The following is a 388,556-nucleotide window of genomic DNA, read 5'->3' on the forward strand; positions in this document are numbered from 1 at the left end:
TGCGAGCGTGGTGAGTGACGTTGCCGTCCGAATCGAAACGAGCGCCCACACAAATTGTCTGATCGATTTGTTAAAGAGCGTCGAACTGAAGCGCTAAACCGTGCCCCGTTCAAGTGGATGCGTATTCTACGCAATCCGGTGTGGAAGTCAATCGCTTTTTTGCTTTCGTTAACGTTTCCGTTAGCTCAACAACACCGCGCTTTACCTCCGAAAATCAACGGCTTAACAAATCCGCTAACTTCCCACTGCTGAGGACCTGCCCCAGCGGTGGAGGCGTACTATATAGGCTCCACTGGCCTTACGCAATAGCATATTTCAAATTTAAGACAATCGACTCATTCAGATCAGTTTGGGCACCAATGCTGATAGCAAAACCAGCACTACCAAAGGGATGGCAACGTAGCGCGTAATATGCAGCCACAACCAAAATCCCGATGTCCCCACTCCCAGCGCACCCGCCGCCTTCTCAGGGTCGAGCACGTTGGCCGCGAACCAGGCAATCATCAGCCCGCCAAGCGGTAGGAATATGTCCGGCGGCACACTGGTAACCAGATCGAAGAACGTCATCCCGGCAATCGGTCGCACATTCGCCAACGTCGAAAAGGACAGCGCCGGCAGCAGCCCTGCCGCCCATACACACAGCCCAACGATAAGCGCTGCCACAGGCCGCGAGAGTCTTCCGGTGCTGATTGACGCCACCATCGGCTCGGCAAGGTTAATGGAGGAGGTCCAGGTCGCGAACAGCAGCAGCAAGAAGAAGGCACCCAATAGAGGGATGCCAAACGGCATTGCTGAAAAGGCGATGGGCAACGCTACAAACATAAGACCCGGCCCGCTGGTGGGGTCGAGATGATGCGAGAACACCACCGAGAAAATTGCCACTCCTGACAGCACCGCAACGAGCACATCCAGTACCGCCACAATAACCACCGCCTTCACCAGACTTTGGTCTTCCGGCATGTAAGCGCCGTAGGCCATTAACGCGCAGGCACCAATAGCCAGTGTGAAGAAGGCATGCCCCAGCGCGTTAACCACCACTAGCGGCGTTAGCTCCTCAAATTTGGGCGAGAACAGCCACTTCAGTGCCTCACCAAATCCCGGCGTGGTCGCTGCATAGATCACCAGTACGACAAGCAAAAGATAGAGCAGCGGCATCAGCCAATTGTTTAATCGCTCTAGCCCCGACGAGACACCCTTTGCTACTACCGCCATTGTTAGCAGCATGAACAGCGAGTGATTCAATACCACTAGCCAGGGATTCGCCAAAAAGACATCAAGCGCGTGGCTGATGTTCTCCGCTGATGCACCCGCGAATTTGCCCTGCACGGTACTCGACAGATATTCAATCGACCATCCCGACACCACCGAATAGAACGACAGCACTAGAAAAACCGTTAGTAGCCCAAAGCCTGCTACCCACGACCATTTCGCAGAACGCCCGCGTTCCTGTGCCAAAGCCGCCAATGCCTGAATGGGAGGGCGTCGACCAGCCCGCCCAATCATGATCTCGGCAATCATCACGGGGAGCCCCATAGCAAGCACAAAAAAGACATAAAGAAGGAAGAATAGCGCGCCGCCGTTCTCGCCAGCGACATAAGGAAAACGCCAGATATTGCCAAGACCAACGGCAGCGCCCGTTACCGCTAGAATAAAGGCACGCCGGGAACTCCAGCGATCAACCACTTCTTTCATGACGTATCCTTGGACATTTGTATACTTATATAGGCGGTGCACAATTTATCAGAGCCTCGCGCGAAACGCTGTAGTAGCGGCGCAATGCGATTGAAAGCAACGCCACTCAGCCCCATGTAATCCTTAACAGCCACATTCACATAAGGAACAGCAATGTCCGGCAATCCTTTGCTCGAACGCCATGAGCTACCGCCTTTTAACGCGATCAAGCCAGAACACATTGAGCCCGCCATCTCACAATTGATCGATGCGCACAAAAAAGCGGTGGATGAGATTGTCGCGAGCGGGCAGATCAGTTGGAATGCGCTAGTCAAGCCGCTGGAAGATGCCGGTGAACAGCTTGCCCAGGCATGGTCGCCTGTTTCTCATCTGAATTCAGTGGCCAACTCGCCCGAATTGCGCGAAGCATATCAAGCCTGCCTTCCCAAGCTGTCTGAATTCAGCACCTGGATGGGCCAGCATGAAGGGCTCTTTAACGCGTACAAGGCGCTTCGAGATAGCGACGAATTTGCCACTCTCGATGAGGCACAGCGCAAGTCGATCGACAACACCCTGCGCGATTTCCGCCTGGCTGGCGTGGATCTGCCCGACGCAGACAAAAAGCGCTACGGGGCTATCCAAACGCGCTTGTCAGAGCTCTCCAATAACTTCGCCAATAACGTGCTGGACGCCACTCAGGCGTGGCATCTCGATATCGAAGAAAGCCAGTTGGCAGGGCTGCCCGAAAGCGCGCGTGACATTCTGCGCGCTAATGCAGAAGCCAAAGGCGCAGATGGCTATCGCGTCACGCTCGACTTTCCTAGCTTACTACCGGTACTCACCTACGCCGACGACCGTGAGCTGCGCCAACAAGTGCAGGAAGCGTTTGTTACGCGCGCCTCCGACAAGGGCCCTAACGCTGGCGAGTTCGACAACTCTGAGGTGATGGCAGAAATCGTCACACTTCGCCAGGAGTTGGCCCAGTTGCTCGGTTTCGCTACTTACGCCGACCTGTCGCTCGCGACCAAAATGGCTGATTCTCCGCAGCAGGTACTTCACTTCCTGAATGACCTTGCCAAGCGCGCCAAACCGCAGGCGGAGCGTGAATACGCCGAGCTGGCGCACTACGCCAAAGATACGCTGGGCATCGATACACTGGAAAGCTGGGATTCGACCTACGCCGCTGAAAAGCTGCGCGAGGATCGCTACGCGATTTCGCAAGAACAATTGCGCCCTTATTTCCCTGCACCCAAGGCCATCGAAGGTCTGTTCAAGGTGGTCAACCGCCTCTATGGCGTCGAATTTACCGAGCGCACCGACGTGGCTATCTGGAATGACGACGTTCGTTATTTCGAAATCCGCGATAACGGTGAGCTGATTGCCGGCTTCTATCTCGACCTGTACGCCCGCGAGGGTAAACGCGGCGGTGCCTGGATGGATGTTTGCCGAACTCGCCTGCGCCGCGTCGATGGCACTCTGCAGCATCCGGTAGCGTACCTGACCTGCAACTTCACTCGTCCGGTAGGCAACAAGCCCGCGCTGTTAACTCATTCGGAAGTTACCACGCTCTTCCACGAGTTTGGCCATGGCCTGCATCATATGCTGACGCGCCAGGAAGTGGCGGAAATTTCCGGCATTAACGGTGTCGCGTGGGACGCCGTGGAGCTGCCCAGCCAGTTCATGGAAAATTTCTGCTGGGAGCGCGAAGGGCTTGATTTAATCACTTCCCACGTGGATACCGGAGAGACACTACCGGACGATCTATATCAAAAACTGCTGGCTGCTCGTAACTTCGAATCTGCCATGCAGATGGTAAGACAGCTCGAATTCTCGCTGTTCGATTTCCGTTTGCATCACGAACTCAAGCAGCCCGACAGCGCCGCTATCCAGAAGATGCTCGATAACGTGCGCGACGACGTATCGGTTGCCCCGCAAACGTCGTATAACCGCTTCCAGCATGGTTTTGCGCATATTTTCGCGGGTGGCTATGCTGCCGGATATTACAGCTACAAGTGGGCAGAAGTGCTGTCTGCCGATGCCTATTCGGCCTTCGAAGAAGCCGGCGTTTTCGATCAGGGAACCGGTCAACGTTTCAGAAGCGAAATACTGGAACGCGGCGGCTCCCGCGACGCCAAAGAGCTGTTCGAGGCTTTCCGCGGCCGCGAGCCCAGCATTGATCCGCTGCTTCGCCATTCAGGCATCGACAGCGCCGCCTAACCAAACAGCAAAAAGGCCCGCTTTGCGCGGGCCTTCGCTTTTGACAACGCAGGACAATGTCATGACCGTCAAGAAACGCTTCATTGCCGGTGCCGTATGCCCGCGCTGTTCCACCATGGACACGCTCAAAGCATGGGAGCAAAACGGCATTCGCTATAGAGAGTGTGTAGATTGCGACTTCTTCGAGCAGCTACCGCTGGAGCAGCAAAACGTGGGAGAGCTGGAAACACGCGTGAACAAGCCAGCCGCGGAGCCGGAGAACGATATTCAGACCGTTAAGATTCTCGATCCAGGCAGCATCACTCGCCACTAGCCCCGCCCGACGCCATCAGCGCCCGATCGCCTCAAGTATCTTCAAGGTAGGTTCGGCTTGATTAAGCGTATAGAAATGCAGCGCGGGCGCACCACCCTCGACCAAACGCTCGCACAAACGCGCCACCACCTCGTGCCCGAAAGCGCGCACGCTTTGCTCATCGTCGGCGTAAGCTTCCAACTGCTTCTCGATCCAGCGGGGAATACCCGCGCCGCATACTGAAGAAAAGCGCAGCAAGCTCTCCACCTTGGTAATCGGCATGATGCCTGGAATGATCGGCTGATCGACGCCCAGTGCCTGCGCGCGCTCTGCGAAATGGAAATAGGCTTCCGCATCGAAAAAATACTGGGTAACGGCCCGGTTGGCCCCTGCCTTCATTTTGTTGGCAAAGAACTGAAGATCGGATTCAAACCCTTTCGCCTGTGGATGCATTTCAGGGTAAGCCCCAACCACAAGATCGAAGTAATCACCGTGCCGCTCGCGAATCAGCTCGATCAACTGGTTGGCATAGCGCAGTTCGCCCACCCCCATCTGGCCTGACGGCATATCGCCACGCAGCGCGACAATGCGTTTGATTCCTTGCTCTTTATAGCGATCCAGCAATGCGTATATTTCGTCTCGCTCGCTCGATATGCAGGAAAGATGTGGCGCCGTGTCGATACCGGACTCACGTAGCGAAAGCACGGTTTCCAATGTGCGATCACGCGTTGATCCACCCGCGCCAAACGTTACAGAAAAGAACTCGGGCTGCTTGGCCGCCAATGCATCGCGCACCCCTTTTAACTTGTCGCGCCCTGCATCAGTACGCGGAGGGAAGAATTCGAAGCTAACATTGATGGACGATGACATGACAAAACCCGTTTGATTCAAAAACACGCGCGCGACCGGAAGGCGATAGTGCTGACATCCCGCCGCCGCGTCATACATAAAAGCCAATGGGAGCTGGACGAAACCGGCCACTTGGCGTGCCGAACAACCACAGCCCCCACTCGATCAATACCCCGCAGCAAACCCGATTTATGCAGTGCGGACTGAACGCATTAAGGCGCCAGCGTTACTTTGCTGGTCTGCCCCTTGCCTACGCCCACTTCTTGCTGAATAACCTGCTTACCACGTGAGTACGAATCACCTTCGCTAACGTCCTTGTGGGCAGTGGTAATCAGGTAGTAGCTACCCGCTGCGAGACCGTTAAATTCGAATTTACCAGCATCATTCCCAAGGGTACGCAGCGTGTACTTCTGCGCACGCGGATCAGCCGGAGAAATCTTGCGATTTTGCTGCAGCGCTTCATACGCCTGACGAGAGTAGCTGGTGACAGGCACCGCTAAAATTTCCGGACCGGTCATGGCGTAGCGTTTGCCATCACGCGTGGAAAATACTTGCCCCACAATGCTGGAAGAGCCGGAGCGCGCCAGCTTCTGATACTCATCCGCCGGAAAAGGAATACGCTGCACAGGTCCGGTAGGTGCCGGCTTCTCTGAAGATACGGTGCCTGCTGAGTCGTCGTCTGAGTGAAATACCGAGGAAACACTCTGACACCCAGCCAGCGCTGCCAGTGCAGCGCTCAGCAGAATCATGCGAACGATGTTTTTCATCATTGGTAACGTCCCTGTCGACCACAATCGGAAATACTGCTGCAAGCATACCCGAGCACAGAGATAAATTGTGCCTGAATTTTTACACGCGGTGTCGGAACGGCAGAAGTACTGCGGGCGGGATAAGCGAAACAGGGGAATAAAAAAAGATCGCCACTCTGGAGAAAGCGACGATCTTAATGCCAATGGCTCGCTCTACGGCGAGCACTTAACTTCTTACGCCTCATCAAGCGAAGAATTCTGTCGACAATCTTATCACTCTAGAGGGCTATGTGCCAAATATACACGCGCAAAAAAGCCCCCTCCGAAGGTCGGAGAGGGTAAAGACCGTGACTAGCTTGATGAGGAGATGTCTTCGATTGACTACTGCCACTCGAGGACAATGTGATGCTTGGCGACATCACAGGAGCAATACTACAGCCCCCTAAATGAAAAAACAACACTAATGATAAAAATTCTCATTAAATTGGCATGATGCTGTAGATTACCGACTCACAACCCGTGCCACGCCCACCCAGCAGGCGCATACAGCTCGCTAACGGGTGTTCAGTTCAGCCCACCAATCTGCGTAAGTGCTATTGCGAGGATGCTTGCCCGTCTCATCCTCGGCTCCATCGTCCCACCACACCGGGCCGCGCTCGCCCAAGGCTATTTTGGCCTCATTCACAGCATCGCGCGCACGCTTTAACGCCGCTGCATCTTCACTCTGCTTCGCTTCTTTAACCGCACGCCGCGCCCGCATCAACTCATTCACTCTCTGCTGACGCGTTGATTCAGCGAGACGCGGATCAGTTTTCCGCCACAGTTTATCCTTGGCGACAAAATAGCGGCCATCGGGCGTGGTGGGATAGGACGGTGGTGTCATCGTCGAGGGGGTCTCCAAGTAAAGTGCTTGAGGGAAAGTATAAACAGAGCAGATAGCAGTGGATAAATCATTCCTCGCCACTTCTTAAAAACAAAAAAACCGCCCCATGTGGGGCGGCATAAAGACCGTGACTAGCTTGATGAGGAGATGTCTTCAAAAGGCCGGAGCCAGCTGAGGACAAATGTGATGCTTGGCGAACATCACAGGAACGATATTAGAGGCTTCTAAAGGACAATGCAACTCTAATGATAAAAATTATCATCTAAATATCTCATACTTAAGTATGAAAACAGCTTCCGCTCGATAGCAGCGCGTTCACCTTCGATCACAAAAAATGCCGACACCATTATCAATGGCGTCGGCAGCTTATTGTTGCAGCAAACCTGAGGATCAGGCGTTAAGCAGCGCTTCGATCTTGGCCGGGGGAACAAAGCCTGGCAGACGGCCGGCTTCTTCTCCATTCTTGAACAGCAGCAACGTGGGGGTTTGGCGCAGGCGGTGGGAGAAAAAGAACTCCTCGCCAATGTTCTCAAGCTTTACCTTTGCTAGCGTAACCCCTTCGGCGGCAGCGCTATTGCTTACCTTGTCCAACGATACCTCGAGCATTTTGCAGCCGGGGCAGTCATCCTTGAAGAAGTCGACCAGCAGCGTGGGATAATCCTTCAGCGCCTGGGCAAACGCCTCAGCTGATGTGATCTCGACAGTGTTCATTACTCGCGGCGCTCCTTGCAGCCAGCCAGGACGCGATGCGTCCATTCGATTATCGCGTCACGATCGCGCTGACCGTGCGGCATCTGTTCTATTTTAAGCGGTGGGTACGGTGTTGCGAAGAAGTTAGCCATGCGCACTACCGCTCCGCAGTAGTACTCGGGCCCCCACTGAGTCTCACCGGTGCCGAACACAGCGGTATGGCGGGGTTTGCCTACCTGCTGGTATAGCTCAGCAATAAATTCCTTCATTTCAGGCGGCGTACGCCCATAGTTGTGCGACCACGAGCCCAGCATGTAAAGGTCGAACGCGGATTCCTCAAAGGGCTCGGGAACAACATCCTGAAGCGACTCGATGGTCACAAACACCGGCGTTACTACATGACCAGCGCCCTCGGCCTCATGTTGTATCAGCGTTGCTACCTCGCGGGTGTTGCCGCTTAGAGAGTCAAACGCCAGCAGGATTTTCATCACTGTCTCCCCTACCCAAGGGAATTGGAGTTCCCGCCAACATACTCAGGCGAGAACTACCAACGCTAGCCAATCACCGCCTTGCTGGTGCCGATAGGCGAAGCATTACGCTCGCGGGCACGCCTGATATTAAAGATCGTCGAAACCGTTGTCCGAATTGGTTTTCTTATAGCTTGAGTTACGCATTTCGAAGAAGTCGGTTTTAGTTTCGGTAAAGTTATCGGCGTAGGCCTTGATCCACGGCATTACGTTCTCGTTGCTCTGGCTATATATCTTCTCGATGCCCAGCATGCCTGCCATTTTATTGGCGCGATACTTAACGTAATTGATCATCTCGTCGACATCGATGCCTTCGATGCCATCAAGCACTTCTGCCGACCAGGTGGTTTCCAGCTCGATCGCATGCTGGAACGCCTTGTGGGTGTACTCGGTGATTTCCTCACCCTGCAGGGACTGGTTCTCGCCGATAATGGCGCGGATCAGCTCACTAATGAACTTGGAGTGCGCCAACTCATCACGATTGATGAAGCTGATGATTTTACCGGTACCTGTCATGCGGTTTTGGCGAACCAGGTTGTAGAAGTACGCAAAACCTGAATAGAAGTTAATGCCTTCGAGAATCGACGACTGGATCAGCGACTTGACCAGATTAATCGGCGTTTTATCGAGCATGAAGTCGTTGTACGACTCCATGATGGGCTCGTTACGCTTGATAATGGTGGGATGAGTACGCGCCAGTTCGAACACGCGATTCTGGTTCTGTAAATCAGTAATGGAAGCAAGCACATACGAGTAGCTCTCGTTGTGAATTACCTCTTGCTGACCGATGATTGCCGCATTGGCGTGCGCTGCAGGATCGGTGATGTACTCCGCCACGTTATAGATGAAGCGCGTTTGCGGCGAATCCAGCGTCGCGAGCAAGCCAATAATCGAATCGTAGGCATTTTTCTCACGCGCCGACAGCTCGCCATACTGCTTGGCATCCCCTTTCATATCGACTTCGTCGGGAATCCAGTAGTTGGTCGATAGCTCTTTGTAGGCTCGGTAGAACGAAGGATACGGAATATCGTTCCAGTTGAGCACGCCGCTCGCCTTGCCATTGATGATACCCGTGGCGCGATTGGGATTGAGCGGTTCGAGAATCTTGATGCGGTCGAGCTGCGAGCTAGCGTTTTCAGTGGTCATGAAGCAATGGTCCGTTTGGTGCAACACAGTGCTAGCGCGATGCAGACACTGTAGAGATGATGTCGTCAAAAACGAATGAGAGCGGTCGTCCGCTACGGCGCTAGGGTGACTGGCTAATCGCTGGAGCAGCGAAGGTCGCGCAAATCGCCTGATGCGCCCCTAAACCAGCTCGAGCATCAGGCAGAAAAACTGCGCCGCCGAGCAAGGCAAAGCGCAGTCAGGAGCCTGAACAGTGCGCGGCCCAACGAGTTGACCGCGCCTTATCTCTGCTCCGTTAGCTGGAGCACCACTCGCATTCTTCGATATCCATATCGTTGGAACGCACGTAGTAGGTAGTTTTCAATCCTTCCTTCCATGCCGTCATATGCAGATCGAGCAGCGTGCTGGCGCGAATGCTGCTGGGCACGTAGAAGTTGAAGCTGATCGACTGGTCAACGTGGCGCTGACGGCGGCCGTTCTGGCGCACGCTAGCGAACTGGTCGATCTTGTATGCACCCTGCTCGTAGAAGGAGTAGGTATCTACCGACAGATCAGGCGCCACTACCGGACGGCGATAGTCTTTCTTCTCTTCGTAATAGAAGACGCTATAAATCGGATCGATCGATGCTGTAGAGCCGGCAATCTGAGCGGTACTCATGTTCGGCGCTACCGCGAGCAGGTAGGCGTTACGCACGCCAAATTCAGCAACGTTGGCGGCCAGCGCTTGCCATTCGCTGTTATCGTAATGGCGACGCTCGAAGTATTCGCCGGTGTGCCAGTCGCTGCCCTTGAATACCTTGTAGGTGCCCTTCTCTTTGGCCAGCTCCATGCTCGCCTTGATCGCCAGGTAGTTAATGCGCTCGTAGAGCTTGTCGCAATATTCTTCGGCTTCCGGCGAATTCCAGGTAATGCCCTTGAGTGCCAGCAGGTGATGCCAACCGAAGGTGCCCAAGCCAATAGCGCGGTACTTGCGATTGGTAATGGTGGCCTGCGGTACTGGCAGCGAGTTGAGATCAATAACGTTATCGAGCATACGCACTTCGATATTGATCAAGCGTTCCAGCACATCCTCATCCATCAGATCTTCCGGCTCTGCCGTGACCGCACGGCCCAGATTGATGGAAGAAAGGTTGCACACCACAAAGTCGCCCGCTTGCTTGGACGTGACGATCTGGTCACCGCTAATCACTTCTTGGATCAGTCGCGTGGGACTCATGTTCTGCAGAATTTCGGTGCACAGGTTGCTGGAATACACCATGCCTTCATGCTTGTTCGGGTTCATGCGATTAACTTCATCGCGGTAGAACATGAAGGGATTTCCGGTTTCCAACTGGCTGATCATGATGCGCTTGAAGATGTCGATTGCCTTGACGATCTTGCGGCTGATGCGCTCGTCGGCCACCACTTCTTCGTACTTCTGGCGGAAACTGCCTTCGCCGCGTTTCTCGTCGAAGAAGTCCTGCAGATACCAGCCCTTCTTCTCCTTCACTTCGTGCGGATCGAACAGATACCAATCACCACGGCTTTCCACTTTCTCCATGAAGAGATCGGGCAAGCACACGGAGATGAAGACGTCGTGCGCACGCAGGCGCTGGTCGCCATTGTTCAGGCGCAGATCGAGGAAGGCTTCGATATCGCGATGCCATACGTCGAGGTAGACCGCGATGGCGCCTTTACGCTGGCCAAGCTGATCGACGCTTACTGCGGTATTGTTCAGCTGTTTGACCCATGGCACGACACCACCGCTGGAATTCGGCACGCCGCGAATAGAGGAACCCGAGCTGCGCACGTAGCCCAGATAGGCGCCTACGCCGCCGCCGTGTTTGGATACACGCGCAACGTCAGTGTTGCTGTCGTAGATGCCTTGCAGGCTGTCGTCCACAGTATCGATGAAGCAGCTGGAAAGCTGACCGCCGATTTTACCTGCGTTGGCCAATGTAGGCGTCGCAACGGTCATATAAAGATTAGACAGCGCCCAATAGGCTTCCTTGACCAGCAGCATACGCTTGTCGCGCGGCTTTTCGTCCTGCATCAGATACAGCGCGATGGTCAGCCAGCGCTCCTGCGGCAGCTCATACACGTTACGCGTGTGATCGGTAGCCAGATAGCGTGTTGCCAGCAGATAGAGGCCGTTGTAAGCGAACAGTTTGTCGCGATCGGGCTCGATCATTTTACCCGCTTCGACCAGTTCATCCTTCGAGTAGTTACGCAGAATGTCACCGGAATAGATACCGCGCTCGCCAAGGCTCTCCTGCAGGCCAACGTAGGAGCCGTACTTATCATCGTCGTTGTAGAAACGATTCTTGCTCGCCTTCTTGTACAGGCGATTCAGATAAAGACGCGCTGCAAACTTCTCCCACTCGGGGGTCGCTACATCGGTGCGCGACTCGGCTTCACGAATGAGATGACCAACCATATCTTCAGCGGCGATCTGCTCCTTGCGCTCGATAAAGCCAAACACCTTGCTTTTATAGTCGGCGATATCAAGGTCGGGGAATTCGCTATGCACGCGATCAAGGTAGCGCTCGAGACGAGCACGCTCGTAGGGCATTTGCCGCTTGCCACCATCTTTCACCACTACCGTGGAGGAAGTGGCGCTGGTTGTTTGCTGTTCAACGGTAGTCGATGTCATGGCTCGGGTCCTATAGATCGGATGCTGGCTAAGCGGATTGCGGCGTCGCACCAGAGAAGTAGTAGAGAGACTGTGTAGCATGCGTCGACGTGTAAAAAAGAAACGCTAAAAACGCCAAATTTCGGCTTGACAAACAACGTCGACGGCGCTCTTGTCTTTATCGCTCATCTACCAGATATAGTAATCAAATCTACTCGCAGTCACAATATATGGTAAAGCCTGTTGGTGAGTGTCCGCGAATTGTAACAATCCACAGCACGATTCATTGCCGCTTCCCCTAACCCCAGTAACGACGCGCTATCGAACGCAGACACCCCAAAACTCACGATAATACCCACCTCTTATTCCAGCCTTTAAAACACCTAATCCACAGTGTTATCCACAGATTGAATTGATTAATAGCATTGCGGCCAGACTGAACAAATGAGTCATTGGTAAAGCGACGAGACGGTGCTAGCGCGAGCACCGAGCACCGAGCACCGAGCACCGAGCACCGAGCACCGAGCACCGAGCACCGAGCACCGAGCACCGAGCACCGAGCACCGAGCACCGAGCACCGAGCACCGAGCACCGAGCGCAAAAAGCAAAACCCCGGCACATGGCCGGGGTCTTGATGATAGAGACGCGAAGTTCAACGCCGCAGGCGACTACTCGAGATTTTCGACACGTGCATGGCGCTGCGAGTAGGCGAAATAGAACAACAGCCCTACCGCCATCCAAGCGATAAATGCGATCCAGGTCATCCATGCCAGGCTAAAGGCCAGAATCAGGCAGATCACCACCGACAGCGGCCCCAATACAAACGGCATGGGCATCGAGAACGAACGCTTAAGATCGGGGCGTCGTAAACGCAGTACCGGCACCGCGACGGACATCAGAATAAAGGCCATCAGCGTGCCCATATTGATCAGTTCCGCCAGTGTGCCGAGAGGTACTACGCCGGCAATCAACGCTGCCAGAATACCCAGCCCCCACGTCGAAGCTACCGGAATCTGGCGATCGTTGACCTTCGACAACAAAGGCGGCAACAAGCCATCTCGCGACATCGCGAATACCAACCGAGTCAGCCCGTAGGTCATCACCAGAATAACGGTGAGCATGCCGAGAATGGCCGCGATATTCACCAGATAGAACAGCCAATTAACGCCGGTGCGAGAGATAACCAGCGCGATGGGATCGTCCACGCCCACAAACTGGGCAAACGGCACAATACCTGTCGAGACCAGCGCTACCGACGCATAAAGCGCCGCGCAAATAGCCAGGGAGCCCAGCAGCCCAACAGGCAAACTGCGCTGGGGATCGCTGACTTCTTCAGCGGAAGAAGACACCGCATCGAACCCGATGAAGGCGAAAAACGCCAGCGCAGCGCCACTCACGATGCCCGATACACCGAACGGCATGAAAGGCGTCAGGTTTTCAGGCTTCACGTACCAAATGCCGACAATAACCACCATCAGCACCACGGCAACCTTGATCAACACCAATAAATTGTTGAAGCGCTTGGATTCACGGATACCGAGTGAAAGGATGGTCGTGATTACCAGCATCACGATACAGGCTGGCAGGTTGAACAGCGTTTGAGCCCCACTGGCGCTAGCGCCCGGCGCAGCGGAAAGCACGGTAGGCAGGTGTATCCCCAAGCCGCCTAGCAACGACTGAAAATAGCCCGACCAGCCTACCGACACCGCCGCCGCAGCGAGCCCGTATTCGGCGATCAAACTCCAGCCCACCACCCACGCTGCAATTTCACCCAACGTGGCGTAGCTGTATGTGTAACCGGAACCTGCGACCGGAATCATTGAGGCGAATTCAGAATAGCAGAGCGCAGCCAGGGCGCAGGCCGCAGCGGCGAGCAGGAAGGAGAGCGCTAACGCCGGCCCGGCACGTTCAGCCCCCAGCCCGGTAACAACAAAAATACCGGTACCCACCATTGCCCCCAAACCGAGCAGCACCAAATCAGTGGTGGTTAACACCTTTTTTAGCTGTGAGCCCTTTGTGGCATTGGGGCCTACCATTGTTTCTATTCTTTTTCGGCGTAATAAGTTCATTGGTGTTCCACGCTCGATTCCCGCGTTCCTAGATCGATTAACCGTATCTTGCTTGCATGACAACGGCCGGCTGTTACTGCGCGGCAATTGGCCTGCAGAAAAACACCATCACAGGGATGGCAAAAAGTCGCCATGGAGGATTACTCTGTAACTACTGCGGCAAGCTCCGCGCTTGCTGTTCGATATTTTATCCACAACATGCTTCGGCGCCAGCTTACCACTGGAGCAATTCCACTGTCGCTTGTTGTGCTGAAATATCGCCGTTCATTAGTCGCTAGATCATAAACTTAAGTCTCTTAGCCCGTTACGCCGCACAACAAAGCGTATGATAAATACAGCGGTAACAAAGGCTATTGCTCGGTACTATTCCATTGCGCAATCAGGCACATGAAGCTCAGGCGGCCTCGACCCATCGTCGCTGTTAACGCCATTCTATTAGCACCGCTTTACTACACCGCATTCACCGTCGTGAAACTATACTGATGCCGGCTCGCTAGCATCAGTGTTAAGCGTCCAACCAAAAAATAAGGATGTGTTAATGACCCCTTGGTTACAGGACCCTACCCCCCTGGGAAGCTTGTGGATGTCGGTAATTGTCGCCGTCATTCCGATGGTTTTCTTTCTGTTGGCACTGGCGGTATTTCGAGTGAGAGGTTACGTAGCCGCGCTCTCGACGCTAGTTATTTCGCTGGGCATTGCGATCGTCGTTTACCACATGCCGGTCGCCTCTGCCGCGGCAACGGCTATTTACGGCGCACTTTATGGGCTTTGGCCGATCGTCTGGATCATTATCGCGGCCGTCTTCTTGTATCAGCTGTCGGTAAAAAGCGGCCAGTTTGATATCGCTCGCCAATCGATACAGTCGATTACGCCAGATCCCCGCTTGCAGGTGCTGCTTATCGCCTTCAGCTTCGGTGCCTTCCTCGAGGGGGCGGCAGGTTTCGGCGCGCCCGTAGCGATTACCGCGGCCTTGCTGGTCGGACTGGGGTTCCCTCCCGTACAAGCGGCGGTACTGTGTCTGATTGCCAACATGGCACCGGCGACCTACGGCGCGCTGGGCATCGAAATTGCGGTAGGTGCACAAGTGAGCGGCCTTGATGCCTTCGACATTGGCGCCAACACAGGCCGCCAGTTCATCTTCTTTAGCCTGCTGATGCCATTCTGGCTCGTCGCGGTGATGGATGGCTGGAAAGGCATTCGCGAAACCTGGGACAGCTGCCTGGTCAGCGGCATCAGTTTCACGGCGACCATGTTCCTGGTGTCGAACTTCATAGGGCCCGAACTACCCGACATCGTTGCCGCACTGGTCAGCCTGATCGCACTGGCACTTTACCTGCGCCTTAAAGGTGCAGCATCGCGCGCCAAACAGCACGAGCAAGCGCAGGATACTACTAGCAACGACCTCTCGGCGGGCAAGATGCTAAACGCCTGGGCGCCCTTCATCGTACTGACCCTGATGGTGTCGATCTGGACGACGAGCTCCTTCAAGGCACTGTTCAGCGGCGACGGGCCACTCTCCGGGCTGGTATGGAATATTCCGGTGCCGTGGGTTGATCATATGATTCTGGCGGAATCATCGGGTCATCGGGAGGCCATGTCAGCAGTGTTCAAGTTCGATCCGATCAATTCCACCGGCACGGCCATTTTCCTGGCGGCGCTGATCACGATTGTGCTGCATCGCATCTCACTGGCGCTGGCGTGGAAAACCTTCCGTGAAACGATGCACGAGCTGCGCTGGACCATCGTTACCATCAGCGCTGTGCTCTCGTTCGCCTTCGTCACCAATTACTCGGGCGGCTCAACCACGCTGGCATTGGCCCTGGTCGCCACCGGCGCTGCATTCCCGTTCTTCTCCCCTGTACTAGGCTGGCTGGGCGTCTTCCTGACCGGATCGGTCACCTCGTCCAATGCGCTATTCTCGAGCCTGCAAGCCAACACCGCCTCGCAGCTCCACCTATCGCAAAACCTGATGGTGGCGGCCAACGGTACCGGAGGCATGGCGGCCAAAATGATTTCACCGCAGAATATCGCGGTAGCTGCGGCCGCTACGGGGATGGCCGGGAAAGAATCGGACCTTATGCGTAAGACACTGCTGCACAGCGTGGTGTTGCTGATTCTGGTAGGACTGGTAACGGCCGGTTTTGCTTATCTGGTCCCCGAATGGGTAATCGGCAAGTAGATAAACCGCATAGCTCAAACGCAAATGGCCCCGTTCATAGGAACGGGGCCATTTTTATGCCACTGAAACGTGGTGGTATCAGATACCCGCGCTTTTGCGCAGCGCTTCAGCCTTGTCCACTTTCTCCCATGGGAAGGCAGTGAAGGTTTCCGACTGACGCTTGCCTTGGGTATCGGTCCACTCGTAAGTGTGCTCGAAAGGCTCACGACCGAAGTGGCCATAGGCAGCGGTCAATTGGTACATCGGGTGGAGCAGATCAAGCATTTTGGTAATCGCGAAGGGACGCAGATCGAAATGCTCGCGCACCAGCTCGATAATGCGCGCGTCGGACACCTTACCGGTGCCGAAGGTGTTGATGGAAACCGAGGTAGGCTCGGCCACACCGATAGCGTAGGAGACCTGGATTTCACAGCGATCAGCAAGTCCTGCCGCCACCAGGTTTTTCGCCACGTAGCGACCTGCGTAGGCAGCGCTGCGGTCAACCTTGGACGGATCCTTGCCCGAGAATGCCCCGCCACCATGGCGCGCCATACCGCCGTAGGTATCGACGATAATCTTGCGGCCCGTCAGGCCTGCATCGCCTACCGGCCCGCCGATCACGAACTTGCCGGTCGGGTTGATGTGGAAGCGGGTGTTTTCGGTAATCCATTCTGCCGGAAGAACATCACGAATAATCAGTTCTTCTACCGCTTTCTTCAGTTCGTCTAATGAAACGCTTTCGTCGTGCTGAGTAGAGAGCACTACCGCATCGACCGCGTTTGGCTTGCCATCTTCACCATAGCTGAACGTTACCTGACTTTTTGCATCGGGACGCAACCAGTTCAGCGTGCCGTTCTTGCGCAGCTCGGACTGACGCTGCACTAACCGGTGGGCGTAGTACACGGGCGCCGGCATGAAGGTTTCGGTTTCGTTCGTGGCATAGCCGAACATCAACCCCTGATCGCCTGCCCCCTGATCTTCAGGCTTGGCGCGATCAACGCCTTGAGCAATATCCACACTCTGCTTGCCAATCATGTTGAGCACGCCGCACGTGTCGCCATCAAAGCCGACCTGAGACGAGGTATAGCCGATATTGGTAATGACTTTACGTACCAGCTCCTCAAGATCGACCCAAGCGTTGGTGGTAATCTCGCCTGCTACAATAGCAACACCTGTTTTAACGAGGGTCTCACACGCCACACGCGCTTGCTTGTCGCGTGCAATCAACGCATCCAGTACGGCATCGGAAATCTGATCGGCAATTTTGTCCGGGTGTCCCTCAGACACAGATTCAGACGTAAACAGAGAATACTCACTCATTAAATTCTTCGCCCTTATGTGGTTGTTAGCTAGATGATGCGGGGTGCACACGACACGCGCTTAAGCACTCGCCAGCGCCGAGCGCTGTGGAGCAAGCAGCCTAACGATGGCAAGAGGAACAAAGATGATCCAGAGAACCCACTGACAAGCTGCGCTCAATATAGACGGCTATTTGCCATCATCAATACGCACTCTAACATCATTGATAGTGGCGCCAGAGTCTACACCTAGCGCCAAAATGTGCCTAGCACGCGAACGGAATGAGGTTATTCGCCGACGTTTATGGCGCTATTAATAAGCGCACCCGGCATGCACCTGTGAATTTGCAACGGTTTACCCTTTTCGCACCTAACTGTTGAAAAGTGCGGTATAGGGACGCATCAAAGAGAAAGACATTTACTACGTGGTTGCGAAACCGGGTCGGTAGAACACAAAGAATAAAAGTGACGATGGCGTGAAAATCGCCTTCGGAGCTACACAGTCGCAGCATTCACCTCTATTCTAGTGAAACTCTATCGACTCTGCGGTGCCGCGGGCCATAGCGCCGGTGAACACCTCATGAATGCGCCCTGACACCAAAGGCCCATGGTAACCTGCGACAAAATTGCGTAAGTTTACTAACTAACCCGATCATTGGTGCGGAGCCACAATCTTCACTCACTGTGAACATCAGGAGTTTGTAAGTCATGCCATCACATCGTCAGCTAGCCAACGCGGTTCGCGCTCTCTCCATGGATGCCGTTCAGAAGGCCAATTCAGGTCACCCCGGTATGCCGATGGGAATGGCCGACATCGCCGAAGTGCTGTGGAACAACCACCTCAAGCACAACCCCGGCAATCCTCACTGGGCTGACCGCGACCGCTTTATTCTTTCCAACGGTCACGGCTCCATGCTGCATTATTCGCTGCTGCATCTGACTGGCTATGACCTGTCCATCGACGATCTCAAGCAGTTCCGTCAGACCGGCTCGAAAACTCCGGGCCATCCCGAATATGGTTACACCGACGGCATCGAAACCACCACAGGTCCGCTTGGACAAGGCCTGGGCAACGCCGTAGGTATGGCAATTGCCGAGCGCACGCTGGCAGCACAGTTCAACCGTGATGGCCACGACATCGTTAACCATCACATCTACACCTTCGCAGGTGATGGCTGCCTGATGGAAGGCGTAAGCCATGAAGTGTGCTCTCTGGCGGGCACCCTCGGTCTCGGCAACCTGACCGTTTTCTACGATGACAACGGCATCTCGATCGATGGCGAGGTCGCTGGCTGGTTCACCGACGATACCGCTGAGCGTTTCAAAGCGTACAACTGGCACGTGATTGGTCCTATCGATGGTCACGATGCTGAAGCCATTGACGCCGCTATCGTTGAATCGAAGAAAGTGACCGACAAACCCACGCTGATTATCTGCAAAACCGTGATCGGCTTTGGCTCGCCCAACAAGGCAGGCAAGGAAGAGAGCCACGGTGCTGCGCTGGGTGAAGACGAAGTGGCGCTGGCGCGTAAAGAGCTGGGCTGGGACTACCCCGCGTTCGAAATTCCCAAGGAATACTACGACGCATGGGACGCCAAAGAGAAAGGCGCCAAGCTCGAGAAAGAATACGACGAGAAGTTCGCCGCTTACGCCAAAGCGCACCCGGATCTGGCGGAAGAGTTCAAGCGTCGTGCTAACAAACAGCTGCCGAAAGACTTCGACGGCGCCGCGCTGATCAAGCAGTTCCAGGAAAAAGGCGAGAAAGTTGCGTCACGTAAGGCATCGCAAAACGTGCTCAACGAACTCGGCCCGGTACTGCCCGAATTCCTCGGTGGCTCTGCTGACCTTGCACCGTCCAACCTGACCTTCTGGAACGGCGCCAAAGCCATTACCAAGGACGACTTCTCTGGCGGCTACCTGCACTACGGCGTGCGTGAATTCGGTATGGGCGCCATTGCCAACGGTATCGCCGTACATGGCGGCTTCATTCCTTACGACGCCACCTTCCTGGTATTCGTCGAGTACATGTTCAACGCAGTGCGCATGTCCGCGCTGATGCACACGCAGATGGTGCATGTGTTTACGCACGACTCCATCGGTCTTGGCGAAGACGGCCCGACCCACCAGCCGATCGAGCAGCTCGAAGCCATGCGTGCGATTCCGAATCTGTACACCTGGCGCCCGGCCGACGGCGTTGAAACCGCTGCTGCATGGGTCGACGCTCTGCACCGCAACGATGCGCCTACCGCGCTGGCGTTGTCTCGTCAGGGGCTGGCAGTTCAGCCGCGCAACGACGAGCAGCTCGCCAACATTCGTCGCGGCGGCTACGTACTGCGCGACAGCGAAGGCACTCCGGAGCTGATTCTGATTGCGACCGGCTCGGAAGTAGGCCTGGCCGTCGACGCTGCCAAGGAACTGGAAGGCAAGGGCCGCAAGGTACGCGTTGTCTCCATGCCGTCTACCAACGTGTTCGACGACCAGGACGATGCCTACAAGGAATCGGTACTGCCGAAAAAAGTTCGCGCACGCGTTGCCGTAGAAGCAGCCTCCGTTAGCGGCTGGTACAAGTACGTTGGCCTCGACGGCAAGGTACTCGGCATGAACGGCTACGGCGAATCCGGTAAGGCTGAGGAGTTGTTCAAGCACTTCGGCTTCACCGTCGAGAACCTGGTCAAGATTTCCGAAAACCTGATCGGTTAATTGCGCGATCCGCGTGACTGATTAAATTCCGCCCCGCTGGTCGTGCACCAACGGGGCGGACGTATTTCTGGCCTCTACCGCAGAGCGCCTTGGGCAGAAACGAAAGCACTTCAGGAGCATGAATATGGCAGTGCGTAAATTGAGCGATATTGATCTCGCCGGAAAACGCGTTCTTATTCGCGAAGACCTTAACGTGCCAATCAAGGACGGCAAGGTCGCGTCGGACGCTCGCATTCGGGCAAGTCTCGACACTATCAAACAGGCAAGTCAGGCAGGCGCTAAAGTGCTGCTGCTTAGCCACTTGGGCCGCCCTACTGAAGGCGAATTTGAGCAGCAGTACAGCCTCGCCCCGGTTGCCGAGCGCCTTAGCGAGTTGCTGGGCCAGCCGGTACGGTTGGTACAGGATTACCTCGATAAAGCGCCAGAAGTCAGCGATGGCGAAGTCGTGCTGCTGGAAAACGTGCGCTTCAACAAGGGCGAGAAGAAAGACGAAGAAGCTCTGGCAAACGCCTACGCCAGCCTTTGTGACGTCTTCGTAATGGATGCCTTTGGCACCGCTCACCGTGCACAAGCGTCCACCCACGGCGTGGCGCGTTTTGCGCCCGTAGCGGTAGCAGGCCCGCTGTTGGCTTCCGAGCTTGGCGCATTGCATAAAGCGCTGGCCGAACCTAAACGCCCGATGCTCGCCATCGTGGGCGGTTCCAAGGTCTCGACCAAGCTGGAAGTGCTCAATGCGCTGTCGGATAAATGCGACAAGCTGATTGTAGGCGGCGGCATTGCCAACACCTTCATCGCAGCCGCCGGCTATTCGGTAGGCAAATCACTCTATGAAGCCGATCTGGTCGACTCCGCCAAGGCACTGATGGAAAAGGTAGATGTGCCTATTCCTGAAGATGTCGTTGTCGCCAAGGAGTTTTCTGAAAGTGCCGAAGCAACGGTCAAGCCTGTCGATCAGGTAGCAGACGACGAGATGATCCTCGATGTAGGCCCCAAAACAGCCGCTACCTTTGCCGCCAGTCTTAAAGACGCCGGCACGATTCTGTGGAACGGCCCAGTGGGCGTCTTCGAAATCGATCAGTTTGCCAACGGCACCAAGGCGCTATCGGAAGCGATTGCAGCCAGCGCGGGCTTCTCGATCGCAGGCGGAGGCGATACGCTCGCCGCCATCGACAAGTACGGCATCGCCGACCAAGTGTCCTATATCTCTACCGGCGGCGGCGCCTTCCTGGAATACGTGGAAGGCAAAACGCTACCGGCAGTCGCTGCACTCGAAGCGAAAGCCGACTAAATCGCGCGCTAACGCGTGCCAACGAACAGGGCGCTCCATTAGGAGCGCCCTGTTTTTGTGTTGAGAGCTTAATTTTTGCCACTGCGGCTGAACGGCGTATCCAGCTTTCTGCAGTTGCCATGCACCGTCGAAGAATCGCTGCTTTCTTAAGTTTTAGTTGTATTCATTCGCCATTCGAAATTTAATGCAAATGATAACTATAGTCATTTCAAGAGAACCCTATGGATACGCTTAACTCTGTCCTCCTGAAAAGTTGGCAGCGACACACCGTGCTTTTGCTCTTTACGCTCCCAGTGACAAACGCTTACGCCCAGCAGTCTCCTACCTCGACAAGCGGTGACGGTAGCACAAGATTACAAACCGTGATCGTGGAAGGCGCCGCCAACAACTACCAGAACAGCCACTATGTCGCTGGAGATACCCAGGTCGCGACAGGACTTCCGCTGAGTGCCAAGGAAACCCCGCAATCGGTCACGGTGATTACGCGCCAGCAGATGGACGACCAGAAAATGGAGAATCTGGATGACGTGCTCAATAACGTCACCGGAATCAGCTCGCAATCGATGGATAACGGCGGTCGCACGACGTTTCGCGCACGCGGCTTCGATATCAACAATTTCAAGATCGATGGACTGCAATTCGATGGCGTCAGCGGACTGAGCGGTACCGGCAACTCACTGAACATGGATCTTTACGATCACGTCGCGGTAGTACGGGGAGCCAATGGCCTGATGGGCGGCACCGGCGATCCTTCAGCGACAGTCACCATGGAGCGCAAGCGTCCTGGCTATAAACCCGCGCTAGATATCAAAGCCACTGGCGGCAGTTGGGGCAAGCGGCGAGTAATGCTCGATGGCAGTACGCCGTTGACCAGCGATAACCGCATCCGCGCGAGAACCGTGCTTAGCTATGAAAATTCGCGCACATTCCGCGAAAATGAGCGCATCAAGCGCTTTGGCGGATTGTTCAATATCGAAGCCGACCCCACCGATTCGACCCGCGTGAACATCGGTATTCAGCATGAACAGCTGCGCCACAACGGCGCGAGTTGGGGCAGCAACGTGCCGATCTGGTTCGCTGACGGCAGCAAAACCTATCTGCCACGAAAAACGAATCCTGCCGCCGATTGGAGCGCCCTTCACCAGCGCACGACCACGCTATTTTTCAATATCGATCAGGATTTGGGCAGTGAATGGAATCTCCACACTTCTTTCGCTCAGACTCATTCGCGCAACTTCAACAATTTGGGCGTAGCCAAAGTCAATAACGTGAAAGGCGGCTTCGGCGGCTTCTGGAATCCTGACGGCAGCGGTGCCGTGTTAAACGCTCTGCATTCCGAATCAAAAGCACGCCGTACAGCACTGGATGTCAACGTTGGCGGCCCCTTCACCCTGTTTGGCCATAGTCACGACCTGATTTTCGGCGCCAATGGCTACCGCGACGTCAATACCGATTACAGCTTCGGTCCTAAATATGGCAACTGCGGGATCGGCGACTTCACTCCATGGAACCCGAACGGCTGCCAATACCGTGCCGACAGTATTCCGGCGGCACCTTGGGACAAATGGCACGCAGGGGGCTATCCCAACTTCAATGCTCACCGCACCGATGCGCGCGATGTTACGCATACCGAAAACTACGGTGTTTACGTGGCGGGCCGTTTTACCCTGATCGATCCGCTCAAGCTGATTCTCGGAGCGCGTCTGAGCACTTACCGTACTTACAAGGACAGCTACGATCTTGATAACGCCAGAACGCGCGGCGATCGCACCACCTACCACGGCGAATTTACGCCTTACGCAGGTCTTGTGTTCGATATCGATGAGCACAACACGCTTTACGCTAGCTATACCGATGTCTTCAATCCGCAGAGCTCAGGAACCGAAGATGCGAACGGCACGCTGCTAGCGCCAGAGAAAGGCAAAAGCTACGAAGCAGGTTGGAAGACCAGCTTCCTGAATGATCGAGTGAATACCGAGCTGGCGTTCTTCAAAAACGAGAAGAGCAACGTTGCAGAAGACACGGGCGTGCCAAACGCTACCACCGGTCGTGATATCTATCGCACCGTCGATGGAGTGACATCGAAAGGCATTGATGCTGAAATCAGCGGTGAGATTACGCCCGACTGGCATCTGTTTGCAGGCTACACCTACCTGACCACCAGCGGGCTGGACTACCGCCAGGACCCGCACCACATGTTCAAGTCGTTCACCACGTACCGGCTACCCGGTGCGCTCGACCGCTTGACGGTAGGGGGTGGCGTTATGCTGCAAACCTCTCGCGAATGGTCGACCAACCCGGGCCGTCCCGATGGCAAAGGCGGCTACGATAAACACAACCTGAAAACCGGCAGCTATACCCTGGTCAACCTGATGGCGCGCTACGATATTACGGATCGCCTGACGGCTACCGTGAATATCGATAACCTAACCGATCGCCGCTATTACCAGCAGTACGGTTTTTACGACGGCATGCTGTTTGGCGCGCCACGTTCGGTAACCGCATCACTCGACTATCGCTTCTTCTGACAGCGTTCCGCGTATTAGTGGTGGTCGCCCTTCATGGCGGCCACCATCTGAGCGGTGTTGTAGCGCATCATCGAGAGATAGTCGGCAGCGGGGCCCTTAGCGGAAGAGAGCGATTCTACATAAAGCTCTCCGCTGGGCTTGGCACCGGTAGCGGCGGCTATCTGGGTCACCAAGCGAGGATCATTGGCGTTCTCGAAGAAGTAGGCGCTAATGTGTTCACGCTTTATCTGGCTGATAAGCGCTGCCACATCGCGTGCCGACGCTTCGGAAGACGTAGAAAGGCCTTGCGGCGACAGGAAATTAACGCCATAAGCATGGCCGTAATACCCCAGCGCATCGTGCGAGGTCAGCACCTTGCGCTGCGCCTTGGGAACACTCTTGATAGCGCTACGAATATCACTGTCGAGCTGATCCAACTGGCGGCGGTAGCGCGTGGCATTGGCTTTGTAGGTCTCTGCGCCGGCCGGATCTTTCTTCTCCAGCGCTTGCTCAATGTTGTTTACCCACAGCTTCACGTTCGACACGTTGTTCCACACATGAGGATCGGTGCCGCCATGGCGATGCTGATCATCGTCTTCTTCCGCAGCCTTGATCGGCTTGATACCTTCCGACACGGTGATGGCGTGCGACTTGTAGCCCGAGGCCGTCACTAGCCTATCGAGCCAGCCTTCTAGACCAAAGCCGCTAAGAAACACCAGATCAGCGTTATTCAGACGACCGGCATCACGTGGCGTAGGTTCGAACTCGTGAGGATCACCGTCGGCGGGTACCAGCGAGCTGACTTTTACGCGGTCACCGCCCACCTGCTTGACGACATCGCCCAATACCGAAAACGACGCGACAACGTTGAGCGGCGCTGCGTTAGCAGAGCCAATACTCGCCACCAGCGCCGCGCCCGCCACTACCAGGGAAAGAAAGAAGTTTCTCATCACCGTGATCATCACTCATGTAAAGCTTGGATTAAGAATGTTATGAAATAACATTCTTATTGAAGACGCAAGCCCGCGCTGGTAATAATCGCCCTACCGATGATGACGCCCCAACAGTCCACCCGGAGCGATTACCAGCGATACCAGGTAGAAAACGCCTGCCGACAGTACGATAGCAGGACCAGAGGCGATGCCGGCATTGAACGACACCACCAGCCCGATAAGGGAAGCAGCACAGCCGACCAGCACCGACAGCAGCAGCATGCTGCCCAGCGCCGATGTCCATAGCCGGGCCACCAGTGCGGGCAACATCATCATGCCTACCGCCATCAGGGTACCAAGCGACTGGAAGCCTGCGATCAGGTTAAGCACGACCAGCAATAAGAACACATGATGTGCCCAGCCACCGCGGCCTTTAACGGCGCGCAGGAACTCTGGATCGAAGCATTCCATCACCAACGGCCGATAGATGACCGCCAGCATCAGCAGCGTTATCGAGCTGATGCCCGCAATTAGATAAAGCGTGGGGGCATCGATGGCCAGGATGGTGCCGAACAGCACATGCAGCAGGTCGATGCTTGAGCCGCGCAGCGATACGATCATTACCCCGCCGGCCAGCGATATAAGATAAAAGCCGGCGAAGGAGGCATCTTCACGCAAGCGGCTGCGACGGCTGGTAAAACCGGCCAGCATGGCTACCAGCAGCCCCGCCACCAGGCCACCGATGCCCATCGCCCACAGCGATAGCCCCGCAATCAGATAACCAATTGCCGCACCCGGCAGTACCGCGTGGCTAAGCGCGTCCCCCATCAGGCTCATGCGCCGCAGCAGCAGCAGCACGCCCACCGGCCCTGCGCTGATGCTGAGGGCAAACCCCGCGATCAGCGCGCGCCGCATAAAACCGAAATCGGTGAAGGGCATCCACAGCGTTTGGTCGAGCCAATCAATCACAAGCGGTTTCCTTCACTCTGTCCAATGCCACCGCTCATACCCAGCGCTTGCTGGAGGTGCTCGGTGCTGAGCACTTGCTCACTGCTACCCCAGGCGATCTGGCGCCCCGCCAGCAGCAGCGTGGCGGGGAAATGGCGCATTACCTGATTGATATCGTGTAGCACTGCGACAATGGTGCGGCCCTGCTGATGCCACTCACACACCAGCGCCAGCAAATCACGAGTTGTTGCAGCATCAACACCGGCGAAAGGCTCATCGAGCAGCACCATGTCGGCATCTTGCAGCAGCAGACGAGCAAACAGCACCCGCTGAAACTGCCCCGTGGACAATGCGCCAATCGAGCGCTTGCTGATATCGTCGAAGCCTACCCGATGGAGCGCGTCGGCCACCTGACGCCGCCACTCGCGCTGCTTGAGAGCACCAAAGCCGCCCACGCGCTGCCAGGCGCCCATGGCCACCACTTCGCCCACGCTGACGGGAAAAGAGTGATCAATGGCTGCTTGCTGTGGCAAATAGGCGATATCCAGATCATGCGGTGTGCGCACGATGCTACCTTGAGCGCTGGGCAGCAGGCCCATCATGCTTTTGAGCAGGGTCGATTTACCCGCGCCGTTAGCACCCATTATCGCCGTCATGCTGCCGCGTTCGAAGCTGCCGTGAATGCCGCTCAGCACTGCCCGCCCACCGCGCTTCACGGTGAGATTATCGAGCGTTACCAATGCCTCACTCATGGCAGTTGCACCGCCCAGTAAACGGCTAGCCATAGCGGTAAACACAGCACGATAGCCGCCAGAGAACGCGCCACTACCGACAGCGTAAGCACTGAAATGGGCTTGCCGCTGGGCGCTGTGCGGCGCTGCCGCTGCGAATGTTGAGAGTCAGAGGTCATAAAAGACAACGTTATACTATATCTGTAAATAATCGTTCGGCGGGGCTATTGGTTACCGTTACCGCCACCGCTAATGCTGTTACTTCCGGCTAGCCCGCCCCATGCTCGACCCAAAAGGCCACAGCCCTTGGCCGCGCGGGACGCACTATTCCGCGCTATGGTAGCAAGAACTGCTGCGTATCGCGCAAGACAACGGCTAAGCGTGCTCACCTACAGGGGCCGTGCGCACCTCGGCCAGCCGTGACAGCCACACTGCGAGCTCACTGCCTGCTTCTGGATGCCGCCATCAATTTCCACGCAACGCCCAGCAGCACCAGCCAGCCAATGCCCGCATAAAGCGCTATGCGCGTATCAGCGGAATAACCAATCAGCACAATGGCCAGTACCATAAACAGCAGTGCGAAGATCGAACTGGCCGGATACAGGAACAACGGAAATGCCAGCTGCTTGCGTTCATCGGCACTCAGGCGACGCCGCATCGACATGTGAGCCACCAGAATGGCCATCCACACCCATAGTGTCGCGAAGGTAGCCAAAGAAGCGATCACTTCGAATACGCGGTCAGGAATCAGGTAATTCAGCAGCACGCCGACCAGTAGCGCGAATGCCATCGCGACCACCGTGACCCAGGGTATTCCCGCGGAAGAAATCGATTGAAACGAACGCGGTGCCTGCCGCTGACGGCTCAGATCGTACATCATGCGACCGGCACCGAAGACATCACTGTTGATTGCCGACAGCGACGCGCTAATCACAATCACGTTGAAAGCGATGGCCGCCCAGCCAATTCCCAGATGCTCAAACATGCCCACAAAGGGGCTGCCGCCCGAGCCTATCTGCTGCCACGGTTGCACCGACATCAGCACAAACAGCGTGCCCACGTAGAAGATCAGGATTCTGAACGGGACCGAATTGATCGCCTTGGGCAACGCCTTGCGCGGATTGTCGGTTTCTCCCGCGGTAATCCCGATCACCTCGATGCCGCCAAATGAGAACATCGCAAGCGGCAGCGCTAGCAGCACGCCTTCCCAACCAAAGGGTAAAAGCCCGCCATGCTGCCACAAATTGGAAATACCGGTGGGCACGCCGTCGGCCGTTCCCACGCCCCACACAATGACTGCACACCCCGCCGCTATCATGGCAATAATGGCCGCCACCTTGAGCGCCGATAGCCACACTTCCAGTTCGCCGAACACTCGAACACTGAGCAGGTTGAGCGCGGCGATGAAGAACACCACCGAGAGCACCCACACCCAGCGCGCCACCTCGGGAAACCAACTGCTCATGTAAAAACCGAAGGCGGTCACATCGGCAATGGCGACGATTACCATCTCGAAACAGTAGGTCCACCCCGTTACAAAACCGGCGAAGGGCCCCAGATAATCGCTGGCGTAGCGCCCGAACGACCCGGCAACCGGATGGTGCACGGCCATTTCCCCAAGTGCACGCATCACCACGAACACCGCTGCTCCGGCCACCATATAGGCAAGCAGTACCGCAGGGCCGGCCAGCCTGATGGCGTCAGAGGAGCCATAGAAAAGCCCGGTGCCAATGGCTGAGCCTAACGCCATGAAGCGAATGTGGCGCACTTTCAAGTGGCGTTTTAGTGATTCGTTTTGCGACATGGGGATTCCACTGCAATAGCGCGACGACAAAGCGAGTGATCCCTCCGCAACCTTTCAAGGCTTCAGAGTGACCTCAGAAAAACCTGCGCATACTACCAAACCCTGCCGCAGCTCACCACGGCACCGCCGCAAGGGCGATCATTTAGCAGGCAGAACTACGCGATCCCCCGCTCCAATTCGATGCTCGGCGAAATAGCCGCCGGCCATCTCAAGCGCCGCGACATAGGGCACATCAGGGCGAAAAATCGGGCACTCTTGCGCCTTCGAGGCTCGACATGGCGGCATTGTGAAGGTACGAGTGATCACACCGTGACGGTCTATGAACGCAATATCCAAGGGGATCAGCGTGCGATACATCCAGTAGCCGTTGCCCGCAGGCTGCTCGTGGCCGAGATAGCTAAACAGCATGCCATGAGCATCGGCAAGCTTGCTGCGATTCATCAATCCCAGCTCGCGCTGTTCCGGCGTCTCAGCGATTTCTGCGGTTACCTTCTGCGTCCCCTGTGCGGTGATAATCTTGACAGGTGCAGTGGTAGCGGCATAGGACGCTCCCGCCAGCAATGGACATAGCAGCACGGCCTTCAATGCGCGTTGCAGTCCAACCGTGATAAGCGCGCCCATCATGCTTTTTCCCTTCATGCTTCTCTCCTTCCACCGCCAAACGAGATACAGCCGCCTCTCGCCATCACCAGCAGTGAATTTTTATTGAGTGCAATGCACGGCTCACGGCTCACGGCTCACGGCTCACGGCTCACGGCTCACGGCTCACGGCTCACGGCTCACGGCTCACGGCTCACGGCTCACGGCTCACGGCTCACGGCTCACGCAGGCAGTGTACGCTAGCGCCCGTCGTCAAATACGCATATTTTCGATAAGCAAAAAATTCCCCCGGCACCATACACTGCCGAGGGAATCGCGAGTGCGCAGGACGTCGCGCTGGTGGCTTATTCCTTGAAACCAATGCCTTCGAAAATCGTTTCTTCGATCGGGCGACGATCGCTGGGCGCTTCCTTGGCTTGCAGCCCTTCGGGTAGCTCCGCCTTATCGCCGCGCTTGCCCACGGCAATGACCGCTTCCACCGAGTAGGTTTCCGGCACCTTGAGAGTGGCCGCGATTTTTTCCTTATTGATGCCGGTCATGCCGTGCGTTACCCACCCCAGCTTTTTTGCCTGAAGGGCAAGACTCGCCCAAGCGGCGCCGGTGTCGAAGGCATAGCTTGGAAACTCGACTTCCGCCTGCGAAGTGATGGTGATTTTTTTGGCCAGTACCACAATCAGCGCCGACGCATTTTTTGCCCAGCTCTGGTTAAACTCAATCAAAAAATCGAGGTAGGTGTTAAAGCTCTCGCTACCCTTCTTGGCATAAGAGAATCGCCACGGCTGAACGTTGAAAGCGGAAGGTGCCCAACGCGCTGCTTCGAACAGCGTGAACAACGTCTGGTCGTCGATGGCTTCGCCAGTAAGCGAGCGCGGTGACCAGCGATTTACAAATAGCGCATCGGCGGGATACTGCGGATGACGTTCCGACATAGCGTTGCCTCGTTAGATGGTGCGAAGAAAATGCGTCACGGCATCGACAATAGGCTTCGGGCATTCAGCCCAAGGCGCGTACTGCACAGCGCCAGCGACAGTTAAACCACTTAAACATGGAGTACCGTCACGCACAAAGTAAAGACTGTTCTGCTACTGTTTTTATTCCATTACCGCCACTGATATGCTCATCGGCATACATTTAGCAGGTAACTCAGATGTCATCGTTAAAGGATCAGTTGCAGGGCCACTTCGGGTCGCGCCCTGTGTACTCCACCGAGCAAGGCGATCTGCGCGAAAACGAAGCGGATCAGCAGCGTCAGGCGCAGGATCAGCAGCGACTTGCTGAACTCGACGGCATCGTGCGCATCCGTCGTGAAACCTCTGGCCGCAAAGGTAAGGGTGTTACCACCATCGAAGGCGTGCCGCTTGCCGAAGAAGAACTTAAATCGCTCGCGGCAACGCTTAAGAAACGCTGCGGCAGCGGCGGTTCGCTGAAAGGATACATTATTGAAATCCAGGGCGATCATCGTGACACCGCTAAGGCGCTGCTTGAAGCACAAGGTTTCAAGGTAAAACTGGCAGGCGGCTGAGTAGTAGCCCTGTCAGACCGCCCTCGGCGCCCCCTCTTTTGATATTCGAATGGACATTGCTATGCACCCGATGATTCGCCCCGCTCACTTCCGCACGCTACTGCTCGCTGGCACGCTAGGCTTACTGAGCGGATGCTCCTGGATGCCCTTCACGGGTGGTCCCGACTGGCAAACCCTCAATGGTACGGTGGGGCTATCCGACTCATCCAAGGTACAGCAGGGCCAGATTCATTTGTCGCTGGTCGATCAGGATGACGGCGGCAGCCGCGTCGCGGTGACCCAACAGCGCGTTACCGGTACCTGGCCTGAACACTTCGAGCTGATGTACGACCACAACGGCATCGACACCAGCCACCATTACGCACTTAAAGGCAGCCTCGTAATTGATGGCAAGCTTCGCTATGTAGAGCGTGAAGCTGTTCCTGCGCTCACCCAAGGCGCGCCTGAAAGCGCCGTCCAACTGGTGCTAATACCCCGCTAGCAGAAAACCCCAGCGTCTCCGATATCGGAGACGCTGGGGTTTTTCATTCACATAGAGAGCCTTCTGGCGCTGGCCGATCTTCCCCGGCTGCCAATAGCACCGATATCAACCTCGCCGGGTCGAGATTAGTATGCTATTCAGCGTGCCGCTTACGCGTGGCAGCTATTCAGAACCTGCATCTCACAAGCTCACATTTTGCCCGCAGCGACCGTTACCCGCCTTGCCGAAGCTATTGCTGGCGGGGAAGTTGTCCAACTGGTTGCCATTGATACCGATGCGCAGCTCAGTCAGACGGTCATCGCGATCGCACATCAGCATCAGCGCTTTGCTGCTGGTGTGAAAGGTGGAACCAAAGGTAGAAAGGATGTCCTGACGCGCCACCTGCTGACCACGGTGATCGGCAAGCCATTGGCCGAAGCGGCTGTCGTTCACCGCATCGAAGAGCTTGATCGCGTGGCCAAAATATTGGTCAGCAGAGATATTGAAACACGCCCCATGCTTCGCATATTCATGACGATCAAGACAGCTCTGCTCACCGGGCATTGCTTTCGCCAATGCTGAGGAAGTGCTGCGTTGCAGCTCGGGCTTGGAGAATGAGCAGAAGCTGCCGCTATGCTGATGATCGACAGCGAAGCAGCCCTCACTGTTCCAGGTATGACGATTAACCCCACGCTGCGCCAACTCCTTCGGCACACCGGGCCAAAAGCCGTGCAATGCGAGCGTAGTGCTGCTGTGACGGCACTCGGGGCGCTGCTTGCGGCTATCGCAAAAACCCGGCTGCCAGCTGATGGCCAGCGTGAAGTCGTTGACCGCCGCAAAATCCAAAGGCGTGTCTCCACCCGCCGATGAAGACTCTGCCTGCTGCTTACCACCGCCGTGATGAGAGGACGGCGAAGAGTGCTCACCGTACTGGTTCCACAGCGTCCATACTATCAATACCAACACCCACACTACCGCCAGGGCGATTTTCTTCGTGTGCTTCTTGTTCATCTTGCTGTCCTATCAGTGCAAAATAACGCTCTAATGAGCCTGTGCGAATGCGCTTTTCATATAATCAATGAGCGCCATTACAGTTGCAGCCGCGTCGCCCCTTTGCGACATTGCCTAGACATGGCAGCCATGCTTAGGCGTAAATTGACCATGACAACGCGAAACTGCGGCGCAACGACCGCACAGATGCTTGCCATACTTCAGCGTCTTGTTTTCAAGGAATCTGGCGACCGTGTCCGATACACACTCTTCTTCGTATGACGCCGTGACGGATCACTCCGATGCGCCGCAAGAGCCTCAGCAAAGCACGTCGAGCCCTTACCGCCGAGCGTCCATCGCCTTTTTCTTCGCGCTGTCGGGGCTAGCGATGTCGAACTGGGCCGTGCGCTTGCCCGATATCCGCCGCACCCTGGCGATCAACGATGCACAAATTGGCCTGCTACTGCTGTGTCCAGTGGTAGGCTCACTGGGACTGACGCTGCTATCCAGCTATCTGATTGGTGCCTTCGGCAGCCGCCGTACTACGCGTATTGGCGCCTATCTGATTGTGTTGTCGCTGGTGCTGATTGGCTGGTCGCCCAACCCGTACACGCTGGGCGGTGCGCTGCTAGTGTTTGGGGCAGGCATGGGGCTAATGAACATCTCGATGAACGATCAGGCCTCGAGTCTTGAGCGCCGCTACCGGCGGTCGATTATGTCATCGTTTCACGGCATCTTCAGCCTTGGCGGCATGATCGGCTCACTCAGCGGCGGCGCGCTGGCCAGTATTGGGCTGATTCCCGCCTACCACCTCACCATCATCGCGGCGCTGCTGTTTGTGGGAATCCTGGTCAGCAAACGACTGCTGATCAAACCGCAACCACGCCAGCAAAGCGCTAAAGGCCCGCTGTTCGTGATTCCTAAAGGGCGGCTGTGGCTAGTCGGCGGCATTGCGGCTGCGACGGTGTTTGTTGAAGGCTCGATGGCCGATTGGTCATCGCTGTTCCTGACAGAAGCGGGCTCCTCTACCGGCTTTGCGGCATTGGGACTAGCGGTATTTACCGGCTCGATGGCGGTGGGCCGCCTCTTAGGTGACAAGTGGATCGATGCCGCTGGGCCACGGCTGGCGCTACAGGTGGGCGGCGCGCTTGGTATTATCGGGCTCGCCATTGCAGTGATATTCGCCACCCCGATTACGTCGTTGGTTGGCTTCGTGCTGGCAGGACTAGGTATGGCGTCACTGTTCCCCTGCTTGATTGGCCTGGCAGGCAAAACACCCGATATGGAGCCCTCTCAGGCTATCTCGTCAGTCGCCATGATGGGCTACGTCAGCATGATGGGCGGCCCGCCGATGCTCGGCTTTCTCTCCCACGCGGTGGGCTTGCGGCTGGCCTTCGTTGCGCTGCTGCTGTCGTCCATCGTGATTGTGGCTCTGGCGAGCCCCGCTGCGCGAAGCAATGCGCCCAAGTAACAACGGCAGATAACATTGCTCGCGCGGCGGCGTCTTAATTGCCTTTGCCAGCCTGCCCGCTGTTTAGCTAGCGGGGCAGGTATCGCCGTAAATCAGCGTTCCTGCCAGCACGACTCGCCGCCGGGTATCCTTGCCTAGCACCATATTGGCGGCAATTTCGCCCTTGGCACGGCTATCCTGATACACGGTGGTCAAGCAAGGAAAGCGCCCCTGCCCTTCACTGGTGCCGTCAAAGCCAACCAACCGCAGTTGCTCGGGAACCGTAACGCCCATGCGCTCAGCCAAACGCAGGGCTTCAAGGGCCAAGGAATCACTCATGCACAGCAACAAGCGCGGCTGATGTTGATCGATGCACTGCGCTAGCTGAGAAGGAATTCGGTCACGAGTACGTACACTGACATCGATGATCGGCACTTGCTGCGGAGAAAAACCAGCTTCGCCAAGCGCCTTATGCATGGCGTTCAGGCGGCGGAACTGCTGTAACTCTGGACCTTCCTGGCAGCGATGCAGGTTGAACGAGAGAATGAGGGGTGAAAATTCGCGCGGGGTATTGGCCAACGCCCAGCGCGTGATAGCGTAGGTCGTCGAATAATCATCGATCATCACGCTGGGCAGCTCACCGAATTCGACTTCGACGGAGACCGCGGGAATATCACGCTGCCTGAAGTTTTCGGCGACGCCTATATCGCGTGCCAAGCCGGTGATAATGACGCCGTCTACCGCGGGATAGCGGCCGCCCTCTGACAGCGATGCTTCTGGCAGCAGCACCATGCGATAGCCGTAGCGATCCAGCACGCCGCCCACTCCAGCGAGAAAACGGTTGGCCACCGGATCGTCGAAGCAAAAACGCAGCGACTCAGGAAGCACCACGCCAATCACATTGGTCTTGCCAGTGCGCAGACTGCGGGCGGTTTCATCGGGCCCGGCGTAACCAAGAGCAGCGGCCTGATCGAGAATGCGCTCGCGCAGCGAGGCCGACAACTGATCGGGACGATTGAACGCATTCGATATGGTCGTTACGGAAACATTCAGCCGCGCGGCTAAATCATTAAGCGTCAGCTTGTTCCGATAGGGCATGAAACCTTCCCTTATCCTTCGAAAAATTACCGCACATGCAGTGCAAACTGCGAGGCATCGACGGCGTGCGCGCTACAAAGTGGCGGCTCTGTTAAGCGCATGGTGAGTCTTCCATCAATGCAGCTGCAGAAACCCGGCTACTCGGTCGCTGCTAGCTAACCTGAACGATTCGTACCGCCATTCAGCTCAGCATAGTGACATTATTACGCAACTTGAGCAGCACAAAAAAGGCACTGCGCTGCAATTATGCCCACCGTATGGACGCGATTCAGCGACACCAAAACGCATCACCGCAAAAAGTTCGTTGCCCGCTTTACGATGCCGCCACGGTTTTCCTCAGCGCGCCCGCCTGTATGGAAAGAGCGATTACAGCGGAAATAGTTCACTTTGCGGGCACGATTTCGCGGACACAAGAAAGCCGCTGGTGACTACCAGCGGCTAGAGAGAACGGCCATCGCTTGCTTTCTACGCGACCAAGCGCTCAATCAGGCAAGCTTCAAGAGCCAGTCCAATTCGAGATCGGTAATCTCACGTTCGAAGCGGTTCAGCTCATCTTCCTTGCACAGGCGATAGCTTTCGATGAACGACTCGCCGAGGTACTGCGCAAGCGCCGAGCTTTGCGCCAATCGCGCCAATGCGTCGCCCTCCCTGATAGGCAGCGGAATTCCGGGGCTATCGAGGCCATTACCTTCAATAGGGGCAGGCAAGGGCAAAGCGTTATCCAGCCCATACAGCACCGACGCCACCAACGCCGCTACCACCAGATAAGGGTTGGCATCAGCTCCAGCAACGCGATGCTCGATGCGGTAATCGCGCTGCCCACTGCGAGGAATACGCAGTGCTACGGTGCGGTTGTTATACCCCCAACTCGCCTGCGTTGAGACATACATGCCCGGCTGGAAGCGACGGTAGGAGTTTACGTTAGGCGCGAACAGTGCCATCGAATCCGGCATTAACGCCAACATACCGGACAGCGCCTGCTCCATTACGCGAGTATTCTCGAGATCGTCATCACTCAAAACATTATTGCCGGCATCATCCACTAGACTGATATGGATATGCATGCCGTTACCCGCATGCTCGCTGTACGGCTTGGCCATGAAGGTAGCCTGTAGTCCATGTCGCTCGGCTACCTGACGAATCAGACGCTTGAGCATTAGCGCGTCGTCGCAGGCTTTCAATATGTTCTGGGAATGGTGCAGATTAATCTCGAACTGACCGGGTGAGGCTTCAGCGACGGCTCCTTCAGCCGCAAGCCCTTGCTCGGCGGCCAATCGATCAATCTCTTCGAGCACGCAGGAAAACTCGTCGAGGTTGTCGAGCGAATATACCTGCGCCTGCTCACTGCGTTCGTGCGTGGTAGGAGAACAGGGCGGCTGCAGCTCGCCATCGTCGGAACGCTGCCGGTCTAGCAGATAGAATTCAAGCTCAACGGCCACCACTGGGTGTAGTCCGCGATCCTTCAGTTGCTGCCATACGTTCGCCAGCACATTGCGTGGCTCGTGACGATGGGCTGAGCCGTCTTCTTCGAGCATGGTCAATAACAGCTGCGCGTTGTGATCGGGATCCGTGGCGACCGGCACCAGCGTGCCCAGTACCGGTTTACACAGCAGATCAGGTTCACCGGCATCGAGGCCGAGTCCAGTTTTCTCGACCACATTGCCCAGCAGGTCCATGGCAAAGATTGACGAAGGTAAATAACAGCCATCGACCAGTTTCTTGACCGCATCCACCGGTAGTCGCTTACCGCGAAAAATGCCGTTTAGATCGGCGAGCAATAGATCAACATGAACGGTGTCGGGGTGAAGCTCTAGATAGCGAGCCACTTCTTGCGCGAAACCGGCTGCCGGCTCAGGCGCTTGCTGTTCGTTCGAAACGCTATCAGGAACGCTGACCACTGGTGAACTCGATGGCATGGCAACTCTCACTCTCGTTGTTTTTTGGAAAAAATAACTTCCAATTGACTTCAGCATAGAGCGCATGGAGAGTTTCACACAAGAGCAAATTCGACTAATGTACGCCAAAAGGCGGATTTCGACGCAACTGAATGGACGATATTTGTTCCATCTTCACGTCGTTTGCTCTTTATCCGACAGCCCTCCTCATCATCACTTATCGTTCCCGCGTTACGTGTTCTCTATCACCTCATTAAGGCTTAAGCATCTTCTTCTTTGGAATAAATGTACAAATAGCCACCCTCGTGTAGGATGAAGCCTCTAACAACTACAAATAATTTGGCGTACTCGCCTCCCTCCTTTCCCGCATATAGAGATAGCTGTTTATGGCAACAAAACGCATAAAGGCACCAGGACTTGCCTGGCAAATTCTGATTGGTTTGATTCTGGGCATTGTGCTCGGAGCGCTGCTGCATAATCACCCTGAAACCCGTGACTGGGCAGTGGGTTCCATTTTGCAGCCCGCCGGCGATATTTTCATTCGCTTGATTAAAATGATCGTGGTGCCGATTGTTATTTCATCGCTTATTGTCGGTATTGCCGGCATGGGCGACGCCAAGAAGCTGGGAAGAATAGGTCTACGCACCATTCTCTACTTCGAAGTCATTACCACCATCGCCATCGTGATAGGTCTATTGCTGGCCAATCTCTTCCACCCCGGTTCGGGCATCGATATGTCGTCGCTATCGACGGTGGATATCTCGAGCTACACGGAAACCACCAAGGAAGTCGAACAGGGACACGGCTTTGCCGACACGCTGTTGAGCCTGATTCCTACCAACGTGGTGGCCGCGCTCGCCAATGGTGACATGATCGCCATTATCTTCTTCTCAGTGCTGTTCGGGCTGGGGCTGGCCGGTCTGCCCAATGAGCTGCGCGATCCATTCCTGACCATCATGCGCGGCACTTCCGAAGCGATGTTCCGTGTTACCAACATGATCATGCGCTATGCACCGATTGGGGTGTTCGCGCTGATTGCCGTCACGGTCGCCAACTTCGGCTTCTCATCGCTGATACCGCTGATCAAACTGGTGGCGCTGGTGTACGCAGCCATTCTGTTTTTCGCGCTGGTGATACTGGGTGGTATTGCACGCGTGTGCGGCATCAACATCTTTACCTTGATTCGCATCCTAAAGGACGAGCTGCTGTTGGCCTACTCCACGTCCAGTTCGGAAACCGTACTGCCGCGAATCATGAAGAAAATGGAAGACTTTGGTGCGCCCAAGGCGATTACCAGCTTCGTTATTCCGACCGGCTATTCGTTCAACCTGGATGGCTCGACGCTCTATCAAAGCATCGCGGCAATCTTCCTGGCGCAGCTTTATGGGATTGATCTCAGCATTGGTCAGCAGATTACGCTGGTAGTCACGCTGATGGTAACGTCGAAGGGTATTGCAGGGGTACCGGGGGTATCCTTTGTGGTACTGCTGGCAACGCTGGGTAGCGTAGGGATACCGCTCGAAGGACTTGCGTTTATCGCCGGTGTCGACCGCATCATGGATATGGCACGCACCGCGCTGAACGTAGTCGGCAATGCGCTTGCTGCAATTGTTATCGCCAAATGGGACGGTAGCTACGATGCCAACAAGGGCGAGCACTACTTCGAAACTCGCGCTGAAGAGAAGGTCGCACGACGCGAACGACGAGAAGCACGTCGCGAGCATCGCCGCACTCACGACTAACCCGTGCACGGCGGTGTCAGCATAAGTAACGGCTGGCACTGCCTGAACGGCCTTGGTTAACCACTAAAAAGCGCTTTCCGAGCCCTACGCCGGAAAGCGCTTTTTGCTGCACGACCGTACCAACGAGCGACGCCTGACAGCACGACATGCCCTTGCGAGCCCCTTCCGCCTTGAGAGAGGCCGCAACGATACGACGGCCAAACACACGAGTCGCGTTAATCGCCGCGTAGACGCCCGCCCATTTCCTGCGCTAAATCGACCGCATAGTGATCGGTCATACCGCCAATGAAATCGAGCATGCGACGATAGCTGGCGTAGAGATCCCACGACGGCTCAGGCGTGTTCTCACCGATCAACATCAGCACGCGCTGGTGCTTGTAGTTGGTGGTGCCTGTGGAATGAAGTTCGTATGCCGCACCAATAAAGGCTTCGAGCAACGTACCCAGAGTGGTGTAGGCACCGATTTCCAGCTTTGCCTTGCGCGCATTCTTGAAGATGCGCTCACGCGCCATCTGTTTGGCACGCGCGACCCCCGCGCGCAGATGCTCCTGACAATAGCGCAGTAAATCACCGCTCAAGGTGCCCTCAAGCAGCTGCTGCTCATTGCTGACAAAGGCGTCGACGACCTCGATAACGGCTCGATCCATCGCCACCCCACGCATCATCGCCATGCGCCGGCGCCGCGATACGCCTTCGGCCTTCATGCGTGCCAGATCGGTGAAGAACTCATCCTGCGCCGACAGTCCAGCAATCTGGCCCAAGACCTCGGCCACCTCGTCAAAGCTCAGGATATCCATCTCGACGCCATCCTCGAGATCGAGCAGCGCATAGCAGATGTCATCGGCGGCCTCGACGAGATAGGCCAGAGGATGTCGGCTCCAGGCCGATACTTCGGACGACTGACGTGTGAGTCCTACCTTTTCAGCCACCTGGGCCAACAGCTCGCGCTCCGACTGATACGCGCCGAACTTACCGCCTTCCAGCGCGTGCTCTACTGTCCATGGATACTTGAGCAGCGCCCCAAGCGTTGCGGCAGTCAACCGCATGCCACCGCTAAACTGGTTGTATTCGATTTGGGTAACGACACGAAAGCCCTGAGCGTTACCTTCATAGGTGAGCAAATCTTCCATTTGCGCGTCGCTGAGCCCGTTAAAGAGCTCAGGTGTTCGCTCGCGTGCTGCGCGGAACCAATCGCGGATGGCGTATTCGCCGGCATGCCCAAACGGTGGATTACCGATGTCGTGGGCCAGACACGCGGCCTGAACGATCACCCCCAAATCGGCCGGCGTTATGTGCTCAGGCATGTTGGCGCTCAAGCGCTCAGCGACCATCATCCCCAGCGACCGTCCTACGCAGCCCACTTCGAGAGAATGACTCAAACGGGTGTGGATATGATCGTTTTCGGCAAGCGGGTGCACCTGGGTTTTTCTGCCCAGACGCCGGAACGAGCCAGCAAAGATGATGCGATCATGGTCTTTATGGAAAGGGCTGCGGCCCACTTCATCGACCGCTCCCTTACGGCGATCTGATAAGCGAGTGGGTGCTAGCAGGCGGGACCATTGCATCTGACTCATGGGTGGCTCCACAGCGGCAGCAACGGCTGCCAGATTTGGGTAATCGAAACGCGCCTAGTGTAGCGGCCTAGAGGCGCAACGTCCTAAGCTGAAGCTGGCCGAGGCGCATCACGACAGCAGAACGTTATTCTTGCTCTTGCTGCTCTTGCTGTTCCTGCAGTTTTTCAACGCGACTATGACGCTGGCGCTGACGGTAGCCGTAGGTTGCGTTACGCACGGCTTCTTCACTTTCTAGCCCAGCACCCAACGCACCTGCAAAGGTAGCCACCGAGGTGGCTAGCCACGCCAGTAGCATGAAGTTGGACCACCCCACTGGCTCGCTGAGGGTTTCGGCCATGAAACCGGCCGGCACAAACACCACCACCGCCGCCAAAAACAGGCAGTAGAGAATAACGAAGTAGATGCACACGCCAACGCTTAGCGATAGCACCGTGGTCGCGTTATACAGCCGCGTGGTCACCTTGCCATGGGTGTATTGCTGAGGCTCCCACAGGCCGTGATCGATAATTAGCCAGCCCACCATGGAGCCAATTGCTGCCAGCATCAGCACGATAAAGCGGGCCAGCGAATACTCGTTGCTGAGAATCCACAGCGTGGTAAAAATCAGCCCGTAGGCACCGGTACCGAACGCTACCGCAAAAATATGGCGAAACGCGGGCATCATCGACCAAGGCCGGTTAGCACGCACCATTCCACCCAACAAACGCGCGTAGCCGCGCCACGCCGACGTGAATAGAAAACGTACGTCAACGCCCTCGCTACCATGGGTACAGGTAACACGCTTGAGCGGCACCAGCGTCTCGGCCAGGCGCGAGCCCAGCAGCGAGCGCGAATCATTGTTGCGCAACCCATGCTCGCGGCGCACGGACTCACGCTCCTTCATACGCTGCTGCTGCTGATCGCGATCTTCGCTACCCGCTCCCCAGTGCATTTCGCTCACCAAATGCAAAATGGCCTCGCGCATGCGACTACGCAGCGGCGAGATGCCTAGCGTTGGCTGTGAGATAACCGCAACACCGCGCTGATCACTGGCTTCCGCAACCGCAATACAACCGTCGCGAAACAGCGGTAGATCGGTAATGCAGACCACATAGTCCCAATGCTCGCGCTGGCGAATACTGGCTGCCTTATCAATCACTTCAGAGGTGGCTCCGCCTGCGCCCACCAGCGGATCGGTGACCAGATCGACCTGCCACTCGGCGCTGCTATCGACGTGCCAATGCAGTAGGTTGCGCAACTCGTCGATACACTCTCGAGCCACCTTTTCGGGCAGCTCAGGTGCTGGAATCAGCCCGACATGCAAGCACTTCGAGGAATCAGCGCTCGGCTGATTGGATGAATCTGACATGGCTAGTGCTCGCTCCCGAATGACTGACCAGATTTCTACAGAGCGCCGCACACTGCAACACTGCACACCGATGAGCGTTGACGACCATCACTTTCAGGCAGGACGATGGCGGCGCATGGCCACCATGTTGAAGAGCACGCCGAGTGACATCAATACGCACGAAAGAATGAACACCGCCTGCATGCTTAAATGTCCGCCTATGTAGCCACCGGCCAATGGGCCCAGCACCTGACCGATATACAGCACCGATACCGAGGCCCCGAGCACGCTGCCCGCCATGGAGGCCGGCACATGGCGGCGAATCATCGATGACAGGCACGGCAGCAGCCCGCCCAATGCGAGCCCCATCAAGAAGCGTAGCACTATCAGTTGCCAGGCAGCGGTCACAAAGGCTTGCGGAAGCATCAGGAAGGCACCGGCGGCAAGGCAGAACACGATCGTCCACCACGGACCAACGCTTGATCTGTCAGCAAAGCGCCCCAGCCAAATAGCCGAGAACACACCGCCACACGCAGTGGCCGCCATCACAATACCGGACGTGGGAAGAACCGCTTCAGGCTCGACAAAGTGGCCTACGTAAAGTGCCACGATAGGCTCAATCGACATGTTGGCGACCATCATCAAAAAGCCGCTCACCAACATGGCCGCCAACAACCAGCGATGCTCGATTCGCCGCCACCCGCCCTTATTGGCCGCCTGATCGCGGCGTCGCTCGTTAATACCATCGCGATCTTCCTGCATGCCAAACAGCGTGGTCAGGAAGGTGATGAAGATAAGCCCCGCGGCAACCATAAAGGTACCGCGAATCCCGATGACTGACGGCAAGAACCCGCCCACCAAGGGGCCAACCAGGTTACCGGTCAAAATGCCCGCGCTTAGCAGCCCCAGCGCCCAGCCAGTGCGGTTTTCAGGCGTTTGTGTGGCTACCAGCGTGTTGGCGCCAGAGGAGTAGCCGCCCGCCAGACCGACCAGCAATCGTAGCGCGACCAGCTCCCACACATTGTGCGCAAAACCCATCATTGCCATGACGATGGTCATGCCGAGGCTGGCACGCACCAGCATCAGTTTGCGCCCAAAACGATCCGACAGCCGCCCCCATAGCGGCGCTACCAGTGCAGCGGAGAGGAAGGTGGCGCCGTAAGCGATACCCGACCACTGACTGATCAGTGCTCTATCGCTGATCCCCAGCTCCTTGATATATGCGGGCAACAGCGGGATCAACAGCGTCATCGCGATGATGGAAGTGAAAGCACCGAACACGCTAATCGTGAGATTGCGCTTCCAGTAAATGAAAGAAGAAGGTGCGGCAACTGCAGCAGAAGACATTCGTCAAATTTCGTAGTTACGGTTAAATAATTACTCGAACCTTAAAGCACTGAACCAGCCGCGTACAGCATCAATATCATTAGCAGGTTCACGGGGCAGTAAGTCGCGCACATAGCGCTACCCTGGCTGTCAATCAAACAGCACTGGAAGCGCGATCCAATATAGCCGAAGTAAGCGCGTTACGAGGATTCGTACCGCATTTCTATGACGCCATTAAGACATACAAAAAAGCCCACCAATAAGGTGGGCGAATCAGGGATCATGCAAGGGAACAGGGAAGATTGCCTTCCCACTTAGTGAGACGCTTGCGCTTGGCTTGAGTTCCCGAAGAAGCCAAAATTTATTCAACGTCGGCAAATTCAGGCAGCAATACCTTCAGCTTGCGCGTTAGCGTGTTCCTTCCCCACCCCAACAGCTCCGCGGCATCGCCCTTGCGACCGCCGGTATGCTTCAGTGCCGTTTCGATCAAAATGCGCTCGAAATCCGGCGTTGCTTCGCCGAGCAACTGCGTGTGGCCCGCACTTAGCGCGCGATCGGCCCAGGCACGGAAGGCACCACGCCAATCGTCAGCCGGCACCTCTGCTCGCTCGCTCGGGGTGGTTTGGCGCAGCTCTGGCGGTAAATCAGCAATCAGCACCTCACGTCCGGAAGCCATTACCGTTAACCATCGACAGGTGTTTTCCAACTGCCTTACGTTGCCCGGCCACGGCAGCGACGACAAATGCTGCTCTGCTTCCGGCGTCAGCACTTTGGGCTCGGCAGCAAGCTCGTCTGCTGCTGCCGCCAGAAAGTGCCGAGTTAGCCGCGGAATATCCTCGCGCCGCTCGGCCAAGCGCGGCAAGCGCACGCGAATCACGTTGAGGCGATGAAACAGATCCTCGCGGAAACGGCCGTCCTCGACCAGCTTCTCCAGATCCTGATGGGTGGCGGCAATAATGCGCACGTCGGTTTTGACCGGCGTATGACCACCAACACGATAAAATTCACCGTCCGACAGCACCCTCAACAGCCGCGTTTGGGTATCAGCCGGCATATCGCCTATTTCATCAAGAAACAGCGTGCCACCATCCGCCTGCTCGAAGCGTCCGCGCCGCTGCGCGCTGGCACCGGTAAACGCGCCCTTTTCATGACCAAACAGCTCGGATTCCATCAGCTCTTTCGGAATAGCCGCCATGTTCAGCGCGATAAAAGGGCCTCGCTCACGCGGGCTGTGCTGATGCAGTGCGCGCGCCACGCGCTCCTTGCCGGTGCCCGATTCACCGTTGATCATCACCGTAATGTTGGAGTGCGAGAGTCGGCCAATCGCGCGAAAGACCTCCTGCATCGCAGGCGCTTCGCCAATAATCTCGGTAGAGATGCCTTCCGGCTGCTGTGCAGGCACGTTGCTCTCGCGCACATGCGCTACGGCACGCTGAACCAGCGATAGCGCTTCATCGACGTCGAAGGGCTTGGGCAAATACTCAAAGGCACCGCCCTGATAGGAAGCGACAGCACTGTCCAAATCGGAATGAGCCGTCATTACGATAACTGCCACGCTGCTGACCTGCTGGCGCACGCGTTCCATCAGCGTCAGACCGTCCATGCCCGGCATGCGAATATCAGTCACCAACACATCAGGCGGCTGTCGATCGATGGCCTCTAACGCATCATCAGCGCGTTCGAAGCTGTGCACGACAAAATCAGGCTGCGCCAGAGTGCGTTCTAGTACCCAGCGAATCGCTCGGTCGTCGTCGACGATATATATGTGTGCTACATCGCTCATGATGCCTCCTGACCTCACTTCTTAAATGCCATTCGCCCGCTCCAGTGAGGCTGCTGGCAGCCAATATGGCGTTACGGGTTATCGCCAGCGGTAGTGGTAATACGGCGTTGGGAAAGTGCCCAAGGCACCACCAACCTGAACTCGGTGCGTCCGGGACGGCTGTCGCATTCGATCAAGCCCTGGTGCTGATGCAAAATCGACTGGGCAATTGAAAGCCCTAGCCCTGAACCAGAGGCGCGCCCCGAAATCATTGGATAAAACAGTGACTCGCGCAGTTGCACGGGAATGCCTGGGCCGTTATCAATAATGCTGATCTCGCACATCTGCCGATGACGTTCAGCGCCAGGGTTGAAGCGACGCCCTGCCCGCGTTTTGAAGGTCAGGCAAGGCGATTCGGTGTTGCTTTCGGTCATCGCCTGCACCGCATTGCGTGCGACGTTCAGCACGGCCTGAATCAGCTGAGCGCTGTCACCGGCCACATCTGGCAGGCTGGGATCGTAATCATGCACCACGCGCACGCTGTCGGTTTCAGCGCGCAGCAGCCGCTCAACGCGCCCCAACACTTCATGAATATTGACCGCCTCGTGGCGCGGCAAGGTATTTGGCCCTAGCATCCGGTCGACCAGATCACGCAAGCGGTCGGCTTCTTCAACAATAATGTGCGTGAACTCGGTCAATTCAGGATCAGGCAAATCGCGCTCCAATAGCTGCGCTGCTCCGCGAATGCCCCCCAGCGGATTCTTGATTTCGTGCGCGAGCCCCCGCGTTAGCACTTTGATCATTTCCTGACGCGCCAACAGCGCTTCTTCGCGCGCGATACGCAGCAGCAGGTCAATCGGATCGAGCTCGATCAACAGCTCATGGCTCGACAGTGGCGTGGCGGTGTAATCGACGGTAATCTCATCACCCGACGCCAACGTTAGCGCTGCCTCACGCTGCGTGAAGGGGTGCTGATCATCAATCGCCTTGCGCAACACTTTGCCTACCTGCCCGTCGTGGCCTGTCAGGCACTCAAGTCGAGTGTTTACCACGCGAGCAAAGCTCAGCCCGGTTAGCGCTTCAGCCGCCGGATTCATCCAACGCACACGCAGCTCTTCGTCCAGCAGCACCACCGCCGTGGTGAGATGCTCGAGCAAGCGGGGGAAGAAACCTTCTACCATGCGGATATCCAAAACGCTGAAGTCATATCTATCCTCTGCAAAAAGCGCGCCAATCTGCGCCGCTAGCGATCATGGCCCCGTGGGTGTGCACGACACGCACTGGCCGAGCCCGCCAATGCACCAAAAGAGTGCATCCCAACTATAGTCTTCTCATATAAAAGAACAAACCCCGCCAGCCAAACGAGGGCGACGGGGTTTATTTGACAACGTTTAACGGCCACGACCGACGGAAAAACTGCCCTCCGCCGGCGCTTGCCACGTTAAATGCTGTAGTAAAGCTCGTACTCGACCGGGCTCGGCACCATGCGCACCGCTGCCACTTCTTCCTCTTTCAAGGCGATGTAGGCATCGATCATGGAATCGGTGAATACTTCACCAGCGGTCAGGAACGCACGGTCAGCATTGAGCGCTTCGAGTGCTTCCTCGAGACTTGCTGCAACGGTCGGGACCTGGCTCGCTTCTTCGGGCGGCAGATCGTAGAGGTTTTTGTCCAGCGCATCGCCGGGATGGATCTTGTTCTTGATACCGTCGATGCCCGCCATCAGCAGTGCCGAGAAGGCCAGATAAGGGTTAGCGGTCGGATCAGGGAAGCGTGTTTCGACACGTTTTGCTTTCGGGCTGGACGTGTACGGAATACGCAGTGAAGCCGAACGGTTGCGGGCGCTGTACGCCAGCATGACCGGCGCTTCGAAACCAGGCACCAGACGCTTGTAGGAGTTGGTCGAGGCGTTGGTGAAAGCATTCAGCGCGCGCGCATGCTTGATAACGCCGCCGATGTAGTAAAGCGCCGTTTCAGACAGGCCAGCGTACTCGTCACCGGCAAACATGTTGTTGCCGTCTTTCCAGAACGACTGGTGCACGTGCATGCCCGAACCGTTATCGCCCGCCATTGGCTTAGGCATAAAGGTGGCGGTTTTGCCGAAGGCATGCGCTACGTTGTGAATAACGTATTTCATCGACTGCACTTCGTCGGCTTTTTTCACCAGCGTATTGAACGCTACGCCGATTTCGCACTGACCAGCGTTGGCTACTTCGTGGTGATGTACTTCGACGCGCTGACCGATTGCTTCGAGTGTGTTGGCCATGGTGGCGCGCAGGTCGTGAAGCGAATCAACCGGCGGCACGGGGAAATAACCGCCTTTGACACGCGGACGGTGCCCCATGTTGCCGCCTTCGAAGTTGCCGTCGGTTTCCCAGGCGCCTTCTTCAGAAGAGACCTTGAACGACACTTCGTTCATCGAGTTTTTGAAATGTACCTGGTCGAATACGAAGAACTCGGGCTCGGGACCAAAGAAGGCGGTGTCGCCCAGCCCGGTCTGCTGCAAATAGGCTTCGGCGCGTTTAGCGATGGAGCGCGGGTCGCGCTCGTAGCCCTGCATGGTAGCCGGCTCGATGATATCGCAGCGCAGTACCAGCGTGGCGTCTTCAGTGAAGGGATCGAGGTAGGCGGTGCCATCTTCAGGCAGCAGAATCATGTCGGATTCATTAATGCCCTTCCAGCCAGCGATGGAAGAACCATCGAACATCTGGCCATTTTCAAAGAACTCTTCGTCTACGTCGCGAGCAGGAATGGATACATGCTGCTCCTTGCCCTTGGTATCGGTGAAGCGCAGGTCAACCCACTTGACGTCATGTTCTTCAATCAGGGCAAGCGTCTTATCTGACATTTTTCTCTCCAAAAGCACAGCCACAGGAATTAAGCGGACTGCCACAGCATGGCACAGTGTCCTCAACTACCCAATATGATGCATGGAGCGTGCCAAAATGATGCGAAGCCGCCGCACAGAAATATAACCTTCTGATTCTCGTCCATTATCAATGGTCGAACGGCAGATGCCATACAGTGAAAGCTTTCCATTTGATCAATTCATGCTCAATTAAGATGCCTGAGGCTACTCTTTTCTGCACCAACATGAATCATTGCACCCAAATGGCGCGCATCGTGGTTCGGCGAAACGTCTTTCATCATCGCGCAATATTAGCCGCCGACAATCGCCTTTATGCCGAGCACTTTTGCTCAGAGTCTAGGCGCTGGCGCTGCTTGCGGGTACAATGCCCGGCCTGATACCCATCGCGCATTTTTCGCGTGCCGTTTTTTGAAAGCGGTGCCGTTAACAAGGCCAGTGGAATGCGCGGTCACCTGCCTCAAGTCCCGGCGCTACCTTAAGCACGCACCCTGTCGCGCCGCTACCGCCTTGCTGCCAGGAAAACACTCAGCTTGTGCAGGCAGGCGACAAGCAGACTACGGACCTTTATTTAATGACAGAGCAAACGCTTGATCCGCGGATCGCACATATCCGCAACATCGCTATTATCGCGCACGTTGACCACGGCAAAACGACCCTGGTCGATAAACTCCTGCAGCAGTCCGGCACCCTTGACCGTCGTAACGAAGGTCAGGAGCGCATCATGGACTCCAACGATCAGGAACGTGAGCGCGGTATTACCATTCTTGCGAAAAACACGGCGATTCGCTGGAACGAATACCACATCAACATCATCGACACTCCTGGGCACGCCGACTTCGGTGGCGAGGTAGAGCGCGTGATGTCGATGGTCGATTCGGTGCTGCTGCTGGTCGACGCGGTTGACGGCCCGATGCCGCAAACCCGCTTCGTTACCCAGAAAGCCTTCGATCTGGGCCTCAAGCCGATTGTGGTAGTCAACAAGGTTGACCGTCCCGGCGCTCGTCCCGACTGGGTTATCGATCAGATTTTCGATCTGTTCGACAACCTGGGCGCCAGCGATGAACAGCTCGACTTCCCGATCATCTATGCGTCTGCCCTGAACGGCATCGCCGGCCCCGAGCCCGACAATCTCGGCGACGACATGAGCTACATGTTCCAGTCGATCGTCGACATTGTTGAGCCGCCCAAGGTGCAGATCGACGAGCCCTTCCAGATGCAAATCTCGGCGCTCGACTACAACAGCTATGTTGGCGTTATCGGCGTGGGCCGTATCAAGCGCGGCGCAGTGCGCACCGGCCAGCAGGTTACCGTGGTTGACCGTGACGGCAACGAACGTCGCGGCAAGATCGGTCAGGTAATGACCTATCTCGGTCTTGAACGCGTGCAGGCTGAAGAGGCTACCGCTGGCGACATCATCTCGATTACCGGTATCGACAATCTGGCGATTTCCGACACCCTGTGTGATCCCTCCGCGGTCGAGAAGCTGCCAACGCTGACGATTGACCAGCCAACCATCTCAATGACCTTCCAGGTCAACGACTCGCCCTTCTCTGGTCGTGAAGGCAAGTACGTTACCAGCCGCAACATCAAGGATCGTCTCGACGAAGAGCTGATCCACAACGTGGCGCTGCGTGTTGAGCAAGGCGACACTGCCGAGAAATTCCGCGTCTCAGGCCGTGGTGAGCTGCACCTATCGGTACTGATCGAGTCGATGCGTCGCGAGGGCTACGAGTTGGCGGTGGGTCGCCCCGAAGTGATCATCCGCGAGATCGACGGCGAACAGCAGGAGCCCTACGAAGAAGTCATCATCGACTGCGAAGAAGAGCACCAGGGCGCCATCATGGAAGAGCTGGGCTATCGCAAGGGCGAAATGACCAACATGCTTCCCGACGGCAAAGGCCGTATCCGTCTGGACTTCCTGATTCCTGCGCGCGGTTTGATCGGCTTCCGCGGTCAGTTCCTGACCATGACATCGGGTACCGGTATTCTGACCAGCCGTTTCGACCACTATGGTCCGCTGCGTCCTGAAGCCACCATCAAGCGTCGTAACGGCGTATTGGTGTCGATGGCGACTGGTAAAGCGCTGGCCTACGCACTTTACACGCTGCAGGACCGCGGCAAACTGCTGGTCGATCACGGCACCGAAGTGTATGAAGGTATGCTGATCGGTATTAACAACCGTGCAGAAGACATGGTGGTTAACCCCACCAAGGCGAAAAAGCTCGATAACATGCGTTCCGCTGGTGCTGACGAAGCGCTGGTACTGACACCGCCGGTACGCTTTACCCTCGAACAGGCCATCGAATTCCTCGATGACGACGAGCTGGTAGAAGTAACGCCCGAGCACATTCGTTTGCGCAAGAAGTACCTGACCGAAAACGAGCGTAAGCGCGCCCGCTCCGGTCGCAACTAAGCGCAATAGCTGGCCTGGTGAACACCACTGTTCGCCATCGACGCCCCGCAGGATGGATAGCCTCCGCCTGCGGGGCGTTTTCGTGGATGGCCGTCCGCGCATGAATAGCGGTATCCCCCTTACGGATGCTTGGATTCACGGCAAGCCACGATGCCCTCAGCATGGCAGTGGCATTGCCGAGTTTGCTTACTCAGTGCGCACACCGGGCCATCGCGTCAGCCCACGATGATTGGCTGGGGTGGCAACGCTGAGAAGCACTGCCGCTTCGGCCCGCAGGCGTGCACGCCAATTCACCGCAGTGCGGTGCACCGCTACCAATGCCCTGTGGGACAAACGGAAGAGGGTCAGGGGAAGGACGTTACCGGAGATCAGAGCCTTCCCTCAGGAAGGCCGGTGTGTTGGAGAGACTAACGTACTACTGAAAATTACCCTCTTTTACATCCTGAGAGCGCTGCTGGGTTGGCTGTTCGTTCACGGGCGTACTGCTGGAGTGAAAGATAAAGAAGCCAATCACCCCGACAATGACAATGGCTGCAACCAGATAAATAATCTTGTGTGGCCCCATGATCATTCCTTTTCAGACGGCTGTAAGAAGTACATATCCAGTGTAGCGCGTAATTCGCGTTCCCCCAGCATGGGCCCGTGCACTACGCCTCGCTACTCGCCATTGGTCGGAGTGCTGCCGCTATAGCGCCACGTTCGCCAGCGCCTGCTCAAGATCCTGAAGCAAATCGTCGGTGTCTTCGATACCGCACGAATAGCGAATGAGCCCTTCAGCTATACCTGCCGCAGCACGCTCCTCGACGCTCAGTTCGACGTGGCTGGTGGTTTTGGGCGGCCCCGCCAAAGTACCGACAGATCCCAGGCTGGCTGCCTTGTGAGCAAGCTTGAGCGACTCAAGTACAGTCACGGCTGCATCGAAGCCACCTTTCACTGCGAAACTGAGCATGCCGCCGTAGCCATCCATTTGCTGCCTGGCAATAGCGTGATTCGGATGGTCCGCCAAACCAGGATAAAATACCGCTTCTATCTTGGAGTGGCTTGCCAGATATGCGGCCACCGCTTGACCATTTTCATTATGGCGAGCGATGCGCAGTGCCAACGTTTTCATGCCCCGCATAATCATATAGGCAGACTGCGGATGCAGTGCAGCCCCGGTAATTTCCCGATAGTGGTAAATACGATCGATCAAATCAGCGTTACCTACAGCGAGCCCCCCCATCACATCCGAGTGGCCATTAAGATATTTGGTAGCGCTATAGACGACCAGATCGGCCCCTAGCGATAGTGGACGCTGGTTGATCGGAGTCGCGAAAGTATTATCAACAATGACCGTGGCCTGATGGGCATGTGCTGTGTTGGCGAGACGCTCGATATCGACAACTTTCAGCGTTGGGTTGGTCGGTGATTCGAGATAAAGAAGGTCACATCCCTTCACCACCTCTGCCTCTATTGCATCGAAATCGGTGGTGTCACACAGTGCTACTTCTACACCAATACGTGGTAGAAACTCGATAAACATACGATTCGAGCCACCGTAAGTATCCTTGATCGCTACCACGCGTTGTCCGGGTGTCAGCAATGCGAACAGGCTGTTACTGATCGCCGCCATTCCGGTCGAGAAACTGGTTGCCTTTTCACCGCCATCGAGCTGCCGAATCTTCTCTTCCAGCACCGCCACCGTGGGATTGGTATTTCGCGAATAGATGTGGCCCTGGCGCTTCCCCAGCGCGGTTTCGAACCATTGGTGCATATCCTCGTAGCCAAACGCCACTGAATTGTAGATGGGGGCCGTAATGGCGCCTTCGGAGAAAAACCCGTCTTCGCCCGCCCAAATCATGCTGGTGGATTTTCCGCTCTGTGCCATGTGCCCACTCCCTTCATTGATATTGTGATCTCCATCTTAGGGGGGCAGAAGCTTACAAGTGTTTTCGCTGTTGCCGTGACGAGCACTGTTTTTTTCTGAAAAAGCGTCAAATATCGACATTTTTTCTGTGGTGCGCCAAAGGCACTGGTCAGCGTGAATTTTATAAACTTATTATCAATTGCGTAGCCGCCGATTAGCGAATCACCGGTGGCTCTGATGGAACAACAAGATCGCGTCGCCTCGAGCCAGCTGTGGAAGAGCTCCAGGAAGCGCAACAATCAATGCCGTCAGCAATAAGCAGGTCAACTATGAGCAAGCGAGTGCTTCCGTTTTCGCATGCGGAATATCAGCAGCGTCTCGCCAAAGTGCGTGAATCAATGACCACGCTTGGCCTCGATCACCTACTGGTGACAGATCCGTCCAATATGGCGTGGCTCACCGGATACGATGGCTGGTCCTTTTACGTGCACCAAGGCGTTATTCTTTCCTTACACAACGATCCGATATGGTTTGGGCGCCACCAGGATGCCCAAGGGGCTCTGCGCACTTGCTGGATGTCGGCTAAGCGCATCAAAAGCTACCCGGAAACCTTGGTGCAAAACCCGCTCCATCACCCAATGGAGCATGTGGCAACGCGTATTTTCCCAAAGTACGGAATAACGCAGGGGCGGCTGGGCGTCGAGATGGATAACTACTATTTCTCGGCCAAGGCGTACACAGAAATCGCACGTCACGCCAAGGGAATCCAGCTGATCGACGCGACCGGTCTGGTCAACTGGTGCCGGGCCATAAAGTCACCGCAGGAAATCGCCTATATGCGGGTCGCTGCGGGCATTGTAGAACGTGCCCATCACCGGATCTTCGAGCTGATAGAGCCCGGAATGCCCAAAAGCCACCTGGTCGCTGATATCTATCGTACGATCATCGAAGGCTGGACCGATGATGACGGTCGCCAGTATGGCGGCGATTACCCCGCTATCGTACCGCTACTGCCCACCGGTACTGATGCGGCCGCCCCTCACCTTACCTGGGATGACAGCCCATTGGAGGCCAATCAGGGCACGTTCTTTGAAATTGCCGGCTGCTACCGCCGCTACCATGCACCGCTTTCTCGCACCATCTTCCTTGGCCGCCCTCCTGAACATTTCCAACGCGGAGAGGCGGCGCTGATCGAAGGACTTGAAAAAGGTCTCGAACAAGCCAAACCCGGCAACCGCTGCGGTGATATCGCTGCCGCGCTGGACAGCGTGATGTTGCAACATGGCATCGATCGCGGCGGAGCACGCTGCGGTTACCCCATCGGGATCAGCTACCCCCCTGACTGGGGCGAGCGCACCATGAGCTTGAGAGCATCGGACGACACGCTACTCGAGCCAGGCATGACCTTCCATTTTATGCCCGGCCTATGGCTAGACAATTGGGGGCTCGAGATGACTGAAACCATCCTTATTACCGAGTCTGGCGTAGAGACGCTTTGCCAGCTCCCCCGCAAGCTTTTTACCAAATGCTGATGCGGAACAGGAGCATGACCATGACAAGCACTTCCTGGCCGCGTCCCAGCTCGATTACTGCCACCGTTGATTTCAGTGCCGAAGGTATTCAGCACGGCTTTCTGAAGTTACCGGTATCGGTGGATGAATCAGCGTGGGGCGCGCTGATGATTCCAATCACTGTGGTCGCCCGTGGAGAAGGGCCTACTGCACTGCTGACCGCAGGCATTCACGGTGATGAATACGAAGGAATTACCGCGCTGCATAAACTGGCCAACGCTCTCCAACCTGAACAAGTAGAGGGACGCGTCATCATTGTTCCGATGGCCAATCTCCCTGCTGCCATGGCAGGACAGCGCACGTCACCTATCGACAAGGGCAATCTCAACCGCTCATTTCCGGGCAACCCCGATGGCAGCGTCACCGAACAGATTGCCGATTACATCAATCGTGTGCTGATTCCCAAATGTGACTATGCCCTCGACTGCCACTCAGGTGGGAAAACGCTCGATATTCTCCCTTTTGCGGCGTTTCACGGGCTTGATAACGAGCTTCAGGAGCGCGCTTGTTTGGCTGCCGCGCTGAATTTTTCGGCACCCTACGTACTGAAGATGGTGGAGTTGGATGCCACTCGACTTTACGACAGCGCGGTCGAGCGTCAGGGCAAGATCTTCGTTACCACCGAACTAGGCGGCGGCGGAACATCAACACCCCTAAGTGTCGGAATTACTGAGCGCGGGATAACCAACTTCCTGATTCATTGCGGCATCCTGGAGGGCGAGCCATTGGCCTCTGCGCAGCCCCCCATCTGTCTCGAAATGCCTTCCTCCGATTGCTACGTGCAAAGCGAGCACAGCGGCTTGCTTGAATTGACCGTGGCATTGGGAGACCACGTTAACGCAGGGCAAGTCACCGCACGTATCTACGATATGACCCGCACCGGTGCCGAACCGGTTGAGTACCGAGCCCGCAGTGCGGGCATTGTTATGGCACGCCGGTTTCCGGCTCAGGTTGGCATGGGTGATACCATAGTAGTTATCGCCAATGAGGTAGCCAGCCTGGAAAGAGCATGAAACTGGATAACTACGACCTGAAAATTTTACAGATTCTGAGCCGCAATGGCCGCATTACAAAGTCAAAACTGGCCGAGCAAATCAATCTTTCCGTTAGCCCGTGCTGGGAGCGCGTCAAGCGGCTCGAACAAGCCGGCATCATCGAAGGCTACGGGGCGCGCATCAACCGCGCCGCTCAGGAAAAACGACTATCGGTATGGGTACAGATAGAACTCTCGCAACACAAGACAGAAAGCTTTTCGCGCTTCGAGCAGGCCATGGCGGATTGCGCAGAGGTGAGCGAATGCCACGCCGTAGGCGGTGGCCTCGATTACCTGGTCAGGGTCGATACTCTTAGTATCGAGCGCTATCAACAACTTATCGACACGTGGCTGGATGCCAATCTGGCCATTGCTCGCTACTACACCTATGTGGTCACAAAATCGATCAAACAGGCCACTCCACCGCTTCCCTGATATTTTGGCATGGACTGCCTGCCGGGGAAGCTAACCATAATGCCAGCCCGGCAAGGTGATTCACCCATGTCCAGCACCTCCTCTCTTCACGATATATTTCTAGCCGCTCGCCATATCAAGGATCTGGCGTTGCGCACACCATTGGTGCCCTCTATATCGCTTTCGCGCCGCTTCGACGCCGAGGTGCTGCTAAAGCTTGAGAACCTTCAGCCCACCGGAGCCTTCAAACTCCGCGGGGTGCTTAACTGGATGACGGCTCACGCGCAAACAACGCTGGAAAAAGGCGTGACCACCGCATCCACCGGCAATCATGGTCGAGCAGTGGCATGGGCTGCGCAGAGGATGGGCACCCACGCGACCATTTGCCTCTCTTCTCTGGTGCCACCTAACAAGGTCGCAGCCATTGAGAACATGGGCGCCAAGGTAAAAATATGTGGCCATTCTCAAGACGATGCCTTCATTGAAGCCCAGCGGCTTGCCCATGATGACGGCATGCAGCTTATTCCACCGTTTGATGACCCCTACGTGATTGCAGGTCAAGGCACCATTGGCCTAGAGCTAATGGAAGATGCCCCTGACCTCGATCACGTGTTCATCGGTTTATCCGGCGGTGGCCTGCTGGGCGGCATTGGATCTGCAATCAAGGCGATCAATCCACATTGTCGGATTACCGGCGTTTCGCCACTGGAAGGTGCCGCCATGATTGCAAGCCTGGAGGCAGGGCGACCGGTTGAAGTGACCGAAGGTGCAACGCTGGCAGACTCCTTGGGAGGCGGCATTGGGATGGATAACCGCCATACCCTACGGCTGGTTCACAGCGTCATGGATGATTACTGTCAAGTATCGGAGAACGCCATCGGCAGTGCCATGTTGGCGCTTTTCAAGGATGACAAAATGCTTGTGGAAGGTGCCGCCGCCGTAGGTGCTGCGGCGTTGGAGGAACATGCCTTCGATATCCAGGGCAAGCGGGTGGCCTTGGTCATTTCAGGCAACAATGTCGATCCCGCCGTTATCACAAGGCTTTATGCAGCCACCAATCACTGACGTGCCACCCGCCACATAGCGCGCGGGAGAAGCGTTAAGACCTGCATCGGAACATATAAAGAATATGTGAACAGTGCCACGCACTATATCTCCCATACAGACAACGCCTGACCATGGAGTACAACGTTCATGCAGCTTTACCATCGCAGCGCCATCGCGAATGCAGTATCTCTCGATCATGCAGCACTGGAAGCCGTGGAAGAGGGTTTCGCGGCCCTTGGACGAGGAAACGTCATTCAGCCTCCCATTCTGTCGTTGGAGATCGCAGCATCCAATGGTGAAGTGGATATCAAGACTGCTTGCATCAAGGGGGCTGCCTCTTTCGCGATCAAGATCAGCAGCGGATTCTTTGATAATCCGGCCAAAGGGCTACCAAGTGGCAATGGGCTAATGCTGGTGCTTTCTACCGAAACGGGCGAGGTCGAGGCGATTCTCGCCGACGAGGGATACCTTACCGAGATTCGCACTGCGTTGGCGGGCGCGATTGCATCGCGCTGCCTGGCGCGCAGCGATAGTCACCGAGTAACGCTGCTAGGTGCTGGTCGTCAGGCCGAACTACAGCTGGAAGCATTGCGCCTGGTACGCCCGATCGACCAGGTCGCTATATGGGCCAGAGCTTACGATAAAGCGCAGCACTTCGCCCACCACTTAAGCAAACGCTTTGGGATTCAGGCCAAGGCCCACGAAGATATCGCTACTGCCTGTGTGGACGCTGACGTCATTGTTACCGCAACTCCATCGCGGCAGCCCTTGCTGTACAGAGATTTTCTGCCACGCGGCGTGCATGTCACGGCAATGGGTTCGGATAGCTCTTTCAAAAAAGAGCTTGATGCAGATGTTCTACACCATGCTGATTGCGTGGTCATCGACAGCCTTAGCCAAAGTACCAGTAGCGGAGAACTGAGAGGAATCACTCAACCGCGACTCCAGCACCCGCCCATTGAGCTTGGCAGCATTGTTAACGGTAGTGAAACAGGCAGACACGCTGCCGCAGATATTACCGTATGCGATTTGACGGGCACCGGTGTGCAAGACACCGCCATCGCCTTGTTTGCTCTAAAACGTCTATCGCACTCGCCACTCGACTCTCCGGTGCTGTGAAAGTACGGATCGTTCCAAAGCCCTTTCCTCAACAACAATAAATCGAGGTACAGCAATGAATGCTTCTTCCACCGTTGGGCAGCAGCCCAACGCTGATGATCGCGAACTGCGACTAAGCGATATCAAGGTCGTCGAGCCAGCGATACTCAAAAGAGCCGTAGGCGCTGCCTCTCTGGGCAATGCCATGGAGTGGTTCGATTTTGGTATCTATAGCTATCTCGCGGTAACCCTTGGCAAGGTATTTTTCCCGGATAGCAGCAGTTCGGCCCAGTTGCTCGCCACCTTTGCAGCCTTCGCGGTGGCATTCATCATGCGTCCACTGGGCGGGCTGTTCTTTGGCCCACTGGGGGATCATGTCGGACGGCAGAGAGTACTGGCGGCCACCATGATACTGATGGCTATTAGTACCTTCTGTATTGGCCTGATTCCGAGTTACGCCACTATCGGCGTCTGGTCACCAGTACTTTTATTGGTCGCGCGCATGGTGCAAGGCTTCTCGACCGGGGGAGAATATGGAGGTGCTGCCACGTTTATTGCGGAGTATTCTCCTGACCGCAAACGAGGCTTGATGGGAAGCTGGTTGGAGTTTGGCACTTTGGGCGGATTCGTGCTGGCCGCGGTCATTGTGACAAGCTTCACGCTCGTGCTAACAGACGAGCAAATGCTGGCCTGGGGGTGGCGCATACCCTTCTTTATTGCAGGACCGCTTGGCATCATAGGGCTGTACCTTCGCATGCGGCTTGAGGATACGCCGGCATTCAAGCATCACCAACAGCAGCATGCCAACGAGCCTTTACGCCGCGAATTCAAGAGCATGATAAGCGGCTCCTGGAAGGCAGGGATAATCTGCATCGGGCTAGTATTTGCGCTTAACGTTAGCGATTACATCATTCTTTCTTATCTTCCCAGCTATCTCAGTGCTGAACTTGGTTATAACGCCAACCAAAGTCTGGTGCTGATTCTGATCGTTATGCTGATCATGATGGCAGTGCAGCCGTTGGTAGGTACGCTAAGCGATAGAGTGGGTCGGCGGCCGATTATTCTGGTTGGCTGCAGCGGTTTTGTTATCGCTGCGGTCCCGTGTTTCATGTTGATTCAAATGAACAATATGGCAGCAACCTTTGCTGGCATCCTGGTGTTGGGGCTTTTGCTTAACTGTTTTCTGGGCACCATGCCTTCAGCGCTTCCTGCGCTTTTTCCTACCCGTATTCGCTACGGTGCCTTGGCTATTTGTTACAACATTTCCACTAGCCTGTTCGGCGGTACTGCGCCGCTGTTAACTACCTGGCTGACACAAACAACACACAATCTTTATATGCCAGCCTTTTATCTGTCACTGGCGGCTGCCGTATGTGGTGTAACGGTGATGTATACCCTGGAAAGCGCCCGCAGACCGCTGCAAGGCTCTACACCCACCGCGTCCAGCGCTGAAGAGGCTGAAGAACTCCTGCGTGAGCATAGCGATATGGCTGGAAGTATTCGCTAGCGAACAGCACTTTTTCCCAACGTCCTGTTTATCGGTGCCAGTAAAGACAAAAAACCGGTAAACGCTATTACACGCTTACCGGTCAACCTTCCCTACGAGTTGAGCTTAACGCTCTTCGACAGGCGGGAAAGTTTTGGGACGGTAGCCATCGTTGGGATCATAAGTGTGCGGGGGCAGAACAAAGTCACCTCCGCCAACTACCACGGTTTGGCCGCCGTACCCAGCAGCAGCATTAGGAGTGGACGAAAGCGGCGCTGCTTCGTACTCGCTGGCACCACCTGCAACTGCTTTCAGTTCTACTTGAGTAAGTTCTTTCATGTGCGAAACCTCGAAATGTTCTATGACACCATCAGGTTTTAAGTGAGTGCATACCGTTGCCCGTTGGCAATTGTGCTTATCGAGCCAAGGCAGCCACTAGGAATATATATCATTCACCGGGGGGCTCAACGAACAGCGGCGGCATTTCAGTAATTTCAGAATTTCGAATAGTTAACTTATATTAGTTATTAAAAAACAACAATTTATTGGAGAGATAACGATATTCGTAAAAAATCTGGAACTCTCCGCGAGATAGTTCGTACATTAATGCTCGAAATATCGTGCCCGAATGCGCTGCCGTACCTGCATACGTTACGAATTTATTCGCAGTGATATTTTTGTCACACTAGAAGTGCATCATTGCGGCGTTATCATGAACGCCAGCACGAAAACGCGCATGCCACTCACGCTAAGCACTTGCTCCGATAAAAAAACGCTAGGTTTTACGCACACTCTATGGATGTACTACACACAATCGCTTTGGCTATTATCCAGGGCCTGACCGAATTTCTGCCGGTCTCTTCTTCAGCGCACCTTATTCTTCCCTCTCGCCTAATGGGCTGGCCCGATCAAGGCATCGCGTTCGACGTGGCCGTGCATATAGGCACCTTATTGGCGGTGTTATTGTTCTTCTACCGCGATATTGCCGCTATTACGGTTGGCTGGTGTCGGCGCATCGCAGGAGGCGCACCGAGCAGCGAAAGCCACCTAGGGTGGGCTATTATCATCGCTACGTTGCCTATTATGGTGGTTGGAGAGCCCTGGTCACACTGGGTGGAACCACATCTGCGCTCTACTCTGGTGATTGCCGCCAGCACTATCGTGTTTGGTCTGGTGCTGTGGTGGGCTGATCGTCGCGATACTCGACAGCGCACTATGGTGGACATGAACTGGAAGTCGGCCCTCACCATTGGTTTGGCTCAAATACTCGCGTTGATTCCCGGCACCTCACGCTCGGGAATTACGTTGAGTGCTGGCCTAATGCTGAATTTCTCGCGCGACGCCGCCGCACGTTTCTCGTTTCTGCTATCGGTGCCCACCATTCTCGCCGCCGCACTCCTAAAAGGCACCGAAATGGCGAGCGAAGGCGGACAGCATGATTGGAATGCCATGTTGCTGGGAGCGCTGGTTTCCTTCGTGGCCGGCCTTCTCTGCATCAAGGCGTTCATGGCCCTTATTCAGCGGGTGGGAATGCTGCCCTTCGTGATTTATCGATTGCTGTTGGGGGCGCTGCTACTGATATTCAGCGGCGCGGCGCTTGCCTTCGGCTAACCACCTTGTCGAGATGGTCAAAACACTCTTGCGAATTCCTGCATAGACTCTCAGCACTACCGCACCCATAGTAAATGCATCCACTGGCCAAGCCTTCGCTACGCCGCTTGGCCATCCTTCATTTACTAGGAGAAATACTCATGGCAAAAGTGCTGGTTCTCTATTACTCAATGTATGGTCATATCGAAACGATGGCCAACGCGGTCGCGGAAGGAGCACGCAAGGTTGCAGGCACCGACGTTACCGTTAAACGTATTCCCGAAACCATGGCAGCCGATGCGTTCGCAGCGGCAGGCGGCAAAACCGAGCAAGCTGCACCGGTCGCTACGCCAGAAGAACTCGCTGAGTACGATGCGATTATCCTTGGCACGCCTACTCGCTTCGGTGGTATGTCGGGGCAGGTCCGCACCTTCCTCGATCAGACCGGCGGCCTGTGGGCAAAAGGCGCGCTGCGCGGCAAACTGGCTAGCGTCTTCACCTCTACCGGCACGGGCGGCGGGCAAGAGCAGACCATCACCTCGACCTGGACCAGCCTTGCCCACCACGGCATGGTGATTGTGCCGATCGGCTATGGTCAGCCATCGCAGTTCGATATTTCCAAGGTCAAGGGCGGCACGCCTTATGGTGCCAGCACCATCGCCGGCGGTGACGGCAGCCTTCAGCCCGCTGATGAAGATCTAGCGCTAGCGCGTTTCCAAGGCGAATACGTTGCCGGATTTGCCGCCAAGCTAGCGTAACTAATCTTTCGTATGATGAAAGAACCAAGCCCACCTTAACGGTGGGCTTTTTCATGTCAGGGAAGAGGTGGAATAGGTGGGCATGTGCCTGATATCCCGCTAGGATGCACGGTTAGTCATCGGTCCTCGGCGCAACACCGAGCCGATATCCCTTGTTTGGAGTTTTCCATGACGGTTGTCTCTCCCACCCACGATCAGTCAGTGGCCGATCAGATGCTCGCTGCACGCCGATGCCGTAATGCGCTGTTCATACTGTTCTCTTGCACAGGCTTGGCGGTGGCCTCTTGGGTGACTCGCACCCCTGCCGTACGCGACCAGTTAAGCGTCTCGCTTTCGCAAATGGGCATGCTGATGGTGGGCATCTCAAGCGGCGCCATTTGTGGATTGCTTAGCGCGAATTTCCTTATCGCACGTATGTCGACGCGATGGGTCGCTGGCGGTGGTGTCGGATTACTCGCCATTGGTATGGGGGTAGTAGGGCTTGGCACTTGGAGTCAATCGCTAAGCGTTACCACCATTGGGCTCTTCATGATGGGCTTTGGCATGGGAGCGCCAGAAATCGCCATCAATATTGAAGGCGCCGCTGCCGAGCGCACCCTGGCAACACCAGTGCTGCCCATGCTGCATGGTTTTTTCAGCGCAGGTACCCTCTTCGGCGGTGTGATAGGCATTGGCCTTGCCGCCATCAACTTCCCCCCTGCTGCGCATTTCATACTAACGGCCATCATCATGTTGCTGGCCATCATCAAGGCCATTCCGGCGCTGCCGCTGAATTACGGCGAACGCCACACCACCACCGACACCAGCGAGCACGGTTCGCAAGCCGCGCAGGTGTGGAAAGACCCGCGCCTGTGGCTGATCGGCATTGTGTGTCTCGCCATGGCAATGGCAGAAGGCTCCGCCAACGATTGGTTGCCGCTGTTGATGGTCGATGGACACGGCGTCGATGCCGCCATGAGCTCGCTGATTTTCACCGGATTTGCCGCGGGTATGACGCTTGGGAGGTTTGTCGGCAATGGCATCGTCGCGCGCAGCGGGCGTGGCAAGGTAATTTTCTTCAGCGCGCTGTCTTGCGCCTTCGGCATCGGCCTAGCGGTGTTCTCCGATAGTAGCCTGTGGGCCGGACTCTCCGTCATTTTCTGGGGACTCGGCGCTTCACTTGGCTTCCCGCTCACTATCTCGGCCGCAGGTGATTCAGGCGCACATGCCGATAAAAGGGTGAGTTTTGTCGCATTGGTGGGCTATTTGGCCTTTCTGGCCGGGCCGCCACTACTCGGCTTTGTCGGTGAGAATCACGGGTTGCGCGATGCGCTGATGATCGTGCTTGCGCTACTGATTATCGCGGCGGTGCTGTCCCCTGCTACCCGCAAATTATCATCGTCTTCTTCATAATCGCTGGACGCACAACGCAAAACGCCCGATGCAGCCATTGACTACATCGGGCGATTTAGCGTGGCTAAACGTAGGCTTGGCAATCGCCTACGCATGCATTAGCCGCTATTTCTTATCAAGCGCTACCAGGCGCAGGTAAGACTTCTTCTCTTCCCAACCCTGTGGGAATAATTTTTCCGCATCTTCGTTGCTCACTGACGGCGCGATAATGACACGTTCGCCCGGCGTCCAATCGACCGGCGTAGTGACTTTTTCCTTATCGGTGAGCTGCAGACTATCGAGGACGCGCAGAATTTCCTTGAAATTGCGTCCAGCGCTGGGCGGGTAAGTGATGGATGCGCGAATTTTCTTGTTCGGATCAATGAAAAATACCGAGCGCACAGTCGCAGTGGCATCAGCGTTCGGATGAATTAGATCGTACAGTTCGGAAACTTTACGGTCAGCGTCAGCCAGCAGCGGGAAGTTAAGATTAGTGCCCGAAATGTCCTTGATGTCAGCGTCCCATTTTTCGTGATCGCTAAGCCCGTCTACTGACAACCCAATCGGCTTGGTGTTGCGCTTGTCCCATTCAGGCTTGAGATGGGCAACCTGCCCTAGTTCGGTGGAGCAAACCGGCGTGAAGTCAGCCGGGTGAGAAAACAGAATCGCCCAGCTATCGCCGATCCAGTCGTGGAAATGGATCTCGCCTTCGGTGCTTTGTTGGGTAAAGTCGGGTGCGGTGTCGCCCAATTGCAGTGACATACTGTTTGCTCCTGATTGCGGTGATAACCCGTGGCATGACAGCAATCTTCGATACTTGCTGCGACCACTGTCTACTCAATAGCGTTGGTCTTCATCATGCGACTTTCAAGAGCAACTGCCAAACAACCAGATTGCCTAAGATAAGAACGCGAGCGCCTAATTCGGCATCGCTTGCGAGAACCGCTGCCTGAAACCCCCTATCAGCCAGTGTCGAGGCCCAAAACGAGCCAAGGGCCCGACAGAAAACTGTCGAGCCCTTGCAGATAGCACTGTGGCGGTGATGTTAGTAACGCACTACCGCCCGCTTGCTATCAGGGACCAATACCGTATCGCCTTCATTCAAGAGAATGCGCGCATCATCGCGATCTTCTTGCGTATCGACGCCGATCACCTGCGCGATGGAGCTTTTGTCACCGTCGCGGTCAACAACGCGCATACGCACGTTAGTGCCGTGGTAGCGAGCGGTGATAATACACCCAGTTTTAGGCTGCTTTCGCGCCGGGCGACGAGCGGCTGACAAGCCAATCGCTGCCGCTTTGGCGGGACTGTCCCAGTCGATTTTGAGCGCATCCATCAAGCTTGATCCCCCGCTGTGCGAGCACGGTTTGTAGTTGAGAACTTGCCACGCTAACGCGCGATTTATCTTTAACTAAAGTTTAGGAACGCGAAGATACTCCTGGCGTTGATCACCTTCTATGCTTAAGTGCCCCGCTATGCCACATTCGCATAGGCTAGTCATTTTGGTTATAGCCCAATATTTTCAACGCCGCTACGCCCTTAAATTTCGTGCTGCAGGCGCTTGCTGAGCAAATCGGTGACGCAATCGCCCGCCCCAAACGCCTACTGGCCCACTGTTGAGCAACGTATGCCACTGTGCACCGAACCTAAACCTTCGAGAAGAGGGCAGCGTACACAGCGCTCGACTACGCTAAAGGCCGTGCCTTCTTCTAGAACACGTTCTACAAAAAAAACGGCACATTGCATAATATTAGCAAGCTATGAATACTTGCTAGAGCCCACCTCATACCACTCAATGCAGCCAAGGAACCCGCATGCGCCCAATCCGACTTCCGCTTTGTCTACTTTTCGTATGGGTACTGCTTGCCGGATGTGCTGGCCACTCAACGCTGGAAACCGACGACACGCCGATTACCAAGGGACTCAGTTCGCAGCGCGTGCAGATTCTTACCGTGGCAAAGAAAAATCTTGGCGTTGGCTATAAATGGGGCGGCAATACACCGTCGGAAGGTCTCGATTGCAGCGGACTCGCCGCGCTGGCCTACCATGCGGCAGGCTACACGCTGCCGCGTACGTCAAACGATCAGTTCCATCATATGCCGCAGGTCAGCAAGGCTCGGCCCGGCGACCTGATGTTCTTCGGCTCAGGCTCACACGCCAATCACGTCGGTATCTACATGGGTAACAACAAAATGATTCACGCACCGGGCAGTGGGCGCCGAGTGCAGGTGACCAACGTGACCTACGGCTACTGGCAGGACCACTATTTAGGCACTGGCTCACTCGCGCCCTAACGCTCTCGAGTGCATCTCGCAGGGCGGCCCAGCCTGTCAGTGGCCGCCTTGGGGGCTCGAATGCCATGCAGCCTGCCTGAAGGGACGATCCCTTAACTAACAGCCTATCGCGCCGCACTATCGGATAGTCGCGCCATCAAGCGCTATGCCTCACGCCCACCTACTTCCATCATAAGCAATCTAGTAAAGCAGCAGCATATCCCTGTGCAGGCTCTCCCATTCATGGGCAAGATTGTCTACAATGTCGGGCGAAAATATTCATGTGCCGGTTTTTATGCACAAGCCGACCTCATTGCATCATTAGGATAGGATTTGACCATGACTCAGAAGATTGCAGTAATTCGTGGCGACGGTATCGGCCCCGAAATTATGGATGCCACTCTCGAAGTACTCGACGCACTGGGCGCAGGACTTGAGTACGATTTCGTCGAAGCCGGTACCACTGCACTGGAGTCTCAGGGCGATCTTCTCCCCCAGGCAACCCTCGATAAGATCAAAGAACACGGCATTGCGCTGAAAAGCCCGCTCACTACGCCGGTTGGCAAAGGTTTTTCGTCCATTAACGTACAGCTGCGTCGCCACTTTGACCTGTACGCTAACGTTCGCCCTGCCATCAGCTTCCCTAATACGCAGTCGCGCTATCAGAATATCGATCTGATTACGGTGCGTGAAAATACCGAAGGGGCTTACCGCGCAGAAGGACAAACGCGCGATGACAACGAAGCACGCTCTGAAATTGTTGTTACCCGCAAAGGCTGTGAGCGTATCGCGCGCTATGCGTTCGAACTGGCACGCAAGCTGGGCCGTAAGAAGGTCACGATTGTTCACAAAGCCAATATCATCAAAAGCGCTTCAGGTCTGTTCCTGGACATTGCCCAGGAAGTGGGCAAGGAATATCCCGAGATCGAAGCCAACACCATGATCGTCGACAATGCCTGCATGCAGTTGGTAATGCGTCCTGAGCAGTTCGACGTGATCGTCACCACCAACCTGTTCGGCGACATTCTCTCTGATCTGTGTGCGGGTCTAGTGGGCGGTCTGGGGCTGGCACCCGGTGCCAATATCGGTGAAAACGCCGCCATCTTCGAGGCCGTTCACGGCTCGGCACCCGACATTGCAGGTAAAGGCCTGGCCAACCCTTGCGCACTGCTGCTGGCAGCCGCACAAATGCTCGACCACTTGAAGAAAACCGACGAAGCCGAGCGTCTACGTAAGGCAATCATCGATACGCTGACCGCCAAGGATAGCCTGACCGCTGATTTGGGTGGCGAAGGCAACACCAAAAGCTTCACCCAAGCGATTGTGTCACGCGTTAAGGGCTAACAGCTCCCGCGTTACGCGTAAAGGCGTCATCAAAAGCCCCTCTACCGAGGGGCTTTTTTTATCCCACCTGAATGGTCACATCGCGCTTGATATGACGCGCACGTGCGCAAGGGAGCGTTCGAACGGGAAGATGAGGCTAGGGCAAGACGCCCGTTTTTATCATTATTTCAAACAGTTAACTTCGTCCTAACACGTGCTGCCTAGGAAGGATTCGGATAAGTGGCACCCATCGCTGGCGTTACGGTAAATAAACGTTGACTTGCGACAAGGAACAGCACAGAGTAGCCGCATAGTTCTCAAGTCATTTGTTCTTCGTGTCGGTGAATCCCTCGACCCCAAGTGCACATTCCTTGTTTGCTAACACAGAACTTGGTTTGTCACCCGGTTTTAAATCAAAAACGCACATGCGTATCGAGGTATTTCAAATGGCAACTGGCACAGTTAAGTGGTTCAACGATCAGAAAGGCTTTGGTTTCATCACTCCTGACAACGGCGGCGATGATCTCTTTGCTCACTTCTCCGAAATCAAATCTGAAGGCTTCAAATCCCTTCAGGACGGTCAGAAAGTAACCTTCGACGTTACTCAAGGCCGCAAAGGCGAACAGGCATCCAACATCGTTGCTGCCTAATCGCTGCTGATCAGAGCCACCTGCTCTGATTAACAAAAAGCCGGGCTGACAGCAATGTCAGCCCGGCTTTTTTGTGCCCGATTCATCTTCACAGAAGCTCTGGTAATCACTCTTTAGTGCAGACCTGCCTACTGAGCGCTGGCGGCCCTATCATTCCCCCGCGATGGCCGACATCCATCGGGCCGAAGCACGCCTGCCCCCTCCGCCATTGCGGTGATTAGGCGCACATCCAGAGGGATTTTCCGAATGCGGTTATCACCATTGCCTCACAGCGGTGTAGCAACGCGACAACAATCTTCAGCGCCAATTTTCTTCAGATAGCCAACGATTGCACATCAAGCGGCACCTGGGTCTTCTCCTTGGTACCGCCAAAGGCAAGCCTAACGCTGTCGATAGCGCGCGACACAATGTTTTCCTGCTCAACCGGCTCGGCAGCAAACAAAGGCCCATGTGAAATCGTATGATCGCCCAGCGTTACCCGATATTCGCCGATTTCATCGCCCGCGTTCAGCGGAGCCATAAGCGGCGACTTATTGGCCACCAGCGCTGCTTTCAGGCTGTTGACCGGCACATCGTTGGGCATCGAGAGCACGATATCCTGATTCGGCGTAACGCCTACGTTGCTGCTGGCACCTTTCCACAGCGGGAATTCGCCCATCGGCACACCAGCACTGCCCAAGTGAACGTCGTAGAAATTGTTGTAGCCGTAATCAAGCAAGGTACTGGCGTCGGTAAAGCGCTGTTGGTGGTTGGCGGCGCCCAGCACAATGGCGTAAAGGCGGCGCTCGTTACCGCGTCCATCGGGGCGGTGCTCGGACGCAATAACGCAGCTACCGGCAGCATGGGTATAGCCCGTTTTCATGCCGTCGATTGCCGGGTTGGTTCTCACCAAACGGTTGGTGGCATAGCCATGGAAGGGGCCAAAACGGAAGTCAGGCAACGACGACAGCTTGAAATAACCGGGGTACTCCTGCGCCACTTGCTGAGCGAGCTTCGCTAGATCACGAGCCGTGGAGTAGTGGCCTGATTGGGTGAGACCATCGACATTCTCGAAGTGCGTGTTGGTCATGCCGAGACTGGCGGCGGTATCGTTCATTTGTTGTACGAAACCATCGAGGCTACCCGCCTCTGCAACAGCGAGTGACATCGCGGCATCGTTGGCAGAGACGATAATAAGCCCGCGCATCAGCGTATCTACTGACACCTGAGTGCCCGGCCGCACAAACATGCGTGACGTGTCAGACCCAAGTTGGCTCACTTCATCGGGAATCGTTACCTGATCGTCCCAATGCAGCTTTCCTGATTCCAGCGCGCGGTAGACCACCAGCGTCGTCATCAGTTTGGTCAATGATGCAATGGCACGCTGATCGTCGGCATTGTGTTCCGCCAGCACCTGTCCCGATTCACCATCGACCAACATCCATGCTGGCGAGGCGACGCCCTGAGGCGCAGGCAGCGCTTGGGCAGTGATGGCATGAGCGCTGATAACGGCCACTGACACCAGTGCCACAGCACCTTTACAGCGAACACCAGCAGCGCGAAACAGACGAGACAACACAGATACAACGGCGGGCAGCATGTAGCGATCCAACGACTTAATTATTAGTTAAAAGGCCCGCTATTCTAGCGCGAGCCTGGCGCCCGCTTCGAGTAAAGAATCGGCAATGATAGGCAGGGAAGAGAAAAACCACTAAAACCTGAACTTCCGCTCTTTTTCTTCCTCTTTCATGATGGTGGCGAGCGCTTCCTTGGAGATATAGCCCTGCGACAACGCATGGCGTGCCATGGTCGCGGTATCCTCCGCCAGCACTAGCGTGCTGCCCGCTTCGGACACTTCTTTGGCGAGTTGTTTGATCGACTCATCGCGCTCGCTATCGTTGCTGACGGCACGGATGTAAACGGCCTTCACGCGGGTGGGGTTCTCGCGCACGATGGTGGTGTACACCTCGGGATCGCGCTGACCGCTATCGCCGATCATGATGAATGGAAGGTCGTCGTACAGCGCCAGCATCCGGCGAATAACGATGCGCTTATGGTCCTTCGAGCGGCGGGGGAAGGGGCGAGTCAGCGACATGCCCCATTCACGCAGAAACAGAACCGGACCTGCGGGAATGCGGTTAATGCGGAAAAACTCTTCAAGCATCTCATAGATGCTCCAGGGCGCGCGGGAAACGTATAGCAGTGGCCGCTCGCTGTCGCCTTCATCACCGCGGTAAAGCGCCTGATAAAAAGCCGCCACCCCGGGAAAGGCCGCGCGTCGGTCGGCCTTCTCAAGGAACAGCCGGTACAGCATGAACGCTTTGTTAGCCACCCCGGTGTGCATCACGGTGTCATCGATGTCGCTGATAACCGCGAAATCGACGTTGGGGGGCGGTACATATACCTCGGTGGTGGCCTTGATAACGTCACCGAAGTCGTCCATCAATCGCAGTTCGGCTTCGTACCAGATACGGCCAGGCTCAAGCGCATCGTCCACCGACACGGTGGCATGAAAGTAGCCATCATCGTCGGTACTGACAATGGTGTGAGAGTCATTGAAGCGCACGCCGACATTAACGCCGCCCATCCCCTTGCGCAGCAGACGTCTCAAGCAATCGACAACATCACGCCACACGCTGCCGGGAGCAACGCTCGCGCCGAAACCGTGCTGGTAAAAGACGCGCCCCATGATGAACACTTCGCGGCTCGAGCCTACCCCACGGTAGGGGTTAATGACGAGACCGCCACGTCCATTGTCGCCGCGCATTGGACGGGCAAAAACGGCCAGACAGCGACGTAACGCGTGGAAGGGATTCTTGCCTCGACGACCCATCAAGGACCTCAAGTGGAATTAACGATACAACGCAAGCGCTTCGATGGATGAGTACATCACCTTCAACAACGGCGCTCTGCGTTTCCATAACCCTGCGATTGATACCATTGTAGAAGGCGTTCGCAGCCTTCTACAGTGCAGCCAATGGTAATTGACCTTTACGTACAGCAATAAAACCTGACAGGAATGCGAAATATTCTCTTGTCATTCGCACGAGGTCAACTCACTCGTGTCACTTAATCACGCATCCTTACGCTGCTAAATCCCGAGATATTCCAGGGTTTTTACGATAATTTGCTCGGTCGGGTGCTGTGAATCGATCACAACACCTGGCTCATCGTCTTCCAGGGGCTCCAGCGTTGCCAACTGAGAATCGAGCAGCGACGCGGGCATATAGTGGTTTTCGCGATGCTCCATGCGCGCTTCCAGCACCTCGCGATCGGCATGCAGCAGCACAAAGCGCACGTCGGCGTCGGCTTCTTCCAACAATACTCGATAGCTTTTCTTGAGCGCCGAACAGGTTAATACCACGCTAGTGCCTGCCTGGCTCTGTTGCGAAATCCAGTCGCGAATATCGCGCAACCACGGCCAGCGATCATCGTCGTTGAGCGCGATGCCCTGAGACATCTTGTCTACGTTGGCCTTGGGATGAAATTCGTCTGCTTCAGCGAACGGCCAGCCCATCTTCTCGGCAAATGCCTCAGCGGCGGTAGATTTGCCGGACCCTGACACTCCCATAAATACCAACGCATACGGCTGGGACATCGTCGAACTCTCCATGATGAGGTAGCGGGCAATCGCAGCGCCCTGATAAACAGCGCGCGAGAGTAGCATTCAGCATGAGGCAGCTACATGCCAAAAGTGCCCAATCAGTTAGTGCTAGCACCCTACCATTATCCCGCCGCAATCGCTTTAGCCAGAGTACGCATAATCACAGCGCATGCACATTCGCTGCTGCTGAAGCGCAAAAACGACGGTATGCTGAAGCTAATTCGCTTTCACGAGATCATCGTCAGCGCTGATCATCCCTTGTTTTCAGCTTTTGGAGTGCCCATGACCTGCCACGCCTCTTCGTCTATCGAGCAACGACTCGCGGCCTTGCGCGAACAACTCAAGGCACACCAGCTTGATGCGTGGATAGCGCTCTCCTCAGACCCTCACATGTCGGAATACCTGCCCGAGCATTTCTCGCAGCGCACTTGGCTGTCCGGGTTCGATGGCTCAGCCGGCACCTTGGTCGTTCTGGCCGATGATGCCACGCTGTGGGCCGACAGCCGCTACTGGGTACAGGCTGACAAGCAGCTCGCGGGCAGCGGCATTCGCCTGGAGAAATTCATTCCAAGCAAGGGCCGCGACCATCTGGCATGGCTGGTAACACAACTTCCTGAAGGCGCACGTGTTGGCATTGATGGCGCTGTGGTATCCGTGGCCGCAGCGCAGCAGTTGGCAGAAGCACTTGCCGCCAAGCAGATTGAGCTGGTGACTGAGCTTGATCCTGTGGCCGCCATCTGGGCTGATCGCCCTGCGCTGCCCAATGCGCCTATTTATGCGCATGCCGCTGAATACGCAGGCAAAACACGCGCCGAGCGGCTTGCCACGCTGCGTGAATCGCTGGCTGCCCGCGATGCCGATTGGCAACTGCTTTCCAGCGTCGACGATATCGCCTGGCTGCTCACCCTGCGCGGCAGCGATGTTGAGTACAACCCGGTGTTTCTTGCCCATGCGTTGATCGGGCCCGACACCGCCCAGCTGTTTGTCGATCGCCGCAAGATCGACGCCACATTGGCCGCCGAACTTGAGCAGGACGGCATCACGCTGAGCGACTACGACAGCGTGGTAGAGGCGCTTGGCTCGCTGCCGACCGACGCGGCAATTTCCCTCGACCCAGCCAAACTCAGCCTGAAGCTTTACCAAGCATTACCCGAGCAGGCCGAGATCGTCGCAGGCATCAGCCCCACTACGCTGGCCAAAGCCATTAAAAGCGACGACGATTTGCGCCACGTCCGTCATGCGATGGAAGAAGATGGCGCAGCGCTGTGCGAATTTCTATGCTGGCTCGATCACGCTCAAGCCAATGGCGAATCCTTCTCAGAGCTCACCGTCGATGAACGCCTGTCAGCGCGTCGTGCGGCGCGCCACAATTTCGTCTCGCTGAGCTTTCCTACCATCGCCGGCTTCAACGCCAACGGCGCTCTGCCTCACTACCGCGCTACGCCGCAGGAATATTCACAGATTAGCGGCGATGGCCTGCTGCTGATTGATTCCGGCGCTCAATACCTCGACGGCACCACCGACATTACCCGCGTGATCGCCATCGGCACACCGAGCGACGCTCAGAAACGCGATTACACGCGTGTGCTTAAAGCGACCATTGCGCTCTCGCGGGCCAGCTTTCCCGAAGGCGTTTCATCGGGGGCGATTGATGCCATCGCGCGTGCACCGCTGTGGGCGGCAGGCATCGACTTCGGCCATGGCACCGGCCATGGCGTGGGTTACTTCATGAACGTCCACGAAGGCCCCCAGGTAATCGCTTACAGCGCACCTCCCACCCCCGAACGGGCGATGCGCAGCGGCATGATCACCTCCATCGAGCCCGGCGTTTATCGTCCCCATCAATGGGGCGTGCGGATCGAAAACCTGGTCGCCAATCGCCCTCTGGAAAGCGCGGATGGCGAGTTCGGCGAATTCCTCACCTTCGAAACGCTAACGCTATGCCCCATCGACACGCGCCCCATCGAACCATCACTGCTGAATGCAGAAGAGATCGAATGGCTTAACCGTTACCATGCAGAAGTCAGAGAACGCTTGGCACCCAAGCTGGAAGGCAAGGTCAGCGAGTGGCTCGAACGGGTTACCCAACCGTTAAGTCACTAACGCGACGCGATTGAGCGCGGCTGCCAACGCGCGTCTGCCGTGCGGTTACGCTTCGCCAGCTTATCGCGATGCTATCTTTCGCGCGCTGACCATGCTGAAATAGCCGCCGTTTCTACTCTCACCACAGGATCTTGCAATGACTGCTCCTACACCTTCGCAGCTCGCTTCGGTCGGTTTCGCCGCGCTCGCTATTGGCAAAGCCTTCGAAGCACTCGAACAAGCAGGCTTTCCGCTCGACAGCGATCAGCAAGCGCGCCTCTCACAGGCAGTGGGAACATGGCTACGTAATCAACTGGGCGATGCTGAAGTCGATGCGGCCAAGCAGGCACTAGGAGAGACACTGGGTGGCGAAGACGCTGATGATGACGAGATCGGCGCGGCGATTACCGCGGCCGGAAGCAGCGTGGCGATCATTTTCAGTACTCTGGACGACGCGCCCACCGAGGCGTTCGATGCCGCCAGCGAGGCGCTACACCATGCGCTGGTGGACGCCTACGGCGAGGAAAGTATTGCGGCACTGCAAGTCAATCAGCCGTCTGAGTAGCAGCTTCGCGCTTAAACAGCGGAATGTAGGGCATTGGCTTAGCCCGACAGCCAAATGGCGCCGCGAGTAGCGCACATTGCTGAAGGCCTCAGCACCGCAAAACGATGAGCGCGACGCCCATCGTGGTGATGCATCTGGCGGGTTCAGCCCCCGCAACGGGAAGCGCCCCCAACCGGAAATGGTTGGGGGCGCTCTTTGTTAGTGCTCAACGCTGACCGTGAGGCGAATACGGTTAGATGATGGGAGAAGCCTCAACCCTTCGGACAGCGTGGAAACACTCTACGTCAACGCCGCTAGCGCGTTGACGCACGTAGGATTACGCGACGTGGTTGTGCAGCGATGCCGTCATGCGGTGGCATACTGCCTCCGCTTCTTCACGGGTTGGGTAGCATCCCAACGACGTATCGGCAGCACTGGAGCGCTCGACCACGCACCAGCCGTCAATTCGGGTGGGTTCAGCTTCGACGTAATGGGGAACAACACAATAACCAATGACCATAACATCACCTCTGACTTAAATAAGAATAACTAACATTACAGCGTCTGCTGCTCACACCAGCAGTACAACTCTACTTTAGTCCCAAAAATCCTAAACACTACCCCAAAATTTAACTAAATCGTCATTTCTTGGTAGTTAAAAAGTAACCGGATGTGAGCTAGCGAGCGTTTTTGCAGCTTTTTCCATCATTCCTGCCCAACGTTGCCAATTTCCCTCTCGATAGCAGATGCCCCACTCCACCGACGCTGGAACTCTGTCGGCCCAGCCAAAATCCGCTACCCAAGCGCAGGCGAACACCTTCCTACCATCGTCGCAGATACCAATGTTGTGTGTATATTGCACTTGATGTGCATTATATGTATATCATTCATTATCAGCGGGAGAGCAGGATGTCTCAACCACTTCAGGGTTCCGAAGTGCTGGAACGGGCGTTGTCCAAAGTGCGCTGGCGGATTCTGCCGCTTATTGCGCTGCTCTATTTCATTGCCTATCTCGACCGAAGCAATGTTTCATTCGCCAAAGAGCAGATGAGCGCTGATCTCAATCTGTCAGCGACAGTATTTGGTTTAGGGGCGGGCTTTTTCTTTATTGGCTACACGCTGTTTGAGATTCCCAGCAATGCGGGCATGTACCGTTTCGGCGCCCGCAAATGGATTGCGCGGATATTGATTCCTTGGGGATTTCTCGCCATGGCAATGGCAATCATTACCGGAACCAAATCGTTTTACGCCGTGCGTTTTTTATTGGGTGTGGCAGAAGCGGGCTTCTTCCCGGCGGTTATCTTCTACTTCACGCTATGGTTTCCGGTGCGGCAGCGCGCCGCTATTCTGGGCATCTTCGTACTCGCTCAGCCCATTGCCAATATGCTCGGTGCGCCGCTGAGCGGACTGATTCTTGGCATGCACGGCATTGCCGGGCTGGACGGCTGGCAATGGCTTTACCTGATTGAGGGGCTGCCCGCCGTTATTCTGGGCTTCCTTGCTCCGGTGCTGCTGACCGATCGGCCTGCCGAAGCGACATGGCTCTCTGAGGAAGAGAAATACACCTTGCAGCGCGCCATCGATCAGGACAACGCAGCAATTACGCGCTCGGGCGACAAAACCTTTTTGCAAACGCTAACCGATCGTCGCGCACTCGTCTATTCGTTGCTGAATTTTGGCATGGTGATGGGGATTTACGGGCTTGGCTTCTGGCTGCCTTCAGTAGTGAGCGAAATGGGCCACTATAGTGATCTTACCCTTGGGTTGATCGTAGCTATGCCTTACCTGGCCGCCTCCTGCTTCATTATCTGGTGGAGCCGCCGTGCCGACCGAACCGGCAAGCGCGCGTTACACGTTGCGATGAGTTTGTTTCTGGCAGCGTTCGGCTTGCTTGGCGCCGGCTACACGCTCAGCCTGACGCCGATACTGGCGCTGATTCTGCTGTCGCTGGCGGCGGTAGGCATCTTCACGGCCATCGGCCCGATGCTCTCCATGCCTGCCAGTCTGTTTAGCGGCGCCGCTGCCGCTGCCAGCATCGGGGTCGTGAATGCCATCGGCAATATTGGCGGCTTCGTGTCACCCTTTGCGGTTGGCTATCTCACCGATATCACCGGCTCTACCCGCGCAGGCCTTTGGTTTCTCGCGGCTGCGCTCGCACTTACCGGACTCGTTACGCTGCTTTACGCTGGCCGAAGGCCAGAAGGCAATACGTCACTCGCCACCAGGTCCCATTAGAAAGGAGATTACCCATGTCGAATCAGGACTTGAACGGAAAAATTGCAGTTGTCACAGGGGGAGCCGTAGGCATTGGCGCCGCTATTGCCCAATCGCTGGCAGCGCGTGGAGCGCGCATTGTCTTCACCTATCATAGTCATGCGCCTTCCCAGCAAGCACTGGATGCACTGCGCACACCTGATCAACAGGAGGCCATCGCGTATTCCATTGACCTGACCTCGGAGAGCGCCGTCGAAGAATTTGGCAGCGAGATCGAGCGTGAGGTAGGCAAGGTGGATATTCTGGTCCACAACGCAGGCGGGCTTGTTGAGCGGTCGCGCATTGAAGAGATGCCTTATACGCTGTTCCGCCACGTGCAAACGCTGAATGTCGACAGCGTGTTCCTGCTGAGCAAGCGGCTTATCCCGCTGATGCCCGAAGAAGGACGCATCGTCATTGTGGCCTCGCTGGCAGGCCGCTCTGGCGGGCACCCTGGGGCCACCGCCTATGCTACCGCCAAGGCTGCGCTGTTCGGTTTCACGCGAGGGCTCTCGAAGGAAGTGGCCGACCGCAGGATTACCGTTAATGCGGTCGCTCCCGGGTTTATCGAAGCGACGCCCTTCCACGACACCTTCACCACGGAAGCCTCCAAACAGCACACCATCACCACCATTCCCCTCGGGCGTGCCGGCGTGCCTGACGACGTTGCTTCGGCGGTCAGCTGGCTAGCCTCGCCAGGCGCGTCCTTCGTTACCGGTACGATTATCGATATCAACGGCGGGCAGCATTTCAGCTAATGTTAACGACACCGATTATTCATCCTCAGGTGCTTTCCGCGCTGGCGTCGGCGGGCCATAAGTCGCTGGTGGTCATTGCGGATGCTCATTTCGCCGCCGCCACCGCTATCGCAGACCACGCGGTAGTGGTGCACGCCGCGCTGCAACCGGGCCAACCGCTGGTACCAGAGGTCGTCGAGCTGGTAGCCAACACCATCATGATCGAAGGGCTAACCACCATGCAGCCTTCCGAGCCTGCGCTGGGTGCGGTGGCGCAGCAGGTGGCGGATAAACTTCCCGAAGGTATTGAGCAAACGGCCGTGACGCGCGCGGAATTTACCGCGCTCACGCGCTCGGCCGATGTCGCTTTATGCATTGTAACCGGGGATACACGCAGGTTTGCGAATGCTATTCTGAGGGTCGGCGTAACACCTTCCTGACCCGCTTTCTGGCCTTAACACACCTATGAGTTCCACCGTATCCCGCGCAATCCAAATCCTTGAGCTTTGCAGTGCGCTCCCCAGAACGGCAGCAGATATCGCGGCCGATCTGGGCGTTCACCGCACCACGATCCTAAGAACCTTGCTAACACTCCAGGACGCCGGAATGGTGCGTCAGACATCGCCCGGCGTGTTCGGCGCGGGCTTTCGGCTGGCGGCGCTGGCTCGCTCGGCAATGGAGAACTTCGATCTACGTGCCATTGCGCACCCTTCTCTTGCGGCCCTTAGCGCAAAACTGGGGCTGACCGTGCAGTTTGCGGTGCCCAATCGAGATCGGATTACCTACGTCGACAAGATCGAACCGGCGAACTCGATTGTGCTGAATACCATTATTGGCGGCGACGTGGTGATTAACACGGCAGGCGTCGCTAAAGCGATTCTGGCGTTTTCGCCTGAACGCGAGAAAGCCATGATCCTTGAGCGCGCCACCTTCGAGCGCTATACCGAACGCACTATTACCAACATGACTGCTTTCGATCAGGCGTTGGAAGAAGTACGCCAGCAAGGCTGGGCTTACGATGATGGCGAATACGATGCGCTGTCGAACTGCATTGCCGCACCGGTGCGTGATCACAGCCAACGGGTAGTGGGAGCGGTGTCGATTACCTCGTTTCGCTCGCAAGCAGATATCGCAGCGCTTAAACAACATCTGCCCGCATTGATTGCTACCACTACGACCATCAGCAACGATCTAGGATGGAAGCCGGCGTCGGCGTAATCTGCCCATAGCCGCGAGCGGCTGGGCTCTCTTTGGCCGGCACTGCTGAAGCTGGGCTGGGCTGGGCTGGGCTGGGCTGGGCTGGGCTGGGCTGGGCTGGGCTGGGCTGGGCTGGGCTGGGCTGGGCTGGGCTGGGCTGGGCCAGCATAGCCCCCGAAGGACGGTGGTCAATCCTTCGAGGGATTACTAAACAAGATGCCCATCACCGCAGACTGCCAGCGGCATGAGGCTAAGCGTGCCATCTTAGGTTAGCCGCTGGGCAGTAACGATCAGGCACGAAAGGCTTGCTGCTGTTCAGCGCACAGCGCCTCGTTACTGAATACGGATGGGGCACTCGAACACTTGCTCGGGCGCCTTCTGCTGGGCGTCAGCGTCGTGGTAAACAAGACGCAGCGTGCCTGTACTGGCGCCATCGGCGGTGAAACGCCAGTCAAACACCAGCGGCTGATCGGTGTGATCGTCTTCACTGGCATTCTCCGCGCGCGGCGGGCTTAGCAGCCGCAAACCATCGGGCCGATCATCGAGCTGCCAGGTCAGCTTGCTATCAGGGTCGGCTGGCAAGCGCACCGCGACACGCTGGTCGCGCTTCAGCGTTAGCGGCGCACAAGCGCTGGTATCTGCAGCATTAATGGTGACATCGACCTCTTGCGTAAACGCAGAGGGATCAGGCGTTCCCGCGCCATTGGCCTGATTGGCCAGGTTCGGGCTAGCGAATGCCGGCCGCGGCGCGTCACCTACCGTCGCACTATCGCCGCCACCCAATATGGAGCAACCGGATAGCCATATGGCGCCACCAGCGATCGCCGCGAGTTTTACAATGCTACGCTGATGGTGTCTTTGATCTATCGCCACAACCCTTATCCTATCGTCGACGTGTTCGTTCACCTAACCACTGTGATATGAGAACCGAAGGGTAAGCGACGATAGCGGAATCGTCGAGATTAATATTTTTTTAGTATCAGAAAGGCAAATTTGAAAAGTTTTAAATATGGGTCCATGCTAATAGGACCTTAATACTTATTTCAGATCCAGCGGAGCATTCATCGTGAGTACACAGCAGGCATCCGCCTCGAAATTGTCAAACGAGGCTCGTCAGCAATTAATCGAACGGCTCGGCAGCATTGTCGGCAAAAAGCACACACTTAGCGACGAACGCAGCACCAGTCGCTTTCGCAAAGGGTTTCGCTTCGGCGATGGCCCCGCGCTAGCAGTTGTGCAGCCTGCCTCGCTGGTAGAGCAATGGCGGGTGCTGCAAGCGTGTGAAGAAGCCGATGTGATCGTCATCATGCAGGCTGCCAATACCGGATTGACCGGCGGCTCGACCCCAGACGGCGATGATTACGATCGCGATATCGTGATTATCAGCACCTTGCGGATGGATCGTATTCATTTGATTCATGACGGCAAACAAGTGGTGTGCCTGCCCGGTGCAACGCTTTATAACCTTGAGAAAGCACTCAGCCCTCTGGGCCGCGAGCCCCATTCCGTGATTGGCTCTTCGTGTATTGGCGCCTCGGTATTTGGCGGCGTTTCCAATAACTCCGGCGGCGCGCTGGTAAGACGTGGCCCAGCCTATACCGAGTTCGCGATTTACGCGCAGCGCGATAGCGAAGGCAAGCTACGGCTGGTTAACCACCTAGGCATCTCGCTGGGTGACGATCCCGAAGATATTCTCACTCGCCTGGAAAACGGCGACTTCAGCGAAAGCGATATCTCCGACGACGGTGCCGCTTCTGACCACCATTATCAGGAGCATGTTCGCCACGTCGACGCTGACACGCCCGCGCGCTTTAATGCTGACCCAGAGCGTTTGCATGAAGCCTCAGGCAACGCCGGTAAACTGGCGCTGTTTGCGGTGCGTTTGGACACTTTCGAAGCGGTATCCTCGAAGGTGTTCTATGTCGGTACCAACAATATCGACAAGCTAACGCAGCTGCGTCGCGAATTGCTGGCGGAAGGACGCGAACTGCCGATCGCGGGCGAGTACATGCATCGCGAGTGCTTCGATGTTGCCGATGTTTATGGCAAGGATACCTTCGTGATGATCGAGAAGTTCGGCACCGACAAAATGCCGCAAATCTTCGCGATCAAAGGCAGCGTTGATGCTTTCTTCTCACGCTTCAACATCCACGGCTTCACTGATCGCGTTAGCCAGTGGATGTCGCACCTGTTCCCCGATCATCTGCCAAAACGCATGCGTGAATACCGCGACAAATACGAGCATCACCTGATGCTGCGTGTGGCGAGTGATCAATTCGAGGCAACCGGTTCGCTGCTGAAAGAGCTGTTTACCGACGGTGATGGCGATTACTTCGAATGCACCGAAGATGAGGGCAACAAGGCCTTCCTGCATCGCTTTGCTGCTGCGGGTGCAGCCATTCGCTATCGCACCGTGCACAAGCAAACTGCCGAAGGCATGGTGGCGCTCGATGTCGCACTGCGTCGTAACGATACCGACTGGTTCGAGCATCTGCCCAAAGAGATCGACGACAAGCTAGAGAAAAAGCTCTATTACGGCCACTTCCTGTGCCACGTGATGCACCAGGACTACGTAATCAAGAAAGGCCACGACTGCATGGACGTCGAGCACGCGATGTGGAAAGGCTTGGACGCGCGCGGTGCCGAGTACCCCGCCGAGCACAACGTAGGGCATCTGTACCACGCCAAACCGGCCCTCTCCGAGCACTATCAGCAGCTTGATCCATGCAACTGCTTTAACCCTGGCATCGGTCAAACCTCGAAGCTGAAATATTGGGGCAAACAGCAGGCGCAGGCCAGCAACCCACAAGCCTGAACGACTTAAGGCAAGTATTGCTCCACAACAAAGCGGCGCCGCAGTAATCTGCGACGCCGCTTTTTTAGAGGTATGGAGCTCGGTCGGTTTAGAAGCCTTGAGCCTTCAATATTTGGTCAACCGACTGCTGCGCTGGCCGCTTATAGAAGCTTAATAGCGCGCGAATGTCGTTAGCGAACATGCCATCGACGCCCAACTGCTGGAAGCGCTTGAAGTCGACCGGCTTGTCTATGGTGTAGGGATGAATCAGCAGGCCGCGCTGGTGCGCTGCTTCATTCATCCACGGCTGCGTCATGTCCATGTAGCTCCACTCACCGCCGTCGGCAAGGCGCGTAGCGGGGCCTACGCCCTCAGCGCCGTGCGCTTTGGCAAAATCGAGCCACTGATAGTAGTCATCGCGTGAACGCACTGTCGACTTGGCATAATAGGAAGCGTCGCTCTCGCCTTCGGCACGCGGTGCTTGCTTCGCTGCGGGAATATAGCCATCACCGATCCACAGCAACAGGATCTTGGGAACATCAGGCATCTCGTGGTTCAGCTTGACCAGACTGTCGCGCTCAAAGGTTTCAAGAATCACTCGCCCGCGCGTGCTGGCAACATTCACGTCGCCATCGCCTTTAGCGCCCTTGCTTAACCAGCCCCGCTCGGCAAGCTTGTCGCGCAAATCCTTCTCGATGCCCGGGAACAGCTTCGGCTCTTTCGTTTCAAGATAAAGCCCCGGCTTGTTTTTGCCGCCTTCAGCAATCGAAATCAGCTCGTCGAGGGTGACAATCTTCAGCCCTTTGAAGGACGAACGCGCACGCTCGGGATGCGCCTTGTTGAACCAGCTGCCGACATCAAGGCTTTTCAATTCCGCAAGCGTGAAATCGCTGACCGGCGCATCAGCGCGATCAGGAAAGCGCTCGGCAACGTTGGTGGTGCGTTTCAGATTGGTGTCGTGAAGGGCAATTAACACGCCGTCCTTGGTGCGCTGCAGGTCAGCTTCCAAATAATCAGCGCCCTCTTCGCGGGCCAGAATAAAGGCCGCGCGGGTCTCCTCCGGTGCGTTCCACGAATCACCACGGTGGGCGATAGCGGCAGGATCGGGAATGCCATAGTGCGCCGCCAGCGATTTCGCGGGCTGCTCGGCAGCCGATACATTCAGCGAGGCAATACCTGCTAAAAGCGTGAGTGCCCATGCCGCTGCGTGTTTTCCCACCATGTTACCCCCTTCGATGTGAGTCGTTTCACAAAGGGTAGCCATTTATTGGCCGGCTTCATAGGTAGCTGGCTTAAGCTAACGTAGCGGTCTTGCCTGGGCTGCTGCCAAAATAGTGCTTGTACTCGCGGGAAAACTGCGAGGTCGAATGATAGCCTACCGCCAGCGCTGCCTGAGCGACCTGCTGATCTCCACCCATCAGCATGGCGCGCGCTTTAAGCAGCCTTAATCGCTTCAAATACTGCAACGGCGATTGCTGGGTGGTGCGCTTGAAGTGATGATGGAAGTGCGACACGCTCATGCTGGCTGAACGCGCCAACTGCTCGATGGTGATCGCTTCCTTGAAGTGCTCGTGCATAAACTGCAGCGCTTCCGCGATGCGCAAATAATGTCCCTGATCGGTGATCAAACGCCGTAACGACTCTCCCTGAGGCCCGCATAGCGCTGCAAATACCACCTCACGCAGCCGCCCACTGCCCAACGCGCGGCTTTTGACGGGATCGCTGAAGCACTCGGCCAACCGCAGCAGCGCTTCGCCAAAGCTATCGTCGATCGGCACCGCCGCCATCGGCGTGGGGAGTTCACCCTTGCCGCGCTGTTCGCTCGGCAATTGCGCCACTAGCTCTCCCAACATCAGGCGATTCAGCGTGATGCTGATACCCAGCAGCGGTTCCTCCGCCGATGCCACCGTCTCGCATTCAAACGGCAGCGGCATGGCCTGCACCAGATAGTGACCAGCGCCATAGTAAATCTCACGATCTCCCAGATACCCCAGCTTGCCGCCCTGCACCACCACCTTCAGGCCCGCTTCGTATATCAACGGCTCGCGTGGGCGATGGCAACCGCTGAACATCAGCTCTACCCCGGGAACGCCGGTAGCAGAAAATCCTTCCGGCAAATTCAACGGGCGCAAACGCTCAACTAGCGCTCGGGCGTAGTGGTTTGGAGGTTGGTCGGCGTCTGAAGACGTTGAAGGAACCGAACATGTACGCGGCAAGATCGACATAAAGGCAGCGATATCCAGATAAACGGAGAAAGGCGCCAGGCTAGTGCGCCGGACTTTAGTTATAAAATAACATTGTGCATGAAATCTGCGAAATTTTAACGCTGAAATCGGGAATTTCACAGGATTAGGCAACTATCACACAGAATCCGCGTGGCAATCTGCTACTCGCTCCTGCACACTGAATATCGTTATGCCGGCATCGTGAATGGGCCGGCTTCCCTATTTGGTCAAGGAGACTCAGAGATGGCTAATACTCAAGGCTATGCAGCACAGTCCGCGACGTCACCGTTGGAGCACTTCGCGTTTGATCGTCGCCAGCCGCGCCCCGATGATGTTTCGATCGAGATTCTTTACTGCGGCGTATGTCACTCGGATCTTCACTTTGCGCGCAACGATTGGGGCAATGGCACTTGGCCAGTCGTGCCGGGTCACGAGATCATCGGTCGCGTGACAGCGGTGGGCCCTGAGGTCAGCAAATTCAAGGAAGGCCAAATCGTTGGCGTGGGCTGCATGGTGGATTCGTGCGAGCATTGCAGTGCCTGTGAAAGCGGCCTCGAGCAGTATTGCCTTGAAGGCATGACGCCCACCTACGGCGGCCCTGACCGCGTCGATGGCACCATTACTCAGGGTGGCTACTCCACGCAGGTAGTGGTTAAAGAGCGCTTCGTGGTGAATGTGCCCGACAGCCTCGACTTCACTACCTCTGCGCCGGTGCTTTGCGCAGGTATCACGACCTATTCGCCGCTGAAGCACTACGGCGTCAAGGAAGGCCACAAGGTCGGCGTTATCGGCATGGGCGGCCTTGGTCATATGGGCGTGAAGCTGGCGCTGGCAATGGGCGCTGAAGTCACGCTGTTCACCCGCTCCGAGAACAAGATCGAAGAAGCAAAACGCCATGGCGTGCACCACGTGGTGGTATCGACTGACGATAGCCAAATGGAAAGCTACGCCGGCTACTTTGACTACTTGCTCGATACCGTGCCGGTGCAACATGACCTCAACCCTTACCTACAACTGCTTAAGTTCGACGGTATCCACATTCTGGTCGGCCTGATCGAGCCTATCGAGCCGCCGCTGAACGCTGCTAACCTTGTAACTAGCCGTAAGGTCGTGGCAGGCTCGCTGATCGGCGGTATGCCTGAAACGCAGGAAGTGCTCGACTTCTGCGCCGAGCACAACATCGGCTGCGACGTAGAAGTGATTACCATCGATCAGATCAACGAAGCATGGGAGCGCATGCAAAAAGGCGACGTGAAATATCGCTTCGTGATCGACATGAAGAAGTCGTTCCCTGACGTCGCCTAACTACCACGCGACTCAGACTGAACGTGAAAGGGCTGCCATATGGCAGCCCTTTTTGCGTTTGAGCGACTTTCAGCCTATGTCTAGTAATAGGCTCAGCTGCTAGTGTCTGAGTGGCGTTTGTTCATTATCGAAAACTTCCCGCGCAGGAGAACACGCTATGAAACGTTATCTGATGCTCGCCTCTTTGATGGCGGCCACCGGAATCTCTACCGCCTTCGCCGCCGAGGATATCAAGGCGCCGTTGCTCGATGAGCACAATGCCAATATTGGTCAGGTAACGGTGAGCGCAATACCCAGCGGGGTTATTTTGCGGGTGGAAGCACAGCACCTGACGCCGGGCTGGCACGGCATGCATTTCCATGAACAGGCAGAATGCAAAGGGCCTGACTTCAAAAGCTCCGGTGCCCACGTACATACCGCCGATAAGGTGGTGCACGGCGTACGCAACGCCAAGGCCAACGATAGCGGCGATTTGCCCAATCTGTACGCACACAAGGACGGCAGCGCGACCGTGGAAGTGTTCTCGCCGCTGGTTAGCCTAACGCCAGGCAAGAACTCACGGCCTGCACTGTTGGATAGCGATGGCTCGGCGCTGGTCATTCACGCTCAGCCGGACGACTATCAAAGCCAGCCGATCGGCGGCTCTGGCGATCGCGTTGCCTGCGCCTCGCTAGCGAGTAACGAAGGGAAATAGCGCTGGTACCGCGCGCTTAATTAAACAGCGCGCCATCGCTGCTGGCAGAGTCCTAGTCCAGCGCCAGGCTTTGCTGGCAGGCTTCAAGGGCCAGCAGCCTGCGTTTCACGTCGATACCTCCCGCAAACCCGGTCAAGCTGCCGTCGCTGCCGATTACTCGATGGCAGGGCACGATAATCGGCAACGGATTGCGTCCGTTGGCTGCACCCACCGCTCGCACCGATTTGGGTGAGTGGATGTGCGCCGCGAGCTGTCCGTAGCTGCGCGTTTCGCCGTAGGGAATGTCGCTCAGCGCTTGCCAAACGCGATGCTGGAACTCAGTGCCCTCGGCAGCAAGCGGCACACTGAACGTAACGCGCTCGCCGTTGAAATAGCGCTGCAGCTCATCGCTGGCCTGCGCCAGCACAGGATGCTGAAACGTGACGTCGGCGTGCCATTCCGCGCCTACCTCGCGCGGCTTCCGCGCGGTGGCAAACTGAATCATTGTCAGCCCACGTTCGCTGGCCGCCAGCAGTAGCTTTCCTATCGGGCTGTCCAGATAGCCGTAGTGCATCGCCTTCCTTCCCTGTGGGTCCGATATAAACACTCCTCACCGCATTCCAGCGCCCTACAGCCCTTCCGGAAACAGCACATCGGTAAAGCCAAACGAGCGGAAATCGGTAATACGGGAGGGGTACAGGCGCCCGATCAGATGGTCGAATTCATGCTGAACGATGCGCGCGTGGAAGTCTTCTGCCGATTCGTCGATAGGCTGACCATCCGGATCGATGCCCTGATAATGAATCCGCTTATAGCGCTCCACCTGCCCACGCAGGCCAGGAATCGACAGACACCCTTCCCAACCGGCTTCACGCACGTTATCCAGCGGCGTCACAATCGGGTTCAGCAGCGCCCTCGGCGCCACCGGAGCACGCCCCGGATAGCGCGGGCTGGCCTCAAAACCGAAAACCATCAACTGCAGGTTTTCACCGATTTGCGGTGCCGCCAGCCCGACTCCCTTGGCATCGCGCATGGTCTCAAACATGTCCGCTACTAAACGCTTTAGCTCGGGGCTGCCGATCATGTCGTCGGGCACCGGTTCGGCCACTTTCAGAAGCCGCTCATCCCCCATTCGCACGATGTCGCGAAGCATGGCGTTACTCCTCTAGCGCTGTCGCAGGTAGTCACTGGCTTAGAGCGACTTGAGTACTTCCAGCATATCCTGATCGCCGCTCAAAAAGTCGAGCTCTTTACCAATACTTTGGTCAATATGAAGCGCAGCAACAGCGGCGACCGCCACATCCCGACGCGGAATACTCTTGCCTTCACGCTCCTCGGGATAACCCACCGAAATGCGCTGTGTGGATTCGTCGTCGCTCAGTGAGCCCGGCCGCAAAATGGTATAATCGAGGCCGCTTTGCTTCAGCCATTCGTCTGCGTAGTGCTTCGCCACGTAGTACGGCTTGAGCGCATCGCTCCAGCGCTCGCGCTTGTCGGCACCCAGCGCGCTGACCATAACGAAGCGCTTGATACCCAACTGCTGCGCGGCCTGCATGCTTTTCACCGCACCATCCAGATCAATCAGCAAGGTTTTATCATCACCGGTGCTGCCACCCGAGCCTGCCGAGAAGATGACCGCATCGGCGCCCTGCATTGCGACCGCGATATCTTCCAGCGGCGCTTCCAAATCGACTAACCGTGTGTCGACGTCCTGCTGGCGATATTCATCGGCCTGCTGGGTATGACGCACCTGCGCGATGGGCGTGTCTGGCGACGCCTGGAGTGCCTTCACAATATGCTTGCCGACGTGACCACCGGCACCGATTACCAATACCTTCATGTCGATCTCCTGTTGGTTTGTTGCTTGCTGGAGTAACTTGCACGCTAATTGCAGCGCATCCCGAGAGGCAATTCGTTATGATGAGACAACGTATTGCCCTTCAGTTGTGGACCTTTTGCATGCCCTTCGACGCTACTGCTATCAAGCGCCTTTCGACGCTGCGCCGCGCGGCCCTCATCGAGGGCACAACGCTGTTGCTACTGCTGTTTATCGCGGTGCCACTCAAGCATCTGGCCGGAATGCCTCAGGCGGTGTCGATTATGGGCCCGATTCATGGCATCGCGTTCATTTTCTATATCGTACAGCTGCTGCGCTCGCGTGCGATGCTGCGCATCGATGGCGCGCAACTGGCCAAATTGATCGTTGCGGCGTTCATCCCTTTCGGCGCACTGTACGCCGCACAGGTTTTTCGCGGTAAGGAAGAAGCCTCTACCCATTGACTGTGGTGGTGACGACCCGATTAAACAAGCGTGTTTGCTTATTCTTGAGTTTTTATCGCTAGGAGAGCTACGTGAGCGACAGAAAGATTACTTCTTGGCTGACCGATATGGACGGCGTGCTGATTCGTGAAGACAAGGCGATTCCCGGCGCAGCCGAGCTGATCAAGCAATGGCAAGATACCGACACGCCATTCCTGGTGCTGACCAATAACTCCACCTATACCCCTCGCGATCTTAGCGCCCGCTTGCAGCATATGGGGCTGAAAATTCCGGAAGAGCGTATTTGGACGTCGGCGCTGGCGACCGCTACCTTCCTTGCCGATCAAAAGCCCAGCGCCACGGCCTATGTGGTGGGTGAAGCCGGCCTGACCACGGCGATTCACGAAGCCGGGCTGATCATGACGGAAACCAACCCCGACTATGTGGTGCTGGGCGAAACGCGCTCGTATTCTTTCGAGGCGATTGCCAAGGCGGTGCGGCTTATCAACAACGGCGCGCGTTTTATCGCCACCAATCCCGATGCCACCTCTCCCACGCTAGACGGTCCGCTACCCGCTACTGGAGCTGTGGCGGCGCTTATCAGCAAAGCGACCAACCGTTCACCCTATATTGTCGGCAAACCCAACCCGATGATGTTTCGCTCAGCGCTCAACAAACTGGGCGTGCACTCCGACGATACCGGCATGATCGGTGACCGCATGGACACCGACGTGATCTCGGGTATGGAAGCAGGGCTGCATACCGTACTGGTGCTAAGCGGCATTTCGGATACGCAGGAGATCGAACGCTATCCCTTCCGCCCCAAAGAGGTGATCGATTCGGTGGCCGATCTGGTGGAAACCGCCACCGATGCTCCCAAGGCCAGCTCCGCCAAAACCAGCGCGGCCAAGAAAAAGGGATAGATGCGCAGCGCGCTTGGGCCGCCTCCGGCGGCGCTGGCGCACGGCATTTCCTTCCGATAACACATAAAAAGCCGCGACAACCCGATATCAGGTTGCCGCGGCTTTTTATTTCACACGCTCGCGAATAGCGTTAGAGGCGAGTAATTACTTCTTCCGCAGGCAGGCGTGATTTCGCCACGCCATGGTTGAAGTCTTCGTCGCTATGATAGCCCACGGTAAGCAGCACCAGCGACGCCAGACCTTTGTCGGCCAGACCAAATTCAGCATCTACGCTGTGCGTATCGAGCCCTTCAATGGGCGTGGAATCGAGCTTCAGCGCCGCCGCAGTGTACATGGCGCCGCCCAGCGCGAGATACAGCTGACGCGCGCTCCACTCGGGCACATCGCCTGCATCACGGTGGAGGCCAGTGAAGAACTTGCGGACTTTGTCTACACCGGCTTTGGCCTCAGCTGTCGGAAGCCGGCCAGCCGCTTCTTCCAAATCGGTGATGTGCTCAAGATAGTCGTCGGAGAGCGACTGACGCGCGCAAAAAATAATCGTAAACGACGAATCCAGAATCTTCGGCTTATTGAACGCGAAGTCCTCACCGATCGCCGTTGCCAGACGCTGCTTGGCCTCTTCGCTTTCTACCACCACAAAGTGCCACGGCTGCGAGTTAACCGACGATGGCGCAAGACGAGTGGCCTCAATCAACTGCTCTGCCAGTGCGCTCGGCACCTGCTTGGTTTTATCGTACACCTTGGCGGTGTAGCGCGATTGGATGCTCTCCAAAATGCTCATGGGGAAACCTTGATAATTAAAAATTGGGAATGATCCCATGGTACTCGTGTATTCCTAACAATTCACCTCTCGGTCAACCACACCAACGCCGCTTTCCCTTGTAAAGGCAGCAAGTGCGGCGGTTACACGATAGCTAAAGGCTTTTTATCACTCCGATTGGTTAAATCCATGGCGAAAGGGCGATGTGCTCTTCGCACACCGCCCTTGAGTGACCACATGGCATTGCAACCGCTACTTCAGAAGCTCAATGGATAGCACTGGAGAGGGAATAAGCGCGCTATCGGAAAAGGTAATCCTGACCGGGTTTTTTATCTCCTTGGCCAAGTCGGCCAGAGCAAGCATGTTCTTTCCAATCTCTCCATGGCAGTCCCAACTTCCCACATGGCTACCACTGCCCTCTTCATCGCCTGCAACGGTAAGCAAGCACCGCTCACCGTTGCCCTTCATTGAGGTGGTGACGATATAACCTTCTGCATCGTACTGTGCGGCCTGTGCTAACGGCACCGAAACAATCAGCGAGGCAGCTACCAAGCAAAACCACCCATGGTTGAGGAGACGCTGAACACTCGCTCGAAATATCTCAGTACGAGCCATCAGCACCTTACCCGAACTCATTTTCCAACCTCAATCGCATAAACGGGACGGTACTCTGCGCCGTTTCCTTCCATCAGTATAGAAACAGGAGACATCAGCACCTTGGCTGTTTTGGCTAACGACAGCATATTGGATCCCGCCAGACTACCGCAGTCCCAGATGCCACCCTGGATAGGAGCACCCGTGGGCGTTTTCGCCACCTGAAGGAAACAGTGATTGCCAACATTATTGGCTTTCACCGTCACAATGAAGCCTTTCTGCGTGTATTCACCCGCATAGGCCATACCCGAGGCCATCATCAACGACATCACCGATAGCATGAACCAACGAACCATGATTTTCTCCTTACGTACGCTCGTGAGTTTGCAGCTGGTAAACAGCTACGCAGCAGCGCTTGCCGCACTGCTTACGCTGCTATTAACGGCGGGCAAGGAAGGAAATTTAGGCTTGGGTAAACTGGTTGTCGCTATAACGGTGCGATAACCGCCGAAAAGCCCGCGGTACACCGAGAAGTACATGACAGACGGTTTCTGGCTTAAGCAACAGTACAAATCGCTATCGCTGCGTCTGACGCTCGTTCCTACTAGCGTGGCGGCTTGTTGGTACCTTTGGGTTTGTCAGCGTTCTTCTTCATGTGGATGGGGCGGTATTTCTTATTAAAGACGACGCCGCCGATACGCCACCCATCCCGGCAGGTAACGCTTCCCCAAAAGCGTTTTAGCGACTCAACCTGTACGCCGATGATGCCTTTACTGTTATCGATATCGACCATCTTATCGCCGGTAACGCCGGTGGAGTGGACCGGCTCATTAAAGAGCGCGGTACCGAAAATAACGTCCCAGATGGCAAATACCTGACCGAAATTGCAGTTGTGCAGATTGGGCCGCTCGGGCACGAAGTTCATGTGATGCAGGCGATGGAATTCGGGGCTGACAAAAATTCGTCCGAAAATCGGCCCGAACCCGACACGCACGTTGGCATGGGAGAAATTCTCCACCAACTCTCCCAGCAGCATTAGCCACGCAAACTCTTCACCTGACACACCCCAGAAAATACCGACGCCGGCCAAAATGAACGATTGCCCCATGCCGTCCAGATAATTGGTGCGGTCGTTGGTCCAACAATTCATTTGCCGCTGACTATGGTGGAAGCTGTGCATCGCCCACCACCAGGGAATGACGTGCTGAGTGCGGTGCATCCAGTAATACACCAGGTCGTAGGTGAGATAGTAAAGAATGAAGAACACCCACGGATGCGCATTCAGCCACGGGAACTGCGATCGCATGCTCCAGGCTGCATCGTCTGTCGCGCTAGGCGACATATCGACAGCCGCCGATGCCCCGCTCAGGTAGTTGATGGTCGGCGTCATAATGAGGAAAGCAAACAGCGGAAACAGCCCCACTAACATCAGCCACGTTAGATGGAAGTCGATCCGCGCGTAGCGGCGATCTTCCCACTTCTCTGCCGGAAACAGGTTTTCCAACGGGCGAAATAGACAGGCGATAATCAGCAGTTGCAGCACACCCACCATCAGCGTGGCAGCAATATCCTGGGGCGGATCGGTGTACTGCGTCACGTGTAAAAAGTTGAGCACCGGCAGCACCGCATGCTGCCCCAGCCACTCAGCCCCTTGCCCCCACAGCGACGATATCTCCGATAGCATGGGCCCGACCTCCTACTGAAACAAACGCCCCAATATGATAGATGAGGCCAATAGGAACAATCGGATCACACTTAAGATAGCCTGCTAATTATTTGCACGTTTTTCGAGTTGCGAGTGTCGAGGGGCGGGCGATAGCGGCAAGCAGATGGAGAGGCATGGAGTTAGGAAGAAAATGGCGCGCCTGACGGGATTCGAACCCATGACCCCTGCCTTCGGAGGGCAGTACTCTATCCAGCTGAGCTACAGGCGCGTTGCGGTGGGAGCTATTGGCGGTAAGGCTGCGAGAACAGCGACCAATAAACTGCGCCGTATCCTACGTGGTGCGAGGTCGGCTGTCCAGAGCGGCGGCCGCTGCTGAGGGCGAATAGCTTATCCACAAGGGGATGCAGCAGGCGATGCAGTGTGGGTGTGGATAACCTAATCGAAGGGCTTACTATCCCAGCAGCGAACGTAGTCCGGCGATGGCGCTAGTGCCGCGCTGATGTTTTTTCTCGGGATCTTCCTTATCGGCGCGCCCTTCCCATTCGAGAATATCCTGCGGCAGTTCGTCGAGGAAGCGACTGGGCGCGCATTCCATCATTTCGCCAAACGCCTTGCGCTGTTTGGCAAGCGTAAGCGTCAGGGTGCGCCGTGCGCGGGTGATGCCAACATAGGCAAGTCGACGTTCCTCTTCGACGGTGCCCACTTCGATCGAGTTGCGGTGCGGCAGCAGGTCTTCTTCCAGGCCCATGATATAGACGTGCGGATATTCGAGCCCCTTGGAAGCGTGCAGCGTTAGCAGCTGTACACGGTCGGTGTCGTCTTCTTCGGCCTGCTGGTCAAGGATATCGCGCAGCACCAAACGTGAGATCGCCGACTCAACATCGTCGGTTTCGCCTTCTTCGTCCGCGCCAAGTTCGTCGTCCTGATGGCGCTGTACCGACTTCTCGAGCTGATCAATCAACGTCCAGATATTCTTCATGCGCTTTTCAGCGACGATGGGCGCGCTGGCGTTCTGGTGCAGCCAGGCTTCGTAATCCATCTCTTCAAACATCTGACGAATGGCGCTTAGCGCGTTGCCTTGGTCCATGCGCTTGCGCACGCCTTCGATGAAGCGACAGAACCATTCCAGCCGCTTTAGCGCTTTCTCCGACAGCACTTCGTTTAGCCCTAGCTCTCCACTGGCGGCAAACAGGCTGACTTCGCGCTGGGCGGCGTAATTGGCGAGCTTTTCGATGGTACTCGGGCCAATTTCGCGGCGTGGCACGTTCACAATACGCAGGAAGGCGTTGTCGTCGGCGGGATTAATCAACAGCCGCAGATAGGCCATTGCGTCCTTGATTTCGTTACGCGAGAAGAACGAAGTACCGCCCGAAAGCTTGTACGGAATCTGGTAGTGCTGAAGCTTCAGCTCCAGCAGCCTCGCCTGAAAGTTACCGCGATACAGCACCGCGAAGTCGCGCCATTTAGCGTTCAACTTGATACGACGAGTCAGAATCTCACTGGCCACCCGCTCGGTTTCGGCTTCTTCATTGCGACACATCAGCACGCGAATCGCCTCACCTTCGCCCATTTGCGACCACAGCGTCTTTTCGTAGACGTGTGGGTTGTTGGCGATCAAGGTGTTGGCCGCGTTAAGAATCAGTGCCGTAGAGCGGTAGTTCTGTTCCAGCTTGATCACGTTAAGGCGTGGAAAATCCTCGCCCAGCTGCACCAGATTCTCGGGCCGCGCACCGCGCCATGCGTATATCGACTGGTCGTCGTCGCCCACTACGGTGAAGGTCTGGCGGTCGCCCATCAGAAGCCGCACCAGACGATACTGGCTCGAGTTAGTGTCCTGATACTCATCGACCAGCATGTAATGAATGCGCTTCTGCCAGCGCGCCAGTGCTTCAGGATCGGACTCGAATAGCGTCGCCGGTAGATAGATCAGATCGTCGAAATCGACAGCGTTATACGCTTTCAGGTGCCGCACATAGGCGTCGTACACATGCGCAGCGAACTCCTGATCCTTGGTGTCGGCAAAAGAAGCGGCCTGTCCCGGCGAGACCAGATCGTTCTTCCAGGTCGAAATCAGGTTTTGTACCTGCTGAATCTGGTCCTTGTCGACCTGAGCATCCTTGTGCATCAGATCACGCAGCAACGCGCGCGCATCCTCGGGATCGAACAGTGAGAAGCCTGAGCGGTATCCCAGCTGTTTCAGCTCGGCGCGAATGATATTCAGCCCCAGCGTGTGGAAGGTCGACACCGTGAGCCCGTGGCCCGACTTGCCTGGCAACATGCTGCTCACACGCTCTTTCATCTCGCGTGCGGCTTTGTTGGTGAAGGTAACCGCCGCGATGCGTCTCGCGCTCATGCCGCACTCAAGCACCAGATAAGCAATCTTGGTGGTAATAACGCTGGTTTTACCAGAGCCTGCGCCTGCCAGCACCAAACAGGGCCCATCGATATAGCGCACGGCTTCCTGCTGACGCGGGTTAAGCTTGGCAACGCGATTTCTGATCTGCGCGGTGATCTCGTCACTCATTGATTACTCCGCCTCCAACGCCGCGTTGTCAGGTAGCCAAGCACCGTCGAAGCCCAGCTGTCGCCACGCCTCATAGACCATCACCGCACAAGCGTTCGAAAGATTAAGACTGCGGCTATTTTCGCGCATTGGAATTCTCAGCCGCTGCTCGGCAGGCAAGGACTCGATGATGGAAGCAGGCAGACCACGGCTTTCAGGGCCGAACATCAGCGCATCTCCGGCCTGATAGTCAGGCGCATGGTGATAGGTGCGGCCTTTGGTGGTAATGGCGAACACGCGTTTGGGCGCGACCTGCTGCATAAACGCCGCATAACTTGGGTGCACCTGCATATCGGCCCATTCATGGTAGTCAAGCCCGGCCCTGCGCAAGCGGCGATCATCCAATGCAAAGCCCAGCGGCTCGATCAGATGCAATCTGAACCCGGTGTTGGCACACAAACGAATAATGTTACCGGTATTGGGCGCGATTTCCGGTTCGAACAGCACGATATCAAGCATGAGCTTACTGGCCGCGAATGAAGTGAGAAGACAGCTCGACATGATACCTGATCGCCGGAGTTGGGTCAGGCGCCGCCCACCTGACAGGTATCCGATTCGAATATCAGCCCCAAACATAAACGGCGCCCGAAGGCGCCGTCTGAAGTGCAGCAGGGGCAGCCGTTAGAAGCCGACGCTTACACCAACCATGGGGCCGCTGAAGATTTCGTGATTACCTTCACCGCTGAATTTACTTTTCTGTACGCGGTAACCCACATAGCCGTAGGTACGGGCCATCAGCGTGACACGCGCTTGAGCCGAAGCGCCCCAACTGCTGGACAGGTTGCCGTGAGTCAGACCGTCAGGCGTGTAGCTACCCTCGGCACCCACTGACACCAGCGGAATAGGCGTCTTGGTGAATCCGGCAACCACCAGACCTACACCGCCACCGCCGCCGTAATCGGTGTCCTGATATTGGTAACGCACTCCGGCGCTAACGTCAGCAATCGGCGTCCACCACGGGTGAACCATCAGACCTGCGGAATAAAGATTCGCGTCAGAATCGTGGTAATCGGAATGCTGATAACCAAACTCAGAGCTAATCATCGGTGCCAGGTTCTGAGTGGCGCTAATCCCTTGGGTGTCCTTGCCGCCGTTAGCGGCCACGCTAAAGGCTGAAGCCTGATGCGCACCGAACAGCAAACCCGCTGACGCCAATGCGATGGTAGTAATACGTGTGAACATTGTGTTGCTCTTTATGCAAAACGGGAGGCGCAGCTATCGACCACGCTCGAAAAATTGAGGCCGCGGATGGCTAAGCCTCATCGGAAACAGTGTTTTGTTAAACGAATACTAAGCGCTTCGCGGGCATTGGCTCAAGGACAAATCGACCTTAAACGCCGTAGCGATCGCGGTAAGCGCGGATATCAGGCGCGTACTGGTCGAGGTCCGAATGACTCGCGGTTTCGAGGAAATCGAGAATGCTGTCGAGGCCAATAATCGGTATGACCGGGATGCCAAATTCGTCTTCTACCGCCTGAATAGCGCTGAAAGAGTGCTCGTCTCCCGCCCGCTCCTGACGGTCAAGGGCAACCACGACACCTGCGGGTGTTGCCCCCTGGGCGCGAATTAGCTCAATTGATTCGCGAATTGCCGTACCAGCCGTAATAACATCGTCTATGATCAAGACACGGCCTTGAAGCGCGGCACCTACAATCGAGCCCCCTTCGCCGTGATCTTTCGCTTCCTTGCGATTAAACGCATACGAAACGCTATGGTCAAAATGATCGGACAACGCCACCGCTGTGGCCGCAGCAAGAGGAATACCTTTGTAGGCGGGACCAAACAATACATCAAATTCTGGCGCTGAACGTTCTATTGACTCAGCGTACGACCGCCCCAACGTAGCAAGCGCTTTACCGCTCTGGAACTGCCCCGCGTTGAAGAAATACGGACTCACTCGGCCCGATTTCAACGTGAAGCTACCAAACGAGAGAACGCGCTCGGCAATCGCAAACTCGATGAAGTGACGTTGGTAATCGTACATGGCGGGTGTCCCTGACATGCGCCGAACTTAAGCGAGTAAGTAGAGACGCTGTTAACTAAAAAGTAGAAATCTCGGGTATCATACACGCGCGGAAATTAAGGGACCATGTATGAAGATAGCCACCATCAACGTCAATGGCATCAAGAACGCGGTAGAACGCGGTTTCCTGGACTGGCTGCGTCAGCAGGACGCCGATGTCGTTTGCGTGCAGAACCTCAAGGTTAAAAGCTTCGAATTGAGCGATGACATCCTCTATCCGGAAGGATTCGAAGGCTATTTCCTCGATGCCGAGCAGGACGGCATGTCGGGCGTTGGCATTTACTGCCGCCATATCCCCAAGGCCATCATGTACGGGCTGGGGTTTGAGCAGTGCGACCACGAAGGACGTTTTTTGCAAGCTGACTACGATAAATTCAGCGTTGCTTCCTTTCTGATGCCAGAAGATCCTGAAGCGAAGCTAAAGTTCATTACGCATTACAGCGACTACCTGAACAAGCTGCGACGAAAGCGCCGTGAGTACATCATCTGCGGTACCTGGCAAATTGCTCACAAGACCATTGATGTTCGTCACTGGGCTGAGTATCAAATTGCGCCCGGCTTTCGCGCAGAGGAACGCGCCTTTATGGATCAGGTATTCGGTCCGCTAGGGTTCATCGATACCTTCCGCGAAATCGATCGCGAGGCCGAGCGTTACACTTGGTGGCCGCGACTCGATCAAGAAGTGCCGCGTAACCGACAGGACGGCTGGCGACTCGATTATCAGGTGGTAGGCCCTAACCTGCAGCGCAACATCGTTAATGCCTGGATCGACACTGACGCCACCTTCTCCGAGCATGCACCGCTGATTGTCGAATACGATATCGAGATCTAGCCAACTCGCTTACTTCCCCTCCGCGCAAAACCACTCGCCACGCTGCTTACGCTCGACACCGGGCACACAGCGCAGCGAGTGTTTTTTATTGGCGGGAAATCTGTTCGCCCCATTCGCGACCAAATGCCGCTACACGCTCCCAGTCGGTGTAGTCGATCTCCTTGGAAGGATCGGTTTCTCCGCCGGTCATTTTCATGATCAGTTGAATCATCAGACGATCAAACAAGCGATAGCGCGGATAACGCAACGCCCCTGCGACCACTTCACAATGCCCCGGCTGCCAAGGGGTCGCTTCGAGGAACTTGTGCGTGTAGGCATTGGTCGTCGGCGAGCGCTTTTCTTCCTTGCGCGCCGTCAGATTGACCGCGACGAAAGCAGATACCTTGCGGTTCAGCTGCTCTGCATAGGTGGATGCGTAACGTGCAACCGACGGCTTGAACTTGCCGTAGCGAATCGATGCACCGATCAGCACCGCCGCATAGTGTTCAGGAGAAGGCGGCTCGCCGCTATTGATATCGACAACATCGGCATCGATGCCCTTCGAAGCAAGCGACTCGGCAATGACCTCGACAATACGCTGAGTATGGCCATCGGTGGTGCTGTACAACAACAGCGCTTTAGCTGGCGACGTCATGCAATCCCTCCCTACCAGTAACAACTATCAAATCAGGCCCAGCGCTTTGCGCTGCTGCTCGAATAGCGTAGCGCCTGCGCCTTCAGCCAGATCTAGCATGGCGTTCAGTTCAGTGCGGGAAAACGGTGCCTTCTCGGCCGTTCCCTGAACTTCGATAAGGCCGCCTTCGTCGGTCATCACCACGTTGAGATCGGTATCCGCGTTGGAGTCCTCGGCATAATCGAGATCAACCACTGGCGTGCCCTTGTATACGCCCACCGATACCGACGACACCAGCCAACGCAGCGGGTCAGATTTGATCTTCTTGTTACGCTGGAGGTAATGCAGCGCATCGACCAGAGCCACGCAGCCGCCGGTAATGGCAGCAGTACGAGTACCACCATCGGCCTGGATAACGTCGCAATCGATGGTGATGGTGAACTCGCCCAGCTTCTTGAGATCAACCGCTGCGCGCAGCGAACGACCAATCAAGCGCTGAATTTCCACCGTACGACCGCTCTGCTTGCCCCGTGCGGCCTCGCGTCCACCGCGAGTGTTGGTGGCACGCGGCAGCATGCCGTATTCGGCGGTAATCCAGCCTTGCCCTTTGCCCCGCAGCCAGCGCGGCACGCCTTCTTCGACACTGGCGTTGCACAGTACCTTGGTATTGCCGAACTCAACCAGCACGGAACCTTCAGCATGCATGGTGTATTCGCGGGTGATACGCACTTCGCGAGGCGCATTCGCCTCTCTTCCACTGGGACGCAGCATAGAAACTCTTGACTCATTGGATAGGGAAACCGGCGTCGGCGCCGGAGGATGGCCCTATTCTAACCTGAATGGCGAGATGGGCCGAATCGACTTTCAATACTCCTCAGTGCTCGCCTGCTGGTGCACGATCGCCATAGAGTGATCGCCTTTTGCGGGAAAAGCGATTGCCCGCATGTTTCGGCGCTTTTAGGTACCATAAGAAATCGTGTGGAGCGGGCTTTATGAAGCACTCGCTTACCTCAGCCAAGCTCGAACGGCATGGCCGCCATCGAACAGCGCCTGCCAGCGACGCCATGCGTCATCCTTGGGCGACGCCAACCACCGGCGTCGCCGCACTTGATAACCAATATCCATCAGCCGCAGGGGAGATCAATAAATGCGCAGCATGACCGGCTTTTCTCGCGAAGATGCCAGCGCCGACTGGGGCCGCCTCGAACTGGAGCTGCGCACCGTCAATCAGCGCCATCTCGATCTGAATTTCCAGCTCGCGGCACCGCTGCGTTCGCTCGAGCCCGCTTTCCGTGAACAGCTGCGCGGCCGCATTCAGCGTGGCAAGGTGGATATCACGCTGCGCTATTTTCCCGAGCAGCAAGAAGGCGCCTTGCGCCTGGACAGCGATCGGCTTGAGCATTTGCAGCGAGCTATGGAAGAAGTTGAGCAGCGCATTGTTGGCATTGCACAGCCCACCACACTGGATGTGCTGCAATGGCCGGGCGTTATTGCTTCCAGCGCCGCTAATGCGCAAGCGCTAGAAGAAGGCGCTGTAGCACTGTTCCAACAAGGGCTTGAAGCACTCGAACAGGCCCGCGAGCGCGAAGGCGCACGCTTGGCAGATATCATCCGGGAACGCCTCGGCGCTATCGAGCAGGAAGTCGCGGCCATTCGAGCATTGCTGCCTTCAATTATCGAACGCCAACGCCAGCTATTGGTAGAGCGAGCCAACGCCGCATCACTGGACCTCGATGAACATCGGCTGGGCGCAGAGGTAGCCATGCTGGTACAGCGCGCCGACGTCGCCGAAGAGCTCGACCGCCTAACCAGCCACGTTAGCGAAATTCGTCACCAGCTTGGCAGCCAGCAACCCGTAGGGCGTCGTCTCGATTTTCTAGTGCAGGAACTGAACCGCGAAGCCAACACCCTCGCCTCGAAATCAGTGGTCAAGGAAACCACCCACCGCGCCGTCGAGCTGAAGGTGCTGATCGAGCAGATCAGAGAGCAAGTGCAGAATGTGGAGTGAGGTGGAATATCAGTGCACACCGCTTCCGGCACGCGCGTATTGCCATCACCCAAACCTTGCCGGGCTGAAGTGAGGGGCCCAATCGGGAGATTTGCCATCGACCATTAGCTCCATCAGCAGCTGCGCGGCGGCGGGGCCGCCGGTAAAGCCTTGGTGGGCGTGACCGAAGTGAAACCACAGTCCTTTGTGACGCGGTGCGGCGCCAATTACTGGCAGCATATCGGGCAAGCAAGGACGATGGCCGATCCAGGGGGAGCTTTCGACGCGTTCCCCCAGTTCGAAGAATTCGCGTGCGGCCTGCTCGGCGCGGGAGATTTGGCGCAGATCGGCGGGCGCGTCGAATTGCGTAATCTCTGCTCCCGTGCATACCCGCAACCCTTGATTCATGGGCGACATAAAGGTGGCGTTGTCGACATCGAGCATCGCGTTGTTCGGGCCGCTTGATGATGTGAAGTGGCGGTGATAACCGCGCTTTCTCAGCAACGGAATGCGGTAGCCAAAACGCTCTGTCAGCTCGCTTGACCAAGGCCCCAGCGCTACCACAACGCGTTCGGCCTCAACGCGCCCCTGCTCGGTCATCACTGACCAGCCACCGTCTTCGGTAGCGGCAAGACTCATGGCATCGCCATAGGCCATGCCGCCGCCGCGCTGTTTGAATAGCTCGCCGTAGGCACTAGTAAGCGCGCCTGGGCTTTGGCAGGTCCATACATTGCTGAACCATAATCCGCCCGCCAGCGACACGTTGAGCGCCGGCTCCTTCTCGTGTACCTGAGCATCGCTAAGCTCAACAACCGGCACGTCCCAACCTTGCTTGAGGCGCTCGGCCGTTTTCATGTGACTTTCCAAGGTACTGGCTTGGCGGAAAGCGGCGATGTAGCCACTGCGGCGGATCAGATGTTCTGCGTCGGCAGCTTTAGCGAGTGGCGCATGGTGCTTTTCGGCCTTCGCAGTGAAGCGCGCATACCACTGACTGATGGCAGCGTGTCGAGCTGGCGCGGAGTTCTTCCAATAGCCCCATAACGCATGGCGATTCTCGATCACCGCCCGGGGGTGCCAGTTGATCATGTTGTGCTGCTTGGTAGCGGCTTTTAGCAGGAACCCCACGGAACGCGGAAATGCAGTGGGCTCGCAGGCTTCCGTTTGGATGGCGCCCGCATTGCCATAACTGGTTTCGCGGCCAATCCCCTTACGGTCTACCAGCAGCACATCGTCACCGCGCTGCTGCAGTGCCAGAGCGGTTGATACACCTACCATGCCTGCCCCAAGCACTATCGAAGTCGCCATGCCTGCCATGCCTCTTATTGTGATTAATGATTACCTAATGCCGAAACGCTGCGCCATCCGATGATCATTGCACCGACCAATGAACGACTGCAACCGCTCGAGACAACCGGTCGCCATCGGACACCGGCTGCCCTCAGCGTGTGACACGCTTTTCCCCCTGCCCATCAGCGAGATGCCGAGCGCTAAAAGAATCGAAGGTGAAGAGGAACATCCACGGGATGTGCGCATTGTTGGATCATCACTGGTAAGTGACATCTATTGTCGCCGTCGCATTAAAGCGCCCCGGCCTGGGTTTATCGGAAAGCCATTTCAGGCCCGCACGAAACGGAGTGCGCATCGTTGAGCCGTCGATCGTGCCCAGCGTAACAGGCTGATTCATCAGGATGGGCGTCGCTGAATCTCCCGGGGTTATAACGATGCCGAAACCACTATCGCTGGTAGGCATGATAACGCTTTCGTCAATGACCGGATTACCGCTTGAGAAGCTTGCCACCAGCGCTTTGCCGGCACATTGCCGGCCGGTTTCCTCGGACTCGAGTGATGTATTCACGGTAAACCCGACAACTTTCTCCACCTGACCTACCTGTGGGTCACGCGGAATCGCCAGCCTTCCAAAGTCGACGGTATTGCCACGATTGGCCTCCACATAAACTCGCGGATTACAGGTAGTAAAGCGAATATTGTTTAGCCCCCCGAGAAATTCAGAGAAATTGGCATTAGGCTCCATGTTAATTCCCAGCGGGCCATCGATCTGGAACACATCATACGTGCCAGAGGATGGCAAACGCCCGCTGGGGGGTGGCGGGTTACCTGTGGCGTTTATCGAAATGCTATAGGTAAGGGTAAAGGTTTGCGGTTTAGCGCAACGCTTCTCACGCTTGAACACAAGCAGGAACGACTCCTCTTGGGTTGGGCCGATGCAGTACGAGGTTGAGGTGGGACGCCTAGTACCCCTGGCGACCCAATCTTCCCGTCGAGTAAGAGGGTCGTAATCCATCCCCTGAGCATGCACCACCACTTCGATGGAATTGGGCAGCGTTTTCAGCTCACCGCGGGGATCCCAGTACATAAAGGCGTCCTCGGGATCACCACGCTCTTCAGTGTCATAGCACGTCAACGTGGCCGAATACTCTGGAGAGCGCCACAGTTCCGTGCCAGGCGCTACATTGACGGGAACGACAATCTCGCGATCGATCATGGTGGTATGCCGTGTATTACCGCCATAGCCCCCCTCATAGCACTGCATTGCCCAACCCGATGCCGACCACAGTGACACCATCAGCATTAACCACCATCGAGCGACTGCAACGAATTTATTCATGTCTTATCTCACTATCGGCCTGACATTGAACAGCCAGACGGTCGTATCCCAATGACGACTCACTGTCCGGCGATAGCCCGACAACCCGCAGCTCACACTGCTGATGGTTGGCCTCACCCCAGCGCACCGTTAACCGTTGCCCTTCTTCGATACCTGTCACAAACGCCTGCCCATCAGGGCCGACAATGCCTTGCTCGCGACCATCCATCGCATATACAGCCGCACCCAACGGCAACGGAGTACCGTCAGCAAGATGCCCATCGATCAACACGCTGCGCCCTGCATGGGTGTCGAAGTAGGCGCGGACAACGGCTCCGCGGGTTGGCACCACCTCAGTTGACGTGTTGGTCACTTCGAGATTGGCGCCGATATCCTCGGCTTTCAGCGCCACGCGACTGCGTCGGTAAGGTGCACTACCGCTAACCAGCGCATATCCGCTGCGGTTTACCGTGATGCCTTGCTGATTCTCAATGCCCACACCCTGCGCCTCTTTCGCATCCACTAGCACCATGGTGGTTTGCAAGGCTTGCCCAAGCGTTACGCCGCCACTATGAACAACCGCCCCGCCCGACACACCAAGCGACGTTTGGCGATAGTGATTGCCATACGTGTAGCCCGCGTTGGCGCTTCCCACAGCCCCCTGATAGCTGCCGCTAACGGCAGCACTATTACCGCCGCCGCCGTTATGACCGGCACTAGCGTTATAGCTGAGTCGGTTGTCAGAAAGCGCTGAGCCGCTTAAGCCCGACTGAATCGAGTTGCCACTGATATTGGAGTGACTGGCATAAGCGTTCGCATACATGGGCGAACTGCTGGACGAACCAAGCGGCAGCGAGATGCTCATTCCAATCGTGCGCTCGCTCGAGGTGAAGCGACCGGTCGAATATTGGTAATACAGGCTGTAGTTATATGCGGCAGCGCGACCGTTATATCCCACCTGCCACGAACGCTGGCTGTGTCCACCGTGCCAGTAGCTTTGGGCATTCCAATTGGCATACAGCTGATCGCTGTTCCACACCTGCTGGGTAAGCGACATCTGCCACTGCGAGCGCTTGTTATAGAAACTACCGCTTTGGGCGTAGCGGCGCCGTTGGTCGGACCAATCGGGTACGCCAATCAATCCCTGGGCCTGATTGTCATCGTATTCGTACTGATAGTGCCCCTGCTGCCACTGCGCGCGCTCAGCCGCCGCATCGGCAAAATCGTAATAGCGCGATGTCGAGTACCGATAGCCCAGCAAGCGGAACTCGGATCCCCAGCTATTAAGAGACTTCGAATATAGAAACCGTGAGCTGATACCTGACGCCTGATCTCCGGCGGCGATATCGGTTATAGCCCCCGTCACATCGAGCGACACAGCGCCCCATTGCCCCAAACCTTTTCCTATGCCAACGCTGGCAGCGCGATAGTGCTCCGCGATCAGCAGCCCCGCGTAGGGCGTTGTATCGTTGGAAAGTCCACGGCTGGCGGTAAGCTGCAGGAACGAGGGATGATAATCATCGAGCGACCCGCCATTACGAAATTCCCCGGCCGTTAGTTGATAGCGCCAAATTCCATCGCGCAGCATGTTGGGCACCGCCGAGTACGCCTGCGTAAAGCTGTGTACTGAGCCGTCAGCTTCGATCACGTTAACCAGCAGATCACCGCTCAGGCTGCTAGGCGATAGATCGTTGATTTCGAACGGGCCGGGCGCCACATTGATGGAATAAATCACCAGGTTATTTTGCGTAACTTCTACTCTCGCGTTAGTAGACGCCACGCCGCGAATCACCGGCGAATATTGCTGCATGCTAAATGCCAACTGCTCGTCATCACTGGATAGCTGCACACCGCGAAAGCGAATACTGTCGAACACATCATTGCGACTGTAGGCGTCGCCCAGCTGCAGCCTTGACCGCCAACCGATCACGTCACGCTCAAGACTGTTGCCCAATGTCTGCCAGTGCGATCCATTGCCGGTATAGCGTCTTGCAACAGCACGATTGCGATAACGCCATGCGCCCAGGTTAAAACCACTGTTCAGCCCCAAATAGTAGTAATCCTGATGCGGCAGGCCGTCGTATTCATTACGCGTTGCCGTGAGGCTGTAATCGAGTACGCCTGCCGTTACGCCTTCGTCCCACAACCAGTGGGGTACAGCACCACGAGGCAAACGGTCCAGGTGGATCTGCGGTACTGATAAATCCACGCGCTGCTGCGTTACGTCGAAAGAGGTACGTGCATCGGGCAACAGGGTTTCCAATGCCGCGCATTCCGGCTCCTGCGGCGTTTCATTTGGAAGGCGAATGCCCAGCTCACGCAGCCGCGATGGCGTCAAACAGGGAACGACTTCCTCAGCGGCATTGCGGACGAACGTAATTCCTGCGCGCTCGACTTCTTCACCATTCAGATAAAGGCTGAAGGGATAGGTGCCGGGCAAGATATCGTCGCCGTGCTGCACTGCCTCGAGGGCTGATTGTCCGGAGCCCGCGCGCAAAAAGGAGGCGTTGAATTTTTCTTCGGCCTGCACTGGCAACGACGGAAATATGGCGCTCCCCCCCAACAAGCCGAGCGCAAGCCAGCGTGCACGCGACCTGAGGTCAGTGCGCGCAATACTCGATTGCTTCATTGGAGACGATCCTAAAGAGGAGCGGCTAACACCCCGTCAAGATGGGAATAGCCGCCATAATCATTGACGTAATCGACACCAAAGGGATGTGCAAAATCGCTATCGACAACACCACCCTCGAGCACCTTGACCGTGGCGCCAGGTGCGACCATATCGTTGCTCAGCGCGCTTACCGTCGCGCCGTGTCCCGGCTTCAGGGCAGCGAACGTGATATGCAATGCTGAGGGGTTATGCACAACGAGTGCATGCCCCTGGCGATGCCATTCGAGCGAGTGCGCCGCCTTGTCGAGATCAGTCGCGATACCGGCAGGGCGATAAAAAAGCTTGATACGCGAGCGAATCGCGATTTGAAGTACATTTTCCTGATCAGACGCTGGCGGGATTTCCTGCACATTGATCCACAGCAGCGACTCTTTATCGCTGGGCAGCCCGCTGCCCGAATAAATGAAGCGGAGCGAAGACGAGCGCCCCGGTGTTAACTTCATTAACGGCGGCGTTACCACGATCGGCAATTGCTTCGGCATTTGCGTTTGATCGCCGGTGTCGAGCCAGCTTTGCACCATGTAGGGACGGGTTGCGTCGTTCTTGAGGCCCAGCGTAGCGGCCTTCATGCTGCCGTCGTACACCACGCGAGTAGCTTGTAACTGAATAGCGCCGTAAGCGGCACCGGTGATTGCCCATCCCGCAATGAGTGCCAGCCCAATGGCGATACAATGTTTGATATAACGCATGAATATGCCCCCGTAACTGGAATGCCGGAGCCGCAGCTCCGGCAGCGGCGCTTATCGATACTCGATAGCGAATGTCGCATCGGCGTCAGCACGACCAGCGCTAACTTCATCCTGATAGGACTTGTAGCGCGCCTTAACATCGACAGAGGCGTTACCGTTTTCATCGACCTGCACCAGCGCGGGGTCGCTGATTTCCTGAGCGATCGGGAATACCGAGTTACTCAAATCGAGCAGCTCAATGCCCACGCCTTCTGCACCACCTGATTTGAGCGCAAGAAGATCAGGGCGACCTGCTGGGCTGCTGCCATCAAAGCGGATGGTGTAGCTGCCTTCGTCACAGTTTGAGAGATTGATCTTGAACGCCTTGAAGGCGCTCACTGAGCCCGTTTTTGAGAACTGGCTAGTGGGCCAGCGCCCCATATCGACGGTTTGATCCCGAGAGTCAGTGGAAACGTTACACGCCGATTCCACCAGTTCACCGGTGAAATGGACGATGCCGGCCGCAGCCATGGCCTGGGGGGCAGCAACAAGTGCGCCCAACAGCACTGCCACACTAGAGAGTGTAAATTTTTTCATGAGCTTACCCTGCAAATAATCAATATTTAATGACGCCATTACTAACGAATTACGCGCACGAAGTTCTAACGCGTGAGCGCTATTTGCGAATGGACGGGTTTGGTCATGCCGCTGTTTCTGCTACGCGTATCAGATTCGCCAAGAATAATGCGCGGTTAATAATTAATAAGCAGAAGCATCTATTGGTCGATCGTGACGCTATCGAGCATTCATTCAAATAAAAACAATGGCAGGACAGATATGAAACTTCCCATGTGATGGGGGAGCCCAATACCGAATGGGGCGCGCCATATTGGGAAGCGGCGCGGAGTATACTGCCCCGTCTGCGGGGCAACTATAGCCTGAGAGGAAAGTATATATTTCCTTGCAAGAAAGAATTTTAGCGTGATAGATAACATCGATTAAACATCACAGGGTATTGAGGAAAAGTGGTTAAACTATGCAAGAACCTTTCAATACTCTTAAACGTTTAATATGAAATAAGGCGGAATCGTTATCAATACGTAACGCTGCATAATCGTCGTTTTTTAAATCTTCAGAATAAATTAATCAAATAAGCTCTCTTTTGCTACTTTTTTGCTTGCCGCGCCTGCGCGAAACAGCCAAAGACACCCGTCGCGTACTTATGCGATACTTGCCGCTTGCTAATCCAAGGGTTGGAGTCATGACCTCACCAGTTGATCGCGGCACACTTTTTATCGTTTCAGCGCCCTCCGGTGCTGGCAAAACCAGTCTTATCAAAGCGCTGCTTGAACGCGTCGAGGGAATTGGCGTGTCCGTTTCCCACACCACCCGCGCGATGCGCCCGGGTGAGCAGCATGGCGTTAACTACTATTTTGTTGACCACGATGAATTCAACGCGATGGTGGGCGAACAAGCCTTCTTCGAGCACGCCCAGGTATTCGACAACCTGTACGGCACGTCCAAAGCAGAAGTAGAGCGTCGGCTGGCGCTAGGCGAAGACGTCATCCTTGAAATCGATTGGCAGGGGGCACAGCAGGTGCGAGCGCTTGAGCCCGATGCTCGCTCTATCTTCATTCTGCCGCCCAGCCGCACCGCATTGGCCGAGCGCCTTAGCCGTCGCGGACAAGATTCCGACGACATTATTGCCGGCCGCATGCGCGAAGCCGTTAGCGAGATGTCGCACTACGACGAGTACGATTACGTGATCGTTAATGGAGAGTTTGACGATGCCCTTGATCAGTTGGCGGCGATCATCAGCGCCGAGCGTAGTGTGTTAGCACGAGCGCAGGCGCGCTATCAGGATACGCTGGCAGCACTCTTGCCAGCAGCAAGCGAGGCGGAGTAAACTCCTTGCCCTTTTTCTTCCAGCGAAGAATCGCTTAAAGTAGGGGCAATCAAGGCCGCAGGCTTCATTCGGCCAAACGCTGGCCCTGCTGCTTTTATCTATTCACACCACAACAGGTGATAATTATGGCGCGCGTTACCGTCGAAGACTGCCTCGAAAATGTCGATAATCGCTTTCAGCTGGTGTTGATCGCGAGCCGTCGCTCACGCCAACTGGCCCGCGGCTCTCGCACTCCCGAGCTCGCGTGGGAAAACGACAAGTCCACCGTTATGGCACTGCGCGAAATCGCGGCGGGTCAGGTAGACAAGTCGATTCTGGATGAGCCCGTGGAAGCACCCGCACCGCGCATTCGCCCAGAGCCACAGCCCGAATTTGATGTGTGATCAATTAATCGACTCACTCTACAGCGCTTGGGGGTTTTCGCTCGAGCGCTCGGTCAGCCTACTGCATGTTCGCAATTGATGATCTTGCTGATCGCCTCGACGGATATCTTTCCAAGGATGAAATCCGTCAAGTAAGGCGCGCCTATTATTACGCCGAGCAGGCCCACGATGGCCAGCGTCGGCGCTCGGGCGAGCCTTACGTTACCCACCCCCTCGCCGTCGCCAATATTCTTGCCAATATGCACATGGACCCGCAGAGCCTGATGGCGGCCATGCTGCACGACGTTATTGAAGACACCGCGGTTACCCGTGAAGCGCTCGAAGAGCAATTCGGCGCGGAGGTGGCCAACCTGGTCGATGGTGTCTCGAAGCTTGCCAAGATAGCCTACGAAGACAAGGCGGTGGCGCAGGCGGATAACCTGCAAAAGATGGTGCTGGCAATGTCGCGCGATATCCGTGTGATCATCGTCAAGCTTGCCGACCGCCTGCACAATATGCGAACGCTGGGCTCGCTGCGCCCCGACAAGAAGCGCCGCATTGCTCGAGAAACCCTCGATATATACGCCCGCATTGCGAATCGATTGGGTATCAATACCATTCGTGTCGAGCTTGAGGATTTGGCCTTTCAAGCCATTCATCCCATGCGCGCAGAGCGTATTCGTTCCGCCGTGGCCCACGCGCGCGGTAATCGCCGCTCACTGGTGCGCCAAATCCAGAACCGTCTGCAGGAAACGCTCGATAACGCGGACCTGCCCGGTACGCTGACAGGCCGGCAAAAGCATTTGCTGTCGATCTACCGCAAAATGCGTGACCAGCACAAATCGTTCAATGATTTGATGGACGTGTTTGGCTTCCGCATCATTACTGACCGTGTCGACGACTGCTATCGCATTCTGGGCAAGGTGCATCAGTTGTATAAGCCGGTGCCGGGACGCTTCAAGGACTACATAGCGATCCCCAAATCGAACGGCTATCAAAGCCTTCATACCACGCTATTTGGCGTCGATGGCTATCCCATCGAGGTGCAGATACGCACCCGTGCCATGGAGGCAATGGCCAACAATGGCATCGCCGCTCATTGGCTTTACAAGGCCGGGCATACCGATCAGAGCATCGTCTCTGGCAGTCACAAGCGTGCGCGCGAGTGGGTGCAGGGGCTGCTGGAGATGCAGCGTCAGGCCGGCAGTTCGCTCGAATTTTTCGAACACGTCAAAAACGACCTGTTCCCCGACGATATCTACGTGTTCACGCCCAAAGGTGAAATCATGGAGCTGCCGCGCAATGCGACAGCGGTCGATTTTGCCTACGCCGTGCATACCGATATCGGCAATAGCTGTATTGCCTGCCGCGTTAATCGACACCTCGCCTCGCTGTCGATGCCGTTAAGTAGCGGTCAAACCGTCGAGATCATCACGGCTCCGGGCGCTACCCCCAACCGCAATTGGCTGAGTTTTGTCGGTACGGCCAAGGCCCGTTCTGCTATTCGCCACTTCCTCAAGCACCAGCAGCATAGCGACTGCGTAGGCCTTGGTCGGCGCTTGCTCAACAAGTCGCTGGGCGTATTTGATAGCTCCATTGACCAGCTTGCGCCCGGGGTGATGGAAGCGCTGCTGCACGATGAGAACCTCGAAACCACCGACGATCTATTTCATGCGATCGGCGCAGGTGCCAAAACGGCCTATAGCATTGCCAGACGCCTGATTCGAACCGATAGCGGCGGTGATCTTGCACCGCTGCCCAAGCTTCAGCCGCTCACTATCGATATGGGCAACAACAGCATCAGCTTTGCCCGCTGCTGCTTCCCGCTGCCAGGCGATAGCATTGTTGGCCACCTGACCCACGGCGATGGCGTGGTGATCCACCGCGGCGAATGTGCCAACGCGATTGGCCTGCTGGCGAAGGGTGAGCAGAGCGTCGATATCGACTGGCCCGACGATCTAAGTGTTTCGCTGCCCTCTTCGCTGCGCCTTGAAATCAAAACCGGCGCGCGGCTGATTGCTCAAATTGCAGCCTTGCTCGACGACGCGGGCGCTGACATTGAGCGCATCGACACCGAAGAAAACGACAGCCACCTGACCATTATCACTCTGGTGATCGACGTTCGGGATCGTGTGCATCTGGCACGCATCATGAAACGCATGCGCAACTTGTCTCAGCTTGAAAGCATGCGTCGCGTTATCGCAGGCTGAATATTCTCTCGCACCCCTCGCGGGCGGGCTGAACACCTTATCTCCCATCGCTTTTCGGCAGAAGCCGAGCGTCCACAACGCTCTGTCGATGCCCTGCCGACCAATCGCGATGAAGCTAAAGACACTCTTCACCAAATGTGGTGAAATCAGTGCTTAAACAATCGACGTTATTCAGGATCCCCTATGAGCAATCGCGCTGTCATCCAAACCGACGATGCACCTGCGGCCATTGGCCCATACTCACAAGCGGTTAAAGCAGGTAACACCATCTACCTGTCGGGCCAGATTCCGCTCGACCCTGCCACCATGGAACTGGTAGAGGGAGACGTTGAAGCTCAGGCACGTCAGGTATTCACCAATTTGGACACGGTCTGCAAAGCCGCCGGCGGTTCTTTGGGTGAGATCGTGAAGCTCAACATCTACATGACCGACCTTGGCAATTTTGCGAAGGTAAACAAGGTGATGGAAGAATTCTTCTCGGCGCCCTTCCCCGCGCGCGCTGCGGTAGGCATTTCAGCGCTACCGAAAGGCGCGCAGGTAGAAGCCGAAGGCGTGCTAGTGATCGGCGACTGATTATTGCCCACGCAATACGTTTCAAGCTGACCACGCCCTTTACAGGCCCGCCTGACAAGAGCCCCCGCGAAAACGCACTTTCGCGGGGGCTCATTGCTTGCTGACGTATTGCTGCTGACTCACGTGGCCGCAACCATCGCATTTTCCCGAAAATATCGGAGAAGAATCAGATTACGGCTTTTATCTTCATTTAAGATTTTCCAGCACGTCAGCATAGCCTTCCCGAAAGCTGGGATAACGAAAACGGTAGCCCTGTGCTTTCAGCCGTGCATTCGAACAACGCTTGTTAGAGCGCCGCCGCGCAGATGCATCGAGTTGTTGGGAAGGCGTTACGTCAAGGCGCTGGGCGAGCCACGTCATCACCTCGTAAAGCGTGGCCGGCTCGTCGTCGGAAGCAAGATAGATATCATCCACGGCATCGCCTTGCTGGTACCGTTCGATCAGGAAGGCCAGCACACCGGCAGCATCGTCGCGATGGATGCGATTAGTGAAGACCGCCGGGTTCTGTGGCACCGTATAGCCATCGCGCGCCTGGTTGATTAACCGCTCACGCCCCGGCCCATAGATACCGGAAAGCCGCACCACCGAGCCAGGCAAGGGGCTGTTTATCAGCCGCTGCTCGGCCTGACACATGATCTGACCGGAAAATCGGTCAGGCGTAGTGGGACTGCTTTCATCGACCACTTCGCCGCTCGACTGGGCGTAAACAGACGTCGATGATACGAACAATACCTGCCTTGGCGGCTGAGGGCGCTGTTCGAATTCACTTAAAATATTATCTAAACCTTGCGAATATGCGCTTTGATAGGCGCTTTCTTCGAATTTATCTGCACTGATAGCGTATACTAGGACGTCGGCATCGGGCAGCGCAGACACTGACGCGTTATCGCCAACGTCGAGTTGTATCGCTTCGAAGGAAGCAGGCACACTGCGGGAATCACGGCGCGCTCCGATAACGCGATAGCCTTGTGCTTGCAATTGCAAGCCTAGTGCGCTGCCAATATCACCGCAGCCGACAATCAGGATGGTGCGAGACGCCATTGGGTTCTCCCTGGCAAACAGAATGACAACAGACGCTTTTAGCCACAGAGTGTGAACCATGCACAGGCGTCTTGCATACTGTTCTCGGCACGGGATATCGCTTTGCTACGTTGGCCCCAACCGATCCTTACGTGAGGATGGCATTTGAGGGGTCGGTACCGCGCGGCAGCAATCAAAGGAAGAGAAGATGACGTTAACCGAGCTTCGCTACATCGTAACGCTTTCCCAAGAACGCCATTTTGGCCGCGCTGCCGAACGTTGTTTTGTCTCCCAGCCCACGCTTTCTGTCGCCGTGAAGAAGCTGGAGGAAGAGCTGGGTATCGCACTGTTCGAGCGCAGTAAATCTACCGTGCAAGTCACTCCAATGGGGGCGCGTATTATCGCCCAGGCCTCGCGGGTGCTCGAACAGGCCAACGTTATCAAGGAACTTGCCAACGAAGGCAAGGATCAGCTCTCCAGCCCGCTGCGCGTAGGTGCCATCTACACCATCGGCCCTTATCTTTTCCCGCACTTGGTCCCAGCGCTAACCGATTCAGCACCACAGATGCCGCTGTATATCGAAGAAAACTTCACCGGAGAGCTGCGCCGCAAACTTCGCTCCGGCGAACTCGACGTTATTATTGTTGCGCTGCCCTTTACCGAGCCGGACGTGCTAACCAAGGTGATTTACGAAGAGCCGTTCGAGGTACTGCTGCCCAAAGGGCACAAGTGGCTGAAAGAGAAAGAGATCGAGCGGGAATGGCTGCTGGACGAGCGACTGTTGCTGCTGGGCGAAGGCCACTGTTTCCGCGATCAGATATTGGAAACCTGCCCCGCACTTAGCCATCAGATCAATTCGCCAGTAGGTGGGCTGGTCGCCGAGGGCGGTTCACTGGAAACCATTCGTCATATGGTGGCCTCTGGGCTAGGCATTACCGTGCTGCCACGCTCCGCCACCGGTATCCGTCACTACGAAGATGGCATGCTCGAAACACGTCCATTTAGCGGGCCGCAGCCTTCGCGCTCCGTCGCCATTGCGTGGCGCGCCAGCTTCCCGCGCCCCAAGGCAATCGATGCGCTTACCAATGCCATCGACCCTAGCCAGCTGCATATCGATTCGCAGCAGCCAGCCAAGTCCACTTCCGACAGTTTGGCCTGAGCCCTACAGCGTAGCGATAGATGAATCACGCTAACCTCGGCAAGGAAACCGCATGAGCGCGCTGAATGAGGCGATCACGGCACTAGCTGGCGTCGGTGATGCCATGGCCGCCAAGCTGGCGCGCTTGGGGCTCAGCTCAATTTCCGACCTGCTGTTTCACTTGCCGCTGCGCTATCAGGACCGCACTCGAATTACCCCCATTGGCGAGCTGCGTGCCGGCCAGGAAGCGGTCGTCGATGGCGAAATCACTGCTGCAGACATTATTCAGGGGCGCCGCCGCAGCCTGCTGGTGCGCGTTAAGGATGGCAGCGGTGTTTTGTCGTTGCGCTTCTATCACTTTGCGCCTGCCCAGTTAAAGCAGTTCACTCGTGGCAAGCGCATTCGTCTGTTTGGAGAGGCCCGTACCGGCAGCACCGGCCTCGAAATCTATCATCCCGAATACCGGTTACTTAGCACCGAGGACGATGCGCACTCCGTCGAGGATCGCCTCACGCCGATTTACCCTACTACGGAAGGCATTACTCAGCTGCGCTTACGCGGCTTGATCGATCAAGCGTTCAAGCGATTCGATGCACACCCCAGCGCACTACCCGAGCTATTAAGCGACGCCCTACGTCAGCAGTTTCGACTCATTCACCTGCACGATGCGATACGCGAGCTGCACCATCCCGCAGCAGATGCGCCGGTCGATCAACTTGCAGCCGGCACTCATCCTGCCCAACGGCGGCTGGCCTTCGAGGAGCTACTGGCACATCAGCTCAGTCTCAAGGAAGTACGCACCCGCATTCAGCAAGACGGAGCGCCCGTGCTGCGCGGCGGCGATGCGCTGCAGGCGCGTTTCCTGACCGCCTTGCCCTTCTCGCTCACCGGTGCCCAACGCCGCGTGTTAGCGGAGATCGACCGCGATATAGAGCGCAATGTGCCGATGCTGCGTTTGGTGCAAGGCGATGTGGGATCAGGCAAAACCGTGGTAGCGGCCGCCGCCGCGTTACGCGCTACCGCGCAAGGCTATCAGGCCGCCGTTATGGCCCCTACCGAGCTGCTGGCCGAACAGCACTTCCGCAGTTTCTGCGCCTGGTTCGAACCGCTGGGCATCGAAGTGGCATGGCTAGCAGGCAAACTGAAGGGCAAGCCGCGGCTTGATGCCAAGGCCGCAATTGCCGACGGCCGAGCCCAGGTGGTGGTCGGCACTCATGCGCTGTTCCAGAAGGACGTACACTTCCATCGACTAGCGCTGGCGATTGTCGATGAACAGCACCGCTTTGGCGTGCACCAGCGCTTGGCGCTGCGTGAAAAAGGCGAAGCCGCGGGCGTAACGCCCCACCAGTTGGTGATGACGGCCACCCCCATTCCCCGCACCCTCGCCATGAGTGCCTACGCCGATCTTGATCTCTCCGTTATCAACGAGCTACCGCCCGGTCGTACCCCTGTTAAAACGGTGGCCATTGCCGATGGCCGCCGGGCCGAGGTGGTAGAGCGCATTTATCATGCGTGCGTTTCGGGACGCCAGGCCTATTGGGTATGTACTCTGATCGAAGAGTCGGAAGTGTTAGAGAGCCAGGCCGCAGAGGCCACCCATGCCGCGCTGGTGGACGCTCTACCTGATTTCACGGTGGGGCTGGTACACGGGCGCATGAAGGCAAAAGAAAAAAGCGAGGTAATGGCCGCCTTCAAGCAGGGCGATATCGATCTGCTGGTAGCGACCACGGTGATCGAAGTCGGCGTGGACGTGCCCAATGCCAGCCTGATGATTATCGAAAACCCCGAGCGCCTTGGCCTGGCCCAGCTTCACCAGCTACGCGGTCGCGTTGGGCGTGGTGATACCGAAAGCTTCTGCGTACTGCTGTATCATCCGCCGCTGTCAGACAGCTCTCGCGCACGCCTCAGCGTGATGCGCGATACCAATGACGGCTTCAAGATCGCCGAAAAAGACCTCGAACTACGCGGCCCCGGCGAAGTGCTCGGTACCCGCCAGACCGGCTTGCTCGGCATGAAGATCGCCGACCTTACCCGCGACCGCGACCTTCTCGATCCGGTTCACCGCCTCAGTGCAACGCTGATGCAGCAGCAGCCAGAACACGCCACCCCGCTCATTCGTCGCTGGTTGGGCGAAGAAGCCAACCAATACGCCGTGGTGTGAGCTGCACCTACTGCCCCACGCACACCCATCACAGCTCTAGCGTGCCGCGGATATGGCTCCGCGTGGTTCCGCCTACCCACACGTGGTCTGATGCAACATCACCTTTCGCGCTCATTCTTGTTTGCAACCTACACAGTGAGACACTGAGCATCCAAGCGCCTCATGATCAATAATTAAAAACGCTATAGATAACAATACACTAGATCATTTATCAGAATATCAGATCCCCATAAATTAATTTTTTTGGCACCAAACAATAAAAATGTTGACGTACATGGAGTTTACACATCATATGTATAAGTGATCTGATTCGTGAGGCCCCATAGCTGTTAATGCCTAAACAATAAAAATCAATAAAGAGGAATTTTATGGCTACTTATCAATTCGTTATGTCTCCTGATATGCCGAGCGGTGGCTTCTGGCAAAAATCCGAGGTGGGATAAGACGGTCAGCTGATTGTTACACCAATAGCACCCACAATATTTCCGCCAGACCTCGGTTCCGGAGGGGCCTCCCCAGAGAGTGGTAGCGGGACTCCTGGTAGTTCTGGAGGCTCAAATAACGACAGTGATCTCAACGTCGTAATTAAAGCCGATGCGGAAACACTTGACAATATGAAGAATATTACCCATATATCGGCGGAACTATTCAGCAATAAATTATCTCCCGATGAGCTAAACGCATTACACAAATCTGGTGATAAATTTGGAATAGTAAGTAGTGCCTTTGATTTCGTCTCGAGTGTTAATGATTTGATCGCTGAGGGAAACGATTTCAATCATTCCATCGCCTATCAAGCTACAATCATGACACTAACTGCCGCTGCGTCATTCGGTTTAACTAGCATGGTATTCGGTACAGGCGCTGTTACTATACCTGCAGTTATAGGAGGTATTATCGTTTATGATTCAATCGACTATGTGTTAAGCGACAGTGGAATTAAAGAGAAAATGAAAGAATTATTCTCAATAAATGGGGAGGTTAAAGATAGCTTTTCCGAGTATGACGTATATGCCCTTTCATATGATATGATTCATAATCCAGATAAATATTCAGAGAGTCGATTTGCTATTGAAAGCGTCGTGAACTCTGTTTTTAGAGAGCAGGGAGAATACTCCATCACCCTCAATCAGATTCTAACTGAGGGCAATGAGGAAACATTATTTGAAATGCAAAAAGATGGGGTTTTTGTAAATTTGACTAACATTAATGATTTTTCAATTGTGAGAGGCGGTGGTTTCACTGGAACAGGGCCTGAAATTAGATTATTAAGCTACTCAGACCACGCTAATTCTGTAGAGGGAGTGTCTCAAGATGAGCTAAATTCTATATTCGGAAATAATAATATTGAGAAATACTATTTTGAGTATATTGATGATAAGGCGCCGGGGCTTGAAAAAGGACCGCATACTTTAATTACCACTACTGATGATTTAATGTTTGAACTTGATGTAGATGGTAATGGAGACGGTGACTATCTTTTTTCCTTTAAAAATACTGAGTTGAAGTATACCGCAGGAAGGGGTGGAGGACCGATGGATCCCTTTGGCCCAGATTTTCAAGTAAAGTCTGATGCGGAAGATACCCAGCTCTCCAGCGCCCCGTCCGAGGGTTCCTTTGCTCAAATTACCGGTAGTATCTCAAACGCTGCTACCGATTATATACAATGACGAGAAGTAGAGGACTTTATGCTAGAGCAAGGGCTGAATAGCAGTTTTAGAAAAATGGACAATGGAGACATCGTTTACCTTGGACAATGGTGGGGTCCGGAGTACCTGGTGTCCGAAAAAGATCGCGATGAAATAAATAAGCTTAATAAACTAGCGATTCTATCGGGACCTTGTATCGCGGCTCTCGGTCACTATCATGATTCTTTTTGGACAATAATAGTGGCAGGTATCCTTGTGTCGGTAATTTTATATTTTAAGTATAAAAACATCGTCAAAAAATTGAGCGTATCACCCTATCCCAAGCATTCCTTTACCTCACGACTCAAGGATTATTGCCGAAATGTTTCGTGGGTATTGCTGTCATTTTCTCTAGCTATTCTTTCATTGATAAACTTTTTTTGCATTAGAAAAATGGTCTCTGATGGATATGACGATGTAGCAGGAATATGTGTATTTTTACTATTTCTGATAATGGAAATCTATTTTTTACTCATCCTAGCATACAAAGTTCTAAGTTGCTTTAGGCAACGCTTCTCTTGAAAAGAACACTCAGCGGATAGTGGTATCTGCTTATTTCCCCTCTCTTGGTATAAGCCGGTGAGATATAGTGATATGTACCGATTTGATGATAGCGCACAGATACTTTTAGCTATTTTGATGAAGGGCTCTATTGCTGTGGATATAACATCCTAATGGCCTAGAAACCATTTCGAAAAACGAAAAAGGTCTTCGACCATGTTGTTCTACAAGCAAATATCACGCATGGAAGGTAGCCGGTTCCGTACCATGGAAAACGGCGATGTGGTTTTTTGCGCGCATTTTTATAGGGGAACGGAGTATCTGGTTACCCCCGAACAGGTGAGCTACTTCACGACATTGAAGATGACGTGTTGGTGCTTGATGATTCCAGGATTTGTATTGGGAGGCATCGCAGGCCGGAATTACGCCACTTATCCTTGGATGCTTATATTATTTGGTATTGCACTGGTAATAGGCATGATGTGGTATGCTAAGCGATATAACGCCATGGTTAAAACGCTGACGCCTTCGCCCTATCCAGAATTGACGCTATTACAGCGCATCACGCGACGAATCGACCATATACCGGGAAGCTTGCTCGCGATATGTGCGGTTGGTTCGTTGCTCACCTCCGCGCTTTTCTTTTTTATTATAACTCACAGAGCATCAAGCGAAGCTACGTCTACCGCGGGCGTGTGGGTGTTATTTCTTTATTGTGTGTTGATGACGATTTTTGGCTTTTCGCTACTAGCTTATAAATCACGCAGTTGGTTGAGAAAGCGTCGTGAAACATCTTGATGCGCGACCCTTTAATTCGCCGCTGGTTGGGCGAAGAAGCCAACCAATACGCCGTGGTGTGAGCGATATCGCAAGTTGCCCGCCGCCCTACCACAGGCAATCTTCGCACTGTTCGAACCTTAACAGCGTGTTCCCCAGCACTACGGCAGGCACTTCTGCCGCGAGAGAGGAAATGCGTTCGAACGCCACGTCGTTGCGCTGCCATCCTTGGATGGCGGCTTCAAGATCAGTGGTTTCCAGTGAGATGGCAACCACTCTGGGCGGTGAGGCCGCTATGCTGCCAAGGCTGGGAAGCCTTGCACTCGCTTGAGCAGGGCTAACCAGCCAGATATCTGCCTTGTCGGTGGCAATGTGATAGCCGCCATCCACGGCGCTAATGCGATCTTCGCCGTGGATGATGCGAAAAAAGTGGATATCGCGCTCCAACTCATCGCTGACGTACCACAGTGCCGAGACTCGATAAACGCCATTAGGATGTTCAGGAAAATAACCGTTGGGGCGCAATAGCTCGGGATGAAGCTGCTGACACAAGAATTGGGTAAGAAAAGGCTGCGCGGGGTCATGGAGGAAATCGAGAATAACGCCTGAGTCGAACAGCTCGCCATTGTCGTTACGTGCCTGCCACTCGAAGGTAATCGGCGACCACGGAGCGAACCCCTGTGCTTCGATCAGAGCATGGTCATGCTCCATATCCTTACTATGCAGCGCGACCATCGCAACGCCGCCGCCCATTCTGTTGCGTGCCTCAATCAAGCGGGCGAAGCGAAAACCGTTGGCATCGCCGAAGCCAGCCAATGCCGGACGCGTAATGGCGATCAGCTCGATGAACGTATCGCCGAAGAGAATCAGCTCATTTTCGGTACCCCAAGGATGCACATAATGAATGCCTCCCAGAAATCCCAGAGCATTGGCCTGCGTTCGTGCTGATGCTAAATCGGATACAGCTACTACCGGATGATCCACGCCAAAACTCATTGCTGGTCCTCGTCGTTGTGCTCAGCGCTGGCCCATTCCCGCTAATGGACAGAGGGCGGCGCAAGATCTACAGCGGCAATTCATGTTAAAGCGTCGCTATTCAGTGCTATCAGCCTTCACCGTTTGCAGCGATTCGAATCCCTCGAACTCGGGTGGCCCCAGATAAATGGCTTCGCGGTTCACCTTCCCAGCATTCGCGTGCGCAGCACGGAACGCATCCGAACGCGTCCAGCCAATAAAGTCATCGTGAGAACGCCAGATCGTATGCGATGCATACAGTACGTGATCGTCACGCTCTGGGCCGCGCAGCAGATTAAACTCCACAAAACCGGGCAACGTCTGCAAATGCGTTTCGCGCTCCAGCCAGATTTTTTCGAACGCATCGGTGGATTCGGGACGTACCTTGAAACGATTCATCGCGATATACATGTGGATAACGCTCCTGAGCGCAGATTCGTTGGAGTGTGGATAACAAATACCAGAAAATTCACTCACTTATCCAGTAAAGCGAATAAATTCGGTGACGCCAATCGTGACTATCAGGAAACGCCGCCAATACGCGGAGGGATATTCAGGAGGGAAAGTAACGCAGCACTACCGGGGTAGGCAGAGGATCGGCGCTCGGAAGGGAGAAGACAGCACGCTGATGGTGAAGCCTGAAATGCGAGCGCCGACTGAAAGATGCCTTACTTCACAGCATCTTTAAGGCCTTTACCAGCCTTGAAGCTAACGTTTTTGCTGGCAGGAATCTTCAGTTCAGCGCCAGTCTGTGGGTTCTTGCCGGTACGTGCCGCACGCTCGCGTACGGTGAAAGAGCCAAAGCCAACCAGGCTGACGTCTTCACCTTTGGAAACGCTGGAAGTGATTTCGTCGAGGATGACGTTCAGGACCTGACCTGCCTTTTCTTTGGAAAGATCTGCTTTTTCTGCAATGGCAGCGGCGAGTTCTGGTTTACGCATAGTTATCTCCTGGGTATGCCTTGAATGGCATGTTTGCCGGCTGGACCGGACATTTTTATAAGGACCGACGTGTTCCCATCAATCCTCGGCCAGATACTTCAGGCCCGATTGAATACGCAACGGCAACTTTACCACCTATTTGCGTATCCGGTTTTTCGATTACCTAATGGCAAATTGCCGCAGCCCGCACGACAACCCGCATAAAGGCGGCAATGTCATGCTAGCAACACTCATCGCGTATGCCTAGGGCTATTGGTAGTAGGGCTGTACTTTCATAAGCGGGCAAACCACTTATTGATGAGGGCCCAATTTTACCTTAAGCACATTATTGCCAACTAATCGTCTAAATAAAGCGTAAACCAAGCGGCAATCACGTCGTGCGACCCCGCAATCTTTGAAACGCAGAACCGCGCCCAATAGGGGAGCTGGCTACACGCCGCTACCCATTCAGAGAGTATGGTGCTGCCACCTTATCACGGCGCCGGTGGGGCCTGAGATAACGTGGCGATGCCCGCTGAACGAAGCCAAACGAACGCCGGCCAGCGTCTGCACGGCCGCGGGTGGCGATGGTACACTGCCGGTCTACTTGTTATCCGTTGAGCCGTCATGACTGCTAACTCTGCACCTTGGCAACGTATCTGCCACCGTCTTCCCGACTTCATGCGCCTGATGCGCCTGGATCGCCCGATCGGCACCTGGCTGCTGATGTGGCCCACCATGAGCGCCTTATGGCTGGCTTCAGACGGACTGCCGCCGCTGTCGCTGCTGCTTATTTTTATTGCGGGTGTTTACTGCATGCGCGCGGCGGGCTGTGTCATCAACGACTTCGCCGATCGCAAGCTCGACGGGCACGTCAAACGCACCAAAGAACGCCCTCTGGCGACCGGGCGAATTGCCTCGTGGGAGGCACTGCTACTGTTTTTGGGCCTGGTCGTAGTGGCTTTCGTGCTGGTGTGCTTTACCAACGCCTCCACGGTGCTGCTGTCGTTCGTTGCGGTGGCGCTGGCGGCCTGTTACCCCTTCATGAAGCGCTATACTCATCTGCCGCAAGTAGTGCTAGGCGCCGCCTACAGTTGGGGCATTCCGATGGCGTTTATGGCCGTTAATCAGACCATACCCACTGCCGCCTGGTGGCTGTTCATCGCCAACGTGGTATGGACGCTGATGTACGACACCGAATACGCCATGGTCGATCGCGACGACGATCTCAACGTCGGTATCAAATCTACTGCCATCCTATTTGGCCGCATGGACCTGGCCGTTTTGGCACTACTGAAAGTGATTGTGCTGGTGCTGCTGGCTGGGCTGGGCGTGCACTTCATGCTGGGAGCGTTCTTCTGGCTGGCGCTACTGGGCATACTGGCGCTGTTTGTTTACCAGCAATACCTGACCCGCCAACGCGAACGAGATGATTGCTTCAAGGCGTTTCTCAATAACCATTGGGTGGGCGTGCTGCTATTCAGCGGCGTAGTGCTGGCACTGTGGCCCGTGTAGCGAGTTGTATAAACACGCCAACCGCGCTGTGCGAACGAAGTGAAAAACTCCCGCGGGGCTGTCACCATTCTGTCACTACTTTGCGTTTGAATTGTCATGCAAACGCCACAAAGCGGCATTTGCTTATCAATAGCGAACTCCACGAATCCGCTACCTCATGGTGATGAGATTAAGCTGACATGACTCAAACCGTATTGATCGTAGATGACGAACCTTCCATTCGCGATATGATTGCTATTTCCTTGGAGATGGCCGACTTTCGCGTTCTTGAGGCGGAAAACGCGCAGAAGGCGCTGGCGCTGGCCGTTGATGAGCGTCCCGACCTGATTCTGCTCGATTGGATGATGCCGGGCACCAGTGGTGTAGAACTTGCGCGTCGTTTGAAGCGCGAGGAAACCACCAAGGAAATCCCCATCATTTTGCTGACCGCCAAAAGCGAAGAAGACAACAAGGTGCAGGGGCTGGAGGCAGGCGCCGACGATTACATCACCAAGCCCTTCTCGCCTCGTGAACTGATTGCTCGCATGCGTGCGGTACTGCGCCGCGCCACGCCGGCCAGCCAGAGCATCCTCGAAGTTGACGGGCTGTCAGTTAACATCGACAGCAAACGCGTAAGCATCGACGGCGAGCCAATCGATATGGGCCCGACCGAGTACCGACTGCTGGCGTTCTTTATTTCCCATCAGGAACGCGCCTATTCGCGCGCACAGTTGCTCGACCAGGTATGGGGCGCTTCTGTTTACGTTGAAGAACGCACCGTTGATGTTCACATTCGTCGCTTGCGTAAAGCACTCGGTGAAAAACACGACTACCTTATTCAGACCGTTCGCGGCACCGGGTATCGATTCTCACACCAGCGCTCTCGCGCAGTATGAGGCACGCCTGAGAGGCCGCACGCTAAACCACTCACTGCCCAACGCAGTACGCTGTATAACCGCTGAGGGCCAAATGAGAGATGGCAGTGCATCGCTGGATTCGTGAACTACTGATTCTGCTACTCACAACGCTATTGGGCATCGCTGTCGCTAGCCTGTGGCATCAGTGGCTGGCAGGCGTTGCCGTTGCGCTGGCGATCTACCTTGCGTACAGCCTGCTGCAACTGTGGCGACTCGATCGCTGGGCAAAGCACCCTGATCGCGCGCTACCGCCCCATGCGCCCGCTCAGTGGGGCGCCGTATTCGATCACCTTTACCGCTATCAGCGCAAACAGCGCCGACGCCAGGAGCAACTGCGCCAGGTGATTGGTCGCTTCGACCGGCTGTCGGAAGCACTGAGCGACGGTATGGTGGTGATTACTCAGCGCGACACGCTGGATAACTGGAACGCCGCCGCTGGCCGCTTGCTCGGTTTCAAATACCCTCACGACCGCAGCCAGCATGTGACTAACCTGCTGCGCCACCCACTGTTTGTCGAATACTTTGCCACCGGCAACTTCGACGACCCCTTAGTGATCAAATCCCCCACTGACGAATCGCGCTGGTTGCAATTCCAGATCATCACCTACGGCAACAATGAGCGTTTGATGGTGGTCCGCGATATCACGCGCTTGCAGCGTTTGCAGGAGATGCGACGCGACTTTGTCGCCAATGTGTCGCACGAACTGCGCACCCCGCTAACGGTGTTCACCGGTTATCTCGAGCCCTTGGCCGCGCACGCCGACACGCTACTGCCACCGCGCATGTCGAAGGGTGTCGAGCAAATGCAGCAGCAGGCCAACAGAATGCGGCATTTGATTGACGACTTGCTAATGCTGTCGCGCCTTGAGAACGAGCAAACGCTCTCGCCACTAACGCCGGTTAACGTTACCAGCCTGATGCAGCGCGCCTACGAAGATGGCGTCGCGCTGTCACAGGGCCGTCAGCATCTTACCCTCACGCTCGACAGCGACAAGCAGTTACTGGGTGATGAAGAGCAACTCAGAAGCGCTGTAACGAATCTGGTCAGTAACGCCGTGCGCTATGCGGGAGATAACCGCAACATTACGCTGAGCTGGAATGAAACAGCTGCCGGGGAAGGACGCCTGAGCATTGCAGATGACGGCGAGGGCATTGATAGCCACCACCTTGCACGCTTGACCGAGCGCTTTTACCGCGTCGATAAAGGCCGCTCAAGCGCTACCGGAGGCACTGGCCTGGGCCTGGCGATCGTCAAGCACGTGATGCTGCGCCACCAGGGTGAACTCGATATAGAATCGACCCTCGGCAGGGGCTCATGCTTCACGCTGAGCTTCCCAGCACAGCGCTTGCATCAAGATGACTCAGTGTTGCGAGAGCAGTAGCGCAGCCTGCCGCGGGCTACGATATTTGCTGACCAGCGCAAACAGAATCGCAGCGGTTTCAGCATCGTAAGTGCCATCGTAGCGAGTGGGCCTGAAATGCATCTGGAAACTGGCCAATACGCGTTTGGTTGACTGGTCAAAATCACCGCTTGCGGTAATGTCGTAGCCGTAGCTGGCCAATGCACGCTGCAACTGCGCGACCGTTGGCAGTCGTGCGTTAAAGCGCTGGCGGTAGTAAGCCACCGTGCTCGCCTCAGGCCACGCGCCTATGCCTGCCTGCGCCAACCGCTGCCACGGGAAGAACGGACCCGGATCGAGCTTGCGCCCCGGTGCGATATCAGAGTGCCCCACCACGTGGGTCGGATCGATGTGGTAGCGCGTCACAATATCCTTGGCCAGCGCGGTTACCAGCGCCACCTGCGACATCGAGAAAGGTGAAAACACCATTCCATCCCGCGTTTGCTTGAAGCCCATGTTGACGATTTCGATACCAATAGAGGTGTCGTTCAGCCCCTTCTTGCCATCCCAACTACTGCGCCCCGCATGCCAGGCGCGCTTCGATTCGTCCGCCAATTGCATCACCACCGGCTGGCCCTGATAACGCCCTGGCTGCTCTAGCACTAAATAATGCACGCCCACCGTGTTGCCTTTGAGCGCATCAATGGAGCGTTGATCGTTTTCAGCAGTGTAGTGAATGACCAGCGTTTGAATTCGCTCGTTGGCCCCTTGAGTATGCAGCGAGTGATCGACACGGTAGCCGTTACGACGCTCCAACTGGCGTCCTTCGCTTGCCGAATAGATCTTGCTGGCGTGACGATCCTGTACCACCGGCACATCGCTGGTCAGCGCCTTGGCAGCCGTTGCGTTTACCGCCGCTGCTGGCTGAGCGGCTTCGGGGCGCGGCTTGTTACCGGCACAGCCTGCGATTAGCGCTACCACCGCGAGGATGCCTGAAAGGCGAATAACCGACTGCTTTATCATGAGTGTTTCCAGATGAAGTGCTGCATACAGCAAAACGTTGGGCATCCCCCAACAAAAGGCGACAACTTAATCATTCAAGTTGCTAATGGTGATGCTCTACCGCCTTGCCAGGCAAGGTCTCGTTAAGCAAACGATAATGATCACGCCACAAAATAACGCCCGCCGCCACTGCGCCCGGCATCACGAACAGGTTAACCACAGGAATCCAGATCAGTACGCTAACGGCACCGCCAAACGACAGCGTGCGAAAGCGCTTCGCCTGCAATAGCTCACGCATGCGAGCGACGCTAACGCCATGAGCATCCATGGTGTAGTCGAGATACTCGGCTGCCAGGCTCCAGGCCGAAAACACCAGCCATAAAAACGGCGTAATCACGTTAATGCCCGGCACAAATCCCAATATCAGCAGCACCAGCATGCGCGGCACCACATGACGCAGCTTTTGCAGTTCGCGTATCACGCCATCCAGCGACTGCCGCCACAGGCTGCGTGAATCCTCGGCGGGCGGCTCGCCCAAATGGCGCTCGACGGCTTCTACCAGAAAGCCATAGAACGGCGACGCGAGTAAGTTCACCATCACGGTGAAGGTATAGAGCGCCGGCACAATCAGCGCCAACACAAACAGCGGCAGCAATAGAAAATCGAGCCACTGCAGCCAACTTGGCACCGCGTTCATCCAATGCTCAAGCCAACCAGAGAACAGCGTGGCCAGCAGCGCAATCATGCCCGCGTACAGCAGCAAAATAATGATCACTGGAACAATGACATAGCGACGCAGGCCCGGCTTCAGTACCAGCCGGATACCCTCGCCCAGCGAAGAAAAACCATCGAGCATACCAGCGCAGCCCTTAACGGTAACAAGAGGAAGTGATTGGCGTTGTCTGGCACCGCAGCCGCTGTGGCGCACATGAATCCAATACGCTATCGCCACGCGAGCGACCGCCTTCGATGCGTCGCACAGGCCGAAAAACCTGCGCCAATGTGCGGTTAGGCAAGGCCAAGAGGTAAGGATTATCTCGCGACTGTACAGACACAACAATAGTCGAATCGTGATCCGAGCATGCCGTCGCACACGTTAACCGCTTATCACGAAAAAAGCGCCACGAGGGCGCTTTTGACTGATAACGTATTAAAGGCAGTATCACTTAACTAGTCAGAGCGACGCGACGCCGCTTAATCACCCGCGCGTGAAGGAATAAGAACTAACGAATATCGTCGAGATCCTTTTCTTCCAGATCGCGCAGGTGGGTGTGGCGCAAATCCAGCCCCTTCACCAGATAAATAACCGATTCGGCAAGGTTATCCGCGTGATCGCCAATACGCTCCAGCGCTCGCAGCACCCACATCACGTCGATAACGCTGGTAATGGAAGAAGAATCTTCCATCATGAAGGTAGCCAGTGCGCGAAGCGCGCTCTTGTAGTCGCTATCGACGTCCTGATCGGCGCGCCGCACTTCCAGCGCCAGACCGGTATCGAAGCGGGCAAACGCGGTCAGCGAATCGCGTACCATGCGTTTTACCTGCGCACCGATACGGCGAATTTCGACCAGTCCACGGTCGCTTTCTGTCTGCCCCATCAGCGCCTGCGCATGGCGCGCAATCTTGTCGGCTTCATCACCGATACGCTCAAGGTCAGACGCGGCCCTGATCACCGCAATCACCAGCCGCAGATCAGACGCTGCCGGCTGACGCCGCGCAATAATCTCGGTCGATTCGTCATCGATTTGCAGCTGCATTTCGTTGACGTCGTGATCCTGCTTGCTTACTTGCTCGGCCAGCGCACCGTCGCGATTTTGCAGCGCATCAAGCGCATCGCCCAGCTGCCGCTCGACCAGACCACCCATTGCCATTAAATGGGTCTTAAGCCCTTCCAGCTCTTGATTGAACTGACGGGAGATATGCTGACTGTGTTGCCCGCTCAATGTATCCATGGGCTGCTCTCAAAGACGGTTATGCGATATGCGGAAGACGACCATGCTACTCGCATTGTTTCACCCGCGTGTGACGAGCATATGACGGAAAATCCATCACTGCATCACCCCCTTGGCTACAAGGCCTCCAGCTTAGCGAAGCCCAGCACCAGCCATTTGTCGCCATGCTCCTCGAAGCTGACCTGCACGCGTGCACGATCGCCCTGCCCTTCGCCGTTGACCACCACGCCCTCGCCAAACATTGGATGGCGAACGCGCTGCCCTAACGACAGGGTTTGGCCGCTGCCTTCGGTATCGGTTTGCTGCGAGAGGCCGGTGCGCGGACGCGGTGCCGGATAATTGGTAGAGCCGCCGCTAAAGCTCCCGCCATAGCCGCCGCCATACCCGGAACGATCGGCCATGGGCCGCGATACCTGACCGCGCAGCCGTACTTCTTCGATCAGTTGCGTTGGCAATTCACGAATAAAACGCGACGGACGCTGGTAGGTCTCTTTGCCGTGCAGGCGACGCATCTCGGCGTAAGTCAGGTACAGCTTCTCCATCGCGCGGGTGATGCCCACGTAACAGAGGCGGCGCTCTTCCTCGAGACGGCCCGGCTCTTCTACCGACATTTTGTGGGGGAACAGCCCCTCCTCGACACCGGCAATAAACACCAGCGGGAACTCGAGCCCCTTGGCCGAATGCAGCGTCATCATCTGCACTGCGTCCTCGAATTCGTCGGCTTGCTGCTCGCCTGCATCGAGCGCAGCCTCTGCCAAAAAGCGCTGCAACGACGCCTCGCCGGCAGCCTCGCCTTCAGGCTCGGCTGGGTCGGTACCGCGAATCCCGCTATCTTCCTGGGTGAAGGCGCGTGCAGCACTGACCAGCTCTTGCAGGTTTTCAACGCGCGCCTGACCCTTTTCGCCCGGCTCATTCTGGTGATACTCAATCAGGCCAGATGACTTGATCACGTGATCGAACTGCTCGTCGAGCGGCAGCCCAGCAGTATCGTTATCCAACTCGTCGATCAGGTTGGCAAATGCGGTCAAAGCATTGGCCGCACGACCGCTGATGGCCTTTTTCGCCACCGCATCGTGGAGCGCATCCCACAGCGAGGTGCCTTCATCGCGGGCGTGAGCGCGCAAACGCTCAATGCTTTTGGTGCCGATCCCGCGCGCCGGAACGTTGATCACGCGTTCGAGGGCAGCGTCATCGTTGCGTGTGACCAGCAGGCGCAAATAGGCCAGCGCATTCTTGATTTCGAGACGCTCGTAGAAACGGTGCCCGCCATATATGCGGTACGGCATAGAGGCACGAATCAGCGCTTCTTCGAGCACGCGCGATTGCGCGTTAGAGCGATACAAAATGGCGATATCGCGGCGCGCCATGCCGTCTTCCTTCACCGCATGGGCGATGGTATCGACAATAAAGCGCGCTTCGTCGAGATCGTTAAAACCCGCGTAGACCGAGATTTTTTCGCCACTGCCGGCATCGGTCCACAGCTCCTTGCCCATGCGCCCTGCATTGTTGCGAATCAGCGAGTTGGCGGCTTCCAGAATGGCTTCCGTGGAGCGATAGTTACGCTCCAGACGCACCACCTGAGTCTGAGCGAATTCACTGCGAAAACGCTCCAGGTTTTCTACCTTGGCGCCACGCCAGCCATAGATGGACTGATCGTCATCGCCGACTACCGTCAGCCGCGCGCGCTCGCCTGCCAGTAGCTTAAGCCACAGGTACTGCAGGGTGTTGGTGTCCTGAAACTCGTCGACCAAGATATGACCAAAGCGCTCACGATAGTGCTCTAGCAAGGCCGGCGTATCACGCAGCAGCTCCAGCGAGCGCAGCAGCAGCTCGCCGAAGTCGACCAGCCCCGATAGCTCGCACGCAGCCTGATAGAGCGAATAAAGCTCGACCATTTGCTGCAAATAGGCATCGCCCGCTGCATCGACATCGGAGGGGCGCAGCCCTTCTTCCTTACAGCCCGAAATGAAGTTGACCACCTGACGCGGCGGGTATTTCTCGTCGTCGATGCTGTGATCTTTCAGCAGGCGCTTCACCAGCCGCAGTTGGTCATCGCCATCGATAATCTGAAAATGCTCGATCAGGCGCGCATCCTGCCAGTGCGTGCGCAGCAGCCGATGGGCAATCGAGTGGAAGGTGCCGACCCACATGCCGCGCGCAGAGTGGTGCAGCAGCCCGTCGAGACGCGTGCGCATCTCGCGCGCCGCCTTATTGGTGAAGGTAACGGCCAGAATGGCATACGGCGATAGATGCTCTTCTTCGATCATCCAGGCAATACGATGCACCAGCACACGCGTTTTGCCGGAACCAGCGCCAGCCAGTACCAGCAGATTGCCCTGAGGCGCACTAACCGCCTCACGCTGTGCGTCGTTCAAACTGTCGAGAAGACGGTGGTCGGAAGTCACAGAGATACCCGAAAAAAATAAGCGTGAATTGGCGCTATTCTAGCATAACCGAGCGCTCGACCCGAGCTACTGACGCACTGCGCGGCACGATCTCGGCGCGCAAATGGCCGCACTTTTTTAACGCTTCTTTATAAAGCAATTCGACACCTTGGCGTCGAGGTCGTCTACACACCCGCGGTTGCTCTTCATGTTTATCTTTTTATTTACCTGACAAGCATCGGATAGCGCCACCGCGCTCTTCGGCAGCCGTATTGATCGATTTTTATAACCGCCCAATCGGCCTTTAAAGGGTGCGGGTAATCACTATTTAAAACATTCATCACAGTGTCATCGGGCTGCGATATCACTCTATACAGGTAGTCGAACACATTAATAATGTGCGTCGATTACCGTTGGGTGTTGTCTGAACAGCGTGCGAGGGGTAACTTGGACATGCAAACAACGCCTTCGACGACTGCGTTAGTTTGCTGAGAAGCACCGCTCTTTTATCGATTTACATCACCGCCCGTGCACTGTTCAGACAGCACCCGGCCACTGCTTTCGATATGTAAGGAGTTCGTGAATGCCTCAACACGCGTCGCACTTTCCGACCGAAGCAAAACTCATCTCCACCGTTCTTCATTTAGAAGCCCTCGCCAGCGCCAAACGCCAACGACTCGCCAGCTACCGTTATCGCAACGCACGTCAGGGAATAGAACGACATTGGGAAAGACGACGACTCGCGCAAGAAGCCGACATCCTTTAGCTCGACGCACCCGCTATTAAATAAGCGATTATTACTGCCGCGTCCTATTGGGCGCGGTTATCGATACCCCCTCCTTCCGCAGCTACCGCTATTCTGGATATACGCTTTCGAGCCCCTCACATTAAAACAGTGAGTGCTGCCGCTCGGCGGGAAACTCGGTGTTATCAGGCAATATGGAATGATTGGGAAGGTGCTCGGCAAGGCGCTGAAGCAGCGCTCGAGCAAGCGCTGGCGCGTGGCGGTTATCCGGTGTATGAACAAAGAGAAATGGACTTTTCCCCTGAGTTATCCACAGGCAAAGCTGCTCAATCCATGGCGTAAAGCACTGATGATTAATCGCCATATCGCTGTGCCCTATAAAACGAATAATAGGATGCAGTCCAGTCGAAATCACGTGTAGCGGGCGTCGCGGTTTTTCGGACTGGGCCACCGATAATCCCGAATCATTATTAGCAGGCGTTGAAAAAAGTGCGCGGGTATCCAACATCACTCGATCGGTATTATAAGTTATCAACAATCGATTAAAGTTTTTTTCCACCGCTCCTTTTGCAAACAGGATGGGATCACGCGGTTCTACCGAACAGCCAATATGGGAAGGCCAGCGATCAAGCAAATGGTGTAAACGATCCATTTCGGCTTCGCCAAAGTTGCGTGGTAATTGAACCATTACAGGGCCTAAACGCTCCTCCAATGGTGCAATACGATCAATAAACTCATCTATACCATCGTCCACATTGGTTAATCGGGCATCGTGGGTAAACGCCGACGGCAGCTTGAAACAGAATTTAAAATGCGCGGGCGCAGCGTCTCGCCACAGTCGAATGGTATTTACGGAAGGCGCTCCGCTATAAAAGGTCGTATTGCCCTCTACCGCCGAAAACCAGCCAGCGTATTCCGACAAGCTATCGCGCATCGACATGTGGGAAGGATAAAAGGTGCCGCGCCAATCGGGATTCGCCCACATGGGGAGACCGGTAAACAGTGCGCCATCAGAAAGATTCATGGAAATTATCCCTTCTGGATAAACGCAGCCTTTAAAGCTTGCATATTGTGCACTACCATTCGTTCGCTAAATGTCATTTACTGCCGCTGCCCACCACCGTCATGATCAGGCTGGCTGAATAATGCGTGCGCATCGCAGTATTGGCTAACGCACATCGTAGCGGTGTTCATAGTGGCCGATTTGTCACCCGTACTATAGGTCACAACGTTTATCCTGATGCAGTAGACACAGGCGAAAGAGGAACAAGTTTGTACTTTATCACTTCCAGGTTTTCCCGCTCCGTTGGCATTATCGCGACGTTGACAACTCTCTCGCTGCTCGCCGCCTGTTCAAGCTCGCCTTCCAACGAAGGACGCGATAGCAATACCGACACGACTGATACCGGCGTTGCTACGTCTCCGGGAGCAGGCGTGCATCCCGTTACCCCGCCTGAGCCTTCTTCGCCGCCGCGCATGACGCCGGGCGTATGGCGACAAGTGCCGGGCTGGTCACGCGAAGATCCCACGTCGGCATGGGGCGCTTTCCGTTCCAGCTGTCTAGCGCTCGCCTCGAAACCCAAATGGCGCAGCGTATGCAGCGCTTCCCAGCGCGTTGATCCGCTCGACAATGTGGCGGTGAAGCGCTTCTTTGAAGACCACTTTACGCCGTATCAGCTCACCAATGGCAACGGTACCTCGTCGGGCACCATCACCGGCTACTACGAACCCGAGTTGCAGGGCTCTCTCACTCGCCATGGCGCTTACCAAACGCCCATTCACGCCAAACCCGCCAACGTGAGTCGCTGGCGTCTTAATCGTCCTCGCGCGCAGCTGCTCTCCAGCGGCGTGCTGAAAGGGCACGAATTGGTGTGGGTGAACGATCCCGTCGAAGCCGCTTACCTGCAAATTCAGGGGTCAGGGCTGGTGAAGCTGGATAATGGTAAAGCGATGCGCATCGGATTCGCCGATACCAACAACCAATCCTTCCGTTCCTTCGCTCGCTGGCTGATCAACCGCCACGAAATCACCTATGCGCAGGCGACGCTGCCGGGTATTCGCGCATGGGCCAAACGCAATCCCGCCCGTGTCGAGCAGATGCTCAATAGCAATCCGCGCTATGTTTACTTCCGCGAGATGACGATCGAGGATGTTGACGACAATAGCGGCCCAATCGGCGCCCTTGGCGTACCACTAACGCCCGAGCGCAGTATTGCGATCGATCCCTCCAAGGTGCCGCTGGGCGCGCCGGTCTTCCTGTCGACCACGCATCCTGGCACCGGTGCACCTATCCAGCGCCTGATGATGGCCCAGGACACCGGCAGCGCCATTAAGGGTGCGGTGCGTGCCGACTTCTTCTGGGGACGCGGTGATACCGCAGGCGAGATCGCCGGTAAAACCAAACAGCGCGGTCAAATGTGGGTACTCGAGCCTAAATAAACCCGCTAACACGGCGGACAGGCTCTGTCCGCCAGACAACGTGGCATGCGCCCGCCGCATTAGCGGGGCATGCTGCTGTTGTCTTTGGCCTCCCCACATTGCGCTACGATAGCGGTAATGCCGCCCCGTAAAGCGGTGCGGGTATCCCTGATCGCCCCACGCCGTCCGGCGAGGCAACAACGGGCTATTCGGTAACGTCTCCCAAAATCTGAAAATAAACTGAAAAAATTGCTAAACTCCGTTCCTCGCACGCACACCACGCCAAATACCGTGCCAATACAACCTTCGGATTTCGGCTTTAACAGGAAGCAGCACTCATGAAATGGGATAAAGGGCGCCGCAGCGATAACGTAGAAGATCAGCGGGGCAGCAGCGGTGGCCGCATGTCGCTGGGAGGAAAAGGCAAGCTCAGCATCGGCGGCATCGCCGTTATTGCGCTAGTGGGTTGGCTAATGGGCGAAAGTCCGATGCAAATCCTCAACCAGATTATTGGTCAGTCGGGCATGTCAGGGCAGTCGCAATCGGCTTCTCAACAGAGCGCGCCGCCCAAAAACGACGAACAAAGCCAGCAACAGGTCGATTTCGTTAAAACCATCCTGGGTGATACTGAAGACACCTGGAAGCAACTGCTACAACAGCGCGGCGTGCAGTACACCGATCCGAAGCTGATACTGTTCAGCGGCGGTGTTAACTCCGGCTGCGGCTTCGCCTCGACGGCAACAGGCCCCTTCTACTGCCCGGCCGATCGCCAGGTGTATCTCGACCTGTCGTTTTTCGATGAAATGAAGCAGCAGTTCTCGGCTAGCGGCGATTTCGCCAATGCTTACGTGATTGCCCACGAAATTGGACACCATGTGCAGAACGAGCTGGGAATTTCACGCAAAATTCAGCAACTGGCACAGCAAGGTGAGCCAATGAAGGGCGCTAACGGTCTGTCGGTACGGCAGGAACTGCAAGCCGACTGTTTCGCGGGGGTGTGGGCACACCATGCCCAACAGCGCCATCACTGGCTGGAAGATGGCGATGTTGAATCGGCCCTGAACGCTGCCAACGCCATCGGTGACGACCGCCTGCAACAGCAGTCGCAGGGGCGCGCAGTGCCCGACTCCTTCACCCACGGCACATCACAGCAGCGCGTTAACTGGTTTACTCGCGGCCTGAAGAGCGGCGATATCGATCAGTGCGATACGCTTAGCGCACAAACGCTGTAACGAGCGCTTTTCCTTCGGCGCCGCCACGTGCCGCCAGCGTCATTACCAAACAAACGGGCCGCCCACGATGGGCGGCCCGTTTTGCGATTGCGCGGAGATATCAGCCTATTAGCCGAGCGACGCCACCATAATCGCCTTAATGGTGTGCAGTCGGTTCTCAGCCTGATCGAAACAGACATTAGCCGCAGATTCGAAGACCTCTTCGGTTACCTCTATACCATCGGCAAACTGCGGATAGCGCTCTGCGACCTGCTTTCCTACCGCAGTATCGGTGTTGTGGAACGCCGGTAGGCAGTGCATGAATTTAACCCGCGGATTGTTGGCGGCCGCCAGCATGGCCGCATCGACGCGGTAAGGGGTCAGCAGTTTGATACGCTCATCCCACACCTCTGCGGGCTCGCCCATCGACACCCAGATATCGGTGTGAATGAAGTCCACACCGTCTACTGCCGCGTGCGCATCCTCGGTAAGCGTAATGCGGGCACCGCTCAGTGCTGCAAAGGCTCGGCATTCTTCTACAAACGCTTCATCGGGCCACAGCGCACGCGGCGCACCAATGCGCACGTCCATGCCAAGCTTGGCACCAATCATCAGCAGCGAACGCCCCATGTTAAAACGCGCATCGCCCAAGTAGGCGTAGCTAATGGCGCTCAAGGGCCCATCGCGATGCTCTCGCATGGTCAGTACATCTGCCAGCATTTGGGTGGGATGGAAGTCGTCGGTCAGACCGTTAAACACCGGCACCCCAGCGTATTTCGCCAGTGCTTCCACAGTACTCTGATGATCGCCACGGTACTCAATGGCGTCGAACATCCGTCCCAGCACGCGAGCAGTATCCTTGATCGACTCCTTGTGACCAATCTGCGACGACGACGGCTCCATGTAGGTGACCCCCGCGCCTTGGTCGCGTGCGGCTACTTCGAAGGCACAGCGGGTGCGCGTCGAGGTTTTCTCAAAAATCAGCGCAATGTTCTTGCCGCTTAATCGCTGCTGCTCATGCCCCGCATACTTGGCGCGCTTCAGCTCAGCCGATAGCTCGACAAGAAATTCGATCTCTTGCTGCGAATGGTGCATAAGGCTCAGAAGCGAGCGATTTTTGAGATTAAAGGCCATGATTGAGTTCCGGGAGAGCAGCCAGATACTGCACGCATGAAAAGAAAAAAGGACGTGCATTGAGTGATGCAGCGTCCGCCGTTAAGAGAATCAGTCAAGATAGCAGGAACCAGCGGTTAAGCAAATGGTCGCCTTACCGCTGCCTCCGCTGCACGCTAACGACCCATTATGCGGCCGTTAGCATGGGAAAGTGCTAACGTTAACGCGATGGCGCTCTCACCACACGCGCCTTGGCTAATGGCGCCAGCAGCAGCGCGGTCAGCGCAGCCGCTACTGCCAGCACGCCTAAGAAGCCCGTCCAGCTCCACACGTCGAGCACGCGGGCAATGGGATAACCGGCAAGGGCGGCACCCATGTATGCAAACAGGCCGACGAAACCGGTGGACGCGCCCGCGGCTTCCTTGTGCGAAGCCTCCGCAGCCGCCAGGCCAATCAGCATTTGCGGGCCGAAAATGAAGAAACCGATCAGGAAAAAGCTGCCCGCCAGCAGCGTGAAGTTCTGCGTCGGCAGCCACCACAGCAGCGCCACCGACGCCACCACACCGATCGCAAAGATCAGGTTCATAGGCCCGCGATTGCCCTTGAACAACTTGTCAGACCCCCAGCCCGCTACCAGCGTGCCGAGCAGCCCGCCCAGCTCGAACAGCGACAGCGCAGAGTTGGCGCTAATCAGCGAATAGCCGTGCTCGCGAATCAAAAACAGATTGCCCCAATCGTTGATACCGGTACGCACCACGTACACCAGCACATAGGCAAACGCCAGCAGCCACACATAGCGATTGAGCAGCACGTAGCGGCACAGCACGTCTTTCAGCGGCAGCCCTTTGCCGTCCTGCTCCTGCGCTTTTTCGGCCGCATCGTTTTGCCACTCGCCCACGCTCGGCAGCCCCAGCGAGCGCGGCCTGTCGCGCACGCGCCAGCACACCACCAGACCAAACAGCACCGCCACAACGCCCGGCACCACCATGCCGTAGCGCCAGCCCCAGTGCACCGCCAGCACGCCTGCCAAGAGCGGAATCAGCGCCGCACCGACATTGTGCGAGGTATTCCAGATCGACCACCACAGCCCACGCTCCTTGCGCGAGTACCAGGTGGTGAGTAGTCGTGAACACGGCGGCCATCCCCACCCCTGAAAGAAGGCGTTCAGAATCCACAGCGTCATTAACGCCAGCAAAGAGGACGAGAGCCCGAAGAAAATGTTGATGACACCGGTGGCTATTAAGCCAAGCCCCATGAAATAGCGGGGATTCGCTTTGTCACTCAGAATGCCCGACACAAACTTGGATACGCCATAGGTCAGATAGAAGGCCGTGCCCAGCATACCGATATCCGCTGCCTTCAAACCGAGGTCTTCAAGCATGGAGGGCATCACGAAGTTAAAACTCTTGCGGGTGAAATAAAAGACGGCGTAGCCAATATAAGTGGTGATTAGGATATTGATACGCCAGTAGCGGTACAGGTGATCAACCTGCTGTTGATCCTGAATCAGCGGCTGATCAGGGGCCTCGCGGAGGAAGTGAAACACGAGCGGATGCCTTGCGTGGGAGATGACCGGCGCAGTATAGAGCGCAAAGCAACGGGTAAAACGCTACTTTTATCTTATTATGACGATTACTCACCGATAATTAAGTTACAAATAAATCAATTAATTACCGTGTGCTCACGCAGCATGATATTCGCCGCCAAAGCGCCCCACGTTATTCGCGCAAAGGAGCGGTTTCCGCGAGCAACCACTCACTCAATGCCTGAATATCCGGCGAGTTTGCGCGCCTTCTGTCGTAGACAAGGTAGTGGCAACGCTCTTTTGCCATATAACGCTCTTCCAGCGGCCGAACCAGCTCGCCGCTTGCCAACTGCGGTTCCACCAGATGCCGCCATGCCAGCCCGATACCAATATCCTGACGCACCGCATCGATCATCATCGAAAACTGGCTGAACTGCATTTCGCGGTGACCGCGCTGGCGCTCGATACCTACCGCTTCAAACCAGAAGTCCCAATCGATGGGTGTCCATAGCTGTGACGCCCAGTGACGGGCGCTTAGATCCACCAGCGTCACCTGCGACAGCCCCTCCAGCGTGGCTACTTCTGGATGCTGATCAAGAAAGCGTGGTGTGCATACCGGAAAGACTTCTTCGGAAAACAGATATTCGGCCACATAGCGCGGTGATTGCGGCTGCCCCAGAAAGACGGCCGCGTCGAATTCTTCGTCGAGGCTCGGGTTACCTTCACGGCTCAGCATATGCAGCTGAAGCTCTGGATAGAGCTGATTCAGCGATGCAAAGCGCGGCATAAACCACAGTTGGGCAAATGCAGACGAAATGGCAAGCGTTAGATAACCGCGATGGCGCCGCTGCACCAGCGCTTCGGAAACACTGGCCAACTGCTGTAGCGCGTGAGTGGCGGTGGGCTGGAGCAGCATGCCTGCTTCAGTAAGCTCAATCGAGCGATGGGTGCGCTTGAACAACGCTACGCCGAAATAGGCCTCCAGCACCTTTATTTGTCGACTGACAGCAGCTGGAGTAACGAAAAGTTCTTCAGCGGCTTTGTTGAAGCCAAGATGACGCGCTGCTGCTTCGAACGTACGAAGGGCGTTGAGTGGCGGCAGCTTCAGACGGCTTTCTTGCATGGAGAAGGGGTCCTGAGCAGGACGATGCGCCGTCCTTTCGATTAACAATAACTCAACTGTCAGTGATTAGAAGTCGTTTGTCTAGCGGCGCGTTGCCGGCGCATTATGCGCGCCTTTTCAACGCACACGACCGCTTACCCTGGGGGAAGCCCTATGAACACCGCCACCGATACCACCGGCCCCCGCACCGCTCCCCTGCCCAACCGTTTGCCGATTGCGCTGCTGACGTTGAGCGCCTTTGTCGCGATCACCACCGAATACGGCATCATTGGCATTATGCCCGAGCTGGCGCAGGGGCTTGGCGTGTCGACCACCACCGCCGGTCAGCTAGTGACGCTGTTCGCGGTGACGGTCATGCTGAGCGGGCCATTTCTGACGGCATTGCTGGCAGGCAAGAAGCGCAAGCCGCTATTTATTAGCGTAATGGTTATTTACGCGGTCGCTAATCTGATAGCGGCGCTGGCGCCCAATTTCGCCACCCTCGCCATTGCCCGTATCCTGCCAGCGCTAGCGCTGCCGGTGTTTTGGGGCACTGCCAGTGAAACAGCCGTGCAGCTGGCCGGACCCGGTAACGCGGGGCGCGCGTCGGCGCAGTTCTATCTGGGGTCGGCCTGCGCGCTGCTCATCGGCATTCCATTCGGCACCCTGATATCGCATCTGCTGGGCTGGCGTGCGCTTTTTGGCGTGCTGGCGTTGCTATCGCTGATCACCGCCGCCGCGCACTACTACTACATGCCCACGCTGGAGAAACCGCTGAAATTCAGGCTGAAAGAGCAGTTAGGCATTCTTAAAAAGCCGTACTTCCTGATCAACCTGCTGCTGTCGGTGGTGGTATTTACCGCGATGTTTACCGCATACACCTACTTCGCCCACTTCCTGCAAAAGGTCGCTGGGGTAAGCGATGCCGATGTTGGCTGGTGGCTGCTGGGCTTCGGTGCCATTGGTCTGGTGGGAAACTGGCTGGGCGGCAAATTTCTCGATCGCAGCCTACTGCGCACCACGATCTTCTTTTTATCCATGCTCGGCGGCGGCATGACCTTAAGCACCCTGATGGCATCGCAGCCAATACTGCTATGGATCGCCTTAGCCATGTGGGGAATCGCCTACACAGCGCTCTTTCCCGTGTGTCAGGTGCGAGTGGTAGCCGCCGCCCAGCGTGCCAAAGCGTTGGCAGGCACCATGAATGTCTCTGCGACCAACGGCGGCACCGCGTTGGGCTCGATGATAGGTGGCGCCATTGTGGCCCAGTGGGGCATCGGAATACTTGGCTTCGCCGCAACGCTGATTGCGCTGCTGGGCGTATGGCTTACCTGGCAGACCATTAAAATGAAACGGCGCTATGCGATAGCGCCGTTGGAGTGAGGGGAAGCGCGCGATGGAATGAGCTCGAGTGTTCCTCCATCGCGATCGCCACGCGAGGTATTACGACGACCACACCGCCTGCTGCATCTGCCGAGCACGATTCAAGCGGGCGCTGTTCCAGATTCCCGCGGCCACCACGACAAAGGCCACCGATCCGGTCATGATCGATTCGGTGCGAAAATCCGGCGAAATCAGCATATAGCCCAGCACCGTCAACAGACCCGCAATAGTGAGATAGCTCAGCCCCGGGAACAGCCACATCTTCAGCTGCGGCGTCTCTCCGCGCGCGGCCATGGCATAGCGAAGCCTAACCTGTGACACCGCAATCACCAGATACACCAGCATCGCTATTGCCCCGGTAGACGCCAGCAGGGTGCTGAAAATATCTTCGGGAAACAGGAAGTTGCAGAGGCTGGCAATAACGCCCACTAGCGCAGAAGCAACCACTGCACGGCGCGGCACGCCGTTGGACGAAATTCGCGCCATCAGCGCGGGGGCATCCTTGCGCGATGCCAGCGACAGCATCATTCGAGAGGCGGTATAGAGCGCGGAATTCATGCAGCTGGTGACCGCAGTCAACACAATCATGTCGACGATCAGCCGTGCCCGAGGAATTTGCAGCACTTCCAGTGCACGCTGGAAGGTGCCGACTTCTACCAGACGCGGATCGTTCCAGTTAACGATGCACACCGCCAGCAGCATAGAAACCAGATAGAAGATGGCAATCCGCCACACCACCAGCTTGGTGGCGTGGGTAATCTGCGTTTTCGGATCGCGCGATTCGGCAGCGGCAATGGTGACGATTTCAGCGCCAAAGAACGAAAACGCCGTAATCAGCACCCCGCCAATTACCGCACCGGCACCATTCGGCGCAAAGCCGCCCAATTGGGTGAGACGCGCGAAGCCGCCCTGATCGGGTACCGGCAGCACGCCGGCAACCGCGGCTATTCCCAGCACGATAAAGGCGATGATCGCGACGACCTTGATCAGTGAGAACCAGAATTCCAGCTCACCGAACCCCGCCACGCTCAGCAGATTGGTGCCCATCAGCACTAGCACGATGGCCAGCGACAGCAGCCACACCGGAAATTCGGGCAAATACGCATGCACGATATGCGCGCCCGCGATCGCCTCGACCGGCAGCACCAGCACCCAGAACCACCAATAGAGCCAGCCAATGGTAAATCCGGCCCATTTGCCGATGGCGCGGTCTGCGTAGGTAGAAAAGGAGCCGGAATCGGGCTGGGTAACGGCCATTTCGCCCAGCATGCGCATGATTAGAATCACGATCACACCGGTAAAGGCGTAGCACAGGATAGCGGCAGGGCCTGCAACGGCAATGGCGTTGGAGGAGCCAACAAAGAGACCGGCACCAATGATGCCCGCAATCGAGATCATGGTGACCTGGCGAGTTTTCAGTTGGCCTTTAAGCTGATGGCCGGGAGCGTCTGAAGTAGCAGACATGAGACCTCACCGTCGTTGTGGTTGGAATTATCAAGGACTCTAGCCCTAGCCAGCGTGAACCGGCAGGGGAAAATCAAATGTGCGGTACGCAACTCGTTAGGTAAAGAGCCAATAACCTTATATGAGCAATAAATATTGGACCTATCACTCGATTAAGCTTTCCCAAACCCCGCCTCGCGGCTATCTTTGCTACGATCATTTTTTTGGCTCGGAGAAGCCTTCATGACTGACGCACAGACTGCCAATACCCCCGCCACCGCCGTAGAAAGACAGCCCATTAGCTGCATGAATTGGTTTTGGACGGTGTTTGCCATGGGTATACCGCTGGTGAATGTCGCCTTTTGCCTTTACTGGATATTTACTAAGCGTACCCAACCCTCCAAGCGCAATTTCGCCATTGCGACGCTCATCTGGATGGTGCTATGGGTCATCTTCTATGGCGCGCTACTGTCAGGACTTAATGGGTGGCTGTCCCATTTGAGCGACGACGATAGCGCATCCTCGTCGCACTACTCGCAGCAGCACGATGACGCTCCCGAAAGTAGCTCGACATCGACATCAGTGTAGTGGCCCTGCTCGCTCCAGCGAACGAATAAGCACTAAGGGGTCGAGCAACGCAGGTGCGGCCTGAAGGCGCCGATTAGCACGCATTCGATGCAGGGGCTCTGCCATGTGGCTGAAATATGCAGGCTGTGTAACCGACTGAGTAAAACCTTCCTCGCTCTTTCCAATGACGTTGGCAAGCGGCGAGCGAAGGCGTCTGATTGACATATAATTTCTGTTTTTCCAGCTTCTTTGACATTAATGTCTCAATAACAACTTTTTGAAGAAATTTTCGATTCCCCGCCAGAAAATCTGCTATCTATTCCGTGAATCGGAGTGCTGTTAATGTCACAGCCTCATTCCATGACGGAGAATTACTACATGAAACACGCACTTGCAGTCGCTTCCTTGGTCGCCGCTTCACTTACTGCCGGCAGTGCACTGGCCGCTCCCGCGGAGCATGCTCACAGCGCTACCGCCCCCACCGCTGCTTCGGCACAGAGCTTCCTTCACCAGCGCTATCAGCCGCTGCTCGAGTCCTGGAATCTCAGCAGCGATCAGCAGAGCGCGGTCTGGAAAGCTGAGCAGCACTTCTTCCAGAGCCTGCCCAAACACCAGCGTCCTGCGCGCGGTGAAAAACCGACGCCGCCTACTGCTGAGCAGCGCGCCGCATTCAAAAAGGCCTTGGATACCCGCCACGCTGAACTGGCCAAGGTACTCAACGGCAAACAGCTAGCCGCCTGGGAAGCCGTAACCAAACCGCCGATGGGCCCGCGTCATCACCAAATGATGCACAAACGCGGATAAGCTGAAGGCTTCTCCCGTCAGCGCCTCGGTCATCCAATGACCGGGGCGTTTTTGTGTGCATCTGCGGTAAGGATAATCTGCGGCGTACTGGCGGGGCGCCGGCGTTATTCGACAGTGGGGTTAGCTTCTACGGGCAGGTCAGCGCGCGAATGGCACGCCGATGACCGGCGATGAACGGGGCGTGGGAAGATGCCGCGCCATGGTCTAACGCAGCAGGGTCGGGCACAGGAAGTGTTCAGCGTTAGCGGGTCACCGTACGGAACTTCGCGCTCTGTAGAACAGACAAAAAAATGCCCGACTGGGGAAGCCGGGCCATCAATAAAAGAATCATTGCAAGGGAACACTAACTGAGACCATGCCACGATTCGAAAAGTTCACTTCTACGATAAAAAAATCGTGAAATCGTATCGATCGCTCGATTTTCGCCTTACGTGAACAACGCCTCACGCCCATGAGGCGCGCTGAGATCCTCGTCAGGGCCGATTGAGATAACGCCCGTGGGATTGAACGTTTTGTGGCTGCGATAGTAGTGGTGACGAATATGATCGATATCCACCGTCTTGCTTACGCCTTCGTGCTGATAGATGTCGCGCAGGTAGCCGAACAGGTTCGGGTAGTCACTAATGCGTTTGCGATCGCATTTGAAATGCGTGACGTAAACCGGATCGAACCTCACCAGCGTGGTCCACAGCCGAATATCAGCCTCAGTAAGTTGATCACCCGTAAGGAAGCGCTGCTGGCTCAGCCGCGCTTCCAGCGCATCGAGGGTGTCGAATACCTGCACCACCGCCTCATCGTAGGCCTCCTGCGATGTCGCAAAACCTGAGCGATACACCCCGTTATTCAGCGTCGGGTAGATCCAGCCATTCAGCTCGTCGATCTGCGTACGCAGTGCATCAGGGTAGAAGTGCCCTGGCGTCGCGCCCAGCTCATCAAAGGCGGTGTTGAACATGCGGATGATTTCGGAGGACTCATTGCTAACGATGGTTTCACGCTGCTTATCCCACAGCACCGGCACCGTGACACGACCGCTGTAATGCGGGTCGGCCTTCAGATAAATTTGGTACAGGTAATCGTTGCCGTACAGCGTGTCGCCGGTCGCGTTGTGAAAATCGCTATCGAAGGTCCAGCCGTTCTCCAGCATGAGCGGATGCACAACTGATACCGAGATGAAGTCTTCCAGCCCTTTCAACTGTCGCACAATCAGCGTGCGATGCGCCCAAGGACACGCCAGCGACACGTACAGGTGATAGCGCCCTTTCTCGGCCGCAAAACCGCCTTCGCCCGAAGGACCTGCCGAACCATCCGCCGTTAACCAATGGCGAAACTGCGACGTCGAGCGCTCAAAGCGCCCGCCGCTCGACTTGGTGTCGTACCACACGTCGTGCCACACCCCATCAACCAGCATACCCATCGTATCTCTCCCGTCTTTACGGTTTATATTCTCGCTAGGTTAGGCGCTCCAAGACACATAATAAACCGGTGATTTTCGGAATTATTGTAAGTGCAGAGTAGACAATGCCGGGGAATCACGCTCATGCCAGAGAAACCGAAAAGCGCTCAGCGGCCTGAATGAAGCGGTACTAAACCAATGCTATTCGGTCAGCACTCGGGACGATAGCGGTTAGCGCGCCGCCGATGCCGTTGCGCGCTGCTTCGAGCAGCGCTTTCAGCGTTGGAGAGCGGTGTAGCCCTACCGTAATGCCGCCACGAGACAAGCCCCTGTAGCGCATGATGATAGAGAAAGAACCCAATCGCGGTTGCCAACGGAAGAGAGCCGCAGTAGCGGCATGTCCACACCTATGGCCACTCTTTTTGATCGCGATCAGGTAAGGCGTACGACACACCACTGATAGTGCTCAAGGTAATCGACTAAACGATATCTCCTTATTTTTAGCACACTTCTTATAGCGCGACCCTCTTCCCTACTTTCGAGTGATCAATCCGTAATAATACCCGCCTCATGGTGACATCTTGTTACTTAAATTCCGGCACCTCACTGTTAACTACTTAAATAAAAATAATCATAAAATTAACTTCTAATTAATTTTAGCGGGACGGGGAAATAAATTAGGTAACGAATGTACCGAAAAAAAAGCAATTTTGGTTAACACCTGCCGTAACGCTGAAAGGCGCGCCATCCGGGCGCTAGCGAGAAATGCGCAACATTGTATGAGTTACAAGAAAGAACATAATTAATCAATATCTTACGGTTAAGTGTCCTAATGGCCTGGATTGAAAATAACAAAAATAAGGGGGTATCAATGCCGTTGGAATTGCTAGACCATTTTTTTGTTGGAATCAATTAATCCAATCTTAAATACAACTACTACCGTATAGATGAGTAACTTCATGTTAAATAAAGGCGTTAGCCATTTCGGTCTTTTCACTACCCCCTTTTCCGGGCATGATACGGACCGTACTTTCAGGGATGAGTTCGATCAGCTTCCCGGCGTTCCTTCCCACTTTGAGCTCGAATATGAGGGCTTGGATCACTCTAACATTCATCCAGGAAAATTCGGCTGGTGGGTAAGCGAAAACACCCACCAAGAGCTACACAACCTGCGGAATTCTGCCCAGGAAATGGGCGACCGTCTGGACGGTTTGACTAATGGCACGGGCCCTACCGGCGGCGTGATAAAGCCTTACAACTTGAAAGATGTTGACCATACGCTGGGCAATGTCGTTAACCATGGTGGCCTACAGGGACTGGATCCTAATGATTCAAGCTATCTGAATAGTCCCGTCAATAAATTCGCTCACTTTCAGGGCGGAAACGATGATTTCGATCAGGCAGGGGAATATGCCAAGCTTGCCCAGCCTTACACGGACTACATGTACAACAGCATTGAGCAATACTCTGACAGTCAGGTGGAACAGGGCAACAGCGATCCCCGCGACAGCCTGCGCCACTGGGATTCGTTCAAGAACCTGCACGACACCATGCACAAGAACTATCCGGTTCCTTGCTTCACCAGAGGCACGCTCATCAGCACTCCTAATGGTGAAGTGCCTATCGAATCACTTTCGGAAGGCGACTTGGTGAATACAGAGGCTGGAGCGCAGCCAATCAAATGGATCGGCCACCGCACCATTAAGCATCTCCACACATTTAGTCGCAAAGCCAAGCTCAGCGCCGTGCCGGTAATGATTCAACAGCATGCCATTGCCGACAACGTACCATCGCGCGACATGGTGGTATCACCATGGCACCACCTGTACGTCAATAATGTGCTGGTGCGCGCAATGGATTTGCTCAATGGCAGCACCATTTTTTACCTCGAAAGCGCTAAAGAAGCTCAGTACATGCATATCGAGCTCGACACATTCAACGTGATTGAGGCTAATAACCTGCTGTCGGAATCCTTCTCCGATAGCGGCCGTAATCGCGCGACCTTCAGCAATGCGAAGCTGACCGACTTGCAGCCCAATTGGCACGAAAAACGCGGCATGGCACCACGCCCCGGATTCACCGTCGTACGTCCCAACAAGAACGGTGAAGTGCTCAACGCCATTCATCAACAGCTGAGCAACCGAGCCGCTCTACTGAGTGAAAGCGCTGAATACGCCTTGGCGTAATGGAAACGTTAGCGAATTAGCCTGCTAAACAGAACGCCCGATAAGGTAACGCTTATCGGGCGTTATTTTGATGGCGCGCCTGGTCATCGTCGCTATTTCTTTCACTTATCACGCCCACGCAAACACCGGCCGTCGCCTGCGCTGAGACGGAGGTCTGAAGGCAGCAACACTACCCCGATGCTACCCACCATGCCCTCTGCTTACCGTTCATTTCCATCACCGGCGCGTGCTGGCTGTACGCTGATACAAGAATTGGATAACCGCATGCAATGACTGAATGCAGGCCGCTGCGGGATGGGCATAGTCGCTACATTTTTCAATACTCCAGACAACGCACGTTGGATCGAAGCAACAGGCAAATTCCATACTCCCGGCGTCGCAGTCATGGAGGACAGTGCAATGAGCGACAGACTGCCGGCGCAGCAACACGCCATCAGCGCACAGGTCGCGGTGTCCCAACAGCGAAGCGGGCACGTTCGCTACGCGGTACTGGCAGCTATCTTCTCGATTACCGTGTTCAACTTTGCCGACCGCTCGATCATGTCGGTGGCAGGCGTGCAAATTACCGAGCACTTCGGGCTTTCTCCGCAGCAGTTGGGGGTTATCTTCTCGGGATTCAGTTGGGCGTACGCGATCGGCCAATTTCCCGGCGGCTGGCTGCTCGATCGATTTGGTGCCAAACGCATTTACGGATTAAGCATTATCCTGTGGTCGGTTTTTACTCTGCTGCAGGGCCTAGTAGATAGCATCGCAAGCATGGGCATCGATGCGGTCGCGGCGTTCTTCCTACTGCGCTTCATGCTAGGTATCGTCGAATCGCCGACCTTTCCCGCAAACTCGCGTATTGTCGCCACCTGGTTTCCGATTGCGGAGCGTGGTTTTGCTTCCTCACTGTTCGCATCAGCACAGTATTTTGCCGTGGTGCTGTTCACACCGCTGATGGCATGGATGACGCATGCGTTTGGCTGGCAGCACCTGTTCCTGTGGATGGGGCTAGTTGGCATAGTGCTGGGCATTCTGTGGTTCGTTGGCTATAGCGACCCTTCCCGTAACAAATGGCTGGGTGAAGCAGAAAAGCAATGGATGCGTGAAGGTGATGCTCTGGTTGATCTCGAAGCCGAGCGACGCAGCCACGGTGCTGGCCTTCAGTGGCGCGATGTTGCCTGTTTATTTACCTCACGGATGCTATGGGGCATTTATCTCGGCCAATACTGCATTACCGCCCTCACCAGCTTTTTTATTACCTGGTTTCCCATCTATTTGGTGCAAAGCCGCGGCATGTCGATTGTCGACGCGGGAATGGTCGCAGCACTTCCGGCAATGGGAGGCTGTACTGGCGGGGTATTGGGTGGATTGTTCTCGGACGTATTGATTCGCCGAGGCGTGCCCTCCTCACCGGCGCGTAAAATGCCGTTTGTGATCGGCATGGCGCTTTCGACAACGCTGGTGTTATCCAACTATGTCAGTGGTGACCCCGCCGTTATCGCGCTAATGGCGCTGGCCTTTTTCGGCAAGGGATTCGCTGCTGTTGGCTGGGGCATGATTGCCGACACTGCTCCCAAAGACATAATGGGGCTTGCCAGCGGGATATTTAATGGCATTGGAAATCTATCCGGCGTACTGACGCCGGTGGTGATTGGCTATGTGGTTGCGCTCACTCATTCATTCGATGATGCGCTGTGGTTTGTGGCCGCGCATGCGCTGTTGGCCATTGTGGCCGTTGTTGTTGCAGGACGCTTCCACCGCCTATCGTCGCCTTCCGAGCAGCTCCCGCTTTATTGCCGATAACGGGTGACCCCGCTCGACGGCTGCGCGCTAGGCATCCACAAAACCGGGGGCAATAAAAAGCGCCGAGCTCATTGATCAGAGGCTCGGCGCTATGCCGTTAACAGGGCGGTCAGCCAGCAATAACGAGTGGCGCTATGCGCTGCGCGCCGCTGCTGCGGAACCGGCCACAAACAGCGCTTTCTCAGCCTTGAGAATATGCGCCAGCGCTGGATTGCCGTTGCCTTTCTTCCATACCATATCGAGCGATACCAAAGGCTTTTCGCTTACGCCCCCGACGCGTCGATAGACGATGCCTTCGTTGCGTAATTTGTTCGCCGACTCGGGCACCAGCGCGATGCCCATGCCGCCGTAGACCAGCGCTAAAATCGAGTGAATCTGCGATACGTACTGGGAATAAAGCGGCGTAACATCGCAGCGCTCAAAAAGTCGTTCGATTAGTTCGTGGAAGTAGCGGGCCTCGTCAGGCGAATAGTGAATAAACCGACGGCCGGCGAAATCATCCAGCGTTAGCTGCCTTTGCAACCCCAGCGGATCGTCTTCAGGCAGCGCTGCCACCAGCGGCTCGTGGATTACCTGACGATGCTCCAACTCCTTGCGATGAACCAGCGGACGCATCAACGCTAAATCGAGTGTGCCGTTTTCCAGCGCATCCAGCTGGCTCATGCTGACCATCTCACGCAGATGAAAATCGACGTCGGGTAACCGCGACTTCCAGCGCTGTAGCGCTTGCGGCAAATAGCGATAGCTGGCCGCGGCGGTAAAGCCGATGGCAACGCTACCAGCATCGCCGGTACCCACGCGCCGAATCTGCATACTGGTCGTTCGCGCCATCCGCAGCAGCTCGTAAGCATCTTTCAGTAACGCTCGCCCTGCGGTGGTGAGCTTCACCGAGCGATTGTTGCGCTGCAACAGCAGCGTGCCCAACTGGTGCTCAAGCAGCTGGATCTGACGGCTAAGCGGGGGTTGCGTCATGTTCAGACGGTCGGCGGCGCGACGGAAGTGCAACTCTTCAGCCACAGCGACAAAACAACGCAACTGGTTGAGTTCGAACATGCCTGGAGTCTCGAGAAAGTTTCGTTAATTAAAATACTAATTTATTTAAAAGAAACATCTACCAATAATTTAATAACAGAATCAATCAATACCTTTTTTAATATTTACTGAATCATCGATCGACTCATACCATCACTCCATCATCCACTCGCTGGAGCCCCCTCATGAGTCGTTACACGCCCAAGGAAGTTGCGCAAACGCTGGCCGATGGCCTGTTGTCTTTCCCCGTCACGCACTTTGATAACGCCTTGGCCTTCGACGAGCCGGCGTTTCGCAACAACCTCGAATGGCTATCGGGCTATCCCGCCCCCGGGCTATTTGCGCCAGGCGGTACCGGCGAGTTCTTTTCGCTAGGGCTGGAGGAAGTCAGTCGCGTGACCAAGGCCGCTGTCGAAGTGGCCGGAAAACGCACGCTAGTGATTGGCGCAGCAGGCTACGGCACTGCGATCGCCATCGAGATGGCGCAGGCCGCTGAACGCGCCGGCGCTGATGCGCTTTTGCTGCTGCCACCCTATCTGACCGAAGCCCCTTCCGCTGGTATTGCTGAGCGTGCCGAGCAGGTATGTCGCGCGACTTCGCTGGGAGTGATTATCTACGGCCGTGCCAATGGCAAGCTGGAAGCCGATGATTTGGCACGCGTGGCTGAGCGTTGCCCCAACCTGATTGGCTATAAGGATGGCGTTGGCGATATTGATCGCATGACGCGTATCTATAGCCGATTGGGTGATCGGCTGTTCTATCTCGGCGGGCTGCCTACGGCGGAAACCTTCGCGCTGCCCTATCTCGAAATGGGGGTGACGACCTACTCATCGGCAATCTTCAACTTCCTGCCAGAATGGGCGCTCGAGTTTTATGCCGCGGTGCGCGCTCGCGACCATGCCAAGATCTACCGTGAGCTCAACGACTTTGTGCTGCCCTGTACCCAGCTGCGCAATCGCTGCCCAGGCTACGCGGTATCGATTGTCAAAGCAGGCATGCGCGCAATAGGACGCCCCGCAGGGCCGGTGCGTCCACCGCTGCTCGACCTGAGCGAAAGTGAACTGAGCGAGCTTACCGCGCTCATAGGAGATCGCCGCTAATGACCATGTCAGCATCGATAGCTTCCCAAACGCCTCGCGTCACTGCGATCGATGTCATTCCGGTGGCGGGCCACGACAGCATGCTGCTCAACCTGAGCGGTGCTCATGGCCCCTGGTTCACCCGCAATCTGCTGATCGTGACAGATAGCAGCGGCGCTACCGGCGTCGGTGAGGTGCCCGGCGGCGAAGCGATTCGCCAAACCCTGGAGGACGCGCGCGAACTGGTGATCAATGCGCCCATTGGTAACTACCAGCAGGTGCTGAACCGCATCCGTACCCGTTTCGCTGATCGCGATAGCGCGGGGCGTGGCAACCAAACCTTCGATCTGCGCACTACCATTCACGCGGTCACTGCAGTAGAAGCCGCACTGCTCGATCTGCTTGGCAAATTTCTCGAGCTGCCGGTGGCTGCACTGCTGGGGGAAGGCCAACAGCGCGAGGCGGTCGATATGCTCGGTTATCTCTTTTACGTTGGCGACCGCCGAATGACTGGCCTTGATTACCGGAATGGCGCTCAAGCTCAGGATGCGTGGGAGGCGCTGCGCGATGAGCCGGCGCTTACTCCTGAGGCGGTGGTCAGGCTGGCAGAAGCGGCACAGCAGCGCTACGGCTTCAAAGACTTCAAGCTCAAGGGCGGCGTGTTCAACGGTGCACAGGAGATGGAAGCCATTACTGCGCTGGCCGAACGCTTTCCGGAGGCTCGCATAACGCTGGACCCCAACGGTGCCTGGTTGCTGAAGGATGCGATCCGCTTGTGTCGGGACATGCGCGGCACGTTAGCGTACGCAGAAGACCCATGCGGCGCAGAAGACGGCTTTTCGGGGCGCGAAGTCATGGCAGAATTCCGCCGTGCCACCGGCTTGCCAACCGCCACCAATATGATCGCCACCGACTGGCGCCAACTGGTGCACGCACTGTCGCTACACTCCGTCGATATTCCGCTGGCCGATCCTCATTTCTGGACCCTGCAGGGCGCCGTGCGCGTTGCCCAGACCTGCCGCGACTGGGGGCTGACCTGGGGTTCACACTCCAACAACCACTTTGATGTATCGCTGGCGATGTTTACCCACGCCGCCGCCGCTGCGCCGGGTAAGGTAACGGCGATAGACACCCATTGGATTTGGCAGGACGGTCAGTACCTGACCCGCGACCCACTGCGCATTCGTGATGGCAAGGTAGAGGTGCCCAAACGCCCTGGTCTGGGCATCGAGCTGAATATGGAGGCCGTTCACCGGGCCAACCACCACTATCTGGTCAATGGGCTCGGCGCACGCGACGACGCCAAGGCGATGCAGTGCATCATTCCCAACTGGAGGTTCGATAACAAAACGCCCTGCATGGTGCGCTAGGCCGCGATCCCGCCTGTTCGGCTAACCCTCCGCAAAAAATAACGCGCGCAGGCAGGCCGTAGCCCACTTGCGCGCGTTATCAGCCAGCTGACCTTACGCTTTTTCTTGGAAAGCGCGCCAGCCGCCATAGGCGGTGATGTCTTCAGCGTCTTGCTGCGCCACTGCTTCACAAATGAAGCCTTTGACCCAACGCCCGTCCGCCAGCTCAACGTTACCGATGCCCAGCGGTGCCGGCACTTCGGCAACAAACTCACCGAACCGCGCGAGCGGTACTTGCCACAGCTCTACCACGATCTCCGCCCCCGCCGGCTGCGCGGCAGCGCGCGCTAGCCCGGGTTTGGGCGGTGTGGTATTGCTCAATGCGTAGAGCCGATAACGCGCAGCGGTGGTGGTTTGCTCCAGCAGCGTGGCGTTGCGCTGCGTCAGTTGATAATTGAGCGGCATCCCGGTCAGGTGCGCCCCAACAACCGCCAGCGTCACGGCGCCTGACGCCACATCCGCCTCAGGCAACGCGGGGCGCGTCTGCGTATAAGGCCGCTGCGTCGCCCCCAACGGCAGCGCCAGCGCGCGCTGCCAGCGTTTGCCAAAGGCCGCCAGCGCGGCGTCGTGCCACGCCGGAGCGATCAGCGTGATCCCCGCCGGCAGACCATCGGCGCGGAAATCGCCAGGCAGTGCCAAGGCGCTAAGATCAGCCAGATTGGTGAAGTTGGTGTAGGTGCCAAACTGCGAGTTATAGGCAATCGGCTGCTCTGCCATCTCAGCGATAGTGCGAATCGTCGGCGAAGTGGGCACCACCATCGCATCAAGCGGCGCCAGCAAGGTGTCGATGCGCTGTTTCAACTCAGCACGACGATACTCTGCGCGATACGCGTCCACTGCGCTATAGCGACGGCCTTGCGCCACGATTTCACGCACGCTGGGGTCGATTGCTTCGGGCTGCTCGCGCAGCAGCGTTTCCAGTGCTGCAGTGCGTTCCGCCACCCACGGCCCCTGATAGAGCTGTTCGGCCAGCGTATCGAACGGCTCGCTCGGAATCTCGACCAGCTCGACGCCCAGCCCACGCAGGCGCTCAAGCGCTTGCTCGAAGGCGGCTTGCGCCTGGGTATCGCCGAAAAAGCGCAGCGTATCGGGTACGCCAAAGCGCGGCGTGCTGCTGAAGTCAACCGGTGCGGTATAAGGATTCTGCCGCGAATAGGCGTCGTCAGCGTCGTAAACGCTGAGCAGCTGCGCGGCAAATTCTGCGTCTTCGACGCTCAGCGCAAAGATCGACACGCAATCGACGCTACGGCAAGCGGGCAGCACGCCGTTGGTCGACAACCGACCGCGAGTAGGCTTCAGCCCAACGATGTTGTTGAAGCCCGCGGGCACCCTTCCCGAGCCCGCGGTATCGGTACCCAGCGCCAGCGGCACCAAACCGCGGGCGACAACGCTGGCCGAGCCCGAACTCGAGCCGCCGCTGACGTAGCGGCTATCCACGCTATTGGGCACCGCGCCGTAGGGAGAGCGGGTGCCGACCAGTCCGGTCGCAAACTGATCCAGATTGGTCTTGCCAACGATAATCGCGCCCAGTGATTTTAGCTGCCTGATCACGCTGGCATCTTCGGAGGGCGTGTAGGCCGCAGCAGGACAGGCGGCGGTGGTACTGAAGCCGACCACGTCGATGTTGTCTTTCACCGCGATGGGCACCCCCCACAGCGGCAGCCTGGCACCCTGCGCATCCGCGTGCTCGAGCTGCTGCCACTGCTCCGCCAAATCAGACGCCGACAGTAGCGTGATCCATGCCGTGTCGTCGCTCTCGTTAAGCGCCTCCAGCAACGTCTGCAAGCGCTCAAGCCCGCCCCCGGCTCGCTGCTGCTGGCACCACTCCGACAGCGTCCAACCCAGCGTTTCCAAAGGCTGCTGTGCTGATGTCGTCATGGCTGATCTCCTTCAGTCGTTGGCGCTGTCGCTTCGGCAACGATAATGACCTGCTGCCCCGCGCTCAGGCCGCTGCCTTCAGCTACCGGCAGTTGGGTGACGGTGCCCGCCTTGCGCGACACCAGCGGAATTTCCATCTTCATGGATTCGATCAGCGCTACCGTCTGCCCTACGGCAACCTCGTCGCCTACCGCCACCTGCAATTTCCACAGGCTGCCCGCGACCGGCGAATCGATGCTGGCTTCCCCTTCCTGCAGCGCTGACTCAGCGGTCTCCACCACTTCTGGCGCGGCGTAGGTGAACTGCCCGTTGGCACGCCAGTCGTCGATTTCCTGCTGAAAGGCCTTGTCGCGCTGCTCACGGAAACGCTGAATGGCCGCTTCGTTATCTTCCAGCCGCTTCAGATAATCGGAGAGCCGGAAGGTGGTATGGCGCACTTGCAGCTCGAAACTGCCGTGCAGGAAGTCGCGGCGCTGGCGCATCAGTTCGTCGTGCGACACCTCGTAAAAGCGCAGCGTATCGAAGAAGCGCAGCAGCCAGCGTTCGCTGAACCACGGCGTGGTGCGGTAGCGATTCCACATTTGCAGCGTTCTGCCCACAAACTGGTAGCCGCCCGGGCCCTCCATGCCGTATACGCATAGATAAGCACCGCCAATACCCACCGAGTTTTCGGCGGTCCAGGTACGCGCGGGGTTGTACTTGGTCGTGACCAAGCGCTGCGTCGGGTCGAGCGGCGTCGCCACTGGCGCGCCCAGATACACGTCGCCCAGCCCCATCACCAGATACTCCGCCTCGAAGACTACATCGCGCACCGCACCAATATCCTCCAAGCCATTGATACGGCGAATAAACTCAAGGTTACTGGGATACCAGGGTGCATTCGGCCTAACCGACTGATGATAGTGCTCAATCGCCTTGCGGCAGTCGGGATCGTCCCACGACAGCGGCAGCATCACTTCGCGCGTTTCGATCTCCAGGTCTTCGATATCGCGCAGCTCGCGCTCGGCCGTCTCGAGTGTCGCCAGCAGCTCCATTAGCGGCAGTCGCTGCGCATCGTAATGCACCTGCAGCGAGCGAATGCCCGGCGTGGTTTCGATCACCCCCGCGATCTGCTGCTGCTCAAACCACAGCATCCAGGCATGAGCACGAAAGCGCTGGGCGATATCCAGCGCCATCGGGCCAAATTCAATCAGCAGGAAGTCGTCGCCGGCTAACCGATACACCAGACGCTTATCTGGCTGCTGCTCATCCACGCTGCGAATAACCGGCGAGCGGCGGCTTTGCTGCGGCTCAACAGGCGGCAGCCATTGCAGGTTGTCGAGCAAGCGGTACTGACGCCGCTCGAGTGCGCCCGCATCTTCAAGCGTAATCGGCACAAAACGCACCTTGTCGCCCGGTGCCAGCTGACCAATCTTCCAACGCTCGCTGCGCACCACCGTGGCAGGACACACAAAGCCCCCCAGCGATGGGCCGTCGGGGCCGAGGATGATCGGCATATCACCGGTAAAGTCGATGGTGCCGAAGGCGTAAGCATTATCGTGAATATTGGACGGATGCAGCCCGGCTTCGCCGCCGTCGCTGCGCGCCCATTGCGGATGTGGCCCCACCAGCCGCACGCCGGTACGGCTCGAGTTGTAGTGCACTTCCCACTTATGCTCGAAGAAGGTGTCGATATCCTGCTCGGTGAAGAAGTCCGGCGCGCCGTGCGGCCCATAAATCACCGCTATTTCCCACACCTTCTGCTGGCCCTGTAATTCAGGAATCAGCCGGCTATCCAGCGTGGCGGGCGCGATTGGTGTCGCATCGCTAAGCGGCAAGCGATCCCCCACCCGCAGCGCATGACCGTGCAGGCCGCCAAACTGGCCCAGCGTGAAGGTGCTGCGCGAGCCCAGGTACTGCGGACACGCAATGCCACCGCGCACCAACAGATAGGCGCGCATACCCGCCTGCACGCGGCCCAGCGTCAGGGTTTGCCCTGCCGCAACGTCGACCACCTGCCACTGCGCCAGCTCGACGCCATCCAGCGTCGCCTCAATCGGCGCACCAGCAACGACAACCTGTGCCGCGTGGTGGAAGGCCAGCGTTGGCCCGGCCACGGTAATTTCTATTCCCGCCGCAGTGTCGGCGTTTTCCAGCAGCCGATTGCCCAGCCGGAACGACCAGTCATCAAATGGCCCCGAAGGCGGCACACCCACCGACCAATAGCCTTGGCGGCCGGGATAATCCTGAATGGTCGTCAGCGTACCGGCATCGAGCACTTCCAGCGCCTGCGGCTGCCAAGCGAAATCGGCCAGCCAGCGGGTGTGGATGTCGCTGGCGGCAAAACGCGCGTCAGCCACAATGGCCGCCAGCCAATCCACGTTGGTAATCAGCCCATTCAGCTGAGTGTAGTGCAGCGCATCCGCCAACGTTGCCAGGGCTTGTTCGCGCGTCTCGGCATAGGCGATGACCTTGGCCAGCATTGGATCGAACAGCGCGGTAATCTGCATGTCCGACACCAGCGCATGATCGATACGCAGGTTGTCGCCCTGCGGCAGCACCAGTTGGGTCAGCTGTCCTGCGCTGGGGCGGAAGTCGTACAGCGGGTCCTCGGCGTAAATACGCGCCTGAATCGCATGGCCCTTGGCCTGCAGCTGCTCGGGAGCCTCGAATGCTGCGATGGTTTCGCCCGCGCCTAGCCGCAGCATCCACTCGACCAGATCGACGTTCCACACCATCTCGGTAACGCCGTGCTCGACCTGCAGCCGCGTATTGACCTCGAGAAAGTAGAATTCATCGCGCTCGCTGTCGTAGATAAATTCGACCGTGCCCGCACTGCGATAGTTGATCGACTCCCCCAGCGCGATCGCGGTGCGCTGCAATGCCTCACGGGTTGCCGATGGCAGGCACGCCGCAGGCGTTTCTTCGATCACCTTCTGGTTGCGCCGCTGGGTCGAACAATCGCGCTCGCCCAACGCTATCACTCGGCCCGCGCCATCGCCGAAAATCTGCACTTCCAAGTGGCGGGCGCGGTCCAAATAAGCCTCGAGGTAAACGCTGCCGTTACCGAAGTTGCGCTCCCCCAGCTGCTGCACCGAGTGGAAGCTCGCATCGAGCGCTTCGGCGTCACGGCAGATGTGCATCCCAATGCCACCGCCGCCGGCGGTCGATTTCAGCATCACCGGATAGCCAATCCGCTCGGCTTCTTGGCGCGCCATGTCGATGTCGGTCAGCAGTTCGCTACCCGGTACCAGCGGTACATTCGCCTTGCTCGCCAGTTCGCGAGCGCGGTGTTTATAGCCAAAGGCGCGCACTTGCTCGGCGGTGGGGCCGAGAAACACCATGCCGGCCTGCTCACAGGCGGCGATAAAATCGGGGTTTTCCGACAAGAAGCCATAGCCGGGGTGAATCGCTTCAGCACCGGTTTCGCGCGCAATCGCGATCAGCTTATCGATATCAAGATAGGTAGCGGCAACGTCACCGTCGCCCAGCGACACGGCGTGATTGGCTTCATGTACATAGGGGGCGTCGCGATCGGCCTCGGCGTATACCACCACGGACTCGATCCCTAACGCGTGAAGGGTGCGAAGAATGCGGGCCACAATGGCCCCTCGGTTGGCGATCAAAACCTTGCTGAACATCGCTGAACCTTTGCTATAGGGGCGGGTCGTCCCGCCATTGTCGTAGTAGCGACAGGTCGTCCTGTAGCGATAGCTGGCACGTGGTGATTAATCGAAGATCAGCACGCCAAGCGGGGTGGGCGCAAAACCGCTGCAGGGGTTATTGAGCTGCGGGCAGTTGGAGATCAGCACCACTACATCCATGGCCGCTTTCATCTCTACATATTTGCCGGGTCCTGAGATGCCGTCGGCAAATTCAAGCTGCCCTTCCGGCGTAACAGGTACATTCATGAAGAAGTTAATGTTGTGCGCGATATCGCGTTTGGTCAGGCCAAACTCGGGATGCTGCGAAATGGCCAGCATCCAGTTGTCGCGGCACGAGTGCATATGGCGGCGCTCAAGGTCGTAGCGCACGGTATTGCTCTCGCTGGCGCAGGCACCGCCAAGGGTATCGTGGCGGCCGCAAGTATCCGCGGTAATCTCGAGCATGGGGCGGCCGCGATCCGACATTAATGCCGTGCCAACACCAAGATAAAGGTTGCCCTGCTCTCGAATGGTGTCCATGGCGCTGTAGTGCTCGGAGGTATCCTGCGCGTTGAAGAACAGCGTGTCGGCCGCTTCGTTGCCTTCGATATCGACAATACGCAGCGTCTGGCCTTGCTTCACCAGCCCGATATAGGACTCGCCTGCGTCAACGGTGGCATGGGTAACGGCGTTTTCTGCGCTGAGCGTGCTTTCGAGTAACGTCATGCTGAAGCCTCCGCGAAAGGAATGTGGGAGAGATAATCGCCAGCGCCAAAGCCCAGCGAGTAGAGCCGGTTGTTCTGGAAGCCGCGGCGATTTTCAGCGCAGAGCTGATAGCACGGGTCGTCGGTGGTTACCGGCGCTGCTTCGGCAAAGCGGATGCTAACGCCGCGATGCGGATACTGTTCGGCAGGGTCCAGCGGATGCGGGCAGCTATGCAGCGCGATCAGGGTGTCCATCTCGAAGCGCAGCGTTACGCGCGCACCCTTGGCGCAATGCCCTTCAACGTAGGAAATGCCCCCCTGCTCATCCACCGCCACCTTGCTGAATAGATTCAGCGGCGCCGGCAGATCGCGCTCGTTCAGGCCGTACTTGGCAATTTCCGTGATGAAGCTGTCGAAGCCAGCCTGAGTACGCTCGTTGAGCGCCTGCTGGAAGGTCAGCGGCTGCCAGCCCTTGCGCACCATCATCGGGCGAGTGAGCGAACCGCTGATGCTGTCATGCCAGCCAAGGTCGTCTTCGACAATAGACGCGAAGATGCGCCCCATATCGGAATAAAGGCAGTTGCCGCGCGTTAGCCCCACGGTGTGCTGACATTTAAGCGAATCCGGCAGATTGAGCCGCTCGTGTAAATTCTCCGGATTGAACATCACCAACCCTACGTTGGTGTTGGCCTGCTCAGCGGTAAATTCGATAAGCGTGCCTTTGCGTACCCTAAGCGACCAGTGCTGGCCGCCGGGCAAAAAGGTCGAGTAAGCAAATGATTGACTCACGCGAAACGTCCTCCTGACATCGATGAATTAAGCGCCTCACGGGTGCGGCGCAGGTGTTCGCCATCCCCCGTTTTATCCAGCGCAATATCGTAGGTAATGGTGGCGCCATAAGCGTCGGGGGCCTGCGGATCGTGGCGTTTCTTGTCGAACACCCACAGCCGCGTGCCTAAATCAAAGGCTTCCTGAACGTCGTGGGTCACCATGAAGATGGTCACCCCCGCTTCCTGCCATAGCCGCGTAATCAAGGCGTGCATGTCTTTTCGAATACCGGGATCGAGTGCCCCGAACGGCTCATCCAGCAGCAGGATTCTAGGCTTGGCGATCAGCGCCTGAGCGATCGCAAGGCGCTGCTGCATGCCGCCCGACAGCTCGTGCGGATACTTGTTGAGCGCCGCCCCCAGCCCCACTTCCTCAAGCGCAGCGGTAGCCGCCTCACGCAGCGCCCGACGCCGTTTGCCAAAGGCTTTGCCGAGCAGTTTGCTGGCCGCCAGATCACCGTGAAACATCACGTTGCCGAGCACCGTCAGGTGGGAGAAGACCGAGTATTTCTGGAACACAATGCCGCGGTCCGGCCCCGGCTCATTGGGGATCGACCGGCCATCCAGCTTTAGCGTGCCGCCCGAAATCGATTCGATGCCCAGCAGCAGTTTGAGGAAGGTGCTTTTACCGCAGCCCGATGGGCCGACCAGGGTGACAAACTCGCCTTCTTCCACTTCGAAGGCGACGTTATCCAGCACCAGATTGTCGCCGTAGCGTTTGTTCAGGCGTTGCGCCGCAAGAATAGCCATCACGACTTCCCTCCCGAGGCGCTGTACCAGGGGAACAGCAGCCGCGACGCCAACACCAGCAGCCTGTCCATCAGGAAGGCCAGCAGCGTAATCCAGCCGACATACGGCAGAATGATTTCCATCGCTAGATAGCGCTGGTACAGGAAGATGCGATAGCCCAGCCCGCTCTGCGCGGCGATCGCTTCAGCGGCAATCAGAAACAGCCAGGCACTGCCCAGCGCCAGCCTGACGCTCTGAATCAGGCGTGGCAGCAGCTGCGGCAACAGCACCCGCACGATAATCTGCCAAGAGTTGCCGCCCAGCGTTTGCGCCTTGATAAGCTGCTCGTGCGGCATACGCTCGGCGTGCGCTTGAAGGTCACGGATAATGAACGGGCACACCCCAATCACGATCAGCATCACCTTCGAGAGCTCGTCGGTGCCCAGCGCGATAAACAAAATCGGTAGTATCGCCAGCGGCGGTATCAGCGATACCACCGTGATTAATGGTGACAACAGTCCGCCCGCCAGCGGAATGGCACCGCACAGCATACCCACCGCCAGACCAATCAGGGCGCTGAGGCCCACCCCGTATATCAACCGAGACAGGCTGGCGGCGGTATCCGTCCACAGCGTAATGTCACCGGTGCGCACGTTTTCATGGGTCGCCAGCCGCTCGAAGCTGGTGCTCATGGTGGCCACCGACGGAAACAGCCGATCATGCGGATTTTCTGCCAGCCGCGCGTTCGATACGCCCAGATAGATAAAGATCACGATCAGAATCGGCACCGCGCCCAGTAGCCACGCGGTGGCGCGATGCGGTTTTATATTGATGAGTTTCTTCACACATTGCTCCAGTGTTTGGAACGGTCGGCGCACGCGCCAACCGTCGCGTTATTGGCTGGATTCGAGATATTGCTCGGTAAAGGAAGGATCAAACCGCAACTGGACGTTATCGGGATCACCAAAGGTGCCCTGCGGGGTTTGAATGCCGATGGTGTCGGCAGAGAGAGCGGCTTCGCCTAGCAAGCCGTGATCGAAGCTGAACTGCGCAATGCTCTGCATGGTCTTGAGCAGTTGCTTGCTGTGGTACAGGGTTAGCGCGTCCTTGGGCGTGGTGTACAGATGAGTATTATCAAGCTGGTGCTGGAAGCCCGACAGATCAGTACCGGCATCGGCGGCCATCGCTGATAGCGCGTCCTTGTCGTGTTTGGCGATCTTGCCCATCACTTCGTACCAGGCACCGACCAGTGCGCGCCCGAAGTCGGGGTTCTGCTTGAGGGTGTCGGTGTTCACCACCATCAGATCGAGAATTTCCCCGGGAATCTGCTTCGAGGTGAACACCACATTGGCGTCCTTCATCTCGGCGACGGTGCTCAGCTGCGGATTCCAGGTCACCAGCGCATCCGAGCTATTGCCCGAGAACAGCCCGGTAATGTTGGCGTCAGAGGTATTTTCGGTCGAGATGTCGCGCTCGGTCATGCCGTTGAGCGAAAGCGCACGCGCCAGCAGATACTCCGAGACACTGAACTGCACCAGATTGACCTTGCGCCCTTTGATGTCCGACAGCCGCTTGGCGTTACGCAGCACGATGCCGTCGTTGCCGTTGGAGTAGTCACCCACAATCAGCGCCGTCGAATCCACACCGCTGGAGGCAGGCAGCGTTAGCGCATCCATGTTGGTCATCGCACAGCCGTCTACCCCACCCGAGGTGTACTGATTGACCGATTGGATGTAGTCGTTGACCTGCTTGGCGTGGATCGTAATGCCGTATTTATGCGCCCACCTCTCAAGAATGCCGTGCGATTCAGCGTAACCCCACGGCATCCAGCCCGCATAAATGGACCAGCACACGTTGAAATTCTTTTTAGCGGAAGGTGTGGCCGCCTGGGCCGAACAGCAGAAGGCCAGCGCGACAGTGGATAGTACGATAGCGGCTAAACGGGCAGGGCTCATGATGAAGTCCTCAGGGGTAATGGGTGCCGAACAGGAGAGCACCGATGCAAGCGCACCAAGTCTCCCGGGCTTTTCCCCCGCCGTGTAACCTTCGTTTATCGCGCCATCCTTGCCTGGCAGGATAGGTAGATAAAGGATCAGGTCGACAGCTCTCGGACCAGTCATCCCCGCACCACCACCGCTTGGTGAGTACGCAAGGACCGGAACCCTAGCCGTCCATTTGCAAATTGTCAGGCGTCATGCATTCGATGCTTCAACCTGCCAGAACCAAGCAACCCCCGCGCCAGTTTTGGTTTTACGCGCTATATCAGCAGCTTATTTTATTCTTACAACGAAAGGTAAGACGTAAAACCAGCCCGCACCGGTACGGGATGCACTCATAGGTCGCAAGAGGACACGCGTCGGCACATTGAAGGTGCATGGGAAGCGCAACGAGGTGCGAGGTGCGAGGTGCGAGGTGCGAGGTGCGAGGTGCGAGGTGCGAGGTGCGAGGTGCGAGGTGCAAGGTGCGAGGTGCAAGGTGCAAGGTGCAAGGTGCAAAGTGCGAGGTGCGAGGTGCGAGGTGCGAGGTGCGAGGTGCGAGGTGCGAGGTGCGAGGTGCGAGGTGCGAGGTGCGAGGTGCAATGATCGAACCAGCTTCGCCTCTGTCAAAATGTCGCTGAATAATCACTCGCTTATCGCAACAGCAAGGGCGTAAAGTGGCGCCAGGCATTTCCCTACGCGAGAGACCACGCTTATGAAAATTACCTTTTTCAGCGCCCACCGTTACGATCAGCACTCTTTTGATCACGCCGCCGCTAGTCTTCCCTCCGATAGCTCTCGCGAATTCGTCTACCAGGAAGCCGCGCTCGATATAGACACCGTTGCCCTTGCCCACGACAGCGACGCGGTATGCGTGTTTGTCAACGATACCCTCGATCGACACGTGCTCGAACAGCTGCACGGCTACGGTGTAAAGGCGGTGCTGCTACGCTGCGCCGGCTTCAACAACGTCGATCTGGACACTGCCCACCAGCTCGGCATGTTCGTGGCCCGAGTGCCGGCCTACTCGCCGCCCGCCGTCGCCGAACATGCGCTAGCGCTGACCATGACCCTCAACCGCCATATTCATCGCGCCTACACCCGCGCACGCGACGGCAACTTCGCGCTGGATGGCCTGCTCGGACGCAATCTACACGGCAAAACGGTCGGCATTGTTGGCACCGGCCGCATCGGAGTGGCCACTGCGCGTATCTTCAAAGGGCTCGGCTGCAACGTGATTGGCAGCGATCCCTTCCCCAGCGATGAGTTTCGCGACATCGGCAAGCTGGTCGAATTACCCCAGCTGCTCGAAGCCTCCGACGTGATCAGCCTGCACTGCCCGCTGCTCGAATCGACCCATCATCTGATCAACAGCGACACGCTTCCACAGATGAAGAAAGGCGTGCTGCTGATTAACACCTCACGCGGCGGCCTGATCGACACTCAGGCGGTTATCGGCGCACTTAAAAGCGGGCAGCTCGGCGGCCTCGCCATCGATGTCTACGAAAACGAAGAACCGCTGTTCTTCAAAAACCGCGAAGAAACCTTTATCGACGACGATCAGTTCGTGCGCCTGATGAGCTTCCCGAACGTGCTCATCACCGGCCATCAAGGCTTCTTTACCGAAGAAGCCCTGCATGAAATCGCCCACACCACGCTTGGCAACCTCGAAGACTTCGTGGCTGGGCGAGAGTGCGAGAATCGGGTGTAGAGCGCCAATAACCGCAGATGATGGCCATGTTGATGAACGATCAAACCGATATGGCCATCATTTAAATACCAAGCGATACGAGCCAGCGTCGCGCTACAAATGACGTTCACGAACACGCAATGGCAATGCGTAGCGGCGCTGCCAAGCGGCGCTGCTAGCCGCCTTCCGGCGATACGAACACCACCCCTGCCGCCGGCCCCTGCTCACCCTAAGCGCCACAGCCTTCGCGTGCCTTCTCAGCCATTCATTTCCACGCTTAACGTCGTGATAACACTGACGGTGGCACACTGCTTGCTTGCTCATATCATTACTATTCGCCATCAGGTTCGACCATGAATCTAACCGCCCTCGACTTCGTGCTGGCCTCCAAAAAGAGTGAAATCGCTGACCTTCAGCAGCTTCTGCAGATGGGTAAATTGGTGGGTGCAATTAGCCAACTGATACACCTGCTACAGCAAGAACGCGGTACCGCTAATATCTACCTGTGCTGTCAGGAAGACGGCTGGTGCGACCTACTGCGCGAGAAGATCCAGTACGCTCAGCACGCCGAGCAAACCATCAACCAGCAGCTCGAAACGCTGGATCTCACCAGCGCCGGCCTGCCCAATTCATCGCGGTTATTCAGCCGCATCGCCGCCGTTCTGCATCGCCTGACGACAATGCCGTCGCTACGTCAGCACATCCAGACGCTGGAAGTGAGCCGTTCACATGCGATGAACCACTATTGTGAGGTTATTCGCACCCAGCTGGCGCTGATCTTCGAAATCGTCGATACCTCGGGCGATCCCTCGATTTCCCAAGCGTTGCTCGCATTATTTAGCTTCATGCAAGGCAAGGAACTAGCAGGGCAGGAACGGGCTCTGGTAGCGGCGGGCTTCGCTGCTCAACGCTTCGACGCCAGCGATCGCCAGCACATCATCGAGTTGATAGAGGCACAAGAGCGCTGCTTCCAAACCTTCAGCGAATTTGCCGACGAGCGCAGCCTTGCGCTGTGGCAGCGCTATCTCACCCAAACAGGCGGCGAGTTTGAGCGCCTGCGGCGTATCGCTTGTACGGGTACGAGCGCTTCCAACGAGCCGTCGATCACCGCGGTCCGCTGGTTCGAGCTGACGACGTCACGCATCGATAATATGAAGACGCTCGAAGATGCATTGGAAACGGTGTTGATGGAATGCTGCCGCCAGCGCATTGACAGTGCGGAAGCCTCCCTCGAACAGCAGGAGCAGGAAATTGATCAAATGCTTCCGCACGACAGCGACTACGCGGCGCTTGTATCGCCCAAACTGAGCCGCTCAGTGCTCGAACTGGTCGAGCATCAGGCGCAGCGTCTGCAAATGCAGGAAGAGGAGTTGGCGACGCTGCGAGAAACGCTCGCTGAGCGCAAGCTCATCGAACGAGCGAAGGGGCTGTTAATGCAGCACCATGGCATGACCGAACCGCAGGCACACAAGGCGCTGCAAAATTTAGCCATGGCACAAAACAAGAAGTTGGCGGAGATCGCTCAAGCAATGCTAGAAGTCGGCACCTTGCTTGAGAAACCGACACACTGAGAGATCACGGATCAGCGGCGTAGAGGCGCCGTTTTACCCACTGGCGCGCCCCTCGCATTGCTTTCAGATGCCGCGAAAGAGTGCGCTCTCCTCGGTAGCCACAGCGTAGATCAGCGAAAAACCTGCCCGACGCGGCAGAGAACTTGCGCTCCCAACGCTAACTTTATGTGCACGATGCGCCATCGAGGTGCACGTTTTCCGCGTTCATCTCAACGAAAACAAACCAAATTACTCATTACAGGGCGATGTTTTCGACTTGGCACGCAACGTGCTTTACAGAAAGTAAATGATGGCTAAGCCAATGGCGGTTTAGCGAGAAGTTACGGATAAAGGCGTCCGTCAGTGTCTGGGAAACCAGATGCTGGCTGACGCCTTTTTTATTTGCAGAGGACGGGAAGCTGCCATGGTTCATTACTGCTCACAGCCTGCTAACGCATGCCTGCAGCGCTTCTCGCACGACACACATCGGGCGTGGGCCTGACGGGCCCGTGGAGTTCTGCGCAATGGACAAGCCCACTCTCATCGTGATCGGCAACGGCATGGCAGGCGCGCGCCTGATCGAGCAGCTTTGCGAGAACGCGCCAGGCCGCTTCCGTATTGTGGTCATTGGCGAAGAGCCGCAGCCCGCCTACAACCGCATCATGCTGACCCCGGTGCTGGCGGGAGAAGAGCATTTTGCCGGCATCGTCACCCACGACACCGACTGGTATCGGCGTCACGGGGTAACGCTGCTGAAAGGTACCGCGGTCACCGCGATATGCCGCCAAGCGCAAAGCGTTACGGTCGGCGACCGCACACTGCACTACGACCATCTCGTGATCGCCACCGGTTCACGGTCGGTAATGCCTTCCCTGCCAGGCGCAGCATCGAGCGGCATTCACGGCTTCCGCACTCAGCAAGACGTCGATGCCATTCTGGCGACGTCCTATCCAGAGCAGCCAGTGGTGGTGATCGGTGGTGGCGTATTGGGTATCGAAGCCGCTGCCGCGCTAACGCTGCGCAACATGCGCGTGACGCTGGTCAACCGCAGTCGCCATCTGATGAGCCAGCAGCTCGATAGCTACGCTGCGCAACTACTGCACGACAGCCTGGTGGCACGCGGCGTTCAGGTATTAACCGAAGCGACGCCCGCTGCTTATCTCGCGGATAGCGAAGGCCAGGTACGGGCGGTAATGCTCGATGATGGCCGCACTATCGCTGCCGAGCGGGTAGTCGTAGCGGCAGGAATACAGCCGAACATCGCGCTGGCACAGGCTGCCGGCCTAGCGTGCGAGCACGGCATCGTCGTCAATGACGCGTTGCAAACCTCCGATCCGCGCATCTTCGCCATCGGCGAGTGCTGTCAATTGGGCACTCTCACCCCCGGACTGGTCGCTCCCTGTTGGCAGCAGGCCGAACGGCTGGCCACACAACTGGCGGGAATGCCCCCGTCGTCCATTGAGCAACACCACGTAGCGCTGCGATTGAAAGTAACCGGCCTGAATCTGTTTTGTGCCGGTGAATTGAACGCCTGTGAGGGCGATCAGGTTCACACCTCTTTCGATCCCTTCGACCACCACTATCGCCGTCTGTTGATTCGTGACAACCAACTCAGGGGCGTGCTGCTGTGGGGAGATATCAGTGACGGTGCGCACTATTTATCTTGCCTCAATAACACCCAGCCGCCGCCCTCACAGGCAAGCCTGTTCGGCCCTGAAAACGCCGACTCTGCTGAATCCAAGGCCATAAAAAACGCACCAATAATCGCTAACAAGATGAGGGGCACAGCAATGTCCAAACCCGTACTTGCCATGGTCGGACACGGAATGGTCGGCCACCACTTTCTACAGCAGCTGGTCGAACGCGAGCTGCATTTGACCTATCAGATCGTCGTGTTCGCCGAAGAAACGTCGCCCGCCTACGACCGCGTGCACCTTTCCGAGCTGTTCTCGGGGCGCACTGCCGAATCGCTGACGATGGTCGAAGAGGGCTTCTTCGAAGCCGCCGGCATTGAACTGCGTCTTGGTCAGGGCATCGACCACATCGATAAACAGCGTCGCTATGTGGTCGACACTCAGGGTCATCAGATGGCTTACGACCTGCTGGTGCTCGCCACAGGGTCGTACCCCTTTGTTCCGCCAATTCCAGGCAACGACGCCGAAGGTTGTCTGGTGTATCGCACGCTCGACGATCTGGCCGCGATCAAATCCCGTGCGGCGTCAGCCTCTACCGGTGTGGTAGTGGGCGGCGGTCTGCTCGGGCTTGAAGCCGCCAACGCGCTTAAAAACCTCGGGCTCGACACGCACGTGGTGGAGTTCGGCCCTCGGCTGATGGGCGTTCAGTTGGATGAAGACGGCGCGCGCGTGCTACAGCAGAAGATCGAAGCGCTGGGCGTCCAGGTGCATACCAGCAAGCAAACCCTCGCTATCGAGCCCGGCGAGACAAGCAACTATCGAATGGCATTTGCCGACGGCAGCGATCTTGAGACCGATCTGGTGCTGTTTTCGGCCGGCATCCGCCCAAACGACCGGCTCGCTCGACAAAGCGACCTGGAAATAGGCGCGCGCGGTGGCATCGTGATTGACGACCAGTGCCGGAGCTCTGATTCTGCCATCTTCGCCATCGGCGAATGCGCCGTATGGAATAACCAAACCTTCGGTCTGGTGGCACCAGGCTACCAAATGGCGCGTACATTGGCCGACACCCTCGCTGGCGTTGAGGGCGCGTTCGCTGGCGCCGACATGAGCACCAAACTCAAGCTGCTGGGGGTCGAAGTGGCCTCGCTCGGCGACGCGCACGGAAGTACGCCGGGCAGTCAATGCTATCGATGGGTCGATGGCCCCGCCGAAGTGTATAAAAAGATTGTCGTGTCAAAAGACCGCAAACGGCTGCTGGGCGCGGTGCTGGTGGGCGATAGCAGTGACTACGACACGTTACTGCAAATGATGCTTAACGACATGCCGCTGCCCGCCCATCCCGAGACGCTGATTCTGCCTGCCCAAGAGGGTTCGGCTGCGCCAGCGCTGGGCGTTGCCGCACTGCCCGACTCCGCGCAAATCTGTTCTTGCCATAACGTCAGCAAGGCCGATATCCGCGCAGCGGTCGAGGACGGCTGCAGTGATATGTCTGCCATCAAGGCTCACACCCGCGCCGCCACCGGCTGCGGCGGCTGTGCGGCGCTTACTAAGCAGATCATGGATTTCACCCTCACCGAGCTGGGCGTTGAGGTCAAAAAGGACGTTTGCGAGCACTTCGCCTACTCGCGTCAGGAGCTCTACCACCTGATACGCGTCGGCAACATTCGCAGTTGGGAAGAACTGCTAAGTAAGCATGGTCAGGGCCACGGCTGCGAAATCTGTAAACCGATGGTGGGCTCGATCCTGGCATCCTGCTGGAACGACTATCTGCTCAAGCCCCAGCACCTGCCGTTGCAGGACACCAATGACCGTTTTTTCGCCAACATCCAGAAAGACGGCACCTACTCGGTGGTGCCTCGCGTTCCCGCAGGAGAAATTACTCCAGAGGGGCTGATCGCCATCGGCAACGTTGCCAAGCAGTACAACCTCTACACCAAAATTACCGGCGGCCAGCGCGTTGACCTGTTCGGCGCTCGCCTAGAACACCTGCCGGAGATCTGGCAACAGCTGATCGACGCTGGATTCGAAACCGGCCATGCCTACGGCAAATCGCTGCGCACCGTGAAATCCTGCGTCGGCTCTAGCTGGTGCCGCTATGGCGTGCAGGACTCCACCGCTCTCGCGCTGTTTTTAGAGAATCGCTACAAGGGCCTGCGGTCACCGCACAAAATCAAAATGGCGGTATCCGGCTGCACCCGCGAGTGCGCCGAGGCGCAGAGCAAAGACGTGGGGGTGATTGCCACCGAGAAAGGCTGGAATTTGTTTGTGTGCGGTAACGGCGGTATGAAACCACGCCACGCCGACCTGCTCGCTCAGGACATCAGCACCGAGCTGCTGATTCGCACTATTGACCGCTTCCTGATGTTCTACGTGCGTACCGCTGATCGCCTGCAGCGCACCAGTGTGTGGCTGAATAATCTGGAAGGCGGAATGGAGTATCTGCGTCAGGTGGTGCTGGAAGACAGCCTCGGTATTGGTGCTGAGCTGGAACACGAAATGAGCACGGTGATTGATACCTACCAATGCGAGTGGCGCACTACGCTCGCTGACCCCGAGCGGCTGGCGCTGTTCAAGACGTTTGTTAACAGCGACCAACCGGACGAGTCCGTCGTGATGGTGCCAGAGCGTAAGCAGGTTCGCCCGGCCAACCACGAGGAGCGGCTAGCGCTGGCAGTCGATGCCACTGCACCCGAGAACGATCAAGCGTGGGTGGATATATGCGATCTCAGCGCCATTCCCGATAACGCGGGCGTGGCCGCCAGACTGGCCGGACAGCAGGTTGCGCTGTTCCATCTTCCGCATCATCCGCAGCGAGTATTCGCGCTCAGCAATCGCGAACCCAACAGCGATGCCAACGTGCTGTCACGCGGTCTGGTGGGCGATGTTAACGGTGATCCAATCGTGATCTCGCCGCTCTATAAGCAGCGCTTCCGCCTGGAAGATGGGCGTAACGTTGAATCTGCCGACAGCCGGTTGGATGTCTGGCCAGTCAAGGTAGAAGCCGGACGCGTCTGGGTTCAGTCGCAGCCAGTGCCCGTCGACACCAATGACACCGACATCATCGATACGGTCAGCTTATGAATCAGCGGTCAAACGCCATCTCCACGACCTGCGCCTACTGCGGCGTGGGCTGCGGCATACGCATGCAGCCGCAGGACACGGGCTATGTCGCCCACGGCGAAGAGACGCATCCGGCGAATCTTGGACGAATGTGCGTTAAAGGCAGCGCACTGGGAGAAACGCTGGGGCTGGAGGGTCGGTTGCTGCAACCGCAGATCCATCAGCAGCCGGTGAGTTGGTCGCGTGCGCTCGATGCGGTGGCCGATGGCCTGCGCGCCACGATTGATGAGTATGGCCCGCAAGCCGTGGCCTTTTACGGTTCCGGGCAGTTGCTCACCGAAGATTACTATGTCGCCAACAAGCTGATGAAAGGCTTCATCGGTGCCGGCAACATGGATACCAACTCGCGGCTGTGCATGGCGTCGGCGGTGATGGGCTATAAACGTGCCTTCGGCGCCGATGCAGTGCCCTGCGATTACCAGGATATCGAACTGGCCGACTGCGTTATTCTGACTGGCTCGAATGCCGCCTGGGCCCATCCAGTGATGTATCAACGGCTGGTGCAGGCCAAACAGGCGCGCCCTGCCATGCGCATCGTGGTGATTGATCCGCGCCCTACGGCAACCTGCGATATTGCCGACCTGCATCTCCCGCTACGCCCCGGTAGCGATGCGGCGTTATTTTGCGGCGCGCTCAACACGATGGCCGCGCAAGACAAGCTCGATAACGCTTATTTAGCGCAGCATACAGTCGGTACCGAGGAGACGCTGGCGGCGGCAGCGCAGTGGACCTTAGCAAAAACCGCTGATTTTTGCGGTCTGTCGGTGGCGCAGTTGGAGACGTTTTACCAATACATTGGCGACAGTGAACGGCTGGTAACGCTGTATTCGATGGGCATTAATCAGTCGAGCTCTGGCGTCGACAAATGCAACGCCATCATCAATCTGCATTTGGCGATGGGCCACATCGGTCGCGCTGGCTGCGGACCGTTTTCGATTACCGGCCAGCCCAATGCCATGGGCGGTCGCGAAGTAGGCGGACTGGCGAATCAGTTGGCCGCGCACATGGGCTTCACGCCCCAGGATATCGATCGTGTTAGCCGTTTTTGGCACAGCGATCGAGTCGCTACAGCCCCTGGGTTGAACGCTGTCGATTTGTTTCAAGCCATCGAATCGGGGCAAATCAAGGCCGTATGGATCATGGGCACCAATCCGCTGGTCTCTCTGCCGGATGCTGATCGCGTTCGTGCTGGACTCGCACAGTGCCCGCTGGTGATTGTGTCCGATCTTATGCACGACACCGATACCACCCGCGCAGCGCATATTTGCCTGCCCGCACTGGGATGGGGTGAGAAAAACGGCACGGTGACCAATTCCACGCGCACTGTGTCGCGTCAACGCAGCTTCCTGCCCGCGCCCGGAGAGGCAAAGCCCGACTGGTGGATTATTAGCCAGGTTGCCCAGCGCCTGGGCTTCGCGGAGGCCTTCGACTATCAACATCCGGCCGAGATTTTTCGCGAGCATGCGCAGCTTTCCGGTTTCGAGAACCACGGTCAGCGCGCCTTTGACATAAGCGGTCTGGCGCAGCTATCCAATGCGCAGTGGGACGCGATGACGCCGATCCAGTGGCCGGTTAACGACCGCCATCCGCAAGGCACCACGCGGCTGTTTACCGACGGCAAGTTTTATCACCCCGACAGCAAGGCCCGGCTCGTTGCCATCGCTCCCCGACTACCGATCAATCGGCCCAGCAACGCGTATCCCTTGGTCATGAATACCGGCCGCATACGCGATCAGTGGCATACCATGACGCGTACGGGCAAATCTGCGCGGCTGATGCAGCACTGCAGCGAACCCTTCGCTCAATTCCATCCCGATGATTGTCCAACGGCTCAAGCGGGCGATCTGCTACGGGTGTCGTCAACGCACGGCTGGTTACTACTACGCGCGCAGCCTGATCCTCAGCAACCGCGCGGCAGCCTGTTCGTCCCCATGCACTGGAACAGCCAATTCAGCCAGCAAGCGAGGGTCGATGCGTTAATCGAGGCCCATACCGACCCGCTCTCGGGACAGCCCGAAAGCAAACAGATGCCTGTACGTATTCAGCGCTGGGACGCCGTATGGCAGGCCGAAGTGTTTTTACGCGGTAACGCCTCTGCGCCACCACCGGTCGCCTACTGGAGTCGCATTACCCAACCGGACGTCACGCACTTCACGCTGGCCGACACCACCATTCCTGACGACTGGAACGCTTGGCTGGATCAGCAGTTCGGTACCGGTCAGTGGGTCTGTCAGTCAGCACGAATAGGAGACGACGGCTTCAATCTGCTGGCGTGGAAGGACCAGAAATTACAGCTGGCGTTTTATGCGCACCGCGCGCTTCCCTCGCTGGACCGACAAGCAATCGTCTCGGCGTTCACACAGTGTCCTGATAATGCGCAAGCGCGGCTGTCGCTGCTGGCAGGACGTGCCCACGGCGGCAAATCACCTAGCGGCACCATCGTATGCAGCTGCTTCAACGTCGGAGAAACCGCTATCTCTGAGGCCCTACAGCAAGGCTGCCACGACGTCGCACAGCTTGGCAAAACACTGCAGTGCGGCACTAATTGCGGCTCGTGCATTCCCGAGCTGAAAAAATTCATCGCCCGCCAACGCGAAGCACTGGTGGCAGGAGAAACCCCATGAATATCCTCAACGAAGCCTCACCGCTACCGCATGATATGCGCCCCTTGGCACGGATCATGGCAACGGCAAACCAGCAGCAGCCCGTCGCGCCCGGTGAAGTATGGTTGGTGGGCGCTGGACCTGGCGATGTCGAACTGCTGACCTTGAAAGCACTACGCATCATCCAACTGGCCGACGTGGTGGTATTCGACAGACTGGTATCAGAAGACGTGATGGCACTGGTACCGCCGCATACCCTGCAAATAGACGTAGGCAAATCAACGCGCCGTCATACCATGGCCCAGGACGAGATCAATCAACTGTTGGTATCGCTGGCCCAAAGTGGCCATAAAGTGGCGCGTATTAAGGGCGGCGACCCGTTCGTGTTCGGCCGTGGCGGCGAAGAACTCCTACACTGCCAGCAGCACAACGTGGCATGCCATATTGTGCCCGGCATTACCGCCGCAATAGGCTGCGCCGCCGCGAACGGCATTCCTCTCACCCACCGCCACGTCGCGCAGTCAGTACGCTTCGTGACCGGCCACAGCGCCCAAGGCGAACCCGAGCCCGATTGGTCAGCGCTCACCGCAACACGCCAAACGCTGGTGTTCTACATGGGCATCGCCAACTGCGGCCGTATCAGCAAGCGTCTGATCACCCACGGACTCGACCCCGCCACCAAAGTCGCCGTTATATCCCGCGGCACTCAGCCCGACCAGCGCGTCATCGTCGGACAACTTTCGCAGCTAAAACAAATGGTGGTCATGCATCAGATAGAAGCCCCCGCACTGCTGATCGTCGGCGACGTGGTCAACCTCTACCAACAGCCCAACAACTACGACATCGCCAATTTGGCGTAACAACCCCAGCGATTATTTCCCGGATGCTCCGGGTGTCAGCGTTGCGCCGGCCCCGGGGATTTTCAGCGGATTCTCTTAGCGGAGATGGGGGTTGATGAGAAGTGTGGCCGATCTTGCGGCGGATACGCTTCTCCCTGCGTGCTGGTTGCTGGGCGGCAAGGGTTTCCTTGGAGAAGCGATGTGTGGGGTTGGCCACAGCCTACTTGGCCACCTTGAAAGGGTTGGGGCAGAGGAAATGTAACAGTCGGATTGCGGGATTTTAAGATCAGAAATAATGATGATGTTGGTGAACGATCGGATCAATATGGCCGTCAAGTGGATGTCGACCGGTACGAGCGAACGTCGCGCTAGAAATGATTTACACCAGCTATTAAAGTACTCCGCGCTTTTTAAGGAACTCCACGCGCACTCTTCATCAGCGTAGATTATCCTTCACCTACCTTATATTGTTGTGCGGGCATTACTTTGATCAAAATCGGCTTGAACAACGTCTTCCAGCAGCGCCTTGCCGCTGTGATGGCGTTGTTTGCCATGCTGATTCTATTTGTCGGACCGGTCGTTTCACAGCTTCAGAACGTTGAGCGGCATAGTACGGTCGGGCAGCATCACAACGCCATGGCTGGCTGCGACATGGCCGATATGCAGCCATCGCACCACGATCATGAAAACGCCCTTTCTCACTGGTTTGACCAATGCGGCTACTGCTCGTTGTGGCAGCACTTCCCAACGGCTCCCTTTGATTTACCGGTTATCATCTACGGTCACTTGGCTCCCGCCATAACGGTAAGAGCCTCCCCTACCTCGGCTGCTGCCGAAACCGTCACCTACTCCCTGCCCCAATCCAGAGGCCCACCCTCTATCTCTTGATTCGCTTGATGATTCTGCCTGGGCATCGTTACCACTCGAATGCCATGGGATAGCTGCGCCCGGGCGATAAATATCCTATTTATCAGGAGAAATGCATGTCTTGCTTATTACGCAGGTCAGCAGGGGCTTTATCTGCCTCCACCACCAACACTCGCCGACTGTCACTACTCAAAACCGGAATTACCCTTACCGTTTTCGTAGCCGCAGCGCCCGCATGGGCAGAGGATTCTTCGGCCGCCCATCAACACCACACCATGTCGGGTGAAGCTCAGCGTATTGATCGTCTTGAGCCTGTGGTCGTGACCGCTGTAGCGCCCAGCTCACCGCTCACCGTAATCACGAATCCCAAGCAGCCGCGTCAGCCTGCTCCCGCAAGCGACGGCGCCGATTATCTTTTAACGATTCCCGGGTTCGCCATGATCCGCAACGGCGGCTCCAATGGCGATCCCGTATTTCGAGGCATGTTCGGGTCACGTCTAAAAGTACTCACCAACGGGGCTGAAATGTTGGGCGCTTGTCCCGCCCGCATGGATGCGCCCACTTCTTATATCGCCCCAGAGTCCTACGACAAAATCACGCTCGTCAAAGGTCCCGAGTCAGTCTTATGGGGGCCGGGAGCCTCTGCCGGCACCGTCCATTTTGATCGTGGCCCGGAGCATTTCGATAAGCCCGGGGCACGTGCAGAGGGCGGCCTAATGGTCGGCACCTACGGTCGTTTTGATCGTCGTGCAGAAGTAGCCGCTGGAAACAAGGAAGGCTATCTCCGAATTGACGGCACCAAGTCCGAAGCTAATGACTATAAAGATGGTGCAGGAGACACCGTGCCTTCCAAGTGGAACAAATGGAGTGGCGATGTCGCACTGGGTTGGACGCCCGATGAGGATACCTGGCTAGAGCTGAGCGCAGGCCGAGGCAATGGAGAAGCGCGCTATGCAGGACGCGGCATGGACGGCTCGAAGTTCCTGCGTGAGACCGCAGCAATTCGGTTCGAGAAGCAAAACATGACCGAGCATTGGCGCAAGTTGGAGGTGCAGGCCAACTATGCCTACGCCGACCATATCATGGACAATTTTACCCTACGCCGACCCAGCGCGATGGGCATGGACCACGACATGTCCTCACACATGGGACATATGCACCACGACATGTCTTCCCATGCAGGGCATAGGCATGAAGGCCATGACATGGCTGCGCACGCAGAGCATAGGCACGACGGCCATGACATGGCTGCGCACGCAGAGCATAGGCACGACGGCCATGACATGGCTGCGCACGCAGAGCATAGGCACGACGGCCACGACATGTCTTCCCACGCAGGGCATATGCATGAAGGCCACGACATGGCTGCGCACGCAGAGCATATACACGACGGTCACGACATGGCTGCGCACGCAGGGCATATGCATGAAGGCCATGATATGGGGGACATGCCTATGTCAGGTGACAAGATGGCCATGGAGCTGGATCGCAGAACTCGCAGTGCCCGCGTAGCATCCACATGGGAATGGAGCAATCTGACCTGGATAGCAGGAGCCGATGCCAATCATCAGGATCATCGTGGACGCAATTCATCCTACGACATGACGGGGCGCTATATCGGCCCCGGCGACTTCCCATGGAATAAAGACTACAGCTATACCCAATACGGCTTATTTAGCCAGTTGAGCTGGTACGCCGCAGAACGCAGCCGAGTCATCAGCGGCGCGCGCATTGATCACTATCACGTATCAGATAAAACCGCTGGCAACGCCACTTCGGGAGACTCCCGCAACAAAGTGCTGCCCAGCGCGTTCATGCGCTACGAGCAGGATATTTCCTCTCAACCGGTTACCTGGTACACCGGTATTGGTCACGTCGAACGCTTCCCCGACTACTGGGAAACCCGTCCTGGACTCTCAGGCCCCCATGGCAGCCAAGGTGCTTTCAGCGCAATAAAACCAGAAAAAACAACGCAGCTCGATGTGGGAGCACAATACGAAGGCGAACGCGCCAAAGCGTGGATTTCAGCCTACGCAGGCTATGTGAGCGATTTCATTCTATTTGACTACCGCCACCATCATCACACCTACGTCTCCAACGTCGACGCCACCATCGCAGGCGCCGAACTGGGAGGCAGCTATCAACTTGCCCCTCATTGGAAAACAGAAGCAACGCTCGCCTACGCCTGGGGAAGAGACACCACCAATAACGACCCCTTGCCTCAAATGCCACCGCTGGAATCTCGGCTAGGGCTAACGTATAACCGCGGCGATTACATGGTCGGAGGATTATGGCGCCTGGTAGCGCCTCAACACCGCACTGCCAACCACAAAGGCAATGTTACCGGTCAGGATCTCGGCAGCTCATCCGGATTCAGTGTGTTTTCACTGAATGGCTCCTACCAAATAGATTCCCACTTCACCCTAAGCACCGGCGTCGACAACGTGTTCGACAAAACATACACAGAGCATCTCAACCTCGCCGGCAACTCAAGCTTCGGCTTCCCAGCCAACACCGCCTTCCGCAATCCGGGACGCATGTACTGGGCAAAATTGGGTTTTGAGTTTTAGAGAGGGGTTCGTCTACTCCTATTCATCGATTCCGTTACCAGGAAAGATGCAGGGGTAGCGAGCTGATAGGTTCAGGAGCAGTGTTGGGTGGTAGGTGGTCCCTGTACTGCACGAAGAGAGGATGTAACGAGGAAAGGCCGCATGGACAGTTAGGCTGCGCGGCTCAGTACTTATTTATAATTATTATTTTAATCATGGGAGAGCTTTTTCAACCAATTTCATAATTACATTTTTAGGCAATAAACGAATTCGACTTCGAACTAACGAATCTTAAATATCCAGAAACTCCCCCAAAATTTATCCAGAGAGGCTGGCGGACAATGCTTCCGCCTGTTTTAGCACTGTTTGTACCGCTGCATCCTGCAGATCAGGCGGGTAGCCATATTTACGCAAGATTCGCTTCACTAGTACTCGGATACGTGCCCGGGCATTTTGACGTTGTGCCCAGTCTACGGTGACATTCTGGCGAAGACTGTTCAGCAGTTCCTGAGCAATTACCTTGAGTTGGTTATTGCCCATGAGATCGACGGCTGATTCATTCTCAGCCAAGGCGTCGTAGAATGCGATCTCTTCCGGTGATAGACCCTCTTCCTCACCGCGGCCAAGCGATTCTCGGATTTGTTTGGCAAGCTCAATCAACTCCTGCAAAACTTCTGCCGAGGTTAGTGCGTTAGCGTGATAGCGGGCAATGGAGCTTTCCAAGCGTTCACTGAAGGCTCGTGACTGAACCAAATTGGACCGACTTTGGGAGCGGATATCATCGTTCAAAAGCTTGCGGAGCGCCTCAATACCGAGATTTTTCTTCTCTATTCCAGCCACTTCCGACAAAAATTCGTCCGATAAGATTGAGATATCCGGCGTCTGAATTCCTGATTCCCTGAAAATATCAATGATGTCCGTTGATATCACCGAGCGGCTAACAATTTGCTGAATTGCCAGCGCGTGGCCCTTAACTCCACTGTTAGCGCCACGCTTACTCTTGGTCAACGCCGCATTAATTGCCTGAAAGAAGCCCACCTCATCGCGAATATTACGTGCTTCATCCGAGCTTGAGGCTAGAGCAAACGCCTTGGAAAGGGCGAGTATGCAATCGGCGAATTTACGCTGTGCCTTCTTTTTCCCTTCTTCCGACTTTTCCTTCGCTGCCCATTCCTGCTGCTTTTGAAGAATCCACTCAATCGCACCCGCCATCATCTGCATGCGTTCATGAGGATTACCTTGAAGGGCAGAACGGTAATCAAAGCCATGGAACATATCGCAAACAATCTGATATTTTTCCAGCATCACCGCGACAGCTTGTTCCTCATCAATCCCTGTTTTCTCCTGATCAGAGTCAGTGTACTGGCTCAGGGCCGACTTGAGGTTCTGGGCTATGCCGATGTAGTCCACTACCAATCCTGCTGGCTTGTCGCGGAACACTCGGTTAACACGCGCCATCGCCTGCATTAGCCCGTGACCTTTCATCGGCTTGTCAATATACATGGTATGCATGCAGGGCGCATCGAAGCCGGTCAACCACATGTCACGGACAATAACCAGTTTCAGCGGATCATCGGGATTACGAGCACGCTTGGCCAGATCATCTGCACGTTTTTTGTTGGAAACGTGTGGTCGAAATTCCTCTGGATCCGATGCACTACCCGTCATGACGACCTTCACAGCGCCTTTGTCATCATCATCGCTATGCCATTCGGGGTGAATCCGGACAATTTCATTGTACATGGCCACGCAGATACGCCGGCTCATGCACACCACCATGCCTTTGCCGGAAAGTGCCTGTAGACGAGCCTCAAAATGCTGGACAAGATCACTTGCCACCATGGACAGCCGTTTCTCACTACCGACCAATGCTTCTACCGTGCTGTATTTCTGTTTAACACGCTCAGCCGCATTTTCGTTTTCGCCTTCGAGCACTTCCTCGACTTCATCATCAATCCGAGGCCGCTCATCATCATCGATACTGATTCTGGCCAGTCTTGACTCATAGTAAATGGGGACGGTCGCGCCATCCTCGACAGCACGGCTAATATCATAGACATCCACGTAATGACCAAACACGGCGGGGGTATTTACATCTGTCGATTCGATTGGGGTTCCGGTAAAGCCAATGAAGGAAGCATTGGGCAATCCATCCCGCAGATACTTGGCAAACCCGTACGAAATCTCACCGTCCTTAGCATCCACACGAGCCTTGAATCCGTATTGACTGCGGTGCGCTTCATCGGCAATTACAATGACATTACTGCGATCAGTCAGCTTGGGGAAGTCCTGTTCACCTTGTTCGGGTGAGAACTTTTGCAAGGTAGTGAAGATAATTCCGCCCGATGCCCGATTGAGTAGTTCCCGCAAATGATCTCGCCCTTCTGCCTGTACCGGGATCTGTCGGATAAGCTCATGACAACGAGAGAAAGTACTGAAGAGCTGTTCATCCAGGTCGTTACGGTCCGTCACAATCACCAATGTCGGATTTTTCATCGCAGGATCAACTACCATCATGCCTGCATAGAATGCCATCAGCAGGCTTTTTCCCGATCCCTGGGTATGCCAAATCACACCAGCTCGCCTATCACCCAAACTTTGTTGGTCAACAGAAGGGAGACCGTACTTGCCAGGCGACTCTGATATCCCATCTGAGGATGCCCGAATTGTCGATTCAACCGCTTTTTTTACAGCATGAAACTGATGATAACCCGCAATAATTTTCACCAGACCATTATCGGTTTGATTAAACACCACGAAATGGCGCAGCAGATCGAGAAACCTTCCGTGTTCGAAAATACCCTCGATCAGGGTACTTTGCTCATAGCTCCCCTTGGGCTCAACGGATCGGCCATCAGTCGTACGCCATGGCATGAAACGTTCACTATCAGCAGATAAAGAACCAACCCGTGCGTTAAATCCATCCGATGTTACTAACAAAGCGTTGGTATGAAATAACAACGGAATCTGCTGCTTATAGGTCTGCAACTGATTAAAGGCACCATCGATCGTGGCATTTTCCGAACCCGGCGCTTTCAGTTCGACTATCACTAGCGGCAAGCCGTTGACGAAAATCACTACATCAGGGCGGCGGTTATGATGTCCAGCTACCACGGTAAACTGTTGTACGGCTAACCAGTCATTATTGGACGGATCATCAAAATCAACTGGGTAAACTCGTCCTGCGGTTTGTTCACCATCAGCGTTGTCAAACTCAACCGTCACACCATCCGCCAACAAGGTGTGGATACGATGGTTCTCTTCAATCAGTCGACTAAATTGCGTACCTGTCAACTGACGCACGGCATCCTGACGGGCTAATGCCGGCATATCGGGGTTGATACGCGCAATGGCACTTACCAACCGATCCTGCAGGATTACTTCCTTGTAAGATGTCCTTTCCGAGGCACTGCCATCTGGGCCAATGATGTCATCATGGCTGGTTTGAAACCCCATACCAGCCAACTGGGCAATCAGCCCCTGTTCGAGATCGTCTTCCGAAACAAATGCCATCAGATGGACTCCTCAATGACTTGTTCAGCATCAGGGATGCGTAGCTCGCCTGAGATTAATTTGGGGAGAAGGGTGTCGCGGAGCTGGGCCAGAGCTCTCGAACCATTATTATTTATTGATATTTTCTGCAAAAAGGGAAACGTAATCCTATGGAAAGCTTCTATTATTTCATCTCCACCAAACATTATTGATGTAGCTGATATTAACTTTGCTCCAACTGCAGGATATGCTCCACCGTCAGCGAGATTAGCTAATCTTTTTATATTCTCTGAAGAAGAAACTGCAAGATATATAATTGATGTATATTCTTCCTTTATTGGACGAAGAACCGCGAACCCAGTACTACCGGTCAATCCATTATCACTGATAAGTGCATATGCTCCATTACCAGGCCTAACAGTACCCAGGATGGTATCATTCGGCCTTAATACTCTACGAGCACGACTCGGAGCATCTTCTGATGTATAATCTGTAACTGCTTCGATATACCCCCATTTCGTGCCAGATAAATCAACATATCTAATGTGGGAAGGTATTGTCTTTTTATTCCATGCTTCAGGATTAAGATACGAGAAATGATCTAAAGAAGTATTTTTCCACCCCTCGGGCTTCCCATCTTCATCCAGACGATCAGGAAAGAGCTGCCAGATCTCTCCAGGCAGATAGGCTTCACGTCCTTCTATCTTAGCGCGCGCGGGGCCAAAATCGACGAACCAGTCCTTGAAGATGGCTTGGGCTATGGCTTCCAGGGTCTCGTTCTGGCGGCGGTTGAGGGCGATTTTGTTATCTAATGAAGACAAAATATTTGATATTTTCAACTGCTTAATAAGCGACGGGCATCTAATATTAAGATTATTTAATTGATCTCTTGAGACATTGGGAAATGTTGATCCTGTTGCACCTGACAGCAAATCGTTTAAGTGATAGTCCAATATCGCTTTTATGAAAAAGCGATATTGATCACCTTCTCTATGCCTAATAGCAGCTAAACCTCGACCAATAGCATAAGTTTGATCAGACCAATTCATACGACCGGTAGTAGACCCTCTAACGCAAAATAAGATATCATTATTATTACTAAAACGTTTAGGATCGGTTGTATACTGCAAAGCGTGGGGCGAATAAACCCCGAATTCAGCCGGTCCGTTTAGTAAAGGAAGGCCTTTTTCTTCTTTGTAAACAGTTTTTCCTAATGGAGACTGCCCCATCTGAATTTCAGCAATATCGCCTAATTTCAACTCCTCCCAATACTCATGCATATCCAAGCTCCTTCAGGTTAGCCTGGATAGCTAAATCCAGCTTCCTGCCCTCTTCCTGCTGCTCAAACCATTGAGCACTCAACTTCGCCATCTTCTCAGGAAAAGGAATGCCATCATCTTCTTCCTCGACAGCGCCAACATAACGACCGGGTGTTAGTACATGCCCTTGCTTCTGGACTTCTTCCAGCGAGGCGGATTTGCAGAAACCCAGAACGTCTTCATAGCCTTCGGATTCGCCCCGCCATGAATGGTAAGTATCTGCAATTTTCTGGATGTCTTCGGGAGAAAGTTCACGGCGAGTACGATCGATCATACGCCCCATGTTACGAGCATCAATGAAAAGGATCTCACCACGACGATCACGCAGTTTTTTCTTGCCACCACCGGACTTGTCTTTTGCCATAAACCACAGGCAGGCAGGGATCTGGGTAGAGAAGAACAACTGTCCAGGCAGGGCCACCATGCAATCCACGGCATCGCCTTCGATCATCGCCGTGCGAATCTCGCCCTCGCCACTCGAATTGGAGCTCATGGAGCCGTTGGCCAATACCACACCAGCAGTGCCCTTGGGCGCCAGGTGATAGTAGATGTGCTGCAACCAAGCAAAGTTGGCATTACCCACAGGAGGAGCCCCAAACTTCCAGCGCACATCATCCCGTAGGTGCTCTCCGCTCCAGTCCGATACGTTGAACGGAGGATTGGCCAGGATAAAATCTGCCTTTATGGGTACTCCATGACTATCCGTGCGAGTAGCAAATTCATCCTTCAAGAAACTGCCTTCGTTGTTCCAGGCGATGTCACCATCAATACCGCGAATGGCCAGGTTCATCTTGGAGAGCTGCCAAGTGGCGTGAACACGTTCCTGCCCATAGATAGCCAGATCACCCACGCGCCCACCGTGCTCTTCGATAAAACGCTCACTTTGCACAAACATGCCAGCGGAACCACAGCAGGGGTCATAGATACGGCCCGCGTAAGGTTCGAGCATTTCAACTAAAAGCCGCACAATAGATCGAGGAGTGTAGAACTCCCCGCCACGTTTACCCTCACTTCCAGCAAACTGATTCAGGAAGTATTCGTAGACACGTCCGAGCACATCACGCGCCTGACTCTGCTTGTCGCCTAATGCAATGCCAGATACTAAATCTACCAAATCACCCAACATGCGCTTGTCTAGGGTAGGACGAGCGTAGTCTTTGGGAAGGACTCCCTTCAACGGCTCGTTTTCAGCTTCAATAGCGCGCATTGCATCGTCGACCAACTCACCGATTTCTGGCTGACGGGCATTATTCTTAAGGAGAGACCAACGGGCTCGTTTGGGTACCCAAAAAATATTGTCCGCTAGATACTCATCTTTGTCTTCAGCGGCCCACTCGCCTTCTTCCCTCAACTCGTCATAACGAGTTTCGAAGGCATCAGAGATGTATTTCAAAAAGATCAAACCCAGCACAACATACTTGTATGCGCTGGGCTCGACGCTGCCACGCAGCTTATCTGCCATTTTCCAAAGTCGATCGGCGTATCCGAGCTCTAAGGATGAATCGATGTTCTTTTCTTGGGCGGTCATTCGTTGCTTCTCTTATGCGGACTTCCAGTGTGCTACTACCATCAAGTCTTAGCATAAGGGATGAAAAAGCCTCGAGCTATAATGAGCGACGCTATATTTCTAGAACGCTCCCCTCACTCCACTGTCACACTCTTCGCCAAGTTCCTCGGCTGATCGACGTCGGTGCCGCGCATCACGGCGATGTGGTAGGCGAGCAGCTGTAGCGGGATGGTGTAGATGATGGGGGCGAGTTGGCCGTCGGCGTCGGAGAGTTGGAAGACGGTAACGCCGTCGCTTTCCTGGATGCCGGCGGCTTCGTTGGCGAATACGAACAGTTGGCCGCCGCGGGAGCGTACTTCCTGCAGGTTGGATTTCAGCTTTTCGAGCAGTTCATCGTTGGGTGCAACCACGATCACGGGCATATCGCTGTCGACCAGTGCGAGGGGGCCGTGTTTAAGCTCGCCAGCGGGGTAAGCTTCGGCGTGGATGTAGGAAATTTCCTTGAGCTTGAGCGCACCTTCGAGGGCGATGGGGAACTGTGCGCCGCGTCCGAGGAACAGGGCGTGCTGCTTTTCGACGAAGCGTTGCGAAAGCTGCTCGATCTTGTCGTTAAGGGTCAGAGTGCGCTCGATAGCTTTGGGCAGTCGACGCAGTGCTTCGACCATCTCGACGATGGTGTCGTCGACGCCGAAGCGTACCTGGCGCAGTGACAGGGTCATGAGCATCAGCGCAGTCAACTGAGTAGTGGTGGCTTTGGTGGAGGCAACGGCGATTTCGGGCCCGGCCATGGTCAATAGCGATAGCTCGGATTCGCGCACCAGCGAGCTGCCGGCAACGTTACAGATGGCCAGGCTGCCGAGATAGTCGCCGCTTTGCTGAGCGTGGCGCAGTGCGGCAAGGGTGTCGGCGGTTTCGCCCGACTGGGAGATGCTAACGAATAGCGTGCCGGGGGGTACCACGACATCGCGGTAGCGATACTCGGAAGCCACTTCGACGAGGGTGGGAATACGGGCGAACTTCTCTAGCCAGTAGCGGGCCACCATTCCAGCGTGATAGCTGGTGCCGCAGGCGATAATGTGGATGCACTTCACCTGCTCGAACAGCGCTTCAGCGTCGGCACCAAAGGCTTGCGGCAGCACGTGATCGGCGCCCAAACGGCCTTCCAGCGTCGCGCCTACGGTAGCGGCCTGTTCGAAAATCTCTTTTTGCATGAAGTGGCGGAAGTGGCCTTTGCTGGCGGCTCCGTCGCCGTGCTCGTATACCACTACCTCGCGCTCGACGCGCTCACCCTGCTGATCGGTAATATCAATCAAAGAGCCAGCGGAAAGCCGCACAATGTCGCCTTCACGCAGATAGATAAAGCGGTCGGTGACCTGCAGCAGCGCCAGCGGATCGGAGGCTAAAAATACTTCGTCGATTCCCACGCCTACTACCAGCGGGCTGCCTTTACGAGCACCGATAATTTCGTTGGGCGCTTGCTTGTGCATCACCGCGATGGCGAAAGCGCCTTCTAAGCGCGAGATCACGTTAAGTGTCGCTTGATAAAGATCGCCACAGCGCTCGAATTCGCGCTCGATCAGATGCGCCATGACTTCAGTATCGGTTTCCGACTCGAAGCTATATCCCTCGGCCTGAAGCTCTTCGCGCAGCGCTTCATGGTTCTCGATAATGCCGTTGTGCACCAGCGCCAGTTCGCCTTTGGAAAAATGCGGATGGGCGTTTTCTGCATTGGGGCGGCCGTGCGTTGCCCAACGCGTATGCGCGATGCCTACGTGGCCTTTCAGCGGATGTTCCGCCAGAGCTGTTTCCAGCGCGGCAACCTTGCCTACTTCGCGCTGACGCTGAAGCTGCCCATCATCGCTCAAGGTCGCCATGCCGGCGCTGTCGTAGCCGCGATACTCAAGCCGTTTCAGCCCTTCCAACAGAATGTTTTGTACTTCCCGGCTAGCAATCGCAGCAACGATCCCGCACATGGTGATTCTCCTTGATTCAAACGATCAGGCGGCTATCGATGCGATGAAAGCAGCCGTGTTCTCTGATCTTGTGCTTCAGCGACAGTAGCGCTGAAAGCATCCATTGTTCGATAAAACGAGCGGGAAAGGCGATGGCCTTCCCCGCGTAGTTAAACGTTATCCGTCACTGCCCGAGGAGTGCTCGACCACTACCAGCTCGATGTTGTGCTTGGTGATAACCTCGCGGCTAGCGGCATCCAGCCGGTCGTCGGTAATCACCACATCGATCTCGTCGAACCCCAGCTCGAGATTGGGCATGCGCCGCCCTATCTTGTCGGATTCCACCATCACCACCACTTCTCGAGACACCTGCGCCATGACCTGCGACAGCGACAGCAGCTCGTTAAACGTGGTGGTGCCGCGCTCAAGATCGATGCCGTCAGCACCAATAAACAGCTGGTCGAAATCGTACGCGCGCAGCGTTTGCTCGGCCGTTACGCCCTGAAAGGACAGCGAACGCTCGTCCCAAGTGCCGCCGGTCATTAGCAGCGAAGGGCGGTTGGGTAGCTCGCGCAACTGAGTGGCGACCTCTAACGAGTTGGTCATTACCACCAAACCCATCACACTCTTCAGCTGCGGAATCAGCGTGCTGGTGGTAGAGCCGCTATCAATCACGATACGTGCGTGATCCTTGATGCGGTCTCTGGCGGCTTCCGCAAGCTTGAGTTTGAGCGGGCAAGTGGCGAAGTCTTGCGCCTGACCGCGCGGCAGCAATGCGGCGCCGCCATAGCGTCGAATCAAAATGCCTTCCTGTTCGAGCTGAGAAAGATCCTTTCGAATCGTCACTTCTGACGTATCGAACGCCTTCGCCAGCGATTCAACGCTGACGTCACCCTGCTCTTCCAGCAGCGCAATAATCGCCTCGCGACGGGCACCCGTATTGCGAGCTGACGTTTTGGATGCAGACATAGTCGAGCGGGACCTTCCATATAAAAACGGCGTTTCCGAAATATTATTACTTTCGAAAACGCCGTTCAATAGTTTCGTTTTGAAACTTAAGCTTCGCCTAGGGAATCAGCTAACGCTCGTCATCCTGTTCAGCACGTCGCCAGTTCTCCTTCACCGTTTGGCGGGCACGGCCAAACGCCAGGCCCTGCTCAACCGAGTCGGTCAGGGTAGAACCCGCTGCAATGGTCACACGATCGCCAATCGTAATCGGCGCGACCAGCGCGGTGTTGGAGCCAACAAAGACGTTGCTGCCGATCTCGGTATGGTGCTTGTTAACGCCATCGTAGTTACAGGTGATGGTGCCTGCGCCCACGTTGGTGTGCTGCCCAATGTGGGCGTCGCCAATGTAGCTAAGGTGATTGACCTTGGTACCGTGATCGAGAGTCGCTTTTTTGATTTCAACGAAGTTGCCCACCTTGGCCTCAGCAGCCAGCGTGCTGCCGGGCCGCAGCCGCGCATATGGGCCAATCTGGTTGTTGCCCGCCGCACTAGCGCCGTCGATATGGCTGTAGGCCTCGATGTGCGTATCCGCACCGATATGGGAGTCGCGAATAACGCAGTAGGGGCCGACGCTAACGCCGTCTTCGAGCGTAACGTCACCTTCGAAGATACAGCCCACATCGATCGTGACATCGCGCCCCAGCGTTAGCGTGCCGCGCTGGTCAAAACGCGCCGGGTCTGCAAGGGAAGCGCCCTGTGCCATCGCTTGCTCCGCCTGCTGACGCTGCAACCAACGCTCAAGCGCCGCAAGCTGGCGGCGATCATTAACACCGGACACTTCCTCAACGCAGCCGGCCTGCACCGCATCGAGCGGTACGCCTTCCGCATATGCCATACCAACGATATCGGTCAGGTAGTATTCGCCCTGCGCGTTGTTCGCCGACAGCGCCGGTAGCCAGCGCTTGAGCAAGGCTCCGGTGGTACCCATCAGTCCGGTGTTGCATTCACGGATAAGGCGCTGCTGCTCGGACGCGTCCTTCTGTTCGACAATCGCGGTCACCTGCCCGCTATCGTCACGAACAATACGCCCGTAGCCGCTCGGGTCTTCGTGAACAACACTCAGCAGGGTTAGCTGATCCTGCGCGAGTCCTGCACTCAGTTGTTCAAGCGTTGCGCTGGTCAGCAGCGGCGTATCGCCGGTCAGAATCAGCACCGGACCATCGCCGAGTGCAGGCAGCGCCTGAGCAACCGCGTGACCGGTGCCCAACTGCTGCTGCTGATAGACGAAATGAATATCCGGCTGGCCCGCCAGTGCAGCTTCAATCTGATCGGCACCATGGCCTACTACCACATGAAGCGTTACGTCGCTTAACTGCTTGGCACTGTCGATAATGCGTTGAAGCATCGAGCGTCCCGCAAGGGTGTGAAGCACCTTGGGCAAACGGGATCGCATGCGGCTGCCTTGACCGGCAGCAAGAATAACCACGTCAAGCGACATGACAACTCCAATGATTGATCATTTATTGCGTTGAAGGCGATAGCGTCAGCGCTTCCGCCATACAGCGAATCCACAGAGAGTCGCACATTCCGGGCGCTTTCACCACGCTACGGCCAGCCTGGCCCGAGCGCCGGCCTTAAAGGCGGCACCCGCACCTTCATCGAACGCGCATCCGGCGCCAACATCAAATGCACACCCGCCGCTCTCTATCGCGATGGATGCTGTGGCGGAAAACCGCACCAGATACACAAATGCCCCGACCGAAGTCGAGGCATTTGCACGATATAAACGCCACATCGAAACAGCGTAGCGCTCAATAATCAGCGATTACTGCGCAACCGCTGCAGCGCACGCAAACGCGCTGTCGCTTCGGCAATTCCGCCAAGCGCTGCGGAGTAGTCCAGTTCGGACTGTTTCTCCGCCATCGCGTTACGCGCTTGCTCAAGAGCACGCTGGGCAGCTGCTTCATCCAGATCGCTACCGCGTTCGGCAGTATCGGCCAGAATCGACACGGAATCCGGCTGGACCTCGAGAATGCCGCCAGAAGCGAAGAAGGTTTCCTTCTTGCCATCTTCAAGCGTTACTTCAACGGGACCAGATGCTACGCGCGTGAGCAGCGGCTCATGGCCTGCGAGAATACCGATCTCGCCTTCCGCACCGGTAGCCACTACCTGCGCTACCTTGCCGGAAAACAACGATGCTTCAACGCTGACGATATCGCACTGGAAGCTTTTAGCCATTCTTCGTCTCCTGGATGCACCGCCACAGGCGGTACCTTGCCTGAAGAGCAAGTGACCGCTGCCAGCCCGAGGCTACCAGCGGCCGCTCGCATCTTCTTAGCGCATGCCTTTCGCTTTCTCGATTGCTTCGTCGATGCCGCCGACCATGTAGAACGCCTGTTCCGGCATGTCGTCGTAGTCACCGTTGAGGATGCCAGTGAAGCCAGCGATGGTGTCTTTCAGCGACACATAGCGGCCCGGCGCACCGGTGAACACTTCAGCCACGTGGAACGGCTGCGAGAGGAAACGCTGGATTTTACGCGCACGAGCTACGATCGCTTTATCTTCGTCGGACAGTTCGTCCATACCCAGAATGGCGATGATGTCTTTCAGCTCTTTATAACGCTGCAGCACGCCCTGCACGCGGCGTGCAACGCCGTAGTGCTCTTCACCCACAACCAGCGGATCGAGCTGACGCGAAGTGGAGTCGAGCGGATCGATCGCCGGGTAGATACCCAGTTCGGCGATGGAACGCGCCAGTACCACGGTGGCGTCAAGGTGCGCGAAGGTAGTGGCCGGTGAAGGGTCAGTCAGGTCGTCAGCGGGAACGTAAACGGCCTGTACCGACGTGATGGAGCCGGTTTTGGTCGAGGTGATACGTTCTTGCAGCATGCCCATTTCTTCTGCCAGCGTCGGCTGGTAGCCCACTGCAGAAGGCATACGACCCAACAGTGCAGACACTTCGGTCCCTGCCAGGGTGAAACGATAGATGTTATCGATGAACAGCAGTACATCGCGGCCTTCATCACGGAATTTCTCCGCAACGGTAAGACCGGTCAGCGCAACGCGCAGGCGGTTGCCGGGCGGCTCGTTCATCTGGCCGTAAACCAGCGATACCTTATCGAGAACGTTCGACTCCTTCATTTCGTAGTAGAAGTCGTTACCTTCACGAGTACGTTCGCCAACACCGGTAAATACGGAATAACCGGAGTGCTCGCTGGCGATGTTATGGATCAGCTCCATCATGTTGACGGTCTTGCCCACACCTGCGCCACCGAACAGACCTACTTTACCACCTTTGGCAAACGGGCAGATCAGGTCAATAACCTTGATGCCGGTTTCCAGCAGGTCGTTGGAAGAAGCCTGTTCAGCATAGCTGGGCGCTTTACGGTGAATCGACATGCGCTCTTCTTCACCGATCGGGCCCTGCTCGTCAATCGGGCGACCCAGCACGTCCATGATACGACCCAGCGTTTTTTCGCCGACCGGTACCTGGATGGGGTTGCCTGTGTTAACGACTTCCAGGCCACGTTTCAGCCCTTCGGTAGAGCCCATCGCGATAGCACGAACGACGTTGTCGCCGAGCTGCTGCTGTACTTCGAGTACGGTCTCGATGCCTTCAACGTTGAGGGCGTCATAGACCTTTGGCACGTCACCCGCGGAAAACTCCACGTCAATAACGGCGCCGATGATTTGTACAATATGTCCGCTCATCTGGTGTCCTCTAAACCTGCGATCCTGTCATGCCGCCAGGCATGTAAATTCACATCACCCAACGGCATTACACCGCCGCGGCACCACCGACAATTTCGGAGATTTCCTGGGTGATCGCCGCCTGACGTGCCTTGTTGTAGACCATTTGCAGGTCGTCGATGATTTGACCGGCGTTGTCAGTAGCATTTTTCATCGCCAGCATTCGAGCTGACTGTTCACACGCGATGTTTTCAACCACCGCCTGATAAACCTGGGATTCAACATAGCGAGTCAACAGTTCGTTGAGGATCACGGTTGGATCGTCAGGTTCATAGTCGTAAGTCCATGGCATTTTGCTGGCCTGCTCATCTCCGCTACGCGGTTCGAGCGGCACCAGCTGGCGTACCACGGGCTTCTGGGTCATGGTATTCACGAACTCGTTGCTAACAATGACAATGCGATCAAGCTTGCCTTCGTCATAGGCATCGAGCAGTACCCGCACGCTGCCCAGCAAATCGTTGAGTTCTGGGGCATCGCCCAAGTCCGATGCCGACGCCAGTACTTCGCCGCCATAGCGACGGAAGAAGCTGACTGCCTTCTTGCCAATACCACAGTAGGCTACGTCGATACCCTGATCGCGGTAGCCTTTGATTTCGCCCAACGCCGCCTTGAATGCGTTGACGTTGAGGCCGCCGCAAAGACCGCGGTCAGAGCTCACAACGATAATGCCAACACGCTTAAGGTCGCGCTTGGCCAGATAAGGATGCGTAGAATCCACCTGACCTTCGGCGGTGTGATAGCACACCTCGCGAATCTTTTTCGCATAGGGCTGGCTGGCCGCCATGCGATCCTGAGCTCGGCGCATCTTGGAAGCAGCGACCATCTGCATCGCATTGGTGATCTTCTGCGTATTCTTGATGCTGCCGATCTGTTGCTTGATCTCTTTTCCGGATGCCATACCGATCTCCTCTACCAACCCGGAACCGTGACACACATTTCACTACATCGATAACCGCCAGGCTGCTGGACTTACGTCAGGATGTTGCTACCACGCCGCGCCACGAACGCTAATTTCCCGGGCCTGCGTGACCCGGGCAAACCGCATTAGTTACGGGTCGCTTTGAAGCTCTCTACAGCTTCCTTGAGGCCCTTCTGGATCTCGTCGTCGTAGCCGCCTTTCTCGTTGATTTTGTTCAACAGATCAGCGTGCTCGGTGCGCATGTACTCAAGCAGGTCATCTTCGAAGCTGAGTACGTCATCAACGGCGACGTCAGACAGATAGCCTTCGTTGGCGGTGAACAGCGTTACACCCATTTCAGCAACCGAGAGAGGCGAGTACTGCTTCTGCTTCATCAGTTCGGTAACGCGCTCGCCGTGGTCGAGCTGCTTGCGCGTAGCGTCGTCGAGATCGGAAGCGAACTGCGAGAACGCCGCCAATTCACGATACTGCGCCAGTGCCAGACGAATACCACCGCCGAGTTTCTTGATGATTTTGGTCTGAGCCGAACCACCTACACGCGAAACCGACAGACCTGCGTTAATGGCAGGACGAACGCCTGAGTTAAACAGGCTGGTTTCGAGGAAGATCTGACCATCGGTGATGGAGATAACGTTGGTCGGTACGAATGCACCTACGTCACCACCCTGGGTTTCGATGATCGGCAGCGCCGTCAGTGAGCCTGTTTTGCCTTTGACTTCACCCTTGGTGAACTCTTCTACGTACTCAGCATTTACGCGAGAAGCACGCTCCAGCAGACGGGAGTGCAGGTAGAAGACATCCCCTGGGTAAGCTTCACGGCCCGGAGGACGTTTCAGCAGCAGGGAGATCTGGCGGTAGGCCCACGCTTGTTTGGTCAGATCGTCATAAACGATCAATGCATCCTGACCACGGTCGCGGAAATACTCGCCCATGGTGCAGCCTGCGTAAGGCGCGAGGTACTGCATGGCAGCGGGATCAGCGGCGCCGGCGTTGACGATGATGGTGTGATCCATCGCGCCGTGCTCTTCCAGCTTACGAACGATGTTCGCAATGGTGGACTGCTTCTGACCGATAGCAACGTAGATACATACGATGCCGCTGTCTTTCTGATTGATAATGGTGTCGATGGCAACGGCAGATTTACCAATCTGACGGTCACCGATGATCAGCTCACGCTGACCACGACCGATCGGCACCATGGCGTCGATTGATTTCAGACCGGTTTGAACCGGCTGATCAACACCCTGACGGGCGATAACGCCCGGGGCGATTTTCTCAACGCGGTCAGTAAGCTTGGTACCAAGCTCACCCTTGCCGTCGATCGGGTTACCCAGCGCATCGACAACGCGGCCCAATAGCTCAGGACCAACCGGAACTTCGAGGATGTTGCCGGTACATTTGGCGGTCATGCCCTCGGAGAGAGATTCATATTCGCCGAGTACCACGATGCCCACGCTATCGCGCTCAAGGTTGAGCACCATGCCGTATACATCGTCGGGGAATTCGATCATTTCGCCGTACATGGCGTCGTTCAGGCCGTGTACGGTAACGATGCCGTCAGCCACGCTGACAACAGTGCCCTCGTTATGGGCTTCAAGACCGGCGTCGAGGTTGTCGATGCGGCTCTTGATGATATCGCTGATTTCTGAAGGATTCAGTTGCTGCATGCCATGTCCCCTGACCTCAGACATTCAGACTGCTTTCGAGCTGTGACAACCGACCGCGAAGCGAACCGTCGATAACGGTGTCGCCAGCGCGGATGATCACACCGCCGAGAAGCGAGTCGTCCACTGAAGTAGTGATAGAGATTTCTCGGTCGAGGCGCTTTTTAAGCGCTTCAGCCAGTTTGCGTTGCTGTTCATCGCTAAGGGCAAACGCGCTGACGACTTCGACCTCGACGCGGCGCTCGTGAGCATCCCGAGCGGCTTCAAACTGCGCACGGATCTGATCCAGCGCGGGAAGTCGATGGTGCTCTGCGAGCAGAGTGACGAAATTGACCGCCTTGGGTTCGAGCTGGTCGCCGCACAGAGAAACAATTGTCTCTGTAAGCTGCTTTTCAGAGTGCCTCGGATCATTGATATAGGCACTCACCTTGGGCTCTTTAACTAGCGCTTCTAACAATGCCAGCGTTTGAGACCAGCTATCCAGCGCCTTATCTTCCAACGCTGCATCAAAAGCAGCTTTGGCGTAAGGCCTGGCGACCGTTGCGGGACTCGATTGTGCCATCGGATTTCCCCTTTAGAGTTCGGCGGTCAGCTTGTCGAGAAGATCAGCGTGCTGCTTCTCATCGACCGACGACTCGAGAATCCTTTCTGCGCCACGCACGGCCAGAGAAGAGACTTGGGCGCGCAGTGCCGATTTGGCACTTTGCAGCTCCTGTTCAATCTCGGAGTGTGCGCTATCGATCATGCGCTGGCCTTCGGCCCGAGCGGTTTCGCGTGCTTCCTCAACCATCTTGTTGGAGCGCGAACGCGCCTGCTCAACAATCTGTGAGGCTTCTTCGCGGGTCTCCCGAAGGATCTGCTCGGCCTCTGCCTTGGCACGATCCAGTTCTTCCCTGGCGCGATCAGCAGCGTTCAAACCCTCGGAGATTTTTTTCTCACGCTCTGCAAGGGCACCGGAAATAGGCGGCCACACATACTTCATGCAGAACCAGACAAAGATCACGAAGGTGATTATCTGTCCGATGAGTGTCAGGTTGATGTTCACGGTAAAGTACCTTTGGCTGTTCGTGGTGACCGGAATCGCAAGAGCCGGGTAACGTTAGCGTTACACCGGCGTCGGCAGATTAACCAGCGACAGCGAACATCAGGTAAAGAGCGATACCAACGCCGATCATCGGCACAGCATCAAGCAGACCGGCCATCAGGAAGGCACGCGACATCAGCATGTTGCTCAGCTCGGGCTGACGAGCGTTGGATTCGAGCAGCTTGCCTCCGAGGATACCGAAACCAATGCCGGTACCGAGCGCGCCAAGGCCAATCATGATCGAAGCGGCGACGTAGATCATTTCCATGATGAAGCTCCTAAGGATAAAGCTAAGTTAGTCATTTCCGGGGTGTAAGTGCATGCAGCCTATCAAGCGTCGCACGCTACGTTCATCGAAGCCCTTGCTGCCCGGAAGCAGCGGGGTCGAAGATTTCTTAATGATGCTCGTGCGCCTGACTTAGATAGACGATGGTCAGCATCATGAAGATAAATGCCTGCAGAGGAATAATCAGCAGGTGGAAGATTGCCCAGGGCACGCCCAGCGCCCACTGGATCCAGAACGGCAGCATCGCGATCAGCAGGAAGATAACGTCCCCTGCGAAGATGTTACCGAACAGTCGCAGCGCGAGAGAAACAGGCTTAACAATCAGGTTAACCAGCTCAAGCACCAAGTTGAAAGGGATCAGGAACGGCGTATTGAACGGCTGGAAGCTCAGTTCCTTGGCGAAACCACCAATTCCCTTCACTTTGAAGCTATAGAAAAGAATCAGGAAGAAGACCGAGATCGACAGACCGAAGGTGATGTTTACGTCAGATGTCGGCACTGCCTTCATGTGCTCAATGCCCATTAGACCAGCGATGCTCGGGATCAGGTCCATCGGCAGGAACTCCATAGAGTTCATCAGCAGCACCCAGACAAAAATCGTTAGCGCCAGCGGCGCAATCAGCGGGTTCTTGCCATTGAAGCTGTCGCGTGCAACGCCGCTGGCAAATTCAACGGCCATTTCGACAACGTTTTGAATACCGCTCGGCACACCCGCGTTGGCTTTTTTGGCCACTCGGCGGAACAGCACCAGGAACACCAGACCCAGCACAATCGACCAAAACATCGAATCGACGTTGATCGACCAGAAGCCCATCGCCGACGCTTCTTCAGCGCTGTGGGCGAAGGACCAGCCATGCTCGGGGCTAAGTCCGAAGACGAGGTTCTGAAGGTGGTGACTGATGTATGAACCGCTAGCCATTGATCTGCCTCAGATTCGGCAGCGAAACAGCGTGCGCAGCAGCCAAGGGGCCAACCATTGCACGAGTGTTGTCGCTATGTATGCAAAAAAGAAAAACGCTGGGTGAGACGGTGGCAGCAGTACGAATACGGCTATGAACATCGCCACTGTCAAACCAAACTTGCCTACCTCAGCCCGGTACATCAGGCCTACAGACTCTGACGCCTGACGCGATGCGTAAATGCGCACGAAGCGCCAGGCGAAATAGAAGCTCGGTAGAAGGCTGACCAGTACACCGCTTAGTGCACTAACGCCTGCTTCGCGGGACACCAGCAGCAACACCGCTACCGCGATTACCGCACCAAACATGCACTGGACAGCAACTGCCTTGAGCGGAAGAGACTGCTGCGGCAAACGCTGTCGAAGTGCCGCGGAACTTGCTCGTCGCATGGCGGGTCCAGTTATTTGGCTCAATCGGCCGACGCACACTTTTCCAATGCGCACGCCTTGCCAGCTTCAAAATTGACGCGAATTATAGGGGGCTGGTCAGCGAGCATCAATGACATATTGGACCAAAAATGAAAATTAACCGTACAAATGGATAAAATTTGAACAACTTCCATTAGGTCGCGGCAATTTGACGCATAAAATCGGATTTTATTAATTTTTTCTTAAACTTTTAATTTCCGCCGCGCCCGCCAACGCATTCCCAACCGTTCCCTAACATCAGATTAGCCGCTTGCCAGCTGCCTTCAGCGAATATGGGCAAGAATGCCGTCCAACTCATCAAGGCTGGAGTACTTGATCTCAACTTTTCCCTTTCCTGAAGATCCATGATCGATCTTCACCGCTGCACCGAGTAATTCGCCGAGACGTGTTTCCAACTGTAGTACATCGGCACTGGGTGCTGAATCCTTGGCTTTCGGCTTGAGCAACCGCTTTACCAGCGCTTCTGTCTGGCGCACGGTAAGGCCCTTGGCGACCACATCGCGGGCCGTGTGGCGCTGGCGTGTGCCCTTCAATGCCAGCAGTGCACGGGCGTGTCCAACGTCGAGCTCGCGACGCTCGAGCATGCCCAACACTTCAGCTTCGAGTGCCAACAAGCGCAGCAGGTTGGTCACCTGCGCCCGCGATTTGCCCAAGGCATCCGCGACCTGCTGCTGCGTGAGTTCGAATTCATCGATCAGCCGCTTAAGCGCCAGCGCTTCTTCTACTGCGTTGAGGTCTTCACGCTGAATGTTTTCGATAAGACCAAGCGCAAGCGCGGCTTCATCGTCCAGTTCACGCACGACCGCTGGAATGACTTCCAGCTCGGCCAATTGCGCCGCACGCCAACGCCGCTCACCGGCGATAATTTCATAGCGCTTGCGGCCCGAACTACTCGCCAGCGGACGCACCACTATGGGCTGCATGACGCCGCGCGAGCGAATCGAGGCAGCCAATTCTTCGAGGCTCTGCTGATCAAACTCGCGGCGCGGCTGGAACTGCCCGCGCGACAGCGCCCCCAGCGGTATTCTGATCAACTGATCGGCGTTGGCATGAACGGTTTTTCCAGCGTCCTGCGCAGCACTGCTACGCGGCTTTTTAGCGGCAGGCTTGGCAGCAGGGGCCTTTTCGCTGGCAGCATCAGACGAGGGCGACACGCTGCTGGAGGTGTCGTGCTCAGCATCGTCGACACTCACTTCTTCGTGCTCGTGTAGCGCCTGACTGCGCGAGCGAGCGCCTATCAATGCGTCTAATCCACGTCCCAAAGCGCGCTTGCGTGTCATCCCGAATGGCCCTCAGTGGTGATACAAGGTAGTGAACGAACAAGCAGGATCACAGCGCCAGACGCTTGATCAGCTCTTTGGCCAGCACGCGATACGCGTGGCTTCCCCGTGACAATTTAGCGTACTTGGTTACCGGAAGCCCATGGCTAGGCGCTTCAGCGACACGAATATTGCGGGGAATAACGCTTTTCAACAGATCATCGCCGAAGTAATCGAGCAATTGCTTGCTGACGTCGCGCGTCAGGCTGATACGGTTATCGTACATGGTGCGCAGAATACCGTAGATCGCCAGCGACGGATTGATGCTATCGCGTACCTGGTCAACGGTATCGAGCAGCGCCGACAGCCCTTCCAGCGCGTAGAACTCACACTGCAGGGGAATAATGACACCATCGGCGGCAGTCAGCGCATTCACGGTGAGCATATTAAGCGATGGCGGACAGTCGATCAGGATGACATCGAAGTTATCCTTGATGGTGGCAAGCGCATCGGAAAGCCGTTTCTCGCGACCATCAACGTCGAGCAGACTCACTTCTGCCGCGGTGAGATCAGCGTTGCCCGGCAGCAGCAGATAGCCTGCTTCGGGGCAGTTGGTGACCACATCACGCACGTCGACATCGCCCAGCAGTACGTCGAGTACACTGCCGCTCTCTAGCGCATGTTTATCGACACCGCTCCCTGTGGTGGCGTTGCCCTGCGGGTCGAGATCCACCAACAGCACGCGTTGTTTCAGCGAACCAAGCGAAGCGGCCAGATTGACCGCTGTGGTGGTCTTGCCAACGCCGCCTTTTTGGTTGGTGAGCGCAATGATATGGGTCACTTATTCATTCCTTCGGTCAAACGAGTATGTCTGAATTGGCCTTGAGCGACACCCGTTACAGGGTTGAGCGATGAATACCAGCAGCAATGGCGCTATTACCAGGCGCTATGTGCCGTTACCAATGCTACGGGGCAGTAGGCGCAATACGCAGCAAGTGACGGCTGGCCGGTTCACCGGGCACGTTCAACACGGCCTGCTCGATCAGCGTAACGCCCTCGGGCAAGCTGGGCGCCTCGTTCAGTTGGCCCACCATCGCCAGCCATTCGCCGTCACGCGCCAGCAGTGAGCGAGATATTCCAACGAACTGCCCAACCGCAGCGAAAGCGCGACTGACAATCTGATCGAATCCCTCTCCTGACTCGAGAGATTCAACGCGCTGATGGAGCGGCGTAACGTTATCGAGCCCTAATTCAAGCACTGCCTGACGCTGAAAACGCACCTTCTTGCCATTGCTGTCGAGCAGCGACACCGCCAACTCGGGGCGGGCAATGGCCAGCACGATACCGGGCAGCCCCGCGCCTGCTCCGACGTCCAGCAGCGCCGGTCCTTTCACCCACGGTAGGATGCTAAGGCTGTCGAGCAGGTGGCGCACCACCATATCGCGCGGATCACGTACTGCGGTGAGGTTATAAGCGCCGTTCCACTTGTGCAATAGCGCTACGTAACGCAGCAGCGTGGCAATACGCTGCTGATCGAGCTCGATGCCAAGTTCAGCCAGCCCTTGTTCGAGTATTGGCTGAAGCGTCTTGTCACCACTCATCCAGCGTTTACCTCGGCCTGCGCAACGTGCTGGCGCTTCTTCAGTTGGATCAGCAGCAGCGATACCGCAGCGGGCGTCACGCCAGAAATTCGCGATGCCTCGGCTAGCGTTGCTGGGCGCGCACGCTCAAGCTTCTGTTTGATTTCGCTGGATAGTCCTGCGATGCACGAATAATCCAGATCTTCCGGCAGTGCGGTCTGCTCGTGACGTTTCAATTTCTCGATCTCATCCTGCTGACGATCGATGTAGCCCTGGTACTTGGTTTGAATCTGCACCTGCTCGGCAACCGCCGCATCAACCTCTGGCATGTCGCCACGCTTGATCGACGCCACATCGGCGTACTCGGCCTCGGGCCGCTTCAGCAGATCCAGCAGGTTATGCTCGCGGGCCAGTTTGCCCAGCTTGGGCACCAGCACGCTGGCTTCGTCACTGTTGGGCAGCACCCAAGTATTCGCCAAATGTTGACGTTCACGTTCGATACTTTCGCGCTTGTGCTCGAAGGCAGTGAAACGCTGGTCATCCACCAGGCCCAGCGAGCGGCCAATCTCAGTTAGACGCAAATCGGCATTGTCTTCGCGTAACAGCAGCCGATACTCAGCGCGCGACGTGAACATGCGGTAGGGCTCTTGGGTACCGAGACGAATCAGGTCATCGACCATGACGCCGATGTAGGCTTCATCGCGACGCGGATACCAGGCATCACGTCCCAGCGTGCGTAGCGCAGCGTTGGTGCCTGCCAGCAACCCCTGCGCAGCGGCTTCTTCGTAACCGGTAGTACCGTTAATCTGACCGGCGAAGAACAGGTTGTCGATGAACCGTGTTTCAAGCGAATGCCTGAGGTCGCGAGGATCGAAGAAATCATATTCGATCGCGTAACCGGGCCGCGTGATATGGGCGTTTTCCATGCCCTCGATCGAGCGCACCAGTTCAAGCTGCGTATCGAACGGTAACGAGGTGGAGATACCGTTGGGATATAGCTCGTTGGTGGTCAGCCCTTCTGGCTCAATGAATACCTGGTGGCTGTTCTTGTCAGCGAAGCGGTGAATCTTGTCCTCGATGGACGGGCAGTAACGCGGCCCTACACCGTCGATAACGCCTGAATACATCGGCGAACGGTCGAGGTTGGCGCGAATGATGTCGTGAGTGCGCTCGTTGGTATGCGCGATAAAGCAGTTGACCTGCTCAGGGTGCGATTCACGGCGTCCCAGATACGACATAACGGGTGTGGGCGTGTCGCCGGGCTGAACCTGGAGGCGCGAGAAATCGACGCTTTTAGCATCGATGCGCGGAGGCGTGCCGGTCTTCAGCCGGGCCACATTAAACGGCAGTTCACGTAATCGTTGCGCCAGCGCGCTAGCACTGGGATCGCCCGCACGACCGCCGCTGTGATGCTCAAGTCCAATGTGAATGACCCCACCGAGGAAGGTGCCGGTACACAGCACCACGGTGTCGGCATAGAAACGAATACCCGCCTGGGTTTCGACACCGCACACCCGCTCGCCTTCAACAATCAGATCGCTTGCCGCTTGCTGGAAGATGGCGAGGTTAGGCTGATTTTCCAGCACTTCGCGGATAGCCGCCTTGTATAGCGCTCTGTCGGCTTGGGCACGAGTCGCACGAACTGCCGGCCCTTTACGTGAATTGAGCACACGAAACTGGATACCAGCGCGATCAGTGGCAAGCGCCATCGCTCCGCCCAGAGCGTCAACTTCCTTCACCAAATGACTCTTGCCAATTCCACCGATGGCGGGATTGCAGGACATTTGCCCCAACGTTTCGACGTTGTGGGTCAGCAGCAGAGTGTTGACGCCCATACGGGCGGCGGCGAGAGCGGCTTCGGTGCCGGCATGTCCACCGCCGATGACAATTACGCCAAAGCGGTCAGGGTAATCCACGGTACAACCTCGGATAGCAGAACGCCTGACAGGTGTTCAGGTGGACGCTTCCGTTAGCGTCAAAGTGTCAGGCGAAAAAAACATGAAGGTGCTGAAGCGTCAGCACGGTGTTGATCAGGGCGAGCAGTATAACGTGGCTGTGGGTAACCGTCAGTGGTTTTCCACACCAATGTGTGAAGTGCGCATCAGAGAGTACTTATCTAAATAAATAAAAAAGAATGTTTTTAAATGAAGTTTTATTGTGGTGATGATTATTGTTGCCGCGATTTTCTGTGGAAAACATTATTTTAGTCCAAAAATTCATGCGCTTACGCTGTTGTCTAGTCGATGCATAACAAGCGTATGAGCTGCGAAGATCAGGTGGGTAGCCTGTGGACGGAAAGGTGGGATATCCACAGCCTGAGTTGTCCTCTGGTTATCCACCTCTGTCTGACGTAGTTGTCTTTGTAGTTGTTAACGTTTACGTCAATGTCGACTGATGCCAGAAACGGCGCCTCTCTTAGCGTGATTTGATGAGGATAACGGGGTGAGTTTTCCACAGCCGTGATCCATCGTAAAGCCAGGCTGTTCAAGAAGCGAGTGATCGCTCTCTACCCCGCATGGTTGCTAGGTTTTATGCCTCTGTTCAGGCATCACTGAATGAAATGTGAAAATGCTGATTTACTCTCTCAATCAACGTGTCGATCGCTGATTCGAAGGGCATAAATGAGGTATTTCGCGGCAGTGCTGCCAAGTGAAAACACAACAGAAGGCAGTCAGCGCCAGACAGTTTTCAGTGGCGCTGGGACGACATGAGGGAAAATGCGGGGGAACAACGAACAATGCCGCCACTAAGCGTAGGCTCAGTGACGGCATTGGGGAGATTTGACGAGAGGTTAGACGCTGAACGATGCGCCGCAGCCACAGGTGGTAGTGGCATTGGGGTTTTTGATCAGAAACCGTGCGCCGGCCAGCCCTTCCTCAAAATCAACGGTAGAGCCTACCAGGTACTGATAGCTAAGAGGATCGATCAGCATTTTGACACCGTCCTTTTCCACGATGGTGTCTTCGTCATCGACGGCTTCACTGAAATCGAAGCCATACTGAAAGCCCGAGCAGCCACCGCCCGTGACGTAAACGCGCAGCTTCAGGTTGGGATTGTTCTCGGCTTCCGCTAGCGTTCGAACGCGTGAAGCAGCGCTTTCGGTCAAATAAAGCGGAGACGGCACGAAGGATTGGGCACCACTCATGGGTAAGAGCCTCCTGGCATTAACCTGCCCCGTTGCTCACGTGGCCTAACGGCATAGCGATAAACGCTTGGTACGAGTGAAGCCTTCGCTTGGGCCCGGCAGTAGCAGGTTCTATTGAGTCGTTTTGCAGCGTGTTGGTGACGCCGTTGGTTCAGCGCGTTGCATGCACCATGGATCGCGAAAGATCGGTGCGATTCCAGCGCTTTACGGTAAAAGGATCAGCAACATCGCATTGATGAGTGTTAGTGTACCATTTTGGTCAAGAGATCGGCGACGGTGTCGGTTATTCCATCTGAATGGCAGTGTGTTCGTGACCTTCCAGCACGATGGCGAAGCAGTATTGGCGATGTGCCAACAATGATGTTGAAGTACATTAAGGCGTAGCAACAGGGTTGGTGCCGCGCTTTGCTTCATAATGGCAATACGCTGCAATGGCCACCCACGTGGATACGCCTTTTATAATGAAAAGCGTTGGATGAGCGGTAATGTGCCATCCATAGCGCACTACAGTTGTGACCGAAGAGGAGCCGTTATGATTGCTTGGCTAGTGGCGTTTCACCTGATTGCCGCATTTCTGTGGTTTTCGGGGCTGTTTTATCTTCCCCGCCTGTTCAAGTACCACGTCGTTACCTTGCGTCAGGGAGACGAGCAGGGCGCGCGCCGCTTTGAAGTGATGGAGCGTCAGCTTTACCGCGTTGTGATGAATCCCGCCATGTATGCGACGCTCGGGTTAGGCGTGCTACTGGCGATTGTCCAGTACCATTATGTGCTCAGCGCGCCATGGTTCTGGGTCAAGCTTGTGCTGGTTATTCTGCTGATCGGTTGTCACCACATGTGCAAGGCCTTCATGCGTAAGCTGCGCACTACTCAGGGAAAACCGCGGCTGTTCTACAAGATTTTCAGCATGATTCCTCCCACTATCATGGGTGCCATCGTGGTGCTGACAATCGTGCAGCCGTTTTAAGCGCAGAAGCCATGTTGACGGCTTGAGTCGCCGTCAGTTGCCAGACGATACACCAGACTATGCGAAACGCACCTGGCGGCGTTATGTACACGCATCGCTGAAGGTAACGCGGCGATGCGGAAGAGGAAATCATCATGCCAACAATGCCGGTCGTGCTGGTGCTGGCGGGACATGATCCGACCAACGGCGCGGGTATTGGGGCGGATCAGGAGGCCATTCGTAGCGGTGGCGGTTGGGCGTTGAGCGTGGCGACCGCCTTGACGGTGCAGGATTCCTCCAATGTGTCGGCTGTCTACGACGTGGCGCCTGACTACCTACGGGCGGCAGCGCTTACCGCCACCGCTGACATTAGACCGCAGGCCATCAAGATTGGTCTGCTGACCAGTAAAGCCAGCGCGCAAGCCGTGGTTGCACTGTTGGACGAGTTTCCATCGGTGCCGATTGTGGTTGATCCGGTGCTGAAAGCGGGCGGCGGCAAAGCGCTAACCGACGATGATCTGGCGGCGGAAGTCAGGGCGTCATTGCTGCCAAGAGCCACCGTCGTGACCCCTAATCGCAGTGAACTTGCACGGCTGGTGCCCGAGCAGCCCAACGATGAACAGCGCGCGCTAACGCTGTGTAGCGAAGGTAGTGCGGTACTGATCACAGGAACTGATCCGCTGCCTGAAGAAGCACCTTCAGGCGACGCCGTGGTGCATCGGCTCTATCAGCGGGGGCAGATGGTGCGTGAATGGCGCTGGCCGCGTTTGCAAGGGAGCTATCACGGTTCCGGCTGTACCCTGGCAGCCCGCATTGCGCTGGAGTTATCGCTCGGTCAATCGTTGGCGGAAGCCTGCGAACGCGCTCAGCGCTACACTTGGCGTTCATTGGAGCATGCGCAGCAGCTGGGCGAAGGTCAATACCTACCCGACCGGTGGTATGGCAACAGCTCCCAAGGTAGAGAAGGTAATGAATAATTCAGGCTGGCAGCGCGGTATTTATGCAATTACCGATGCGCACTTGATGCCCGACGACGACACGCTGTTTTCACGCGTAGCAGCGGCGCTGGAAGGTGGAATTGCGCTGCTGCAATATCGCGACAAATCCGTCAATCAGCAGCGCCGCTTACGACAAGCGCAGCGGCTAAAGCAGCTGTGCGATCACTACGATACGCCGCTGATTATCAACGATGATGTCGACCTTGCGAAAGCAGTGAATGCTGGCGTGCATCTGGGGCGGGAGGACGGTTCGATTGCGGCCGCGCGCGCGCAGTTAGGCGCTTCTGCCATCATTGGCGCTACCTGTCACGACAGCCTCGAGAGTGCAGCGCAGGCGGTAGATGAAGGCGCCAGCTACCTCGCCTTCGGCCGCTTCTTCGCCTCGCGCACCAAGCCGGATGCACCGCCCGCACCACTCACACTGCTGCGCGAAGCACGCCAATGGCAGCTGCCGGTGGTGGCCATTGGCGGGATCGACAGTGCCAATATTGGCCAGGTGATCGACGCAGGCGCAGATCTTGCCGCCGTCGTTCACGCGGTGTTCGGGAGCTCTAGCCCCGCACACGCGGTTTTTCGACTTCGCCAAGCTGTGTCAGACTAGTCGCCTATTGATGACCGGTAGTTCTCCCCTTGGCTAGCAGTGGGACAGTTACCAGCACCGGATGCCGTCTTTTCCCAGGATATCTTCATGACAACCTCACAACAGCTTTTTGATCTTGCTCAGCGCCATATTCCCGGTGGTGTAAATTCTCCGGTGCGTGCCTTCACCGGTATTGATCGCGCACCGGTATTTATCGAGCGCGGCAAAGGTGCCTACATCTACGATGTTGAGGGCAAAGGCTATATTGATTACGTGGGCTCCTGGGGGCCAATGATCACCGGTCATGCGGATCCTGACGTGCTTAACGCGGTGCGCCAGCGCCTCGAAGAAGGGCTGTCGTTTGGTACCCCGACGGCGCTCGAAACCACCATGGCGGATCTGGTCTGCGAGATTATCCCGTCGATCGAAATGGTGCGTATGGTCAACTCGGGCACCGAAGCCACCATGTCGGCGATTCGGCTGGCGCGCGGCTACACCGGTCGTGACAAGATTCTTAAATTCGAAGGCTGCTACCACGGTCACGTCGATTCGCTGCTGGTCAAGGCAGGCTCTGGTGCGCTGACCCAGGGTGAGCCAAGTTCTCCTGGGGTGCCTGCCTCGCTGGCGGAGCATACCCTGACGGCGCCCTATAACGATAGCGAGGCGGTACGCCGCTTGTTTGCCGAGCGCGGTCACGAAATTGCCTGCATCATTGTTGAGCCGGTCGCAGGCAACATGAACTGCATTCCGCCACAGCCAGGCTTCCTCGAGACGCTGCGAGAGGTCTGCGACGAGAGCGGTGCGGTGCTGATATTCGATGAGGTGATGACCGGTTTTCGCGTAGCGCTCGGCGGTGCTCAGGCACACTATGGCATCACGCCTGACCTGACGTGCCTGGGCAAGATCGTTGGCGGTGGTATGCCGGTGGGCGCGTTTGGCGGCAAGCGTCATATCATGGAAAACATCTCGCCGCTGGGGCCCGTTTATCAGGCAGGTACCCTGGCAGGTAATCCGCTGGCGATGGCGGCCGGTGTTGCGCTGCTTAGCAAGGTGCGCGAGCCCGGCTTCCACGATGCGCTAGCGCGTCGCGTTAGCCAGCTTTGTGAAGGGCTTGAAGCGCGCGCCAAAGCGGCCGGTATCCCACTGCTTACCCATCAGGCCGGCGGCATGTTCGGCATCTTCTTCACTGATCAAGCGCAGGTCACCAATTTCAGTGAAGCGACAGCGTGTAATATCGAGGCGTTCCGCCGCTTCTTCTCGCATATGTTGGATCAAGGGGTGTATTTGGCACCTTCCAACTACGAATCGGCGTTCATGTCGAGCGTGCACGGCGACGATGAGATTCAGGCAACGCTTGATGCAGCAGAAAAAGCATTTGCCACATTAGCGTAACGCTTTGTTCTTACAGTCGAGCCAAGTAAGTAACTCTTTGATACTATTTGTACCCAAGGGTCACCATTGCACTATTTTCAACCGCGCCACCCGTTGCTGAACGGTTGGCTCAAGCCAGGAGCCATATCTTGACTCAGACTTCCCGTAAGCCTTTGTTCGAGGCGCTCCATCTTCACGGGGTGATCGATGCTGCGTTAATTGAGCAGGCAGACACCTTTAGTCAAGACGACATGATTGCGCTGTGTCACACCATCGGCGACACCATGCTTGAACGCCGCGATTCACCCGTGGCCAGCGCCGAGCCTAAATTCCAGCGTCTGGATCAGGCGATGCTGGCTGCCATTGCCGAGCTGCGCAGCCATCCTGCATGTGCGCCCTATGACGAAGAACTGCAGCAGCTTGAGTTCTGGGCCGGGGAAGCCTATGCACGCATGCAGCCAGCGCTTGAAAAGCGTCAACAGCAGGGGTTGCAGCGGCCGGTAGGCGAGGTGGTCGAAGGTGATGTCTGCCTCGAGCTAGTGTCTCTGTGCTGCGATATTCTGACCTTGGATGGACTGTCGCTGGCCAACGAAGTGGTCGATCGCTATCTGGAAGGATGCGGCGACTTCGAGATGATGCGGCTGTTCGACTATGCCGCTGTATTCTTTGCGCTGCAGCGCGCGCTCAATGTGGTCGATTACCCCGAGGCGCTCAAGGGCTATATTGAGGCGATCGTCTATATCTACGAATTCCGTGTGCCCTATCTGCTGCTGGGTGTCGGCGTTACCGGTTCGGGAAAAAGCCGCTTTACCCGCTCAGCGATGCGTGAACTGGCCGGCATACGCGTTCGTTCCAGCGCTGAACGCGAGCGTTTGATGCGCCAGCGTGAGGCCGAAGGGCTGCCAGCGCTCGATAAGTTCTCTGCCGAAATGACGCAGCTAACTTACCAGCGCATGGCGCGTATTACCGGTGCGCTGCTTGAAGCCTGCTATCCGGCCTATGTCGATGCTACTTGCCTGATGCGCGATCAGCGCGAGCTGCTGAGCAATGAGGCGCGCTATCGCGGGCTGGCGCTGGTAATGGTGCAATTCAAGGCAAGCGATGAAACGCTTAAGGCACGTCTTGAGCGTCGCTCGCAAAAACGCGATCAGGACCCGGCGCTGGCGGCCGAGCTGTTGGCCTATCAGCAGCGTGCGTTCGAGCCCTTCGAAGGTGAAGAGCGCACCCATTTGATTCAGATCGATACCGATGCGCCGGATGCTAACGAAACGCTGGTCAGCCTGATTCGCGAGCATCTGCGCCTTAGCTAGCGCGCGGCCCGCTCGTAGCAAACGCTAAACGCCCTGCTTGTTGCAGGGCGTTGTCGTATAAACTGTTGTTTAGAAATACGCGTCACGTTTTCGGTAATGCGGTGCCTGTGTTAGCCGTTTTTTCATTCGTGTCTGCCATAGCGGCGTGACGCTACCCATCAAGTAGTCATAGGACGTATGCCGAATGTCATCCATCGAAGTGGTGCTGGCGAGCGCCAATCCCGGAAAATTGCGTGAGTTTGAAGAATTGCTGGCGCCGTTAGGTGTGACGCTGAGTTCACAAGCTGATTACGGTGTCCACGATGTCGAGGAAACCGGGCTGACGTTTGTTGAAAATGCCTTGATCAAGGCGCGCGCCGCAGCACGTGCCAGTGGCAAAGCGGCGTTGGCAGATGACTCGGGGTTGGCGGTCGATGCGCTGAATGGCGCGCCCGGCATCTATTCAGCGCGTTATGCGGGCCAGCCCAGCGACGATCAGGCCAATAATCGCAAACTGCTGGACGCGCTGTCAGAGGTGCCGGAAGGGCTACGCGGTGCGCGCTACTGGTGTGCGCTAGTCTATTTGCGCCACGCAGAGGACCCTGCGCCGTTGATCGTTCAGCGCGAATGGCGAGGCGATATTCTCTCGCTGCCGCGCGGCGAAGGGGGCTTCGGATATGACCCACTGTTTTGGCTGCGCGACCGTGAAATGAGTGTCGCTGAACTACCGGCATCGGAGAAAAACCGCTTGTCGCACCGTGGTCGCGCGGTAGCCGCGCTAGTAGAAGAGCTGAAGGCGCTGTAATGACTGCCCTGCCGCCGCTATCGCTCTATATTCACGTGCCGTGGTGCGTACGCAAGTGCCCTTACTGTGATTTTAATTCTCACGGTGTCGGGAAGCATGCCGAGTTGCCCGAGCGTGATTATATCGATGCGTTGATCGACGATCTGACTCAGGATCTTGCGATGGTCGAGCGTCGACCGCTGCACTCGATTTTTATTGGCGGTGGCACGCCCAGTCTACTTTCGCCAGCGGCCTACCAGCGTCTTTTCAGGGAGATCCGCGCGCGGATTCTCTTCGCGCCTGAGATGGAAATTACCCTTGAAGCCAACCCGGGCACCGTTGAACGCAGCCGCTTTGACGGGTTCCGTGAGGCGGGCATCAATCGCCTGTCGCTGGGCATTCAAAGCTTCAACGATGATCACCTCACCACGCTGGGACGCATCCATAACGGTGATGACGCCGAGCGAGCGGTGCGTGCAGCACGTAGCGCAGGCTTCGACAACTTCAATATCGATATCATGCACGGCCTGCCTGGCCAGCGCGTAAGCGACGCGATGGATGACATCGAGCGGGCGCTCTCGCTCGCACCAACGCATCTTTCCTGGTATCAGCTAACGCTGGAGCCCAACACCGAGTTTTATTCGCATCCGCCGCAGTTGCCTGAAGAAGACACCCTGTTCGATATTCAGGACGAAGGGCACCAGCGTTTGAAGAAGGCGGGTTTCGAGCGCTATGAAGTTTCGGCCTATGCACGTTCACCCGAGCAGCGCTCTCAGCACAACCTGAACTACTGGCAGTTCGGCGACTATCTGGGCATTGGTGCTGGAGCGCATGGCAAGCTCACACGTATCGAAAACGGCCGCCTGAGCGCGCTGCGGCGCTGGAAAAGCCGACAGCCCGATGCCTACTTGCGCAGGCGTTCCGATCCACGTGGTTTTGTAGCCGGCCAGCAGGTGATCGGCGATGATGAAATTGGGCTTGAGTTTCTGCTTAACGCTCTGCGTCTGGTAGAAGGCGTTGAAACTGAACTTTGGCCGGCCCGCACCGGTCTATCGCTAGCCACTCTTGAGCGCGCGACGGCCAAGGTGCGCCAACGTGGCCTGCTTACCCTGAATCCGCGGCTATCGACCAGCGAGAAGGGGTTGGCGTTCCTGAACGACGTGCTGGCAGACGTCGAGCAGCCGCTATCGCTGGCGTAAGCACCACGCTAACGCGGCCGGATGCACACGCATTTCTTGCTTGGGCTATGGTGGTAGTGGAATGGCGCGTTCCGCTCGTCAACTTTCCAGCGCACGCCTAGCGGGCATCGGGCATTAACGTCATAATTGCCGAAAGTATTCGATGACAGTCGATAAGGATGTCGAGATGAACAAGGTAGGGTTAATACAGCGCGGTCTCGCAGTCACCTTTGCGCTAATGCTGAGCGCAGTAACGGGTCAGGCCGCAGTAGCGGCCAACGCCAATGGCGAAAACAGCCAAGGCTCGGCGGCGCAGGGCGCTCGGCAGCTCGATCATCAGGCGAGCCAACTGCGCCAAGGCGTATCCGGTAGCGGTGCTCAGGTGATTCGCACAGCGACGACCGTACGCTTGGAGCTTCCCAACGCGCTGCTGTTTGGCAATGACTCCAGCACGCTGTCTGATGGCGTTAAGCCAGTGCTGGGCAAGGTCGCCTCGGCACTGAGCGACTTCCCTGATACGCAGGTACTGGTCACGGGCTATACCGATAACACCGGTAGTGCCAAATACAATCGTCAGTTGTCTCAGCTGCGTGCGCAGGCGGTCGCCAATTATCTGACCGAAGGCGGTATTCCTTACAAACGGCTGCATATTGAAGGCAAGGGCGCGACCAACTTCGTTGCTTCCAACGCTACCCGCCAGGATCGCGAGAAAAACCGTCGCGTTACCATTACGCTGGTGCCACCACAGTACCGCGATCAGGTGATCCAGGGGCAAATCTCGGCAGAGCAGTATGTGCCGGGTCAGGGTGATCCCGACGCGCAGCGCGATCCCTCCGGCCAGCAGCTTCCTGATCAGGCGGTCCCCGGTCAGTCGCTGCCTTCGCAGGATATTCCTGGGCAATAATCACACCGGCGCGTTAAATGAGCGTGCCGTTTCAGGCCAATGGCGCGCGGCGCCCGTATGAGATGCTGAATGCTTGCTTACCAACATGCCTATCATGCGGGCAATATCGCTGACGTACATAAACACCTGACGCTGTTTGCGTTGGCACAGCGACTGCGGGAAAAAACGTCGGCCATCACTTGGGTAGATACCCACGCGGGGCGCGGTATTTATCCGCTGGATAGCGCGGAAACCCAGCGCGGCGGCGAATTTCTGGACGGTATCCAGCCGCTGTGGCAGCGCCGCGAGAGTTTTCCACAGCCGTCACTTGTCCACAGCTGGTTGCAGCAGCTCGCTGCTCTCAATCCCGACGAACATCTGCACTGCTATGCGGGATCGCCATGGTGGCTGGCGCGGGCGATGCGCAGCGGTGACCATCTGGAGCTCTACGAGCTGCACCCCGGCGAGCATCGGCACCTTCAGCAGTTCGATCAGCAACTGCCGGTAGGTGCGCGTCGTCACTTTGGCGACGGCCCCACCACGCTACTCAAGCATTTACCGGTGGCAACGCCGCGCTTGTGCGTGCTGATCGATCCTTCCTATGAAGTGAAGAGCGATTATCTGGCCGTTGCAGAGACGCTTTCGCGTATTGCGGAAAAGGTGCGCCATGCAGTAGTGGCGATCTGGTATCCCCTGCTGGCAGCGCAGCGTCACCTTGAGCTTCTTAAGGCGGTGCGCGAAAGCGGCGTGCGCAAGGTGCTGCGCAGCGAAGTGATTTATGCCGACACCGCACAAACTCGTGGCATGTACGGTTCGGGCATGCTGCTACTCAACCCGCCCTGGCAGCTTGATCAGCAGCTGAGCGAGGCGGGAGAGCAACTGGCAGCGCTTTACGCGGGGCGTTCGACGGTGGAATGGTGGGTTGCCGAATAGTCGGTAAAGCGCCATGACAGAGCGCGGTTATTCAGGTTGGGCAAGGCCATGATGCTGCGCAGTGGCGTGGTGGAAGCGCCGCCACAGCAGCACGCTAGTGGTCGCGAAACCGATGCATAGTCCGCCCCACACACCGTACCCCTGCCAGCCAAAGCCATAGGCACACAGCAGCATGCACGGGATACCCACCACCCAGTAGCCGATCAAGGTGCTTGAAAACCCCGCTTTGGTATTGCCCAGTCCGCGCATCAGGCCAATGCAGATATTCTGGCTGCCTTTCGCATACTGATGAACAATTGCAAACCACAGCAGCGTTGACGCCATCGCGTACAGCACAGGGTCGTGAGTATCGCCCATAAAGGGCCACAACACCGCGCCCGGTAGCACGATATACACCAGCGCAATAGCGGCCATGAGTGTGAAGCTAATAGCCAGGGTGTTTTGCCCGATATCGCGCACCAAATGCACATCACCCTTGCCATGCAAGCGACTGATCAGAATTGATGCGCCGTGCGACAAGCCAATATTGAGCTGATAGACAATATACGCCAGCTGGTTGACGATGTTGGATGCTGCCAGCGCCAGCGGCCCGAACGTGCCCATCAGCACTGTCGCCACCGAGGTAATGGCGGCTTCCGAGCCGTAGGTAAGCGAGATCGGTATGCCCATGCTCACGATGCGTTTGAGGGTGTCTGGACGAGCGCGCCAGATATCAAACGCCAGTAGCGGGCGTAGCGTTTTATCGCGCAGCAGCCAGCGTAGGTACACCAGCACCGTCCATAGCTGTACCAGCGTAGTGGCAATACCGATGCCGGCCAGCCCTAGCTTGGGTATTCCCAGCCAGCCAAAGATAAACACCGCATTTAGCAGCGCGTTTACGGCGATAGAGGCAATGGTGACGCCAAGCAGCGAGCCGGGTCTGCGCATGCCCACGGCAAACTGGCGCAGCACATTGAGCCACAGCATCGGAATCAGGCCAAGCGATAACGTTGCCATGATTGGTCGCGCCAACGCCGCCACCTGCGGCGACTGGCCTGCCAGTGTCAGGCCGACGCCAAGCGCTACCAATATCGCAGCGGCCACGATAGAAACGACGGTGGCCAACAGTAGCGAGCTGCGCACCAGATCGTGTATCTCTTCGATGGCCTGGCGGTCGAGCGTATCGTTGCCGCTGCGCTTCTCACCTGCGCCTGCCGCACCCGCAATCATGTTGCCGACGCCTGTCACCATTCCCACGCACATGGTGCGCAGCTGGTTATAGAGCAATAGCGCCATACCTCCCGCAGCCAGCGCTTGCACGCTAAGCAGGCCCATCATCAGCAGGTCAGTACTGGTAAGCGCTACTTGCGCAAACTGAATTCCGATAATCGGTGCCGACAAGGCCGTGATCTCTTTACAGCGAACCAGCGATATACTCACGAGGCATGCTCCGTTACCGTTGTCGCGTCGGCCGTGCCGATGCCCACCGATGCGGCCAGATCGTCCAGTTGGCGCTGAATGCGCTGATGCACCACATCGCTGAGCAAATGGCGCTCGCGCAGCCAATCATCGTCGTAGACAGTGTCGAGATATTTTTCGCCAGCATCACACGCCAGCACCACCATGGTGCTGCCCGCTTCAACGGTGGTAAATCGCTGTAGCGCGGCGTGGATAGCGGCGCCAGTAGTGCCTCCCATCAAAATACCGCTGCGCCGCGCAACCACACGGGCGGTGGAAAATGCATCGATATCATCGACCTTAAGCTGCTCATCTATCAATTCCAGCTGTACATTGGGCCCAACTTCGAAGCCGCCGGGGGCACCTGCGCCAGTTTGCCAGTAAGCACCAGCGGGCCCGCCAAATAGAATCGAACCACGTGGCTCCACGCCGATACTGGTCACGTCGCAGCGGCGCTGACGCAGTGCTGACACCGTTCCGCACAGCGTACCGCCGGTACCTACTGCGCCGACAATGTAGTCGATGCCGCTGCCCAAATCGTCAATCAACTCCTGCGCCAGCGCGCGGTAGCCGAGGTTGTTGTTTGGGTTGTGGTGCTGGTCAGGCCAGTAAGCGCCGGTATTGGCCGCAATTTCGGCGGCCATGCGACGTCGCTCGACGGTGCTGGGACCGGTGCCGCTGCCTTCTGCATAGACCAGCGTTGCTCCCAACGCCTTCATCGCCCGCAGCTTATCCTTCGATGCATGGTGATCAACGATGGCGGTGAAGTGATAACCGCGCTCGATTGCGACCATCGCCAGGCCGGTCCCGGTATTACCCGAGGTGGGCTCGACAATGTGGCCGCCCGGCTTCAGTTTGCCTTCGCGTTCAGCCGCCAGCACCATTTCGCGCGCCATGCGCACTTTGCAGGAACCGGTGGGATTGCACAGCTCCAGCTTGAGCAGCAAGCGGCTGCCAGCGCCGGTAGTGGCGAGCTGTAATAGCGGTGTGCCGCCAATCAGTTGGTGGCAGCTGGTGCAGATGGCTCGGCGGTTGGCAAGACTGGGGAGATTGGTAACCGTATTCATTGATCGAGGCTCCATAGCGTATCGCCCTCACGTTCACGAACCACGACTTTGGGCGGTAGCGGTAATTGATGAAATTCGCTTTCGTTCTTGTCCATTTGATAACCCGCGGTGTTGGGGTACAGGATCAGATCACCGTGACGAGGCGGTGCGGCGAAGGGAATCTTGCGCCAGCTCAGGACGTCGTATTCCATGCAGCTGGCTCCGCCGATGGCGGCACGGGTGGGTATCTGATCGCGCTCGGCACCGCATTGCAGCAGTAACGGATCGGGCAGGAATTCGCTGTTCTTCCATTGCTCTGACAGGCTCATGCTCAAACCGTTAACCGTCACGATGCCGTGATCGCAGTCGTGGTGGTGCTTGTAGCCCTGCACCGGAAAAACGCTCATGCCTGCGCCATCGAGCAGCGCCCTGCCGGGCTCAAGCAGCAGTCGGATACGGTGCTGATTAAGACGAGCAGCAAGAGTGGTCTGCTCGGGGCCTGGCGTCATGAGAATTTCGCGCAGCATGGCTGCCCCGGTAGGTGCCTGATAGTAGGGATAGAAGCCTGCGAACTGCTTGTCGGCATGAAACAGCTCGGGCGAGTAAGCGGCATTGAAGCGTTGCCAGTCGTTTTCCGTAACGTAGGCACACGCAAAGCCTCCGCCAATCGATAGCGTATTGGCGGTTAGCCCCAGCGCTCGAGCGGCGTCGATGGTATCGATCAGTTGGTGCGCAAGGGCGGCACGAGGCGCGACGGCGTAGCCATCCAAGTGAAACGAAAAGCCCTTCATTGCCACCAGCTCACAGGCCTCGAGACAGCGTTTTAGCGCGTGCTCCAGTTCCTGCTGATTGAGACCAAAGCGACTATTGGGTGCCTTGGGCGGTAGCACCCGCAGCAAGATATTGATGCGTTCGCCATCTGCGGCAATGCGGATGGCCCGTTCCAGCTCGTCGAGCGCATCGATAGCCACCAACGCGCCGTGACGCGCCGCCAGCCATAGCAGCCGCTCGCTTTTAGCAGCGCCAGTAATGCCAATCTGATCGCCGCGAATGCCATTGGCGAGGCTATGAACAAACTCGGGCACACTGGCGACATCGACGCAGCCCTCCATGCGCGCCACTTCGCTGAGCCAACAGCTGGCTTTGTTAGCCTTCTTGCCGTAATAAACATCGCCGTTTACTCGCTGCTCTGTCAGCACACGCTGGAAGGCGCATAGATTGCTGGCGAAGGTGGCGGGATGTACGAGGTGGAAGGGGCCGTTCACGGCGGCGTGAATCTGCCGCATCAGCGCACTATTGGCGCGCAAACGAACGGCCCAGTCGCGCTCAATGGCGGGCAGATGAGGGTGTTTCTCTGCTACTGCCATAGTGTGATCCTCTCGCCACGGCCGGCAGCGATAGCGCGGTTGGCAAGCGCGTGCCCGACCGGAATATCGGTAATTACCATGCCGCTTGAGAACGCAAAGATGCGCTGATCGTCGCTGGTTCGCCCTGCGGCCTTGCCGGCCACGATCTCGGGTAGTTCGGCATTTACCTTCGCCTCGCCGGGTTCACCATTGGATCCTTGTGCCAGCCGGTGTCCGGTAACGCCCATCTGCTGCGTATTGGTGGCCACCACGTAATCGGCCTGACGCAGCGCGCCGGCTTCGACCCCTTTGCTGGAAACCGAAATCAGCAGTCCTCCCGGCTTCATCCAGGCGGTCTGGATTTTCGGGTGTGCTGCACGGCCCGAAGCGGCTATCACGATATCCGCCTCGGCAATCGTGGCCTTCAGATCATCGACCTGCTGCAGCGTGCGATCAGGGCAGTAATAGGAGAAGGTGTCGTGCATCGCCTTGATGCCGTCGGGATGAGTGCCGAAGAAGCACGTTTCTTCGAGCTGGGGCAGCACATCGATGATATACGGCAGGGTGTGCAGCCCCTGCGCGCCAGTACCGACCATCAGCACCGAACGCGCTTTGGAATGGGCGCAATGCTTGGCAATGATGGCGGAGGTTGCCGGCGTGCGCAGGCTGCCAATGCGGTGGCCGTCCATAAGCGCGAAGGGCAGGCCGCGTGCGTCGTCATACAGGGTGAGGGTGGTGTAGTACTTCTCGGCGCTGTCGTTGCCTTGACGGTAGGAGGTTTTGAAACCTACCTGTTGCAAGGTGCCGTCATAGCCCAGCATCGAGTAAGCAACGGCGTCGCTCTCTGTTCGAGGGATGGGCATCATCAGTTTGGTAGGGCATCGAGATAGTTGCTGAGCATAGGCGAGATAAGCATCTTCAACGCGCGCAATAACTTCTGACGGCGGCAACGTAATGTCAGCAAGGTCGGAACGGCTCAAAATACGCAAGGCGGGAGTACAAAGATAAGATTTGCTCATAGACAGACCGTATTTACCGAGAATCGGGGAGGGTAAGCGGCTGCCGAGAGAAGGCAATAACGATGTTCCGGCGCGATAACCGCAGGATTAGGGCACCATCCATGGTGCTAGCGGCGTGGCGCTGGCCGCTTCTCAGGGCAACCGGTCATGTTATGACGCAATAAGCAATTATTATCATTTAAATAAGTTTAACGATTGCGGGGAAATAAAAGAGACGAAACAAGGTCATATTTTTGGGTATGGTATAACATACTGTTTTAAGGGTGGTATTCGGCGCTTCTCGACAATTTATCGATGCCCAATTTCTATTAGCGTGATAAATAAATAGCGCAGTGAATAAAGTTTCAGTTAAGCAATACAGGGTAAGGCGAGCACATCTTGCCCGCCTCGAAGGGTGGTTTATTGGCCCGAACGCGCAATACGCGCCCCGCTGGCATCAAACAAATGCAGCTGCTGCGCGGTAGTGTTCACATGAAGCAATTCGCCCTCGCTGATAGGGCGATGAGCGCCGAGCCGCACCACCCACGGCTGGTCGAAGTGCTCGCTATCGCCATACACCAGCGTTTCTGCGCCAAGTGATTCGACCATGGACACCTTAAGTGACAGCAAGGCATCGTTGGCGCTGCATTCGGTGAGATGCTCGGGGCGAATGCCCAGTTGGGTAACGGCACTCGCATGGGGTGCCAGCAGCTCGCGCCAGTGTTCAGCAAGCGTGTCGGGAAGTGCCACCACATTCATGGCAGGCGAGCCCATGAACTGTGCCACGAAGGGGGTGGCGGGTCGCTGGTATAGCTCCAGCGGAGTACCAACCTGCTCAATGCGGCCATCGCGCATGACAACCAAACGATCCGCCAGCGTCATTGCCTCGACCTGATCGTGGGTAACGTAAATGGCGGTGGTGTTTAGCTGGCGTAGCAGGCGGCGAATTTCCAGGCGCATCTGCACGCGTAGCGCCGCATCAAGGTTCGAGAGCGGCTCATCAAACAGGAAGATTTTAGGATCGCGCACAATCGCGCGCCCCATCGCCACGCGCTGGCGCTGACCGCCCGAGAGCTGGCGCGGACGCCGCTCCAGCAGTGATTCCAGCCCGAGCAGCCGTGCGGTGTCAGTAACGCGCTGAGTGCGTTTGGCCTTGTCGACACCGCGGTTCTTCAGCGCATAGGCCATGTTGTCGAACACGCTCATATGGGGATAGAGCGCATAGTTCTGAAACACCATGGCGATATCGCGTGCGGCGGGTTCCTTGTCGTTGACGCGCTGCTCATCGATATACAGCTCGCCGTCACTGATGCTTTCAAGGCCGGCAACGGTGCGGAGCAAGGTGGATTTTCCGCAGCCCGACGGGCCAACAATCACGATCAGTTCGCCAGCGTTGATGCTTAGATTGATATCACGCAGCGCGTGATTGCCATTGGGATAGCGTTTATTCAACGCATGGATGTTAACGGTTGCCATAAAGGCGCTTCCTGTCGAGTCGCAGAGGATGGTCGAAATACGGTATCAGCAGTTGGGCGAAGGTTATTTTTCGTTATCGATCAACCCCTTAACGAAAAACCGCTGCAAGGCAATAATGATCGCCACTGGCGGTAGCATCGCCAGGATGGCCAGCGCCATCACCAAATGCCATGGCACCAGCGTATCTGCGGCGTTGGTCAGCTTTTTCAGTACCACCAGCAGCGTTGCGCCATCGGCGTCAGTCGATACAAGTAGCGGCCATAGGTACTGATTCCAGCCGTACAAGAACATGATTACAAACAGCGCGGCGATGTTGGTCTTGGACAGCGGCAGCAAAATATCGCGCAGGAAGGCCCAGGGCCCGGCGCCATCTACGCGCGCTGCTTCCAGAAGCTCGGGCGGCACGGTGAGGAAAAACTGGCGAAACAGGAAGGTCGCGGTGGCACTGGCAATCAGCGGCAAGATCATGCCGGGATAGGTATTCAGCAGATGCAGATCCGAGACCACCTGAAAGGTGGGTACGATGCGCACTTCCACCGGCAGCATCAGGGTGATGAAGATCAGCGCGAAGCACACCGCCTTACCGCGGAAGTCGAAAAATACCACCGCATAAGCAGCCAGCAGCGATATTGCAATCTTGCCAAGCGATATGCCCAGTGACATTACCAGCGAGTTGGTCAGTAGCATGGTGGCGCTGGTACCGACGCTAGGAATGGGCTGAGTCAGCACCGCGATGAAGTTGTGAAATCCCTCACTGCCCCACCACAGTGGTGCGATCTCGGTATAGAGATCGGTTTGGCTATGGGTGGCTGCCATTAGTGCCATCCATACCGGAAACAGAAACAGGATAACGGCAATCATCAGCACGGCATGGCTAAACAGCGTTAGCCAAGGACGGTTGTAACGCATCAGTAGTGCACCTTGCGTTCTATATAGCGGAATTGGATAAGCGTCAAAAGCCCTACCACCAGCATCAGCATCACCGACTGCGCCGCGCTGTGGCCGAAGTCGAGCCCGACGAAGCCATCCTGAAAAATCTTGTAGATGAGCGTGCGCGTCGAGCCGCCTGGGCCGCCTTGCGTAGTGGCATCGATTGCGCCGAAGGTTTCAAAGAACGCGTAGGTGGTGTTGGTCACCAGCAGGAAAAACGCGGTGGGTGAAAGCAGTGGGAAGGTAACGCTCCAAAAGCGTCGCCATGGCCCCGCCGCATCGATGGTGGCGGCTTCCAACAGGCTTTGAGGAATGGCCTGTAAACCGGCCAGGAAGAACACCAGGTTGTAGCTCACCTGCACCCATACGCAGGCAATAATCACTAGCAGCAGCGCTTGATGACCGTTTACTCGATGATCCCAGTGAATACCCAGCCATTCGAGGGCGTGACTAATCACGCCCAGCGATGGATCGAACATGAAGTTCCACAGCACCGCAGCCACCGCAGGTGCGACTGCGTAGGGCCATATCAGCAGCGTGCGGTAAAAGCGCGCGCAGCGAATGACCCGATCGGCCTGTACCGCCAATAACAGCGCTATCCCGAGGGATAGCACGGCGACGGCTAGAGTAAACACTACGGTGATCAGCAGTGAGTTGAGGAATTCGCTGTCTTCAAGCACATCGATGAAGTTTTGCAGCCCCACAAACTCGGAACCCAGCCCGAAGGCATCCTGGGCGAACAGCGATTGGTATAGGCCTTGGACGGCCGGCCAGAAGAAAAACACCGCCACTACCGCTAGCTGGGGAGCCAGCAGTAGCCATGGCGTGATTCGATGGCGCTGAAACGTAGCCATAAAAGCAGCAGACCTGTACTAGCGTGCGGTTTTTTCGAAGCGTGCGAGCAGCACATCGCCGCGTTTTACCGCGTTATCCAGGGCTTCTTTCGGAGATTTTTCGCCGTTAAAAATGCGCTCCATCTCTTCTTCGATAATGTCGCGAATTTGCGCCATGTTGCCGAGCCGCAGACCGCGCGAGTTATCGGTGGGCTTAGTGCCGGTCAGCTGGTTGATCGCGGTATCAGTGCCTGGGTGCTTGTCGTAAAAGCCTGACGCTTTGATCAGCTTGTCAGCCTTTTGCGTGATCGGCAGGTAGCCTGAAAACTCTGACCAGTCGGCCTGCACTTTCGGTGCTGACAGATAGTGAAGGAATGCTGCGGCAGCGGCCTGCTGCTCTTTGCTCTGTCCCCCCATTACCCATAGGGAAGCCCCGCCAATAATGCTATTAAGCGGCTTTTTGCGGCCAGTCGCGGCAAGTGCGTCAGACGAATAAGGAAGCGTGTCGACTTCGAAAGTGTTGCCTTTGGCATTCTCGCGAATATCGGCAATCGACGCCGATGAGGCCGCGACCATCGCACACTGGCCACTGTAGAACTTGGTCATTGCCTGATCGGCGCGTCCGCCGTAGCTAAAGCGTCCGTCCTGCGACCATGCCTTCAATCGCTCGAACTGCTTGACCACCTGCGGGGTATTAAACGCCAAACGGGCGCTCGCCCCTTCCAAACCATTGGCTTTGGTGGCCAGCGGCAGGTCGTTACGGGCGGTGAAGTTTTCGAGCAGAATCCACGATGGCCACGTCGAGGTCATTCCGCACTTGGCGGCACCCGAGGAAACTACCTTTTTCAGCGTATCGCCTAGCTCTTCCCATGTTTCCGGGACTTTCTTCACGCCCGCCTTGTCGAGAATGGTGCGGTTGGCGTAAAGCACCGGTGTCGATGAGTTAAACGGAAACGACAGCATTTCGTTGTCGGGCGTTGAGTAATAGCCCGTAATAGCGGGTAAGTAGCTGTTGGGATCGAAGGGCTCGTTAGCGTTCTGCATCAGCGTGTGCACAGGCTCGATGGCGCCTTTGGCCGACATCATGGTGGCGGTGCCCACTTCGAAAATCTGCACGATGGAGGGCGCCTTGTGTGCTCGGAAGGCCGCGATCGCGCCTGTCATCGAGGTGGCGTAATCACCGCGATAAACGGGCTTGACGCGATATTCGCTCTGGCTGTGATTAAAATCGTCGGCCATCTGATCGACCTTGTCATTCAGAGCGCCACTCATGGAGTGCCAGAATTCGATTTGGGTGACGGCCAACACTTGAGCACTTGCCATCAAACCTACTGTCGCTAGCGCGGAGCAAAGCACGCTTTTTCGCAGAAACGCGTTCATGAAGTTCCCTTTAATGAGTCCCACAAAAGACTGCAAAAAGGGTAGAGACGCTTAATGAAGACAACGTGTCATATAGATGTCAGAGAGATGACAGGCAACACTCTTGCGTAATGGCAGCGATAGGAAATGCGGCGTGCGCCGCACCAGAGGTGGGTTTACGCAGGTGCGTCAGGAAAGAATTGGTGAATGAGAGACAGCAGATATTCCCGGTGATTAAGCAAAATTTAAGCACTGCCGGCCCGAATGGCGGTGTCGTCAGGTGCTGCTGCAGTGTTCGTACTCAAAAAAGTGCCGTGATCTCGTGATCACGGCACTTTCATAAGCTGACAGCGTTCGATACCAATACGCTACTGGCGCTCGCTGTCCGCAGGCTTCTGTAGCTGCGATTCCCCTACCAGAATGGGCTTGCTCGCTGCGGCTTTGCGCTGCGTGGCGGCGGCATGACCGTCAAGCGTTACCGCGATTTGCTGAGCAACCTGCTGCCACGCATTCCCCAGCGCAGACACTAGCGCCTCATAACCATCCTTTTTGAGCGGCACGCTGACATCGATCGGTTTGTCGAGCAGCGTATGCTGCGACGCATCGTATAGCTGATAGCGGCCCTTGATAACTGCTTTGCCGTCGTAGCGCCCCTGGAACTGCGAGAGTTTTATCGCCACCCGCTGCGCATTGCTGGTATCAGCGCCAGTGGGCAGTACCTCAGCGTAGCCAAGGCGCTGATCCAGCGAATCGCGCAGCTGAGAGGTCAGCTGCTCCGACAAATCATCGGCCCACAGGTTGAGCTGTGCTTCGCTGTATTCCACCGGACTGGTTTGGTACACGATGCCCGACCCGCTCAGATAGGAAGAGAGCGTTATCGGAGCCACGCTCAGCGGCGTGCGTGACTGCGCGGCGGTTTGCTTTTGCAGCGGCGGCTGGTTGGCACTGGGCAGGTTGTAATAGTGCATGTCTACCGCTCCGCCGCCGCATCCGCTCAGCAGCGCCAGCAGGGAAAGTGCCGCGCCGGAGCGCAGCAAGTGGGTCGCAAGAGAAGTTGTCATGGCTGAGCCTTGGGTTCTGGGTCACGGTTGCCGCTGCGATTGAAAATCAGCGAATTCGGTTTCTCACTGACGGCACGCACGGCCGGCTGCAGATTGCGTAGCAACTGCTGCAGCTGCTGAATAGTGCCTTGTAGCTCGCCATACGCCTGCGACTGCGGATTGAAGCCTTCCAGCGTGCGATTGGCCGATTCCAGCGTGCTTCTCACATCCTTCGGCATGGCTTTGGTTGCAGGATCGTTAAGCAGCTCATTAACGCTTTGCGTTGTCGCATTGAGCTGTTTCAACAGCTGGGTGGAGTTATCCAGCGTCTGATTAACGCCGTTCACCGTGCCCTGCATATCCAGCGAGTTCACCTTGTCGAGCAGGCTGGATACCTTGCCGGTAATTTGGGTGTAGCCACTTTGCATGCTCGGCAATACCTGCACGCCTTCAAACTCTTTCTGCGTCGCTTTGGTTTTCGCCGCGCTTTCGTCGTCGACAAAGCTAAGATCAACATACAGCGCGCCGGTAACGATGTTGGCAGTTGCCAGCGATGCGCGCATGCCGTGATCGGCCCAATCGCTGAGCATTTTCTTCCACTCGTGCAGATCCTTTTTGGTAACCACTGGCTGCAGTCGCTGTGGCTCAATGCGAATCAGCACCGGAATGCGGAAGCCATTGATGTGGTTGGTCGCCAGACGATTGATGCGCCACGGCATTTCGACCACGGTACCGATGCGTACGCCGCGGTATTCCACCGGCGCTCCCACCGACAGTCCACGAATGGAATCGTCGAGAAGTACGACAAACTGCATATATTGGTTGAAGCTGCCCTGTTCGGCCAGTTCCTGAGTTGGGAACAGCTCGAAATGGGTGCCGTCCTCGACAGTCGAACCAGGATCTACGCCATGATTGACGTCGAAGGTCACGCCACCGCTGAGCAGTGTTTCCAGCGAGCCCATTTGCATGTTGAAGCCATCGGCTGAAATATCGAAGTTGATCCCGGAGGTGACCCAGAAGTGCGTATTGGTCGTTACCATGCTGGCGTAACGTTTAAAGATGTAGAGATCGTAGTGCACCATGCGCTCGTCGGGATCGAAGCGCGAGGCCTCTACGCGACCAACGGTATAGCCCTGGAAGACAACGGGATCGCCCACCGATAGCGCGTTGCCGTTTTTACTGTCGAGGTGGATACGAAGTCCATCGGCATCAGAAGGCGCCACGGGAGGCTGATCAAGCATGCTGAACGAGGTAATGCCGCCGTCTCCGTTGGTATCGGGCTGCATTTCGATATAGGCGCCTGAAAGCACCGTGTTCAGGCCGCTAATGCCATCTCTGCCAATGCGTGGTTTCACCACCCAGAATTTGGTCTCATCGCCCAGCAAGCGTTCGGCGTCGCGATCCATGCGCGCTTCGATAACGGCATGGCTAGCATCATCCGAGAGATCAACCGACTGCACTTCCCCGACATTCACGCTGCGCGCACGAATTTTGGTGCCGGCTTGAATGCCATCGGCGTTTTGAACGGTCATGGTGACCATTGGTCCGCGTTCGCTGAAGCTGTGTACGACCATCCATAAACCGATCAGTAGTGCGATTAACGGCACAAACCATACCGGAGAAACATAGTCGCTCAACCTTCTGATGCGCGACTTTTGAGCATTTTCACTCATTGAGAGAAATCCTGTCCTAAAGCGGATTGGGAGACCATGGCGTCATCTTTATCGGGAGCGCTATCGTCGGCCTTGTGCTCCAACGCGTCCCATAGCAAGCGTGGATCGAACTGCATTTCAGCAATCATGGTGATAATGACCACCAATGCGAAGGCGATAATCCCCTTGCCGGGCACGATCTGCATGATTTGGCCCAACTGCACCATGGTGGTCAGTACGGTAACGACAAACACGTCGATCATCGACCAGCGACCAATAAATTCGACGATACGGTAAAGCTTCATACGTGCGCGCATCCGCGAGGGATACGGCTGTTGGGTTTTGCGGCATAGCCACAGCAGGGCAATAACCTTGGCCACCGGCACCATGATACTGGCGAAGAAAATCACCAACGCGACGGGAAAATCCCCCGACGAGAGCAGTAGCAGCACACCACTGATAATGGTTTGGCCTTCGCTGCTGCCCACGCTGGTAATGGTCATTACCGGCAGTGCCATGGAGGGAATGTAAAGCAGCGCGGCAGTTACCACTAATGCCAGGGTAACCTGGATACTGCGTGGCGTACGCGCCCGTAACGCATCACCGCAGCGCTGGCAGTTGCCCCGCCCTCGCTCGTTGACCACTCCTGGTTGCCCACAAGAGCGGCAGCCAGTAACACGCTGAGCCAGGCCCGGTTCGCCCGCTCGGAGAGCGACTGGCTGAAGGGGGCCGCAATGGCGCTCAAAAAGGGCGCCATAGTCGATGCTTTGCATCGTACAGATCAATAGCAGCGCAAAAAGGCAGAAGGGAATGAACGCGAGCTCAAAACCGATGGTCGCCAGCGACATGATCTTGACCAGACTGACCAGTACGCCCACCACAAAAATATCTGACATGACCCACGGCTGCATATGCCGGAGCGATTTGGTAAGAAAGCGCCCTCCGGGTGCGGGAGTGTGGGAAATGGCCCCCAGATGCAGATAAATGACAATGCCTAGGTAGGCGAACGGCAGCACCAGCACACCGATCAGATAGCAGTAAGACAGAAATCCGTAGCCGTAGCGGTAGGGCACCAGCAGGGCATCGGGCAGCGTCATTGCTTTACTGATGCCAGAAGATTCAAACGAGATAAATGGGAAATAGAGTGACACCAGGCCCAACACAACCGCTGCCACCGCGTAGGCAAATGGCGCACTGAAGCGGCGGTGCAGATGCTTGGCCAGGGTGTGGCCGCAGCGCGGGCAGCGCGCACGTTCGCCGCGCTGCAGCTCTGGCACGCGCGACACCAGGTCACATTCGGTGCACACGTGCATGTGAAGCGCGTGTTCGCACGACGAATGAGCCTTTGTGCTCACGGCTTACCACCGCACAGCGAATGCGGCATGTTGATGCTGACACGCGTGGCTATACGCATGAAAGCAGCGCTTGCAGCGATAGCACGCCATAAAGGGTCGAGCAAAGTCATGGCCTCATAGTGACGGTGTCGTCGTTGTTTTGCATTCACGAATGTATGTTTTCTCTTGTCATTGTAAAGGGTTCGCGACGTCAATTACATCCTTGGTATCAAGGAAGCCACACAGGCGTGTTGTGATAGTGCCTTAGCCTTAAAGACTAGCTGCTTTATTGGACGTTGCCTGAATCGACGTCTACTATTTGTTAAGCCTAGTTATTGTCATTATGACTTTAAGTGGTGTGAAGTGTTATTCGTCAGCTTGAATTGAGTGGGTCCTAGCAATGACCAATCAACCCGGTATCGCCGTCTCTACGGTCATTTTCGCGCTGCGTGAGGGCGAGGGAAACAAGGGGCTTCCAGCGCTGTGGCTGCCGCTGGTACGCAGAACACGAGAGCCGTATCTGGGGGATTGGGCACTGCCCGGTGGGCCGCTGTCACTGGAGGAGAGTTTGGCTGATGCGGCGCGTCGTCACCTGGCGTCGACTGCAGGGCTGACGCCCCGCTATCTCGAACAGCTTTATGCGTTCGGTGATTTGGCGCGTTCAGGTGCCGAGCGGGTGGTGTCGATCGTTTACTGGGCATTAGTGGGAAGCGCCGAGGCCAGTGCCGCCCAGGAAGGAAACAACGTGTGCTGGTTCTCGGCGGATGAGCTGCCGACCCTCGCCTTTGACCACCAGCGGATTGTCGATTACGCGCTGTGGCGGCTGCGCAACAAGGTGGCCTATGCGCAAATTGCGCATCGGTTATTGGGCGAAACCTTCACTCTGGCGCAGCTGCGTACGGTTTACGAGGCAATTCTGCAGCGCCCGCTGGATCCGGCTAATTTCCGCCGCTATGTACTGGCACGCAAGCAGTTGGAAGACACCGGTGCCGTCCTGGAGGGAGTACCCAATCGCCCGCCCAGGCTTTACCGCTATGTAGACGCATCGCGAGAGCAGCAACCCTTTTAAATGCAGGAGCGAGAGCGGCACGCTCTAAATCGCTGCCCGCTACCGTTGGCTTGTGAGGAGTAATCGTATGTCAGCTACTATCGTTTCGTCGTTGGAGGCCTTTGCTCGCGAGCAAGGCACTCCTTCATGCAGTACCGGGCTTGCCAGTGATCCGTGGCGCTTCGATCCTGAGCCGAGCTACGGCCCGGGAGCTTCCGAGCAGGACGAGCTACCGCCGCGCACGCCAGTACAGGCAGAAATTCCGGCCCGTTACCGCGATGCTGACCTTCAGGAGCTCGAAGAGCGGATCAAGGCAGCCAAGCGCACGCTGGGCAAGCGGCTGCTGATTCTCGGGCATTTCTATCAGCGCGATGAAGTGGTGCGCCATGCCGATTATCTGGGCGATTCGTTCCAGTTGGCGCGTGCCGCGCTGACTCACCCCGATGCCGAGGCAATCGTGTTTTGCGGGGTGCACTTCATGGCCGAAACCGCAGATATATTGTCTCGCTCTGATCAGCGCGTAGTGCTGCCGAACCTGGGAGCCGGCTGCTCAATGGCGGACATGGCCGACCTGGCTTCGGTGGAAGCCTGCTGGGCGTCGCTGATGGACATCTATGGCGCTGGCCTCGACGAAAACGGCAGAGCGCCGGTTATTCCCGTCACCTACATGAACTCGTCGGCCGCCCTGAAAGGCTTCTGCGGCCGTAATGGCGGTATCGTCTGTACCTCTTCAAATGCGGCCAAGGTGCTCGACTGGGCCTTCAGCCGCGGCCAGCGCGTGCTGTTCTTCCCCGATCAGCACTTGGGTCGCAACACCGCCAAGGCGATGGGTATTCCATTGGAGCAAATGCCAATGTGGGATCCGCGTCAGCGCAATGGCGGCAACACCACTGAGGTACTCGAGCAGGCGCGGGTTATTTTGTGGCATGGCTATTGCTCGGTGCATAAGCGCTTCAGCGTTGATCAGATTGCTTCAGCGCGCCGTCACTTCCCTGAGGCGCGAGTGATTGTGCATCCCGAGTGCCCTATGGAAGTCGTCGATGCGGCGGATGAGTCGGGCTCCACCGACTATATCCAGAAGGCGGTTGAGCGGGCGCCCGCTGGCAGCGTGTTCGCGATTGGTACCGAAATCAACATGGTGCAGCGATTAGCAAGCAAATTCCCCCAGCACACCATTTTCTGTCTCGATCCGGTGGTATGCCCGTGCTCCACCATGTACCGCATCCACCCTGCCTATCTGGCCTGGGTGCTGGAAGGGCTGGTGGCCGGTGAAGTGCATAACCGCATTACGGTAGATGACGTTACCGCCGCCGATGCCAAGGTGGCGTTGGAGCGTATGTTGGCGGCGCAGCCATGACATCTGCGTTGAGCGCGTCTCAGCGCGCCTTCGCAATGATTGTGGTCGGCAGTGGCATTGCCGGTGCCAGCGCTGCACTGATGGCGGCGCAGCGAGGTATTGGGCCGGTGGCGCTAATCAGCAAGGAAGCACTGCAAGAAAGCAACACGCATTACGCTCAGGGCGGTATCGCCGGCGCATTACCGGCCAACGATCGCGCATCGCTGCATGCACGCGACACACTTGTTGCTGGCGGTGGAGGCTACCGAGTCGAAGCTGTTCGGCGGCTGTGTGGCGGTGGCAAGCAGGCCCTCGAGTGGCTGATTGCGAACGGCGTGCCGTTCGATCGAGCGGCTGATGGCTGGAGCTTTGGCCTGGAAGGTGCTCATTCGTGTCCGCGCATTCTGCATGCGGGCGGCGATGCGACAGGGGCCGCCATCGCCGCCACCTTGGCCGCTCAGCTGCGTGCGTCGTCGGTGGTGCTGTTCGAGCACTGCATGCTGGCGGATCTCACGTTGGATAACGGCAGGGTCACTGGTGTGCACTGTTTGGGGCGCGATGGTACTCCCTTCTGGCTTGAGTCGGATGCCGTGGTCATGGCTACCGGCGGTGCTGGGCAGCTCTATGCGCATACCACCAACCCGCCGGTGGCGACGGGGGACGGCGTCGCCTGTGCCTATCGCGCTGGCGCGGTAATGCTCGATGCTGAGTTCTATCAGTTCCATCCCACCGCGCTGGCATTGGGCGAACAGCGGTTTCTGCTTACCGAAGCGCTGCGCGGAGAAGGCGCACTGCTGTTGGATGCCAACGGCGAGCGCTTCATGACCAAGGTGCATCCTGCCGCTGAGCTAGCCCCACGCGATGTCGTGGCACGCGCCATTGCCGCCAACATGGCCGCGCAACAGCAGCAGCCGGTCTGGTTGGATGCCACCGGCTTAGCGCCTGATATGCTGGCGCAGCGGTTTCCTTCCATCAGTGCGCATCTTGCTAATCATGAGCTGTCGCTTGCCCACGATAAACTGCCGATTACTCCGGCTGCACACTACTGGATGGGAGGGATTGCTACCGACACCTGGGGGCGCAGCTCGGTGCCTGGACTGTTCGCGGTAGGCGAGGCAGCTTGCAGCGGGGTCCACGGTGCCAACCGGTTGGCTTCCAATTCGTTGCTGGAAGGCGTGGTTTATGCGCAGCGTTTGATAGATGGCTGGCAGCAGCAACATCACCGCTGGGAAGAGTGGCAGCAAGCGGCGGGTATCGACGCTATTCGCTGTGCAGGTACTGCCCCAGCCGACAACGCGCCAGAACACGCGCGCCAGCCCCCGTCGCTCGATGAATTGCGCCGCCTGATGTGGCAACACGTTGGCGTCGAGCGCACCGGCGAAGGGCTGGAAGCGGCGCTCGCGTATTTCCGCCGCGGGCAGCGCTATCACCAGTGCAGCGACACACGGGCCGCGCTCGAGACGCGCAACCAGTTCGAGGTCGCCACGCTGATCGCCGAGTCGGCGTGGCTGCGCCAAGAATCTCGGGGTGCGCACTTCCGGCGTGATTACCCCGCGCGGGACGACCGCTTTACCGCTCGTCGCGGTGTGCAGCGCGGTTTCCCTGCTACGTTGCATTCTCCCGATTCCTTCTCCCCTGCCAGCCAATCCGTGGCGGCAGCGGCTTCTCTTTCAAGGTAACGTCATCATGCTTTCGAAGTCTCAAATAGACGCTGTCATTAACGCCGCATTGCTTGAAGATGCGCCGTGGGGTGATCTCACGTCGGAAACGCTGGTGCCGCAACAGCGTATTGCCAACGCTCAGTTGGTCGCTCGTGAAAGTGGCGTGGTGGCAGGTACGCAGCTATTCGCACGCACCTTTGAGCTGGTAGACAGCGCGGTAAAGGTCAGCCTTGCATTGGCAGATGGCGATGCCTTTGATGCAGGCACTGTGTTGGCTGAAGTTACTGGCCCCGCGCGCAGTATCCTGCGCGCCGAGCGTATCGCGCTCAATCTGGTGCAGCGGCTCAGTGGCATTGCCACCCTAACGGCCGCCTACGTTAAAGCAGTGGCTGGCACTGATACACGAATTGTCGATACACGCAAAACCACTCCTGGCCTGCGTGCGTTGGAACGTCACGCCGTGCGTGCCGGTGGTGGTCACAATCATCGCTTCTCGCTATCCGATGCGGTGATGGTGAAAGACAACCATTTGGCTGCGCTAGGTGCCGAATCCGCCGAGCAGGTGACCGAGGCGCTGCGCGCGCTGCGCCGCCAACTGTCGCATACCACCCATATCGAGGTAGAGATTGATCGTCTGGATCAGCTCGACGCCGTATTGGCCGCAGAGGTCGATACCATCATGCTGGATAATTTCTCGCTCGATGATTTACGTGAAGGCGTCAAACGTATCCAGGGTCGCGCCTGGGTAGAGGCCAGCGGCGGCGTTGCGCTTGAGCGAGTGGCGGATATCGCAGCCACAGGCGTGGATGTGATTTCGGTTGGTGCGCTGACGCATAGCGCTCGTTCGCTCGACCTGGGCCTCGATTTTACGCTGGAGTAATGCCGTGACGGGTTCCGCTTCGCTGTACGTTGATTATGCCGCCACCGCGCCCATGCGCCGCGAGGTGCTGGAGGCGATGTGGCCGTGGCTTACCAGCCACTTCGCTAATCCATCGAGTCGCTACGAGGCGGGGCGCGAGGCTCGTCAGGCACTGGAGCAAGCGCGTGGTCAGCTGGCGCAGATGCTGGGCTGTCTGTCGGGGGAACTGATCTTCACCTCTGGCGGTACCGAAGCCGACAATCTGGCGATCAAGGGATTAGCGCTGGCGGCGCAACGACCGCCCGAACATCGGCGCATATTGATTTCACCGTTAGAACATGCGGCAGTAGAAGGCGCTTGCGCTTACCTTGAGCGTTATCACGGTTTCACCATTGAGCGCTTACAGGTAGATAGCAATGGTCATGTCGATCTCGATGATCTTGATCAACGCCTGCAGCGACCTGCCACGCTGGTCAGCGTGCTATGGGCGCACAATGAGATTGGCACCATCCAGCGTATTGCTGCCATTGCTGAGCGCGTGGCAAAGAGCGACGCGCTGCTGCATGTTGATGCGGTGCAGGCGGCCGGGTGGCTGGCGATTGATTTATCGCAGCTTACGATCGACGCACTGACGATCAGTGGCCATAAACTGGGGGCTGGGCGCGGCATTGGCGCGCTGTATGTGCGTAGAGGTGTGCCGCTGGAACCGCTGATTCACGGGGGGAGTCAGGAAAAAGGCAGGCGTGGCGGTACTGAAGCGTTACCGCAGGCCATCGGCTTGGTAAAAGCCTACGAACTGGCGCGCCGCGATGCCGAAACGCACTCGAAGGCGGTCGCAGACAGGCGCGATCGTTTGATCGAGGGCGTATTAGCGCGCTGTGCTGGTGCTCGGCTGACGGGCGATCCAAGCGAGCGTTTGCCGCACCACGTATCCTTCGTGTTTCCCGGCATCCATGGCGAGGCCGTGCTGCTAGCGCTAGAAGCGCGCGGTATTCTGTGCTCAAGTGGTTCAGCCTGTAAGGCAGGCGACGACGCCCCTTCCCCCTCTTTGCTGGCACTGGGCATCGAAGCGAGCGAAGCGCAGACCGCGCTGCGACTGTGTCTGAGCGTGACAAACACTGAGGCCGATATCGACCGCTTGATTAATGCGGTAGCGACAGCGGTCGATGAGGTGAACGCTCTGGGCCAGCCGTAAGCAGCTGATGGTGTGATGAAATAGCGTGCGGACACGGCACACTAAAAGGCCCTGCTTCGAATACTCGAAGCAGGGCCTTGTGTATGGCGCCAACCGTACCGGCGGGCGATCACGCCAAAGCGTTAGCCGCCGGCTTTCTTGATGGCCGCGCTAAGGGTATCGCTGTCGGCTGCGCCAGGAACAACCGTCACGTTGTCGGCGTTAGCGCCGTTGACCGGCATGACCACCAGCGTGGGGGTGCCCATCACGCCGAGTTTCTGTGCCAGTTCCATGGTGTTGTTGAGCGACTGTTCAGCGCTGGCGCGATTGGCGTTGAGCTGTTGGCTCGTCAGCCCTGATTTCGCCGCAATGGCCTCAACGTCGCTCTGTTGGAGCTTGCCTTCGTTTTTGCCGGTGCCAAAGACACTGTTGTGATACTTGATATACGCCTGAGGGCCCTTCTCTTTATAAACGCTCAAGCCGGCCAGTGCGGCCTGATTGGATGCGGGCCAGCGCTGGCCGAACACCGGGAATTCCTTGAAGACATAGCGCGCTTCCGGATGCGCTTTCATGGTTTTCTCGATCTCTGGTGCCGTGTGGGCGCAATAGATGCACTGATAGTCGAAAAATTCGACCACGGCGACCTTGGCATCCTGCGGGCCAACGCTTGGGGTAGCCTTGTCGTTCAGCAGTGCGTCCTGCTGCTCCAACGCGCCTTCGCGCAATTGTTGGGTCGCCTGATCCTGCTGCTGCTGCTGAAGTTTTTGGCTGGCTTGTTGGAGAACTTCAGGATGATCGACGATGTATTTCGCTGCTATTTCGCCAATGTGCTGCTGTTGCTCGTCGGTGAATCCGCTGTCCGAGCGGGCGCAAGCGCTTATCGGTAGCGCAATGGCGGTCATGGCAGCGCCCAGTAGTAACGTGCGAGGTGCGGTTAGCTTCATTGTTACTTCCCTTTCCCTGATGAGTGAGATCGCATGGCAGCAGGTGGATTCGCCTAGTGTCATTTCTTCGCAAGCTGCGTATGCAAGTGTTGAAAGGTAACTTGGTCAGTGCGTTCGAAGGCGATCGGCGACACGGTTATGTGACCGTCACTTAAGCAGTGAGTTTCGCTGTTGTCATTGGCTTCTTCAGCCTGTCTTCTGATTTTTAGCCAGTAGTAGGGCTGCTGACGAGGATCTTCGCGCGCAATAACATCGATGGTTTCGAGCGCTCCCTTACCCTGCTGCGTAGCGGTTAAAGGTTTTGCCTGATCGGCGGGCAGGTCCGGGAAGTTAACGTTAAGCGCCACGTGGCTGGGCCAGCCGAGCGTGATGAGCCGTTGCAGGGCGGCAGGGGCCAGGGTTTCGGCTGTTTCCCAACGCACCGGCTGACCATCGGTGAAAGCCTGGCTAAGAGCGATAGCAGGCACACCCAGCGCAATTGCGGTGAGGGCAGCACCAACGGTGCCCGAGTAGCTGGTTTCGGTGCCGAGATTAGCGCCTCTATTAATGCCCGACAGCACCAAATCGGGCGGATTATCGGCCATCAAATGACGGATGGCGATCGCCGTGCAGTCAGCGGGCGTGCCCGATACCGCGAAATGCCTGGGCGCGAGTTCGTTGATTCGGAGTGGATCATGCAGGCTTAGGCTGGTGGCGACACCGCTCTGGTCGTGCGCTGGTGCCACTATCCACACTTCGTGAGCCAACCCGTGAGCCACGCTTGCCAGGGCCTTTAGGCCGGGCGCAGAGATGCCGTCGTCGTTGGTAAGTAGAATGCGCTTGAGGAAGGGGGTAGACATGGTGACTCCGTTGATAACGTCTCGGGTTACCGAAAACAAGACATTATCATCGTGGTAAGGGGCGTCTTCGTCCAGATGGTGTTCAAGAAGGGCTCTGTATGTCGCCGGTAACTGGTATGAAATGGTCGACTAATGAGGCAATGCGATTTTCTTTTCCTATGCTTAAAAAAGAAATAATCAATTTCAATACAATTATTTTTTCGGCACACTCTCGTGCCCTTTCGACGGCCACTCATACAACAAAAGTGAACCCATTATGCGTTTTAGAGGGCGGCGTTATTGCCAACGAAGCAACTCTCTATCTCGAATTAAGGCGCTATATCGTTGGGTAAATAGTTATCAGGGTATTAATTAACCACATAATCAATATGTGTTTATTCGGTATGGTTTCGTTAAATTGAGTAACATAATAATAGATGGAAAAGTGGCACTGAAAATAGGGATATAGATTGTCCCAATACGTAAGTAGTAGACTAGAGTCGCAGCGCACCGCAAACATCGGTGCAAGCACAAGTATGAATATGGACGGAAGTAGGGTGCAGGCTGACTAACAGCGTTGCTTTCCTTGCTGGTGTAGGAGCTGTCTGAAATGATCAATCGGCGCCGGTATTCGTGAGCTGCGGGCGTCATAAGCGTGTTGGTCCTACCTTTGTTTGGTGCTAATGGTGGTCTGACAGATGTCCGGCCAATAAAAACCCAAAGCAAACGTAGTTGGGCTAGTTCCTGTCTTTATCGATTTAGTTAATCGATCAGGAAGCTTCACAACATTGGTCCTGTTGAACGAAAACAACATGTACATTGGGGGCGTGTGAGAGGTATGGATAGAGTTAAAGTGGCAGAGGTATTTGTTGCTATTGTCGAACGGGGCAGTCTCGCTGGAGCTGCTCAGTTCTTGGGTATTTCTCGTCCCATGGTCACACGTTACCTCAATGAAATGGAAAGCTGGGCGGGTGCGCGGCTATTAAATCGTAGTACTCGACGCATGAGCCTTACGCCGGCGGGAGAGCGCATTCTGGAGCACTGTCAACGTCTACAGCTGGTTTCGGAAAACATCGCCCAAACCGCAGACGCGAAGTCTTCGGGACCGCGTGGGTTGGTCAGGATGACCTGCGTGCAGTCGCTCGCCGAAAAGATGGTGGTGCCGGCTCTGGCACAGTACCTGGCGTTGCATTCGCAGGTGTCGATCGATCTGATGGTCGATAGCCGCGTTCTGAATATGGTGGAAGAGCGCATTGATTTGGCTATTCGCGTTACCAACAATCTTGAGCCAAGCATGATCGCGCGCCGTTTGGGCGACTGTAATTCGGTCGTGTGTGCATCCCCCGATTATCTTGCCCAGCGTGGTACGCCGGCATCGGTGCAGGATCTTTCCAATCACAACTGCATTTCGTACGGCTTCAACGCGAAGCAGAGCTGGAATTTCACCCATGGAAGTGAAGCGGTATCAGTTACCGTTCAAGGGTCGCTGCATGTTAACGATACGGCGAGCCTGACCGCTGCGGTGGTAGGTGGGCTGGGTGTTGCGATGCTTCCTGAAATGATGGTCAAGCAGCTATTGGATGAAGGTAAGCTGGTGCGCGTGTTGCCTGAGTACAAGCCAGAAGTGTTGGGTATTCATGCGGTATACATTTCGCGTAATCACATGTCGGTAACGCTGCGTACGTTGCTTGATTTCCTGGTCGACTGGTTCAAGACGTACCCACTCGCTAGCGTGGCAAACGAGGCCGCTGCTAACGAACATTACACGCTTGGCTAGCGTGCAGGCTGTACAGCCCGTTTCCCTTTAGCCTATTCCCGGTACCTTTCCTTTATTAACTCCCCGCCAGCGATGGTTGTCGCTGTCTGGGAAGTTATCATCGATGAATGGCTGGTCGTATTCAGTTAAGTCGAGTTGACGTGAGCAACTAATTTCGCACGCTCTTTACGCCACGCCACGCCACGCCACGCCACGCCACGCCACGCCACGCCACGCCACGCCACGCCACGCCACGCCACGCCACGCCCTTATTAGCGATCCTGACGCGGCAGCGCAAAGGCCACCACGTGCGCTTCTCGCGTGTGGTGCTCTTTCGTTGCCACTACGACGTACTGACGATGGTCCTCGGGCGAGACAAAGCTTACCGGTGCTGACACAGCCTTGCCGGGCAGGCGCTCGCGCCAGATGACCTTGCCCGACGTGGCGTCGAGCGCGCGCAGATAGTTGTCATCAGCTCCTGCGAAGAACACCAGCCCCGAAGCCGTTGACGTGGGAGCCCCGCTGTTTGGCATGCCAACGGGCATCGGTATCTTGCTGTGCAAGCCGAACGGGCCAGCATTGAGCGTGGTACCGATGGGCACTTGCCACACTAGCTTGTGGCTATCCACGTTGATGGCGCTCAGGGTGCCCATCGGCGGAGTAACGCAAGGCACGCCCAGTGCAGAGGTAAGCTGCTCGGTGTAGCGCTCATGCCCTTCCTTGTCGCGTACCGTTTTCGCTGCCATATGAGAGCTGTTGACGAATAACAAGCGGCGAGTCGGGTCGAGGGAAACGCCTTTCACCGATGACATGTTATTGGCCGCAGGATACTGAATATTCGAGCGTCCCGCGGGCGGCGTGTAGTTACCTTCGTAGCTGGAGTGCTGCAGCTGCAAACGGCACGACAGCTGATCGAAGGGTGTCAGGCCCCACATGGTGTTGTCGGCGAGGCGAGCCCCCTGTAATTGGGGCATCGTGCCGGTGTAGGGCTGAGTAGCGGCCAGCACATTGCTGCCCTGTTGGGTTAGCTCAGGCGCTGAGCGCTCCTCGACAGATTCGATCGGAGAGCCCGTTTGGCGATCAAGAATGAAAATATTGCCAGTGGACGTGGTTTGGATCAGCGCCGGTAGGGTGCGCTGATTGGCATTATCGATATCCGTTAGCACCGGATGGGAGTTAACGCCATAGCCCCACACGTCGTGATGAACCGTCTGGAAAGACCATTTCAGCTCGCCAGTCGCCGCATCCAGGGCCACGATCGCTGAACCGAAACGTTTTTGAACGTCGTTATCCTGTTTGGCGGAAGCCGCTGGACGCCCGCTGTTAGTAGTGAGATAGACCGCATTGAGATCGCTGTCGAAGGTAGCGCTTGTAGTAACGTGGGGCCCCCCGTCAGCATCCTGCTGCTGGGCATTAAGCCCTTCCCACTGCCAGACCTGTTGGCCGTTGCGCGCATCGATGGCATGTACAGTGCTATCGCCGCCGCCAAGCGCGCTGGTAATAATCAGGTGTCCTGCAATCAGCGGTGCTGCCAATCCACGCGGGTTATCGGTGTCGCGGTCTGTCGCAAGATTCACACTACCGTTATTGCCGAAGCCGCCGCAGGACTTGCCAGTGTTGGCATCCACCGCGAACAGGCGACTGCCTTCCACGGCAAATAGCTGTTGCTGACACTGCTTGCCATCGACGGCCTTGCGCTGCTGCGGACTTAGGCTGGTGTCCTGGGTAGTGTCGTAATAGCCGAGCGTGTGGCAGGACGTATGGTTGCTCTGTTCGGGAGAAAACTGCCACTTGGGCTTACCGGTGGTGGCATCTATCGCGGTCATCAGGTGCGCGGCTGTGCAGGTATAGAGGGTATTGCCCACCTGGAGAGGGGTGGCATCCCGCGTGTGGCCAGCCTGTTGAGAGTCGCGTGAATCGTGATAATGCCAAGCCTGTTCCAGCTGGTTGACGTTGTTTGGGGTAATTTGCTGGTAGGGAATGAAGCGCGAGCCGTTGTTATCGCGGCCAACCGCACGCCAGTCGGTGGTTTGGTCGGGCAGCAAGCTGCGTTGCGCAATAGGTGTGTCTAGCTCAATCCGGCCGTGGGTGTAAAACCCGCTAATGAAAACAGCCAATAGGCCAAGAAACAGAACGGCCGTCAGCACTAGCTGAAGCCATTTCGCGACGCGATGCACGTTGGCTAGCAGCGCTGAGCACCACAGTGTCAGCAGCAGCAGAAGCGCCGGAGCGCCAATGCGTGGCACTAACGTCCAGAAACCGAAATTGGGCGCATCGTTGATAGCCCAGTATACCGTGGCGATAAACAGCAGCGTTGCCAGCAGCCCGGTAATACGCACGCGCAGTAATAGCAGCAGCGCGCAGATAACGTACCCCGCCCCGGCCCACAAGTAGTACCAGGTGCCACCTTCCGCAGCCAACATAATGCCGCCGCCGCCAAGCACAACGCCTGAAACAAGCAATATCAGTGTCACCAGAAGGCGAAATCCGCTGTTCAGCCGCGAACCGCGTGCAGTGTTGGGCGCGGTGGGCGCTGGTTGATCAGTGGGCTGCGCAGATGATGTCACGCCTTCTCTCCCTGAAGTAAATGGCAACACTATAGTCTTGTAACGCTGGGACGCTAAAGATAACTGGGGATCATGCTACTACGATTTGGCGTTTAACAGCAGCCTGAGCGCCCATGTAGCTTAGCGGGAAGGCGTGAGATGTGTCGCAGCAAGATAGCTGAACGTCAAAGGGCGGCACCTACGGGTGCCGCCCTTTGACGTTGCTTGGCGCTGTAGTGGTTATCCTGATGAGCGTTACAGAGCCCAGCTAAGCTGCGCGTTGATGCCATTATCGTGCTGTTTGCCGCCAAACGTACCCACGTAATCGACCGCGAGGTTGATGCCGTCGGCGCGCCCAAACATGGCACCCGCACTGACTGCCGCTGCATTATTGAAGGCATTGACCGAGCGACTATGGAAGTCGTTGTCGCTGCCATTGAAATGCAACCAGCGATCACGGTCACGCGAGGCCCACTGGTGTACCCAGCCAAGATCCGCTTGCAGTGTGATCGGTGTCTGCTGGGCGCTCAGCGCATAAGCAAAGCGCACACCAGCGGTGGAGGTGGTATCCGTTACAGAACGTTCGGCACCGTGTAGCGCTGCATCGCCATTGCCTTCGTTAACACTACCGCTATGGAAGCGGTTATAGCTGAGGTTCAGATAAGGCGTGGTGGTGGTTTGCCCGGCCGCAATGTCGTAACGCGCCTCGCCAAACAGTCGCCACGAGTGACCGTGGTTGCTGTCCTCAAGGTGCTGATCGAAATCCCCTGCGCGCACCGAGCGCTTGGTATCGATATCGTGCCATGCATAGCCGCCGCCGAACGAGACGCTCAAATCATCCCAGCGATGGTTGGCATATAGATCGAGGTAGTAGTTATCGCTATCGGCCTTACCGTGATCATCGGCATGCAAGTTGCCATCCAGATAAGAGAAGGCGGCGCCTAACGTTGTGCTATCAGGCAGCTGTTTTTCAGCGCCGAGCGTCAGCCCTTTGGTGTTGTTGTGATAGCCGTCGATGCCATCCTTGCCGCTGATGCGATTGTTGTTGCCGAGCAGTTGGAACCACGCACCATCATGCGCGTCGGTGTGTGATAGATGATTAACGATGGCGGAACTGACCTGACGATCGGTCACCAGAGTGGCATCGAGAATATCGCTATGAAGCTGGCCGCTTAGCTGGTCCAGCGTACGCTGCGCATAACCGTCGCTGGGGGAGAAAACGACATTGCGATACAGCTCGCCGTCAGCCGGCAGTGTTTCCAGAGCGTCGGCAACCTCGCGCTGATTGGCGCTATGTGCGGCGTCGGCGAAGCGGCGACCGTTACGGCCTAGCGTCAGGGTAGCGTCGTTATCCGAGTAGTCTACAGTGCCGCCGGCGAAAGGCAGTTCTGCCACGCTCACGTCGTCGAAAGTACCTTCGATTCCGTTGCCGCTGTTAAGCAGCGTGTAGTGCTTGCCATAGGCTGCCTTCAGCGCATCTGGCGTTAACTTGCCGCCATTGCTATCCAACACCTCCAACCGACCGCCTTCCAACGCCGTTTTACCACTGACGTTCAAGGTGTCGCTGTCTTCGCCATGAGGATCGACTTCTGCTTCGTAGGTACTGTTGTTTGCCAGGGTCAGATCGCCATCTACCTTCAGCGTGCCGACCGAATCACCCGGCGCAACGGTGCCGCTTTCGACACGCGTGTCGCCCTTGATAGTGCCGTGACCCTGCAAGCGACCGTTGGCGACGGTTAGCCCCTTGTCGAGCGAGCCGTCAACGATCAGCGTGCCGCCGTTAACGCGCGATGCTTGCGTCAGTGCGTTATTGCCTTCCAGCGCTAGAACGCCGTCATCCAGCGTGACACCGGCAAAGCTATTATTACCCGACAGGGTAAGGCTACCCGAGCCCTGCTTGGTCAGGCGCCCTGGCCCGTCGATATCGTTCTTCCATTCATCGTAATTTCCGAAGCCGGCGATATCGTCGTCGGTGACTCGCTGATTGACGGTGGTGTCAGCGTAAAGTTTGGCAGGACCACGGTACGCGTTAGGCACATCCAGCAGGCCCCAATAGCTGTCGGGATTGCTTTCATCCGCCATGTAGCCCGCGAGGGAGTCTTCAGGGTACGAGGTGCTGGCCAGGATATTGCGGCGTTCATCCTTGGAAAGATACGGATAACGCAGCAGAAGCAGATTGCCTGCATCCTGGGGAAGCTTGGCGGGATCGACACCTTGTTTGGCGTTCTCGCCCACTTGTCCGTAGTAGCCCACTTCGTCACCGTCGGCGCGGTAGCGATCAGCCAGCGGCGTCGGTTGCTGCGCTAACGTTTGGCGCAGATCGCCATCGATACCAGCAGCCACGTCCTGCCGCAGCTGGCGAGCCTGATCGACCAGGTAGTTCTTTAGCGTGGGATCGCTTAGCAGTTGCGTGGTGGTGTAATTGGCTAGCGCGCGCGAGCCGATGGTGTCGGTAGGGTAATGCACGCCCAGCACAACGCGGCTTTCGCCATACTGCAGGGCACGTGAGTAAATTTCTTCACCGCGCTCAGGAAAGGCCAACGCGAGCGGTACAGCCTCTTCGAAACCCGCAGCGGTATGGCCGCTGGGATAGGCATGGCTGCTCTCATCGGCCGGTGGCGTGGGATACGAAGGTAGCCACTCGCCGGTGTCGGGATCGATGGCGTTAAAGGGACGCGCGCGATTCCATTCATCCTTGAAGTAGCTATTGGTGAAGCGCACTTTGCCGCTATCAGTGATGTAGCTGTTAGCGCGGTCATCGATGGTGCGGATATGCTGATAAGCGTCGGAGTTGCGCACATCGACATTGTTCGCCTCATCGCCGAAGGCTGCCGGCGAGAAGGTGGCATTCATATAGTCGCTGTCGAGATTGGCATCACGCTCTGAAAGCGCCTTGCGCGGCCCTACCTGAGATGAGTAGCGATTGAAGGCGACGCGGTCCTGCTCTTCGCGGTCGCTATGGCGAGCAGGATAAGGGCCGAGTACCTTCTCATCGGAATAGTGAAACCAGTCGTTGATCTTGCCGTTTTCATATCCCAGCACATCATCGAACTGTGCGCCCTGCGCAGGCAGTGCGGCGGCTGACATCAAGCCGCTCGCCATCATGCCGCCAGCAATCATGCGATATTTGTTCATTGTATGTTCCGTTCCCGTCAGTGGTATCCCGCGCTAAACGCTAACGTGTGCAAGTGACAGTTCATTGACGGAACGGAAAAAGAGTGGCGCGCTCAACAGATGTCGCCAGGTTCTGCTTTACTTGCCAATACAGAAGCTGCCGAAAATCTCGCCGAGCAGGTCGTCGGCGGTAAATTCACCGGTAATTTCGCCGAGCGCTTCCTGAGCGGCGCGCAAATCTTCGGCGAGTAGCTCTCCTGCGCCGCCTTCGGTGAGCTGGCGATGGCCGGTGTCCAGCGCATCAGACGCACGCTGGAGCGCTTCGAGGTGGCGACGTCGCGCGGAGAACTGCCCTTCGCTGGTCGCTTGATAGCCCATTACCTGCTTGAGATGCGCTTTCAGGTTATCCACACCTCGACCTTCGCGGGCGGAAATGCGAATCACGGGAGGGGTTGTGGATAAGCTGCTGCTGGGCGATTCGTCCGTTACGTCGATTTTGTTGCGCACCAGCGTGAGCCGTTCAGGGGCCGGTAAACGCTCGACGAATTCCGGCCAGATCGTCAGCGGATCGAGCGAGTCCGTTTCGCTGGCGTCGACCAACAGCAGCACGCGGTCGGCCTTCTCGATTTCCGCCCAGGCGCGCTGCACCCCAATCCGCTCGACGGCATCAGGCGTATCGCGCAGTCCCGCGGTATCGATCAAATGCAGCGGCATGCCATCGATGTGGATATGCTCGCGCAAAACGTCTCGCGTGGTGCCCGCGATATCGGTCACGATGGCGCTATCGCGCTGGGTGAGCGCGTTCAGCAGGCTTGATTTACCGGCATTGGGGCGTCCGGCAATCACTACGTGCATACCCTCTCGCATTAGTGAGCCTTGGGCCGCTGCGGCGGTAACGGCCTGCAAGCGTTCGCGAACGTCGTTCAGTCGCGAAGCGACGACACCATCACCGATAAAATCAATCTCTTCCTCGGGAAAATCGATGGCCGCCTCGACATATACCCGCAGCTCAATCAGCGATTGCACCAACGCCTGTACGCGGCTCGAAAACTCACCGTCCAATGAGCGCAGCGCATTGGTTGCGGCCGCGCGCGAGCTTGCTTCGATCAAGTCGCTGATTGCCTCGGCCTGAGCCAAGTCCAGCTTATCGTTCAGGAAGGCGCGCTCTGAGAATTCTCCGGGACGTGCCAGGCGGGCACCCAGCTCCATGCTGCGCTCCAGCAGCCAGTCGATAATGACAGGCCCACCGTGAGCCTGAAGCTCCAGCACGTCTTCTCCGGTGAATGAATGCGGCCCCGGAAAATAGAGCGCAACGCCTTGATCAATGTGATCGCCGTCGGCTGCGAAGAACGGACCATAGTGTGCGTGCCGGGGCCTGGGGCTGTAGCCCAGGATTGCTTCCGCCAATGCCGCGGTCAGGGGCCCGGAAATGCGCACAATACCTACCCCACCTCTGCCGGGAGGCGTGGCCTGGGCGCAGATGGTGTCGCGATCAAGGTGAGCGGAGGGCGCGCGAGCGGCAGTGGTCATGGTGTATCCAGCGAAACGTCAAATGGTAGCGCTATGATAACGGGCAGCGATGAGATACCACAAAGAAAGCTGGATACTGAACGCAGTTTGTTCGTCTATTGGATGACAGCGGTAAAGGGCATCCGAACGTGACCAGGTGAACGCTATTGGAAGACGTCGATCCGATCGCCGCGTAATGCCGCCAGTAATGCCCGGGAAAAGACCGGCATCACCAAGCGGCAAATAGTCTCGTCGTCGTATAAGCGCTACTGGTCGATACGCGTGCCCGCAGTGGGGCCTGACTTCAGTGTGTAGATGATGCCAATGTGGATAAGCACCGCGCACTTGGGCTCTTTCATGCCGTTGTTGCGCGCAAATTCGAGGGCGTTCTGGTAAGGCTCGCCCGACGTAAATAGCTCTGGCTCACCGATGAAACGAAAGCCGTCCAAGGCTTCGCGATCAATCACCGCGACGGCAATCTTCGAGCCGTTGCGAATGTTATTGAGGGTTTGGCCACCGGTATTTTCGTTGTAAATCAGTGTTTGATCGTCGTAGACCCTGAGCGAGCGTTTAGGGCCGATATCAGGCAGGCCGTCTTCCCCTACTGTTGCCTGGATGGGAAGTTGGGTTGCCAGCATTTGTTTCATGGCGTCGGTAAGTTTATTCATGGTCGCAAAACTCGGTTAGTGAAACGTAGAACCCAAATCTACCACGCGACCAATAATTAACAATGGTTAATTATTGTTATTGAGATTCACTTTCGCCGTTACTCTGTTGAATTGGCGAGCTATTGGTGAGTAATCGGCGCCATAGAGCCTTTGCGTTGATTAGCGCTCGGCAGGCTTTCACGCATAAAAAAACCGGCCCCGAAGGGCCGGTTTTCTGGTAGCGCTCGTTGCCAGAATTAGGAGCGAGCGTCGCGCTTGGCATCGTTTTTCTCGATTTGCTTGGTAATGAAGTACTGCTGAGCAATCGAGAGCACGTTGTTGGTGATCCAGTACAGCACCAGACCTGCCGGGAACCACAGGAAGAAGAAGGTGAAGACAATCGGGAGCATCTTCATCAGCTTCGCCTGAGTGGGATCGGGCGGCGTTGGGTTCAGCTGCTGCTGCAGGAACATCGACAGCCCCATGATGATCGGCAGAATGAACAGCGGATCCATGGCCGATAAGTCCTGCACCCACAGCATGAAGGGCGAATGGCGCAGCTCAACGGATTCCATCAGCATCCAGTAAAGCGAGATAAACACCGGCATCTGGATGACCATCGGCAAACAGCCGCCCAGCGGGTTGATCTTCTCTTTCTGGTAGAACTTCATCATCTCCTGCGACATCTTCTGACGATCATCGCCATGCTGTTCGCGGATGCGCTGCATCTGCGGGCCCAGCTTGCGCATTTTCGCCATCGATTTGTATGCCTTGGCGGAAAGCGGTAGCAGGATAATCTTGACCACACACGTCAGCAGGATGATTGACCAGCCCCAGTTGCCGACCAGCGCGTGAATCTTCGATAGCAGCCAGAACAGCGGCGTTGCCAAGAACCATAGCCAGCCATAGTCAACGGTCAACTGAAGGTTGGGCGCCGTCGCCAGCAGCTGATTACGCAGTTTCGGACCAACGTATAGCGTTGCATTCATTTCGCCATTGCTGCCCGCGGCGATCTGCTGTTCGGGCCCTGCGAAGGCGGCAACGCTGCGGCCTTTGGAGTCCTTGTTGCCGTAATAGAGGTTCTTCTGGTTGTCCTCTGGCACCCAGGCGCTTACGAAGTAGTGCTGAATCATCGCGACCCAGCCGCCTTCGGCGCTGCGCTCGGTAAAGCGATTGTCGCGCAGATCTTCGAAGCTTACTTTTTCGTAGCTGTTATCCGGGCTTGAGAACGCGGCCCCCAGGTAGGAGCGCATGCCCATACCGTGGCTTTCGGTTGGGTCAGCAGATTGATCGCGGACCAATTGGCCAATGATGCGAACGTCCAGCGGATTGCTGCCCTGGTTATCGACCTGATAGCTGACCTTGACGGCATAGGAGCCAGTGTCAAAGGTAAAGCGCTTGGTGATTCGCGCGCCATCGACGTTGGCGTGCAGGTCAACGATCAGCTGCTTCTGGTCGGGAGAGAGCCGGTAATCGGTCTGGTCGGCGCTGAACTGCAAGCGGCCAGGGTGATTTTTGATCTGCAGGCCCGAGCGCGCGACGTAATGCAGCGATTTGCTATCAGCAAGCAGCACAAAAGGCTTATCGGAATGAAGAGCCTGCGACTGCTGGGGCAATGCGGCATAAACGATATCGCCACCGCGCGGATCGATACGCAGATTCAGCACATCAGTAGCAACGCTGATCAGTGAGCTGTTGGCCGGCTGCTGATCGCTTTGCTGCCCCTGATCAAGCGGCTGAGAGGCTCGGTCTGCCGTTGATTCAGGCGCCTTGAGCACATCATCAGGCTGGTGTGATTCATCCGAGTGTTGCTCGGTTTTCTGGCTTGCCTGTTGTTCCTGATCCGGCTGGTGGTAATCCTTGTTCCACTGGACCACTAGCAGATAGGCGAGCACTGCCAGCGGAATCAGGATGATGATGCGTTTGAAGTCCATGTAGGAATATGCCCGGTAAGAAGTGGCTTGGCGAATGAGCGCTGCTGGCTAGCGAGTACAGCCCTGCATAGGAGTGTGCTCGACAGCATAGCCGACGATTAGCGTGCCATGTTATCGACCATCCCTGGGCGCCTCAAATGAAACTCTTGGCGATAGGCACAAAACACGTTTTCGGCGTTTTGCAGGCAGAAGATGGCGGGAAGAAGGCTGCTTTCGCCTACCTTTTACTGCGTTGTTGTCAGCGTCGCGGTTTCGGCGCTCAAAGCGGGGATTCCGATAGCTGACCTTCGATGTTGTTTATCAAGCCAGCGTGACCGATCGATTACGTTCACCTGAGGGTGCGACCCTATCCAGTGCGTGCGCGTCGGTCTAGCCTTGTCACGGTGTGTCCAGCGAAAAAGCAAATGCCGTCAGGCTGTCTGCGCGTTAGCAAGTGCGCGCTTCTGCGCGTCCTTTTCCAATCGTCGCCACATGCCTGACAGCTGCTGCGCCAGCGTGGTTCTATCCAGCTCGGTAACGCCACGGCGGGACAACACCACAATGTCGACCGCCGGTAAGCGATGCTGGCGCAGGCGAATAGACTCCCGGGTCAGGCGCTTCAGCAGGTTGCGATCCACAGCGCGTTTCATGTTTTTGCGACTGAACACCAGGCCCACTCGCACATGTCCGCAGCTGTTTGGGCACGCCAGTGCTAAAAGCCCTTTTCCGTGAATCTTGAAGCACGCTGCTTCAAAAACATGCCCATATTCCCGACTGGACAGTATTCTCATACTGCGTGGGAAGCGGCGATCTGCTGTTTGCTCTGCCATAGAGAGGCAATTGCCCCTTCGCTTTACAACACTTAGGCGCTCAGGCGTTTACGGCCTTTGGCGCGACGACGAGCGATAACCTGACGGCCGCGTTTGGTAGCCATGCGAGCGCGGAAACCGTGGTTGCGCTTACGTTTCAGTACGCTGGGCTGGAATGTACGTTTCATTGCGTCTTTCCTCAGCTAAGAAGGGAAGGATGGAAAAATTCCGAGAGAAAAAGCACCCCTCGGGAATGTCAAGAGCGGGGATTTTAGAGAATCCGGCGCAGTGACGCAATTTTTCTGTGCGTTATCGCACGTATTTTGCGCAATTTCTGTCCGTTCAGTGTGCAAAACACTGTGGATAAGCTGGTAGTGACGTATGCATAAGCTGCTCATTTCTTGTTCAGAAGTAAGAAAGCACAGATTCAGGCGCTTTTTTGCCTAGGTTATTCACAGCCTGATTAATTCCTTTGGGTGTGGATAACTGGCGTGAGGGTCGATACACTACTTGTTCCGTGCCGATTTTACAGCGCTGGTGCGGCATTACGCGAAATGCTGCCGATTCAACAAGGTATGCGTGGTGGACGGCTCTCTTGAGCGTAGCGATATCCACAGTGTTAGCGCTGCGGCAGGTACAGATCACTGGCAGTTATCAGGATGAAGAATTAGCGTGTTGATTGCACTATGGCAGCAATGCCTTGAACGTTTGCAGGATGAGCTTAGCTCTCAGCAGTTCAATACATGGGTTCGCCCGCTTCAGGCCGAAGAAGGCGTCGCCGGCGATTTGGTGCTACTGGCGCCCAACCGCTTTGTACGCGACTGGGTGAACGATAAGTTTCTCAAGCGTATCAATGAAGTGCTGCGTGAACTCGCACCTGGCAAGCCACCCAAGGTGCAACTGGGCATCGGCAGTCGTCGCAGCGTTTCCAATCCAGCGGCCGCTCAGCGCCCTGCTCGTCCAGCGGCACCTGAAGCGCCTGCGGTCATTCGCAGTCGCCCTTCGCGCGCGTCCTTCTCCGAAGACGTCGATGTGTCCTCTTCTCCCTCAGAAGAATCTTCTTCGGCGCAGGACAAAGGCCGAGAGGTGCAGGTTGAGGGTAGCCTCAAGCACACCAGTGGTCTGAATCCTTCCTTTACCTTTGACACGTTCGTTGAGGGTAAGTCCAACCAGCTAGCCCGCGCGGCCTCGCGTCAGGTTGCCGAAAATGCAGGCGGTGCCTATAACCCGCTGTTTCTTTATGGTGGCGTCGGCCTGGGTAAAACGCACCTGATGCACGCGGTGGGCAATCACATGGCCGGACTGCGTGAAAACGCCAAGGTGGTGTACCTGCACTCCGAGCGTTTCGTGGCGGACATGGTGAAAGCATTGCAACTCAACGCCATCAACGATTTCAAACGTTTTTACCGCAGCGTTGATGCGTTACTGATTGACGACATTCAGTTTTTCGCCGGCAAGGAACGCTCTCAGGAAGAATTCTTCCACACCTTTAATGCGCTGCTTGAAGGCGGTCAGCAGATGATTCTGACCTCGGATCGCTATCCCAAGGAAATTTCAGGGGTAGAAGAGCGCCTGAAATCGCGCTTTGGCTGGGGGCTTACCGTTGCCATCGAGCCACCTGAGCTCGAAACGCGCGTTGCCATTCTGATGAAAAAGGCCGAGCAGTCGAAGGTGGATCTTCCGCACGATGCGGCCTTCTTCATTGCGCAGAAAATTCGCTCTAACGTGCGTGAGCTGGAAGGCGCGCTCAAAAAGGTGATCGCTGACTCCCACTTCATGGGGCGCTCGATTGACCAGGAGTTCATCCGTGAATCGCTCAAGGATTTGCTGGCGCTTCAGGATAAACAAGTGGGCATCGATAATATTCAGCGTACTGTGGCGGAGTATTACAAGATCAAGGTGGCGGACCTGCACTCGAAGCGACGCTCTCGCTCGGTAGCGCGGCCGCGTCAGGTAGCAATGGCACTGGCCAAGGAACTCACCAGTCATAGCTTGCCTGAAATCGGCGATGCCTTCGGCGGGCGCGATCACACTACGGTGCTGCACGCGTGCCGTAAGGTGGTCGCGCTGAGAGAAGAAAGCGCCGACATTCGTGAGGACTACAAGAACCTGATGCGGTTGTTGACCAGCTAATCATCAGAAAATCAAGCGGGTGAATGTCAGCAGGCATTGACCCAAGCCGTTTAGCCCGTAATGATCGCGTCTAGCGATCCTTGCAACGATCAACAGAAGAGAGTGTGGCTCCGATGAAATTCTCCATCTCGCGTGAAGCTCTACTGCGGCCCCTAAGTCTGGTAGCTGGCGTGGTTGAGCGCCGTCAGACCCTGCCGGTGCTGTCCAACGTCCTGCTGATGGCGGGTGGCGACGGTTTGGCGCTAACGGGTACCGACCTCGAAGTCGAACTGATTGGGCATGCTGAGCTAGATGAATTGGAAACGGCGGGTTCTGCCACGGTTCCGGCGCGCAAGCTAATGGACATTTGCCGCTCGCTGCCGGAAGGCTCGACCATTAGTCTGGCGCTGGAAGATGGACGCGCAGTGCTGCGCTCCGGGCGTTCGCGCTTCACGCTCTCCACTCTGCCAGCGGCCGAGTTCCCAAATATCGAGCAGAGCAAGCAGGATGCCGAAGTCACGCTGCCGCGCAAGGCGCTCAAGCGCCTGATCGACGCAACCTCCTTCGCGATGGCACAGCAGGACGTACGTTATTACCTCAACGGTATGCTGTTCGAGCTCGAAAGCAGCGCTGTACGTGTCGTAGCGACCGACGGACACCGCCTGGCGCTGGCCGAAAGCAGCAATGAGCTGGCCGTGAAGGAACTGCAGCGACTGATTCTGCCGCGCAAAGGCGTGCTCGAATTGGGTCGCTTGCTCGACGATAGCGACGAGCCGGTCACCTTGGTGCTTGGGCCCAACCATTTGCGCGCCCGCACCGGCAGCTATGTGTTCACTTCCAAGCTGATTGACGGCAAGTTCCCCGACGTTAACCGCGTTATCCCGAAAGGCGGCGATAAACGACTGATTGCCGAGCGCGGCGAACTTCGTCAGGTGCTGGCGCGTACCTCGATCCTTTCCAGCGAAAAGTATCGCGGCGTCAGGCTCTATCTGGAAGACGGCAATCTGCGTGTTCAGGCAAGCAACCCTGAGCAGGAAGAAGCAGAGGAAAACGTTGCTGTCGACTACCAGGGCGATGGCCTGGAGATTGGTTTCAACGTAGGTTATCTGGTTGATGTGCTGAATGTGGTTGGCACCGAGCAGGTAGTGATGACGCTGTCCGATTCCATTTCCAGCGTGTTGCTGGAAGCTGTCACCAACGATGACGACGCTGCGCCGGACTTTTCTGCGCGCTACGTTGTAATGCCGATGCGCCTGTAAGGCGCTTATCGCCGCTGTGCTAACGCTTTGCTTCACGTGCAGCGGCGGACTTATTTATGCCGCTTGATCGTCTCCAAGTTACCGGATTGCGCAACATTGCGCAGGCTGATCTGACGCCTTCTGCGGGTATCAACCTGATTTGTGGCGCTAACGGTAGCGGTAAGACCAGTCTGCTTGAAGCGCTGCATTTACTCGGGTTAGGGCGTTCTTTCAGGGCGCGCCACGTCAAATCGCTCATCCATTTCGATGCCGACAGCCTGACCGTTTTTGGCCGTATTGCCGGCTCCCCTCCGCAACGTATCGGAATCCAGCGTCGCCGCGATAGTAGCAGCGTCGAGCTGAGGCTCGACGGTGAGCGCGTTGAGCGTATCAGCCGCCTGGCCGAGCAGCTTCCCCTCCAATTGATTGATAGCCACACCTTCGAACTGATTGAAGGGTCGCCACGTGCTCGTCGAGAATATCTCGATTGGGGCGTCTTTCACGTCGATCACGACTTTTTGGCGCTGTGGAAGCGTATGCGCAGGGCATTGAAACACCGCAACGCGCTGCTGAGATATGGTACAATTGACCGAATTTCGATGGCTGCCTGGAATCAGGAGCTGGGGCGCGCTGCGGAGCAGATGGACAGCCTGCGCAAGCGGTATATTGAGCAGCTTGTGCCGCTGTTTGCAGAAACCCTGGCGCGCTTGGCTGACCTCCCCGACGTGACGCTCCAGTACACGCGTGGTTGGGATCGCCAGCGCCCTCTCGAGGAGGTGCTCGAAGCGGGTATCAACACCGATAGGCAAATGGGGTTTACCCAGCAGGGGCCACAGCGTGCGGATATTCGTATTCGGGTCGGCAAGCGATTGGCCGCAGAGGTGCTGTCTCGCGGTCAGCAGAAGGTGGTGGTAAGCGCGTTGAAACTGGCCCAAGGGCAGTTACTCGAGCGTTTGACCGATCGCCACTGCCTGTATTTGATCGACGACCTTGCCGCCGAGCTCGATAGCCGTCATCGGCAGCGCTTCTGTGAGGTGCTCGAAGAGCAGCAAGGACAAAGCTTCATCACGGCCATCGAGCGCAATGGTGTACAGCACGGATTCTCCCAAGAATTCGCCGTATTTGAGCTGCGTGGCGGGTGTCTTGATGGCGCCTGACCATGCAGCCTCGCGATTGCCGCACGTAGGTGGGCAGTCGCTCGCGGGGGGGGGGGGGCGTTGGCCCTTCCCGCATGGAAACAACGCAAGGTGGCACGCACAGATGCCGCCGCCAGTCGCAAAACAGCAGGTGAGCAGCTCGACAACGAGTATTCATGCTGCGGTGGCGGTGTCAGCACGCAGCGTCGATAGATAGCTGCTTAACAGCCCAGGAGTGAACATGAGCGAGCAGGCTTACGATTCATCAAGTATCAAGGTCTTGAAAGGACTGGACGCGGTGCGCAAGCGCCCGGGCATGTACATCGGTGATACCGATGACGGCAGCGGTCTGCACCACATGGTTTTCGAGATTGTTGATAACTCGATCGACGAAGCCTTGGCAGGCTACTGTGACGAGATCAACGTGACCATTCACGCGGACGAATCCATTAGCGTGTCGGACGACGGGCGCGGTATTCCTACCGATATGCACTCCGAAGGCGTGTCTGCCGCTGAGGTTATCCTGACGGTGCTCCACGCGGGCGGTAAGTTCGATGACAACTCTTACAAGGTATCCGGCGGTCTGCACGGCGTTGGGGTATCGGTGGTTAACGCACTGTCGTCACAGCTCGATCTGACCATCTGGCGTGCCGGCAAGGTGCACACCCAAACCTACAGCCACGGCGTGCCGCAGAAGCCGCTCGAGGTTGTTGGTGATACCGAGCGCTCGGGTACCCAGATTCACTTCGTGCCGTCTCCCGAAACCTTTGCCAATATCGAGTTCCACTACGAGATTCTGGCCAAGCGCCTGCGCGAGCTGTCATTTTTGAACTCGGGCGTCGCCATTCGCCTGACGGATGAGCGCGACGGCAAATCGGAGCTGTTCCACTACGAGGGCGGTCTCAAGGCCTTCGTTGAGCATCTCAACAAGAACCGCACTACCATCAATCCGGTGTTCCATTTCTCCCTCGACCGTGAAGATGGCATCACGGTAGAAGTGGCGATGCAGTGGAACGATAGCTACAACGAAAATCTGCTGTGCTACACCAACAATATTCCGCAGCGCGATGGCGGCACTCACCTGGCCGGCTTCCGTGCATCGCTGACGCGCACGCTCAACAACTACATTGAAGCTGAAGAGCTGCAGAAGAAAGCCAAGGTAACTACCTCCGGCGATGATGCACGCGAAGGGCTGGTGGCAATCATTTCGGTCAAGGTGCCCGATCCCAAGTTCTCCTCGCAGACCAAGGACAAGCTGGTGTCGTCCGAGGTAAAAACCGCGGTAGAACAGGAGATGGGCAAAAACTTCTCCGAGTATCTGCTAGAGCACCCCAACGAAGCGAAAATTATCGTCAACAAGATGATCGATGCTGCGCGTGCCCGTGATGCGGCGCGTAAGGCGCGTGAAATGACGCGTCGTAAAGGGGCCCTGGATATCGCGGGGCTGCCCGGTAAGCTGGCCGACTGTCAGGAGAAGGATCCTTCCAAATCAGAGCTTTATCTGGTGGAGGGTGATTCTGCCGGAGGATCAGCCAAACAGGGCCGTGATCGTCGCACTCAGGCAATTCTGCCGCTGAAGGGCAAGATTCTTAACGTTGAGAAAGCGCGTTTCGACAAGATGCTCTCCTCTGCCGAGGTCGGCACGCTGATTACGGCGCTTGGCTGTGGTATTGGTCGTGAAGAATTTGATGTCGAGAAGCTTCGCTATCACTCGATCATTATCATGACCGATGCTGACGTCGATGGATCGCACATCCGTACCCTGCTGCTGACCTTCTTCTTCCGTCAAATGCCTGAAATTATTGAGCGTGGTCACGTGTTTATCGCGCAGCCGCCGCTCTACAAGATCAAGCGTGGCAAGCAGGAAATGTATCTCAAGGATGAGGCGGCCCTAGAGCAGTATCTGGTAACGACAGCCCTTGATGGCGGCAGCCTGCACGTTCACGAGACGGCACCAGGCATTACTGGCGCTGAGCTTGAGAAGCTGATCAATCAGTATCAGGACGTGATGCGCCGCTTCGATCGTCTGTCGCGTGTTTATCCGCGCAAGGTATTGAAAGAGATGATTCGCGTCGGCGGTCTCAAGGATACCGAGCTGGCCGACGAGCAGGCGGTTAGCGCGTGGATGGAAAAACTGTCCCAGCGCATGGCGCTGATCAGCGAATACGAAGGTGACGCGAGCTATCGCTTCTTCGCCCAGTTCGATGAAGAACGCCAGCTTTACTTCCCCAAAGTAACGGTGACAGCGCACGGCGTTGATACCGATTATTCCCTGGGACTGAGCTTCTTCCGCTCTCCCGATTACTCGGCCATGGTGTCACTCGGCGAAACACTTGATGGTCTGCTCGAAGATGGCGCTTACGTCGCCCGTGGCGAGCGGCGTCGTGAGGTGAAGGAGTTCGGCGAAGTGATGGAATGGCTGAAGGGCGAAGCGCAGCGCGGCCTAAGCATCCAGCGCTACAAAGGGCTTGGCGAGATGAACCCTGAGCAGCTGTGGGAAACCACCATGGATCCCGATGTGCGGCGCATGCTGCAGGTGTCCATTGAAGATGCAGTGGTCGCCGACCAGATGTTCAACACCCTGATGGGTGATGAAGTTGAGCCACGTCGCGACTTCATTGAACAGAATGCGCTGGTCGCCAACCTGGATATTTGATTGGCAATCTAGCACTGGCTGGAAACGCAACAAGGCCCGAAGGTTTTCCTTCGGGCCTTGTTGCGTTGGCGTTCTCGAAAGTCTCAACTGGCTGCCGGGCTGCCGACTCTGATGTGCCTACAAAGTATTGATCAGCCAGCACAGCGCTCAGTCGTTACGCCATCTGTTCTGGCCTGTAGCATAGGTTTTGGAGACGTGCCCCACAATTGGCATGTTCTCGCGATGCGCGTTGTAACGGCATTGTAAGACGCAAGCAATCGCCATCAATGAGGCCAGTATCGCTGCGTTGTATGAGAGCTTCTAAAAACACCCGCTAGAAAACAGGAAACGCGTATGTCGTTGCTGAAAAAACCGGTTGTTGTAGTGTTAACGCTACTACTGATGGCGAGCATTGTGCTGCACTCAGCCTGGGCGCAAGCGTTATCGATCCCGTCACAACGTGCATGGGCGGGCAGTAAGGATGTAGTTACCCTCGCCGACGGCCAGCAGCTGGCTTACGTGGAAGCAGGTAATCCGACAGGTAAGCCGTTGGTGATGATTCATGGATATACCGATAACTCGCGCAGTTGGTCGCTAGTGGCCCCTTATCTGCGTCACCGGCATCTCTTTATGCTGGATTTACCGGGTCACGGTGCCAGCAGTAAACCAGCAACGGGGTTCGATACTGCTTCGCTGGCGCACGAGGTGGTCGGCTTCATGAATAGCAAGCACCTGGGCTCTGCCGATATCGCAGGGCATTCGCTTGGCTCGATGACTGCCGCGACGTTGGCGGGTCTCTACCCTGACCGAGTTGATAAGCTGGTGCTGCTCTCTTCCGGTACCAGACTGCCCGATGCGGCCCTCGACTGGCTTTGGGACAGCCTGGCTGGCCAGCATTTTCCCCTCGATGCAGACAGCTCTTTCATGGATGAGTGGTATACCAACCCTTCTCCGGTAGACCCATCGTTCCTGCGCCATGAGCGCAGTGAAAGCGCTCGTCTTCCGGCAACGACCTGGCTTGGCGTATTGCGCGCATTGAGCGTTACCGACTGGAGCTACGTGGCGCGTCGTATCAAGGCGCCTACCCTGATTCTATGGGGCGATCAGGACAGTATTTTCGATGCCGGTAGTCAGGCGCATCTAAAGCAGGTGCTGCCGAAGGCGCAGTACAGCACCTATCACGGGAATGGTCATAACATGCTGTGGGAACAGCCACAAAAAGTGGGGCAACAGATTGATGATTTTCTGCACCGATGAAGCGCTTGTCGTAACAGGGATCGCTTAATCGAGGCGCGCTCCCGAGTACTGTGCGGCGAGATCAGCTTGCCAGATGCATTAGTCGTTTGGTCGGTCGCGATAGGTCACGCCTCATGCATTTCGAATGCTTTGGAGGCTGTGCGCATGGCAGTAGCCTGCTCTTCGCCGTTAGTGTGGTGGCGCGCATTCGGGAGCAGGTGACGCGATCATAGGTTTTCTCAGGCCTGTGCGCTCAAAGGTGTTGCGGGTCCTGGATTCTTTTCTTATCGGTTTACGGAGACCGCTCAGCCTTTGCCAAGCAGCTGCGCGGGTCTACTACCACCGACGCGATGAAGCGGCCATCGGCGCCCAGGTAGGTATGCCGCATACGCAAGCCCTCCTCGATCGCACTTTGCAGTCCGCTGCGGTTTTGCTCGCAGAGTGAACGTCGATGTTCCGCTGCCGCTCCTTTGGCAAATAGCGGCTGCTCAAATTCGTTGGCATCGTGATGCAGCACCACGTAGGTGTAGCGAATTTCTCGGCTTGCTGGCACCAGTCGAACCGATTCCACCTCTGTTTCATCGTCCAGTTTGACGGGCATGTGTGCGTCGAGGCGATCAATAGAGTGGCTATAAGACCTTAATCCAGCGTCCGGCCAGTGTCCGCACAGGGCCACCACCGCTAATAGCAGCAGCGTACTCCCAGCGACAATATATGGGTACGGGGATCTCATGCGTCCTTCCTGTTCGGCAATAGAAAAAGGGAGTCGGTAGTGTGCGACTACCGCTCCCTTTTCAGCAATCGAGTGCGATCAATTACTTGTTAACGACTACCTGAGGCGTAACCGCGGGGCGGCTAGTGGTGCCCAAGTGGTAGCCTTCTTTCTTCAGTGCCTTGATAGCTTCCTCTGAGTATTTAGAGGTTAGCGCTACCTTGTCGGCCACGGAACTCCAGAAGCAGATGCTAACAGATACGTTAACTGCCTGAGGCGCGAAGGAAACAGAAGGTGCGGGATCAGTGATTACCTTGCTATCGCCTTCAAAGAGACCTAGCAGCAGTGAGCGCGCCTTATCAATGTCATCGTCATAGTCAATCAACACATTAATGGTGCTAAGACGACGACCGTTTTCACTGTTGTTGACTAGCGCCGTTTCCGAGAGTGCGGAGTTGGGTACGTAGACAATATCGTTATTCACGGTACGCAGAATGGTACGGAAAATTTCGATGGCAGTGACGGTACCTTCGTTGCCGCCACAGCTAACGTAATCGCCGACCTTGAAGGGACGGAACAGTAGAATCATTACGCCGCCGGCGAAGTTGGCCAGACTGTTCTTCCATGCCAAGCCCACCGCGACACTCATCGCGCCCAAGACGGTAACAAACGACGTAGTGGCGATACCGACCATGGAGGCTGCGCTGATCAGTAGCAGTAGGCGCAGCAGCAGTTGAGCCATGTTGCTAAGGAAGCCTTGCAGGGTCGGCTCCATGTGGCGTGCACTCATCATGCGGTTCATGCCGCGCATGATCGCATTGATAATCCACCAGCCAATGATGAGTACCACCACGGCCGCGAGCAATTTGCCCGCAAATCCCAGCAAAGAAGGCAGCATATGGTTGAACATCTGCCAAGCGCGATCCAGTTTACTATCCACGTTGCATCCTTATCGGTTAAAAAAGGTAAGCCCCAAATCCTTTTGAGCGTGCCGCCACTGTATCAAATGATGGGTGGCTTTTTCCTGTTTCATTAAGGTTAGCCTGATATCAAAAAAATCGCCCGCTTAAGGTTAAGCGGGCGACTTGATTGGCGGTGCGAGAACTCGCCTGAGCGTTACTTACTTAGCGGCTTGATAGCGCTTTTCAGCTTCTGCCCAGTTCACCAGTTTCCAGAATGCGCCAATGTAATCAGGGCGACGGTTCTGGTAGTTCAGGTAGTAAGCGTGCTCCCACACGTCGAGACCAAGCACTGGCGTAGCGTCGAGTCCACCGAAGGCTTTCGGCGACAGCGGGCTGTCCTGGTTGGCAGTGGAGCCGATTTCGAGCTTACCGTTCTTGACCACTAGCCACGCCCAGCCAGAACCGAAGCGACCTTTGGCGGCAGTAGCGAACTGTTCCTGAAACTGCTCAAAGCTGCCGAAAGTGTCGTCGATGGCCGCTTTCAGATCGCCTACCGGCGCGCCTTCGGAGTCGGGCGTCAGAATGGTCCAGAACAGCGAGTGGTTAGCGTGGCCGCCAGCGTTGTTGCGGATGGCGGTCTGGCTTGCTTCCGGAACGTCGGCAAGTTTGGTCACCAGCTCTTCAGCAGACAGATTGGCAAAGTCAGGCAGTTTCTCAAGCGCTGCGTTGGCATTGGTGACGTAAGTCTGATGGTGCTTGGTGTGGTGGATTTCCATGGTTGCCTTATCGAAATGCGGTTCGAGTGCATCGTAGGCATAAGGAAGTTTAGGAAGTTCGTAAGCCATATCAACAAGCCTCTCTTGGGTTGTCGTTCTATGTATTCATCGGAGTGCTTAGCGCATCCGGATTCTTCAAACACTGGGTATCAGCATCTCTCGACGCGGAACAGCCATCGATGGGGTAACAAGTAACGTTGTGCGCTGCCCATCGGCCCCAAAATGACAGTTTTAACGGCTGAACCGGTATGCATGGCTACCCATACTGGCTTTTACAAGCACGCCCTTGGATAATAGGACTACGGGGTAGCGTATGCAAATGACGATTCCGCCTTTAAACCAAAGCATTGGTTCTACTCATCCACTTTTCAACCGTACGCCGCGAGGAGATTGCCATGACCTTCGTCGCATCACTCGACAGCCCTGAACAGCAGTTGCTTGGTGTGATCAAACGCCATGGAGCGCTGTCGCTCGCCGGTATCGCGGCGCAGTTGACCATTTCGCAAGAAGCCGCCCGGCAGCGAGTCAACCGTTTGGCGCATTTGGGCTTGGTGCAGAAGTTTGAGCAGCGAAAGAGCGGCGGGCGCCCGTTAGGCGTTTGGGAATTATCTGCAAAAGGGCATGCGCGCTTTCCTGATGCCCATGCGCAGCTCAGTGTGCAACTGTTGGATGCGGCGCTTTCCCTGCATGGCAACGAGGGTATCGAGCAACTATTAACGGCGCGTGAACATGCCATCACGTCGAAATACGAAGAAGCATTGGCTTCTGCCGTGTCACTGGAAGAACGTTTGCAACAGCTGGTAGAGCTGCGCGATGCCGAAGGCTACATGGCGCGCCTTGAAACTATCGAAAGTGGGAAAACGTGGCGATTGATTGAGGACCATTGTCCGATTGGTGCCGCAGCTGCGTCCTGTAGCGGATTCTGCGCGAGTGAAACACGCCTGTTTCAGGCTATTCTGGGCGACGGCGTTGGGGTAACTCGAGAAGAGCACATTCAGCAGGGCGAAAAGCGCTGCGCGTACAAGATCACCGCGCTCACGGTATCCTGCTGACCCCTTCTGTAGTCGTTGGTGGTGGCATTCGAGAGGCACGCTAATACGGCTGGGCACTCGCCGGCTATTGTCTATCATATGGCGACAATAATTCGCTGTAATACGTGTTTATTGCTTTTGTTTAATTGACTAATCTACTCCCAATGACAGCGCGGGAGACGCCGCGCTAATGATTAAGGAGTAACACCATGATTCAGATTAGACGCGCTATGGATCGCGGACATGCCAACCACGGCTGGCTGAACTCTTTCCACACCTTCTCGTTTGCGGACTATTTCGACCCGCGCGAAATGGGCTTCTCGGATCTTCGTGTGATCAACGATGACCGCGTATCTCAGGGAAAAGGGTTTGGGCGCCACCCTCATCGCGATATGGAAATCTTCTCGTACGTGTTGGAGGGAAAGCTTGAGCACCGCGACAACATGGGCAATGGTTCGGTAATCGCACCGGGGGATGTGCAGCTGATGAGCGCAGGGTCTGGCGTACTGCACAGTGAATTCAATCCATCCGCCAACGAGCCGGTCCACTTTCTGCAAATTTGGGTCGTGCCTGATGCACGCGGCTACACGCCCCGCTATTTGCAGCAACACTTCTCGAAAGAGCAGAAGCAAGGGCAACTGCGGCAGATTATCCGTCCAGAGAAAGCGGGAGATACTGCTGAGGGCTTGCCGATTCGCCAGGATGTACGCGTGTACGCCGGTAATTTCGATGCAGGAGAGCAAGCGGAGCTAAGCATTGAGGAAGGGCGTTTCGTATACGTGCACGTGGCGCGCGGTCATGTAGTGCTCAATGGTCAATCACTCAGTGAAGGCGATGGTGCTCGTATCAGAGATGAGCGGCTTATCGAGCTTTCTCAGGGCGATAACGCAGAAGTACTGGTGTTCGATTTACGCGGGCAAGAGCTGCCAATGATGTTGAGCTAAGCTGTTGGCACTGCGGCTAACCAGCCGCTGGCGCCTGCTTATCGTTAGCTTTCATAAATGACTTTAAGAATGAATCTGCGACAACGGGCGAGCGTTCGTTCGCCCACACAGGATACTAACGTCGCTACTTATTGGCGCAATGCGCCCTTTTAAACTGGAGATTGGAACAATGAATTCCCGACGTGTTTTTGGTGGTGATGCCGCGCTGTTGATTGCCCGTGTCTTGCTGGTGGTGCTGTTTGTTTATGCGGGCTGGGGCAAGCTGGTGGGCTTCACCGGCACGGAATCCCAATTTGCGGCCAACGGCATTCCTGATCCAATGCTTGCCACACTGGTTGCCGTAATCGCTGAGTTACCTTTCGCGCTGCTGATTCTGGTGGGTCTTTTCACGCGTCCCTTGGCCATCCTGCTTGCTATCTACACGCTAGCGACTGCAGTACTGGGGCATCCATACTGGGCTGTGCCTGATGATCAACAGATGAACATGCTGCTGCACTTTTACAAAAATGTAGGAATTGCAGGTGGATTCCTCGCGCTCTACGCAGCAGGTGCTGGACGCTTCTCGCTCGATCAGCTGCGTCATCGCAGTTAAGTTATCGGCAGTAAAAAACCACACGGACTCCGTGTGGTTTTTTTTATGCCTCGCAAAAAGCGATATCAGGCGTAAGCCTGGTGACTCGCCGCCGCGCTTGCGCGTTATTCGAGCGGCATACCGCCAACTGCGTAGCTTTCATAGGCAACCTTGCCGGACTCATCTACCTGGCAGCTCAGGTTGTAGAAGGTGTTGCCACGGCCCTGCAGGCTAACGGTCAAACGATAAGGCTTGTTCTGCTCGTAGCGTGAGAGGTTGTCGGAAGCATAGGACTGCGTTTTAAAGGTATTGCCATCCTTCGCCTGGCCCTGTGCGAGACACTCTTTTACCAGCGGGTTGTCGGGGTGGCCGTGCTCTGCGGCTTGCGCCTGGGTAACGCCACAACCAATGGCGAGACTGGCTGCAATGGCCAGTGATGAAAATAAATGCTTGCTCATGGGGTTTATCTCCTGATCAAACCTGACGTTTTGCCGAGATGTTGGCATCTTCTCTTGACGCTGCCTGAGCGGTTTTGACGCAACCAGGCTGTTGCGCAGCGAGGTAATGCTTTCTGCTGCCTATTATTTACAGCCAAGGGCACCGACCGTTGCTGTTACGATGCCGTATCAGACAAGGCTAAAGTTTAGTAGAACCCTGTGTAGCTGTATTTAACGCCCACTTAAACGGCTAACAAAATACCACATTCGATAGCGCTGCCTCGATGTTTACTCGATATCTTCCTTGGAAAGTGCATCGATGGGGAGTTATCTATACTGGCTATCGAATATTCAGTTAAGCTGATGCGATGCCATTTTCGCTTTTTAATTATCGATCTACATTCACCGAGGTTTCCGATGACTTCCGACAACTCTGCTGAGCCATCTTCTGCTGATTCTGCTGCTGCTTCCGAGCAGTTTGACGTTGTTGTTATTGGCGGGGGATCTGGCGGTATCAGCGTGAGCGCAAGTATCTTGAAGCGTGACAGCGCGCTGCGTCTCGCCATCATTGAGCCGAGCAGCAAACATTGCTACCAGCCAGCATGGACGCTAGTGGGGGGTGGTGCCTATGACGTTGCCAAAACGGTTAAAGCGACCAGTGAAGTGATTCCTCAGGGCGCTACGTGGCTACAGAGTGCTGCCAAGCGTGTTGATGCGTCAGCACGACAGATTGAGTTGGAAGATGGCCGCGTCGTGGGCTATCAGCAGTTAGTCGTGGCACCCGGTTTGCGGCTGGCATGGGAGCAGATCGACGGCGTTGAAGAGACGTTAGGCAAAAACGGCGTCACATCCAACTATCGCCTCGATCTCGCGCCCTACACGTGGAAACTGGTGCAGTCGCTGGAAAACGGCACGGCTATTTTTACGCAGCCGCCGATGCCGATCAAATGCGCTGGCGCGCCCCAGAAAGCACTGTACCTCTCCTGTGATTACTGGCGTCATCAGGGGGTAGCAAGCAGCATTGATGTCGAGTTTGCGCTAGCGGGTGCGGCGTTGTTCGGTGTCGCGGATTTCGTGCCAACGCTACAAAGCTACATCGAGCGCTACAATGCGGCGCTGCTCTTCAATCAGAATCTGGTTGCGGTCGATGGCCCCAATCGAAAAGCAACTTTCGAGGTCACTAACGCAGCGGGCGAGAAAGAACGTGTCGAGAAGCATTTCGATATGTTGCACGTAGTACCGCCCCAGGTCGCTCCGGACTTTATCAAGAAGAGCGGTTTGGGCAATGCGGCGGGTTGGGTCGATGTCGATCCCGATACGCTGCGCCACACGCAGTTCGACGACATTTTCGCGTTGGGCGACTGCATTGGTACTAGTAATGCCAAAACGGCGGCAGCGGCACGTAAGCAGAGCGTGGTGGTTGCTGAAAACCTGCTTGCAGCGCGTAACGGTACCTCTCTGCCGGCCCATTACGATGGCTACGGTGCCTGCCCGCTTACCGTAGAGCGCGGCAAGGTGGTGCTGGCTGAATTCGGATATAACGGCAAGTTGCTACCCACCTTCCCGCTCGATCCGAAGGTGCCACGCAAACTCAACTGGTGGATGAAAACCGAATTGCTTCCCTTCATCTACTGGAACGGCATGTTGAAAGGGCGTGAATGGTTGACGCGCGTCAAAATCGACAAAAAATAGCCGTTCGACAGCACGGTTATTGTTCGTGCATCTGTAGAGGGTTCGTGTTAAAAATCTTGTTCGGCACGCGTAAGGCGTGTCGGCTATGCTGGATTCACTCGTAATGCGCCGGGCGATTCCCGCCTGGGTTCATTCAAGGAGAAATGGATATGCCGAAGGATCGCATTGAAGGAAAAGCTCGCGAACTCGCGGGGCAGGCTCAAGAAGCCTTTGGTGAGTTCACCGACGATCACGAACACGATCTGCGCGGCAAAGCGCGTCAGGCGGCGGGTGCTGCACAGTACCACTATGGCGAGGCCGTAGACCAAGTGCGCGACACCACGCGCGAGAATCCTTTCGCCGCGCTGGCAGTTGCAGCGGCCGTTGGTTTTGTATTCGGTCGCTTCCTGCGCTGATACTCGCGAATGCAGCATGCTGCTAAAGCCGGCCCCACGTTACGGGGCCGGCTTTTATTTTGCCTAAGCAAAGGCGTATTCCAGTACAGGGCGTGAGGATGGCATCCATGGTTAGTGATCCCTTGAGGCCGCTGACCAGCTCCGTTCTTTCGTTGTTTTGCTGGTCATGGCATTCTTGAAATGTCGCGAGCGGCGCGGCGTCGCTTATAGAGCGAAGACTTTTACAGCGGAAATTAGTGGTATGACGTTCAAGGTGTTTGTTGACGGTCAGGCTGGGACGACCGGTTTAAGGCTGCTCGATTATCTGGCGCAGCATGATCAAATCGAGGTACTGCGTATCGCCGATGCGAAGCGCAAGGATCGCGACGAACGTGCTCGGCTGTTGAATGCTGCCGATGTTGCGTTCTTGTGCCTACCCGACGAAGCCTCTCGCGAGGCCGTAGCGCTAATCGATAATCCTGACACCTGCGTTATCGATGCCAGTACTGCTTTTCGCACCGCCTCCGATTGGGTGTACGGCCTGCCTGAACTGGTGCCCGAGCAGCGAGCGCGTATCAGGACATCCAAGCGTATTGCTAATCCGGGGTGCCATGCGAGTGCGTTCATCATGTTGGTGCGACCGCTTGTTGAAGCGGGCCTGTTGTCCTCGGAGGAAGTGCTCACTGCTTATTCGCTGACGGGGTACAGCGGTGGCGGCAAAAATATGATTGCCGCCTACGAGCCTGAAGACGGCAGTGCACGTGACGCGCGTTTGGAAAGCCCACGACCCTACGCGCTAGGCCTGCAACACAAGCATCTACCCGAAATGACCTTACACGGTGGCTTGAATCACGCGCCGCTGTTCACGCCCATTGTAGGCCCTTATCTGCAAGGACTTTCAGTACAGCTTCCGCTGCCATTGGCGGCACTCGACAACGCTTCCTTGGAGCACATTCAGGCGGTCTATCAGCGCTATTACCAGCAGGAGCCTTTCGTTAGTGTGCTGCCGTTGGGCGATGAACAGCAGTTGGATAGCGGTTGCTGGGATGTTCAGCACAACAACGGCACCAACCGCGTCGATATTCTGGTGTCGGGCAACGCTGATCAGGCGATATTGATGGCGCGCTTGGACAATCTAGGCAAGGGAGCTGCCGGAGCGGCGATCCAAAGCATGAATATCCATCTTGGGATCGACGAAGACACTGCGCTGGTGCGCGTGTAATGCGCGCACGTTAGCACTGGAAGGGTATTGGGCGGGGATCGCAGAGCGGTCCCCGCCTTTTCGTATGTAGTGGCCTGCCTCCATCTCTCTTATGGAGCAGGCATCCCTTCCTCTTCGTACAGTGAACGTGCCGCGACCGGCTTTTCCTGCCCTAGCAAGCGCGCGGGAGAAATACTGGGCGGCTCATCGCGTCGCCATATCATCCCGATACGTGACGACTCGATATCGGTGTCGGGCAAGCCAAGGGCTTTCAGACCCAGCGGCGCGAGCTGTTGCTGGAAGGCTTGAGGCAGTACCGCTACGCCATGACCGTGCGCCACCATGGTGCCCAACATAACTGCCGAGTCGGCCTCGAAACGCACATCGATGGTTAGCTCGTGCCGTTTGAATAGGCTGTCAACGCTGCGTCGCTGACGCATGTCACCCGACAGAATACCGTGCGGGAACGTTTCGAGATCCTGCCACGCCAGCGCGGGCGGTAGGTTGAAATACTGGGGTGAAGCAAACAGCATCAAGCGTTCGTTAAATAACGGCAGCGTGCCGAATTCCTCTGACATTACCAGCGCTGCATCAAGATATCCCACCGCGAGATCGACTTCGTTATCGGCTAGCGCTTGGAGTAGCGCGGGCATTGAGTATTCTTTCAGGCTGAATGAAAGAGTGTGAACGCGAAGCCCTGGCCACTGCACCACGTCCGCCGAAGCCGCCGGCACCGTACCGATTCTGAAACGCTGCTGATGGCGGCGCTCGCCGCTGCCTCCGTCTCGTAGCGCTTGAAACTCTTTCAGCACGCGTTGGGCGTGATAAAGCACGCGCTCTCCCTCTACCGTGAAGCGCCCAAAACGACGGTCGCGCTCGATGAGCGAAAGGCCCAGTTCGCTTTCTAACTGTTTGATGCGTGCGGATAGCGTCGGTTGAGTGACGTGACAGCGGCGCGCCGCGCGTCCGAAATGGCGTTCGCGCGCTAGCGCAACCAGAAATTGCAATTGTCGATGATCCATAGCGTACATACCAATTAGGCGCTCCCCTTCCTCACGCTGTTAGTAGCGGTAGCGGAGTCGCGGTTAAGGGGAGCGTCCTTAATGCACTGCGCACCAGGTTCCATTGGCAAACGCACCCGCGCGACTGCGGATGCCTAGCCCCGGACCTTCCGGGATGCTTAGCCTGTTGCTTGTGGCATCGGGCGTCAGTAACGGTTCAAGTAGCGTATCGATGGCCGTTGGCAGCGGCAGAACGACGCGTGGTTCTGCGGTTATCAACGTGCTTAGATGCAGGTCTGCGGCCAGCGAAAAGGGATCGTGAGCCCCTGATAACACCGGGCGAATGCCGAAGGCGGTTGCCGTGCGTATCAACCAGATAGCGTTGGTCAGTCCACCGCAGCGAGTGCTATCGATGGTCAGCAAATCGACCGCGTTGGCACCAATCAATGCGCGGCCCTGCATGCAGCTAACAGGCCCCGTGCGCATACCGATATCGATACGGCAGCTGTTGCGCAGCCGTGCAAATGCGTCGATATCGGTGGGATGAAAGGGAGCGTCGAAGCGTTGAATCCCGTAATCGCTCAACATATCGGCAGTGCGCCGCGCCCATTTGTAATCATTGGTACGCATTTCAGGCGCGCGCACTATCAATAGGGTTGTTGACGGACAGACGCTGATAACGTGGTTGATTAACCGCTCATCTTCTATGCTTGAGCCCAGACCAAAGGAGCCTTCGTGAAGCAGTAAGTTAGGGCAGTGCTCGAACTTAAGAGCTTCCACACGAGCGCTGATACCCTCGGTAGAATCGAGCTCAATAGGAATACAGGTACCAACGCTTGAAGAATGATGACCACCCAGCAATGTCGTCAGCGAAAGCCCGACGTGGCGGCCAAAGATATCCCATAGCGCCAGCTCGATTGATGCGATAACGCGCGAGAAAACGGTGTCGTCAGACCATAGCTGCTGCACTCGCTGGCTCAGCGGCGCAATTTCCAGCGCGTTGGCATCACGATAGAAGGGAAATAGCTCATGCACGATAGCGGCCACCAGCGTATGGCTCAAATCGACGGCGGCCATGCTCGATAGGCCGTCGCTGGTAGTGAGCTCGATTATCGCCGGGCGCTGAGGGACCTGCTTACTGCTGGACCGGCAAACGCGGATGTCCGTGATCTTCATGCAATGTCTCTTCTTTCCTGGTCGACATCTAATGGATGCCGAAAGCGCGCTATATACCGAGGACGGGCGGTAACGCCGGGTCAGGTAGTGTTTCCGTGATTGTGAGATAAATTTATAGGGATGGTTTGGGCGCGCAATATATCAATATGAAGGATGTGTCTTCATAAAAGTGGTTTGTGTAAACATAAGTCAAATTAATAGCATTGTATACCGTCACAATGGCGACATAAATTTATAGTAAAGCTTCGCAAAATGTCGCGTACTCATCGAAAGAGACCTTGTCTATGTCGAAGAAAGAATCACCTAAGATAAAAGCAGGCGACATTGATGTAGCCCCCGGTTTGCCAGAACGTTTGTCAGTCTTGATCAACTATTTCGGCACCAAGTCTGCTGCGGCCCATATTGCGGGCGTTGACGCAAATACGGTGGGAAGGTGGACCGAGAAAAGCACTCAGCCCAACCCTCGCCTGCGCAATTTACTTCCGCTGGTGCAGCGTTCAGGCATGTCGATGGACTGGCTGATTCGTGGCGAAGGCAACCCCTACCTGTACAGCGAAGACGGGGCCTACGCTGGCGTAGAAGAGCAGCCACCTCGCTATAAGATCGAGCCGTTCCAGTACGGGGAAGTAACCGACATTGGGAGTTGCTCGGTGACGCGGGATGAATTGGATTGCAATCATCTCAACGCGCAGCAGTTGACCGCCTATGCCATAGAGGATCACAGCATGTCGCCGGCATTGAATATTGGCGATATCGTGCTGGTGAATACCGCACGTACCTCGCTTGGCGGTACCGGTATCTTCATGGTGGAGTTCAAGGGCGAGCGACTCGCACGGCGTGTGCAGCGCACCATGCGAGGAATTACGCTACTGTGCGACGATCCGCAATTCGAAAATATCGAGATTCCCGACGATGGCATGACGCATCTGGTGGTGCGCGGCAAAATTGTTCGGGTGACGCGTTGGATTCGCTGAGCCAAATGGACACCTTGCCAAGCTAAACGCGTGCCAAGAGGTCTTTCGTACGCGAGTCTCGTTAGTCTAGCCGCCTTATGGCGGCTTTTTTGATAAGGTAGAAACGCAGGGATGTTCTTTCCGGAGATAGCCTCCACACCGCTTGATTGATATCCGAGTTCAGCAAAAGCCACCTAATCAGCTTGTATCGGCGAGGTAGCATCATGGATCTAGGTATTGCAGGGCGTTGGGCCGTAGTGTGTGCCGCTAGCAAAGGGTTGGGTAAGGGATGTGCAGAGGCGCTGGTAAAAGAGGGCGTTAATGTAGTGATAAATTCCCGTTCCCAACAAGTGCTTGAAGCAACTGTCAGTGAATTGCAGCGCCTCAACCCCAACAGCGAGATAAGGCATGTGGTCGGCGATATTACCGAGCCAAGCGTGCGCGATCAGGTGCTGGCGGCGGCTCCGCAGGTCGATATTCTGGTGAATAACGCCGGCGGTCCCCCGCCTGGCGACTTCCGTGAATGGGGCCCGGAGCGGTGGCAAAGCGCCTTGAACGCTAACATGATCACGCCGATCGAAATGATCAAAGCGACCATCGACCAGATGGCTGAACGAGGGTTCGGGCGCATCGTTAATATTACGTCCAGCTCGGTCAAGGCGCCTATCGCGCCGCTCGGGCTGTCCAACGGTGCGCGGGCTGGTTTGACTGGGTTCGTGGCCGGGCTGGCGCGACAGCCTCAGCTGGCGTCACGCAACGTTACCGTGAACAACCTGCTGCCGGGCAAGTTCCTCACCGAGCGTCTTCGCAGCAACTTCGCTCACAGTGCCCAAACCTCTGGGCGCACCGCCGACGACGTGATGAACGCACAACAGCAAGCGATTCCGGCTCGCCGGTTTGGCAGCGCTGAGGAATTCGGCACCTTCTGCGCATTTTTGTGCAGCCAGCAAGCCGGTTACTTCACGGGTCAGAATGTGCTGCTGGACGGAGGCGTCTATCCGGGCACCTTCTAAAGAGCGTGTATGAATCTTTTTCGCAAGGCGATCGATCGCCGCATCGCCGATCTTACCGGACGCAGGCACTCTCCGGTCGATTACACGACGCCGCTGGGCGATCCGGGGCTATTTGGACCCGATAGCGCGGTATGGCGCGTTCACGGCGACTTTACCGCGATGATGTGCGGGGGCATCGGCGCGCTATTGCTGCAAATGCTGCATCCGTTGGCGCTTGCTGGCGTGTGGGATCATTCGACCTTTCGTGACGATATGCTGGGAAGGCTGCGTCGTACTAGCCAATTTATTGCGATTACGACCTATGCTTCTCGCCAGCAGGCGGAATCCGCCATCGCTCGCGTGCGCGCTATTCATCAGCAGGTAACAGGCACGGCACCCGACGGTACGCCGTATCGGGCCGACGATCCCGATCTGTTGACGTGGGTTCACGTGGCTGAGATGCGCTCCTTTCTGGCCTCTTACTTGCGCTATCGATCGCCCAACTGCTCTCTTTCCGAGCAGAATCGCTACTACGCTGAAAGCGCGCGCGTGGCCGTTGCGCTGGGCGCACGGCAAGTGCCGACGTCGGTGTCAGAAGTGGCCGATTATCTCGAGCAAATGCGCCCACAGCTTGAGTGCAGCGAGCGCACCCGCGAAGTCGCGCGAATCCTGTTCCGCTCCGGCCCTCAGGATATGGCGGGGCGGCGTGCTGCAAGGCTGTTCATGAATGCGGGTATCGATATCCTGCCTGATTGGGCTACGCAACAGTTGGGATTTGCGCGGAGTCATGTGCAGCAAGCAGTAACCAAACGTTCCGTGCAGGCCGTCGCGCCTATCATCCGCTCCTCGGTGTCTGGTACCGCGCGCGAATTGGCGGAGAAACGTGTCCAAGCGACCGGTCAGCCCGCTAGCCTATAAAACCCACAGGGGGCGACTTGAAAGAGTCGCCCCCTGTGGGTTTCGTCGTTGGGTAAATGGTTATTGAGCCGCTTCCGCCACTGCTTCCTGAAGTATGCCCAAGGCTTCTTCGAAGACCGCATCCTCGATCGTCAGTGGATAGAGAAACCGTATTACATTGCCGTAAACACCGCAGGTCAGCAGCAGGAGGCCACGTTTGAGCGCATGCTGCTGAATGCGATTGGTGAACTCGCTATCCGGATGGCCTTCCGAATTGAAGAATTCAGCGGCAATCATGCTTCCGAGCCCACGTACGCATTTCAGTTGCGCATGTGTTTCCGCCAAGTGATGCAGCTTATCCGTCAGCGTTTGACCAAGCTGATTCGCTCGCTCCAGAAGTTCCTCTTCCTCAATAACATCGATGACGGCGTGGGCCGAGGCGATCGCCAACGGATTGCCCGCATAGGTGCCGCCAAGCGATCCGGGGATCGGCTTATCCAGCAATTCTGCACGGCCGACAATACCCGAGAGTGGCATGCCCCCTGCCAGGCTTTTGGCGTAAGTCGTGATGTCGGCGGACTCAGCAAAATGCTGCATGGCAAAGAATTTACCTGTGCGCGCAAAGCCACATTGCACTTCGTCGGCAATCATCACGATACCGTGCTGGTCACATAGCTGACGTAGGCGTGCAACGAATTCAGCTGGTGCGGGGTTGAAACCGCCCTCGCCTTGAACCGGCTCGAAGATAATCGCGGCCACTCGCTGCGGCTCGACGTCCGTTTTGAATAGCTGCTCAATGGCGCCGATCGAGTCGTCAACAGAGACGCCGTGCAGCTCGTTGGGGAACGGCGCGCGATAAACTTCGCCCACTTGCGGCCCGGCGCCAATCTTGTAGGGACGGGTTTTGCCGGTAAGTGCCAAGGTTGCGGCCGTACGTCCGTGGAAAGCGCCATCGAACGCGATAATGGCCGACCGGCCTGTTGCAATTTTCGCAACCTTAATGGCGTTTTCTACCGCCTCGGCACCGGTGGTGAAGAATGCTGCTTTTTTGTCGAAATCGCCGTCGGCACGCTGGGTTATCTTCTGAGCCAGGGTCGCGTAGCCGGCGTAGGGCACTATCTGGTAGGCGGTGTGGGTGAAATGGCCAAGCTGTTCCTGAATGGCAGCGACCAGTTTGGGATGGCGGTGCCCGGTATTTAGCACCGCGATTCCCGCCGCGAAGTCGATGTAGCGGTTGCCGTCGGTATCGTAAATCTCGGCATTTTTAGCGTCGGCGGCGTGGAAGTTGCACATAACGCCAACGCCGTTAGAGACATGTTGCTGACGTAAGTCGCGTAATTGATCGTTATTCATGGCCAGGCTCTTCAACGTGTAAGGTTCGGTCGTGCTAGTGACTATTGTTGGGTTGCTTTGGACCGTGGTAAAGAGCCAATATTTGCAAACTATAGGGAGCCAATTTAAGACCGACGACGGTGTCTTCGTTAGTTTATGGCGTGCCGCGATGCGCTCAGTCGAATGGAAGGATGGATATGTACGAACTATGGATCGATCTGCTGCAGTTAACGCTGCCAGAGCGTACTGAGCGCTGTTTGAATGAGCGTTTGTACGGCGCGATTCGCGACGCCATTCTGAATCGAACCTTCAACGCTGGGGCGCGATTGCCAGCATCACGCGAGCTCGCAGCAGGACTGGGGATTTCCCGCAATACGGTAACGCGCGTATTCGATCAGCTCATGATAGAAGGGTTTGTAGAGACGCAGATAGGGTCTGGCACCTATGTGGCCGATGTTCAGGGTAGCGTCGAGAAAAGCGCTACATCCGTGAACGGTATCAGTGCGGCGCCGTTACGCTTGTCGGAGCGTGGCGCGGCGCTGGCTTCTCATAGTAGTGCCGCGGTGAAACAGTGGGGAGCCTTCATGCCTGGCGTGCCAGATGTCAGGCTGTTTCCTCACGCACGACTGCAAAAGCGCGTGGCTCGAGTGCTTCATGCTGCTTCGCCTGGTGTGCTTAGCTATCCTGAGCAAGCCGGAAGTCCGGTGCTGTGCGAGGCACTGGTGAAGCATCTTCGTGTTGCACGTGGCCTGCAGTGCGACCCTTCGCAAATTGTCATCGTGGAAGGTGCCCATCAAGGGATAGACCTGATCATTCGGCTGCTGGCCGATGTCGGTGACAGTGCGTGGCTGGAAGAGCCCGGTTATTGGGGAATTCGCCGCTTGCTAGAGATCAATGGTGTGCAGGCGCATCCCGTGCCGGTCGACGACGAAGGAATCACCATACCGAAACAGAGTACGCCCCCTCCTCGGCTAATTTTCACCACTCCCTCGCATCACTACCCGCTCGGCGCGGTGATGAGTATTCAGCGTCGCCGCCAGTTACTGGCCTACGCCAGGCAACATCAGGCGATCATTATTGAAGACGACTATGATAGTGAGTTTCGCTATACCGGCAGTCCGGTGCCGGCTCTATCGGGTTTAGAGGCCGATGCGCCGGTTATTTACGTTGGCACCTTTAGCAAAACTATCTGCCCAAACTTAAGGGTTGCTTATATGGTGCTGCCCCAGGCGTTGTCAGATTACTTTCAGCGCGCGTATCTGGATGTGTATCGCGGTGGACACACGGCCACTCAGCAGGCGCTCGGAGAGTTCATTGAAAGCGGTGAATACGCTCAGCATATTCGACGCATGAGGGGAGTGTATGGGCGGCGGCGTGATGCGCTAAGCGCGCTGGTGGAGGCGCGTTTCGGCAGCCAGCTGTTATCCAAGGAAGCCAGCGATAGTGCGGGATTACATTTAACGCTGAGGCTTCCGCCTTCCATAGACGACGCAGATTTGGCGCGCGCAGTAGCCCAGCAGGGGGTGTTGACGCGCCCGCTGTCACGCTATTATCTGGGGCAATCGCTAAGCAGAGGGTTACTGCTGGGTTATGCCTGTGTTTCGGAGGATGAAATGATTCAGCCCTTTGATGTGCTGGCAGAATGCTTAGCAAAAGTTTTATAATTTCGCAAATTATTGTAGGGCGCAGGGCCTTTTTATTAAGGTTATCTTACGTTGTCGAGGCCCGTACCATGCGCTAAACACACCGTTTGATATATCTATCGATCAGGATTTTTGGATGAAAATTGCTGTAGCAGGTACCGGTTACGTTGGGCTATCAAACTCAATGTTGCTGGCCCAACACCATGATGTAGTCGCGCTGGATATCGATGCTCACAAGGTTGAGCTACTCAATAACCGTCAAAGCCCGATCGTTGATGCACAAATAGAAGAGTTTTTGACGCACAAGACGCTAAGCTTCACCGCTACTCTCGATAAGCAGGAAGCCTATGCGGATGCCGAGTTCGTCATTATCGCCACGCCGACCAATTACGATCCCAAAGCCAACTTTTTTGATACGTCCTCTGTCGAGGCGGTGATCGCCGATGTTACTTCCATCAATCCAAACGCGGTGATGATCATCAAGTCCACTGTGCCGGTTGGATTTACCCGCGATGCCAGCGCGCGCTTCAACTCCAGCAACATTATCTTCTCACCCGAATTTCTGCGTGAGGGTAAGGCGCTCTACGACAACCTGTATCCCTCGCGTATTGTGGTAGGCGAACGCTCCAAGCGCGCAGAAAAATTCGCTGCCCTGCTCGAAGAGGGTGCGATCAAGAAAGAAATTCCAACGCTCTTCGTCGATAGCACCGAAGCAGAAGCGATCAAACTTTTTGCCAATACCTACCTGGCCATGCGGGTTGCCTACTTCAACGAGTTGGACACCTACGCCGAGTCACACGGCTTGAATGCGCGTCAGATTATTGAGGGTGTGTGCCTCGATCCTCGTATTGGTGATCATTATCGTAATCCCAGCTTCGGCTACGGTGGCTATTGTCTGCCCAAGGACACCAAGCAGCTTCTGGCCAATTACGAGGACGTTCCTAACAACCTTATCGGCGCCATCGTCGAGGCAAATCGCACACGTAAGGATTTTGTCTCGCAGTCGATTTTGAGTCGTGATCCCAAGGTGGTGGGTATTCATCGTCTGATCATGAAATCGGGCTCTGACAACTTCCGCGCCAGTGCCATTCAGGGAATCATGAAGCGCCTGAAGGCGAAGGGCGTCGAGGTCATCGTGTATGAGCCAGTGCTTGAGGAAGACACGTTCTTCAATTCTGAAGTACTGAGTGATCTTGATCAGTTCAAGCAGCGCAGCGACGTTATCGTGTCCAATCGCTTGACCGACGACATCGCGGACGTTGCCGACAAGGTGTATACCCGCGACCTGTTTGGGCAGGACTAGCAGCAAGGCAAGCAATGCTGCCCCGTTGTCGTGAAGCTGTCGAGTAACGTGCAGGTGGCATTTCGCGCTCGAAAGATGCTGGAAAGCAAAGGCCCCGATGCAATATGCATCGGGGCCTTTAGCGTTTTAGTGCGATGAACACACTGTGCCGTTGGTTGCGCTATTCACGGTAGCCATTGGGGTTTTGCGACTGCCAGCGCCAAGTATCCGCCATCATGTCATGAAGGCTGCGTTTTACCTCCCAGTCGAGTTCGCGCTTTGCCTTGCCTGGATCAGCCCAAAACTGTGCGAGATCACCTTCTCGACGCGCCACTATCTTGTAAGGTACGGAGCGCCCGCTGGCTTGCTCGAATGCTTCGACCATTTCCAGCACCGAATGTCCCTTACCGCCGCCAAGATTCCAGATGCCAACGCCCCCATGATCGAAGCGCTCAATCGCTTTCAGTGCGCTGACGTGCCCTTCCGCGAGGTCCATCACGTGGATGTAGTCACGTAGGCAGGTACCATCTTCGGTCGGATAATCGCCGCCGAAAATGCTCAGCTGGTCGCGTTTGCCTACCGCTACCTGGGCGATGAAAGGAAGCAGGTTATTAGGAATTCCCGCAGGGTCTTCTCCGATGGTGCCACTGTGATGTGCGCCTACCGGATTGAAGTAGCGTAGCAGTGCAACGCGCCAGCGAGGATCGGCCGCCTGGGTTTTCTTCAACAGTTCTTCAACAACCAGCTTGGTGTAGCCATAGGTGTTGGAAGGAGTGCCGGTGGGCATGTTCTCGTTGAAAACCGGAGTGCCAGGATCGCCGTAAACGGTGGCAGAGGAGCTAAACACGATGTTGAAAACGCCGGCCTGGCGCAGCGCCTGGAGTAGATGAACGCTGCCGCTGACGTTGTTATCGAAGTATTCCAACGGCTTTTTCATGCTCTCGCCGACCGCTTTCAATCCGGCAAAGTGGATGGCAGCGGTGATGGGATAGGTGGCAAGCACCTCATCCAAGCGCTTGCGGTCGCGAATGTCGCCTTGCTCGAAGTGCACCTTTTTACCCGCCAGATGCTCAACTCGCGTAAGCGCTTCTTCTGACCCATTGCTCAGGTTATCGAAGACAACGACGTCGTAGCCTGCCTCAAGCAGCACCAGGACGGTATGGGAGCCGATATAGCCTGCTCCACCAGTGACCAAAATCATGTGGGAGTATCCATGCGGAAAATTTGGTCACTATGGTAAGCGGTCAGCCCGCAAAATGCATGAGGGACGTAGTCGTAGTCGAGAAAAGTGGGCAGCGCTGGCGACTCGTCGGTGTGCATATGGATGTAGATAATAATGAGAAGCTTCAGTTGTTGTACAAGCCTGTGCGACACAAAGCTCGTAGACTGTTAGGATGCTATCGGCAATCCGCTCGATAGTATGGTATCGGTTGCATTCTTCTATGTTCGCACGGTGCTGTGGCCGCTAGCGGTTGTGGTAAATCGACGTCGTCGATTGTTTTGTTTGATTGAGTAGAGGTTGTCTCATGCAGTCAGGTAATAAACCAGCTGAGCGCGCTGATGCTGCAGCGTTTACAGCGCCCAAAAATGCCACTCGAGTGCGTTTTGGTGTTGTTGCACTGCTTTTTTTCGCCACTGGTATCAATTACCTGGATCGCACCAATATTTCGATTAGCGGTACCTTCTTAAGAGAAGATCTCGGCATTAGCGGCGTGCAGTTGGGCTCGTTGCTGTCGGCGTTCACATGGACCTACGTGGCTGCCACCTTTCCCTTCGGGCTGTTGCTGGACCGCTTTGGAACGCAAAAATTTTACGCCCTGATGGTGCTTGCCTACAGCCTTGCGACGCTCGCCATGGGGTTTGCTACGCCAGGGTTATTAGGATCAGTGGCGCTGGCGTTTGGCGTGCTGTTCGCCTGCCGTTTGCTGGTCGGTCTGTCCATGGCAGCCACTTATCCCGCGCATTCCAAAATTGCCGCCATGTGGCTCCCCCCGCAAGAGCGTGCGCGTGGCATCGGCATTTATTCCGCCGGCCAATATCTCTTCATAGCACTGCTAACACCGCTTCTAACGCTGCTGATGGGCCCATTTGGGTGGCCGTCGGTATTTATCGTGACAGGCTGTATCGGGATATTGGTCGGTGTGGTGTGGTGGATACGCTATCGCGAGCCGCGCAATCAGCCGCGTGCCAACCAGGCCGAGCTCGATTACATCAGGCGTCGTCCGGGAGAATCCGGGGAGTCGGTGGTGCCGGATACTTCTCGCCCTAGCCGTGCTGAATACGTGCACTTCTTCAAGCACACCAAGTTTTGGCTGTTGGCGCTCGGCGCTTTTGCCGTTTCCAGCATCATGTATTTCTTCCTGACCTGGTTTATGGTCTACATCCAGATGGTGCTTGAGGTATCGCCTACCAAGCTCAGTATGCTATCCCCCTTCCCCTATCTGTGCGCCGCAGCAGGCGTGGTGATGGGGGGAACCTGTAGCGATTTGCTGTTCAAGCGTGGCTTCAGTCTGGTGAATGCCAGAAAGCTTCCTATTGTGGGCGGGCTGCTGATTTCTTCGTTGATCGCTTTCGCTGGCTCGCTGGAAAGCAGCCCCATCTTGCTGATTACGCTAATGTCGGTCACGTTCTTCTTTAACGCGTTTTCCAACATGCTGTGGACGGTACTGAGTGATATCACGCCATCGAAGCTGCTGGGTACAGTGGGTGGTATCTTCAACGTATGCAGTAATCTGCCGGGAATCATTACGCCGCTCATCTTTGGCGCTGCGATTGACCATTTTGGCAACTTCCATACGGCGCTTTACTACCTTGGAGTCCTGGCTATCGTGGCTGCGCTTTGCATCGCCTTCGGCTTGCGAGATGTGGAAAAAATCAGATACCCCGGCGCGCAGTAATCAGCGCTGCGGGCGTCACATTGTCGTCACACCGAACTCATAGGATGGCGTCTTAGCCTATTTCCTTCGTTCGGAGCATATCGATGGTTGCCATTGCTGCATCCCGTGTTGCGCTAGTTACTGCCCTGATGATCTCTGCTACCTCATCGCAAGGCGTGGCAGCGCAGCCTTCCCCTTCTTTTCCTCCCTTTATCAACGACATCAGCGGCAATGCATCGATCGGGGCATTGTTCAAATTGCAGCGCGATGACATGAAGGCGTCGCTGAAGAAGGATGCTGACCCTTACACCGCCGACGGTGCTGAATACGTCGAGCAAGGGGATGATGTTGCCGACAACGAGTGGATAAGCAAAAGTGGCTATCGCTTCAAGGATAAAGCGCTGACGCAGCAGGGAATTGGCATTCTCAATGCTTTCTCCTCGCTGCCAAAAAGTGTGCTCGACGCCAATATGCAACGCACCGTCGAGATCAACCACGGTGCGAATAAAGACGCTCAGGAACGCGCGTTGGTTGATGCCTTCGACTTGCCCTATCTCCATTTCATGGCAGATGGATTTGGTCCAACGCTGGGAAAAGTATTCCTTGAGGCGTATCAGCGCGGTGATTTGAAAAAAACCGCTGCCCTCATCAAGGCATCGGAGCTGAGCACATCAACGGCCAAGAAACACTTCGACTATCCGCGGCCCTTCCAGGTCAGCGATAGTCGCGTGTCGTTAGTGCCGGATCGTTGGATATTCGCAGGTGACCACCCGTATACCGCGTCAGAAGCCTCTTTCCCGAGCGGTCACACCAATAGTGGTCAAACGGATGCTTTGCTGCTGGCAGTGATGGTGCCAGAACGTTTCGATGCGCTGGTCGCGCGTGGTGATGGCTATGGCTTCTCGCGCGTTATCCTCGGCGTACATTATCCGCTCGATGTGATCGGCAGTCGTATGCATGCTGAAATGGCGGTTGCCAAGCGCTTGAACGATCCGCAGTACCGCACCTTGTTCAATGAAGCCAAACGCCAGCTCCGTGAGGTTTTGGAGAAAGGGTGCGGCAAGTCGCTGGCACAATGTGTATCAACGCAAGCAACCAACGACGATCCTTGGGCGAGTGATCAGGCCAAGGCATTCCATCGCTATACCCTTACCTATCAGCTACCTCGTGACAGCGCTAAACATGAGGCGGTCAGCGTACCCAAGGGAGCCGAAGTACTGCTTGAAGCGGCGCTGCCAAATTTAAGCGCTGAACAGCGCCGCCAACTGCTGGCTCGCACCGCGTTGCCTGCGGGTTACCCCCTCGATCAGGCGGGAGCGTCGTGGCAGCGACTTGACCTTATCGCGGCCCACGATGCAGGTCAGCGTAAGCGCTAGTTTTCTTCGTCGGTATATCATCAGTAAATGGCCTGGTTTCCTTACATAGGACCGGGCCGTTTCTCGTTCGCTTGAGCCGTCGCTCAAATGGCGAATATTCGGCGTTATTCAGTAAGCTGAGGCGCGCTCTCAAACCAACTTGGTGGCCGATGCTTCCGATCGCTTAAGTAATGACGGGGCTGCGTCACGGCTAAACCTGAAGTATGGTGAGGGGCGTCTTCCGTCCTGTTCGGCACAACGACTAATAATAAGGAACTCTGCGACCATGAGCACGGCTTATTCACAGCTTACCGATACCTTCGATCGCATCTCCCGTCTTAATCACCTGCTCTCTATTGGCGCTTGGGACATGAACGTCATGATGTCCGCCAAGGGCAGCGAGGCTCGAGGAGCAGCCATGGCGGAGCTAGGTCTTGAAGTTCAGCGCCGGCTCTCGGCGCCGCAAATAAGCGAATGGCTCAACAGTGCGGAACAGGAGTCGCTAAGCGAGATTGAGCAGGCGAACGTACGTGAAATGCGCCGTGAGTATGAGTACGCCACCGCCCTGCCACCCGAACTGAACGAGGCGCTCTCTATCGCGGGAAGCCGTTGCGAAGTCGCGTGGCGCCAGCAGCGCCGTGATAACGATTGGGAAGGCTTCAAGGATAATCTGCGCGAAGTGGTACGGCTTTCTCGTGAAAAAGCCGAGCGCTTGTCCGAGCTTAAGGGCGTATCCAGGTACGATGCCATGCTCGACGAATTTGAGCCCGGGATGACCAGCGAGACGCTCGATGTCGTTTTCGACGATGTGCGCAGTTGGCTACCCGATCTTATTCAGCGAGCCTTGGAAAAACAGCAACGCGCGCCGCTGCCTGACCTGCAGCAGTCGTTTCCGCAGCACCAGCAGCATGCATTAGCGCTGGACGTGATGAAGCTGCTGCAGTTCGACTTCGATGCTGGCCGGCTTGATGTTAGCGTGCATCCCTTTTCTGGCGGCGTGCCGACGGACTCACGTATCACTACGCGCTACGACGAAAACGACTTCGTTACTTCGCTGATGAGCGTTATCCACGAAACCGGCCATACCCGTTATGAGCAGAATCTGCCCAAGCAATTCGCCGGACAGCCTGTAGGATTGGCGCGCTCTATGGGCATCCATGAATCGCAAAGCCTGAGTTTCGAAATGCAGCTGGCGCGCACCGATGCATTCTTGGCGATTATTGCGCCGCTAGTGAATACTCACCTCGGCACTGATTTCAGTGCTGGAGCGCTGGCCCAGCGAGTGCGACATGTGGCGCCGGGCAAAATTCGCGTTGATGCCGACGAACTCACTTACCCGGCACACGTCATGTTGCGCTATGAAATTGAGCGGGCACTGATCGAAGGCGACCTCGAGGTCGGCGATATTCCTAGTGCTTGGGACGAGCGCATGCAGCGTTATCTCAATATCGACACTCGAGGCGATTTCGCCAATGGTTGCATGCAGGATATTCATTGGACTGATGGCGCGTTTGGCTACTTCCCTACCTACTCTCTCGGCGCTATCTATGCAGCGCAGTTGTTCAAAGCGGCCAGTCATTCGACGCCTACCATGATGCAGCAGATTGAATCGGGGAATCTAACGGAGCTATTCGACTGGTACCGAGACAATATCTGGCAGCATGGCCGTCGTTATTCTTCTCAGCAGTTGATCACCCGAGCCACGGGAAAATCTTTGGACGTCCATGCCTACCGCGCCCATTTGGAGAGTCGATACGGCTAACGTTAGGCGGATGGCTTGTTTATCTTGCCTAGCCGCTAGCCCCTAGCCCCTAGCCCGAAGGGTTGGGGCTGGCAGATATTCATGCAGTATTGTCCACTGCGCTGATAGAAATTCGCCGGCGCCAGCGAGAGCCGGCGTTATCCTCCGGTCTTGCCTGCGCCGTAACATCACGGCCATTCTTCTTTTACGCTCCTCCCCGGGCCTTAATTGGTGCTGAAGTGGCAACACAGAAGTATCTTTATGGTTGTTTTTCAGTATCACTACCAGGATTACAATTAATACCGTTAATCAAGAGCGGTAAGCAAAGCGCACCAGCCTATCCAATGGCTCCCATACTCGATGCTCAAACCGCTCGATGTGTGAGGAGGATCACCATGAAAAGCATTAAACTTCTATTCGCCACTATCGTAATTGCACTAGGCGCTACCAGCCTTCAGGCCAATGCCGGCATCCCCAGTGTTGATACTGCACCAGGCCACGGTGGCCACGGCGAGTTGACTTCAATTCAGATCCAGCAAGATGACGTGTCTCCGCTAACAGGCGTTGACGACCGCGGATTGGATACTCAGTCAGGCAACAATCGTTAACTAAAATATTGTTAGCCAACAGAAAAGGCAGCCCAGCGGGCTGCCTTTTTTACGTCGGAGGCAAGCCTCAAAAAGAGGCCTGCCCTTACTGATCCGCCTGGCTTACTTTCCTTCGAGTTTCGGTAGGCTGCTGGCGTCTGGTTTGCTCAGCAAGCCGGTTCGGGTATAAAGCCCCAGCTTCTCGCGGCTGTCAGTAATGTCGTTGTTACGCATAATTAACTGGCCGATGCGGTCGCGCGGCGTAAAGGTAGATTCCACCTTCTCCATCGATAGACGCTCTGGCTGATAAGTTAGGTTGGGCGAGCGCGTGTCGAGCAGTGAGTAATCATTGCCACGGCGCAGTTCGATAACGACCTCGCCGGTGATGGCGCGGGCAACCCAGCGTTGAGCGCTTTCACGCAGCATTAGTGCCTGAGAGTCGAACCAGCGGCCCTGGTACAGCAAGCGTCCCAGGCGCAACCCGTTAATGCGGTACTCTTCGATGGTATCTTCGTTATGAATGGCCGTTAGCAACCGCTCATAAGCGATAAACAGCAGCGCCATTCCGGGCGCTTCGTAAATGCCGCGACTTTTGGCCTCAATGATGCGATTCTCGATCTGGTCGGACATGCCCAGACCATGGCGGCCGCCAATACGATTGGCTTCAAGAATCAGCTCTACCGGATCCGCGAACTCTACACCGTTCAGTGCTACCGGCCGACCTTCCTCAAAGCGCACCGTCACCTCTTCTGCGGTGATCTTGGTTTCTGGCTTCCAGAAGGGCACGCCCATGATGGGCTGCACGATGCGGATACCGCTATCGAGATATTCGAGATCCTTGGCTTCATGCGTTGCGCCAAGAATATTGGAGTCAGTGGAGTACGCCTTCTCGGTAGACATGTGATAGTCAAAGCCGTTGGCGTTCATGAATGCCGACATCTCGGCACGGCCGCCCAGCTCGTCGATGAAGTTCTGGTCGAGCCATGGCTTGTAAATGCGCAGGTCGGGGTTGGTCATCAGCCCGTAGCGGTAGAAACGTTCGATGTCGTTTCCTTTATAGGTGCTGCCGTCACCCCAAATGTTGACGTTATCTTCCTTCATCGCCGCTACCAGCATGGTGCCGGTGACCGCGCGACCGATAGGCGTGGTGTTGAAATAGGGCACGCCGGCGGTGGTCACGTGAAACGCGCCGCATTGGAGTGCAGCGATACCCTCATGTACGAGCTGGGCTCGGCAGTCCACCAAGCGAGCGTTTTCAGCACCATACTCCAATGCTTTCCTGGGAATGGCATCGTAATCATCTTCGTCTGGCTGGCCCAGGTGCGCAGTGTACGCATAAGGAACAGCGCCCTTCTGGCGCATCCACAGCAGCGCGGCGCTGGTGTCGAGACCGCCGGAAAACGCGATGCCTACTTTTTCTCCGTGAGGAAGATGTTCAAGAATGGTGCTGGTAGTCATGATCGCCCAATGTGTGCTGGAAATTTCTTCCAGTATAACGGTTATTAATAGTGGTATGAATGGCAAACCGGATTCGGCAGAGACGGCTTGGCGCGCTTTTCACATCCACCTACCCCGTTTTGTTTGAAAGTGTATCTCGCCATTGCAGGTTTTTGCGCCATGAGCGATCATCTGCGGTCGATATTGGGGTATTTTGCGCTCGTTGTGTATTCGCGACTTTGGCGTTAGGCCAAGGCAGCGCTTTTCGTTCATGGGGCAACCCTCAAAACGAGCTATTGTGCTGTGTCAGCACAAGCCGTGTTCAAAGCCATGAGATTATAAATGACAGTTAACTTTAAACGTTTTGGTATTCCGCGACGGTGGCGGTTACTCGCACTTTTATCTAGTGCATTCGCTTTTTCTGTCGCGCTTGCAGGATGCGCCACTGGTCCCGACCTGAATCGCGGTAATATTAACGGCGTTGATAGCGGCGTCCCCGCGGGTCCACAGCTCTCTTCCTTTCTCGATCACGCCTCTCCTGGTAGCACGGCTACCGTCTTCAGCAGCCCGCTGGGTAATAACGCGACAGTCAATGTTGAGGATAGCTACTTCTCTGGGACGGGCCTTAAATGCTTGCGCTTGAATGTTGCTGCTGCGGTGGTCTCGCCCGGGTTCGAGAACAGTATCGCGTGTCGCAATACCAACGCTGATGATGCGCAGAATCCTCAGCAAGCCGGCGGTAGGTGGAAGCTGCAGCGCTCCATTATTAATCAAGTGCAGCCGGAATATATCAACCGTAATAATAGTGGTAGTACGTCTAGCGGTCGCATTACCGCTCTGCCCGACTAATTCGTTCAGGAAATAGGAATGTCACAATCTAAATTTTGGCTCCGGGCGAGTGGCCTGGTGGCGGTAGCGTGCCTAAATTACACCCCTTTATACGCACAAGAGGTGGGCGGCTTCGACGGTAATCTGGATCAGCAGCAAGGTAGCGGCACTTATGCTGGCCAGCAGCAGGGCGGCTCAAGCTATTCGAATCAGCAGAGTGGCGGCTCCTATGGGGGGCAGCAGCAAGGTGGCGCTGCAGATGGCAACCAGTCCGTCGACGACCAGCCGCGCGCCAACTGGAACGATTCGAATTACGGCCCAGTAATGAATTCGCAGAATCCTGCCCAGCGGGCCCAGTACGCGAACGTGGCGGCTAACGCTGCGAGCAAGGATTCAGGACCGACCGATCCCGATCTGCTGCCTCCGTTTGGCGGCAACTTGTTCAATGGTGGGTTCCGCAGCAAGGCATCCGATGGCCTGAATCCGGGGTATACCGTGAAGCCGGGCGATCAGATTACGCTGCGCGTGTGGGGAGCGGTTGAGTTCAATCAAACGCTCACCGTTGATCCGAAGGGCAATGTCTTCCTGCCCGGCGTGGGCCCCATTCAGGTACAGGGCACTTCAGCATCTGCCTTGAACGGCACCGTTACTTCCGCGATTCGCCAGATTTATCCGCAGCAGGTGCAGGTATATACCAATCTGCAAGGCGTGCAGCCAGTGGGCGTCTTTGTTACCGGTAACGTTCAGAACCCGGGCCGCTATGCGGGTACGCCTGCTGATTCTGTTCTTTACTTCCTTGATCAGGCCGGCGGTATCGATAACGGCCTGGGCAGCTATCGCGATATCGTGGTCAAGCGTCAGGGCCAGGTTATTCAGCGTATCGACCTCTATGACTTCCTGACCAATGGCGACCTGCCCGAGGTACAGTTCCGCGAAGGCGATACTATCGTGGTCACGAATCGCGGTCCTGCAGTGGCGGTAACTGGCGACGTTCAGCGCCCCTTCCGATATGAGCTGAAAAACGGTGAATCGCTAAGCGGCGATATGGTGACCAAGCTGTCGCGGCTTGAGCCTGGTGTATCCAACGTGTTGCTGCGTGGTCAGCGCGAGAATGGCCCGATGGCCAACTACATGCCGCTGTCGAAGTTCGCCGATGCGCGCATTGAGACCGGCGATGAAGTGTTGTTCAGCGCAGATAAACGTAACGAAACCATCGTGGTTCAGTTGCAGGGCAGTTTCTACGGGCCCAAGCGTTATGCCGTGCCCCGTAACGCGCGCCTTGGCGAGTTGCTGAACGCCATCAGCGTTCCGCAGGACATGACCAGCATCAAGGATGTGTCGGTTATCCGCCAGAGCGTCAAAGAGCAGCAGGAAATTGCGCTGAAAGACAGTCTCGACCGTTTGCAGCAAACCTATCTCGGATATCCCTCTCGTACATCGAAAGAAGCGGAAATCCAGGTTCAGCAAGCGCAGTTGATTGAGCGCTTTGTGGCGCAAGCACGTAAAACCAAGCCGTCCGGACGACTGGTTGTCGCACGCGGCAACGGAATCGCAGATATTCGCCTACAGGATGGCGATATCATTGATATTCCGGAAAGCAACGATTCCATTCTGTTGAGCGGAGAGGTCACCGTGCCGCAGGCGGCGGTGTACACAGAAGGCATGAACGCACTCGACTATATCGAGCAGGCTGGCGGCTTCAGCCCGCGTGCTGATAAAGGTCAGGTACTGGTTGTGCATCGTAATGGTCAGGTGGTGCGTGCCGATCAAACCGCGGTGCGCTCCGGTGACCAGATTCTGGTGCTGCCTAAACCGCCGACCAGCAATCTCGAACTGGCTAGCTCAATCACTCAGATCATGTACAACATCGCGGTTTCTACCGCTGCTGTACTTAGGATCTGATGACAGTGTCTGAATGTTGATAGCAACTGCCGACCTAGTGTCGGCAGCTGTATTTGGGGGTTGGCAAGATGTCGGAAATCACTGAATCGGACCTGCGTAAGCCCAGAAGCCCGTTAAAGGTGACCTGGGACGTATGGTCTGCGCTCGTGCTGCGCGAGTTTACCTCCCGCACAACGTCAGACCGTATGGGCTGGTTTTGGATGTTGTTCGAGCCGCTCGCGACGATCGGGGTGCTCTTGTTTGTGCGTGAATTTTTACGTCACTCCATGAGCCAAGTTACGGGTGCGGAATATATACCATGGCTCATTATTGGGCTGATGTGTTTTTATATTTTTCGCGACTGCATGATGACGCCTATATCGGCAATCAACGCCAACAAAAGCCTGTTCTCTTATCGTCAGGTATTACCTTTCGACACGGTAATTGCGAGGTGTGTGGTAGGGGGGCTGCTGCGCAGCTTTATCTTTTTGGTAGTGGTATCTGCTGCAATTGCAATCGACGTCGTCGATTTTCCATACGATGCGCTGGTTGTATTCAGTAACGTGCTGGGCGTGTGGATGCTGGGCTCAAGCTTGGGAATTCTGTTAGCAGCCTTGTCAACTCTCGTTCCCGAAGTGGGTAGGATTGTGCGATTGCTCTCTACGCCGTTGATGTTTGTGTCAGGGGCGATGTTCCCTATAGAAAGGTTTCCTCTCAATATAAAATTATATATGTCTTGGAATCCTTTGCTTATTGCAATAGAGAAGGTGCGATTAGGTTTTTTCCAGTATTATCACACGCTAAATAATTTAAGTGATATCTACCTATGGAGTGTAATCTTCTTGCTGCTGGGGCTGGGAGTTTTGTTCCACGTTCGCTTTGCTACTCGATTCAAAATGATGTGATGACGCTGGTGGGCTTGCAATGATTAAAGTGGAAAATTTGTTCAAGCGCTACCATGGTCCCTTTGGCGGTGGTTGGGTGCTAAATAATATCAGCTTCACTATTCCGACCAACGTCAGCGTAGGCCTTATTGGGCGTAACGGGGCCGGTAAATCGACACTCTTGAGATTATTGGGAGGAATGGATCATCCTGATCGTGGACGCATTACCAGCGATGCTCGGATTTCTTGGCCTATAGGCCTTAGTGGCGGCGCCAAAGGCAGCATGACAGGACGGCAGAACGTGAAATTCGTAGCCCGAATTCACGGCGTAAAAGATAATCTCTCGGAGTTCATCGCGAGAGTGCAGGAATTTGCTGAGCTAGGTGAGCAGTTTGATCGCCCCGTCAGCACGTATTCCAGCGGTATGAAGTCGCGCCTCAATTTTGGCCTGTCCCTTGCGTTCGATTTCGATGTTTATTTGTCAGACGAGGCAACCTCCGTAGGGGACCGCTCTTTTAGAGAGAAGGCGATGAAAGCGTTTCAGGATCGCATTGCCACCTCGAGTATTGTTATGGCCGCTCATGGTGAGGGAATGCTCAAGGATTTATGTACAGCCGGTGTGGTGCTTGAGAAGGGACATGCGGTGTGGTTTGACGGCATCGAAGATGCTCTCTCTGCGTATCATGATATCAGCGATGGAAAAGCCGACATTTCATCATTTATGAATTCAACTAGCGTGTAACTATGGTTAAAAATACCCTCTCAAAATGGTCAGATGTCGATACCCTCAAGGGTGCTGCGAAACGCTATCCTCAGTGGACAATCTGCGTCGTATTAATCTTGGTCGTCGCTTTTTACTGGGGAGTCTGGGCATCGAATCGCTACGTGTCACATGCACATGTCGTCATCAGTATGCCGCAGATATCAACGGCTCAAGGTAACTTCTCCTCCGAAGACTCCAGTATGAGCCGAGAAATGGCAGCATCGTTATTATTGCGCGATTATATTCAATCTGCAGATATGCTGTCGTATCTTGAGAAGAATACTGATATCCGTGAGCATTTTTCTCAGCACGGGGATATGTTTAGTCGCTTGTGGGACAAGGACGCGCCTACAGAGAAGCTGTTGAAATATTATAAGGGTATCGTGGCAGCCGAGCCCGACGAGTACAGCGGCGTGATGCATGTTGATGTGCAAGCGTACACGCCAGAGGAAGCACATATGCTTGCTTCCGCCATTCTTGCTCAAGGCCAGCGCCATATGAATGAAATGGCGCAGAGAGTCGCACAGCAGCAGGTCAAGTTCCTGGAAAAGCAGTCCGAGATATTGGAAGAGCAGTACCAGCAAGCGCAGCAGGCGAGTTTGAAATTTCAGAACGAGCACAACCTGCCTGAGCCAACGCAAACGCTCCAGAACTTTGGCTCTATCGTTGGTCAGTTGCAGTCCCAACTCGCTAGTTTGAAGGCCCGCAGAGCATCGCTGTCCGCCTTCCAAAGCGCTCAGTCTGCTGAAATGATGTCAGTCAATAATCAAATCAGAGCAACACAGCGTCAAATTGATAACGAGCAGCAGAAGCTGGCCAGCAGTTCCGGCAAACCATTGAACAGTGTTGCGGCTGAATTCCAAGTACTGCAGCTGCAAACCCAATTTGCGCTGCAAGCATACTCGGGGGTTCTGACGGCGCTTCAAAATGCACGGGTTGCAGCTGTCAATCAAACGGTTCAGGTTTCTTATTTACAGCAGCCTACTTTGCCACAGTACTCGGAAGTTCCTGCGCGCCTCTACAATGTTGTTGTTTTCTCCATTGTAGTTTTATTTATAACGTTGATCGTTAATATGCTGGTTCTGATTATCAGAGACCATAAAGATTAGAAGTTTTTCAGCGTTAATATGAAGGTCACGTGTCATGATGCGTATCGATGCTGTTGGATGAGGTGAATGGCATCTGAATCGAGCTCGCACACTCGAAGCTGGTCGACAGGAGCGTGTTTCAACTGAACGCGAGACCAGTTTCGACGGTTTTGTTTGCGCATTCGGGGGCTGTTCATCCGCATACGGTTTCGATGTGGCCCAGCAAATTGTAAAGAATAGCTTCAACATAGGATGGTAGAGGCAATGGAAAGGTCGTCAGTACAAATCACTCAGCAAGAGTCGCGTAGTGTTGCTAGCTCTTCACTGCAGGCTTTGGCGCAAGGGTCAATGTTTTGGCGGCCAGCGCACACAGCTCCTTCTGCCTGGCTGCACCATCTCCCTTGGCTATTTTGGATGATGGAAGCCTTGAAGCCCTCACGTTGTGTGACTCTTGGCGTGTCTGAAGGGAGCCCGCACCTGGCTTTTTGCCAAGCAGTTTCTAGGCTGGGCTTGGAGGGTGAATGTTTGCTCATCCAAAGGTCCGGGAACACGACGGCAGATGAAGTGCATGGAGTGGCTGAACGTTTGTACGGCTCCGCTTCATCCTGGATACAATCAAACATGCGTCGCGGTGCTCGAGTCGTTGAGAGTGGCTCGGTGGATGTTCTTGCTTTTGATTTGTTCGCTGAAGACGATGAAGATCTTGAGGACTTGGTAGATCGGTGGTTACCAAAGCTTAGCGATCAAGGGGTAATGTTGTTTGCTGGGATCAACCGTGACGATGGTGCTTCCAGCACCTATCAAGTATTCGCCGAGCTGAGTAAGGAATACCCTGCGTTTCATTTCAACCACGGCGAAGGCTTGGGAATTCTGCTAGTGGGTTCTCAGCCGAATATCCTGCTGCAAACAATGCAAGAACGATTCGAAAGTGCGAACTCGGCTACTCTAGTTCGCGATGTGTTTTCGCGCTTGGGTAGAGGTTGTGCTGATCAGGTAACGATAGCGGAGCAGAAAAACCAGTTAGGCTTCTTGAATCAGCGCCTTACTGAAGTAGAAGACGCCCGTGAAGAACTGCACCGAGCACAGTTGTCGCTTCAAGCAAAAGACAGCGATATAGATAAACTCAACCACGCTCTCGAACTGAAGGAAAAAGAAATAGAAGCTCACTTCGCTCAACTTGCGGAGTACAGCGCATCCTTTGATCAGGCGGTGGCGGCTCATGTTGATCCGGAACCGCAATTTGTTGAGTCCGATGAGCCAGCAGATTCATCTGATATTGAAGATGAAGAAAAGCGTGCTTTAGAAGAACAAGTCGCAAATTATGAGCAGCAGTTGAGCGCCTACGAAGAAAATGTTTATCGACTAAATGCAGAGGTCGAAGATAAAGATAAAGCGTTGAACGAATTGCGGGTTGATCATCAGCAGATTGTTGATCAACTTGAAAAGTCAGAATCGGAAATTGCCCGTCTTTCCAGTGATCATCAGTCCTCTCAAGAGCATATGGAATCCCAGCTCGCTAGAGAGAAGAGGATTGCTCGGCGTCAGAAAGAAGAGTTGGAAGATCTTGTAAGGAACTCGGCTAAAAAAGTAGACCAGTTGACCCTGCAGATCGAAGCTCTGTCGAAAACCAATGAACAAAATAAACTGCAGATTGAGGAGTTGCGACGTGCGGTTGAAGAGCGCGACAGCATTGTTGCGGTGCAGCTTGCCGAAATGGAGCGTTTGGAAAAACTGATCAAGTCGCCGGCTGTCAACGATCCTGTGCAATCCGTTGACGTGGCGCAGGAGCCCATCAATGTGCAGCCTGATCACCCGGAAATGCCGGAGACGTCCACTCCAGTAGCGCTGGCTCCTCAGCTCAAGAACCATAACCATCTCTTCGATCGGCGTAAAAAACGCAAGCTGGATCGCCTGACTAAGGATCGAGCCTATCTGGATATCGCTGGCAGTAAGTGGTTCGATGCCGAATGGTATCTCCAACAAAATGCGGATGTTGCAGCAGATGACGTCTACTCGATTTATCCGGCTTTGCATTACCTCAAATTTGGCGGCTTCGAGGGGCGTAATCCCTGCGCGCACTTCAATAGCCAAGAGTATTTGGATGCATATCCCGATGTAGTAGAGGCTGGTATCAACCCGCTGCTGCATTTCGTACGTGTCGGTGAGAAGGAAGGCAGATAACACCTTGTGCTGGTTATTTTGAGGTAAAGATGTATTCACTTATGTGCGTGTAGCAAGCTCATTTGCGCGCACTTCCAACGTGCAGAGAACCAGTGCAATGCTAATGGCTCTTATTGCCTCCTCTCGAGAACGTTCTTCGATTAAATTTCTTCGCCAAAGTGGCGCGTTCAACGCAAGTTTCTATTTGCGGCATTGCTCTGCGCTCCAGAAATTTTTTCCGGGCGGTCCTGAGTTGCACTATATCCGTCACGGCTGGAGGTCAGGATTAGACCCCCATCCAGGTTTTTCCACATCATGGTATTTGGCTCAATACCCCGATGTTGCAGCAGGCGGTATTAATCCCTATGTCCACTATCTCAAGTTCGGAGCATTCGAGGAGCGTTCACCCTCAGCATCGGGCTACATCAGCGATATCCCTCAGCTCTCCTGGACCCCAGTCTGGCATTATCATCAAGCGTGGATTGGGTTTGTTAGGCTGGGCATCACTGGCCTTATTGATCAGGCAAACGCCTCTGACGTTCCCAGCAGCTCACAATTGGACAGTGCGCGTACCGATGCGCTGTGGTATCTCGCCAAGTGGTTCTTCCGTTATGAGGCTTTTGAGCAGGCATACTCATGCCTCCAAAGGCTGAAAAGCCTCGGGCGAGGTCGGCATGCTAGCCGGCTTCCGACGGCGTTGGCCAAATGCGCACTTAACCTTTCCAAAGATCAAGAAGCGTACCAGTACGTAGAGCGAGAAGAGATAGCGAAAGACTCTATCAATGGCGCTTTGATCCAGTTGAGTCAGGCATATTTGCCCGCCGAGAGTCGTCTCGCGCTGCTGAACAACTTATGGCAGGCAGCAGGATTGGCAACTATCAGAAGCTCTTCATATTCTGAAGCGGCCCGCTTTTACCCTCGCCTTGAAGACTCACTGATCGCCCGCTTGGCGCCAGCCCTCCCTGCCGGCCGTATAGTCGATGGCCCATTGGTCTCGGTGATCGTTCCAGTGTTTAACGGAGCTGCTACGCTGCCCATAGCGCTTCGATCGTTGAGCGCGCAAAGCTGGACGAACCTTGAAATCATTGTAGTAGATGATGCGAGCGATGACGGGACAGACGAAGTAGTAGAGGCTCTAACCAGTCATGATCAACGCATCACGCTGATTCGCAACGAAGTCAATCAAGGTGCGTATAGCGCACGAAATAAGGGCCTTGCGGCTGCAAGAGGGGACTTTGTTACCGTTCACGACAGTGATGACTGGTCGCATCCTCAAAAAATTGAAATGCAGGTTAATGCGCTTTTAGCAGATACGTCCTTGTTCGCTTCTTGCTCGTCGTGGGTCAGGGTTAGCAAGCAACTGTTTGCTATTGGGCCAGGTCACTTGGATCTTGATTGGGTGGAGCCTAATGCTTCTTCTTACATGTACAGACGGGACGTGTTGGAAACGTTGGGTAACTGGGTAGATGTAAAAGTGTCCGCCGACACTGAATTTACGGACCGTTGTGCCGCGTATTACGGTGACAGTGCGATTTGCGAGGTGATGCCGGAACTGCCGCTATCCTTCTCTTTAGTACGTAATACCTCGTTGACTCGTCGCTCTTCAACGCATTCGCGTACCAGTCATTATGGCATGCGTCATTTGTTTCTTGAGGCCGCCCGATGGTGGCACAGGCGTCAGTTAGAAAAACGTGGAACCGGACTGACATGGGAAAAAGTCACCGATGATTCTCCCTTCCCGATTCCTCTGGGTAATCAGCATCAGCCGGAGCTCCAGTACGATGTGGCGGTGGTTGCCAACGCATCACAGAAAAACTCCCAATTATCTCAATTGGTCGCTCACTTGCAGGCTCTTTCTGAAAGCGGACATTCAGTCGTGTTGTTCTCGTGGTGTATTCCCGACGATTTTGCGAGCAACACGTTAGCCGACGACGTTTGGGAAGCCTGCTGCAAAAACGGTATTGCAATTGCCCATGACGGGCTCGTGCTTAACGTTAACGAGCTCCAGGTACAGCATGCGGCATCTGTCCGTGAATGGCCTGACCGTGTTCCGCAGATGAGAGCCGTGAATTGGGTTAACGATTTAAATGGCTCCCCGCTTCCCCAACATCTAGGTGAGGAATTGAAGAGTTATTTCCAGGATGGGGGAAGCGATTTCAGTGCCGCTGCATGTTTGGATGGGACAGTTTAATGAAATTTGCGATAGCGGCGATTGTAAAAAATGAGGTTGATTCAATAGAAGAGTGGGTTGCCTACCACCGTTTACTGGGAGCAGACCACTTTCTTATTGCTGATAATGGCAGTACGGACGGCACCCGGGAATATTTGCTGTCTTTAAGCGGTCTTGAATGGATGACGGTCATTGATTTTGTGACCTCTCGCGAGAATCCCCCGCAGTTGCTTGCTTATAGCAAACTGATTTCTGAGTGCCCCACATCGGTGCCCTTGCTTACCTTCATTGATGCCGATGAGTACATATTGCCGATGCCCGAGGATGATTATCGTGATGCCTCTTTGCGTCGGCAGATGGATGTGTGGGTGAATGCTCGCTTCTCCAACCCTGGTGTAAGCGCGGTGGCCATGAACTGGGCGACATTTGGTTCCTCGGGTCATAAGTTCAAGACGGATGAGTTAGTGATAGAGCGCTTCCAAAAACGAAGCACCACCAAGTTTCTTCCTAACAAGCATTACAAAGCGATTGTTCGTCGCGAGCATTTAGAACGCATGGAAAGCCCCCATCAGCCGTTGCTCTCTCAAGGGAAGATGGTCAATGCGCTGGGTAGGACATGTGATTATTATGTTTCCCCAAGTTTAGGCGCGCGTAAGGGATTGTCGGAGAAGCTTATCTGGCGGGGTGCGCGAATCAATCACTACATTGTGAAGTCCGTCGAAGAGTTCGTATCAAAAAAATCCCCCCGAGGTAGTGCGACTCAATTAGGGCGAGAAAAAAAAGCAGAGTATTTTGAAACTTTCGACAAGAACGATGTAACAGATGATCGGTTGGCCGGTTACGCCGACGAAGTTAAAAAAGAAATGCAGAAGCTGGCGCTACATCGTCAGCTAGCTCTCAAACTCCGTAATATCGATGTGTCCCAAGGTTTGGGGCAGAAGCTTGAGAAAGCGTTGTTTCGCCGTAAGAAGGCCGATCTTTCATCGCTGCTCCGTGAATTTCATCTGGATTATCCGGAGCAGCAGGCAATGGCTCGCATGCAGGATGGGCAAGTTGTTGTCCAGGGCTGGCTGCTGCTTGCTGACGAATTTGCCGAGTTTCATGAGCATGCCAAGGTGGTTATCCGCCTGACCTCCAAATGCGAACTGACGTTGCCGCTGAATATAGAGCGGCCAGATGTCATTAAGCATTTCGCGCTCGATACAGCGGAAAACAATCAGCTGTTGTGCGGGTTTAGGGTGCTACTTTCTCCTAGCGTAGAGCATTTTTCCTTGACTCTTGAACTTGACGGTTTTCGTTGGCACTTGGAGGATGTAAAGGTCAACACCGATCAGAAAGCGCCTGACCCTGCACAGCAAGTATTGATCGGTGATAACGACTTTCTCTACCTAAAGGCTGATGCCAATCATGGTTTGTATCAGCATTCCGGTCAGCTGTTATTGACGCCAACGGGGCTTGACGCTTGGCAGCAATATCTTGATGCGGTCGGGAAAGCGGCTAGCAAGTTAGATGCTGCATATCGCGTGATGGTTGTTCCCTCTAAGGAGGCCGTGCTGGATGGTTATATTCCTGTCTCGGCTGGTGGCTTTACTCCTGCTGATCAAATAGTTCACCTTTCCCCCAATGTTAGCTATCCAATAGAGGCGCTGAAGTCACTAGGTGATGGTGCCTATTTCCGTACGGATACCCACTGGACGCATGAGGGTGCTCTTTCGGCGCTGTTAGGTGTACTGGCGGATGCGGGCAGAGATATCACTGTTCTTGAATCGCTGTTTCAGAACGATGTCTATAAAATCCATGACTACGTGGGGGATTTAGGTAACAAGTTATCGCCCCCCGTCTCTCGTCCGGTGCGTGTTCTAAGTTCGTTCAAGTATCGGGATTTGATCGTCTATGACAATGGGTTATCCAACCACGGTCGAATTGTAGTTATGGAGAACGAGGAGGCATTGTGGGACGAAACGTTGCTTATATTCGGCGCTTCTTCAAGCACGATGCTTTTTTTCTTTGTTTCGCGCATTTTTTCGCGCGTGGTATTCGCGCACACCACAGGGCATTGGGATAACGATTTCGCGCGGCACGTATCGCCCGATCTCGTATTGCTCCAAACCAATGCGAGGTTTGTTACGGTTCCTCCCCATGCGGATTTTTCGATCAAGAAAACGATCAAACAGAAGGTATCTGGAGCAGGGACTTCGACTCAGCAGTTTTTAGACGCCCGAGTTGTCAAGGAAAGACAACCCGAACGCTCGGCATGCTGGGATCAGTGGGATAAATGGTTGCTCGATAGCATTGGTTCGAACGGTTCTGACGGAAGCTCTGCGGTTGAATAATTTTTGATGACTTTTAAAACGTTTTTCCTTGAGACATTACCGTTAAAGCTTGGACTAAATACGTCTCCGCGGCTTTCATCCATCGGCATGGTCAAGTGCTCGGCGGATGACGATATTTCTGCCATTTTTTCGTGGGAATCGACCGGCGATGAGGCGTATTTCCACAGTGAAAAAGCACTCCCGCGTGTGGGCTTCAACATGCTGGAGATAGAGATAGAGCATGACCAAACATCCGCTGCTGCGGGCATAACGTTTGATCGGGGCAATGGTTTTGACCGCCGCAATACCATTTACCTTGCGGTGAGACGAGGTCGAGTGGCCAAGCGGATTTGCTATGTTCCCTGGGGAATTAAAGGCATCCGGTTAGAACCTTTATCAGGGAAAAAAGGTTCTTTCTCCATTAGACGCTTCCGCTTTATCTGGCTGACGCCGCGTTTTGCACACAGCAGAATGCTGCGGCGGCTGAATTACGCCGATAGGCATTTCCAGGGCGCTGGTGAGCGGAAGATTTATACGGCGTTGCGGCAGGAGAGCCAGGAAGAAGGCGTGAACTGGCGCCGGTTACTGACGGCCTACTATGAGGGTACCTTTGCGCGCGGTGCGCCAAATTTCAATTACGCACTATGGCGTGAACAGATAGAGCCGTTAAGAGAGCCTTCCAATAACCGCGTGTCGATCGCTATTGAAAAATTGACTGAACATTCGAATTTCGGCATCGCAATAGCCAGCCAAGGGGCTTCGATAGACGACGTGGCGACAACCGTCGACTCGCTAATAGCACAGCGTTATTCGCGCTGGTACTTATTGGTAACCGCCGAGCAGAACGCTGATAGCGATATTCAAGCGTTGCTAGCGCAGCGCTTGGAACAGCACGAAGATTTGGCGGCGCATTTGCTGATTCAACCATCCGATGGGGATGGGGCATTTTATAATTGGATAACATCGTTATCCGATCAGCTCGATTATATCTCTGTCCTGGCGGCAGGCGACGCGCTCGCCAGCAACGCGACCTACCACCTCGCCGCTCACAGCTTTCAGCACCCAGATGCAGCGTTGCTGTATGGCGACGAAGATCGACGGATAGATGGCGAGCGATCATTGCCCAATTTCAAGCCAGAATGGAACGCCGATCTACTACTGTCAGTGAACTACATGGGTCGTGCGGTCGCCTTCTCGTCACAGCGGCTGCTGCAGTTCATTCAACCGATCAAATCGTTCGAAGACGTGGATTTGCATGCACTGCTGCTCGCATTTACCGACGCATTGCCCAAAGAAAATATTCAGCATGTAGCGTATATAATCCTGCACCGTCGTTATTCGGATACAACCAGTGCCGCTGAACTGTCGCCAAATGGCCCAGGTTACAGCCGCTCAGCGGTATCGCAGTTTTTGAAGGAAAAAAACGCTGATGTCGTTGTTTCCGAGCAGATAGGTGTGGGGTGCCGTGTGCAATGGAATTTGCCTGAAACGCCTCCTTCGGTAACCTTGCTGATTCCCACGCGCGATATGGTGCATATGCTCAGGCCATGTGTGAATCGAATTCTCGAGCTAACTGATTATCCGAACTTCGACATTATTATCTTGGATAATCAGTCCTCGGATCCCGAAGCACTCGCCTATTTGAATGACATCGAACACGAGGCTCGAGTGCGCGTGCTGCGCTGGAATCACCCCTTCAATTACTCAGCGGTCAATAACTTTGGGGCTCGCCACTGTCAGAGCGATATCATCGGTTTGGTCAATAACGATATCGAGCCGATCAATAGCGGTTGGCTAACCGAAATGGTCAGCCACGCGATCCGGCCGGAGATAGGGTGTGTAGGGGCTAAATTGTATTACCCCGACGACACGCTGCAGCACGCAGGGGTCATTCTTGGTCTGGGTGGGGTTGCTGGACATGCCCACCGTTTTTTCCCTCGTAGCGAAGGGGGCTTTCAAAATCGTTTGAATCACATCCAGAACCTTTCGGCTGTAACGGCTGCATGTCTACTGTTGCGCCGCGACCTGTTCGAGAAGGTCGGGGGCTTGGAAGAGGAGCACCTACCGGTGGCGTATAACGATGTCGATTTATGCCTCAAGGTAAGGGAATTGGGTTACCGGAATCTCTGGACGCCGTTTGCCGAGTTATATCACCACGAATCGGTGTCTCGCGGGGCTGATGATAATCCCGCCAAAAAGGCTAGGGCGAAGCGCGAGGTAGATTATTTCCGAGGTCGTTGGGCAGACCAACTGCTTCATGACCCAGCTTATAACCCGAACCTTACCGTAAGCTTCGAAGATTTTTCGTTGAGATAGCAAACGTTTCTTCGAGTCGTTGGCCGCTGGGAAGGTGCTGCCAATAAACCTTTAGATTGTATGCAAACGCTGCGGCGTTTGAGTGGGAGTAATGCCGGTGGCACGCAAAGGAATTGTATTAGCCGGTGGTACGGGAACTCGGCTGTATCCGCTAACGTTCGCAATATCCAAACAGTTATTGCCTGTATACGATAAGCCGATGATTTTTTACCCCATTTCAGTACTTATGCTGGCGGGGATAAATGAAATTCTTATCATCTGCACGGGATCCGATCTGCCTCTCTTCAAGAATCTGCTGGGAAATGGTCGTCAATTCGGAGTTCGCTTTGAATATGCAGTGCAGGAAGCACCGGAAGGATTAGCTCAAGCGTTCATGCTTGGCGCTAATTTTATTGGCCGTGACAGCGTTTGTTTGGTGCTTGGCGATAATATTTTTCACGGTCAGCACTTCTCCGAAAAACTTCTGAAAGCCAGCAGCAAGGAAAGCGGCGCAACCGTATTTGGTTACCCAGTGAACGATCCAGAGCGCTTTGGTGTCGTTGAACTGGACGAGTCGGGTGAACCCCTTTCCGTTCAAGAGAAGCCTTCGAGTCCGCGCTCAAATTATGCCGTAACAGGACTCTATTTTTACGATAATAGCGTGATCGATATTGCGAAGGAAGTCCGGCCATCTGAGCGAGGTGAGTTGGAAATTACGCCGATCAATAGAGCCTATTTGGAACGAGACGCGCTTGAAGTGGAAAAGCTGGGACGCGGATTCGTTTGGCTGGATACCGGTACTCACGAAAGCCTGCTCGAAGCAGGGCAGTACGTGCAGACAGTGGAAAAGCAGCAAGGCCTAAAGCTTGCTTGTTTGGAAGAGATTGCTTGGCGCAAAGGATGGATTTCTGACCAGGAGCTGTCTGACCAGGCGCACTGCCTTCGTAAAACAGGATATGGCCAATATCTGTCGTCTTTGCTGACATGATAAATGGAACGTTAGATATCTATGCTCTATGAACATCTTGCCATCGCTGATGTGGTCTTGATCACCCCAAAAGTGTTTGAAGATAGCCGGGGCTTTTTCTTCGAGTCTTTTCGTCAAAAAGAGTTTGAGCACCACTGTGGCGACTACCGGTTTGTCCAGGATAACCACAGTGCCTCTCGACAAGGCGTATTACGCGGCCTGCATTATCAGCTGAAACACCCCCAGGGCAAGCTAGTGCGGGTGACAAGGGGCTGCGTATTTGACGTCGCGGTTGATCTCAGGGTCAACAGCCCGACGTTCGGTCAGTGGGTCGGAGCAAGGCTCGATGACGAGCGCAAGCAAATGCTATGGGTACCCCCGGGGTTCGCTCATGGTTTTTATGTGATAAGCGAATTTGCTGAGTTCCAGTACAAATGTACGGAGTATTATTTTCCAGAAGATCAATACTCTATTTCGTGGAATGATTCAGATATTGGAATAAAATGGCCCTTAAGTGGCGATGCTCCGTTATTGCTATCAGACAATGATTCTAAAGCAATAAGTTTAAAAGAAGCATCATTCCAATTTTAACAATGCTTGCAGTATTAAATATTTTGCTTATATTTAAAAGCAATCGATTTTGTTCTGCTGGTATAAATGCCTAACTCCAGGAGATATAATGAGCGAAGAAGTAAATGGCGATGACGACCTACAAATTCAATTGTTGGAGCCAAGTCTGCATTTTTTATCGGATAAACTAAACGATACGAGACGGTCTCTCGCAATTGAGAGAAGGAAAAGTCGCAGTAAGAAAAAGCGTGAAAATAATGCTGATATTGGCGCTTTTACTCCCGAAGAATTATCCTTTAGCGACGCGCGAAACTATTATAATCAAGAAAAATATCGTGAGGCGCGCGAAATCTATCTATCGTTAGCGCAGCGTAAGCCTGAGATGAGTACGATCTGTGAGAGTCTCGCGCGCCGATGCGCTCAGCTGATCACCGACGATAGCGAAACTAGTGTGAGTGATCACGCCCCAGAAAATAGTGACTTTGCTGAAATCTTTAAAAATGAGGAATCTGGCTGGTCCGCGGTCATCACGATGTGGAAAAGAACGGATTATCTTGAAGAGCAGCTCGAAGCGCTGTTTAACCAAACGATTCCACCTGACCAGATTATTATATTGCAAAATGGTAACCACTTCGTTGTCGCTCCGGAGCTGATAACCAAGTATGGTCTTCAAATTATTCGATCAGACGTTAATAGTCTTTATACAAGATGGATCGTGGGATATCTTTGCGATTCTGAATATATTTATGTCTTAGACGACGATGTTATTCCAGGTCGTCATTGGATTGAGCTTTGTATCAGTACGTCCAAGGAAGGCAATGCGTTGGTGGGGCCATCTGGACGAAAAGCCGCGCTGGATAATAAAGATAGGGCATGGGACAGTGTTGAAAATCTCGGAAAAGATGAAGCATTGGAATGTGACTGGGTATGCAATGCGTACTTTTTCAAGAAGGACTGGATCAAATATATCGTAAGCTGTGCACGTTACAATAATACTCAGAAAACCTTTGATGATATCCAGTTGGCGACCACGTTGAAGCAAAATGGTGGAATCAAAGCAATGGTTCCTCCTCAGCGCAGTAGAGACGGGGAATGGAGTGGTCATACCAAACGCCAGTATGGGCATGACGAGCACGCATTGTGGAAGCGCAATGCGTCATTACATCTCGATGAACGTAGGAAGTTTATCCAAGAGATAGATGATGCCGGGTTCGAGTGGTCTTAACAGGTTTCGGGAATTAGGAAAATGAGCATCGATATATCAGCATGGCTGGAATCCGCAGCACCCAATCATCTTATTCGTTTGAAGGGGGCGAAAGTTCCCGGTAGGAAAAGCGAGTTCATCGACTTCATCTCGCGCTTCTCTTTTCAGGTTCCTTCCTTGGAAGCTAGAACATCATCTTTGGATTGGTGGGAATCTCACTCCAATATCAAGTCTTGCCAAGCTGTCACTGCTTTATGTGTTAGTACGGCCCAGATTGGCGAGATAGAGCAGATGTCCGACAGTTTGTCGAAAAGCATCGTTAAATGCTGGAGCGCTGAAAAGGACGAAACAGCTCTGCTCGATTACGTTCTATCAGAAGATTGGGGCAAAGTGCTCCTTATCTCCGAAAAAGAGAAGAATAAGATAATAGAGTCTGCAATTAAGCGCGTTCACAATAGTCGCTCCGACGAGCTTGCTCTTTTCGTTATAAAATTGTGTACTCAGAGAAATGAGAGACAAATAGTCGAAAAAGCCGTCGGTAGAAAGGGGTATGCGGAGCTCATGTTTACCCTTTTGCAGAAGGCGAAGGGTAGAACTGGCGGTCTACTCAAAGCGGCCGCGTTCCTCCTTCGAAGGGAGTCTCCGCTGATCAACGAGGGGATTTCCATTCCTCTGGATAGGGTAAAAGACTTTACTGTCAGTAATGAACTTGATGATCAGACCCTGTTCGCCATAATTTCCTTGCTAGTGAAAGTGGGAAATTTGGATGTGAGCCGTTGTATTGAAGAATTTTCAGAATCTCACCCCGCGGCGATTGAGATGCTGCTATACACATTTGGTCACCGGGTGTTGATATGGGATGAAATTCAGGCTTCGTGTATCGCTAGTGGTATCGCTCCCTTTAATAACCAGGCGATCAAAAGTAAAACGCTGAATAGTTTTTACGAAGCGCTAGCGGAGAAAGGTCAGGAAGGGCATGGCGGAGCCAAAAAGCTCAATAAGTCTCTGAAAGTAGGCGTGATAATAACTACTTTTAATCCAGATACAGTAAAGCTGAAGTCATCGATCTCATCGGTACTTCATCAAAATTATAAAAATACGTATGTCGTTCTCATTGACGACAATAGTTCGCCTGAGATCCAGGAAGAGATTGATCGCGTCGTTTCAGAAATTGATGACACGCGGGTAGTATTTTATAGAAATCCAGAAAATATAGGCCAGTATCTTTCCAGAAACAAGGCGGTAGAGCTTATGGAAGACTGCGACTATTTTACTATACAAGACGACGATGATTTCTCCCATCCTGACCGAATCCAAGAGCAACTGTATTTGATCACCGGAAATGATCAGCTGAAGTTGGTAATGGCACAGCAAGCTAGGTTCACTGAGGATATGCGGTACGTAGCCGATAAAAGGGATCCCCTCATCTTTGATCCTAGTCCCGCGACGAGTATGTTCTCGCGCGAGACGTTCAAAGAAGTGGGAGGCTTCTCTAACGTACGCACCCGAGGAGACACCGAGTATATTCAGCGTATCAAGAATCGCTGGGGAGAGGAGTCTATCTCGTACGTAGACGCGCCCTTGTACCTTATGCGCTGCACTCCCGATACAGTTTCAGCTTCAAAGGACAAAACGTTGAAATCACAGTTGGATGTTTTTAGAAGGAAGATGTCCAATCCAGAGCAATTCCAAAACATCACTACTCAGCAGTGGGCGTTAAGTAAGTAACCTGCCTGCTAGCTTAGTGTAAGTTTAAGTCCCTAGTGAGATTTGGCGATCAACCTAGGGGCCTTTGTTGTGCCTCTGATATGATGGTGAATCTTGGTTCGAGACCACCGATAAGTAGGTTGAATAAAATGTTTAATGGCCCAAAGCTGACCAAGCATGTTAGAGAGTTGTTGTTATCTGGAGATTTTGTTCAGGTCGAAGAAATTCTTTATAAAGATCTCCGAGAATTCCCCGATGGGGAGCGGAATAGGATAAAGCAACTTCGTAAGCTTTACGACGGTGTAAAGAGGGAAAAAGAGAGGCTATCTGGAGCGGGCGAAGAAAAGGTTAACTTGCAGATCTGCCAAAAAGAGGTAGAGGAAATTGAGCGCTTTCCTAAAAACCTTTTTACGCTCAATAGTGGTTTCTACTCGGTAGGAAAAAAATTCAGCGAACCAGGATCGTTTGAAGAACAGTTCAAGAACGAGTCAGAGCAGACGCGAAAGAAACTAACGCTAGCAAGGTTTCATGTGCCGGTAGATGCCGGCAACTACGACGATCTCGGTATTCTCGATAATGTTTCCATTTGTGGAGCAGGCTCAATGATGCACGCTTACGCATTTGGGGAAGACCTTTACCTGAATGAAGAGTCGGCGCGACTTGCAAAGGCATGCACAACAAATTCGCGTAAGGTTATCGAAGAAGAAATTCCGCGGGCACTGCTGCTACCTATACCTCATCATCCAGGTAATTATTACCATGTGATGGCAGAGATGGTTTACGGTCTGAGATTTGCGCACCGAGTTGCTAAAAGTATTCCCATTATTTACCAACAAGATGATTTTGGTCTCCTCCCGCCGATTTGTAGAAGGCTAGGGATCAACACCAAGCGTTTGCTTAGCTTCGAAGAAGTAGCAGGATGCTCTATAAAGCAGGCTGTACTGCCCGGTCAACCACCCTATTACTGGAACAGTAACGTATTCGATTTTTTCGGCAATCTTGTGCAAAGCGAAGAGTGTGGGCTGTTAAATCTGTATATTTCACGCAGTAATGGAAGCAGAGGGCCAAGCAACGAGCGCGATTTGGAAGTATTATTGTCCCGCAAAGGTTTTATTATTATTCACGCTGAGAGCCTGAGCATTGAACAGCAAATGCTCTTGTTTTCGATGGCCGGCAAGGTAGTCGCTCCGCATGGAGCGGGCTTGACTAACATCGCCTTTATGAAAAAGGGCTCTTTCCTACTGGAGCTTTTCCCCAGTCATATGCTTATTAGAGACTTTTACATGAGGTCCAAGCATAACGATATGTCCTATAAATGTTTTATCTACGAAGACGAGATAGATGTAAAAGCGATTGAGAAATTAATATCCGATACTTGAGAGTAAAATGAAATATTTGAATTTTCTGTGCGGATCGCTCCTCAGCGCAACACTGGTCTTCAGTGGTTATGCTCAAGCTGATGCCCCTTCTCAACCATACCAGCTCAAAAACGCAGCGAGATGTGCGCCCCATATCGGCAGAGGGGGAAATTTAGAAGGCCACGGGATATATTATAAGGGCAAGTGCGAGGGAAACGGTGAGCCCCCTAGCTTGGATGGAGGCAACGTTCTCGAGTTTAAAGCAAGCGGTAATGAAGAGCGAAAAACGGATAGAAGCGAACTCGCGGCTACGTTGAATCAAATGCAGCTGGGTAAGCAGTACTATATCTCAGTTAAGATGCGAATTCCGAAAGAGACATCCGTCACCAACGATTTTTTCTACGTTATGCAATTTTGGCAGGGTCCTAATTTCAGTCCGCTGGCGGGGATTCGTATCACTCGAGGCACCTCTCATGGAGGGATGCTTATGGCAAGAGATAAAAAGTATCCACGGGGCCATAGTGTTGCGAAGATAGATTTTTCAGACGGGAAATGGAAGAATTTGATTATCGGGATAAGGGTTAAGAAAAACGGGCGAGGCGCCATGCAGCTGTATGACACTCATGCAAGATTGGCGCAGTGGAACGGGAGGCTTGGCTATTCTAGTGATAAAAGGGCCCTTAGTATTTATCGGCTGAAATTTGGAATATATAAAGCGGCTGAACCTGGCGGAAACTACCAAAGTATCATGACGGTTCCAAGAATATTCGATAATCTTGAAGACGCTCGCACCTATTTTGACTAATTCAGTCGATTTAGTTTTTAGTCTTATCTGTTATCTACTTTTATTCAATGATTTAAACTTTTTGGCGCTGGGTTCAGCATCGAAAGATGGTAAAAGTAGAGGCACTGTCTCGAAGCGTTACTTACTATATGCCCCTGCGCTCACCTGAGTCACTGTATTTTCCACTGCACCTCCTACCCTGATTACGTTCTGCAGTGCGGCACTGCCTAAAAAAAAATATCTATGAGCGATCTGACACAGGGCCTGATGGTACGTTACTAAATCAGCGCTGAACCATATGCCTCTCATAACCTCTGCCTCTCGACGCTGTTAAAATCGGTGGATCATCCGAGACTAGTAGAGAGTTGAGTATAGCAATATAATTAATTCTATTAAACTTTCAGTCAGTTTTTTGCTAACAGACATTAAAAGAGTCTTTAATGAATAAAGAAAAGCTAATTGTAGATGACAATTTTGAAAAAGCGCTGGTTGAACAAGAAAGCGTAACTGCTGAGCTAAACTCCGACTTTGATTTTAATGAAACTAAAAGAATTAATTTTGTAGTCAACGGCGTTACATTCGAAACTTTTTTCAAGGCATCTAGTACCAAGCGACTTTTTGTTCTTTATCCCGGAGGCGGCAGGAGGAGAACCAACACCAGATTTGATAGAGTGTCTTGGTCTAGTAAACTGAATGGTAATGTCTTATGTATAGAGGACCCGATGTATAAAATTCATCCCGGTATCTATTCGGGGTGGTTCTATGGGGATGAAAAAAATTTTTTAATGGACGATGTGGTTTGTATAATTGAAAAAATTATAAGTAGAAAAAAAATAAGTAGAGAAAATGTGGTTCACATCGGTTCTTCATGTGGTGGCCATTCTGCTGTATACGGGGCCCATAGCGTATCAGGCAGCACTGCATTAGTTTTCAACCCACAACTAGTACTCGATGCACACAAAACTTTTTTCGATTTGGAGAAAAAGTTAGGGCATCAAGTGACCGAAAATAATATCTCTGGACGAAGAGATCTAAGATCTGTTTTTAAAAACCCTGATAGTAAATATATAATTTGGTCTAATATTGAATGCCGTGACGATAAAATGCACACTGAATATGCAGTCAAGGAGTTTGGCGGCAGCTTGTCGACAGGGGTTCATATTTATGGTAACACCGTATTTTTAACAAATAGAATTAAATCTACAAATCCCCATATGGATTTTTCGTATCTTACTCCCGAGCATTGCATGATGCTTATGGACAATGTCACAAGAGAAAGTAAAAGTTTAGCCGGCTCGGTTAACGATTTAACAACAACATATATAAACGAAAAAAATTCAGAAGCGATAAATAACGCATTTAATATAACTAATCGCTCTTTGCTGGCCACTGAATACGAGGCTGTAGCTCCATTTAACAATATCTTCTTTTTGGCGCGAAGAGTGAAGAGTGACAATGACTGTCGATTTATCATAAGATTACAAGGCAATAAAACAAAACTGGAAGTGGGTTTTTTTATGCCATTTAAATACTTTTCGGATATTGAGTGGCATAGGCGGAAATTTAGCAGTAGCAATGAAAACGAAATATATCGATTAACGAAAAACGAGATGGGATTGTCAATTAAGGTAAATGATATAGAATTCGGGGATGCATCCCGGTGCATGACTAATATTTTGTCAGTGGTGAAAAAATATTACAATAGTGTCGCGAGTGATAATACACGTAGGCGTTATTTATTTTCTTCTCATAGGAAAATAGTATGCTATGATAGAACTAATAATTATTTTGTTCAGGCCGATATTGAATCATATGCCCTAAACCGGCTCATACCGCTAGAAATAGTGGGGGATTTGTCTAGCCCTTCTTTGAGCGAAGATGTAATTTGGTGTGACGATAAATTAATTAAAGAGAGTCCCGAGTTTGAGGGCATGAGGATTGGCGTCCAAAAAACATCTGATCCCTACTCTGTAAGTATTGTAAGAGAAGATGGTTTCTTTTTAAGTGCAGTTAGGTCTGGTAATGAATTTCGTTTTAAGAAGAATAAATCTGATTGGGAAAAATTTTTTATAGTGTAAACGTCTATAAATGACATGCAGATAGTCTTTCGACTTTTTAAATCAGTGAGCTGATACGTCGTTTTTATATTAAAAGTAAACTGGGGTTGCTTATGAAGACTTGTTATATATTAATTCGCTACAGTATGGTTTTAAAACGGAATTTCGACTTTGTCGCATTTCGAGATAATAGTTTTTCAGATTATAAAAATATGATATTCGATAGCGATAGAATGAGGCAGCGTGAGGAATTTTTCCTATCCATTACAGAACCATCCATGCGAGCTATTAAACAAAACGCGCCTAGCGATATTCGATTGCGAGTAATTATACTCACCTCCGAAGATTTGCCTGATCGAAATAAAAAAGTTTTGTCAGACATAGAAAAGAAAAATAGTTTTTTTTCAATTATTTATTTGAACGAAGATGCGAAATATCTTGATGTGCTCAGAAAGTTTATCAAAGATGATTTGGATAAATGGGGCAAGGACCAGGCAATATACGCGACTACTCGATTAGATGACGATGATGGTGTTTCTCAAGATTTTTTGGTCCAATTGAAAAACTATTTGAAAATTGGTTTCAGCAATATGTGTGTTTCTTTTTCTAACGGATATTCAGCTATTCATTTAAATAGAGATTGCACAGTATATTCTGATAAGCACACTGTGAACACGTCTCCCGGTATGACATTTATAGACGTTTATAAGAAGCATAGTCCTAAGGAGTCCGTCAACTTAGTATTCGACTTCTTGCGCCACAGAGATATGGATACATTCAGGCCCACTATAGTAGACGGGACTAAAAAGACTATATTATATAGCGTCCACGAGCACAGTGACTTGTCGATAAAACACAAGAGACGAGAAGTCTATCAAGAAGATAAGGTTCCAGTTAAAACCGTTGCTGAAAGATTTAGTTTTATAAAAAATGGCCGGGAGAGCGATTTGGGTCGGCTGATTACGTATCATGGCTCCATCTTATGCTATGACCGTGAGTTAAAGAGGATTGTGCATAAAGCCCCCAGAGTGTCTGAAGGTTATTTATTTTTCGATTTCACTTCGATGAAGTTAAAGACGGATGAGGGAAAATACCTAAGTTTAGATAGTGATTTAAATGTTTATCTGGTAGAAAATCCAAATGATTCTAATTTGCTGTTAAAAAAAGAGAAAAAAGATAATTTAATTTCAATTAAAAAAGACGATAAATTTTTATCTCCCAAAAGGAAAAGGGAAGACTTGCTTCTTTCAAGTAAGCTCGCCGATTGGGAAATCTTTGCTGTTGTATGACTAATGGCTCAGGATTAATATCTTTAGCCCGATGAGATTTTCAGCTGCTCTAGCGTGAACTAAAGGGAAATTTTATCATGAAAAAGACTTGTTATATCGAAGAACAAGTCTTCAGCGCCGTAAAGGAGCACGAGGCAAGGACAAGGTCACGAGGAGCTGTGCCGCCGGTAGGCTATTTCCGTTGGCTGCTTCTATAAATGGTGAAGTAAATATGCAGGACTGGAAGTGAATGAGACGAAGCGGCCTTTGGATGACGGGCCACTTGAAAAGCGAGGGTACGAGGGGTGTGTTGTCAAAAAATTGGTAAGGCCTCCTACTATGAAGACTGATGCAAACTATTGAACGAGTGTACCTCGATCAGGGTAGGCCACCTGGTCGTTTGATAGACACTTCTCGTACTATCTATCGATGCAAGAATCGAATGGAATTGGGTAGCGCTTTTAAGAGAAATCTGAAAATTCGGCAATGCAATTGGCAGCAGTCAGATATTGGTTATTGCATGTACTGCTGAAGTACAGATTTTGTGGTCAGCCATAAGCACATTTACCAGATTTATACTGAAGAAGAGCTGCTGATTAGAACGAACTCGTCGCTTTAGGTAAGGTTTGGCGTTATCTACGAGATCGAATGAGAGGTGGGTGGGCAAGTTCGTTCAGCCAGCTATTGGATGAGCATGGCTTCAAGGAATCAGATGTGGTTGATGTTTTTTCGCAGAGCAGTCTGACCGGTGCTATTAATATATAGAAAAGGTCAATTTTAGTTCAATCGAGGCTATAAAGTTGGACAATTCAAAAAAATTAAAGGATCGGCCTAGCAAAGCTGCACTTATCAGAATTATTGGGAATGCTATTCCTGAGCTTCATCATTCGACTCAGTCTGTGTCGAACGTGAAGCATATTGTCGAACGTGAGTCGACGCCTAGCCGGTTTGATAAGTTTTTTGTATTGAATAGATTGGTCGATAAGGAAGAAGAAAAATATTTGAAGGATTATCTGGAAAGTAACGGATTTCACGTATCGGTCATTTCCTTCAGCCTCAGCGCTTTTAAAAAGGTAGGGTACTCACTCAGTGCTATTCCGGACGCGGCATTTTGGTTTAAGAAGATTGGTCCTTGGACACAGATGTTTCGTAACACGGCTATAAGAACCAAAAAAAATAAATATTTGATGAATAACAATGGCGCCCGTAACCATGCATTGGAGATGTATCGGACTCGATATGAGTGGATTTCGCCCTGGGATGGTAACTGTTTCCTGAATGGGAACGCGTTTGCCGAATTGGCAGATGCGTTTTGGGGAACAAAAAAGAAGCCCAGCTACGTTATTACCCCAATGCAACGGGTCGATGAGACCACTGATATCGCAAATGATTCCCCTATTACTAATGCAATTGAAGAGCCGCAAATTTCCTTTCACGCTGAATCATCCCAGCGTTTTAATGAAAATAGAGTTTATGGTTACCAACCAAAAGTTGAGCTTTTGAAGCGTTTGGGTGTTCACGGTAGTTGGGATGAGAAGAAGGATTTGTACCCATGGAAGTTGCTGAAGGTTCGGGAAGCACCCGATGCCGGTGATTTTGTTTGGGCCGCAGGTGTCTTCCGTCTATTTTCCGGTAATGCTGAGACGGTTAATAACGGTGCTAGTCGGTCTTACACTAGGGGAATGGGAATAGTGGAACTTATCGACCGTGTAGAGGCTGTATATGTCGAAAGTAATCTTAGAGATCAAGGGCGGAAGCAAAAGGTAGAGCAAGCGCTGCGTAGGCGTACATTAGCGAGAGCTGGAGCTTCCGGCGCTATTCCTGATGCAAATAACCAAGAAGATATTAGTCTTGATAAAATTAAACGAGCGATACGGGTTACTTTTGCTAATCAGGAAAAAATTTCCTATCCACTTGAGACTATTCCAATTTACCAAGAAAATCTCAGCAGCCGTGGGCTAGTTCTATTCTGGCTGAAAAAAAGAGTCATGACATTACTAGCGGCGTTAAATGAAGGCCTGTTTTCTCGAGCCGTTAGAGAAAAAGTAGACGTTGTCATGCTCATATTTTTTCTGCTCCAAAATAGGTGGCAACTACCTATAAAATGTAAGCAAGAGCAAGAAGAACTGGCGCTTCTTATCGAGTGGATTGATGCGATATTTAAATTGTTATTTAGCTATGATTTAGCTAGCGATCTGAAAGCGGTAGGTCTTTCGCTAGACTCAATCAACGGCCCATTCTACATAAGATCCTATCATGGTATGTTCTTGGCTCTTGATAATAACAAAAATAAATTATGTCTGTGTAAAAGAGAAGATTCTGATTCTTTGCTAATATTTGATAAGGGAAAGATAAAAAAGCAAAACGGTAGACAACTTTTCCAATTGCTACCCACTATGGTAGGCAAAGCCGTACGTTCTAAGGTGGATGATCAATACAATTTGAATATTAGGTGGCATGGCGAGCATTTTGCGCTTATGTCGAATGGCCTTTTTCTGAGTGATCGACGTGGCCGTGATCTGTCCTTCGTAGATATAGTGAAAAGTTGGGAATTGTTTGAGCTGGTATAGTTAAGAGATATATATCCGCACGCTTGTTTAGTGGGTATTTCGGCATCTGGAGTACCGTTAATGGAATTGGCCGACGCCCAAATGCTTCTAATACTTTCGGCATGGCTTCTATTGGTCTAAAAGGCTACTTTGTTGCTATCGAATGCGCTGAATCTGTGACGGTTCAGACACCCGTTTTGAAATTTGCCACTCAAACGTTCTACTGAGGCGGTTTTGGTCGGTATGCCGAGACGAACATTTCGTCTCGGCGCTATGTTTCTTGTAATACTACGATACTCTCAGCCTGTACAGTATGCTTTCGCCGAGGCGGTTCTCTACGTAGATAGTTGTTTTGCAAGCATTATGCGAGCCGTCTACATAAAACGTGAGTCTTCCTTTCTCACCAGTAGTACCACTAAGTTTTTTATCAGTGACGTCGACTTCATCACCTTGAGTGAAACCATTGGTGCTTGCAAATTTCGACCACCCTCCGTGTGTCCAAGCAGCTATAAGCGGAGCACTGTATCGATCTAGAGGCATACCTGTAAGTTGTATAACGTACTGTGCAACTCCAGTAATCGGTACTTTAACCATACCGTCGTTGGGGATATTTAGAATATATTCAACATCGCTCACTTGAAGGAAGGTCCCCAACTTTGGATAGACCTGTTGCGGATTGAATGCCGACCATGTACTTGATTTTTCAGAAGGGGTTACGTTGAGGATTGCATCGCCACCCAAGTAACGGCAATGGGATAATTCTACCTCATGTATCCCTTCATTAGTTCCCAGCATCGTGAAATTCTTTTCGCCACTATCAACATTATAAGGTCGAGCAACTGTATTTCTCCCCCATACTAAGTGAAGCAACTGAGAATTTTTTCCATTAAGTTTAATGAAATTATCCTTCAGCATGTCCGCTTTGTTATCAGTAATAGTGGTTGGATAAAAGTGTGGGTACACGAAAAGTTTATCACCTTCAAATGTTTCCATTTGTAGATTGATTTGAAACATACACTCTGGTATAGAATTGTGTCTTGTTAACGTCTCAGCTTTGTCGAAGCTAGTCATTTTTGCTGCTTGATAATGATTATTAGTGTATGTGTTTCCCTGCGCTTGGCCAAAACTAAAAGGGGTTTTGCATGCTCCGTAAATATGGTTGTTGTGGAACACCTCCTGGCGGCCACGTGAACCAAACCCTTGTTGAGCATTGATGACGATATTATTCTCAATTATATTCCAAAAACCACCTCCGTGAGAGGTGTAAAAACTCGTCTCAGCCTTCTCGTTTTTGCCCGATCCGGCGTCAGGGTAATATTTTTGGCTACCGTCGTATGATTGTCCTCCTCCCACGTACTTGTTATTCCTGACAATATTGCGTGTCGATATGACGCTAAAGCCCTGAAAGTTGACCGCTTGTCCCCAAGAATAAAATTCACAGTCAGTCACTTTTAAGCCGTGGCAGGGGGTGCCCAGCAGCGCCATACTGAACCCATTGAAAATTTGTCTGTTACGTCCGTCGAAAATACAATCGCTGACCTGACCATTGTAGGTGTGGGCGAGTGTAAGCGGTCCGTAGCCAAAATGCTTGAAGCTAATTCCTCGAAAAACCGGATTGATAATTCCCGTTAAATTTATTCCATAGTTAGATTGTTTGTTATTTTGTTCTGACGTTTTGCTAGTATCAAGATCGAACGTGATATCTCCAGTCATTGAGAACTCAATGCGGGGTAAAAATCGAAGATAAGAATCTATGGTGACTTTGAAGGTGTCGCCTTTCTTGGGAGCATCACCTTCGAGCGTCCACGTGAACCAATACGTCCCGGAATTACTTGATTCTTGATCAAAAGCAGCTGGATAGCCTCTGAAATTATTTTCGCCATTATTAAACGTCACGAACCCAAATTCATCGCGATTGTTGTTTATTGGCGATTTTTCAAATTTTACTTTCACTTGAAGTGACTTGCGAGTACGTTTTTCTTTATCCCAGTATTGGGCATCCTCCAAGACTGTTCCTGTATATTCCAGCCCGGAGTCATAGTTAAAATAACACGGTTCTTTTAGCTCTATGGTGCCATTTTTCAACGCTTCAATACAGTTGACCTGACTCTCACACGTATTTGAGCGATTTTCTGTCTCGATGCCTCGGGTGTTTGAAATAATGACCATATCACCCTCCTGGAGACCTTCAGGAAGTTCCCCTGGATTATTAATTCGGATAGAACCTATTATTTCCTTAGATTTTATTTTGGTGCCATGAATGTCCACATCATGGACCGTGAAGTCAGTACCATCCAAAAAACTATTGTTGAAATATAGGAAAGCATATGGGTGAGAGTGTTTTGATTTCGTATAGCAACTTATGTGGACTTTCCCTACTGATCTAAAATCGTATTTTCCGCGTATTATATTCGAATGAGTGCGTACCTGATGCATAGTGTACTTCCCCGCAGGGATGTAGACCACCTTGTTCACAAACTCTTTAATATTGTAAAAGAAAGTTTGAATATCGCCCCCTTCCTTGAGCCCACACTGCCTCAGGTTTACTTCGTCTCCTAGTATCGGGTTCGCGTACAATTTACCAATTTTTATAGAATAGAGTGACTCGCTTTTCGAATTTATAGTATATAGCGTCGCTCCCGAATCGCCGACGTTATAATAGCCTTGAGTGAGTACCTGCTGCCCCTCGTTGAGGCTCTCAGCCTTCTTAAGATCTTCTACAGTAGCATAGATATTCTCTGCTAGGACCAACTTAGAGAGCGAAATACTAACGGACTTATCGCTCGATTGTAGACGGTCTGCGGTTAATGTAGTCGTGCTCATATCCATCTCCATAAACTAGCATTTGATTAAAATAGCTAATTATTTATATGAATACTTTCTCATCCTGTCAATATAGCTGTCTTGTGAGAAGGCGATGCTACACTTTGATATTGGTGAGTATTGTTGGCTACAAGTCCGTATGTTTCCTTCAAAGTATAAGTCGGCTTACACTGATAGTTTTCTTCACGAATACTATCGCGCCTATTTATTATTCTCTTTGAATTACGCTTGACCTACGCACCTTCGGCCGCATTGTGGTAGAACTCTCCCATAAGCATTTCTAGCCTCTCTTTTTTCGCTTCTGTTACTCGCTGGGGAGGGGATTTAACGTTGAATTTTTACTTACTCAGCGCCCCTCTTTCTATTTAGACAACCCTGCTAATAGCACCATAGCGTTCGAAAACGGACACTCGAGCGCGGAAAACTCCCGTATCCGGCTGGTCAGAGTGCGTAACCAGAAAACACCGGGTTAGGTCGATGAAACGTTAGGCTGGTCGCCACCATTTACACTGGATTGGCGGCTGGCCTCCTTAGCGCCACCTTCTTCGTTTTCCTTTCCCTCTTTGCTACCCTCCTTCTTACCGTACGATCTGCATTCGCTTTCCTTATAACTCTCCCTCAACAGGCCTTATTGTGTCTTCCATTCTTGTGACCGGCGGTGCCGGGTTTATCGGTTCTGCGCTGGTGCGCTATCTGATCAACAGCACAGACTTGACCGTGGTGAATGTCGATAAGCTTACTTACGCTGGCAATCTGGAGTCCCTCGCGTCTGTTGCTTCCAGCGATCGCTATCATTTTGAGCAGGTAGATATTTGCGATAGCAAGGCGTTGGATCGAGTATTCGAGCGTTATCAGCCGGGCGCGGTGATGCACCTGGCTGCTGAAAGTCATGTCGATCGATCAATCGATGGGCCTGCGGAGTTTATTCAGACTAATATCCTGGGCACCTATACGCTGCTGGAAAGTGCACGATGTTACTGGATGTCGCTCGATGATTCGGCCCGGCAGCGTTTCCGCGTGTTGCATGTGTCAACCGATGAGGTGTTTGGCGATTTGGGTGAGGGCGATCAGCGTTTCTCTGAATCAACCCCTTATGCGCCCAGTTCGCCCTATTCAGCGAGCAAGGCGAGCTCTGATCATTTGGTGCGCGCCTGGTATCGCACTTACGGGTTGCCGGTCGTGGTCACTAACTGCTCGAACAACTATGGGCCGTATCAGTTTCCGGAAAAGCTGATTCCGCTGATGATCCTGAATGCGTTGGAAGAGAAGCCGCTGCCGGTATACGGAGAGGGGCAGCAGATACGCGATTGGTTATATGTAGAAGATCACGCGCGGGCGCTCCTAGAGGTTCTGCGTCACGGTGAGTTGGGCGAAACCTACGCGGTGGGTGGACACAACGAGTGGCGTAATCTGGAGGTAGTGAAAGAGGTATGCCGCTTGCTTGATGAGTTGCATCCGCGTCGAGGTGGTCAGGGGTACGATCAGCTGATTACTTACGTTAAGGATCGGCCAGGGCATGATATGCGCTACGCGATCGATGCCTCCTATATAGAGTCGGCGCTCGGTTGGCGGCCACAAGAGAGTTTCTCCAGCGGCTTGCGTAAGACCATCGAGTGGTATCTGAGCAATCCCGAGTGGTGTCAGCATATCTTCGAGGGCAGCTATCAGCGCCAGCGATTGGGTACGGGGCAAGCTGCACTGAAGGAAGGCGAGTCATGAATATCGTGCTATTCGGCGCTAACGGTCAGGTGGGATGGGCATTGCGTCGCTCGCTGAGCGTGTTGGGCAGGGTAACCGCGTTGGGGCGAGAGCATACGCAAGAAGGAAGCGGTAATCTCAACGACGCTCAGGGTATCGAGCGTACCCTGATGCGGTTGAAGCCCGACGTTATCGTGAATGCGGCGGCTTACACCGCAGTGGACAACGCCGAGCACGATCAGCAGCAGGCCTTCGACGTTAATGCTCATGCGCCCGCGCTGTTGGCGCGACTGGCGAAGCAGCTGGATGCGCTGCTGGTGCATTACTCTACGGACTACGTGTTCGATGGAAGTGGCCATGCGCCTTGGCGCGAAGAAGACGCGCCGCAGCCAATCAATGTCTATGGGCGCTCGAAGTGGGAAGGTGAGCAAGCTATACACCAAACCGGCTGTCGAGCGCTGATCCTGCGCACAAGCTGGGTGTTTTCTACTCAAGGAAAAAGCTTCATCAGCACCATGATGAAGTTAATTCGTGAGAAGCCGGCGCTCTCGGTAGTGGCTGATCAGAGGGGAGCACCGACTAGTGCTGAGCTGATTGCCGACGTCACGGCTCATTTGCTGTGCAGAGTGGTGGCCGAGAATGCGCCTGCTCCTTCGACCTTGCATCTCGCTGCCGCAGGGGAAACAAGCTGGTACGAGTATGCCTGTTTCATCAAGCAGCAGTTGGAGGCTGTGGGTGAGACGCCACTTGCAGAAATTACCCCGGTACCGACGAGCGAGTATCCTACTCCCGCTGCCAGGCCGCTGAATTCTCGTTTGAATACAAAGCGAATTGCTGAATTAACAGGCTTAACTCTGCCTTCATGGCAAAATGGTGTTGGGCGGGCCGTCATTGAACGTCTTCGCTACGGTCTGCATTAGCATCTTATGCAGTTTCAGCATTTTCGAACGAGGTAGATTTTCACGATGGGGCAGTTAATCAAGAGTCGATTCGGCAAGTTTCTTGGCAAAGACACGGTAACCGGCAAGCTGAAGCTGTGCGGTCCGGCTGACTTTTCCGAGTGGATATTCCTTAAGGATGGCACCTTGCTGACGCACGCAGACGCTATCATTGATATCGTGGATGAAGAGCTGACAGTGGCTACTGTCCGGCGTGCCAAAAAGCGTAAGTCGAAGATCTCGGTTGAAACCGTGGATGGCGGTATCGCCTTGCTGCTCAACGGTAGGTACGTTAGTGATCGAAAGGGAAAACGCCTTGGGCTTGTAGATGAGCGTAAGGCTTGGGAAATTTTTGCGCCGCAATAAGGTTTAGATGCCTACTTCTCGCATTTTGTCGCTGAGTGATGGCGCCCGTCCAACGGAAGCGCTCTATTTCGATCACGTCATCCCTTGGCTTGAGCGCGAAGGTGTTCACTGCGAGCGTATCGACGCTTCCGCGCGTTCCCCCTTATTTTCGTCACGTTGGCGGCGCTCTTTGTGGGAGGGAGCGCACCTGCTGATTACTCGCTCATTGCCGATTGGCTGGCTGCGTTGGGTGCGCAGACATCGCGCCCAGCTTGGCAAGATATTTTATCTACTGGACGATGATTTTAGTGCGGCGGCGCAGGATTCGACGCTGCCGCTGTCGTATCGCAAGCGTATGCAGCGAGCAGCGTCGCGCCTTCAGCCGGCCATTTTGGCATTAGCCGATGAAGTAGTGGTGTGCAGTGATCATTTGCAGCGCGAACTGCAAGGTGTTCACTCGCGGGTGTCGTTGCTGACGCCCTCCCTTATTGCGCCGCTTCCCGACCTGTCCCATCAAACCGATACCGAGATAACAATCGGCTATTTCGGTACGCGCTCCCATATTGCTGACATCGAAGCGATTTCCCCTGCCTTGCAGCAGTTGGCCACGAGCTCTTCCGACGTTTCGCTTGAGATTATGCTGGGCAAACATACTCCTCAGGTACTCAGCGAACTCCCGCGCGCTACTGTGAAGGCACCGTTGAGCTGGGACGACTTCCTGCGTTATCAGCGTTCTCATCGCATTCATATTGGTTTAGCGCCGCTGCTTCAAACGCCTTTCAATGCTGCCAAATCCTGGATCAAGTTTATGGACACGGCGGCAATGGGCGGCGTCGGCGTCTATAGTAATAGATCGCCTTATAGTGACCTCGTGAGTGACGGCAAGGATGGTCTGTTAGTAGAGGATGCCCCCGAAGCCTGGTTTGAGGCGCTACACTATTTGGCTTCGTCGCCGCAGACTCGATTGCAAATGGCGCAAGCAGCTGCGCGTAAGGCGTTAGCGGCGGGGGATCCTCAAGTGGCGCGCGAGTTTTGGTTAGCGCGCGTGCAATGAGCTATTTTGGGATGTCCCCCTCACCGGCTATGCCTGCTGAGCGATGTGGTTCGGGAAGTACCTGAATAAAGAAGTGTTGGACAGTAGATATTATGCGCAGAATTTCAAAGAAGTGGTTGCATCGGCTAGTGACGGTTCATGGATTGGGCAAGGCACTTGATGCTCGCTACCAACGATTGGGCTTGTTCAAGCAGTATGCCGGGCTAGATGCGCTCGATATCTATATTAAGAAATGCTACCCGAAAGGCGAGGATCTGCTGCCTGGTTTCTCTTACCAAGCGGTGAGAGAAGAACTGTTCAACGATATTGAGGATGTCTGTATTGCGCGCATTCTCGGTAATGATCTGGTGCCTCGACACAAGCTGGGTCAAACACTGGAGAACACTCGCTACCTGCTAGAGCACGAGCAGCGTTTCGCGGGCTGCGAGAAAATCTGGATACTGAATCGCTTTTCAGATCGCACCGTTGCCAGTGAGTTGAAGGCGTTAATCGCGTCTTATGGACAAGAGTACGTCGAGATTCCCTTTATTCCCTCTCAGTATCGAGAGATCGGGCTCGAGCCGACCAGTGAGGCTCAACTCCGCCAGCATATTGGCACGCTTGAAAACTGTGGGCGCCCCAGTCAGGTGATGACGCTTGGCCTCGGTTTACTTCAGCGCAAGATTCGTTACGCGATGCCGATCAATGAGGCGCGTAATGTGGCGCTGGAGCAAGCGCGTTTAAGAGCCCGTTGGGCGCTTCCGATGGATGGGAACTGCATCATTACCAGGCAAGGTTGGAACGACTTCCATCAGGCAGTACAGGCGAAGCGCAAAAGTATTTACGCGATGCCGATGGCGCGTGCCGACGTGAACGATGCAGTCGAGAAGCGTGCCAATAAATTCTCCTACACAGAAGAACCTCAGTTAGCTTTCAACCGCTATTCCGATGAGAGCTTCGACGAAGGCTTTTACTACAGCCGGCGCGACAAGGTCGAATTCATCTGGCGCCTTGGAAAGAAAGGCGTATGGGACAAGTACAAGGACGCCTTCTTCGATCCTTCTCGCCGTCCTGCGGGAGAGCTCAAATCGCGCTATGGCGGCGAAGCAGGCAGAGTCATTCGGTTAAGCAGCGGTACCGAGGATGGCCAGATTTCTTCTGGCGACCGTCATGCGATGCGGCTCAAGGCCATTGTGGATTACATTGCCCACTTGGATGAAGCGCTAGGCGTCGAGAAGGATAAACGCCTTGATATCGGTGAGTTTACGGAGCGGCTGCGCTCGCTGTTTTAGCCGCGCTGTTCACCGGTGCGCCTAGGGGGAGCGGAAAGAGTGCTAGGCAGTAGCCTGCTTACTCGAAGACGATAGCAGTTGCCCGGATGAAGGCTAGCGTTCCGGGCGATCAGGCGAATGTGCAGTGGGTTACGGAAATTGCATCGTTGACCCCGCGACTCAGTGCATGGAGCCGCAAAAAACCGCCCTTGATGGGCGGTTTTTTGCATTTACGCGCTGTGCTGGTTGTTGGCAGTGGCTGTGTGCATTTCTTCGGCACGAATTTCTAGCTGCTGCTTGATCGCCGTTAGTATTCCAGCGTTGTGGTTAGGACGTACCACCGTGAAGCCGGGGCGTGGCGACATGCCGCCGCGCTGCTCCGTAGTGGGTTGAAGCGAAATAACGGCATTGTCGTAAAAGCCGCGGTTAATACCATTATCGGTATAGGACTCGGAGTAAACGCCATGGGCCATGATGACATCGAATTCGTCTAGCTCCAGGTGGAAATACTTAATCTGATCAATTTTCTGCTGTTGGTAAATGGTCATGCCATTGATCAAATCCATCGCACGCGCCAGCACGCCATTTACGTAAACATGATGCCAGGCTGAGAATGTAACGTCTTGCGAGGGAATGCCTGCACCTAATGCATGGGCGCAAATGTGAACAGGGTAGTTGTTGCGCTTCTCTTTATCGCTCCAACTCGCCATGTTGGTCAATGTGCGCTGACCAATCCACTTCAACGGTTGCGGCCCAGACAACGTATTGACCAAATCACCTTCCTTAAGTGCTTCGATCTTAACGTCACCGTTTGGCGTACTGATTAAGGTTCCTTCGGTAAAGCAGCCGTATTTTTGTACGTAAGCGCTGGTGGCCTCGACACTGCGATGAACTCGTAATTTTTCCGTGCGACTTAAAACATCATTATCGTTAGCGGTCTGATCAATCTTATCGAGGGTGCTGTCGGCCTTGTTCAGCAGATAAGCGCTGTTATCCGCTTTTAAGTCCGGTGTTAGTTCGCGCACTTGGCCGATCATGCCGTCGTAGCTGTCTTTGTTTAAAAATCTGGCGCGTGAATCGAGCTTGTCGCTAATCTCGTTCAGTGTGTCATTAACTTCCGATCTTGAAAGTGCCATGTGCTTCCCCTTGATCCCGATCGAGTGGTTTGGGCTCTGTACAGTAGAACGCAAATTGCGTCGCGGTAGTCGCTGAGTGACCGCCCCAATAATGATAGGGAGTGTCGATCAGGAATTCTGGGGCTCGATATGGGCTAAGTGACGAATCTGAAGCAAGGAAGTGACGGTTTCAGGGCGCTCATAAAATGGAAAAAATAAATTAGCTATTAGTATCAGCTTCTTAGACATTCGGAGCAGTGCGTAGAGTTGTCGGGTGACACGAGTAAATCTTAATCGAGATGGGGGATTTGTTCAGAAATGGTTCATTCTTGTGGCCATACTTCCGCCGTTTCAGTTAATTAATTCGAAAATCAGGTTCTCAAATGGGAGGTAGGGCTATCTGTCCTGCTGCTCGTCTGGGCCGGTTGGGTAACGTATTGAGCGATAAGATTTAGCGGCATCTTGTCGTCGAGCATGTCCATTTCACCCTTTCGGGAAGTATCAGATTGTAGAGGTATGTATCCAACGTTCTGATTTGAAGGATGGGCAACGAAAAAACCGCTCTTGATGGGCGGTTTTTGGGCGTTGAGAAAACGTTGCTTATGCAGCTGTTTGCTTCGAAGCGGTGATGATTCCCTGATAAAAAAGCCCACGGCTGCCGAGAAGGCAGTCGTGGGCTTTTCATTTCTGTGCCTGAATAAAACCTACTGAGCCGGCACGCCCAGTTGAATCACGCGGTCAGTTGACGCGACTGTGGATTCACGGTGGGCAATGATGATGCGAGTGATATTCAGCTGGCGTATCGCTTGGTTAACGAAGGCTTCGCTTTGATTATCAAGCGCACTGGTGGCTTCATCCATGAACAGAATGCTCGGTTTACGGTACAGCGCGCGCGCGATAAAGAGGCGCTGACGCTGGCCGCCTGAGAGCCCTTCGCCCAGCTCTCCGACCAGGGTTTCGTAGCCCATCGGTAGCTGTTGAATGAAATCGTGGATATAGCTGGCCATGGCACAGCGCACCATCCACTCTTCATCTATTTCTTCGACAAACCCGCAGATATTCTCGCGAATCGATCCAGAGAACAGACGATCGTCCTGCATAACGCAGGCGGTCATCTTATGGTAGTTGTTCACCCCGAGCTGCCAGATGTCTGAGCCATTGGCGAGAATGTGGCCCGCGTCAGGCTCGAACAGGCCGCACAATACCTTCATTAGCGTTGTTTTGCCTGACCCCGACGGGCCAACGATGGCAACGCTCTCACCCTGCTTGATGTTGAGATCAACGCCGCTGAATACCGGTTCTGACTGACTGTCATAGCGATATGAGAGATCGCGGGTTTCAAGCGAGACGGGGCGCATGTCGTTAACGACAGGCACGTCGGGCTTGGTGGGCTCTCTCTCATGCAAGGCGATATCAGAAATACGTTCGTTATGCAGGCTCATCATGCGCAGGTTCAGCAGGAAGCTAGTGAGCGATCCGATACGGTCACTGAACTGCCCACGGTAGGAGTTGAACGCGACGTACATCCCGATGGTCATGTGGTTGTCGATTACCAGGGTAGCGCCAAGCCACAAGATAACGACCTGGTCGATGGCGCCCACCAGCGTATTAACGCCGCCGAACAGCAGATCGAGCTTGGTCACCTTAATGCCCGTATTGATGGCATCAATCTTCAGGTTCAGCCAGTGGCCCGAGCGCCTGTCGCTCATGCCTTGCATCTTGACGGTGCCAATACCGTACAGCGTTTCCATGAAGTAGGAGCTGGCACGCGCCTCCTGGATCAGTCGTTCTTCCGAGAGCTGGCGGTAGTAGTTGTAAGTAAACAGGCGAATCAGTACGTAAACCGCCGTGATCCCTACCACTACCCACGTCAGCCAGCCGCCATACAAGAACATCATGGTGAAGACACCGACCACCATGATGCTGTCCATGATGGCGCCCACCACGCTGTTGGTGAACGTCTGGCGTACTGAATCAAGCGACCCGAAGCGGGACTGAATATCCCCCAGCTTGCGGCGCTCAAAAAACTCTAGCGGCAGCTTCAACAGGTGCTGGAACAGGCCGGATTGCCATTGCACGTTAATCAACGTGCCCATCACCAGAGATGACCAGGCGCGCAGCATGCTAATGGCAGCACGGAGCAGAATGAAGAATGCGAGGCCGACACAGATCAGGCTGAGCAGACCGCGATCCCCGGCGGGAATAACGTGGTCCATGACCAGTTGCGTACCCATCGGCATGATTAGCCCGATGGCTTCGATCAGTAGCGACAGGCAGAAGATTTTGGCCAACGTGCCTTTAATGCCGTGAATACTGTTAATCAGCTTACGCAGGCTGAGCTTGTTCTTTTCGACGCGTGGCTTGAACTCACTGTTGGGCCACAGCTCCAGAGCAACACCGGTAAAATGCTGCGACATTTCGGCGAGACTGACCGTGCGTCTGCCGCGAGCGGGATCGTGAAGAACGAAACTGTTGCCCTTTACTGCGACAAGCACCACAAAGTGGTTGAACTCCCAGTGCAAGATACAGGGAGTCTTGAGCTCATTGAGCTCGTCGAGATCCAGCGACAGTGCGCGCGTGGCAAGGCCCATTTGGGTGGCCATCGACTGAATGCCTGCCAGCGTTGCCCCACGTGATGAAACGTTGAACTGCTGACGGAGCGAGATCAGATCGACGGTTTGGCCGTAGTTGCCAGCGACCATGGCAAGACACGCCAGGCCGCACTCAGTGGATTCGGTCTGATGAATGACAGGAACACGGCGGCGCAGGCCCAGATCCAGCTTGTTCACAATCGACTTGAAGCTGTTATTGATCATTTTTTATAGGCCCCATAGCGCTGTGTTGCATGTCGTAGAACGGCGACAGAATCCATTGATAGATATGACGTTTCTCGAGAAACAGTGTCGCCTCGGCTTTCATACCATTGTCCAGCGGCATGCTTTGTTCGCCGTAGCTGATAACGCGAACATCCGGTTTCACCAGAACGCGGTAGTAGGGGATAGATGGCCCCTGCCCAACACGGGGAGCCCCCTGATAGGTTGCCATTTCCTGCGGTGATGCTGGGGTGCGGGAAATGTATTCGATCGTGGAGCCAAATTGCCCAAATTTCTGAGACGGAAAAGCTTCATAGCGCACGTTGACGCGATCGCCCGTGCTCAGATAGGGGATGGCCTGGTTAGGCACCCACATCACCAGATAGTAGCTTTTGATATTTTCAGGCAGGATTTGCAGCAAGCTATCGCCGGAATTGACCATTTGCCCGGGTGTAACACTTAGCGAGTCGACCTTGCCGTCCGATAGCGCGCGGATGACTACCTCGCCCGACAGATCGTTGTTGGTCAGCTGTTTGTTCAGATCGAAACGCTGCATCTCCATTTGGTAGATGCGGTTGTTGAAGTCAGCAGCCTGGGTCTGAATCTGGCTTTCCGTATTGGTGAGCTGCAGCTGGTTCTGCTGGTTTTGCCCAACCAGACTGAGCATGTTGTTTTGCTGCTGATAGAACAGGTATTCCTGGTTGAGCACTGCGGCTTTGGTGAGGATGCCGCGCTTAAGATAGCCGCGGTACTGTTCCATGCCGTTTTTCATCAACGCCACCCCTTCTCGGGCTTCGTCGACGATGGCATTCGAATGCTTGTATGCCGCCGCGTATTGGTCACGCTGTTTCTGCAGTGAAGCAAGAGTGGCCCGCTTGCTTTCCTGTAACCCCTCGATGATATCGTTGATACGTTTTATCTGGTTTTCGATATCCTGGCGCTGCGCGAGGCTGGCGTTGCCTTGCGACGTGCTTTTACTCACATCAATTGCGTAAATGGGCTGGCCTTTGTGGATGGGCTGCCCCTCTTCGACGAATTGCTTTACAACAACGCCCTGAACGCCGGAAAAAATATTGACGGCGCGAGGCCATGTCGTTACTTCTCCGCCGACGTTTACGCGGCGTGTGTAATTTCCCCAGATAATGAATGCTAGTGCAATCACGATGAAGAAGGCGGTAGCCGCCCCAATGATCCAAGGAGAAATGCCTGGAAGCAGAATGACTCTTCCCCTCCAGCGTCTCTTCCTGCTTTCGATCGCCTCTTGGCGAAACATGACTCTCTCCTAAACAGTAAACTAATCAATAGTCTGTTTGCTTATTGTAACAGCTTGTACAGAAAGGAAGTAGAACATTGGAGCGAGGCCTGTTTGGGCAATCACGCGAATCCTTATTTGTTTCAAGCTAACGTTTGAATCAACGTACTTGCGTGGACTCAGTTTAGTTTCGTTATTGTATAACGCAAACTCCTCACTCAAGTTGAATGGGAGAGTTTTTACTGGTCGTGCTCGTAAGCGCCTAACGCAACGAGAGCGAGGGCTTATCCGTTAGATAGTAACGGCCGCGCCATCAGAGCCCCGAAAAAAGCATTTTTGATCGACTGGAGAGTGTCACTCGCAAGTGCAGCAGTTTTAGCGGTGTTATCTCCCTGAATGGCTTCCCTGATCATACCCGTAACACTCCCGCAATAGTGCAGTGGTTGGGCCTGCGCCCTGTGCGATAGCGCTCGCATCGTCTGCTTCTCTGGTAGCGGTGTTAGCGCCGCCTATCAAGCTGCTGAAGATGTACGGCGTCGATAACAGCGTCGATTAGGCCGTGAACGTATCCGAGCCTTTCATCAGCCCTCTGAAAGAAGTCCGTTTGTTCATTATAAGTTATTCACACCCTAACTTACGTTAGCGATGTGTTTGTTCACTTCAGAGGGGTAAGAAAGTACGCTGATTTGCATCGCCACGGTAGCAAAGTTAATTATGGCTATCGTGACTATTTGGGTTAACTCAATGGTGCGATGAAGTTAATAAGGCGGGCGGGCATGGAATATCTCAATATATGTTAAAACGTGTAATAAAATATTACCAATAAAGGTCGTCCAGCTGCAGGAACAGCGCCACTCACAATGACGTGTTTCGGTGCGTGTATGCAGAACTTCACTTGGCGTGTTTTAGCGTGTCTCTTTGCGCCGTATAAAGAGGGCAAAACGACGCTTTTCACTTCTCGCGGCGGGGTGCGCTAAGATGCTGATAGGTAAGAGAGGTGAGGGGCCGCCTCGAACAAAAATGCCCTCAGCGTCAAATTCAATAAAAGCCGGGAGAGAATAGTGTCGTCATCTACAGAATTGTGGCTAGTTCGCCACGGTCAAACGGAGTGGAGCAAGTCAGGGCAGCATACGGGGCGCACTGACCTGCCGCTGCTGGAAGAAGGTGTGGAGCAAGCCAAGACACTGCAGCCGGCGTTACGCGGTGTGGCGTTCGATCAGGTATTGTCGAGTCCTTTAGGGCGCGCCAAGCATACGTGCGAACTGGCGGGGCTTAGTGAGCACATGCTCGTTGATCCGCAACTGCTGGAGTGGGATTACGGTATTTACGAAGGCCGTAAAACCAGCGATATCCGTGAAGAAGTACCCGGTTGGGATGTGTTCAAATCGCCCATCCCCGAGGGGGAGTCCAGAGAGGATGTGCAGAAGCGTGTAGCGGCATTCGTTGAAGAGCTTGATCAGCAAGGCGGGCGCATCGCGCTATTTGCGCACGCCCACATCTTGCGCTGCATTGCAGGCTATTGGGCAACAGGGGACATTGGCTTTGGCGCGCATCTGGCCCTTTCTCCGGCGTCTATGAGCGTACTCACCTATCATCGCGAAGATCGCGTTATCAAGAAATGGAACGTGACCCACCACTGAGTGAGGTAAGCGCTTGCAGGCACTGCGGCGAAAATGCGATTCATATGATCGCTAGTGTCGCTAGGCACCATCGCTGCCTGCTGCATCATTGCCGAACGCCTCGATCTACCAGCATCGAGGCGTTCGGTTGTTACTTTTCAAGGGGCAGGGGACGATAATCCGGCCGCCGACTTGAGCATTAAACGGTTACTAGCGCGCCTTTAGGGCCCCAGTAGTCGCCGTTGTTGATTGAAGTGAAGATGTCATCAGCCAGGTTCTGGGATTCTTGGCTGCTGTAGCCCTGAATAGCACCCAGAATGAGGCCAGTAGCGCCAGCAGCGATAATGCCTGCGAGCGCACCAACGCCCTGCGCGATAATGCCTGCGCCAACGACACCACCCGCACCGCCGGTACCTGCATTGGAGCCGCCTACTAGACCGCCGTAGGTTGCGCCGAGCGCGCCAAGAACTGCCGCGCCTTCAACAGCGTCGATCAGACCGATCGCATGGCCCCCGATGTAAGGACCTTCTGCACCCACAACAGCGCTTACTTCTACTGAAGTTAGTTCTTTCATGTGTGTATCTCCCTGCACCAATAAGATTAGAAACCAACATTGGAATAGCGTGACGACGCGCATGTCGATTGGCGACTTTGGTTATCGTCGAAGTAAACCTAGCAGCGGCTTCTAAAGAATATTATTACTATTTTTGTTAATTCTATGATGACTGTTATTTATCCAACAATATAGTCGGAATTGGGTGATATAATTATTGTATTAATATAATAAATGGATTGTTTGTCGTCTTGTTCAGTGAGCATGAGGCGCGGCTGGCTAAAACAAGTAAGCATGCCTCACTTTTTTTAAGTATAGATTAAGCGGGGACGTACTGCCAGAGGTTGTTTCGAGTCACAGCGGATCGTTTGCTGGCGACAGTTTTCACACTGTGCCGATGCCTTTTGATGTAAACGATGCTCTTTCGAACCGCTAGCGAGGGACCTCCAAACGCACCAGAGCATGACAAATCCTCACGTGATCGCCACGCGGCGATATGTCCAATGCATGGTCGCGGGATGGCTGCGGGCCCCGTGGAATGCGGGTTTTATCAATTTGAACGGAGCCGCGGCGAGCTTCCGCGACGCCGCTGCTGGTGATGCGTGACGCTGCGTCAACGCCTTGGACAAGGATTGCCACCCCGTTAACGCCTGCGAGGTCTCCGAGGCTACCGGCAGATGCCTGTACAAGCGCTCAAAAGTCGTCTTATACAACAGTGTTTTGGACGCTGCGTTTAATATGTTGAGTGCCTGGTCCAACCTACCGGTAACGGTATTTGTTTATTAACTCTTCGTGTTTTTAGTTAGCGTGTTTGGCTATGTAGTCCAACGGGAGTGATTATCGCGTTACGCTGGAGCGCTGAGCGTTTCCAAGAAAACATCGGATGCACGAGTTCGGACCAGCGTGCGCCAATTATTAATTCAACTTTAATACGTCTATTGAAGTTGAAATGATAATGAAAAGATTTGAGCGTTAAAGTAAGGTGGGCGCAATATCAGATTAATAAAACGAGCATTACTAGAGAACGGTTTTTACCTGCACCATAAATAATGGCGGAGAGAGGGGCGCTTGTTACGAGAGTATTCTCTAATAGGTGAGGGCTCTCATTAGCATCTGGTGCCGAGAGATGCGACCCGATTGGAAAAGGGCATCTGTCGCTCCAAATGCCCTTCTCGTTCTCCGTGCCTCCAGCAGCGGACTCCAGCTTATGGAGCCCGCCGTTGGAAGCTTGCCAGCGGCTATAAAGCGCTGACGTGGCCTTAGAAGCGACCGTTTTCGATAGAGGAGAAAATACCGTCTGACAGTTCTTCGGTTTTGGGGTTGTCGTAGCCCTGAATAAACCCGATAACCGCGCCAGTAATACCGCCTGCGACGATACCGGCAATAGCGCCAACGCCCTGTGCGAGGATACCAGCGCCCAGAAGGCCACCTGCACCATTGGTGCCGGCGTGTGATCCAGCTACCAGGCCGCCGAAGGTTGCGCCTTCTGTGGCAAGCACAGCTGCACCTTCAAGGCTGTCAAAAAGGCCCGCAGCGTGTCCGCCAATTCCACCAGCTACAGCGCTCACTTCTACAGTATTGAGTTCTTTCATTTGTGGCATCTCCCTGCACAAATCAAAAGGGGTCGGTATGTCGACCGGTTTTACATGCTTGGTCTAGCGTGTGACGATCAGTGTCGTCGGGAGGAAAGGTATCAACTATCGCTTGTTGGAATAGGGTGCGGCGCGGCAAGTCATTAATTCTTAAACGTGAAATATTCAGTTGCGTTTCTGGTTAATGTGCAAAACAGTCACAAAAACCAAGGTCGCTCGGCAGGTTGGCCTCGCCTTGGTTGCGATACTGTGGTGCCAATCACCGCATCAGGCTTCACCGAACCGAGATGATTCGACTTATTCCAGAAGGCTGTGGGGCTGCAATGTGGGTGGACGTGTGATCAGCCACCAAGCGGTGAGGAATGCGATATGAGCTTGCCAAATAAGGACGCTTCATCAGCGCGGTAAGCGTCCGTATCTCGGCTTTTAGCTGAATGTGCTAAAGCGGGTCAGCTATGACTTTGACGTGTTATTAAGGTACAGGTCGAGAATGTCGTTCATTTGCTGCTTGCGAGCGTCGTCCGCAAAGCTCGCTTCGATCGCATTTCGCGTGAGCTGCTCCCAAATTGCGGGGGTCCAGCCGAAGGCTTGCTGTACCGCATCGAAGTTATTGTTCATATAGCCGCCAAAATAGGCGGGATCGTCCGAATTAAGCGTTACCTTCAGGCCAGCATCAAGCATGTGAGCGATGGTGCTCTCTTGCAGGGTGCCGAACACCTTTAGGTAGATATTTGACAGCGGGCAAACTGTTAACGGGATTTGCTCTCGGGCCAGACGTTCGGTGAGCTGGGGGGAGGTAATGCACTGCACGCCATGATCGATTCGCTCGACGTTCAGCTCATCAAGGGCTTCGCTGATGTAATCGTGCGGTCCTTCCTCGCCAGCATGTGCCACTAGACGCAGCCCAAGCGCTTTGGCCTTCTCGAATACACGGCGGAATTTGGCCGGCGGGTTGCCTAGCTCTGCAGAGTCCAGTCCAACCCCAATGAAGTGCTCGCGATAGGGAAGTGCAGCTTCGAGCGTTTCCAGCGCCGATGCTTCGCTCATATCGCGCAAAAAGCTCAAGATTATCGCACTGGTAATGCCGTAGCGCTGCTGAGCGTCCTGACAGGCGCGCGAGATCCCGGCTAACTGCGTGCCGATATCAACGCCGCGAGCCAAGTGCGCCTGCGGGTCGAAGAAAATTTCGGCGTGAATCAGCTGTTCGCTAGCGACACGCGAGAAGTAGTCCCACGTTAGATCGTAAAAGTCCTGCTCGCTAAGCAGCACCTGCATGTTCTGATAATACAAATCGAGAAATGACTGCAGGTTCTTGAACTCATAGGCGGCCTTCAGCTCATCGATACTGGCGTACGGCAGCGCTATATTGTTGCGCTCGGCCAAGGAAAAAATGAGCTCTGGCTGCATGGTGCCTTCAATGTGAAGGTGCAGCTCGATTTTTGGCAGTCGGTGAAGAAAGGTATCCATATGCAGTAATGAGTCCGTGCCCAAAAGAGTGTTAGCGGAATAACGCGTGCGTTGTCGCTAAGCGTTGCCGCTGAAGCAGTAGGTTGGCAAGCATTTCAACCGGCATGGCTCGATGCCGTTGGTGTACTTGGTGCGCTGGCAAGCGGCGATATCAGCGCGCGGCCAATCGCGACCATTCCTGCTGTAATGCGTTCAGTGTCGTGTCGATTTGCGCTTCGGAGTGCTCGCTGTTGATAAAGAACCTTAGACGGGCACTGCGCTCCGGCACCGCGGGGTAGAGGATCGGCTGTACATTAATGTCACGCTGCAACAGCGCCTCGGAAAGCTTCACGGCGATAACCGAGCTACCGGTAATCACCGGTACCACCGCCACTCCAATACTTTCGCCAACATCTAAGCCAGCGCTTAGCGCGTGGTCGCGGAAATAGCGCGAGATGCGTTGAAGACGTTCAATACGCTGCGGCTCGCGCGCCATAATGCGCAACGAAGCCAACGACGCCGCGGCGTTTTGCGGCGGTAAGCCGACGCTGTAAAGAAATCCTGGGGCGAGATAGCGCAGGTTTTCGACCAGCGCGTGGCAGCCTGCGATATAGCCCCCGCATCCCGACATCGTTTTGCTTAACGTGCCCATCCAGATATCAACGTCGCGGGAATCGACATTGCAATGTTCGCGAATGCCTTTGCCGCTGCTACCCAGGGTGCCGAAAGAGTGCGCCTCATCGACCATTAGCCACGCATGATGGTGCTGTTTGATCGCCACGAACCGCGCCAGATCGGGAACGTCGCCATCCATGCTGTAGAGGCCTTCGATAACCACCAGTACGCGTTCAAACTGCTCACGATGACGGGTAAGCAGCTTATCCAGTGCCTCGGCATCGTTATGCGGGAAACTCATGCGCCGTGCGCCGGAGAGCTGTGCGCCGATCAGCAAGCTGTTGTGTGCATACTCGTCGTGAAGAATCAGGTCCTTGGGGCCAAGCAGATGACCAATGGTCGACACGTTGGTGGCATGGCCGCTTACGAAGACCACCGCATCTTCGGCGTCATATGCCGCTGCCAGCTCGCGCTCAAAGGCCTCGTGGATGGGGCGTTCGCCCGATACAGCGCGGCTCGCCGATACCGAGGTACCATAGCGCTGCATGGCCTCCGTAGCGGCTTCCAGCACTTCCGGGTGGTAAGAAAGGCTCAGGTAGTTATAGCTGGCAAAGTTAATACACTCGCGACCATCAATAACGGTTGTCGCGCCTGCAATACCTTCGTGTAGCTTGAAAAAGGGATTTTCGGTGCCCAAACGTGCGCCGCTGGCACGCATCATCTTGACCTGTTGATAGCCCGGCTGAAGATCAAAGCGTGTGAATTTTTCCGGGACGCGAGGCTCGAGCGCACTGCTCTGGCCCGCATGTTGCTCGCTACCAGATGTCTGGCGGCGCTGCTTAGCCTGCTCAATGATGCGCTGCTTGAGGGACTGTTTGAGCTTGCTGGGACCGCTGTTGCTCATTCGACGTCCTGTCTGGGTGCTTTCCGTCAGTAACGGCACGAGTGATGAAGTGCGCAAAACGATAGAGACGTTGCTTGTGCCTTTTAGTAGGCGCTGCTGTCCCCGACGTTTTCTGACCCAACCGCCGCGCTAGCGACGTTTAGGCAGCGTTTCGTGCAGTTGTGTAATAGAGCGCGATGCTACGCTATTTTTACGCACAACTGAACGGTAGGCGGGGCGCTTTCAGCCCCCGTCAGTGTTCATCGACACCGTGACGTTGCTCAAGGCTCGCCAATACTTCTGCGTCATCGTTAGACTCCGCTGCATCGCCTTCGCTTAACCGCTCGACCAGGTAGTCGGCCAGCTTCGAGATAGTGGCGCTATCGTTGAGGACCATCACCGGTACCTGAATACCCAGCTTGCCTTCCAATGCGGTGACCAGCTCAACCCCCATCAGTGAATCGAAGCCCATGTCGTACACGGAGCGATCGATATCCAGCGCGGCTTCGTCACTCAGCAGGATGGTCGCTAACTCGCGACGCAGCAGCGCAATGACCGCCTCGCGCTGCTGCTCGACGGGCAGCGACAGCAATTGCTCGCGCAAGTCTTCGTCGCTATTGGTGTCGCTGTGTTCGTTGGCATCACGCGGTAGCAAGCGATAGCGTGGCGACGAGGACGTGGGCAAAAAGCGCGCGGTGGCGGCCCAGTCGAACGGTAGTATGCCTTCGTTGGAGCTGTTGCGCTGCAACGCTTGGCCCAAGGCGTCAAGCGCTTCGCGGGCATTCATGGCGCCGCCCCCCAACCGCTGTACGAGGGTGTCACGGGTGCGGGTATTTCTTGCCAAAAAGCCAACGTCGTTGATAGCCCCCCAACTGATACAGGTGGCCGGAAGCCCTTGGCTGCGACGGCTTGCCGCGAGCGCTTCGAGCCACATATTGGCCGCTATATAGGAAGACTGCCCCGGGTTGCCAAACAGCGTCGTGGCTGATGAGTAGAGTACGAAGAGCGTTAGGCTGTCGTTGCGCGTCAATTCATCGAGCAGGCGTGCGCCTTCTACCTTGGCGCGCATGCTCGTGGCGATCTGCTCGGGAGTTAGATCGCGCACCAACGCATCATCAATGACCGTGGCTGCATGCACCACGCCAGTGAGCGGGGCATCACTCTCGCGCAGCTTGTGCAGCAGCGCATTCAGCGGCTCACGCTCGCTTACGTCGCACGCAGCCACATCGACGACGACGCCTTTTGCCTCGAGTTGAGCGATGGCGTGCCGTGTTTCCTCGATCTGCGGGGCCTCGCTGTTCAGCCCTCGACGTCCGACCAGTGTCAGTCGTCGTGCGCCGTGATCAGCCAGCCAGCGGGCGGTTGCCAGCCCGAAGCCGCTAAGACCGCCGGTAATCAGATAGCTGCCGGTTGGACTTAGCGCCGGTGGCGCTGCGGGCTGCCGTGAGTGCTGCGCTTGCGGCGGCTGTTCGTAGGTCACCACCACCTTGCCGATTTGGCGCGCCTGCTGCATATAGCGGTAGGCTTCTACAACACGATCAGCGCTGAAGGCAGTAAATGGCAGCGGCGACAGCGTACCGTCGCCAAAGAGTTCCATCATTTCAGCGAACAGCCGCTCTGTGAGCTCCGGGCGTTCCTGCATCAGCTGGTCGGAGTCGACGCCGAAGTAGCTCAGGTTATTGCGGAACGGGCGCAAGCCAACCTGAGTATTGTCGTAGAAATCACGCTTGCCCAGTTCGACAAATCGCCCGAAAGGCCGTAGTGCCCTGAGGTTTTGGGCGATCGCTTCGCCAGCCAGGGAGTTCAGTACCACATCGACGCCTTGATGATCCGGCGTGTCGGCAAGAAGTGCTTCGGCAAAGGTGGTCGAGCGCGAGTCGTAAATGTGCTCGATGCCCATCAGTTTGAGGACATCGCGCTTTTCATCACTACCTGCGGTGGCATAGATGTCAGCGCCCAGCCAACGGCCAATTTGAATCGCAGCCAAGCCGACCCCGCCCGCTGCACCGTGAATCAACAAGCGTTCGCCTGGTTCGAGCCGAGCCTGATGCTTAAGCGAGTAGTAGACGGTAAAGAAGGTGGTCGGCAGTGTGGCCGCCGCCGCATAGCCAATATCATTCGGAATAGCGGCGAGCGTGCGCTGACGAGCAATCAGGCGGGTAGAAAAGCTGGACGGGCCGAAGCCAACGACGGCATCGCCGGGAGCGAAACGAGTGACGTTCGCGCCGGTACGCACCACTTCGCCGGCAAATTCGAGCCCCAGGCTAGCACCGGCAAAGCCCTGTTCGACGGCTTCATCCGATAGCAGCCCCAATGCGTACATAACATCGCGGAAGTTGAGGCCGGTCGCTTTAACGTCGATTTCGACATCATCATCACCGAGCGGTGCCAGCGTACGCTCCTTCCAGCGCAGATGGCGCAGTTGCCCAGGAACGTCGAATCCGAGGGTGAGCGTGGTATCGGGGTGCGGCGGTGTGTCATCAGCGACAAGCTCGACGCGCGGCGCGAAGCGTCTGCCGTGCTCATCGAACACGACTTCGAGTTCTGCGTCCGGCTCGGTCAACTGAGCGACCAGCGCATTGATCAGCGCGCGCGGGCAGGCACTGGCGTAATCAGCCTGAGCGGGTAGATCCACCAGTCTGATGCGATCGCCGCCGCTTTCGTTTTGTAGCGTGCGGCCAAATCCCCAACTTGCGGCATCGTCCGCTAGCGTCACGTGCTTATTGTCGCTCCACTGCTGGGTTGCCCCTTGAGTGAACCACCACAGGCGCGTAGAGCTGGCGTGTTGCTCCAACTGTTGCCACCACGCAGCCATGCGTGCGCAGCGTGTTTCGGGCGCGTTGCTGCCTAGCATCGCAAGATCAATGATATTGTCGACGGCCAACGTGTGTACCGAAGGCAGCACGGCGCTATCGCTCAGCGTTACCTGCTGGCCCGCTTCTTCCAGCGCCACGGCCAGCGTCGTCGCTGCTGCTTGCGAGGTGCTGTCGCTGCATAGCAGCCAGCGCTGTGAACCTACGGGCTCATGCTGCTGAGCAGCGGTGTCAGACGCGTGAGCCACGATCAGTTCGATGCCTTCGACAGCATCGCTACTGCTCTCGACAGCAAAGTTGAACAGCGTTAGCAGCTCTCTGAACTGCTCGGCGGTGCACGGTAGCTGCTGCTCGTCGAGCTCAACGAGCGCTTGCCAACGGCTGCTGCGCGGGCCGACAAATATCAATTGAAGCGTGCGGTGCTGCTGGGTCAGCTGTTCTAGCTGCTGTTTTAGCTGTGAAGGGGTAATGCCAGCGCCGATCATCACCAGTGTTGCATCGCCGCTGGCCGCGAGCGGCTCATCTGCCTTGTAAATCTCAAGGCCTGCGCGCGACGGCGCAAATAGAGTCGCTTCGTGCCAAGCGCTGTCGTCCAACGCGATCAGCTGTTCACGAACGGTGAGCTGGCCGTTACTGATATTAAGGCGCGGTAACCAGCCTGGCTGGCGCACCGCGACTTCGATCAAGGTGAGGCGTTGCCCTGCTTCCAGCATGCTCGCCTGACGCTCAACCAACTCGGTAATGCTAACCGCGAGCGATTGTCTGGTTACGCTATCAAGGCTGGCTTGCCACAGGCGCGCGGCGTCAATGGCAGGCGGTTGCGAGCTTCCCAGGCGATAGCCGATGCGTCCCAACGCTAATGTCAGCTCGGCGTAATCGGGGTAGTCGTGCAGGGCAAGTTGCCAGATATCAGCAGCGGAGGCGTCTGGTGCGTCCGCGGTCACGTCGAGCGCAAGACGCTCACACAGGCGCTCAAGACGTTCATCAATCACATTGCCACGCTGCTGGTCGCGCGCTTCCACCGCGAAGGCGTGCGTCATGGCATCGAGCAGTGGTTCGAGTTCTTCCGAGTAGCGTCGGCTGCACCGTGCCGTTAGTTCGTTCAGGCGGGCGACGTCGCGTCCGGTCAGCACCGCAGGCGCCAATGTTTCACGTGAAACATCGGCATTTGGCAGCGGCGCTGGTGCGAGTTTCTGGTGCAGGCGCTCGATGGGGCGCTGATGGGCACTTTTCAAACGCACGGCGCGGAAGCGCGCGCCCTCTATCACCGCGACCGCCTGGCCGCTGGCGTCGAACAACTCAAGATCAGCGCACAACGAGTGCGGTGAGCGTTGAGTGGGGCGCACGCGTGCTAACACGGGGGCATCTGCCGTTGCGTTGAACTGCAGTCGTTCCAGCCTGACCGGTACGAAGGCCATGCTGGTATCGCTGACGCCGAGCGCGCTGAGCAGTGGCACAAAGAGTTGGAAGGCGCTGTCCAGCAATCCCGGTGGCAGCAGGCAGTCGGGTTGGGATTCGCTGATTGCAGCGGTACTTTCGAGCACCGCGATCGCACTGCCATCTTCGATCCAGCCATGGCTGACGCCTTGGAAGGCTGGGCCATAGTTGAGTCCCAACTGCTGCGTGTGCGCTAAGTGCTGCTGGCGCTCGAAGTCGGGCTGGCGGGTCGGCAGCGAGGGAGCCTTGGCATTGAGTGCGAGACCGAGGGTGTCCGCTGGTAGACGTGCACGAGCGTGAAGATGCCAGCCATCGCCGCTTGCGGATTCGTGGGCGCGAATACTGATATTACCCTGGCGTTCGTCAAGCTCGGTACGCACTTCCTTACCGGGGCTGGCATCGAGCAGCAGCGGTGACAGTATTTCGAGCGCTTCTACCTCGATAATGGCCTTGGCTTGCCAGGAGGCGGCGGCGGCCAACATCACTTCAGCGAAGCCAGCCCCTGGGAAAATGACGCTGTCGCCGACGTTATGGTCGGCCAGCCAGGTCAGGCGCTGGGTATCGAGTTCGCTTTGCCAGCTGTGATCGTGGCCCGCCAGGCGATAGCCGAGCAGCGGATGCTCATAGTGGCGCCCTACCAGTCCGGTTTGCTCACCGCTGTTGCGGTACCAATGGTGCTCGCGCTGCCAGGCATAGTGCGGCAGATCGATGCGCGTAGCGTCGGGCGTTAACCATCGCTCGATGGGAATATCGATGCCGCTGTTCCACAGTGCGGCAATGGTGCGTTCGATATGACCGGTATCCGCATCTTGGCTGTCGTCGGTAGGACGCTTGAGGGTACCGAGTAGTTCGCCGCTGTGGTGATGCTCGGCAAGGCTTTCTTTCAGGTAACGCTGCAAAATGGGGTGAGCCCCCACTTCGACGAATAGCCTGAAGCCTGCGCTCATCAGATCGTTGATCGCTGCGTGGAAGGCGACCGGTTGGCGAATATTGCGCCACCAGTAATCAGCATTCAGTGCGCTGCCATCAATGGCGTTGCCGGTGACCGTCGAGTACATGGGGCAGCGGGAAGCGCCGCCCTGAATATCACTAAGGCTGTCCAGCAGGGCCTGCTTCACGCTGTCCATGGCAGGGCTATGGAAGGCGTAGTCGAGCGGCAATGTACGGGCGAATAGCCGCTGCTCGGTAAGCGCCTGCTGCAGCTGCGCAATTTGGTGGGCGTCGCCGGCGAGGGTGAACCCTTTGGTGCTGTTAATACCGGCGATCACGATGTCGCTAAAGCGCGGATCTGCCAGCCAGTGGTCGAGCTGTTCGCGCTCCAGCGATACTGCCAGCATTGCTCCGGCGCCGCGGGTCTCGCCTTGATAATGGCTGCGCCAATGGATAACGGCTACCGCTTGCTCGAGACTCAGCGCTCCACAGGCCCAGGCAGCGGCTACTTCTCCCACGCTATGGCCGACAACCGCGGCAGGTTCGATGCCGTGCGCTCTTAACAGTTGGGTGAGGCCCACCTGAATAGCGAAGAGGGTGGGCTGTGCCACTTCCGTGGCATCGAGACGGTCGCCATGTTGGCCTTCAAGCTCTGCACGCAACGATGTGCCCGCTAGCGGCTGGTAGAGTGTGTCGACTTGATCGATCGCTGCGGCGAACAGCGGTGAGTGTTTGAGAAGGGCCTGGGCCATGCCGAACCATTGGCAGCCATTGCCGGAATAGACGAACACGGGGCCTTGGCGGACGGCATCGGTCGCAAGCGTGCGCTGAACGGGCGGCGTGTTGCCGTTGGCGAAGGCCTCTAGCTGCTGGATGGCCTGCTGGTCGTCTGAAGACCACAGCAGCACGGCGTGGCTGAGGTGTTCGCGACGATACCAAAGCTCGCTAGCGACTCTTTCAAGTAACGGCGTCGAGTCATCTTGCTGCTGTAGCTGCTGCCAGTGGTGCGCAAGCGTGCGGGCTTGAGCGCGCAGCGTGGCAGCGCTCTTGGCACTTAGGAACAGCGGTAGAGGCGCTTCGTGCTGGTGGTGCGTGCGTTGTTCGGTTGGTGCGATATCGGGGGCGCTTTCGAGCAGTACGTGCGCATTGGCGCCACCGAAGCCGAAGGAATTAACGGCGACGACCAATTTACCTGATGCAGGAAGGGCTCGGCGCTGGGTAACGACTTCTATATTGCGCTGTTCGGCCTTCAGCGCAGGGTTCAAACGGCGCACGCCAATGGTGGCCGGTATCTCTCGCTGAGTCAGTACGTGCAGCGCTTTGGCTAGCCCCGCCACGCCAGAGGCGGTTTCCATGTGACCAATATTGCTTTTCACCGAGCCAATCGGCAGCGGCATTTTTCGCTGGCTGGCGAGCGCGTCGCTGATCGCGCTAACTTCAATCGGATCGCCTACCTTGGTGCCGGTGCCGTGCGCTTCTACGTAACTGAGCTCGTCGGCGCCAATGCCGGAATTACGCAGTGTGCGCGCCATCAGTGACTGCTGCGCGGCGGGGTTAGGCACCGTCAGCCCCTGCTTGCTTCCGTCGGTATTAACACCGCTGCCGGCTACCACGGCGATAATGCGATCACCATCTGCGACCGCCTTATCGTAATCCTTGAGCATGAACATGCCCGCGCCTTCTGAACGCACATAGCCATCGCCATCGGCATCGAAGCTACGGCAGCGGCCGTTGGCGGAGAGCATGCTGGCCTTTGAGAAAATCAAAAAGCCGAACGGATGAAGGTGCAGACTGATGCCGCCGGTAAGCGCCGTGTCGATTTCGCCAGCGCGAATGGCGGCGCAGGCATGGTGGAAAGCCACCATCGCTGAAGAGCAGGCGGTGTCCATTGAGACACTTGGGCCGTGCAGATCGAACAGGTACGAGATGCGATTGGAGACCAAGCTCATGGTGTTGCTGGTGGCGGTGGTGGTATCGGTAAGGGCCAGATCCTCAGCCAGACGATACGAATAGTCCAGGCTGGCGACCCCAAGATACACGCCGCAGTCGCTGCCGCGCAGCGCCGAGGGTTGAATGCCCGCGTGTTCCATCGTTTGCCACGCCAGTTCGAGCATGATGCGCTGCTGCGGATCAAGCTGGGCCGCTTCACGCGGTGAAATGCCAAAGAATTCAGCATCGAAGCCACTGATATCGCCCAGACTGCCGGCAGCAAAGGTAACGCTAGTACCAGGGTGCTTGCGGTCTGGGTGTTGGAACGTTTGTTTATCCCAGCGAGAACTATCGACTTCGGTAACCAGGTCTCGCTCGTTAATCAGTGCATCTGCAAAGGCCTTGATGGAATCGGCGCCTGGAAAACGGTAGGCGGCGCCGATAATGGCCACTTTCTTTGTCATTTAAATGTCTCATAACCAGAGCCAGCATTATGACGCGCGTCACCGGGAGAACGGGCGCCGTGATGGGTGCTGGCCAGTACTGCATTCAGAAGGGCTGGCCCCAGGTCAGCGATGTTCATCGCTTGCTCGCTAGGCTGTGCGGCGCCTGAGGTGGACCAAATAAAATAGTCGGTAAACCCATCGGGCTCCCCGAGCCGCTGATAGGTTTTGTCCATGATAGGGACATGATCACCGTAAAAGCACAGGATACCTTCCCGCTGCTGTTCTTGCAGCGTTGTCGCTAGCCTTTCGACCATTCGAGCGCCATTGTGCAGATGGCGCAGATAGACCGACAAATCTTCGCACCCCTTATCAAGCGGACGGTGCAGCCACTGCTGCGGCTCCTCGGGCTGCCGCTCCAAATGCAGTGGGCCATGATTCTCCATGGTGATAAGCATCACCACTGTTGGCTGATCGTCTGCTGTAAGTATCTGCTGCACTTTGTCTGCCAGCGCGGCATCGGCGATGTACTGTCCATCCTTTTGTTGCTCATCGAAGGCCTCGCCGTCGATGAATTCATCAAATCCGAGCAGCGGAAACACCTTATCGCGGAAGTAGAAACTCTTTGGGTAAGGATGAATACATAGGGTGCGATAGCCAAGTGCCTTGAAGCGCTGAATCAGCGAAGGCACCTGCTGATGGGACAGCGAGTGGTAAGGATTAAAGCGATGCCCTGCGAGTGCGCCATCGCGCAGCCCAGTCAGGAAGGCACATTCAGAACGCACTGTGTTAGCGCCCCAGGCGGGCACGTCGAGCGGCCCACGCACAAGTGACTGCGTGGCGACTTTATCCCAAGGTGCCAGCACCTGCTCGCGTACAGCGTCGGACCATCGCCGTGGATCGAAGAAGGATTCGCTCTGCACGATCACTACATTGGGCAGTGCCTGTGCGGGTACTTGCGGCATTGGCTGGCGAAATTCTTCACGCCCCGTGGCTGCGGCGAGGGGTTTGACCAGCTCGCGCCCTTGCCGCCATAGCAGCGTGGTAAAACCGAAGTGCACCAGTTCGTCGTTGGGATCCAACGGTGGCTGATCGGGATAGGCGGTGGGGCGACTTTTGCTGAGGCCCCAGCGTAGCGCGACACTTCCCGCAATAAGCGTCGCTAAAACAGGTGTGAGTGCTTGCCAACCTCGCGCCAGCAAGATTGACGGCTCTAACCAAAACCCTGCGACAATGGCAGCGATGCCTGCCAGCGTAGAGGCGATTGCCAGACCGATGCCAAAAAAAGGCAGATAGAGTCGCGGGTGCTTCACCATATCAACGAAGTATTCGAAGTCCTGGCACAAAAAGGGCTCGCGCAGGGTTCTTGCCTTGGTGTTGCTAACCTGGATGATCACCATGTGCAGCGCACCAACGACCACCATGGCAAACCACGGGCGCTGTAGGAGTAGCACGAAGCCCCCATACAGCAGCGCCCAGCTACCGATATCGATCGCGCTGGTAAAGGCTGGCCGTTTTCCGTTGGGCCTTGGGCGCGGCAGTAGCAGTTGTTCGAACGCGCACCATAGCACCAGGCTAAGCACCAACGGCATCCAGAGCGCCAAGATCATGAATGATCTCCGTTATAGCCCGCCAGGCCGACAATCCACTGTGATAATGCGGCGGGTAAAACAGCCAGCCACCAGCAGCCAAAATTAAGCGGGAAAGGGAAACTGATGCGGGCCTGATTGCGTTCGAGACCGCGACGAATGCGTCGTGACGCACGTTCTGGGCTCCACAGCAGCGGTTTTGGACCGGGCATTTCATGGCACATCTTCGAGCTGACATAGCCCGGCATCACTACGTTGAGCTTGACGCCATAAGGCGCCAGACAACCGCGCATGGCTTCTCCGTAGGCTTTTATGCCGGCCTTGCTGGCGCTGTAGGCGGGCGTTACGGGCAGGCCAAAGTAACCCGCCAGTGAGCTCATCAACACAATTTGACCACTGCCGCGCTGTTTCATACGTTCAGCAAGGCAGTTGGCAAGCGCAATAGGCGCCCCGAAGTTAAGCGCCATGAGCTCTTCAATTTGCTCCCAGTGCTCGCCATCCTTGTGCTGCGAGTGAGTATTCACTCCTGCGGCAGCCACCACGGTATCGAGCGACACTTCTTCATCGAGCGCAGTAACCCAGCGTCTCAACTCCGTGTGATCGGTTAAGGACTGGCTGTGCAGAACGGTGCTGGCACCTTGCTTTTGACACTGCTCCGCGAGCGCCTCGAGGGTGTCGCGATTGCGTCCATGCAGGTGAAGGGTGATGCCGGGAGCTGCCCAGTCTACTGCCAATGCACCCCCTATTGCGCCTGTTGCACCTGTGATCAGGATATGGCGCATAGGCCTGCGGGGGTCCGACATAGCAATTGCTCCAGTGGTGATTGTTCGGCTTCGATTAGGGGGATAGCGTTTTTGACCGCTAGCTCGATGGCGTCGCTGGTATAAAAACCGCCGTTTATCTGCACACTGTGCGTCAGAACGCGGCGAAATGCATCTAATGTGGCGGGATCAGGTGCCTGCGGTTGATACCAGAAGCTTTCCAGCGGCCCTTGATGAGTCAATCCCGGCATGTCGTAGATGGCATTAGCCAGAGCAATGGTCGGCTTAAGCGCTGCCAACGACACATGGCCGCTGGTGCTATTAAGCGTAATCAGGCCGCGGCTGTATTTGACCAGTTTCTCAAGATTTCCGGTCTCAAGGTAGACCACGCGATCCTTCAGACCATAGCGCTCGGTAATGCGCTTTACGTCTCTCGCATGAGGCGTCATGCCCATGTCGAGCGGGTGGTTCTTGATCACCAGGATGGCGTCTTTCGGCGCATGCAGTGCGAAGGTTTCAGCAACAAACGTCATCAGCTCATTCATATCGTTGAAGGAGGAATGATGTCGTACCTGAAAGTCGCCATTAAGCTGCAACGGTAGCAAGTAATAGGGGCGGCGGCTCGACCACAGCGTTTGAATCGAGGCAGTATCGCGTTTTTTATAGCTGTTCATTCGCGTGAATCGCCACAGATACCCCATGTATTCCTGCGGTGCGTTTAGCGCGGCATGGGTACGGTAGCCGGGATACAGAACGGGGTTGAGCACGCCGCCCAGGTGATATTTGACGTCATGCCATGCGCGTATCTTGAACGAGCTTTTGATTTTGGAAGGTTTCCATTGCTCGGGCAGATGCTCCGCCACTTCACGGAACCACTCAGGATTTCTGGGTAACATGGAGTGAGCGTTCACTCCCTCGCGCTCCAGGGTAATCCAGTAGGGGCGCAAATAGCCCTCTTCGAACACGTGGTTGACGATGCCGCGTTGACGGGCTGCGTTCACCAGATCGATGTGCACGGCGCGGCGATCGCCAAACAGAATCTGGTCAGTAATTTCGTGCTTATCCCACAGTGTGCTGACGTAGTCAGTAAGCTGCTCTCCTGGGCCCTTACGCCAGTGATAGGAAGGCTTGCCGTGCCAGAATAGCTGGTCGCCAACATTGAAATTCAGCTTGATAACGCGGTGCCCACGCTGACGCAGGGCATTACCAAGAGCGCTGAAAAAGGGGCTGCATACCCCTTGCAGGAACAGAAATGAACGCTTGCTGGTCATTGCTAGCGCTGGCCCTCCACCACTCCGCGGTACATCCGCCATAGTCTGGTTTTGAGCGGTAGGCGCTGGTGCTGACGCTGTAACGCATGCTGATGAATCAAGTGCACGATGCTCTCGATATTGCAGAGTTGCCCGCCGCGGGGCGCGACATAACACGGATAAAGAATCAATGCGCCAGCAACCAACTGCTCCAGACTCAAACGGCGTTTGCGTCGCGGCAGCTCGATCTCATCTTCGGTAAGGCCCCAGCCCGCATAAAAGGGCATGCCCCAGCAGTGGACCCTGACGTTACGCAGCAGTGCCTCGAAGCCAGTCAAAGAGCTCATGGTGTGCACGCTGTCCACGTGATCAAGCAAGTCGATAATATTGGCGCCGCTTACATTGAAATCGTACAGCGCTTTATCGTTGGCATTCAGCGCACCACGCCTGGCCTTGCTGGTAACGTCAGGGTGTTCCTTGTAAAGAATGATCGCCTCCGGATAGCGCTCTCTCACTCTTCTTAATAGTTCGCTATTGCTCGCTACCGAGCGAGCGCCGCGTAGCACTGACGCATCGGTTTCTACTTGGCCAGGCACCAGAATTATCTCCTTCTCTGAAGGAAGGGATTGGAGCTTGGACAACGATTCTCCACCAAGGTTGTATTTCGACAGCTTCAATTCGACCAATGTCTGGCGTAGAGCCGACGCGCGCCGAATCAGGCCTTCGTCGAATTGGTGGTGTTCGAGAATATGCTCAAGATCGCTGGGCGTCGCAGGGTCGTAGTAAAGACCGCTGGCGTCTACGACCAGCGACAATGGCCGCACCAAATCGGCGCCCAGGCCGTTTGAGCGGATGAAACCATCTTCTGCACGGTAGGGAGTAATGCCACGCCGTTGGCAGGCCGCCTCTAAAGAGGCGCTTTCGTTGAAACCCCAGACCAACACGCGCTCATCGGCGGCAATATCCAGATGGTGCGCGCCGTCTTTGCTGTAGCGAACCTGTGCCTGAGGCCCGAGGTACTGGTGAACGAAGCGCCGTTTCCAGCCTGACAGTCCATGAACAACCCAGCGCCCGCCAAGCCGCTGGGCCTGGCGTTTAACATCAGCGAGCAGTTGGATGGTTTCTTCAAGCGTGGTGGCGCGTTGCGTGATCGGATTGTAGTAGCGGCTGTAGCGTAAGTATGCTGCGGTAAATACTTGCTCAAGCGAGCGGGATACGCCGCGCCGCTCGCAATGCTGACGGTCTTCGGTGAGCCCCCAGCCCGCGTAAAAAGGCATGCCGTGGCAAAACACTTGGCAGCCGGCCATCAGTGCTTCGAAGCCAAGCTGGCTGGTGACCACATGCACCGCATCGACGTGCTCCAGCAGCGCCCATGGATTCAGTGCCTCATCAATGCGATAGCAGCGTTCAGGCAGAGGCCCTTCGGAAAGATAGCCTTGTCGATGTCCGCTGGCGACATCGGGATGTACCTTGATCAGGATGTCGGCATCGGGATGTCGTTCAAGTGCTTCTTCGAGCATGGCGCTGAAGCATGTCGCATTGGCCATGCCCAGCGCTATCGACGCATCGCCATGCGTTTGGTCCACCACCAGTACATAACGGCGCCCCGGCACCAGCTGCTTCGGCAGGCGGTCGGGGGCGGCGTTGTATTTACTTAATCGATGATGACGAAGTTGTGCCATGGCGTCGCGCGCGCGCAGCAGCTCGGCGTCGCTGAAGTCGGCATCCGCAATCAGTTGTTCGAGATCGGAGGGGCGGGTGGCGTCGTAATAAATGCCGCTACGGTCGACAACCAGACTGTGGGGCTGCTCGTCTTCAACACCAAGCCCATACGAGCGTATGAAACCATCCTCCAGTGCAATGTAAGGAAGGCTGTGTTTTACCGCGTAATGGCGTGCCCGCTGGCTGGTGGGTTTGGCTCCCCAGCCGATTACCGCGCCCACCTGACGTCGCGAAACCCGAGTGAGCGGTACAAAACGACGATACTCGTGCAACAACTCAGGAACAGCGTGCCAACGCATGATGCCGCGCGAAAAGTAGCCTGCGGTTGAATGACGGGGGGTGGTTGAAAGCACGGGAACCTATCGCAACGCCTATGATTTTGGCATGAAAGCCAATGAGTTGATCGGTATGCACTGTCAGTTCAGCATGGCATTACGGAAAGTAGCCTTCCTGTTAATACTCTTATTGGAAGGATGGGTTTTCCGCTTACGCACGTCTATCGATTTACCAGCAACGCCCGCCTGAGGGGCTTGCTGCGGTCACTCAATTGCAACGCAAGGGACACGCCAGCACCAAGAACAATTATCAAGCGAAGCAGTCTAGCATAAGCACTGGTTGGCGGGCAGCCGCTCTTAAAGCGTGAGAAAAGGGCTGGCTGCCGCCGTCCACTGCCATATCGATATGCTTAGTGGGCGTGCGCCACAGCACGATAGCATTCGATGACGTGATATCCTGTCGTCGATTTGATGGGCCCCGTTTTTTTCAGGTACTCCTCAGGCAACTGATTCGGGAAGTAATCCGACAGGATGGTGCCAAGCAGCGTTTCTGCACTGGGATGCTGAATAAGCGCCAGGCTGCGCAGACGTTCCAGGTTAACCCAAATGCGCGCATCCTCACCCAACGGCGTGAACGTATTGTCCAACTGGTGGGAAATCAGCTCGCCATTGAACGCTTGGTGGCTAATCTCTTCGGCTTTCTTCAACTGCACGGCGGGATCGATGTCTTCCAGCGTAAACCCCTGATCGCGATGGATAAGCAGCAGAGACGACCATTCGTAGATATGGCCGAGGTCGTATTCCAGAATCTCTCCTTCAGTGCTCACCCGTTCTGCCAGCACTCCGTGCTGCCCGTCGACAAAGTGCCTCGCCGCGAGCTGCGTTAACTGATGAAGGTACGTGGCGGTGCGCTGATCCGGACGGCAGCGATGGCTATAGGCCAGCGCTTCGTAAAGGTGCATAAGCGCGTTCAGTTCCAGGAAGTCGCCTTGTTCACGCGGGGCTAGCCAGCGCGACAGCGGACTCGAAAGAACATCGTTAAGGGTTGCTGAAAGATCCGCTTCTAGTCCCGCAATGGTGTCGAGCTGGTGGAGTCTTGTTTGCGCCTGAAGCAAAAAAGCCAGTTCGTAGCGCGCTGCACCATCACGAGCCGCAGGGGGGGCGAAGTGATCGCCCTGTGGCAGCAAATAGCGCTGACGCAGCACCTCGTACAGCTGGCGAGCGTAGCGTAACGCCGTGGCATCGCTCGCCATTTCGACCATATGACACAAATACAGAATGCCGCGCGTTTGGCACAGCATGCGTGGCTGTGGCTGTGCTTCTTCACTCTGCGCGATGAACTCGGGCACTAAACCGTGCTGATCGATAGCGGCGCGAAGCGCCTCGTGAAAGCGGTCGATACAGTCGCGGAAGTGTGAAATGGTAGACATCAAAACAGTCTCTAAAGAGTAGAACCGGTGCTCACCGTACCACGAGGCGCGCCAATAGGCCCTAGTTCGACGGTGCTTGCACACTATAGTTGTACGGTTTGGTCGTATATCCGCTCGCTTGCGAACGCTAAAAAATGGCTATGCTTTAGTGAACACCTTTGCTCGCGTACAGGCGGCGTCTTTCTACGATATTTGCACATCGTTACGCGTATTTGCGTCCATGCTGATAATAGCGCCGCTGACAATTTACAAGATGAACAACACTGCGCGAGATGCTTTCCACGTGACACCTTGACGGCGCTTTAGTGAGAAGCGCTGCTAACCACGGATAGGAGATTTTCCCATGAGTGACGCTACGTCCTCAGATGCCCCAGCTAAGCAACGGTTGTGTCGTGAAACACTGCGGAAGCTGCCCGACAATATCCGCCTGCCACGCTACGACGTGAGCCGATTGAAACCGGGAATACTGCATTTCGGCTGCGGGGCCTTTCACCGTGCTCATCAAGCGCTGGTGACCCAGCGCGCCATCGAAGCCGAGGGCAAGGAAGGAATGCGCTGGGGAATTGCCTCGGCGAGTCTGGTGCGGACTAATACGCCTGATGCATTACGCCCCCAGCAGGGGCTTTATACACTGCTCGAGCGCTCTGCCAAGGGTAATCATGTCGAAGTAGTGGGATCGCTGGCAGAAGTGGTGCATGCGCCCAGCGATGAAAAAGGCATGGCCGCGCGACTGGCTGATCCTGAGACGCGTATTGTTACGCTGACCATTACCGACCGTGGCTATTTCCTCGACCCATCCACGCATCGCCTTAATGTGGAAGACGAGACGATCAAGGAAGACGTTGGGCAGGAGCGCCCTACGACGGCGATCGGCTCGATTGTGCGAGGCCTGGAGCTTACCCGTAAGGCTGGGCACACACCGCCAGTTATTCTGTGCTGTGACAACCTGACGTCCAACGGTACCACGCTGCGGCAGGCGGTTCTGGACTTCGCTGCACTTGAAGATGATGGCCTGAGTCAGTGGATCGAGGGCAACGTGCAGTTTCCCAATACCATGGTTGATCGTATCGCGCCCTCAGTGACCGAGCGTGATATTGAAGAAACCGACGGTATTCTTGGCGTTCACGACGCTGCGCCAGTGGTAGCGGAGCCGTTCCTGGATTGGGTGATCGAAGATTTTGACGGGCCGCGTCCGGCATGGGACAAAGGCGGGGCGAAGTTTGTCAGCGATGTCGAGCCTTACGAGATTGCCAAGCTCAGACTGCTGAACGGCACCCACATGCTGCTGGCCTATATCGGTTCGCTGGCGGGCTATAAAACCATCGCTGAAGCGATTGCCGATCCGCTGATCAAGCGCTTGACCGAGCGCTTCATGCGTTCAGAGCAAGGCCCTACGGTGCCCGTGCCGCACGCGCAAAGTGAGCACTATATCGATGAGCTGTTGAAGCGCTTTGAGAACCCTGCGATTCACCACGAAGTAGGGCGTGTGGGACGCAATGGCTCGCTGAAACTTGCTACCCGATTGCTGGAGCCGATGCGCTATAACCTGGCCGAGCGCCGCGATACGCCATGCACCATTCTCGCGATCGCTGCCTGGATTCGCGGCTTTTCGCTGCTCGATACCAGCGGTACCGCGATTCGCATCGACGACCCTAACAAGGAAGAAATTTATCGTCTGTGCCGTGCCACGCGCGAGAACCCGCTGCTACGCGCCGAAACATTCCTCGAGTACGACGAAGTGTTTGGCGAAGGATTTCCCCGTCAGGACAAGATTACCGGCGAGTTGGCGCAGGCGCTTAATAATCTGCATCGCTACGACTTGCGGGAAGTCATTGCGGCAACGCTCGACGAAACCATTTTGGGCAAGCGCTACGCACACTAGTCAGTCTGTGGCAGGCTGAGCGCCTGCTGCTTAGCGCTTTAGCGCTAACGAAAACGGCGACGCCTCAAGGGTGTCGCCGTCTTTGTTGCTGACCTACGAGCAAGCGTTTAGTTGGCAGAGAGTCGCGGTGCCAGCCACTTAGCAACATCTTCAAGGCTATCCACGATGTCGAAGGTAAGCTCCCGCATTTCGTCGGTGGGAGGCAGCAGGTCGGGTACCATAATCACGCGAATACCCGCCGCATGGGCGGCTCTGATGCCATTATAGGAATCCTCCAGTGCCAGGCAGCGCTCGGGCTCGACGCCTAGCGCCTTGGCGGCCGTCAGATAGGGTTCCGCATGCGGCTTGCCTTGGCTAACGTCGTCGCGGCTGACAATAGCGTTAAAGCGTCCTCCAAGCCCAGCCTTCTCCAAGTGACGGTCCGTGCGATAGCGGCTAGAGGAGGTGGCAATGGCGCGTGGTATTTGGTGCTGGTCGAGCAAATCGAGCAGCTTCTCAACGCCTTTTTTGGTGGTCAGTGCGCCTTCTTCGACTAATCGATGCAGCGCTGTTTCCTGACCGTCGAAGAAGGCTTTGAGCGGAAAGTCTTCACCGTAGGTTTCAACGACCATCTCGCGACAGCGGTCAGCGGGCATGCCAATCATCGCCTGGCAGAAGTCGTCGGGCATGTCGTAGCCAAGCTCGCGACCTGAGATGACCAGTGCATCCATGGCCAGCGTTTCGGAATCAAGCAGCAGGCCGTCCATGTCGAAAATTACGGCATTAACGGTGGTGTTGTCTGACATTGGTTGTTCTCCAAAGTAACGCTGAAAAATGCACGAAGGTGTAGTTCATGTTGGCCAATTACAGGCCATAACTCAACATCTTCAAGCGCCGGAAGTGCGGTGATTTTGTTGAAATATCTTGCAAGTGCCACGAACGCGCTGGTGCCACAGCGGCCGTTTTGGTCGTAGGCGCTGTGCTTCGGCATAATTACGACGCTGTCAGAGAGCTTTTGATAGTAACGTCTCCGGTCAGCAGTCGATGCACGGGGCACTTCTCGGCAATCTCGAGCAGCCGCTGGCGCTGTTGCTCATCCAGTTCACCCGTCAGCGAAATATGGCGCTCAAGCTTTACGCTGTGCTTATCGTGCTGGCTAATTGAGACCGACACATCGACGCTCTGCAGCGGCCACTGCTTGCGCTCTGCGTACATTCTTACGGTCATTGCCGTACAGGCGCCCAGTGCGCCGAGCAGATAGCTCTCCGGGTTAGGGGCCAGATCGCCCCCGCCGCTATCAGTGTCGACGTCTGCTTGCCATTGATGATTATCGCTGTGGATCGCCACCTGCCAGGGGGCTCCGCTACTGCTGCTGTTGATCGTGTGGGACGACATGTTTGGCCTCCTAGAGATGAAACCCTGTGCCCCCAGCGCGGTATAAGGCGTGCCTCGCGCGCTGGCTGCACTGTCTGCCTACCACCAGAATGCTACGGCTGAAGCTTGCGCTATCGCAACCGCGCGAGCCACTTGGCAGCCAAAGGGTGTCAGCCTGATGTTTCACGTGAAACATCAGGAAACCGCAGCTTAGTCGTTGTATTTGCGGTTGGTCACTTCGAACAGCATCAGCGCGCTGGCAACAGAAAGATTCAGCGAGTCGGTGTTGCCGCGCATCGGAATCCGCACGATTTGCTGGCAGGTGTCGTGAAGCTGGCGGGTAATGCCGTCGCGCTCGGTGCCCATCGCGATAATAATCGGACCAGCGTAGCCAGGGGCTCGGTAGTCGGCACTGCGTTCGAGTCCGGTGCCTACCAGGGTGGCGCCGCTGCGCGCGTGCCAGTCGATGAATTCAGCAAGGCCTGTTTTTGCCAACGTCACGCCAAATAGGGCGCCAGTACTGGCACGCATCGCTTCGGGGCTGTAAGGGTCGCAGGCGTGATCGATCAATATCACACCGCTTGCGCCCGATGCCTCGCAACTGCGAATAATGGTGCCGAGATTGCCGGGATCGCGCGGCGATTCCAACGCAATCCAGACGCTTTGCTCGTTTAGTGGAAGCGTGTCCAGCGTTTGCCAGCGCTGCGCGAAGACAGCAATGGCTGCGTGTGGATTATCGCGGGAAGAAAATCCGCCCAGTACCTCGCGAGTCGTGGGCAGCAGCTCCGCGTTGCTGCGCTGGACTGTTGCGACAAGTGCGGCCAACTCATCCTGCTGAGCGGCCAGCGTGTGATCGTAGAGAAGCTGGGTAAGGTGGGCATGGCCCGCGAGCCCTTCCTCAATCGCACGCACGCCTTCCACCAGGTGCGTTTGGGTGCGATCGCGGTATTTTCGCTCGCGTAATTTACGCATGTTTTTTACCTTGCCATTGGCAAGGCTGGAAATGATCTCGGTCATGGTCGGTTGCCGCTATCCGGCGGCGATATCCTTGAAGCGCGCCTCGCCCTGTTTCCAGTAGCCGGTAACGTGAGTGCGTTCGAAACCGAAGCCGCGCATCTTGGTGAGCGTCTGGCGAATATCACTTGCGGTGGCGGCCTCGGTTGCCACCCATGCATAGCCGTGCTGGTGATCGGTGGCACATGCCTGAATGGCCGCCATTAGTGAGCGCGATTGCCCGCGAATGAGCCACTCTACGTTCATGTCCGGATGCTCGGGAAGCGTTTGGATTTCTTCCTTTGCGCCGACTTCGATGAAAACGGTCAAGCGCCGTTGGGCGGGCTGAGCGGAGATAATATCGATGATCGATGCCAGCGCGCTCTCATCGCCCGCCAGCAGCAGCCACGGCTCGTCTTCGTGCAGTACGAAGCCGCCGCGAGGGCCTGCCACGATGGCTTCGTCGCCCGCTGTGGCGTTACGCACCCACTGCGAGGTTTCTCCGTCATCGTTGAGCGTAATGTCGAGCGTTAGCTGTTGGAGAGCGGGATCGAAGGTACGAATGGTGTAGATGCGGCCGCGGTTGCGATGCTCTTTATCACCGCCCAGAAACAGCAGTACCCACTGTGCCGGTGCGCTGACGGCGAAACCTTCGAATTCATCGCCACCCAGGGTAACGCGGCGTACGCGCGGAGTGACTTCCTCAATGGCAACGACATGGACCTTGCGCAGCCTTCGTTCAGCAACCGGATGTACGGTCAGCACGTTGTCGGTGCTCAGTGGGTTGAAGGCCGATTTAAGTGCCGCACGCGGGCGCAGGGTAACCTGAGCGCGTTCCAACGCTTCGGCGCAGGCACGAATTAGCTCGGCGCCGCCAAATTGCTCGTTGCCGATAATCCGCGCTCGCGTACGCGCAGCTTCTTCGACTTCCAACGGTTGCCCCAGCGCAGCCAGCAAGTTGAGTTCGTCACGCGATACAAATTGCGACTTGGGCCCTAGCAGTTCGAAGTCTTCAACGTCCTTCTCGATCGCCTGCATCAAGCGCGCCAGCGAATAGATGCCGCTTGAATCGACGCCGATGTCGGCCAATAAGTAGCCCGCATGAGTTGGCCAGGCGTTGCGGCCATTCATCGCGCGCAGCGCCCGCAGCAGCTTTTGTTCCTTACTGGAGCACTGGCGAGTGATGGGGAGTACGTTGCTGATCATCGGCGGCGAGCCTTTGTGAGAGTGAATACGGTTGGTTGCCGAGAGCACGAAATGAGTGGGCTGGGCGCACTGCCTATAGAAGTGGGCAGTGGGCCTAGCGGGTGCGCGCGACGCTTACTCTAGCATTTTTGTTTTTGTCTCATAAGCCAGCCATTCGGTCTGACGCAAGTGGGCCGTGCCTTGCGGCCCTGAGCGTCTTCTTGCCAGGTAGTGCTAATCGTCGTCCACAAAGCCTAGATCAAGCTGGTGCCTGGCGCCTGTAGCTTCGGCATTGGGCCGCTGCATACGATCAAGGCGTTGATAAACGGCGCGCTCGGCGTCTTCCAGCGTTTGGGTTAAATGCTCGATGGCCTCGCGCTGCTCCTCAAGCCGTTCGCGCAAAGAAGCGATCTCTTCGAGGCGGTGGATCAGCGCATTTTTATCAAGGTGCTGCTGAGACTGTTGCAGCAGCGATACCAGCGTGTGGCATTCACTTAGCGGGAAGCCAAGGGATTTGGCCCGCAGTATCAGCACCAACGTAGTGTGGTCGCTGGCGCTGTATACGCGCTCCTGGCCGCGGCGCTCTGGCTCAACAAGCCCCTGTTCTTCATAAAAACGAATGGTACGGGTAGTGACGCCCAGTTCGCGAGCGAGCGCGGATATCGTCAGGCTGTCGGACATGGCAGCGAACCTAGCATTAGAGAAACAGACCCTTATAACATACCGGTAATGCCGCTAATTTGCAGCTTCTTTGGTGTTTCGATGGCGACATTACCGGAAAGTGCCGGCTGTCGTGCGCTGCGCGTAAATCCTGCGCTGCTTGGCGTTGCCGCCCGTTTGAAGAAGAGGGTAAGGCTGGTGTAAAGTGGCTGGATATACAGTATTGTTTCCTGCCTTTCGCGTGCCCCGTTCTATGAGCCATCCGCTGGAAGATCCGCTTTATTACCTGGATAACTTTCGCACCCTCACGCAGTGGGTGGCGCAGCGCTATGACGATCTGCTGGATGCGCGAGAGCGCGCACTACTCCACCAGATTCACGCGCTGCCGGAGTGTGCCGCGGCGCTGCTGGCAAGGCTGGTAATGCGGAAAGGCAGTCTGTTCCGTCGCTCATCGCTTGGGTATGCCGAGATCGAGGCGCTCGATAACGGTGCTGCTGCGCTTTCGCTTTTGAGCGATGCCGGCCTGATTGATCTATCGCCCCAGCTGCCGCTGGAGGCGCTTTTCTCGCTGCTAAAGAAGGCCGAACTGGCGCAAATTTTTGGCCCTTCCGCTAAATCGCTGCGTAAGCAGCAGTGGTATGAGGCGTTGGCTGCTCAGGATTGGCCGCCGCGCACGCTGCACGAATGGGCGCCGAAGTTGGACGACTGCGGCATTGAGCTGCTGTTTGCTGACGTGTACGAGCGATTGCGGTTGATGTTTTTTGGCAATCTGCGGCAGGACTTTTCCGATTTCGTGCTGGCTGATCTGGGCATTTTCTGTTTCGAGCAGGTGACGTTCGATGCGCAATCGCGTGGATTCCACTGTCGTCAGGATATCGATGATTATCTGCGTATTCATCATCAGCGTGAAGCGCTTGAACGCCATGGCGGCGCGGCGCTCGACAGCGAGGAAGGGCTTGCTCTGATAGCGTACCAATGTGCGAATCCATGGATAGAACAGCGCCGTCAGCGCTGGCTGTTAAAAGCCGCTGACAGTGTGCGGAAAGAAGGGGAAAGTGAGCGCTCGCTATCACTATATTCGCTGTGTATAGAGGCAGGTGCCCGAGTGAAGCAGGTGCGGTTGCTCGAAAAGGTCGGTCGCCTGGAGCAGGCGTGGGAAATAGCTTCGGATGCCTTGCAAGCGCCCCGCGATAGCGAAGAAGAGCAGCACATGGGGCGTATTTTGCCGCGCCTTGAGCGCAAGCTGGGAAAACCTAAAACGGCCTCTCCAGCGGCTGCTCCGACGGAGCATTTTTATCTTCAGGTCGAGCGGGCCAGCAGTGTCGAAATGGCGGCGGCTGATGCTATCGGCAGTGAGCAATCGCCCGTTTTCTACGTAGAGAATGCGCTGATCAATGCGCTTTTCGGGCTGCTGTGCTGGGAGGCCATTTTCGCGCCGCTCAGCGGTGCCTTCTTTCATCCGTTCCATCGCGGCCCTGCCGATCTGTTGCGCAGTGATTTTGTAGAGAGGCGGCGGGAGGTGTTTGAGCGCTGCCTTGGCTACCTCGATGACGGCAGCTATCAGCAGCGTATTGTTGAGTGTTTTCGGCGTAAGCAGGGGATCCAGTCGCCGTTTGTCGCGTGGGGCTGGATAGACGAGCCTCTAATCACGCTTGCGTTGCGCTGTATTCCGGCGCAGCACCTGCGGTATTGGTGTGAATGGCTGATGCGCGATATCAAGCGTAACCGTGCGGGATTTGCCGACCTGATCCAGTTTTACCCTGAGCAGCAACGCTATCGCATGATCGAAGTGAAGGGGCCGGGAGATCGGCTTCAGGATAACCAGAAGCGCATGATCGCGTTCTGTCATGCGCATGATTTGCCCATCGCCGTGTGCTGGGTGTCGTGGTGCGAGGCGCTCGCGTGAGTTACAGCGTGGCGGTGAGGGCATTGAGCGAGTTCGTTGCACGGCGCGGCGATCTTGATCTGCGCTTCACGCCATCGCCTTCATCGCTGGAAGGTATCGAAGGTCATGCCAAGGTGGTCGAACGGCGTTCGGACGACTACCAGTCAGAGCTTGCGCTTAGCGGTGAATACCAGGAATTGGTGGTGCGCGGGCGCGCCGACGGCTTCGATCATCGCCGGCGACGCCTTGAGGAAATCAAGACGCATCGTGGCTCATTGGATCGGCAGCCAGCCAATCATCGCGCGCTGCACTGGGCGCAGCTAAAGCTGTACGGCTGGCTTGCCTGCGAGCACTTTGGCTTCGAGGAGATTGAGCTAGCGCTGATCTATTTCGATGTTGAGCGCGAGCGCGAAACCGCCTTGGCGCAGCGCTTCTCACGCGACACGTTAGGTGCTTTTTTCACGCAATGCTGCGAGCAGTTTCTCGGCTGGGCGCGGCAGGAGAGCGATCACCAGCAGCAGCGCGCCGAAGCATTAGCGCACCTTGCCTTCCCTAAACCAGCGTTCCGGCCGGGTCAGCGAGCGCTGGCCGAGAGCGTTTATAAGGCCGCGCGGCTATCACGGCCGTTACTGCTACAAGCTCCTACCGGTATCGGTAAAACGCTGGGCACGCTATTTCCGATGCTTAAGGCGTTCGGCAGCGGCGATATCGATCGCGTCTTTTTCCTTACTGCGCGCACTACCGGACGCCAACTGGCGCTAGAGGGGATGCGTGAGCTCAATCGCGGCAGTACCACGACACTGCGCACCCTCGAACTGATTGCGCGCGACAAGGCATGTGAGCATCCCGAGTTGGCCTGCCACGGCGACAGTTGTCCGTTGGCGCAAGGTTTTTACGATCGCCTTCCCGAAGCACGCCGGCGCGCGGTGGCCGTCGTAGAGCGTGAGGGGGTCTTGCTCGACCAGCAGCAACTGCGAGATATCGCGCTGACCTTCTCGCTGTGCCCCTATTACTTTGGTCAGGAAATGGCGCGCTGGAGCGATGTAGTAGTGGGCGACTATAACCACTACTTCGGTTTGGGCGGCATGCTGTTTGCGTTGGCGCAGCAGCAGCGTTGGACGCCGGGGCTGTTGCTGGATGAAGCGCACAATATGGTCGAGCGAGGGCGGTCGATGTTTTCCGCTGAGCTAAGTGAGCGCAACGTTAGAGCATTGGCGCGCTCGGCGCCGCGCGGGTTGGGCAATGGCCTCAAGCGTGTGGTAAGTGCCTTCTCACAACAGCGCGCTCAGTTGGACGATCAGCACAGCGGGACGTCTGCAGGCGTTATGGCCGAGCTGCCCACTGCGTTGGCCTCTGAAGTGAAGCGTGTAGCAGGCCGCATCGGCGAGTATCTGGCGGAGCATCCAGAGCAGCCGCTCGAAGGACCGCTAATGAGCTTCTACTTTGACGCTCTTCGGTTCGAGAAGCTGCTTGAGCGCTACGATCCGCGCTACTTTCAATGGGAGTTTGAGCGCTCCTTGGGACGCTACGCGCAGCTTACCGTGCGGCTTCGCAATGTAGTGCCCGGCCCCTGGCTTGCGCCCCGCTTTACCGCCAGCGCAGCGGTGACGTTGTTTTCAGCGACGCTGTCACCGGCGGAGTACGTACGCACGCTGCTGGGATTGCCCGAGCATTCGCTGTGGTGTGATATCGACTCTCCCTTCGACGCCAGCCAGCTCGATGTTCATGTGGTTAACCACATCTCGACGCGCTACCACGAGCGCGCGCAGTCGGTGGACCCTTTAGCAGCCTTGATCGCTGAGCAGGTAACGAAGCAGCCGGGCAACTATCTGGCGTTTTTTTCCAGTTTCGATTACATGGAGCGCGTCGCCGAACGACTTGCGCAGCGCGCGCCTGATGTCCCGCTATGGCAGCAGCAGCGGCACATGCATGAGAGCGAGCGGGCGAAGTTTATCGAGTGTTTCCGTGAGGGCGGACACGGCGTAGGGTTCGCAGTGCTTGGCGGTGTGTTTGCGGAAGGCATCGATTTGGCGGGAGGACGGCTCATTGGTGCATTCATTGCCACGCTGGGGCTGCCGCAATTCAACCCGTTCAACCAAGCGCTGCGCAGCCGATTTTCAGCGCTGTACGGCAGCGCGTTGGGTTACCGCTATGCTTATCTTTATCCTGGGCTTACCAAGGTCATCCAGGCTGCCGGCCGAGTTATTCGCAGCGAACAGGATCAGGGCCAGCTGTGGCTGATAGATGATCGTTTCAACAGTCACGAAGTGAAGGCGCTGCTACCGCGCTGGTGGGATTTGTCCGATTGAGGGCGCTGCCAGGCATTGCGAGCGGTTTGCCGCTGTGCGTCTGGCCGTCCACGCGGTGGATGGCGTAATTGCGAATCAATGTATGGCAGGCTCTACATTAGATACGAGTGAGCACACACTGACACTCTTTAGATCAGGCTATTTCCGACGAAATCGTACAATGCACGAGTTAGATAGCGCATACATTCAAATAGCGATAGGCAGCTAACAAATATCCACAATAAATATATGGATAAGTTATAAATATCTTCCATCTTCATATAAGAACAGTGACGCTTGATGACCGACATTTGACAGTCTTGTGAAGCCAGGCTTATTTCTACTTCGAACGTGGCAAAGTTCGTCTGGCGAAACTCATGTGCAATTGTGTGGACAAATAAAGCGAGTGATTGACGACGGCCAATTGCTTGGCGAGCCAAACTGTTGGTGGCGAGCGATATCGAATAAGCGGTAGGAAAGTGCTCTGCACGTTGAGCGAAAGGTGCTAACGGAAATGCTGAATAGCGCTGTCATCTGCGCAAAAAAAACAGCCCACCTTTCGGTGAGCTGCTTCGGTGTGCTTCAGTATCAGTCGCTTAGAGCGGTTTGATGCTGGATGCCTGCAGACCTTTACGTCCTTGGGTCACTTCGAAGGAAACCTTCTGGCCGTCTTGCAGAGACTTGAAGCCTTCAGCCTGGATTTCAGAGAAGTGAGCGAACAGGTCATCACCACCGTCGTCCGGAGAAATGAAGCCGAAGCCTTTGGCATCGTTAAACCATTTGACAGTACCAGTTGCCATTCAATATTCCTTAACTACGCTTACGCGCTTGTTACTTTAGTATTTACGGGTGTCACCCGAGTGTTCAAGGTTAACAAGGGATTTCACCCGATCGCCGGTAATTCCGACGGTCTTGCGAGATGCAACTTGCCGACCCTGTTTTGCATCCTGCGCTCTTTACTGCATGAGCGTCAAGAGTCAAAACGAATATATCGTGTTTTTTAATAGAAGTGACACATGTTCGCTGCTTTTTAATGCACTTATTGCGCAAATTGCACGACTGATCCGGCGGTAATTCGCAATTTGGCTATTTTTTGGGCGATAGTGCCGTGTCTGTTAGGTTGTAACTAGCAATGCGGATAGGCTTCTGCGAAGCTTCGAACAGTCCCACGATGAGGTTTTCCCAAATGAAACTTTCCAGTCAAAGCATCACCGATGGTGAACGTATTGCGAAGCGGTTTGCGTTCGCGGCGCCCGATGAAGCCGAGCATTTCGTGCTGTCCGACAACGTTAGCCCTCACCTGCAATGGAGCGGCGTGCCCGAGGGAACAAAGTCCTTTGTTGTTACCTGCGTAGATCCCGACGTGCCGAGTGAGGTGACCGACGTTAATCAGGAGGACCGGGAGGTACCGGCATCGCTCAAGCGTGTCGACTTCTATCACTGGGTGCTGTTCGACATTCCCGCCGAGGTGACTGAAATTGCCGAAGGAGCGCACTCTGACAGTGTTACCAAACGTGGCAAGAGCGGCCCGGAAGCGCCTCAGGGCTGGCGGCACGCGCTGAATGATTACACGTCCTTCGTCGCTGGCGATGACGAACTGAAGGGCAACTACTACGGTTACGATGGTCCCTTCCCGCCATGGAACGACGCAATCGAGCATCGCTACGTGTTCACGGTGTATGCGATTGATACGTCTTATCTCGAAGTGGCGGGCTCGGTATGTGGTGCCAATGTCGTAGAAGCACTGGACGGCGTGAAGATTCTTGGCAAGGCCAGCATTGAGGGCACCTACACGCTGAACGCACGCCTGTTGAAGGCGTAAGCGGTCAGTCTACGGCGGCTAGGAGGTCTGGCTGCTGTAGCGTGCGGCGCTCTCGCATCGTGAGAAATTTGCCCAGCGCGCCATCCCAAGTGCATTCGCGATGGTGTGGGCCGTGCATAAGCACGCCGTATCAGCAGTGTCAGGTGCGCTGCTGGTGACGTTAGGCTGCGCCAGAGGTGTCTTCTTACTGATGGTGCCGCCTGTGGTGGCTTCGACCGCAGCCCCCTCTTTCGCGTAAACTATCCCACCGAAGCGAGGCGCATTTGCATTCAGCATGCGCGAAATCCGCTGCAAGTCGCTGCTAATGCGATTTGTGCATTCAAAAGAGAACGTGTGAATGAAGATCATCGTGCCTATAAAGCGCGTTATCGACCATGCGGTTCGCGTGCGGCCGTCCGCTGACGGTCGCAGCGTCGAAGCGGCCAGCGCGACCATGGCAATCAATCCATTTTGTGAAATCGCGCTGGAAGAAGCCGTTCGTCTCAAGGAGCAGGGCATCGCCAGTGAGGTGATTGCGGTAAGCATCGGCGAGCCCGCCGCGCAGGAGCAGTTGAAAGCGGCGCTGGCAGTTGGTGCTGATCGTGCGCTGCTGATTTCCACTGAAACCGCATTGGAGCCGCTCGCCGTGGCTCGGGTGCTTGCTCATGTGGCTGCTGAGGAAGGTGTCGAGCTGGCGCTGCTGGGCAAGCAAGCGATCGATTCAGACGATAACCAGACCGGCCAAATGCTGGCTGCCCTGCTGGGCTGGCCGCAAGCAACCTTCGCCTCCAAGGTGCAGATAAATGAAGGCACCGCGACCGTCACTCGCGAGGTGGACGGTGGTCTTCGCACGCTCAGCATGCCTCTCCCTGCGGTGATTACGGCGGATCTACGCCTCAACGAACCCCGCTATGCGCGTCTTCCTGACATCATGAAAGCGAGGAAGAAGCCGATTGAGCAGCGCGAGCTAAGCTCGCTGGGCCTTGATTTGCCGTCGCAGGTTGAGCTGTTGGCGATTGAGGAACCACAGCCGCGTCAAGCAGGCGTGGTAGTAGAAAGCGTCGATGAGCTGCTGGAGCAGCTGAAAAACGTAGATAAGGTGATCTTATGAGTACGCTGGTGCTGATCGCGCATCGAGATGGGCACATCATTGGCTCTAGTGCGCGGCTCGTCTCCGCTGCTCTGCAATTGGGCGGCGACGTAGATGCCTTGGTCATCGGTCATCAGATCGCGAATTGCGCCCGCGAAGCAGCTGCGCTGGCGGGAGTAAGTAAGGTGCTGGTGGCAGACGATCCGCGCTATGCCGGCGATATCGCCGAACCGGCTGCAGCGCTGCTGGCCGAACAAGCCAAGTCTTATACTCACGTGCTGGCACCGGCTTCCTGCTATGGCAAGGATGTGCTGCCGCGCACTGCTGCGCTGCTGGGAGTGAGTCAGGTCTCGGAAATCATCGAGGTGATCGACGCTGCCACCTTCAAACGCCCCATTCATGCAGGTTCACTGATTGCGACGGTGCGCGTCGATGCGCCGATAAAGGTGATCAGCGTGCGCAGCACCGCGTTTGAGCCAGTAGGCGAACAGGCGGCAGCTGAATGTATTTCCATCGAGCCTTACGGCGATACGCTTGGTGTGCGGCTGGAAGGGGAAGAGCTCAACGATAGCGGCCGTCCCGAGCTAACCGGTGCCAGAGTAGTGGTCAGCGGTGGACGTGGAGTGGGTAGTCGCGAAAATTTTGCCTTGGTCGAAGCGCTAGCTGACAAACTGCAGGCGGCGGTAGGCGCTTCTCGCGCCGCGGTCGACGCGGGCTATGTACCTAACGATTTCCAGGTGGGGCAGACCGGCAAGGTGGTGGCGCCCGATTTATATATTGCGGTGGGTATTTCCGGTGCAATGCAGCACTTGGCGGGTATGCAAGGCGCCAAGGTGGTGGTGGCGATCAACCAGGATGCCGATGCGCCCATTTTTGCGAACGCCGATTACGGGCTGGTAGGCGATCTGTTCGAGCTGCTGCCCGAGCTGACGGCCAAGCTGTAACGTTGTCTGCGCTGGCCGCCAAGGCTGGCGCGGCGGTTGTTTTGAGAAACAGCGCTTCATCAGCGAGTGCTACCGAGTGCGCTAACCACTCCGAGAAGTTTTCCTGCTCGGACAGCTGGCAGACGATCAGTTGGAACGCCTTCCCCGAAGCTACCGTTGAATTGCCGAGTGTCGGCAGCGCTTCATTGGGCAGTACGAAGATAATCTCGAGCTGGCCAAGTGCGAGGCGCTGTCCTCGTTGCCATTTGTACAGCCGTTGTAGAAGAGGGCGGCGGTCGTAGCCGCACAGCAGTACCCGCGCCCGGCGCGGTGAGGCGTCGGTTGAGCAGCAAGTGGGGATATCGTTGGGCATTCGGTGAATAGTTCCTTGGTCACTGGGCTTTGCCGGTGCAGGCCTAGCTTCCCGGAAAGCGGCTTTAGCGGTACTTGTTACAGCGATGAAAATCGCTCACGCCCCGCAAGTTGCTGATTAAATCGGCGTATATCATTATGCTAATGGGTTCTCGCGATGATGTCACGTGGTGCCGACATTATGGATGCCCGGGCTAGACCGGTTTGGCAGCCTCAGTCGGCGTCGATGGTTGTACACCGTTCGATCGACCTCCGAGCGAATGAGGCCGCTGCGCGACTTTCTGGCGAGGACACTGTGTGAACCGTTCGCGGCTGTTGTAGCGCATGTATCAGCGCCTAACGAGTTGGTGAGTGAAGAGGGGATGCTATGATCAGGCGTCTGGCTGACTTCTACGATTGGATGAAGGCACGTAGCTATGTCGATGCGCTATTCAACTGGCTGGTCCGCCTGCTGCTGACAGGCGGCATGCTAGGCTGGGGGTGGTCGCACGGGGCCTCGTTCGACGGTGTTGTGCTGCTGGTGGTAGGCCTGATTGTATCGGTACCCTTGATCATGCAGGCCATCGACGGCAGTGCTTATCTTTTCAAGAAGTTGCGCCTTTTCCGCACGCTGGGCGCTCGGGTCAAAAGCATCATCTCTGGCGTATTGGGGCTGGGCATTTCGGCGCTGGTTGCGCTGAGTTTTGCCAGCCTGATCGGGCACCTGGTTGGCGGCTGATTACAACAGAGTCATCGCGGAGTGCAGCTCAATCGTTTATGCTGTGCCCCCTCAATAAATCGCCTTGGGATCCTCTACATGGGCGTTAGTCGTTTCTCCACCGGTGTCATCAGTGCAGTCGTCTTGCTGATCGCACTGCCATTTATTATCTCCTCGACACTCGTGCTGGGATATCTGTCGGTCATTATTGCTTCCATCAGCCACACGCTTGGGCTGGCCATTGCTGCCAAAGCGTTCGGGCGAGGGCCCTTCTGGGTATGCGTAGCGATTGCCGTCGCCAATCTGGTCGCGTTGGTTTACTTCAACGATGTTAGCGTTGTTCATGCGCTGATCAAGCGTTAGCCAGCGCTGGTCCATCCCGCCATACAGGGCAGTCGCCTCGGCCTGTATCTGCTATAACTGGTTCGACGATCGTTAGCACATTTCCTACGCCGCAAACGGTGTTGGCACGCCGTGAAATTGCGGCGCTTGTTTCCTCGCAAGGAAGACAAAGGAAGTTACCATGAAGAAAACGCTCACCACCTTGTTCAGCGTTGCTGCAACCACTTTCTCGTTGGCCATCGCGGCGCCGGTCACTGCGGCAACCAACGATGGACCGTTACCCGAGTCGGGTGTCAAATCGCCCTACAGCCCTTTAGCTGTTCCTACCAAACTCGCGCCGCTTAGCGACTCTCTCGAAACGCTGCTCAATCACGGCTATAGGGTGGTTACCAACGATCGCTATCCGCAGGGCATGATGATGGTGATCGAGAAGCGCGCTTCCTCGGGGCATAGCACTGCACTGTGCGTCGTTAACCCGCCTCAGGCCGGCACCGATCAGAACGTACCCACCTCGCGCTGCTGGGCGCTCAATTAAAGAGCGAATGTTTCACGTGAAACATCGCTAGGCAGGCTCTCCTAACGTCTGCTACTTAACGCCCGAGCGCAGTCATGTGCCGGGCGTTTTTGGTGGATGATGATAGGGATAGTTTGCGATGCAGTTAGCGCATGCGGTTAGTCGAGCAGCGGGCAGGTAGTGGCAGCGCACATTCATGGAGGGGATTTCTGCAGCAACCGATGCATTACAAGGCGCGGTTTGGCGAACGCAGAACGTTAGCGGATGTGATTGGACAGCGGTCGTTGCACGACGTTAACGAGTGCGGTTTAGCAGCGGCTATCGCGTAGCGTTATCGGCAACGGTTTGGCAAATTCCGGCACATCATTCCAGCAGCTGCGTGCCTAGTCGTTCGATAACGCCGTGTCAGCGAAGTCCGCCAGCGACGAAAAAATGGCCACCTGCTCTGGGTGTTTGAGTCGTGATAGCTGCTCACGGGTTTTCTCGCCGTTGCCGGTCAGTACCAGCGCAGTACGAGTGCCAGCGGCCTCTCCAGCCTGAAGGTCGCGCAGCGAGTCGCCCACCATCCATGCGTTTGTCAGATCTTCAACGCCAAGTGCATCGCGAATGGCAAACAGCATGCCGGGCTGGGGTTTACGGCAGGCGCAGCGCTCATCGGGATGGTGCGGGCAAAATTCGATGGCCGCCAGTTGCCCGCCGGCATCGCTGACGAGCTGCGTCAGGCGGCGATGCATTTTGCCAACTTCGTCAGCGGCGACGATGCCGCGGCCAATACCGGCCTGATTGGTCGCGATGGCAACCTGATAGCCTTCCTTGCTCAGTCGCGCGATCGCCTCAATAGAACCGGGAATGGGCACCCACTCCGCAAGCGTTTTAACGTAGGCGCTGGAGTCCTGGTTGATGACGCCATCACGATCAAGAATAACTAATGGGTTGCTCACCACGCGCCTCTGCTGACTGGCCGTTGATACAGTGAGAGAAGGGCTGGGCACGGAGGCAGTGTGACCAAACGGCACAAATTGCTCGTTTGCCCCGGTACGTCTTCACTCGATGGAATAAATAGTGCGCCAGTGTATGGATAAACTCAACGCGGCACCAGCCACTGCACCAGCAGAAAGGCGATGTAGGTCACCAGCAGCGAGCAGATAAGGTGACTGGCAGCGATAATCAGTGCCCAGCCGAATCGACCGGTGTAGAGCATGCCCACCACTTCAGCGGAAAATGTTGAGAAGGTGGTTAACCCGCCACAGAAACCGGTCACCAGCAGCGCTCGCCACATGGGGTCGAGGTTAGGCATGCGAGTGAAGCTGGCGATCAGTATCCCGATGATAAAACTGCCGAGAATATTCACGGCCAGGGTGCCCAGCGGGATATGTTGATTGAGTCCGTTCAGGCGCAGGCTCATCCACCAGCGCAACACGCTTCCAACAGCGCCGCCACAGGCAACAGCGATCAGACTTGCAAACATCGGATAGTCTCCAATAAAAAGAGCAGAACGCGCGAGGGAGAGCTTGCCGCAAGATCGAATGAATTTGCTGCGCAAGACGCCCCTGCTTCCCGATAGGGCAGCAGCGCGACACGCAGGCATCATTAACCTTTGCAACTGGTAAAACGCAGTAGGTAGGTGGTTCGCCAACTTCTCAGGGTTGGGCCGGAGGATTGCCATCTCCGTTAGGCGTTTCAGGATAGCGTCTGACTAACGCGCGATCAACAATCGTGCTATTTAGCGCCGTTCGGGCGGTACCACGGGCGTTATCGAGCGTGTTGATACGGTCTCGTTTTAGCCGCGCTGAAGGCCACCGCCATTGACGCGCCATTCCCGTACGATTTTCTCCCGATGAAAAAATCCCGTCACCAGCCGAAGCGTGGTGACGGGATTTTTTAGTGCTTTTACGAACTGCGTCGTCGAGGCGCTTACTGAGGCAGCAAGGAGATATCAGCCACTTCGAGGAAGAGCTCTTGCAGCTCTTTCAACAGCGCCAAACGGTTGCCGCGCACCGCAGGATCCTCAGCCATTACCATCACCTGATCGAAGAAGGCATCGACCGGCTGCTGCAGAGAAGCCAAGGCGTCCAGCGCGGGACCGTAGGCCGCGTGAGCGAGCAGCGGCTGCGTTTGATCACGCAGGCGCTGGATCGCATCGTTGAGCTCGCGCTCAGCGTCGGATTCGAACAGTGACGCATCGATCGCTTCGGGCAGCGCTTCATCGTGCTTGGCCAGGATGTTGGCGACACGCTTGTTGGCCGCTGCCAGTGCCTTGGCCTCAGGGCGCTGCGTGAAGGCTTGTACGGCGCGCAGACGGCGTACCGCGTCGAGCGGCTTGTACACCGGACGTGCCTGTACAGCATTGAACACATCGGTATCGATGCCGTTGTCCTGCGCCCAGCCGCGTAACCGCTCTCGAGTGTATTCCAGCACGTCAAATGCCAGCCCCTGGCGGTCGTCGTCGCTCAGTTCGGTGTGCTGTTCAACGGCCAACTGCAGCAGTTGCTTCAGATCGAGGTTGTATTCGCCCTTGATCAGAATGTTGAGCACGCCGATTGCTGCACGGCGCAGCGCGAAGGGATCGCGCGCACCAGTGGGGCGCTGACCGATGCCAAAGATGCCCGTCAGGGTGTCCAGTCGGTCCGCCAGCGCCAGCGCGACGCCCGTTAGCGAGGCGGGGATATCGTCGCTCGCGTTGCGCGGCAGGTATTGCTCGGCAATCGCTTGCGCAACCTCTTCCGGCTCACCGTCGTGGCGCGCGTAGTAGCCGCCCATCACGCCCTGCAGATCGGAAAATTCGATCACCATCTCGGTCACCAGATCGCACTTGGCAAGCTGGGCGGCGCGGGTGGCAGCGCTGGAGTTACCGCCAATGCGCTCGCTGATGGCCGCCGCCAGTGTTTCGATGCGTCGGGATTTATCCGCCATCGAGCCAAGACGACGCTGGAATACCACTGATTCGAGCATCGCGCGCCGGTCGGCCAGCGGTTTGGCGCGGTCGGTATCGAAGAAGAAGGCGGCATCTGCCAGACGCGGGCGAATAACGCGTTCGTTGCCCGCGATTACCTGAGCCGGATCGCGGCTTTCCAGGTTGGCAATAGTGATGAAGGAGGGCAGCAGCTGACCGTTACCGTCTACCAGGTGGAAGTACTTCTGGTTTTCCTTCATCGAAGTGATCAGGCACTCCTGAGGTACCTTCAGGAACTCTTCATCGAAGCTTCCCGTCAGTGCGACCGGCCATTCGACCAGACCAGCCACCTCTTCCAGCAGGTCGTCATCGATGACGGCGTGGGCATTCAGTTTGTCTGCCTCTGCTTCCACCTGGGCACGAATGAGCGCCTGACGACGCTGTTGATCGGCAATAACGAAGCCGGGGGATTCGAGCTGCTCGAGGTAGTCGTCCGCGTTGGCGAGCTCAATGGGATGCGCGCAGTGCACGCGATGACCGTAAGTGGTACGACCTGCGTTTAGCCCAAGCGCTGAGCCCTCGACAACATTATTGCCATATAGCATCACCAGCCAATGCGCGGGGCGCGAGAACTCGATGCGTGAGTCGCCCCAGCGCATGTTCTTGGCGACGGGAAGGTGCTTGATAGCGCTCTCGACCATTGCGGGCAGCAGTGCCTTGGTGGCTTCGCCGCGCAGCGTCTGACGGTAGCCAATACGCGGCCCCTTGTCGGTATCGATGGTTGCCAGCTCGCTAACGTCGATACCCAAAGACGCAGCGAAACCCGTGGCGGCTTTGGTCGGCTCGCCATCCTTGAAGGCGGCTGCGATGGCAGGGCCCAAGCGCTCGTTTTCACGGTCAGGCTGATGCTCGCTGAGCTGTTCGATGATGACCGCGAGTCGGCGCGGCGTGGCATAGGCATGGATGTCGCCGTGAGCAATGTCAGCGGCCTTCAGGCTGTCGCGCAGGCTTTCCGCGAATGCATCAGCAAGTGAGAACAGGCTGCCTGGTGGTAGCTCTTCGGTGCCCAATTCCACCAGAAATGTAGTTTGCGATGACATGCTCAAGCCTTTTGTTCGTTATCGGAGGCAGACGCTGCTGCTTCCTGTTCAGCGCGATGGGCGGCCAGTATTGGCTCACGAATGGCTTCGTCAGCCAGCGGGAAGCCTGCTTCCAAACGCGATTGATAGTATGCCTGTGCGACCTTCTGCGCCATGGTGCGAACGCGTAGAATATAGCGCTGACGCTCGGTAACCGACACGGCACGGCGCGCATCCAGCAGGTTGAAGGTATGCGAGCCCTTCATGACCTGTTCGTAAGCGGGCAGCGGCAGCTTGGCATCGAGCAGGCGAGCGCAGGATTTTTCGCACTCATCGAACAGCCCGAACAGGTAATCGACGTCGGCCTGCTCAAAGTTGTAGGCCGACTGCTCGCGTTCATTCTGCAAATACACGTCGCCGTAGGTGACCTGGTTGCCATCGGGCGTACGCGCCCAGATCAGGTCGTAAACGTTATCGACGTTTTGCAGATACATGGCGAGGCGCTCAAGACCGTAGGTCAACTCACCCATCACCGGATAGCATTCGATGCCGCCAGCCTGCTGGAAGTAGGTGAACTGCGTCACTTCCATGCCGTTCAGCCACACTTCCCAGCCCAGCCCCCAGGCGCCAAGCGTAGGAGATTCCCAGTTGTCTTCGACGAATCGAATATCGTGAACGGATCGATCGAAGCCGAGCGCTTCCAGGGAGCCAAGATAGAGCTCCTGAAGGTTGTCGGGAGACGGCTTCATGACGACCTGATACTGGTAGAAATGCTGCAGACGGTTGGGGTTATCACCGTAACGGCCATCGGCGGGGCGTCGCGATGGCTGTACGTAGGCTGAATTCCAGCGCTCCGGTCCAATTGAGCGCAGGAAGGTGGCCGGGTGAAAGGTCCCGGCACCGACTTCCATATCGAGCGGCTGCATGATCACGCAGCCCTGCTCGGCCCAATAGTGCTGTAGCGCTAGGATCAGGCCCTGAAAGGTGGTCACGTCTGGCGTTGACTGTGTCATTGGCTTGGTCCGGCTAGGTGAGGAAAGCATGAATACATGGGGGCGTTTCGCGCTTCCATCGTTGGTCAAGCGGCGTTTGGTGCGCTGATGACCTGTAATTCATGAATTAAAAGACTCGCAAGTATACAATTACGGGCAAATTCGTTGTAGACCCGTGGTAAAGGTAAAGCGTTATTAGATGGCTTCCGCATTAACCTCGACGTCGACAACGGTAAGAACTCAGCTTCGATTCAGGAGTAGCGCATGATTGTGGTAACCGGTGGCGCCGGCTTTATCGGCTCTAATATCGTCAAAGGGCTCAACGAGCGCGGTATCAGCGACATTATTGTGGTCGATGACCTTACTGACGGCACGAAGTTCGTCAATCTGGTCGATTGTCAGATTGCCGATTACATGGATATCGATGAATTTCGCGGCAAGCTGGCCAACGACGAACTACCGCCACTCAGGGCAGTATTCCACGAAGGTGCGTGCTCCTCGACCACCGAGTGGAACGGGCAGTACATGCTCGACAACAATTTTACCTACTCGAAAGAGCTGCTTCATTACTGCCAGAAAAACGGCGTGCAGTTTCTCTATGCCTCCTCTGCGGCCACCTATGGCGGCAGCGCCGAGTTCATAGAGGATCCGCAGTTTGAGAAGCCGCTCAACGTATACGGCTACTCCAAGCTGCTGTTCGATCAGTACGTGCGCGCGCGTGAAGGCGAGTTTAAGGCGCAGGTCGTCGGCTTTCGTTACTTCAACGTGTATGGCCCGCGCGAGCAACATAAGGGCAGCATGGCAAGCGTAGCGTTCCATCACCATCAGCAGGTGCAGGCGGGTGAGAATCCCAAGCTGTTTGGTGCTTACGATGGCTACGAAGCAGGCATGCAGAGCCGCGATTTCATTTACGTTGGTGATGTGGTCGCGTGCAACCTGTGGTTCTTCGATCATCCTGATATCTCCGGCGTGTTCAATCTGGGCACTGGCCGGGCTGAGCCGTTCAAGGCGATCGCCGATACCGTGATCGATTTCTATGGTAAAGGCCAGATCGATTACATCGATTTCCCCGACTCCCTGAAGGGGCGCTATCAGAGCTTCACTCAGGCTGATATTTCGCGCTTGCGCGAGGCGGGCTTCGATCACCAGTTCCACACCGTTGCTGAGGGCGTGCAGGCGTACCTTGAGTGGTTGAATAAAGAGCGGGTTGTTGTTTGAAAGTGAGCAATCACTCCGGTGAAAGCGCCCAAGCTAGCGAGGAAGATGGCCCGCGCATTCTGATTGTAGGGCCTTCCTGGGTGGGCGATATGGTGATGGCGCAAAGCCTTCTGATGACGCTGAAACGGCAGATGCCAAACTGCATCATCGATGTGCTGGGGCCCAAGTGGTCGGCGCCCATTATTCATCGCATGCCCGAGGCGCGTCAGGCGCTAACGCTGGACGTTGGGCATGGCGAATCAGGTTTGCGCACGCGCTGGCAGCTGGCGCGTCGGCTGAAGGGCGAATACGACCGCGCGATCGTGCTGCCGCGTTCGCTGAAATCGGCGCTGGTGCCGTTCTTCGCGCGAATTCCGGTGCGTGTCGGTTTTACCGGAGAGCAGCGCTACGGCGTGATCAATCGTCGTCGCACGCTTGATAAGACGGTGCTCGATCAAACCGTCAAACGCTTTGTCTCGTTGGGGCTAAGCCAGTCGGGTGCGCCGGAACACATTCCCTTCCCGAGTCTGCGTATTGATAGCGATAATCAGCAGTTGCTGAAACAGCGCTTTAATCTTCCTGATCGCGGCGTTATCGGCATGATGCCCGGCGCTGAATATGGCCCTGCCAAGCAGTGGCCGCTGGACTACTTCCACGCGCTGGCGCGCCAACTGGTTGAGCAAGGTAAGCATGTTGTGGTGTTGGGCGGCCCCAAGGACCATCCCGCGGGCGCGCGCATCGCTGAAAATTTGCCTAACGTACATAACCTGTGCGGCGAAACCCGCCTTGAAGACGCCGTAGACCTACTCGCGCTGTGTGACCAGGTGGTCAGCAATGACTCCGGTTTAATGCATGTTGCAGCGTCGGTGGGTACTCACATACAAGCGCTTTACGGCTCCTCCTCGCCGCATTACACCCCACCGCTCACCAGTAATGCCGACATCCACTGGCTCAACCTCGACTGCTCCCCTTGCTTCAAACGCGTCTGCCCACTTGGGCATACCAATTGTTTGAAGCAGATGCCGGTGGCAAGGATAGAGAGCGCGATAAAGCAGTATGAGGTGGGGCGGTAATTTATTCTGGGGACTGCGCAGGACTTCACTGTTGGCGGTTTGTTGGTCTGATTTTGGATCCTGCGCAGGACTTCACTGTTAGCGTCTTTTCAAACCAAACCTTTATTCTGAATGCGAGAGGAACCTTGTCCCTCTCGCGCTCTCCCGTTCGTGGAAGCGCCCCGAATGTGATGTCGCTGTGCACGCACAGCGCACACATTCAATGGGCTGTCATGCCTCGGCAAACAGAACGCTTAACGTGATCTAACTACCAGCATACGCAAACTTCATAAAGGAAGGCGCGGAATCATCCGCTTGCAGCGCAGTTTTGCAAGTGGATGGTCTGACGCGCCTGACGGCAGCGGGGGTGAAGGGGGCCTGCAAGGTCCCCTTCGGTATTAATAAAATAACGTCTGAAAAGGCGCCAACAGTGAAAGACTGCGTAGGCTACAGAATAAGCCAGAAGATAAGAACGCCAACAATGAAGACCCGCACAAGCTCTCAATAAGCCACCCAGCAAAAACGCCGACATCGCGTTACTACGCAGACGCCCCAACTATCTACCTCCTCCCCTCCCACTGTGACTGCTCGCCTTTTTCCTTCACGCCGAGTTCGTAAAGCTTCAAATACTTCATGTACGCATGGAAGGCGGTGGTGACGGCGACGTTCATGCCGTCCAGTCCTTGGAAGAATCCGCCTTTGAACACCAGTTTGCGCACCAGGCTATTCAGCGCGTGAAAGCCGGGCGAGAAGCGTGAGGCGGCTTTGCCGCGGGCATGCATGGATAGCGCATCTTCGCTGGATAGCGTGTTAATGCGGGTGATCCAGTCGTTCAGGCCTTGATAGGTGAAGTGGCGCAGGTGGGTATCGCTGTCGACGGTGCGTGCCGCGATCAGATTAGCGTGAGTTTTCTTATCATTGAAGTCAGACTGAGTGCGGTTATAAAGCCGTGTCACTAAGTCAGGATAGAAGCCCGCAGCCTTTATCCAGCGTTTGCCGACTAGATTGCGACGGCGAAAACTATAGGCGACGGTGGGGTCATCAAGCGACAGCGCCTTGATAAAGGCTACCGCATCGTCTTCCAGTCGTTCATCGGCGTCCAGTGACAAAATCCAGTCGTTATTGGCGCGCTCGGCACCGTAAGTGCGCTGGGGCCCGTCACCCAACCAGTCGTTATCCAACACGCGCGCGCCTGCCTGTTGTGCTAGCGCGGGCGTGTCATCCTGACTGTGCGAATCGACGACAATCACCTCATTGCATACTTGGCTGAGCGACTCGACGCATTGCTGGATGTGCTCTTGCTCGTTGAAGGCAATAACGACGCCGGTAATCGAAGGCATGGCTGCTTCTCGCTGGATAAATAAAGTGCTTATAGTAATGGTAATGGCAAGGATGAGCGAACGGTGCTGGCAGATTCGGTCTAGGGATCAATGGTAGTAAGGGAAGGGGATAGATGTGTCGTTAACCTTGTGGATTGCCAATAAAAATTATTCGTCATGGTCGCTGCGGCCGTGGCTTGCGCTCGTAGAAGCCGGCATTGCGTTTGAGGAGAAGCAAGTCGCCTTCACGCATGCAGGGGGAAATCCCGAATTCATTCGCTTCTCTCCTACTGCCAAGGTGCCGGTATTGCAGGATGGCGATCTGACGGTATGGGAATCCTTGGCGATCATCGAATATCTCGCCGAGCGGTACGACGGCATCTGGCCAGCATCTCCTCAGGCTCGCGCTTGGGCGCGTTGCGCGGCGGCCGAGATGCATGCGGGATTTACCGCGTTGCGCAATCGTTGCCCCATGAATTGTGCTTTAGAGCTGCGCTTTGACGCGGTGCCGGACGATCTTGCCAAGGATTTGGAACGTCTCGACCAGTTATGGCGTGAAGGTTTGGAGCGTTTTGGCGGGCCTTTCCTCGCAGGTAGCCATTTCTCGGCAGTCGACGCCTTTTTTGCGCCGGTGGTATTCCGCTGCATCGGTTTCGGTTTGCAATTGTCCGACCGCAGCCAACGCTATATCGAGCACATACTGGCGCTGGATTCCATGCAGCAGTGGCTGAGCGATGCGCTCGAAGAGCCGCCGGAACCTGGGCATGAAGCCGACTCTCGCGCCAATGCTACCCCGGTGGCCGACAAGCGCTTGGCTGATTGAGTATGGTAATGCGCGAACGCACGTGGATAGCGCGTGCGTTTGCGCGGCACTATCACCACTGCTCAATGGAGCGAGGGTATTGGTGGCTAGGCGCCAAGCTTCGATGCGCCGCTGCTTGAGCTTTTGACCTCGAGCCTTTGTCTTTCCTTGCGCGAAGCACCCCCGCTTTGTATCAGTGCACCTATAGTTGCTCTATGCTTGAATGAAGTTCTCACTCTTCAACGGGGATAGACCATGACACTGGACAATACCCTGACGCAGTTGCTGGGCATCAGCCTGCCGATAGTGCAGGCTCCAATGGCCGGCGGTGCCACCACGCCAGCGCTAGTCGCGGCAGCCTCCAATGCGGGCGCGTTGGGCTCCTTGGCAGGCTCTGCTTTGTCGCCACAAACGATAGCGGAGCGAGTGAGCTCTATCCGGGCGCTGACCGACCGGCCCTTCGCTATCAATCTGTTCGTGCAGCCCATCCCATCACCGGATCCGTCGGAAGTCGAACAGGCCTGGCAGCGCTTGGCGCCCCTCCATGAAGAGTTGGGAATTACTCCGGAGTTGCCGCGTCAGTGGTGTCAGCCGTTTGAAGAGCAATTGGAAACCGTGCTTGAGCTGCGTCCGGCAGTGGCGAGCTTCACCTTCGGCATACTTGAGCCGCACCAGTGCCAGCGTTTGCATGACGCCGGTATCCTGGTGGTAGGCAATGTTACCCACCCGCAGGAAGCCGAGGCCTGGCAAGCGCTGGGCGCTGATGCAATCGTGGCACAGGGCGCACAGGCTGGCGGCCATCGTGGCACCTTCATCGGGCGCTGCGAAGATGCCTTGTTTGACACTGCGGAACTGGTTGAGGCATGTCTCGACGTGGCAGCGCTGCCGGTGATTGCGGCCGGTGGTGTGATGGATGGTTACGGTATTGCAGCACTGTTGGCGATCGGCGCGCAGGCCGTGCAATTGGGGACTGCATTCCTGACAACCACTGAGAGCGGTATTTGCGATGCGTGGAAGCAGGCATTGCTTGAAGCCAGTGGCGAAACGCAGCTCACCCGCGCCTTTAGCGGCCGTTTCGCTCGTGGATTGCCCAACCGGGCGATGCGCATTCTTGAGAAGAATGAGGCCAGCGTGCCTGCGTATCCGATTCAGAATGCGCTGACTGGCGCATTGCGCGCTGCCGCCGCTCAGCGTGGCGACGCCGACTTTCTGTCGCTTTGGGCAGGCAAAGGCGTGGCGCGTATTCGACCGATGGATGCAGAGGAGCTGATTGCGGTACTGGCTGCCGAGCTGGAACAGGCGGGCGGCGCTTAAGCAGGTACAGCCAACGCCGCGTCAGCGTACCAATGTTTCACGTGAAACATCAGCGCTTGTCGATCAGTTCGGTGAGAGCGACGGCCGCCGCATCGATGTCTATGCGCTCCATATTAGTTGCCTGCCGCGCGTCTTCGCTGGGCGGTGGGCTGAACGCCAAGCGCTTGTCGCTGCTATTGCAGGTTTGCCAGCGTAGCGAAGTGGCAGAACGTTTGGCCGGGTAAAAACCGAGCGTGGCGATATCCAGACAGCCTGCTATATGAAGTGGCCCCGTCGATCCGGCAATCATCCCATCGGCCGCCGCTAGCGTGAGGGCAAACTCGGCCAGCCCAGCACGCGCTGGCATTAAGTGGGCGTCGATCTGCCGTTCAGCGAGCGCCTGAGTAACAGCGCTGGCTCGCTCCTTCTCACCCGGTCCCCAGCTCACAATAAAGCTGATCGCGCTGCCGGCGTGGCGGGTTACCTTCTCCGCCAGCTCGATATAGCGCTGCGGGCTTAGGTTGACCGCCGAGCCGCCGCTGCCGGGGTGGAGCACCCACCACTGCCGTTCGCTGTCCAGCGCCAGTTCATAAGCAAGCTGCTGACGCTGGCTAGCGCGCTGCTCGCTTTCCAGCGGCCAGTACGGCGGCGCAACGCGTCGCGGGTACTGATTCAGGCGCTTCGCGAGTGCTTCCGCCAATTCCAGATTATAAATGTACTCGGGCTTCAACGAACGTGAGCGACGCTGAGTTATGCGCGTACCGTAAAAAAACTGCGCCCACTTAGTAGCAGGCGCCATGCGCAATGGAATGTGCGCACGCATTCCTGCCCATCCCACACGTGGCGTTGAAAATAGCGTCAGTAGCGCATCGAAATGGCCATCGCGCATCAGCGTGGTGAGTTGGCTGCCGCTGCCCGCACCTGGATCGATGAGCACCTCATCGATCCAAGGGCACAGGCGTGCCATGGGGGCCGTGTAGTCGGGCACCAGCACCGCAATATGATTATCCGGTGAGGCGTGCCGTAGCGCCTTGAGCGCGGGCCACGCGAGCATGAAGTCGCCCAGTTTGTCATTGCGAACAACGAGAATACGGTGCGAGAAACTCATGACGTGGGGCTATTCCAAGTGGCAGGGCGTTAAGTCGAGAGGCCTACAGCGTACCTGAAAAGTGCTTTTTCTTCATCCGTGCCACGGTTGTTCGTTGATCGGTTAACCGTGAGATGGATGCTCTTTCGACGCATGAATAATGCGAAACCTCTCGCCGTTCAGGTTCACGTTTCATCGATAGCTCACTGTTTTTCAGCCGGTTTTCGGAACCGCTGTTGTCCAGCTAGCCGTCATCGTCTCAGTTGCCCGCAGCGATGCCTGATTCAGATAGTGTAATCACCGATCAACCGATGTACTCTGTGCGACTTTTGGCGAATGGATTGGGCGCGTTTTAATGCGATTGTCTGCGAAAATGGCATTCGTTCGACGCTTGTCGCGCAATTCGGTAGAGAAAGATGAGCAGGGTGCGTACTCGACGATAACGCACTGCTTACGATTAAAAGGGAAGGGAATGTCGGTATGAGTGAGGGCGTACTCGAAATGTGTATGTCGCGAGGCTGGGGAGGGTTGGAAATGTATCCCTCCCGCCTTGCTCCCGCTCTATCCAACCGTGGCTGGCGCGTGTATTGCGTAACGTTGGAAGGCGCTCGTTTGGGCGACGCGATGCGTCAGCGGGGTGTTGAAGTGCTGGAATATAGCTCTGTCACGCGCGCGTTGTGGCGCGTGTGTCGGCTGCGGCGGTGGATGCGTGCCCGCAAGATTTCAGTGCTGCACTGCCATAAATCCAGCGATTTGCGGCTTGCTGCGCTGCTTAAATCAGGCATGCCATCACTGCGTATCGTCTTTACCGAACACATGGGCGTTAGCAAACCCAAACGCGACCTGTACCACCGCTGGGCGTTTGGCAAGGTTGACCAAGTGCTGTCGATCAGCGATGCGACGCTGGCGCGCAATAAAAAGGCGCTTCCGGTGGCGCCCGAGCGTATTGCGCGGCTATATCACGGCGTCGATATCGCGGCATTCGGCGCCCAATCTGATGAAGAGCGTCAGCAGGTGCGATACTCGCTTGGCATCGAGTCGAATGAAATCGCCATAGGGCTGGCTGCCCGCATCACGCCAGGCAAAGGACATCAGGTATTTATCGACGCGTTGGCTGAGCTGCCCGCCGATAGCCGTGTGCGCGGGCTGATTATTGGCGGACTCGATGGCTCAAGCGGTAGTAGCGAAAGCTTTGTTAGCGAGTTGCGCGCCAAGATTGCCGCAGCGGGGCTTGAGCAGCGAGTGCAATTGGTTGGCTTTCGCAGCGATTTAGCCGAGGTACTGGGCGCGCTGGATATCGTATGCGTACCGTCACCCAATGAAGCCTTTGGCTTGACGGCCATCGAGGCAATGGCGATGTCGCGGCCGGTGATCGGCTCCAATTCGGGTGCGCTGCCCGAAATTCTTGGTAATGGCGATGGCGTGTTGGTCGATCCGAATGCGCCTGCGGAGTGGCGTAAAGCGATCGTGCAATTGGAAAACTCCCCCGCTTTGCGTGAGCTGCTAGGCAAGGCAGGGCGTGCCAAGGTTGAGCAGCAGTTCTCGGCGGAGCGCCACCTGAACACACTGATCGACTGCTATCGCGGCGTCTCGGTTTCCTGATAGCCTCGGCGAATATCGTCGAGCAGTGCCGCACCGCGCTGAGGCGCGAATTTCTCCAATGATCGTCCGAGTCGCTGAAGGTTGGCGTCCTGCCAGCGGCCTCGCGTGCGCAGACGGCAGCGATCCAGATCGATAATCCAAGGCTTGCCGCGTTTATCAATCAGTAGATTGCGGGCGTTAAGATCAACGTGATCGAGGCCAAGATCATGGGCATCGCGAATGAGCCTGCCGGTTTGTTCAAGCGTGGCGGTATCAATGCTATCGAGCAGCGCCGCCAATGGCTTGGCCTCTGCTATTCGCGCACTGATGAACGCCGCCTGGTAGGTGAGTCCCGCGCGCCATACGCACGCACCCACCGGCTGGGGCACCGCAAGCCCTCGCTCTTTCAGCGTGGCGGTCAGGCGGAATTCCCTGAACGCGCGCGTCGCGTTAACGCCACTCCACCAATAGCGCTGCTGACTCACCCGAGCGATAGCGCCTCCACGGCGGTAGGGGCGTAACACCCACTGGGCATTGGGGTCGCTGGCGATGTTCTGCGGTGTAACGAACAGGCTCTCGCCGCGCCCCGGCGCCTTGGCAATGACCGCCTGCTGGTGCTGCCAATAAGCGGTCGTGAAAAGAGGCTCGAGCTGTTGTGCTGCTTGCGCCCCCTGACCAATTCCGCAAAATTGGTCGGCTTCATATAGAATGTGGGCATTCGCGTGTTGTAGGTAAGTAATCGACATGCTGTTCCAAAGGCGGTAGGCAGTACTTTCTAGCACACGCCTATAGTGCACGTATTTAGGGCGATGCGTAATGGTAGCCACGGGTGTTGAGCAGTGATACTCGTGTAGCGAACTGGCAACGCATCGCTTTCGGTATATGGGGACTCGTTTTTTGAGTAACAACTCACTATTGTCGGCAGCGCCGCAGCGTATATGCGTATTAAGGCTCTCAGCGTTGGGCGATGTCTGCAACCTGGTGCCGACAGTGCGCGCGCTGGCAAAATGCTGGCCTGAGGCGCATATCACCTGGATTGTAGGCAAGGCGGAATATAGCCTGCTCAGCGGGATTGATGGCATTGAGCTGTTGGCTTACGACAAAAGCACCGGCTTAGCGGGCATGCGGGCGTTATGGCGTCAGCTAAAAGGCCAGCGCTTCGACATCTTGCTGCACATGCAGCAATCGCTTAGGGCCAGCGTACTATCGCTGGGTATTCGCGCGAACATTCGCCTTGGTTTCGATAAGGCGCGCGCCAAGGACCACCAAACCTGGTTTACCAATCGCCGCATCGCGCCGCATGCCCATGCTCACGTGCTTGAATCGTTCATGGATTTCGCCGGTGCTTTGGGCCTGGATGCACAGCAGGAGCTAGCGCAGCTACGGTGGGATTTGCCTATTCCCGAATCAGCACAGCAGGAAGCCGATGCGCTGATGGCTGGTCGCCCTGCGCTAGTGATTAGCCCCTGTGCCAATCCACGGTTGCGCAACTACCGAAACTGGTCGGCCGAAGGCTACGCTGCCGTAATCGAGCACGCTTGGCGTAAGTATGGGCTTACTACCTTCCTGACCGGCGGTAATAGCGACGTCGAGCAGCAGATGGTGGCGCGTATCGGCGAGTTGTGTCATCACCTGGGCGAAGGGCAGCCGGTTAGCTTGCTCGGCAAAACGTCGCTGAAAGGGGTACTGGCCGTTATTGCAACCGCGCGAGCGGTAATCGCCCCCGATTCAGGCCCCGTGCATATGGCGAATGCCTTGGGAACGCCAGTAGTGGGGCTTTATGCCACCACCAACCCGGAGCGCGCTGCGCCCTATTTGTGGCAGCGTTACGTGGTCAATCGCTATCCCGACGCTGTACGCACTTATATGCAGAAAGCGCCGGAGCAGATTACCTGGGGAGCGCGCGTGCGCCACCCCGATGCGATGTCGCTGATTACCAGCGAAGACGTATGCACGCAGCTCGATCAGCTTTATCAGGATACTCAAACGCACGTCGCGGGAGACAGTCAGTGAAACTCGACATAGATGCGCTGGATGCGGCGCGCGTATTGGTGGTGGGCGATGTCATGCTCGATCGCTATTGGCATGGGCCTGCCTCACGAATTTCTCCCGAGGCACCGGTGCCGGTCGTGCGTGTCGATGAAGCAGAAGATCGTCCCGGCGGTGCTGCCAACGTTGCGCTTAACATCGCCTCTTTAGGGGCCCATGCCGGGCTGGTCGGTGTGGTGGGCGATGACGAAAACGCCGAATTGCTCACTAGCGCACTGAAGAAAAACAACGTCGCACCGCACTTCTACGTTAATAGCGACATCCCCACGATTACCAAACTCAGGGTAATGAGCCGCAACCAACAGCTGTTGCGTCTCGATTTCGAAGTGCCGCTGGTCCACGCCGATAAAGCACCGCTGCTGCATCAGGTGAAGCAAGCGCTCGGCGATTGCGATCTAATGATTCTTTCCGACTACGGCAAAGGCACGCTGTCGGATGTGCAGGCGCTGATTCAAGCCGGCCGCGATGCGGGCAAGCGGGTGCTGGTCGACCCCAAGGGTACTGATTTCTCGCGCTACCAAGGGGCCAGCCTGATCACCCCAAACCTTAGCGAATTCGAGGCGGTGATGGGGCGCTCGGAAACCGACGCTGAACTGTTCGCCAAAGGTGAGCAACTGCGCGAGTCGCTGGCGCTTGAAGCGCTGCTGATTACGCTGTCCGAGCGCGGCATGGTACTGATTCGTGAAGGAGCGGCACCGCTGCATCTGCCTACCCACGCACGAGAGGTCTACGACGTTACCGGTGCCGGCGATACCGTTATCGGTGTGCTTGGGCTGGCGCTGGCGGCGGGCAAGCCCATGGAGCAAGCGCTGTGGCTGGCCAACTTCTCGGCAGGTCTGGTTGTGGCCAAGCCTGGTACGGCAACGCTCACCATGGCCGAGATGTATGGCGCGCTGCACGAACATGGCTTCAGCATTGATTCCGCTGATACCGGGGCAGCCGCCTTGGCAGGCTTGGTGCGTTCGGCACAGGCGCGCGGCGAGCGCGTAGTAATGACCAACGGCGTCTTCGATATTCTGCATTCCGGCCATGTTGGCTATCTCGAAGAAGCCCGCCAGTTGGGCGACCGCCTGGTCGTGGCGGTCAACGACGACGCCTCGGTGCAGCGGTTGAAGGGCCCCACCCGGCCGATGAATTCCCTTGAGCAACGGATGCGCGTACTGTCGGCACTAGCCGCAGTAGATTGGGTCGTCCCCTTCAGCGAGGACACGCCGCAGCGCCTGATTGAGGCAGTGCTACCTGATGTGCTGGTAAAAGGGGGCGATTACCGCGTGGAAGAAATTGCAGGGCATGAAGCGGTGCTGGCCAACGGCGGAGAAGTGAAGGTGCTGAATTTCGAAGAAGGCGTCTCTACCACTGGCCTTATCAATAAGATCAAATCGCGGACCTGATTGTGGGCAGACATCTCTATAACACGCTGCTTTATTCACTCTCACCGCTGGTATGGAAGCGTATCTGGCGCGAGCAGCTGCCGCGCCATTCGCGCGCCGAGCGGTTGGGCTGGATCGAAAAAGCGAACAATAAGCCGGTGGTGTGGGTGCACGCTGCATCGGTGGGTGAGGTGATGACGGCAGCGCCGGTTATTCGCAACCTGATCGATGATAACCCCGACTATCAGGTAGTCGTCACCACCATGACCGCCACCGGTGGCGAGCGCGTTAGCGCGCTGTTTGGCGACGAAGTAAGTCATCACTTCGTGGCGCTCGACTTTCCTCAGGCCACGCGCCGGATGGTGCGTCGCCTGGACCCTGAGCTGCTAGTGATCGTAGAAACCGAGCTGTGGCCCAATCTTATTCACGCGGCCGCCAATCACCAGGTGCCCATCGTGATGGTGAACGCGCGTATCAGCGAACGCTCCTTCCATCGCTATGCGCGCTTCCAGATTCTGGTACGTGACATGCTTGAGCGTATCAACTGGGTGGCGGTAAAAAGTGGCGAAGATGGCAAACGCTTCCGCGCGCTCGGCATGGAGGCCAAGCGCATCACCGTTACCGGGCCGCTCAAGTATGACGTGGTGGTGCCTGCTGAAGCCGTCGCTACCGGCAAGGCACTGCGCGAGCAGATTGGCGAGCGCCCGGTGTGGGTGGCCGCTTCGGTGCGTGAAGGTGAAGAAGAAAGCGTATTGGAAGCGCATCAGGAGGTGCTTGAGCAGCACCCCAATGCGCTGCTGATTATCGTGCCGCGCCATCCACAGCGGTTTGACGATGTGGCGCTAAGCTGCGAATCGCGCTTCGGTGTGCTGAGCATTGCGCGGCGCAGCCTTAATGAGCGTATCGATCCAGCGGTCAGCGTTTACGTTGGCGACACTATGGGTGAGCTGATTGCGCTATACGCCAGCGCAGATATCGCCTTTGTTGGCGGTAGTCTGGTGCCGGTGGGCGGCCACAACCTGCTGGAACCGGCTGCCTTGGGGCTGCCGGTTATCAGCGGCCCTCATCTCGCCAACATTACCGAAGTCGCAGATGAAATGAGCGCTAACGGTGCCCTGGAAAAAGTCGAGAGCGGCTACGAACTAGGCGCGGCGATTAATACCCTGCTGGCCTATCCAGAGCGCCGCAAGGCATTGGGAAGTGCAGCTTTCGAGGTAGTAGAGCGCAATCGTGGCGCCGCCGAGCGCATACGTGAGCACTTGCTAACCATGGTTCATCCGCTGTCCGCTGAGGCATACACTGCGCAGCAGCAGCTGGCCGCCCGTGAGTAGCTTCATCAGCGAAAGCGCGCTCGCGCCAATACCGCCGCGCCCTCGTTGCTAGCGTACCTTCCTGCTACCGTTGACGTATCGTTCAGCGGTTTTTTTATGTGCATATAGGCGCTGTTTCGCTTGTATCTACTGCCACAAACACCCTAGCATGATGGGTTTTCGCGATTGGCCGGGATGTTGAGATGGGGTCGAGTTATACAGGCACGGGGACGCTGGAATATGTGTTGGCACCCTATAGCCACGACGATCTAGCGTTGGTTGAGAGCTATCTGGTATTCAAGCGGCGCGACAGTACCATTGAAGGCGTCGAGCGCATCGCGCTTAGCGATCTGCCGACATTAACGGATGTGCCGTTAACAGAGCACGACCGTGAACTGGTGGCGTTGGCTGCGCAGCAGCAACTCCCCGAGGTGCTACGGCTCGATGATACCGGCGCTGAAACCATCCTTGCGCTTCTGCTCAGCACTCAACGCTTCTCGTTGCACAACGTCGATGGCCTTGCCCTGACCCAAGGCGAGCCCCGACATGTGAAATTCGATTGGCGTCCCTCCAGCGGTCCTGGGGATTACTACCAGCTGCAATGGCTGGCGGCTAATGCAGACGAGCACTTCCAACGCGTATTGAGTACCTTCCCTCCCTGCTATCTCGATCTCTATCACGGACAAATAGGCGCACTGGTCACGGGCTTGGACGAAGCCACCATGCGCACCGCGTACCATGGTGCGCTGTTTGATATCGACGCAGCAGAAGCGCTGCGACAGAGCATTATCGAAGGGGGCGGTGTGGTGCCGCCGCCGTTGGCGCAGTCGACCACTAGTGCGTTTGCGATGGTGCCGCGATTGACGCTGGGCAGTCGCCGCGAGCGCGTGTATCAGCCGCGCAGCGGGCGAATGGTAGTACGCCAACGGCATCGTGCAGCACTCGCGTTCGATTACGGTGGTGCGGTGGTGTCGGGGGAAACACCGCGTGCAGTGTCAGTGAAGCACGACGACCAGACGTGGCAGGTCAGTCGCGATCGCAGTGGTGAGCAGCGTGCGCGAGATAGACTGGGCGAATGGGGATTCAGAATCGCCAAGCGTCGCAGCGAAGCGCTGAGCGAGTCCTGTGGTGAAGCCTTCGAAATGGGCATCGAAAACGGTTGGCTGACGTTTGCCCGGCGTGGACTGGCCTCCCTGCGTGATGCCGGTTGGCAGATCGTGATGCAGGCCGATTTCGCCTTCAATATCGCCTCGATAGAGGGCTGGTACCTGCATTTCGATCCCGAGCAGTTTCCAACGGACATTGGCTTCGGTGTACACGCTCGCGATATGGAAGGCAGCGCCTTCGACGTTGATCTGCGCGCGGCGTTGGCACGGGCCATATCACGCAATCCGCAGCGATTCAGCATCGAGGCGTTGAGTGCGCGCGATGAAAACAAGGCGTTGGTACTGGAGCTTCCCGCCGAACTCGATCGTCCGACGCTGCGCTTCGCGCTGCCGTATCCGCGGCTGCGTAAATTGCTCGACGTATTCACCGAACTGCGGCTCGATCCGACGGCCTTCATTGAAGGCGAACCGCTGCGCTGGTCACGGCTTGAGCTACAGCGCTTGCTGCCGCTAGTGGACGACGACATCGAATGGCCCGATCAACGCGTCGTTGAGTGGCTGAAGCGTTTCCAGCGCGAGCAGAAGGATGCCGCTGAGACGGTGGTGCCCACCCAGCTAAACGCTACCCTGCGAGGCTATCAGCGCGAGGGGCTAGGCTGGCTGAAACGGCTGCAGCGCGCCGGAGCGGGCGGTTTGTTGGCCGACGATATGGGATTGGGTAAAACGGTTCAGGTGATTGCCTATCTGCTAGGCGAGCAGCCGTCGGCAACTTCACCTTCGCTGGTGGTAGTGCCAACCAGCCTGCTAGCGAACTGGCAGGATGAGTTCACCCGCTTTGCCCCCGAGCTTCCCGTATTAACCTTGCACGGCAACGCTCGTCATCAGCACTATCACCGCATCGATCAATATGCCGTGGTGCTGACCTCCTACCCGGTGCTGGTGCGCGACGTCGAGCTTTTGGTCGATCGTGTATTTCACTCTGTTGTCTACGATGAGGCACAAGCGCTCAAAAACCCTGCCAGCCGTACCGCCACCGCGGCGCGTCGGCTGCGCGCCAATATGCGGCTGTGCCTGAGCGGCACGCCGGTGGAAAATCACCTGGGTGAGCTGTGGTCGCAGTTCGAATGTCTGATGCCTGGTCTTCTCGGTAAGCAGGAAGAGTTCAACCGGCGTTTTCGTCAACCGATTGAAGTACGCGGTGATCGCACGCGGCTGGAGCTCCTGCTGGCACGTCTGGAGCCTTATTTGCTGCGGCGTACCAAGGAGGAGGTGGCCGCTGACCTGCCCAGCAAGAACGAAATGGTGGTCAGGGTCGAGCTGGAAGGGCAGCAGCGCGAGCGCTACGAAGAGATGCGCAGTCGCATGCTGGCGTCCATCGAGGAGCGACTCGACAAGGAAGGCATGAATGCCAGCCGCATGCTGGTGCTTGAGGCGCTGCTGCGGCTGCGGCAGATATGCTGCGATGCTCGTTTGGTAAACGGCGCTCACAGCGATGACGAGCGACTCGACGCTCACTGGCAGCACGGGGATTCAGCCAAACTCGAGGCGCTCATCGATATGCTGGGCCCGATGCTGGATGCTGGGCGCAGAGTGCTGATCTTCTCGCAATTCACCAGCGTGCTAACGCTGCTGCAAGAAGCCTTTAGTGAGCGCGACTGGGATTATCTGGTGCTGACCGGAGAATCTCAGGATCGGCGTGAACCGGTGCGCGCTTTTCAAGCGCACGAATCGCAACTGATGCTGATTAGCCTGAAGGTGGGCGGAACGGGGCTTAACCTGACTGCCGCCGATACGGTTATTCTGTTCGATCCATGGTGGAATCCCGCGGTAGAAAACCAGGCCATCGATCGTGCTCACCGCATCGGCCAGGACAAAACGGTCTTCGTTTATCGCTTGATTGCCCGAGGCACCGTTGAAGAACGTATTCGCGTTATTCAACGGCGCAAAGCAGCGCTTAGCGATACGCTGTTGGAAGGAGAAAGTGGCCTTGATTGGTCGTTCGATACCGCAACACTAAGAGAGCTGTTTGCGCCGCTGGATGAGGGCTAATAGCAAGGCGGGCTAGGCTGCTGGATCGACGTGGTATCTTCTTTGTAGCGGGGCAGTCGTGTGCCGGTATCCTTTGGTCTAGGTAGCCGCATTCCGGCCAATTCTTACGTGGTGTGGAGCGCGGACGGCGGTATTGAGCAACGCTAGGCGGATGAGCGAATCGTATACGCGGGTAAGAAAACGGGCCATCAGACGGCCCGTTTTTCATATCGAGCCGATAAGCAGTGAGTACGCGAGCTCAAGGTGCTTCGGCAAGGATGCGTTCGTCGCCAAGTGTGCTTAGGGACGTTTGGCCCTTCTGGCTAACGTCCAGGCGATAAACAGCACGATCAACACGCTAACGATGCCAGCGGCGAATACCCAGTAAGGACCATTGGCACGCCAGTAGGCGATGGCTTCAGGGGTAGCTTCACGTTTGGCCAGTGCGCTGTCGGCATAGCACAGCAGCAAGGCAATCAACGGATAGCTGAGTAAGCGGCGCATAGAGTCTCCTGTCGATGGATTAGGCCTTGCTGGCGCGGCGTTCGCTGCGCACTACGCCATCTTCCCGGCCCAGCAGCAGTATATCAGCACCGCGATGAGCGAAGAGCCCGTTGCATACCACGCCGGTAATGCCATTGAGTGTGTCTTCCATGGCCACGGGATCTTCGATCATGAAATTGTACAGATCGAGAATCTGGTTGCCGTTGTCGGTGGTTACGCCCTCGCGGTAAATCGGGTTCGCACCAAGCTTGACCAGCTCTCGTGCGACGTAGGAGCGGGCCATGGGAATGACTTCGACGGGCAGCGGGAATTGGCCCAGCGTGTCCACGAGTTTGCTTCCGTCAGCAATACAGATGAAGGTTGTGGAGCCGGCGGCGACAATCTTCTCGCGTGTTAATGCGGCACCGCCTCCCTTGATCATTGCGAAGTCAGGCGTGATTTCGTCAGCCCCATCAACGTAGAAGGGCAGCGTGCCTGCGCTATTAAGATCGACGACGTCTATTCCTTCCGCTTTTAGTAGCTCGGCGCTGGCGTCGGAGCTGGCCACTGCTGCAGCGAAGCGATCTTTCAATTTACCAAGTGCTTTGATAAATAGCGTCGCCGTAGAGCCCGTGCCTACACCGATAATGGTATCGGCCGCGAGGTGTGGCGCAATTTCATCGATGGCGGCATCGGCGACTGCTTGTTTCAGTTGGTTTTGCCGTTGTGCGGCGTTGCTCCGCGCTGACATCTCAAGCTCCAGAATGCCGCCTTACGCGGCACACGTAACGTTCGATAGTGGTGCGACAATGTGTGAAGCTCACTCATTGCGCTTTTTTAGCGCTGTCTGAACAGCACTTGGGTGGGCGTTGCATGGGCGGTGCAGTAATCGTCACTGGCGCTACCGGCGTGCATCACGCGCTGTTTCCTGAGCTTCACCTTATGTTGTGGTGTTCAGGGCAACTTCCATTGGCTTCAGTATAAAACGCTCGCGAGTATGAAGCGACGTTTGCGGGTCGCATGCAAGGTCGTTTCACATCGGGTGAAGCAGCGTGCTGCCCAAAGGAAAGGAAAAACCGGATATATGCCAGGTGCGAGGGTGTAAAAAAGCGCGATAAGCGCCTATCATCGGGGATGGTGCCGAGCGAGATGCGCCGCTTTCAGGCTTCGCTGCGGCGATTCACCACGCGGTCGCGGCTCATTCTTTTCCAGAGCGCCACTCATCCAGAAGGCCAGCTGCAGCGGCTTTTTCATAGCAGCGTTGGTGCCGTTAAGCGGTGTTGGCTTCACTCATTTTCTCTCTTTATCTCCCGAGAAGCCGGCAATTTTGCCGTTCTTGTACCGGAACACGTTTATGTCAGACAGTTCGAAGTCCAGTAGCGATGCCACCAGCGATGTAGCGAGCTATGTCAAAAAGATTCTTAATGCTCGCGTATACGGTGCCGCTATTGAGACCCCCCTCTCTTCAGCTCCCTTCCTTTCCCAGCGCTTGAACAATACGGTTCTGATTAAACGGGAAGACCTGCAGCCAGTCTTCTCGTTCAAAATTCGTGGCGCCTACAACCGCATGGCGCAGCTCACCGATGAGCAGAAACGCAAAGGTGTTATTACTGCGTCGGCGGGTAACCATGCACAGGGTATTGCGCTGGCCGCTCAGCAAATGGGTATCAAGGCCATTATCGTGATGCCGCGGATTACGCCCGATATCAAAGTGGCAGCGGTGCGTGCGCGAGGAGCAGAGGTAGTACTGCATGGCGATGCGTTCAATGCGGCGCTTGAGCGGGCGATGCAGCTTCAGGCCGAGCATGGGTATAGCTATATCGCACCCTTTGATGATCCCGATGTAATTGCAGGGCAGGGTACGGTGGCAATGGAGCTGCTGCGCCAGCATCAGGACCCCATCGATGCCGTATTTGTGCAGGTTGGCGGTGGCGGTCTGTTGGCGGGTATGGCGGCTTATATCAAATATTTGCGCCCCAACACCAAAGTAATTGCGGTGGAGCCTGAAGATGCTGCGTGCTTCAAGGCAGCGCTCGAAGCAGGTGAACCGGTCACGCTGCCGGCGGTCGGCCTATTTGCCGAAGGCGTTGCCGTGGCTCGTATTGGTGAAGAACCCTTCCGACTGGCTAAATCGCTGGTGGATGGCGTTATTACGGTGTCGACCGATGAAATCTGCGCGGCGGTCAAGGATATCTTCGAAGATACTCGCGGGCTTGCCGAAGCATCGGGTGCGGTATCGCTAGCGGGGCTGAAAAAATACGCACAGCGCGAAGGTCTGGAAGGCAAGACGCTGGCTTGTGTGAATTCAGGCGCTAACACCAATTTCGATCGTCTTCAGCACATTGCTGAGCGCACCCAGCTTGGTGAACAGCGTGAAGCCATTCTGGCCGTCACTATTCCCGAGCAGCCGGGCAGCTTCAAACGCTTTTGTCAGGTAATTGGCGAGCGGATGGTCACCGAATTCAACTATCGCTACGCTAACCCTGAGCATGCGCGCATTTTCCTGGGCGTACAGGTCGTGCCCGGACAAGCTGATCGCAATGCGGTGATCGAAGCGCTAAAGGGCGCTGGCTATCCGGTGGAGGATCTTTCCGATAATGAGCTGGCTAAGCTGCATGTGCGGCACCTTGGCGGCGGGCGCGTGCCGGGCGATGCGCCCTCAGGGATGCAGGAAGCGCTGTATCGTTTCGAGTTTCCTGAGCGCCCCGGCGCATTGCTCAACTTTCTCGATCATCTGCCAGAAAGCTGGAATATCTCGCTGTTCCACTATCGCAACCACGGCGCCGCTTATGGCCGCGTGCTGGTAGGCATGCAGGTGCCGCAGCAGGAGCTGGCAGGGCTTGAGTCTCACCTCGACAAGATTGGTTATAGCTACTGGAACGAAAGCGATAACCCGGCCAACAGTCTGTTCCTGCAATAATCTGCCGAGCAGTGGCCGTTCGGTACACAGGCGCTGCGCCTAAGCAATGCCATAGCGGCTGAGCCGCTCATCAAGAGAGCGATGTTTCACGTGAAACATCGTTTTTTTGTGTCTGTTTAGACCTATTGATAAGTCTGGCGCGGCGGCATGACGCACCCATTTGAGCAGTTTCGGCGCTATAGTAGGCAAGGCCATGCAATGTGTGTGGCTTTTAGTGCCGCCACCTTTATCCACGGAGGGCTTGCTCATGGCGCAACTGCATACAATTTTACTGGCCACCGACTTCTCACAGGGTTCGGTGAAGGCTGCGGCGATGACGCTGACGCTATCATCGCTGTCGGGCGCAAGCGTTCACGTGGTGAATGTGGCGCTTCCGCTGTCGCACAGCTCGGGCGTTGAAAGCACGCTGTTTGCTCACTCGGTGGATGCCGATACTATCAATGGCGAAATCGTGGACGATGCGATTCGTCGCCTGAATGAATTTACTGACACCCATTTGCGTTCATCGAACGATGTTCAGCCAGGCAAGATAGAAACGCGCGTTATCCAGGCATCATTGCCCGATGAGGCAATTATTGAAGAAGCGCAGCGTATCAAGGCCGATCTGATCATCATGGGGACGCATGGGCGCAGAGGTCTACGACGCGTGCTGCTAGGGTCTACTGCGGAGCGGGTAGTTCGTGCATCGCCCATTCCGGTACTCTCTACCAGAGATCCGGAAGATTTGCCGTAGCCGTTGGGCAGGCGCCGCCGCCTGCGTTGCGCAGGGGGCGATCAAACAGAAGGCGAGCACTTGGTGCTCGCCTTCTGTTTATAGCGTAACGGCGCGCTAGCGCTCGCTGCTATTGAGCGGTCGTATCAACACCCCAGCGGGTGCTGGCGCCACCGATGAACGGATGCAGCAGCGTATCGCCTTCGCTCATGGTGTCGGGGTAATGAGTTTCCTGGCGCACCAAATCGATGGTGCCCTGATTGACCGGCAGTTTGTAAAAGCGTGGCCCGTTTAGCGAGCAGAAAGCTTCCAGATGCTGGAGTGCTTGCTCTTCCTCGAAGACTTCAGCATAAACGCCAAGCGCGGCAGGGGCATTGAATACGCCTGCGCAGCCACAGGTGTTCTCTTTCGCGTGGCGAGGATGCGGTGCCGAATCGGTGCCCAGGAAGACGCGCTCAAAGCCGCTGGCGACCAGTGCACGCAGCGCTTGCTGATGAACGTTGCGCTTCAAAATCGGCAGACAGTAAAGATGGGGCTTGATACCTCCCACCAGCATGTCGTTGCGGTTATGGCGAAGATGCTGCGGGGTAATGGTTGCGGCCAGGTATTCATTACCCGCTTGCACATAGTCAGCGGCGTCGCGGGTGGTAATGTGTTCCATCACGATGCGCAGCGCTGGGAAGTGTTTCCGCAAGGGCTCTAGCACGCTCTCAATGAAGCGCGCTTCGCGATCGAAGATATCGATATCGGGAGCCGTTACTTCACCGTGGATGAGCAGCGGCATATCGATGCGCTGCATGGTTTCTAGCAGCGGATGAATATTGGCGATATCGCTGACCCCGTGGCTCGAATTGGTCGTAGCGTTGGCCGGATACAGTTTGGCTGCGGTAAATACCCCCTCGCGGTGGCCGCGTTCCAGCTCGTTGGCACTGAGCGTATCGGTGAGGTAGCAGGTCATTAGAGGCGTGAAGTCGTCTGTGGCAGGAATTGCCGCAATAATGCGCTCGCGGTAGGCGATGGCTGCATCGACGCTGGTAATCGGCGGCACCAGGTTAGGCATAATGATCGCGCGACCAAAGTGAGCGCTTGAACTTGGCAACACCGCCTTCAGCATGGCGCCGTCGCGCAAGTGAAGGTGCCAGTCGTCGGGGCGTCGTAGAGTCAGTTTTTCGGGAGCGGAAGCTGAAGTCATGGTGTTCGGTCGTTTGGTAAGTAATGGCGCTGTGTTGTCGTGGTGGTAGGGCAACCGGTGCATGTGGCGCAGAGGGCGATTACACGACGTAACGCGTTGGTAAATTTTACACGTGGAAAAATTCTGCGATTGTGGTCTACTTTATCGTCGTAGCTTAGTAAGTGCCATGTATAGCGGCACGTGAGATAGCCGATCAAGTGAACGATAATGAAAAAACGTAAGCCTGACCTGATGGTCATTCTGTTTGTAGTGTTCGGTGTAGGTATGGTCGCAACGGGCTATGCGCAGGCTATGCTGGGCAGCTTCTAACGCCCGGTTCCTCTGAAAGCAAACGCTTCGGCAATGGTTCGTGGTGGTAACGCCATGGTTGCCAGCGTACGCATTGCAAGCAGCGTTATGCTGCTGATTCCCCCTTGTTCCTTACGACCTTCCTTGCGGCTCTGTGCTGCGTGCTGACGATTGGTTTGCCTGCCACCAGTGGCGGGGAGTAACAATTGCATCCAACGGAACATCCCAATTATTCATTGGAATACGGACGACTTCTTGCTCGTCGTGGGCGACGCCGAAAAGCATGGGGCGAGCGCCATCGCTATTCCGCGTGAATGCCAGCGTACGGTCGTAGAAGCCGCCGCCCATACCCAAGCGTCCGCCATAGCGATCAAACCCTACCAAGGGCACCAGCAGCGCACTAAGCGCCCAGGCCGGAATACGGCGTTTGGGATAGGCTGCGTCGCGGGTGAGGGGCTCTAAAATGCCGAATCGATTGGCGGTCAAGCGCGTGGCCGGTGTGAGGCGCACAAACCACAGCTGGTTAGCGGTGAAGGGGCGTAGCACCGGAAGGTACAGCGCTATGCCGCGTCGGTGCAGCGTCGTTATTAGTGGCGTGGGGTTGATTTCGCCGTTGTGAGGAAGATACAGCGCAACATGCCGTGCCTTTAACAGTGCGGGACTCGCCAGCATGCGCTGGGCAAGCCGCTGTGCGGCGCGGCGCTGATAGGCAGGCGTAAGAGAGCGTCGGCGCAGGCGCAACTGGCGACGTAGCGAAGCTCTGTCGCTGTCAGTGGGCAGCGGCGAATAGCTCACGTTCTCGGTAACGGGCAAGTGAAAGCGAGGCGCCGAGAATAGCGTTTGCGCTGAGCGCGTTTGATGGCGCGTGCGTTTGCTGGGCGTCGACAAACGAGGGGGAATCATGAGGGTTCTCCGAAGTGCCGCTGTTGTGCTGGCCCTGAACCTACTGGTTCAGGTGGGAAGCCACAGTCGGGGCCTCAGGCGTTCCGACGCACGGACATGCACACAGCCCCGGCTAGCAAGCTTCCCGAGGGTAAAGCATAGGCTCGAGGGACGATGACAACTCACGTACACCCCAGAGAACATCGCCATTGTATCAGATGCATGGCGGCACAACAGACTTGACACGGTGTTGCTGGCGTTACTGCTTTATTGCGAACTGTCGTCGTCTTTGGCGCCCGGTCGCGCCAGCGCCTGTTCGATGCGCTCGGTGAGCGCCGCTACTTCTTTCTCGAGCTTTTTCTTCTCTTCCATTTGCTGCTGCATTTCGTGGGTGATGTTGAGCGCGGTCATGATCGCGACCTTGCCATCATCCTTGGTCTGACTGTGCTCGCGCACGCCAGTAAGTGCCTGGTCGAGATAGCGTGCAGCGCGCTCAAGTCCGGCAGACTGCTTTTTGGTGCAGCGGAACGTGTAGCGTTTGCCAAGTAGAGTAACTTCGACAGTGCTTTGGGGGGCGTCACTCATGCGAGGCTCCTGGGTTGGCTAAGCGGCGTCAGGAGGTCTGAGGCGACCACTACGTCACGGGAAATGGTATTCTGGGCGCGCTGATGTGCCGCGCACATTTCTAACGCCAAGTCTCTTTTAGGGGCTTACTATAGCAGCCACGTGGGTGCTTAACGAGCGCTGTGCTCCGCAATCGCGGATGCGCGGAAAACGTTTTCACTATCGGCGTGGCCTTGACCGTTGCACGCAATCAATCGGCAGCGGTAGGGCAATCAAGAGGATCGCATGAACAACGACTCGAGTAGCGCAGAAAACGCCATTGAATTTTCCGATATCGCCGATCTTTTCTTGCGCTATGGCTCGCTGTCATCGCCGTCGTTTTTCGACGGACGAATGGTGGCATCGCTAACGCTGGCGACCGATGATCAGGACACCGCCAGTGACGAGTGGCTGCAAGAAATTTGCGCCGTGCTGGGGGTAGAGCAGCCCCACGACCGAGAAGATGCCGAGGTGCTGCTAGGCTGGCGCAGTCAGGCGCGCCACCAGCTCGCCGACGAAGAGATAGACTTCGAGCCGCTGCTGCCTGATGAGCTATTCTCTGTTCCCGAACGTGCTCAAAGCCTAAAGATGTGGGCGCTGGGCTTCTCTGAAGTGATCGACGAGTTCGGCATCGACGATAGCTGGTCGGCACCGCTGCGCGAGGCAATCGAGGCGATGGCAGAAATCGGCGCCCTTGATCTCGACGAGGGCGTTACTGACGACAGCGAGAGCGAAGACGACCTGCTGGCGCTTTACGAGCACGTGCGCGTCACCGCGTTGACGCTTTATCTCGAGTGTCATCCGGGCAATCCGCGGGTGTACAAGGATGATGATCAGTCATCTTCGCAGCTGCATTGATTCATTTTGAGGGAGAGCAACGAATGGAGCGGTTCGATATTGCCATCGTTGGCGGCGGTTTGGTGGGTGCCAGCCTGGCAGCCTCGCTGTCTGAATTGATCGAGCAGTACCATCTGCGCGTGGTCGTGATTGAGGCGGCCGCCATCTCTCTTGAAAAGCGCACGTGGCAGCCCAGTTTCGATCAGCGTTCCAGCGCGTTGGCCTATGGCACGCGGCTGCACTTCGAACGAATGGGGCTGTGGCAGCACAATGATGAGCAGGCGGGGCTGGCAAGTGAAGCCTGCCCTATTCATCAGGTGCACATCGCCGAGCGCGGTCGGTTTGGTGCTGCGCGTCTCAACGATCGCGAGATGGGCACCGAGGCGCTTGGCTATGTGGTGCCTAATGCGTGGATGGGGCAGGTGCTGATGCAGCGTATGGCAACACTGCCACTGACGTGGCGCTGTCCTGCTCGGGTAGAGCAGATTACGCCAGTGCAAGACGGCCACCAACTGACCCTGGATAACGGCGACACCCTGCAGGCAGGGTTGACGGTGCTCGCCGACGGCGGTCGGTCACCGCTCAAAAAGCTGCTGGGCATCGAAAGCGCTGTTCACGACTATCAGCAGAGTGCATTGATCAGTACGCTGGAAATTTCCCGCCCTCACCATGGTGTTGCCTACGAACGTTTCGATGCGCGCGGCCCGATGGCGCTGTTGCCGCTTAATGGCCAGCGCATGGCGCTGGTATGGACGCGCGCTCCAGAACGTTTGGCTGAGTTAGAGTCGCTTAGCGATGCCCAACTGCTCGCTGAAATTCAGCGCTTTTTCGGTGATCGATTGGGGCGTTTTACTCGCATTGGCACACGCAGTATTTATCCCCTGCAGTTGGTTCAGGCGCGTGAACAAGTCAGGCCGCATCTGGCGGTGCTTGGCAATGCCGCGCATTCCATGCACCCGGTAGCAGGGCAGGGCTTCAATCTCGCGCTGCGTGGTGTTATCGACCTGCGCGATGCGCTGGAGAAAGCGCTGGCACAAGGGCTGCGGGGCGGAGAAGCAACGGTGATGCATGATTTCGAACGGCGACGTGCGCTCGACCGTGATGTGATGGTTAAGGCCAGCCATGGCCTGGTCGAGCTGTTTGGCATCGATAATCCGCTGCTTTCCCATGCTCGTGCCTTGGGGTTAATAGGTTTGAATTTGCTTGGTCCGATACGTCGCGGGCTGACGCGTCGGGCGATGGGTATCGAGCGCTAGTTCGGCAGTAGTGGCAAACGCAGATATTTCAGTGGTGGTAGCGGTTAATCGAGAGGTGTCAGATGAACGAGCAAAGCGCGCACTCTTCCCGGAATGTGTTGGAAAGCGACGTGGCGATCGTGGGGGCGGGAATGGTCGGCGCGACCTTGGCGCTGTTGCTTGCAGAAGCGGGTATCAGCGTAGCGCTCATCGATGCTGGTAAGTATTCACTTCGTTGGAAAGAGGCTCAGCTCGATAACCGCGTTAGCGCCATTACCGCGGCTTCTCGTGCATTGTTTACGTCGCTGGGAGTGTGGCCCGGAATCGTTAAGCGCCGCGCAGCGCCTTATCAGCATATGCAGGTGTGGGACAGCGAGGGCCTGGGGGAGATAAATTTCTCGGCCAGTGAGGTCGCTGCCAGTGAGCTGGGACACATCGTCGAAAACAGCGCCATCATCGACGCGTTGAACGAAGCGCTGGAACAGCATGAGAAGATTACCCGCCTGTTCGGCCAACAGGTGACATCGCTCGAGTGGTATGAACAGCCTGATGCACCACGCGCCCACTCCGAAAGTAAGCGCTCGCTCACCCTGGAGAACGGAGCCAAAGTGGTTGCGCCGTTAGTAGTGGGGGCGGACGGTGGGCGTTCAATGGTGCGTCGCATGGCAGCGATTGACGTCAATGAGTATCCCACGGGACAGCAGGCAATCGTCGCCAGCGTTCGTCACCAGCATAGCCACAACGATACGGCGCGGCAGGTGTTCTTACCCACCGGTCCGCTGGCATTTCTGCCCATTGCGTCACCGGTGGAAGGTGAATATTGGTCCTCAATTGTATGGTCTGCCGACAGCGATGAAGCTAACCGTTTGCAGGCACTCGATGACGACCAGTTCGCTGCTGCGCTTCAGCAAGCGTTCGAGGGGCGCGTGGGAAATATCCTTGAGCTTCAGAGTCGTGCCGCTTTCCCGCTGGTACAGCGCCACGTGCGTCGGTACACGCTGCCGGGGCTGGCGTTAGTGGGTGACGCCGCGCACAGCTTGCATCCGCTTGCTGGTCAGGGAGCCAATCTGGGGTTTCTGGATGTGGCAGTACTAGCAGAAGAACTGGCGCGTGCGCATCGACGCGGTGCAGCGCTGGGCGACGAGCGTGTGCTGGAGCGTTACGGCCGCCGTCGCCGCATGGATAATAGCGCCATGATCAAGCTGATGGACGGTTTCCGGCTCGGTTTCGGTAGTCGTCAGCCTCTAGTGCGCTTGGCGCGTAATGTGGGGCTGCGCAGCGTTAATCGCTTCACGCCGGTCAAGCAGGTGATGATTCAGCAAGCGCTGGGGTATCGTCACGATTTGCCCGAGCGAATGAAGAAGAACGCCTCCTCCTGACGCTAAAGGCGATGCGCGGTCTACCTGTGTGACTGCGCTGTTGAATTCGCGCGTGCACTGTATCGCGTGAAACACCAGTGGCACACAATCAATGCGTTTTTCCCTTGTGATCGGGCCGCAGAGGGCTTCATGGAATCCTTCTGCGACCGTCGTTAGTGCCAGCGCTCGCAATATCCCTTTTGCTGTCATCGCTTGTGCAGCGCCACCGGTCGCGCGCCAACATTTCTCGATGCCACACCTCTCTCAAGCTGGCGGCCGCTATCCAATGCCCGTGGTTCTATCCCACTCGCGCGGCGGGACTCTAGCATGGGCATCTTGTTCGCCAACGGGGCTCGATCTCCCTGTTCTACTACCCAATATGCATTCGATGCGCGCGCATTCCCCTCTATACTGAATGCCACTGCATTCTTTTATCGATATGAGTAGCGGGGAGGGGGTATGTCATCGATGTTGTGGGTGTACACGGGCACGGTACTGCTTCTGGTGATGACTCCCGGTCTGGATACAGCACTGATATTGCGTACTTCGCTGGTTCAGGGGGCCAGGCAGGCAATATTTGCTGCGCTGGGTATCAACCTCGGGCTGCTGTGTTGGGGCGCGTTAGTGGCCGCTGGACTAGGAGCACTGTTAACGGCCTCCGAGCTTGCCTATCACCTGCTCAAATGGGTAGGTGCTGCATATCTGGCATGGTTAGGAATTGGAATGCTGCTGAGACCACGGCAATCGTTCCACACCGAAGGGCGACCGCAAACGCGCAGCGGTACCGGTTGGCTGCTGAAAGGGCTGGCCTCCAATGTGCTTAACCCCAAGGTTGGCGTGTTTTATGTCTCTTTTCTGCCACAGTTTATTCCCGAAGGCGCATCGATCGCAGGCTACGCCATGATGTTGGCAAGTATTCACGTACTGCTGGGGATAATTTGGTGCGGGCTGCTGATCGCCGCTACACGTCCGCTGGGGCGTCGACTGCGCGAAGGCGCACTGGTGCGCTGGATGGACCGCGTCACCGGCGGCGTATTTGTCGCCTTTGCCGCGCGCTTAGCGCTTACCGCACGGTGAATGGTTGGAGATGGCTCATTCCTGAGTCTGCGCGGGCTTTCGCTATCAGCGTCCTTATCGTGAGCTCATTCTGAATCCTGCGCAGCTTTTCACTGTTAGCGTCTTTTCAAACGTTATTTATTGATATTCGAAGGGGGCCTTGCAGGCCCCCTTCACCCCCGCTGTCGTCAGGCGCGTCAGACCATCCACTTGCAAAAATGCGCTGCAAGCGGATGATTCCGCGCCTTCCTTATATGAAGTTTGCGATATAGGTGGTTTACTCGGTGGCCTATTCGCGGTCTGTGCAGGTTTTCACCGTCGGCGTTTTCACCGGTGGTCTGGTTCGGGATCCTGCGCGGGCTTTCGCTATCAGCGTCCTCATCGTGAGCTCATTCTGAATCCTGCGCAGCCTTTCACTGTTAGCGTCTTTTCAAACTTAACCTTTCCTTTGAATGCGAGAGGAACCTTGTCCCTCTCGCGCTCTCCCGCTTGTGGAAGCGCCCCGAATGTGATGTCGCTGTGCACGCACAGCGCACACATTCAATGGGCTGTCAGGCCTTGGTAAATCATCAGCACAGCAAACTTCGTAGGGAAGGCGCGGAATCATCCGCTTGCAGCGCATTTTTGCAAGTGGATGGTCTGACGCGCCTGACGACAGCGGGGGTGAAGGGGGCCTGCAAGGTCCCCTTCATATATCAATAAATAACGTTTGCTAAGACGCCACCAGTGAAAGGCTGCGCAGGATTCAGAATTAGCCTCGCGCTAAAGACGCCAATCACGCTAACGCGGCAGCGCGACAAAGCCGCATTGCGGTGGTCGACGTTGAGGCATTGGATGGCGCTGGCTGTTTTTGCGCCGCGACAAAGGCTCGTTTGAACGCTTCCATGTCTTCACGGCTGCCTATCGACACCCTTACCCAATCAGGCCAACTGGGCCATGCGCGTCCTACGTGCACGCCGTGCTCAGCTAATGCAGCAGCTTCGCTGGCACCAGGTCGGCCAGTGCGCATCATGAAGCAGTTGGAATGCGAGTCAGTGCACCGCACTCCTCGCTGACGTAGCCATGCGAGTACTTCGCCGCGTACGCTGGCAGTGTAGCTACGACGCTGCTCTACCAAATCGGGCTGCTTGAGGCTGGCTAAGGCCGCGACTGCGGCCGTCACTGATACGACGTCTTCTCCTTGGCGCTTCAGTCGCTCCAGAAGCGCTGGTTGCGCAACGGCAAATCCGCAGCGCAATCCTGCCATTCCATACAGCTTCGAGAAGGTGCGGATAACAATTAAATCAGGATGCGAAGCAACCAGATCGGCGACAGACTGCTCATTGGAGTAGTGGATATAGGCTTCGTCCACCATCAGTACAGCCCCTTGGGGCTTCTTTTTCAACGCTGAAATAATGGCGGAGCGGGGCGTAATGGTGCCGGTAGGATTATTAGGATTGCAGATATAGATAAGCCCGGCATCAGGGAAGCTACACATGCGGTCAATATCGTGAGCGCCGTTGGGCAATAGCGCTACTCGGTGTACCGGAGAGCCGCTCATTTTAGCTTGCTGTTCACAGGCTTCGTAACCAGGATCCGCCGTCACCAGCGATTTACTCGCTGAGGTGAATGCCTGCGGCGCAAACAGCAATGTCCATCCAGAGCCAGGCTGCAACTGCACATGGTTAACGCTAACGCCCATGCTATCCGCTACCGCGTGCTGCAATTGTTCGATCAAATCGAAGCGATAAAAACCTGACTCAGCGATAATCTCACGCAACGCCTCACGTGCGGATTCACAGGGACCTAATGGATTCTCATTGTAGTTAATGAACGTGCCAGCGCGCGCAAAACGCGTGCCTGTTTCAGCGGCGACCGCGGGAGCCGATGTCAGACCAGCACCTCCGCCCAGAAAACCCGAAGAAAGCGCTAATGCTGAAGCGCCGAGAGAAGAGCGCAGAAAACCGCGCCTTGTGTTGTCGGAAGCCATGAATCACCTAATTGTAGTTATTGTTAATGCTTGTTTACCACGGCCCCAGCACACCACAACGTGTTTCGCCCGCGCAAGGGGGGATATGAATTTAGCGTCTAGCGTTATGTTTGGGCTGTGGGCGTTTTGTTGGACTGATGCGGGAGTCTTGCGCAGTTTTTCGGTGTTGGCGGCTTAGTCGGGTGGCTTATTTGAGAGTCTGCGCAGGGCTTTACTGTTAGCGTCTTTTCAAACCAAACCTTTTCTTTAAATGCGAGAGGAACCTTGTCCCTCTCGCGCTCTCCCGCTCATGGAAGCGCCCCGAATGTGATGTCGCTGTGCACGCACAGCGCACACATTCAATGGCCTGTCATGCCTTGGCAAATAGAACGCTTAGCGTGACTAGCTACCGACATATGCAAACTTCGTAAGGAAGGCGCGGAATCATCCGCTTGCAGCGTGGTTTTGCAAGTGGATGGTCTGACGCGCCTGACGCAGGCGGGGGTGAAGGGGGCCTGCAAGGTCCCCTTCGATATTAATAAAATAACGTTTGAAAAGACGCTAACAGTAAAGCCCTGCGCAGGCTCTCGAATCAGCCCACCGGTAAAAACGCCAAAATCACTCTCCCAACATCCTTACCGCTTTGATTCCCTTCAATAAATTGACTGCTTCTCGAAGCTGGAAGTCGGAGCTGACCATTGGATTTATCGTTTCATCTGCGGGTATTTCAGAGCTGCCGGTGCCAGGATTGTTCAGGTGTCGGTCCAAATTTGTTTCACGTGAAACATTGTCGTTGTTGAGTTCTTCGACGGTGGCGGCGGTGGCATGAACATCGGGAGCTATGCCGTCGAGCTGTATGGAGCGGCCGTTAGGGGTGTAATAGCGGGCAGTGGTGAGTTTCAGGGCGCTGCCATCGGTAAGCGGCTGGATGGCTTGCACGGATGCCTTGCCGTAGCTATCGGTGCCAAGGATGACGGCGCGATGGTGGTCCTGCAGTGCGCCGGCAACAATCTCGGCGGCGGAGGCGGTGCCACCGTCGATCAGCACAACCATCGGGGTATGAATCAGAGAAGGATGCCCAGTAGCGCGATAATAACGGGTGTCACTGGCATTTCTGCCTTGGGTATAGACAACAGTGCCGCTGCCGACGAATTCGCTGGTGACATCTACTGCTGCATCCAGCACTCCGCCGGGATTCCCGCGCAGATCAAGTATAAGGCCGTCGAGAGGCTGCTGTGCCAGTTGCTCGAGTGCGTTGTGCAATTCGTCGCCGGTATCGTTTTGAAACTCGTCGATGCGCACCATCGCCATCGTACGATTCAAATGCTCGGTGGTAACACTATCGGTGCGAATACGATCGCGCGCCAGAGTAATCGTGAAGGGGCGGGATGAACCGTCGCGCCGCAGCGTCAGACTTACCTGGCTGCCGGTTTCTCCTCGCAGTTTATCGGTGGCACCGGTCAGCCCCATGCTCTCGGTGGACTGCTGGTCGATGGCAACAAGCCAATCATGTGGTTTGATGTCGGCTTTGCTGGCAGGGCCGTGAGGCGTGGTTGATACCACGCTGATATGCCCCTGCTCTAATCCCAGTTGCATGCCAACGCCTGAAAAAGAGCCGCTGGTCTGGTCGCGCAGGGCGGCGAGTTGTTCGGCATCAAGGTAGGCAGAGTGCGGGTCCAGCTCTGCGACCATGCCGCGAATCGCACCGGTAATAAGCTGCTGGCTGTTAACCGGTTCTATGTAGTGTTGCTGAATGCGTTGATACGCGTCGATAAATAACCGCATCTGTTCGGCGGGAATGGCGTGGTCATCGGCATTCGAGCGGATGGTTGCATTGTCAGCGCATGCCGCGGTCGATAGCAGTATTAGCGATAAAGCCGCGGAAGGAAGTAATGGTATCGAGCGCACAGTCGGCTTCCAAAGTGGTGCAAACCAAGGCGATCCCAGCACGCATCTGAATGATGATGAATGCTGGGCTGTCATCAGTGTGAGGCGGTTACCCAGGCATTGGGATTGATAGGCCGTCCTCCGCGGCGCACTTCGAAATAAAGTGCCGGTGAGGAAAGACCGCCGGTATCGCCTACGTTGCCAATAACGGTGCCACGTTTAACGCTGTCACCCACCGATACCGAGTTGCGCTGGTTATGCGCATACACTGACAAACTGCTGCCGTGATCGAGAATCACGAGATAGCCGAAGCCGTTCAGCCAGCTGGCAAAGACTACTTGTCCTGCGCGCAGCGCGTGGATTGGCGTGCCTTCGGGCGCACTGAGCATGATGCCATTCTTGTTGATACCCTCGCCCTGACCATAGCCAGAAGCCACCACACCATTGATTGGCCACCTTCCGGCCCATCGGGCGCCCGGTAGACTACGCGGTGCATCCTCGCTACTGCTTGCACTGGTGGGCGCAGGAGAAGGCGTCTCAGGCTCGCTCGCGGTTGACGGCGCCTCCGCACTCATCTCTTCCGCTGTCAGCTGATGAGTATCGCTATTCTGCGATTCTGCTGGTTTCGGTGGCGGTGTAGGCGTGGTGGTATCCGGCACGCTATGAGAAGGCTGCTCGGCTGGCTGCTGCTGATGTTGCTCAGCTTGTCGCTGTTGCTCCTGCTCAGCTTTTTTGCGCTGAGATTCAGCTAATTTGGCCGTTTCTCGGGCGCGGCGCTCTTGCTCGGCCTGTCGGCGGCGACGCTCGGCGGCCTGTTTGCGCTGTTGCTCGGCGCGGCGTGCGGCGGCTGCGCGTGCGGCCGCGACCTCACGCTCAATGCGCGCCAGCGTTTGCTCAGCCTGATCGCGCTGGCTGCCTAGATCGCTTAGACGTGATTGGGCGCTGCTGTAACTCTGGTTAAGTTCTTTCAGCACACTCTGGCGCTGCGCCTGCTGCGCGGTGAGTGTTTTTTCATTGTCACGTTGTGCGGCAATCAGCTTGTCCAAGCGCTGCTGTTGTTGCTGGGTCTCGTCGCGATTGGCGGTAATCTTGTCATTGAGCTTGGCCAGTGCTTCAAGCCGATCTCGGCGTGCTCCTTCAATCGCGTTCAAATAGCGCTGATAGCGCGCCAATTGGGTGGGATCTTTCTGCTCAAGCAACAGCTTGATTTCCGGGTCCTTGCCCAAGCGGTAAAGCGCATTCAG

At 55.8% G+C, this 388,556-nt stretch carries 311 protein-coding genes, 1 tRNA gene, 1 other RNA gene, 1 pseudogene and 2 riboswitches; of the genes and pseudogenes, 149 read left to right on the forward strand and 165 right to left on the reverse strand.

Going from position 1 to position 388,556, the window contains the following annotated elements; translation table 11 throughout:
* Positions 1 to 339 precede the first annotated feature (339 nt).
* A complete protein-coding gene (locus R84865_RS03415) occupies positions 340 to 1,692 on the reverse strand; it encodes a sodium-dependent transporter (protein ID WP_435638834.1) in 1,353 nt (450 codons plus the stop codon).
* Between the two features lie 153 nt (positions 1,693 to 1,845).
* On the opposite strand from R84865_RS03415, the gene prlC reads away from it, so the two are divergent.
* Both prlC and R84865_RS03425 read left to right on the forward strand, forming a co-directional pair.
* On the forward strand, positions 1,846 to 3,888 hold the full coding sequence (gene prlC / locus R84865_RS03420) for an oligopeptidase A (protein WP_435638835.1): 2,043 nt from the start codon (positions 1,846 to 1,848) through the stop codon (positions 3,886 to 3,888).
* 61 nt (positions 3,889 to 3,949) lie between these two features.
* Positions 3,950 to 4,201, forward strand: coding sequence for a YheV family putative zinc ribbon protein (locus tag R84865_RS03425; RefSeq protein WP_435638836.1), 252 nt, complete (start codon positions 3,950 to 3,952; stop codon positions 4,199 to 4,201).
* 15 nt (positions 4,202 to 4,216) lie between these two features.
* On the opposite strand, the gene metF is transcribed toward R84865_RS03425, so the two are convergent.
* The 8 genes from metF to R84865_RS03465 form a co-directional block, all read right to left on the reverse strand.
* A complete protein-coding gene (gene metF / locus R84865_RS03430; RefSeq protein ID WP_435637843.1) occupies positions 4,217 to 5,050 on the reverse strand; it encodes a methylenetetrahydrofolate reductase [NAD(P)H] in 834 nt (277 codons plus the stop codon).
* A 191-nt stretch (positions 5,051 to 5,241) separates the two neighbouring features.
* On the reverse strand, positions 5,242 to 5,799 hold the full coding sequence (locus R84865_RS03435; RefSeq protein ID WP_435637842.1) for a hypothetical protein: 558 nt from the start codon (positions 5,797 to 5,799) through the stop codon (positions 5,242 to 5,244).
* Between the two features lie 532 nt (positions 5,800 to 6,331).
* A complete protein-coding gene (locus R84865_RS03440; protein ID WP_435632769.1) occupies positions 6,332 to 6,661 on the reverse strand; it encodes a hypothetical protein in 330 nt (109 codons plus the stop codon).
* Positions 6,662 to 7,051: 390 nt separating this feature from the next.
* Entirely contained in the window at positions 7,052 to 7,372 is a 321-nt protein-coding gene (locus R84865_RS03445) for a thioredoxin family protein (protein WP_435638837.1), read from the reverse strand.
* Positions 7,372 to 7,839 (reverse strand): flavodoxin, encoded by a 468-nt coding sequence (locus R84865_RS03450; protein ID WP_435638838.1) that lies wholly within the window; start codon positions 7,837 to 7,839, stop codon positions 7,372 to 7,374. The genes R84865_RS03445 and R84865_RS03450 overlap by 1 nt, the downstream gene beginning before the upstream one ends.
* Before the next feature lie 129 nt (positions 7,840 to 7,968).
* Positions 7,969 to 9,024: a ribonucleotide-diphosphate reductase subunit beta gene (locus R84865_RS03455; protein WP_435632772.1), complete on the reverse strand. Its 1,056-nt coding sequence runs from the start codon at positions 9,022 to 9,024 to the stop codon at positions 7,969 to 7,971.
* Positions 9,025 to 9,298: 274 nt separating this feature from the next.
* The gene (locus R84865_RS03460; RefSeq protein WP_435637840.1) at positions 9,299 to 11,635 is read right to left on the reverse strand and encodes a ribonucleoside-diphosphate reductase subunit alpha; all 2,337 of its coding nucleotides are present in this window, start codon (positions 11,633 to 11,635) and stop codon (positions 9,299 to 9,301) included.
* Between the two features lie 647 nt (positions 11,636 to 12,282).
* Positions 12,283 to 13,650, reverse strand: a complete 1,368-nt coding sequence (locus R84865_RS03465) for an amino acid permease (protein WP_435637839.1) — start codon at positions 13,648 to 13,650, stop codon at positions 12,283 to 12,285.
* 571 nt (positions 13,651 to 14,221) lie between these two features.
* Here R84865_RS03465 and R84865_RS03470 point away from each other — a divergent pair.
* A complete protein-coding gene (locus R84865_RS03470; protein WP_435632775.1) occupies positions 14,222 to 15,862 on the forward strand; it encodes a lactate permease LctP family transporter in 1,641 nt (546 codons plus the stop codon).
* 78 nt (positions 15,863 to 15,940) lie between these two features.
* On the opposite strand, the gene metK is transcribed toward R84865_RS03470, so the two are convergent.
* On the reverse strand, positions 15,941 to 17,161 hold the full coding sequence (metK, locus tag R84865_RS03475) for a methionine adenosyltransferase (protein ID WP_435632776.1): 1,221 nt from the start codon (positions 17,159 to 17,161) through the stop codon (positions 15,941 to 15,943).
* Between the two features lie 686 nt (positions 17,162 to 17,847).
* On the opposite strand from metK, the gene tkt reads away from it, so the two are divergent.
* The 3 genes from tkt (at position 17,848) to R84865_RS03490 (ending at position 23,655) form a co-directional block, all read left to right on the forward strand.
* Complete coding sequence (tkt, locus tag R84865_RS03480) at positions 17,848 to 19,839, forward strand: transketolase (protein ID WP_435638839.1); 1,992 nt, start codon at positions 17,848 to 17,850, stop codon at positions 19,837 to 19,839.
* Between the two features lie 124 nt (positions 19,840 to 19,963).
* Positions 19,964 to 21,127: a phosphoglycerate kinase gene (locus tag R84865_RS03485; RefSeq protein ID WP_435638840.1), complete on the forward strand. Its 1,164-nt coding sequence runs from the start codon at positions 19,964 to 19,966 to the stop codon at positions 21,125 to 21,127.
* Positions 21,128 to 21,489: 362 nt separating this feature from the next.
* On the forward strand, positions 21,490 to 23,655 hold the full coding sequence (locus R84865_RS03490; RefSeq protein WP_435638841.1) for a TonB-dependent siderophore receptor: 2,166 nt from the start codon (positions 21,490 to 21,492) through the stop codon (positions 23,653 to 23,655).
* 14 nt (positions 23,656 to 23,669) lie between these two features.
* Here R84865_RS03490 and R84865_RS03495 read toward each other — a convergent pair whose 3' ends face one another.
* From R84865_RS03495 to R84865_RS03525, 7 genes are all read right to left on the reverse strand, one after another.
* Positions 23,670 to 24,584: a metal ABC transporter substrate-binding protein gene (locus tag R84865_RS03495; RefSeq protein ID WP_435638842.1), complete on the reverse strand. Its 915-nt coding sequence runs from the start codon at positions 24,582 to 24,584 to the stop codon at positions 23,670 to 23,672.
* Positions 24,585 to 24,677: 93 nt separating this feature from the next.
* Entirely contained in the window at positions 24,678 to 25,535 is an 858-nt protein-coding gene (locus tag R84865_RS03500) for a metal ABC transporter permease (RefSeq protein ID WP_435638843.1), read from the reverse strand.
* On the reverse strand, positions 25,532 to 26,266 hold the full coding sequence (locus tag R84865_RS03505) for a metal ABC transporter ATP-binding protein (RefSeq protein ID WP_435638844.1): 735 nt from the start codon (positions 26,264 to 26,266) through the stop codon (positions 25,532 to 25,534). Before R84865_RS03505 ends, R84865_RS03500 begins: the two co-directional genes overlap by 4 nt.
* Positions 26,263 to 26,424 (reverse strand): hypothetical protein, encoded by a 162-nt coding sequence (locus R84865_RS03510; RefSeq protein ID WP_435632783.1) that lies wholly within the window; start codon positions 26,422 to 26,424, stop codon positions 26,263 to 26,265. The genes R84865_RS03505 and R84865_RS03510 overlap by 4 nt, the downstream gene beginning before the upstream one ends.
* A gap of 260 nt (positions 26,425 to 26,684) precedes the next feature.
* Complete coding sequence (locus R84865_RS03515) at positions 26,685 to 28,049, reverse strand: amino acid permease (RefSeq protein WP_435632784.1); 1,365 nt, start codon at positions 28,047 to 28,049, stop codon at positions 26,685 to 26,687.
* Between the two features lie 138 nt (positions 28,050 to 28,187).
* Complete coding sequence (locus R84865_RS03520; protein ID WP_435638845.1) at positions 28,188 to 28,688, reverse strand: DUF192 domain-containing protein; 501 nt, start codon at positions 28,686 to 28,688, stop codon at positions 28,188 to 28,190.
* Positions 28,689 to 28,993: 305 nt separating this feature from the next.
* Positions 28,994 to 29,578: a nitroreductase family protein gene (locus tag R84865_RS03525; RefSeq protein WP_435638846.1), complete on the reverse strand. Its 585-nt coding sequence runs from the start codon at positions 29,576 to 29,578 to the stop codon at positions 28,994 to 28,996.
* Between the two features lie 218 nt (positions 29,579 to 29,796).
* Here R84865_RS03525 and R84865_RS03530 point away from each other — a divergent pair, with 218 nt between their 5' ends.
* Positions 29,797 to 30,171: a translation initiation factor gene (locus R84865_RS03530; protein ID WP_435632787.1), complete on the forward strand. Its 375-nt coding sequence runs from the start codon at positions 29,797 to 29,799 to the stop codon at positions 30,169 to 30,171.
* Positions 30,172 to 30,220: 49 nt separating this feature from the next.
* Complete coding sequence (locus tag R84865_RS03535) at positions 30,221 to 30,652, forward strand: YbaY family lipoprotein (RefSeq protein ID WP_435638847.1); 432 nt, start codon at positions 30,221 to 30,223, stop codon at positions 30,650 to 30,652.
* Between the two features lie 180 nt (positions 30,653 to 30,832).
* Here the strand turns inward: R84865_RS03535 and R84865_RS03540 are convergent, their stop codons facing one another.
* Positions 30,833 to 31,642, reverse strand: a complete 810-nt coding sequence (locus R84865_RS03540) for a ribonuclease T2 family protein (RefSeq protein WP_435638848.1) — start codon at positions 31,640 to 31,642, stop codon at positions 30,833 to 30,835.
* Between the two features lie 232 nt (positions 31,643 to 31,874).
* On the opposite strand from R84865_RS03540, the gene R84865_RS03545 reads away from it, so the two are divergent.
* The gene (locus R84865_RS03545) at positions 31,875 to 33,092 is read left to right on the forward strand and encodes an MFS transporter (protein ID WP_435637829.1); all 1,218 of its coding nucleotides are present in this window, start codon (positions 31,875 to 31,877) and stop codon (positions 33,090 to 33,092) included.
* Between the two features lie 63 nt (positions 33,093 to 33,155).
* Here the strand turns inward: R84865_RS03545 and R84865_RS03550 are convergent, their stop codons facing one another.
* Both R84865_RS03550 and R84865_RS03555 read right to left on the reverse strand, forming a co-directional pair.
* Entirely contained in the window at positions 33,156 to 34,169 is a 1,014-nt protein-coding gene (locus R84865_RS03550) for a LacI family DNA-binding transcriptional regulator (RefSeq protein WP_435638849.1), read from the reverse strand.
* Between the two features lie 485 nt (positions 34,170 to 34,654).
* Positions 34,655 to 36,085 (reverse strand): glutamine synthetase family protein, encoded by a 1,431-nt coding sequence (locus R84865_RS03555; RefSeq protein WP_435632793.1) that lies wholly within the window; start codon positions 36,083 to 36,085, stop codon positions 34,655 to 34,657.
* A gap of 365 nt (positions 36,086 to 36,450) precedes the next feature.
* Here R84865_RS03555 and gltP point away from each other — a divergent pair, with 365 nt between their 5' ends.
* Entirely contained in the window at positions 36,451 to 37,806 is a 1,356-nt protein-coding gene (gene gltP / locus R84865_RS03560) for a glutamate/aspartate:proton symporter GltP (RefSeq protein ID WP_435638850.1), read from the forward strand.
* Between the two features lie 215 nt (positions 37,807 to 38,021).
* On the opposite strand, the gene R84865_RS03565 is transcribed toward gltP, so the two are convergent.
* From R84865_RS03565 to glnA, 6 genes are all read right to left on the reverse strand, one after another.
* Positions 38,022 to 39,380: a deoxyguanosinetriphosphate triphosphohydrolase gene (locus R84865_RS03565; protein ID WP_435638851.1), complete on the reverse strand. Its 1,359-nt coding sequence runs from the start codon at positions 39,378 to 39,380 to the stop codon at positions 38,022 to 38,024.
* Between the two features lie 124 nt (positions 39,381 to 39,504).
* Positions 39,505 to 40,728, reverse strand: a complete 1,224-nt coding sequence (locus R84865_RS03570) for a hypothetical protein (protein ID WP_435638852.1) — start codon at positions 40,726 to 40,728, stop codon at positions 39,505 to 39,507.
* A gap of 93 nt (positions 40,729 to 40,821) precedes the next feature.
* Entirely contained in the window at positions 40,822 to 42,054 is a 1,233-nt protein-coding gene (locus R84865_RS03575; protein WP_435632797.1) for an MFS transporter, read from the reverse strand.
* Positions 42,055 to 42,394: 340 nt separating this feature from the next.
* Positions 42,395 to 43,816 (reverse strand): nitrogen regulation protein NR(I), encoded by a 1,422-nt coding sequence (gene ntrC, locus R84865_RS03580; RefSeq protein ID WP_435632798.1) that lies wholly within the window; start codon positions 43,814 to 43,816, stop codon positions 42,395 to 42,397.
* Positions 43,817 to 43,887: 71 nt separating this feature from the next.
* Complete coding sequence (glnL, locus tag R84865_RS03585; RefSeq protein WP_435632799.1) at positions 43,888 to 44,976, reverse strand: nitrogen regulation protein NR(II); 1,089 nt, start codon at positions 44,974 to 44,976, stop codon at positions 43,888 to 43,890.
* Between the two features lie 260 nt (positions 44,977 to 45,236).
* Positions 45,237 to 46,643: a glutamate--ammonia ligase gene (gene glnA / locus R84865_RS03590; protein WP_435632800.1), complete on the reverse strand. Its 1,407-nt coding sequence runs from the start codon at positions 46,641 to 46,643 to the stop codon at positions 45,237 to 45,239.
* A 592-nt stretch (positions 46,644 to 47,235) separates the two neighbouring features.
* Here glnA and typA point away from each other — a divergent pair.
* The gene (gene typA, locus R84865_RS03595; protein ID WP_435638853.1) at positions 47,236 to 49,077 is read left to right on the forward strand and encodes a translational GTPase TypA; all 1,842 of its coding nucleotides are present in this window, start codon (positions 47,236 to 47,238) and stop codon (positions 49,075 to 49,077) included.
* A gap of 415 nt (positions 49,078 to 49,492) precedes the next feature.
* Here typA and R84865_RS03600 read toward each other — a convergent pair whose 3' ends face one another.
* Together R84865_RS03600 and R84865_RS03605 are read right to left on the reverse strand one after the other, a co-directional pair.
* A complete protein-coding gene (locus R84865_RS03600) occupies positions 49,493 to 49,642 on the reverse strand; it encodes a hypothetical protein (protein WP_435637823.1) in 150 nt (49 codons plus the stop codon).
* Between the two features lie 120 nt (positions 49,643 to 49,762).
* Entirely contained in the window at positions 49,763 to 50,944 is a 1,182-nt protein-coding gene (locus tag R84865_RS03605) for a cystathionine gamma-synthase family protein (RefSeq protein WP_435638854.1), read from the reverse strand.
* Between the two features lie 308 nt (positions 50,945 to 51,252).
* Between R84865_RS03605 and R84865_RS03610 the strand changes: the two genes are divergently transcribed.
* The 6 genes from R84865_RS03610 to proP all read left to right on the forward strand — a co-directional run bounded on the left by R84865_RS03610 (position 51,253) and on the right by proP (position 57,593).
* On the forward strand, positions 51,253 to 52,455 hold the full coding sequence (locus R84865_RS03610; RefSeq protein ID WP_435638855.1) for a M24 family metallopeptidase: 1,203 nt from the start codon (positions 51,253 to 51,255) through the stop codon (positions 52,453 to 52,455).
* 20 nt (positions 52,456 to 52,475) lie between these two features.
* Positions 52,476 to 53,507 (forward strand): N(2)-acetyl-L-2,4-diaminobutanoate deacetylase DoeB, encoded by a 1,032-nt coding sequence (doeB, locus tag R84865_RS03615; RefSeq protein ID WP_435637820.1) that lies wholly within the window; start codon positions 52,476 to 52,478, stop codon positions 53,505 to 53,507.
* The gene (locus R84865_RS03620) at positions 53,504 to 53,962 is read left to right on the forward strand and encodes an Lrp/AsnC family transcriptional regulator (RefSeq protein ID WP_435637819.1); all 459 of its coding nucleotides are present in this window, start codon (positions 53,504 to 53,506) and stop codon (positions 53,960 to 53,962) included. Before doeB ends, R84865_RS03620 begins: the two co-directional genes overlap by 4 nt.
* Positions 53,963 to 54,028: 66 nt before the next feature.
* The gene (gene eutB / locus R84865_RS03625) at positions 54,029 to 55,006 is read left to right on the forward strand and encodes a hydroxyectoine utilization dehydratase EutB (RefSeq protein ID WP_435637818.1); all 978 of its coding nucleotides are present in this window, start codon (positions 54,029 to 54,031) and stop codon (positions 55,004 to 55,006) included.
* Positions 55,007 to 55,135: 129 nt separating this feature from the next.
* Positions 55,136 to 56,107 carry a cyclodeaminase gene (locus R84865_RS03630; protein WP_435638856.1) on the forward strand — a complete coding sequence of 324 codons (972 nt, stop codon included), beginning with the start codon at positions 55,136 to 55,138 and terminating at the stop codon, positions 56,105 to 56,107.
* A 55-nt stretch (positions 56,108 to 56,162) separates the two neighbouring features.
* Positions 56,163 to 57,593 carry a glycine betaine/L-proline transporter ProP gene (gene proP / locus R84865_RS03635; RefSeq protein WP_435637816.1) on the forward strand — a complete coding sequence of 477 codons (1,431 nt, stop codon included), beginning with the start codon at positions 56,163 to 56,165 and terminating at the stop codon, positions 57,591 to 57,593.
* Positions 57,594 to 57,698: 105 nt separating this feature from the next.
* On the opposite strand, the gene R84865_RS03640 is transcribed toward proP, so the two are convergent.
* Positions 57,699 to 57,911: a hypothetical protein gene (locus tag R84865_RS03640; RefSeq protein ID WP_435632802.1), complete on the reverse strand. Its 213-nt coding sequence runs from the start codon at positions 57,909 to 57,911 to the stop codon at positions 57,699 to 57,701.
* Between the two features lie 456 nt (positions 57,912 to 58,367).
* Between R84865_RS03640 and R84865_RS03645 the strand changes: the two genes are divergently transcribed.
* From R84865_RS03645 to R84865_RS03655, 3 genes are all read left to right on the forward strand, one after another.
* The gene (locus R84865_RS03645) at positions 58,368 to 59,183 is read left to right on the forward strand and encodes an undecaprenyl-diphosphate phosphatase (RefSeq protein WP_435637815.1); all 816 of its coding nucleotides are present in this window, start codon (positions 58,368 to 58,370) and stop codon (positions 59,181 to 59,183) included.
* 140 nt (positions 59,184 to 59,323) lie between these two features.
* Positions 59,324 to 59,920 carry an NAD(P)H:quinone oxidoreductase gene (gene wrbA, locus R84865_RS03650; protein WP_435638857.1) on the forward strand — a complete coding sequence of 199 codons (597 nt, stop codon included), beginning with the start codon at positions 59,324 to 59,326 and terminating at the stop codon, positions 59,918 to 59,920.
* Between the two features lie 168 nt (positions 59,921 to 60,088).
* Positions 60,089 to 61,312: an MFS transporter gene (locus tag R84865_RS03655; RefSeq protein WP_435638858.1), complete on the forward strand. Its 1,224-nt coding sequence runs from the start codon at positions 60,089 to 60,091 to the stop codon at positions 61,310 to 61,312.
* Between the two features lie 105 nt (positions 61,313 to 61,417).
* On the opposite strand, the gene R84865_RS03660 is transcribed toward R84865_RS03655, so the two are convergent.
* Both R84865_RS03660 and R84865_RS03665 read right to left on the reverse strand, forming a co-directional pair.
* Complete coding sequence (locus R84865_RS03660) at positions 61,418 to 62,053, reverse strand: peroxiredoxin (protein WP_435638859.1); 636 nt, start codon at positions 62,051 to 62,053, stop codon at positions 61,418 to 61,420.
* Positions 62,054 to 62,336: 283 nt separating this feature from the next.
* The gene (locus R84865_RS03665) at positions 62,337 to 62,627 is read right to left on the reverse strand and encodes a hypothetical protein (RefSeq protein ID WP_435632807.1); all 291 of its coding nucleotides are present in this window, start codon (positions 62,625 to 62,627) and stop codon (positions 62,337 to 62,339) included.
* A 478-nt stretch (positions 62,628 to 63,105) separates the two neighbouring features.
* Between R84865_RS03665 and R84865_RS03670 the strand changes: the two genes are divergently transcribed.
* The 3 genes from R84865_RS03670 to R84865_RS03680 all read left to right on the forward strand — a co-directional run bounded on the left by R84865_RS03670 (position 63,106) and on the right by R84865_RS03680 (position 65,537).
* A complete protein-coding gene (locus R84865_RS03670) occupies positions 63,106 to 63,585 on the forward strand; it encodes a C40 family peptidase (RefSeq protein WP_435638860.1) in 480 nt (159 codons plus the stop codon).
* A 318-nt stretch (positions 63,586 to 63,903) separates the two neighbouring features.
* The gene (locus tag R84865_RS03675; RefSeq protein WP_435632809.1) at positions 63,904 to 64,908 is read left to right on the forward strand and encodes an isocitrate dehydrogenase; all 1,005 of its coding nucleotides are present in this window, start codon (positions 63,904 to 63,906) and stop codon (positions 64,906 to 64,908) included.
* A 425-nt stretch (positions 64,909 to 65,333) separates the two neighbouring features.
* Positions 65,334 to 65,537, forward strand: coding sequence for a cold-shock protein (locus R84865_RS03680; protein WP_435632810.1), 204 nt, complete (start codon positions 65,334 to 65,336; stop codon positions 65,535 to 65,537).
* A gap of 313 nt (positions 65,538 to 65,850) precedes the next feature.
* Here R84865_RS03680 and R84865_RS03685 read toward each other — a convergent pair whose 3' ends face one another.
* The 3 genes from R84865_RS03685 to R84865_RS03695 form a co-directional block, all read right to left on the reverse strand.
* Positions 65,851 to 67,116, reverse strand: coding sequence for a D-alanyl-D-alanine carboxypeptidase family protein (locus R84865_RS03685; protein ID WP_435638861.1), 1,266 nt, complete (start codon positions 67,114 to 67,116; stop codon positions 65,851 to 65,853).
* Between the two features lie 111 nt (positions 67,117 to 67,227).
* Entirely contained in the window at positions 67,228 to 68,349 is a 1,122-nt protein-coding gene (locus tag R84865_RS03690) for an App1 family protein phosphatidate phosphatase (RefSeq protein WP_435632812.1), read from the reverse strand.
* Positions 68,350 to 68,607: 258 nt separating this feature from the next.
* Positions 68,608 to 69,114 carry a gluconokinase gene (locus tag R84865_RS03695; protein WP_435638862.1) on the reverse strand — a complete coding sequence of 169 codons (507 nt, stop codon included), beginning with the start codon at positions 69,112 to 69,114 and terminating at the stop codon, positions 68,608 to 68,610.
* 288 nt (positions 69,115 to 69,402) lie between these two features.
* Here R84865_RS03695 and R84865_RS03700 point away from each other — a divergent pair, with 288 nt between their 5' ends.
* Entirely contained in the window at positions 69,403 to 71,223 is a 1,821-nt protein-coding gene (locus tag R84865_RS03700; RefSeq protein ID WP_435638863.1) for an aminopeptidase P family protein, read from the forward strand.
* 136 nt (positions 71,224 to 71,359) lie between these two features.
* Positions 71,360 to 71,767, forward strand: a complete 408-nt coding sequence (locus R84865_RS03705; protein WP_435637806.1) for a hypothetical protein — start codon at positions 71,360 to 71,362, stop codon at positions 71,765 to 71,767.
* Positions 71,768 to 72,083: 316 nt separating this feature from the next.
* Here the strand turns inward: R84865_RS03705 and R84865_RS03710 are convergent, their stop codons facing one another.
* A complete protein-coding gene (locus tag R84865_RS03710; RefSeq protein WP_435632816.1) occupies positions 72,084 to 72,266 on the reverse strand; it encodes a hypothetical protein in 183 nt (60 codons plus the stop codon).
* 389 nt (positions 72,267 to 72,655) lie between these two features.
* On the opposite strand from R84865_RS03710, the gene R84865_RS03715 reads away from it, so the two are divergent.
* From R84865_RS03715 to R84865_RS03730, 4 genes are read left to right on the forward strand one after another with little or no spacing between them, the layout of a single operon-like run.
* On the forward strand, positions 72,656 to 73,981 hold the full coding sequence (locus R84865_RS03715; RefSeq protein WP_435638864.1) for an MFS transporter: 1,326 nt from the start codon (positions 72,656 to 72,658) through the stop codon (positions 73,979 to 73,981).
* 14 nt (positions 73,982 to 73,995) lie between these two features.
* The gene (locus R84865_RS03720) at positions 73,996 to 74,757 is read left to right on the forward strand and encodes an SDR family NAD(P)-dependent oxidoreductase (RefSeq protein ID WP_435638865.1); all 762 of its coding nucleotides are present in this window, start codon (positions 73,996 to 73,998) and stop codon (positions 74,755 to 74,757) included.
* Complete coding sequence (locus R84865_RS03725) at positions 74,757 to 75,176, forward strand: RbsD/FucU domain-containing protein (protein WP_435637804.1); 420 nt, start codon at positions 74,757 to 74,759, stop codon at positions 75,174 to 75,176. The genes R84865_RS03720 and R84865_RS03725 overlap by 1 nt, the downstream gene beginning before the upstream one ends.
* Before the next feature lie 25 nt (positions 75,177 to 75,201).
* The gene (locus R84865_RS03730) at positions 75,202 to 75,954 is read left to right on the forward strand and encodes an IclR family transcriptional regulator (protein WP_435632820.1); all 753 of its coding nucleotides are present in this window, start codon (positions 75,202 to 75,204) and stop codon (positions 75,952 to 75,954) included.
* A 312-nt stretch (positions 75,955 to 76,266) separates the two neighbouring features.
* Here the strand turns inward: R84865_RS03730 and R84865_RS03735 are convergent, their stop codons facing one another.
* Entirely contained in the window at positions 76,267 to 76,806 is a 540-nt protein-coding gene (locus R84865_RS03735; RefSeq protein ID WP_435632821.1) for a protease inhibitor I42 family protein, read from the reverse strand.
* A 193-nt stretch (positions 76,807 to 76,999) separates the two neighbouring features.
* On the opposite strand from R84865_RS03735, the gene dld reads away from it, so the two are divergent.
* Complete coding sequence (gene dld, locus R84865_RS03740) at positions 77,000 to 78,748, forward strand: D-lactate dehydrogenase (protein WP_435638866.1); 1,749 nt, start codon at positions 77,000 to 77,002, stop codon at positions 78,746 to 78,748.
* Positions 78,749 to 78,836: 88 nt separating this feature from the next.
* On the opposite strand, the gene R84865_RS03745 is transcribed toward dld, so the two are convergent.
* Positions 78,837 to 79,949 (reverse strand): glycerophosphodiester phosphodiesterase, encoded by a 1,113-nt coding sequence (locus R84865_RS03745; protein ID WP_435638867.1) that lies wholly within the window; start codon positions 79,947 to 79,949, stop codon positions 78,837 to 78,839.
* 70 nt (positions 79,950 to 80,019) lie between these two features.
* A complete protein-coding gene (locus tag R84865_RS03750; RefSeq protein ID WP_435638868.1) occupies positions 80,020 to 80,952 on the reverse strand; it encodes an AraC family transcriptional regulator in 933 nt (310 codons plus the stop codon).
* A 243-nt stretch (positions 80,953 to 81,195) separates the two neighbouring features.
* Here R84865_RS03750 and R84865_RS03755 point away from each other — a divergent pair, with 243 nt between their 5' ends.
* Entirely contained in the window at positions 81,196 to 82,257 is a 1,062-nt protein-coding gene (locus tag R84865_RS03755; protein ID WP_435638869.1) for an NAD(P)-dependent alcohol dehydrogenase, read from the forward strand.
* A 157-nt stretch (positions 82,258 to 82,414) separates the two neighbouring features.
* Entirely contained in the window at positions 82,415 to 82,951 is a 537-nt protein-coding gene (locus R84865_RS03760) for a superoxide dismutase family protein (RefSeq protein ID WP_435638870.1), read from the forward strand.
* A gap of 52 nt (positions 82,952 to 83,003) precedes the next feature.
* On the opposite strand, the gene R84865_RS03765 is transcribed toward R84865_RS03760, so the two are convergent.
* From R84865_RS03765 to R84865_RS03775, 3 genes are read right to left on the reverse strand one after another with little or no spacing between them, the layout of a single operon-like run.
* Positions 83,004 to 83,504, reverse strand: a complete 501-nt coding sequence (locus R84865_RS03765) for a methylated-DNA--[protein]-cysteine S-methyltransferase (protein WP_435638871.1) — start codon at positions 83,502 to 83,504, stop codon at positions 83,004 to 83,006.
* Positions 83,505 to 83,558: 54 nt separating this feature from the next.
* Positions 83,559 to 84,083: a peptide deformylase gene (def, locus tag R84865_RS03770; protein ID WP_435638872.1), complete on the reverse strand. Its 525-nt coding sequence runs from the start codon at positions 84,081 to 84,083 to the stop codon at positions 83,559 to 83,561.
* 39 nt (positions 84,084 to 84,122) lie between these two features.
* Entirely contained in the window at positions 84,123 to 84,770 is a 648-nt protein-coding gene (locus tag R84865_RS03775; RefSeq protein ID WP_435638873.1) for an SDR family oxidoreductase, read from the reverse strand.
* A gap of 77 nt (positions 84,771 to 84,847) precedes the next feature.
* Here R84865_RS03775 and R84865_RS03780 point away from each other — a divergent pair, with 77 nt between their 5' ends.
* Together R84865_RS03780 and R84865_RS03785 are read left to right on the forward strand one after the other, a co-directional pair.
* Complete coding sequence (locus R84865_RS03780) at positions 84,848 to 85,210, forward strand: DUF3817 domain-containing protein (protein WP_435632830.1); 363 nt, start codon at positions 84,848 to 84,850, stop codon at positions 85,208 to 85,210.
* 71 nt (positions 85,211 to 85,281) lie between these two features.
* Positions 85,282 to 86,112 carry an HAD-IIA family hydrolase gene (locus R84865_RS03785; RefSeq protein WP_435638874.1) on the forward strand — a complete coding sequence of 277 codons (831 nt, stop codon included), beginning with the start codon at positions 85,282 to 85,284 and terminating at the stop codon, positions 86,110 to 86,112.
* Positions 86,113 to 86,242: 130 nt separating this feature from the next.
* Here R84865_RS03785 and nfsB read toward each other — a convergent pair whose 3' ends face one another.
* The 9 genes from nfsB to pyrE all read right to left on the reverse strand — a co-directional run bounded on the left by nfsB (position 86,243) and on the right by pyrE (position 93,697).
* A complete protein-coding gene (nfsB, locus tag R84865_RS03790; protein WP_435632832.1) occupies positions 86,243 to 86,893 on the reverse strand; it encodes an oxygen-insensitive NAD(P)H nitroreductase in 651 nt (216 codons plus the stop codon).
* Between the two features lie 231 nt (positions 86,894 to 87,124).
* A complete protein-coding gene (locus R84865_RS03795) occupies positions 87,125 to 87,508 on the reverse strand; it encodes a hypothetical protein (RefSeq protein WP_435637793.1) in 384 nt (127 codons plus the stop codon).
* The gene (locus R84865_RS03800) at positions 87,505 to 87,822 is read right to left on the reverse strand and encodes a hypothetical protein (protein WP_435637792.1); all 318 of its coding nucleotides are present in this window, start codon (positions 87,820 to 87,822) and stop codon (positions 87,505 to 87,507) included. Before R84865_RS03800 ends, R84865_RS03795 begins: the two co-directional genes overlap by 4 nt.
* Before the next feature lie 248 nt (positions 87,823 to 88,070).
* Positions 88,071 to 89,150, reverse strand: a complete 1,080-nt coding sequence (locus R84865_RS03805; RefSeq protein WP_435638875.1) for a sterol desaturase family protein — start codon at positions 89,148 to 89,150, stop codon at positions 88,071 to 88,073.
* Between the two features lie 173 nt (positions 89,151 to 89,323).
* Positions 89,324 to 89,400 (reverse strand) — tRNA-Arg (locus R84865_RS03810).
* Between the two features lie 183 nt (positions 89,401 to 89,583).
* Positions 89,584 to 91,656, reverse strand: coding sequence for a DNA helicase Rep (gene rep / locus R84865_RS03815; protein ID WP_435632836.1), 2,073 nt, complete (start codon positions 91,654 to 91,656; stop codon positions 89,584 to 89,586).
* Between the two features lie 3 nt (positions 91,657 to 91,659).
* Positions 91,660 to 92,154: a tRNA (uridine(34)/cytosine(34)/5-carboxymethylaminomethyluridine(34)-2'-O)-methyltransferase TrmL gene (gene trmL / locus R84865_RS03820; protein ID WP_435632895.1), complete on the reverse strand. Its 495-nt coding sequence runs from the start codon at positions 92,152 to 92,154 to the stop codon at positions 91,660 to 91,662.
* Between the two features lie 162 nt (positions 92,155 to 92,316).
* Positions 92,317 to 92,877, reverse strand: a complete 561-nt coding sequence (locus R84865_RS03825; protein WP_435632837.1) for a YfaZ family outer membrane protein — start codon at positions 92,875 to 92,877, stop codon at positions 92,317 to 92,319.
* A 148-nt stretch (positions 92,878 to 93,025) separates the two neighbouring features.
* Positions 93,026 to 93,697 carry an orotate phosphoribosyltransferase gene (pyrE, locus tag R84865_RS03830; protein ID WP_435638876.1) on the reverse strand — a complete coding sequence of 224 codons (672 nt, stop codon included), beginning with the start codon at positions 93,695 to 93,697 and terminating at the stop codon, positions 93,026 to 93,028.
* Positions 93,698 to 93,788: 91 nt separating this feature from the next.
* Here pyrE and R84865_RS03835 point away from each other — a divergent pair, with 91 nt between their 5' ends.
* A complete protein-coding gene (locus tag R84865_RS03835; RefSeq protein WP_435637789.1) occupies positions 93,789 to 94,550 on the forward strand; it encodes an exodeoxyribonuclease III in 762 nt (253 codons plus the stop codon).
* 85 nt (positions 94,551 to 94,635) lie between these two features.
* Here the strand turns inward: R84865_RS03835 and hemG are convergent, their stop codons facing one another.
* Both hemG and rph read right to left on the reverse strand, forming a co-directional pair.
* Positions 94,636 to 95,184 carry a menaquinone-dependent protoporphyrinogen IX dehydrogenase gene (hemG, locus tag R84865_RS03840; protein ID WP_435632840.1) on the reverse strand — a complete coding sequence of 183 codons (549 nt, stop codon included), beginning with the start codon at positions 95,182 to 95,184 and terminating at the stop codon, positions 94,636 to 94,638.
* 27 nt (positions 95,185 to 95,211) lie between these two features.
* A complete protein-coding gene (gene rph, locus R84865_RS03845) occupies positions 95,212 to 95,934 on the reverse strand; it encodes a ribonuclease PH (RefSeq protein WP_435638877.1) in 723 nt (240 codons plus the stop codon).
* A gap of 221 nt (positions 95,935 to 96,155) precedes the next feature.
* Between rph and R84865_RS03850 the strand changes: the two genes are divergently transcribed.
* Together R84865_RS03850 and R84865_RS03855 are read left to right on the forward strand one after the other, a co-directional pair.
* Positions 96,156 to 96,323, forward strand: a complete 168-nt coding sequence (locus R84865_RS03850) for a hypothetical protein (protein ID WP_435638878.1) — start codon at positions 96,156 to 96,158, stop codon at positions 96,321 to 96,323.
* Positions 96,311 to 97,171 (forward strand): YicC/YloC family endoribonuclease, encoded by an 861-nt coding sequence (locus tag R84865_RS03855; RefSeq protein WP_435637786.1) that lies wholly within the window; start codon positions 96,311 to 96,313, stop codon positions 97,169 to 97,171. The genes R84865_RS03850 and R84865_RS03855 overlap by 13 nt, the downstream gene beginning before the upstream one ends.
* Before the next feature lie 45 nt (positions 97,172 to 97,216).
* On the opposite strand, the gene R84865_RS03860 is transcribed toward R84865_RS03855, so the two are convergent.
* The 5 genes from R84865_RS03860 to R84865_RS03880 form a co-directional block, all read right to left on the reverse strand.
* A complete protein-coding gene (locus R84865_RS03860) occupies positions 97,217 to 98,455 on the reverse strand; it encodes an NAD(P)/FAD-dependent oxidoreductase (protein WP_435638879.1) in 1,239 nt (412 codons plus the stop codon).
* 238 nt (positions 98,456 to 98,693) lie between these two features.
* Complete coding sequence (locus tag R84865_RS03865; RefSeq protein WP_435632848.1) at positions 98,694 to 99,776, reverse strand: fimbrial protein; 1,083 nt, start codon at positions 99,774 to 99,776, stop codon at positions 98,694 to 98,696.
* Positions 99,769 to 102,384 (reverse strand): fimbria/pilus outer membrane usher protein, encoded by a 2,616-nt coding sequence (locus R84865_RS03870; RefSeq protein ID WP_435638880.1) that lies wholly within the window; start codon positions 102,382 to 102,384, stop codon positions 99,769 to 99,771. Before R84865_RS03870 ends, R84865_RS03865 begins: the two co-directional genes overlap by 8 nt.
* 11 nt (positions 102,385 to 102,395) lie before the next feature.
* A complete protein-coding gene (locus tag R84865_RS03875; protein ID WP_435632850.1) occupies positions 102,396 to 103,115 on the reverse strand; it encodes a fimbrial biogenesis chaperone in 720 nt (239 codons plus the stop codon).
* 51 nt (positions 103,116 to 103,166) lie between these two features.
* On the reverse strand, positions 103,167 to 103,691 hold the full coding sequence (locus R84865_RS03880) for a fimbrial protein (RefSeq protein ID WP_435632851.1): 525 nt from the start codon (positions 103,689 to 103,691) through the stop codon (positions 103,167 to 103,169).
* Between the two features lie 664 nt (positions 103,692 to 104,355).
* Between R84865_RS03880 and gmk the strand changes: the two genes are divergently transcribed.
* The 4 genes from gmk to R84865_RS03900 all read left to right on the forward strand — a co-directional run bounded on the left by gmk (position 104,356) and on the right by R84865_RS03900 (position 108,145).
* A complete protein-coding gene (gene gmk, locus R84865_RS03885) occupies positions 104,356 to 105,000 on the forward strand; it encodes a guanylate kinase (RefSeq protein WP_435632852.1) in 645 nt (214 codons plus the stop codon).
* A 125-nt stretch (positions 105,001 to 105,125) separates the two neighbouring features.
* Positions 105,126 to 105,383, forward strand: a complete 258-nt coding sequence (rpoZ, locus tag R84865_RS03890) for a DNA-directed RNA polymerase subunit omega (RefSeq protein WP_435632853.1) — start codon at positions 105,126 to 105,128, stop codon at positions 105,381 to 105,383.
* 65 nt (positions 105,384 to 105,448) lie between these two features.
* Positions 105,449 to 107,572, forward strand: a complete 2,124-nt coding sequence (locus R84865_RS03895; RefSeq protein ID WP_435632854.1) for a RelA/SpoT family protein — start codon at positions 105,449 to 105,451, stop codon at positions 107,570 to 107,572.
* A gap of 183 nt (positions 107,573 to 107,755) precedes the next feature.
* A complete protein-coding gene (locus tag R84865_RS03900; RefSeq protein ID WP_435632855.1) occupies positions 107,756 to 108,145 on the forward strand; it encodes a RidA family protein in 390 nt (129 codons plus the stop codon).
* A gap of 186 nt (positions 108,146 to 108,331) precedes the next feature.
* Here R84865_RS03900 and R84865_RS03905 read toward each other — a convergent pair whose 3' ends face one another.
* Entirely contained in the window at positions 108,332 to 109,186 is an 855-nt protein-coding gene (locus R84865_RS03905) for an SDR family oxidoreductase (protein ID WP_435637781.1), read from the reverse strand.
* Between the two features lie 187 nt (positions 109,187 to 109,373).
* Between R84865_RS03905 and R84865_RS03910 the strand changes: the two genes are divergently transcribed.
* The 4 genes from R84865_RS03910 to R84865_RS03925 all read left to right on the forward strand — a co-directional run bounded on the left by R84865_RS03910 (position 109,374) and on the right by R84865_RS03925 (position 115,451).
* On the forward strand, positions 109,374 to 110,324 hold the full coding sequence (locus tag R84865_RS03910) for a hydrogen peroxide-inducible genes activator (RefSeq protein ID WP_435632857.1): 951 nt from the start codon (positions 109,374 to 109,376) through the stop codon (positions 110,322 to 110,324).
* A gap of 52 nt (positions 110,325 to 110,376) precedes the next feature.
* Positions 110,377 to 112,464: an ATP-dependent DNA helicase RecG gene (gene recG, locus R84865_RS03915; RefSeq protein ID WP_435638881.1), complete on the forward strand. Its 2,088-nt coding sequence runs from the start codon at positions 110,377 to 110,379 to the stop codon at positions 112,462 to 112,464.
* A 614-nt stretch (positions 112,465 to 113,078) separates the two neighbouring features.
* Positions 113,079 to 114,134: a hypothetical protein gene (locus R84865_RS03920; protein ID WP_435638882.1), complete on the forward strand. Its 1,056-nt coding sequence runs from the start codon at positions 113,079 to 113,081 to the stop codon at positions 114,132 to 114,134.
* 735 nt (positions 114,135 to 114,869) lie between these two features.
* Positions 114,870 to 115,451, forward strand: coding sequence for a hypothetical protein (locus R84865_RS03925; RefSeq protein WP_435638883.1), 582 nt, complete (start codon positions 114,870 to 114,872; stop codon positions 115,449 to 115,451).
* An 87-nt stretch (positions 115,452 to 115,538) separates the two neighbouring features.
* Here R84865_RS03925 and R84865_RS03930 read toward each other — a convergent pair whose 3' ends face one another.
* The 3 genes and pseudogenes from R84865_RS03930 to R84865_RS03940 all read right to left on the reverse strand — a co-directional run.
* A complete protein-coding gene (locus R84865_RS03930) occupies positions 115,539 to 116,426 on the reverse strand; it encodes a VOC family protein (protein ID WP_435638884.1) in 888 nt (295 codons plus the stop codon).
* A 96-nt stretch (positions 116,427 to 116,522) separates the two neighbouring features.
* Positions 116,523 to 116,855 (reverse strand): heme-degrading protein HmuQ, encoded by a 333-nt coding sequence (gene hmuQ / locus R84865_RS03935; protein WP_435632862.1) that lies wholly within the window; start codon positions 116,853 to 116,855, stop codon positions 116,523 to 116,525.
* Positions 116,856 to 117,112: 257 nt separating this feature from the next.
* Positions 117,113 to 117,412 (reverse strand): annotated as a pseudogene (locus tag R84865_RS03940) (HU family DNA-binding protein); the annotation flags it as partial.
* 579 nt (positions 117,413 to 117,991) lie between these two features.
* Here R84865_RS03940 and ubiA point away from each other — a divergent pair.
* From ubiA to phoR, 3 genes are all read left to right on the forward strand, one after another.
* Positions 117,992 to 118,879, forward strand: a complete 888-nt coding sequence (gene ubiA, locus R84865_RS03945; protein WP_435638885.1) for a 4-hydroxybenzoate octaprenyltransferase — start codon at positions 117,992 to 117,994, stop codon at positions 118,877 to 118,879.
* Between the two features lie 179 nt (positions 118,880 to 119,058).
* Positions 119,059 to 119,754: a phosphate regulon transcriptional regulator PhoB gene (gene phoB / locus R84865_RS03950; RefSeq protein WP_435632864.1), complete on the forward strand. Its 696-nt coding sequence runs from the start codon at positions 119,059 to 119,061 to the stop codon at positions 119,752 to 119,754.
* 80 nt (positions 119,755 to 119,834) lie between these two features.
* Positions 119,835 to 121,157, forward strand: a complete 1,323-nt coding sequence (gene phoR / locus R84865_RS03955) for a phosphate regulon sensor histidine kinase PhoR (RefSeq protein ID WP_435632865.1) — start codon at positions 119,835 to 119,837, stop codon at positions 121,155 to 121,157.
* Here the strand turns inward: phoR and R84865_RS03960 are convergent.
* The 4 genes from R84865_RS03960 to uvrD all read right to left on the reverse strand — a co-directional run bounded on the left by R84865_RS03960 (position 121,137) and on the right by uvrD (position 126,474).
* The gene (locus tag R84865_RS03960) at positions 121,137 to 122,138 is read right to left on the reverse strand and encodes an N-acetylmuramoyl-L-alanine amidase (RefSeq protein ID WP_435632866.1); all 1,002 of its coding nucleotides are present in this window, start codon (positions 122,136 to 122,138) and stop codon (positions 121,137 to 121,139) included. The two genes, phoR and R84865_RS03960, sit on opposite strands and share 21 nt — an antisense overlap.
* A gap of 82 nt (positions 122,139 to 122,220) precedes the next feature.
* Positions 122,221 to 123,069: a sulfate transporter CysZ gene (cysZ, locus tag R84865_RS03965; RefSeq protein ID WP_435638886.1), complete on the reverse strand. Its 849-nt coding sequence runs from the start codon at positions 123,067 to 123,069 to the stop codon at positions 122,221 to 122,223.
* A 271-nt stretch (positions 123,070 to 123,340) separates the two neighbouring features.
* Positions 123,341 to 124,069: a phosphate signaling complex protein PhoU gene (phoU, locus tag R84865_RS03970; protein WP_435632868.1), complete on the reverse strand. Its 729-nt coding sequence runs from the start codon at positions 124,067 to 124,069 to the stop codon at positions 123,341 to 123,343.
* Positions 124,070 to 124,185: 116 nt separating this feature from the next.
* Positions 124,186 to 126,474 (reverse strand): DNA helicase II, encoded by a 2,289-nt coding sequence (gene uvrD, locus R84865_RS03975; protein WP_435638887.1) that lies wholly within the window; start codon positions 126,472 to 126,474, stop codon positions 124,186 to 124,188.
* A gap of 562 nt (positions 126,475 to 127,036) precedes the next feature.
* On the opposite strand from uvrD, the gene R84865_RS03980 reads away from it, so the two are divergent.
* On the forward strand, positions 127,037 to 127,219 hold the full coding sequence (locus tag R84865_RS03980; RefSeq protein ID WP_435632870.1) for a hypothetical protein: 183 nt from the start codon (positions 127,037 to 127,039) through the stop codon (positions 127,217 to 127,219).
* 121 nt (positions 127,220 to 127,340) lie between these two features.
* On the opposite strand, the gene R84865_RS03985 is transcribed toward R84865_RS03980, so the two are convergent.
* A complete protein-coding gene (locus tag R84865_RS03985; protein ID WP_435637770.1) occupies positions 127,341 to 128,222 on the reverse strand; it encodes a DUF72 domain-containing protein in 882 nt (293 codons plus the stop codon).
* Between the two features lie 248 nt (positions 128,223 to 128,470).
* Here R84865_RS03985 and mltA point away from each other — a divergent pair, with 248 nt between their 5' ends.
* Positions 128,471 to 129,637: a murein transglycosylase A gene (gene mltA, locus R84865_RS03990; RefSeq protein ID WP_435632872.1), complete on the forward strand. Its 1,167-nt coding sequence runs from the start codon at positions 128,471 to 128,473 to the stop codon at positions 129,635 to 129,637.
* 317 nt (positions 129,638 to 129,954) lie between these two features.
* Positions 129,955 to 130,848: a KPN_02809 family neutral zinc metallopeptidase gene (gene ypfJ, locus R84865_RS03995; protein WP_435638888.1), complete on the forward strand. Its 894-nt coding sequence runs from the start codon at positions 129,955 to 129,957 to the stop codon at positions 130,846 to 130,848.
* A gap of 108 nt (positions 130,849 to 130,956) precedes the next feature.
* Here ypfJ and R84865_RS04000 read toward each other — a convergent pair whose 3' ends face one another.
* The 3 genes from R84865_RS04000 to R84865_RS04010 form a co-directional block, all read right to left on the reverse strand.
* Positions 130,957 to 131,961, reverse strand: coding sequence for an ornithine carbamoyltransferase (locus R84865_RS04000; protein WP_435638889.1), 1,005 nt, complete (start codon positions 131,959 to 131,961; stop codon positions 130,957 to 130,959).
* 199 nt (positions 131,962 to 132,160) lie between these two features.
* Complete coding sequence (uhpC, locus tag R84865_RS04005; protein WP_435638890.1) at positions 132,161 to 133,486, reverse strand: MFS transporter family glucose-6-phosphate receptor UhpC; 1,326 nt, start codon at positions 133,484 to 133,486, stop codon at positions 132,161 to 132,163.
* 172 nt (positions 133,487 to 133,658) lie between these two features.
* The gene (locus R84865_RS04010) at positions 133,659 to 134,588 is read right to left on the reverse strand and encodes a LysR substrate-binding domain-containing protein (protein WP_435638891.1); all 930 of its coding nucleotides are present in this window, start codon (positions 134,586 to 134,588) and stop codon (positions 133,659 to 133,661) included.
* Between the two features lie 153 nt (positions 134,589 to 134,741).
* Here R84865_RS04010 and R84865_RS04015 point away from each other — a divergent pair, with 153 nt between their 5' ends.
* Positions 134,742 to 135,950 carry an MFS transporter gene (locus R84865_RS04015; RefSeq protein WP_435632877.1) on the forward strand — a complete coding sequence of 403 codons (1,209 nt, stop codon included), beginning with the start codon at positions 134,742 to 134,744 and terminating at the stop codon, positions 135,948 to 135,950.
* Between the two features lie 60 nt (positions 135,951 to 136,010).
* On the opposite strand, the gene R84865_RS04020 is transcribed toward R84865_RS04015, so the two are convergent.
* On the reverse strand, positions 136,011 to 137,414 hold the full coding sequence (locus R84865_RS04020) for an amino acid permease (RefSeq protein WP_435638892.1): 1,404 nt from the start codon (positions 137,412 to 137,414) through the stop codon (positions 136,011 to 136,013).
* Positions 137,415 to 137,636: 222 nt separating this feature from the next.
* Between R84865_RS04020 and R84865_RS04025 the strand changes: the two genes are divergently transcribed.
* Positions 137,637 to 137,981: a hypothetical protein gene (locus R84865_RS04025; protein WP_435632879.1), complete on the forward strand. Its 345-nt coding sequence runs from the start codon at positions 137,637 to 137,639 to the stop codon at positions 137,979 to 137,981.
* A 357-nt stretch (positions 137,982 to 138,338) separates the two neighbouring features.
* Complete coding sequence (locus R84865_RS04030; RefSeq protein ID WP_435638893.1) at positions 138,339 to 138,764, forward strand: hypothetical protein; 426 nt, start codon at positions 138,339 to 138,341, stop codon at positions 138,762 to 138,764.
* Between the two features lie 427 nt (positions 138,765 to 139,191).
* On the opposite strand, the gene R84865_RS04035 is transcribed toward R84865_RS04030, so the two are convergent.
* Complete coding sequence (locus R84865_RS04035) at positions 139,192 to 140,178, reverse strand: glutathione S-transferase family protein (protein WP_435638894.1); 987 nt, start codon at positions 140,176 to 140,178, stop codon at positions 139,192 to 139,194.
* A gap of 169 nt (positions 140,179 to 140,347) precedes the next feature.
* Positions 140,348 to 140,518 (reverse strand): hypothetical protein, encoded by a 171-nt coding sequence (locus tag R84865_RS04040; RefSeq protein ID WP_435638895.1) that lies wholly within the window; start codon positions 140,516 to 140,518, stop codon positions 140,348 to 140,350.
* Between the two features lie 598 nt (positions 140,519 to 141,116).
* Between R84865_RS04040 and R84865_RS04045 the strand changes: the two genes are divergently transcribed.
* Together R84865_RS04045 and R84865_RS04050 are read left to right on the forward strand one after the other, a co-directional pair.
* Positions 141,117 to 142,343 (forward strand): Hint domain-containing protein, encoded by a 1,227-nt coding sequence (locus tag R84865_RS04045; RefSeq protein WP_435638896.1) that lies wholly within the window; start codon positions 141,117 to 141,119, stop codon positions 142,341 to 142,343.
* Between the two features lie 399 nt (positions 142,344 to 142,742).
* Complete coding sequence (locus tag R84865_RS04050; protein ID WP_435638897.1) at positions 142,743 to 144,131, forward strand: MFS transporter; 1,389 nt, start codon at positions 142,743 to 142,745, stop codon at positions 144,129 to 144,131.
* A gap of 132 nt (positions 144,132 to 144,263) precedes the next feature.
* On the opposite strand, the gene R84865_RS04055 is transcribed toward R84865_RS04050, so the two are convergent.
* Positions 144,264 to 145,184 carry a LysR family transcriptional regulator gene (locus R84865_RS04055; RefSeq protein WP_435638898.1) on the reverse strand — a complete coding sequence of 307 codons (921 nt, stop codon included), beginning with the start codon at positions 145,182 to 145,184 and terminating at the stop codon, positions 144,264 to 144,266.
* A 164-nt stretch (positions 145,185 to 145,348) separates the two neighbouring features.
* Here R84865_RS04055 and kdgD point away from each other — a divergent pair, with 164 nt between their 5' ends.
* Together kdgD and gudD are read left to right on the forward strand one after the other, a co-directional pair.
* Positions 145,349 to 146,263: a 5-dehydro-4-deoxyglucarate dehydratase gene (gene kdgD / locus R84865_RS04060; RefSeq protein WP_435632886.1), complete on the forward strand. Its 915-nt coding sequence runs from the start codon at positions 145,349 to 145,351 to the stop codon at positions 146,261 to 146,263.
* Positions 146,263 to 147,612, forward strand: coding sequence for a glucarate dehydratase (gene gudD, locus R84865_RS04065; protein ID WP_435632887.1), 1,350 nt, complete (start codon positions 146,263 to 146,265; stop codon positions 147,610 to 147,612). Before kdgD ends, gudD begins: the two co-directional genes overlap by 1 nt.
* A gap of 93 nt (positions 147,613 to 147,705) precedes the next feature.
* Here gudD and atzF read toward each other — a convergent pair whose 3' ends face one another.
* The 7 genes from atzF to R84865_RS04100 all read right to left on the reverse strand — a co-directional run bounded on the left by atzF (position 147,706) and on the right by R84865_RS04100 (position 157,367).
* Complete coding sequence (gene atzF, locus R84865_RS04070; protein WP_435638899.1) at positions 147,706 to 149,529, reverse strand: allophanate hydrolase; 1,824 nt, start codon at positions 149,527 to 149,529, stop codon at positions 147,706 to 147,708.
* The gene (gene uca, locus R84865_RS04075) at positions 149,526 to 153,149 is read right to left on the reverse strand and encodes an urea carboxylase (RefSeq protein ID WP_435638900.1); all 3,624 of its coding nucleotides are present in this window, start codon (positions 153,147 to 153,149) and stop codon (positions 149,526 to 149,528) included. Before uca ends, atzF begins: the two co-directional genes overlap by 4 nt.
* 87 nt (positions 153,150 to 153,236) lie before the next feature.
* Positions 153,237 to 153,878, reverse strand: coding sequence for an urea amidolyase associated protein UAAP2 (locus R84865_RS04080; RefSeq protein WP_435638901.1), 642 nt, complete (start codon positions 153,876 to 153,878; stop codon positions 153,237 to 153,239).
* Complete coding sequence (locus tag R84865_RS04085) at positions 153,875 to 154,645, reverse strand: urea amidolyase associated protein UAAP1 (protein WP_435638902.1); 771 nt, start codon at positions 154,643 to 154,645, stop codon at positions 153,875 to 153,877. Before R84865_RS04085 ends, R84865_RS04080 begins: the two co-directional genes overlap by 4 nt.
* On the reverse strand, positions 154,642 to 155,433 hold the full coding sequence (locus R84865_RS04090; RefSeq protein ID WP_435638903.1) for an ABC transporter ATP-binding protein: 792 nt from the start codon (positions 155,431 to 155,433) through the stop codon (positions 154,642 to 154,644). Before R84865_RS04090 ends, R84865_RS04085 begins: the two co-directional genes overlap by 4 nt.
* Positions 155,433 to 156,257 (reverse strand): ABC transporter permease, encoded by an 825-nt coding sequence (locus R84865_RS04095; protein WP_435637752.1) that lies wholly within the window; start codon positions 156,255 to 156,257, stop codon positions 155,433 to 155,435. Before R84865_RS04095 ends, R84865_RS04090 begins: the two co-directional genes overlap by 1 nt.
* A 48-nt stretch (positions 156,258 to 156,305) precedes the next feature.
* Positions 156,306 to 157,367 (reverse strand): putative urea ABC transporter substrate-binding protein, encoded by a 1,062-nt coding sequence (locus R84865_RS04100; RefSeq protein WP_435638904.1) that lies wholly within the window; start codon positions 157,365 to 157,367, stop codon positions 156,306 to 156,308.
* Positions 157,368 to 157,426: 59 nt separating this feature from the next.
* Positions 157,427 to 157,590: riboswitch (guanidine-I (ykkC/yxkD leader) on the reverse strand.
* Between the two features lie 513 nt (positions 157,591 to 158,103).
* On the opposite strand from R84865_RS04100, the gene R84865_RS04105 reads away from it, so the two are divergent.
* The 7 genes from R84865_RS04105 (at position 158,104) to R84865_RS04135 (ending at position 172,264) form a co-directional block, all read left to right on the forward strand.
* Positions 158,104 to 159,099, forward strand: a complete 996-nt coding sequence (locus R84865_RS04105) for a 2-hydroxyacid dehydrogenase (RefSeq protein WP_435638905.1) — start codon at positions 158,104 to 158,106, stop codon at positions 159,097 to 159,099.
* A gap of 332 nt (positions 159,100 to 159,431) precedes the next feature.
* Positions 159,432 to 160,649, forward strand: a complete 1,218-nt coding sequence (locus R84865_RS04110) for a nitrate- and nitrite sensing domain-containing protein (RefSeq protein ID WP_435631950.1) — start codon at positions 159,432 to 159,434, stop codon at positions 160,647 to 160,649.
* Between the two features lie 503 nt (positions 160,650 to 161,152).
* Complete coding sequence (gene nirB / locus R84865_RS04115; RefSeq protein WP_435638906.1) at positions 161,153 to 165,346, forward strand: nitrite reductase large subunit NirB; 4,194 nt, start codon at positions 161,153 to 161,155, stop codon at positions 165,344 to 165,346.
* Positions 165,343 to 168,009, forward strand: coding sequence for a nitrate reductase (locus tag R84865_RS04120; RefSeq protein WP_435638907.1), 2,667 nt, complete (start codon positions 165,343 to 165,345; stop codon positions 168,007 to 168,009). The genes nirB and R84865_RS04120 overlap by 4 nt, the downstream gene beginning before the upstream one ends.
* Positions 168,006 to 168,848: a uroporphyrinogen-III C-methyltransferase gene (gene cobA / locus R84865_RS04125; RefSeq protein ID WP_435637389.1), complete on the forward strand. Its 843-nt coding sequence runs from the start codon at positions 168,006 to 168,008 to the stop codon at positions 168,846 to 168,848. The genes R84865_RS04120 and cobA overlap by 4 nt, the downstream gene beginning before the upstream one ends.
* A gap of 465 nt (positions 168,849 to 169,313) precedes the next feature.
* The gene (locus R84865_RS04130) at positions 169,314 to 169,715 is read left to right on the forward strand and encodes a DUF2946 domain-containing protein (protein WP_435638908.1); all 402 of its coding nucleotides are present in this window, start codon (positions 169,314 to 169,316) and stop codon (positions 169,713 to 169,715) included.
* 95 nt (positions 169,716 to 169,810) lie between these two features.
* The gene (locus R84865_RS04135; protein WP_435638909.1) at positions 169,811 to 172,264 is read left to right on the forward strand and encodes a TonB-dependent receptor domain-containing protein; all 2,454 of its coding nucleotides are present in this window, start codon (positions 169,811 to 169,813) and stop codon (positions 172,262 to 172,264) included.
* 297 nt (positions 172,265 to 172,561) lie between these two features.
* Here R84865_RS04135 and R84865_RS04140 read toward each other — a convergent pair whose 3' ends face one another.
* From R84865_RS04140 to mnmG, 19 genes are all read right to left on the reverse strand, one after another.
* Positions 172,562 to 175,756 (reverse strand): type I restriction endonuclease subunit R, encoded by a 3,195-nt coding sequence (locus tag R84865_RS04140; RefSeq protein ID WP_435638910.1) that lies wholly within the window; start codon positions 175,754 to 175,756, stop codon positions 172,562 to 172,564.
* On the reverse strand, positions 175,756 to 177,015 hold the full coding sequence (locus R84865_RS04145) for a restriction endonuclease subunit S (RefSeq protein ID WP_435638911.1): 1,260 nt from the start codon (positions 177,013 to 177,015) through the stop codon (positions 175,756 to 175,758). Before R84865_RS04145 ends, R84865_RS04140 begins: the two co-directional genes overlap by 1 nt.
* The gene (locus R84865_RS04150; protein WP_435638912.1) at positions 177,008 to 178,582 is read right to left on the reverse strand and encodes a type I restriction-modification system subunit M; all 1,575 of its coding nucleotides are present in this window, start codon (positions 178,580 to 178,582) and stop codon (positions 177,008 to 177,010) included. The genes R84865_RS04145 and R84865_RS04150 overlap by 8 nt, the downstream gene beginning before the upstream one ends.
* Before the next feature lie 113 nt (positions 178,583 to 178,695).
* On the reverse strand, positions 178,696 to 180,534 hold the full coding sequence (gene glmS / locus R84865_RS04155; RefSeq protein WP_435631957.1) for a glutamine--fructose-6-phosphate transaminase (isomerizing): 1,839 nt from the start codon (positions 180,532 to 180,534) through the stop codon (positions 178,696 to 178,698).
* A gap of 156 nt (positions 180,535 to 180,690) precedes the next feature.
* Entirely contained in the window at positions 180,691 to 181,482 is a 792-nt protein-coding gene (locus R84865_RS04160; protein ID WP_435638913.1) for a DeoR/GlpR family DNA-binding transcription regulator, read from the reverse strand.
* A 109-nt stretch (positions 181,483 to 181,591) separates the two neighbouring features.
* Entirely contained in the window at positions 181,592 to 182,959 is a 1,368-nt protein-coding gene (gene glmU, locus R84865_RS04165; RefSeq protein ID WP_435638914.1) for a bifunctional UDP-N-acetylglucosamine diphosphorylase/glucosamine-1-phosphate N-acetyltransferase GlmU, read from the reverse strand.
* Positions 182,960 to 183,279: 320 nt separating this feature from the next.
* Entirely contained in the window at positions 183,280 to 183,699 is a 420-nt protein-coding gene (locus R84865_RS04170) for a F0F1 ATP synthase subunit epsilon (protein ID WP_435631960.1), read from the reverse strand.
* 96 nt (positions 183,700 to 183,795) lie between these two features.
* A complete protein-coding gene (atpD, locus tag R84865_RS04175; RefSeq protein WP_435637382.1) occupies positions 183,796 to 185,172 on the reverse strand; it encodes a F0F1 ATP synthase subunit beta in 1,377 nt (458 codons plus the stop codon).
* A gap of 67 nt (positions 185,173 to 185,239) precedes the next feature.
* Positions 185,240 to 186,109 carry a F0F1 ATP synthase subunit gamma gene (atpG, locus tag R84865_RS04180; protein ID WP_435631962.1) on the reverse strand — a complete coding sequence of 290 codons (870 nt, stop codon included), beginning with the start codon at positions 186,107 to 186,109 and terminating at the stop codon, positions 185,240 to 185,242.
* A 146-nt stretch (positions 186,110 to 186,255) separates the two neighbouring features.
* Positions 186,256 to 187,797, reverse strand: a complete 1,542-nt coding sequence (atpA, locus tag R84865_RS04185; RefSeq protein WP_435632116.1) for a F0F1 ATP synthase subunit alpha — start codon at positions 187,795 to 187,797, stop codon at positions 186,256 to 186,258.
* Positions 187,798 to 187,813: 16 nt separating this feature from the next.
* Complete coding sequence (locus tag R84865_RS04190) at positions 187,814 to 188,356, reverse strand: F0F1 ATP synthase subunit delta (protein WP_435631963.1); 543 nt, start codon at positions 188,354 to 188,356, stop codon at positions 187,814 to 187,816.
* A gap of 12 nt (positions 188,357 to 188,368) precedes the next feature.
* A complete protein-coding gene (locus R84865_RS04195) occupies positions 188,369 to 188,839 on the reverse strand; it encodes a F0F1 ATP synthase subunit B (RefSeq protein ID WP_435631964.1) in 471 nt (156 codons plus the stop codon).
* A gap of 79 nt (positions 188,840 to 188,918) precedes the next feature.
* On the reverse strand, positions 188,919 to 189,146 hold the full coding sequence (gene atpE, locus R84865_RS04200) for a F0F1 ATP synthase subunit C (protein ID WP_025733256.1): 228 nt from the start codon (positions 189,144 to 189,146) through the stop codon (positions 188,919 to 188,921).
* A gap of 127 nt (positions 189,147 to 189,273) precedes the next feature.
* Positions 189,274 to 190,083: a F0F1 ATP synthase subunit A gene (gene atpB / locus R84865_RS04205; RefSeq protein ID WP_435631965.1), complete on the reverse strand. Its 810-nt coding sequence runs from the start codon at positions 190,081 to 190,083 to the stop codon at positions 189,274 to 189,276.
* 9 nt (positions 190,084 to 190,092) lie between these two features.
* A complete protein-coding gene (locus R84865_RS04210) occupies positions 190,093 to 190,512 on the reverse strand; it encodes an ATP synthase subunit I (RefSeq protein ID WP_435638915.1) in 420 nt (139 codons plus the stop codon).
* Positions 190,513 to 190,814: 302 nt separating this feature from the next.
* Positions 190,815 to 191,831 (reverse strand): ParB/RepB/Spo0J family partition protein, encoded by a 1,017-nt coding sequence (locus R84865_RS04215; protein WP_435638916.1) that lies wholly within the window; start codon positions 191,829 to 191,831, stop codon positions 190,815 to 190,817.
* A 49-nt stretch (positions 191,832 to 191,880) separates the two neighbouring features.
* Positions 191,881 to 192,651, reverse strand: coding sequence for a ParA family protein (locus tag R84865_RS04220; RefSeq protein ID WP_435631968.1), 771 nt, complete (start codon positions 192,649 to 192,651; stop codon positions 191,881 to 191,883).
* A 124-nt stretch (positions 192,652 to 192,775) separates the two neighbouring features.
* On the reverse strand, positions 192,776 to 193,411 hold the full coding sequence (rsmG, locus tag R84865_RS04225; protein WP_435637380.1) for a 16S rRNA (guanine(527)-N(7))-methyltransferase RsmG: 636 nt from the start codon (positions 193,409 to 193,411) through the stop codon (positions 192,776 to 192,778).
* Positions 193,408 to 195,306, reverse strand: coding sequence for a tRNA uridine-5-carboxymethylaminomethyl(34) synthesis enzyme MnmG (mnmG, locus tag R84865_RS04230; protein ID WP_435638917.1), 1,899 nt, complete (start codon positions 195,304 to 195,306; stop codon positions 193,408 to 193,410). The genes rsmG and mnmG overlap by 4 nt, the downstream gene beginning before the upstream one ends.
* Before the next feature lie 40 nt (positions 195,307 to 195,346).
* Here mnmG and R84865_RS04235 point away from each other — a divergent pair, with 40 nt between their 5' ends.
* Entirely contained in the window at positions 195,347 to 195,514 is a 168-nt protein-coding gene (locus tag R84865_RS04235) for a hypothetical protein (RefSeq protein WP_435631971.1), read from the forward strand.
* 667 nt (positions 195,515 to 196,181) lie between these two features.
* Here the strand turns inward: R84865_RS04235 and erpA are convergent.
* A complete protein-coding gene (gene erpA, locus R84865_RS04240; protein WP_435631972.1) occupies positions 196,182 to 196,535 on the reverse strand; it encodes an iron-sulfur cluster insertion protein ErpA in 354 nt (117 codons plus the stop codon).
* Positions 196,536 to 197,067: 532 nt separating this feature from the next.
* Here erpA and R84865_RS04245 point away from each other — a divergent pair.
* The 9 genes from R84865_RS04245 to R84865_RS04285 all read left to right on the forward strand — a co-directional run bounded on the left by R84865_RS04245 (position 197,068) and on the right by R84865_RS04285 (position 205,494).
* A complete protein-coding gene (locus R84865_RS04245; RefSeq protein WP_435638918.1) occupies positions 197,068 to 197,499 on the forward strand; it encodes a CopD family protein in 432 nt (143 codons plus the stop codon).
* A gap of 134 nt (positions 197,500 to 197,633) precedes the next feature.
* Entirely contained in the window at positions 197,634 to 198,455 is an 822-nt protein-coding gene (gene thiD, locus R84865_RS04250; RefSeq protein ID WP_435638919.1) for a bifunctional hydroxymethylpyrimidine kinase/phosphomethylpyrimidine kinase, read from the forward strand.
* On the forward strand, positions 198,448 to 199,077 hold the full coding sequence (gene thiE, locus R84865_RS04255; RefSeq protein ID WP_435638920.1) for a thiamine phosphate synthase: 630 nt from the start codon (positions 198,448 to 198,450) through the stop codon (positions 199,075 to 199,077). The genes thiD and thiE overlap by 8 nt, the downstream gene beginning before the upstream one ends.
* Positions 199,078 to 199,164: 87 nt before the next feature.
* On the forward strand, positions 199,165 to 200,448 hold the full coding sequence (gene hemL, locus R84865_RS04260) for a glutamate-1-semialdehyde 2,1-aminomutase (RefSeq protein ID WP_435638921.1): 1,284 nt from the start codon (positions 199,165 to 199,167) through the stop codon (positions 200,446 to 200,448).
* A gap of 128 nt (positions 200,449 to 200,576) precedes the next feature.
* Positions 200,577 to 201,737, forward strand: a complete 1,161-nt coding sequence (locus R84865_RS04265) for a P-loop nucleotide/nucleoside kinase family protein (RefSeq protein WP_435631977.1) — start codon at positions 200,577 to 200,579, stop codon at positions 201,735 to 201,737.
* 184 nt (positions 201,738 to 201,921) lie between these two features.
* Positions 201,922 to 202,521 carry an RdgB/HAM1 family non-canonical purine NTP pyrophosphatase gene (gene rdgB / locus R84865_RS04270; protein ID WP_435631978.1) on the forward strand — a complete coding sequence of 200 codons (600 nt, stop codon included), beginning with the start codon at positions 201,922 to 201,924 and terminating at the stop codon, positions 202,519 to 202,521.
* Positions 202,521 to 203,699 carry a radical SAM family heme chaperone HemW gene (gene hemW / locus R84865_RS04275; protein ID WP_435638922.1) on the forward strand — a complete coding sequence of 393 codons (1,179 nt, stop codon included), beginning with the start codon at positions 202,521 to 202,523 and terminating at the stop codon, positions 203,697 to 203,699. The genes rdgB and hemW overlap by 1 nt, the downstream gene beginning before the upstream one ends.
* Before the next feature lie 142 nt (positions 203,700 to 203,841).
* The gene (locus tag R84865_RS04280; RefSeq protein ID WP_435638923.1) at positions 203,842 to 204,582 is read left to right on the forward strand and encodes an OmpA family protein; all 741 of its coding nucleotides are present in this window, start codon (positions 203,842 to 203,844) and stop codon (positions 204,580 to 204,582) included.
* Positions 204,583 to 204,651: 69 nt separating this feature from the next.
* Positions 204,652 to 205,494 carry a 23S rRNA (adenine(2030)-N(6))-methyltransferase RlmJ gene (locus tag R84865_RS04285; protein WP_435638924.1) on the forward strand — a complete coding sequence of 281 codons (843 nt, stop codon included), beginning with the start codon at positions 204,652 to 204,654 and terminating at the stop codon, positions 205,492 to 205,494.
* 27 nt (positions 205,495 to 205,521) lie between these two features.
* Here the strand turns inward: R84865_RS04285 and R84865_RS04290 are convergent, their stop codons facing one another.
* From R84865_RS04290 to R84865_RS04340, 11 genes are all read right to left on the reverse strand, one after another.
* Positions 205,522 to 206,913 carry an MATE family efflux transporter gene (locus R84865_RS04290; RefSeq protein ID WP_435638925.1) on the reverse strand — a complete coding sequence of 464 codons (1,392 nt, stop codon included), beginning with the start codon at positions 206,911 to 206,913 and terminating at the stop codon, positions 205,522 to 205,524.
* Positions 206,910 to 207,998: a PLP-dependent cysteine synthase family protein gene (locus R84865_RS04295; RefSeq protein WP_435638926.1), complete on the reverse strand. Its 1,089-nt coding sequence runs from the start codon at positions 207,996 to 207,998 to the stop codon at positions 206,910 to 206,912. The genes R84865_RS04290 and R84865_RS04295 overlap by 4 nt, the downstream gene beginning before the upstream one ends.
* Positions 207,995 to 209,344 (reverse strand): type III PLP-dependent enzyme domain-containing protein, encoded by a 1,350-nt coding sequence (locus R84865_RS04300; protein WP_435638927.1) that lies wholly within the window; start codon positions 209,342 to 209,344, stop codon positions 207,995 to 207,997. The genes R84865_RS04295 and R84865_RS04300 overlap by 4 nt, the downstream gene beginning before the upstream one ends.
* Positions 209,335 to 210,342, reverse strand: coding sequence for a hypothetical protein (locus R84865_RS04305; protein WP_435638928.1), 1,008 nt, complete (start codon positions 210,340 to 210,342; stop codon positions 209,335 to 209,337). Before R84865_RS04305 ends, R84865_RS04300 begins: the two co-directional genes overlap by 10 nt.
* 399 nt (positions 210,343 to 210,741) lie before the next feature.
* A complete protein-coding gene (locus R84865_RS04310) occupies positions 210,742 to 211,797 on the reverse strand; it encodes an ABC transporter ATP-binding protein (protein ID WP_435638929.1) in 1,056 nt (351 codons plus the stop codon).
* 63 nt (positions 211,798 to 211,860) lie between these two features.
* On the reverse strand, positions 211,861 to 212,706 hold the full coding sequence (gene ugpE / locus R84865_RS04315) for a sn-glycerol-3-phosphate ABC transporter permease UgpE (RefSeq protein ID WP_435631987.1): 846 nt from the start codon (positions 212,704 to 212,706) through the stop codon (positions 211,861 to 211,863).
* The gene (ugpA, locus tag R84865_RS04320) at positions 212,706 to 213,581 is read right to left on the reverse strand and encodes a sn-glycerol-3-phosphate ABC transporter permease UgpA (protein ID WP_435638930.1); all 876 of its coding nucleotides are present in this window, start codon (positions 213,579 to 213,581) and stop codon (positions 212,706 to 212,708) included. Before ugpA ends, ugpE begins: the two co-directional genes overlap by 1 nt.
* A gap of 18 nt (positions 213,582 to 213,599) precedes the next feature.
* On the reverse strand, positions 213,600 to 214,940 hold the full coding sequence (ugpB, locus tag R84865_RS04325) for a sn-glycerol-3-phosphate ABC transporter substrate-binding protein UgpB (protein WP_435638931.1): 1,341 nt from the start codon (positions 214,938 to 214,940) through the stop codon (positions 213,600 to 213,602).
* A 347-nt stretch (positions 214,941 to 215,287) separates the two neighbouring features.
* The gene (locus R84865_RS04330; protein ID WP_435638932.1) at positions 215,288 to 215,980 is read right to left on the reverse strand and encodes a PqiC family protein; all 693 of its coding nucleotides are present in this window, start codon (positions 215,978 to 215,980) and stop codon (positions 215,288 to 215,290) included.
* Positions 215,977 to 217,632, reverse strand: a complete 1,656-nt coding sequence (gene pqiB, locus R84865_RS04335) for an intermembrane transport protein PqiB (RefSeq protein WP_435631991.1) — start codon at positions 217,630 to 217,632, stop codon at positions 215,977 to 215,979. The genes R84865_RS04330 and pqiB overlap by 4 nt, the downstream gene beginning before the upstream one ends.
* A complete protein-coding gene (locus R84865_RS04340) occupies positions 217,629 to 218,966 on the reverse strand; it encodes a PqiA/YebS family transporter subunit (RefSeq protein ID WP_435638933.1) in 1,338 nt (445 codons plus the stop codon). The genes pqiB and R84865_RS04340 overlap by 4 nt, the downstream gene beginning before the upstream one ends.
* A gap of 379 nt (positions 218,967 to 219,345) precedes the next feature.
* On the opposite strand from R84865_RS04340, the gene R84865_RS04345 reads away from it, so the two are divergent.
* From R84865_RS04345 to R84865_RS04365, 5 genes are all read left to right on the forward strand, one after another.
* Positions 219,346 to 220,014 (forward strand): NUDIX hydrolase, encoded by a 669-nt coding sequence (locus R84865_RS04345; protein ID WP_435631993.1) that lies wholly within the window; start codon positions 219,346 to 219,348, stop codon positions 220,012 to 220,014.
* Positions 220,015 to 220,081: 67 nt separating this feature from the next.
* Positions 220,082 to 221,350, forward strand: coding sequence for a quinolinate synthase NadA (nadA, locus tag R84865_RS04350; RefSeq protein WP_435638934.1), 1,269 nt, complete (start codon positions 220,082 to 220,084; stop codon positions 221,348 to 221,350).
* Positions 221,347 to 223,008: an L-aspartate oxidase gene (nadB, locus tag R84865_RS04355; protein ID WP_435638935.1), complete on the forward strand. Its 1,662-nt coding sequence runs from the start codon at positions 221,347 to 221,349 to the stop codon at positions 223,006 to 223,008. Before nadA ends, nadB begins: the two co-directional genes overlap by 4 nt.
* Before the next feature lie 7 nt (positions 223,009 to 223,015).
* Positions 223,016 to 223,870: a carboxylating nicotinate-nucleotide diphosphorylase gene (gene nadC / locus R84865_RS04360; protein ID WP_435631996.1), complete on the forward strand. Its 855-nt coding sequence runs from the start codon at positions 223,016 to 223,018 to the stop codon at positions 223,868 to 223,870.
* Between the two features lie 4 nt (positions 223,871 to 223,874).
* Positions 223,875 to 225,044, forward strand: coding sequence for a cysteine desulfurase family protein (locus tag R84865_RS04365; RefSeq protein ID WP_435638936.1), 1,170 nt, complete (start codon positions 223,875 to 223,877; stop codon positions 225,042 to 225,044).
* Between the two features lie 122 nt (positions 225,045 to 225,166).
* On the opposite strand, the gene R84865_RS04370 is transcribed toward R84865_RS04365, so the two are convergent.
* A complete protein-coding gene (locus R84865_RS04370; protein WP_435631998.1) occupies positions 225,167 to 225,967 on the reverse strand; it encodes a DsbA family protein in 801 nt (266 codons plus the stop codon).
* Positions 225,968 to 226,026: 59 nt separating this feature from the next.
* Positions 226,027 to 226,806 (reverse strand): 5'/3'-nucleotidase SurE, encoded by a 780-nt coding sequence (gene surE / locus R84865_RS04375; RefSeq protein ID WP_435638937.1) that lies wholly within the window; start codon positions 226,804 to 226,806, stop codon positions 226,027 to 226,029.
* A gap of 817 nt (positions 226,807 to 227,623) precedes the next feature.
* Here surE and R84865_RS04380 point away from each other — a divergent pair.
* Positions 227,624 to 228,562: a LysR family transcriptional regulator gene (locus R84865_RS04380; RefSeq protein ID WP_435638938.1), complete on the forward strand. Its 939-nt coding sequence runs from the start codon at positions 227,624 to 227,626 to the stop codon at positions 228,560 to 228,562.
* Between the two features lie 251 nt (positions 228,563 to 228,813).
* On the opposite strand, the gene R84865_RS04385 is transcribed toward R84865_RS04380, so the two are convergent.
* The 7 genes from R84865_RS04385 to rpmH all read right to left on the reverse strand — a co-directional run bounded on the left by R84865_RS04385 (position 228,814) and on the right by rpmH (position 239,267).
* Positions 228,814 to 231,108: an outer membrane protein assembly factor BamB family protein gene (locus tag R84865_RS04385; protein ID WP_435638939.1), complete on the reverse strand. Its 2,295-nt coding sequence runs from the start codon at positions 231,106 to 231,108 to the stop codon at positions 228,814 to 228,816.
* Between the two features lie 234 nt (positions 231,109 to 231,342).
* On the reverse strand, positions 231,343 to 234,222 hold the full coding sequence (locus R84865_RS04390) for an autotransporter domain-containing protein (RefSeq protein WP_435638940.1): 2,880 nt from the start codon (positions 234,220 to 234,222) through the stop codon (positions 231,343 to 231,345).
* A gap of 117 nt (positions 234,223 to 234,339) precedes the next feature.
* Positions 234,340 to 235,731, reverse strand: a complete 1,392-nt coding sequence (mnmE, locus tag R84865_RS04395; protein WP_435638941.1) for a tRNA uridine-5-carboxymethylaminomethyl(34) synthesis GTPase MnmE — start codon at positions 235,729 to 235,731, stop codon at positions 234,340 to 234,342.
* A gap of 245 nt (positions 235,732 to 235,976) precedes the next feature.
* Positions 235,977 to 236,378 (reverse strand): pyridoxamine 5'-phosphate oxidase family protein, encoded by a 402-nt coding sequence (locus R84865_RS04400; RefSeq protein ID WP_435637356.1) that lies wholly within the window; start codon positions 236,376 to 236,378, stop codon positions 235,977 to 235,979.
* Between the two features lie 236 nt (positions 236,379 to 236,614).
* Positions 236,615 to 238,291: a membrane protein insertase YidC gene (gene yidC / locus R84865_RS04405; protein WP_435637355.1), complete on the reverse strand. Its 1,677-nt coding sequence runs from the start codon at positions 238,289 to 238,291 to the stop codon at positions 236,615 to 236,617.
* Between the two features lie 410 nt (positions 238,292 to 238,701).
* On the reverse strand, positions 238,702 to 239,100 hold the full coding sequence (gene rnpA, locus R84865_RS04410; protein ID WP_435632006.1) for a ribonuclease P protein component: 399 nt from the start codon (positions 239,098 to 239,100) through the stop codon (positions 238,702 to 238,704).
* 32 nt (positions 239,101 to 239,132) lie between these two features.
* A complete protein-coding gene (rpmH, locus tag R84865_RS04415) occupies positions 239,133 to 239,267 on the reverse strand; it encodes a 50S ribosomal protein L34 (RefSeq protein WP_025733209.1) in 135 nt (44 codons plus the stop codon).
* Positions 239,268 to 239,751: 484 nt separating this feature from the next.
* On the opposite strand from rpmH, the gene dnaA reads away from it, so the two are divergent.
* The 5 genes from dnaA (at position 239,752) to R84865_RS04440 (ending at position 247,457) form a co-directional block, all read left to right on the forward strand.
* A complete protein-coding gene (gene dnaA / locus R84865_RS04420; protein WP_435638942.1) occupies positions 239,752 to 241,212 on the forward strand; it encodes a chromosomal replication initiator protein DnaA in 1,461 nt (486 codons plus the stop codon).
* A 113-nt stretch (positions 241,213 to 241,325) separates the two neighbouring features.
* Positions 241,326 to 242,450, forward strand: a complete 1,125-nt coding sequence (gene dnaN / locus R84865_RS04425; RefSeq protein WP_435637354.1) for a DNA polymerase III subunit beta — start codon at positions 241,326 to 241,328, stop codon at positions 242,448 to 242,450.
* Positions 242,451 to 242,506: 56 nt separating this feature from the next.
* Positions 242,507 to 243,586, forward strand: a complete 1,080-nt coding sequence (recF, locus tag R84865_RS04430; protein ID WP_435638943.1) for a DNA replication/repair protein RecF — start codon at positions 242,507 to 242,509, stop codon at positions 243,584 to 243,586.
* Between the two features lie 220 nt (positions 243,587 to 243,806).
* On the forward strand, positions 243,807 to 246,221 hold the full coding sequence (gene gyrB, locus R84865_RS04435) for a DNA topoisomerase (ATP-hydrolyzing) subunit B (protein WP_435638944.1): 2,415 nt from the start codon (positions 243,807 to 243,809) through the stop codon (positions 246,219 to 246,221).
* Positions 246,222 to 246,554: 333 nt separating this feature from the next.
* The gene (locus R84865_RS04440; protein WP_435638945.1) at positions 246,555 to 247,457 is read left to right on the forward strand and encodes an alpha/beta fold hydrolase; all 903 of its coding nucleotides are present in this window, start codon (positions 246,555 to 246,557) and stop codon (positions 247,455 to 247,457) included.
* Between the two features lie 271 nt (positions 247,458 to 247,728).
* On the opposite strand, the gene R84865_RS04445 is transcribed toward R84865_RS04440, so the two are convergent.
* The 3 genes from R84865_RS04445 to R84865_RS04455 form a co-directional block, all read right to left on the reverse strand.
* Positions 247,729 to 248,037: a hypothetical protein gene (locus R84865_RS04445; RefSeq protein ID WP_435632012.1), complete on the reverse strand. Its 309-nt coding sequence runs from the start codon at positions 248,035 to 248,037 to the stop codon at positions 247,729 to 247,731.
* 214 nt (positions 248,038 to 248,251) lie between these two features.
* Positions 248,252 to 249,088, reverse strand: a complete 837-nt coding sequence (locus R84865_RS04450) for a mechanosensitive ion channel family protein (protein WP_435632013.1) — start codon at positions 249,086 to 249,088, stop codon at positions 248,252 to 248,254.
* Positions 249,089 to 249,268: 180 nt separating this feature from the next.
* The gene (locus R84865_RS04455) at positions 249,269 to 249,895 is read right to left on the reverse strand and encodes a superoxide dismutase (RefSeq protein ID WP_435637349.1); all 627 of its coding nucleotides are present in this window, start codon (positions 249,893 to 249,895) and stop codon (positions 249,269 to 249,271) included.
* 326 nt (positions 249,896 to 250,221) lie between these two features.
* Between R84865_RS04455 and R84865_RS04460 the strand changes: the two genes are divergently transcribed.
* The 3 genes from R84865_RS04460 (at position 250,222) to R84865_RS04470 (ending at position 252,393) form a co-directional block, all read left to right on the forward strand.
* Positions 250,222 to 250,878, forward strand: coding sequence for a helix-turn-helix transcriptional regulator (locus R84865_RS04460; RefSeq protein WP_435632015.1), 657 nt, complete (start codon positions 250,222 to 250,224; stop codon positions 250,876 to 250,878).
* A gap of 188 nt (positions 250,879 to 251,066) precedes the next feature.
* Positions 251,067 to 251,801, forward strand: coding sequence for a pirin family protein (locus tag R84865_RS04465; RefSeq protein WP_435638946.1), 735 nt, complete (start codon positions 251,067 to 251,069; stop codon positions 251,799 to 251,801).
* A gap of 169 nt (positions 251,802 to 251,970) precedes the next feature.
* Positions 251,971 to 252,393, forward strand: a complete 423-nt coding sequence (locus R84865_RS04470; protein WP_435632017.1) for a DoxX family protein — start codon at positions 251,971 to 251,973, stop codon at positions 252,391 to 252,393.
* Between the two features lie 104 nt (positions 252,394 to 252,497).
* Here R84865_RS04470 and R84865_RS04475 read toward each other — a convergent pair whose 3' ends face one another.
* The gene (locus tag R84865_RS04475) at positions 252,498 to 252,830 is read right to left on the reverse strand and encodes a hypothetical protein (protein ID WP_435632018.1); all 333 of its coding nucleotides are present in this window, start codon (positions 252,828 to 252,830) and stop codon (positions 252,498 to 252,500) included.
* A gap of 396 nt (positions 252,831 to 253,226) precedes the next feature.
* Here R84865_RS04475 and R84865_RS04480 point away from each other — a divergent pair, with 396 nt between their 5' ends.
* The 3 genes from R84865_RS04480 (at position 253,227) to argC (ending at position 256,097) form a co-directional block, all read left to right on the forward strand.
* A complete protein-coding gene (locus tag R84865_RS04480; RefSeq protein WP_435638947.1) occupies positions 253,227 to 254,501 on the forward strand; it encodes an NAD(P)/FAD-dependent oxidoreductase in 1,275 nt (424 codons plus the stop codon).
* A 149-nt stretch (positions 254,502 to 254,650) separates the two neighbouring features.
* Positions 254,651 to 254,896 (forward strand): CsbD family protein, encoded by a 246-nt coding sequence (locus R84865_RS04485; RefSeq protein ID WP_435632020.1) that lies wholly within the window; start codon positions 254,651 to 254,653, stop codon positions 254,894 to 254,896.
* A gap of 241 nt (positions 254,897 to 255,137) precedes the next feature.
* Positions 255,138 to 256,097: an N-acetyl-gamma-glutamyl-phosphate reductase gene (argC, locus tag R84865_RS04490; protein ID WP_435637344.1), complete on the forward strand. Its 960-nt coding sequence runs from the start codon at positions 255,138 to 255,140 to the stop codon at positions 256,095 to 256,097.
* An 89-nt stretch (positions 256,098 to 256,186) separates the two neighbouring features.
* Here the strand turns inward: argC and R84865_RS04495 are convergent, their stop codons facing one another.
* Both R84865_RS04495 and R84865_RS04500 read right to left on the reverse strand, forming a co-directional pair.
* Positions 256,187 to 257,098: a LysR family transcriptional regulator gene (locus R84865_RS04495; protein ID WP_435637343.1), complete on the reverse strand. Its 912-nt coding sequence runs from the start codon at positions 257,096 to 257,098 to the stop codon at positions 256,187 to 256,189.
* Between the two features lie 78 nt (positions 257,099 to 257,176).
* On the reverse strand, positions 257,177 to 258,253 hold the full coding sequence (locus tag R84865_RS04500; protein ID WP_435638948.1) for a mandelate racemase/muconate lactonizing enzyme family protein: 1,077 nt from the start codon (positions 258,251 to 258,253) through the stop codon (positions 257,177 to 257,179).
* Between the two features lie 284 nt (positions 258,254 to 258,537).
* Here R84865_RS04500 and R84865_RS04505 point away from each other — a divergent pair, with 284 nt between their 5' ends.
* The 3 genes from R84865_RS04505 to R84865_RS04515 all read left to right on the forward strand — a co-directional run bounded on the left by R84865_RS04505 (position 258,538) and on the right by R84865_RS04515 (position 261,116).
* Positions 258,538 to 259,227: a S24 family peptidase gene (locus tag R84865_RS04505; RefSeq protein ID WP_435632024.1), complete on the forward strand. Its 690-nt coding sequence runs from the start codon at positions 258,538 to 258,540 to the stop codon at positions 259,225 to 259,227.
* 203 nt (positions 259,228 to 259,430) lie between these two features.
* The gene (locus tag R84865_RS04510; RefSeq protein ID WP_435632025.1) at positions 259,431 to 260,219 is read left to right on the forward strand and encodes an SDR family oxidoreductase; all 789 of its coding nucleotides are present in this window, start codon (positions 259,431 to 259,433) and stop codon (positions 260,217 to 260,219) included.
* A gap of 9 nt (positions 260,220 to 260,228) precedes the next feature.
* Positions 260,229 to 261,116 (forward strand): oxygenase MpaB family protein, encoded by an 888-nt coding sequence (locus tag R84865_RS04515; RefSeq protein WP_435632026.1) that lies wholly within the window; start codon positions 260,229 to 260,231, stop codon positions 261,114 to 261,116.
* A 60-nt stretch (positions 261,117 to 261,176) separates the two neighbouring features.
* Here the strand turns inward: R84865_RS04515 and gabT are convergent, their stop codons facing one another.
* Positions 261,177 to 262,448, reverse strand: coding sequence for a 4-aminobutyrate--2-oxoglutarate transaminase (gene gabT, locus R84865_RS04520; RefSeq protein WP_435638949.1), 1,272 nt, complete (start codon positions 262,446 to 262,448; stop codon positions 261,177 to 261,179).
* A 176-nt stretch (positions 262,449 to 262,624) separates the two neighbouring features.
* Here gabT and pdxR point away from each other — a divergent pair, with 176 nt between their 5' ends.
* Together pdxR and R84865_RS04530 are read left to right on the forward strand one after the other, a co-directional pair.
* Positions 262,625 to 264,091: a MocR-like pyridoxine biosynthesis transcription factor PdxR gene (pdxR, locus tag R84865_RS04525; RefSeq protein ID WP_435638950.1), complete on the forward strand. Its 1,467-nt coding sequence runs from the start codon at positions 262,625 to 262,627 to the stop codon at positions 264,089 to 264,091.
* A 115-nt stretch (positions 264,092 to 264,206) separates the two neighbouring features.
* Complete coding sequence (locus tag R84865_RS04530) at positions 264,207 to 265,373, forward strand: nucleotide sugar dehydrogenase (protein ID WP_435637336.1); 1,167 nt, start codon at positions 264,207 to 264,209, stop codon at positions 265,371 to 265,373.
* Between the two features lie 160 nt (positions 265,374 to 265,533).
* Here R84865_RS04530 and galE read toward each other — a convergent pair whose 3' ends face one another.
* Positions 265,534 to 266,553 carry a UDP-glucose 4-epimerase GalE gene (galE, locus tag R84865_RS04535; RefSeq protein ID WP_435638951.1) on the reverse strand — a complete coding sequence of 340 codons (1,020 nt, stop codon included), beginning with the start codon at positions 266,551 to 266,553 and terminating at the stop codon, positions 265,534 to 265,536.
* 325 nt (positions 266,554 to 266,878) lie between these two features.
* Here galE and R84865_RS04540 point away from each other — a divergent pair, with 325 nt between their 5' ends.
* The 4 genes from R84865_RS04540 to R84865_RS04555 all read left to right on the forward strand — a co-directional run bounded on the left by R84865_RS04540 (position 266,879) and on the right by R84865_RS04555 (position 271,932).
* The gene (locus R84865_RS04540) at positions 266,879 to 268,249 is read left to right on the forward strand and encodes an MFS transporter (protein WP_435638952.1); all 1,371 of its coding nucleotides are present in this window, start codon (positions 266,879 to 266,881) and stop codon (positions 268,247 to 268,249) included.
* 83 nt (positions 268,250 to 268,332) lie between these two features.
* On the forward strand, positions 268,333 to 269,604 hold the full coding sequence (locus R84865_RS04545) for an acid phosphatase (RefSeq protein WP_435638953.1): 1,272 nt from the start codon (positions 268,333 to 268,335) through the stop codon (positions 269,602 to 269,604).
* 265 nt (positions 269,605 to 269,869) lie between these two features.
* Positions 269,870 to 271,345: a carboxypeptidase M32 gene (locus R84865_RS04550; protein ID WP_435638954.1), complete on the forward strand. Its 1,476-nt coding sequence runs from the start codon at positions 269,870 to 269,872 to the stop codon at positions 271,343 to 271,345.
* Positions 271,346 to 271,719: 374 nt separating this feature from the next.
* Complete coding sequence (locus R84865_RS04555; RefSeq protein ID WP_435632034.1) at positions 271,720 to 271,932, forward strand: hypothetical protein; 213 nt, start codon at positions 271,720 to 271,722, stop codon at positions 271,930 to 271,932.
* Positions 271,933 to 272,034: 102 nt separating this feature from the next.
* Here R84865_RS04555 and argG read toward each other — a convergent pair whose 3' ends face one another.
* Entirely contained in the window at positions 272,035 to 273,369 is a 1,335-nt protein-coding gene (gene argG, locus R84865_RS04560) for an argininosuccinate synthase (protein ID WP_435638955.1), read from the reverse strand.
* A 321-nt stretch (positions 273,370 to 273,690) separates the two neighbouring features.
* Here argG and R84865_RS04565 point away from each other — a divergent pair, with 321 nt between their 5' ends.
* From R84865_RS04565 to R84865_RS04650, 18 genes are all read left to right on the forward strand, one after another.
* Complete coding sequence (locus R84865_RS04565) at positions 273,691 to 274,197, forward strand: RT0821/Lpp0805 family surface protein (protein ID WP_435632036.1); 507 nt, start codon at positions 273,691 to 273,693, stop codon at positions 274,195 to 274,197.
* A gap of 18 nt (positions 274,198 to 274,215) precedes the next feature.
* Positions 274,216 to 276,078: a polysaccharide biosynthesis/export family protein gene (locus R84865_RS04570; RefSeq protein WP_435632037.1), complete on the forward strand. Its 1,863-nt coding sequence runs from the start codon at positions 274,216 to 274,218 to the stop codon at positions 276,076 to 276,078.
* 68 nt (positions 276,079 to 276,146) lie between these two features.
* On the forward strand, positions 276,147 to 276,962 hold the full coding sequence (locus R84865_RS04575; RefSeq protein WP_435638956.1) for an ABC transporter permease: 816 nt from the start codon (positions 276,147 to 276,149) through the stop codon (positions 276,960 to 276,962).
* A gap of 19 nt (positions 276,963 to 276,981) precedes the next feature.
* Positions 276,982 to 277,683: an ABC transporter ATP-binding protein gene (locus R84865_RS04580; RefSeq protein WP_435638957.1), complete on the forward strand. Its 702-nt coding sequence runs from the start codon at positions 276,982 to 276,984 to the stop codon at positions 277,681 to 277,683.
* 2 nt (positions 277,684 to 277,685) lie between these two features.
* The gene (locus R84865_RS04585) at positions 277,686 to 278,813 is read left to right on the forward strand and encodes a KpsE/RkpR family capsule polysaccharide export protein (protein ID WP_435638958.1); all 1,128 of its coding nucleotides are present in this window, start codon (positions 277,686 to 277,688) and stop codon (positions 278,811 to 278,813) included.
* A gap of 552 nt (positions 278,814 to 279,365) precedes the next feature.
* Entirely contained in the window at positions 279,366 to 280,973 is a 1,608-nt protein-coding gene (locus R84865_RS04590; RefSeq protein ID WP_435638959.1) for a hypothetical protein, read from the forward strand.
* Positions 280,974 to 281,076: 103 nt separating this feature from the next.
* On the forward strand, positions 281,077 to 283,143 hold the full coding sequence (locus R84865_RS04595; RefSeq protein ID WP_435638960.1) for a glycosyltransferase family 2 protein: 2,067 nt from the start codon (positions 281,077 to 281,079) through the stop codon (positions 283,141 to 283,143).
* Complete coding sequence (locus R84865_RS04600) at positions 283,143 to 285,455, forward strand: glycosyltransferase family 92 protein (RefSeq protein WP_435638961.1); 2,313 nt, start codon at positions 283,143 to 283,145, stop codon at positions 285,453 to 285,455. The genes R84865_RS04595 and R84865_RS04600 overlap by 1 nt, the downstream gene beginning before the upstream one ends.
* Positions 285,456 to 285,461: 6 nt before the next feature.
* The gene (locus tag R84865_RS04605; protein WP_435638962.1) at positions 285,462 to 287,750 is read left to right on the forward strand and encodes a glycosyltransferase family 2 protein; all 2,289 of its coding nucleotides are present in this window, start codon (positions 285,462 to 285,464) and stop codon (positions 287,748 to 287,750) included.
* A 91-nt stretch (positions 287,751 to 287,841) separates the two neighbouring features.
* A complete protein-coding gene (rfbA, locus tag R84865_RS04610) occupies positions 287,842 to 288,717 on the forward strand; it encodes a glucose-1-phosphate thymidylyltransferase RfbA (protein WP_435637320.1) in 876 nt (291 codons plus the stop codon).
* A 21-nt stretch (positions 288,718 to 288,738) separates the two neighbouring features.
* Positions 288,739 to 289,287: a dTDP-4-dehydrorhamnose 3,5-epimerase gene (gene rfbC / locus R84865_RS04615; RefSeq protein WP_435638963.1), complete on the forward strand. Its 549-nt coding sequence runs from the start codon at positions 288,739 to 288,741 to the stop codon at positions 289,285 to 289,287.
* Positions 289,288 to 289,375: 88 nt separating this feature from the next.
* Entirely contained in the window at positions 289,376 to 290,491 is a 1,116-nt protein-coding gene (locus tag R84865_RS04620; protein WP_435638964.1) for a glycosyltransferase family 2 protein, read from the forward strand.
* 21 nt (positions 290,492 to 290,512) lie between these two features.
* Complete coding sequence (locus R84865_RS04625; RefSeq protein ID WP_435638965.1) at positions 290,513 to 292,198, forward strand: glycosyltransferase family A protein; 1,686 nt, start codon at positions 290,513 to 290,515, stop codon at positions 292,196 to 292,198.
* Between the two features lie 128 nt (positions 292,199 to 292,326).
* On the forward strand, positions 292,327 to 293,556 hold the full coding sequence (locus tag R84865_RS04630; RefSeq protein ID WP_435638966.1) for a glycosyltransferase family 61 protein: 1,230 nt from the start codon (positions 292,327 to 292,329) through the stop codon (positions 293,554 to 293,556).
* A 7-nt stretch (positions 293,557 to 293,563) separates the two neighbouring features.
* Positions 293,564 to 294,340 carry a heparin lyase I family protein gene (locus tag R84865_RS04635; RefSeq protein WP_435638967.1) on the forward strand — a complete coding sequence of 259 codons (777 nt, stop codon included), beginning with the start codon at positions 293,564 to 293,566 and terminating at the stop codon, positions 294,338 to 294,340.
* Between the two features lie 419 nt (positions 294,341 to 294,759).
* Positions 294,760 to 296,397, forward strand: a complete 1,638-nt coding sequence (locus R84865_RS04640) for a hypothetical protein (RefSeq protein WP_435638968.1) — start codon at positions 294,760 to 294,762, stop codon at positions 296,395 to 296,397.
* 92 nt (positions 296,398 to 296,489) lie between these two features.
* Positions 296,490 to 297,665, forward strand: coding sequence for a glycosyltransferase (locus R84865_RS04645; protein ID WP_435638969.1), 1,176 nt, complete (start codon positions 296,490 to 296,492; stop codon positions 297,663 to 297,665).
* Between the two features lie 779 nt (positions 297,666 to 298,444).
* The gene (locus R84865_RS04650; protein WP_435638970.1) at positions 298,445 to 300,214 is read left to right on the forward strand and encodes a hypothetical protein; all 1,770 of its coding nucleotides are present in this window, start codon (positions 298,445 to 298,447) and stop codon (positions 300,212 to 300,214) included.
* 267 nt (positions 300,215 to 300,481) lie between these two features.
* On the opposite strand, the gene R84865_RS04655 is transcribed toward R84865_RS04650, so the two are convergent.
* On the reverse strand, positions 300,482 to 303,016 hold the full coding sequence (locus R84865_RS04655; protein ID WP_435638971.1) for a ubiquitin-activating E1 family protein: 2,535 nt from the start codon (positions 303,014 to 303,016) through the stop codon (positions 300,482 to 300,484).
* A 630-nt stretch (positions 303,017 to 303,646) separates the two neighbouring features.
* Here R84865_RS04655 and rfbB point away from each other — a divergent pair.
* From rfbB to R84865_RS04680, 5 genes are all read left to right on the forward strand, one after another.
* The gene (gene rfbB, locus R84865_RS04660; protein WP_435639002.1) at positions 303,647 to 304,735 is read left to right on the forward strand and encodes a dTDP-glucose 4,6-dehydratase; all 1,089 of its coding nucleotides are present in this window, start codon (positions 303,647 to 303,649) and stop codon (positions 304,733 to 304,735) included.
* Positions 304,732 to 305,634, forward strand: coding sequence for a dTDP-4-dehydrorhamnose reductase (rfbD, locus tag R84865_RS04665; RefSeq protein WP_435637310.1), 903 nt, complete (start codon positions 304,732 to 304,734; stop codon positions 305,632 to 305,634). Before rfbB ends, rfbD begins: the two co-directional genes overlap by 4 nt.
* 45 nt (positions 305,635 to 305,679) lie before the next feature.
* Positions 305,680 to 306,018 carry a hypothetical protein gene (locus R84865_RS04670; protein ID WP_435637309.1) on the forward strand — a complete coding sequence of 113 codons (339 nt, stop codon included), beginning with the start codon at positions 305,680 to 305,682 and terminating at the stop codon, positions 306,016 to 306,018.
* A 7-nt stretch (positions 306,019 to 306,025) separates the two neighbouring features.
* The gene (locus R84865_RS04675; RefSeq protein WP_435638972.1) at positions 306,026 to 307,051 is read left to right on the forward strand and encodes a glycosyltransferase family protein; all 1,026 of its coding nucleotides are present in this window, start codon (positions 306,026 to 306,028) and stop codon (positions 307,049 to 307,051) included.
* A 92-nt stretch (positions 307,052 to 307,143) separates the two neighbouring features.
* On the forward strand, positions 307,144 to 308,322 hold the full coding sequence (locus R84865_RS04680) for a hypothetical protein (RefSeq protein ID WP_435638973.1): 1,179 nt from the start codon (positions 307,144 to 307,146) through the stop codon (positions 308,320 to 308,322).
* Positions 308,323 to 308,531: 209 nt separating this feature from the next.
* Here the strand turns inward: R84865_RS04680 and R84865_RS04685 are convergent, their stop codons facing one another.
* The 3 genes from R84865_RS04685 to R84865_RS04695 form a co-directional block, all read right to left on the reverse strand.
* Positions 308,532 to 309,437 (reverse strand): Hint domain-containing protein, encoded by a 906-nt coding sequence (locus R84865_RS04685; RefSeq protein ID WP_435638974.1) that lies wholly within the window; start codon positions 309,435 to 309,437, stop codon positions 308,532 to 308,534.
* 683 nt (positions 309,438 to 310,120) lie between these two features.
* On the reverse strand, positions 310,121 to 312,232 hold the full coding sequence (locus R84865_RS04690) for a peptidase domain-containing ABC transporter (protein ID WP_435637306.1): 2,112 nt from the start codon (positions 312,230 to 312,232) through the stop codon (positions 310,121 to 310,123).
* Positions 312,222 to 313,502 carry an HlyD family secretion protein gene (locus R84865_RS04695; RefSeq protein WP_435632057.1) on the reverse strand — a complete coding sequence of 427 codons (1,281 nt, stop codon included), beginning with the start codon at positions 313,500 to 313,502 and terminating at the stop codon, positions 312,222 to 312,224. Before R84865_RS04695 ends, R84865_RS04690 begins: the two co-directional genes overlap by 11 nt.
* Positions 313,503 to 314,542: 1,040 nt before the next feature.
* Between R84865_RS04695 and R84865_RS04700 the strand changes: the two genes are divergently transcribed.
* Entirely contained in the window at positions 314,543 to 315,121 is a 579-nt protein-coding gene (locus R84865_RS04700; protein ID WP_435638975.1) for a histidine phosphatase family protein, read from the forward strand.
* A gap of 178 nt (positions 315,122 to 315,299) precedes the next feature.
* On the opposite strand, the gene R84865_RS04705 is transcribed toward R84865_RS04700, so the two are convergent.
* From R84865_RS04705 to R84865_RS04750, 10 genes are all read right to left on the reverse strand, one after another.
* Complete coding sequence (locus tag R84865_RS04705) at positions 315,300 to 315,674, reverse strand: hypothetical protein (RefSeq protein WP_435632059.1); 375 nt, start codon at positions 315,672 to 315,674, stop codon at positions 315,300 to 315,302.
* A gap of 1,238 nt (positions 315,675 to 316,912) precedes the next feature.
* Complete coding sequence (locus R84865_RS04710) at positions 316,913 to 317,245, reverse strand: hypothetical protein (RefSeq protein WP_435632060.1); 333 nt, start codon at positions 317,243 to 317,245, stop codon at positions 316,913 to 316,915.
* A 453-nt stretch (positions 317,246 to 317,698) separates the two neighbouring features.
* A complete protein-coding gene (locus R84865_RS04715) occupies positions 317,699 to 318,712 on the reverse strand; it encodes an adenosine deaminase (RefSeq protein ID WP_435632061.1) in 1,014 nt (337 codons plus the stop codon).
* 151 nt (positions 318,713 to 318,863) lie between these two features.
* Complete coding sequence (locus R84865_RS04720) at positions 318,864 to 320,210, reverse strand: aminotransferase class I/II-fold pyridoxal phosphate-dependent enzyme (RefSeq protein ID WP_435637302.1); 1,347 nt, start codon at positions 320,208 to 320,210, stop codon at positions 318,864 to 318,866.
* Between the two features lie 232 nt (positions 320,211 to 320,442).
* The gene (locus R84865_RS04725; protein ID WP_435638976.1) at positions 320,443 to 327,762 is read right to left on the reverse strand and encodes a type I polyketide synthase; all 7,320 of its coding nucleotides are present in this window, start codon (positions 327,760 to 327,762) and stop codon (positions 320,443 to 320,445) included.
* Positions 327,759 to 329,351, reverse strand: a complete 1,593-nt coding sequence (locus R84865_RS04730; protein WP_435638977.1) for an LTA synthase family protein — start codon at positions 329,349 to 329,351, stop codon at positions 327,759 to 327,761. Before R84865_RS04730 ends, R84865_RS04725 begins: the two co-directional genes overlap by 4 nt.
* Complete coding sequence (locus R84865_RS04735; RefSeq protein ID WP_435632065.1) at positions 329,348 to 330,133, reverse strand: SDR family NAD(P)-dependent oxidoreductase; 786 nt, start codon at positions 330,131 to 330,133, stop codon at positions 329,348 to 329,350. Before R84865_RS04735 ends, R84865_RS04730 begins: the two co-directional genes overlap by 4 nt.
* Positions 330,097 to 331,362 (reverse strand): capsule polysaccharide biogenesis protein, encoded by a 1,266-nt coding sequence (locus tag R84865_RS04740; protein ID WP_435632066.1) that lies wholly within the window; start codon positions 331,360 to 331,362, stop codon positions 330,097 to 330,099. The genes R84865_RS04735 and R84865_RS04740 overlap by 37 nt, the downstream gene beginning before the upstream one ends.
* Before the next feature lie 2 nt (positions 331,363 to 331,364).
* Positions 331,365 to 333,362, reverse strand: coding sequence for a capsule polysaccharide biogenesis protein (locus R84865_RS04745; protein ID WP_435638978.1), 1,998 nt, complete (start codon positions 333,360 to 333,362; stop codon positions 331,365 to 331,367).
* A 386-nt stretch (positions 333,363 to 333,748) separates the two neighbouring features.
* Positions 333,749 to 334,768: an AGE family epimerase/isomerase gene (locus R84865_RS04750; protein ID WP_435638979.1), complete on the reverse strand. Its 1,020-nt coding sequence runs from the start codon at positions 334,766 to 334,768 to the stop codon at positions 333,749 to 333,751.
* Between the two features lie 343 nt (positions 334,769 to 335,111).
* Here R84865_RS04750 and R84865_RS04755 point away from each other — a divergent pair, with 343 nt between their 5' ends.
* Positions 335,112 to 336,650 carry a mannitol dehydrogenase family protein gene (locus R84865_RS04755; protein ID WP_435632069.1) on the forward strand — a complete coding sequence of 513 codons (1,539 nt, stop codon included), beginning with the start codon at positions 335,112 to 335,114 and terminating at the stop codon, positions 336,648 to 336,650.
* A gap of 107 nt (positions 336,651 to 336,757) precedes the next feature.
* On the opposite strand, the gene R84865_RS04760 is transcribed toward R84865_RS04755, so the two are convergent.
* The 5 genes from R84865_RS04760 to R84865_RS04780 all read right to left on the reverse strand — a co-directional run bounded on the left by R84865_RS04760 (position 336,758) and on the right by R84865_RS04780 (position 340,862).
* On the reverse strand, positions 336,758 to 337,435 hold the full coding sequence (locus R84865_RS04760; RefSeq protein ID WP_435632070.1) for an HAD family hydrolase: 678 nt from the start codon (positions 337,433 to 337,435) through the stop codon (positions 336,758 to 336,760).
* A 187-nt stretch (positions 337,436 to 337,622) separates the two neighbouring features.
* Positions 337,623 to 338,024, reverse strand: a complete 402-nt coding sequence (locus tag R84865_RS04765) for an OsmC family protein (protein ID WP_435638980.1) — start codon at positions 338,022 to 338,024, stop codon at positions 337,623 to 337,625.
* Between the two features lie 189 nt (positions 338,025 to 338,213).
* A complete protein-coding gene (locus R84865_RS04770; protein WP_435638981.1) occupies positions 338,214 to 339,020 on the reverse strand; it encodes a TrmH family RNA methyltransferase in 807 nt (268 codons plus the stop codon).
* 12 nt (positions 339,021 to 339,032) lie between these two features.
* Positions 339,033 to 340,202, reverse strand: coding sequence for a siderophore-interacting protein (locus R84865_RS04775; protein ID WP_435637294.1), 1,170 nt, complete (start codon positions 340,200 to 340,202; stop codon positions 339,033 to 339,035).
* A 213-nt stretch (positions 340,203 to 340,415) separates the two neighbouring features.
* A complete protein-coding gene (locus R84865_RS04780) occupies positions 340,416 to 340,862 on the reverse strand; it encodes a MerR family transcriptional regulator (RefSeq protein ID WP_435632074.1) in 447 nt (148 codons plus the stop codon).
* Between the two features lie 232 nt (positions 340,863 to 341,094).
* On the opposite strand from R84865_RS04780, the gene R84865_RS04785 reads away from it, so the two are divergent.
* Both R84865_RS04785 and R84865_RS04790 read left to right on the forward strand, forming a co-directional pair.
* Positions 341,095 to 342,747, forward strand: a complete 1,653-nt coding sequence (locus tag R84865_RS04785; RefSeq protein WP_435638982.1) for a VRR-NUC domain-containing protein — start codon at positions 341,095 to 341,097, stop codon at positions 342,745 to 342,747.
* On the forward strand, positions 342,744 to 345,035 hold the full coding sequence (locus R84865_RS04790; RefSeq protein ID WP_435638983.1) for an ATP-dependent DNA helicase: 2,292 nt from the start codon (positions 342,744 to 342,746) through the stop codon (positions 345,033 to 345,035). Before R84865_RS04785 ends, R84865_RS04790 begins: the two co-directional genes overlap by 4 nt.
* A 575-nt stretch (positions 345,036 to 345,610) precedes the next feature.
* Here the strand turns inward: R84865_RS04790 and R84865_RS04795 are convergent.
* On the reverse strand, positions 345,611 to 345,814 hold the full coding sequence (locus R84865_RS04795; protein WP_025733132.1) for a cold-shock protein: 204 nt from the start codon (positions 345,812 to 345,814) through the stop codon (positions 345,611 to 345,613).
* Between the two features lie 386 nt (positions 345,815 to 346,200).
* Here R84865_RS04795 and R84865_RS04800 point away from each other — a divergent pair, with 386 nt between their 5' ends.
* The 6 genes from R84865_RS04800 (at position 346,201) to R84865_RS04825 (ending at position 350,774) form a co-directional block, all read left to right on the forward strand.
* A complete protein-coding gene (locus R84865_RS04800; protein WP_435638984.1) occupies positions 346,201 to 346,836 on the forward strand; it encodes a YbhB/YbcL family Raf kinase inhibitor-like protein in 636 nt (211 codons plus the stop codon).
* A 337-nt stretch (positions 346,837 to 347,173) separates the two neighbouring features.
* The gene (locus tag R84865_RS04805) at positions 347,174 to 347,926 is read left to right on the forward strand and encodes an electron transfer flavoprotein subunit beta/FixA family protein (RefSeq protein WP_435632078.1); all 753 of its coding nucleotides are present in this window, start codon (positions 347,174 to 347,176) and stop codon (positions 347,924 to 347,926) included.
* A complete protein-coding gene (locus tag R84865_RS04810; RefSeq protein WP_435638985.1) occupies positions 347,923 to 348,849 on the forward strand; it encodes an electron transfer flavoprotein subunit alpha/FixB family protein in 927 nt (308 codons plus the stop codon). Before R84865_RS04805 ends, R84865_RS04810 begins: the two co-directional genes overlap by 4 nt.
* 718 nt (positions 348,850 to 349,567) lie before the next feature.
* On the forward strand, positions 349,568 to 349,918 hold the full coding sequence (locus R84865_RS04815) for a hypothetical protein (protein ID WP_435638986.1): 351 nt from the start codon (positions 349,568 to 349,570) through the stop codon (positions 349,916 to 349,918).
* Between the two features lie 78 nt (positions 349,919 to 349,996).
* Positions 349,997 to 350,260: a hypothetical protein gene (locus R84865_RS04820; RefSeq protein WP_435632081.1), complete on the forward strand. Its 264-nt coding sequence runs from the start codon at positions 349,997 to 349,999 to the stop codon at positions 350,258 to 350,260.
* A 160-nt stretch (positions 350,261 to 350,420) separates the two neighbouring features.
* Positions 350,421 to 350,774 carry a hypothetical protein gene (locus tag R84865_RS04825; RefSeq protein ID WP_435632082.1) on the forward strand — a complete coding sequence of 118 codons (354 nt, stop codon included), beginning with the start codon at positions 350,421 to 350,423 and terminating at the stop codon, positions 350,772 to 350,774.
* Positions 350,775 to 351,136: 362 nt separating this feature from the next.
* Here the strand turns inward: R84865_RS04825 and gmhB are convergent, their stop codons facing one another.
* The 4 genes from gmhB to glyQ all read right to left on the reverse strand — a co-directional run bounded on the left by gmhB (position 351,137) and on the right by glyQ (position 355,738).
* On the reverse strand, positions 351,137 to 351,694 hold the full coding sequence (gene gmhB, locus R84865_RS04830) for a D-glycero-beta-D-manno-heptose 1,7-bisphosphate 7-phosphatase (protein WP_435632083.1): 558 nt from the start codon (positions 351,692 to 351,694) through the stop codon (positions 351,137 to 351,139).
* 143 nt (positions 351,695 to 351,837) lie between these two features.
* Positions 351,838 to 352,221 carry a fluoride efflux transporter CrcB gene (crcB, locus tag R84865_RS04835; protein ID WP_435632084.1) on the reverse strand — a complete coding sequence of 128 codons (384 nt, stop codon included), beginning with the start codon at positions 352,219 to 352,221 and terminating at the stop codon, positions 351,838 to 351,840.
* 106 nt (positions 352,222 to 352,327) lie between these two features.
* A riboswitch (Fluoride riboswitch) is annotated at positions 352,328 to 352,432 on the reverse strand.
* A 235-nt stretch (positions 352,433 to 352,667) separates the two neighbouring features.
* Positions 352,668 to 354,746 (reverse strand): glycine--tRNA ligase subunit beta, encoded by a 2,079-nt coding sequence (glyS, locus tag R84865_RS04840; protein WP_435637286.1) that lies wholly within the window; start codon positions 354,744 to 354,746, stop codon positions 352,668 to 352,670.
* 2 nt (positions 354,747 to 354,748) lie between these two features.
* The gene (glyQ, locus tag R84865_RS04845; protein ID WP_435632086.1) at positions 354,749 to 355,738 is read right to left on the reverse strand and encodes a glycine--tRNA ligase subunit alpha; all 990 of its coding nucleotides are present in this window, start codon (positions 355,736 to 355,738) and stop codon (positions 354,749 to 354,751) included.
* Between the two features lie 243 nt (positions 355,739 to 355,981).
* Here glyQ and rfaD point away from each other — a divergent pair, with 243 nt between their 5' ends.
* Together rfaD and waaF are read left to right on the forward strand one after the other, a co-directional pair.
* Positions 355,982 to 356,935 (forward strand): ADP-glyceromanno-heptose 6-epimerase, encoded by a 954-nt coding sequence (gene rfaD / locus R84865_RS04850; protein WP_435638987.1) that lies wholly within the window; start codon positions 355,982 to 355,984, stop codon positions 356,933 to 356,935.
* Positions 356,936 to 356,937: 2 nt separating this feature from the next.
* Positions 356,938 to 357,987, forward strand: coding sequence for a lipopolysaccharide heptosyltransferase II (waaF, locus tag R84865_RS04855; protein WP_435638988.1), 1,050 nt, complete (start codon positions 356,938 to 356,940; stop codon positions 357,985 to 357,987).
* A gap of 539 nt (positions 357,988 to 358,526) precedes the next feature.
* On the opposite strand, the gene R84865_RS04860 is transcribed toward waaF, so the two are convergent.
* Positions 358,527 to 359,306: a glycosyltransferase family 2 protein gene (locus R84865_RS04860; protein ID WP_435638989.1), complete on the reverse strand. Its 780-nt coding sequence runs from the start codon at positions 359,304 to 359,306 to the stop codon at positions 358,527 to 358,529.
* A 115-nt stretch (positions 359,307 to 359,421) separates the two neighbouring features.
* On the opposite strand from R84865_RS04860, the gene R84865_RS04865 reads away from it, so the two are divergent.
* The gene (locus R84865_RS04865; RefSeq protein WP_435637282.1) at positions 359,422 to 360,108 is read left to right on the forward strand and encodes a glutathione S-transferase family protein; all 687 of its coding nucleotides are present in this window, start codon (positions 359,422 to 359,424) and stop codon (positions 360,106 to 360,108) included.
* Between the two features lie 234 nt (positions 360,109 to 360,342).
* Positions 360,343 to 361,401 carry an NAD(P)H-dependent flavin oxidoreductase gene (locus R84865_RS04870; protein WP_435638990.1) on the forward strand — a complete coding sequence of 353 codons (1,059 nt, stop codon included), beginning with the start codon at positions 360,343 to 360,345 and terminating at the stop codon, positions 361,399 to 361,401.
* Between the two features lie 49 nt (positions 361,402 to 361,450).
* On the opposite strand, the gene R84865_RS04875 is transcribed toward R84865_RS04870, so the two are convergent.
* Entirely contained in the window at positions 361,451 to 362,488 is a 1,038-nt protein-coding gene (locus R84865_RS04875) for a glycosyltransferase family 9 protein (RefSeq protein ID WP_435638991.1), read from the reverse strand.
* Between the two features lie 459 nt (positions 362,489 to 362,947).
* Here R84865_RS04875 and R84865_RS04880 point away from each other — a divergent pair, with 459 nt between their 5' ends.
* Positions 362,948 to 364,069 carry a glycosyltransferase family 4 protein gene (locus R84865_RS04880; RefSeq protein ID WP_435638992.1) on the forward strand — a complete coding sequence of 374 codons (1,122 nt, stop codon included), beginning with the start codon at positions 362,948 to 362,950 and terminating at the stop codon, positions 364,067 to 364,069.
* Here R84865_RS04880 and R84865_RS04885 read toward each other — a convergent pair.
* Positions 364,045 to 364,794 (reverse strand): 3-deoxy-D-manno-octulosonic acid kinase, encoded by a 750-nt coding sequence (locus tag R84865_RS04885; RefSeq protein WP_435632096.1) that lies wholly within the window; start codon positions 364,792 to 364,794, stop codon positions 364,045 to 364,047. The genes R84865_RS04880 and R84865_RS04885 overlap by 25 nt on opposite strands.
* Positions 364,795 to 364,945: 151 nt before the next feature.
* Between R84865_RS04885 and R84865_RS04890 the strand changes: the two genes are divergently transcribed.
* The 4 genes from R84865_RS04890 (at position 364,946) to R84865_RS04905 (ending at position 371,932) form a co-directional block, all read left to right on the forward strand.
* Positions 364,946 to 366,061 (forward strand): glycosyltransferase family 9 protein, encoded by a 1,116-nt coding sequence (locus tag R84865_RS04890; protein WP_435637277.1) that lies wholly within the window; start codon positions 364,946 to 364,948, stop codon positions 366,059 to 366,061.
* Positions 366,058 to 367,488: a bifunctional D-glycero-beta-D-manno-heptose-7-phosphate kinase/D-glycero-beta-D-manno-heptose 1-phosphate adenylyltransferase HldE gene (hldE, locus tag R84865_RS04895; protein WP_435632098.1), complete on the forward strand. Its 1,431-nt coding sequence runs from the start codon at positions 366,058 to 366,060 to the stop codon at positions 367,486 to 367,488. Before R84865_RS04890 ends, hldE begins: the two co-directional genes overlap by 4 nt.
* Positions 367,489 to 367,490: 2 nt before the next feature.
* The gene (waaA, locus tag R84865_RS04900; RefSeq protein ID WP_435632099.1) at positions 367,491 to 368,798 is read left to right on the forward strand and encodes a lipid IV(A) 3-deoxy-D-manno-octulosonic acid transferase; all 1,308 of its coding nucleotides are present in this window, start codon (positions 367,491 to 367,493) and stop codon (positions 368,796 to 368,798) included.
* Between the two features lie 182 nt (positions 368,799 to 368,980).
* Positions 368,981 to 371,932: a DEAD/DEAH box helicase gene (locus R84865_RS04905; RefSeq protein WP_435638993.1), complete on the forward strand. Its 2,952-nt coding sequence runs from the start codon at positions 368,981 to 368,983 to the stop codon at positions 371,930 to 371,932.
* Positions 371,933 to 372,211: 279 nt separating this feature from the next.
* On the opposite strand, the gene R84865_RS04910 is transcribed toward R84865_RS04905, so the two are convergent.
* Together R84865_RS04910 and rpiA are read right to left on the reverse strand one after the other, a co-directional pair.
* The gene (locus R84865_RS04910; protein WP_435632101.1) at positions 372,212 to 372,415 is read right to left on the reverse strand and encodes a hypothetical protein; all 204 of its coding nucleotides are present in this window, start codon (positions 372,413 to 372,415) and stop codon (positions 372,212 to 372,214) included.
* Positions 372,416 to 372,434: 19 nt separating this feature from the next.
* Positions 372,435 to 373,145: a ribose-5-phosphate isomerase RpiA gene (gene rpiA, locus R84865_RS04915; protein ID WP_435638994.1), complete on the reverse strand. Its 711-nt coding sequence runs from the start codon at positions 373,143 to 373,145 to the stop codon at positions 372,435 to 372,437.
* A gap of 603 nt (positions 373,146 to 373,748) precedes the next feature.
* Here rpiA and ilvA point away from each other — a divergent pair.
* Positions 373,749 to 375,314 (forward strand): threonine ammonia-lyase, biosynthetic, encoded by a 1,566-nt coding sequence (gene ilvA / locus R84865_RS04920; protein ID WP_435632103.1) that lies wholly within the window; start codon positions 373,749 to 373,751, stop codon positions 375,312 to 375,314.
* 247 nt (positions 375,315 to 375,561) lie between these two features.
* On the forward strand, positions 375,562 to 376,047 hold the full coding sequence (locus tag R84865_RS04925) for a universal stress protein (protein ID WP_435632105.1): 486 nt from the start codon (positions 375,562 to 375,564) through the stop codon (positions 376,045 to 376,047).
* A gap of 109 nt (positions 376,048 to 376,156) precedes the next feature.
* On the opposite strand, the gene pyrC is transcribed toward R84865_RS04925, so the two are convergent.
* The 4 genes from pyrC to R84865_RS04945 form a co-directional block, all read right to left on the reverse strand.
* Positions 376,157 to 377,218: a dihydroorotase gene (gene pyrC / locus R84865_RS04930; protein ID WP_435638995.1), complete on the reverse strand. Its 1,062-nt coding sequence runs from the start codon at positions 377,216 to 377,218 to the stop codon at positions 376,157 to 376,159.
* Positions 377,219 to 377,638: 420 nt separating this feature from the next.
* Positions 377,639 to 378,409, reverse strand: a complete 771-nt coding sequence (locus R84865_RS04935; protein ID WP_435637271.1) for a 5-formyltetrahydrofolate cyclo-ligase — start codon at positions 378,407 to 378,409, stop codon at positions 377,639 to 377,641.
* Between the two features lie 2 nt (positions 378,410 to 378,411).
* A non-coding RNA gene (ssrS, locus tag R84865_RS04940) (6S RNA) lies at positions 378,412 to 378,591 on the reverse strand.
* 64 nt (positions 378,592 to 378,655) lie between these two features.
* Entirely contained in the window at positions 378,656 to 378,973 is a 318-nt protein-coding gene (locus tag R84865_RS04945; protein ID WP_435638996.1) for a cell division protein ZapA, read from the reverse strand.
* A gap of 264 nt (positions 378,974 to 379,237) precedes the next feature.
* Between R84865_RS04945 and R84865_RS04950 the strand changes: the two genes are divergently transcribed.
* The 4 genes from R84865_RS04950 (at position 379,238) to R84865_RS04965 (ending at position 383,498) form a co-directional block, all read left to right on the forward strand.
* Positions 379,238 to 379,849 carry a UPF0149 family protein gene (locus tag R84865_RS04950; RefSeq protein ID WP_435638997.1) on the forward strand — a complete coding sequence of 204 codons (612 nt, stop codon included), beginning with the start codon at positions 379,238 to 379,240 and terminating at the stop codon, positions 379,847 to 379,849.
* Positions 379,850 to 379,872: 23 nt separating this feature from the next.
* On the forward strand, positions 379,873 to 381,084 hold the full coding sequence (gene ubiH / locus R84865_RS04955) for a 2-octaprenyl-6-methoxyphenyl hydroxylase (RefSeq protein ID WP_435638998.1): 1,212 nt from the start codon (positions 379,873 to 379,875) through the stop codon (positions 381,082 to 381,084).
* A gap of 62 nt (positions 381,085 to 381,146) precedes the next feature.
* Positions 381,147 to 382,442 (forward strand): UbiH/UbiF/VisC/COQ6 family ubiquinone biosynthesis hydroxylase, encoded by a 1,296-nt coding sequence (locus R84865_RS04960; RefSeq protein WP_435637268.1) that lies wholly within the window; start codon positions 381,147 to 381,149, stop codon positions 382,440 to 382,442.
* 438 nt (positions 382,443 to 382,880) lie between these two features.
* Positions 382,881 to 383,498 (forward strand): LysE family translocator, encoded by a 618-nt coding sequence (locus R84865_RS04965; protein WP_435632112.1) that lies wholly within the window; start codon positions 382,881 to 382,883, stop codon positions 383,496 to 383,498.
* 754 nt (positions 383,499 to 384,252) lie between these two features.
* Here R84865_RS04965 and R84865_RS04970 read toward each other — a convergent pair.
* From R84865_RS04970 to R84865_RS04980, 3 genes are all read right to left on the reverse strand, one after another.
* Complete coding sequence (locus R84865_RS04970) at positions 384,253 to 385,446, reverse strand: aminotransferase class I/II-fold pyridoxal phosphate-dependent enzyme (protein WP_435638999.1); 1,194 nt, start codon at positions 385,444 to 385,446, stop codon at positions 384,253 to 384,255.
* A 597-nt stretch (positions 385,447 to 386,043) separates the two neighbouring features.
* Entirely contained in the window at positions 386,044 to 387,333 is a 1,290-nt protein-coding gene (locus R84865_RS04975; RefSeq protein WP_435639000.1) for a S41 family peptidase, read from the reverse strand.
* A 74-nt stretch (positions 387,334 to 387,407) separates the two neighbouring features.
* A partial coding sequence (locus tag R84865_RS04980) for a murein hydrolase activator EnvC family protein (RefSeq protein ID WP_435639001.1) occupies positions 387,408 to 388,556 on the reverse strand: 1,149 nt, incomplete at its 5' end.

Source organism: Carnimonas bestiolae (genome assembly GCF_051251145.1).
Lineage (GTDB): Bacteria > Pseudomonadota > Gammaproteobacteria > Pseudomonadales > Halomonadaceae > Carnimonas > Carnimonas bestiolae.

Excerpts from the sequence above, each read along its gene's own strand:
- R84865_RS03600 (WP_435637823.1), bottom strand. The coding sequence starts at position 49,642 with ATGGGGCCACACAAGATTATTTATCTGGTTGCAGCCATTGTCATTGTC.
- R84865_RS03980 (WP_435632870.1), top strand. The coding sequence starts at position 127,037 with ATGCCTCAACACGCGTCGCACTTTCCGACCGAAGCAAAACTCATCTCC.
- R84865_RS03485 (WP_435638840.1), top strand. The coding sequence starts at position 19,964 with ATGGCAGTGCGTAAATTGAGCGATATTGATCTCGCCGGAAAACGCGTT.
- R84865_RS04645 (WP_435638969.1), top strand. The coding sequence starts at position 296,490 with ATGAAGACTTGTTATATATTAATTCGCTACAGTATGGTTTTAAAACGG.
- R84865_RS04745 (WP_435638978.1), bottom strand. The coding sequence starts at position 333,362 with ATGCGTTGGCACGCTGTTCCTGAGTTGTTGCACGAGTATCGTCGTTTT.
- R84865_RS03690 (WP_435632812.1), bottom strand. The coding sequence starts at position 68,349 with ATGGGTCGTCGAGGCAAGAATCCCTTCCACGCGTTACGTCGCTGTCTG.
- glnA (WP_435632800.1), bottom strand. The coding sequence starts at position 46,643 with ATGTCAGATAAGACGCTTGCCCTGATTGAAGAACATGACGTCAAGTGG.
- R84865_RS04965 (WP_435632112.1), top strand. The coding sequence starts at position 382,881 with ATGTCATCGATGTTGTGGGTGTACACGGGCACGGTACTGCTTCTGGTG.
- R84865_RS04960 (WP_435637268.1), top strand. The coding sequence starts at position 381,147 with ATGAACGAGCAAAGCGCGCACTCTTCCCGGAATGTGTTGGAAAGCGAC.
- R84865_RS04495 (WP_435637343.1), bottom strand. The coding sequence starts at position 257,098 with ATGGATCATCGACAATTGCAATTTCTGGTTGCGCTAGCGCGCGAACGC.
- R84865_RS03695 (WP_435638862.1), bottom strand. The coding sequence starts at position 69,114 with ATGTCCCAGCCGTATGCGTTGGTATTTATGGGAGTGTCAGGGTCCGGC.
- R84865_RS03465 (WP_435637839.1), bottom strand. The coding sequence starts at position 13,650 with ATGGTAGGCCCCAATGCCACAAAGGGCTCACAGCTAAAAAAGGTGTTA.
- R84865_RS04770 (WP_435638981.1), bottom strand. The coding sequence starts at position 339,020 with ATGACCGAGATCATTTCCAGCCTTGCCAATGGCAAGGTAAAAAACATG.
- R84865_RS03870 (WP_435638880.1), bottom strand. The coding sequence starts at position 102,384 with ATGAAGCAATCGAGTATTGCGCGCACTGACCTCAGGTCGCGTGCACGC.
- ubiA (WP_435638885.1), top strand. The coding sequence starts at position 117,992 with ATGACTGCTAACTCTGCACCTTGGCAACGTATCTGCCACCGTCTTCCC.
- R84865_RS04575 (WP_435638956.1), top strand. The coding sequence starts at position 276,147 with ATGTCGGAAATCACTGAATCGGACCTGCGTAAGCCCAGAAGCCCGTTA.
- R84865_RS03575 (WP_435632797.1), bottom strand. The coding sequence starts at position 42,054 with ATGTCTTCTGCTGCAGTTGCCGCACCTTCTTCTTTCATTTACTGGAAG.
- R84865_RS04565 (WP_435632036.1), top strand. The coding sequence starts at position 273,691 with ATGACAGTTAACTTTAAACGTTTTGGTATTCCGCGACGGTGGCGGTTA.
- galE (WP_435638951.1), bottom strand. The coding sequence starts at position 266,553 with ATGATTTTGGTCACTGGTGGAGCAGGCTATATCGGCTCCCATACCGTC.
- R84865_RS04295 (WP_435638926.1), bottom strand. The coding sequence starts at position 207,998 with ATGAATACGGTTACCAATCTCCCCAGTCTTGCCAACCGCCGAGCCATC.
- R84865_RS04705 (WP_435632059.1), bottom strand. The coding sequence starts at position 315,674 with ATGAAAGAACTAACTTCAGTAGAAGTAAGCGCTGTTGTGGGTGCAGAA.
- rpoZ (WP_435632853.1), top strand. The coding sequence starts at position 105,126 with ATGGCGCGCGTTACCGTCGAAGACTGCCTCGAAAATGTCGATAATCGC.
- R84865_RS04970 (WP_435638999.1), bottom strand. The coding sequence starts at position 385,446 with ATGGCTTCCGACAACACAAGGCGCGGTTTTCTGCGCTCTTCTCTCGGC.
- R84865_RS04455 (WP_435637349.1), bottom strand. The coding sequence starts at position 249,895 with ATGGCTTACGAACTTCCTAAACTTCCTTATGCCTACGATGCACTCGAA.
- proP (WP_435637816.1), top strand. The coding sequence starts at position 56,163 with ATGAATGCTTCTTCCACCGTTGGGCAGCAGCCCAACGCTGATGATCGC.
- R84865_RS03645 (WP_435637815.1), top strand. The coding sequence starts at position 58,368 with ATGGATGTACTACACACAATCGCTTTGGCTATTATCCAGGGCCTGACC.
- R84865_RS03925 (WP_435638883.1), top strand. The coding sequence starts at position 114,870 with ATGTTGTTCTACAAGCAAATATCACGCATGGAAGGTAGCCGGTTCCGT.
- glyQ (WP_435632086.1), bottom strand. The coding sequence starts at position 355,738 with ATGACACAGTCAACGCCAGACGTGACCACCTTTCAGGGCCTGATCCTA.
- glnL (WP_435632799.1), bottom strand. The coding sequence starts at position 44,976 with ATGGTAGAAGGTTTCTTCCCCCGCTTGCTCGAGCATCTCACCACGGCG.
- R84865_RS03540 (WP_435638848.1), bottom strand. The coding sequence starts at position 31,642 with ATGAACAAGAAGCACACGAAGAAAATCGCCCTGGCGGTAGTGTGGGTG.
- R84865_RS04785 (WP_435638982.1), top strand. The coding sequence starts at position 341,095 with ATGAGCCATCCGCTGGAAGATCCGCTTTATTACCTGGATAACTTTCGC.
- R84865_RS04690 (WP_435637306.1), bottom strand. The coding sequence starts at position 312,232 with ATGATCAATAACAGCTTCAAGTCGATTGTGAACAAGCTGGATCTGGGC.
- rfbA (WP_435637320.1), top strand. The coding sequence starts at position 287,842 with ATGCCGGTGGCACGCAAAGGAATTGTATTAGCCGGTGGTACGGGAACT.
- R84865_RS04765 (WP_435638980.1), bottom strand. The coding sequence starts at position 338,024 with ATGTCGTCCCACACGATCAACAGCAGCAGTAGCGGAGCCCCCTGGCAG.
- pqiB (WP_435631991.1), bottom strand. The coding sequence starts at position 217,632 with ATGAGTGAAAATGCTCAAAAGTCGCGCATCAGAAGGTTGAGCGACTAT.
- R84865_RS04530 (WP_435637336.1), top strand. The coding sequence starts at position 264,207 with ATGAAAATTGCTGTAGCAGGTACCGGTTACGTTGGGCTATCAAACTCA.
- R84865_RS03570 (WP_435638852.1), bottom strand. The coding sequence starts at position 40,728 with ATGTCAGATTCATCCAATCAGCCGAGCGCTGATTCCTCGAAGTGCTTG.
- R84865_RS04170 (WP_435631960.1), bottom strand. The coding sequence starts at position 183,699 with ATGGCTAAAAGCTTCCAGTGCGATATCGTCAGCGTTGAAGCATCGTTG.
- R84865_RS04280 (WP_435638923.1), top strand. The coding sequence starts at position 203,842 with ATGACAGTCGATAAGGATGTCGAGATGAACAAGGTAGGGTTAATACAG.
- R84865_RS03440 (WP_435632769.1), bottom strand. The coding sequence starts at position 6,661 with ATGACACCACCGTCCTATCCCACCACGCCCGATGGCCGCTATTTTGTC.
- ugpA (WP_435638930.1), bottom strand. The coding sequence starts at position 213,581 with ATGGCTACGTTTCAGCGCCATCGAATCACGCCATGGCTACTGCTGGCT.
- R84865_RS04030 (WP_435638893.1), top strand. The coding sequence starts at position 138,339 with ATGAAACACGCACTTGCAGTCGCTTCCTTGGTCGCCGCTTCACTTACT.
- thiE (WP_435638920.1), top strand. The coding sequence starts at position 198,448 with ATGAATAATTCAGGCTGGCAGCGCGGTATTTATGCAATTACCGATGCG.
- gyrB (WP_435638944.1), top strand. The coding sequence starts at position 243,807 with ATGAGCGAGCAGGCTTACGATTCATCAAGTATCAAGGTCTTGAAAGGA.
- R84865_RS04675 (WP_435638972.1), top strand. The coding sequence starts at position 306,026 with ATGCCTACTTCTCGCATTTTGTCGCTGAGTGATGGCGCCCGTCCAACG.
- R84865_RS03550 (WP_435638849.1), bottom strand. The coding sequence starts at position 34,169 with ATGCCCTATCGGAACAAGCTGACGCTTAATGATTTAGCCGCGCGGCTG.
- R84865_RS04750 (WP_435638979.1), bottom strand. The coding sequence starts at position 334,768 with ATGTCTACCATTTCACACTTCCGCGACTGTATCGACCGCTTTCACGAG.
- R84865_RS03460 (WP_435637840.1), bottom strand. The coding sequence starts at position 11,635 with ATGACATCGACTACCGTTGAACAGCAAACAACCAGCGCCACTTCCTCC.
- R84865_RS03775 (WP_435638873.1), bottom strand. The coding sequence starts at position 84,770 with ATGAAGGTATTGGTAATCGGTGCCGGTGGTCACGTCGGCAAGCATATT.
- uca (WP_435638900.1), bottom strand. The coding sequence starts at position 153,149 with ATGTTCAGCAAGGTTTTGATCGCCAACCGAGGGGCCATTGTGGCCCGC.
- R84865_RS03670 (WP_435638860.1), top strand. The coding sequence starts at position 63,106 with ATGCGCCCAATCCGACTTCCGCTTTGTCTACTTTTCGTATGGGTACTG.
- R84865_RS04310 (WP_435638929.1), bottom strand. The coding sequence starts at position 211,797 with ATGGCAACCGTTAACATCCATGCGTTGAATAAACGCTATCCCAATGGC.
- hemW (WP_435638922.1), top strand. The coding sequence starts at position 202,521 with ATGACTGCCCTGCCGCCGCTATCGCTCTATATTCACGTGCCGTGGTGC.
- mnmE (WP_435638941.1), bottom strand. The coding sequence starts at position 235,731 with ATGACCACTGCCGCTCGCGCGCCCTCCGCTCACCTTGATCGCGACACC.
- R84865_RS03760 (WP_435638870.1), top strand. The coding sequence starts at position 82,415 with ATGAAACGTTATCTGATGCTCGCCTCTTTGATGGCGGCCACCGGAATC.
- R84865_RS04605 (WP_435638962.1), top strand. The coding sequence starts at position 285,462 with ATGACTTTTAAAACGTTTTTCCTTGAGACATTACCGTTAAAGCTTGGA.
- R84865_RS04780 (WP_435632074.1), bottom strand. The coding sequence starts at position 340,862 with ATGTCCGACAGCCTGACGATATCCGCGCTCGCTCGCGAACTGGGCGTC.
- atpA (WP_435632116.1), bottom strand. The coding sequence starts at position 187,797 with ATGCAGCAACTGAATCCTTCAGAAATCAGCGATATCATCAAGAGCCGC.
- R84865_RS03675 (WP_435632809.1), top strand. The coding sequence starts at position 63,904 with ATGACTCAGAAGATTGCAGTAATTCGTGGCGACGGTATCGGCCCCGAA.
- R84865_RS04695 (WP_435632057.1), bottom strand. The coding sequence starts at position 313,502 with ATGTTTCGCCAAGAGGCGATCGAAAGCAGGAAGAGACGCTGGAGGGGA.
- R84865_RS04885 (WP_435632096.1), bottom strand. The coding sequence starts at position 364,794 with ATGTCGATTACTTACCTACAACACGCGAATGCCCACATTCTATATGAA.
- R84865_RS04630 (WP_435638966.1), top strand. The coding sequence starts at position 292,327 with ATGTTTAATGGCCCAAAGCTGACCAAGCATGTTAGAGAGTTGTTGTTA.
- glmS (WP_435631957.1), bottom strand. The coding sequence starts at position 180,534 with ATGTGCGGGATCGTTGCTGCGATTGCTAGCCGGGAAGTACAAAACATT.
- R84865_RS03680 (WP_435632810.1), top strand. The coding sequence starts at position 65,334 with ATGGCAACTGGCACAGTTAAGTGGTTCAACGATCAGAAAGGCTTTGGT.
- R84865_RS04810 (WP_435638985.1), top strand. The coding sequence starts at position 347,923 with ATGAGTACGCTGGTGCTGATCGCGCATCGAGATGGGCACATCATTGGC.
- R84865_RS04805 (WP_435632078.1), top strand. The coding sequence starts at position 347,174 with ATGAAGATCATCGTGCCTATAAAGCGCGTTATCGACCATGCGGTTCGC.
- rfbC (WP_435638963.1), top strand. The coding sequence starts at position 288,739 with ATGCTCTATGAACATCTTGCCATCGCTGATGTGGTCTTGATCACCCCA.
- R84865_RS03610 (WP_435638855.1), top strand. The coding sequence starts at position 51,253 with ATGAGCAAGCGAGTGCTTCCGTTTTCGCATGCGGAATATCAGCAGCGT.
- wrbA (WP_435638857.1), top strand. The coding sequence starts at position 59,324 with ATGGCAAAAGTGCTGGTTCTCTATTACTCAATGTATGGTCATATCGAA.
- atpD (WP_435637382.1), bottom strand. The coding sequence starts at position 185,172 with ATGAGCGGACATATTGTACAAATCATCGGCGCCGTTATTGACGTGGAG.
- doeB (WP_435637820.1), top strand. The coding sequence starts at position 52,476 with ATGACAAGCACTTCCTGGCCGCGTCCCAGCTCGATTACTGCCACCGTT.
- R84865_RS03900 (WP_435632855.1), top strand. The coding sequence starts at position 107,756 with ATGAGCAATCGCGCTGTCATCCAAACCGACGATGCACCTGCGGCCATT.
- eutB (WP_435637818.1), top strand. The coding sequence starts at position 54,029 with ATGTCCAGCACCTCCTCTCTTCACGATATATTTCTAGCCGCTCGCCAT.
- R84865_RS03875 (WP_435632850.1), bottom strand. The coding sequence starts at position 103,115 with ATGCGTTATATCAAACATTGTATCGCCATTGGGCTGGCACTCATTGCG.
- phoU (WP_435632868.1), bottom strand. The coding sequence starts at position 124,069 with ATGGATACATTGAGCGGGCAACACAGTCAGCATATCTCCCGTCAGTTC.
- kdgD (WP_435632886.1), top strand. The coding sequence starts at position 145,349 with ATGAGTCGTTACACGCCCAAGGAAGTTGCGCAAACGCTGGCCGATGGC.
- R84865_RS04390 (WP_435638940.1), bottom strand. The coding sequence starts at position 234,222 with ATGAACAAATATCGCATGATTGCTGGCGGCATGATGGCGAGCGGCTTG.
- R84865_RS03640 (WP_435632802.1), bottom strand. The coding sequence starts at position 57,911 with ATGAAAGAACTTACTCAAGTAGAACTGAAAGCAGTTGCAGGTGGTGCC.
- R84865_RS03755 (WP_435638869.1), top strand. The coding sequence starts at position 81,196 with ATGGCTAATACTCAAGGCTATGCAGCACAGTCCGCGACGTCACCGTTG.
- R84865_RS03850 (WP_435638878.1), top strand. The coding sequence starts at position 96,156 with ATGAAGCACTCGCTTACCTCAGCCAAGCTCGAACGGCATGGCCGCCAT.
- R84865_RS04720 (WP_435637302.1), bottom strand. The coding sequence starts at position 320,210 with ATGAGCAACAGCGGTCCCAGCAAGCTCAAACAGTCCCTCAAGCAGCGC.
- R84865_RS03435 (WP_435637842.1), bottom strand. The coding sequence starts at position 5,799 with ATGATGAAAAACATCGTTCGCATGATTCTGCTGAGCGCTGCACTGGCA.
- R84865_RS04380 (WP_435638938.1), top strand. The coding sequence starts at position 227,624 with ATGGATAGAGTTAAAGTGGCAGAGGTATTTGTTGCTATTGTCGAACGG.
- nadC (WP_435631996.1), top strand. The coding sequence starts at position 223,016 with ATGCTTTCGAAGTCTCAAATAGACGCTGTCATTAACGCCGCATTGCTT.
- R84865_RS04345 (WP_435631993.1), top strand. The coding sequence starts at position 219,346 with ATGACCAATCAACCCGGTATCGCCGTCTCTACGGTCATTTTCGCGCTG.
- R84865_RS03700 (WP_435638863.1), top strand. The coding sequence starts at position 69,403 with ATGACCTGCCACGCCTCTTCGTCTATCGAGCAACGACTCGCGGCCTTG.
- rdgB (WP_435631978.1), top strand. The coding sequence starts at position 201,922 with ATGTCATCCATCGAAGTGGTGCTGGCGAGCGCCAATCCCGGAAAATTG.
- R84865_RS04515 (WP_435632026.1), top strand. The coding sequence starts at position 260,229 with ATGAATCTTTTTCGCAAGGCGATCGATCGCCGCATCGCCGATCTTACC.
- R84865_RS04875 (WP_435638991.1), bottom strand. The coding sequence starts at position 362,488 with ATGAGTTTCTCGCACCGTATTCTCGTTGTTCGCAATGACAAACTGGGC.
- R84865_RS04950 (WP_435638997.1), top strand. The coding sequence starts at position 379,238 with ATGAACAACGACTCGAGTAGCGCAGAAAACGCCATTGAATTTTCCGAT.
- R84865_RS04795 (WP_025733132.1), bottom strand. The coding sequence starts at position 345,814 with ATGGCAACTGGTACTGTCAAATGGTTTAACGATGCCAAAGGCTTCGGC.
- R84865_RS04100 (WP_435638904.1), bottom strand. The coding sequence starts at position 157,367 with ATGAGCCCTGCCCGTTTAGCCGCTATCGTACTATCCACTGTCGCGCTG.
- R84865_RS03525 (WP_435638846.1), bottom strand. The coding sequence starts at position 29,578 with ATGTCGGAACGTCATCCGCAGTATCCCGCCGATGCGCTATTTGTAAAT.
- R84865_RS03425 (WP_435638836.1), top strand. The coding sequence starts at position 3,950 with ATGACCGTCAAGAAACGCTTCATTGCCGGTGCCGTATGCCCGCGCTGT.
- atpG (WP_435631962.1), bottom strand. The coding sequence starts at position 186,109 with ATGGCATCCGGAAAAGAGATCAAGCAACAGATCGGCAGCATCAAGAAT.
- R84865_RS04050 (WP_435638897.1), top strand. The coding sequence starts at position 142,743 with ATGAGCGACAGACTGCCGGCGCAGCAACACGCCATCAGCGCACAGGTC.
- R84865_RS04025 (WP_435632879.1), top strand. The coding sequence starts at position 137,637 with ATGACTGACGCACAGACTGCCAATACCCCCGCCACCGCCGTAGAAAGA.
- R84865_RS04015 (WP_435632877.1), top strand. The coding sequence starts at position 134,742 with ATGAACACCGCCACCGATACCACCGGCCCCCGCACCGCTCCCCTGCCC.
- R84865_RS03470 (WP_435632775.1), top strand. The coding sequence starts at position 14,222 with ATGACCCCTTGGTTACAGGACCCTACCCCCCTGGGAAGCTTGTGGATG.
- R84865_RS03515 (WP_435632784.1), bottom strand. The coding sequence starts at position 28,049 with ATGTCGCAAAACGAATCACTAAAACGCCACTTGAAAGTGCGCCACATT.
- R84865_RS04580 (WP_435638957.1), top strand. The coding sequence starts at position 276,982 with ATGATTAAAGTGGAAAATTTGTTCAAGCGCTACCATGGTCCCTTTGGC.
- R84865_RS04685 (WP_435638974.1), bottom strand. The coding sequence starts at position 309,437 with ATGGCACTTTCAAGATCGGAAGTTAATGACACACTGAACGAGATTAGC.
- R84865_RS04475 (WP_435632018.1), bottom strand. The coding sequence starts at position 252,830 with ATGAGCAAGCATTTATTTTCATCACTGGCCATTGCAGCCAGTCTCGCC.
- glyS (WP_435637286.1), bottom strand. The coding sequence starts at position 354,746 with ATGTCATCGCAAACTACATTTCTGGTGGAATTGGGCACCGAAGAGCTA.
- R84865_RS04730 (WP_435638977.1), bottom strand. The coding sequence starts at position 329,351 with ATGATCTTGGCGCTCTGGATGCCGTTGGTGCTTAGCCTGGTGCTATGG.
- R84865_RS04440 (WP_435638945.1), top strand. The coding sequence starts at position 246,555 with ATGTCGTTGCTGAAAAAACCGGTTGTTGTAGTGTTAACGCTACTACTG.
- ypfJ (WP_435638888.1), top strand. The coding sequence starts at position 129,955 with ATGAAATGGGATAAAGGGCGCCGCAGCGATAACGTAGAAGATCAGCGG.
- R84865_RS03445 (WP_435638837.1), bottom strand. The coding sequence starts at position 7,372 with ATGAACACTGTCGAGATCACATCAGCTGAGGCGTTTGCCCAGGCGCTG.
- R84865_RS03605 (WP_435638854.1), bottom strand. The coding sequence starts at position 50,944 with ATGGCACAGAGCGGAAAATCCACCAGCATGATTTGGGCGGGCGAAGAC.
- R84865_RS03715 (WP_435638864.1), top strand. The coding sequence starts at position 72,656 with ATGTCTCAACCACTTCAGGGTTCCGAAGTGCTGGAACGGGCGTTGTCC.
- R84865_RS03910 (WP_435632857.1), top strand. The coding sequence starts at position 109,374 with ATGACGTTAACCGAGCTTCGCTACATCGTAACGCTTTCCCAAGAACGC.
- R84865_RS04190 (WP_435631963.1), bottom strand. The coding sequence starts at position 188,356 with ATGGCACAATCGAGTCCCGCAACGGTCGCCAGGCCTTACGCCAAAGCT.
- phoR (WP_435632865.1), top strand. The coding sequence starts at position 119,835 with ATGGCAGTGCATCGCTGGATTCGTGAACTACTGATTCTGCTACTCACA.
- thiD (WP_435638919.1), top strand. The coding sequence starts at position 197,634 with ATGCCAACAATGCCGGTCGTGCTGGTGCTGGCGGGACATGATCCGACC.
- R84865_RS04620 (WP_435638964.1), top strand. The coding sequence starts at position 289,376 with ATGAGCGAAGAAGTAAATGGCGATGACGACCTACAAATTCAATTGTTG.
- tkt (WP_435638839.1), top strand. The coding sequence starts at position 17,848 with ATGCCATCACATCGTCAGCTAGCCAACGCGGTTCGCGCTCTCTCCATG.
- rpmH (WP_025733209.1), bottom strand. The coding sequence starts at position 239,267 with ATGAAACGTACATTCCAGCCCAGCGTACTGAAACGTAAGCGCAACCAC.
- R84865_RS03415 (WP_435638834.1), bottom strand. The coding sequence starts at position 1,692 with ATGAAAGAAGTGGTTGATCGCTGGAGTTCCCGGCGTGCCTTTATTCTA.
- erpA (WP_435631972.1), bottom strand. The coding sequence starts at position 196,535 with ATGAGTGGTGCCCAATCCTTCGTGCCGTCTCCGCTTTATTTGACCGAA.
- R84865_RS03555 (WP_435632793.1), bottom strand. The coding sequence starts at position 36,085 with ATGCCATCGAGTTCACCAGTGGTCAGCGTTCCTGATAGCGTTTCGAAC.
- R84865_RS03780 (WP_435632830.1), top strand. The coding sequence starts at position 84,848 with ATGATGAGACAACGTATTGCCCTTCAGTTGTGGACCTTTTGCATGCCC.
- nadB (WP_435638935.1), top strand. The coding sequence starts at position 221,347 with ATGACATCTGCGTTGAGCGCGTCTCAGCGCGCCTTCGCAATGATTGTG.
- argC (WP_435637344.1), top strand. The coding sequence starts at position 255,138 with ATGACGTTCAAGGTGTTTGTTGACGGTCAGGCTGGGACGACCGGTTTA.
- R84865_RS04935 (WP_435637271.1), bottom strand. The coding sequence starts at position 378,409 with ATGATTCCCCCTCGTTTGTCGACGCCCAGCAAACGCACGCGCCATCAA.
- ugpE (WP_435631987.1), bottom strand. The coding sequence starts at position 212,706 with ATGCGTTACAACCGTCCTTGGCTAACGCTGTTTAGCCATGCCGTGCTG.
- R84865_RS04820 (WP_435632081.1), top strand. The coding sequence starts at position 349,997 with ATGGGCGTTAGTCGTTTCTCCACCGGTGTCATCAGTGCAGTCGTCTTG.
- rep (WP_435632836.1), bottom strand. The coding sequence starts at position 91,656 with ATGAGTGACGAGATCACCGCGCAGATCAGAAATCGCGTTGCCAAGCTT.
- rpiA (WP_435638994.1), bottom strand. The coding sequence starts at position 373,145 with ATGTCAGCGCGGAGCAACGCCGCACAACGGCAAAACCAACTGAAACAA.
- rsmG (WP_435637380.1), bottom strand. The coding sequence starts at position 193,411 with ATGAGTGGTGACAAGACGCTTCAGCCAATACTCGAACAAGGGCTGGCT.
- R84865_RS04680 (WP_435638973.1), top strand. The coding sequence starts at position 307,144 with ATGCGCAGAATTTCAAAGAAGTGGTTGCATCGGCTAGTGACGGTTCAT.
- R84865_RS04540 (WP_435638952.1), top strand. The coding sequence starts at position 266,879 with ATGCAGTCAGGTAATAAACCAGCTGAGCGCGCTGATGCTGCAGCGTTT.
- R84865_RS04910 (WP_435632101.1), bottom strand. The coding sequence starts at position 372,415 with ATGCGCCGCTTACTCAGCTATCCGTTGATTGCCTTGCTGCTGTGCTAT.
- R84865_RS04640 (WP_435638968.1), top strand. The coding sequence starts at position 294,760 with ATGAATAAAGAAAAGCTAATTGTAGATGACAATTTTGAAAAAGCGCTG.
- pyrC (WP_435638995.1), bottom strand. The coding sequence starts at position 377,218 with ATGACTTCAGCTTCCGCTCCCGAAAAACTGACTCTACGACGCCCCGAC.
- R84865_RS04555 (WP_435632034.1), top strand. The coding sequence starts at position 271,720 with ATGAAAAGCATTAAACTTCTATTCGCCACTATCGTAATTGCACTAGGC.
- gltP (WP_435638850.1), top strand. The coding sequence starts at position 36,451 with ATGGCAACAAAACGCATAAAGGCACCAGGACTTGCCTGGCAAATTCTG.
- R84865_RS04635 (WP_435638967.1), top strand. The coding sequence starts at position 293,564 with ATGAAATATTTGAATTTTCTGTGCGGATCGCTCCTCAGCGCAACACTG.
- R84865_RS03710 (WP_435632816.1), bottom strand. The coding sequence starts at position 72,266 with ATGGTCATTGGTTATTGTGTTGTTCCCCATTACGTCGAAGCTGAACCC.
- def (WP_435638872.1), bottom strand. The coding sequence starts at position 84,083 with ATGCTTCGCGACATCGTGCGAATGGGGGATGAGCGGCTTCTGAAAGTG.
- rfbD (WP_435637310.1), top strand. The coding sequence starts at position 304,732 with ATGAATATCGTGCTATTCGGCGCTAACGGTCAGGTGGGATGGGCATTG.
- metF (WP_435637843.1), bottom strand. The coding sequence starts at position 5,050 with ATGTCATCGTCCATCAATGTTAGCTTCGAATTCTTCCCTCCGCGTACT.
- R84865_RS04570 (WP_435632037.1), top strand. The coding sequence starts at position 274,216 with ATGTCACAATCTAAATTTTGGCTCCGGGCGAGTGGCCTGGTGGCGGTA.
- R84865_RS04925 (WP_435632105.1), top strand. The coding sequence starts at position 375,562 with ATGGCGCAACTGCATACAATTTTACTGGCCACCGACTTCTCACAGGGT.
- R84865_RS03655 (WP_435638858.1), top strand. The coding sequence starts at position 60,089 with ATGACGGTTGTCTCTCCCACCCACGATCAGTCAGTGGCCGATCAGATG.
- R84865_RS04585 (WP_435638958.1), top strand. The coding sequence starts at position 277,686 with ATGGTTAAAAATACCCTCTCAAAATGGTCAGATGTCGATACCCTCAAG.
- cobA (WP_435637389.1), top strand. The coding sequence starts at position 168,006 with ATGAATATCCTCAACGAAGCCTCACCGCTACCGCATGATATGCGCCCC.
- R84865_RS04330 (WP_435638932.1), bottom strand. The coding sequence starts at position 215,980 with ATGACAACTTCTCTTGCGACCCACTTGCTGCGCTCCGGCGCGGCACTT.
- R84865_RS03835 (WP_435637789.1), top strand. The coding sequence starts at position 93,789 with ATGAAGATAGCCACCATCAACGTCAATGGCATCAAGAACGCGGTAGAA.
- trmL (WP_435632895.1), bottom strand. The coding sequence starts at position 92,154 with ATGCTTGATATCGTGCTGTTCGAACCGGAAATCGCGCCCAATACCGGT.
- R84865_RS03880 (WP_435632851.1), bottom strand. The coding sequence starts at position 103,691 with ATGAAAAAATTTACACTCTCTAGTGTGGCAGTGCTGTTGGGCGCACTT.
- surE (WP_435638937.1), bottom strand. The coding sequence starts at position 226,806 with ATGTCTACCCCCTTCCTCAAGCGCATTCTACTTACCAACGACGACGGC.
- R84865_RS04880 (WP_435638992.1), top strand. The coding sequence starts at position 362,948 with ATGAGTGAGGGCGTACTCGAAATGTGTATGTCGCGAGGCTGGGGAGGG.
- rnpA (WP_435632006.1), bottom strand. The coding sequence starts at position 239,100 with ATGGCAGAGCAAACAGCAGATCGCCGCTTCCCACGCAGTATGAGAATA.
- atpB (WP_435631965.1), bottom strand. The coding sequence starts at position 190,083 with ATGGCTAGCGGTTCATACATCAGTCACCACCTTCAGAACCTCGTCTTC.
- atzF (WP_435638899.1), bottom strand. The coding sequence starts at position 149,529 with ATGACGACATCAGCACAGCAGCCTTTGGAAACGCTGGGTTGGACGCTG.
- R84865_RS04715 (WP_435632061.1), bottom strand. The coding sequence starts at position 318,712 with ATGGATACCTTTCTTCACCGACTGCCAAAAATCGAGCTGCACCTTCAC.
- rfaD (WP_435638987.1), top strand. The coding sequence starts at position 355,982 with ATGATTGTGGTAACCGGTGGCGCCGGCTTTATCGGCTCTAATATCGTC.
- R84865_RS03535 (WP_435638847.1), top strand. The coding sequence starts at position 30,221 with ATGGACATTGCTATGCACCCGATGATTCGCCCCGCTCACTTCCGCACG.
- prlC (WP_435638835.1), top strand. The coding sequence starts at position 1,846 with ATGTCCGGCAATCCTTTGCTCGAACGCCATGAGCTACCGCCTTTTAAC.
- R84865_RS04800 (WP_435638984.1), top strand. The coding sequence starts at position 346,201 with ATGAAACTTTCCAGTCAAAGCATCACCGATGGTGAACGTATTGCGAAG.
- R84865_RS04655 (WP_435638971.1), bottom strand. The coding sequence starts at position 303,016 with ATGAGCACGACTACATTAACCGCAGACCGTCTACAATCGAGCGATAAG.
- R84865_RS04860 (WP_435638989.1), bottom strand. The coding sequence starts at position 359,306 with ATGCCTTCGATTACCGGCGTCGTTATTGCCTTCAACGAGCAAGAGCAC.
- R84865_RS04460 (WP_435632015.1), top strand. The coding sequence starts at position 250,222 with ATGACCTTCGTCGCATCACTCGACAGCCCTGAACAGCAGTTGCTTGGT.
- R84865_RS04300 (WP_435638927.1), bottom strand. The coding sequence starts at position 209,344 with ATGGCAGTAGCAGAGAAACACCCTCATCTGCCCGCCATTGAGCGCGAC.
- R84865_RS04445 (WP_435632012.1), bottom strand. The coding sequence starts at position 248,037 with ATGCCCGTCAAACTGGACGATGAAACAGAGGTGGAATCGGTTCGACTG.
- crcB (WP_435632084.1), bottom strand. The coding sequence starts at position 352,221 with ATGTTTGCAAGTCTGATCGCTGTTGCCTGTGGCGGCGCTGTTGGAAGC.
- R84865_RS04480 (WP_435638947.1), top strand. The coding sequence starts at position 253,227 with ATGACTTCCGACAACTCTGCTGAGCCATCTTCTGCTGATTCTGCTGCT.
- R84865_RS04020 (WP_435638892.1), bottom strand. The coding sequence starts at position 137,414 with ATGTCTGCTACTTCAGACGCTCCCGGCCATCAGCTTAAAGGCCAACTG.
- R84865_RS03720 (WP_435638865.1), top strand. The coding sequence starts at position 73,996 with ATGTCGAATCAGGACTTGAACGGAAAAATTGCAGTTGTCACAGGGGGA.
- R84865_RS03855 (WP_435637786.1), top strand. The coding sequence starts at position 96,311 with ATGCGCAGCATGACCGGCTTTTCTCGCGAAGATGCCAGCGCCGACTGG.
- yidC (WP_435637355.1), bottom strand. The coding sequence starts at position 238,291 with ATGGACTTCAAACGCATCATCATCCTGATTCCGCTGGCAGTGCTCGCC.
- R84865_RS04545 (WP_435638953.1), top strand. The coding sequence starts at position 268,333 with ATGGTTGCCATTGCTGCATCCCGTGTTGCGCTAGTTACTGCCCTGATG.
- R84865_RS03750 (WP_435638868.1), bottom strand. The coding sequence starts at position 80,952 with ATGTCGATCTTGCCGCGTACATGTTCGGTTCCTTCAACGTCTTCAGAC.
- R84865_RS03795 (WP_435637793.1), bottom strand. The coding sequence starts at position 87,508 with ATGAGTTCGGGTAAGGTGCTGATGGCTCGTACTGAGATATTTCGAGCG.
- R84865_RS04735 (WP_435632065.1), bottom strand. The coding sequence starts at position 330,133 with ATGTCGGACCCCCGCAGGCCTATGCGCCATATCCTGATCACAGGTGCA.
- R84865_RS04160 (WP_435638913.1), bottom strand. The coding sequence starts at position 181,482 with ATGTCTGCATCCAAAACGTCAGCTCGCAATACGGGTGCCCGTCGCGAG.
- R84865_RS04710 (WP_435632060.1), bottom strand. The coding sequence starts at position 317,245 with ATGAAAGAACTCAATACTGTAGAAGTGAGCGCTGTAGCTGGTGGAATT.
- ntrC (WP_435632798.1), bottom strand. The coding sequence starts at position 43,816 with ATGAGCGATGTAGCACACATATATATCGTCGACGACGACCGAGCGATT.
- R84865_RS03630 (WP_435638856.1), top strand. The coding sequence starts at position 55,136 with ATGCAGCTTTACCATCGCAGCGCCATCGCGAATGCAGTATCTCTCGAT.
- R84865_RS04595 (WP_435638960.1), top strand. The coding sequence starts at position 281,077 with ATGGCTCTTATTGCCTCCTCTCGAGAACGTTCTTCGATTAAATTTCTT.
- R84865_RS03860 (WP_435638879.1), bottom strand. The coding sequence starts at position 98,455 with ATGGCGACTTCGATAGTGCTTGGGGCAGGCATGGTAGGTGTATCAACC.
- rph (WP_435638877.1), bottom strand. The coding sequence starts at position 95,934 with ATGCTGCGTCCCAGTGGAAGAGAGGCGAATGCGCCTCGCGAAGTGCGT.
- R84865_RS04775 (WP_435637294.1), bottom strand. The coding sequence starts at position 340,202 with ATGATCAGCAACGTACTCCCCATCACTCGCCAGTGCTCCAGTAAGGAA.
- R84865_RS04945 (WP_435638996.1), bottom strand. The coding sequence starts at position 378,973 with ATGAGTGACGCCCCCCAAAGCACTGTCGAAGTTACTCTACTTGGCAAA.
- dnaN (WP_435637354.1), top strand. The coding sequence starts at position 241,326 with ATGAAATTCTCCATCTCGCGTGAAGCTCTACTGCGGCCCCTAAGTCTG.
- R84865_RS03725 (WP_435637804.1), top strand. The coding sequence starts at position 74,757 with ATGTTAACGACACCGATTATTCATCCTCAGGTGCTTTCCGCGCTGGCG.
- R84865_RS04485 (WP_435632020.1), top strand. The coding sequence starts at position 254,651 with ATGCCGAAGGATCGCATTGAAGGAAAAGCTCGCGAACTCGCGGGGCAG.
- nfsB (WP_435632832.1), bottom strand. The coding sequence starts at position 86,893 with ATGAGCATTTTGGAGAGCATCCAATCGCGCTACACCGCCAAGGTGTAC.
- R84865_RS04145 (WP_435638911.1), bottom strand. The coding sequence starts at position 177,015 with ATGCATGAGTATTGGGAGGAGTTGAAATTAGGCGATATTGCTGAAATT.
- R84865_RS04305 (WP_435638928.1), bottom strand. The coding sequence starts at position 210,342 with ATGAGCAAATCTTATCTTTGTACTCCCGCCTTGCGTATTTTGAGCCGT.
- R84865_RS04210 (WP_435638915.1), bottom strand. The coding sequence starts at position 190,512 with ATGCGACGAGCAAGTTCCGCGGCACTTCGACAGCGTTTGCCGCAGCAG.
- R84865_RS04505 (WP_435632024.1), top strand. The coding sequence starts at position 258,538 with ATGTCGAAGAAAGAATCACCTAAGATAAAAGCAGGCGACATTGATGTA.
- R84865_RS04500 (WP_435638948.1), bottom strand. The coding sequence starts at position 258,253 with ATGAAGATCACGGACATCCGCGTTTGCCGGTCCAGCAGTAAGCAGGTC.
- R84865_RS03800 (WP_435637792.1), bottom strand. The coding sequence starts at position 87,822 with ATGGTTCGTTGGTTCATGCTATCGGTGATGTCGTTGATGATGGCCTCG.
- R84865_RS04245 (WP_435638918.1), top strand. The coding sequence starts at position 197,068 with ATGATTGCTTGGCTAGTGGCGTTTCACCTGATTGCCGCATTTCTGTGG.
- R84865_RS03660 (WP_435638859.1), bottom strand. The coding sequence starts at position 62,053 with ATGTCACTGCAATTGGGCGACACCGCACCCGACTTTACCCAACAAAGC.
- R84865_RS03865 (WP_435632848.1), bottom strand. The coding sequence starts at position 99,776 with ATGAATAAATTCGTTGCAGTCGCTCGATGGTGGTTAATGCTGATGGTG.
- R84865_RS03895 (WP_435632854.1), top strand. The coding sequence starts at position 105,449 with ATGTTCGCAATTGATGATCTTGCTGATCGCCTCGACGGATATCTTTCC.
- R84865_RS03620 (WP_435637819.1), top strand. The coding sequence starts at position 53,504 with ATGAAACTGGATAACTACGACCTGAAAATTTTACAGATTCTGAGCCGC.
- atpE (WP_025733256.1), bottom strand. The coding sequence starts at position 189,146 with ATGGAAATGATCTACGTCGCCGCTTCGATCATGATTGGCCTTGGCGCG.
- R84865_RS04090 (WP_435638903.1), bottom strand. The coding sequence starts at position 155,433 with ATGGCTATTCTTGCGGCGCAACGCCTGAACAAACGCTACGGCGACAAT.
- ugpB (WP_435638931.1), bottom strand. The coding sequence starts at position 214,940 with ATGAACGCGTTTCTGCGAAAAAGCGTGCTTTGCTCCGCGCTAGCGACA.
- R84865_RS03825 (WP_435632837.1), bottom strand. The coding sequence starts at position 92,877 with ATGTTCACACGTATTACTACCATCGCATTGGCGTCAGCGGGTTTGCTG.
- R84865_RS04815 (WP_435638986.1), top strand. The coding sequence starts at position 349,568 with ATGATCAGGCGTCTGGCTGACTTCTACGATTGGATGAAGGCACGTAGC.
- R84865_RS04370 (WP_435631998.1), bottom strand. The coding sequence starts at position 225,967 with ATGAAGCTAACCGCACCTCGCACGTTACTACTGGGCGCTGCCATGACC.
- R84865_RS04510 (WP_435632025.1), top strand. The coding sequence starts at position 259,431 with ATGGATCTAGGTATTGCAGGGCGTTGGGCCGTAGTGTGTGCCGCTAGC.
- glmU (WP_435638914.1), bottom strand. The coding sequence starts at position 182,959 with ATGTCGCTTGACGTGGTTATTCTTGCTGCCGGTCAAGGCAGCCGCATG.
- nirB (WP_435638906.1), top strand. The coding sequence starts at position 161,153 with ATGGACAAGCCCACTCTCATCGTGATCGGCAACGGCATGGCAGGCGCG.
- R84865_RS04670 (WP_435637309.1), top strand. The coding sequence starts at position 305,680 with ATGGGGCAGTTAATCAAGAGTCGATTCGGCAAGTTTCTTGGCAAAGAC.
- R84865_RS03495 (WP_435638842.1), bottom strand. The coding sequence starts at position 24,584 with ATGAGAAACTTCTTTCTTTCCCTGGTAGTGGCGGGCGCGGCGCTGGTG.
- R84865_RS04600 (WP_435638961.1), top strand. The coding sequence starts at position 283,143 with ATGAAATTTGCGATAGCGGCGATTGTAAAAAATGAGGTTGATTCAATA.
- R84865_RS04035 (WP_435638894.1), bottom strand. The coding sequence starts at position 140,178 with ATGGGTATGCTGGTTGATGGGGTGTGGCACGACGTGTGGTACGACACC.
- R84865_RS04550 (WP_435638954.1), top strand. The coding sequence starts at position 269,870 with ATGAGCACGGCTTATTCACAGCTTACCGATACCTTCGATCGCATCTCC.
- R84865_RS04470 (WP_435632017.1), top strand. The coding sequence starts at position 251,971 with ATGAATTCCCGACGTGTTTTTGGTGGTGATGCCGCGCTGTTGATTGCC.
- hemL (WP_435638921.1), top strand. The coding sequence starts at position 199,165 with ATGACAACCTCACAACAGCTTTTTGATCTTGCTCAGCGCCATATTCCC.
- typA (WP_435638853.1), top strand. The coding sequence starts at position 47,236 with ATGACAGAGCAAACGCTTGATCCGCGGATCGCACATATCCGCAACATC.
- R84865_RS03930 (WP_435638884.1), bottom strand. The coding sequence starts at position 116,426 with ATGAGTTTTGGCGTGGATCATCCGGTAGTAGCTGTATCCGATTTAGCA.
- R84865_RS04120 (WP_435638907.1), top strand. The coding sequence starts at position 165,343 with ATGAATCAGCGGTCAAACGCCATCTCCACGACCTGCGCCTACTGCGGC.
- R84865_RS03765 (WP_435638871.1), bottom strand. The coding sequence starts at position 83,504 with ATGCACTACGGCTATCTGGACAGCCCGATAGGAAAGCTACTGCTGGCG.
- R84865_RS04135 (WP_435638909.1), top strand. The coding sequence starts at position 169,811 with ATGTCTTGCTTATTACGCAGGTCAGCAGGGGCTTTATCTGCCTCCACC.
- pyrE (WP_435638876.1), bottom strand. The coding sequence starts at position 93,697 with ATGTCAGGGACACCCGCCATGTACGATTACCAACGTCACTTCATCGAG.
- argG (WP_435638955.1), bottom strand. The coding sequence starts at position 273,369 with ATGACTACCAGCACCATTCTTGAACATCTTCCTCACGGAGAAAAAGTA.
- R84865_RS04140 (WP_435638910.1), bottom strand. The coding sequence starts at position 175,756 with ATGGCATTTGTTTCGGAAGACGATCTCGAACAGGGGCTGATTGCCCAG.
- R84865_RS04215 (WP_435638916.1), bottom strand. The coding sequence starts at position 191,831 with ATGACACGCAAGCGCGCTTTGGGACGTGGATTAGACGCATTGATAGGC.
- gmk (WP_435632852.1), top strand. The coding sequence starts at position 104,356 with ATGACCTCACCAGTTGATCGCGGCACACTTTTTATCGTTTCAGCGCCC.
- hemG (WP_435632840.1), bottom strand. The coding sequence starts at position 95,184 with ATGACGTCGCCAGCTAAAGCGCTGTTGTTGTACAGCACCACCGATGGC.
- R84865_RS03745 (WP_435638867.1), bottom strand. The coding sequence starts at position 79,949 with ATGGTGGGAAAACACGCAGCGGCATGGGCACTCACGCTTTTAGCAGGT.
- R84865_RS03450 (WP_435638838.1), bottom strand. The coding sequence starts at position 7,839 with ATGAAAATCCTGCTGGCGTTTGACTCTCTAAGCGGCAACACCCGCGAG.
- phoB (WP_435632864.1), top strand. The coding sequence starts at position 119,059 with ATGACTCAAACCGTATTGATCGTAGATGACGAACCTTCCATTCGCGAT.
- R84865_RS04465 (WP_435638946.1), top strand. The coding sequence starts at position 251,067 with ATGATTCAGATTAGACGCGCTATGGATCGCGGACATGCCAACCACGGC.
- gabT (WP_435638949.1), bottom strand. The coding sequence starts at position 262,448 with ATGAATAACGATCAATTACGCGACTTACGTCAGCAACATGTCTCTAAC.
- R84865_RS04000 (WP_435638889.1), bottom strand. The coding sequence starts at position 131,961 with ATGGCCTTTAATCTCAAAAATCGCTCGCTTCTGAGCCTTATGCACCAT.
- R84865_RS04080 (WP_435638901.1), bottom strand. The coding sequence starts at position 153,878 with ATGACGTTACTCGAAAGCACGCTCAGCGCAGAAAACGCCGTTACCCAT.
- R84865_RS03530 (WP_435632787.1), top strand. The coding sequence starts at position 29,797 with ATGTCATCGTTAAAGGATCAGTTGCAGGGCCACTTCGGGTCGCGCCCT.
- R84865_RS03665 (WP_435632807.1), bottom strand. The coding sequence starts at position 62,627 with ATGGATGCGCTCAAAATCGACTGGGACAGTCCCGCCAAAGCGGCAGCG.
- R84865_RS04105 (WP_435638905.1), top strand. The coding sequence starts at position 158,104 with ATGAAAATTACCTTTTTCAGCGCCCACCGTTACGATCAGCACTCTTTT.
- recG (WP_435638881.1), top strand. The coding sequence starts at position 110,377 with ATGAGCGCGCTGAATGAGGCGATCACGGCACTAGCTGGCGTCGGTGAT.
- R84865_RS04010 (WP_435638891.1), bottom strand. The coding sequence starts at position 134,588 with ATGCAAGAAAGCCGTCTGAAGCTGCCGCCACTCAACGCCCTTCGTACG.
- ilvA (WP_435632103.1), top strand. The coding sequence starts at position 373,749 with ATGTCAGACAGTTCGAAGTCCAGTAGCGATGCCACCAGCGATGTAGCG.
- R84865_RS04110 (WP_435631950.1), top strand. The coding sequence starts at position 159,432 with ATGAATCTAACCGCCCTCGACTTCGTGCTGGCCTCCAAAAAGAGTGAA.
- R84865_RS03960 (WP_435632866.1), bottom strand. The coding sequence starts at position 122,138 with ATGATAAAGCAGTCGGTTATTCGCCTTTCAGGCATCCTCGCGGTGGTA.
- R84865_RS04755 (WP_435632069.1), top strand. The coding sequence starts at position 335,112 with ATGAGTGACGCTACGTCCTCAGATGCCCCAGCTAAGCAACGGTTGTGT.
- R84865_RS03455 (WP_435632772.1), bottom strand. The coding sequence starts at position 9,024 with ATGACCACTGAAAACGCTAGCTCGCAGCTCGACCGCATCAAGATTCTC.
- R84865_RS03565 (WP_435638851.1), bottom strand. The coding sequence starts at position 39,380 with ATGAGTCAGATGCAATGGTCCCGCCTGCTAGCACCCACTCGCTTATCA.
- R84865_RS04725 (WP_435638976.1), bottom strand. The coding sequence starts at position 327,762 with ATGACAAAGAAAGTGGCCATTATCGGCGCCGCCTACCGTTTTCCAGGC.
- R84865_RS04045 (WP_435638896.1), top strand. The coding sequence starts at position 141,117 with ATGTTAAATAAAGGCGTTAGCCATTTCGGTCTTTTCACTACCCCCTTT.
- R84865_RS03505 (WP_435638844.1), bottom strand. The coding sequence starts at position 26,266 with ATGAGTGAGGCATTGGTAACGCTCGATAATCTCACCGTGAAGCGCGGT.
- R84865_RS03705 (WP_435637806.1), top strand. The coding sequence starts at position 71,360 with ATGACTGCTCCTACACCTTCGCAGCTCGCTTCGGTCGGTTTCGCCGCG.
- R84865_RS04625 (WP_435638965.1), top strand. The coding sequence starts at position 290,513 with ATGAGCATCGATATATCAGCATGGCTGGAATCCGCAGCACCCAATCAT.
- R84865_RS04825 (WP_435632082.1), top strand. The coding sequence starts at position 350,421 with ATGAAGAAAACGCTCACCACCTTGTTCAGCGTTGCTGCAACCACTTTC.
- R84865_RS03985 (WP_435637770.1), bottom strand. The coding sequence starts at position 128,222 with ATGAATCTTTCTGATGGCGCACTGTTTACCGGTCTCCCCATGTGGGCG.
- recF (WP_435638943.1), top strand. The coding sequence starts at position 242,507 with ATGCCGCTTGATCGTCTCCAAGTTACCGGATTGCGCAACATTGCGCAG.
- nadA (WP_435638934.1), top strand. The coding sequence starts at position 220,082 with ATGTCAGCTACTATCGTTTCGTCGTTGGAGGCCTTTGCTCGCGAGCAA.
- R84865_RS04870 (WP_435638990.1), top strand. The coding sequence starts at position 360,343 with ATGACACTGGACAATACCCTGACGCAGTTGCTGGGCATCAGCCTGCCG.
- gudD (WP_435632887.1), top strand. The coding sequence starts at position 146,263 with ATGACCATGTCAGCATCGATAGCTTCCCAAACGCCTCGCGTCACTGCG.
- R84865_RS04285 (WP_435638924.1), top strand. The coding sequence starts at position 204,652 with ATGCTTGCTTACCAACATGCCTATCATGCGGGCAATATCGCTGACGTA.
- R84865_RS03905 (WP_435637781.1), bottom strand. The coding sequence starts at position 109,186 with ATGGCGTCTCGCACCATCCTGATTGTCGGCTGCGGTGATATTGGCAGC.
- R84865_RS03510 (WP_435632783.1), bottom strand. The coding sequence starts at position 26,424 with ATGACCTCTGACTCTCAACATTCGCAGCGGCAGCGCCGCACAGCGCCC.
- R84865_RS03685 (WP_435638861.1), bottom strand. The coding sequence starts at position 67,116 with ATGCTGCCCGCCGTTGTATCTGTGTTGTCTCGTCTGTTTCGCGCTGCT.
- R84865_RS04400 (WP_435637356.1), bottom strand. The coding sequence starts at position 236,378 with ATGAATAAACTTACCGACGCCATGAAACAAATGCTGGCAACCCAACTT.
- metK (WP_435632776.1), bottom strand. The coding sequence starts at position 17,161 with ATGAGTGAGTATTCTCTGTTTACGTCTGAATCTGTGTCTGAGGGACAC.
- R84865_RS03805 (WP_435638875.1), bottom strand. The coding sequence starts at position 89,150 with ATGCTATCGGAGATATCGTCGCTGTGGGGGCAAGGGGCTGAGTGGCTG.
- R84865_RS04740 (WP_435632066.1), bottom strand. The coding sequence starts at position 331,362 with ATGACCAGCAAGCGTTCATTTCTGTTCCTGCAAGGGGTATGCAGCCCC.
- hmuQ (WP_435632862.1), bottom strand. The coding sequence starts at position 116,855 with ATGTATATCGCGATGAATCGTTTCAAGGTACGTCCCGAATCCACCGAT.
- R84865_RS03520 (WP_435638845.1), bottom strand. The coding sequence starts at position 28,688 with ATGAAGGGAAAAAGCATGATGGGCGCGCTTATCACGGTTGGACTGCAA.
- R84865_RS04905 (WP_435638993.1), top strand. The coding sequence starts at position 368,981 with ATGGGGTCGAGTTATACAGGCACGGGGACGCTGGAATATGTGTTGGCA.
- ubiH (WP_435638998.1), top strand. The coding sequence starts at position 379,873 with ATGGAGCGGTTCGATATTGCCATCGTTGGCGGCGGTTTGGTGGGTGCC.
- R84865_RS03730 (WP_435632820.1), top strand. The coding sequence starts at position 75,202 with ATGAGTTCCACCGTATCCCGCGCAATCCAAATCCTTGAGCTTTGCAGT.
- pdxR (WP_435638950.1), top strand. The coding sequence starts at position 262,625 with ATGTACGAACTATGGATCGATCTGCTGCAGTTAACGCTGCCAGAGCGT.
- R84865_RS04150 (WP_435638912.1), bottom strand. The coding sequence starts at position 178,582 with ATGACCGCCCAAGAAAAGAACATCGATTCATCCTTAGAGCTCGGATAC.
- R84865_RS03920 (WP_435638882.1), top strand. The coding sequence starts at position 113,079 with ATGAAGAATATTACCCATATATCGGCGGAACTATTCAGCAATAAATTA.
- R84865_RS04760 (WP_435632070.1), bottom strand. The coding sequence starts at position 337,435 with ATGTCAGACAACACCACCGTTAATGCCGTAATTTTCGACATGGACGGC.
- R84865_RS04055 (WP_435638898.1), bottom strand. The coding sequence starts at position 145,184 with ATGTTCGAACTCAACCAGTTGCGTTGTTTTGTCGCTGTGGCTGAAGAG.